This window comes from Actinospineispora acaciae DSM 45401, assembly GCF_000620785.1.
Taxonomy (GTDB): Bacteria; Actinomycetota; Actinomycetes; order Mycobacteriales; family Pseudonocardiaceae; genus Pseudonocardia; species Pseudonocardia acaciae.
This window is the reverse complement of sequence record NZ_JIAI01000001.1, coordinates 1,296,668-1,753,584: the sequence shown is the minus strand read 5'-3', so window position 1 is coordinate 1,753,584 and position 456,917 is coordinate 1,296,668. Positions and strand designations below refer to the sequence as shown.

Annotated in this window: 420 protein-coding genes and 7 pseudogenes (2 of these 427 running past the window's edge); 261 read left to right on the top strand and 166 right to left on the bottom strand. The window is 72.5% G+C overall.

Translation table 11 applies throughout. The features are described 5' to 3' along the window. The 6 genes in view from N912_RS0108450 to N912_RS60060 are tightly spaced (at most 11 nt apart) and all read right to left on the bottom strand, a layout consistent with a single transcriptional unit that may run on beyond the window. Positions 1-52 carry the 5' portion of an aminotransferase class III-fold pyridoxal phosphate-dependent enzyme gene (locus tag N912_RS0108450; RefSeq protein ID WP_028922102.1) on the bottom strand. It extends 1,187 nt beyond the left edge of the window, so 52 of the gene's 1,239 nt are visible here — the first part of the coding sequence; its start codon is at positions 50-52; its stop codon lies off the left edge, out of view. Next, a complete protein-coding gene (locus tag N912_RS0108445; protein WP_028922101.1) occupies positions 49-1,080 on the bottom strand; it encodes a transketolase family protein in 1,032 nt (343 codons plus the stop codon). The genes N912_RS0108450 and N912_RS0108445 overlap by 4 nt, the downstream gene beginning before the upstream one ends. Next, positions 1,077-1,913 (bottom strand): transketolase, encoded by an 837-nt coding sequence (locus N912_RS0108440; RefSeq protein WP_028922100.1) that lies wholly within the window; start codon positions 1,911-1,913, stop codon positions 1,077-1,079. Before N912_RS0108440 ends, N912_RS0108445 begins: the two co-directional genes overlap by 4 nt. 11 nt (positions 1,914-1,924) lie before the next feature. Beyond that, entirely contained in the window at positions 1,925-4,081 is a 2,157-nt protein-coding gene (locus N912_RS63330) for a N,N-dimethylformamidase beta subunit family domain-containing protein (protein ID WP_051579838.1), read from the bottom strand. Next, the gene (locus N912_RS0108430; protein ID WP_156993267.1) at positions 4,078-6,261 is read right to left on the bottom strand and encodes a N,N-dimethylformamidase beta subunit family domain-containing protein; all 2,184 of its coding nucleotides are present in this window, start codon (positions 6,259-6,261) and stop codon (positions 4,078-4,080) included. Before N912_RS0108430 ends, N912_RS63330 begins: the two co-directional genes overlap by 4 nt. Further along, positions 6,246-7,301 carry an extracellular solute-binding protein gene (locus N912_RS60060; protein WP_051579837.1) on the bottom strand — a complete coding sequence of 352 codons (1,056 nt, stop codon included), beginning with the start codon at positions 7,299-7,301 and terminating at the stop codon, positions 6,246-6,248. Before N912_RS60060 ends, N912_RS0108430 begins: the two co-directional genes overlap by 16 nt. A 198-nt stretch (positions 7,302-7,499) precedes the next feature. Between N912_RS60060 and N912_RS63325 the strand changes: the two genes are divergently transcribed. Genes N912_RS63325 through N912_RS0108405 form a run of 4 tightly spaced genes read left to right on the top strand, consistent with a single transcriptional unit; the run spans position 7,500 to position 11,070 of the window. Further along, the gene (locus N912_RS63325; protein ID WP_037063018.1) at positions 7,500-8,405 is read left to right on the top strand and encodes an ABC transporter permease; all 906 of its coding nucleotides are present in this window, start codon (positions 7,500-7,502) and stop codon (positions 8,403-8,405) included. Next, the gene (locus tag N912_RS63320; RefSeq protein WP_051579836.1) at positions 8,402-9,187 is read left to right on the top strand and encodes an ABC transporter permease; all 786 of its coding nucleotides are present in this window, start codon (positions 8,402-8,404) and stop codon (positions 9,185-9,187) included. Before N912_RS63325 ends, N912_RS63320 begins: the two co-directional genes overlap by 4 nt. Beyond that, positions 9,180-10,274 (top strand): ABC transporter ATP-binding protein, encoded by a 1,095-nt coding sequence (locus N912_RS0108410; RefSeq protein ID WP_028922096.1) that lies wholly within the window; start codon positions 9,180-9,182, stop codon positions 10,272-10,274. Before N912_RS63320 ends, N912_RS0108410 begins: the two co-directional genes overlap by 8 nt. 4 nt (positions 10,275-10,278) lie before the next feature. After that, entirely contained in the window at positions 10,279-11,070 is a 792-nt protein-coding gene (locus N912_RS0108405) for an IclR family transcriptional regulator (RefSeq protein WP_028922095.1), read from the top strand. Here N912_RS0108405 and N912_RS0108400 read toward each other — a convergent pair. Together N912_RS0108400 and N912_RS0108395 are read right to left on the bottom strand one after the other, a co-directional pair. Continuing rightward, a complete protein-coding gene (locus N912_RS0108400) occupies positions 11,063-11,923 on the bottom strand; it encodes an LLM class flavin-dependent oxidoreductase (protein WP_028922094.1) in 861 nt (286 codons plus the stop codon). The genes N912_RS0108405 and N912_RS0108400 overlap by 8 nt on opposite strands. Positions 11,924-11,965: 42 nt before the next feature. Beyond that, positions 11,966-12,760 carry an alpha/beta fold hydrolase gene (locus tag N912_RS0108395; protein WP_051579835.1) on the bottom strand — a complete coding sequence of 265 codons (795 nt, stop codon included), beginning with the start codon at positions 12,758-12,760 and terminating at the stop codon, positions 11,966-11,968. 82 nt (positions 12,761-12,842) lie between these two features. Between N912_RS0108395 and N912_RS60055 the strand changes: the two genes are divergently transcribed. After that, entirely contained in the window at positions 12,843-13,544 is a 702-nt protein-coding gene (locus N912_RS60055) for a VOC family protein (protein ID WP_169747833.1), read from the top strand. Here N912_RS60055 and N912_RS50330 read toward each other — a convergent pair. Further along, entirely contained in the window at positions 13,481-14,428 is a 948-nt protein-coding gene (locus N912_RS50330; RefSeq protein ID WP_051579833.1) for a LysR family transcriptional regulator, read from the bottom strand. The genes N912_RS60055 and N912_RS50330 overlap by 64 nt on opposite strands. A gap of 197 nt (positions 14,429-14,625) precedes the next feature. Between N912_RS50330 and N912_RS0108380 the strand changes: the two genes are divergently transcribed. The 3 genes from N912_RS0108380 to N912_RS0108370 are packed head-to-tail and all read left to right on the top strand — an operon-like array spanning position 14,626 to position 18,104. Beyond that, positions 14,626-15,393 (top strand): enoyl-CoA hydratase/isomerase family protein, encoded by a 768-nt coding sequence (locus N912_RS0108380; protein WP_028922092.1) that lies wholly within the window; start codon positions 14,626-14,628, stop codon positions 15,391-15,393. Next, positions 15,390-16,937 carry an acetate--CoA ligase gene (locus N912_RS0108375; RefSeq protein ID WP_028922091.1) on the top strand — a complete coding sequence of 516 codons (1,548 nt, stop codon included), beginning with the start codon at positions 15,390-15,392 and terminating at the stop codon, positions 16,935-16,937. Before N912_RS0108380 ends, N912_RS0108375 begins: the two co-directional genes overlap by 4 nt. A gap of 33 nt (positions 16,938-16,970) precedes the next feature. Then, a complete protein-coding gene (locus N912_RS0108370; RefSeq protein ID WP_028922090.1) occupies positions 16,971-18,104 on the top strand; it encodes an alcohol dehydrogenase catalytic domain-containing protein in 1,134 nt (377 codons plus the stop codon). Here N912_RS0108370 and N912_RS0108365 read toward each other — a convergent pair. Beyond that, on the bottom strand, positions 18,085-18,726 hold the full coding sequence (locus tag N912_RS0108365) for a GntR family transcriptional regulator (protein ID WP_028922089.1): 642 nt from the start codon (positions 18,724-18,726) through the stop codon (positions 18,085-18,087). The genes N912_RS0108370 and N912_RS0108365 overlap by 20 nt on opposite strands. A 10-nt stretch (positions 18,727-18,736) precedes the next feature. Then, positions 18,737-20,482, bottom strand: a complete 1,746-nt coding sequence (locus tag N912_RS50325; RefSeq protein ID WP_156993263.1) for a thiamine pyrophosphate-binding protein — start codon at positions 20,480-20,482, stop codon at positions 18,737-18,739. 113 nt (positions 20,483-20,595) lie between these two features. On the opposite strand from N912_RS50325, the gene N912_RS0108355 reads away from it, so the two are divergent. The 3 genes from N912_RS0108355 to N912_RS0108345 are packed head-to-tail and all read left to right on the top strand — an operon-like array spanning position 20,596 to position 23,728. Beyond that, complete coding sequence (locus N912_RS0108355; RefSeq protein WP_051579831.1) at positions 20,596-21,909, top strand: MFS transporter; 1,314 nt, start codon at positions 20,596-20,598, stop codon at positions 21,907-21,909. Beyond that, positions 21,909-22,592, top strand: coding sequence for an aspartate/glutamate racemase family protein (locus tag N912_RS50320; protein WP_064745175.1), 684 nt, complete (start codon positions 21,909-21,911; stop codon positions 22,590-22,592). The genes N912_RS0108355 and N912_RS50320 overlap by 1 nt, the downstream gene beginning before the upstream one ends. Then, positions 22,589-23,728 carry an NAD(P)/FAD-dependent oxidoreductase gene (locus N912_RS0108345; RefSeq protein WP_028922087.1) on the top strand — a complete coding sequence of 380 codons (1,140 nt, stop codon included), beginning with the start codon at positions 22,589-22,591 and terminating at the stop codon, positions 23,726-23,728. Before N912_RS50320 ends, N912_RS0108345 begins: the two co-directional genes overlap by 4 nt. Before the next feature lie 9 nt (positions 23,729-23,737). Here the strand turns inward: N912_RS0108345 and N912_RS0108340 are convergent, their stop codons facing one another. From N912_RS0108340 to N912_RS64465, 4 genes are read right to left on the bottom strand one after another with little or no spacing between them, the layout of a single operon-like run. Continuing rightward, positions 23,738-25,726, bottom strand: a complete 1,989-nt coding sequence (locus N912_RS0108340; RefSeq protein WP_245645203.1) for an ABC transporter ATP-binding protein — start codon at positions 25,724-25,726, stop codon at positions 23,738-23,740. Positions 25,727-25,769: 43 nt separating this feature from the next. Beyond that, on the bottom strand, positions 25,770-27,092 hold the full coding sequence (locus tag N912_RS50315; protein WP_037063007.1) for a lanthionine synthetase C family protein: 1,323 nt from the start codon (positions 27,090-27,092) through the stop codon (positions 25,770-25,772). Continuing rightward, positions 27,089-30,193, bottom strand: coding sequence for a lantibiotic dehydratase (locus tag N912_RS50310; protein ID WP_051579830.1), 3,105 nt, complete (start codon positions 30,191-30,193; stop codon positions 27,089-27,091). The genes N912_RS50315 and N912_RS50310 overlap by 4 nt, the downstream gene beginning before the upstream one ends. Then, complete coding sequence (locus tag N912_RS64465; protein WP_169747832.1) at positions 30,187-30,363, bottom strand: hypothetical protein; 177 nt, start codon at positions 30,361-30,363, stop codon at positions 30,187-30,189. Before N912_RS64465 ends, N912_RS50310 begins: the two co-directional genes overlap by 7 nt. A 94-nt stretch (positions 30,364-30,457) precedes the next feature. Here N912_RS64465 and N912_RS0108320 point away from each other — a divergent pair, with 94 nt between their 5' ends. From N912_RS0108320 to N912_RS0108310, 3 genes are read left to right on the top strand one after another with little or no spacing between them, the layout of a single operon-like run. After that, the gene (locus N912_RS0108320) at positions 30,458-31,816 is read left to right on the top strand and encodes an NAD(P)H-dependent oxidoreductase (RefSeq protein ID WP_051579829.1); all 1,359 of its coding nucleotides are present in this window, start codon (positions 30,458-30,460) and stop codon (positions 31,814-31,816) included. Continuing rightward, the gene (locus tag N912_RS0108315; RefSeq protein WP_028922084.1) at positions 31,813-32,547 is read left to right on the top strand and encodes a 3-keto-5-aminohexanoate cleavage protein; all 735 of its coding nucleotides are present in this window, start codon (positions 31,813-31,815) and stop codon (positions 32,545-32,547) included. The genes N912_RS0108320 and N912_RS0108315 overlap by 4 nt, the downstream gene beginning before the upstream one ends. 33 nt (positions 32,548-32,580) lie before the next feature. Further along, complete coding sequence (locus tag N912_RS0108310) at positions 32,581-34,128, top strand: alkaline phosphatase D family protein (protein ID WP_028922083.1); 1,548 nt, start codon at positions 32,581-32,583, stop codon at positions 34,126-34,128. A 2-nt stretch (positions 34,129-34,130) separates the two neighbouring features. On the opposite strand, the gene N912_RS0108305 is transcribed toward N912_RS0108310, so the two are convergent. After that, on the bottom strand, positions 34,131-35,543 hold the full coding sequence (locus tag N912_RS0108305; protein WP_028922082.1) for a serine/threonine-protein kinase: 1,413 nt from the start codon (positions 35,541-35,543) through the stop codon (positions 34,131-34,133). 114 nt (positions 35,544-35,657) lie between these two features. Here N912_RS0108305 and N912_RS60050 point away from each other — a divergent pair, with 114 nt between their 5' ends. Together N912_RS60050 and N912_RS50300 are read left to right on the top strand one after the other, a co-directional pair. Continuing rightward, on the top strand, positions 35,658-36,131 hold the full coding sequence (locus tag N912_RS60050) for a hypothetical protein (RefSeq protein ID WP_156993261.1): 474 nt from the start codon (positions 35,658-35,660) through the stop codon (positions 36,129-36,131). A 48-nt stretch (positions 36,132-36,179) separates the two neighbouring features. After that, a complete protein-coding gene (locus N912_RS50300; RefSeq protein ID WP_037063820.1) occupies positions 36,180-37,412 on the top strand; it encodes an MFS transporter in 1,233 nt (410 codons plus the stop codon). Here N912_RS50300 and N912_RS50295 read toward each other — a convergent pair. Next, positions 37,402-38,316, bottom strand: a complete 915-nt coding sequence (locus N912_RS50295) for a M28 family metallopeptidase (RefSeq protein WP_051579826.1) — start codon at positions 38,314-38,316, stop codon at positions 37,402-37,404. The two genes, N912_RS50300 and N912_RS50295, sit on opposite strands and share 11 nt — an antisense overlap. Before the next feature lie 8 nt (positions 38,317-38,324). On the opposite strand from N912_RS50295, the gene N912_RS64460 reads away from it, so the two are divergent. Then, positions 38,325-39,086 carry a hypothetical protein gene (locus N912_RS64460; protein WP_169747831.1) on the top strand — a complete coding sequence of 254 codons (762 nt, stop codon included), beginning with the start codon at positions 38,325-38,327 and terminating at the stop codon, positions 39,084-39,086. A 222-nt stretch (positions 39,087-39,308) separates the two neighbouring features. On the opposite strand, the gene N912_RS0108275 is transcribed toward N912_RS64460, so the two are convergent. Together N912_RS0108275 and N912_RS0108270 are read right to left on the bottom strand one after the other, a co-directional pair. Next, the gene (locus N912_RS0108275; RefSeq protein WP_211261148.1) at positions 39,309-40,058 is read right to left on the bottom strand and encodes a zinc metalloprotease; all 750 of its coding nucleotides are present in this window, start codon (positions 40,056-40,058) and stop codon (positions 39,309-39,311) included. Positions 40,059-40,251: 193 nt separating this feature from the next. Then, a complete protein-coding gene (locus tag N912_RS0108270; protein ID WP_028922079.1) occupies positions 40,252-40,650 on the bottom strand; it encodes a VOC family protein in 399 nt (132 codons plus the stop codon). Positions 40,651-40,727: 77 nt separating this feature from the next. Here N912_RS0108270 and N912_RS0108265 point away from each other — a divergent pair, with 77 nt between their 5' ends. Then, the gene (locus tag N912_RS0108265; protein WP_028922078.1) at positions 40,728-41,741 is read left to right on the top strand and encodes an iron-siderophore ABC transporter substrate-binding protein; all 1,014 of its coding nucleotides are present in this window, start codon (positions 40,728-40,730) and stop codon (positions 41,739-41,741) included. Here the strand turns inward: N912_RS0108265 and N912_RS0108260 are convergent. Genes N912_RS0108260 through N912_RS0108245 form a run of 4 tightly spaced genes read right to left on the bottom strand, consistent with a single transcriptional unit; the run spans position 41,734 to position 46,050 of the window. Continuing rightward, the gene (locus N912_RS0108260) at positions 41,734-42,570 is read right to left on the bottom strand and encodes an amidohydrolase family protein (RefSeq protein WP_028922077.1); all 837 of its coding nucleotides are present in this window, start codon (positions 42,568-42,570) and stop codon (positions 41,734-41,736) included. The genes N912_RS0108265 and N912_RS0108260 overlap by 8 nt on opposite strands. Beyond that, positions 42,567-43,307 carry an amidohydrolase family protein gene (locus tag N912_RS60045; protein ID WP_051579825.1) on the bottom strand — a complete coding sequence of 247 codons (741 nt, stop codon included), beginning with the start codon at positions 43,305-43,307 and terminating at the stop codon, positions 42,567-42,569. The genes N912_RS0108260 and N912_RS60045 overlap by 4 nt, the downstream gene beginning before the upstream one ends. Further along, positions 43,304-44,737, bottom strand: a complete 1,434-nt coding sequence (locus tag N912_RS0108250) for a purine-cytosine permease family protein (RefSeq protein ID WP_028922076.1) — start codon at positions 44,735-44,737, stop codon at positions 43,304-43,306. Before N912_RS0108250 ends, N912_RS60045 begins: the two co-directional genes overlap by 4 nt. Then, positions 44,734-46,050 (bottom strand): M20 family metallopeptidase, encoded by a 1,317-nt coding sequence (locus tag N912_RS0108245; RefSeq protein ID WP_028922075.1) that lies wholly within the window; start codon positions 46,048-46,050, stop codon positions 44,734-44,736. Before N912_RS0108245 ends, N912_RS0108250 begins: the two co-directional genes overlap by 4 nt. A 100-nt stretch (positions 46,051-46,150) precedes the next feature. Here N912_RS0108245 and N912_RS0108240 point away from each other — a divergent pair, with 100 nt between their 5' ends. The 9 genes from N912_RS0108240 (at position 46,151) to N912_RS0108200 (ending at position 56,543) form a co-directional block, all read left to right on the top strand. Then, complete coding sequence (locus tag N912_RS0108240; RefSeq protein ID WP_028922074.1) at positions 46,151-47,437, top strand: type I glutamate--ammonia ligase; 1,287 nt, start codon at positions 46,151-46,153, stop codon at positions 47,435-47,437. Then, entirely contained in the window at positions 47,427-48,587 is a 1,161-nt protein-coding gene (locus N912_RS0108235) for a M20 metallopeptidase family protein (RefSeq protein ID WP_028922073.1), read from the top strand. The genes N912_RS0108240 and N912_RS0108235 overlap by 11 nt, the downstream gene beginning before the upstream one ends. Before the next feature lie 9 nt (positions 48,588-48,596). Beyond that, positions 48,597-49,469 (top strand): MurR/RpiR family transcriptional regulator, encoded by an 873-nt coding sequence (locus tag N912_RS0108230; protein ID WP_051579824.1) that lies wholly within the window; start codon positions 48,597-48,599, stop codon positions 49,467-49,469. Between the two features lie 37 nt (positions 49,470-49,506). Further along, positions 49,507-50,490, top strand: a complete 984-nt coding sequence (locus N912_RS0108225) for an NAD(P)-dependent oxidoreductase (RefSeq protein ID WP_037063002.1) — start codon at positions 49,507-49,509, stop codon at positions 50,488-50,490. Next, complete coding sequence (locus N912_RS0108220) at positions 50,487-51,356, top strand: LysR family transcriptional regulator (protein WP_028922070.1); 870 nt, start codon at positions 50,487-50,489, stop codon at positions 51,354-51,356. Before N912_RS0108225 ends, N912_RS0108220 begins: the two co-directional genes overlap by 4 nt. Beyond that, complete coding sequence (locus N912_RS50285) at positions 51,353-52,627, top strand: MFS transporter (RefSeq protein WP_064745173.1); 1,275 nt, start codon at positions 51,353-51,355, stop codon at positions 52,625-52,627. The genes N912_RS0108220 and N912_RS50285 overlap by 4 nt, the downstream gene beginning before the upstream one ends. Positions 52,628-52,735: 108 nt before the next feature. Further along, entirely contained in the window at positions 52,736-53,971 is a 1,236-nt protein-coding gene (locus N912_RS0108210; protein ID WP_028922069.1) for a M24 family metallopeptidase, read from the top strand. Positions 53,972-53,991: 20 nt separating this feature from the next. Further along, the gene (locus tag N912_RS0108205) at positions 53,992-54,927 is read left to right on the top strand and encodes an NAD(P)-dependent oxidoreductase (protein WP_028922068.1); all 936 of its coding nucleotides are present in this window, start codon (positions 53,992-53,994) and stop codon (positions 54,925-54,927) included. Beyond that, on the top strand, positions 54,924-56,543 hold the full coding sequence (locus N912_RS0108200; protein ID WP_028922067.1) for an amidohydrolase: 1,620 nt from the start codon (positions 54,924-54,926) through the stop codon (positions 56,541-56,543). The genes N912_RS0108205 and N912_RS0108200 overlap by 4 nt, the downstream gene beginning before the upstream one ends. Positions 56,544-56,548: 5 nt before the next feature. On the opposite strand, the gene N912_RS0108195 is transcribed toward N912_RS0108200, so the two are convergent. Both N912_RS0108195 and N912_RS65635 read right to left on the bottom strand, forming a co-directional pair. Further along, entirely contained in the window at positions 56,549-57,235 is a 687-nt protein-coding gene (locus tag N912_RS0108195) for a response regulator (protein ID WP_028922066.1), read from the bottom strand. A 469-nt stretch (positions 57,236-57,704) separates the two neighbouring features. After that, positions 57,705-58,136, bottom strand: a pseudogene (locus tag N912_RS65635) (histidine kinase); the annotation flags it as partial. A gap of 465 nt (positions 58,137-58,601) precedes the next feature. On the opposite strand from N912_RS65635, the gene N912_RS0108185 reads away from it, so the two are divergent. After that, entirely contained in the window at positions 58,602-58,958 is a 357-nt protein-coding gene (locus N912_RS0108185; protein WP_028922065.1) for a hypothetical protein, read from the top strand. Continuing rightward, entirely contained in the window at positions 58,955-60,253 is a 1,299-nt protein-coding gene (locus N912_RS0108180) for a cytochrome P450 (RefSeq protein WP_028922064.1), read from the top strand. Before N912_RS0108185 ends, N912_RS0108180 begins: the two co-directional genes overlap by 4 nt. Positions 60,254-60,258: 5 nt before the next feature. On the opposite strand, the gene N912_RS0108175 is transcribed toward N912_RS0108180, so the two are convergent. Next, the gene (locus N912_RS0108175; protein WP_028922063.1) at positions 60,259-61,287 is read right to left on the bottom strand and encodes a LacI family DNA-binding transcriptional regulator; all 1,029 of its coding nucleotides are present in this window, start codon (positions 61,285-61,287) and stop codon (positions 60,259-60,261) included. Positions 61,288-61,438: 151 nt separating this feature from the next. On the opposite strand from N912_RS0108175, the gene N912_RS0108170 reads away from it, so the two are divergent. Genes N912_RS0108170 through N912_RS50275 form a run of 5 tightly spaced genes read left to right on the top strand, consistent with a single transcriptional unit; the run spans position 61,439 to position 67,990 of the window. Continuing rightward, complete coding sequence (locus N912_RS0108170; protein WP_028922062.1) at positions 61,439-62,956, top strand: ABC transporter substrate-binding protein; 1,518 nt, start codon at positions 61,439-61,441, stop codon at positions 62,954-62,956. A gap of 4 nt (positions 62,957-62,960) precedes the next feature. Beyond that, positions 62,961-63,905, top strand: a complete 945-nt coding sequence (locus tag N912_RS0108165; protein ID WP_028922061.1) for an ABC transporter permease — start codon at positions 62,961-62,963, stop codon at positions 63,903-63,905. Beyond that, a complete protein-coding gene (locus N912_RS0108160) occupies positions 63,902-65,809 on the top strand; it encodes a dipeptide/oligopeptide/nickel ABC transporter permease/ATP-binding protein (protein ID WP_051579821.1) in 1,908 nt (635 codons plus the stop codon). Before N912_RS0108165 ends, N912_RS0108160 begins: the two co-directional genes overlap by 4 nt. After that, complete coding sequence (locus tag N912_RS0108155) at positions 65,802-66,662, top strand: ATP-binding cassette domain-containing protein (protein WP_028922059.1); 861 nt, start codon at positions 65,802-65,804, stop codon at positions 66,660-66,662. Before N912_RS0108160 ends, N912_RS0108155 begins: the two co-directional genes overlap by 8 nt. After that, positions 66,659-67,990, top strand: coding sequence for an amidohydrolase family protein (locus tag N912_RS50275; RefSeq protein WP_051579820.1), 1,332 nt, complete (start codon positions 66,659-66,661; stop codon positions 67,988-67,990). Before N912_RS0108155 ends, N912_RS50275 begins: the two co-directional genes overlap by 4 nt. On the opposite strand, the gene N912_RS0108145 is transcribed toward N912_RS50275, so the two are convergent. Next, positions 67,962-68,429 carry a DUF488 domain-containing protein gene (locus N912_RS0108145; protein ID WP_037062999.1) on the bottom strand — a complete coding sequence of 156 codons (468 nt, stop codon included), beginning with the start codon at positions 68,427-68,429 and terminating at the stop codon, positions 67,962-67,964. The two genes, N912_RS50275 and N912_RS0108145, sit on opposite strands and share 29 nt — an antisense overlap. After that, a complete protein-coding gene (locus N912_RS0108140) occupies positions 68,429-68,830 on the bottom strand; it encodes a RidA family protein (RefSeq protein WP_028922057.1) in 402 nt (133 codons plus the stop codon). The genes N912_RS0108145 and N912_RS0108140 overlap by 1 nt, the downstream gene beginning before the upstream one ends. A gap of 61 nt (positions 68,831-68,891) precedes the next feature. Between N912_RS0108140 and N912_RS0108135 the strand changes: the two genes are divergently transcribed. Then, positions 68,892-69,884 (top strand): helix-turn-helix transcriptional regulator, encoded by a 993-nt coding sequence (locus tag N912_RS0108135; RefSeq protein WP_028922056.1) that lies wholly within the window; start codon positions 68,892-68,894, stop codon positions 69,882-69,884. Between the two features lie 210 nt (positions 69,885-70,094). Here N912_RS0108135 and N912_RS0108130 read toward each other — a convergent pair whose 3' ends face one another. Next, complete coding sequence (locus N912_RS0108130) at positions 70,095-70,706, bottom strand: FMN-binding negative transcriptional regulator (protein WP_028922055.1); 612 nt, start codon at positions 70,704-70,706, stop codon at positions 70,095-70,097. A gap of 102 nt (positions 70,707-70,808) precedes the next feature. On the opposite strand from N912_RS0108130, the gene N912_RS0108125 reads away from it, so the two are divergent. Together N912_RS0108125 and N912_RS0108120 are read left to right on the top strand one after the other, a co-directional pair. Then, positions 70,809-71,741, top strand: a complete 933-nt coding sequence (locus tag N912_RS0108125) for an arginase family protein (protein WP_064745172.1) — start codon at positions 70,809-70,811, stop codon at positions 71,739-71,741. Positions 71,742-71,763: 22 nt separating this feature from the next. Next, positions 71,764-72,009 carry a hypothetical protein gene (locus N912_RS0108120; protein ID WP_028922053.1) on the top strand — a complete coding sequence of 82 codons (246 nt, stop codon included), beginning with the start codon at positions 71,764-71,766 and terminating at the stop codon, positions 72,007-72,009. A gap of 411 nt (positions 72,010-72,420) precedes the next feature. Here the strand turns inward: N912_RS0108120 and N912_RS63315 are convergent, their stop codons facing one another. The 3 genes from N912_RS63315 to N912_RS63310 all read right to left on the bottom strand — a co-directional run bounded on the left by N912_RS63315 (position 72,421) and on the right by N912_RS63310 (position 73,848). After that, entirely contained in the window at positions 72,421-72,591 is a 171-nt protein-coding gene (locus tag N912_RS63315) for a hypothetical protein (RefSeq protein WP_156993259.1), read from the bottom strand. Positions 72,592-72,628: 37 nt separating this feature from the next. After that, on the bottom strand, positions 72,629-72,919 hold the full coding sequence (locus N912_RS0108105; RefSeq protein WP_028922051.1) for a hypothetical protein: 291 nt from the start codon (positions 72,917-72,919) through the stop codon (positions 72,629-72,631). Positions 72,920-73,020: 101 nt separating this feature from the next. Further along, a complete protein-coding gene (locus N912_RS63310) occupies positions 73,021-73,848 on the bottom strand; it encodes a DUF7019 family protein (RefSeq protein WP_156993257.1) in 828 nt (275 codons plus the stop codon). Between the two features lie 628 nt (positions 73,849-74,476). Between N912_RS63310 and N912_RS0108090 the strand changes: the two genes are divergently transcribed. The 5 genes and pseudogenes from N912_RS0108090 to N912_RS65630 all read left to right on the top strand — a co-directional run. Continuing rightward, positions 74,477-74,680 (top strand): hypothetical protein, encoded by a 204-nt coding sequence (locus N912_RS0108090; protein ID WP_028922049.1) that lies wholly within the window; start codon positions 74,477-74,479, stop codon positions 74,678-74,680. Positions 74,681-74,802: 122 nt separating this feature from the next. After that, on the top strand, positions 74,803-75,363 hold the full coding sequence (locus N912_RS0108085) for a hypothetical protein (protein WP_028922048.1): 561 nt from the start codon (positions 74,803-74,805) through the stop codon (positions 75,361-75,363). Between the two features lie 44 nt (positions 75,364-75,407). Next, positions 75,408-77,387, top strand: a complete 1,980-nt coding sequence (locus tag N912_RS0108080) for a flotillin family protein (protein WP_245645202.1) — start codon at positions 75,408-75,410, stop codon at positions 77,385-77,387. A 3-nt stretch (positions 77,388-77,390) separates the two neighbouring features. After that, positions 77,391-82,181 (top strand): DNA repair ATPase, encoded by a 4,791-nt coding sequence (locus N912_RS0108075; RefSeq protein WP_028922046.1) that lies wholly within the window; start codon positions 77,391-77,393, stop codon positions 82,179-82,181. A 31-nt stretch (positions 82,182-82,212) separates the two neighbouring features. Further along, positions 82,213-82,857 (top strand): annotated as a pseudogene (locus N912_RS65630) (alpha/beta hydrolase); the annotation flags it as partial. 39 nt (positions 82,858-82,896) lie between these two features. On the opposite strand, the gene N912_RS50270 reads toward N912_RS65630, so the two are convergent. The 4 genes from N912_RS50270 to N912_RS0108045 all read right to left on the bottom strand — a co-directional run bounded on the left by N912_RS50270 (position 82,897) and on the right by N912_RS0108045 (position 87,717). Next, positions 82,897-84,222, bottom strand: a complete 1,326-nt coding sequence (locus N912_RS50270; protein ID WP_051579818.1) for an MFS transporter — start codon at positions 84,220-84,222, stop codon at positions 82,897-82,899. 51 nt (positions 84,223-84,273) lie between these two features. Further along, positions 84,274-85,086 carry a class II aldolase/adducin family protein gene (locus N912_RS0108055; protein ID WP_028922044.1) on the bottom strand — a complete coding sequence of 271 codons (813 nt, stop codon included), beginning with the start codon at positions 85,084-85,086 and terminating at the stop codon, positions 84,274-84,276. A 124-nt stretch (positions 85,087-85,210) separates the two neighbouring features. After that, a complete protein-coding gene (locus N912_RS0108050; RefSeq protein ID WP_028922043.1) occupies positions 85,211-86,422 on the bottom strand; it encodes a PucR family transcriptional regulator in 1,212 nt (403 codons plus the stop codon). 53 nt (positions 86,423-86,475) lie between these two features. After that, complete coding sequence (locus N912_RS0108045) at positions 86,476-87,717, bottom strand: MFS transporter (RefSeq protein ID WP_245645201.1); 1,242 nt, start codon at positions 87,715-87,717, stop codon at positions 86,476-86,478. A 161-nt stretch (positions 87,718-87,878) separates the two neighbouring features. On the opposite strand from N912_RS0108045, the gene N912_RS66440 reads away from it, so the two are divergent. Both N912_RS66440 and N912_RS0108035 read left to right on the top strand, forming a co-directional pair. Then, on the top strand, positions 87,879-88,742 hold the full coding sequence (locus N912_RS66440) for an SDR family NAD(P)-dependent oxidoreductase (RefSeq protein ID WP_028922041.1): 864 nt from the start codon (positions 87,879-87,881) through the stop codon (positions 88,740-88,742). An 11-nt stretch (positions 88,743-88,753) separates the two neighbouring features. Next, a complete protein-coding gene (locus tag N912_RS0108035) occupies positions 88,754-89,221 on the top strand; it encodes a MerR family transcriptional regulator (RefSeq protein ID WP_028922040.1) in 468 nt (155 codons plus the stop codon). Between the two features lie 14 nt (positions 89,222-89,235). Here N912_RS0108035 and N912_RS0108030 read toward each other — a convergent pair whose 3' ends face one another. The 3 genes from N912_RS0108030 to N912_RS0108020 all read right to left on the bottom strand — a co-directional run bounded on the left by N912_RS0108030 (position 89,236) and on the right by N912_RS0108020 (position 92,155). Further along, positions 89,236-89,793: a superoxide dismutase family protein gene (locus N912_RS0108030; protein WP_028922039.1), complete on the bottom strand. Its 558-nt coding sequence runs from the start codon at positions 89,791-89,793 to the stop codon at positions 89,236-89,238. 120 nt (positions 89,794-89,913) lie between these two features. Beyond that, the gene (locus N912_RS60040; protein WP_028922038.1) at positions 89,914-91,167 is read right to left on the bottom strand and encodes a hypothetical protein; all 1,254 of its coding nucleotides are present in this window, start codon (positions 91,165-91,167) and stop codon (positions 89,914-89,916) included. 196 nt (positions 91,168-91,363) lie between these two features. Then, positions 91,364-92,155 carry a hypothetical protein gene (locus N912_RS0108020; RefSeq protein WP_028922037.1) on the bottom strand — a complete coding sequence of 264 codons (792 nt, stop codon included), beginning with the start codon at positions 92,153-92,155 and terminating at the stop codon, positions 91,364-91,366. A gap of 318 nt (positions 92,156-92,473) precedes the next feature. Here N912_RS0108020 and N912_RS0108015 point away from each other — a divergent pair, with 318 nt between their 5' ends. Both N912_RS0108015 and N912_RS60035 read left to right on the top strand, forming a co-directional pair. Next, entirely contained in the window at positions 92,474-93,529 is a 1,056-nt protein-coding gene (locus N912_RS0108015) for a helix-turn-helix domain-containing protein (RefSeq protein ID WP_028922036.1), read from the top strand. Between the two features lie 213 nt (positions 93,530-93,742). Further along, positions 93,743-94,795, top strand: a complete 1,053-nt coding sequence (locus tag N912_RS60035; protein ID WP_156993253.1) for a hypothetical protein — start codon at positions 93,743-93,745, stop codon at positions 94,793-94,795. Here the strand turns inward: N912_RS60035 and N912_RS50245 are convergent. Then, positions 94,792-95,280: a GNAT family N-acetyltransferase gene (locus N912_RS50245; RefSeq protein WP_051579815.1), complete on the bottom strand. Its 489-nt coding sequence runs from the start codon at positions 95,278-95,280 to the stop codon at positions 94,792-94,794. The genes N912_RS60035 and N912_RS50245 overlap by 4 nt on opposite strands. A gap of 138 nt (positions 95,281-95,418) precedes the next feature. Further along, positions 95,419-96,624 carry an MFS transporter gene (locus tag N912_RS0108000; RefSeq protein ID WP_037062984.1) on the bottom strand — a complete coding sequence of 402 codons (1,206 nt, stop codon included), beginning with the start codon at positions 96,622-96,624 and terminating at the stop codon, positions 95,419-95,421. Positions 96,625-96,770: 146 nt separating this feature from the next. Between N912_RS0108000 and N912_RS0107995 the strand changes: the two genes are divergently transcribed. The 4 genes from N912_RS0107995 to N912_RS0107980 all read left to right on the top strand — a co-directional run bounded on the left by N912_RS0107995 (position 96,771) and on the right by N912_RS0107980 (position 99,078). Continuing rightward, entirely contained in the window at positions 96,771-97,283 is a 513-nt protein-coding gene (locus N912_RS0107995) for a hypothetical protein (RefSeq protein WP_028922034.1), read from the top strand. A 12-nt stretch (positions 97,284-97,295) separates the two neighbouring features. Beyond that, positions 97,296-97,862 (top strand): hypothetical protein, encoded by a 567-nt coding sequence (locus N912_RS0107990; RefSeq protein WP_028922033.1) that lies wholly within the window; start codon positions 97,296-97,298, stop codon positions 97,860-97,862. A 2-nt stretch (positions 97,863-97,864) separates the two neighbouring features. Continuing rightward, a complete protein-coding gene (locus tag N912_RS0107985; protein ID WP_156993251.1) occupies positions 97,865-98,263 on the top strand; it encodes a hypothetical protein in 399 nt (132 codons plus the stop codon). 191 nt (positions 98,264-98,454) lie between these two features. After that, a complete protein-coding gene (locus N912_RS0107980; protein ID WP_028922031.1) occupies positions 98,455-99,078 on the top strand; it encodes a hypothetical protein in 624 nt (207 codons plus the stop codon). Here the strand turns inward: N912_RS0107980 and N912_RS0107975 are convergent. Genes N912_RS0107975 through N912_RS0107955 form a run of 5 tightly spaced genes read right to left on the bottom strand, consistent with a single transcriptional unit; the run spans position 99,075 to position 102,594 of the window. Beyond that, positions 99,075-99,794, bottom strand: a complete 720-nt coding sequence (locus N912_RS0107975; RefSeq protein WP_028922030.1) for an arginase family protein — start codon at positions 99,792-99,794, stop codon at positions 99,075-99,077. The genes N912_RS0107980 and N912_RS0107975 overlap by 4 nt on opposite strands. A 9-nt stretch (positions 99,795-99,803) precedes the next feature. Beyond that, on the bottom strand, positions 99,804-100,109 hold the full coding sequence (locus N912_RS0107970; RefSeq protein ID WP_028922029.1) for an NIPSNAP family protein: 306 nt from the start codon (positions 100,107-100,109) through the stop codon (positions 99,804-99,806). Between the two features lie 27 nt (positions 100,110-100,136). After that, positions 100,137-101,027, bottom strand: a complete 891-nt coding sequence (gene ligD / locus N912_RS0107965; protein WP_028922028.1) for a non-homologous end-joining DNA ligase — start codon at positions 101,025-101,027, stop codon at positions 100,137-100,139. Next, positions 101,024-102,037, bottom strand: coding sequence for a non-homologous end-joining DNA ligase (ligD, locus tag N912_RS0107960; RefSeq protein ID WP_028922027.1), 1,014 nt, complete (start codon positions 102,035-102,037; stop codon positions 101,024-101,026). The genes ligD (N912_RS0107965) and ligD (N912_RS0107960) overlap by 4 nt, the downstream gene beginning before the upstream one ends. Further along, complete coding sequence (locus N912_RS0107955) at positions 102,037-102,594, bottom strand: DNA polymerase ligase N-terminal domain-containing protein (RefSeq protein ID WP_028922026.1); 558 nt, start codon at positions 102,592-102,594, stop codon at positions 102,037-102,039. Before N912_RS0107955 ends, ligD (N912_RS0107960) begins: the two co-directional genes overlap by 1 nt. A gap of 83 nt (positions 102,595-102,677) precedes the next feature. On the opposite strand from N912_RS0107955, the gene fdh reads away from it, so the two are divergent. From fdh to N912_RS60030, 21 genes are all read left to right on the top strand, one after another. Then, complete coding sequence (gene fdh, locus N912_RS0107945; RefSeq protein ID WP_211261146.1) at positions 102,678-105,935, top strand: formate dehydrogenase; 3,258 nt, start codon at positions 102,678-102,680, stop codon at positions 105,933-105,935. A 31-nt stretch (positions 105,936-105,966) separates the two neighbouring features. Next, positions 105,967-106,725: a 4Fe-4S dicluster domain-containing protein gene (locus N912_RS0107940; protein ID WP_064745215.1), complete on the top strand. Its 759-nt coding sequence runs from the start codon at positions 105,967-105,969 to the stop codon at positions 106,723-106,725. Continuing rightward, positions 106,722-107,666, top strand: a complete 945-nt coding sequence (nrfD, locus tag N912_RS50240) for an NrfD/PsrC family molybdoenzyme membrane anchor subunit (RefSeq protein ID WP_051579814.1) — start codon at positions 106,722-106,724, stop codon at positions 107,664-107,666. The genes N912_RS0107940 and nrfD overlap by 4 nt, the downstream gene beginning before the upstream one ends. 42 nt (positions 107,667-107,708) lie before the next feature. Continuing rightward, on the top strand, positions 107,709-108,584 hold the full coding sequence (locus N912_RS50235; RefSeq protein ID WP_064745171.1) for a LysR family transcriptional regulator: 876 nt from the start codon (positions 107,709-107,711) through the stop codon (positions 108,582-108,584). Positions 108,585-108,644: 60 nt separating this feature from the next. Beyond that, positions 108,645-109,607 carry an AraC-like ligand-binding domain-containing protein gene (locus N912_RS0107925; RefSeq protein ID WP_028922022.1) on the top strand — a complete coding sequence of 321 codons (963 nt, stop codon included), beginning with the start codon at positions 108,645-108,647 and terminating at the stop codon, positions 109,605-109,607. A gap of 163 nt (positions 109,608-109,770) precedes the next feature. Next, positions 109,771-110,355: an ATP-binding protein gene (locus tag N912_RS0107920; protein WP_028922021.1), complete on the top strand. Its 585-nt coding sequence runs from the start codon at positions 109,771-109,773 to the stop codon at positions 110,353-110,355. Positions 110,356-110,450: 95 nt separating this feature from the next. Next, positions 110,451-111,617 (top strand): NAD(P)/FAD-dependent oxidoreductase, encoded by a 1,167-nt coding sequence (locus N912_RS0107915; protein WP_028922020.1) that lies wholly within the window; start codon positions 110,451-110,453, stop codon positions 111,615-111,617. Further along, positions 111,614-111,865, top strand: a complete 252-nt coding sequence (locus tag N912_RS0107910) for a (2Fe-2S)-binding protein (protein ID WP_028922019.1) — start codon at positions 111,614-111,616, stop codon at positions 111,863-111,865. The genes N912_RS0107915 and N912_RS0107910 overlap by 4 nt, the downstream gene beginning before the upstream one ends. Then, complete coding sequence (locus N912_RS50230; RefSeq protein ID WP_051579812.1) at positions 111,858-113,285, top strand: FAD-dependent oxidoreductase; 1,428 nt, start codon at positions 111,858-111,860, stop codon at positions 113,283-113,285. Before N912_RS0107910 ends, N912_RS50230 begins: the two co-directional genes overlap by 8 nt. Next, complete coding sequence (locus N912_RS0107900; protein WP_028922018.1) at positions 113,269-114,165, top strand: dihydrodipicolinate synthase family protein; 897 nt, start codon at positions 113,269-113,271, stop codon at positions 114,163-114,165. Before N912_RS50230 ends, N912_RS0107900 begins: the two co-directional genes overlap by 17 nt. 2 nt (positions 114,166-114,167) lie before the next feature. Then, entirely contained in the window at positions 114,168-115,169 is a 1,002-nt protein-coding gene (locus N912_RS0107895; protein ID WP_028922017.1) for a proline racemase family protein, read from the top strand. Between the two features lie 43 nt (positions 115,170-115,212). After that, entirely contained in the window at positions 115,213-116,379 is a 1,167-nt protein-coding gene (locus N912_RS0107890) for a branched-chain amino acid ABC transporter substrate-binding protein (RefSeq protein WP_028922016.1), read from the top strand. After that, positions 116,376-117,272 (top strand): branched-chain amino acid ABC transporter permease, encoded by an 897-nt coding sequence (locus N912_RS0107885; protein ID WP_156993249.1) that lies wholly within the window; start codon positions 116,376-116,378, stop codon positions 117,270-117,272. Before N912_RS0107890 ends, N912_RS0107885 begins: the two co-directional genes overlap by 4 nt. Then, entirely contained in the window at positions 117,272-119,197 is a 1,926-nt protein-coding gene (locus tag N912_RS65615) for a branched-chain amino acid ABC transporter ATP-binding protein/permease (RefSeq protein ID WP_084210749.1), read from the top strand. Before N912_RS0107885 ends, N912_RS65615 begins: the two co-directional genes overlap by 1 nt. Continuing rightward, positions 119,194-119,910 carry an ABC transporter ATP-binding protein gene (locus tag N912_RS0107870; protein WP_028922014.1) on the top strand — a complete coding sequence of 239 codons (717 nt, stop codon included), beginning with the start codon at positions 119,194-119,196 and terminating at the stop codon, positions 119,908-119,910. Before N912_RS65615 ends, N912_RS0107870 begins: the two co-directional genes overlap by 4 nt. A gap of 20 nt (positions 119,911-119,930) precedes the next feature. Next, positions 119,931-120,965, top strand: a complete 1,035-nt coding sequence (locus N912_RS0107865) for a proline racemase family protein (protein ID WP_037062974.1) — start codon at positions 119,931-119,933, stop codon at positions 120,963-120,965. 9 nt (positions 120,966-120,974) lie between these two features. Continuing rightward, complete coding sequence (locus tag N912_RS0107860; RefSeq protein WP_028922012.1) at positions 120,975-121,688, top strand: GntR family transcriptional regulator; 714 nt, start codon at positions 120,975-120,977, stop codon at positions 121,686-121,688. A 48-nt stretch (positions 121,689-121,736) separates the two neighbouring features. After that, positions 121,737-122,996, top strand: coding sequence for an aconitase X (locus N912_RS0107855; RefSeq protein ID WP_028922011.1), 1,260 nt, complete (start codon positions 121,737-121,739; stop codon positions 122,994-122,996). Beyond that, on the top strand, positions 122,986-123,414 hold the full coding sequence (locus N912_RS0107850) for an aconitase X swivel domain-containing protein (RefSeq protein ID WP_028922010.1): 429 nt from the start codon (positions 122,986-122,988) through the stop codon (positions 123,412-123,414). Before N912_RS0107855 ends, N912_RS0107850 begins: the two co-directional genes overlap by 11 nt. 85 nt (positions 123,415-123,499) lie before the next feature. Then, positions 123,500-124,504, top strand: a complete 1,005-nt coding sequence (locus tag N912_RS0107845; RefSeq protein WP_028922009.1) for a TerC family protein — start codon at positions 123,500-123,502, stop codon at positions 124,502-124,504. Positions 124,505-124,709: 205 nt separating this feature from the next. Next, on the top strand, positions 124,710-126,860 hold the full coding sequence (locus tag N912_RS60030; RefSeq protein WP_156993247.1) for an NACHT domain-containing protein: 2,151 nt from the start codon (positions 124,710-124,712) through the stop codon (positions 126,858-126,860). 18 nt (positions 126,861-126,878) lie between these two features. Here the strand turns inward: N912_RS60030 and N912_RS50215 are convergent, their stop codons facing one another. The 3 genes from N912_RS50215 to N912_RS0107820 form a co-directional block, all read right to left on the bottom strand. After that, positions 126,879-128,570 carry a sulfatase-like hydrolase/transferase gene (locus N912_RS50215; protein ID WP_084210660.1) on the bottom strand — a complete coding sequence of 564 codons (1,692 nt, stop codon included), beginning with the start codon at positions 128,568-128,570 and terminating at the stop codon, positions 126,879-126,881. 195 nt (positions 128,571-128,765) lie between these two features. Next, positions 128,766-129,320: an NUDIX hydrolase gene (locus tag N912_RS50210; protein WP_064745214.1), complete on the bottom strand. Its 555-nt coding sequence runs from the start codon at positions 129,318-129,320 to the stop codon at positions 128,766-128,768. Positions 129,321-129,345: 25 nt separating this feature from the next. Further along, on the bottom strand, positions 129,346-131,052 hold the full coding sequence (locus tag N912_RS0107820; RefSeq protein WP_028922007.1) for a vitamin B12-dependent ribonucleotide reductase: 1,707 nt from the start codon (positions 131,050-131,052) through the stop codon (positions 129,346-129,348). A 184-nt stretch (positions 131,053-131,236) separates the two neighbouring features. Here N912_RS0107820 and N912_RS50205 point away from each other — a divergent pair, with 184 nt between their 5' ends. The 7 genes from N912_RS50205 (at position 131,237) to N912_RS60025 (ending at position 138,066) form a co-directional block, all read left to right on the top strand. Beyond that, a complete protein-coding gene (locus N912_RS50205; protein ID WP_051579810.1) occupies positions 131,237-132,610 on the top strand; it encodes a helix-turn-helix domain-containing protein in 1,374 nt (457 codons plus the stop codon). A 57-nt stretch (positions 132,611-132,667) separates the two neighbouring features. After that, the gene (locus tag N912_RS0107810; RefSeq protein WP_245645200.1) at positions 132,668-133,702 is read left to right on the top strand and encodes a LacI family DNA-binding transcriptional regulator; all 1,035 of its coding nucleotides are present in this window, start codon (positions 132,668-132,670) and stop codon (positions 133,700-133,702) included. A gap of 107 nt (positions 133,703-133,809) precedes the next feature. After that, positions 133,810-135,156, top strand: coding sequence for an MFS transporter (locus N912_RS50200; protein WP_051579809.1), 1,347 nt, complete (start codon positions 133,810-133,812; stop codon positions 135,154-135,156). Beyond that, the gene (locus N912_RS0107800) at positions 135,153-135,932 is read left to right on the top strand and encodes an SDR family NAD(P)-dependent oxidoreductase (protein WP_028922005.1); all 780 of its coding nucleotides are present in this window, start codon (positions 135,153-135,155) and stop codon (positions 135,930-135,932) included. Before N912_RS50200 ends, N912_RS0107800 begins: the two co-directional genes overlap by 4 nt. Positions 135,933-135,942: 10 nt before the next feature. Next, positions 135,943-136,650 carry an SDR family NAD(P)-dependent oxidoreductase gene (locus N912_RS0107795; protein ID WP_028922004.1) on the top strand — a complete coding sequence of 236 codons (708 nt, stop codon included), beginning with the start codon at positions 135,943-135,945 and terminating at the stop codon, positions 136,648-136,650. Positions 136,651-136,677: 27 nt separating this feature from the next. Then, positions 136,678-137,556, top strand: a complete 879-nt coding sequence (locus tag N912_RS0107790; RefSeq protein WP_028922003.1) for a polysaccharide deacetylase family protein — start codon at positions 136,678-136,680, stop codon at positions 137,554-137,556. A gap of 54 nt (positions 137,557-137,610) precedes the next feature. Next, complete coding sequence (locus N912_RS60025) at positions 137,611-138,066, top strand: hypothetical protein (protein WP_156993243.1); 456 nt, start codon at positions 137,611-137,613, stop codon at positions 138,064-138,066. 78 nt (positions 138,067-138,144) lie between these two features. On the opposite strand, the gene N912_RS0107780 is transcribed toward N912_RS60025, so the two are convergent. Continuing rightward, complete coding sequence (locus tag N912_RS0107780) at positions 138,145-139,218, bottom strand: malate/lactate/ureidoglycolate dehydrogenase (RefSeq protein ID WP_051579807.1); 1,074 nt, start codon at positions 139,216-139,218, stop codon at positions 138,145-138,147. Between the two features lie 42 nt (positions 139,219-139,260). Continuing rightward, entirely contained in the window at positions 139,261-139,899 is a 639-nt protein-coding gene (locus tag N912_RS0107775) for a GntR family transcriptional regulator (protein ID WP_028922001.1), read from the bottom strand. Positions 139,900-139,998: 99 nt separating this feature from the next. Between N912_RS0107775 and N912_RS65610 the strand changes: the two genes are divergently transcribed. Then, positions 139,999-141,339, top strand: coding sequence for an MFS transporter (locus N912_RS65610; RefSeq protein WP_084210659.1), 1,341 nt, complete (start codon positions 139,999-140,001; stop codon positions 141,337-141,339). A gap of 38 nt (positions 141,340-141,377) precedes the next feature. Here the strand turns inward: N912_RS65610 and N912_RS65065 are convergent. The 7 genes and pseudogenes from N912_RS65065 to N912_RS0107735 all read right to left on the bottom strand — a co-directional run. After that, a pseudogene (locus tag N912_RS65065) lies at positions 141,378-142,154 on the bottom strand (NAD(P)-dependent oxidoreductase); the annotation flags it as partial. Between the two features lie 20 nt (positions 142,155-142,174). Further along, positions 142,175-143,641, bottom strand: coding sequence for an aldehyde dehydrogenase family protein (locus tag N912_RS0107760; RefSeq protein WP_028921999.1), 1,467 nt, complete (start codon positions 143,639-143,641; stop codon positions 142,175-142,177). Further along, on the bottom strand, positions 143,638-144,894 hold the full coding sequence (locus tag N912_RS50185; protein ID WP_211261145.1) for an alpha/beta fold hydrolase: 1,257 nt from the start codon (positions 144,892-144,894) through the stop codon (positions 143,638-143,640). The genes N912_RS0107760 and N912_RS50185 overlap by 4 nt, the downstream gene beginning before the upstream one ends. Further along, on the bottom strand, positions 144,891-145,706 hold the full coding sequence (locus N912_RS0107750; protein WP_028921998.1) for an N-acyl homoserine lactonase family protein: 816 nt from the start codon (positions 145,704-145,706) through the stop codon (positions 144,891-144,893). The genes N912_RS50185 and N912_RS0107750 overlap by 4 nt, the downstream gene beginning before the upstream one ends. Positions 145,707-145,787: 81 nt before the next feature. Continuing rightward, entirely contained in the window at positions 145,788-146,978 is a 1,191-nt protein-coding gene (locus tag N912_RS50180; RefSeq protein ID WP_051579805.1) for an MFS transporter, read from the bottom strand. Between the two features lie 20 nt (positions 146,979-146,998). Further along, entirely contained in the window at positions 146,999-147,979 is a 981-nt protein-coding gene (locus N912_RS50175) for a glycoside hydrolase family 43 protein (RefSeq protein ID WP_084210658.1), read from the bottom strand. Positions 147,980-148,162: 183 nt separating this feature from the next. Beyond that, positions 148,163-149,305, bottom strand: a complete 1,143-nt coding sequence (locus N912_RS0107735) for an LLM class flavin-dependent oxidoreductase (protein ID WP_084210657.1) — start codon at positions 149,303-149,305, stop codon at positions 148,163-148,165. A 212-nt stretch (positions 149,306-149,517) separates the two neighbouring features. On the opposite strand from N912_RS0107735, the gene N912_RS50170 reads away from it, so the two are divergent. Genes N912_RS50170 through N912_RS0107685 form a run of 10 tightly spaced genes read left to right on the top strand, consistent with a single transcriptional unit; the run spans position 149,518 to position 161,791 of the window. Further along, on the top strand, positions 149,518-150,570 hold the full coding sequence (locus tag N912_RS50170) for a phosphotriesterase family protein (protein ID WP_169747829.1): 1,053 nt from the start codon (positions 149,518-149,520) through the stop codon (positions 150,568-150,570). Continuing rightward, the gene (locus N912_RS50165) at positions 150,567-151,979 is read left to right on the top strand and encodes a sugar porter family MFS transporter (RefSeq protein ID WP_051579802.1); all 1,413 of its coding nucleotides are present in this window, start codon (positions 150,567-150,569) and stop codon (positions 151,977-151,979) included. The genes N912_RS50170 and N912_RS50165 overlap by 4 nt, the downstream gene beginning before the upstream one ends. Next, on the top strand, positions 151,976-153,667 hold the full coding sequence (locus tag N912_RS50160) for a phytoene desaturase family protein (protein WP_051579801.1): 1,692 nt from the start codon (positions 151,976-151,978) through the stop codon (positions 153,665-153,667). Before N912_RS50165 ends, N912_RS50160 begins: the two co-directional genes overlap by 4 nt. A gap of 23 nt (positions 153,668-153,690) precedes the next feature. Continuing rightward, positions 153,691-155,160, top strand: coding sequence for an APC family permease (locus N912_RS0107715; RefSeq protein WP_028921996.1), 1,470 nt, complete (start codon positions 153,691-153,693; stop codon positions 155,158-155,160). 20 nt (positions 155,161-155,180) lie between these two features. After that, positions 155,181-156,095 (top strand): dihydrodipicolinate synthase family protein, encoded by a 915-nt coding sequence (locus N912_RS0107710; protein WP_028921995.1) that lies wholly within the window; start codon positions 155,181-155,183, stop codon positions 156,093-156,095. Beyond that, positions 156,095-157,117, top strand: a complete 1,023-nt coding sequence (locus N912_RS0107705; RefSeq protein WP_037062967.1) for a zinc-dependent alcohol dehydrogenase — start codon at positions 156,095-156,097, stop codon at positions 157,115-157,117. The genes N912_RS0107710 and N912_RS0107705 overlap by 1 nt, the downstream gene beginning before the upstream one ends. Next, positions 157,114-158,142 (top strand): aldose epimerase family protein, encoded by a 1,029-nt coding sequence (locus N912_RS50155; RefSeq protein WP_037062965.1) that lies wholly within the window; start codon positions 157,114-157,116, stop codon positions 158,140-158,142. The genes N912_RS0107705 and N912_RS50155 overlap by 4 nt, the downstream gene beginning before the upstream one ends. Then, the gene (locus N912_RS50150) at positions 158,139-159,014 is read left to right on the top strand and encodes an SMP-30/gluconolactonase/LRE family protein (RefSeq protein ID WP_051579800.1); all 876 of its coding nucleotides are present in this window, start codon (positions 158,139-158,141) and stop codon (positions 159,012-159,014) included. The genes N912_RS50155 and N912_RS50150 overlap by 4 nt, the downstream gene beginning before the upstream one ends. A 15-nt stretch (positions 159,015-159,029) precedes the next feature. Then, entirely contained in the window at positions 159,030-160,067 is a 1,038-nt protein-coding gene (locus N912_RS50145; RefSeq protein ID WP_084210656.1) for a LacI family DNA-binding transcriptional regulator, read from the top strand. After that, positions 160,064-161,791 (top strand): dihydroxy-acid dehydratase, encoded by a 1,728-nt coding sequence (locus N912_RS0107685; RefSeq protein WP_028921993.1) that lies wholly within the window; start codon positions 160,064-160,066, stop codon positions 161,789-161,791. The genes N912_RS50145 and N912_RS0107685 overlap by 4 nt, the downstream gene beginning before the upstream one ends. 36 nt (positions 161,792-161,827) lie before the next feature. On the opposite strand, the gene N912_RS0107680 is transcribed toward N912_RS0107685, so the two are convergent. Then, positions 161,828-163,387: an AMP-binding protein gene (locus tag N912_RS0107680; protein ID WP_028921992.1), complete on the bottom strand. Its 1,560-nt coding sequence runs from the start codon at positions 163,385-163,387 to the stop codon at positions 161,828-161,830. Between the two features lie 62 nt (positions 163,388-163,449). Between N912_RS0107680 and N912_RS0107675 the strand changes: the two genes are divergently transcribed. Together N912_RS0107675 and N912_RS0107670 are read left to right on the top strand one after the other, a co-directional pair. Beyond that, on the top strand, positions 163,450-164,784 hold the full coding sequence (locus tag N912_RS0107675; protein WP_028921991.1) for a hypothetical protein: 1,335 nt from the start codon (positions 163,450-163,452) through the stop codon (positions 164,782-164,784). Positions 164,785-164,813: 29 nt separating this feature from the next. Then, a complete protein-coding gene (locus N912_RS0107670; RefSeq protein ID WP_028921990.1) occupies positions 164,814-165,065 on the top strand; it encodes a hypothetical protein in 252 nt (83 codons plus the stop codon). Here N912_RS0107670 and N912_RS0107665 read toward each other — a convergent pair. Then, a complete protein-coding gene (locus N912_RS0107665; protein WP_037062964.1) occupies positions 165,062-165,985 on the bottom strand; it encodes an alpha/beta fold hydrolase in 924 nt (307 codons plus the stop codon). The genes N912_RS0107670 and N912_RS0107665 overlap by 4 nt on opposite strands. 162 nt (positions 165,986-166,147) lie before the next feature. Here N912_RS0107665 and N912_RS0107660 point away from each other — a divergent pair, with 162 nt between their 5' ends. Further along, on the top strand, positions 166,148-167,035 hold the full coding sequence (locus N912_RS0107660; RefSeq protein WP_028921988.1) for an alpha/beta hydrolase: 888 nt from the start codon (positions 166,148-166,150) through the stop codon (positions 167,033-167,035). Between the two features lie 38 nt (positions 167,036-167,073). Here N912_RS0107660 and N912_RS0107655 read toward each other — a convergent pair whose 3' ends face one another. The 5 genes from N912_RS0107655 to N912_RS0107635 all read right to left on the bottom strand — a co-directional run bounded on the left by N912_RS0107655 (position 167,074) and on the right by N912_RS0107635 (position 173,937). Further along, positions 167,074-168,471 (bottom strand): purine-cytosine permease family protein, encoded by a 1,398-nt coding sequence (locus N912_RS0107655; protein ID WP_028921987.1) that lies wholly within the window; start codon positions 168,469-168,471, stop codon positions 167,074-167,076. A gap of 30 nt (positions 168,472-168,501) precedes the next feature. Next, positions 168,502-170,805, bottom strand: coding sequence for a xanthine dehydrogenase family protein molybdopterin-binding subunit (locus N912_RS0107650; RefSeq protein ID WP_028921986.1), 2,304 nt, complete (start codon positions 170,803-170,805; stop codon positions 168,502-168,504). Beyond that, positions 170,802-171,293, bottom strand: coding sequence for a (2Fe-2S)-binding protein (locus tag N912_RS0107645; RefSeq protein WP_028921985.1), 492 nt, complete (start codon positions 171,291-171,293; stop codon positions 170,802-170,804). Before N912_RS0107645 ends, N912_RS0107650 begins: the two co-directional genes overlap by 4 nt. Beyond that, positions 171,290-172,177: an FAD binding domain-containing protein gene (locus tag N912_RS0107640; protein WP_028921984.1), complete on the bottom strand. Its 888-nt coding sequence runs from the start codon at positions 172,175-172,177 to the stop codon at positions 171,290-171,292. The genes N912_RS0107645 and N912_RS0107640 overlap by 4 nt, the downstream gene beginning before the upstream one ends. Before the next feature lie 137 nt (positions 172,178-172,314). Continuing rightward, positions 172,315-173,937 carry a PucR family transcriptional regulator gene (locus N912_RS0107635; protein ID WP_245645199.1) on the bottom strand — a complete coding sequence of 541 codons (1,623 nt, stop codon included), beginning with the start codon at positions 173,935-173,937 and terminating at the stop codon, positions 172,315-172,317. Positions 173,938-174,224: 287 nt separating this feature from the next. Between N912_RS0107635 and N912_RS66435 the strand changes: the two are divergent. Beyond that, positions 174,225-174,506, top strand: a pseudogene (locus N912_RS66435) (VanZ family protein); the annotation flags it as partial. A gap of 19 nt (positions 174,507-174,525) precedes the next feature. Here N912_RS66435 and N912_RS0107620 read toward each other — a convergent pair. From N912_RS0107620 to N912_RS0107605, 4 genes are read right to left on the bottom strand one after another with little or no spacing between them, the layout of a single operon-like run. Then, entirely contained in the window at positions 174,526-175,287 is a 762-nt protein-coding gene (locus N912_RS0107620) for a CoA-transferase subunit beta (protein WP_028921981.1), read from the bottom strand. Continuing rightward, the gene (locus N912_RS0107615) at positions 175,284-176,213 is read right to left on the bottom strand and encodes a CoA transferase subunit A (protein WP_028921980.1); all 930 of its coding nucleotides are present in this window, start codon (positions 176,211-176,213) and stop codon (positions 175,284-175,286) included. The genes N912_RS0107620 and N912_RS0107615 overlap by 4 nt, the downstream gene beginning before the upstream one ends. Continuing rightward, on the bottom strand, positions 176,210-177,169 hold the full coding sequence (locus N912_RS0107610) for an LLM class flavin-dependent oxidoreductase (RefSeq protein ID WP_028921979.1): 960 nt from the start codon (positions 177,167-177,169) through the stop codon (positions 176,210-176,212). Before N912_RS0107610 ends, N912_RS0107615 begins: the two co-directional genes overlap by 4 nt. Positions 177,170-177,197: 28 nt before the next feature. Further along, complete coding sequence (locus N912_RS0107605) at positions 177,198-177,974, bottom strand: LamB/YcsF family protein (protein WP_028921978.1); 777 nt, start codon at positions 177,972-177,974, stop codon at positions 177,198-177,200. A gap of 148 nt (positions 177,975-178,122) precedes the next feature. On the opposite strand from N912_RS0107605, the gene N912_RS0107600 reads away from it, so the two are divergent. After that, positions 178,123-178,740 carry a 5-oxoprolinase subunit B family protein gene (locus tag N912_RS0107600; protein WP_028921977.1) on the top strand — a complete coding sequence of 206 codons (618 nt, stop codon included), beginning with the start codon at positions 178,123-178,125 and terminating at the stop codon, positions 178,738-178,740. Positions 178,741-178,911: 171 nt separating this feature from the next. After that, a complete protein-coding gene (locus tag N912_RS50140) occupies positions 178,912-179,817 on the top strand; it encodes a hypothetical protein (protein ID WP_037062962.1) in 906 nt (301 codons plus the stop codon). Positions 179,818-179,872: 55 nt separating this feature from the next. On the opposite strand, the gene N912_RS50135 is transcribed toward N912_RS50140, so the two are convergent. The 6 genes from N912_RS50135 to N912_RS0107560 form a co-directional block, all read right to left on the bottom strand. Beyond that, complete coding sequence (locus N912_RS50135) at positions 179,873-180,811, bottom strand: succinylglutamate desuccinylase/aspartoacylase family protein (protein WP_051579798.1); 939 nt, start codon at positions 180,809-180,811, stop codon at positions 179,873-179,875. Next, on the bottom strand, positions 180,808-182,502 hold the full coding sequence (locus N912_RS0107585; RefSeq protein WP_028921976.1) for an ABC transporter permease subunit: 1,695 nt from the start codon (positions 182,500-182,502) through the stop codon (positions 180,808-180,810). The genes N912_RS50135 and N912_RS0107585 overlap by 4 nt, the downstream gene beginning before the upstream one ends. A gap of 10 nt (positions 182,503-182,512) precedes the next feature. Continuing rightward, entirely contained in the window at positions 182,513-183,628 is a 1,116-nt protein-coding gene (locus tag N912_RS0107580; RefSeq protein WP_028921975.1) for an ABC transporter substrate-binding protein, read from the bottom strand. Between the two features lie 18 nt (positions 183,629-183,646). After that, complete coding sequence (locus N912_RS50130; protein WP_051579797.1) at positions 183,647-184,729, bottom strand: ABC transporter ATP-binding protein; 1,083 nt, start codon at positions 184,727-184,729, stop codon at positions 183,647-183,649. 100 nt (positions 184,730-184,829) lie between these two features. After that, positions 184,830-185,576 carry an IclR family transcriptional regulator gene (locus N912_RS0107565; RefSeq protein WP_028921974.1) on the bottom strand — a complete coding sequence of 249 codons (747 nt, stop codon included), beginning with the start codon at positions 185,574-185,576 and terminating at the stop codon, positions 184,830-184,832. Positions 185,577-185,649: 73 nt separating this feature from the next. Then, a complete protein-coding gene (locus tag N912_RS0107560; protein ID WP_156993241.1) occupies positions 185,650-186,243 on the bottom strand; it encodes a hypothetical protein in 594 nt (197 codons plus the stop codon). A gap of 496 nt (positions 186,244-186,739) precedes the next feature. Here N912_RS0107560 and N912_RS64455 point away from each other — a divergent pair, with 496 nt between their 5' ends. Beyond that, entirely contained in the window at positions 186,740-187,018 is a 279-nt protein-coding gene (locus N912_RS64455; protein ID WP_028921972.1) for a DUF3040 domain-containing protein, read from the top strand. A gap of 157 nt (positions 187,019-187,175) precedes the next feature. On the opposite strand, the gene N912_RS0107550 is transcribed toward N912_RS64455, so the two are convergent. Next, positions 187,176-187,769 (bottom strand): fasciclin domain-containing protein, encoded by a 594-nt coding sequence (locus N912_RS0107550; protein WP_051579796.1) that lies wholly within the window; start codon positions 187,767-187,769, stop codon positions 187,176-187,178. A gap of 186 nt (positions 187,770-187,955) precedes the next feature. On the opposite strand from N912_RS0107550, the gene sigK reads away from it, so the two are divergent. From sigK to N912_RS0107530, 4 genes are all read left to right on the top strand, one after another. Then, positions 187,956-188,552, top strand: a complete 597-nt coding sequence (gene sigK / locus N912_RS0107545; protein WP_028921970.1) for an ECF RNA polymerase sigma factor SigK — start codon at positions 187,956-187,958, stop codon at positions 188,550-188,552. Then, on the top strand, positions 188,552-189,325 hold the full coding sequence (locus N912_RS0107540) for an anti-sigma factor (RefSeq protein WP_028921969.1): 774 nt from the start codon (positions 188,552-188,554) through the stop codon (positions 189,323-189,325). The genes sigK and N912_RS0107540 overlap by 1 nt, the downstream gene beginning before the upstream one ends. Positions 189,326-189,409: 84 nt before the next feature. Beyond that, positions 189,410-189,877, top strand: coding sequence for a DUF4383 domain-containing protein (locus N912_RS0107535; RefSeq protein WP_028921968.1), 468 nt, complete (start codon positions 189,410-189,412; stop codon positions 189,875-189,877). A gap of 71 nt (positions 189,878-189,948) precedes the next feature. Next, positions 189,949-191,445, top strand: coding sequence for a molybdopterin-dependent oxidoreductase (locus N912_RS0107530; protein WP_084210745.1), 1,497 nt, complete (start codon positions 189,949-189,951; stop codon positions 191,443-191,445). Between the two features lie 135 nt (positions 191,446-191,580). On the opposite strand, the gene N912_RS0107525 is transcribed toward N912_RS0107530, so the two are convergent. Then, complete coding sequence (locus N912_RS0107525; protein WP_028921966.1) at positions 191,581-191,895, bottom strand: antibiotic biosynthesis monooxygenase family protein; 315 nt, start codon at positions 191,893-191,895, stop codon at positions 191,581-191,583. Positions 191,896-191,961: 66 nt separating this feature from the next. Here N912_RS0107525 and N912_RS0107520 point away from each other — a divergent pair, with 66 nt between their 5' ends. Next, a complete protein-coding gene (locus N912_RS0107520; RefSeq protein ID WP_028921965.1) occupies positions 191,962-192,594 on the top strand; it encodes a class I SAM-dependent methyltransferase in 633 nt (210 codons plus the stop codon). 7 nt (positions 192,595-192,601) lie between these two features. On the opposite strand, the gene N912_RS50125 is transcribed toward N912_RS0107520, so the two are convergent. Next, complete coding sequence (locus tag N912_RS50125; protein WP_051579793.1) at positions 192,602-193,285, bottom strand: GntR family transcriptional regulator; 684 nt, start codon at positions 193,283-193,285, stop codon at positions 192,602-192,604. Between the two features lie 191 nt (positions 193,286-193,476). Between N912_RS50125 and N912_RS50120 the strand changes: the two genes are divergently transcribed. Together N912_RS50120 and N912_RS60020 are read left to right on the top strand one after the other, a co-directional pair. Next, on the top strand, positions 193,477-193,872 hold the full coding sequence (locus tag N912_RS50120) for a nuclear transport factor 2 family protein (RefSeq protein ID WP_037062951.1): 396 nt from the start codon (positions 193,477-193,479) through the stop codon (positions 193,870-193,872). Between the two features lie 236 nt (positions 193,873-194,108). Then, the gene (locus N912_RS60020; protein ID WP_169747828.1) at positions 194,109-196,484 is read left to right on the top strand and encodes a YVTN family beta-propeller repeat protein; all 2,376 of its coding nucleotides are present in this window, start codon (positions 194,109-194,111) and stop codon (positions 196,482-196,484) included. 107 nt (positions 196,485-196,591) lie between these two features. On the opposite strand, the gene N912_RS61845 is transcribed toward N912_RS60020, so the two are convergent. The 3 genes from N912_RS61845 to N912_RS50105 form a co-directional block, all read right to left on the bottom strand. Continuing rightward, entirely contained in the window at positions 196,592-198,391 is a 1,800-nt protein-coding gene (locus N912_RS61845) for a PDR/VanB family oxidoreductase (protein ID WP_051579791.1), read from the bottom strand. Between the two features lie 78 nt (positions 198,392-198,469). After that, positions 198,470-199,276 (bottom strand): hypothetical protein, encoded by an 807-nt coding sequence (locus tag N912_RS0107495; RefSeq protein ID WP_156993231.1) that lies wholly within the window; start codon positions 199,274-199,276, stop codon positions 198,470-198,472. A gap of 49 nt (positions 199,277-199,325) precedes the next feature. Beyond that, on the bottom strand, positions 199,326-200,231 hold the full coding sequence (locus N912_RS50105) for a helix-turn-helix transcriptional regulator (protein WP_051579790.1): 906 nt from the start codon (positions 200,229-200,231) through the stop codon (positions 199,326-199,328). A gap of 103 nt (positions 200,232-200,334) precedes the next feature. Here N912_RS50105 and N912_RS50100 point away from each other — a divergent pair, with 103 nt between their 5' ends. The 5 genes from N912_RS50100 to N912_RS0107465 all read left to right on the top strand — a co-directional run bounded on the left by N912_RS50100 (position 200,335) and on the right by N912_RS0107465 (position 206,780). Continuing rightward, positions 200,335-201,816 carry an MFS transporter gene (locus N912_RS50100; RefSeq protein ID WP_037062950.1) on the top strand — a complete coding sequence of 494 codons (1,482 nt, stop codon included), beginning with the start codon at positions 200,335-200,337 and terminating at the stop codon, positions 201,814-201,816. A 164-nt stretch (positions 201,817-201,980) separates the two neighbouring features. Next, positions 201,981-203,294, top strand: a complete 1,314-nt coding sequence (locus N912_RS0107480; protein WP_245645198.1) for an ABC transporter substrate-binding protein — start codon at positions 201,981-201,983, stop codon at positions 203,292-203,294. Continuing rightward, positions 203,291-204,178 (top strand): carbohydrate ABC transporter permease, encoded by an 888-nt coding sequence (locus N912_RS0107475; protein WP_028921961.1) that lies wholly within the window; start codon positions 203,291-203,293, stop codon positions 204,176-204,178. The genes N912_RS0107480 and N912_RS0107475 overlap by 4 nt, the downstream gene beginning before the upstream one ends. Continuing rightward, on the top strand, positions 204,175-204,987 hold the full coding sequence (locus N912_RS0107470) for a carbohydrate ABC transporter permease (RefSeq protein WP_028921960.1): 813 nt from the start codon (positions 204,175-204,177) through the stop codon (positions 204,985-204,987). Before N912_RS0107475 ends, N912_RS0107470 begins: the two co-directional genes overlap by 4 nt. After that, positions 204,984-206,780, top strand: a complete 1,797-nt coding sequence (locus tag N912_RS0107465; protein WP_028921959.1) for a glycoside hydrolase family 2 protein — start codon at positions 204,984-204,986, stop codon at positions 206,778-206,780. Before N912_RS0107470 ends, N912_RS0107465 begins: the two co-directional genes overlap by 4 nt. On the opposite strand, the gene N912_RS0107460 is transcribed toward N912_RS0107465, so the two are convergent. Continuing rightward, complete coding sequence (locus tag N912_RS0107460) at positions 206,769-207,917, bottom strand: FAD-dependent oxidoreductase (protein ID WP_028921958.1); 1,149 nt, start codon at positions 207,915-207,917, stop codon at positions 206,769-206,771. The genes N912_RS0107465 and N912_RS0107460 overlap by 12 nt on opposite strands. 215 nt (positions 207,918-208,132) lie before the next feature. Between N912_RS0107460 and N912_RS0107455 the strand changes: the two genes are divergently transcribed. From N912_RS0107455 to N912_RS0107435, 5 genes are all read left to right on the top strand, one after another. Beyond that, on the top strand, positions 208,133-208,594 hold the full coding sequence (locus N912_RS0107455; RefSeq protein ID WP_051579789.1) for a MarR family winged helix-turn-helix transcriptional regulator: 462 nt from the start codon (positions 208,133-208,135) through the stop codon (positions 208,592-208,594). A gap of 391 nt (positions 208,595-208,985) precedes the next feature. Next, complete coding sequence (locus N912_RS0107450) at positions 208,986-209,780, top strand: alpha/beta fold hydrolase (RefSeq protein ID WP_028921956.1); 795 nt, start codon at positions 208,986-208,988, stop codon at positions 209,778-209,780. A gap of 14 nt (positions 209,781-209,794) precedes the next feature. Beyond that, on the top strand, positions 209,795-210,697 hold the full coding sequence (locus N912_RS0107445) for an RNA polymerase sigma-70 factor (protein WP_037062949.1): 903 nt from the start codon (positions 209,795-209,797) through the stop codon (positions 210,695-210,697). Positions 210,698-210,774: 77 nt separating this feature from the next. Beyond that, on the top strand, positions 210,775-211,518 hold the full coding sequence (locus N912_RS0107440; RefSeq protein ID WP_028921954.1) for an SDR family oxidoreductase: 744 nt from the start codon (positions 210,775-210,777) through the stop codon (positions 211,516-211,518). 46 nt (positions 211,519-211,564) lie between these two features. Then, entirely contained in the window at positions 211,565-213,217 is a 1,653-nt protein-coding gene (locus N912_RS0107435; RefSeq protein WP_156993229.1) for an ABC transporter substrate-binding protein, read from the top strand. Here N912_RS0107435 and N912_RS0107430 read toward each other — a convergent pair. Genes N912_RS0107430 through N912_RS0107415 form a run of 4 tightly spaced genes read right to left on the bottom strand, consistent with a single transcriptional unit; the run spans position 213,210 to position 217,214 of the window. Further along, a complete protein-coding gene (locus N912_RS0107430) occupies positions 213,210-214,040 on the bottom strand; it encodes a polysaccharide deacetylase family protein (RefSeq protein ID WP_028921952.1) in 831 nt (276 codons plus the stop codon). The genes N912_RS0107435 and N912_RS0107430 overlap by 8 nt on opposite strands. Then, positions 214,037-215,173, bottom strand: coding sequence for a C45 family autoproteolytic acyltransferase/hydrolase (locus tag N912_RS0107425; RefSeq protein WP_037062947.1), 1,137 nt, complete (start codon positions 215,171-215,173; stop codon positions 214,037-214,039). Before N912_RS0107425 ends, N912_RS0107430 begins: the two co-directional genes overlap by 4 nt. An 8-nt stretch (positions 215,174-215,181) precedes the next feature. Further along, complete coding sequence (locus N912_RS0107420; protein ID WP_084210645.1) at positions 215,182-216,468, bottom strand: MFS transporter; 1,287 nt, start codon at positions 216,466-216,468, stop codon at positions 215,182-215,184. A 14-nt stretch (positions 216,469-216,482) separates the two neighbouring features. Next, on the bottom strand, positions 216,483-217,214 hold the full coding sequence (locus N912_RS0107415) for an SDR family NAD(P)-dependent oxidoreductase (protein WP_028921949.1): 732 nt from the start codon (positions 217,212-217,214) through the stop codon (positions 216,483-216,485). A gap of 509 nt (positions 217,215-217,723) precedes the next feature. Here N912_RS0107415 and N912_RS0107410 point away from each other — a divergent pair. The 5 genes from N912_RS0107410 to N912_RS50090 are packed head-to-tail and all read left to right on the top strand — an operon-like array spanning position 217,724 to position 223,701. Then, complete coding sequence (locus tag N912_RS0107410; RefSeq protein WP_028921948.1) at positions 217,724-219,238, top strand: APC family permease; 1,515 nt, start codon at positions 217,724-217,726, stop codon at positions 219,236-219,238. Next, positions 219,235-220,176 carry a metallophosphoesterase family protein gene (locus N912_RS50095; protein ID WP_051579788.1) on the top strand — a complete coding sequence of 314 codons (942 nt, stop codon included), beginning with the start codon at positions 219,235-219,237 and terminating at the stop codon, positions 220,174-220,176. The genes N912_RS0107410 and N912_RS50095 overlap by 4 nt, the downstream gene beginning before the upstream one ends. A 21-nt stretch (positions 220,177-220,197) precedes the next feature. Further along, positions 220,198-220,806 (top strand): DUF1989 domain-containing protein, encoded by a 609-nt coding sequence (locus tag N912_RS0107400; RefSeq protein ID WP_037062946.1) that lies wholly within the window; start codon positions 220,198-220,200, stop codon positions 220,804-220,806. Beyond that, positions 220,803-222,350 carry an amidohydrolase gene (locus N912_RS0107395; RefSeq protein WP_037062945.1) on the top strand — a complete coding sequence of 516 codons (1,548 nt, stop codon included), beginning with the start codon at positions 220,803-220,805 and terminating at the stop codon, positions 222,348-222,350. Before N912_RS0107400 ends, N912_RS0107395 begins: the two co-directional genes overlap by 4 nt. Then, positions 222,343-223,701 carry an amidase gene (locus N912_RS50090; RefSeq protein ID WP_051579787.1) on the top strand — a complete coding sequence of 453 codons (1,359 nt, stop codon included), beginning with the start codon at positions 222,343-222,345 and terminating at the stop codon, positions 223,699-223,701. The genes N912_RS0107395 and N912_RS50090 overlap by 8 nt, the downstream gene beginning before the upstream one ends. Here N912_RS50090 and N912_RS0107385 read toward each other — a convergent pair. Continuing rightward, entirely contained in the window at positions 223,686-225,002 is a 1,317-nt protein-coding gene (locus tag N912_RS0107385; protein ID WP_169747827.1) for an MFS transporter, read from the bottom strand. The two genes, N912_RS50090 and N912_RS0107385, sit on opposite strands and share 16 nt — an antisense overlap. Positions 225,003-225,132: 130 nt before the next feature. Here N912_RS0107385 and N912_RS0107380 point away from each other — a divergent pair, with 130 nt between their 5' ends. From N912_RS0107380 to hutH, 5 genes are all read left to right on the top strand, one after another. Further along, on the top strand, positions 225,133-226,104 hold the full coding sequence (locus N912_RS0107380; RefSeq protein WP_245645197.1) for a purine-nucleoside phosphorylase: 972 nt from the start codon (positions 225,133-225,135) through the stop codon (positions 226,102-226,104). Positions 226,105-226,356: 252 nt separating this feature from the next. Beyond that, positions 226,357-226,950, top strand: coding sequence for a hypothetical protein (locus N912_RS64450; protein ID WP_028921943.1), 594 nt, complete (start codon positions 226,357-226,359; stop codon positions 226,948-226,950). A 29-nt stretch (positions 226,951-226,979) separates the two neighbouring features. After that, positions 226,980-228,068 carry an aldo/keto reductase gene (locus tag N912_RS64445; RefSeq protein ID WP_169747826.1) on the top strand — a complete coding sequence of 363 codons (1,089 nt, stop codon included), beginning with the start codon at positions 226,980-226,982 and terminating at the stop codon, positions 228,066-228,068. Further along, positions 228,065-228,982: an LLM class F420-dependent oxidoreductase gene (locus N912_RS50080; protein WP_051579785.1), complete on the top strand. Its 918-nt coding sequence runs from the start codon at positions 228,065-228,067 to the stop codon at positions 228,980-228,982. The genes N912_RS64445 and N912_RS50080 overlap by 4 nt, the downstream gene beginning before the upstream one ends. A gap of 74 nt (positions 228,983-229,056) precedes the next feature. After that, positions 229,057-230,595 (top strand): histidine ammonia-lyase, encoded by a 1,539-nt coding sequence (gene hutH / locus N912_RS0107360; RefSeq protein ID WP_028921942.1) that lies wholly within the window; start codon positions 229,057-229,059, stop codon positions 230,593-230,595. Here the strand turns inward: hutH and N912_RS0107355 are convergent. Genes N912_RS0107355 through N912_RS0107345 form a run of 3 tightly spaced genes read right to left on the bottom strand, consistent with a single transcriptional unit; the run spans position 230,587 to position 232,885 of the window. Further along, positions 230,587-231,456 carry an amidohydrolase family protein gene (locus N912_RS0107355; RefSeq protein ID WP_156993225.1) on the bottom strand — a complete coding sequence of 290 codons (870 nt, stop codon included), beginning with the start codon at positions 231,454-231,456 and terminating at the stop codon, positions 230,587-230,589. The genes hutH and N912_RS0107355 overlap by 9 nt on opposite strands. 8 nt (positions 231,457-231,464) lie before the next feature. Next, entirely contained in the window at positions 231,465-232,208 is a 744-nt protein-coding gene (locus tag N912_RS0107350) for a DUF4286 family protein (RefSeq protein WP_028921940.1), read from the bottom strand. Beyond that, entirely contained in the window at positions 232,205-232,885 is a 681-nt protein-coding gene (locus N912_RS0107345; RefSeq protein ID WP_028921939.1) for a GntR family transcriptional regulator, read from the bottom strand. The genes N912_RS0107350 and N912_RS0107345 overlap by 4 nt, the downstream gene beginning before the upstream one ends. A 421-nt stretch (positions 232,886-233,306) precedes the next feature. Between N912_RS0107345 and N912_RS0107340 the strand changes: the two genes are divergently transcribed. From N912_RS0107340 to N912_RS50070, 5 genes are read left to right on the top strand one after another with little or no spacing between them, the layout of a single operon-like run. Further along, positions 233,307-234,785 carry an ABC transporter substrate-binding protein gene (locus tag N912_RS0107340; protein ID WP_028921938.1) on the top strand — a complete coding sequence of 493 codons (1,479 nt, stop codon included), beginning with the start codon at positions 233,307-233,309 and terminating at the stop codon, positions 234,783-234,785. A 45-nt stretch (positions 234,786-234,830) separates the two neighbouring features. Continuing rightward, positions 234,831-235,838 (top strand): ABC transporter permease, encoded by a 1,008-nt coding sequence (locus tag N912_RS0107335; RefSeq protein WP_245645196.1) that lies wholly within the window; start codon positions 234,831-234,833, stop codon positions 235,836-235,838. Between the two features lie 22 nt (positions 235,839-235,860). Further along, positions 235,861-236,751 (top strand): ABC transporter permease, encoded by an 891-nt coding sequence (locus N912_RS50075; RefSeq protein ID WP_084210638.1) that lies wholly within the window; start codon positions 235,861-235,863, stop codon positions 236,749-236,751. Then, a complete protein-coding gene (locus N912_RS0107325; RefSeq protein ID WP_028921936.1) occupies positions 236,748-238,532 on the top strand; it encodes an ABC transporter ATP-binding protein in 1,785 nt (594 codons plus the stop codon). Before N912_RS50075 ends, N912_RS0107325 begins: the two co-directional genes overlap by 4 nt. A gap of 48 nt (positions 238,533-238,580) precedes the next feature. After that, complete coding sequence (locus tag N912_RS50070; protein ID WP_051579784.1) at positions 238,581-239,807, top strand: MFS transporter; 1,227 nt, start codon at positions 238,581-238,583, stop codon at positions 239,805-239,807. A gap of 3 nt (positions 239,808-239,810) precedes the next feature. Here the strand turns inward: N912_RS50070 and N912_RS0107315 are convergent, their stop codons facing one another. Continuing rightward, entirely contained in the window at positions 239,811-240,437 is a 627-nt protein-coding gene (locus tag N912_RS0107315; RefSeq protein ID WP_028921935.1) for a TetR/AcrR family transcriptional regulator, read from the bottom strand. Between the two features lie 65 nt (positions 240,438-240,502). On the opposite strand from N912_RS0107315, the gene N912_RS0107310 reads away from it, so the two are divergent. The 19 genes from N912_RS0107310 to N912_RS50050 all read left to right on the top strand — a co-directional run bounded on the left by N912_RS0107310 (position 240,503) and on the right by N912_RS50050 (position 258,792). After that, positions 240,503-241,330, top strand: coding sequence for an SDR family oxidoreductase (locus tag N912_RS0107310; protein WP_028921934.1), 828 nt, complete (start codon positions 240,503-240,505; stop codon positions 241,328-241,330). 207 nt (positions 241,331-241,537) lie between these two features. Next, on the top strand, positions 241,538-242,065 hold the full coding sequence (locus N912_RS0107305) for a hypothetical protein (protein WP_028921933.1): 528 nt from the start codon (positions 241,538-241,540) through the stop codon (positions 242,063-242,065). A 271-nt stretch (positions 242,066-242,336) separates the two neighbouring features. After that, positions 242,337-242,465 carry a hypothetical protein gene (locus tag N912_RS66430; protein WP_281176243.1) on the top strand — a complete coding sequence of 43 codons (129 nt, stop codon included), beginning with the start codon at positions 242,337-242,339 and terminating at the stop codon, positions 242,463-242,465. A 264-nt stretch (positions 242,466-242,729) separates the two neighbouring features. Beyond that, complete coding sequence (locus N912_RS50065; protein WP_051579783.1) at positions 242,730-243,533, top strand: PIG-L deacetylase family protein; 804 nt, start codon at positions 242,730-242,732, stop codon at positions 243,531-243,533. 56 nt (positions 243,534-243,589) lie between these two features. Then, on the top strand, positions 243,590-245,173 hold the full coding sequence (locus N912_RS0107290; protein ID WP_028921932.1) for a carboxylesterase/lipase family protein: 1,584 nt from the start codon (positions 243,590-243,592) through the stop codon (positions 245,171-245,173). A 38-nt stretch (positions 245,174-245,211) separates the two neighbouring features. After that, complete coding sequence (locus N912_RS50060; protein ID WP_037062942.1) at positions 245,212-245,796, top strand: CGNR zinc finger domain-containing protein; 585 nt, start codon at positions 245,212-245,214, stop codon at positions 245,794-245,796. Next, positions 245,793-246,692 carry a DMT family transporter gene (locus tag N912_RS50055; protein ID WP_064745168.1) on the top strand — a complete coding sequence of 300 codons (900 nt, stop codon included), beginning with the start codon at positions 245,793-245,795 and terminating at the stop codon, positions 246,690-246,692. The genes N912_RS50060 and N912_RS50055 overlap by 4 nt, the downstream gene beginning before the upstream one ends. A 30-nt stretch (positions 246,693-246,722) precedes the next feature. Beyond that, positions 246,723-247,316, top strand: coding sequence for a MarR family winged helix-turn-helix transcriptional regulator (locus N912_RS0107275; protein ID WP_028921931.1), 594 nt, complete (start codon positions 246,723-246,725; stop codon positions 247,314-247,316). 69 nt (positions 247,317-247,385) lie between these two features. Continuing rightward, entirely contained in the window at positions 247,386-248,048 is a 663-nt protein-coding gene (locus N912_RS0107270) for a type 1 glutamine amidotransferase (RefSeq protein ID WP_245645225.1), read from the top strand. Continuing rightward, positions 248,045-248,776 carry an MOSC domain-containing protein gene (locus N912_RS0107265; RefSeq protein WP_028921929.1) on the top strand — a complete coding sequence of 244 codons (732 nt, stop codon included), beginning with the start codon at positions 248,045-248,047 and terminating at the stop codon, positions 248,774-248,776. The genes N912_RS0107270 and N912_RS0107265 overlap by 4 nt, the downstream gene beginning before the upstream one ends. Positions 248,777-248,824: 48 nt before the next feature. Then, a complete protein-coding gene (locus N912_RS0107260) occupies positions 248,825-250,447 on the top strand; it encodes a DUF885 domain-containing protein (protein ID WP_028921928.1) in 1,623 nt (540 codons plus the stop codon). Beyond that, positions 250,444-252,021: an ABC transporter substrate-binding protein gene (locus N912_RS0107255; protein ID WP_028921927.1), complete on the top strand. Its 1,578-nt coding sequence runs from the start codon at positions 250,444-250,446 to the stop codon at positions 252,019-252,021. Before N912_RS0107260 ends, N912_RS0107255 begins: the two co-directional genes overlap by 4 nt. Further along, positions 252,018-253,040 (top strand): ABC transporter permease, encoded by a 1,023-nt coding sequence (locus N912_RS0107250; protein WP_051579782.1) that lies wholly within the window; start codon positions 252,018-252,020, stop codon positions 253,038-253,040. The genes N912_RS0107255 and N912_RS0107250 overlap by 4 nt, the downstream gene beginning before the upstream one ends. Next, a complete protein-coding gene (locus N912_RS0107245) occupies positions 253,037-253,894 on the top strand; it encodes an ABC transporter permease (RefSeq protein ID WP_051579781.1) in 858 nt (285 codons plus the stop codon). Before N912_RS0107250 ends, N912_RS0107245 begins: the two co-directional genes overlap by 4 nt. Beyond that, positions 253,891-254,847, top strand: coding sequence for an ABC transporter ATP-binding protein (locus N912_RS0107240; RefSeq protein WP_028921924.1), 957 nt, complete (start codon positions 253,891-253,893; stop codon positions 254,845-254,847). The genes N912_RS0107245 and N912_RS0107240 overlap by 4 nt, the downstream gene beginning before the upstream one ends. Further along, complete coding sequence (locus tag N912_RS0107235; protein WP_028921923.1) at positions 254,844-255,782, top strand: oligopeptide/dipeptide ABC transporter ATP-binding protein; 939 nt, start codon at positions 254,844-254,846, stop codon at positions 255,780-255,782. Before N912_RS0107240 ends, N912_RS0107235 begins: the two co-directional genes overlap by 4 nt. Continuing rightward, positions 255,772-256,308: a helix-turn-helix domain-containing protein gene (locus N912_RS0107230; protein WP_028921922.1), complete on the top strand. Its 537-nt coding sequence runs from the start codon at positions 255,772-255,774 to the stop codon at positions 256,306-256,308. Before N912_RS0107235 ends, N912_RS0107230 begins: the two co-directional genes overlap by 11 nt. After that, positions 256,305-257,915 (top strand): DUF885 domain-containing protein, encoded by a 1,611-nt coding sequence (locus N912_RS0107225; protein WP_028921921.1) that lies wholly within the window; start codon positions 256,305-256,307, stop codon positions 257,913-257,915. The genes N912_RS0107230 and N912_RS0107225 overlap by 4 nt, the downstream gene beginning before the upstream one ends. Before the next feature lie 31 nt (positions 257,916-257,946). Next, a complete protein-coding gene (locus N912_RS50050) occupies positions 257,947-258,792 on the top strand; it encodes an IclR family transcriptional regulator (protein WP_051579780.1) in 846 nt (281 codons plus the stop codon). Here the strand turns inward: N912_RS50050 and N912_RS61835 are convergent. The 6 genes from N912_RS61835 to N912_RS66420 are packed head-to-tail and all read right to left on the bottom strand — an operon-like array spanning position 258,711 to position 262,973. Then, the gene (locus tag N912_RS61835) at positions 258,711-260,075 is read right to left on the bottom strand and encodes a 3-oxoacid CoA-transferase (protein WP_245645195.1); all 1,365 of its coding nucleotides are present in this window, start codon (positions 260,073-260,075) and stop codon (positions 258,711-258,713) included. The two genes, N912_RS50050 and N912_RS61835, sit on opposite strands and share 82 nt — an antisense overlap. A 25-nt stretch (positions 260,076-260,100) precedes the next feature. Next, entirely contained in the window at positions 260,101-261,099 is a 999-nt protein-coding gene (locus tag N912_RS0107210) for a phosphotriesterase family protein (RefSeq protein ID WP_028921919.1), read from the bottom strand. Next, positions 261,069-261,674, bottom strand: coding sequence for a flavin reductase family protein (locus N912_RS50045; RefSeq protein ID WP_051579779.1), 606 nt, complete (start codon positions 261,672-261,674; stop codon positions 261,069-261,071). The genes N912_RS0107210 and N912_RS50045 overlap by 31 nt, the downstream gene beginning before the upstream one ends. Before the next feature lies 1 nt (position 261,675). Beyond that, positions 261,676-262,167, bottom strand: coding sequence for a MaoC family dehydratase (locus N912_RS0107200; protein WP_037063715.1), 492 nt, complete (start codon positions 262,165-262,167; stop codon positions 261,676-261,678). Then, positions 262,160-262,657 carry an enoyl-CoA hydratase-related protein gene (locus tag N912_RS66425; protein WP_281176242.1) on the bottom strand — a complete coding sequence of 166 codons (498 nt, stop codon included), beginning with the start codon at positions 262,655-262,657 and terminating at the stop codon, positions 262,160-262,162. The genes N912_RS0107200 and N912_RS66425 overlap by 8 nt, the downstream gene beginning before the upstream one ends. Beyond that, positions 262,608-262,973: an enoyl-CoA hydratase/isomerase family protein gene (locus N912_RS66420; protein ID WP_169747825.1), complete on the bottom strand. Its 366-nt coding sequence runs from the start codon at positions 262,971-262,973 to the stop codon at positions 262,608-262,610. The genes N912_RS66425 and N912_RS66420 overlap by 50 nt, the downstream gene beginning before the upstream one ends. A gap of 214 nt (positions 262,974-263,187) precedes the next feature. Between N912_RS66420 and N912_RS0107190 the strand changes: the two genes are divergently transcribed. Beyond that, positions 263,188-264,591: an MFS transporter gene (locus N912_RS0107190; protein WP_156993223.1), complete on the top strand. Its 1,404-nt coding sequence runs from the start codon at positions 263,188-263,190 to the stop codon at positions 264,589-264,591. On the opposite strand, the gene N912_RS0107185 is transcribed toward N912_RS0107190, so the two are convergent. After that, entirely contained in the window at positions 264,575-265,870 is a 1,296-nt protein-coding gene (locus N912_RS0107185; protein WP_028921916.1) for an MFS transporter, read from the bottom strand. The genes N912_RS0107190 and N912_RS0107185 overlap by 17 nt on opposite strands. 59 nt (positions 265,871-265,929) lie before the next feature. After that, complete coding sequence (locus N912_RS50035; RefSeq protein WP_169747824.1) at positions 265,930-266,916, bottom strand: LysR family transcriptional regulator; 987 nt, start codon at positions 266,914-266,916, stop codon at positions 265,930-265,932. An 82-nt stretch (positions 266,917-266,998) separates the two neighbouring features. On the opposite strand from N912_RS50035, the gene N912_RS0107175 reads away from it, so the two are divergent. After that, positions 266,999-268,633, top strand: a complete 1,635-nt coding sequence (locus tag N912_RS0107175) for an amidohydrolase (RefSeq protein WP_028921915.1) — start codon at positions 266,999-267,001, stop codon at positions 268,631-268,633. Here N912_RS0107175 and N912_RS50030 read toward each other — a convergent pair. Further along, complete coding sequence (locus N912_RS50030; RefSeq protein ID WP_037062937.1) at positions 268,612-269,760, bottom strand: phytoene desaturase family protein; 1,149 nt, start codon at positions 269,758-269,760, stop codon at positions 268,612-268,614. The two genes, N912_RS0107175 and N912_RS50030, sit on opposite strands and share 22 nt — an antisense overlap. An 83-nt stretch (positions 269,761-269,843) precedes the next feature. On the opposite strand from N912_RS50030, the gene N912_RS0107165 reads away from it, so the two are divergent. The 5 genes from N912_RS0107165 to N912_RS0107140 all read left to right on the top strand — a co-directional run bounded on the left by N912_RS0107165 (position 269,844) and on the right by N912_RS0107140 (position 272,872). Beyond that, on the top strand, positions 269,844-270,335 hold the full coding sequence (locus tag N912_RS0107165; RefSeq protein ID WP_028921914.1) for an RNA polymerase sigma factor: 492 nt from the start codon (positions 269,844-269,846) through the stop codon (positions 270,333-270,335). Further along, entirely contained in the window at positions 270,332-270,805 is a 474-nt protein-coding gene (locus N912_RS0107160) for a hypothetical protein (RefSeq protein ID WP_028921913.1), read from the top strand. Before N912_RS0107165 ends, N912_RS0107160 begins: the two co-directional genes overlap by 4 nt. A gap of 115 nt (positions 270,806-270,920) precedes the next feature. Beyond that, positions 270,921-271,433 carry a DUF4232 domain-containing protein gene (locus N912_RS50025; RefSeq protein ID WP_051579776.1) on the top strand — a complete coding sequence of 171 codons (513 nt, stop codon included), beginning with the start codon at positions 270,921-270,923 and terminating at the stop codon, positions 271,431-271,433. 300 nt (positions 271,434-271,733) lie between these two features. Then, the gene (locus N912_RS0107145) at positions 271,734-272,483 is read left to right on the top strand and encodes an SDR family NAD(P)-dependent oxidoreductase (RefSeq protein ID WP_028921912.1); all 750 of its coding nucleotides are present in this window, start codon (positions 271,734-271,736) and stop codon (positions 272,481-272,483) included. Between the two features lie 17 nt (positions 272,484-272,500). Then, positions 272,501-272,872 (top strand): MerR family transcriptional regulator, encoded by a 372-nt coding sequence (locus N912_RS0107140; RefSeq protein WP_028921911.1) that lies wholly within the window; start codon positions 272,501-272,503, stop codon positions 272,870-272,872. Between the two features lie 25 nt (positions 272,873-272,897). On the opposite strand, the gene N912_RS0107135 is transcribed toward N912_RS0107140, so the two are convergent. Next, a complete protein-coding gene (locus N912_RS0107135) occupies positions 272,898-274,163 on the bottom strand; it encodes a cytochrome P450 (RefSeq protein ID WP_051579775.1) in 1,266 nt (421 codons plus the stop codon). A 141-nt stretch (positions 274,164-274,304) separates the two neighbouring features. On the opposite strand from N912_RS0107135, the gene N912_RS60005 reads away from it, so the two are divergent. Next, positions 274,305-274,886 carry a TetR/AcrR family transcriptional regulator gene (locus N912_RS60005; protein WP_051579774.1) on the top strand — a complete coding sequence of 194 codons (582 nt, stop codon included), beginning with the start codon at positions 274,305-274,307 and terminating at the stop codon, positions 274,884-274,886. Positions 274,887-274,890: 4 nt separating this feature from the next. Here N912_RS60005 and N912_RS0107125 read toward each other — a convergent pair whose 3' ends face one another. Next, entirely contained in the window at positions 274,891-275,808 is a 918-nt protein-coding gene (locus tag N912_RS0107125) for a LysR family transcriptional regulator (protein ID WP_028921909.1), read from the bottom strand. A 73-nt stretch (positions 275,809-275,881) separates the two neighbouring features. Here N912_RS0107125 and N912_RS0107120 point away from each other — a divergent pair, with 73 nt between their 5' ends. Next, positions 275,882-276,487 carry a LysE family transporter gene (locus N912_RS0107120; RefSeq protein WP_028921908.1) on the top strand — a complete coding sequence of 202 codons (606 nt, stop codon included), beginning with the start codon at positions 275,882-275,884 and terminating at the stop codon, positions 276,485-276,487. Here the strand turns inward: N912_RS0107120 and map are convergent. Then, the gene (gene map, locus N912_RS0107115) at positions 276,456-277,238 is read right to left on the bottom strand and encodes a type I methionyl aminopeptidase (RefSeq protein WP_028921907.1); all 783 of its coding nucleotides are present in this window, start codon (positions 277,236-277,238) and stop codon (positions 276,456-276,458) included. The genes N912_RS0107120 and map overlap by 32 nt on opposite strands. A gap of 87 nt (positions 277,239-277,325) precedes the next feature. Between map and N912_RS0107110 the strand changes: the two genes are divergently transcribed. Both N912_RS0107110 and N912_RS0107105 read left to right on the top strand, forming a co-directional pair. Beyond that, positions 277,326-277,595, top strand: a complete 270-nt coding sequence (locus N912_RS0107110; protein ID WP_028921906.1) for a helix-turn-helix domain-containing protein — start codon at positions 277,326-277,328, stop codon at positions 277,593-277,595. 45 nt (positions 277,596-277,640) lie between these two features. Next, complete coding sequence (locus N912_RS0107105) at positions 277,641-278,300, top strand: hypothetical protein (protein ID WP_028921905.1); 660 nt, start codon at positions 277,641-277,643, stop codon at positions 278,298-278,300. 17 nt (positions 278,301-278,317) lie between these two features. Here the strand turns inward: N912_RS0107105 and N912_RS50015 are convergent, their stop codons facing one another. Then, on the bottom strand, positions 278,318-279,304 hold the full coding sequence (locus N912_RS50015) for an Lrp/AsnC family transcriptional regulator (protein ID WP_169747823.1): 987 nt from the start codon (positions 279,302-279,304) through the stop codon (positions 278,318-278,320). A gap of 100 nt (positions 279,305-279,404) precedes the next feature. Here N912_RS50015 and N912_RS0107095 point away from each other — a divergent pair, with 100 nt between their 5' ends. From N912_RS0107095 to N912_RS50000, 5 genes are read left to right on the top strand one after another with little or no spacing between them, the layout of a single operon-like run. Beyond that, a complete protein-coding gene (locus N912_RS0107095; protein ID WP_051579772.1) occupies positions 279,405-280,685 on the top strand; it encodes an MFS transporter in 1,281 nt (426 codons plus the stop codon). Further along, positions 280,682-281,731 (top strand): dipeptidase, encoded by a 1,050-nt coding sequence (locus N912_RS50010; protein ID WP_051579771.1) that lies wholly within the window; start codon positions 280,682-280,684, stop codon positions 281,729-281,731. Before N912_RS0107095 ends, N912_RS50010 begins: the two co-directional genes overlap by 4 nt. A gap of 20 nt (positions 281,732-281,751) precedes the next feature. Next, positions 281,752-282,939 carry an amidohydrolase gene (locus N912_RS50005; protein ID WP_037062931.1) on the top strand — a complete coding sequence of 396 codons (1,188 nt, stop codon included), beginning with the start codon at positions 281,752-281,754 and terminating at the stop codon, positions 282,937-282,939. Next, complete coding sequence (locus N912_RS0107080) at positions 282,936-284,207, top strand: amidohydrolase (protein ID WP_028921903.1); 1,272 nt, start codon at positions 282,936-282,938, stop codon at positions 284,205-284,207. The genes N912_RS50005 and N912_RS0107080 overlap by 4 nt, the downstream gene beginning before the upstream one ends. Continuing rightward, entirely contained in the window at positions 284,204-284,992 is a 789-nt protein-coding gene (locus N912_RS50000; RefSeq protein WP_037062928.1) for an SDR family NAD(P)-dependent oxidoreductase, read from the top strand. Before N912_RS0107080 ends, N912_RS50000 begins: the two co-directional genes overlap by 4 nt. Before the next feature lie 18 nt (positions 284,993-285,010). On the opposite strand, the gene N912_RS0107070 is transcribed toward N912_RS50000, so the two are convergent. Beyond that, complete coding sequence (locus N912_RS0107070) at positions 285,011-285,550, bottom strand: 2'-5' RNA ligase family protein (protein WP_028921902.1); 540 nt, start codon at positions 285,548-285,550, stop codon at positions 285,011-285,013. A gap of 101 nt (positions 285,551-285,651) precedes the next feature. On the opposite strand from N912_RS0107070, the gene N912_RS0107065 reads away from it, so the two are divergent. The 3 genes from N912_RS0107065 (at position 285,652) to N912_RS0107055 (ending at position 290,475) form a co-directional block, all read left to right on the top strand. Continuing rightward, entirely contained in the window at positions 285,652-286,356 is a 705-nt protein-coding gene (locus N912_RS0107065; protein WP_037063700.1) for a hypothetical protein, read from the top strand. Positions 286,357-286,469: 113 nt separating this feature from the next. Beyond that, the gene (gene lysX, locus N912_RS0107060; protein WP_211261144.1) at positions 286,470-289,733 is read left to right on the top strand and encodes a bifunctional lysylphosphatidylglycerol synthetase/lysine--tRNA ligase LysX; all 3,264 of its coding nucleotides are present in this window, start codon (positions 286,470-286,472) and stop codon (positions 289,731-289,733) included. 40 nt (positions 289,734-289,773) lie between these two features. Then, positions 289,774-290,475: a FadR/GntR family transcriptional regulator gene (locus N912_RS0107055; RefSeq protein ID WP_028921899.1), complete on the top strand. Its 702-nt coding sequence runs from the start codon at positions 289,774-289,776 to the stop codon at positions 290,473-290,475. A gap of 29 nt (positions 290,476-290,504) precedes the next feature. Here the strand turns inward: N912_RS0107055 and N912_RS66955 are convergent, their stop codons facing one another. Continuing rightward, a complete protein-coding gene (locus N912_RS66955; protein WP_211261143.1) occupies positions 290,505-290,708 on the bottom strand; it encodes a hypothetical protein in 204 nt (67 codons plus the stop codon). A 4-nt stretch (positions 290,709-290,712) separates the two neighbouring features. Here N912_RS66955 and N912_RS0107050 point away from each other — a divergent pair, with 4 nt between their 5' ends. From N912_RS0107050 to N912_RS0107005, 10 genes are all read left to right on the top strand, one after another. Further along, positions 290,713-291,486 carry a carbohydrate ABC transporter permease gene (locus N912_RS0107050; protein WP_211261142.1) on the top strand — a complete coding sequence of 258 codons (774 nt, stop codon included), beginning with the start codon at positions 290,713-290,715 and terminating at the stop codon, positions 291,484-291,486. Beyond that, positions 291,486-292,331, top strand: coding sequence for a carbohydrate ABC transporter permease (locus N912_RS0107045; RefSeq protein ID WP_028921897.1), 846 nt, complete (start codon positions 291,486-291,488; stop codon positions 292,329-292,331). The genes N912_RS0107050 and N912_RS0107045 overlap by 1 nt, the downstream gene beginning before the upstream one ends. Next, positions 292,328-293,680, top strand: coding sequence for an ABC transporter substrate-binding protein (locus tag N912_RS0107040; RefSeq protein WP_028921896.1), 1,353 nt, complete (start codon positions 292,328-292,330; stop codon positions 293,678-293,680). Before N912_RS0107045 ends, N912_RS0107040 begins: the two co-directional genes overlap by 4 nt. A 4-nt stretch (positions 293,681-293,684) precedes the next feature. Beyond that, on the top strand, positions 293,685-294,881 hold the full coding sequence (locus tag N912_RS0107035) for an enolase C-terminal domain-like protein (RefSeq protein ID WP_028921895.1): 1,197 nt from the start codon (positions 293,685-293,687) through the stop codon (positions 294,879-294,881). Between the two features lie 11 nt (positions 294,882-294,892). Then, the gene (locus tag N912_RS0107030; protein WP_028921894.1) at positions 294,893-295,867 is read left to right on the top strand and encodes an NAD(P)-dependent oxidoreductase; all 975 of its coding nucleotides are present in this window, start codon (positions 294,893-294,895) and stop codon (positions 295,865-295,867) included. Further along, positions 295,860-296,654 (top strand): HpcH/HpaI aldolase family protein, encoded by a 795-nt coding sequence (locus N912_RS0107025; protein WP_037062926.1) that lies wholly within the window; start codon positions 295,860-295,862, stop codon positions 296,652-296,654. The genes N912_RS0107030 and N912_RS0107025 overlap by 8 nt, the downstream gene beginning before the upstream one ends. Then, positions 296,651-297,637 (top strand): 2-hydroxyacid dehydrogenase, encoded by a 987-nt coding sequence (locus N912_RS0107020; RefSeq protein WP_028921892.1) that lies wholly within the window; start codon positions 296,651-296,653, stop codon positions 297,635-297,637. The genes N912_RS0107025 and N912_RS0107020 overlap by 4 nt, the downstream gene beginning before the upstream one ends. A gap of 2 nt (positions 297,638-297,639) precedes the next feature. Next, positions 297,640-299,271 (top strand): thiamine pyrophosphate-requiring protein, encoded by a 1,632-nt coding sequence (locus tag N912_RS0107015; RefSeq protein WP_028921891.1) that lies wholly within the window; start codon positions 297,640-297,642, stop codon positions 299,269-299,271. Further along, the gene (locus N912_RS0107010; RefSeq protein ID WP_051579769.1) at positions 299,268-300,218 is read left to right on the top strand and encodes a 2-hydroxyacid dehydrogenase; all 951 of its coding nucleotides are present in this window, start codon (positions 299,268-299,270) and stop codon (positions 300,216-300,218) included. Before N912_RS0107015 ends, N912_RS0107010 begins: the two co-directional genes overlap by 4 nt. Before the next feature lie 153 nt (positions 300,219-300,371). Then, positions 300,372-300,788, top strand: coding sequence for a DUF6069 family protein (locus N912_RS0107005; RefSeq protein WP_028921889.1), 417 nt, complete (start codon positions 300,372-300,374; stop codon positions 300,786-300,788). A gap of 14 nt (positions 300,789-300,802) precedes the next feature. Here the strand turns inward: N912_RS0107005 and N912_RS49995 are convergent, their stop codons facing one another. From N912_RS49995 to N912_RS0106980, 5 genes are read right to left on the bottom strand one after another with little or no spacing between them, the layout of a single operon-like run. Continuing rightward, a complete protein-coding gene (locus N912_RS49995) occupies positions 300,803-302,215 on the bottom strand; it encodes an MFS transporter (RefSeq protein WP_051579768.1) in 1,413 nt (470 codons plus the stop codon). Between the two features lie 39 nt (positions 302,216-302,254). Next, entirely contained in the window at positions 302,255-303,229 is a 975-nt protein-coding gene (locus tag N912_RS0106995; protein WP_211261141.1) for a dipeptidase, read from the bottom strand. Beyond that, a complete protein-coding gene (locus tag N912_RS0106990) occupies positions 303,226-303,876 on the bottom strand; it encodes a hypothetical protein (protein WP_037062922.1) in 651 nt (216 codons plus the stop codon). Before N912_RS0106990 ends, N912_RS0106995 begins: the two co-directional genes overlap by 4 nt. Beyond that, positions 303,873-305,543, bottom strand: coding sequence for a hypothetical protein (locus N912_RS0106985; RefSeq protein ID WP_028921886.1), 1,671 nt, complete (start codon positions 305,541-305,543; stop codon positions 303,873-303,875). The genes N912_RS0106990 and N912_RS0106985 overlap by 4 nt, the downstream gene beginning before the upstream one ends. Continuing rightward, positions 305,531-306,292, bottom strand: a complete 762-nt coding sequence (locus N912_RS0106980; protein ID WP_084210630.1) for an IclR family transcriptional regulator — start codon at positions 306,290-306,292, stop codon at positions 305,531-305,533. The genes N912_RS0106985 and N912_RS0106980 overlap by 13 nt, the downstream gene beginning before the upstream one ends. Positions 306,293-306,441: 149 nt before the next feature. Here N912_RS0106980 and N912_RS0106975 point away from each other — a divergent pair, with 149 nt between their 5' ends. The 7 genes and pseudogenes from N912_RS0106975 to N912_RS65055 all read left to right on the top strand — a co-directional run bounded on the left by N912_RS0106975 (position 306,442) and on the right by N912_RS65055 (position 314,194). Next, positions 306,442-307,206, top strand: a complete 765-nt coding sequence (locus N912_RS0106975; RefSeq protein ID WP_028921884.1) for an IclR family transcriptional regulator — start codon at positions 306,442-306,444, stop codon at positions 307,204-307,206. Further along, positions 307,197-309,248, top strand: a complete 2,052-nt coding sequence (locus N912_RS0106970; RefSeq protein ID WP_028921883.1) for a hydantoinase/oxoprolinase family protein — start codon at positions 307,197-307,199, stop codon at positions 309,246-309,248. The genes N912_RS0106975 and N912_RS0106970 overlap by 10 nt, the downstream gene beginning before the upstream one ends. Further along, the gene (locus N912_RS0106965; protein ID WP_028921882.1) at positions 309,245-310,873 is read left to right on the top strand and encodes a hydantoinase B/oxoprolinase family protein; all 1,629 of its coding nucleotides are present in this window, start codon (positions 309,245-309,247) and stop codon (positions 310,871-310,873) included. Before N912_RS0106970 ends, N912_RS0106965 begins: the two co-directional genes overlap by 4 nt. Position 310,874: 1 nt before the next feature. Then, a pseudogene (locus N912_RS65590) lies at positions 310,875-311,369 on the top strand (MFS transporter); the annotation flags it as partial. A 73-nt stretch (positions 311,370-311,442) separates the two neighbouring features. Next, positions 311,443-311,943, top strand: coding sequence for an MFS transporter (locus tag N912_RS65585; RefSeq protein WP_342670839.1), 501 nt, complete (start codon positions 311,443-311,445; stop codon positions 311,941-311,943). Continuing rightward, on the top strand, positions 311,936-313,090 hold the full coding sequence (locus tag N912_RS49985) for an aspartate aminotransferase family protein (RefSeq protein WP_037062920.1): 1,155 nt from the start codon (positions 311,936-311,938) through the stop codon (positions 313,088-313,090). Before N912_RS65585 ends, N912_RS49985 begins: the two co-directional genes overlap by 8 nt. A 69-nt stretch (positions 313,091-313,159) precedes the next feature. Next, entirely contained in the window at positions 313,160-314,194 is a 1,035-nt protein-coding gene (locus N912_RS65055) for a hypothetical protein (RefSeq protein WP_211261140.1), read from the top strand. 3 nt (positions 314,195-314,197) lie between these two features. On the opposite strand, the gene N912_RS0106940 is transcribed toward N912_RS65055, so the two are convergent. Then, complete coding sequence (locus N912_RS0106940; RefSeq protein WP_028921879.1) at positions 314,198-315,124, bottom strand: LysR family transcriptional regulator; 927 nt, start codon at positions 315,122-315,124, stop codon at positions 314,198-314,200. Positions 315,125-315,205: 81 nt separating this feature from the next. Between N912_RS0106940 and N912_RS0106935 the strand changes: the two genes are divergently transcribed. From N912_RS0106935 to N912_RS66760, 7 genes and pseudogenes are all read left to right on the top strand, one after another. Next, complete coding sequence (locus tag N912_RS0106935; protein ID WP_028921878.1) at positions 315,206-316,363, top strand: acyl-CoA dehydrogenase family protein; 1,158 nt, start codon at positions 315,206-315,208, stop codon at positions 316,361-316,363. 89 nt (positions 316,364-316,452) lie between these two features. Further along, positions 316,453-317,028: an efflux RND transporter periplasmic adaptor subunit gene (locus tag N912_RS66415; RefSeq protein WP_156993219.1), complete on the top strand. Its 576-nt coding sequence runs from the start codon at positions 316,453-316,455 to the stop codon at positions 317,026-317,028. Positions 317,029-317,140: 112 nt separating this feature from the next. Continuing rightward, the gene (locus N912_RS0106925; protein WP_028921876.1) at positions 317,141-318,397 is read left to right on the top strand and encodes an amidohydrolase family protein; all 1,257 of its coding nucleotides are present in this window, start codon (positions 317,141-317,143) and stop codon (positions 318,395-318,397) included. Then, positions 318,397-318,951, top strand: coding sequence for a DUF1097 domain-containing protein (locus tag N912_RS49975; protein ID WP_084210629.1), 555 nt, complete (start codon positions 318,397-318,399; stop codon positions 318,949-318,951). The genes N912_RS0106925 and N912_RS49975 overlap by 1 nt, the downstream gene beginning before the upstream one ends. Positions 318,952-318,971: 20 nt before the next feature. Next, a complete protein-coding gene (gene fdrA, locus N912_RS0106915; protein WP_245645194.1) occupies positions 318,972-320,429 on the top strand; it encodes an acyl-CoA synthetase FdrA in 1,458 nt (485 codons plus the stop codon). Next, positions 320,426-321,844 carry a YlbE family protein gene (locus tag N912_RS0106910; RefSeq protein WP_037062915.1) on the top strand — a complete coding sequence of 473 codons (1,419 nt, stop codon included), beginning with the start codon at positions 320,426-320,428 and terminating at the stop codon, positions 321,842-321,844. Before fdrA ends, N912_RS0106910 begins: the two co-directional genes overlap by 4 nt. Next, positions 321,793-322,530, top strand: a pseudogene (locus N912_RS66760) (oxamate carbamoyltransferase subunit AllH family protein); the annotation flags it as partial. The gene N912_RS0106910 and the pseudogene N912_RS66760, both read left to right, overlap by 52 nt. Here the strand turns inward: N912_RS66760 and N912_RS49970 are convergent. After that, positions 322,511-324,097, bottom strand: coding sequence for a PucR family transcriptional regulator (locus N912_RS49970; protein ID WP_245645223.1), 1,587 nt, complete (start codon positions 324,095-324,097; stop codon positions 322,511-322,513). The pseudogene N912_RS66760 and the gene N912_RS49970 overlap by 20 nt on opposite strands. Before the next feature lie 278 nt (positions 324,098-324,375). Here N912_RS49970 and N912_RS0106895 point away from each other — a divergent pair, with 278 nt between their 5' ends. Both N912_RS0106895 and N912_RS61500 read left to right on the top strand, forming a co-directional pair. Beyond that, the gene (locus N912_RS0106895; protein WP_051579765.1) at positions 324,376-325,335 is read left to right on the top strand and encodes a carbamate kinase; all 960 of its coding nucleotides are present in this window, start codon (positions 324,376-324,378) and stop codon (positions 325,333-325,335) included. A gap of 128 nt (positions 325,336-325,463) precedes the next feature. Beyond that, a complete protein-coding gene (locus N912_RS61500) occupies positions 325,464-326,066 on the top strand; it encodes a DedA family protein (protein ID WP_156993213.1) in 603 nt (200 codons plus the stop codon). Here N912_RS61500 and N912_RS0106885 read toward each other — a convergent pair whose 3' ends face one another. Next, positions 326,067-327,230 (bottom strand): amidohydrolase family protein, encoded by a 1,164-nt coding sequence (locus tag N912_RS0106885; protein WP_028921871.1) that lies wholly within the window; start codon positions 327,228-327,230, stop codon positions 326,067-326,069. 95 nt (positions 327,231-327,325) lie between these two features. Here N912_RS0106885 and N912_RS49960 point away from each other — a divergent pair, with 95 nt between their 5' ends. From N912_RS49960 to N912_RS0106830, 11 genes are all read left to right on the top strand, one after another. Next, entirely contained in the window at positions 327,326-327,994 is a 669-nt protein-coding gene (locus N912_RS49960; protein ID WP_064745162.1) for a GntR family transcriptional regulator, read from the top strand. Positions 327,995-328,126: 132 nt separating this feature from the next. Beyond that, a complete protein-coding gene (locus tag N912_RS0106875; protein WP_028921870.1) occupies positions 328,127-329,119 on the top strand; it encodes an LLM class flavin-dependent oxidoreductase in 993 nt (330 codons plus the stop codon). 3 nt (positions 329,120-329,122) lie between these two features. After that, on the top strand, positions 329,123-329,368 hold the full coding sequence (locus tag N912_RS0106870; protein ID WP_028921869.1) for a hypothetical protein: 246 nt from the start codon (positions 329,123-329,125) through the stop codon (positions 329,366-329,368). Positions 329,369-329,391: 23 nt separating this feature from the next. Further along, positions 329,392-330,372, top strand: a complete 981-nt coding sequence (locus tag N912_RS0106865; protein ID WP_028921868.1) for an ABC transporter substrate-binding protein — start codon at positions 329,392-329,394, stop codon at positions 330,370-330,372. Continuing rightward, complete coding sequence (locus N912_RS0106860; protein WP_211261139.1) at positions 330,372-331,163, top strand: ABC transporter ATP-binding protein; 792 nt, start codon at positions 330,372-330,374, stop codon at positions 331,161-331,163. Before N912_RS0106865 ends, N912_RS0106860 begins: the two co-directional genes overlap by 1 nt. Beyond that, on the top strand, positions 331,160-331,993 hold the full coding sequence (locus N912_RS0106855; protein ID WP_028921866.1) for an ABC transporter permease: 834 nt from the start codon (positions 331,160-331,162) through the stop codon (positions 331,991-331,993). The genes N912_RS0106860 and N912_RS0106855 overlap by 4 nt, the downstream gene beginning before the upstream one ends. After that, positions 331,990-332,703, top strand: a complete 714-nt coding sequence (locus N912_RS0106850) for an ABC transporter permease (RefSeq protein WP_028921865.1) — start codon at positions 331,990-331,992, stop codon at positions 332,701-332,703. Before N912_RS0106855 ends, N912_RS0106850 begins: the two co-directional genes overlap by 4 nt. After that, positions 332,700-334,964, top strand: coding sequence for a xanthine dehydrogenase family protein molybdopterin-binding subunit (locus tag N912_RS0106845; RefSeq protein WP_245645193.1), 2,265 nt, complete (start codon positions 332,700-332,702; stop codon positions 334,962-334,964). The genes N912_RS0106850 and N912_RS0106845 overlap by 4 nt, the downstream gene beginning before the upstream one ends. Next, positions 334,961-335,797, top strand: a complete 837-nt coding sequence (locus tag N912_RS49955) for an FAD binding domain-containing protein (RefSeq protein WP_051579764.1) — start codon at positions 334,961-334,963, stop codon at positions 335,795-335,797. The genes N912_RS0106845 and N912_RS49955 overlap by 4 nt, the downstream gene beginning before the upstream one ends. After that, positions 335,794-336,273, top strand: coding sequence for a (2Fe-2S)-binding protein (locus N912_RS0106835; RefSeq protein ID WP_028921863.1), 480 nt, complete (start codon positions 335,794-335,796; stop codon positions 336,271-336,273). The genes N912_RS49955 and N912_RS0106835 overlap by 4 nt, the downstream gene beginning before the upstream one ends. Positions 336,274-336,283: 10 nt before the next feature. Further along, positions 336,284-337,951, top strand: coding sequence for an AMP-binding protein (locus tag N912_RS0106830; protein WP_028921862.1), 1,668 nt, complete (start codon positions 336,284-336,286; stop codon positions 337,949-337,951). Here N912_RS0106830 and N912_RS0106825 read toward each other — a convergent pair. The 4 genes from N912_RS0106825 to N912_RS0106810 are packed head-to-tail and all read right to left on the bottom strand — an operon-like array spanning position 337,936 to position 339,778. Then, complete coding sequence (locus N912_RS0106825) at positions 337,936-338,553, bottom strand: hypothetical protein (protein ID WP_028921861.1); 618 nt, start codon at positions 338,551-338,553, stop codon at positions 337,936-337,938. The genes N912_RS0106830 and N912_RS0106825 overlap by 16 nt on opposite strands. A 21-nt stretch (positions 338,554-338,574) precedes the next feature. Beyond that, positions 338,575-338,895 (bottom strand): DMT family transporter, encoded by a 321-nt coding sequence (locus N912_RS0106820; protein ID WP_028921860.1) that lies wholly within the window; start codon positions 338,893-338,895, stop codon positions 338,575-338,577. Beyond that, positions 338,895-339,230, bottom strand: a complete 336-nt coding sequence (locus tag N912_RS0106815) for a DMT family transporter (RefSeq protein ID WP_028921859.1) — start codon at positions 339,228-339,230, stop codon at positions 338,895-338,897. The genes N912_RS0106820 and N912_RS0106815 overlap by 1 nt, the downstream gene beginning before the upstream one ends. Next, positions 339,227-339,778 (bottom strand): TetR/AcrR family transcriptional regulator, encoded by a 552-nt coding sequence (locus tag N912_RS0106810; RefSeq protein WP_028921858.1) that lies wholly within the window; start codon positions 339,776-339,778, stop codon positions 339,227-339,229. The genes N912_RS0106815 and N912_RS0106810 overlap by 4 nt, the downstream gene beginning before the upstream one ends. A 99-nt stretch (positions 339,779-339,877) precedes the next feature. Here N912_RS0106810 and N912_RS0106805 point away from each other — a divergent pair, with 99 nt between their 5' ends. After that, a complete protein-coding gene (locus N912_RS0106805; protein ID WP_051579763.1) occupies positions 339,878-341,407 on the top strand; it encodes a class I adenylate-forming enzyme family protein in 1,530 nt (509 codons plus the stop codon). Here the strand turns inward: N912_RS0106805 and N912_RS0106800 are convergent. From N912_RS0106800 to N912_RS49950, 3 genes are read right to left on the bottom strand one after another with little or no spacing between them, the layout of a single operon-like run. Beyond that, on the bottom strand, positions 341,395-342,189 hold the full coding sequence (locus N912_RS0106800) for an SDR family oxidoreductase (RefSeq protein WP_028921856.1): 795 nt from the start codon (positions 342,187-342,189) through the stop codon (positions 341,395-341,397). The genes N912_RS0106805 and N912_RS0106800 overlap by 13 nt on opposite strands. A 3-nt stretch (positions 342,190-342,192) precedes the next feature. Then, complete coding sequence (locus N912_RS0106795; protein ID WP_028921855.1) at positions 342,193-343,344, bottom strand: acetyl-CoA C-acetyltransferase; 1,152 nt, start codon at positions 343,342-343,344, stop codon at positions 342,193-342,195. A gap of 31 nt (positions 343,345-343,375) precedes the next feature. Further along, positions 343,376-344,602 (bottom strand): NADH:flavin oxidoreductase, encoded by a 1,227-nt coding sequence (locus tag N912_RS49950; protein ID WP_037062908.1) that lies wholly within the window; start codon positions 344,600-344,602, stop codon positions 343,376-343,378. 79 nt (positions 344,603-344,681) lie between these two features. Here N912_RS49950 and N912_RS0106785 point away from each other — a divergent pair, with 79 nt between their 5' ends. Then, on the top strand, positions 344,682-345,269 hold the full coding sequence (locus N912_RS0106785; RefSeq protein WP_028921854.1) for a gamma carbonic anhydrase family protein: 588 nt from the start codon (positions 344,682-344,684) through the stop codon (positions 345,267-345,269). A gap of 54 nt (positions 345,270-345,323) precedes the next feature. Here the strand turns inward: N912_RS0106785 and N912_RS64440 are convergent, their stop codons facing one another. Both N912_RS64440 and N912_RS0106775 read right to left on the bottom strand, forming a co-directional pair. Beyond that, the gene (locus N912_RS64440) at positions 345,324-345,935 is read right to left on the bottom strand and encodes a TetR/AcrR family transcriptional regulator (RefSeq protein WP_028921853.1); all 612 of its coding nucleotides are present in this window, start codon (positions 345,933-345,935) and stop codon (positions 345,324-345,326) included. 32 nt (positions 345,936-345,967) lie between these two features. Beyond that, the gene (locus N912_RS0106775; RefSeq protein WP_037062906.1) at positions 345,968-347,524 is read right to left on the bottom strand and encodes a FadD3 family acyl-CoA ligase; all 1,557 of its coding nucleotides are present in this window, start codon (positions 347,522-347,524) and stop codon (positions 345,968-345,970) included. A gap of 117 nt (positions 347,525-347,641) precedes the next feature. On the opposite strand from N912_RS0106775, the gene N912_RS0106770 reads away from it, so the two are divergent. The 12 genes from N912_RS0106770 to N912_RS0106715 are packed head-to-tail and all read left to right on the top strand — an operon-like array spanning position 347,642 to position 359,269. Next, positions 347,642-348,490 (top strand): CoA transferase subunit A, encoded by an 849-nt coding sequence (locus N912_RS0106770; protein ID WP_028921851.1) that lies wholly within the window; start codon positions 347,642-347,644, stop codon positions 348,488-348,490. Beyond that, positions 348,487-349,239, top strand: coding sequence for a CoA-transferase subunit beta (locus N912_RS0106765; RefSeq protein WP_028921850.1), 753 nt, complete (start codon positions 348,487-348,489; stop codon positions 349,237-349,239). The genes N912_RS0106770 and N912_RS0106765 overlap by 4 nt, the downstream gene beginning before the upstream one ends. A 14-nt stretch (positions 349,240-349,253) precedes the next feature. Further along, on the top strand, positions 349,254-350,303 hold the full coding sequence (locus N912_RS0106760) for an NAD(P)H-dependent flavin oxidoreductase (protein WP_028921849.1): 1,050 nt from the start codon (positions 349,254-349,256) through the stop codon (positions 350,301-350,303). Then, entirely contained in the window at positions 350,300-351,076 is a 777-nt protein-coding gene (locus N912_RS0106755) for an SDR family oxidoreductase (RefSeq protein ID WP_028921848.1), read from the top strand. Before N912_RS0106760 ends, N912_RS0106755 begins: the two co-directional genes overlap by 4 nt. A gap of 17 nt (positions 351,077-351,093) precedes the next feature. Beyond that, on the top strand, positions 351,094-351,837 hold the full coding sequence (locus N912_RS0106750; RefSeq protein WP_211261138.1) for an enoyl-CoA hydratase family protein: 744 nt from the start codon (positions 351,094-351,096) through the stop codon (positions 351,835-351,837). A gap of 8 nt (positions 351,838-351,845) precedes the next feature. Next, a complete protein-coding gene (locus N912_RS0106745; RefSeq protein WP_028921846.1) occupies positions 351,846-352,979 on the top strand; it encodes an acyl-CoA dehydrogenase family protein in 1,134 nt (377 codons plus the stop codon). Between the two features lie 3 nt (positions 352,980-352,982). Continuing rightward, positions 352,983-353,966, top strand: a complete 984-nt coding sequence (locus N912_RS49945; protein WP_084210625.1) for an acyl-CoA dehydrogenase family protein — start codon at positions 352,983-352,985, stop codon at positions 353,964-353,966. A 13-nt stretch (positions 353,967-353,979) separates the two neighbouring features. Continuing rightward, positions 353,980-354,846, top strand: coding sequence for an enoyl-CoA hydratase (locus N912_RS49940; RefSeq protein ID WP_037062903.1), 867 nt, complete (start codon positions 353,980-353,982; stop codon positions 354,844-354,846). After that, positions 354,843-355,709 carry an SDR family oxidoreductase gene (locus tag N912_RS0106730; RefSeq protein WP_028921845.1) on the top strand — a complete coding sequence of 289 codons (867 nt, stop codon included), beginning with the start codon at positions 354,843-354,845 and terminating at the stop codon, positions 355,707-355,709. Before N912_RS49940 ends, N912_RS0106730 begins: the two co-directional genes overlap by 4 nt. Position 355,710: 1 nt before the next feature. Then, complete coding sequence (locus N912_RS0106725; protein ID WP_028921844.1) at positions 355,711-356,895, top strand: acyl-CoA dehydrogenase family protein; 1,185 nt, start codon at positions 355,711-355,713, stop codon at positions 356,893-356,895. Then, positions 356,886-357,908 carry an acyl-CoA dehydrogenase family protein gene (locus tag N912_RS0106720; RefSeq protein ID WP_028921843.1) on the top strand — a complete coding sequence of 341 codons (1,023 nt, stop codon included), beginning with the start codon at positions 356,886-356,888 and terminating at the stop codon, positions 357,906-357,908. Before N912_RS0106725 ends, N912_RS0106720 begins: the two co-directional genes overlap by 10 nt. After that, the gene (locus N912_RS0106715) at positions 357,905-359,269 is read left to right on the top strand and encodes a dicarboxylate/amino acid:cation symporter (RefSeq protein WP_245645192.1); all 1,365 of its coding nucleotides are present in this window, start codon (positions 357,905-357,907) and stop codon (positions 359,267-359,269) included. The genes N912_RS0106720 and N912_RS0106715 overlap by 4 nt, the downstream gene beginning before the upstream one ends. A gap of 185 nt (positions 359,270-359,454) precedes the next feature. Here the strand turns inward: N912_RS0106715 and N912_RS0106710 are convergent, their stop codons facing one another. Both N912_RS0106710 and N912_RS49935 read right to left on the bottom strand, forming a co-directional pair. Further along, a complete protein-coding gene (locus tag N912_RS0106710; RefSeq protein WP_028921841.1) occupies positions 359,455-360,285 on the bottom strand; it encodes a helix-turn-helix domain-containing protein in 831 nt (276 codons plus the stop codon). A 99-nt stretch (positions 360,286-360,384) separates the two neighbouring features. Next, the gene (locus tag N912_RS49935; RefSeq protein ID WP_051579761.1) at positions 360,385-361,608 is read right to left on the bottom strand and encodes an MFS transporter; all 1,224 of its coding nucleotides are present in this window, start codon (positions 361,606-361,608) and stop codon (positions 360,385-360,387) included. Positions 361,609-361,695: 87 nt separating this feature from the next. Here N912_RS49935 and N912_RS0106700 point away from each other — a divergent pair, with 87 nt between their 5' ends. Next, positions 361,696-362,040 (top strand): ArsR/SmtB family transcription factor, encoded by a 345-nt coding sequence (locus N912_RS0106700; protein ID WP_037062901.1) that lies wholly within the window; start codon positions 361,696-361,698, stop codon positions 362,038-362,040. A gap of 1 nt (position 362,041) precedes the next feature. Here the strand turns inward: N912_RS0106700 and N912_RS0106695 are convergent, their stop codons facing one another. From N912_RS0106695 to N912_RS0106680, 4 genes are read right to left on the bottom strand one after another with little or no spacing between them, the layout of a single operon-like run. Continuing rightward, positions 362,042-362,839 carry an SDR family oxidoreductase gene (locus N912_RS0106695; RefSeq protein WP_028921839.1) on the bottom strand — a complete coding sequence of 266 codons (798 nt, stop codon included), beginning with the start codon at positions 362,837-362,839 and terminating at the stop codon, positions 362,042-362,044. A 12-nt stretch (positions 362,840-362,851) separates the two neighbouring features. Then, complete coding sequence (locus N912_RS0106690) at positions 362,852-363,736, bottom strand: alpha/beta fold hydrolase (RefSeq protein ID WP_028921838.1); 885 nt, start codon at positions 363,734-363,736, stop codon at positions 362,852-362,854. Between the two features lie 3 nt (positions 363,737-363,739). After that, a complete protein-coding gene (locus N912_RS0106685; protein WP_037062899.1) occupies positions 363,740-364,426 on the bottom strand; it encodes an enoyl-CoA hydratase/isomerase family protein in 687 nt (228 codons plus the stop codon). After that, the gene (locus tag N912_RS0106680) at positions 364,423-365,784 is read right to left on the bottom strand and encodes an MFS transporter (RefSeq protein WP_028921836.1); all 1,362 of its coding nucleotides are present in this window, start codon (positions 365,782-365,784) and stop codon (positions 364,423-364,425) included. The genes N912_RS0106685 and N912_RS0106680 overlap by 4 nt, the downstream gene beginning before the upstream one ends. A 65-nt stretch (positions 365,785-365,849) precedes the next feature. Between N912_RS0106680 and N912_RS49930 the strand changes: the two genes are divergently transcribed. Next, positions 365,850-367,445 carry a class I adenylate-forming enzyme family protein gene (locus tag N912_RS49930; protein ID WP_084210624.1) on the top strand — a complete coding sequence of 532 codons (1,596 nt, stop codon included), beginning with the start codon at positions 365,850-365,852 and terminating at the stop codon, positions 367,443-367,445. Between the two features lie 41 nt (positions 367,446-367,486). Continuing rightward, positions 367,487-368,131 carry a GntR family transcriptional regulator gene (locus N912_RS49925; protein ID WP_051579760.1) on the top strand — a complete coding sequence of 215 codons (645 nt, stop codon included), beginning with the start codon at positions 367,487-367,489 and terminating at the stop codon, positions 368,129-368,131. Between the two features lie 5 nt (positions 368,132-368,136). Here N912_RS49925 and N912_RS49920 read toward each other — a convergent pair whose 3' ends face one another. From N912_RS49920 to N912_RS0106650, 4 genes are read right to left on the bottom strand one after another with little or no spacing between them, the layout of a single operon-like run. Further along, the gene (locus N912_RS49920) at positions 368,137-370,392 is read right to left on the bottom strand and encodes a xanthine dehydrogenase family protein molybdopterin-binding subunit (RefSeq protein WP_037062896.1); all 2,256 of its coding nucleotides are present in this window, start codon (positions 370,390-370,392) and stop codon (positions 368,137-368,139) included. Then, positions 370,389-370,871 carry a (2Fe-2S)-binding protein gene (locus N912_RS0106660; RefSeq protein ID WP_028921835.1) on the bottom strand — a complete coding sequence of 161 codons (483 nt, stop codon included), beginning with the start codon at positions 370,869-370,871 and terminating at the stop codon, positions 370,389-370,391. The genes N912_RS49920 and N912_RS0106660 overlap by 4 nt, the downstream gene beginning before the upstream one ends. Beyond that, positions 370,868-373,252 (bottom strand): xanthine dehydrogenase family protein molybdopterin-binding subunit, encoded by a 2,385-nt coding sequence (locus tag N912_RS0106655; protein WP_028921834.1) that lies wholly within the window; start codon positions 373,250-373,252, stop codon positions 370,868-370,870. The genes N912_RS0106660 and N912_RS0106655 overlap by 4 nt, the downstream gene beginning before the upstream one ends. Further along, on the bottom strand, positions 373,249-374,106 hold the full coding sequence (locus tag N912_RS0106650) for an FAD binding domain-containing protein (protein ID WP_028921833.1): 858 nt from the start codon (positions 374,104-374,106) through the stop codon (positions 373,249-373,251). Before N912_RS0106650 ends, N912_RS0106655 begins: the two co-directional genes overlap by 4 nt. Before the next feature lie 157 nt (positions 374,107-374,263). On the opposite strand from N912_RS0106650, the gene N912_RS0106645 reads away from it, so the two are divergent. Then, positions 374,264-375,481 carry an ABC transporter permease gene (locus N912_RS0106645; protein WP_028921832.1) on the top strand — a complete coding sequence of 406 codons (1,218 nt, stop codon included), beginning with the start codon at positions 374,264-374,266 and terminating at the stop codon, positions 375,479-375,481. A gap of 13 nt (positions 375,482-375,494) precedes the next feature. Here the strand turns inward: N912_RS0106645 and N912_RS49915 are convergent, their stop codons facing one another. Next, positions 375,495-376,010, bottom strand: coding sequence for a VOC family protein (locus N912_RS49915; RefSeq protein ID WP_051579759.1), 516 nt, complete (start codon positions 376,008-376,010; stop codon positions 375,495-375,497). A 150-nt stretch (positions 376,011-376,160) separates the two neighbouring features. Between N912_RS49915 and N912_RS0106635 the strand changes: the two genes are divergently transcribed. The 3 genes from N912_RS0106635 to N912_RS0106625 are packed head-to-tail and all read left to right on the top strand — an operon-like array spanning position 376,161 to position 379,660. Next, positions 376,161-377,474, top strand: coding sequence for an MFS transporter (locus tag N912_RS0106635; RefSeq protein WP_051579947.1), 1,314 nt, complete (start codon positions 376,161-376,163; stop codon positions 377,472-377,474). Next, complete coding sequence (locus N912_RS49910) at positions 377,474-378,460, top strand: Lrp/AsnC family transcriptional regulator (RefSeq protein WP_051579758.1); 987 nt, start codon at positions 377,474-377,476, stop codon at positions 378,458-378,460. The genes N912_RS0106635 and N912_RS49910 overlap by 1 nt, the downstream gene beginning before the upstream one ends. 3 nt (positions 378,461-378,463) lie before the next feature. After that, positions 378,464-379,660, top strand: coding sequence for a dipeptidase (locus tag N912_RS0106625; RefSeq protein WP_028921830.1), 1,197 nt, complete (start codon positions 378,464-378,466; stop codon positions 379,658-379,660). A gap of 3 nt (positions 379,661-379,663) precedes the next feature. Here the strand turns inward: N912_RS0106625 and N912_RS0106620 are convergent, their stop codons facing one another. Beyond that, complete coding sequence (locus tag N912_RS0106620) at positions 379,664-381,037, bottom strand: sugar porter family MFS transporter (protein WP_064745161.1); 1,374 nt, start codon at positions 381,035-381,037, stop codon at positions 379,664-379,666. A gap of 131 nt (positions 381,038-381,168) precedes the next feature. Between N912_RS0106620 and N912_RS0106615 the strand changes: the two genes are divergently transcribed. The 8 genes from N912_RS0106615 to N912_RS49905 all read left to right on the top strand — a co-directional run bounded on the left by N912_RS0106615 (position 381,169) and on the right by N912_RS49905 (position 393,007). After that, positions 381,169-384,852: an nSTAND1 domain-containing NTPase gene (locus N912_RS0106615; RefSeq protein WP_028921828.1), complete on the top strand. Its 3,684-nt coding sequence runs from the start codon at positions 381,169-381,171 to the stop codon at positions 384,850-384,852. Positions 384,853-384,935: 83 nt separating this feature from the next. After that, positions 384,936-385,586, top strand: a complete 651-nt coding sequence (locus N912_RS0106610; RefSeq protein ID WP_028921827.1) for a GntR family transcriptional regulator — start codon at positions 384,936-384,938, stop codon at positions 385,584-385,586. Between the two features lie 9 nt (positions 385,587-385,595). After that, on the top strand, positions 385,596-386,675 hold the full coding sequence (gene leuB, locus N912_RS0106605) for a 3-isopropylmalate dehydrogenase (protein ID WP_028921826.1): 1,080 nt from the start codon (positions 385,596-385,598) through the stop codon (positions 386,673-386,675). Continuing rightward, positions 386,675-388,081, top strand: a complete 1,407-nt coding sequence (gene leuC / locus N912_RS0106600; protein WP_028921825.1) for a 3-isopropylmalate dehydratase large subunit — start codon at positions 386,675-386,677, stop codon at positions 388,079-388,081. The genes leuB and leuC overlap by 1 nt, the downstream gene beginning before the upstream one ends. Next, positions 388,078-389,739 carry an amidohydrolase gene (locus tag N912_RS0106595; protein ID WP_028921824.1) on the top strand — a complete coding sequence of 554 codons (1,662 nt, stop codon included), beginning with the start codon at positions 388,078-388,080 and terminating at the stop codon, positions 389,737-389,739. The genes leuC and N912_RS0106595 overlap by 4 nt, the downstream gene beginning before the upstream one ends. Continuing rightward, positions 389,736-391,016, top strand: coding sequence for an MFS transporter (locus N912_RS0106590; RefSeq protein ID WP_245645191.1), 1,281 nt, complete (start codon positions 389,736-389,738; stop codon positions 391,014-391,016). The genes N912_RS0106595 and N912_RS0106590 overlap by 4 nt, the downstream gene beginning before the upstream one ends. Beyond that, positions 391,016-391,627 carry a 3-isopropylmalate dehydratase small subunit gene (gene leuD / locus N912_RS0106585; RefSeq protein ID WP_028921822.1) on the top strand — a complete coding sequence of 204 codons (612 nt, stop codon included), beginning with the start codon at positions 391,016-391,018 and terminating at the stop codon, positions 391,625-391,627. The genes N912_RS0106590 and leuD overlap by 1 nt, the downstream gene beginning before the upstream one ends. Positions 391,628-391,630: 3 nt before the next feature. Beyond that, positions 391,631-393,007 (top strand): amino acid permease, encoded by a 1,377-nt coding sequence (locus N912_RS49905; protein WP_051579757.1) that lies wholly within the window; start codon positions 391,631-391,633, stop codon positions 393,005-393,007. Here N912_RS49905 and N912_RS0106575 read toward each other — a convergent pair. Continuing rightward, positions 392,994-394,196: an amidohydrolase gene (locus N912_RS0106575; RefSeq protein ID WP_028921821.1), complete on the bottom strand. Its 1,203-nt coding sequence runs from the start codon at positions 394,194-394,196 to the stop codon at positions 392,994-392,996. The genes N912_RS49905 and N912_RS0106575 overlap by 14 nt on opposite strands. Continuing rightward, the gene (locus tag N912_RS49900; protein ID WP_051579756.1) at positions 394,196-395,602 is read right to left on the bottom strand and encodes an MFS transporter; all 1,407 of its coding nucleotides are present in this window, start codon (positions 395,600-395,602) and stop codon (positions 394,196-394,198) included. Before N912_RS49900 ends, N912_RS0106575 begins: the two co-directional genes overlap by 1 nt. Before the next feature lie 151 nt (positions 395,603-395,753). On the opposite strand from N912_RS49900, the gene N912_RS0106565 reads away from it, so the two are divergent. Beyond that, positions 395,754-396,497 carry a GntR family transcriptional regulator gene (locus N912_RS0106565; protein ID WP_028921820.1) on the top strand — a complete coding sequence of 248 codons (744 nt, stop codon included), beginning with the start codon at positions 395,754-395,756 and terminating at the stop codon, positions 396,495-396,497. A gap of 83 nt (positions 396,498-396,580) precedes the next feature. After that, positions 396,581-397,465, top strand: coding sequence for an ABC transporter substrate-binding protein (locus tag N912_RS0106560; protein ID WP_037063667.1), 885 nt, complete (start codon positions 396,581-396,583; stop codon positions 397,463-397,465). Here the strand turns inward: N912_RS0106560 and N912_RS0106555 are convergent. Next, entirely contained in the window at positions 397,462-397,887 is a 426-nt protein-coding gene (locus N912_RS0106555) for a MerR family transcriptional regulator (RefSeq protein ID WP_051579944.1), read from the bottom strand. The two genes, N912_RS0106560 and N912_RS0106555, sit on opposite strands and share 4 nt — an antisense overlap. Before the next feature lie 36 nt (positions 397,888-397,923). On the opposite strand from N912_RS0106555, the gene N912_RS0106550 reads away from it, so the two are divergent. Beyond that, a complete protein-coding gene (locus N912_RS0106550; RefSeq protein ID WP_028921817.1) occupies positions 397,924-399,540 on the top strand; it encodes an FAD-dependent monooxygenase in 1,617 nt (538 codons plus the stop codon). Here the strand turns inward: N912_RS0106550 and N912_RS0106545 are convergent. The 12 genes from N912_RS0106545 to N912_RS0106490 form a co-directional block, all read right to left on the bottom strand. Continuing rightward, a complete protein-coding gene (locus tag N912_RS0106545; RefSeq protein ID WP_028921816.1) occupies positions 399,517-399,843 on the bottom strand; it encodes a DUF202 domain-containing protein in 327 nt (108 codons plus the stop codon). The two genes, N912_RS0106550 and N912_RS0106545, sit on opposite strands and share 24 nt — an antisense overlap. After that, positions 399,840-400,199, bottom strand: a complete 360-nt coding sequence (locus N912_RS0106540; RefSeq protein ID WP_028921815.1) for a DUF202 domain-containing protein — start codon at positions 400,197-400,199, stop codon at positions 399,840-399,842. Before N912_RS0106540 ends, N912_RS0106545 begins: the two co-directional genes overlap by 4 nt. Further along, positions 400,196-401,308 carry an Mrp/NBP35 family ATP-binding protein gene (locus tag N912_RS0106535; protein WP_028921814.1) on the bottom strand — a complete coding sequence of 371 codons (1,113 nt, stop codon included), beginning with the start codon at positions 401,306-401,308 and terminating at the stop codon, positions 400,196-400,198. The genes N912_RS0106540 and N912_RS0106535 overlap by 4 nt, the downstream gene beginning before the upstream one ends. Then, on the bottom strand, positions 401,302-404,142 hold the full coding sequence (locus tag N912_RS0106530) for a molybdopterin-dependent oxidoreductase (RefSeq protein ID WP_028921813.1): 2,841 nt from the start codon (positions 404,140-404,142) through the stop codon (positions 401,302-401,304). Before N912_RS0106530 ends, N912_RS0106535 begins: the two co-directional genes overlap by 7 nt. Before the next feature lie 37 nt (positions 404,143-404,179). Continuing rightward, a complete protein-coding gene (locus N912_RS0106525) occupies positions 404,180-405,688 on the bottom strand; it encodes a 4Fe-4S dicluster domain-containing protein (RefSeq protein ID WP_028921812.1) in 1,509 nt (502 codons plus the stop codon). 57 nt (positions 405,689-405,745) lie between these two features. Continuing rightward, the gene (locus N912_RS0106520) at positions 405,746-407,035 is read right to left on the bottom strand and encodes an MFS transporter (protein ID WP_028921811.1); all 1,290 of its coding nucleotides are present in this window, start codon (positions 407,033-407,035) and stop codon (positions 405,746-405,748) included. Positions 407,036-407,102: 67 nt separating this feature from the next. Then, entirely contained in the window at positions 407,103-407,951 is an 849-nt protein-coding gene (locus tag N912_RS0106515) for a mycofactocin-coupled SDR family oxidoreductase (RefSeq protein ID WP_028921810.1), read from the bottom strand. A gap of 111 nt (positions 407,952-408,062) precedes the next feature. Next, positions 408,063-408,965, bottom strand: coding sequence for a LysR family transcriptional regulator (locus tag N912_RS49895; protein WP_037062893.1), 903 nt, complete (start codon positions 408,963-408,965; stop codon positions 408,063-408,065). Positions 408,966-408,996: 31 nt separating this feature from the next. Further along, positions 408,997-410,304, bottom strand: a complete 1,308-nt coding sequence (locus tag N912_RS49890; RefSeq protein WP_037063665.1) for an amino acid permease — start codon at positions 410,302-410,304, stop codon at positions 408,997-408,999. Positions 410,305-410,546: 242 nt separating this feature from the next. Continuing rightward, positions 410,547-411,143, bottom strand: a complete 597-nt coding sequence (locus N912_RS0106500) for a TetR/AcrR family transcriptional regulator (RefSeq protein WP_028921809.1) — start codon at positions 411,141-411,143, stop codon at positions 410,547-410,549. A 78-nt stretch (positions 411,144-411,221) separates the two neighbouring features. Then, complete coding sequence (locus N912_RS49885; RefSeq protein WP_156993205.1) at positions 411,222-413,318, bottom strand: FAD-dependent oxidoreductase; 2,097 nt, start codon at positions 413,316-413,318, stop codon at positions 411,222-411,224. A gap of 95 nt (positions 413,319-413,413) precedes the next feature. Continuing rightward, a complete protein-coding gene (locus tag N912_RS0106490; protein ID WP_028921808.1) occupies positions 413,414-414,778 on the bottom strand; it encodes an aspartate aminotransferase family protein in 1,365 nt (454 codons plus the stop codon). 127 nt (positions 414,779-414,905) lie between these two features. Between N912_RS0106490 and N912_RS0106485 the strand changes: the two genes are divergently transcribed. After that, positions 414,906-415,355, top strand: a complete 450-nt coding sequence (locus tag N912_RS0106485) for a carboxymuconolactone decarboxylase family protein (RefSeq protein ID WP_028921807.1) — start codon at positions 414,906-414,908, stop codon at positions 415,353-415,355. Positions 415,356-415,358: 3 nt separating this feature from the next. Here N912_RS0106485 and N912_RS0106480 read toward each other — a convergent pair whose 3' ends face one another. Beyond that, the gene (locus N912_RS0106480; RefSeq protein WP_028921806.1) at positions 415,359-416,651 is read right to left on the bottom strand and encodes an erythromycin esterase family protein; all 1,293 of its coding nucleotides are present in this window, start codon (positions 416,649-416,651) and stop codon (positions 415,359-415,361) included. Positions 416,652-416,697: 46 nt separating this feature from the next. On the opposite strand from N912_RS0106480, the gene N912_RS0106475 reads away from it, so the two are divergent. Beyond that, positions 416,698-417,228, top strand: coding sequence for a helix-turn-helix domain-containing protein (locus tag N912_RS0106475; protein WP_028921805.1), 531 nt, complete (start codon positions 416,698-416,700; stop codon positions 417,226-417,228). On the opposite strand, the gene xsc is transcribed toward N912_RS0106475, so the two are convergent. Continuing rightward, positions 417,225-419,033 carry a sulfoacetaldehyde acetyltransferase gene (gene xsc / locus N912_RS0106470; protein WP_028921804.1) on the bottom strand — a complete coding sequence of 603 codons (1,809 nt, stop codon included), beginning with the start codon at positions 419,031-419,033 and terminating at the stop codon, positions 417,225-417,227. The genes N912_RS0106475 and xsc overlap by 4 nt on opposite strands. A gap of 157 nt (positions 419,034-419,190) precedes the next feature. Here xsc and N912_RS0106465 point away from each other — a divergent pair, with 157 nt between their 5' ends. From N912_RS0106465 to N912_RS0106455, 3 genes are read left to right on the top strand one after another with little or no spacing between them, the layout of a single operon-like run. Next, positions 419,191-419,976: an IclR family transcriptional regulator gene (locus tag N912_RS0106465; protein ID WP_028921803.1), complete on the top strand. Its 786-nt coding sequence runs from the start codon at positions 419,191-419,193 to the stop codon at positions 419,974-419,976. After that, positions 419,973-420,950, top strand: coding sequence for an AAA family ATPase (locus N912_RS0106460; RefSeq protein WP_028921802.1), 978 nt, complete (start codon positions 419,973-419,975; stop codon positions 420,948-420,950). The genes N912_RS0106465 and N912_RS0106460 overlap by 4 nt, the downstream gene beginning before the upstream one ends. Beyond that, positions 420,947-422,548 (top strand): cobaltochelatase CobT-related protein, encoded by a 1,602-nt coding sequence (locus N912_RS0106455; RefSeq protein ID WP_051579754.1) that lies wholly within the window; start codon positions 420,947-420,949, stop codon positions 422,546-422,548. The genes N912_RS0106460 and N912_RS0106455 overlap by 4 nt, the downstream gene beginning before the upstream one ends. A 173-nt stretch (positions 422,549-422,721) precedes the next feature. On the opposite strand, the gene N912_RS0106450 is transcribed toward N912_RS0106455, so the two are convergent. Genes N912_RS0106450 through N912_RS0106440 form a run of 3 tightly spaced genes read right to left on the bottom strand, consistent with a single transcriptional unit; the run spans position 422,722 to position 425,989 of the window. After that, positions 422,722-424,161, bottom strand: coding sequence for a sodium:solute symporter family protein (locus N912_RS0106450; protein ID WP_028921800.1), 1,440 nt, complete (start codon positions 424,159-424,161; stop codon positions 422,722-422,724). Next, positions 424,161-424,376: a DUF3311 domain-containing protein gene (locus N912_RS0106445; protein ID WP_028921799.1), complete on the bottom strand. Its 216-nt coding sequence runs from the start codon at positions 424,374-424,376 to the stop codon at positions 424,161-424,163. Before N912_RS0106445 ends, N912_RS0106450 begins: the two co-directional genes overlap by 1 nt. Further along, entirely contained in the window at positions 424,373-425,989 is a 1,617-nt protein-coding gene (locus N912_RS0106440) for an amidohydrolase (RefSeq protein WP_028921798.1), read from the bottom strand. The genes N912_RS0106445 and N912_RS0106440 overlap by 4 nt, the downstream gene beginning before the upstream one ends. A 116-nt stretch (positions 425,990-426,105) precedes the next feature. Between N912_RS0106440 and N912_RS0106435 the strand changes: the two genes are divergently transcribed. The 3 genes from N912_RS0106435 to N912_RS0106425 all read left to right on the top strand — a co-directional run bounded on the left by N912_RS0106435 (position 426,106) and on the right by N912_RS0106425 (position 429,595). Then, positions 426,106-426,891, top strand: coding sequence for an IclR family transcriptional regulator (locus N912_RS0106435; protein ID WP_028921797.1), 786 nt, complete (start codon positions 426,106-426,108; stop codon positions 426,889-426,891). 95 nt (positions 426,892-426,986) lie between these two features. Further along, the gene (locus tag N912_RS0106430; RefSeq protein ID WP_028921796.1) at positions 426,987-428,261 is read left to right on the top strand and encodes a hydroxyacid-oxoacid transhydrogenase; all 1,275 of its coding nucleotides are present in this window, start codon (positions 426,987-426,989) and stop codon (positions 428,259-428,261) included. Continuing rightward, positions 428,258-429,595 (top strand): MFS transporter, encoded by a 1,338-nt coding sequence (locus N912_RS0106425; protein WP_028921795.1) that lies wholly within the window; start codon positions 428,258-428,260, stop codon positions 429,593-429,595. The genes N912_RS0106430 and N912_RS0106425 overlap by 4 nt, the downstream gene beginning before the upstream one ends. 277 nt (positions 429,596-429,872) lie before the next feature. On the opposite strand, the gene pdxR is transcribed toward N912_RS0106425, so the two are convergent. Next, positions 429,873-431,339 (bottom strand): MocR-like pyridoxine biosynthesis transcription factor PdxR, encoded by a 1,467-nt coding sequence (gene pdxR, locus N912_RS0106420; RefSeq protein ID WP_028921794.1) that lies wholly within the window; start codon positions 431,337-431,339, stop codon positions 429,873-429,875. Between the two features lie 89 nt (positions 431,340-431,428). On the opposite strand from pdxR, the gene N912_RS0106415 reads away from it, so the two are divergent. Both N912_RS0106415 and N912_RS0106410 read left to right on the top strand, forming a co-directional pair. Next, the gene (locus N912_RS0106415) at positions 431,429-432,388 is read left to right on the top strand and encodes a phosphotransacetylase (protein WP_028921793.1); all 960 of its coding nucleotides are present in this window, start codon (positions 431,429-431,431) and stop codon (positions 432,386-432,388) included. Between the two features lie 31 nt (positions 432,389-432,419). After that, positions 432,420-433,199, top strand: coding sequence for an IclR family transcriptional regulator (locus N912_RS0106410; RefSeq protein WP_084210622.1), 780 nt, complete (start codon positions 432,420-432,422; stop codon positions 433,197-433,199). On the opposite strand, the gene N912_RS0106405 is transcribed toward N912_RS0106410, so the two are convergent. From N912_RS0106405 to sauS, 3 genes are read right to left on the bottom strand one after another with little or no spacing between them, the layout of a single operon-like run. Next, the gene (locus N912_RS0106405) at positions 433,162-434,064 is read right to left on the bottom strand and encodes a succinate--CoA ligase subunit alpha (protein ID WP_028921791.1); all 903 of its coding nucleotides are present in this window, start codon (positions 434,062-434,064) and stop codon (positions 433,162-433,164) included. The two genes, N912_RS0106410 and N912_RS0106405, sit on opposite strands and share 38 nt — an antisense overlap. Then, a complete protein-coding gene (locus tag N912_RS0106400) occupies positions 434,064-435,200 on the bottom strand; it encodes an ATP-grasp domain-containing protein (RefSeq protein WP_028921790.1) in 1,137 nt (378 codons plus the stop codon). Before N912_RS0106400 ends, N912_RS0106405 begins: the two co-directional genes overlap by 1 nt. 4 nt (positions 435,201-435,204) lie before the next feature. Next, the gene (sauS, locus tag N912_RS0106395; protein ID WP_028921789.1) at positions 435,205-436,611 is read right to left on the bottom strand and encodes an acylating sulfoacetaldehyde dehydrogenase; all 1,407 of its coding nucleotides are present in this window, start codon (positions 436,609-436,611) and stop codon (positions 435,205-435,207) included. 162 nt (positions 436,612-436,773) lie between these two features. Between sauS and N912_RS0106390 the strand changes: the two genes are divergently transcribed. Next, positions 436,774-438,105, top strand: a complete 1,332-nt coding sequence (locus tag N912_RS0106390; protein ID WP_084210621.1) for an MFS transporter — start codon at positions 436,774-436,776, stop codon at positions 438,103-438,105. Here N912_RS0106390 and N912_RS0106385 read toward each other — a convergent pair. Continuing rightward, the gene (locus N912_RS0106385) at positions 438,082-438,876 is read right to left on the bottom strand and encodes an IclR family transcriptional regulator (RefSeq protein ID WP_028921787.1); all 795 of its coding nucleotides are present in this window, start codon (positions 438,874-438,876) and stop codon (positions 438,082-438,084) included. The genes N912_RS0106390 and N912_RS0106385 overlap by 24 nt on opposite strands. A gap of 123 nt (positions 438,877-438,999) precedes the next feature. On the opposite strand from N912_RS0106385, the gene N912_RS0106380 reads away from it, so the two are divergent. From N912_RS0106380 to N912_RS0106345, 8 genes are all read left to right on the top strand, one after another. Continuing rightward, positions 439,000-440,145: a hypothetical protein gene (locus N912_RS0106380; RefSeq protein WP_028921786.1), complete on the top strand. Its 1,146-nt coding sequence runs from the start codon at positions 439,000-439,002 to the stop codon at positions 440,143-440,145. Positions 440,146-440,173: 28 nt separating this feature from the next. Beyond that, positions 440,174-441,538 carry an aspartate aminotransferase family protein gene (locus N912_RS0106375; RefSeq protein ID WP_169747821.1) on the top strand — a complete coding sequence of 455 codons (1,365 nt, stop codon included), beginning with the start codon at positions 440,174-440,176 and terminating at the stop codon, positions 441,536-441,538. An 11-nt stretch (positions 441,539-441,549) separates the two neighbouring features. Then, positions 441,550-441,936: a fluoride efflux transporter FluC gene (locus N912_RS49880; RefSeq protein ID WP_245645190.1), complete on the top strand. Its 387-nt coding sequence runs from the start codon at positions 441,550-441,552 to the stop codon at positions 441,934-441,936. After that, positions 441,933-442,307: a fluoride efflux transporter CrcB gene (gene crcB / locus N912_RS0106365; RefSeq protein ID WP_028921784.1), complete on the top strand. Its 375-nt coding sequence runs from the start codon at positions 441,933-441,935 to the stop codon at positions 442,305-442,307. The genes N912_RS49880 and crcB overlap by 4 nt, the downstream gene beginning before the upstream one ends. A gap of 44 nt (positions 442,308-442,351) precedes the next feature. Further along, positions 442,352-442,822, top strand: coding sequence for a universal stress protein (locus tag N912_RS49875; RefSeq protein ID WP_051579753.1), 471 nt, complete (start codon positions 442,352-442,354; stop codon positions 442,820-442,822). 69 nt (positions 442,823-442,891) lie between these two features. Then, positions 442,892-444,145: a formamidase gene (gene fmdA, locus N912_RS0106355; protein ID WP_028921783.1), complete on the top strand. Its 1,254-nt coding sequence runs from the start codon at positions 442,892-442,894 to the stop codon at positions 444,143-444,145. Further along, positions 444,036-444,410: an FmdB family zinc ribbon protein gene (locus N912_RS66950; protein WP_084210620.1), complete on the top strand. Its 375-nt coding sequence runs from the start codon at positions 444,036-444,038 to the stop codon at positions 444,408-444,410. The genes fmdA and N912_RS66950 overlap by 110 nt, the downstream gene beginning before the upstream one ends. A 38-nt stretch (positions 444,411-444,448) precedes the next feature. Beyond that, complete coding sequence (locus N912_RS0106345) at positions 444,449-445,036, top strand: AmiS/UreI family transporter (RefSeq protein WP_028921781.1); 588 nt, start codon at positions 444,449-444,451, stop codon at positions 445,034-445,036. Here the strand turns inward: N912_RS0106345 and N912_RS0106340 are convergent. Next, positions 445,033-445,386: a GatB/YqeY domain-containing protein gene (locus N912_RS0106340; protein WP_028921780.1), complete on the bottom strand. Its 354-nt coding sequence runs from the start codon at positions 445,384-445,386 to the stop codon at positions 445,033-445,035. The two genes, N912_RS0106345 and N912_RS0106340, sit on opposite strands and share 4 nt — an antisense overlap. A gap of 9 nt (positions 445,387-445,395) precedes the next feature. After that, positions 445,396-445,788 carry a helix-turn-helix domain-containing protein gene (locus N912_RS0106335; RefSeq protein WP_028921779.1) on the bottom strand — a complete coding sequence of 131 codons (393 nt, stop codon included), beginning with the start codon at positions 445,786-445,788 and terminating at the stop codon, positions 445,396-445,398. 223 nt (positions 445,789-446,011) lie between these two features. Between N912_RS0106335 and N912_RS0106330 the strand changes: the two genes are divergently transcribed. The 4 genes from N912_RS0106330 to N912_RS49870 are packed head-to-tail and all read left to right on the top strand — an operon-like array spanning position 446,012 to position 449,934. Further along, positions 446,012-447,364 carry an MFS transporter gene (locus N912_RS0106330; protein WP_028921778.1) on the top strand — a complete coding sequence of 451 codons (1,353 nt, stop codon included), beginning with the start codon at positions 446,012-446,014 and terminating at the stop codon, positions 447,362-447,364. After that, on the top strand, positions 447,364-447,744 hold the full coding sequence (locus N912_RS0106325) for a Rid family hydrolase (RefSeq protein WP_028921777.1): 381 nt from the start codon (positions 447,364-447,366) through the stop codon (positions 447,742-447,744). The genes N912_RS0106330 and N912_RS0106325 overlap by 1 nt, the downstream gene beginning before the upstream one ends. Next, positions 447,741-448,754, top strand: coding sequence for an LLM class flavin-dependent oxidoreductase (locus N912_RS0106320; protein ID WP_051579751.1), 1,014 nt, complete (start codon positions 447,741-447,743; stop codon positions 448,752-448,754). Before N912_RS0106325 ends, N912_RS0106320 begins: the two co-directional genes overlap by 4 nt. Next, a complete protein-coding gene (locus tag N912_RS49870) occupies positions 448,735-449,934 on the top strand; it encodes an MFS transporter (protein ID WP_037062890.1) in 1,200 nt (399 codons plus the stop codon). The genes N912_RS0106320 and N912_RS49870 overlap by 20 nt, the downstream gene beginning before the upstream one ends. 1 nt (position 449,935) lies before the next feature. Here N912_RS49870 and N912_RS0106310 read toward each other — a convergent pair whose 3' ends face one another. After that, complete coding sequence (locus tag N912_RS0106310) at positions 449,936-451,648, bottom strand: MFS transporter (protein WP_028921775.1); 1,713 nt, start codon at positions 451,646-451,648, stop codon at positions 449,936-449,938. A 236-nt stretch (positions 451,649-451,884) separates the two neighbouring features. Continuing rightward, a complete protein-coding gene (locus tag N912_RS0106305; RefSeq protein ID WP_028921774.1) occupies positions 451,885-452,760 on the bottom strand; it encodes an NAD(P)-dependent oxidoreductase in 876 nt (291 codons plus the stop codon). A gap of 84 nt (positions 452,761-452,844) precedes the next feature. Here N912_RS0106305 and N912_RS49865 point away from each other — a divergent pair, with 84 nt between their 5' ends. Beyond that, positions 452,845-453,900 (top strand): GlxA family transcriptional regulator, encoded by a 1,056-nt coding sequence (locus N912_RS49865; RefSeq protein WP_425415270.1) that lies wholly within the window; start codon positions 452,845-452,847, stop codon positions 453,898-453,900. Between the two features lie 10 nt (positions 453,901-453,910). On the opposite strand, the pseudogene N912_RS65570 reads toward N912_RS49865, so the two are convergent. Further along, positions 453,911-455,341 (bottom strand): annotated as a pseudogene (locus N912_RS65570) (DHA2 family efflux MFS transporter permease subunit); the annotation flags it as partial. 181 nt (positions 455,342-455,522) lie between these two features. On the opposite strand from N912_RS65570, the gene N912_RS49855 reads away from it, so the two are divergent. Further along, on the top strand, positions 455,523-456,155 hold the full coding sequence (locus N912_RS49855) for a TetR/AcrR family transcriptional regulator (RefSeq protein WP_028921773.1): 633 nt from the start codon (positions 455,523-455,525) through the stop codon (positions 456,153-456,155). Positions 456,156-456,157: 2 nt separating this feature from the next. Here N912_RS49855 and N912_RS0106285 read toward each other — a convergent pair whose 3' ends face one another. Next, entirely contained in the window at positions 456,158-456,868 is a 711-nt protein-coding gene (locus tag N912_RS0106285; RefSeq protein WP_028921772.1) for an SDR family oxidoreductase, read from the bottom strand. 23 nt (positions 456,869-456,891) lie between these two features. Here N912_RS0106285 and N912_RS0106280 point away from each other — a divergent pair, with 23 nt between their 5' ends. Continuing rightward, positions 456,892-456,917, top strand: the 5' end (the start) of a protein-coding gene (locus N912_RS0106280) for a MerR family transcriptional regulator (RefSeq protein ID WP_028921771.1). 412 nt of this gene lie beyond the right edge of the window; only the first 26 of its 438 coding nucleotides appear in the window; the start codon lies at positions 456,892-456,894; its stop codon lies beyond the right edge, outside the window.

Genomic DNA, 456,917 nt, shown 5'->3' with positions numbered 1-456,917 from the left:
GCTCGCGCAGCGCGAGCTCGTGCTCGCCGAGGACTGTCGGTGCGGTGGTCATGCGCGGGTTCCCTTGCTGTTGAGCAGCTCGCGGGCGACGGCGGCGATGCCGGGTCCGTCGAGGCGGTAGTGGGCGTAGAGGCCGGCGGGCGGGCCGACGGGCACGTGCTCGTCGGGCACGCCGTGGCGGCGGAACGGGACACGGACGCCGGCCTCGAACAGGCACTCGGCGACCGCCGTGCCCAGGCCGCCGGTGACGTTGCCCTCCTCGACGGTGAGGACGGCGCCGGTGGTGAGTGCGGCGTCGAGCACCGCGTCGCGGTCCAGCGGTGCGATGGTGAACATGTCCACGACCCGCGTGGAGATCCCGGCTTCGGACAGCTCGGCCGCGGCGGCGAGCGCGGGGTGCACCTCGGAGCCGGTGGCGATGATCGTCAGGTCGGTGCCGTCGCGGACGGTCTCGGCGCGGCCGATCACCAGCTCGGGGACGTCCGGGTAGACCTGCGGGTCGCGGCCCCGGCCGAGGCGGATGTACATCGCGCCGGGGTGCTCCAGGGACAGCCGCAGCAGTGCGCGCAGGTGGTTCGCGTCGGTGGCGCAGACGACGGTGAGGTCGGCGATGCAGCGCATCATGCCGATGTCCTCCAGGCTGTGGTGGCTGGTGCCGTAGAAGCCCATGGACATGCCGCAGTGGTGGCCGACCACACGCACCGGCATGCCGGGGTAGGCACAGTCGGTGCGGATCTGCTCCGCGCCGAGCAGCGCGGCGAACGCCCCGAACGTGGCCGCGAACGGGACGTAGCCCGACGCCGCCATGCCGGCCGCCATCGTGATCATGTTCTTCTCGGCGATGCCGACGTTGACGAACCGCTCCGGGTGGCGGGCGGCGAAGTCGGTGGCCCGGTTGGAGCGGGCCAGGTCGGCGGTGAGCACGACGATGCGCGGGTCGTGGTCGGCGAGCCGGGCCAGCTCCTCGCCGAACACGAACGCCGGGATCGCGCGGGTGTCGGTGCCGTCCACCGAGCGGGTGTCCTTCAGCCCGACGCCCGCGGTGCCGTTGAAGATCTCGGACTGGTCCTGGGTGTTCATTCGCGCTCCAGCTCGTTCATCACGTCGTCGTAGTCGGCGCCAACCAGGTTGCCGACGTGCCAGTCGGGGGACAGCTCCATCCGGGCGACGCCCTTGCCCTTGACGGTGTCCGCGACGACGAGCTGAGGCGGGCCGTCGGCGTCGTGCGGAAGGTTCGCGAACAGCTCCAGCAGCGCGGGGATGTCGTGGCCGTCGACCCGGTGGGTCTGCCAGCCGAACGCGGCGAACCGCCCGTCGATGGGCTCGGCGGCCATCACATCGCGGACGAAGCCGTCGATGCCGAGCTGGTTGGCGTCCACGATCGCGACCAGGTTGCCCAGCCGGAAGTGGCCGGCCGACATCGCCGCCTCCCAGACCTGGCCCTCGGCCAGCTCGCCGTCGCCGAGCAGGCAGTACGTGCGGTGGTCGGACCCGGACATCCGCCCGGCCAGCGCCATCCCCGCCGCGATGGAGAGCCCGTGCCCCAGCGAGCCGGAGGAGAAGTCGATGCCGGAGACCTTGCGCATGTCCGGGTGGTCGCCGAACGGGCTGCCCAGCCGGGTGTAGGTGTCCAGCTCGGCCGGGGCGAAGAAGCCCAGATCAGCCAGCACCGGGTACAGCCCGATCGCCGCGTGCCCCTTGCTCAGCACGAACCGGTCGCGGTCGGGCCAGTCCGGGCGGGTCGGGTCGATGCGCAGGTGGGCGTAGTAGAGGACGGCGAACAGCTCGGCGCAGGAGAACACCGCGCTGTAGTGGCCGGCCCCGGCGATCCGGGTGAGGCGGACGGTCTCGGTGCGCACGAACCTCGCCCGGTCGGCGAGGCGGGCGACCTCGGGTGTGGTGGTGACGGGCAACTCGGTGCTCCTTACTGCTGGGGCTCGTCGCGGAACCGGTCGAGGACGTTGCCGGTGATGCGCGAGACGTCGTTGTCGCCGCCGTTGTGCGTCATGGCCGTGGACCAGGCGATCGATCCGACGGAGAACACCGCGCCGCCGCCGGGCCGGGTGAGCAGCACGACGTCGGAGCGGACCTTGGGGTGGATGCCGGGCGGCGCGGCGGCGTAGCCGTGGTCGGCCTCCTCGGGCACCAGCTCGATCTTCTCCGAGTGCCCGACCGAGGAGGCCAGCACGACGGCGTCGGCCGGGGTGCCGAGGGTGACGTCGGCGCGATCGATCTCGTCGCCGGCCGCGCCACCCAGGCCGGGGCCTTCCGCGCCGAAGACCTCTCCGACTCCGACGTCCACCCCGTGGAACACCCAGCAGGCCTCGGCGCTCGCCGGAGACCGCCGGTAGCCGCTGCCCTTGTCGAAGCCCTGCGCGGTGAACCCGACGCCGGCCAGCAGGTTCGGCGCGCGCCCGCGCATCCGCCACAGCCCGCCGCGCTCGCCGGTCGCGGCGAGGTGCTCCTCACCGGGGTCGGACACCCAGGTGGCGACGCCGGCGTGGCCGCGCCGGATCTCCAGCGCGTCCGGGTGTCCCGGGTGGCGGGCGGTGACCTGGTAGAAGCCGTTGCCGCCCAGGTACATCAGCCGGCCGCCGGCGCGGGTGTAGCCGAGGTAGGAGTCGAGCATGCCCGCCGAGCAGTACTCCGGGTGGCTGCCGGTGAGCACCACCCGGTAACGGGAGAGCAGGGCGGTGCCCTCGCGCTCGACCTCGTCGTCGGTGACCACGGCGTAGCGCTCGCCGCGCCGGTCCAGCCAGTCGAGCAGCAGCAGGTCCTGCGCGTAGTGGCGGAACCCCCGGGTGGTCGGGGTGAAGTAGTCGGGGCGCAGGTTGACGATCGGGCGCAGCCGGGTCGCATGGCACACCCCGCTGCCGTCGGTGTGCACGTCGTAGAGCGAGCGGCCCAGCTCGGGGTGCTCGACCAGCCAGCGGTCCCGCTCGTCGATCCCTCGGGCCTCCCCGTAGATCACCAGCCGCTCCGGCTCGTACTCGGCGTAGGTGCGCCAGTTCGCGTAGGCGAGGTAGGTCCAGGTGGGCAGGACGACGAGCACCGGCGCGTCGTGGCGGGCCGGGGTGACGACGAACGGGATCCGGTCGACGTCGTCGTCGGCGGAGGTCTTCAGCGCGTAGACGCCGCTGGGCAGGTCGGCGGGCACGGTCCAGGCGAGGTCCGGTTCCCAGCCGGCGTCGGCGAGGTCGTCGTCGTGCAGGTGCAGCGCGTCGAACTCGGCGGGGGCGCGGCGGAAGTCGGTCTCCGCGCCGGTCCAGAACGGGCCGGGGACGCCACGGGTGGGCAGGTGGTGGACGGTCGCGCCGCCGGTGAGCCCGCCCCGGTCGGGGACGTGGGTGCCGCCGGGGTCGGCGGCGAGGTCGAGCGCGCTGGTGGTGGCCGGGTCGAGCAGCGCGAGCGGGTCGGCGCCGGCCGCGAGCGCGGCAGTGATGGCGTCCGGCCAGGCGGTCGCGGAGACGACCGGTCGGGCGAGCTTGCCGTTGAAGGTGCGGCCCAGCCCGCCGGTGGCGGTTCCGTCCGAGCCGATCCGAAGCGCGCCGTGCACCGGGGCCGGCGTTGCGTGGGAGGCGGTCGCGGCGGCCGGCAGGTCCGCACGGTGCAGGGACAGCCGCACCTCGCCGGCCGCGTCCAGCGTCGCCGCCGCGAACGCCCAGCGCCGCTCGGCCGGCGGCGCGTCCAGGACCGCGAGCAAGGTCGCGCCCCGGCGCAGCGCGATCCCGGCGGCCGAGGTCTCCAGCACGAGGTCCTCGACGGCGAGCAGCGGCCGGGGCTCGTCGGCGGGCAGCGTCGGCAGGAACCACACCGCGAGCCCCACCGCGTGCAGCGGACCGACCGGTCGCCCGGCCTCGGCGAACGAGCCGGACGTGGTGACCTGCACCCGGCCGGACACACGAGGCGGCAGGCCGGCCTCGACGGGTTCCTCGACCAGCGCCACGCCGTGCCGAGGTGACCCGCCGCGCCGCAACCGGACGATCTCCGGCCGGTACGTGTCGTGCTCCGAGCTGACACAGAACGCGATGTCCGAGCCGGCCCGCACGGACAGCCGGTCGGCATAACCGATGATCTTCATGTGGCCGCCAGCGGGTCGGGGTGGTCGCGGAACCTGTCGAGCACGTTCGCGGTGATCCGGGAGGCGTCGTTGTCGCCGCCCTTGTGCGTCATCGCGGTGGACCAGGCGATCGAGCCGACCGAGAACACCGCCCCACCACCAGGCCGGCCGAAGATCACGATGTCGGACCGGACGCGGGGGTCGGGCTCGGTGGGCACCGCGTAGGAGATCGTCCGGTCGTCCGCGACGAGCACGATGCTCGCCGAGTGCCCGACGGAGCTGGCGAGCACGACGGCGTCGGCCGGGGTGCCGAGCGCGAGGTCGGCGCGGTCGATCTCGTCGCCGGCCGCGCCACCCAGGCCGGGGCCCTCGTCGCCGAAGACCTCTCCGACTCCGACGTCCACGCCGTGGAACACCCAATCGACGTCGGCGCACCGCCGGTACCCGCTGGCCTTGTCGAAGCCCTGCGCCGTCATGCCCACCCCGAAGGTCCGCTGCGGCGCCCGCCCGCGCCAGCGCCACAGCCCGCCCGGCTCGCCGGTGCCGGACAGGTGCTCCTCGCCCGCCCCGGACGCCCACGCCGTCGTGCTGCCCCGCGCGCGGCGGATCTCGATCGACCCCGATGGCCCCCGGTGGCGCGCGGTGACGTGGTAGAAGCCGTTGCCGCCCAGGTACATCAGCCGGCCGCCGGCGTGCGTGTACTCGGAGTAGGCGTCCAGCATCCGGGCCGACGAGTACTCCGGATGGCTGCCGGTGATCACGACGCGGTGGCCGGCCAGCGCGTCGGAGCCGCCGTCCTCCAGCTCGTCGTCGGTGATCACGGCGTAGTCCTCGCCGCGCCGGTCCAGCCAGTCGAGCAGCGACAGGTCCTGCGCGAAGTGGCGCAACCCCCGGGTGGTCGGCGTGTAGTAGTCGGGCCGGATGTTGATGATCGGCCGCGCCCGCGAGGAGTAGACGACGCCGCTGCCGTCGGTGTGCACGTCGTATTGGGACTTCCCCAGCTCGGGGTGGCGGGCCAGCCAGCGGTCGCGCGGGTCGACGCCCCGGCGCTCGCCGTAGAGCGCGACCCGCTCCTCCTCGAACTCGGCGTAGGTGCGCCAGTTCGCGTACGCGAGGTAGGTCCAGGTCGGCAGGACCACCAGGACCGGGGCCGGGGCCGCGCCGGGCGGCGGTGTGACGACGAACGGGATGCGGTCGACGTGCTCGCCGGCGGTGACTTTGAGCGCGTAGGCGCCGCTGGGCAGCTCTGCCGGGAGGGTGAGCGCGACGTCGGTGGACCACCCGGCGTCGTCGAGGTCGTCCTCGTGCAGGTGCAGCGCGTCGTACTCGTCGGGCACCCGCCGGAAGTCGGTCTCCGTGCGGCGCCAGAACGGGCCGGGCACGGCGCTGGTCGGGCGGTTGACCGCCGTGCCGCCGCCGGTCAGGTCGCCGTCGTCGGGGACGGCGACCGATGCGGGCGCGCGGCCCAGCGCGAGTGCGCTCACCCCGGCGGACCCCAGGACGGCCACCGCGTCCTCGCCGCCGGCCAGCCGCGCGGTCGCCTCGGCCGTCCAGCCGCGGGCGGACACCACCGGCCGGGCGAGCCTGCCGTTGAAGAACCCGCTGGCCCCGGCGCCGACCCGCAGCACCCCGCCCCGCCACGGCGCTGGCGGCACGACCCTGGAGTCCGCGACCGCGGCGCGCCCGTCCAGGCGCAGGCTCAGCCGGACGTCGCCGTCGGTGGTGACCGTCGCGGCCACGAACGACCACTGGCGCGGGACCGGCGCGGTGTCGAGCCGAGCCAGCTCCGTGCCGTCCCCGTCCCGAAGCACCGTGCCAAGAGCCGTGACCGCGAGCCGGTACCCCGCGCCGTCCGGCCCGGTGAGCGCGAGCACGGTCTGCTCGCGGTCCCGGTCCAGTCTCGTGGGGAAGATCCACGCCGCCAGGCCGGCTCCGTGCACGGCCGCCGCCGATCGCAGCGACGCCTCCACATAGGAGCCGGCCCGAGCCACCTGGACGCGACCGGGCACCGTGGCCGGCAGGTCCGCGGAGACCTCCTCCTCGACCAGGTCGCACTCGTGCATCGGCGAGCCGCCCCGGCGCAGCCGCACCAGCACCGGCGCGAACTCCTCCAGCTCGCAGCTGACCTTGAACTCGATCCGCCCGCCCGCCGGGACCGACAGCCTGTCGCCGTACCCGAGCAGCCTCACCGGTTGACCCACTCGGTCCACCGCCGGGTGGCCTCGTCGAGGTTGCCCGCCCACCAGCGGTTGTCGCGGCGCACCTCGGTGCCGGTGACGTTGCTGGTCGGGACGAACGTGTTGAGCAGCGGATCGGCCGACGGCCGGGCCTTGTTGTTGGCCGCCCCGTACGGCTGGCGTCTCATGATCGCCTCCTGGGTCGGGACCCCGGTCAGGGCATTGATCAACTGGTACGCCTCGTCCACGTTGCGGGCTCCCTTCACGATCCCGAGCGAGTCGGTGTAGAGCAGCGGCTGGTTCCAGACGGCCCGCAGGTGGGCGCCGTTCTTGGCCGCCTCGTAGGCGCGCCCCGGCCAGGCGAGCATCATGTCGACCTCGCCGGACTTCAGCGCCTGGGTCTGCTGCGCGCCGGTGTCGTAGAACCGCGCCGAGGGACGGATCCGGTCCAGCGTGGCGAACGCGCGCCCGTAGTCCAGCGGGTAGAGCCGGTCACCGGGCACGCCCGAGGCGAGCAGCGCCGTCTCCATGCCGGCGTCCTTGGCGTAGTTCATGATCCCCCGGGTGCCGGGGAAGTTCGCCGGGTCGTAGAAGTCCGCCCAACTCCTCGGCGGGTGGTCCCGGTACTTGTCGGCGTTGTAGACCAGCACGAACGCCGACTTCAGCACCGGCACGCCGCAGGGGGTGACCAGGTCGGGGTCGAGCGCGTCGGTGTGGATCCGGGACATGTCCAGCCTCTCGAACAGGACGTCGCACTTGGCCAGCGTGCGGTACGGCGAGGCGTAGAAGACGTCCCAGGTCGGGGTGCCGGCCTGGACCATCGCGGTCAGCTTCGCCTCGTTGTTCGGCGACTCCTCGGCGACCTGGATGCCCTGGCCGGCCAGCTCCTTGTAGGCCGTGTCCGCGAAGATCGAGGCGAGCTCGCCCCCGGTGTTGCTGAACACGACACCGCGCGCGGCGCCCTGCTGCCCACCGACCGTGGCGAAGCACCCGGTGGCGCTGATCGAGACGATCACGGCGAGGGCCAGCGCGGAGACGAGCCTGCGGTCGCGGACGGGGACCACCTCCTTCTGGATTTCATAATCCAAAACGCAAGCCACGATGTGGGAACTGACAATGCCTCGCGGTCAAGGCCGCGTCAACCCCGACGTTGGCGTCGTGGGCGACAGGCAGAGGGTTGACAAAGGCGGACACGCCCTCGATCCTCCATTTCGGTTCGTGAAACTAATGCCGCATCTCGCAATACGAAATGAGGTGTGCCCATGGTGTCGGTCAGTCCCGCCGAAGCGACTGCCGCCGCGCCGGTGCCGGTCGAGGGCCGACGAAGGCGCGCGGGCCGCCCGCTGTTGCTGCTCGCGCTGCCCGCCGTCGTCGTGCTGGCCGTGTTCTTCGTGGTCCCGGCGGCCCGGCTGGCCTGGCTGTCGGTGAGCGTCCCGAAGCCCGGCCTCGGCAACTACGCGGGCCTCGCGTCGGACGGCGTGGTCGTCCCGGTGGTGCTGCGCACGCTGGGCATGGCGGCGGTCGTCACGGTGCTGTGCGTGCTCTGCGCGTACCCGTACGCCTACCTGATGACGATCGTCGGGCGGCGGTGGCGGGCGGTGCTCACGGCGCTGGTGCTGCTGCCGTTCTGGACCTCGCTGATGGCGCGCACGTTCGCCTGGGTGGTGCTGCTGCAGGACACCGGCGTGGTGAACGGCCTGCTGGGCGCGATCGGGCTGGGACACACCAAGCTGCTGGGCACCACCGCGGGGGTGAGCATCGCGATGGCCCAGGTGATGCTGCCGTTCATGGTGCTGCCGGTGTACACGGCCATGCGCGGCATCGACCGCCGGCTGGTCGACGCCGCGATGGGCCTGGGGGCCAGGCCGGTCACCGCGTTCTGGCGCGTCTACCTGCCGCTGTCGCTGCGCGGCGTCGCCGCCGGCGCCACGCTGGTCATGGTGCTCTCGCTCGGCTTCTACGTCACGCCGTCGCTGGTCGGCTCGCCGCAGCAGTCGATGCTGGCGCAGCTGATCGCGGTGCAGGTCAACCAGATGCTGAACTTCGGCGCGGCCGGGGCGCTGGCGGTGACCCTGCTGGTGGTGACGCTGGTGCTGGTGGCCGGCGTGCAGCGGCTGACCCGCACCCGAGGTGCGCCGGTGGGGCTGGTCGGGGGAGCGGGCTCGTGAGGTCCGCCGGGCTGCGCCGCGCGCTGGTCGCTTTCGGGTTCCTGGTCGGGGCCTGGCTGCTGGTGCCCACGCTGGTCGTCGTTCCGATCAGCTTCTCCGGCGAGGACAGCTTCCAGTTCCCGCCCGGCTCCTGGAGCCTGCGCCACTACCGGACGTTCTTCACCGACCTGAGCTGGCTGAACGCGCTGTTGGTGTCGATCCAGCTGGCGCTGATGGTCACCGCGATCGCGACCGTGCTGGGCACGGCCGCCGCGTTCGCGCTGTCCCGCACGGCGTCGCGCTGGCGGGGGCCGCTGAACGGGCTGTTCCTGGCGCCGATGATCGTGCCCGGCATCGTGGTGGCGGTCGCCGTCTACGCCGCGTTCCTGCGGTGGGGCCTGATCGGCACGCCGATCGGGTTCGTGATCGCGCACACCGTGCTGGCGATCCCGTTCGTCACGGTGAACGTGGGCGCGGCGCTGGGCGGGTTCGACCGGACGCTGGAGCGGGCGGCGGCCAGCCTCGGCGCATCGGCCACCGCCACGTTCCGCCGGGTCACCCTGCCGCTGATCATGCCCGGGGTGCTGTCCGGGGCGGTGTTCGCCTTCGTCACCTCCTTCGACGAGGTGGTGGTGTCGCTGTTCGTCCAGTCGCCCCGGTTGCAGACGCTGCCGGTGCGGATGTTCACCTCGGTGACCAACGAGGTGGACCCCACGATCGCCGCGGCCGCCACCGTGGTCATCACGGTGACCACCGCCCTGCTGGGCCTGGCCGCCGCGCTGAGAAGGAGCCGCCATGCCTGACGCCGTTTCCGATGCCTCCGATGCCGGAGCCCGGATCGTGATGGAAGGCCTCACCAAGCGCTTCCCCGGCGCGGACGTCCCCGCCGTGGACGGCGTCGACCTGGACATCCAGGGCGGGGAGTTCATGACGCTGCTCGGGCCAAGCGGCTCGGGCAAGACCACGACGCTGAACATGATCGCCGGGTTCGAGGCGGTCAGCTCCGGGCGGATCGCCCTGGACGGCGCGGACATCGCCCGGCTGCCGGCGTACCGGCGCAACCTCGGCATGGTGTTCCAGAACTACGCGCTGTTCCCGCACCTGAGCGCCGCCGAGAACGTCGCGTTCCCGCTGCGGCAGCGCGGCCTGGGCAAGGCGGAGATCGCGCGGCGGGTCGCCGACGCGCTGGAGCTGGTGCACCTGGGCGGGCACGGCGAGCGGCTGCCCTCGCAGCTCTCCGGCGGCCAGCAGCAGCGGGTCGCGCTGGCCAGGGCGGTGGTGTTCGAGCCGAGGGCGCTGCTGCTCGACGAGCCGCTGGGCGCGCTGGACAAGAAGCTGCGCGAGTCGCTGCAGCTGGAGATCGCGCGGCTGCACCGCGAGCTGGGCATCACGTTCGTGTTCGTCACCCACGACCAGGACGAGGCGCTGGCCCTGTCCGACCGGATCGCCGTGTTCCGCGACGGCCGCATCGAGCAGGCCGGCACGCCCGCCGAGCTGTACGAGACACCCGCGTCCCGGTTCGTCGCGACGTTCCTCGGCGACTCCAACGTGTTCACCGGGCGGGTCCGCGACGGGCTGCTGGACACCGGCTGGTGCGGCCTGCGGGTGCCGGCACCGGCGCCGGGCGGACCGGTGGCGCTGGTCGTGCGGCCCGAGCACTTGCGGCTCGCCGCCTCCGAGCGGGCCGGCGAGAACGTCCTGTCCGCCACCGTCACCGACGTCGTCTACCAGGGCGCGTTCCGCCGGGTGCTGGTCAGGTTCGACGGCGGGGGCGCCGGCCAGGTGCGCGACGCCGCCGGCGCGTCCGTCGCGGTCGGCGAGCGGGTCGAGGTCACCTGGGCCACCGACGCCGGGGTGCTCGTCCCCGACGAGCAGCGGCCGGTAGCGTGACGAAGTGGTGAACGGAACCCCGGTGCGCACGGCGGCCGAGCCCGTCCGCGTGCTGGTGAAGGCGATGGCGGTGCTGGAGCTGCTCGCGGAGGCCCCGGACGAGCTGAGCCTCGGCGACATCGCCGCCCGGCTGGACCTGAACAAGAGCACCTGCCACCGGATCCTCACCACGCTCGCCGCCGGCGACTTCGTGGAGCGGCCGTCGCCGGGCACCTACCGGCTGGGCGTCGGGGCGTTCCGGGTCGGCAGCGCGATGGCCCGCCGGCTGGGCGTGCGCGAGCGCGCGCTGCCGGCCATGGAGGAGCTGTACCGGCGCACCGGGGAGACCGTCTTCCTGCTGGTCCTGCGCGGCGACGAGGCCGTCTGCGTGGAGCGGCTGGACGGGCGGTACGCGTCCACGCACACGCTGCGCGTCGGCGGCACGCTGCCGCTGCACCTGGGCGCCGGGCCGCGCCTGCTGCTCTCCGCCCTGCCCGACGAGCAGGTGGAGGGCTACCTCGCCGGCCCGCTGCAGCGCCGCACCTCGCCGACCCAGGCGACCGCCGAGCAGCTGCGCGAGGAGGTCGCCCGGATCCGCGCCCAGGGCTACGCGACCAGCCGCGACGACGTCGAGCTCGGGGTCACCGCGCTGAGCGTGCCCGTCCGCGACCACACCGGCGCCGTCGTCGCCGCCCTGAGCGTCAGCGGCCTGACCGCCCACCTGCCCGACTCCGAGCAGGACCACCAGCTCGAGCTCCTGCGCACCGCCTCGGCCGATGCCTCCCGGGCCATGGGCCTGCGCACCTCGGCTACCTGACCGCTTCGGCCAGCAACCGGACCTGGTCGGGGTCGGCGCCGCAGGGGAACAGCAGCAGCTCGTCACAGCCGGCCCGGTCGTAGGCCGTGACCGTGGCGCGCAGCGTCTCGGCGTCGGTCAGCGTCTTCTGGACCACCTCGTCCGCCCGGGCGCCTTCGATCGCGTAGTGGTCGCCGAGGTACGCCGCCGCGTTCGCCCGAGCCTGGGCGCCGAGCGAGAAGTACGGAAGCGCCATCAGCCGGGGCCGCCCGGTGCGGCCGTGGTCGGTCCAGGCCCGCCGGACCCGCTCGGCTCCCCGGCCGAAAGCCTCCACCCCGCTGCTCCCCGCGATCCAGCCGCCGCCCCGCGTCGCGACCCTGGCGAACGCCCGATCGTTGTTGCCGCCGAAGATGATCCTGGACCTGTCGATGCCGGGTTGCGGGCCGATGGCCCCGGCGAACCCGCGTGGCTCGCCCGCCCAGATGCCGGCCATGTCGTCGAGCATCGCGTCGAACCGCTTCCCGCGTTCCCGGAACGGGACACCCGAGGCGTCGTAGTCGTCCCGGTACCCGCCGACGGCCATGCCGAGCGTCAACCGGCCTGCGGACAGGTGGTTCACGGTCGCGGCCTGCTTGGCCAGCAGCGCGGCGTTGGTGCGGGACGGGACGATGAGCACGGACGTCACCAGCCCGATCCGGGTGGTGACCGCCGCCGCGGCGGCCAGCGTCACCAGGGGCTCGGTGTTGCCGTACACCAGCCTGTCGATCACGCCCAACGAGGAGAAACCGTGCTCCTCGGCCGCGCGCGCCCAGTCGAGGATCTGGCGCGCACTCGTGCCGGGGATGGTCGAGGGCAGGCCGATTCCGATCTCCATCGCCCCAGCATCGTGGGCGACGCGCGCCGGCGCAAAAGCTGGTCAGCCGGCTCGTTCGCAGGTGCGCAGGATGACGTCGGCGACCAGCTCGGGATCGTCGTACATGGCCAGGTGCCCGCACCGGGCGAGCCGCTCCAGGTGCGCCTCGGGCAGCAGCCGGGCGGCGTTGGCCTGGTGCCGGGCCGAGATCATCTTGTCGCGCCGCCCCCACGCCACGGTGAGGGGCACGAGCGGTTGCTGGTCGCTGCGCCAACTGAACCGGCGGGTGCTCGCGATGGCCTCGTCGAACGCGGGCGTGTCCCGGATCGCGGCGAGGTTGGCCAGCGCCTCGGCCCGCTCGACGCGCCTGGGGTGCTGGCACAGCCGCGACATGACCAGGTTGCGCACCAGGCGGTAGCGCGCGAGCGGGTGAGCGGTGGCCAGGCAGGCGCGGGCCGCCCAGCGGAACAGGCGCAGGTGTGTGACCACCCACCAGCGCTGGGCGGGCGTCCAGAAGCCGGTGGGGGACAGCGCGGTCGCCGAGGACACCATCCCGGTGGTGGCGGCGGCGATGGCGAGCATGCCACCCAGGCCGTTGCCGGCCACGTGCGGCCGGCTCACCCCGAGGTGGTCGAAGATCCGTTGCAGCGAGCGCACACCGAACGCGCGGATGCCGTCCTCGGTGGTCGTGTACGGGACGGGGGAGCGGCCGAAGCGGGGCAGGTCGACGGCCATCACCTCGTGGAACTTCGACAGCCGGTCGATCACCGGGAGCCAGATCTGCCACCGCTCGCCGAGGCTGTGCAGCAGCACCAGCGGCGAGCCCTCGCCGCGCCGGCAGTAGGTGGAGTCGATCACGCCTCGAGCCCTCCAAGACCTCACTGTCCGCCGGCCGCTGTGCCGGTTCACCGCAGCGATGTGTGACGTTACCTTGGCGGGTGTGTACCCGGCAGTTGACCATCTGGTGATCGCCGTGCCCGACCTGCCCGCCGCGGTGCGGCGCTATCGGGACGAGCTGGGCTTCGTGGTCGGCGCGGGCGGCCGGCATCCGGGCAAGGGCACCCGCAACGCGCTGATCGCGCTGGACGGCTGCTACCTGGAGCTGATCACGGTGGCGGATCCGGCCGAGGCGCGGCGGGCCGGGCGGGGTGAGCTGGTCCGGTTCCTGGCCGGCGGCGGTTCCGGTCTCGTCGCGTACGCGCTGGCCACCGCCGACCTGGACGCGGCGGTCGGGCGGCTGGCCCGGGCCGGGGTGGCCGTCACCGGGCCGTTCCCGATGCGCCGGGAGGGCGGCGACGGGCGCGCGGTGCGGTGGCGGCTGGCGGTGCCGTTCGGGAACCAGTACCTGGTGTGGTGGCCGTTCCTCATCCAGTGGCAGGACCCGGGCCGCGACTGGCCGGGCGCGGGACCGGCTCCGTCGCACCCCAACGGCGTCCGAGGGCTGGCGGAGCTGTGGGTGGAGTCCACGGACGTCGCCGGCGCGCGGGCGTTCTTCACCGCCCTGGGAGTGCCGGAGGTCGACGGCCGGTACCGGATCGGCACCACCGACCTGGTGCTGGGGCCGCTGCCTGACGCCGGCTACCTGGACCTGGGCGGCATCGGCGTGATCGGGCCGCGCCGCGCGGAGCCCACCGTGACGTGACCGCCGGCGCGCAGGCCGGCCAGCGCGGCGTCGCCGAACGCGCGCAGCACGTCCGAGGCGTGGCTGGGCACCCAGACCACCGAGCTGCGCCAGGCCAGGCGGTCCTCGTCGATCGGCCGCCAGACCAGGCCGTCGGGCAGCGCGCGGCGCGGCTCGGAGTTCAGGTGCACGCCCAGGCCGGCGAGCAGCAGCCCGTGGGTGAACTGGGGGTTGCGGGCGTGCCGGATCGCGCCGGGCAGGAAGCCGTTGTCCCGGCAGATGGTGAGGATGTGGTCGTAGAGCCGGGGCGCCATCGCCCGCTGGAAGATCACCAGCGGGGATCCGTCCAGGTCGGCGAGCCGGACGGTGGGCGCCTCGGCGGCGGGGTGGGCGGCCGGTAGCACGACGCCCAGCGGGCAGGACATCACCGGCCCGGACGCCAGGCCCACCGAGTCGGCGGGATGGCGGATGACGCCGACGTCCAGCTCGCCCTCGCGCAGCCGGGCGATCTGCTCCTCGGTGGTCAGCTCGTGCAGTTCGAGCAGGACGTCCGGGGCCTCGCGGGCGAACGCGGCGGCCAGCGTGCGCAGGGTGTCCGGGACGGTGTCCGGCGGGACCCCCGCGCGCAGCACGCCCTCGGCGCCGGGGCGGATCCGGCGGATGGCCTCCCGCGCGGACTCCACGCCGTCCAACACCGGCCGCGCGTGCGCGAGCAGCAGCGCGCCCGCCTCGGTGAGCCGCACGCCGCGCCGGCCCCGGTCGAACAGCCGCACGCTCAGCTCCCGCTCCAGGTCGCGGATGCGTTGGGACAGCGGCGGCTGCGCCATGTGCAGGCGTTGCGCGGCACGGCCGAAGTGCAGCTCCTCGGCGACCACGACGAAGTACCGCAGGTGCCGGATCTCCATGCGCCACCATGATTCTTGGTTGGAGGGATATCCACGAATCGCCTTCGGCGATCAAACCGCCTGATCCCGCCGCTCGGACGAGCCTCCGGCCCGCCCTCGCGCCAGGAACGTGGATATCCCTCCATATCGACCTGATATCGCGCCCTGTCGCAGTTGGTGTTGGCGGTGCCAGTGGGGCCGGTGTTTGCATTCAACCCGTGACAGACACCGTGCTGCTGGACCGAGACGGCGAGGTCGCCGTCGTCACCCTGAACCGACCGGACAAGCTCAACGCGTGGACCGGCGCGATGCGCGACCGGCTGGTCGACGCCCTCGCCGGCCTGGACGCCGACCCGACCTGCCGCGCGGTGGTGATCACCGGCGCCGGGCGCGCGTTCTGCGCCGGGCAGGACCTGGCCGAGACCGCGACGATCGACCCGTCCGACCACGCCGCCGCCGAGGCGTGGATCGACGACTTCGACCGGCTGTACCGGGCGGTGCGCGCGCTGGACAAGCCGACCGTCGCCGCGGTCAACGGCGTGGTGGCGGGATCGGGGTTCCAGTTCGTGCTGCTCACCGACCTGCGCATCGGCCACGCCGGGGTGCGGATGGGGCAGCCCGAGGTGCGCTCCGGGATTCCCAGCATCACCGGAATCTGGGCGATGTGGGACGTCCTGGGCCGGGCCAAGACCACCGAGTTCGCGCTGACCGCCGAGCTGGTGGACGGCGCCGAGGCGCAGCGGCTGGGCCTGCTCACCCGCCTGGTGCCCGAGCCCGAGGTGCTGCCCGAGGCGGTCGCCACCGCGCGCGAGCTGGCCGCGCTGCCGCCGGGCGCGGTGGCGCTGACCAAGCGCCGGCTGCGCGAGCTGGACGACGCCGCGCTGGCGGACGCGATCACCGCGGCGAAACGGATCCACACCGACGCCTACGCCACCGGCGAACCGCAGCGGGAGATGGTTCGCTTCCTGGCCGGCGGCGAGCGATGAGCGATCCGTACGAGCGGATGCGCGCCGAACACCGGTGGGTGGTGCCCGCGCGCTACAACATGGCCGCCGACGTCGCCGACCGGCACTCCGACTCGGCGACCGCGCTGATCTACGAGGACCACACCGGCGCGCACCGGGAGGTCGGCTGGGGCGAGGTGCGCGACCGCTCGCTGCGGGTGGCGAGCCACCTGTGGCGGCTGGGGGTCCGCCCGGGCGACCGGGTCGCGGTGCTGCTGCCGCAGCGCCCGGACACCCCCGCGACCTACCTGGGCGTGCTGCGCACCGGGGCGATCCTGGTGACGATGTCGCTGCTGTGGGCGGACGAACCGATCCGCTACCGGCTGGCCGATGCGGGGGTGTCGGTGCTGGTCGCCGAGCCGTCCGGGCTGGACCGGGCCGGCGGGTTCGACGGCAGGGTGGTCGACGTGGACGACCCGGCGATCGGGGCGGCGGAGCCGAGGTTCGCGACGGTGGACACGGCCGCCGACGACCCGGCGCTGATCTTCTACACCTCGGGCACCACCGGCGCGGCCAAGGGCATCGTGCACGCGCACCGGACGCTGCTGGGCCACAACGAGTTCCGCTACTGCCACGACCTGCGCCCGGGCGACGTGTTCCACGGGGCCGGTGACTGGGCGTGGTCGATGGCCAAGCTGCTCGGGCCGCTGCGCGCCGGGGCGACCCAGCTGGTGTACCGGCCCGAGGGCGGGTTCGACCCGGCCGGGCTGCTGGCATCCATGTCCCGCAACCGCGTGACCACCGCGCTGGTCAACCCGACGTTCCTGCGCAAGACCATGGCCGAGGTGCCCGACGCGGGCGCCCGCTACCCGCAGGCACTGCGCACGGTGTGCTCCTCGAACGAACCGCTGACCACCGACCTGATCGCCTGGTTCCGCGCGCAGTTCGGGAGCACACCACTGGACTACTACGGTTCGACCGAGTCGTACCCGCTGCTGGGCAACTTCCCGAACGTCGCGGTGCGCGACGGCTCGGTGGGCCGGCCGCTGCCGGGCTGGGACGTCGCCCTGCTCGACCCCGACGGGCGGCCGGTCCCGGTGGGCGAGCCGGGGGAGATCTGCCTGCGCGCGCGGTCCAACCCGCAGTTCCCGCTCGGCTACTGGAACCGCCCGGAGGACGCCCGCCGGGACTTCGGCGGCGACTGGTACCGGACCAGCGACCAGGCCGTGACCGACGCCGACGGCTACTTCTGGTTCCTCGGCCGCACCGACGACGTGATCAAGACGTCGGGTTACCGGGTGGGGCCGTACGAGGTGGAGTCGGCGCTGCGGGCGCACCCGGCGGTGGCCGACGCCGCCGTGGTGGGCGTGCCCGACCCGGTGCGCGGGCAGGCGGTCAAGGCGTGGCTGGAGCTGGCCGACGGCCACCGGCCGGACGCGAGCCTGGCCGAGGAGATCCAGCGCTTCGCCCGCGAGCGGTACTCCCGGTTCGCCTACCCGCGACACGTCGAGTTCGTCGACGAGCTGCCGCGCTCGGCGACCGGCAAGGTCCGGCGCGCCGAGCTGCGCGCCCGGGACGGCTCATGAGCCCGTGACGGCGCGAGCTGCTTGACTGCTGTCGTGCGAACCCTCCTGTACGTGCGCAAGGGAACGCTCGACTGGGCCGAGGCGCCCGACATCGGCGTGACGGTCGGGACGGACGCGATCGTTCGGCCCATCGCCGTCGCCCGGTGTGATCTTGACGATGCGTTCCTCCGCCATGACCTGGGCCGGCCGCTGCGACTCGCGCACGCGGCCGGGATCGTTGACCGGCGCCTGCTCGGCGATCTGGGCCGCAGGCCCTTCACCGGCCCGTTCCCGTTCGGTCACGAGTGCGTGGCCGAGGTCCTCGAGGTCGGCGGCGAGGTCCGCTCGGTGCGTCGCGGTGACGTCGTCGTCGTTCCGTTCCAGGTCTCGTGCGGCGGCTGCCGGGCGTGCTCGCGCGGGCTGACGGCGTCGTGCACCACCGACAGGCGCACGCCCGTGTCGATGTACGGGCTCGGCGCGGCGACCGGCGGCTGGGGCGGGACGATGACCGACCGCCTCCGGGTTCCCCACGCCGACCACATGTTGCTGCCCATTCCGCCGGACGTCGAACCGGTGACCCTGGCCAGCGCCGCCGACAACATCCCGGACGGCTGGCGGGCGGTCGCCGGACCGCTTCGCCGCTGGCCGTCGGCGCCGGTGCTGGTGCTCGGCGGTCGGGCGAAGAGCGTGGGGCTGTACGCCGCGGCGAGCGCCGTGGCCCTGGGCGCGGGATCGGTGGACTACCTCGACACCGACCCGGAACGCCTCGAGATCGCGCGGCGACTCGGCGCCCGCCCCGTGGAACGCGCGGCCTCCTGGCGCCGGATGCCGGCTCGCCGGGGCGACTACCCGGTGGTGGTCGACGCCAACGGCGAACGGGGCGCGCTGGCGTACGCGACACGCAGCCTTGCCCCGGGCGGGATCTGCACCTCGGTGGCCATCTACTTCACGGCGGGTACCCGGGTGCCCATGTGGGAGCTCTACGTCCGCCAGGGCACGGTGGCCACCGGGCTCGCCAACGCGCGAGCGGAACTTCCCGCCGTGCTCGCCGCCGTGGCCACCGGGAGCCTGCGCCCCGAGCTGGTGACGGGAGTGCTCGCGGACTGGGAAGACGCCCCGAGGGCAATGCTCGCGCCCGCCACCAAGGTCGTTGTCACCCGCGCTCGGCTCACCGAACCAAGCCGATGATCCGGGCGGCGATGTCGGCGGCGTCGAGCACGTGCTCGCGCACCAGCGCCTCGGCGGCGGCCGGGTCGCGGGCGGTGAAGGCGGCCACGATGGCTCGGTGCTGGGCGGCGGACCTGGCCCGTTGGTCGGGGGAGTAGCCGTTGGCCAGGCGGCGGTTGAAGTGGAACAGCCGCGACTTGCCGATCAGCTCGACCAGCCGCCGGTTCCCGCACGCCGCGTTGATCAGCTCGTGGAAGTCGTCGTTCGCGGCGACCCAGTCGTCGGCGCCGGACCTGTCCACCTCGGCCGCGGCGGCGGCGATCTCGGCGATCTGCTCGTCGGTGGCGCGCTGGCAGGCCAGCCGGGCGGCGAACCCCTCCTGTGCGGCCCTGATCTCGTAGATCTCCTTGATCTCCTCGGCGGTGTGCTCGTAGACGTACCAGCGGCGCCGGCGCATCACGATCAGGCCGTCGTCGGCGAGGCGTTGCAGGCTCTCCCGCACGGGGGTGCGGGAGATGCCCAGCCGCTCGGACAGCTCCCCCTCGATCAGCGCCTCGTTCGGGCGCAGCACGCCGTGCACGATGTCCCAGCGCAGCCGCTGGTAGGCGGTGCTGCCCAGGGGTGGCGCCGTGGCTTCTTTCATGATCCGGTTTCTAGTACACGGGGCGGGTGCGGTCGCCGGACAGCGCGCGGTGCCAGGCCGGCACCTGAGGCACCGCGTCGATCATGTGCGGGACCTCGACGTCCAGGTACAGCGCGGTATTTTCGCGCAGCGCGGTCCGTACCCGCTCGCGCAGGTCGGCCACGGACTCCGGCCTGGCGGCGGACAGGCCGCACGCCCGGGCCACCGCGACCGCGTCGATCGGGCCGGGATCCACCCCGAAGTACCGCCGGTCCTGGTACAGGTGTTGCAACATCTTGATCCAGCCGAGGCTGTGGTTGGTCAGCTGCACCGCGATGACCGGCAGCCCGAGCCGGGCGATGGTCTCCAGCTCGCCGCAGCTCATCGCGAAGCTGCCGTCCGCGGTCAGCGCGAGCACCGGGCGGCCCGGGCGGGCGACCGCCGCGCCGACCGCGGCCGGGATCGCGTAGCCCATCGGGCCGTGACCTCGGGGTACGACGATCCGCCTGCCGGCCTCCCGCACCGGCCAGCCGTCGGCCACGGCCGGGGTGGGCGCGCCCGGGTCGACCACCACGATCGGGTCGGCGTCGGCAATGACGTCGGCGAGCGCGGCGATCACCTCGCCGACCGGGAGCGTGCCGGGCGGGGCCACGGCCGGCGTCTCTGGCGTGGTCCGCGCGCGGCGCGCGGCGATGTCGTCCCGCCGCGTCGCACCGGTGTCCACAATGGACAGGTCAGTGAGGATCTGGTCGAGCACGGTCGCGGCGTCGCCGGCGAGCGGTAGCGCGTCGGGGTAGTTGCGCAGCACCCGGGACGGGTCGACGTCGACCGCGATCACGGTGGCGGAGCGGGGCGGCGCGGTGAACGAGTCGGTGTCGGTGGCGTTCGCGCGGGAACCGACCACCAGCACCACGTCCGAGGCGGCGAGGTACTCGTTGGCCAGCGCGGACCCGCCGTTGTTGCCGGCCACCCCGAGCGCCCACGGGCTGTCGTCGGCGATCGCGCCCTTGCCGTGGATGGTGGTGGCCACCCCGGCGCCGAGCCGGTCGGCGAGCGCGGCGATGCCGGCGTAGCACCGCGAGAAGTGCGCCCCGCCGCCGACCAGCAGCGCCGGCCGGCGGGCCGACTCCAGCGCCCGCACGGCGGGGCTCACGTCGGCGGCCGGCCGCCGCACGGCGGGGGCGGCCAGCCGGTCACGAGGCGGGGACAGCTCGGCGGTCGCCTTCTCGTCCAGTACGTCCTCGGGGACGATCACCGCGACCGGCCCGGGCCGGCCGGAGGTGGCCGCGCGCAGTGCGTCCTCGACGGCGCCGGGGATCTCGGCGGCGTCGGTCACCACGAACGTCCGCTTGGTGACCGCCGCGAACAGCGCCGGCTGGTCGATCTCGGTGAGCGCCCCGCCGCCCCGGGAGCCGGTGTGGATGTCGCTGGTGATCACCAGCAGCGGCACCCCGGCCGCGAGCGCCTCGCCCAGCCCGCCGACCACGTACGTGACGCCGCCGCCGGAGGACACCTCGACCACCCCGGCCCTGCCGGTGACCCGGGCGTACGCGTCGGCCATGTACGCGGCGTGCCGCTCGTCGCGGGCCAGCACGTGCCGGATGTCCCCGGCACGGCGGTGCAGCGCGTCGTAGAGCACCACCCCGGTGTCGCCGGGCAGCCCGAACAGCTCCCGCACGCCGGCCCGCACCAGCGACTCCACCAGCAGGTCGGCGCCGCGCCCGGTGATCGTGTCGGTCGGCGTGCCGACCAGCTCCGCCGCGGTTCCCGTGTTCATCAGCGATCCCTCCGCGAGCACATCGAGAGAGGATTGACCTTCTGTATACAGAAAAGCATACTGTCCCGCATCCAGGTCCCGCAGCGCCGAGGGACCGGCCTGGGAGGTACCCGATGACCGACGCCTTGCCCACCACCGAAGGAGCGACGCACGCGCCCCCGGGCCAGGCGCGGCGGGCCGCGCTGTCCGGGTTCCTCGGGACGTCGATGGAGTGGTACGACTACTTCCTCTACGGCAGCGCGGCGGCGCTGGTGTTTCCGAAGCTGTTCTTCCAGGGCATGCCCGGCGGGGTCGCGACTGTGGTGTCGCTGGCCAGCTTCGGCGTGTCGTTCCTGTTCCGGCCGCTGGGCGGGGTCGTCTTCGGGCACTTCGGCGACCGGGTCGGGCGCAAGCAGATGCTGGTGCTCACGCTGCTGCTGATGGGCGGCGGGTCGTTCCTGATCGGCTGCCTGCCCACCGCGAACGCGATCGGCGCGGCCGCGCCGGTGCTGCTGGTGATCCTGCGCATGGTGCAGGGCGTCGCGCTGGGCGGCGAGTGGGGCGGCGCGGCGGTGGTCGTGGTGGAGAGCGCGCCGACCGCCCGGCGCGGCCTGTACGCCTCGTCGATGCAGATGGGGGTGCCGGCCGGGCAGCTCGGCTCGGCGGGCATGGTGGCGCTGTTCGCGCTGCTGCCGGGCGATCAGTTCCTCGCCTGGGGCTGGCGGGTGCCGTTCCTGTGCAGCGGGGTGCTGGTGGTGGTCGGGCTGTGGGTGCGGGCCCGGCTCGCGGAGACCCCGCAGTTCCGGGCGCTGGAGGCGCGCGACGAGCAGGAGCGGCTGCCGATCAGCGAGGTGCTGCGCACCGCGCTGCGCCCGGTCGTCCTGCTGATCTTCGTGCAGTTCGGCGCCACCATCGCCTACTACCTGTTCACCGTGTACGTGCTGGTGTACGTCACCGACCAGCTCGGGCTGCCGCGCGGCTGGGGGCTGACCGGGGTGCTGGCCGGCGCGGCGCTGGAGCTGATCACGATCCCGTTCTGGGCGCGGCTGTCCGACCGGATCGGCCGCCGGCCGGTGTACGCGATCGGCACCGCGTTCATGGGGCTGTTCGCGTTCCCGTTCTTCTGGATGCTGGACACGAGGTCCTCGGCGGTGATCGTGCTGGCGGTGCTGGTCGGCCTGGGCATCGGGCACGCGCCGACCGCCGCGCTCAACGGCAGCGTGTACGCCGAGCAGTTCCCGGCCCGGCTGCGCTACACCGGCTCGTCGCTGGCCTACCAGGCGTCCAGCGTGATCGCCGGCGCGCCCGCCGCGGTGGTGGCCGCCGCGCTGGTCAACGCCACCGGCTCGGCCAAGGGCGTGTCCGTCTACCTGGCCGCGGGCGCGATCGTGTCGCTGGTCGCGGTGGCGCTGCTGTCCGAGACCCGGAAGAAGGAGCTGGAGTTGTAGTGGGCGACGTCGGAATCCTGATGCTGGACAACAACATCCCGCGACCGCTCGGCGACGTCGGCAACGCGCAGACGTTCGACTTCCCGGTGGCGTACCGGGTGGTCCCGGGCGCGGACACCGCGCTTGTGGTCGAGCGGGCCGCCGACGGGCTGCTGGGCGGCGCCCGCGCGGTGGCGCGCCAGCTCGTCGACGCCGGTGCCCGCGCGATCACCACCTGCTGCGGGTTCCTGGCGATCGTCCAGCGCGAGCTGGCCGACGACACGGCCGTCCCGGTGGCCACGTCGAGCCTGTTGCAGGTCCCGCTGGTGCTGCAGACCCTGCGCCGCGACCAGCGCCTGTGCGTGCTGACGGTCAACGCGGCGACCCTGACCGAGGCGCACTTCCACGCCGTCGGCGTCACCGCGGCGCACCTGGACCGGGTGGTCGTCGCCGGGCTGGAGCACACCGACCACTTCTTCCCGGCCATCATGGAGAAGATCGACCACCTCGATCCGGCGCGCGCGGAAGCAGAGGTCGTCGCGGCGGCGCGCGGTGTCGTGGAGTCGGACACCGCGATCGGCGCGTTCGTGTTCGAATGCACCAACCTGCCGCCGTACGCGGGCGCGGTGCGGGCCGCGACCGGGCGCCCGGTGTGGGACGCGACGTCGCTGATCGGCTGGCTGCACGCGGGGGTGAGCGCATGACGGGCCCGATCGTCATCATCGGCGGCGGGATCATCGGCTGTTCGCTGGCGTTCCACCTCGCGCACTACGGGATGACCGAGGTGACGGTGCTGGAGGCCGGCCTGATCGGCGAGGGGTCCACCGCCAAGGCGACCGGCGGCATCAGGCAGCAGTTCTCCAGCGAGGTCAACGCCGACCTCGCCCACGAGGCCGTCGACTACTACGCGCACTTCGCCGACCGCGTCGGCGAGCCGTTCGACTTCCGCCAGCACGGCTACCTGTTCCTGCTGAAGTCCGCCGAGCACCGCGCCCAGTTCGAGCGGACCGTCGCGATGCAGCGGCGGCTGGGCATCGACGCGCGCCTGGTCGAGCCGTCCGACCTGGGTGAGATCGTGCCCGGCATCAACGCCGCCGACCTGCGCGGCGGCGCCTACTGCCCCACCGACGGCTCCGGCTCGCCGGCCGACGCGGTCGCCGCGTTCGCCCGGCAGGCCCGCCGGCGTGGGGTGCGGATCGAGCAGCACACCAGGGCGGTCGGCATCCGGCGGGACGGCGACGGCGCGGTGACCGGCGTCGTCACCGCCGACCGCACCTACCCGGCGGGGACGGTGGTCAACGCGGCGGGGCCGTGGGCGCGGCGGGTGGGCGCGCTGGTCGGCCTGGACCTGCCCGTCGAGCCGCGTCCCCGGCAGGCGTTCGGCATCGGCCCGCTGCGCCGGCTCACCCCGGACCTGCCGCTCACCGTGGACCTCGCCAGCGGCGCGTACGTCCACCCGGAGGTGCACGGCGGCATCGTCGGTGGCAACGACAGGGACACCCCGCCCAGCGAGGAGCCCACCGTCCGCTGGGAGCTGGCCGACGGCGTGATCAGCGCGCTGGTGCACCGCGTTCCCTGGCTGGCCGACGCGGAGATCCGTAGCGGCTGGTGCGGGCTGCGCGAGATGACGCCCGACGACCACGCCATCGTCGGGCCGTGCGAGGTGCCCGGCTGGTGGAACCTGGTCGGCTTCTCCGGGCACGGCTTCATGCAGGCCCCGGTGATCGGCGACCACGCCGCCCGCTGGATGCTCGGCCGCGCCGACGCCCGCGACCTGTCGGCGCTGCGGCTCGGCCGGTTCGCCGAGGGCGCGCTGGCCCGCGAGGCCGCGGTGTTCTGACCCGCGCGCTCAGCCGTGGCCGTCGCGGTAGGCGCGGGACTGCAGGGTGTACAGGTCGCGGTAGGTGCCGGGGCGGGCCATGAGCTCCTGGTGCTCGCCGACGGCCTCCACACGGCCCTGGTCGAGGACGACTATCTGGTCGGCGTGGCGGACGTTGGCCAGCCGGTGGGTGATGAGCACGGTGATCCGTTCGCGCGGCGTCGCGGACTCGGTGCGGGGCAGCTCGCGCAGCGTGGTGAACACGGCGTGCTCGGCGCGGGCGTCCAGGGCGGCGGTCGGCTCGTCGGCGATGACCAGCGCCGCGTCGCGGTAGAGGCCGCGCGCGACCGCGATGCGCTGCCATTGGCCGCCGGACAGGTCGCGGCCGGTGCGGAAGCGGCGGGAGAGCATGGTGTCCGGGCCGTCGGGCAGCTCGGCCAGCACGGCGTCCGCGCCGGACCGGGTGGTCGCGCCGGCCAGGCGCCGGCCGTCCGGGTCGTCGGCCTCGATGCGGCCGATGCGCACGTTGTTCGCGGCGGTCATCGGCCACCGGGTGGGGCCCTGCATGACCATCGCGACCCGGGACTGCAGCTCGGCGGGCGCGACGGTGGCGATGTCCACGCCGTCCCAGCCGATCGTGCCCCGGTCCGGCAGGTAGAGGCCGGTGAGCAGCCTGGCCAGCGTCGACTTGCCCGACCCGTTCTCCCCGACCAGCGCGACCACCTCGCCGGCGCGCAGGGTCAGCGTGATGTCGGCCAGCGCGGGCCGGGCCTGGTCGGGATAGCTGAACGTCACGTCCCGGACCTCGATCAACGACGGCGCCCATCCGTCCAGCGCGGGGGCTCGCGGCACCGCGGTGGCCGGTGGGTGGCGGCGGGTGCGGGCCCGGGCGCCGGTCAGGCAGGCCTGGTAGAGGTCGTGGTAGAGGCTGGTCTCGAACAGCCGGTTGCTGATGTAGACGGTGTTGGCCACGGCGGTCGAGGCGGTGCGCATGGCCAGCGCGGCGGCCCCGGCCAGCGCGAGCGGCAGCGCGCCGATGTAGATCAGCACGCCGAGCACGACGTAGGCGGCGCCGGTGCCGACCCCGCCCAGGGTGCGCCCGACCAGCCGGACCCAGGTCTTGCGGTGCTCGGCCCTCATCGCCTCGCGGGCCAGCGCGGTGGCGATGCGCCGGTGCTCGGCCAGCAGCACGGGCTGGGTGGTGAACGCCCTGACCTCGGCGGCGTCGGTGCGGTCGGTGATCAGCCCGCCGGTGATCGACAGCCGCCGGGCGCGCGACATCATCCGCAGGAAGTGCTCGTAGGCGATCTTCGCGGCGGTGATGTTCGCCCAACCCTGCGGCACGGCGGTGGCGAGCACCAGCGGGCCCAGCGCCGGGTGCAGCAGCGCGGCGGTGACCACGGCGGCGCCCATCGACACCAGCGAGGCCAACAGGTCTCCGACGATCGTGGCGGCCTGCCGGAGCTGGTGCAGCGCGTTCCCGGAGGCGTTCTCGACCAGCTCGGCGAACTCGGCGTCGTCGAACGCGACCAGGTCGACGCCGATCACGGCGGCGTAGAGCTCGTCGGCCGCCATCCGCTCCAGCTGCGGCGCCAACGCCGACTGCAGCGCCCCGGCCCCGGTGCTGAGCAGCGCGCCTGCCGCGTGCGCGCCGACCACCCAGGCCAGCGCGGGCAGCGCCGCCACCACCCGGTCGGGGGTCGGCCCCTGCTCCAGCAGGCGGGTGAACACGCTCGCGGTCGCCAGCAGCCCGCCCGCGGTCGCCACCCCGGACGCCAGCTGCGCGAGGGTGGCCAGCGCGGTCAGCCCCGGTGCCGAGCGCCACGACCACCGGGCGACGACCGCCGCCATCCGGGCGGCCGCGGCGGCGATGCGCCACAACCCCGCGGCGACCAGCTGTTCCTCGATCTTGATCCACTGCGGGATGTCCGAGTCCTCCACGCCGACCAGGCCCTCGTGCTCGGAACCCTCGGACGCGCGTGCCCGCCGAGAACCTGCCGTATCCGTGTCCACCGTCACACCGAGCACTCTGCCCGTCCGCACCGACAGCGTCGCGCGAGTTCTACGCCAGCAGCAGGGCGCGGTCCCAGCCGCTCGCGGGTGGCCGGCCGGTCGCGTAGGCGTGCAGCGCCAGCGCGATGCCCGCGGCGCCTTCGAGGAAACCGGCGCGGTGCGGCGCCGCCGGCAGCCCGGCCCGGTAGCGGAAGCCGAACGGCAGGGTGGGGTGGTGGCCGGCGAGCACTCGGTCCGCCAGCGGGTCGAGCCGGTCGCCGAGGCGGCGGTGGCCGGTGTCGAGCGCGATCCGCCGGGTGATGTGCAGGACGCCCGCCCAGCCGTGGCAGAGCGCGTGGTCGCGGGGGCTGCCCCGGGAGGGCGGCGCGGTGCGGTTCAGCTCGTCGTCCAGGCGCGCGGTGAGGGCGGCCACCGCGAGGTCGGACCACTCGGACACCCCGAGGGTGTCGCCGGCCAGCTGGAGCGCGCGGGCGAGGCCCGGTGTGCCGTAGCACCAGGCGGTGCGCCCGGGCGTGCGCGCGTCCCGCCCGGCGGCCAGCTCCTCGGCCAGGGTCAGGGTGGCGGGCCAGTACGGGCCGGCGTCGTCGTGCCGGCACCTGGCGACGAGCCAGCCGGCGATGCGCCGGATCGCCTCGTCGGCGCCGGTGACCTCGACGCCGGCCCGCCGGGCGAGCACCAGCAGCGCCAGCGGTCCGGGGATGCCGTGGGCCATGCCGAGGTTGACGTGGCCGTCGGCGGTGAAGCCGGTGGGGCCGGACGTCGGCGAGTGCGGCACCCACCAGCCCGGGAGCCAGCGGCCGTCGACCTTGACGGGTTCGGTCATCGCCACCAGCGCGGTGAGGACGTCGCCGAGCGCCGGGTGGCCCGCGGTGAGCAGGTACGCGCCGAGGCCGGTGAGGCCGCGCATCAGGTCGTAGGTCATCAGGTCGACCCCGGCCCGCCCGGCCTCGGTCCGTTCGCGTTCGGCGGCGGCGAGGTCGCGCGCCCGGGCGGCGATGTGCTCGTCCAGCCCGGCGAGCAGCCGCTCGTACTCTCCGGGCTGGTGGCGGGCGGTTCTGGCGGCGAACGCGACGGCGGCGAGCCCGTCGAACAGGCCGTCGCCGGGAGCGGCGACCAGCCGTTCGCAGGCGCGACGCAGGTAGGCGTGGGCCACCGGGCGGTACCCCGCGTCGTGCCGTCCCAGCTCGGCGAACAGCAGCGCGACGCCCGGGTAGCCCTCCGCGAGCGAGAGCCGGCTCCACGGGCATCGCGCGGCGCCGTCGGCGTACTCGTCGACGTTGCCGTCCGCCCGCACGATCGCGGCCACCGCGTCCGGGTCGCGCAGGCGCTCGGCGACCAGGCGCGCCACCTGGCCGGCCCGGGCGCGGCTCATCGCCGGAACCTGCGCTGGTTGCGGTGTGCCTGTGTGGCGCCGCGCGCGATGGCCACCGCGCGGCGCTCGGCGTCCGCGTCGATGCCGTGGAACCGGTTGAACTGCGGGTGCACCAGCGACGCCAGGGCCGCGCCCGGTTCCGTCGTCGCCTTCTCGCCGAGCGCGGCCAGGGCGGCCGCGTAGGAGGCGACGGCGGGTGCGCGCCGCGCCCAGGCGGCCAGGACATCGGCCCCGCCCGGTTGCCCCTCGAAGCCGCCGTACGCCGCGTGGGCGCCGGGGTCGGCCGGATCGAGGTACGGGTCGACCAGCCGCATGGCGCGCCGCCGCGACGCCGTGAACGCCCGGTGGTGCTCGCCCTTCCGGTACGCCTCGGCGAGCCAGTCGACGGTGCGCTCGGCGTCGCCGAGGAACGCGCGGGCGAGCGTCACGATGTTGGCCGAGGCGAGCAGCACCGGGTCCACGTCGAGCCGACCGCCGTGCACCAGCCGCAGCAGCGTGCAGGCGGCCTCGCTGTCGGCCTGGAAGGCCGTCTCGGCGGCGGCCATCGCGTCCGGCCCGCCGTAGCGCTCCAGCTCGGGTTCGTAGGTGTCCAGCGCCAGCCGCCGGCACATTCCCCCGGCGCGGAGTTCGGCGGCCCAGTCCCGCAGGCGGGGCAGCAGCGCCGCGAGCGCGCCGGGCCGGCCGTGGAACCTCAGGCGCAGGTGCGGCTCGGGGTCGCGGTACCGGAGGAAGAACCAGCGCTCGACGCCCTCGCGCAGGCACTCCACCAGCGCGGGCAGCCGGGTGGCCAGGATCTCCGGCTGGCGGTCGGTGGAGCAGTACAGCACGGCGTACAACCACTCGCCGCCCGGCAGGTGCTCGACTCGCGGTCGCCGCTCCGGGCGCTGTCGACGTGGCCCGGCGGCGGCGGGCGGCGGCCCGTCCCGCAGCAGCGGAACGACCAGCTCGTTCTCGTGGCCGCCCAACCAGCCCGCGCCGTACTCCCCGCCGGCCGGCTCCTCGGCCAGCACCACCCGGTCGTCCCGACCCAGCTCGTGGCGCAGCAGCCGCTGGTGCAGCGGTTCGGTGAGGTCGAGGGGGATGCGGTGGTCGGCCTGGGTGCAGTAGACGCGCCCGGGCACCCGCAACCGGTCGCGCCACCGTTCGAGCCCCTCGCGCCACTCCGCCATGCCGAGGCCCCGCTCGCGCAGCGCGGGCTCGTCGGGGCGCCAGCGTGCCGAGCTGAGCACCGTGCGCCCGTACCGAACCCTGGGCAGGTAGGGCAGCGCCTCGAGCGCGCCCCAGGTCCACGGCCGCACGCTCCGCACGCCGCTCGCGGCCACCTCCCGCAGGAAGTGCACCACGTTCGGCGCGGCCACCCCGGTGTGCACCATGTGGAACGTGGCCGGCGCGACGCGCCGCCCGAGCGACTCCGACACCAGGTAGAGACGGTCCTCGTCGGCGCCGACGAACAGGTCCTCGATGCCGATCACGCCCGGCTCCGCCCGGTCGGCGAACGTCGCGACGGGGATCCGGTGCGGAAGCCACCGAGGCACCTGGGTCACGTTCGCGCCGCGCGCGTGCGGCGAGCAGAACTCCAGCTGCGCGGCGACCGCGTCCCCCGGCGGGCACGCGCTGGCCAGCGCGGCGAGGTCGGCCCGGTCGTGCTCGCTCAACAGGTAGGCGAAACGCCCGAACGTGGCGCCGGCCTGCGTCGACCCGAACAGCTGCGACACCACCAGCCGGTAGGCGCCGGCATCGACGGCGGCGGCGGACTCCGCGTACAGGCCGACCGACAGCTCGCACGACGGCGGTGGCGTCCCGGCGCGTTCGCCGAGGCGCGCGAGCAGGTCCTCGTCGAGGACGATCTCCGGCCGGCCGTGCATGATCGCTTCCTGGACGAGGCCGGCGAGCAGCCGGTCGGGCGGCTCGGGCCGCCGCACCGGCAGCGGGCGCGGGCTCGGCGGCACCCGGTACCCGGCGGGCGCCGCCATCCCGGCGTCCGGGTCCAGCAGCTCGGTGACCGGCACCAGCCGCGACCCGTACCGCTCCAGGAACTCGGCGTGGTAGTCGCGCAGGTGCGCGGGCAGCGCCTGCCGGGGGCTCAGCAGCCACAGCGCCTCGGCGGCCCGCGCGACCTCGTCGGCGACACCGGCCGGAAGGCGCACGTCGGCGTCGAGGGCGAGGTCCACCTGCACGGGATGATCCGTCCGGCGCAGCCGACGCATCCGGCGGGTCAGCGCGTGCCAGGCCTCGACGTCGCCCATCGGCCGGGTGGCGTACGCCGCCAGCTCCGCCCGTATCGCCCGCAGCTCGACCGCGTCCGACCCGCCGGCCCCGGTCCCCAGCCGGTCGAGCACGTGGGCGACGGGGTCGGTGGCGTCCAGCGGCGGCGGGAGGTCGGTCAGCAGCACCTCGTGCCCGACCAGCTCAGCGAGCAGCCGCGTGATCCGCGCGGGCGTGGCCCGGGGGAAGCGCTCGCCCAGGCGGGCGGCCAGCTCGGCGAACCCGATCACGTCGGCGGCCAGCCCGGTGGCGGCGTGCACCACCGCCGTGTTGCGCACCGTCAGCTCCGCCACCTGCTCGTCCGTGCCCACCTTGTCGGGCAGGTACGGCACCACCAGCCGGTCGCCGCGCACCCGGCACAGGCCGCTCGCGACCACTCGCAGCCCGGCGAGCACGTCGGGCTGGCCCTCCCAACTCCGCACCAGGGCGATCAGCCACGCCATGTCCGGCCGCACCCCTCGGCGGTGTTCCCGGCCGAGACGCACCCGGGTGGCGGGCGCGCCGAAACGCGCGGCGGCGACGCCGGCCATGGTGCCGAACGGCGTCGGCCGGCCGCACATCCGAAGCCAGTACCGGCTGGTCGCCACGACCGCGCGGCGCAGGTCCGCCGGCGGCGGCACGGCACCCGCCCGGATCTCGGACAACCGGCGTGCCAGCGACGGGCTGGACACGGCGACCGCCTCGAAGAACCGGGCGTCGTCGGTCAGGCCACGAAGGTAACCAACGAGATCAGCACCATCGTCCCGGTCGTCGAGCGTGACGACGTCCGCGCGTCGGAGCGGAAATGCCGCCGCCCGCAGCAGCGCGAGCCCGGCGGGGCGAAACAGCGTCAGCAACCACCGCAATAAGTGCGGCTGATCGTGTGACAGCCGGTCGGGCCGCACCCCGTCGGATTCTCCGTGATCAACAACGATTCGGCCGCGGAAGGCGCGAAAGTGATCTTCGGGTCGAGGTCGAACAGCTCGTCGGCCTCGAACTCGGTGACTTCGGCAACCCGAATGCTCATCCTGACATCCCCCCAAGGACGGCTAGATTTACTGAAAATGTTCCCACGATCGGCGTAGGACGAACAAGACCCACGAAGGCGGACCATCGAATTGATGTGTGACGAACGCGGCTGGTGGCGGCTGATGAACACCGACCGGGCGGCCCGGGTCGGGGTCCTGGGCGCGGGAAAGTTCGGCTCGATGTTCCTGGCCCAGGCCGCCACCACCCGGCCGATCCATGTGGTGGCGGTGGCCGACCTGTCGGCGGCGCGGGCGGCGTCGGCGCTGCGGCGCACCGGCTGGCCGGAGGACCGGTACCGGGCGGCGAGCCCGTCCGAGGCGGCGCGCCTGGGCACGACCTACCTCACGCCGGACGCGGCCGAGGTGATCGACGCGCCCGAGGTCGACGTCATCCTGGAGGTCACCGGGGACCCGGTCGCCGGGGCGCGGCACGCCGTGCGGGCGATCGAGGCCGGCAAGCACATCGTGATGGTCAACGTCGAGGCCGACTGCCTGGTCGGTCCGCTGCTCGCCGAGCATGCCAGGGCGCACGGCGTGGTCTACTCGCTGGCCTACGGCGACCAGCCGGCGCTGATCTGCGAGCTGGTCGACAGGGTGCGGGCCAGCGGGTTCGGCGTGGTGGCCGCCGGGAAGGGCACCAAGTACCTGCCCGAGTACCACCGCTCGACGCCGGACACGGTGTGGGAGCACTACGGGTTCTCCCCGGAGCGGGTCGCCGCCGGCGACTACAACGCGCGCATGTTCAACTCGTTCCTGGACGGCACGAAGTCGGCCATCGAGATGGCGGCGGTGGCCAACGCGGCGGGGCTGGGCGTGCCGGCGGACGGGCTGGCGTTCCCGCCGTGCGGCGCCGACCGGCTCGCCGCGACCATGTGCGACACCGCCCGCGGCGGGGTGCTCGACCGCGCCGGCGTGGTCGAGGTGGTGTCCAGCCTGCACCGCGACGGCACCCCCGTCCCGAACGACCTGCGCTGGGGCGTCTACGTCACCTTCGAGGCGCACAGCGACTACGCGCGCGCGTGCTTCGACGAGTACGGCGTGCCGACCGACCCGGGTGGCTCGGTCGCCGCCCTGTACCGGCCGTACCACCTCATCGGCCTGGAGCTCGGCGTCAGCGTTGCGTCGATCGTCGCGCACGGCGAGCCGACCGGGGAGCCCCGGGACTGGGCCGGCGACGTGGTGGCGGTGACCAAGCGCGACGCGCGGGCCGGGGAGGAGCTCGACGGCGAGGGCGGCTACCTGGTCCACGGCCGGCTGGTGGCCGCCGCCGACTCGGTGGCCGCCCGCGCCCTGCCCATCGGCCTGGCTCGCGGCGTGCGGCTGCGCGCGGACATCCCGGCGGGGCAGGTCGTGAGCTGGGACGACGTGGAGGTCGACGACACCGACGAGGTCGTTCGACTGCGCCGGCGGCTGGAGCAACGGCTCGCGCCGGCGGAGGGCAGGGCGTCATGATCCAGCTCTGCCCGAACGGCCCGCACCGCCCGGGCAGCCACCCCGCGCTGCCCGTCACCGCCGACGCCGTCGTCGCGGACGTCCGGGCCTCGCTCGCGGCCGGGGCGGCGCAGGTGCACGTCCATCCCAAGGACGCGGACGGCGCCGACAGCCTCCACCCCCGCGACGTCGATCCGCTGGTCGAGGCGATCCGTGCGGCCTGTCCCGGGATCCCGGTCGGGGTGACCACCGGGCTGTGGGCGACCGGTTCGGCCGGCGCTCGGAGCGAGCTGGTGGCCGCCTGGCGGTCCCGACCCGACTACGCGTCGGTCAACTGGCACGAGGACGGGGCCGAGGAGCTCGCCGACCTGCTTCTGGACCTCGGGATCGGGGTGGAGGCCGGGCTGTGGTTCGCGGACGCCGCCCGACGCTTCGCCGGCTACCCGCGCGCGGCGTCCTGCACGCGGGTGCTCGTCGAAGCGACCGACCAGGACGTCGCCGAGGCCGTGCGGGAGGCCGAGGAGATGCTCGCGGTCCTCACGCCGGTGGGGCCGCCGGTGCTGCTGCACGGCGAGGGCGCCAACACCTGGCCGGTGCTGGACATGGCGCTGGCCCGAGGGCTGGACACCCGCATCGGCCTGGAGGACACCTTCCTGCTCCCGGACGGGCGGCGTGCCACGGACAACGCCGAGCTGGTCACCGTCGCCGTCGCCCGCGCGGATGGTGACCCGCGTTCACCCGCTCGCGCCTGAGGTGTTCACCTTCCGGGGTTGAGGATGTGCCCCATGGCTACCGTGAACCGACGTCTGGTGCTCCGATCCGCCGCGATCGGGTCCGCCCTGCTCCCTCTCGGCCTGTCCGGCTGCGGTGGCTCCAGCGGCCCGGGTCTGGTTCGTACCGACCGGCCGACCCTCACCCATGGGGTGCAGTGCGGGGACGTGCTTCCCGGCTCCGGCCTGGTGTGGACCCGCACGGACCGGCCGTCCCGGATGATCGTGGAGGCGGCCGACAACCCCGAGTTCCGCGACGCCCGGCGCATGGTCGGCCCGATGCTGACCCCGGACACCGACTTCACCGGACGGCTGCGGATCCCCGGCGGCGGCACGGTCCACTACCGCGTGAGCGCCGAGGACCCGGACGGTCGGGTGGCCAGCGAGGCGGTCACCGGCTCGTTCCGCACGCCGCCGGGTCCGGACGGCGGGGCGCGGTTCGTGTGGTCCGGCGACATCGTCGGCCAGGGCTGGGGGATCAACCCCGACCTGGGCGGGATGAAGATCTTCTCCGCGATGGCCGGCCGCGACCCGGACTTCTTCCTGTGCAGCGGGGACACCGTCTACGCCGACGGGCCGCTCAAGGAGTCCGTGACGCTCGCCGACGGCCGCACCTGGCGCAACCTGGTGACCCCGGAGAAGGCGAAGGTCGCCGAGACGCTGGCCGAGTTCCGGGGGCAGTTCGCCTACAACCTGCTCGACCGGCACTTCCGCGCGTTCGTCGCTCACGTGCCGCAGATCAACCAGTGGGACGACCACGAGGTGCTCAACAACTGGTATCCCGGCGAGGTGCTCACCGACGCCCGGTACGTCGAGAAGCGCGTCGACGTGCTGGCCGGCCGGGCGTTCCAGGCCTTCCACGAGTGGGTGCCGCTCGACCCGCGCGAGGCCGTGGACGGGCGGGTGTACCGGCGCTTCGGCTGGGGCCCGCACCTGGATGTGTTCGTCATCGACATGCGCACCTACCGGGACGCCAACGGGGCGAACACCGGCCCGGCGGGGAAGATCCTGGGCGAGGCGCAGGTCCGCTGGCTGGCCGACGCGCTGGCCTCGTCCCGGGCGACCTGGAAGATCGTGGCCAGCGACATGCCGATCGGGATACAGGTGAAGGACGGCAACACCGCATGGGAGGCCGTCGCCAACGGCGCTGCCGGGGTGGCGAGCGGGCGCGAGGCGGAGATCGCCGGGCTGCTGCGCTCGCTGAAGCAACGCGCCGTGCGCAACGTGGTGTGGCTGACCGCCGACGTGCACTACACGGCGGCCCACCGCTACTCCCCGGAGCGGGCGGCGGCGGCCGGCGGGTTCACCGAGTTCGACGAGTTCTGGGAGTTCGTCTCCGGTCCGCTGCACGCGGGCGCGGGCGCGGCCGGCGAGCTCGACCCGACCTTCGGGCCGGAGGTCGCGTTCGTCAGGGGCGCGCCGAACGAGCCGTCGTCCTCGCCGCTGGACAGCTTCCAGCACTTCGGCGAGGTGTACGTCGCGCCGGGCGGGCGGCAGCTGACCGTCACGCTGCGCGCCCAGGCCGGGGAGCAGCTCTGGGCGACCACACTGGACGCGCGCTGACCTCACCCGGGTGCGGGGAGCCTCGCGGTGGCGGCCTTGGCGATGTCGGTGGCGACCGCGCACTGCCTGTCGGCCGCCGTCGCGACGGTGAGGTGGACGTGCACGTTGAGCGTCTCGTGCAGGACCGAGTCGGGCCCGCCGGGGAACGAGCGCTGGATCAGCGTCACCCGGCAGTAGATCCTGGGGCCCTGTGAGATCGAGGGTCGGATGCCCCCGCGCCGGGAGCCGAGCGTGATCGACTTTCCGGTGACGGCGCTGTCCCGGGAGGCGTAGACCGACACCAGCGGTGGGTCGGCGAGCGCCGGGTCGTCCTCGCCCCATTCGCAGCCGGTTCCGGCGGTGCGGTGTTGGCGGGCGTCGGCGCGCAGCCCGGGAACCGACCGCAGGACGGCCTCGTCGAGCAGGGTGCACGGGTCGACCCACAGCAGCGAGTTCGGCGGCGCGCCTGGCGTGCGTCGGGGCAGGGTTCCGGAGGCGAGCCTCGGTAGCGCGTGGAGCACGGCGGTGTCGACCATCGCGCACGGATCGAGGCCGCCGCTCTTGCGGGAGCTCGACGCGACGAAGTCGACGCGGGACCGGGTGGGCAGCAGCACCGTCCGCGAACAGGTGCCCGGCCCCAACCGGGTGTGGTAGATCGTGATGTCTCCGGCCTGCTGGCGCGGCAGCGGCGCGAGGTCCCGGTCGCCGCGGTCCCGGACGCCTTCCAGCGTCGCGTGCACGGCCGCGGCCTCGTCGGGACGGGGTCGGATCGCGACGGTGCAGCTGACGAACGAGGCCATGTCCGGGTAGATCTGGGTGGGTCCGAACCGCTGCAGCGCGGGGGCGTCGAGCAGCGCGCAGGGATCGGCGGTGCGGGGGTCGCCGATCGCGTCCAGCCCGGTCGGGCCGGGGGCCAGCAGCCACCACCCGCCGGCCGAGGCGAGCACCACCACGGCCGTCACCGCCGCGACGACGACCCACCTGGCCCGGGGACGGCGATCGGCGGTGGGCGGCGGGTGCCCGCCGGAGAGCTGTTCGGCGACCTGCGCGGCGGTCGGCCGCTGGGCGGGGTCGTCGTGGCGCATCCGGGCGCAGAGCTGGAGCAGGGCCGGGTCGGCGTGGCCGCCGGCCTGGCGCAGCACGGTGCCCAGCGCGTAGATGTCCGAGGCGGGGGAGGGCTCGCCGCCGTGGTCGAACTCGGGCGCCGGATGCGACGGTCGGGCGGCCGGGCGGACGAAGAAGCCGTCGAGGTGGGCGGTGCCGTCGGCGGTGATGCTGACGGCGTCGGCCCGGATGTCGCCGTGGACGGTGCCGGTGGCGTGCGCGGTGGCGAGGATGCGGGCCAGCTCGGCGCCCCACCGTGCCAGGGTGGCGGTCGGCACCCGTTCGCGCGCCAGTACCTCGGTCAGCGGGGATGGCGGTTGCGGCCGGTTCACCGCCCAATGCTGCCGGTTGTCGGCGCCGCCCGCACGTCCAGGCGGGGTGCGGGCGGTTGCTCCTGGCGTAGGGTGCGGTCTTCGGCTCGGTCGGCGACACCCCCGGGGATGCAGATGCCACGACCTCGCGCCTCGGCGCTCCTGGCGCTGGGGTTGTTGCTGTTCGCGGCCGGCTGTGGCGAGGCGCGGCCGGCGCCCGTGCTGGTTCCCGGTCCGGTGTCCACGCCACCGCCGGCGCCGCTGCCCCCGGCCCAGGACGGCACCGACCCGGCCGCCTGCGCCGACGGGAACTGCGAGGTCCGGCTCGCCGGGCCGGTGCCGATCCCGCTGGACGCCCGGTTCGGGGTGCGCGGCATGACCGTCGAGTCGATCGGACCGGAGCGGGTCGCCCTGCGGGCCGAGCTCGCGAACGGGGGCGACGTGCTGACGGTGTCCTGCACGCAGCGCACCGCGAACGCCACCGCGAGCTCGCCGGCCTGGGTGACCGCGGACTGCGAGCAGGGCGGGTCGCTGACCCTGCCGGCGATCTCGGTCGGCGTCGCCGTCGTCCGGGAGAACGCGGCGATCATCCGCGTGCAGGCTCGGTAGGGGTCCGACCGTAGATACGGGCCGCGCGAGCGGTCACTATTGCTTGTTGTGCCGAAACCGGACGTGCCTGAGCGCCCGCTTCGTTCCGCTTCTTTACGGTGGTTCTTCGCCGGGTGGTCGGTCTCCGCGGCCGGCAGCGCGATGGCGCCTGTGGCCTTGGCGTTCGGGGTTCTGGGGGCCACCGGGAACGCCGCCTGGCTGTCCGCCGTTCTCACCGCGTCGATGGTCCCGATGATCGCGACCTTGATCATCGGTGGGGGCATCGCCGACCGCTACGGTCGCCATCTCGTGCTGCGGCTGACCAGCGTGGGCGCGGGCGTCAGCCAGGCCGGCGTGGCGATCGTCCTCCTGACCGGTCAGCACCCTGGGTTCCTGCTTCCGCTGGTCGCCTTGAACGGCGTCTTCCAGGGGCTGACCACTCCGACGATGCGCGGCATCGTCCCGCTGTTGGCGGCGGGACGCGGAATCCAGGTGGCGAACTCGCTGCTGGCCTCCACCAGGAACCTTGCGAGGATAATCGGCCCGGCGGTTGCCGGCTTACTGACCATTTCTGTCGGCGGCGGTTGGGCCATCGCCGCGGACGCCGCCTCATTCTTCCTCGCGGCCTTCTGTTTTGGACGAGTATTGGCCCCGGGCCGGCGGCCACGCGCCGAAGGCTCGTTGCCCATGGTCGGTGAACTGTGGGAGGGCTGGAGTTATTTCAGGTCCCAATCGTGGATCTGGTCGGTGACGCTGGCCTTCGCCGTATGGAACGCGATCTATATGGGGGTGTGGCAGATCCTGGGCCCGGTGATCGCCGTCGACACGTTCGGCGCCGAAGGCTGGGGGCTCGTGCTCAGCGCCCGCGCGGCCGGCTCGCTGCTGGCCACGGTGGCGATGGTGAAGCTGACCGTACGGCGACCGATGGTGCGGGCGCTGTCCATGATGACCCTGGGCGCTGCACCGCTGATCCTCTTGGGAACCGGCGCGGAGGCCTTGTGGCTGGCCGTGGCGGCGTTCTTCGCGGGTGCGGCCGCCGAGTTCTTCACAGTCGTGTGGTCGACGGTCTGTCACGTCCATATCCCCGATCGACTGCTCTCGCGGGTCGGTGCCTACGACGAGTTCGGGTCGTTCGTGTCGATTCCTCTCGGTCAGCTGTCGGTCCCGTTCCTGGCGGCGGCGTTCGGCGCCGCACCTGTCGCCGTGACCGGCGGGGTACTCGTGGCGGCCGCCATGTTGCTGCCCCTGCTCCTGCCATCACTGCGGCGAATCGAGATGAACAATGCGGCCACTAGCCGGTGATATCGAGCGCGCCCGCGGTGAATGCGGTGTTCATGCGCACGATCTCCAGCGCCAGGGCCGTGTCGACGGTGTCCAGGGTGTCGGCGGCGCTGTGGATGGCGGTGTTCGCGCTGTCGGCGCCTTCAATGGTGAGAACGGCGGGGATGCCGACGTCGATGAACGGGACGTGGTCGCTGTTGTAGGGGTTGTAGCTGCGCGACACCGCCAGCGTGGTGTAGGTGGCGGCGGCCTGTGCCAGCTCCTCGATGACGTCGGCCGAGACCGCGGCGCCCTCCAGGAGGACCTCGGGCGCGGGGGTGTTCGAGTGGCCGATCATGTCCATGTTGACGACCGCGCGAATCCGGCCGCGATCGGCCACCGGCAGGCGCCGGACGTACTCCTTGCTCCCGAACAGGCCTTCCTCCTCACCGCCGAAGAGGATGAGGCGCAGGTCGAGCCGGGCGGTCGCGCCGGCGAGCGCCCGTGCCATCGACAGCAGCCCGGCGCAGCCCGACGCGTTGTCGTCCGCGCCCGGCGCCGGCGCCGCCGGCCCGCCGCGCAGGTTGATCGAGTCCAGGTGGGCGGTGACGACCACGACGCCGCGCGTGTCGGGCCCGGTGCCGGGGCGCTCGGCGACGAGGTTGAAGCTGGTGGCGCCGTCGACGGGCACCCGCTGGGTGTGGGTGCGGTAGCCGGCGGCGGTGAGCTGGTCGTCGGCCCAGCGCAGCGCCTCGGCGAACCCGTCGCCGGTGGAGTACCGGGTGGTGTGGGCGACCAGCGCCTCCAGGTCGGCACGGTATGCGGCGGCGGACAGGGCGTCGATGCAGGCGCTGACGATGGTTCTCGGACCCCCGGCGTCGCCCGGATGCCGACCAGGATGTCGGACAGGATGTCGACACCCGCCGGCAGCGGACGAATCGACCAACAGGTGCCGTGCGCATCGTGCAGCCGCTGCACGTCGTCGGGATCGACGTCGACGACAAGGTAGCGGCCGTGGTCGGCGACGATCGGCACGTCGGGGTGTTGCTGACAGAACAGCCGGCCGTTCTGGGTGACCAGGTGCGGCCGGGCCCGCCCGGTTGGCCGGACCCGCTCGACGTCCGGCCGCGCGAAGTCGCGCACGATCGGAAGCAGCTCGTCCAGGCGCGAGATCTCGCCGTCCGTGGTGCCCGGTGGGCTGAGGTGAACCGCGCGCAGCCCCAGTTCCCGAGCCGCGTCGACGTGCGCGCGGTTCTCCGTGACGAAGAGCGTGTCGGCGAATGTCAGGGTGGGCTCCGCCTTGGCGACCGCCGCGCGGAACATGGCGACAGCGGGTTTCCCGGCGCCGACCTCGCTGGACAGCGTGACCCGCCGCGCAACGGGCTCGAAGAACTCCCGGATGCCGAGCGTGTCGAGGATCGCGTAGTACTTCTGCTGGATCAACGGCAGCTGGAAGGGATCCACGGGCATCTCGAAATCGGAGAGCAGCCCGAGCAGCACCCCCGCCGGACGCAACGAGGAGATCTCCCGCAGGGTCTCCACCGCGCCCGGTCGCGGAACATCGTCGGCCTCGAGGGTGTCGCCGAGGTCGAACAGCACGAGCCTCATGTGATCCTCCTTGCCTGGTTCAGCGGTGCGGCCACCGCAGCCTCGGCCATTCCTCGGTCCCGGAGTCGAGGTAGAGCTCGATGTCCCGCCCCGCCGCCGTGGCGGTGATCCGCCCCGGCCGCCCCGGGTCCCACCGCCAGGCGCCGGCCGTCTCCTCGGGCCTGTCGTCGCGGCCCGGGGCGAAGTACCGGAACCCGCCGTCGCCGCCGAGCCACACCCCGTCCCGGCCACGCGCGGGCGAGAACGGGTAGCCCTCCGGCCGGTAGACCGCGAAGGCGGCGGTGTCCTCCTCGAACGAGTGCAGCCAGACCCGGTCGGTGAGGCCGGGGGTCAGCGCGGGCTCCCCAGGTCCGCCCGCGAGAACTCCAGCGTGGCGTGCATGCGCCGCACCTGCTGCTCGCTGAACATCACCATGGTGTCGTCGTCCACGTAGTCCATGTAGTTCATGAACATGTCCCCGTTCGGGCTGTTGTGGCACGACTCGTGCGGGAACGTGGGCTTGCCGTTGTTCGGCCCCCACTGGTTGGGCGTGTCGTCGACGGAGTCGCTGTCGGAGCAGGTCGGGACGCGGGCCTCGCCCCAGATGTGGGACAGGTTGAAGTAGTGGCCGATCTCGTGGGTCGCCGTGCGGCCGAGGTCGAACGGCGCGACCGCCGAGCCGTGCCGGCCGAACGCCGACCTGGTGATGGCGACGCCGTCGGTCGCCGGGTCACCGCCGGGGAACTGCGCGTAGCCCAACAGGCTCCCGCTGAGCCGGCAGACCCACAGGTTGAGATAGCGCGTCGTGTCCCATGCGTCGTGCCCGCCGGTCGCCGAGGACTTCATCGCGTCGTTCACCCCGAACTCCTTGACCCTGGTCCTGGTTCGGGTGATGCCGTTGGTCTTCTTTCCCTTCGGGTCGGTGGTGGCGAGCGCGAACTCCAGCCCCGGCGTGCCGATCAGGCCCTGGAATGCCGCCGGGACATTGGCCAGGTCGGCATTCTTGGCATTGTAGTCCTCGTTGAGCACGTCGATCTGAGAATTGACCTGCGCGTCGGTCAGGTCGTCCTCGGCGGTGGTGAACAAGCTGTGTACCGCCACCGGTATCCGGCGCGGGAACTCACGCTCGAGCGCGCCCTGCCGGGCCGACGCCGCCGTGAGGCTTTCGAGAATGGCCTGGTTTCTGCGCAGCTCCGGGAAAACATCGACCTGACGGAAATAGTTCTGGACAGACCCACAACTCCGAGACATGCTGATCCTCCCGTTCACGCCGCCGACCACCGGCGACACGACACTAGAGGCGGGGTGCCGGCCCGCTGATACCTCCGTCGCCGGCGAGGGGCTGCAGGAACTCCAGCCGGTTGCCGAACGGATCGTGGGCGTAGATGCGGCGGTGGCCGGGGAAGTCGTCGTCCCAGGCCGTGGGCTGGCCGGCGGTGGCGAGGCGGTCCGCGAGTGCGTCCAGGTCGTCGACGAGGATGCCCGGATGCGCCTTTCGGGCGGGTCGGAAGGCTTCTTCGACGCCCAGATGCAGTTCGACGTCTCCGGCCCGGAACCACGCTCCGCCCCGGGCGGCCAGGACCTCCGGCTTGTCGATCTCCAGCATGCCGAGGATGTGGACGTAGAACTGGCGCGCCCGCTCCTCTTGTCCCTTTGGCATCGCGAGCTGTACGTGGTGAAGCCTGGCGAACACCGGGTTTCCCCCTGCCGTGATCTCGGACACGTGCGGATATGCCTGAATGGTAAGCGGCGGGCTGTAGATTTTACGGCGTGAATGTCTGGAAGTGGGTGGCCGTCGTATTGTCGACCATGACCGTCCTGGCCGGGTGTGGCGCGGGCGCGTCCGGTGACCGGTCGGACGGTCAGGGGGGCGACGCGGGCGGGGTGTTCCCGGTGACCGTGGAGCACTTCTTCGGGTCCACCGAGGTGCCTCGGGCGCCCAGGCGGGTGGTGGCGCTCGGGTACACCGACGACCAGGCGCTGCTCGCGCTCGGCGTGCGGCCGGTCGGGATGGTCGACCAGTACGCCAATCCGCCAGGGCGCGACCCCGACATCAACACCCAGTGGCCGTGGGTGAAGGCGGCGTGGGGCGACGTCAGGCCGGAGGTCGTCATGGCCAACGGCGACAGCCAGCCGAACTACGAGAAGATCGCGGTGCTGCGGCCGGACCTGATCGTCGCGGTCTACTCCGACATCGACAGGGCGGCGTACGAGAGGTTGTCGAAGATCGCCCCTACGGTCGGGCGGACGAAGGCGGAGGCGGAGCCGTTCAGCGCCCGGTGGCAGGACAATGCGCTGCAGATCTCGCGGGCGGTCGGCAAGGCGGAGGACGGCGGAAAGCTCGTCGCGGGAATCGAGCAGAAGTTCGCCGCCGTCCGCGCGGCGCATCCGGAGTTCGCGGGCCAGACTGCGGTGGCCGTTTCCTGGTACAGCGACTCGATCGCGCCGTTCACCAGCACCGACGTTCGTGGTCGCATCCTCGCGAACATGGGGTTCAGGGCCAGCCCGGAGATCGACGGGATAGCGGGTGGGAAGTTCTACGTGAGGTTGTCGCCGGAGCGCGTCGATATGATCAACCTCGACCGCATCTTCGTGATCGGGGACGAGGCGGACCATCAGGCGCTGCGGAACAACCCGCTGTTCGCCAGCCTGCCGGCGGTGCGCGCCGGGAAGGCCTCCTACGTGCTCGACAGCGAGGGGCCGGCGGTCGGCGCGGCCATGTCTCAGAGCACCCTGCTGTCGCTGCCGTACGCGCTCGACCAGATCGCGAAGGCGGTCAGGTAGGCAGTCCGAACAGGCGGGTCGCGGTGCCGGAGAGCAGCTGGTCGCGGACGGCCGGTTCGGGGAACGCCGACGGCCGCGCCAGCTCCAGGCGCGGGTCCAGCACGGGCGCGAGCGAGCCGTAACAGAGCCGCTCGGCGCCCAGCTCGTCGACCACCGACCGCAGCCAGTCCTGCCGGTACACGCCGCTGGTGAGCAGGTGCAGGTTGGGCGCGGCGCGCAGGGCACGCAGCGCGGTCTGGCCGGACAGGCCGCTCATGTTCATGTGTCCGCCCCGGGTGCCGACCACCGCGACGTCAGGGTGCCGCGCGGCGAGGTCGGCGAGCTGCGCGGGCTCGGACACCCACGGGAAGCCGGCCTCCGCGACCACCGGCTTGCCGGCCTCCGCGAGCAGCCGCATCAGCGGGCCGAGCAGCTCGTGGTCGTTGATCCGGAACGTCTCCTCCCAGGGGTGCAGGAACAGCCCGACCGCGCCGGCGGCCAGCGCGTCCCGCGCCGCCCGCACCGCCCCCGGCTCCCAGGGATCGACGCGGGCCAGCACGGCGATGCGCACCGGGCCGGTGGTGGTCGTGTCGGCGCGACCCGCACCGATCGGGTGGCGGCCAACAGAAGAGCGCCCTTCCAGCCCCGCCGGCGAGTGAGGCGAGGATGCGGCGGCGTCCAGCAGCCGGGCGGTGGCGGCCGGGAGGTCCCGGTCCGGCGGCGCGGCGGCGGTCGCGACCAGGGTGCGCACGCCCAGCGCGGCGGCCTGCTCGGTCGCGGAGGGCAGCGTCAGCTCGCCGCCGTACCGGGACCGGCCCAGGAAGACGCACGCGTCCACGACGGCGGTCACCGGGCGCCTCCGTCCAGCAGGCGCAGCGCGTTGCCTCCCAGCACCAGGGCGAGGTCCGGCTCGGTCAGCCCGGCCAGGCGCACCTTGTCCAGCTCGAGGGGGACCGGGCAACCGGGCGCGTCCGAGCCGAACAGGACACGCTCGGCGCCGACCCGGCGCACCGCCGCGCCGATGGCCCGGGGGTATGGCATCGCGGAGGTGTCCAGGTAGACGTTGGGCAGCGCCTCGGCGACGGCTATCGCGTCCTCGGTGTGCCCGTAGCCGCCGATGTGCGCCAGCACCACCGTGGCGTCGGGCACCGCCCGCGCCGCATCGGCCAGCTCCCACGGCGTGGTGAACGGGTCGTCCCCGGAGTGGAACATCACCGGCACGCCACGCTCCGCCGCGATCCGCAGCAGCCGCACCACCGGCTCCTCGCCGGGATGCGCCAGCGTGGACACCCCGTGCAGCTTCACCCCCCGGTAGCCCAGCTCGTCCAGGGCGCGCGCCAGCAGCCCGGGCGCCTGCTCGTACCAGGGGTGCACGCGCGCGAACGGATAGAGCCGGCCGCCCGCCGACGCGCAGGCCTCGGCCAGCCGCTCCAGCGCGTCCGGCCGCAGCGCCGGGGCGTCCACGATGGTCATCACCACCGCCCGGTCCACGCCCGCCTCGTCGAGCTGGTCCAGCACCTCCCGCGCCGGCAGGTGCCAGCCCAACGCCGGGATGTCGTCGACGTGGGTGTGGAAGTCCACGATCACGGCGCATTCTCCGGGGCGACGTCCAGATCCCGCTGGGCGGTGACCGGCGCGTTGGCCGCCCGCAGCGTGTCCGAATGCCGGGCGAGCAGCCGCGCGGTCACCAGGTACCCGACCATGGTGATCACCATGCAGCTCAGCGACTGCACCGCCGCCTGGGGCAGCACCAGGTAGACCAGGAAGCCGGCGACCGTCCAGCCGACGGCCAGCCAGTTGAACCCCGACCAGTACCGGTACCTGCCCTCCGCGGCGAACAGGTCGGCCACGTCGATGCCCATCCGCTTGCAGAACAGGTAGTCCGCGACCAGCACCCCGGCGACCGGCGCGAACAGGTTGCCCATCACCGTCATGAAGTCCGTGAACCCGGTGACCAGCTCCGGCAGCAACGACAGCACCACGCCGATCACCGCCAGCCCCAGCGTCGCCCAGAACCGCCCCAGCCGCCGCACGATGTTCACCAGCGCCAGCCCCGCCGTGTACATGTTCAGGACGTTGATCGTCCAGTTGTCCAGCACGATGTAGAGCAGCACGAACCCGAGCAGCAACGGGTTGTTCGTGACCTGGGCGATGACGTCGAAGGCGTTGGCGTTCCCGCCGGAGGCCACCGCCGCGTAGCAGCCGACGAACGCGGCGACCAGCGTGCCGACCACCGCGGCGGCCATGGTGCCCAGCCACATGTCCACCCGGCTGCGCGAGTAGCGGCAGAAGTCGCTGGCGTTCGTGATCATCGACAGCCAGGCCGCGATCACGCTGTTCAGCCACAGCGCCAACACCGACCACTGCCAGGGGATGTGCACGTCGAACCCGAGCACGGCGCCGGGGGCATAGTGCGGGTCGTCGTGGGTCATCAGCAGCGCGATGAACACCAGCGTCAAGATGATCTTCGTGGGGAACGCGATCCTGGACAGCACCTTGACCGACTCGTAGCCGATCAGCGCGACCCCCGCCTGCACTATCGCGAACAGCACGCTGACCAGCGCGAAGTTGACGGTGTGCCCGGTCAGGGCGCGCAGCACGGCGATGATCCCGAGCGCGCCGGCCACGGTCTGGAAGGCGAACCAGTAGACCGAGCTGATGACGTGCAGCGCGGACGGGATCCACTGGGCGCCCCGGATGCCGAACGTGATCCGGGTGCCGACCTGGCCCGGCAGGCCGTAGTCGACGCCGACGGTGGCCATCACGGAGTAGGCGCCGAACGCGACGACGATGCCGGCCACCATCGCGGCGACGGCGGCCCAGAACGGCAGCCCGGCCGCGACGGCCCCACCGGCGATGAGGATCATGCCGGGGTTGATCAGGAAGTTGACGATCATGAAGGAGACGTCCCACCAGCGGACCGTCTTCTTCTCGTCCGGGATGGCCTCGATGCCGTACTGCTCGACGCCCTTGGGCTGCCGGTACCGCTGGGCGAGCGAGGCCTCGTTCTCGGTCATGAGAGCCCGCAGTACTCGATCGCGGCGGCCGCGTACACCTTCGCCGTGTCCACGATCGACTCGGTGTCGACCCACTCGTCCGGTCCGTGCGCCTCGGCGCCGCGCGCGCCGTGAATCAGCGGCGTGGCGCCGGTGGGGCGGTAGAACGCGCCGTCGCAGACCGCGACGAACCCGGTCACCTCGGTGGTCCTGCCCAGCGCCGCGCGCTGCCGGCGGATGGTGTCGACCAGCGGGAAGTCCAGCGGCGTGTCGAACGCGGGGAAGTGCAGGTCGCCCAGCTCCCAGCGCACGGTCGGGGGATGCTCGCGCAGCCAGGAGTCCTGCGCCGCCCAGCTCGCCACGAACCGCTCGAACTCGGCGCGGACCTCGGCCGAGGTCTCGGTGGGCAGGTACTTGAGGTCGAAGTCGATCACGGCGACGTCCGGGGTGGTCGCGGGGTTGGTCATCGTCACCGGCAGCCCGTCCGGGCCGATGCCCGATCCGACCTGCACCACGCCAGGGTTGATCGTGGTGATCCCGGGCGGCAGCAGCGGGTGCGCCGGCTTGCGGGTGCCCCAGTCCCGTTCGAGCTGGCCGACCGCGGTGATGAACCGGCTGGCCAGCTCGGCGGCGTTGATGCCCGGCCTGGTCCGGTCCGGGGTGTCGCGCTGCGGGTAGATGTCGTTGTAGCGCCAGCCGGCGTGCGCGCTGCGGCCCCGGATGGTCACCCGCACCCACTCCAGGCCGGGCTGGCACGGCATCACGTGGCCCTCGGTGGGCTCGCCGACGATCACCGCCGACGCGGTGCGGCCGCGAGCCACCAGGTCCTTGGTGCCGAACCCGCCGGCCTCCTCGTCCACCACGCTGTGCACCTCGAACCGGCCGGCCAGCTCCAGCCCGCACTCGTGGATCGCGGTGGCCGCGGCGATCGCGGCGGCGATGCCGGCCTTCATGTCGTACCCGCCGCGCCCGTAGAGGCGCCCGTCGCGGACCTCGGCGCCGAACGGGTCCACCGACCAGGTGTCCGGGTCGCCGGCCGGGACCACGTCGATGTGGCCGTTGATGACCAGGCTGCGCTCCTCGGAGCCGGCGCGGTAGGCGTACACGTTGGGCCGGTCCGGGGTCACCTCGTACCGCTCGACCTCCAGGCCGACGTCGGCGAGCCGGGCGGCCACCAGCCGCTGCGCCTCGGTCTCCCGGTTGCGGCCCTCGGCCACCTCGAACTTGGGGTTGACCGTCGGGATCCGGACCAGCTCCCGGGTCAGCTCAATGGGCAGGTCGCGGTGTCGCTCCAGGTGGGCGACAACCTGCTCAACCGCCGCCGCGGTGTCCATCCAGCGCTCCGCTCTCTCGCCGACAATTGCGCGGGATGTTATGCACGTTACAAGCGCGGGGTCAACGATTGTGTTCGACACGTCTGGTACAAGTATCGGGGTGACGGGCGTCTCCGACATCTTTGTGGCCACCTGCGACCTGGCCGGTCAGGTTCGAGGCCGGGGCGCGCCCGCGACCGCCGAGCCCGGCGTCCTGGCCTCGGGGACCGGGTGGGTGCCGGCGAACCTCGCCCTGACCGCCTTCGGGGACATCGCCCCCGACGACGTCTTCGGCTCCACCGGCGACCTGCGGCTGCTGCCCGACCCGTCGACGCGGGTGGACATCCCCGCCGATGGCGAGCGGCCGGGCCTGCGGCTGTACCTGGCCGACCAGACGCTCCCGGACGGCACCGGCTGGGCGTGCTGCCCGCGCGGTGCGCTGCGGAGCGCCCTCGCCGACCTGCGGGAGGCCACCGGGCTGCGAGTGGTCGCGAGCTTCGAGCACGAGTTCGTGCTGCGCGGGCTTCCCCCGTCCGCGCCGTTCTCGCTGCGCCGCCACCGCGACGCCGACCCGTTCGGGGCGGACCTGCTCCGGCTGCTCGCCGACTGCGGGCTCGAACCGGAGACGTGGCTGCCGGAGTACGGCGAGCACCAGTTCGAGATCACCCTCGCGCCGGCCGACGCGCTGGTCGCGGCCGACCGGGCGGTGCTGGCGCGCGAGCTGGTCCGCGACCTCGCGCTGAGGCGGGGCCTGTCCGCCTCGTTCGCGCCGCTGCACCATCCGGACGGCACCGGCAGCGGGGTGCACGTGCACCTCAGCCTCGTCGACGACCAGGACGCGCCGGCGCTGTTCGACCCGAGCCGGCCCGGGCGGCTGTCCGAGATCGGGTGCCGCTTCGGCGCGGGCGTGCTGCGCCATGCCGGGGCGCTCACCGCCTGGACCGCGCCGAGCCCGGTGTCGTTCCTGCGGCTCACCCCGCACCGCTGGAGCGTCGGCGGGGTCTTCCTGGGCGAGCACAACCGGGAGGCGCTGCTGCGCATCTGCCCGACCCCGACCGTGGCCGGGGCGGACCCGGCCGGGCAGTACAACCTCGAGTACCGCGCCTCGGACGCCACCGCCAACCCGTGGCTGACGCTCGCCGCGCTGGTCAGGGCCGGGCTGGCCGGGATCACCGGTGACTATCCCGACCCGGTGGTGTGGCCCGAACGGGCCAGCGTGGCCGGTGTACCCGCGCTGCCCGCCTCGCTCGACGAGGCGTTGGGGGCGCTCACCGAGGACGCCGTCGTCGGGTCCTGGTTCGACGAACGGCTCATCGCCACCCAGCTCGCGGTGAAGCGCCACGAGCTGGCCCACCTGGCCGGCCTCACCTCGGCCGAGCGGATCCGGCGGGTCGCCGATGCCTACTGATCTCGGGGAGCTGCGCCGGCGGCTGGAGCTGGAGCTGCCGGCGGCGGTCGAGCTGCGCCACGAGCTGCACGGCCGGCCCGAGCTGTCTGGCGAGGAGGCGGCCACCCTGCGGCGGGTGCTCGCGGCGCTGCCGGGCGGCTCGGCGGCTCGGCCGGTGGCCGGGACCGGGGCGCTGCTGCGCGTCGGCGGCGCCGGCCCGGCGGTCGCGGTACGAGCCGAGCTGGACGCCCTCGCCGTGACCGAGGCCTCCGGGGTGGCCTGGGCCTCGCGGCGCCCCGGTGTCATGCACGCCTGCGGGCACGACGTGCACCTGGCCGCGCTGGTCGCGCTGTGCAGGGCGGTGGACGCCGTCGGCGGCCCGGCGCCGCTGCTGGCGGTGCTCCAGCCGCGCGAGGAGACCTATCCGTCGGGCGCGCGCGACATCCGCGAGTCCGGGCTGCTGCGCGCGGAGCAGGCCGGGGTCATCGTGGGCGCGCACGTGCAGCCGCTGCTGCCGGCCGGCACGGTGGCCTGCACGCCCGGAACGGTGAACGCCTCCTCCGACGAGTTCACCATCGAGGTGCGGGGCGCCGGCGGGCACGCGGCCTATCCCCACCTCGCCCGCGACCCGGTGTACGCCCTCGCCCAGGTGGTGGTGGCGCTGCAGAGCCTGGTGAGCAGGCGGGCGGACCCGATGGACCCGGTGGTGATCAGCGTGACGACGCTGCGGGCGGGGGAGGCGGCGAACGTGCTGCCGGACGCGGCGACGGCCAGGGGGACGGTGCGGGCGATGGACCCGGACACCCGCCGGGCCGTGCTCGCCCAACTGCCCGAGCTGGTCGAGCTCGTGGCCAGGGCGCACGGCTGCACCGGCGCCGTCGAGATCGTCGACGGGGAGCCCGCCCTGGTCAACGACGCCGCCGTCGCCGCCGCCACCGCCGAGGTGCTGCCGAGTCTGGGCGCCAGGGTCGACGACACGCTGCGCTCCACCGGCTCCGACGACTTCGCCCACTACTCGACGGTCATGCCGTCGCTGATGATGTTCGTCGGCGTCGGGCAGGGCGACCGGCGGGAGCGGCTGCACTCGTCCACGTTCGTGCCGCCCGACGACAGCGTCGGTGACGTGGCGCGCGCGCTGCTCGCCGGGTACGCGGCGGCTGCCCGCCCGTAGGGTCCGGTCGTGTCCACCTCGTCTCACACGCCGTCTCACACGTCGTCTCAGGAGGGGCCCAGCGTCGCCGACCTGATCCGCACCGCGCAGGACAGGCTGTCCCCCGCCGAGCTGAAGCTGTCGCGGGTGCTGCTCGCGCACTACCCGGCGGCGGGCCTGGAGTCGTCGCACGCGCTGGCGCAGCGGGCCAACGTCAGCGCCCCGACGGTCCTGCGGTTCCTCACCCGGCTGGGCTTCGCCGGCTACCGCGACTTCCAGGGCACGCTGCGCGCCGAGGTGCAGGCCCGGCGCGCGTCGCCGCTGACGCTGCCGGCCCGCATCACCGCCGGGTCACCGACCTCGGAGCTGGCCGGAATCGTCGCCGAGACCGCCACCAACGGCATCCGCCTGACCTTCCAGACCCTCGCCGAGCACGAGTTCGAACGCGCCGTCTCGCTGATCAGCGACCCGGCCCACCGGATCACCTGTTTCGGCGGCCGGTTCTCCCACCTGCTGGCCACCTACCTCGACCGGCACCTGCGGCTGCTGCGGCCGCGCACCCGCGTGCACACCCCGCACCCGAACGACGACCCGAGCTTCCTGGTCGACCTCGGCCGGCGCGACGTGTGCGTGGCCTTCGACGTCCGCCGCTACCAGGACACCACGATCACGCTGGCCAGGGCCGCCGCCGACCGGGGCGCCAAGGTCATCCTGGTCACCGACCCGTGGCTGTCGCCCATCGCGGACATCGCGGGGGTGGTGCTGTCCGCCCGGGTCGAGGCCGGCGGCTCGTTCGACAGCCTGGTCGCGCCCACCGCCCTGACCGAGGCCCTGATCGCGGCGGTGCACGCCCGCCTCGGGTCCGCCGCCGACGAACGGATGCGGACCATCGAGGACGTCTGACTATTCAATCCTGGGTTCGATGAGTTAGCGTCATCGTATGCGCGTTGTGGTGACGCACTGGGTGCATCCGGACGTGACGGCCAGGCTGGCCGAGTTCTGCCGTCCGGTGGGGCCGTCGCGCGAGCAGGGGGTGTGGTCGCGCGCCGAGGTGCTGGCCAGGGCGGGGGAGGCCGACGGCCTGGTGGCGTGCATGGCCGACCGGGTGGATGACGAGCTGCTGGCGGCGTGCCCACGGCTGCGGGTGGTCAGCGGGGTGTTCAAGGGGCACGACACGATCGACGTGGCGGCCTGCGTGCGGCGCGGGGTGCAGGCGACGGTGCTGGCCGAGCTGCTGACGGCGCCCACGGCGGAGCTGGTGGTGGGGCTGACGCTGGCGCTGCGGCGGCGGCTGGTGGAGGGCGACGCCTGGGTGCGGTCCGGCCGGCACACGGGGTGGCGGCCCCGGTTCTACGGCGGTGGGCTGGCGGGTGCGTGCGTCGGCATCATCGGGATGGGGCGGATCGGGCGGGCGGTGGCGTCCCGGCTTTCCGGTTTCGAGGCCGCTGTCGTGTACAGCGATCCGGTCCCGCTGCCCGAGGCCGAGGAGCGTCGGCTCGGCGCGCGGCGGGTGACGCTGCCCGAGCTGCTGGCCGGCAGCGACGTGGTGGTGCCGCTGGTGCCGTTGACGGAGCGGACCCGGCACCTGGTGGACGCCGAGGCGCTGGGGCGGATGCGGCCGGGGGCGTGCGTGGTCAACGCGTCGCGCGGCTCGGTCGTGGACGAGCACGCCGTCGCCGAGGCGCTGCACGGTGGCCGGCTGGGCGGGTACGCGGCGGACGTGTTCGCGTTCGAGGACACCGCGGCGTCGAACGGGATCCCGGCCGGCCTGCTGGAGCATCCCCGGACGGTGTTCACCCCGCACCTGGGTTCGGCGGTGGGCGAGGTGCGGCGTGAGATGGGGCTGGCCGCCGCCGAGCAGGTGCGCGACGCGCTGGCGGGCCGGCACCCCGACGGCGCGATTACCCCGAGGTGCCCGCGATGAACCTCAACCAGGTGGCGGCCTACGTCGCGGTGCTCGACACCGGCGGGTTCCGGGCGGCGGCGGCGCGGCTCGGCGTCACCCAGGGCGCGGTGTCGCAGCACATCCGGCGGCTGGAGGCCGAGCTGGGGACCGGCTTGATAGAACGATCGTCCACCCGGTGCGTTCCGGCGCCGGCGAGCGCGGCGTTCGAGCGGTACGCCCGCGCCCTGCTGGAGCTGTCCGAGCGGGCGGCTCGGCTGTTCAGCGATCCCGAGCTGGTCGTCGGCGCCGCCTCGAACATCGGCATCTACCTGCTGCAGCCGGCGATCAGCTCGATCGGCCGCGCGCACGCCGGGCGCTACCGGATCCGGCAGCGGATGGGCACCAACCGGGAGGTCCTCGACGAGCTGGACACCGGGGCCGTCGACGTCGCGCTCACCGAGTGGTGGGACCGGCGGCCCGGCTTCGAGGCCACGCCGTGGCGGGACGAACCCCTGGTCGTGATCGTCGGCCCGGACCATCCGTGGGCCGGCCGGGCCAGCGTGGGCGTCGACGAGCTGGCCGGCGAGACGCTGCTCGGCGGCGAACCGGCCAGCGGCACCGGGACCCTGCTGGCCCGCACGCTCGGCGCCGACGCCGCCCGGCTGCCCGCCGCGGTGAACCTGGGCAGCACCGCCGCGGTCAAGGCCGCCGTCCAGGCCGGCCTCGGGGTCTCCCTGGTGCTCGCCGCGGCCGCGGCCGCCGAGGTGACCGCCGGCCGGCTGCGCGCCCTCGCGCTGGACGGGCCACCGCTGCGCAAGACCCTGTGGATCAGCCACCGCCGCGCCCTGGTCGACGCCGACCCGGCCGCCGCCTTCAGCCAAGCCCTGCTCGCCATCGACCCATGACGTCCGGCCCCCGTACGCCCGCCCGCGCCGTGTCAGGACGGCGGGTGTTCTACGGGTGGTGGATGGTGGCCGGCCTCGCCGTCACCGAGCTGGTCTCGTGGGGCGTGCTCATCTACGCGTTCTCGGTGTTCGTGGTGCCCATGAGCGCCGAGCTGGGCTGGTCGACCGCCCAGCTCAACGGCGCGTACACCACGGGGGTGGCGGTCTCCGGCGTGGTCGCCGTCCCCGTCGGGCACTGGCTGGCGCGCCACGGCGCCCGGGGCGTCATGACCGCCGGCAGCCTGCTCGGGGTCGCCGCGTTGCTGACCTGGGCTCATGTGCATTCGCCGGTCACGTTCTATGCGGCGTTCGTGCTGGCCGGGCTGGCCATGGCGGCCACCCTCTACGAGCCGGCGTTCGCCGTCACCGCCGCCTGGTTCAGCCGGCACCGCGCCCGCGCCGTGCTGGTGCTGACCATCGCCGGCGGCCTGTCCAGCACCGTGTTCGTCCCGCTGACCGGCGTGCTCGTCGGCGCCTACGGCTGGCGCACCACGCTGGTGGTGCTGGCCGGGGTGCTGGGCCTGGTCACCGTCCCGCTGCACGCCGGGCTGCTGCGGCGCTGGCCCTCCGACATCGGCGCGCACCCCGACGGCCGGCCCGCCGACCCCGAGCCGCCGTCGCGGCCGGACACCACCGGCGGCGCGATCACCCGGCTGGCGTCGTTCCGGTGGTTCACCCTCGGCATCGTCAGCCACACCGCCGGCAAGCTCGCCGTGACCGTCATCCTGGTCGCCTACCTCGCCGGCCGCGGCTACTCGCTGCCCCAGGCCACCCTCGCCGCCGGCGCGGTCGGTGCCTTCCAGGTGCTCGGACGGCTGGCCTGCACGGCGTTGCAACCCTGGCTGCCCGCGCAGCGCACGGCGATCCTGCTGTTCGTCGCGCAGGCCCTGGCCCTGCCGGCGCCGCTGCTCACCACCGGCCACACCCCGGCGGCCACCGGCACCGTGATCACGCTGGTGGTGTTCTTCGGCCTCGGGTACGGGCTGCCCGACCTGCTGCGCGGCACGCTGCTGGTGGACTACTACGGGCCGCGCCACTACCCCCGCATCAACGGCACCCTCTCCCTCTTCGTGGTCGCCGCGCGCGCCGCCGGACCGCTGCTCGCCGGCCTCGCCGTCACGGTGCTCGGCGGCCACTCCGCCACCCTGGTGGCCGCCGCCGCGCTGACCGCCATCGGCGCCTACGCCCTGCACCGCGCCCACCGGGCGTTCACCACCGAAGCCACCGGGTAGCCGTACTGCAGTCGTTTGCACCAGGACCGTCCGCTATTGACAACCGTCGCGCCCTCGCGGCAGTCTGAGGGCGACAGCAATCGATTGCAATGCTGTTGAGGGGGCGAGATGGCGACCACCCCAGCTCCGGGCCACGCCGGTGTGGACTTCGAGTCGCGGGTCGACTTCGACAGGCTCCGGCGCTACCGACTCGCCCGCGCGCGGGAGGCGCTGGACGCCTCCGAGCTGGGCGCCCTGCTGGTGTTCGACGTCAACAACATCCGGTACCTGACCAGCACGATGATCGGGGAGTGGGCGCGCGACAAGGTCGCCAGGTACGCCCTGCTGACCCGCACCGGCGAGCCCGTGCTGTGGGACTTCGGCTCGGCGGCGGCTTACCACCGCCTGCACGCCCCGTGGCTGCGCGCCGAGAACATCCACGCCGGCATGCTGGGCCTGCGCGGCGGGATACCCCCGGACGCCGGCCTGGTCGCCCGCGCGGTCGCCGAGATCCGCTCGATCCTGGCCGAGCAGGGGGTGGCCGACCTTCCGATCGGCGTGGACATCGCCGAGACGCCCATGCTGCTCGAGCTGCAGCGGGTCGGGATGGACGTGCGGGACGCCCAGCAGGTCATGCTGGACGCGCGCCAGCGCAAGTCGGACGACGAGATCATGCTGCTCACCATGTCCGCCTCGATGGTCGACGGCGTGTACCAGCTGATCAGCGAGGCGCTGCGCCCCGGCATCCGGGAGAACGACATCGTCGCGCTGGCCAACAAGCGGCTCTACGAGCTCGGCTCGGACGACGTGGAGGCGATCAACGCGGTGTCCGGGGAGCGCTGCAACCCGCATCCGCACAACTTCTCCGACCGGCTGATCCGCCCCGGTGACCAGGCGTTCTTCGACATCATCCAGAGCTACAACGGCTACCGGACGTGCTACTATCGCACGTTCTCGGTGGGACGGGCCACCTCGGCCCAGCGGGACGCCTACACCCGGTGCCGGGAGTGGATCGACGCGGCGATCGAGCTGGTCAAGCCCGGTGTCGGCACCGACGACATCGCCAGGGTGTGGCCGCGCGCGCAGGACTTCGGATTCCCGGACGAGATGGCCGCGTTCGGGCTGCAGTTCGGCCACGGGCTCGGGCTGGGCCTGCACGAGCGGCCGATCATCAGCCGGCTGAACTCGCTGGACCATCCGAGGGAGATCGTCGAGGGGATGGTCTTCGCGCTGGAGACCTACTGCCCGGCCACCGACGGCATCTCGGCGGCGCGGATCGAGGAGGAGGTAGTGGTCACCGCCGAGGGCCCGCGGGTGATCACCCTGTTCCCCGCCGACGAGCTGTTCGTCGCGAACCCGTACTGACCGACCCGAGGACGTGATCAATGACCGACAGCGGTGGACCCAGCGTGGGCTGGGTGGGTACCGGCCGGATGGGCTTCCCGATGGCCGCGCGGCTGCTCGCGGCCGGCCACGACGTCGCGGTGTGGAACCGGACCCGGGCGAAGGCGGAGCCGCTGGCCGAGCGGGGCGCCGTGCTGGTGGACAGCGCCGCCGACCTGGCCGACCGTGACGTCGTGTTCACCATGGTGGCGTCCTCGTCCGACCTCGCCGACGTGGTGCTCGGCCCGGACGGCGTGCTCGCCGCGTCCGGTGTCGCGCCGAAGGTCCTGGTGGACGCCTCGACGGTCTCCGCGGAGGTGTCCGCGCGCGTCAGGGAGCAGGCCGCGAAGGCCGGCACCGGCATGCTGGCCGCCCCGGTCAGCGGGAACGGCGAGGTGGTCCGCGCCGGGCGGCTCGGCGTGGTCGTCTCCGGCCCGAGGGCGGCCTACGACCAGGCGCTGCCGCTGCTGCGCGCGCTGGGATCCCAGGTGACCTACGTCGGCGAGGGGGAGACGGCCCGGCTGGTGAAGCTGTGCCACAACGTGTTCCTCGGCGTCGTCGCCCAGTCGCTGAGCGAGGTGACGGTGCTCGCGGAGAAGGGCGGCGTGTCCCGGTCCGCGTTCCTGGAGTTCCTCAACGGCAGCGTGCTCGGCTCGACGTTCACCCGGTACAAGACGCCGGCGATGGTCAACCTGGACCTCACGCCGACCTTCACCCCGGTCCTGCTCCGCAAGGACTTCGACCTGGGCCTGGCGGCGGCGCGGGAGCTGGAGGTGCCGATGCCGGTGGCGTCGCTGACCCACCAGCTGATCCAGTCGGCGGTGGGGCGCGGGCACGTGGACGAGGACTTCGCGGTGCTGCTGGTCGAGCAGGCCCGCGCCGCCGGCCTGACCCTGGAGCCCGAGGACGTCGCGGTCACCGACGGGCTCGACCGATGAGGCCGGAAGCGGAGCTGCTGCTGGTCAACGCCAAGGTCACCACCCTGGCCGCCGACCCGGATGTCGCGCCCGAGGTGGACGCGCTGGCGATACGCGGCGGCCGCGTCCTGTTCGCCGGCGCCTCGGCCGACGCGCGCGAGCACGCCACCGCCAACACGACGGTCGTGGACGTCGGCGGCCGCCGCGTGGTCCCGGGCCTGATCGACTCCCACGTCCACTTCGTCCGCGCCGGACTGACCTGGAACGACGAGGTGCGCTGGGAGGACATCGCCGACCTGGCCACCGGGCTGGACCGGATCGCCCGCGCCGCCGCGCAACGCCCGCCCGGCACCTGGATCAGGGTGATCGGCGGTTGGCACCCTGGCCAGTGCGCGGAGCGGCGCGGCCCGACCCGCGACGAGCTGGACCGCGCCGCGCCGGGCCACCCGGTGTTCCTGCAGTGCGGCTACGCCTGGGGCATGCTCAACACCCGCGCGATGGCCGAGGTCGACCTGGCCCGCGCGGTCGCGGACGGGGAGAACCCGGCCAACGTCGACACCGACGGCGGCGTCCTGCGCGGCATGGCGGCGCTGCGCTGGCTGTACTGGCGGCTGCCGGTGCCGACCCTGGACGAGCAGGTCGACTCGACCGCCGCCGCGTCGGCCGAGATGAGCCGGCGCGGCCTGACCGGGCTGATCGACGGCGGCGGGTCGAACTCCGGTCCGGACGTCTACCGCGCCGTGTACGAGGCCTGGCGACAGAACCGGCTGACCGTCCGTACCCGCCTGACCGTCCACTCCAGCAAACCCGGCAGCGAGCCCGAGGAGCTGCCCGGCTACCTGCGCTTCCTCCCGCCCGGCCTCGGCGACGACATGCTGCGCGTGCTCGGCATGGGCGAGATCGTGCACTACGGCGTGCACGACGGCATCGAACGCGACCCTCGACCTTCCGACCGGACCCTGGCCGAGCTGGACCAGATCTTCCGGGACTGCCTGCGCGAGAACTGGCCGCTGCAGATTCACACCATCCGGCCGGACACCATCGAGCTGGTGCTCGGCAGGTGGGAGCGCCTGGACCCCGACCGGATCCGCCGCCTGCGCTGGAGCCTGGTGCACGGCGAGGGCCTGGACGCCGGCCAGGTGCGGCGGCTGCGGCGACTCGGCGCCGGCGTGCTCGCCCCGGCCATGCTCCGCTTTGAGGGCGAGGACATGACCGCGGCGTGGACCCGGGACCGGGCCGGTTTCCTGCCGCCGCTGCGCGAGCTGCTCGACGCGGGCGTGCCGGTGGGGGGTGGCACGGACGCCATGCGGGTCGCCTCCTACCTCCCGTTCACCGCGCTGCACTGGTACGTGACCGGCCGCACGGTCTCCGGGCGGCGGCTGTCCGACCACGGGAACCTGCTGACCCGCACCGAGGCGCTGCGCCTCTACACCGAGCGGGCCGCCTGGTTCAGCTTCGAGGAGGCCACCCGGGGGCGCCTGGAGCCGGGCATGCTGGCCGACCTCGTGGTGCTCGACCGCGACTACTTCACCGTGCCCGAGCCGGAGATCCCGCACCTGGGCTCGGACCTCACGCTCGTCGGCGGGAGGCCGACGTGGGCGTCGGACGCGTTCGCGGGCGCCGTCCCGGAAGGCTGACCGGCCTACCGGGAGGCGGGGTTCGGACCGGGTGTGACGACGCCGTGGTCGAAGGCGTAGACGATGGCGGCGGCGCGGTCGCGCAGGTCGAGCTTGGCGAAGATGCGGCCGACGTGACTCTTCACGGTCACCTCGGAGATGAACAGCGTCGCGGCGATCTCGGTGTTGGACAGGCCGTGGCCGATGGCTTCGAGGACATCGCGTTCCCGGGCGGTGAGCTGGTCGAGCCGGTGGTGCGCGGGGCTGGGTCGCGCGGCCTGTCGGTAGGTGGCCAGCACCCGGGCGGTGACGGTGGGGTCCAGCCAGCACTCGCCGGCGGCCACGGTGCGCACGGCGCGGATCAGGTCCTCGGCGGGGGAGTCCTTGAGCACGAACCCGGCCGCGCCGGCGCGCAGCGCCCCGGACAGCAGCTCGTCGTCGTCGAAGGTGGTGAGGGCGAGCACCGGTGGCCGGTCACCGGCGCGGCGCAGCCTGCGGGTGGCCTCGATGCCGTCCACCCGCTTCATGCGCAGGTCCATCACCACCACGTCGGCGTCGTTCGCGGCGAGCGCGGCGGGTACGTCGGCGCCGTCGGCGCATTCGTCGACGATCACGAACCCGGCCCGGCGGCGCAGGATGCGGCGCAGCCCGGAGCGGACCAGTTCCTGGTCGTCCACCAGCAGCACCCGGACCTCGGGCTCGGCGCCGGTCATCGCGGCACCGCCGGATCGGGCAGGCAGCGGCGGCGGCCGGGGGTTCCCGGTCGACGGGCACGGTGAGGTCCACGACCCACCCGCCGTCGGCCGGGCCGGCGGTGAGCAGCGCGTCGAGCTGGGTGGCGCGGTCCGCCATCCCGGCCAGTCCGGTGCCGGCGCCGTCGCTCGGCCGGACGGCGTGCCCGGCGGGCAGCGTGTTGCGCACGGTCAGCCGGATCGTGCCGTGCTCGACCGCGAGCCGGACACCGGCCCTGGCTCCCGGCGCGTGCTTGACGATGTTGGCCAGCGACTCCTGGGCGATCCGGTACAGCGCGAGCCCCCGGCCGGGCTCGACCGAGCCCAGGTCGCCGGCCCGCTGGTAGTCCACCCGGACCCCGGCGCCTCGGGTGCGTTCGACCAGGGTGTCGATCTGCTGTATGTCCGGCAGGGGTTGCGTGCTGGGCTGGTTGGTCGGCAGCAGGCCGACCGAGCGGCGGATGTCGGTCATCGCGCTGCGCCCGATCCGTTCGGCCTCGGTGAGCGCCTCGACGGCTTCGGCCACATCACCGTCCTGCTGCAGCGCATGCCGGGCGCCGGTGACGTGCAGCAGGGTGATGCTCAGCGAGTGGCCGACCACGTCGTGCACCTCGCGGGCGATGCGCTGCCGCTCGGCCACCACCGCCTGCTCCCGCTCGACGGCACGCGCCGCCCGCTCGGCGTCCAGCGCGCGGATCTGCCAGCGCAGGCTGACGCCCACCTGCAGGCCGAGCAGGACCCCGATCACGTACACCGGCGCGCCCTGCAGGTGTCCGGCGATCGCGGCGACGATCGCCACCGCGCAGCCCAGCGCGGTGACCGCCAACGCGAGGATCGGCCGGCAGGTGGCCGCCACCTCGGCGGCCGCCACGGTGAGCAGCATCGGCGCGACGTCGATGGTGGCCGGCTGGGTGAGCAGCACGGTGACCGCCGCGGTCATCAGCAGCGCCTCCAGCCAGGGCCACAGCAGCCGCCCGGTGAGCGCCCAGACCAGCAGCGGACCCAGTGCCAGCACCGCGGCCAGTACGAGCAGGGTGGGCGGCATGAGCCGGTGCTGCACCAGTGCCGCGACCGTGATCACCGTGCTGGCCAGGGTGGACCAGGCCGGGATCCACCACGGGTAGGGCGTGCCGTAGTGGGCGCAGCTCTGCTCGATCCGCGTCCGCAACCGGGTCGCCACCGCCAGCATCGCCTCATCGTAAGGACGAACGGACGCACCGGCGTCCGCCGACGGGCGGGCGGGCGCCTCCTACCGCGGTAGGAGCGCACATGCCGACCGCGGCGCGACGCGCGGCCAGGGCCGGTCGTCATAGCTTTGGCGCCCCAGGACACGGGACGGGGAGGACCGATGAGCTGGCGAGAGACCCACCTCTACTACGCCGCGCTGCGCGAGGTGGAACAGGAGCTGGACGGCGCGGTCGGCGGGGTGCTGCCCTGGCGTGCCGAGTACGCCGAGATCTTCGGTGACCGGCACGGGCTGCTGCTGGCCCTGTGGCGGCGCTGGGAGGTCATGGTGCAGGCGAAGGTCGAGCGACCCTACGACCCGGGCGGCCGCGCGACCGCGCCGCTGCGCGAGCTGGCCGCCGCCCATCCCGGCCTGGTGCGGGCGATCCGCGCCAACACCGAGGACCTGGACCCCGGCCTGACCGTGACCGATCCGGCCGGCGCTGCCCACGCCGAGCGGCGCGAGGCGGGTGTCGCGTGAGCACGGCCCGGTCGGCGACGGTGTGGGCGATCCGCTACGGGCTGCCGGGGCTGGTCATCCGGGCCGCCGCGCGCCGAGGCGACCTGATCTCGCGGCTGGTCGCGGACCCGGCGCTGCGCGCCCACCCGTACGCCGGCTACGACCAACTGCGCGCGCTCGGCGAGCTGGTGTCCAACCGGCTGGTCTCGGCCACCGCGACGCACCGCGTGGCCAACAGGATCCTGCGCGACGAGCTTTTCCTGGCCGACCCGGGGAGTGGGGGGAACGGGCTGCTGGACCGGGTGCTGACCGCCGCGATCGACCCGAAGGCGCTCGGACCGGTGGACCCACCGTCGCTGCTCACCCTCCACCCACCGGACCACACCAGGATCCGGGGGTTGGTCTCCCGCGCATTCACCCCGCGTGCGATCGCCGGGCTCACGCGGCGCATCCGCGAGGTCGCCGACGACCTGCTCGACCGCATCGAGGCGGGCCCGGGCACCTTCGACCTCGTCGAGACCTACGCCGCACCGCTCCCGGTGACGGTGATAGCGGAGATCCTGGGCGTACCCACGGCCATGCGCGCGGACTTCCTGCGCTGGGGCAACGAGGCGGCCGCGACGCTGGACCCCGACCTGCGCTGGCGGGAGTTCCGACGCGCCGACCGGGCGCTGCGCGCGGTCAACGGCTGGTCGGTCGAGCACCTCGCCTCGTTGCGGCGCGAACCCGGGGACAACCTGCTCAGCCGGCTGGTGCACCTGGACGACAACGGTGACCGGCTCACCGACGTCGAACTGCGCTCCACCGGTTTGCTGCTGCTCGGCGCCGGTTTCGAGACCACCGTGAACCTCATCGGCAACGGGGTCGCGCTCCTGCTGGAGCACCCCGACCAACTCGCCGCCCTGCGCGCCGACCCGTCCGGTTGGGCCAACGCGGTGGAAGAGGTGCTGCGCTACGACTCTCCCGTGCAGCTCACCCTGCGGGTGGCCGGCGAGGCCACCGAGGTCGCCGGCCGGTCCGTCCCCGCCGGGCGCGGCGTGGTGGTCCTGCTCGGCGGCGCGAACCGCGACCCCGAGGTGTTCACCGACCCGCACGTCTTCGACATCACCCGGGCCAACGCCCGCGACCACCTCGCGTTCTCCGCCGGCATCCACTACTGCCTCGGCGCCCAGCTCGCGCGGCTGGAAGCCACCATCGCGCTGCGGGCGCTGTTCGAGCGGTTCGACCTCCGGCTCACCGGCACCCCACACCGGCTCCGCACCAGGGTACTGCGCGGATACCGCCGACTGCCGCTGTCCAGGACACCCGGGGCGTGAGCTGATCAGCCTCGCGGCGGCGCTGTCGAGGCCCTGGGCACCAGGGTGACCGGCAACGTGATCACCTTGGCCGGCAGGTCCGGGTCGCCGAGGCGCTCCAGGAGCATCCGCGCCGCCTCGGCGCCGATCTGGTAGTGCGGGACCCGCACCGTGGTCAACGCCGGGGTCAGCCGGTCGATGAACGGCGTGTCGTTGAACCCGACCAGGCTCACATCGCCGGGGCAGCCCAGGCCGCGCTCGGCGAACACGTCCAGGCAGCCGAGCGCGATCATGTCGTTCGCCGCGACCACGGCGGTGGGGACGGCGGTCGCCGACAGCATCGCGCGCAGCGCACGGGCACCCTCCGCCTCGGTGAACCCGTCCGCCCGCGCCACCAGGGCGGGATCCGCCGCCAGCCCGGCGTCCTCCACGGCCTGCCGGTACGCCCGCAGCCTGGCCAGCCCGGTCGCGGTGTTCTGGGGGCCGGCGACGTGCCCGATCCGGGTGTGCCCCAGCTCCACCAGGTGCGCCACCGCCTGAGCGATGCCGCTCTGGTCGTCGCCGATCACGGCCGGGATGTCCGCCCGGTCCACCCGCCGGTTGACCAGCACGATCCGCACGCCCTCGCGGTGCGCCTCGGTCAGCAGCTCGTCCTCCCGGCGCGCGGTCGCCACCACGAAGCCATCCACCTGGCGGGCCCGCAGCGAGTCGAACAGCGTGCCCTGCCGCCGAGGGTCGTTGTCGGTGTTGGCGATCAGGGTGGTGTAGCCGGCCGCCGCGAGCACGTCCTCCACGCCGCGGACGATCGGCGGGAACAGCGGGTTGGTCAGGTCGGGGAGCAGCACGCCGACCGACATCGAGCGGGCCGTCTTCAGGCCTCGGGCGATGGCGTTGGGCTGGTAGCGCAGCTCACGGGCGGCCGCCTTGACCCTGCGGAGGGTGCTGGCCCGGACCAGCGAGCTGGTGGACGGGTTGAGCGCGCGGGACGCCGTGGTGATGTGCACGCCGGCGCGCTCGGCCACCTCCCGGAGCGTGGGGGAGTTCGAACCCGTCATGACGATGACCCCGACCCGAAGTAGAAAACGATTGCAATCCAGATGCTACCTGACGACAGATAGACGCCCGCCCTGTGGCCTTGTCGGCCCGGAACCGAGCCGATAAGCTCCGATGCCAACGTTTGCATTCCGCTGGAGCGAAGGGCTCGCGATGAGGCTCGCCCGAGGCCGCCTGGCCGTGATCGTCACCGCTTTCCTGGCCGTCACCGCGTGTTCGGGCTCGTCGGGAGAGCGCGGCGGGCAGGCGGCCGACGGACACGGCACGCTGCGGGTCGGCGTCGGGTTCACCCTGGACAGCTGGGAAACCCTGGACAAACCCAACACGACCTACATCTCGGCGGTGTTCCAGGGCCTGGTGGAGCTGGCGCCGGACGGGGTGGCGGTGCGGCCGAGGCTGGCCACCGAGTGGACGCAGGCGCCCGGCTCGCTGCGGTTCACCCTGCGGCCCGGGGTGGTGTTCCACGACGGCACCCCGTTCGACGCCGAGGCGGTGAAGGCGAACCTGGAGCGCGTCAGGAACACCCCGAGCGAGCTGCAGGCGCTGATGGAGCCGGTGTCGACGGTCGTCGTCGAGGACCCGCTGCACGTGCGGCTCGAGCTCAACCGCCCGGCGCCCTCCCTGGTGCCGCAGCTGGCCAGGCGGGGCGGGTACATGCTCAGCCCGAAGACGATCAAGGACGGCAACTACAAGGAACGACCGGCGGGCACCGGCCCGTACCGGTACAACGCCGAGCGGTCGGTGCGGGGATCGAAGGTCGTGCTCGACCTGTTCGACAGGTACTACGCCCCCGGCGAGGTCGGGCCGCACGGGCTGGTGCTGCTCTACATCGGCGACGACGACTCGATGTTCAACGCGCTGAGCACCGGGCAGGTCGACGTGGCCTCGCTGGCCACGTCCAGCCAGCGGCGCGCCGCCGGCGCCGGCCTGAAGACCCTGTGGTACCCGGCGCTGCGCTACCACTTCCTGTTCTTCGACAGGGCGCGCACGTTCGCCGACCCGGACGTCCGCAGGGCGGTGTGCCACGCGCTGGACCCCCAGGCGATCATCGCCGGCCAGTTCGACAACCTCGGTGAGGCCTACCCGCAGCGCTTCGACCGCGACGCGCCGGGCTACGACCCCGAGGTCCCCGGCTACCGGCACGACGTGGCCGCCGCCAAGGAGCTGCTGGCCCGGGCCGGCAACCCGCGCATCGCGATCAACTTCCCGGTCTTCACCGGCACCGCGAACCTCGGCGAGCTGGTGCGCAGCCAGCTCGGCGCGGTCGGCATCGACGTGCAGGTCGAGCGGATGTCCACCGCGCAGTACTTCACCAGCTACGACACCGGCAGGTACCCGGCCGCCTACAACACCAGCACGAACGAGGACCCGGGCCCGTACGACTACTACCGGTACCACCTCGCGCCGAACGCCCCGGACAACCCGTTCAAGGTGCCCAACCCCGAGCTGGACGGCCTGGCGCGGCGCGGGCTGGCCGAACCGGACCCGGCCAAGCAGAACGAGATCTGGCGACAGATGACCAAGGTCATCCACGACCAGGCCCTGGACTGCGGGTTCCTCAGCTACACGATCGTCTTCGGCTGGAACCCGAAGAAGGTGGACAACATCGTGCCGACCCGGTTCCAGCCCTCGGTGTTCCGGTACGCCGAGGCGAGGGCGCTGGGGAGATAGCGGGATGCGGCGCCTGATCGCGGTGCGGCTGCTGTCGACGGCGCCGCTGCTGGTGCTCGTCGCGGTGTTCGTGTTCGCCCTGGTCCACATCGTGCCGGTGGACCCGCTGCGCCAGCTCCTCGGGCAGGGTGCCACCGAGGAGCAGCGGGACGCGCTGGCCCGGCAGTTCGGCTACGACCAGCCGCTGGCCGTCCAGTTCGCCCGGTGGGGCGCCGACGTGCTGCGCGGCGACTTCGGCCGCTCGCTGTTCACCGACGAGCCGGTGCTCGGCTCGATCACCGAACGGCTGCCGATGACGTTGTCGCTGGTCGTGGGCGGGACGCTGATCGCGGTGCTGGTGGGGGTCCCGGTCGGCATCGTGGGTGCGGTGCGCGCCGGATCATGGGCCGACCGGGCGCTGTCCGGCCTGGTCGCGCTCGGCCTGGCGATCCCCGGGTTCTGGCTGGCCGTGCTGCTCGCGCTGGTGTTCGCGGTGCTGCTGCGGCTGTTCCCGGCGCTGGGCTACACGCCGCCGGAGGAGGACCCGGTGGCCTGGCTGCGCGGGCTGGTGCTGCCGTGCGCGGCGCTGGGCCTGTCCTCGGCCGCCGTGATCGCCCGCCAGATGCGAGGCTCGATGACCACGGCGCTGCGCGCGCCCTACACCCAGGCGTTGCGGGCGCGCGGGACCTCCCGCAACCGGATCGTGTACCGCTACGCGCTGCGCAACGCGATGGTGCCGGTGCTGACCACGATCGGCTGGGAGCTCGGCGTGATCATGGCGGTGAGCTTCGTGGTGGAGCGGGTGTTCGCCATCCCCGGCACCGGCACGCTGCTGATCGACGCGGTGGTCCGCAACGACATGCCGATCGTCCAGGGCGGGGTGCTGTTCTTCGCCTGCGCGGTGGTGCTGGTCAACCTCGCGGTGGACGTCGGCTACGGGCTGCTCGACCCGAAGGCGCGGCCGCAATGAGCGTCTCGGTGACCGACGCGGCCCCGGAGGAGGACGAGCGGGTGGCCAACTGGCGGCGGATCGGGCAGCGGGTCGCCCGCCAGCCGGTCACCCTCGCCGCGGTGGCGTACGTGCTGCTGCTCGCGGTGGCCGCCGCGGGCGCCGGCCTGCTCGCGCCCTACGACCCGAACGCCGTGGACGTGGCGAACAAGCTCGCCGGCCCGGGCGGCGCGCACTGGCTGGGCACCGACGAGCTGGGCCGCGACGAGCTGTCCCGCATGATCTACGGCACCCGGGTGGCGCTGCACGCCTCGTTCCAGTCGGTGCTGCCGGCGCTGGTGGTGGGCGTCGCGCTCGGGGTCATGGTGGGCTACCTCGGCGGCTGGTGGGACCGGGTGGCGATGCGGCTGGCCGACGTGGTCGGGTCGATCCCCGCGCTGCTGTTCGCGTTCGGGGTGATCGCGGTGCTCGGGCGCGGGCTGACCAACGCGATGATCGCGGTGTCGGTGGTGTTCGCCGTCAACTTCCTGCGGCTGTCCCGGGCGTTGGTGCTGGTGGAGCGCGAGCGGCTCTACGTGGACGCGGCGAGGGTGCTCGGGCTGGCCAGCCCCCGGATCATGTTCGGGGAGATCCTGCCGAACATCGCCGGGCCGATCGTGGTGCAGGTGTCGATCTTCCTGGGCGTCGGCCAGCTGTTCGAGGCGATGTTGAGCTTCCTGGGCCTGGGTGCGGGCTCGTCGGAGACCAGCTGGGGCCAGATGCTCGACCTGTCCCGGCAGTACGCCAGCCAGCAGCCGCTGCTCGCGGTCTTCCCGGGGCTCGCGATCACGCTCACCGTGCTGGCGTTCAACCTGATCGGCGACGGCCTGCGCACCGCCCTCGGCGGCCACCCGCCGGGCCGCCCGGCCTGGAGCGGCGCGCGCCGGGCGGTGGGTGCGGCGGCCGGCGCGGACGCGCTGTTGGCGGCGCGCGGGCTGGTGGTGACGGTGCCGGGCCCGAACGGTGGCGAGGTGCGGGTCGTCGACGACGTGTCGCTCACGATCGGCACCGGCGAGGTGTACGGGCTGGTCGGCGAGTCGGGGTCCGGCAAGTCCCTGACCGCGCTCGCCCTGCTCGACCTGGTGCCGCCGCCGGCCCGGCTCGCCGAGGGCTCGGTCGTGCTGGACGGGCGGGAGCTGCTCGGGCTCGATGAGGAGCGGCTGTCCAGGATCAGGGGCAACGAGGTGGCGATGGTCTTCCAGGACCCGATCGCGTCGCTGTCCCCGGTGCACACCGTCGGGCGGCAGATCGGCGAGGCGCTGCGCAGCCACCGAGGCATCACCGGCCGGGCGGCGCGCGAGCGGGCGGGCGAGCTGTTGGGCCTGGTCGGCGTGCCGGACGCGGCGCGGAGGCTGGACGACTACCCGCACCAGTTCTCCGGCGGCATGGCGCAGCGGGTGGCGATCGCGGCCGCGCTGGCCGGCGAGCCGAAGCTGCTCATCGCCGACGAGCCGACCACCGCGCTGGACGTCACCACCCAGACCCAGGTGCTGGACCTGCTGCTGGACCTGCGCGGCCGGTTCGGCATGTCCATCCTGCTGATCACCCACGACCTCGGCGTGGTGGCCGACGTGTGCGACCGGGTCTCGGTGATGTACGCCGGCCAGATCGTGGAGACCGCCGAGGTGACCGACCTGTTCCGCGCGCCCCGCCACCCCTACACCTCGGCGCTGCTCACCGCCCTGCCGACCGTGCACGGCTCCGGCGAGCGACTGCCGACCATCCCCGGCGCCGTCCCCGCACCGTGGGAGTGGCCGCCCGGCTGCCGCTTCCACCCCCGCTGCTCGCACGTGCTGGACGCCTGCCGGCAGGGCCCGGTGCCGCTGCGCTCCGACGTCCGCTGCGTGCGCGCCGGCGAGCTGACGCCGGGAGGCGGTCGTGGCTGAGCCGCTGCTGCGGGTGCGTGACCTGCGGGTGAGCTACCCGCTGGGCCGCGCCGGGGTGTCACTGCGCCGGACGCGGATGGACGCGGTGCGCGGGGTGTCCTTCGACATCCCGGTCGGGCGCACGTTCGGGCTGGTCGGCGAGTCCGGCTCGGGCAAGAGCAGCGTCGGGCGCGCGGTGCTGCGGCTGGTGCGCCCGGCCGGCGGCACGGTCGGCTTCGACGGCCGGTCGGTGACCGACTTCGGCCGGCGCACCCCGCGCTGGTACCGGGGCGCCGTGCAGGTGGTCTTCCAGGACCCGCTGACCTCGCTCAACCCCGGACAGCTGGTGTTCACCATCCTGGAGCGGGCGCTCGCGCAGGGCGCCGGTGTGGCCAGGGCGGACCGGCCGGCGGCGCTGCGCACCCTGCTCGACCAGGTCGGCCTGGCGACCCACCACGGCAACCGGCTGCCGAACGAGCTGTCCGGCGGGCAGCGGCAACGGGTGGCCATCGCGCGGGCGCTCGCGGTCCGGCCCCGGCTGGTGATCTGCGACGAACCGGTGAGCGCGCTGGACGTGTCCACCCAGAGCCAGGTCATCAACCTGCTGGTCGACCTGCAGCGCGAGCTGGGGCTGAGCTACCTGTTCATCGCGCACGACCTCAGCGTGGTCCGCCACATCAGCCACGAGGTCGGCGTGATGCACCGGGGCGTGCTGGTGGAGTCCGGCCCCGGCGAGCGGGTCTACACCGCGCCGTCGCACCCGTACACCCGCGCGCTGCTGGACGCCGCGCCACTGCCCGACCCGGTCCGGCAGCGACAGCGGCGCGCGCACCGCCGCGCGAACCATCCGGTCCTGACCAGAGGAGCCTCATGAGCCCCAGAACCACCCTGATCCGGCGCGGGTTCGTGCTGACCATGGACCCGGCCCTCGGCGACCTGCCGACGGGCGACGTCCTGGTGCGCGGCGGCCGGATCGAGCGGGTCGCCGAGCAGATCGACGAGCCGGCCGACGAGGTGATCGACGCGGCCGGGATGTTCGTCCTGCCCGGCCTGGTGGACACGCACATCCACCTGTGGCAGACCCCGCTGCGCGGGCTGGCCTCCGACCTCTGGAAGGGCGAGTACTTCACCGAGGTGCTGCCCCACCGCGAGCGCTACCGGCCCGAGGACATGTACGCCGGGGGCTACGTCGGCGGCCTGGAGCTGCTGTCCAACGGCACCACCACCGCGCTGGACTTCTGCCACGCGATCACCTCGCCGGCCCACGTCGACTCCGCGCTGGCCGGCCTGCGCGACGCGGGCCTGCGGGCCGTGTTCGGCTACAGCGTCAAGGAGAAGCCCGCCGGGGTGTTCGGCTCGCAGGCCGACCGGTTCGACGACGTGGCGCGCCGGCTGGAGGGGATGGGCGGGCGGCTGTCCATGATGGTCGCCCTGTCCGACCTGGAGACGGTGGACATCGGCACCTGCGTCCGGGAGGTGGCGTTCGCCAGGGAGAACGGCCTGCGAATGACCATCCACTCCAACTTCGAGCGGCAGATCACGGCCATGAACGAGGCGGGCGTGCTCGGCCCGGACGTGCTGCCGGTGCACGGCAACATGTTCAGCGACGACGAGGTGCTGATGCTGCGCGAGCACGGCATGACGCTGTCGTTCACGCCCTCGGTGGAGGTGTACGGGGCGCCGTGCACGGTGCTCGGCAGGGCGCTGCGCGCGGGCGTCCCGGTGACCTGGGGCTGCGACATCCCGTCGCTGGTCAACGCCGACCTGTTCGCGCAGCTGCGCCTGGTCGTGCACGTGCAGGGCTTCCTCGACGCGCAGCGCGAGCGGCGGCACGGCCGTTCCCCCGTCCGCAAGGCGGGCATCCCCTCGCTGACCCCCCGGGCGGCGCTGCACGCGGCCACCCTCGGCGGCGCCACCGCGCTCGGGCTCGGCGACGTGACCGGCAGCCTGACCCCCGGCAAGGAGGCGGACATCGTGCTGCTGCGGGCCGACCGGTTCGGCGCCTCGCTGTGCGACCCGGCCGCGCACATCGCGTTCCAGTCCGGCGCGCAGGACGTCGACACGGTGCTGGTCGGCGGCGAGGTCCGCAAGCAGGCCGGTCGCCTGGTCGGTGACCACGCCGCGCGGGTGGCCACGCTCGTCGAGCAGACCCGCCGGCACGTCCTGGACCGGGTCACAGCGGGCGCAGGTGCTCGATCGTGACCTGGTGCCGCTCGGCCAGCCGTTGGGCGACCAGCGAGCGGTGGCACGCCTCCGGGTCGCGCTCGACGCAGAACAGCGCCGCCGTCACGCCGCGCGCCGACACGATCGGCGTCAGGTCGGCGCGGTCGAGGATCTCGGTGGTGTAGCGGCGGGTGTACTCGGCGGCGAGCTCGCGGCGCGAGCGCTTGCCGACGCCGTGCCGGTCGTCCTCGGCGTACTGGAGCCGGCGCAGCTCGGTGGTCGGGGCGAGCTCGGGGTGGTGCTCGTAGCCGATCCCGGCCTCGGCGAGCGCCGCCTGCAGCCGCAGCGAGTTCGCCCAGGCGTACTCGGGCCCGCGCACGCCTCGGCGCTGGCGCACGTCGAGCAGCAGGCCGACGCCCGCGCGCCGCAGCCGTTCCAGGAAGGACTCGCCGTCGAACCCGTAGACGCCGATCGTCATCACGCGACGGCTGTCCCTTCCAGCTCGACCAGCTGGCCGGGGATCGCCAGCCGGGTCACCCCCAGCATCGTGGTGGTGGGCGCCACCCCGGCGGCGCCCAGCCGCGACGCCAGCACGCCGTAGTGCTGGAACAGCAGGTCCACGTCGGTGGTGTAGACATTGAGCCGGACGAGGTTCGCCAGCGACATGCCGGCCCCGCCGAGCACCGCCTCCAGGTTCTCGAGGCTCAGCCCCAACTGCGCCGCCATGTCACCGTCATGCAGGGGCCTGCCCTCGCCGCTCATCGCTGTCTGCCCGGAGCAGTACAAGGTCCGGGTGTGCCCGGAGACGATCTCGCCCTGGTTGAAACCCATCTCCACCGACCAGGCCACCGGGTTGACTGCCGTTCGTTCAACTGCCATGTCCACCAGCCTCCCGGCAATACATGACATCCACGGTCATGTATTTCGATAAGGTTCTCCCATGCGCGGTGACCGGCTGGTCTCGCTGGTGCTGCTGCTGCGCCAGCACGGTCGGTTGACGGCACCCAGGCTGGCCCGCGAGCTGGAGGTGTCCGTCCGCACCGTGCTGCGCGACATCGAGGCGCTGTCCTCGGCCGGCGTCCCGGTCTACGCCGAGCGCGGCCGCCACGGCGGGTTCGCGTTGCTGACCGGCTTCCAGACCGAGCTCACCGGGCTCAACCACGACGAGGCGCTCGCCCTGCTGGTCGCCGGGTCACGGCGCGGCGCACAGGTGTTCGGCCTGGGCTCGGCGCTCGCCTCGGCCATGCTCAAGGTGGTCGACGCGCTGCCCGAAAGCCACCGGGCCACCGCGAGCGACGCGGCCCAGCGGCTGCTCATCGACCCGGAGACCGACCTGCTCTCGCGCCGGCTGGCCGCCGGGGAGGAGGTGCCCGACACCGCCGTGACCGAGATCCGCCGCGCCGTGTTCGCCGGGCACAAGCTGCGCATCCACTACGCGGCCGTGGACCAGGAGCCGAGGTGGCGCACGGTGGACCCGATCGGCCTGGTCACCGTGCGCGGCCAGGGCTACCTGCTGGCCACGAGGTCGGGCGCGGACCGCACCTACCGGCTGTCCCGGGTGCTGGCCGCCGAGGAGCTCACCGAACCCGCCGAGCGACCGAGCCGGGTCGACCTGGGCCGGGCCTGGCAGGAGCGCGGCACGCGGTTTCGGGTCGGCGGCGACCAGGTGGCCGTGCTGGTGCGGGTGAACCCGGCGCGGCGGGACGAGCTGGTGAACACCGCGCTGGCCGTCCGCGCCGAAGAACCGGCCGAGGACGGCTGGTTACGGCTGGACGTGACGTTCCAGGACTCACGACACGCGCAATGGGCGCTGTGGCAGCTCGCCACGGACGCGGAAGCCCTGTCGCCGGAGTGGTTGCGCACGTCGCTGCGCGACCGTGCCGCCGCGATCGCCACCCGCTACGGCGGGTTCGTGGGGTGTCGCCCGAGCTGACTCGGGGAAGATGGGACTCGGGCGACACCCGCTGACGAACCACTGGAGAGTGCCGGCCCCCAGGCCGGGCCAGCGAGGAGAACCCTACACGAAGATGATCACCATGTGTCACCTTGCGACACGATTTCGCGCCGGACGCACCGAAAGTGTGAACTTGTCGGCGACCTGACGCCCTGCGGCGGCTACCTGGTGTAAGAGCCGGCCCCCCGGTCAGGGACGGTAGCGCTCGACGGCGGCCGCGCCCGCCTCGTCTCCCGAGCGGCGGAGTCCGTCGATCACCCCGTCGATGTCGGCGGCCGGCCGGTTCTGGCTGAGCTTGAACTTCGCCTCGATGCGGCCGATGGCCACCTCCACGCCCACGATGGCCCGCAGCTGCCCCTGGACGAACCGCTCCGGGGCGTCGTCGACCGACCACGGCCGCGGCCTGCCGGCCTCGTGGCGCTCGGTGAGGCGACGCACCACGTCCGCGACCCAGTCCGGGTCGTCGTGCACGGTGAGGCGGCCGTACACGTGCGCGGTCAGGTAGTTCCAGGTGGGGACGACGCGCCCGTGCTCGGCCTTCGAGGCGTACCAGGACGGCGTGATGTACGCGTCGGGCCCGCGCACGATCACCAGCGCGTCACCGATCACCGGGCGGCGCCAGTGCTCGTTGTTGCGCGCCACATGCCCCCGCAGGGTGCCCTCCTCCCGGTCGTAGAGGAACGGCAGCATCGTGGCGACCAGGCCGTCGGCGGTGGCCGTCACCAGGTCGGCGGCGCCGTGGCCGGCCAACAGCTCGTGGACCGCGTCGTCGTCGGGGGCGAAGTGCGCGGGTACGTACATCGGGAGGGTCCTCACGGTAGCTAGCGACTGCCCCCATCCTGCGTCACCCGGGTGGCGTCCGGAGAAGGTCCATTCTGGATCCAGCCCGGAAGGCCGGTTCCGATGACCGCTTCAGCCTCCCCTCGGCGGCCGCGCCCGCGCCTGGACGTCGTGGGCAACCCGAACAGCGCCGGCAGCTACGCCGCCGGCCAGGACCTGGCGCCGGCCGCCCTGCGCGTGCACGGTCTGCTCGACGCGCTCGCCAACGCCGGCCGGGAGGTGACCGACCTCGGCGACCTGGAGCACCTGGCGTGGCGACCGGACCCCCGCTCTGCGCGCGCGCATAACCTGGACGCCGTCGTCCAGAACCTCGTCACGCTCCGCGACCGTCTCCTGCCGTCGCTGCGCGCCGGGCACGACGTGCTCGTCCTGGGCGGCAACTGCACGGTCGCATTGAGCGCCGTCGCCGCGCTGCGCGCGGTCATCGCCGGCCCGGCGTCCCTGCTGTACCTCGATCGTCACTTCGACGTGAACACCCCCGAGAGCACCACCGACGGCTCGCTGGACTGGATGGGGGTCGCACACGGGCTCAACCTGCCGGGCTCACTGGGCGAGCTTGCGGGGGCCTTCGGCCAGGTGCCGTTGCTGCGGCCGGCGGACGTCGTGTTCCTCGGCGTGCAGCGCGACGCCGCGACGGAGTGGGAACGTCAGCAGGCCGACCGGCTCCCGCTCCACTACGTCGGTTCGGACGCCCTGGCAGCGGATCCGGGGTCCGCCGCGGCCGAGGCGCTGGGCCACCTCCCGGAGGCGGCGCCGTACGTGCTGCATCTCGACGTGGACTCCCTGGACTTCACCGACATGCCGTTGGCCGAGAGCACCGACGGCCGCAACAGCGGACCGTCCCTGGAACGGCTCGCCGCCACGCTCACGGCCACCGCACGCGACCCACGCCGCAAGGTGATGTCCGTCGGCGAGCTCAACCCGACCCGCTGTGCCGGGGCGCCGGAGGTGATACCCCGGTTCTGCCGCGCGCTCGCCGACGCCCTGGCGGCCTGAGCCGGCTCAGCGATGGCACCAGATGGAACCACAGCTCGTCGTGTCGGTGCGTGGGTTCATGCTGCACCGTACGAGCCGCTCGCCGACCCAGGAGGACCCCGTGCACACCACTTCGAACACCGGCGAGACGTCCCCAGAGATCGTGCGCGCCGCCAGGGCCGAGCGTTATCGCAGCATTGTGGATGTCCACCTCGTCCTGGTACGGGACGGCCCGCTGCTGCTGAGCCGCCGGGCGGGCACCGGCTACGCCGGTATCTGGATCGCGTGAACGGAATCTTGCCTCTGACCTGCAACGACGCGTCCTTACAGTGTGCGTGACGCTACTAGCTTGCGAGCTTGGGAGCAACACAGGGCGACTCGTTGCGGGTCGCTTTCCCCGTTGCCCGGCACGTCTGTCCTCGATCATCGGGGGTGGCTCAGCGAAGGTTTCCCAGGCTAAGGCTCGGTTGCCTTGCGGCCGAGCTCGGAGATGGAGAAGGGGGCAGGACGTCCTGGGCGTGCCTGCGTAGGCGGTCGGACAGGGAGACCATGGCCTGGTCGTAGCCTCGGGAGAATTCGGTGCCGCCGCCGGTGTGGCTGGGGATGAGCTTGTCGGCTTCGACGAGCAGGACGCGGGAGAACATCGCGCGGTTGTAGACGTCGTAGAGGCGGTAGCCGCGTCGGCCCTCGATCTGGGTGATCAGCTCGGTGATGCTGTGCTCGTGGGGTTGAGGCGTTGTCGTTTGCGGATGATGTCCTCGAGCGGTGGGATCAGGGTGTCGATCTCTTCGGCGATGCGGGCGAACACCTCGGGGTCGATGTTGGGTAGGTGTTTGCCCGCGACGCGCTGGATCCGCTCGCGCCGCTCCACCTTCTGCTCAGCAAGATCGGGATCGGACGGGGGTGGGTCAGTCCAGCACTCGGATAGTGCGGGGGATGGGCGGGAACCCCAGTTGTTTGATGAGGTCTTCGTTGGAGGTGATGAAGCCGTGTTGGTGGGCGCGGGAGGCGAGTTGGGAGCTGGCCGCGTGCAGCCCGGCCCGGACCCCGGCGGCGTGTTCTCCTTCCGCCGGTCTGTCGGCCTGGGCGCGTAGCTGGTCGGACAGGCCGAGCAACTCCCTCCTCATGATCAGTGGCCCGACCACGAAGTACTCGCCATCGAGAGCGCGCAGGGACCTGCCGACACCCTCGACTGACAAGTTCGCCGCCTGGACTACGTCCGAGACGTCGGATACGAGTCCCTCCTCGTCCTGCCTCGCCTAGCGATCCAAACATTCATGCTCGCAGATAGCCGACGTCGTCAGTCGATCACCGCAACGAACAGTGGTGTTGCGAGCGTTGCCGTCTTGGGGATCGCCTGCGAATGGATCTGTTCGGTTCGAGTCCGCAGGCACTTGGCAAGGAACTCGCACTCCCCCACCAGAACCGGCGGCGAGACGTCGAACGCTCGCTTGTTGACAAGGTAGAGGTCTCTGATCCAGTTGGGCATAACGCTAGCTTTGGAACGCAACAGTTGCGCGATCCCGGTCACCACCGACCATTCGTCGTGCGGGTAGCACTGACGGCCAATTGTCGAGGCCGGTAATCCCAGGTCGGTCGCGAACTGGCCCAGCACGTTGAGCAGTTCTACCCGAGCCGACGCCCAGCGCACCTGGGTGGGCAACTCCATATCCGGATAACCACGGCGGCCGGCCATGTGATGCGCAGAACCACCCATCAACAGATCTGATCTTTCTGATGCCTCGGCAGGCGCGAACAGTACCGGCCCGCTGACCGGCTCACCGGTGCTACCAGGCGGAGCCCCCGTCAAAACAGGGTGACGCTGAATCTCACGACTCGCACCGGGCCAATCCCGCAAAGTCAACATCGTTGCGATCAGATTCGTCCGGCCATAGATCCATACATCTGGATCATCGATCGTGCCCACCGGCTCATGCGCGTAGATCCAATCCTCGACGGCGCTGAGCTTGTCATGAATCGACAACGCCTTAGCGCCGTCGGTCTTACGACTGACCTTGATCACTTTGAGATCGACGCCGATCTCGCCACCTGCTGAACGCGACGAGCGATCAATCTGTGGGTAGAGCATCTCGACCTTGGAGGACGACAAGTACTCGTAATACCTCATCGATATCTCCCCCCAACGCGGCCACAGAAGTTGTCAGATCGCAACCGGACGCGACTTTACAGTGAGGCCGTTCAGCTCTTCGCCCAGGATCCACCAAATGAAGAGAACGTTCCCGTCCGAGACCGTCTTGCTGCCCGACCACCCTCGTTGAGCCGCGCATCACGGCCGGGGTCGCGTAGGTTGACCGCAGCGGACCGGCGGCGACGACACGGCCACGTCGAAGTCGAGCCGGTCGGGCTGCTGACGAAGCACGTCCCGACCACCGCTCACTCTCCACCGCCTGCACCCCGCCTTCGCAACGGCCCTACGCGATCTTATCCGTGCCCATCGCCCTCTGGCGATCCGGTAACACCAGTCTGAGCAAGATCCACTGGCAGATACCGCCACCAACGCCGGCCCAGGAGGTGCGAGCCGGTCAACCGGGAACCCCACAAATGCTTGCAGCTGTTGTGGTGCCCTCTCGACGCCATGCCGGACGACGTGGTCGCCTATCTGGTCGAGGCGATCCGGCGCATCCGCGACGGCGAGACGTTCAGGGTGCACGGGTGGGAGTAGAACCGCCGCGCTGATCGATGTCACCGGGGCGACGTACGGGCACGACCTCGAAGACTTCCGCCAGCACAACGACGTGCTCGACGAGAGCGACCTGATCCTCGCGCCACGCAACATCACCTCCGTGCCGGGCGAGGGCGAGATCGTCGCGGTCTCCGGGCACACCGCGTCGGCCTGGCGGCCGTGGCTCTTCGGCGGGCTCGGCGTGATCGTCGTACTCGCCGCTTTCGGCGTCGCCCGCCACCGGACGGCCCGCCGCCGCGATCCTGACGCGAACTAGTGCCCAACCGATTTCGGTCCGGGCGGGTCGGACCTGGTGATGCGTGAGCGACGAAAACAGCTCACTCATCGCCCATGGGTGCGCGGTAGGTTCCGGGCGGGTCGGCGAGGGGGAGAAGGCGGATGCGGGAGTTCCTCGACGCCGCGTTGTCGTTCCCGGCCGCGCCGCTCGGCATCCTGTTGATCATCGTCGTCGGCTACTGGCTGTTGGCCTCGCTCGGCGTGGTGAGCATGGAGGAGAGCGACGCGCTGGACGTCCTCGGCATCGGCGGCGTGCCCATCACGATCTCGCTGTCCATCGCCGCGGCGGTCTCCTGGTTCGCCGCGCTGGTCGGCACCGTGCTGACCGACGGGGTTGCCGCCCGGGTCGTTGTGCTGGTGGCGGCCGTGCTGGTCGGGCTGGTCGCCGCGCGGCTGCTGGTGGTGCCGATCCGCCGCGCGCTGGCCGACCCGCCGGCCGCCACCCGGGGCGACTTCGTCGGCCGGACCTGCGTGATCCGCACCGGCCGGGTGACCGACACGTTCGGGCAGGCGGAGGTCACGGCGGCCGACGGTTCGTCCGCCGTCATCCAGGTGCGCCAGGCGGGCCGGGACGTGCTCACGGCCGGCACCACAACGGTGATTTTCGACTACGACGTCGAGGGCGAGTTCTTCTGGGTCGCGCCGCTCGACATCACAACCTGAGGGGATTTGACGCCGAAATGGGTGCGATATCGGTGGGAGTCGGCGTGCTGATCGTCGTCGTCCTGGTCGTCGCGTTCGCGATTCTCGTTCTGGTCAGCCGGATGTTCCGGAAGATCGAGCAGGGCAAGGCACTGATCGTGTCCAGGGTGCGGAAGGTGGACGTCACGTTCACCGGCACCGTGGTGCTGCCGGTGGTGCACCGCGCCGAGGTGATGGACATCTCGGTGAAGACCATCGAGATCCACCGCGCCGGCCACGAGGGCCTGATCTGCGCGGACAACATCCGCGCGGACATTCGCATCACGTTCTTCGTCCGCGTCAACAAGACCGTCGAGGACGTCATCAAGGTGGCGCAGGCGATCGGCACCGAGCGGGCCAGCGACGAGTCGACCCTGCAGACCCTGTTCAACGCCAAGTTCTCCGAGGCGCTCAAGACGGTCGGCAAGCAGTTGGAGTTCGTCGACCTCTACACCAAGCGCGACGAGTTCCGGGACCGGATCATCCAGGTCATCGGCACCGACCTGAACGGCTACAGCCTCGAAGACGCGGCGATCGACTACCTCGAACAGACGCCGATGACCCAGCTCGACCCGGCGAACATCCTGGACGCGCAGGGCATTCGGAAGATCACCGAGCTCACCGCGATCGAGCACGTGCGCACCAACGAGTACCAGCGCAACGAGGAGAAGGAGACCACCCGGCAGAACGTCGAGGCGCGGGAGGCCATCCTCGAGCTGGAGCGCCGCCAGCGGGACGCGGAGATCAAGCAGCGGCGCGAGGTCGAGACCGTCCGCGCCCGGCACGAGGCGGAGACCGCGAAGGTGCAGGCCGAGGAGCGGCTGCGGGCCGACACCGCCGCCATCCGCACCGAGGAGCAGCTCGGCATCCAGAACGAGAACAGGATGCGCGAGATCGCCGTTGCGGAGAAGAACCGCGAGCGGGTGCTGGCGATCGAGACCGAGCGGATCGAGAAGGACCGCCAGCTCGAGGTCATCGCCAGGGAGCGGGAGACCGAGCTGCGGCGCATCGCCAAGGACAAGGAGGTCGAGGGCGAGAAGCAGGCGGTCGCCGAGGTCGTCCGCGAGCGCATCGCGGTGGAGAAGACGGTCGCCGAGCAGGAGGAGAACATCAAGCGCCTGCGGACCGTCGAGGAGGCCGACCGCGAGCGCGAGGCCAGGGTGATCCAGGCCGAGGCGCAGGCGCAGGAGCAGCTGGTCAAGGACATCAAGGCCGCCGAGGCCGCCGAGCAGGCCGCGAAGCACAGGGCCGCGGAGCAGCTGCGGCTGGCCGAGGCGCGCCAGCAGGCCTCCGAGCTGGACGCCCGCGCGAAGATCCGGCTCGCCGAGGGCGCGCAGGCCGAGCTGGCGGCGGCCGGCCTGGCCGAGGTGCACGTCAGGGAGCGCGACGCGGAGGCGATCGAGAAGATCGGGCGCGCCGAGGCTGCGGTCAGCCGGGAGAAGGCGCTGGTCGCGGCCGAGGCGATCCGGGAACGGCTCAAGGGCGAGGCGGAAGGCCTGGAGCAGAAGGCCGGCGCGATGTCCGCGCTGGACGGCGCGACCCGCGAGCACGAGGAGTACCGGCTGCGGCTGGAGACGGAGAAGGAGGTCCGGCTCGCCGACCTGGACGCACGGCGCCAGGTCGCGGCGTCGCAGGCGTCCGTGCTCGCGGCCGGCCTGGAGAAGGCCGACATCGACATCATCGGCGGCGAGGGCGCGTTCTTCGACCGGATCGCCGGCGCGATCACGCTGGGCAAGGGCGTCGACGGGTTCGTGGGCAACTCCGAGGTGGCCCAGCGCCTGGCCGGCCCGTGGCTGGACGGCTCGCGCAGCTTCACCGAGGACCTGGCCCGGATGCTGCGCTCGGTGGGCACCGGCGAGCTGCGGGACCTGACGGTCTCGGCGCTGCTGCTCCGGCTGATCAACTCCGGCGGCCCGGACGCGGACAAGCTCACCGAGCTGCTCGACACCGCGAAGCGGCTCGGGGTGGCCGAGCGGCCGGTCGCGGCGCTCACGGACCAGCGCTGAGCCGTGACGGTCCAAGAAGCCACGCCGGCACTGGACGCCGGCACCTACGAGGTGCTGCGGGCCCGGCTCGCCGAGCAGGCGGCCGCGCTGGCCCGGCGGGCCGAGGAGCTGAACGCGCGGCGCCTGGAGGTGTTCGGCGGCGCCGAGCTGCGGCTGGTGGGCACCGAGCGGATCCGCACCGAGCACAACTGCGTGCCGCGCGACATCGCCTCGGTGGGCGGGCTGATGCTGTTCGGCTACAACGTGTTCCTCGGGCTCAAGCCGGAGACCGCCGTCGACGACGTGTTCGCCGGGTACGGCTTCAGCCGCGACGGGGAGGCGTTCCGGTTCGAACCGGTGACCGCCGAGCCACTCGCCGACCCGAGGTTCCAGCGGGACTTCGCCGAGCTGTACAGGTACTACCGGGACACCCGGCTGCTGCAGCTGCGCACGGTGGACGGCAAGCTGCTGGCGGTCTTCCAGACCGGCGCGGACGCGCGCGACATCCGGGTGCTGCGCTGGGAGCTGGGTACCGACGGTTCCGCCTCCTACCTGGACAACCTCGGCGAGCGCGACCACGTGTTCCCGTCTCCGCACGACTTCGAGTGGACCGAGACCGGCCGCGAGCGGCACGTGCTCGGCCGCTTCCCGCACATCTCGATCGAGGACGAGGTGTTCGTCGAGACCGTCGGCGGCGACCTCACGATCAAGGTGGAGAACAACACCGAGACCGGCGAGGGGGTGTACTCCGAGCCGGTCGACGAGCCGCTGCAGAGCCTGGCCGACGCGGACGTGCACTACGCCCGCGTCGGGCCGCTGGTCCTGCTGCGGATCCGGCCGTACAACGAGACGGCCTGGCGGCACCTGGTGTTCAACACCAGGACCAGGGCCGTGGTGCGGCTGGACGGGATCGGCCAGGCCTGCCAGCGGCTGCCCGAGGACCAGGGGATCATCTTCCCCGGCGGGTACTACCTGGTCACCGGGGCGCACAAGACGTTCGACACCGACGTCGAGGACCTGGAGTTCGAGCGGGTGGTCAGCTCGCCCAACGGCGAGGACGTGCTCTACGTCTTCCACGCCCGGGAGGACGGCCGCAGCCTGCTGCTGCCCTACAACGTGATCCGCAAGCAGGTCGCGACGCCGCTGGTGTGCCACGGGTACTCGCTGTTCGACGACGGCACGCTGGTGGTGTTCCGGGCCACCTCGGAGCAGCCGACCAGGGTGCACCCGATGCAGGTGTGGCAGACCCCGTTCCTGTCCGACGCGGCGGCCGCCGCGCAGCCGGCCGGCACCGGGCCGCTGGAGCGGGTGGGCAACGCCGACCTGGTGCGCGGGGTGTCGGACTGCCTGTCGGTGGCCGCGACGGTGGACGAGATGGCGCCGTCGGTCCCGGTGCTGGAGGGCCTGATCGCCGCCTGCGCCAGGGTGTTCGACCAGTACCACTGGCTCGGCGACTTCGAGCTGCGCGGGCCCCTGTCCGAGCTGCGCACCACCGCGGAGCAGGTGCTCGACGAGTTCGAGACCGTCCAGGAGCTGACCGAGCAGGCCGGCGCGGCGGTGGAGCAGGCGGGCGCGCGGATCACCTCCCTGGTCGGGCAGGCCCGAGGCGAGGCGCCGAAGAACGCCGACGCGTGGGTGCGGCTGCTCGCCGAGCTGCGTGCGGCGCAGGGCCACCTGATCACCCTGCGCGACGTGCGGTACGTCGACGGCGCCCGCCTCGACGAGCTCGCGGGCCGCCTGGACGCCGAGCTGACCGCCACCGCCCGGCGCGCGGTGGCGTTCCTGCGCCGCGACGACGCGTTCGCCGGCTACCACCGGGAGATCGAGGAGCTGGCCGGGCGGGCGGAGCGGATCGGCTCGGCGGCCGAGGCGGGGCCGGTGCTGGAGCGCCTGGCCGGCCAGTCCGACGGGCTGGAGGTGCTGACCGAGGTGGTCGGCACCCTGGAGATGGCCGACGCGACGGTGCGCACCGACATCCTGCGCCGCATCGGCGAGGTGCTCGCGGGCGTGAACCGGGCTCGTGCCACCGTGGAGTCGACCCGCCGGCGGCTGCTGGAGACGGAGGGCCGCGCGGAGTTCGCCGCCCAGTTCGCCCTGCTCGGGCAGGCGGTCACCGCCGCGCTCGCGGTCGCGGACAGCCCGGCGGCGTGCGACGAGCAGCTGGGCCGGCTGATGCTGCGGCTGGAGGACCTGGAGTCGCGGTTCGGCGACTTCGACGAGTTCCTGGCCGAGGTCGGGGCCAAGCGGACGGACGTCTACGAGGCGTTCTCCGCCCGCAAGCAGGCGCTGCTGGACGAACGGGCGCGCCGGGCCGACCGGCTGGCCGACTCGGCGGACCGGATCCTGGCCAGCGTGCGCCGCCGGGCGTCCGCGCTCGGCTCGACGGACGAGATCAACACCTACTTCGCGTCCGACCCGATGGCGCGCAAGCTGCGCGGCGTGGCCGAGGAGCTGCGCGGCCTCGGTGACGTGCGGGCCGACGAGCTGGACGGCGAGCTGCTGGCCGCCCGGCAGCGGGCGGTGCGCGCGCTGGCCGACCGGCTGGACCTGTTCGACGAGGGCGGCGCGGCGATCCGGCTGGGCCGCCACCGGTTCGCCGTCACCACCGAGGCGCTCGACCTGGCCCTGGTGCCCCGCGGCGGCGAGATGTTTCTGGTCGTCACCGGCACCGACTACCGCCGCCCGGTGCGCGACCCGGAGTTCGCCGCCACCCGGCCGTTCTGGGACCAGCTCCTCGTCTCCGAGACCCCGGAGGTGTACCGGGCCGAGTACCTGGCGGCGTCCCTGCTCGCCGCCGGGGACGGCGCGCTCGGCCCGGATGCCGTGCGCCAGGCCGCCGAGTCGCGCTACGACGAGGGCTACCAGCGCGGCGTCCACGACCACGACGCCGCGCGGATCCTGGAGTCCCTGCACCGGCTGCGGGCGGGCGCCGGGGTGCTGCGCTACCCGCCGCAGGCCCGCGCGGCCGCCCAGGTCTTCTGGGCGCACCGGTCCGACGACGCGCGCCGCGCGAGCTGGACCCGCCGTGCCACGTCGCTGGCCAGGGCGCGGGACGCCTTCGGCGAGGTGGCCGGGATCGACCGGCTGTGTGCCGAGCTGGCCGACGCGATCGGGGATCCGCTCGCCGCCGAGTACCTGTTCGAGGAGCTGGCCACCTCCCCGCCCGGGTTCGTGACCAGCGCCGGCGCCCGCACCCTGCTGGACAGGTTCCACGGCGCGCTGGTCGGGCGCACGGACTACGAGGCGGACCTGCGCGCCCTGCGCGACGACCCGGCGGCCCTCGGGCAGCTCATCGAGGCCTGGCTGGGCGCGTACCTGGCCAAGACCGGCGAACCCGAGGCCGCCGAGCTGCCCGAGGCGGTCGCCATCGAGCTGTGCCGTGACCTGCCGCGCTACGAGTCCTCGGCGACGCTGACCGACACGGTGGACGGCCTGGTCGGCACCCACCCCCGGGTCGTCGACCGGCGCATCGAGCTGCGGCTCGACGAGGTGCTGGCCCGCACCCGGCGGTTCCGCGCCGAGCGGGTGCCGGCGTTCCGGGCCTACCAGCGCCGCCGCGACGAGCTGCTGGCCTCCTGGCGCAACCGGCTGCGGCTGGACGAGTACCGCCCGAAGGTGATGAGCGGGTTCGTCCGCAACCGGCTGGTCGACGAGGTGTACCTGCCGCTGGTCGGGGACAACCTGGCGAAACAGCTCGGGGACGGCCGGCGGACCGACCAGATGGGCCTGCTGCTGCTCATCTCCCCGCCGGGCTACGGCAAGACGACGCTCATGGAGTACGTCGCCGACCGGCTCGGCATGGTGTTCGTCAAGGTGAACGGCCCCGCGCTCGGCCACGGCGTCACCTCGCTGGACCCGGCCGAGGCGCCGAACGCCACCGCCCGCCAGGAGGTCGAGAAGATCTCGTTCGCCCTGGAGATGGGCAACAACGTGCTGCTCTACCTGGACGACATCCAGCACACCTCGCCCGAGCTGCTGCAGAAGTTCATCTCACTGTGCGACGCGCAACGGCGCATCGAGGGCGTCCGCGACGGCGAGCCGACCACCTACGACCTGCGTGGCAAGCGGTTCGCGGTGTGCATGGCCGGCAACCCGTACACCGAGTCCGGTCGGCGCTTCCGCATCCCGGACATGCTGGCCAACCGCGCGGACGTGTGGAACCTCGGCGACGTGCTGGCCGGCAAGGACGAGATGTTCGCGCTGAGCTTCATCGAGAACGCGCTGACCTCCAACCCGGTGCTCGCGCCGCTGGAGCGCCGCGACGTGGAGCCGCTGGCGCGGATGGCCGCCGGCGACGAGTCGGTCCGGCCGGACCGGCTGAGTCGTTCGTACTCCGCGGCCGAGCTGGACCAGCTGCTGTCCGTGCTGCGCAAGCTGCTGGCGGTGCGGCGGGTGGTGCTGCGCGTGAACCAGGCCTACATCGCGTCCGCCGGCCAGTCCGACGCCGCGCGCACCGAGCCGCCGTTCCAGCTCCAGGGCTCCTACCGCAACATGAACAAGCTGGCCGAGCGGATCGTCCCGGTGATGAACGACGCCGAGCTGGAGGCGCTCATCGACGACCACTACCTCGGCGAGGCCCAGACCCTGACCGCCGGTGCGGAGGCGAACCTGCTGAAGCTGGCGGAGCTGCGCGGCACCATGACCGACGAGCAGCGGCGCCGATGGGCGCAGGTCAAGGCGGCGTTCGTGCGCGAGCGGGCGCTCGGCGGCGCCGAGGACGACCCGATGAGCCGTGCCGTGGGCGCCGTCGGGCTGCTCGCCGACCGGGTCGAGGGCGCCATCGACCGCGCCTCGGGACGCCTGGCTGGACCTTGACATGTCAAGGTAGCGCGCCTAACGTACCTTGATGACTCAAGGTAAGAGCGTTGACGTGTCGTTCGCCCTGGATGAGGTGACGCTGCGGGCCACGGTGACCGGGGCGGGGCCGACCGTCCTGCTGCTGCACGCGGGCGGGGAGCGTCGCGGCGTCTGGGCACCCGTGGCGGACCGGATGGCCGGGAGCGGGCTGCGGACGGTGGCCTTCGACCTGCGCGGTCACGGGGACAGCTCCGGGCGGGCGACCACGCTTCGGACGTTCGCCGACGACGTGGCCGAGATGGTGGCGCGCGAGCCGGCGCCGATCGTGGTGGCGGGCGCATCCCTCGGCGGGTTCGCCGCCCTCGCCGCCCTCGCGGAGCCGGCCACCGCGGCTCGCGTCGCCGGGCTCGTGCTCGTGGACGTCGTTCCCTATCCCGACCCCGCCGTGGTTCGTCCCTGGCTCGACGAGAACGGCCTGAGCGACCGCTACGCCGAGCTGGTGGACGACATCCTCGACTCGGGCTCCGACCTGCTCGCGGCGGCCGCCACGCTGGACCTGCCCATCCTGCTCGTCCGCGCGGGACGCTCGCCGGTCACCGACACCGACGTGGCCCGGCTCCGCGCCGCCAACCCCCGCGTCACCATCGCCCGGGTGCCCGCCGCCGGCCACCTCGTGGCCCGTGACGCCCCCGCCGACCTCGCCCGCATCCTCTCCGCCCACGCCACCGCGTGGCTACGAGAGCCCGGCCGGGACCCGAACGGCCTCCCGGGGCCCGTGGCGCCGAGCACGGTCCCACGTCTCGCGGGTGAACGCGACGGTGACCAGCCCAATCAGCCCGACGCCGGTGAACAGCGCCGCGACCCCCGCCCACCCGAACCCCGCCGCCAGTGACGCGGCCAGCAGCGGGAAGAACCCGCTGATCGAGGCGGACAGCTGGTAGCCGAGCGAGGCGCCGGACAGCCGGGTACGCGTGTCGAACAGCTCGGAGAAGTACGAACCCTGCACGCCGGCCAGGCAGTCGTGCGCGATCGCCTGCGCGACGATCACCGCCAGCACGATCGCGACCACCGCCCCGGAGTTGACCAGCAGGAACAGCGGGAAGCCGAACCCGGCCGTGAGCAGGCACCCGGCGGCGTACACCGGCTTGCGGCCGAAGCGGTCCGACAGCGCCCCGAACGCCGGCGTGGTGACCAGCCCGATGGCCGACGCCGTGATCACCGCCGCGAGCCCCGTCTCCCGCCCGGTCGCGCCGCTGCTGACCAGGTAGCTCAACAGGTAGGTGACGGTCACGTAGAACGCCCCGGTCTCCGCGAGGCGCAGGCCGATGACGCGGACGACCGTCGACCCGTCCCGGCGCAGCACGTGCAGGACGGGGGATCGGACCGTCTCCTCCCGCTTCGCGACCTCCTCGAACTCCGGGGACTCGGCCACCCTGAGCCGGATCACGATGCCGACGCCGATCAGCACCGCGCTGAGCAGGAACGGCAGCCGCCACGCCAGCGAGCTCTGGATCCCCGAGGTCGCCAGGAACACCACATTCGCCAACAACAAACCGAGCGGCACCCCCGCCTGCGGGATCGCGGAGAACAACCCCTTGCGCCGGCGCGGCGCGTGTTCGAACGTCATCAGGATCGCGCCGCCCCACTCGGCCCCGTACGCGAGCCCCTGCACCAGGCGCAGCGTCACCAACAGCGCGGGCGCGAGCAGCCCGACCTGCTGGTAGGTCGGCAGCAGCCCGATCGCGAACGTCGCGAACCCCATCACGAACAGCGCGATGACGAGCACCGGCTTGCGGCCGAAGCGGTCGCCGAAGTGACCGCCGATCATCCCGCCGATCGGCCGCATCAGGAACCCGGCGGCCAGCGTCGCGAACGACAGCAGGGTCCCGGTGACGGGGTTGCCGGCCGGGAAGAACGCCGGGCCGAAGTAGAGCGCGGCGGCCGTCCCGTAGGCGAGGAAGTCGTAGTTCTCGATCGTCGTCCCCACGGCGCTGCCGGCCGCGACGCGGCGGCGGTCCGGCGAGCCGTGCTCGATCTCTTCCTGGGTTCGTGCGGGCATGGCGAGCCCCTTTGCTCGGATGTGGTGGGAGGGCAGTGGCGTCAGAGGGGCTCAGTCGAGGAAGTCGGGCTGCTCGCGGACCAGCGAGTCGTAGATCGGCTGGAAGTTCAGCCAGCCCATGTACGGGGTGCCGAAGTGCCGGCGGGTGTGCCGCGCCGCCTCCGGCGAGACGGGCTTGGCCGGGCTGGCGGACGCCTCGAGCAGGAGCTGAACCCGGCACGCGTGCTCCAGCGCAATGAACCACCAGGCCGCCTCGTCGATGCTGTGCGTGCCCGCCGAGAACAGCCCGTGGTTCTGGTGGATCATCGCCTTGTTGTCGCCGAACGCGGACCCGACCGCCTTGCCGGCGTCGATCTCGACCACGATCGCGCCCGCCTCCTCCTCGATGACCACGTGGTGCTCGAAGAACACCGACACGTCCTGGGTGTTGGGCGGCAGCGGTCGCCCGAGGGCCGCGTAGGCGGCGCCGTGCACGGTGTGGGCGTGGCAGGACGCGATGATCTCCGGGTTCGCCTCGTGGATCGCCGAGTGCAACACGAACCCGGCCCGGTTCGCCGCGTGCCGGCCCTCGACGACCCGACCGTTGTGGTCGACCAGGATCAGGTTCGACACCTGCACGTGCCGGAACGGCACGGCGAACGGGTTCGTCCAGTACAGGTCCGGCGTCTGCGGGTCCCGGACGGTCAGGTGCCCGGCGGTGCCGTAGTTGAACCCGAACTTGGCGAACGCGCGGCACGCGGCGGCGAGGCGCTCCTTGCGGTGTTGCCGCTCCTGCTCGACGGTGTCGAAGACCGGCAGCTCGGGAAATACCAGCCCCTCCTGCTCGGGCTGGTAAATGGACACCCGCTCCATGGTCTCGCTCATCGAACCCGTTCTCCTTTTCCGTTCGCCCCGGTGGACGTCAATATCCTGCGAGCGGCCGATGACCTGCGACAACCGCACTGTGTAGGACATCGGTAGGGCAGATTTCACGGTCTGTAGGAATGGCTCAGCGGCGGAGCGCGTCGAGGAGCTCGGCCGCCTTCAGGCCGAGATGGACGACCTGGCGGGCCTCGCCGTCGTGCAGGTCCATGCCCAGGCGCGCCTCGATCTGCCGCAGCCGGTAGTAGAGCGACGTCCGGTGCAGGCGCAGCCGCTCGGCGGTGCCCGGGATCGACCCACCGGTGCTCAGGTACGCATCCAGCGTCTCGCGGAGCACCCCGCGCGGGTCGTCGTCCAACAGCCGCCCGAGCCCGTCCGGGACGACCTCGGCGAGCTCCTCGCGCGGCATCCGCAGCAGCACCGAGAAGGCGCCCACGTCTGTGAAGGCGGCGGCCGGCCGGAAGCGCGGGAGGAGCATCGCGGCCTCGGCGGCCAACGACGACTGCCGCCGGGCGCGCCGCAGCTCGCTCGGACCCACCGGCCCGGCGGGCAGCCCGATCACCGTGGTCGCGGTGTCGCCGAGCAGGGAGCCGACGGCGCGCAACACCCGCCGCCCGAGGGCGTCGGCCTCCTCGGGCGTGGGTGCCGCGTCGGTGGCGGCGCTGATCGTCGCGGCCTGGCCGGCGAAGATGTGGGCGAGCCGGGCCGCCTCGCCCAGCTCGGCGTTGCGCAGCCCGGCCTCGACCGTCAGGGACAGCTGGTCGGGGTTCGTGGCGCCGGAGGGCCGCACCAGCAGGGTGAGGACGAGGACATGGTCGCCCGGGCCGATCGGCGCGCCGCCGGCGTTCTGGAGGGCCGCCTCCCGGGTCACGTCGTGGTCGCTGAGCAGCGCGGCGAGCTGCTCGGCGGACCTTCCTCGGCGGCGCTGCGCGTCGGGTGGTTCCCGGTCGAGGACCTCGCCCATCAGCGAGGCGGCACGTGTGGCGGCGTCCAGCTCGGCGGTGCCCAGCTCGTCGTCCGGCTCGTCGATGATCATGAGAAGCGCGAGCAGGTTCGCGCCCCGGCGAATGGGGATCACGAGCCGGCGCTTGAACCCCAGCTCGCGAGCCGCGGGGACATGACCGGCCGTGGTCCAGCGCCGGACGCCGTGGGAGTGGATGTGCCGGTAGACCTCGGGGACGGCGACCCGCTGCAGGATCGCCCGCACCCGTGCCTCGTCCTCGTCACCGAAGTGGGCGCTGGCGCAGAGGATCCGGATCTCCGGGTCGACGACCGTGACCGAGCGCCGCAGCCGCCCCGCCAGGCGGTCGGCGAGCTCTTGGAGGGTCGGCGTCGGCACCCCGTGACCGTAGCCCGGTGCCTCAGCCCGGTGCCTCAGCCCGGACGCTCGGCTCAGCCCGCCGGGCGACGGCGCAGCGCGAAGAACCCGGCCGCCAGCGCGCCCAGGCTCAGCGCGCCGGCGCTGAGCGCGAGCGAGGCGTGCACGCCGATCGCCGCGCCGAGCAGCCCGACGGTGAACCCGCTGCCCGCGCGCAGCCCGTTGGCGGACATCCCGTACGCGCCGATCACCCGGCCCCGGTCGGCGGCGGGCGCCTGGAGCTGGACCACCGTCTGGCTGATCGCCATCGACGCCAGGTTGGCCATCCCGCCGACCAACAGCAGGACGATCGCCACCGGGTAGCTGGCGGTCAGCGCGAAGTACAGGCTGGCCAGCCCGTAGAGCACGGTGCTGACCACCGCCGCCGGCACGTTCGGCCTGACCCAGCCGGTCGCCTCCAACAGCAGCCCGCCGAGCACCCCGCCGGCCCCGGTGGCGAACAACAGCACCCCGTACGCGGCGCCGGCACCCTCGTCGCCGAACCCGTTGGCGAAGATCGGCATCGCGGCCTGCATCGAGGCGCCGACGAAGAACGACCCGAGCCCGGCCAGCACGATCATGCTGACCAGCGTGCGGTTGGCGGCCACCTCGCGCAGCACCCGCAGCGACTCCAGCGCGCCCACCCTCGGCTGTGCGTGGCTGTCCCGGGTGTGGCCGGTGAACCGGGTGCGGAACAGGAACAGGGTCAACGGCAGGTAGAACGCCACGTTCACGAAGATCCCGGCGACCGGCCCCAGCCCGAGCAGCAGCGCCGAGCCGACCACCGGGCCGAACAGGATGCCCAGGCTGCGGAACGTGGCGTTGAGCTGGATCGCGCTGGGCAGCTCCGCGGCGCCGACGAAGTCGTGCAGCATCAGCTGTTCGCCCGGCGCCCAGAGCGCCCCGGCCAGCCCGTGCAGCACCAGCAGCAGGCACGCCTCCCACATCTGGAGCGAGTCGGTCAGGAACAGCACGCCCCAGGCCACCGACACGGCCATGAACAGCGCCTGCGCGCACTGGATGACCCGCCGGCAGTCGAACCGGTCGGCCAGCGAGCCGAACCACATGGACAGCACCAGGAACGGCACCCAGTGGCTGATCACCTCGAACCCGGCGAGCGCGGGGGAGTGGAACTTCTCCCACAGCACCCAGTAGGTGATCACGTGCTCGATGTTGTCGGCCATCATGGCCAGGCCGGCGCCGAACAGGTAGGGCCGGCAGTCCCTGTTGCGCAGCGCGGCGAACCTGCGCGGCGGATCCCCGTCAGGCCGAGGCACGTGCCCCGGAACTCCGCATGCCTCGCACATCGATCCCTCCCCACGTCTCCGCGCTAGGATAGACGGGACGTCTCGTCTATCGGTGCGAAGCCGGAACAACATCACACCGGGCCGAGGGCTCGCTTGCGTTCGAGCGCGCTCGAATTCCTAGCGTGGCGCTCATGACGACTTCTCTTACCTGGATTGTCACCGGCGCGTCCCGAGGGTTCGGGCGCGCGATCGCAGAGGTTGCGCTGGCGGGAGGGGACACCGTGGTGGCGGCGGTCCGACGGCCCGAGGCCGTTGCCGACCTCGCCGGCGCGTACCCGGATCGGTTCGTCGCCACCGCCTTCGATGCCGGCGACCCAGCGCGGGCCCAGGGGCTCATCGACGGCTGTGTCGACCGGTTCGGGCGGGTCGACGTGCTGGTCAACAACGCTGGGCGAGGTTACATCGGGGCGGCGGAGGAGGTCAGCGACGCCGAGCTGCGCGAGTCGCTGGACCTGCACCTGTTCGGGCCCGCGGCGCTGGTGCGGACCGCGCTGCCGGTGATGCGGGCGCAGGGCCGAGGAACCATCGTGCAGATGAGCAGCCAGGGCGGACGGGTGTCGTTCCCCGGCGTCGGGACCTACTCGGCCGGCAAGTTCGCCCTCGAAGGTTGGTCGGAGGCCCTGGCCGGCGAGGTGGCGCCGTTCGGGGTGCGAGTGATGATCGTCGAACCCAGCCGGTTCCGCACCTCGTTCAACGCCCCCGGGGTGCTCCACTTCGCCGATACCCGGTCCGCCTACGCGGACATCCTGGCGGCGGTTCGGGCGGACCTCGCCGGCGCGGACGGCATCCAGGAAGGGGACCCGGCCAGGGCGGCCGAGCTGATCGTGTCGCTGGCACACGGCGACCAGGTGCCGCTGCGGCTGCCGCTGGGCGCCGAGGCGGTCGAGCGGATCGGCGCGGCGTACCGCCGGGGTCTCGACGAGCTGGAACGCTGGGCGGACGCCGCGCGCGGCACCGACTTCGCCGGGGTCCCCGCGTCGGCCCGGCCTGTATAGGCTGGGATCTGATGGCTACCGAGGACCTGATGGCCAAGGCGCTCGCGGCGCTCGGCGAGGTGGACGGGCCGATGTCGGTCGAGGTGATCCACCGGCTGGTGGACGCCGGCTCCGACACCGGCCCGATGAGCATCACCGAGGTGGCCGACCTGCTCGACATCTCGCCGCACACGCTGCGCTACTACGAGCGGATCGGCCTGGTCGAGGTCGGCCGCGACGGCAGCGGCCACCGCCGCTACGATGCCGCGTCCGTCCGCCGGCTGGTCTTCCTGACCCGCATGCGGCTGTCCGGCATGGCCATGCGCGACCTGCAGCACTACATCGCCCTGGTGGACAACGGCGAGGTCACCGTGCCCGAGCGCCTGGACATGCTGTTGGAGCACCGGGACACCATCCGCCGCCAGATCAAGGAGCTCACCCTGTCCCTGGCCGCCACCGAATACAAGATCGCCACCTACGGCGGTCGCGCCGGGGACTGATCGGGCCGGCCGGGCTACGAGCCGAGACCGAGGCACGCGACGCGCGCGCCCGCGGTTCCGGCCTTGCCCGGTCCGGTCTGGGTCGGCTCGGCGTGGATGATCACCGAGAACGCCCTGGTGTTCTGGTACACCCACGGCACCGTGCTGGTCACCTTGGCGTCGCCCTGCGCGTTGGTCGTGAAGTCCAACCAGATCTCGTTCAGGGGGTTGGCGTAGGCGGGGTCCACCGACGGCTTCACGGGGTCCGAGGCGTGCTGGAAGTGCGGGCCGGCGGCGTCCCCGGTCGGCCCGCACGGCAGGGCATGCGCGTGCGCGCCGTACGCCCGGTTCGGCACCAGGCCGTGCACCTTCAAGGTCACCGTCGTGGAGCTCTCGCGGACCGACTCGACGACCTTCGCCCGCGCGCCGTCGGGCGCCAGGCCCCTGTCGTAGCTGATCACCTGCGCGCCCTGGCCGGCCTGACCGAACGTCGCCGAGACCACCGTGCGCGAACCGCCGTCGCCGCACCCGGCGACGGCGAGGACCAAGGCGACGCATCCGGCCAACAAGACACGCCGTCGGGTGCTGTACATCTGCTTCCACTCCTCGCTCAGGGACGCCGAACGTGCCGACGCGGATGCGCGCCCACCGGGCAAGAGCCAATCGCTCCGCGGCAGGTTGGGGTGGGATCAGACCCCGTTGGGGGCGTGTTGTCAGGCCGGGTAGGCGGCGGCGATCTCCGCGACCAGCAGATCGGCGGCACCGCGGGTGAGGGCCAGGGGATCGTCACCGGCGGGGTCCCGCTCGTCGCCCAACCGGCTCAGCAGCTCGTCTCCCGGTCGGAGCCGGGCAAGCAGCTCGCGCCACCCGCCTTCTGGCGGCGACATCGGCGTCGCCAACTGGGCGAGGGTCACCGTCCGTCGCCACTCACGGAGGAATACGACGGCCTGGCGCACGTCGCGCAGCGGGTCGTCGGTGGCGACGGGTGGGAGGTCGCTGAGCACGTCGAAGACGTCCGCTCGCACCTCGGACAGGCGCAGCCCGCACAGGGGGACCATCGCCTCGAAGACCGGCGCGGCGTCGGGGGCATTCCGGGCCGCCGTCAGGCTGAGCGCCGCATGCCCCCGGGGCTCGGCGGTCTCTCGGTGTACGAGCCGTACCAGGAGCCGGGACATGACGTCAGGGTCGACGTCACGACGGTACGCCGGGACGCGGACCAGCACGGAGTCCGCGGCGCCCGGCGTCGGCTTCGACAGGGTCACCTCGGCGGACCCGGGATCCGCCGACAGCGCGAACACCCGCGCCGGCGCCTGTCGTGGGTCGATCATGCTGTCTCCCCGGCGCGCGGGGCACGGGGACGCCTGCGTCCGGCCACCCTCGGCGCCCCGCCTCCGGCCCAGGCCCGCGCGCCCCGCCTCGCGTGCGCGAACGAGACGCCGCCAACCGTCGAGCACCGCGGTCAGCTCGCGATCGCGCCCGGCGACCTCGGAGGTCAACGCGCGGTATCCCTCCACCAGATGCTCGAGCGCGAGCGCCAGGCGTCGCGGTATCGGCTGGGGGTGTTTGGCCAGCCGGCGCAGGTAGAGCGCGAGCTCGCGCGATGCCCGCCGGGCGAGTCGGAGCGCGTCACCGACAACGAGCGTCCGCGCCGGGCCCTCTGGCAGGGACAGTGCGGCGTAACCGCGACTGACGCCCCGCTCGGCGTCGATGAGCGCCTGGTCGAGGGGTGCCTGGAGCCACCGGTCCAGCGCATCGACGACCGCCACCCGTACCCAGGGCAGGGCCGCCTTGGGATCCATGTCCAGGATGCGTCCGCCGTCCGCCCGCCGCTCGCCGGCGCCTCCCGTCCGCGCCAGCGGCCGAACCAACGCGCCCGTCCCGTAGGCAACGGCGCGCCACCACCTCGGGCGCATCAGGTCGACGTCCATGTGCACGCCGCCGCCGAGGTGGGCGTGATACGCCAGCACCCGTGAATGGGTCGTCGACGATGGGCTCAACCGGGTATCACGGTCGGACCGGGCAACCGAGACCATCATCGACCCGCCTCACATCGGCGCCCCGGACGCGCCCGCGGGCCCCGCCGAGGACACCCTCTCTCAGCGAGCGCGAATATCGGTCCGAGGCACGGGCTCCCGGGATCGGACCAGCATGGCATCCCTCTCGTCAATAGTCGAGATCATCTCGACGTTTCCGGGCGAACTCCCAGGCCCGCAGGCGTCCGCGGCGCACCTTCAGATCGGCCGTCTGATCCCTGCCGCACCAGGGTGCCGCGGCGTCACGCTCGGCAAGCCGGCCGAGTGCCTCGGCGCAGAGCCCGCGATAGAGCCCGATGTCGTGCCAGACCGACTGGCTGATCGCCCCCTCCCGGGGATGCGCGAACTGCCGAAGCCGGGTGCCGCGCGAGCACAGCGCCGAGCGCCTTCGGTCGATCGACGTCCGGTCAGGCCCGGCTCCGCGATACCAGGTGAACGGGTCGAACTCGATCCAGCACAGGTGTTCGACGCATGCGTGGACCAACTTGTCACGAGCCGTCGTCGCCAACGCGACCTCGGCCCGCAGCCCGGCGAGCTCGTACTGCTCCCGCCAGATGACCCGGGCGACCCGCCACGCGAGGTCGACCTCGGACGCGGCGTCCCTCGGTTTCGTCGCCAGGACGGCGCGCATCGTCGTTCCGGGCCGGTCGACCCGCCGAAACGGGATCGGTAGGCGCCCGGCGGCCTCGGCGAGCCGGCTCCAGGCGGCGGTCACGTCGCCCTGGGTCTGCAGCTCCATGCTGCGCGCCACGATCCGAAGCATCACGCCGAGCTTGACCAGATCCCCCGGCCCGCTCATCGGCAACGCCTGCGACCGGGTCGGGTCCGGCTGGAGGACCGCCCGCCAATCGCCGACCTCGAGCGCGGCGAGCACCTTCTCCACCCCGCGCTCGAGGTGCTCGACGGCCAGTTCGGTGCACATGACCGACTACCCGTGGATCAGGCGATCGTGATGTCCAGAGAGCCCGGGGCTCCGCGCCGACACTGCCGTGAAGACCGGGGTAGGTGCGGTCGAGATCATCACCTGATCACCACCTAGCTCGCTCTACCTAAGTTGGCCAAGAATTGGTAAAGATTACGAATATGCAAGTAGACTTAGGCTATGTCTGTGGAAGAGTTACGTCAACCAGACGCTCGTCAAGCTGACCTAGGCTAAGTAGTACCCAGTTGGCTGCTGTACTAACCCGGTTCAGGTGAGTTTGGACGGAGCTGGCACACTCGTAGCTCAAAGGAGGTAGCCGTGGCGCTGGAGCCCGGCCAGGCCGCTCGCCTGGCGCACACCCTGAGGGAACTCCGCGAGGCTCACTGGTCTGGAGTCAAGCTGAAACAGACCGACCTTGCCACCGCGCTGAGCAAGGAGAGTCACGTCGCCTCGGCGACCATCAGCTCCTGGGAGTCGACCAACAACCCCAAGTCGCCGCCGGCCGCGCGGCTCCGCGCCTACGCCCGCTTCTTCGCCACCCGGCGCTCGCTGGACGGTGGCCCGCACCTCATCCCGGACGCGGAGCTCACCGACGACGAGCGCAAGGAGCTCCACGCGCTCGAAGAACGACTGCTCGGCCTTCTGCGCGGAAAGAGTGAAAGCCGTAGCAGGACCTTTGCCTTCGACGACGGTCCGGTCACCGTCATCTGTCCCGCGTTGCCCGAAGAAGCCCAGAGTCGGCTCGCCGACGTGACGGATCCCAACTTCAGCAAGCTGCAACAGTACGCCGACCTCGACGCGTTGATCGAGATGTTCGGACATCTGCGTATGTCGAATCCCACGCTGGACATCTTTCATCGGCTCGCGTCGGACGCCGTCGCGGACGACCTCTCGACGCACGTCATCCTGCTCGGCGGAATCGCCTGGAACCAAATCACTCGGCGATTCCAGGAGGCCATCGGCCAGGTGCCTATTGCGCAGGTCGCCGATCCGGACAAGGTGCCCAGCGGTGAGATATTCGTGGTGGACGGGTCTGAGCGCTTCTATCCTATTTGGGAGAGGGAGGAAGGCAGTCCCGACGACTTGATCGAGGATGTGGGATTCCTCGCCCGGCTGCCCAATCCGTTCAACCTCAAACGCACGCTCACGATCTGCAACGGTGTCTATAGTCGGGGCGTGCTGGGCGCTGTCCGTTGTCTGACCGATGCTCGTGTTCGCGACGCCAATGAGGCTTACCTTGCCGATCGTTTTCCGAGTGGGCGGTTCGCGGTTCTGATCCGTGTTCCGGTGGTATCAAACGAGACGTTGTCCCCGGACCTGCAGAACCCGCAGGCTCGCCTCTACGAATGGCCATCAGACGAACGGCGGACCTAGATGACCTCAGCCTCGTTGCGCCCGCGTCGCCCCTCGGCGCCCGGGCGGGGTGGCCGGATCCAACAGTTGCACTCGCATGCCGGCCTGCTCCTTGACGCGTCGTGGGAACCCGCGCCACCGGCCAGGTCGCGACGCGGCCGCCCCTCGGCGATCATCGTTCCCGCCGCCCGTCCGGCATCCGCCCTCACGGGCCTCATCAGGCTGGCGGCCGCCTTGGAGACGCAACTGGTCGTGCTGTGCAGCCATCAGGCGAGGGTGGACCAGGTCAGCGAACGGATAGGGCGTGTCCAGGGTGCCCGCGGCCTCGTCGTGCAGGTCGACCAGGACAAGATTGTCCCGAACCTGAAGCTCGGCACCTCGCACGAGGAGTTCCTGAAGGCCAGCCGGGGCCGGGCCAGCGATCTCAGCCTCAAACGAAACGTCGGGTTGCTGCTGGCGCGCATGCTGCGCTGGGAGAAAGTCGTCTTCATTGACGACGACATTACGGTGTCCAGAGGTGCGGTTTCTCGCGTAGCGGCCCAGCTGGACTACTACGGTGTTGCCGGAATGATCTGCCGCGACTTCCCGGACAACTCTGTGGTCTGCCACGCGCGCCGGCTGGCCGGGCTCCCGCAGGACAACTTCGTGACCGGCGCCGTTCTGGGAGTAAATTGTAGCGAAACGTCGCAGCCGCGGTTCTTCCCAGACATCTACAACGAAGACTGGTTCTTCTTCGCCGAGGCCGCCGCCAGGAGAAGGCTGGCTAACGTCGGCTGCGCAAGTCAGGCGGACTACCACCCGTTCGCCAGGCCGCAGCGTGCCCAGCACGAAGAATTTGGTGACTTGTTGGCGGAAGGCCTCTACGCGCTGATCGGGGCGATAGGGCTCGACGGCCATAAGGAAACGTTCGACGACATCCTTTGTCGCGCGGTCGCCAAGTACTGGAAAGGTTTCATCGAAGCCCGCCAAGAGGGATTCGACGAGACGACAGAATACCTGGGAAAGTATCGCGATCTGAGAACTTGCAGTGATGACGTGGAGCCCGCCATGACCTCCGTCAGGGCCGCCGGGGAACTCTACGACATCCCGGAGAACAACGTCGACGTGAGAATTCAAGCGGACCTGTGCGCGAGCTTCGTGGATGAGCTACGAGGGGATCGCAAGCGATGGCATGACTACTATCACGCTTCCCCCCGTCATGAGAGGATTCAGGTTCAGGACGCCATGAGCTGGCTCGGAGTCGCCAGATGGACGTCGGTTCGCTCGCCGCTGGTGGATCACGGTTAGATCGGGAGGCGGAGTCGTCTCTCGTAGCGCTGACCTCCGGACTCGATCTTTTGTCGTTCGTCGGTGTCCACGAACCCGAGCCGGGCGTATACCCGCCGGGCGACGGTGTTGTCTTCGAGGACCCACAGCAGCAGCTCGTCGAGGCCCATGAGACGTCCGATCTCGATCACCTCGTCGAGCAACGCACGAAAGACACCGCGCTGGCGATGGGTCGGCGCGACCCAGATCGACTCGACGTGCCGTCCCTCGGGCTTCTGCCCGTCGACCAACGCGACGAGCCCGATGACCTTGTCGCGTTCGACAGCCACGACCCAGGCGGCGGCGTCGAACCACCGAAGCCACTGGTGTTCGTTCAGGCCGCGCTCGCGGCGGTAGTCGGAGGTAAAAGCGTCGGGCGAGTCCAGCAACGCCCGTAACCGGGTGTTTCGCAGCACCCGCCAGTCGGCAGGGGTCAGCAGCCGGATCTCCAGTACCGCTTTCGTCATCCGTCCCCACCCGACATGCCACCTCGGCCGCGGATTGCACCGCCGCCCATGTCCCTCGGCCACGATTCCGTACGCGCGAGAGGAACGCGAGTCGAAGTGAACGGAGGTTGAGCGGATTCAACTGGTCGTCGCAACATTTCATCGGGGGAGCGTCTCCGGCGCCCGCAGCCAGAATCCGAACGACACGGATGCGATGACGGCCGTCAGGGCAAAGGCCGAGGGGTAACCCACGAGCTCGGCGGCGGCACCGCACAACACCGGTCCGACGATGGCGCCCACGTCGCCGACCATCTGGAAACCGGCCAATGCCGGACCGGCGGTGGTGGGCGAGCCCTGGGCGGTGATCACGTCGCCGACCGACGCGGTCACGGGCGGGTTCACCAGTCCGGTCCCGACGCCGGACAGGAGCGACGCGGTGACGAGTCCGGCCACGCTGCCGCTCAGCCCCAGCCACATGGCGGTGAGCGCGACGGTCGCCGTTCCGACCAGGATGGGTGGTCTGCGGCCGCGCCGGTCGGCCAGCAGCCCGCCGGGGAGCAGCGTGACGGCGGTCCCGGCGGCGAATGCGGCCAGCGCGACACCCGACCAGAGGCTTTCGTACCCCAGCACCTCGACGACGAGCAGCGGCACGAGCGCGATCCGGACGCCGTACACCGTCCAGCCGTTCACGAAGTTCGAGGTGAGCGCCGCCCGGAAGGATGGGTGCCGGAGCAGCACGCCGAACACGCCCGGACCCGCGGTGGCCTCGGCCTGGGGCGCGGGCTCTCCGGCCCGTCCCCACAGCAGGCCGCCGCTGATCGCGGCCGCTACCAGAAGCAGGACGGCGTAGATCAGGAACGGCGCCCGAGGGCTGAGCTCGATGAGCATCCCGCCGACCGCCGGGCCGAGAATGTTGCCGAGGAGGAACCCCGTGGACCAGGCGCCGGACGCCCGACCGCGTATCGACGGCGGCGCGATGCGGATGAGCAGCGACGCCGCCGACACGGTGAACATCGTCGAGCCGATGCCGCCGATCGAGCGGAACAGCAGCAGCTGCCAGTACGTGGTGGCCACGGCGCACGCCCCGCTGGAGACCCCGACGATGACCAGGCCCGCGCAGAACACCCGCAGCTCGCCCAGCCGTGCGACCAGCCGCCCGCTGACCGGCGCGAAGACGGTCCGGAGCACGGCAAACGCGCTGACTACCAGGGATGCGGCGGTCACCCCGACGTCGAAGGTGCGGGCGAAGGTCGGCAACGCGGGCGCCACGATCCCGTAGCCGATCGCGATCACGAACGAGGCCCCGACCAGGACCCAGATGTCCCTCGGCAACCACGCCCCCGAGCGCGGCGCATCGACCCCCATGGCCCGCCCCTCCCCCGGGACCACCGAGGGACGCATGCGGACGGTGGTCCCGCCGCGGGACCATCACGGTACCGGCGCGGGATCGTCCATCACAGTGGTTCAGCGCCCGGGGACCACCCGGGACCGAACCCGGACACGGAGTCCCGATGACCAGCCCGCACGATAGATCGGCGCCGCCGAGCCTGCTGGAGCCGCCGATCGACCGCCTTCCCGGCGTGGTTCCCGACGACGATGACGTGCTCGAGGACTTCGCCGCGTCGGCCCGGCCATGGAGCCACCTCCCGGTGCCGCTGTCCGCCCCGGTGACCTTCGCGTTGTGGATGGTGGTGATCGCGTCCGGCGGCTTCAGCGGCTGGCTGGTCGCCGTGTTGTCCGGGGCCGCGCCGTGCGAGGGCTTCCCCTGCGCGGTGGCGACGCTCGGCGGTCACCCCGGCCTCCTGCTCGCCCTGGCGGGCTCCGGCGCCGTCCTCCTGATGGGCGTGGCGACCGTGACCCGCGGCCTGACCCGGGCCGGGGCACCGCAACTGGCGGTGATCGTGGTCGCCACCGTGGCCGGGATCGCGTCCCTGCTGGGAGTCGCCGCGCTCCTGCTCGTCGTCGCGCTCGGCATGGGCCTGGTCGGCGCGCTCTTCGTCTTCCTCGTCGACCGCACAAGCTGAGAAGGAGCATCGATGCGGACGCTCGTCTCCCCCGACACGCCGGACCAACTGGCCCGGCTCGCGACGGACCTCGAACGGCGGTGGCCGGGCCTGCGGGCACCGGTCGTGCGGTGCTGGAACGACCATCCGGTGGTCATCCTCGATCGCGGGATGCCGTGGTTGTACGGCCCGGCGGAGCGCGACCCGCTGATGAGTCGGTCCGGTTCGGTGGTCGTGCCACGTGGCCCGCGCCGAGCACTGCGCGCCATGGCCGCTGCCGGGCTCCGGTTTCCCGCGCTGGTCATCGCGCACGAGCTCGAGCCCACCGGAGTGGCGCGCTCGCTGCTGCCGTTGCTCCAGGAAGGGCCGCGCGCGTGCACCGACGAGGTGGCCAGGGCTCTGGTCGGTCCCGCGCCGGCGCACCCGGGCGTGAGCAGGGCCGTCCGGTTGCTCGACCGCGCGGTCGGCGGGGCCGGCTCGCGGGCGGGCGCCGTTCTCGATCTGATGCGCGATCCGATCGTGTTCGGCGTCGTGGCGCCGGGGCCGCTCGTCAACGGTGCCCCGAGCCTCCACGTCCCCCTCGTGGCCTGGAGGTGGTGACCGTGCTTCAACGCAGGCCCGGCAAGCAGGCGCGGAAGCGGGCACCCATCCGGGCCCGACGGCTGCTCTGGGTGATCGTGCTGTTGGACGTGATGGTCGCGGCGTGGATGACGGTGGCCGGGGAGTGGCTGGACCGCTCGCCGTTGACCTCTGTCGCCACCCTGGGCGGCCATCACGTGGTCGTGCTGGCGCTGGCGCTGACCGGCTTCGCCGTGCTCGCCGTTCTGGCCCCGTTGACCGCCGGCTTCACGACCGCCAACGGGAGCCAGCGGGCCGGGATCGCGGTCGCCGGTGTCGCCTCGGCGGTGGCGCTGGCCGGGGTCCTGTCGGTCGCCGCGCTCGTCGTCGTGCTGGCCCTGCTCGTGGTGATCATCGGATGGGTATTGTCCAGGTCCGGTTGATTGCTTCGACTCGGTGAGGCCGGGTTGTTGGCAATGCATGGCGATAACGCCATGGTGTACACCGGGGTACCCGTCTGGATGCGATTATGTCACGGACCGTTGGCATAGTGGTGCACTGAATATGTGGAGCCCACCGTTCAATCAAAGGCCGCGCGCGCTATGATCCAATCCTCTCGAACGGGGAGAACATTATGGCGTCCGGCGTGCTCGCGCGCGGTGTCACTGTCGTGCTGGAGCGGCTGGGCACGCACATGTGGGGATTTCCGCCGCGCCTGATGGCGCCCATCGTGGTCGAGCTTCGCCCGATGCGCACGGTGGTCTGGTTCGTGTGGAACATGCCCCGGTACGAGCGCACGCTCAGGGCATTCGGCCCGGTCCGCACCCACCTGATCTGCACGCTCATCTCGCTGGTCAACGGCTGCCGGTACTGCACCTACGCCCACGGCCGCGCGCTGCAGCTGGCGTACCTGCACCACTACCAGCGGCTGTTCCCGCTTAGCGAGCACGCCATCGGGCGGCTGCGCGGCATGCCGCCGGGCGCCATCAGGCACTGCATGGTGACCGCCGCGCACAACGCCGGGCTCTACAACGAGGTTCGCTGGCTGGACCGGGCCATCGAGCTGACCCTCGCCGAGGACCGCAGCCCGACCGAGCGCGACGACGTGCGCGTCTCGCACCTGGTCCGCATGTTCAGCGTGCTGAACTCGGTGGCGATCGCCAGCAACATCGATCCGGACGAGGCGCACTCCCCGCTCAACAAGGATCGCGCCCTCACGCTGCGCTATGACAACCTGCGCGCGGCCACCGGCACCTAGGCCAGCTCAGCGGCCAGTCCGGCGATGAGCTTCTCGGCGCCGGCGCCCGGTTTCCAGGTGCATGCCAGGCCGATGGCCACGACGTTGCCCGCGGCGAGCACCGACCGGACGGCCGCCGCGACCTCCGGTAGGCGTGGGCCCGCGGCCACCGGGAAGAGCAGGCCGGGCAGGTCCCGTTCGTCGACGACGTCGACGTCGATGTGCAGGTAGGTGGGGCCGTCCGGAATCGGGAGCGCGTCGATCGGCACGTGCCGGACCGCCGCGCCGGAGAGGTACTCGACCTCCGGAGGGTCGAGGTCCCGCGCGTCGACGAGCACGACGTCGCTTTCGGGGACCGGCCGCAGGCCGATGTGCTCGGCGACCGTGCGGTCGGCCCCGCCGACGATCTGGCGCAGCGGCATTCCGCCGAGATACCCGGACGTCGATGTCTCGGGTGTCTGGACGTCGCCGTGCGCGTCGAACCAGACGATCGACGGCTCGACCCCCGCGCGTTGCAGCCCGGCAACCACGCCCATTGACGTGGTGCAATCGCCGGAGACCACCATTGGTCGCTGGGTTTCCGCTACCGTCGCCGCGACATTTTCATAAAGTGCGGCCATTCGCTCCCAGGGCGTGCCATCGGGCAATTCGGGATCAACGGTCAGGTCGGTGGGCACCGGCGACTCGAACCGAGGCAGGCGCGTGTCGAGATGAAACGGGACGAGAACAACCGTCATTGATCTAGTCTAGGGCAGCAACGGCCTCATGAAGGTGCGTTCGTAGCGCAGGACGCACCCGCTCTCGTCGCGGATCCTGTCGGCGGCGACGAAGTCCGGATGCCGCCCGAAGAGCTGGCGATACCGCTCATAGGCGGCCAGGCCGGGGAAGCTGAACAGCGCGAGGGCCTTGTCGCTGGCGCCCTCGGCGGGCAGGAAGTAGCCGTGGTGCGTGCCGCCGTGCTCGTTCACCAGCTCGATCCAGCGCCGGGCGAAGCGCTCGAACTCCGCGAGCTTGGCCGGATCGATCGTATAGTCCACCACGCACGTGATCATGCGAGCCCCTCCGGTGTCGGTCGTCGCCTACCGACCGTCATCCTCCCGGCGCAGCCGCTCGAGCGCGGTCTCGGCGGGCCGGGCGTGGCGGTCGATCTCCGACCAGGGGTCGCCCTTGCGGGCCAGCCGCCTGCGCACGCTGGCCAGGTCGTGCTGTGCGGGGCGGATCCGTCCGAGCTCGCCGAACTCCAGCGGGGTGGCCACCGGCGCGCCCGGCCTGGCGCGCGGGGAGTACGGGGTGACGGCGGTCTGGGCGTAGGCGTTGCGCGCGACGTCCAGGAAGATCCGGTCGCCCCGGTTGGCGATGCGCTGCTCGGTGGTGCGCCGGTCCGGGTCGGCGGCGGCGAGGCGCTCGGCGATGCCCTTGGCCAGCTCGCGGACCCGGTCGAACGGCGCGGACCCGGTGAGCGGGGCCACGACGTGGTAGCCGCTGCCGCCGGTGGCCATCAGGAACGGGGCCAGGCTCAGCTCGTCGAGCAGGTCCCTGGTCGCGCGGGCGGTCTCGCGCAGCGCGTCGAGGTCCTCGGCCTCCGGCGGGTCGAGGTCGATCACGAGCAGGTCGGGGTTGTCGAGCCGGTCGGAGCGGGACAGCCAGCGGTGCAGCTCCAGGCAGGCCTGGTTGGCGAGGAACCGCAGCGTGTCGCGATCGCCGGCCACGACGTGGGTCACCTCGCCTCGCTGGTTGTCGGCGGGCACGGTGACGGTCGGGGTCCGGTCCGGGAGGTTGGCGGGGGCCTGCTTCTGGAAGAAGCCGTCGCCGTCCAGCCCGTCCGGGAACCGGTTGAGCACCAGCGGCCGCCGGCTCAGGTGCGGCAGCATCACGTCCGCGACCTCGTCGAAGTACTCGGCGAGATCGCGCTTGGCGTAGCCCGGGTCGGGATAGAGCACCTTGTCCGGACGGCTGACCTGGACGGTCATGAAGGGACCTCCCTGACCACCTGGTTGGCGGGCTTGTCGTGGCGCAGCCCCTGGTAGCGGGGGTGGCGCAGCCGGCCGTCCCGGGTCCACTCGGTGAACCCGACCTGCGCGACCAGCTCCGGCCGCACCCAGTGTGGGCCGCGTTCGGGCACCCGGTCGACGAACGGCGAGCGCTCCCGGCCCAGCTCGTCGAAGCGGCGCCGCAGCGCGCGGAGCGTGGCGGTGTCGAACCCGGTGCCGACCTTGCCGGCGTAGCGCAGCTCGGGCGGGTCGCGGCGCCGGTCGTAGTAGCCGAGCAGCAGCGCGCCGAAGCCCACCCGCGAACCGCTGGGATCGGTGTAGCCGCCGATGACGAACTCCTGGTCGGCCACGCACTTGAACTTCAGCCAGTCGCCGGACCGCCCGTGCTGGTAGGTGGAGTGGGCCCGCTTGGCGATCAGCCCCTCCCAGCCGTTCGCGCAGGCCTCCGTCAGGTACCGCTCGCCGTCGGCGTTGCGGTGGTTGCTGTATCTGATCGGGTCCTCGAACTCGAGCGCCGCGTGCAGCACCCGCTTGCGGGCCCGCAGCGGGAGCGCGCGCAGGTCGTGCGTGCCGAGGACGAGCAGGTCGAACAGGTACAGGTGGACGGCGACCCCGGTGGCCCTGGCCCGGCGCGGGTCGGTGAGCCCGAGGCGGGACTGCAGGCGCGCGAAGCTGGTCTGGGCGCCGTCGAACGCCACCACCTCCCCGTCGGCGACCAGCTCGGGCGGGGCGTGAGCGTCCAGCGCCTCCACCAGCTCGGGGTAGCTGCTGCCGACCTGCTTACGGTTGCGGGAGTACAGCTCGGTGCGCCCGCCGTAGCGGACCACGAGCGTGCGCACCCCGTCCAGCTTGCGCTCGAACAGCCACCCGGGATCGGAGAAGTAGTCGTCGGTGAGGGTGGCCAGCATCGGCGGGTGGAACGCCGGGCCGTCGCTGGGGCGCAGCAGCGCGCGATCCTCGTCGGTGAGCGTGTCGAGCGGGTCGGCCATCACAGGTCCTCGTTGGCGCGGCCCGAGAGCACCGACTCGGGCTCACCCTCGACGGTGTGCCGGCCGCGCTCGGCCTCGCCGTCGTCCACCTTCACCAGCAGCCAGTTCCGGTCGTCGCCCCGGAGCTTGGTGTGGGTGAGGGCGTACCCGCCGGCCATCTTCCGGCCGTGCAGCCGCACCTTGAGGTGCCCGTCGGCCAGGCCATCGGACAGGTCCTTCTTGCCGAGGTTGTCGAAGGGGCCGGTGTCCCAGACGATCACGGTGCCCGCGCCGTACTCGCCCTCCGGGATGCGGCCCTCGAAGTCCAGGTAGTCCAGCGGGTGGTCCTCGGTGCGGGTGGCCAGGCGCTTGTCGGACGGGTCGGCGGACGGCCCCTTGGGCACCGCCCAGGACACCAGCACGCCGTCGATCTCCAGGCGGAAGTCGAAGTGCAGGCTGCTGGCGTCGTGGCGCTGCACCACGAACCGGGGCCGGTCGGACTCGGCAGGGGAGGAGCCGGAGGGCTCGCCGGAGCGGCGCGTGTCCCGTTTCGAGCGGTAGTCGGACAGGTCGGGCATGCCGGTGGCTACCCGCCCCGTCCGTGCTCACACACCCCCCACCGAGGGAGTTTCTCCGCCCGGCGCCCGGGTACAGGCGGCTCATGGGGTTGCGCGACCTGATCCAGGCCTGGCCGGTGTACCGGCAGCTCACCGGCGACGACCGGATGGGCACCGGGGCGGCGGCGAAGAGCAGGGCCACCGAGGCCCTCCGGCCGAGGGTGCGCACGGCGGACCGGGTGGTGAAGTCGGTCTGCCCGTTCTGCGCGGTGGGCTGCGGGCAGGACGTCTACGTGGCGAACGACCGGGTGACGCAGATCGAGGGCGATAAGGACTCGCCGGTCAGCCGGGGACGGCTGTGCCCGCGCGGTTCGTCGAGCCTGCAGCTGACCACGGGCCCGGCGCGGGAGTACCGGGTGCGCTACCGCCGCCCGCACGGCACCGAGTGGGAGGACCTGGACCTGGACACCGCGATGGACATGATCGCGGACCGGGTGATCGCCGCGCGGCGCGAGGGCTGGCAGTGGGAGGTCGACGGCAAGCGCACCCGCCGCACCCTGGGGCTGGCCAGCCTGGGCGGGGCCACGCTGGACAACGAGGAGAACTACCTGATCAAGAAGTTGTTCACCGCGCTGGGCGCGATCCAGATCGAGAACCAGGCGCGCATTTGACACTCCGCCACCGTCCCCAGTCTGGGGACCAGCTTCGGCCGGGGCGGCGCCACCACCTTCCAGCAGGACCTGGCCAACTCGGACTGCATCGTCATCCAGGGCTCGAACATGGCCGAGTGCCATCCCGTCGGCTTCCAGTGGATCATGGAGGCGAAGGCGCGCGGCGCCACGGTGGTCCACGTCGACCCCCGGTTCACCCGCACCAGCGCGCTGGCCGACCTGCACGTGCCGCTGCGCGCGGGCAGCGACATCGCGTTCCTCGGCGGCATCATCAACCACGTCCTGACCGAGGAGAAGTACTTCCGCGACTACGTGCTGGCCTACACCAATGCGGCGACCCTCGTCACCGAGGACTTCCGGGACACGGAAGACCTGGACGGAGTCTTCTCCGGTTTGGACGTCGACGAGCGGGTGTACGACTTCCACACCTGGCAGTACGAGGGCACCGAGGTGCAGGCCGCGTCCGGCGAGCGCGAGCAGGTCGCGGCGGACAGGTACCGCTCGGCGGCCATCAGCCGGGCGGCCCGGGGCGAGGCGCACGGCTCCGGCGGGGCGCACGTGCCCGGCGGCGCGCCGCGCGACGAGACGCTCACCCACCCGCGCTGCGTGCTGCGGGTCCTGCAACGCCACTTCGCCCGCTACACCCCGGAGCTGGTGGCGGACACCTGCGGGGTGCCGGTCGAAACGTTTCAGAAGGTCTGTGAGCTGCTCACCGCGAACTCCGGCCGGGACAGGACCAGCGCGTTCGTCTACTCCGTCGGCTGGACGCAGCACAGCACCGGCGTGCAGTTCATCAGGGCGGCGTCGATCCTGCAGACCCTGCTGGGCAACATCGGCCGGCCCGGCGGCGGGATCCTGGCGCTGCGCGGGCACGCCTCCATCCAGGGCTCGACGGACATCCCGACCCTGTTCGACCTGCTGCCCGGCTACATCCCGATGCCGCACGCGCACAGCAAGCCCGGCCTGGACGCGTTCGTCGAGGCCGAGCGCACCGACAAGGGCTTCTGGGCGGAGCTGCGCGCCTACCTGGTGAGCCTGCTCAAGGCGTACTGGGGCGACGCGGCGACCGAGGAGAACGAGTTCTGCTTCGACTACCTGCCCCGGCTCACCGGCAGCCACAGCACGTACGAGACGGTGATGGCCCAGCTCGCCGGCGAGTGCACCGGCTACATCGTGTACGGGGAGAACCCCGCGGTCGGCTCGTCCAACGCGAAGATGCAGCGGCTCGGCATGGCCAACCTGGACTGGCTGGTGGTGCGGGACTTCTCGCTGATCGAGTCGGCGACCTGGTGGCGGGACGGCCCGGAGATCGAGACCGGCGAGCTGCGCATCGAGGACATCGGCACCGAGGTGTTCTTCCTGCCCGCCGCCGCGCACACCGAGAAGGACGGCAGCTTCACCAACACCCAGCGGCTGCTGCAGTGGCACCACCGGGCCGTCGAGCCGGCCGGCGACGCCCGCAGCGATCTGTGGTTCACCTACCACCTCGGCCGGCGGATCCGCGAGAAGCTGGCCGGCTCGACCGACGAGCGCGACCGGCCGCTGCTGGACCTGGCCTGGGACTACCCGACCCACGGCCGCCTGGACGAACCGGACGCCGAGGCGGTGCTGGCCGAGATCAACGGATGGGACGCGGACGGCAAGCCGCTGTCGTCCTACCCGCAGCTCGCCGGCGACGGCTCCACCGCGTGCGGGTGCTGGATCTACTGCGGCGTCTACGCCGACGGCGTCAACCAGGCCGCCCGCCGCAAGCCCGGCGGCCAGCAGAGCTGGGTGGCCCCCGAGTGGGGCTGGGCATGGCCGGCCAACCGCCGCCTGCTCTACAACCGCGCGTCCGCCGACCCGCAGGGCAGGCCGTGGAGCGAGCGCAAGGCGTACCTGTGGTGGGACGCCGAGGAGGGCCGCTGGACAGGTCACGACATCGCGGACTTCCCGCCCACCACCGCGCCGGACCACGTGCCGGAAGACGACGCCACCGGCGCGGCCGCGCTGTCCGGCACCGACCCGTTCATCATGCAGGCCGACGGCAAGGCGTGGCTGTACGCGCCGGCCGGCCTGGTCGACGGCCCGTTGCCCACGCACTACGAGCCGCAGGAGTCGCCGGTCGACAACCCGCTGTACCGCCAGCGCCGCAACCCGGTCCGCCAGGTGACGACCTTCGCCCACCCGCACGACAGGTTCCAGCCCAGCGGCCACGAGCCGGGCGCGGAGGTGTACCCGTACCCGCTGACCACCTACCGGATCGCCGAGCACCACACCGCCGGCGGCATGACCCGCTGGCAGCCCTACCTGGCCGAGCTGGCGCCGGAGATGTTCTGCGAGGTGTCCCCGGAGCTGGCCGCCGAGCGCGGGCTGACCCACGGCGGCTGGGCGACGATCATCAGCGCCCGCTCGGCCATCGAGGCCAGGGTGATGGTCACCGACCGGATCGCCCCGCTGACCGTGGCCGGGCGCACCCTGCACCAGGTCGGGCTGCCCTACCACTGGGGCACCAGCGGGCTGGTCACCGGCGACGCCGCGAACGACCTCACCCACATGGCGCTGGACCCGAACACCCACATCATGGAGACCAAGGCCCTGACCTGCGACATCCGCCCGGGCCGCCGCCCAAGGGGCCGGGCGCTGACCGCGCTGGTCGCCGCGTACCAGAAGCGGGCCGGCATCACCGAGCACACCGGAACGGAGGTGTGAGTTGACCGCCGTCGACCTGCCCCAGCCCAGGATGGGGTTCTTCACCGACACCTCGGTCTGCATCGGCTGCAAGGCCTGCGAGGTGGCCTGCAAGGAGTGGAACGCGGTGCCCGAGGACGGCCTGGACTTCACCGGGATGTCCATGGACAACACCGTGGGGCTCGGCGCCGACACCTGGCGGCACGTGGCGTTCATCGAGCAGCGCAGGCCGGCCGGCGAGATGCGCTGGCTGATGTCCTCGGACGTGTGCAAGCACTGCACGCACGCCGCGTGCCTGGACGTCTGCCCGACCGGGGCGCTGTTTCGCACCGAGTTCGACACCGTCGTGGTGCAGGAGGACATCTGCAACGGCTGCGGCTACTGCATCCCGGCCTGCCCGTACGGCGTGATCGACCAGCGCAAGGAGGACGGCAGGGCGTGGAAGTGCACGCTCTGCTACGACCGGCTCGGCGACGGCATGGAACCGGCGTGCGCCAAGGCGTGCCCGACCGACTCCATCCAGTTCGGGCCGCTGGACGAGCTGCGCGAGCGGGCCGACGCCCGGCTGGCCGACCTGCTCGACGACGGCGTGGACGAGGCGCGGCTCTACGGGCGTGACCCGGACGACGGCGTCGGCGGCGACGGGGCGTTCTTCCTGCTGCTCGACGAGCCGGAGGTGTACGGGCTGCCGCCGGACCCGGTGGTGACCACCCGCGACCTGCCGTCCATGTGGCGGCACGTGGGGCTGGCCGCGCTGGGCCTGGTCGGCGGGGCGGTGGCGGCGTTCCTGGGGCGGGGGGCACGGAGGTGAGCCGACCGGTGGTGCCGAAGGCGGAGTTCGGGTCGTACTACGGGCGGCCGGTGCTCAACCCGCCGGTCTGGCGCAGCCCCGAGATCCCCGGGTACCTCTTCCTCGGCGGGCTGGCGGGTGCCTCTTCGCTGCTCGGCGCGGGGGCGACGGCGACCGGGAGGCCCGGGCTGGCGCGGGTGAGCAAGCTCGGGGCGTTCGGCGCCGGGCTGCTCTCGGTGGGGGCGCTGGTGCACGACCTGGGCCGGCCGGCGCGGTTCCTCAACATGCTGCGCGTGTTCAAGGTGACCTCGCCGATGAGCGTGGGCTCCTGGCTGCTCGCCGGCTACGTGCCGCTGGCCGGCGCGGCGGCGGTCTCGGCGGCCACCGGCCGGGTGCCCCGGATCGGGGTGGCCGCCACGGCGGGGTCGGCGCTGCTCGGGCCGGCCGTCGCCTCCTACACCGCCGCGCTGGTCAGCGACACGGCGGTGCCGGCCTGGCACGAGGGGCACCGCGAGATGCCGTACCTATTCGTCGGCTCGGCGGCGACGGCGGCCGGCGGGCTGGGGCTGCTCGCCGCCCCCACCGGCGAGCACCGACCGGCCCGCCGGCTGGCCCTGGTCGGGGTCGCGACCGAGCTTGCCGCGCTGTCCGTCATGCGCCGTCGCCTCGGCATGGTCGCCGAGCCGTACTCCACCGGCACCGGCGGCCGGTACCTGCGCGCGGCCACCGCGCTCTCGGCCGCCGGCACGGCCGGGGCGCTGCTCGGGCGCCGCTCCCGGCTGGCCTCCGCGCTGTCCGGCGCCGCGCTGCTGGCGGCCTCGGCGTGCACCCGGTGGGGGATCTTCCACGGCGGCCGCGCGTCGGCGGCCGACCCGCGCTACACGGTGGAGCCCCAGCGCCGTGCACGGGATCGCAACCGCGGTACACCCGAGGGCAATGACCCCGCTGCCGGATCCGGGTGAGACTTCGCCACGCGAATGGGTGGTCGCGGGGGGGAGTGAGGGGTGGCGGACGTCGATCTTCGGTTGCTGAGGTACTTCGTGGCGGTGGCCGAGGAGCGCAACTTCACGCGGGCGGCCGAGCGGCTGGTGATGACGCAGGGGGCGCTCTCGCGCGCGATCCGGTCCCTGGAGGCGTTCGTGGGCACCCCGCTGCTGGTGCGGGGCTACCGGGAGGTCACCACGACCGAGGCCGGCCAGGTGCTGCTGCGCCACGCCAGGGGCCTGGACGAGCAGACCACCGAGGCGCTCCGGCTGGCCCGGCGGGCCGCGACCGCCACCCCCCGGCTGACGGTGGTCGCGGGCGGATGGGACGTCTCGATCCTGGAGACGCTGGTCAGCTCCTACAACTTCACCAACCCCGGGGTGCCGGCCGAGGCTCGGATGGAGGGCGCCGCCGACGTCGCGCTGGTGCGCGACCCGTTCGACGAGGATCCCGGCCTGGACGGCGACGAGCTGTTCTCCGAACCCCGGGTCGTGCTGCTGCCCAACGACCACCCGCTGGCCGCCCGCGACCGGCTGGAGCTCGCGCAGCTGGACGGCTCGGCGGTGATCCGCCCGGGCGCCGGCCTCGAGGACCGGTCCGCGCTGTGGCCGCCCGAGCCGGCGGAGCCCTGGGCCCCGGGCCCGGCCATCAGCGACACCTGCCAGATCCGCGCGTACGTGCGGCTGGGGCAGGCGATCACGTTCGTGCCCCGGTCGATCGGCACCGCCATGGCCGGCCGAGGGCTGCGCGCGATACGCGTGCTGGACTGCCCGCACTCCACGATGCGGATCGTCTGGCGGCGCGCCAGCACCTCGCGGGCCACCGCCGGCTTCGTCAGGCACGCCCACAACCACATCGACGACCTCACCCGTTCGCCCTCGCTCCACGCGCTCTGACCCACCGCTCGGGCACGGGCGCGCCACACCGCCGGGTAGAGTTCTGGCGGAGGTTCGTTCGTGATCACGGGGGAGTTCCACGCCGACAGGCTGCCGCGCGCCGAGCGGCTGGACGCCGAGCGGCAGCTGATCGCCGACAATGCGCTGGTCCCGATCGACGTCCGGTTGGACCACGGGCCGGAGGTGGCCAGCCGGATGGTCGCCGGCGAGCTCGGCGACGTGCAGGTCCTGGAGTGGCGGACCGGCGCGCGCGAGGTGCGGCGGACCGCCCGGCACATCCGCCGCTCGGATCCCGAGCTGTTCCAGATCGAGGTCGCCGGGCCGGGCGAGGTGTGCGTCGAGCAGGCCGGCCGGCAGGCCAGGCTGGGCACCGGCGACCTGGCGTTCCTGAACCTGTCCCGCCCGGTGACCTGGCGGCACCGGGCGCGGCGGTTCGTGCTGGCCACGTTCCCGCGCACGCTGCTGCCGCTGCCACCGGACGAGCTGGAGCGGCTCACCGCCGTCCGCATCCCCGGCGACCAGGGCGCCGGCGCGCTGGCCTCGGCCCTGCTGCTTCAGCTGCCCCGATACCTCGAAAGGGCCGCCTCGACGTCACACACCCGGGTCGGCTCCGCGCTGGTCGACCTGGTCGGCGTAGCGCTCGCCGAGCGGCTGGACCGGGTCGACGCGGCTCCCGAGGACGGCCGCCGGCGGGTGCTGCTGGCCCGCATCCACGCGCACATCGAACGCCACCTGGGCGATCCGGCGCTGACCCCGGCGTCCATCGCCGCCGCGCACCACATCTCGGTGCGCTACCTGCACAAGCTGTTCGACGGCTCGGACACCGGCCCGGCGGGCTGGATCCGCCGCCGACGGCTCGAACGCTGCCGCGCCGACCTGCTCGACCCGGCCAACTGGAACCGCCCGGTGGCCGCCGTCGCGGCGGGCCGGGGGTTCACCAACCCGGCGCATTTCAGCCGGCTGTTCCGGGAAACCTACGGACTGCCACCGGGCGAGTTCCGTAATCTGTATGCCGCCCGCTGAGGCGTCGCTCGCCGATCACGACACGACCGGCCGGCGCCGCCGGTGATGATCAGGGTTTCGCTCGATCGTGGGCGGGGTAGACGAGTGCTGCTCGTGCGAGACGTGCGGGCACGACCGGATCCCGGTGTCGTAGGCGTTCGGCCGGCGCGACCCGGCGCCACGAGTGGACGCGGCAGAGAGGGGGCCGGACATCAGCAACCTGTTCAGTGGTGACGGCCACCTCAGGATCGACGGGGCGGGCGGCATCAGCGGCATCAACAGCGCCACGGGCGGCGTGTTCGAGCGGGTGCTCGGCGCGGACGCGGCCGAGCTGGTGTCGCTGCGCCGGGCGTTCCGGGGCTGGCTGCGCAAGGTCGGATGGCCGGCCGAACGAGCCGACGACCTGGTCCTCACCCTGGCCAGGACGATGATCGGCCTGGTGGAGCACGCCCACCCGGCCGGCACCCCCGAGCCGAACCGGGAGCTGCGGGTGCGCGCCGCCCACACGCGTGCCCCCGGCGGCCGGCGGCACGTGGTGGTCGAGGTCGCCGACGCCGGGCCGCTGTCGCCGGTCCGGACCAATCCCGGCGTGTTGTTCGTCGGCTGGTACCACACCGACCCGGGTCGGGACATGACCATCCTGCGGCTGCCGGAGTCGGTGACCAGGAAGCTGAGCGCCCAGGCCGAGCGGGAGGGCCGGCCCCTGGAGGCGATCGCCGCCGACGCGATCGACGCCTACATCGGGTCGTACGCGGCCAGGGGCCTGTAGCCCTCGTCTCAACTCACCGTTGTCTGGGGAGCGGCCGGACAGTAACCTCCTGTGCCATGTGACATTGCACAGTCGCAATGGGCAGGAGGGGTTGCGTGGCCGCGAGCGTCGTCGTCGTGGGCGCGGGCATCATCGGTGCCGCCTGCGCGTTCCATGCCGCCTCGGCGGGCCTGGACGTCACGGTCGTCGATCGCGGGCCGGTCGGGGGCGGGACGACGAGCCGGGGGGAGGGCAACGTCCTGCTCTCGGACAAGGAGCCGGGGCCCGAGCTGGGGCTGGCGCGGTTGAGCCGTGCGCTGTGGTTCGAGGCCGGCGACGAGCTGGGAGCGGACTCGTTCGAGCTGGAGGCCAAGGGTGGCCTGGTGGTCGCGACCGGGCCGGACGGGCTCGCGGCACTCCACGAGCTTGCCGCGCGGCAGGAGGCGGCCGGCGTCCGGGCCGAGCGCGTCGACGGGGTTCAGGAGCTGGAGCCGCACCTCGCGGCCGGGATCCCGGGGGGCGTGTACTACCCGCAAGACGCCCAGGTGCAGCCGGTTCTCGCGGCGGCCGCCCTGCTGCGCGCGGCGGTGGCGCGCGGCGCGCGGGTGCGTACCGGTGAGGTCGCGGGCGCGGTGACCGACGGGGGCGGTCGGGTGGTCGGGGTTCGGACGGCGGGCGGTGACGGGTTGTTCGCCGATGCCGTGGTGAACGCGGCGGGCACCTGGGGCGGCGAGGTCGGCCGCCGGCTCGGCGCGCCGATCGAGGTGCTCCCGCGCCGGGGTTTCATCCTGGTGACCGAGCCGTTGGCGCCGATGGTCCGGCACAAGGTCTACTCGGCCGACTATGTCGCGAACGTGGCCTCCTCCGAGGAGGGGCTGGAGACCTCGTGCGTCGTCGAAGGCACCCGGGGCGGCACGATCCTGATCGGCGCCAGCCGCGAGCGGGTGGGGTTCGACACGACCATGAGGCCGGATGTGGTCGCGACCCTGGCCGCGCAGGCCTGCCGGCTGTTCCCGTTCCTGCGCGGGGTGCATGTGATGCGCGCCTACCGGGGTTTTCGGCCGTACTGCCCCGACCACCTTCCGGTGATCGGCCCGGACCCTCGGGTGGCCGGGGTCATCCACGCGTGCGGGCACGAGGGCGCGGGCATCGGCCTGGCGCCCGGGACCGGCGCGCTGGTGACGGCCCACCTGATCGGGCGTGCCTGGCGCGGGGCGGATCCGGCGGAGCACACCGCGCTGCTGCCGGATCGGCTGGTCCTGCCCGGAGGTGTGCGCGCATGAACGAGATCGTCGTCGACGGGCGGGCGCTGCCGTTCGTGGCCGGGCAGACGGTGGCCGCCGCGCTGGTGGCCGCGGGGCGGGTCGCCTGGCGCACCACCCGGGTCGGGCGCCGTTCGCGCGGGGTCTTCTGCGGGATAGGCGTGTGCTTCGACTGCCTGGTGGCGGTGGACGGGTCCGGCAGGCAGCGGGCGTGCCTGGTGCTGGCCCGGCCGGGGATGACCGTGACGACGGGCGACGTCCATGAGTGAGCCGGTCGACGTCGTCGTCATCGGAGCCGGGCCGGCGGGCATGGCCGCGGCGGCCACGGCGCTGGCCGGGGGGCTGAGCGTCGCGCTCGTCGATTCCGGAAACGCCCTGGGCGGCCAGTTCTGGCGCCATCCGCCGGAGCACGCGCGGGAGGCCATCCGGACCGACGACCTGCACCATCACCTGCGCGAGTACCGCGCGCTGTCCGGTGCGCTGTCCGCCGGGGCGCTTGACGTGCGGTTGCGGCACGACGTGTGGACGGCGGTTGGTGCGGACCGTGGGTTCGACGTGCATGCGGTCGACCGGCGCGAGGAGCCTCGGGAGGCCGCCGTCGTGCTGCGCGCGCGTCGGCTCGTGGTCGCGACCGGGGGCTATGACCGTCAGCTGCCGTTCCCGGGGTGGGACCTGCCGGGGGTGCTCACGATCGGCGGCCTGCAGGCGCTGCTCAAGGGCGGCGGGGTCGCGGCCGGTAGCCGGGTCGCGTTGGGCGGCACGGGCCCGTTCCTGTTGCCGGTGGCCGCCGGGCTCGCGGCGCGCGGGGTCGAGGTCGTCGCGGTGTGTGAGGCCGCGAACCCGCTGGCCTGGCTGCGGCATCCCGGCGCGCTGCTGCGCAACCCGGCGAAGTGGGTCGAAGGCGCCGGGTACGTGCGTCGCGGTGTCCGGGTCCGCCCGCGCACCGCGATCATCGGCGCGCACGGTGTCGACCGGGTCGCATCGGTACGGATCGCCTCGCTGACGCCCGAGGGCAGGCCGCGCCCGGGCACCGAGCGGCGGGTCGAGGTGGACGCGGTGGGCGTCGGCTGGGGGTTCGCGCCGCAGCTCGACCTGCCCGTCACGCTGGGCTGCGCGCTGGCCGACGCCGAGGACGGCAACGCCGTGGTGGCCGTCGACGACGGACAGCGCACCAGCGTGCCCGGGGTGTACGCGGCCGGCGAGGCGTGCGGCATCGGCGGCGCGATGCTGGCACTGCGCGAGGGCCAGCTCGCCGCCGAGTCCGTGCTCGCCGACGCCGGCGCGCCCCCGGCCACCCCGTACCGCCGCCTGGCCGCCGTCCGTTCAGAGGTGGCCCGCCACCGGGCGTTCGCGCGGGCGATGGCGCTGGCCCACCCCGTCCCGCCGGCCTGGTCGGAGTGGCTTACGGACGAGACGGTCGTGTGCCGCTGCGAAGAAGTCACAGCCGCCGCGGTCCGGGCCGCCGAGGCCAGCGACCACCGGCAGGTCAAGCAGCTGACCAGGGCCGGCATGGGCTGGTGCCAGGGCCGGATGTGCGGCCCGGCGGTGCACAGCCTTACCGCGGAACAACAGGCGTACGTCCCCACCGAACGACTGATCGCGACGCCCGTCACGCTCGGAGCGCTCGCGGAAGAGGTGGCGGGGGCGGCGGTGGAGAAAAAGGAGAGCACGCATGGCCGAGACGCGTAAACCCTGGCACGGCGTGATCGTCGCGACCAGCCTGCCGTTCGACGACGACCTGGAGGTCGACTTCGGCGCCTACGGCGAGAGCGTGGCCTGGCTGGCCGAGCAGGGCATGCACGGCGTGGCGCCGAGCGGCTCGCTGGGCGAGTACCAGACGCTGACCCACGACGAGCGCGACCGCGTCGTCGAGACCGCCGTCGCGAACGCCCCCGACGGGTTCACCGTCATGCCCGGCGTCGGCGCCTACGGCGGCCGGGAAGCCAAACGGCACGCCCAGTTCGCCAAGGACGCCGGCTGCCAGGCCGTGATGTGCCTGCCGCCGAACGCCTACCGCGCCGACGACCGCGCCGTCCTGGAGCACTACGAGCTGGTGGCCTCGGTGGGGCTACCGGTCACCGCGTACAACAACCCGATCGACACCAAGGTCGACCTGCGCCCCGAGCTGCTGGCCAAGCTCTACGCCGAGGGCTTCATCGTGGGCGTCAAGGAGTTCTCCGGGGACGTCCGGCGCTGCTACGAGATCGCCGAGCTCGCCCCGGGCCTGGACCTCATGATCGGCACCGACGACACCGTCCTGGAGGTCGCGCTGGCCGGCGGGGTGGGCTGGGTCGCCGGCTACCCGCAGGTCTTCCCCCGCGCCTGCCTCGCGCTCTACGAGGCGTCGCTGGTCGGCGACCTGGAGACCGCCCTGCCGCTGTACCGCCGGCTGCACCCTGTGCTGCGCTGGGACAGCAAGACGGAGTTCATCCAGGCCATCAAGCTCGGCCAGGAGATGATCGGCCGGCGCGGCGGCCGCTGCCGCCCGCCGAGGCAGCCGCTCACGCCCGAGCAGGAGGCAGTGGTACGCAACGCCACCCAGGCCCTGATCGACGCCGGGGTCAACTGACCATGCGCAGCACAGTCGTCTACCACGCCGTCGACTCCCACACCGAGGGCATGCCGACCCGCGTCATCACCGGCGGCGTCGGCGTCCTGCCCGGGGCGACGATGTTCGAGCGCCGCCAGCGGTTCGTCGCCGAGCGCGACGACCTGCGCACGCTGCTGATGTACGAGCCGCGCGGGCACTCCGCGATGTCCGGCGCGATCCTGCAGCCGCCGACCCGGCCGGACGCCGACTTCGGGGTGCTCTACATCGAGGTCTCCGGGTGCCTGCCGATGTGCGGGCACGGCACCATCGGCGTGGCCACCGTCCTGGTCGAGACCGGCATGGTCGAGGTCGTCGAGCCGGAGACGGTGATCCGGCTGGACGTGCCGGCCGGGCTGGTCACCGCCCGGGTGCGGGTGCGCGACGGGCACGCCGAGTCGGTCACCCTGGACAACGTCGCGTCCTACTGCCACGCCCTCGACCAGGTCGTGGACGTCGAAGGGCACGGGCCGGCGCGCTACGACATCGCCTACGGCGGGAACTTCTACGCCATCGTCAAGCTCGACGATCTCGGCATCCCGTTCGACCGCGCGGAGAAGCAACGGATGCTGGACGCCGGGCTCGCGATCATGGACGCGATCAACAAGCAGAACCCGGTCGCGCACCCGGAGAACCCCGAGATCGACGTCTGCCACCACGTCTACCTGGAGGCACCCGGGTCGACGGCCGAGCGCTCCCGGCACGCCATGGCCATCCACCCCGGGTGGTTCGACAGGTCGCCGTGCGGCACCGGCACCAGCGCCCGGATGGCGCAGCTTCACGCACGGGGCCTGCTGCCGGTCGGACAGGACTTCGTGAACGAGTCGCTGATCGGCTCGCGCTTCATCGGCCGCATCCGCGACGAGACGACGGTGGGGGACCGGCCGGGCATTCTGCCGTCCATCACCGGTAGGGCCTGGATTACCGGCACCGCGCAGTACATGCTCGACCCGTCCGACCCCTTCCCCGCGGGGTTCCAGCTCTGAGACGCTTCCGCGTCGATCGACACACACACCATGGAGTGACCCTATGAGCATCATGCGCCACAGTGCTGTGGCGGCGGCCGCCCTGCTGCTCGGGCTCGGCCTGACCGCCTGTGGAGGCAACCTCACGTCCGGAGGGTCCGGAGGCGGCGGCGGGTCCGCCGCCGGCGGCACCATCAACCTCGGCATGCTCACCCCGCTGACCGGAAGCTCGTCGGCGATCGGCCCGAACATGCGCGGCGGCGCGCAGCTCGCGGTCGACGAGATCAACGCCCAGGGGGGCGTGAACGGCCGCAAGCTCGCGCTCACCGTCGAGGACGAGGCGTGCGACCCGAAGACCGCAGCCGCCGGCGCCGCGAAGCTGGTCAGTGCCGGGATCAACATCGCCGTCAGCGGCTACTGCTCGTCGGCGACGCTGCCCACGCTGAGCATCTTCAACAAGGCCAACATCCCGATGATCATCCCGGCGGCGAACTCGGCGGACCTGGTCGCGCAGAAGCTGCCGAACGTGTTCCTGCTCAACGGCACCGGCATCCAGCAGGCGGCGGCCGCTGCGAAGTTCATCAAGGCGCAGGGCAGCACGTCCGTCGCGCTGCTCGACGACAACACCTCGTACTCCACCGACATCACCAAGCGGACGGCCGACGACCTCAAGCCGCTGGGCGTCAACGTCGCCACCCAGCAGTCGGTGACCGCGGGCGAGTCCGACTACTCCGGCGCGGTCAACGCGGTGATGGGCTCCAAGGCGGACTTCGTCTACTGGACGGGCTACTACCAGGAGGGCGGGCTGCTCATCAAGCAGCTCAAGGCCGCCGGCTACCAGGGCAAGTTCATGGTCGCGGACGGCTCGGTGGACCCCAAGCTGATCCAGATCGCCGGTGAGCCGACCGCCCAGGGCGTGTTCGCGACGATGACCCAGACGCCGGCCACCATCTCCGGCGGCGAGGCCTGGATCAAGAACTACCAGGCGAAGATCGGCACCGCCCCCGGCCCGTACTCCACCCAGGCCTACGACGCGGTGCGGGTCGCCGCCGAGGCGGTCAAGATGGCCGGGTCCACCGACGGCCAGGCGGTGACCAAGGCGCTGGAGCAGATCAACGGCTTCAAGATCTTCTCCGGCTCGCTGAAGTTCACCCCCGAGCACACCCTGAGCGAGGGCGGGTTCGACATCCTGGTCGTGCGGGGCAACGACTTCGCGCTCAACAAGTCATGAACCTGACCCAGCTGGTGTTCGACGGCCTGTTCGTCGGGTCGTTCTACGCCCTGGTCGCGCTCGGCTACTCGATGGTCTACGGGATCATCAAGCTGCTGAACTTCGCCCACGGGGACATCTACATGCTGGGTGCGTTCGCCGGCTTCACGGTGCTGAGCGTGGCGGCCGGCGCGCTCGGCGGCGGGTTCCTGGCGCTGATCGCCGTCATGATCATCGCGATGATCGCTACCGGGTTGCTCGGTGTCGTCCTGGAGCGGGTGGCCTACCGCCCGCTCCGGGGCGCGCCCCGGCTGTCCGTGCTCATCACCGCGGTCGGCGCGAGCTTCGCGCTGGAGTACGGCATCGCCGTCGGGTTCGGGCCGAACCCGGAGGTGTACCCGATCGGCGTCGGTGGCGGGGCGCTGAGCGTCGCCGGCGGGCGGATCACCTACCCGCAGCTGGCGATGATGGCGATCGCGGTCGCGCTCATGGTCGCGCTGGACACCCTGGTGCAGCGGACCCGCTCCGGGCGGGCGATGCGCGCGATCTCGCAGGACCCGAAGGCGTGCCTGCTCATGGGCATCAACGTGGACAGCGTCATCTCCCGGACGTTCTTCATCGGGTCCGCGCTGGCCGGCGCGGCGGGCGTGATGGCCGGCGCGTACTACGGGAAGATCGACTTCTTGATGGGCTTCATCATCGGGCTCAAGGCGTTCACCGCGGCGGTGATCGGCGGGATCGGGAACCTGCGCGGTGCCGTGCTCGGCGCGATCGTGCTGGGGCTGCTGGAGTCGTTCGGGGTGGCGTTCCTGGGCAGCCAGTGGCGTGACGTGTTCGCGTTCGGCTTCCTCATTCTGTTCCTGACCCTGCGGCCGACCGGGCTGTTGGGCGAGCGCGTCACGGAGCGGGTGTGATGGGCGAGAAGCGGCTCGGCGAGGAGGCCTCTGCGTTCGTCCGGGCGGTGGAGGAGCGCGGGCAGGCGAACGTGGCGCTGGCCGGGAAGGGGGTCGGGGGCCCGGCGGCGCGGGTGTCCGGGGCGGTGTCGGGCGTGCTGGCCAGCCCGTGGCTGGGGCTGGCGGTGGCGGTGCTCGCGGTGGGGCTGCCGTTCGTCAACTCGTCCACGTACGTCATCCAGATCGCCACCGACGCGCTGATCTTCGTGATGCTCGCGGTCGGGCTGAACGTCGTGGTCGGCTACTGCGGGCTGTTGGACCTCGGGTACGCGGCGTTCTTCGCGATCGGCGCGTACACCTCGGCGGTGCTGGCCACGAAGTTCGGCTGGCCGGTGATCGCGACGGTGCCGGTGGTGGTGGTCGCGGCGGTGGCCGGCGGGCTGATCATCGGCGGGCCGACGCTGCGGCTGCGCAGCGACTACCTGGCGATCGTGACGCTCGGGTTCGGCGAGATCATCCGGATCACCGCGAACAACCTGGACTTCACCGGCGGGCCGAACGGGCTGTTCGGCATCCCGGACTTCGGCGACTTCGGGCTGCGTCCGAACATCGCGGTGTACTGGGTGTGCGCGGTGGTCGTCTGTGTCGCGGTGCTGTTCTCCAGCCGGCTCGGGCGCGGGCGGCTGGGGCGGGCGTGGCGGTTCGTGCGCGAGGACGAGGACGCCGCCGAGGCGATGGGCATCCACACGTACAAGGTCAAGTTCGCGGCGTACATCGCGGGGGCGGTGTTCGGGGGGATCGCGGGCGTGCTCTTCGCCGTGCACCAGACCGCGATCTCGCCGCCGAGCTTCAACTTCCTGTGGTCGGCGCTGATCCTGATGGCCGTCGTGCTCGGTGGGATGGGCTCGACGCCGGGTGTCGTCGTCGGCGCGCTGGTGATCTCCCTGCTGCCCGAGCTGCTGCGCGGCGCGGACAACTGGCGCTACCTGGTGTTCGGCGTGCTCCTGATCGTCATCATGGTGTTCCGTCCGCGCGGGTTGTTGCCGGCGCGGATGGGGGAGCCGAAGCGGCGCCCGTCGACAGGTGTCCCGGACAGCGCGGCCGTGGCGGACAAGCCGGGGCGGCCCGTCGCGGGCACCGTGCTGTTGGACGTCCAGGACATGGCCGTCTCGTTCGGCGGCGTCCATGCGGTGGACGGCCTGAGCTTCGCCGTCCACGAGGGTGAGGTGCTGTCCGTGATCGGCCCGAACGGCGCCGGCAAGACCAGTGCGTTCAACTGCATCACCGGGTTCTACAAGCCGTCCGGGGGCGCGGTGAGGTTCGCCGGCGCCGACGTCACCGGCAAGCGGCCCGCCGTCATCGCGGCCGGCGGGATCGCGCGGACGTTCCAGAACCTGCGGCTGTTCGGCGACCTCACGGTGCTGGACAACGTGCGGGCCGGGATGCACGTGCGGATCAGGGAGAACTTCCTGGACGCGATGCTGCACACGCCGCGCTACCGCCGCGCCGAGGACGCCGCCACCGCCGAGGCGAACCGGTGGCTCGACTTCGTGGGCATGGAGCACGACCGCACCACCCCGACCCGCAACCTGCCCTACGGCGAGCAGCGGCGGGTGGAGATCGCCAGGGCGCTGGCCCGCGAGCCCCGGATGCTGCTGCTCGACGAGCCGGCCGCCGGGCTCAACCACGGCGAGAAGGCACGGCTGCTCGACCTGCTGCGGCGCATCGCCGACCTCGGGATCGCGGTGGTCCTGATCGAGCACGACATGGGCCTGGTGATGGAGGTGTCCGAGCGGATCGTCGTGCTCAGCTACGGCAGGAAGATCGCCGACGGCACCCCGGCGGAGATCCGGTCCGACCCGGCCGTGATCGAGGCCTACCTCGGCGCCGAGGACGAGGACGCGCACCTGGAGGCGGAGCGGATCGCGGCGGAGGGGCGGCGATGAGCACCGTCCTGGAGGTCAGCGGCCTGCGGGTCGGCTACGGCAACGTCGAGGCCCTGCGGGGGCTCGACCTCACGGTCGGCGAGAACGAGATCGTCGCGCTGCTCGGCAACAACGGCGCCGGCAAGTCGACGACCGTCTCCACCATCTCCGGGGTGGTGCGCGCCCGCGCCGGTTCGATCACCGCCTACGGCGAGGACATCACCACCGCGACGCCGTGGTCGATCGTGGAACGCGGGATCGTGCACGTCCCCGAGGGCCGGCGGATCTTCTCCCGGCTGACCGTGCACGAGAACCTGCAGCTCGGCGGCTACACGGTGCGCGACGGCGGCGCGTCCATCGAGAAGCGGATCGACCGGGTCTACGAGCTGTTCGACCGGCTGGCCGAGCGGCGCGGCCAGCAGGGCGGCACGCTGTCCGGCGGCGAGCAGCAGATGCTGGCCATCGGCAGGGCGATGGTGGCCGAGCCGAGGCTGATCATGCTGGACGAGCCGACCATGGGCCTGGCGCCGCTGGTCGTGGCCCAGGTCATGGGCGCCATCGTCTCGATCAACCGGTCGGGCACGTCGGTGCTGCTCATCGAGCAGAACGCGCGCGCCGCCCTCAAGATCGCCCATCGCGGCTACGTCATCGACTCCGGGCGGGTGACGGTCGCCGGGGCGGCCGGCGAGCTGCGCGCAGACCCGCACGTCGTCGAGGCGTACCTGGGGGCATGAGACCAGTGAGGTGGGATCGCATGAGGCCGATCGAGACGATCGACTGGCACACGGGGGGCGAACCGTTCCGGATCGTGCCGGACGGCCCTGCGGCGGTGACGGCGGCCGGGTTGACCGTCGCGGAACGCCGGATGGTGGCCGTCCAGAACGAGGACGTCCAGTGGCTGCGGGCGCTGCTGTGCAGCGAGCCGCGCGGGCACGCTGACATGTACGGCGGGTTCCTGGTGCCCCCGGACGACGACGGGGCGCACCTCGGCGTTTTGTTCTGGCACAAAGACGGGTTCTCCACCGCGTGCGGGCACGGCACGATCGCGCTCGGGGCGTGGGCGGTCGCGTCGGGCCGGGTGCCGGCGCCGGACGACGGGGTCACGGACGTGGTGATCGACGTCCCGTCCGGGCGGGTCGCGGCGCGGGTGCGGACGGTCGGGGGGCTCGTCGAGGACGTGACGTTCACGAACGTGGCCAGCTACGTGCACGCCCGCGACGTCAAGGTCGCGACCTCGCGCGGGCCGGTCACCGTGGACGTCGCGTTCGGCGGCGCGATGTTCGCCGTGCTGCCGGCGGGGGACGTCGGCCTGCGGGTGGAGCCGGACGACGTCACCGAGCTGATCGCGGTCGGCCGGGAGATCCGCAACGCGCTCAACGCCGCCGGCGCCGCCGAGCACCCGACCGACCCCCGGCTGTCCGGGATCTACGGCACGATCCTCACCGAGGAGGTCAACCCGCCGACCACCCGCGAGGACGGCACCCGGCGGCTGCACCAGCGCAACATCACCGTGTTCTCCGACGGCGAGGTCGACCGGTCGCCGTGCGGATCGGGTACCTCGGCCCGGCTCGCGCTGCTCGCCGCCGGCGGCGAGCTGGGCCCGGGCGACGAGCTGCGCCACGAGTCGGTGGTGGGCTCGGTGTTCCGGGCGTGGATCGCCGAACCGGCCACCGCGCACGGACACCCGGCGGTCATCCCGGCGATGACGGGCACCGCGTACGCGGTCGGAACCAGCCGGTTTACCGTCGACCCGCGCGACGACCTCGTCCCGGGGTTCGTGCTGCGATAAGGGGGAAGCGTGAGTTCGGATGTGTCGCTCGGGGTGCCGGGCGTTCACAAGCAGAACAGCCTGCGCCACCAGGTGACCCAGTCGCTGCGGTCGCTGCTGATCTCGGGGCGGCTCAAGGTGGGGGAGATCTACTCCGCGCCGGCGCTCGCGTCCGAGTTCGGCGTGTCCGCGACCCCGGTCCGGGAGGCGATGCTCGACCTGGTGCGGGAGGGCCTGGTCGAGACCGTCCGGAACAAGGGGTTCCGGGTCATCGAGGCCAACGACGCCGAGCTGGACGCCATGGCCGAGCTGCGCGGCCTGATCGAGATCCCGACCATGGCGGCGGTCGCCCGCGACTGCGTCGGCGAGGTCGCCGAGGCGGTCGAGGCGCTGCGGCCGCTGGCCGAGGAGATCGTCGAGGCGGCCGCGGCCAAGGACCTGGGCCGCTACATCACCCTCGACACGGAGTACCACCTGTCGTTCCTGGCGCTGCACGGCAACGACTGCCTGGTCGACGTCGTGCGCACCCTGCGCGGGCGGGCGCGCCTGTACGGGCTGATGGTCCTCGCCGAGGAGGGCACCCTGAGCCAGAACGCCACCGAACACCTGGAGATCCTGGATGCGGCGCTGGCCAGGGATCCCGAGGCGATGACCCGGATCATGACCACCCACATCGGTCACGTGCGCGAGCTGTGGGCCGGGCGGAGCGAGACCCCAGCGCGACCCGCACCGGACAACAAGTAATCAGCCGATGAGCGCTCCTTCAGCCCCGCCGGCGAGTGAGGCGACATCATGGTGACCCCGCGCCTCACCGAGCACGAGCGGGCGATGCTCGACGGTGCGGACGGCCCGGCGGTACGGCTCGCGATGCGCGTCGTCGCCTCCCTGGCGCGGGCCCGCGGCGCCGACCGGCTGGTCGAGATCGTCCACGCGCACATCGACTCGTGCCTCTACCACGGGCCGGTCGGGCTGGACTTCGTGCACCGCCTGCGCGAGCTGGGCGGGCGGGTGCGGGTGCCCACCACGCTGAACGTCGGCGCCCTCGACCTGCTGCATCCGTCGGCGGTGGGCGAGGACCCCGAGGTGCCCGAGCTGCACACCGACGGCCGGGAGCTGATGACCGCGTACGCGGACCTGGGCGCGCGGCCCACCTACACCTGCGCGCCCTACCAGCGCGAGGCCCGCCCCGGCCTGGGTGAGCACGTGGCCTGGGCCGAGTCCAACGCCATCGCGTTCGCCAACTCCGTGCTGGGCGCGCGCACCGACCGCTACGGCGACTTCCTGGACATCTGCGCGGCACTGACCGCCCGCGCCCCCTACGCCGGCCTGCACCGCGACGAGGAGCGCGCGGCCCGGCTGGTGCTCGACTGCACCGGTGTGCCCGGGCTCGATGACGAGCTGACCGCCGTCGGGATCGGCGCGCTGCTCGGGCGGGTGGCCGGCGCGGACGTCGCGGCCGTCGTCGGGCTGCCGGACTCGCTGGCCGAGGAGCGGCTCAAGGCGCTGTGCGCGGTGGCCGCCTCGACCGGGTCGGTGGCGCTCGTGCACGTGGTCGGCCGAACCCCCGAGGCGCCCACCCTCGACGCCGCCCTGCACGGCCGCCGCCCGGACCGGGTGATCACGGTGACCGGCCGGGACGTCGCGCGCGAGCTGGCCAGGCTGTCCACCGTCTCCGCCGGCCCGGTCGACGCGGTGTGCGTCGGTACCCCACACGCCAGCCTCCCCGAGCTGGGTGAGCTGGCCCGGCTCGCCGCCGGCGGCCCGGCGGTCCGTGCCGGTGTCCGGGCCGTGGTCAACACCTCGCGGGGCACCCTCGCGCTGGCCGACGAGGCCGGCATCGTGACCGCCCTGCGCGCCTCGGGCTGGACCGTGCTCACCGACACCTGCTCGTACATCGCGCCCGTCCTGCCGCGCGGCACCCGCACGGTCGCCACGAACTCCGGCAAGTGGGCGGCGTACGCGCCGGCGAACCTCGGCGTCGACGTCGTGCTCACCACGACCGCCGGCTGCGTCGAGGCGTCCCGCACGGGGCTGGTGGGTCATGGCGGCTGAGCGTCTGCGCGCGGTCGGCCAGGTGGCGGGCACCGCCGAGGCCGAGGTCGTGCGCCTGGCCGAGCCGGTGTCGTTCTGGGGCGGCGTCGGTCGCGACGGCACCATCAGCGACGTCCGGCACCCGGACCGAGGTGTCGGCCTGGCCGGGCGGGTGCTGGTGACGACCTCCGGGCGGGGCTCGTCGTCCTCGTCGTCGGTGCTCGCCGAGCTGATCCACGCCGGCGTGGGCCCCCGCGCGATCGTCACCAGCACGCCGGACGCGATCCTGGTCCTCGGCGCGCTGGTCCCCGCGCTGCTCTACGGCGAAGACGTCCCGGTCGTCGTGCTGGCGCCGGAGGATCTCGACCGGCTGGTCACCGGGTCGCGGGCGCGGGTCGTCGCGACGGAGCGGGAGGCGTGGGTCGACATCCTCACCTGAACGGCTGTGATATCGATCGGAGGACGCCGGCGGAACGCGTCGGGAGCAGCGCTCGTTGCTGAGAAAACGGCGGCGGGAGGATCGGGTGCTCGAGATCGGCTGGTTGACCTGGGCGGCGACCGTCGGCCTCGTGGTGGCGCTGCTCGCCGTCGACTTCGCCTACGCCGCCGCGCGGCCGCACCGGGTGGGGTTCCGGGAGGCGGTGCTGTGGTCGGTCTTCTACATCGCGGTGGCCGTCGCCTTCGGCGTCTGGTTCGCGTTCGCGCACGGCGCCGACGCGGGCACGCAGTACTTCGCGGGCTACATCGTCGAGAAGAGCCTCTCGGTCGACAACCTGTTCGTCTTCGTGATCATCATGACCACGTTCGCGGTGCCGGAGGAGTACCGCCAGAAGGTGCTGACCTTCGGCATCATCCTCGCCCTGGTCATGCGGACGATCTTCATCGTGGTGGGCGCCGCGCTGCTGTCGCTGTTCTCGTTCATGTTCCTGCTGTTCGGGATCCTGCTGGTCTACACGGGTGTGCAGCTGTTCCGCCACCGCGACGAGGACCCGGACGTCGAGAACAACGTGGTGGTTCGCACCGCGCGCCGCGCGCTTCCGGTGACCGAGGACTACGTCGGCGGGCGCATCGTCACCAAGGTCGACGGCCGGCGCATGGTCACCCCGCTGCTGGTGGTGCTGGTCGCGATCGGCGGGGTGGACCTGCTGTTCGCGCTCGACTCCATCCCGGCCGTGTTCGGCGTGACCGAGGAGGCGTTCATCGTGTTCGCGGCCAACGCGTTCGCGCTGCTGGGCCTGCGCGCGCTGTTCTTCCTGGTGCAGGGCCTGCTGGATCGCCTGGTCTACCTCTCGACCGGGCTCGCGGTGATCCTGGTGTTCATCGGCGTGAAGCTGGGGCTGCACTGGGCACACGTGGACGTGAGCCCCTCGGTGCCGGAGATCTCCACGCCGGTGAGCCTGAGCGTCATCATCGGCGTGCTGGTGATCGTCACCGTCGCCAGCCTGATCAAGACGAAGCTCGACCCCACCCGCACCGCGCACCCCGGCTCGCTGCGCGGCTCGCAACGGCGTAAGGACGCCAACCGCTGATCACCGCTCGGTGTGCCTGGCCCTGGCGATGAGCGGGAAGAACAGCGTCTGTTGCACCTCGCCGAGGCGGACCTCGCGCTTGTCGGACACGACGACAATTGCAGCAGCCGTGGCGGTGTACCCCTACGCGGCCAGGCGCGAGATCATGGCAACATCCCGTTGTCCCCCTCGTCCCTGCCGTCGCTCGGGGAGTTGATGCGTCCCGATGCCTGGTCTCAGCGACCCTCGGCGCTGGCCGGTCGTGGTTGCCGTGGTCGCCGTGTTCGCACTGGCGGGAGGCGCGGGATGGCTGATCTTCGTATGGTCCACGGCGGAGAAGGGCGCCGCCGAGGCGGATCCACAGGCCTCGGTGCTGGGGGTGGTGCTGGCCTCGGTGGTCGCCGCCTCGGGGGTGTTGGCGTGGGCGGTGCGGCGGAGGGGGCGCGCATCGCTCCCCGCGACCGCGGACCAGGTCGACCAGGCGACCGCGACCCTCGCCGGCTTGGTCCGCGAGCAGTGGCAGGAAGAGGCCAACGCCCGCGCGCTCGGCGACCCGGAGCCGATGCCGGTGCGCTGGCGCCTGACCGCCCCGGGCCTGATGGACCACCCCGCCGTGGTCACTCGCGGCGGCGAGGAGGTGAGCTTCGCCGGGAGATCGGACCGGATCGGCGAGCTCGCCGACCGGTTCCGCGCGCTGCCCCGGCGCCGACTGGTGATCACCGGTCCCGCCGGTAGCGGGAAGACCACGCTCGCGTTGCAGTTGCTGCTCGCGCTGCTCCCACCGGCCGGGCAGCCGCCGGACGGCCCGGTGCCGGTGATGCTGTCGCTGGACGACTGGGCTCCGGACCGGCAGCCACGCGTGCGCGACTGGCTGATCGAGCGGCTGGAGCGGACCTATCCCGCGCTGCGCGCGATCGCCCCCGACGCGGCCGCCGCGCTGGTCACCCAGGGCAGGGTGCTGCCCGTCCTCGACGGCCTCGACGAGGTCGTCCCGGTGCGGCGCGCGGAGATCATCACCGCCCTGAACGCGTCACTGGACGGCGACGGCGGCGTGATCCTGACCAGCCGCCGCGCCGAGTACCGCGACGCGGTCGCCGATGCGGGCGACGTGCTCACCGGCTCCGCCGCGATCGCCCCACTGGGCCTCACCGGCAAGGAGGCCGCCGCCTTCCTGCGCAATCACCTGCCGCCCGGGCACGGCGGTCGGGAGTGGGACGCCGTTCTCGACGCCCTCGAAACGGGCGGCCCGGGGCCGCTCGCGTCGGTCACGGCCAGCCCGCTGGGGCTGTGGCTGGTTCGCACCGTCTATGTCGACTCCGGCCGCCCGCCCGGCCCGCTCACCGACGGGAGCGTCCCCGACTCGGCGGCCCTGCGCGCCCACCTTCTCGACGAGCTCATCCCGGCCGTCGTGCGCGGCCGGCCCCCGCTGCCGCGTCGGCGGCCCACGTCACCGGACGCCCCGTTGCGCCCTCGGCGCGGGCACCGACCCGAGGACCTGCGCCGTTGGCTCACGACCATTGCCGAGCAGCTGGCCGCGACCGAGCGCGGGCCTCGGGGCTCGGAATGGCGATGGTGGGAACTCTACGAACACACCTTCCCCACCCGACGGTCGTTCTTGATCTTCGATGTGCTGGGGTTGCTGGCGTACCTGCTGGTTGTTGCCCTGGTGGGCGTGGTCGCGGCGTCCGGGTCGTTGGCCGCGCTGACCGTGGGCGTCCTGCTGATCGGGCCGTGGATCTGGCTCAGGCCAACGCTGAGTCCGGCACGCGCCGATCCACGGTTGGCGGGACGGGTTGGTGAGGTCGTCAAGCAGTTGGTGAACGGGGTGCTGCTCGGGTCCGTGCTGGGGCTCGGTGTGGTGTGGTTCGGCGGGACCGGGCCGGTCGAGGGACTCGTGACCGGGCTCGTACTCGGATCGCTGGCCGGGCTGAGCAACGGGCTGGCCGATGTTCTCGGCGGTAGGCATCTCGCCGAACATTCGGCGTCACCCACGCGCAGCTTCCGTCGTGACCTCAGGCACGGCGTGACCAGCGGGGCGATGCTCGGCCTGGCGGTGGGGCTGACCGTCGCGCTGGCGCCCGTGTCCTCGCCCGGGCTCTCGGTTGAGCCGCGCGGCCTGTTGGTCGGGCTGTTGGCCGGGTTGACGATCGGGGCGGCGAAGATCGCCAGCGGCGCGTCGTTCGCCTTCCTCTTCGCGGCGCTGTGGCACACCGTCCACCGGCGGCTCCCGGTGCCCTGGCGGCTGATGGCCGTCCTGGAGGACTGCCACCGCCTCGGGCTGCTGCGTACCGTCGGGCCCGTGTACCAGTTCCGGCACGCCGAGCTGCAGGACCACCTCGCGCCGCCGCTGGCGATGCGGGAGAGGACACCTGCCTGAGTCGATCGGAACCACGCCTCAGGAGCCCGGCGGCGGGTGCTGCTCGCCGGTCGGGCCGAAGGCGGTGAGGAACCGGTCGCGGAAGGCGTCCATCCGCCACACCGGGGCGTTCGGGCCGGGCTTGAGGCCGTTGTCCCAGCCCCAGCCGGAGATGCGGTCCAGCACGGACCGGTCGCGGGCGACGATCGTGATCGGGACGTCCCGGCTGGCGCCGTCGCCGGTGACGACCGGGGCGGGCTGGTGGTCGCCGAGGAAGACCAGCACCAGGTTGTCGTCGCCGTGCTGCTCGACGTAGGAGATGAGGCTGTTCAGCGAGTACTCGATGGAGCGGCGGTACTCGGTGCGGACCCGGGCGTCGTCCTTCCAGATGACCTCCCAGGGGTCGCCCTCCTTGGCCATGGCGTTGTAGATCGAGCCGTCGCCGACCGCGGCCGGGTCGACCATCCGGGGGATCGGCGCCCAGGGCGAGTGGCTGGACACGAGGACGATCTCCGACATCGTCGGCGGATGGTGGGGGGCCGCGTGCATGATGCGGTCGAACGCGGAGAGGGTGAACTGGTCGGGCATGGTCGCCCAGCTGAAGCTCGGCCCGTGGTAGCCGAGGTCGTACGCGCCGTACTCCCGGTCGTAGCCGTAGAACTTGCCCTCCGGCCAGGCCTTGGTGTTGCCGGGCATGACGGCCGCCGTCTGCCAGCTCGCGCGGCGGAACGCGCTGGGCAGGGTCATCCGGTCGCTGGAGGTGAGGCTGCGGTGGCGCTGGCTGTCCCCGACCCACAGGCCGGAGAGGAACGTGGCGTGGGACAGCACGCTGCCGGCGCCGGCCGTCGGCGCGGTGAGGAAGCCGCTGCGCGCGCCGAACCCGGCCGCGCCGAGCCGGCGGTTGCCGTCGTCGAGCACCGCGCCGACCTGGGACGCGAACTCGGGGTTCTGCACGGCGTCGCGCCCGTAGCTCTCGATGAACGTGAACACCACGTCCTTGCCGCGCAGTGCGGTCAGCAGCTGGTCGTTCGGGGTGTCGCGGAACCTGTCGGCCGCGACCTCCCTGGCGAACGTCTCCCGGTCGCGCAGGCTCGTGGACACCTGCTGTGCCTCCTTGTAGGCCAGCGAGGCGGCGCTCCTGGAGGCGACCGGCACCGGGTAGACCAGCTGCGCGTCGGCGACGGCGCAGGCGACCCAGACGACGGTGAGCGCGGTGGCGGTGCGGGCGGTGACCGCCCGGTGCCGCACCGCCAGGCCGGTCAGCCGCCGCACCGCGAGCGTCATGACCGCGAGCACGGCCGCCGCGAGGAGCACCGCGGCCGCCACCGCTCCTACCGCTCCGACCGGGCCGGCCGTGTCGGTGACGAACGAGGCGGCGTCGCCGAACAGGCTCCAGTCCAGCACCGGGTGGAACGGGCGCGCGAGCGTCACCTGGAAGCCCACGTCGATGATCTTCAGGATGGTGAGCAGGCCGAGCACCGTGCCGGCGAGCAGCGCCACGACCCGTCTCGCCCGCGCCGCCACGACCAGCACGACCGCCGCGCCGAGGATGGCCTCCACCGGGACCCGCACGAACGCGGCGGGCGTGAACTGGCGGACCTCGCTCGGAACGATCAGGGCGAGGTAGACGAACAGCCCGGCCATGGCGGTGATCACGCACGTCACGACGGGATGCCCGCACAGGCGGGCCACGCCCGCCCATGCCGCGCCGAGCAGGCGTCGCAGCCTCATCCAGGGACTCCTTCGGGGGGAGCGTTCAGGGGAGCGGTCGCCGGCGCTCGCCGAGCCCGGCCACGTCGAGGACCACGGCCACCGTCCCGGATCGGTTCACGGTGGGTACACGAATCCGGGCCGCGGAGCGGTGAGCGGTCACCCGATCGGTGAGTAGCGCCGCCCTCCGGCCACTCACCGCAGCTTCCCCACTGTCTATCGCACGGTGTCGCCAGCTTCGGCCGGAAGCAGGGCCGCCTCGGGCGCAGCCGTTGAGCTCGGCGCGCAGGGTTGCCCAGCGGCTTGCCAACCGTGCTCGTCGTAGTGGCGGCCGGTGGAGGCGTTGGTGATGGCTGCGCCGACGAAGTCCATCGTGTCCGCGGGTAGCTCGTGCCGGTCCGACCAGACGAGCTCGGTGCATTTGTGGGGCTCGCGAATGATGGGGGTGCCGCCCCAGGTGCTGGTTGAGAAGAAGATGTCCACTCGGGGTTCTAGGGAGCGGCGGAACATGACGCCGCTCGGTTGGAGTCGTGTGGGGTCGAGCTGGATGCCCAACTCCTCGGCGATCTCGCGTCGCGCACAGGCGGTGGGGGTCTCTCCGAGGTCGACGTGCCCGGCGGGCAGGGCGAGACGACCGTCGGCGTATCCCGATCCGGCTCGCCTCATGAGCAGCACCCGGCCCGTCTCGTCGGTGAGGATGACGTGTACCGCGACGGGGTAGCGGTCGTGGCGGGTGTCGAACACGAAGTCCTGCTCGGCGTGCTCGGGCATCGTCACCTCAGGGAGAGTCGTTCGCCTAGAGCGGTCGGGGCTGAAGCTCGCGTGAGCCGTCCACGTAGACGGTAATGCCCTTGCAGCCGGCCTCCCACGCGGCCAGGTAGGTGTCATACACGTGCGTGGCTGTGGTGGTCGATGGAAGGTTGACCGTCTTGGACACCGCTTCGTCGACGCACGCTTGAGTGGCCGCCGCCATCGCCAGGTGCCCGGAAGAGGCGATCTGAGTGGCGGTGGCCAGCACGGCGGCCAGGTAGGGCGACACGCCCTCCTGTGTGGGCAACCGCCCGTGTTCGGTCACGGTGGGAATCAGGTCGGGCCGGCCGGCGGCGCGCAGCACCGCGAGGGCGCCTGGATGCAGACCGTCCGGCCGGTGGGCATCGGTGAGCCGGAACAGCGGTTCGATTCCGGTGCTGGCGCCAACGACAGGTGCGCTGCGTCCGGTTGGAGGAAGGGCCATGGTGGAACAGTGGCGCAGCGTCCCGGTGGCGGCGATCTCGCCGGCCAATGTCGCCCAGTCGCCGGAGGTGACACTGCGCACCGGGACGGCCGCGAACCGGCGCAGGAAGCGCGGATCGGCATACCGGGACAGGCCACCCGCGATCGCGGGTGCGGCGCCGCGCTCGCGCGCCAGTTGCATCGATGCGAGTTTAGAGGTGTAGTTGATGAAGATCAGCACCTCGCGGGCGAGCTGGCGGCCGTGTCGGCTGTCGTAGGGCAGCCCGGCCGCGAGTAGCAGGTCAGCGAGCCCGCACACGCCCACGCCGATCTTGCGTTTGAGGCTCATCACCCGCGTCGAGAGCGGGTCTGGATAGCGGCTCAGACTGGCTTCGCTCGCGTCGTCGAGTGCACGTACCAACAGCTTCACCGTGTCGGCCAAGGTTGGTAGGTCCACCGGGATGTCCCCGGTACCGGTGTGGAAGCGGCCGAGGTTGACGTATCCGAACTGGCAGGTCTCCCCGGCGACGAGGCCGACCTCGGCGCAGGGCGCGGTCGAGACGTAATGTCCGACCTGCGGGGTGGGGTTGCCCTCGTCCAGCCTGTCGGCGAACAGCAGGCCCGGGTCGGCACAGGCGTGTGCCGCCTCGGCCGCGGCGACCAGTAGCTCACGCTCCCGGCCGTCACGGCTGATCGCGGCCCGCATCTCGTCGTCTGTGACGTGCAGGGAGATGTTGAACTTCCACTCCTCACCGTGTGTGTCCGCGCCGACCTTGCAGCCGATGAACGCCTCGGCGGCGGGGTGGGCCAGCGGCAGGACGGCCATGTTGCCGACCGGGCGGTCCTCCAGACCGGATCGGGCGCCTGCCACGGCGATGTCGTTGAGGTAGTGCAGCACCGTTACCGGATCGGCCAGCTCGTCGAGGTTGAACCCGGTGCCCATCCCCGCCCGGTGATAGTCGTCCACGATGGTCTTGACCGCGCCGAGGTCGCCGCGCAGGTCCACTGGCGGTACCGCGCACGCCGCCAGCGGCCGACCGGCCCGACGGCCGGCGTTGGTCATGATTGGGGTGGAGAAGACCAGCCGGGCCGTGCTCAGCGCATGCCCGAGCCGGTCGACGAACACGTCGGTGTCGCCGGGGTCGAAGTCGGCGTCAGCGTCGGCGAGTGCCGTTACCATCCGCGTGATCAGGTCATGTGATGTCTCGGTGGAATCGATGATCCGTTCCGAGCGGAGGTAGTCGTCGATGGCGTGGTTGGCCAGCGACGGCGAGGCGTGAGAGACAGACATCGAAGTGAGCCCTTCGTGTCGATGTGGGATCGGTCGGGCTCCCACGCAACCGGCTGCCTCCGTGGGACAGCAGCCCGTCATGCCGACCACGCACACGGTGTGCAGATCCTGCAAATCCCCTAGCGCGCGGTCACCGGTTCGCTACGGTGGGCGGCCGGCCCCCGGTCGGGGAGGAGCCGCGGTCATGCCACACACCCAGTACCGCGAGGTGGGTGCGCCGCTGCCAGTTTCGGATCTGGGTGGTGTGATCAGGAGCGCGCGAACCGGCCTGCGCTGGACCCAGGCCGAGCTCGGCCGTCGCTGTGGTTACTCGGCCAGCCAGATCTCTCGCTGGGAGACCGGCGCCGTGCCGCTACGCGACGTCAAGTTGCTGCGCACGCTGGCCGACGTGCTCGGCGTGCCGCCGGCCGTCTTCGGCCTCGCCACCGGCCGCGACACGGCCGGTCGAAGTTCCTCACCGCCCGCGGCGGCGGGCCATAAGGTGTGCCGGGTCACCAACTCGCTGCGGGCAGAGGAGGACGACCCGGTGCGCCGACGAAAGTTCCTCCACCTCACCGCGGCCGGGGGCGGGGCGCTGCTCGTGTCCGCATCCAACCGCGCGCCGACAGCGGTTGATCCGGCGTCGGTGTTGGCCACACGTCTCGGCGATGTCCTGCTCGGCCCTACCGCAGCTGTGGCGCCCGCCTCCGTGGAGACGCTGGAGCACGCGCTGGCCGTGGCTCGACGCGAGTTCACCGGGTGCCGCTATCTCCCACTCTCCGAGCGGCTGGCGGCGCTGATCACCACGGCCGAGAGCACCGTTGCCGAACATCCCTCTCCGCAGGTCCGAAGGGTTGTGGCCGAGTCCTACAACCTGGCCACCCGAGTCCTGATCAAGCTGGAAGCCTCCGGCCTGGAGTGGCTTTCCGCCGACCGCGCCCTGCTCGCCGCCCGGCACACCGAGCATCCGCTCACGCTCGCCGAGTCGCAGCGCCTTGTCGCATCCGTCGCTCGCCGGGCCGGTCACCACGAGCGTGCGCTGGTTCTGACCCTCGCCGCCGCTGACCAGCTCGACGTGCGCAGTCCGCGCCCGGACCCGGAGCATCTGGCGATGTGCGGGATGCTGCACCTGTCCGCGGGCTACGCAGCGGCCCGCGCGGGTGATCGCGACCGCGCGGGTGACTTGCTCGCCGAGGCCGAGACCATCGCCGGCCGTCTCGCCGACGACGCCGACCGGCACCGCCCGCTGATGGCGAACCTGGCCAGCCACCGCGTATCCGCGGCCCATGTCCTCGGCGACGCCGGCGCTGCGCTCGCTCACGCTCACGCCCTACCCCTCGCGGCGATCCCCACCACCGAACGCCGCGCTCGACTCCTGGTCGATACCGCCCAAGCGTGGGCACAGTGGGACAAGCCTGACCAGGCGTATCGGACCCTGCTCGCCGCCGAGCGCATGGCGCCCGGCGAGGTGCGCACGCGAAACGCAGTCCGCCGACTTGTGGGTGACCTGCTGGCCAACCCGAAGCAGGCGGCCATGCGCGGCCTGCCTTCCCTGGCCGCGCGTATCCACGCGATCTAAAGAACCTGCCACCGTTCGCGCGGACGCCGCTCGCCGCCGGGATGTCATCCTCATGGTGTGGGTGATGCGTTCAGCGAGGGCCAGGGGCACGCCACGCTCCAGATGGTCGCCGACGAGGCGGGGGTCACCCCGTCGACGGTCTCGCGCGTGCTCAACTCCGCATCGGACACCGCCGCGCGCCGCTGGGCGTCCGCCGAGACGATCCGCCGGGTCCGGGAGGTGGCGGCGCGGTACGGCTACCGCCCGAACCCGCAGGCGGTGGGCCTGCGCACCCGGCGCTCCCGGCTCATCGGGGTGGTGGTGCCCCGGCTGCAGGACTACGTGCTGGCCACGATCTACGAGGGCATCGACGAGGCGGCCACCGAGCGCGGCTACGGCACGCTGGTCACCAACTCGCTGGACGACGCGCGCAAGCAGGCGGTCGCCACCGAGATGCTGCTGGACCGCAGGGTGGAGGGGCTGATCTTCGGCGACGCCCACTTCGACGGCGCGTTCCTGGACAAGCTTGCCGGGCGGGGCGTGCGGTTCGTGCTGGTGTCGCGGCGCGCGCCCGGGCATCCGTCGGTGACCGTCGACGACCTCATGGGCGGCCGGCTGGTCGGGGAGCACCTGGTCGCGACCGGCCGCCGCGACGTCGCGATCCTCGCCGGCGAGCCGTACGCCTCCACGGCGATCGACCGCACCCAGGGGGCGGTGGACGCGCTGCGGGCGGCCGGCGTCGACCTGCCGGCGCACCGGATCGTGCACGGGCCCTTCGACGCCCAGGGCGGGCGGGCGGCGGTGGAGCGGGTGCTGGAGCGCAGGCCGTTCCCCGAGGCGATCTTCGCCACGAACGACTTCGCGGCCATCGGCGCGATGGGCGCGCTGCGGGACCGCAACCTGCGGGTGCCCGGGGACATCGCTGTCGTCGGCTACAACGACACCGCGCTGGCCGCCGAGCTGCCCACCTCGCTGACCACCGTCCGGTCCCCGATGCGCGAGATGGGGCGCCAGGGGCTGCGGATGCTGCTCGACATCCTCCAGGGCGGGGCGGCGGAGCCGGTGCTGCTGCCTCCGTCGCTGGTCATCAGGGAGTCCACAGCGGCTTCTTGACAGGCCGGCAAGGCCGCTCCTAGCGTACGCTGGACTTACACAAAGGTTTGTGTGGACGGTGTGACCGCAGTGGGGGGCTCGCGGCCAGGGCGAGTTCTAGGAGCAACATGGCAGTCGTTCCCTCACCGCAAGGGCCGCCGGTGACCGAGGCGTGGAACCGCCCGGTGACCAGGAAGACGATCGGCTACGTCAGCGTGATCGCTTTCCTGGCCTGGGTCGCGTCGGTCTACGACTACACCCTGTTCGGCACGTTGCTGCCGGTGCTCGCCGACGAGTTCGGCTGGTCGGCGAGCCAGTCCACGCTGGTCAACACGTGGGCCACGGTCGGCGTGTTCGTGGTGTCCATCGTGGTCGGCCCGCTGCTGGACAAGATGGGCCGCAAGAAGGCGCTGATCGTGCTCATGGTCGGCGGCGCGCTGGCCTCCGGGATGACCGGGCTCGCGGCCGGGGCGGCCAGCGTGGTGCTGATCCGCGCGGTCACCGGGCTGTCGCTGTCCGAAGAGGTGGTCAACTCCGTCTACCTCAACGAGATGTTCAAGAAGGTCCGCAACCGGGGCTTCCTCTACAGCCTGGTGCAGTCCGGGTGGCCGGTGGGCGCGCTGCTGTCGGCGGGCATCACGGCGTTGATCCTGGCCCACGTCGGGTGGCGCTGGTCGTTCGTGGTGGCCGCGCTGTTCACGGTCCCTGTCATCCTGTTCGCGCTCAGGCTGCCGGAGTCGCCGACCTTCCTGGCGATCAAGGAGGTCAAGCGCCGGCAGGCCGAGGGCGACCTGGACGGGGCGCGCCGGCTCGCGGCCGAGCACCAGGTCCTCGAACTGGTCGACGGCCACATGTCCGGTGGCCTGCGTGACGTGCTGGCCCCGGGGCTGCGCCGGCACACGGTCAGCCTGTCGCTGGCCTGGCTGACGAACTGGATGGGCATCCAGGTCTTCTCGGTGCTCGGCACCACCGTGCTGGTGGGCGCGAAGGGCGTGTCGTTCGAGAGCGCCCTGCTGGTGCTGGTGCTGTCCAACATCGCCGGGTTCGCCGGCTACCTGTTCCACGGCTGGGTGGGCGACCGGATCGGCCGCAAGCTGACCATCGCGCTGGGCTGGACGATCGGCGGGATCGTCAGCATCCTCATGCTGGTGCTGCCGACCGGGCAGGGCCTGACCATCGCCCTGTACGCGCTGACGCTGTTCTTCCTCAACGGCCCGTACGCCGCGATGTTGTTCTACATGGGCGAGTCCTTCCCGGCGCACGTGCGCGGGACCGGGGCGAACGTGGCGCACGTGATGGCGCCGTTGGGCGGCATCGCCGGGTCGGCGCTGCTGTCCGTGCTGCTCGGGGCGGGGATCTCGATGACGGTGGCCGCCGTGTCGGCGGGTTCGGTGTTCATGCTGGTCTCCGGGCTGCTGATGATCGGAACGAACACGACCAACCGGTACGGCCAACAGAAGGAGGCAGCGACATGAACCGCGACGACGGCCTGGAGGGCAAGGTAGCGGTCATCTCCGGAGGGGCGAGCGGGATCGGGCGCGCGCTCGCGGTGGCCTACGCGCGGGCCGGGGCGCACTCGGTGGTCGGCTACTACCCGGGCGACCCGCACGACGCCGGGGAGACGGTCGCCGCCGTGGAGGCTGCCGGCGGCCGATGTGCCGCGGTCGAGGTCGACGTCCGCTCGTTCGAGCAGACCGAGCGCCTGGCCCAGGCCGCGCTGGACGGCTTCGGCCGGCTGGACATCGCGGTGGCCGCCGCCGGAATCCTGCGCCGGCAGTCGCTGGCCGAGATGACCGACGACGCCTGGGACGACATGCTGTCCGTGGACCTGACCGGGGTGCTGCGGGTGTTCCGGTCCTGCGCGTCGCGGATGGCCGAGGGCGGCGCGATGGTGGCCACCTCCTCGATCGCCGGCGGGGTGTACGGCTGGGACGACCACGCGCACTACGCGGCGGCCAAGTCCGGCGTGCTCGGGTTGTGCCGGTCGCTGGCGGTGGAGCTGGCCGGGCGGGGCATCCGGGTCAACGCGGTGATCCCCGGCCTGATCGAGAGCCCGCAGTCACTGGACAGCGTCAATTCCCTGGGTCCGGACGGGTTGCGTGCGGCCGGGAAGGTCATTCCGGCCGGCCGCGTGGGTACCGTCGACGAGGCGGCCCGGGTGATCAGGTTCCTCACCTCGGCGGACGCGGCGTACGTGACGGGTCAGAGTGTCGTGGTGGACGGTGGCCTCACCGTCCGCTGGCCGAGCTGAGGAGCGGGGCATGGGCAGGCTCGACGGTCAGGTCGCGGTGGTCACCGGGGCGGCCAGCGGGATCGGGGCGGCGATCGCCCGGCTGTTCGCCGAGGAGGGCGCCACGCTGGCGCCGTTCGACCTGGCGCCCGTCGGCGGGTCCGGGTACGCGGTGGACGTCACCGACGCCGAGGCGGTCAGCGCGGCGATGGACGAGGTGGTGGACCGGCACGGGCGGATCGACATCCTGGTCAGCGCGGCCGGGATCCTCGACGAGGTGCCGTTCCTGGAGATGAGCCCGGAGCGGTTCGACAGGACGCTCGCCGTGGACCTGCGCGGGGTGTTCCTGGCCGCGCGGTACGCGGCGCCGCACATGGCGCGGGCCGGGCGCGGGCGCATCATCAACATCGCCTCGCAGCTCGGGATCAAGGGCGGGGTGAACCTGGCCCACTACGTCAGCGCCAAGGCCGGCGTCATCGGGCTGACCAAGGCGCTGGCGCTGGAGCTGGCCCCGAAGGGGATCCTGGTCAACGCGATAGCGCCCGGCCCGATCGTGACGCCGCTCATCGACGGGCTGTCCGAGGAGTGGAAGGCCAGCAAGTCGGCCGAGCTGCCGCTGGGCAGGTTCGGCCGGCCCGAGGAGGTCGCGCCCACCGCGCTGTTGCTGGCCAGCTCGCCCGGCGGGGACATCTACGTGGGGCAGACGCTGGGGCCGAACAGCGGCGACGTCATGCCTTAATGGGACTGGAGAAAGGACACCACGGTCGTGGCCAAGGAAGTGTTCGTTGCGTTCGGGATCGACGTCGACGCGGTCGGCGGCTGGCTCGGCTCCTACGGCGGTGAGGACTCCCCGGACGACATCTCGCGCGGCGTGTTCGCCGGTGAGGTCGGCGTGCCCCGGATGAACGCGCTGCTGCGCAAGTACGACCTGCCGGCCACCTGGTTCTGGCCGGGGCACTCGATCGAGACGTTCCCCGAGCAGTTCGACGAGGTGGTCGCGGCCGGTCACGAGATCGGCGTGCACGGCTACAGCCACGAGAACCCGATCGCGATGAGCCGCGAGCAGGAGTCCGCCGTCCTGGACTACTGCATCGAGCTGATCGAGAAGCGCACCGGCAGGCGTCCGACCGGCTACGTCGCCCCCTGGTGGGAGTTCTCCCCGGTCACCAACGAGCTGTTGCTGGAGCGCGGCATCAAGTACGACCACTCGCTCATGCACCGCGACTTCGAGCCGTACTACGTGCGCGTCGGCGACTCCTGGACGAAGATCGACTACAACAGGGACGCCCGGGACTGGATGAAGCCGCTGGTGCGCGGCAGGGAGACGGACCTGATCGAGATCCCGGCGAGCTGGTACCTGGACGACCTGCCCCCGATGATGTTCATCAAGGCCAGCCCGAACAGCCACGGCTTCACCAGCCCGCGCGAGATCGAGAACCTGTGGCGCGACCAGTTCGACTGGGTGTACCGCGAGCTGGACTACGCCGTGTTCACCATGACCGTGCACCCCGACGTGTCCGGCCGCCCGCAGGTGCTGCTCATGCTGGAGCGGCTCATCGAGCACATCAGCAAGCACGAGGGTGTGACCTGGGCGAACTTCGACACCATCGCCGAGGACTTCAAGGCCCGCCGGCCTCGGGGGTAGGTCACGATGTGTGGCGCGTGCGGGACGGCCGTCGCCGACTGGGCAGTGCCCCTGGTGTCGGGGCCTCGGCGCCGGGCGGAGCTCGCGCGGTTCGTGACCGGTGTGTGCCGGGGCGTGCGGGTCAGGACGGTTGCCGGCGGCTGGACGTCCGCGACCATGACCGGCTCGACCCGCGTCGCGCAAACCCTGGACGCGCTGCTCGACCAGGTCGCCCCCCGGCTGGCCCACGGCTCGTGGGCGGAGCTGGAGTCCGCGCTCGCGCCCTGGAACGGCGAGCCCGAGGCGCACGACGACTACCTCCCGCCCCCGGCCCCCGAGCCCGCACCAACCGCGACCACCGTTCTCACCGTCCCCGCCCAAGGCGGCCTGCACCTGTACCTGGCCGCCTTCGCCCTAGGCATCCGCACCTTCGACCACCGCCCCGTCACCCTGCACGCCCCGCACCGCCGCGCCCCACTCCACCTCCTCGCCGCCGACGGCCGCATCCTCGGCGCCGCGCCCGAGGTTTGAGCCACACAACCACTTCGCACCCCGCACATGCGCTGGAACGGGTGTGCGGAGCACGAAGTGGGTGTGCGGCCAGCCCCGCTACGGCGCGCCGACCGCCGCGGCGGTGCGGCGGATCGCCGCCCAGGTGTCGGGCGGTAGGGGGATGCCGTCGGTCAGGCGGGCCGCTCGGGTGAGTTGTTCGACGTCGCCGGGGGCTAGGACCGGTGAGGTCGGGTCGATGGGGCGGCTGGACAGGACCCAGTCGAGGTAGGAGCGGCCGACCCGCTCGAACTCCTCCCGGGTTCCGAAATGGGACGGGGAGAGGTAGACCGAGAGCATGCCGTTGGTGATGCCCCGGGGCACGCCGTCGGACGGGCCGGAGCCGCCGCCACCGGTCAGCGCGCCCGCGAGCAGCTCGCACATCAGCGCCAGGCCGGAGCCCTTGTGCTCGCCGAAGGCCCGGATGGCGCCGGTGCCGTTGTCGGGGCGGCGCAGGTCGGCGGGGCCGTACTCGCCGTAGAGCACCCGAGGGTCGGCGGACGTCCTGCCGTCCTGGCTGATCAGCGCGTCCGGGGGCAGCGGTTTGCCGCCGTAGGACGCCACCTGCACCTTGCCCTCGGCGACCAGCGAGGTGGCGAAGTCGAGCACCACCGGGCGCTCCGGCAGCGGCACGCCGACCGCGAACGGCGCGGTGGAGAACCGCCGCTCGATCCCGCCGAACGGGGCCACCAGCGCGGAGCCGGCCACGTTCACAAAGTGGATCGCGACCAGCCCGGCGCGGACGGCCGCCTCGGCGTAGGTGCCGACCCGCCCGATGTGGCCGGCGTTGCGCACCGCCACGATGCAGGTCCCGTGTTGGCGGGCGCGCTCGATGCCGAGCTCCACGGCCTGGACGGCTATGGTTTGGCCGAACCCGCGGTGGCCGTCCAGGACGGCGAAGGCACCGCCGTCGGTCACCACCCGCGCGCTCTGGCCCGCGCGCACGAACCCGGCGCGCATCCAGTCGATGTAGAGCGGCACGCGGACCACGCCGTGGCTGTCGTGCCCGGTCAGGTTCGCCTCGACCAGGTGCTCGGCGACCCGGGCCGCCTCCTCGTCGTCGCACCCGGCGGCGGCGAAGATCTCCCGCACCGTCGCCGTCAACTCGTCAGCTGAAATCAGATGCCCCGTCATCCGTCCAGAATGGCGGCCACCCGGGCGGCGCGCCCGGCGAGATCAGGGGCGCGGGGAGTCCTCGTCCAGCGCCATGAGCAGGCGGATCTCGCGGGCGCCCGCCATGTGCGCCTCGGCGATCTTCGCGGCCTCGGCGGTGTCCCGGCGGTCGATCGCCTCGATCAGCCTGGCGTGCTCGTCCAGCGCGGTGCCCCAGCGGTCCTTCCAGGTCAGGGTGGTGTCCGGGTACCGGGTCAGGTGCGCGTTGAGGTGCCGGAGCATGTCGATCAAGGTGCTGTTGTGGCTGGCGGTCCAGAGCGTCTCGTGGAAGCGGCGGTTGCTCGCGGCCATCGCGTCGGCGTCCCCGGCGTCGGTGGCGAGCATCCGCTCGTGGTCCCGGCGCAGCCGCAGCAGGTCCAGCTCGGTGCGGCGGTCCGCCGCCCAGCGCGCGGCCGTCGCCTCCAGCGAGATCCGCACGTCGTAGATCTCCAGGACCTCCTCCGAGCTGCGGGCGCGGACCCGCATGCCCCGGTCGGCCCGCTCGACCATGCCGTCCTGTTCGAGCCGGCGCAGGGCCTCGCGGATCGGGGTGCGGCTCGTCCCGTACCTGGCCGCCATGGCCAGCTCGACCAGCGGCGCGCCCGGGGACAGCTCGCCGGACGCGATGTCCCGCCGGATGCGGTCGTACACGTTCACCGACATGTCCGCCTCTCCCGGTGACCGAGGCCGAGTCTATCTGTTCACCATTGCATCCCATTGCATACAATCCGCGTGCATTCCGCGACAAGGAGGTCGCCCTACATGACCACGTCAGGCCCGTCCCAGGGGCGGCCGGTGTCGATCCGCCAGATCGCCACCGCCAGCTTCATCGGCACCGTCATCGAGTTCTACGACTTCTTCCTCTACGGCACGGCCGCCGCGCTGGTGTTCGGCAAGTTGTTCTTCCCGGCGGCGTCCGACCTGGCGGGAACGCTGGCCGCGTTCGCGACGTTCGCCGCCGGGTTCGTGGTGCGCCCGCTGGGCGGGGTGGTGTTCGGCCATTTCGGCGACCGGGTGGGGCGCAAGTCGATGCTGGTCACGAGCCTGCTGTTGATGGGCGGCTCGACGATGGCGATCGGCCTGCTGCCGACCTATGAGGCGATCGGCGTCGGCGCCCCGGTGCTGTTGGTGACCGTGCGGCTGCTGCAGGGCATCGCGGTGGGCGGGGAGTGGGCCGGCGCGGTGCTGATGGCCGTCGAGCACGGGCCCGCGCGGCGTCGGGGGCTGTACGGAAGCTGGCCGCAGGCGGGCGCGCCGGCCGGGCTGGTGCTGGCCACGGCGGCGTTCGCCGCGGTCGCCGCGCTGCCGGCCGACCAGCTGCTCAGCTGGGGCTGGCGGGTGCCGTTCCTGCTCAGCGTGGTGCTGCTCGCGGTGGGGATGTTCGTGCGGCTGCGCATCGAGGAGTCCGGCGCTTTCGAGCGGGTCCGCCAGGCCGGAGCGACCGCGCGGCTGCCGATCCTGGAGGTGCTGCGCCGCCATCCCCGCAACGTGCTGCTCGCGTTCGGCGCCTGCCTGGCCCCGTTCCTGGTGTTCTACCTGTTCTCCACGTTCGTGCTGACCTACGCGACGACGCGGCTCGGGATCGCCCGGAGCACCGCGCTGTGGGTGGTGGTCGCCGCGGCGGCCTTGGAGACGGTGGCGATCCCGCTGTTCGCGCTGCTCTCGGACCGGGTCGGGCGCAAGGCGGTGTACGTGGGCGGCGCCGGCGCGGTGGTGGTCATCGCGTTCCCGTACTTCTGGCTCAACACCGGCGGCTCGCCGCCGATGTTCGCGGTGACCACCATCGTCGGGCTGTCGGTGGTGCACGCCGCGATGTACGGGCCGCTCGCGGCGATGTTCGCCGAGATGTTCGACGTGGAGGTGCGCTACAGCGGGGCGTCGCTGGGCTACCAGGTCGGCGGCCTGCTCGGGGGCGGGTTCGCGCCGCTGATCCTGACCGCGCTGTTCGCCGTGGCCGGCGGGCACTACTGGGCGGTGGGCCTCTACCTGGTGCTCTCCGCCGTCGCGTCGATCGCGGCGGTGCTGCTGGTGCGCTCGGGCGGCTCCGGGTCCGCGAGCGGGCGCCCGGTCCAGTCCTCCCAGAGCCGCGCGATCGACGCGTAGTCCAGCCGGCCGAGGCCCTCGGCGACGCCGAGGTCGTAGACGGTGTGCGCGGCCTGGGTGGCGAACAGCGGCACGCCGGTCTCCTGGGCCATGGCCAGCGCCAGGGTGGAGTCCTTGCGGGCGGCCTCGGTGGGCATGCCGCCCTCGTAGCCGGTGTGCAGGACCCGCTCGGCGAACCGGTGGGTGAGCGGGCGCAGCAGGCCGGCCTCGGGGTTGGCGAGCAGCTCGGCGAGCCGGGCCCGGGGCACGCCGGTCGCGGCGGCGAGCGCGCCGGCCTCGGCGAGGACGACCATCACCGCGTGCGCGACCGCGTTGTTGATGACCTTCGCGGCCATGCCGGCGCCGAGTGGCCCCAGCCGGGCGGAGGTCCGGGCCAGCGGAGCCAGGTACGGCTCGACGCGGTCCAGGTCGGCGTCGTCGCCGCCGAGCAGCAGCGTCGACTCGCCGGCGGCCATCTGGGCGACACCGGACAGGATGGCGGCGTCGACGAGCCGGACGCCCGCCTGATCGAGCACCCGGGCGGTCCGGGCGATGTCGGACGGATTGACGGTGCTGGTCTCGACGACGACCGAGCCGGGTCGCAGCGTGCCGGCGAGGTCCGTCGCGACATCCAGGGATACCGACGGCGAGGGCAGGGAGAGCAGCACGACGTCCGCGTCGCCGAGTCCGGTGGCCGGCACGACCCCGTGGTCGTCCACCGCCGCGGTGAGCCGGTTCGGGTCGATGTCGGTGCCCAGCACGCGGTGCCGGGTGGCGAGCCGGCCGGCGATCGCGTACCCCATGTTGCCCAGGCCGCACAGGCCGACGGTGCTCATGCGAGACGTCCTTCCCCGGATCAGGTCCGGATGGCGAACGGGTCCGGCGTGCGGCCGGAGAGGTCGATCATGACGTTCTTGGTGCGCAGGTACTCGCGCAGCGCCTCCTCGCCGCGCTCGCGCCCGTACCCGGAACGCCGGGTGCCGCCGAACGGCGCCTGCGCGGCGGCCGCGCGGTAGGTGTTGACCCACACGGTGCCGGCGACCAGCCCCTTCGCCACCCGGTGCGCGGTGGTCAGGTCGTTGGTCCAGACGCCGGAGGCGAGGCCGTACTCGCTGTCGTTGGCGATCTCGACGGCGTCGGCGGCGTCGGTGAACGGGATGATCGACAGCACCGGGCCGAAGATCTCCTCCCGGGCCAGCGCGGAGCCGTTGTCGACGTCGGCGAACACGGTGGCCGGCACGAACAGGCCCTGCTCCGGCACCGAGTCCGGTTGGCCCGCGACCCGCCGGGCGCCGCCCCGGACGCCGTCGTCGATCATCGCGCGGATCCTGTCGTACTGGGGACGGTTGGCCACCGGGCCCATCTGGGTCTCGGGCCGTGTCGGGTCGCCCAGCCGGATCCGGTTCGCCCGGTCCGCTACGAGGTCCACCATCCGTTGGTACACGCCCCGCTGGACCAGCAGCCGGCTGCCGGCGATGCAGGTCTGCCCGCCGGCGGCGAAGATCCCGGCGATCGCCCCGGCGACGGCCCGGTCCAGGTCGGCGTCGTCGAAGACGATGTTCGGCGACTTGCCGCCGAGCTCCAGCGTGACGGGCACCAGCGTGCGGGCGGCGGCCTCGGCGATGGCCCGGCCGGTCGAGACGCTGCCGGTGAAGCTGATCCGGTCCAGGTCCGGATGCCCGGCCAGGGCGGCGCCGGTCCGAGGCCCGCCGGTCACCACGTTCACCACGCCGGGCGGGAAGCCGGCCGCCGTGGCCAGCTCACCGAGCCGCAGCGTGGTCAGCGACGCGTGCTCGGACGGTTTGATCACCACGCAGTTGCCGGCGGCCAGAGCCGGGGCGAGCTTGTTGGCCAGCAGCTGCATCGGTGAGTTCCAGGCGGTGACCAGCGCTGCCACGCCGAGCGGCTCGGCGAGGGTGTAGTCGAGCGTGTCGGGGGAGTCCAGCGGGATCGTCCTGCCGTACAGCTTGTCGGCGTAGCCGGCGAAGAACCGGTAGTTGCGGGCGGCGAAGCGGACCTGGCCGGTGGTCTCGCGAAGCAGCTTGCCGTTGTCCCGGCACTCCAGCAGTCCGAGCTCGTCGGCGTGCTCGTCGAGCAGGTCCGCGAGCCGGTGCATCAGCCGCGCCCGCTCCACGCCCGGCACGTCGGCCCACACCGCCCGGAACGCCCGGCGGGCCGCGGCCACGGCGGCGTTCACGTCCTCGGGCCCTGCGTCCGGGAACCGGCCGATCTCCGCGCCGCTGTACGGGTCGACGGCGGGCAGCTCGGCCCCACCGGTCGCCGCCGCCGGCTCGCCGTCGATCAGCATGCGGTACGCGGTCAACGGGGCTCCTCGATGACGTCCACCGCGTCGAGCAGGTACTCGGCGAACCGGACGGGGTTCTCCGCGTGCGGGAAGTGGCCCATCGCCGGCATCTCCCGGAACACCGCGCCGGGGATGCGCTCGGCGGTGCGCCGCGACATCTCGGGCGTGCAGGAGTAGTCGTACTCCCCGGTGAGCATCACCACCGGGCACCGGCCGGTGTCGATCTTCGCGACCCGGTCGCGGGCGTCGAAGTCGCCGCTGTAGAACGCGATGTCGCCGAAGAACGTGCCGAAACCGCCCTGCGAGTACGTCCACCAGATCTCCTGGCGGTGCTCGGGGGCCGTCTGCGGCGCCATCAGCCCCTCGACCCACTCCGGCACGAACAACGCCTGGTTCACCAGCGGATGCCGGGCCCACGCCACCTGCCGCCCCGGGACCACGTCGCTGGCCTCGCAGGCCACCATCCCGCCGAACAGGTCCGGGTGCCGGTACGCCAGCTCCAGGCAGATCAGCCCGGCCATCGAGCACCCGACGACGATCGGCCGCCGCAGCCCCAGCTCCTCGACGAACGCGACGATCGTGTCGACGTAGTCGTCGGTGGTCAGGGCGAACCCGCCGGGTGGGGTCCCAGGAACAGGGAGGGAACGCCCGTGCCAGGGCAGGTCGGGCGCGACCATCCGGAACCGCGCCCGCAGCCGCTCGTCGGCGAGCAGGTGGTGATACTGCCGCGCATCGGCGCCCGCGGTGTGCAGCAGCACCATGTCCCGGCCGGAGCCGGACTCCTCGTAGAACATCCGGTGCGGCCGGTTGCCCACCGGCACCGCCCGGTAGTGGCCCCTCGGCTCGTCGGCCTCGGCGCGAACGGTGACCGCCGCAGGGACACGTGTCGACGCATGCCCCGTCCGCTCCTGCCGGCCCAGCTCCAGCACGCGGCGCACCAGGTGGGCGTGCTGGGCGAACCGCAACATCTCTCCACGCACCGAGGTGCCCTCGACGCGCATCAGCATGCCGAAGATGCTCTGGAACGGTGGCCGCGGCGGCCAGCTGAAGTACCCGTCCCACGCCTCGTCGGTGGCCACCACCTCGAACTCGACGTCCACCGCTGCGTCGCCGCCCGGGACGAACGCCCCGTCGCGGAACGCGAACGACACCGCCCACGCCCCGCCGCGCACCGCGAACCCGACGTTCGCCGCCACGGCCAGCACGCCCAGCTCGTCGTCCCGGGCGCAGGCCGCCAGCCAGCGCCGCCCGAACCCGGCGTCCAGGGTCACGCCCCCTCCGGCGGGACGTCCAGGCGCACGATCAGCTCGTCCTCGGCGATCGCCGGATAGCGGGCGGTGACGCTCGGGTCGTGCCCCGCGATGACGTGGTCCGGGCTCTCGGCCATCCGGTCCACCTCGACCGACGCCGCGCAGTAGTCGTCCATGTGCACCACCACCGGGAACGGCACGCCCGTCTCGCCGTTGGCGTAGTAGTGCCGCGCGTCGGAGGCCACCACGACCACGCCCCGGGCCGTCGGCACCCGCACCACCTGCATGCCGGGGGTGTGCCCGCCGAGCGGATGCACCGTCAGCCCCGGCGCGACCTCGGTGACGCCGCGATCGGTGAAGTTCACCCGTCCCTCGTGGACGAGCGAGACGACGTCGCCGATCTGGCCGAGGTCGTAGGGCCGGCGCAGGTAGCGGTGGCTCATCGCCGGTCCGGTCGCGTAGGCGATCTCCGCCGGATGCAGATGGACCGTCGCGCCAGGCAGCCCGCGCAGGTTGCCGGCGTGATCCCAGTGCAGGTGCGTGACCACGACGTCGCCCACGTCGCCGGGATCGATGCCCAGCACGCGCAGCGACTCGATCGGGTTCCGTTCGTAGTCGAACCCGCGAGCGCGCGCGGTGGCCTCACCCGCGCCGCCGTCGATCATCACCACCCGGTCGCCGGACACCGCGACCCAGACGTAGAGGTGCAGCGACGAGTCCGAGTCCGGGTACTCGAAACCCGGTACGGGGATGAAGTTCGCGGTCGCCGGCCGGCTCAGGTCAACGCCGTAACGAACCGCGTACAGCTCGTACACATCCGCAGCGACCGGCACCGTTACCTCCCACCGCACGACCCCATGGCCAGCGGAGACCCTACGGCATACAACGGCATGCAACCATTCGACGAGCGTGAGCTAGCCGAACGCGCGGCGCGCGGCGTAGCGGCTTCGGCCCAGCGTGGCGAGCACGACCAGCGGCACCGCCGCCGCCAGCGCGAGCGCGAACACGAGCTGGAACCGCCCGCCGTCGACCAGCGGCCCGGCCACCGCCGCACCCACCGCGCTGCCGCTGAACAGCATGGTGGCGAACAGCGAGACCGCCGTCGCCCTGGCGCCGGGCGCGACGTCGGTCGCCCAGGTCTGCAGCGTCGAGTGCAGGAACGCCCACCCGGCGCCCAGCAGCACCGAGCCCGCCACCACCGGTCCGATGCCGTGGTCCACGGTCAGCACCAGGTAGGCCGACGCCGCCAGGCAGCCGCCGATGAGGATCAGCCGCGTCGGGGCGACGGTGCGCGAGGAGCGCTTGACCACCCGGGCGAACCCGAGGACGGCGAGGCCGTAGCACGCGGTGAGCCCGCCGGACAGCGCGACGCCCAGCCCGTCGGACTGCAACGTGACCGGCAGGAACGTCAGCGGGCCGAGCAGCACGAACCCCTCGACCAGGGCGAGCCCGAGCACCAGCAGCGCCCACCGGTTGCCGAGCACCGCGCGCAGCGACGCACCCACCGGCGCCGGCTCGGCCAGCGGCGGTTCGGTCATCCGGCGCATCACCACCACCAGCACCCCGGCCATCACCGCGGTCAGCGCGAACGCCACCCGCCAGCTGGTGAGGTCGGCGATGGCCCCGGCGCCCACGGTCGCCACGGCGATGCCCACGGCGGTGCTGGTCATCAGGTCGGTGAGCGGGGCCTGGCGGATACGGATGGGCACCGTGTCGCCGATGTAGACCAGCGCGCTGGGGATCGCGGCGGCGAAGCACGCGCCGGTGAACCCGCGCGCCACGACCAGCCAGTCCGTGCCGGGAGCCAGCGCGGAGGCGAGCCCGCCGACGGCCGCGAGCAGCAGCGCCAGCCGGATCGTGCGGACCCGCCCGAGCCGGTCGGACACCATCGCCCAGCCGATCTGCGCGATGCCGTAGCACAGGAAGTAGGCCGCCGCCGCGTGGCTGACCGCCCGCACCGAGCCGCCCAGGTCGGCGGCGATCACCGCGATCATCGCGGCGATCATCAGCCGGTCGAAGGAACTGGTGAACGAGGAGACCTGGAGCAGCCTCAGCGCCTGCGCGGTCGTCCTCGGCACCTCGCCGTGGTCGGCTTCGGCCGGCACCGGGACCCCCTTCGCTACGACTACAACGACGATAGGTCCGGTTCGGCCGGTACGCGCGCGGGGCGGTCCAATGTCACTGTGGGGTGGCCGTCGGCGGTCCAGTCCAGGCCGACCACGAACATGCCCCGCCGGGTCTGGTCGATGGAGGCATGGAAGACCAGGTAGTCGCCGTCGGGCCCGGCGACCACGTCCTGGTGCCCGGGGTTGCGGTAGGCGCCGTGGATGGTGTCGGTGGTCAGCAGCGCGCCCGGTTGTTTGGTGTACGGGCCGCCGATCGCGGGCGCGATCGCGTAGTTGACGAAATAGGTGCCGCTGCTGAAGGTATTCGCGGAGTAGAAGAGCACGTACGAGTCGTTGTGCCGGACCAAGGTGGGCGCCTCGACGATGTTGGCTTCCTCCGGCCGGTCCGAGCGCAGAATCTCGACGCGGTCGCCGTCCAGCGCGCGTCCGTCCTGGCTCAGTTTCCGCAGCCACATGGTGGACCGGGTGCGGCCGCTCTTGTAGATCAGGTAACGGGTTCCGTCGGTGTCGGTGAACGCCTCCGCGTCGATCGTGTCCCCTTCGGCCGGTTCCACGATCAGCGCGTCCGTCCCGACCGGCCGAAACGGTCCGCCGGGGCCGTCCGAGGCGGCCACGCCCAGGCATTGCACCTGGTGAGCGGCGTGGCGGGCGGTGTAGTAGAGCAGGTAGCCCTCGCCGGCGGCGGCGACCTCGGGTGCCCAGATGCACGGCCCGCCGTGACCGGCGTCGGCGACCCAGCCGGCGGCCTCCGGCATCCCCTCGCCGGCGCCGACCCACGGACCGGCCAATGCCGTCGCGCGGAACATCGGCAGCCGTATGAGCGAACCGTCATACATGCTGTTCGTCGAGTACGCGTAGTACTCACTCCCGACCGCCAGCACGTTGGGATCCGGAAAATCCCTGTTGATAACGGGCTGAATGGCGGGAGCCGAGGCTGGCGGATTCTTCCCGAACAGTTTTGACAGCCATCCCAGACGCATCCGGCGAGACTAGTGCCGCGTAAACGAGGTCGTCTTACCCGCCTTCGGCGCCCAGGCGGCGCCCCGCCGCGTTGTCGTCGGGGCCGATACAACCCCGGTATCGGCCCCTCCGAATCAGACACAGCCTTGCGGTGCATCCACCTGGATCACCGAATACGGGCAAGGAACCTCGTTTACCCGACACTAGGTGCGTTCCTTCCGGTGCCGCTCGGTGGCCGCCTGGATGGCGTCGGCCTGCCGGCGGTCCAGCTCCCGCCAGCGGTCCCGGCCGTACTGCTCGGCGCGCCGCAGCCGCTCGGTGGAGCCCTGGAACCGGGGCTTGACGTAGCGGGCGAACAGCTCGTAGCTCTTCGCGGTGGCCTCCGGCCTGGCCCACTCGTGGTGCATGAGCAGGTAGGCGCCGAACCCGCCGGACTGCTTGTCCAGCCGCTCGACCTGGGCGATCGCCTCGTCCGGCGTGCCGATCACGCCCAGGCCCGTCTCGTTCACCCAGGCCACGCGCTCCTCGAAGGTGGAACCGGCGGCGCGGAAGTGCGGCGCGGCCACCACCTCCTGGGTGTACTCGCAGAAGGCGTCCAGCCCGAACCGGACGTCCCGGATGGCCTGCTCCCGGGTCTCCGCCAGGTGCATCGGTCCGACCAGCCGCCACGCGGCCCGGTCGGCGCGGTGGCCGAACTCGGGGGCGCGCTGCTCCATCACGTCCCAGTGCAGGGCCAGCGCGTCGAACCCGTCCCGCGCGGTGGCGCCGACCGAGAGCAGCCCGAGCCCTTTCTTGGCGGCCGTCCTCGGCCCGGTCGGCGACGCGATCGCGGCCACCGCGATGTCGAAGTCGCTGAACGGCGTGAGCTGGGTGCGGGCGTCCACCAGCGTGTACCTGTCGGTCCGTGCCGAGACCGTCTCGCCGCGCAGCAGGGCCATCAGCACGTCGGTGTCGTGCTCCAGCGCGCCGCGCTGCTCCTCCAGCCCGATGCCGATCATCGTGGCGTCGGTGGGCAGCGCGCCCGGCCCCAGCCCGAGCATGAACCGCCCCCGGGTGAGGTGGTCGAGGAACAGCGCGCGGTCGGCCACCCACAGCGGGTTGTGGTACGGCAGCGAGACCACGCCGGTGCCGAGCCTGATGTGCCGGGTGTGGTTGGCGGCGTGCGCGATGAAGATCATCGGGTCCGGGATGATCTCGTGCCCGCAGGAGTGGTGCTCGCCGATCCACGCCTCGTCGTAGCCGAGCTTGTCCAGCAGCCTGAGCACGTCCAGGTCTCGCTCGTACGCCGACGTCGGATCCTGCCCGACCGGCGAGTGGAACGGGGCCATGAAGATCCCAAAACGCATACGAGGCACGACGACTCCTCCACGGTGAGGACCACGCCGGACGCGTGGCAGCCGTCACAAGCATCACATTGACGCCGCTGCTCCGCACATGCTCGTCCAACGGGGATGTGACGTTAAAGCAGCGGCCTGTTGACAACCGGAACACCGGTCGTCTCTAATGCCTTTAACGTCAAAGTGCAGCAGCGAAGGGGCTCCCGCGGATGACGCCTGTGATGACAGTGACCGGCCCGGTGGACTCGTCCGAGCTCGGTCTCACGCTCAGCCACGAGCATCTGTTGATCGATCTGACCCGCTATGTCGAGCGCCCGGCGGACGCGAGCGGCGCGCGGTTCGTCGACGAGCCGGTACGGATGGACAACCTGGACCGGGTGCGCCGCGGGCCCTACTCCAACCTCGACAACTGCCTGCTCGGGGACGTCGAGCTGGCCATCGATGAGATCGACCAGTTCCGGCGGCTCGGCGGGCGGACGGTGGTCGACGCCACGAACGCCGACATCGGGCGTGATCCGCGCGGGCTGCGCGAGATCGCCGCCGCGACCGGCCTGAACATCGTCGCCGGCTGCGGTCACTACGTGCACGCCGCGCACCCGGAGGAGCTGGCGTCGGCCACCGTGGAGGACATCGACGCGCGCCTGGTCCGCGAGCTGACCACCGGAATCGACGGCACCGACATCCGCGCCGGGATCATCGGCGAGATCGGCACCACCGACCCGCTGCATCCCCGGGAGCGGACGGTCCTGCACGCCGCCGCGCTGGCGCACCGCGAAACGGGCGCGCCCGTGTCCGTCCACGTACACCCGCCGACCCGGTACGCGCACGACATCCTCGACCTCCTCGAAGCCGACGGGGTCGATCCGTCCCACGTTGTTCTCGGCCACCTGGACGGGACGCTGGCGCACACCGACATCGACTTCGACGGGGCCGTCGAGCACCATCGGTCGCTCGCGGCGCGCGGATGCTTCATCGAGTACGACCTGTGCGGCAACAACGGCTACTTCCGGCACAACGGACTGGAATGGTGGCTGCCCTCCGACCAGCAGCGCGCGCTCGCGCTGCGCCGGCTCATCGACGCCGGCCACGGGCATCAGCTCCTGCTTTCCCACGATGTCGGTCACAAGCACTATCTGACCCGCTACGGCGGCTGGGGTTACGCCCACATTCTTCGCACGATGACGTCCATCATGGCGGCGTGCGGCATTGCACCGGCACAGATCGATGCCATACTCAGGGACAATCCCGCCCGCATGTTGAGCGGCCGGGCATGAGCTCGATGTCCGACAACCCGAGAGTCATCTACTTCATCGCCACCGTGTCCGGCGTGAGCGGGCTGTTGTTCGGTTACGACAACGGCATCATCGGCAGCGCGATGCTGTACATCTCGCGCCGTTTCGAGCTGTCGCCGTTCCAGCAGGCAATGGTCACGAGCATGATCCTGGTCGGGGCGATCGTCGGTGCGCTCGCGGGCGGGGCGCTGTCGAGCCGTTTCGGCCGCCGGCGCATCGTGGTGATGGTCGCGCTGGTGTTCGCCGTCGGAGCGGTGGCCGCCGCGCTCGCCCCGAACGCCGAGGCCCTCGCGCTGTCCCGTTTCGTGCTCGGGCTGTCGGTGGGCGGCGCGTCGAGCACGGTCCCGGTCTATGTCGCGGAGCTGGCCCCGCCGCGCATTCGGGGGACGCTCACCGTCCTGTTCGAGCTGATGGTCGGGGTGGGCGTGCTCAGCGCGTACCTGGTGGGGTTCGTGCTGGCCGGCGAGGGCTGGCGGTGGATGTTCGGGATCGCCACGGTCCCCGCCGTGTTCCTGCTGGTGGGCATGTTCTTCCTCCCGGAAAGCCCGCGGTGGCTGGTCGGCAAGGGCCGGCCGGGTGAGGCCCGGGATGTGCTCCGTCGGGTGCGCCCGCGATCGGCCGACGTGGACCGCGAGGTCGCCGAGATCGAGGAGGTCGACCGGCGGCGCTCGGCCGGCGGTTGGCGCCTGGTGTGCGGGTCGTGGGCACGGCCGGCGATGGTGGTCGCGCTCGGGATCGCGATGTTCTCCCAGGTCACCGGCGTGAACGCGATCGTCTACTACGCGCCGACCATTCTCACCGCCGCCGGGTTCGACGACAGCGGCGCGCTGCTGGCCGGGGTCGGCGTCGGGCTGGCCGTCCTGGTCGGGTCGATCGTGGGGACCGCCCTGGTCGACCGGGTCGGCCGCCGGCGGCTGCTGTTGACCATGATGCCGGCCTCGGCGGCGTGCATGACGATCCTGGCCTGCACGTTCTTCGCCCACGACATCTCCGGCGCGGCCGCGTGGGTCGTCGTGGTCTCGATGCTCGCGTTCGTGGTGTTCAACGCGGGGAGCATCCAGATCGCGCTGTGGCTGGTCGGCCCTGAGGTGTTCCCGCTGCGCATCCGGGGCACCGCCACCAGCGCGTCGACGGGCGCGGCCTGGGGGTTCAACCTGCTGGTCTCGCTCACCGCGCTGTCCGCCATCGACACGCTGGGCCGACCGGCGACCTTCCTGACCTACGCGGCGATGAACGTCGCCTGCTGCGTCTTCGTCTATCTGTGGGTGCCCGAGACGGCCGGCAGAACCCTCGAAGAGGTCGAGTCGGCGCTCAACAAGGGCCGCCGGTTCCGAGACAACCTCGCCGAGGTCGCTCGCATGCGAACGATTGGAGAACCACACCAGCCATGAGCACAGTCATCGTGGTGGGCGCCGGTCACAACGGGCTCGTGGCCGCCGCCTATCTGGCACGGGCCGGGCATGACGTCACGGTGTTCGAGCGGCGCGACACAATCGGCGGCGCCTGCGTCACCGAAGAGCTGATTCCCGGCGCGAAGTTCTCCAGCTGCGCCTATGTGAACTCGTCGCTGCGGCCGGAGATCATCCGCGAGCTGGAACTGACCCGGCACGGGCTCGACATGTACACCACCGACGTCATGAACTTCGTCATGGGGGAGGACGGCGAGCATTTCTTCGTCTGGCCCGAGCTGGATCGTACGATCCGGGAGCTGGAACGGATCGGCGAGCGCGACACCGGCGCTTTCGTCGACTTCGGAATTCGTTTCCGCCGTTTCGCCAAGCTCGTCCGGCCCTACCTTCTCGCCGAACCGCCCCGGCTCAGCGAGGTGATCGGCAGGTTCGAGGACGCCGGCGAGATCGAGCTGTGGCACGAGTTCGTCACCCAGAGCGTGGAGACGACGCTGCGGCGCTACTTCTCCCACGACCTCACCATCGGCCTGTTCTCCTTCTTCGCGCTGGTCTCGGCGTACGCGAGCCCGATGGACCCCGGGACCGCGTACGGGTTCAGCCACCACTCGTGGGGCGAGTACGACGGGGAGTTCGGCCGCTTCGGCTTCGCCCGGGGCGGGATGGGCGCCATCTCGGACGCCATCGCCTCGGCCGCGCGCGAGGCCGGCGCCACCATCCGCACCGGCGCGGGCGTCGACGAGATCATCACCAGCGGCGGGCGGGTCGCGGGCGTGCGCGTGGGGCAGGCCGTGCACCGGGCAGACGTGGTGGTGTCCAACGTCGACACCCGGCACACGCTCCTGCGGCTGGTCACGCCCGGTGCGGTCGCCCCCGAGCAGCGCGCCAAGGTGGAGCGCCTCGACTTCCGGGGCAGCATGGCCCGGGTCCACCTGCTGGTGGACGAGCTGCCGCACTACCGTGGGCTGCCGCCCGGCGAGGGTCCGCAGCACCGGGGCTTCACCCTGCTCGGCGGCACCCCCGCCGCGTACGAGCGGGCGTGGCAGGCGCAGAAGCGCGGCGAGCTGTGCGACGGCTATCCGATCGAGCTGCTCATCCCGTCGGTCACCGACCCCGCCGTGGCGCCCGAGGGGCTGCACACGATCTCGACCGGGATCCAGCAGCTGCCGTTCACCCTCGCCGAGGGCGACTGGGACTCCCGCAAGGAGGAGTTCACCCGGGCGGTCATCGGCTCGCTGGCCCACTACGCGCCGAACCTGCCGGGCAGCGTGCGCGCCAGCCACACCATCACGCCGCTGGACCTGGAGCGCGACTACGGCCTGACCGGCGGGAACATCTTCCAGGGCGCGATGTCGCTCGACCAGCTGTTCGCCTCCCGGCCCGGCTACGACACGGCCCTGCCGGGCCTGTACCTGTGCGGCGCGGCCACCCACCCCGGCGGGGCGGTGATGGGCGCGTGCGGACACAACGCGGCGAAGGCGGTCATCGCCGACCTGTCCGGTGCGCGCACCCCGCGCACCCCGCGCACCCCGCGCACGCCCGCCGCGACCCGGGGCGCCGGGCCGGACGTCATCGACCGGCTCGCGTCCGCACCCCGCCTGCGCCCGCTGCGCAACTGGGCGCTCAGGCAGAAGGCATTCCGCTCGGTGATCGCATTCGGCAAACGTCGATAGCCACGACAGTGAGGTCAAGGCTCATGTCCCACAGCGAAGGCTCCACACTGCGGAGCAACACCATCGGCGCCGGCCACATCGTGTTCTTCGTGGTGTCGGCGGCGGCCCCGCTCTCGGGCGTCGTCCTCGGCGTCCCCGTGATCATCGGCCAGGGCAACGGCATCGGCGCCGCCGGCTCGTTCGTCCTGGTCACCGGCGTGCTGTTGCTGTTCGCCGTCGGGTACAGCGCGATGAGCCGCCACGTCGTCAACGCCGGCGGGTTCTACGTGTACGTGGCGCGGGGGCTCGGGCGGATCCCCGGGCTCGGGGCGGCCACCCTGGCGCTGTTCGCGTACACCGCGATCCAGGCCGGGATGTTCGGCGCGCTGGGCGCCTACGTCGGCCGGTTCGTGCGTTCCTACCTGGGCGTCGACCTGCCGTGGTGGGGATACTCGCTCGCCGGCGTGGCGCTGTGCCTGGCGCTCGGGGTGCGTCAGGTCGACGTCGGCGCCCGGGTGCTGGGCGTCATGCTCGCGCTGGAGACGGTGCTGATCGTCGCCCTGGACGTGGGCATCGCGGCCACCGGCGGTGCGCACGCGGGCGGCCCGGCGTCGCTGTCCTGGCAGCCGTTCGCGCCCTCGGCGGTGTTCGGCGGGGCGCTGGGCATCGCGCTGGTGTTCGCCCACACCTCGTTCATCGGCTTCGAGGCCACCGTGATCTACGGCGAGGAGGCTCGCAACCCCCGGCGGACGGTGCCGAGGGCGACCTACGTGGCGCTGGTGCTGATGGGCGCGTTCTACGCGATCTCGACCTGGCTGCTGACCGAGGCGTTCCCGGCCGCCGAGGTGGTCGGGCTGGCCCAGGCCGACCCGGAGTCGTTCACCGCGCGGGCGGTCCAGGCGCAGCTCGGCGCCACCAGCGCCCACGTGTTGTCCGCGCTGATCATCACCAGCATCTTCGCCGCGGTCCTGGCGTTCCACAACACGCTGGCCCGCTACCTGTTCGCGCTGGGCCGCCACGGCCTGATGTGGACGGCGCTGGGCCGCACGCACCGGACCCGGCAGTCGCCCGAGGTGGCGTGCTACGTCCAGGCGGCCAGCGCCGTCGTCGTGATCGTCGCGTTCGCGGTGGCCGGGTTCGACCCGTACACCAACCTGTACGTGTGGGCGACCGGGCTGGGCGCCACCGGCATCATCGTGCTGCAGGTGGTGGCCTCGGTCGCGGTGTTCGGCTTCTTCCGCCGCCACGACGTGGACAGGCGGACCTGGCACACGGTGGTCGCGCCGGTGCTGGGGATGCTCGGCCTGCTGGTGCTGGCCGTGGCCGCGCTGAGCAACTTCGGGCTGCTGATCGGCGTGTCCTCGGGCGGCGCGGTGCTCGCGCTGGGGGCCGTGCTGCTGTGCGCCGCGCTGGTCGGGATGGCGCGCGCGGCGTACCTGCGCCGCCACGACCCGGCCGTCTACAACCGAATCGGGGACGTGGCCCGGGACGCCCACGAACCAACCGCCAGATGACGACACGACGAGGAGTTCAGATGCCCCAGTCACCCGCCGGCGTGCTGCCGGTGCTGGCCATGCCGTTCACCGACGACGGCGAGATGGACCTCGCCGCGCTGGCCGGCGAGATCGAGTGGGTGCTCGCCCAGCGGGTCGACGGCGTCGTCCTCGGCATGGTGTCCGAGGTGCTGCGGCTGTCCAGCGAGGAGCGCGACCTGGCCACCGAACGGACCTGCGCGGTGGTCGCCGGTCGGGCCACCGTCACCGCCAGCGTCGGCGCGGAGAGCCTGCACACCGCCGTCCGGCATGCCCGGCGCGCCGAGGCGAGCGGCGCGGACGCCGTGATGGCCATCCCGCCGCTCGGCACGGCCTGCGACGATGGCGAGCTGCTCAGGTACTACTCGGGGATCTTCGACGCCATTGGGATCCCGGTGGTGGTGCAGGACGCGAGCGGATACGTGGGCCGGCCGCTGTCGATCGAGGTGCAGGCGACGCTGTTGCGCGAGTACGGCGACCGGGCGCTGTTCAAGCCGGAGGCGCAGCCGATCGGCCCGAGGCTGAGCGCGCTGCGCGACGCCACCGGGGGCGCGGCGCGCGTCTACGAGGGCAGCGGGGGCCTGGCGCTGGTGGACAGCTTCGCGCGCGGGGTCGTGGGGACGATGCCGGGCCCGGACGTCTGCTGGGCGCTGGTGGCGCTGTGGCGGGCGCTCCAGGCCGGCGACCAGGCCACCGTCGACGCGATCAACGGGCCGCTCACCGCGCTGGTGTCGATCCAGAGCACGCTGGACTCGTTCGTGGCCGTGCAGAAGCATCTGCTGCGCAGGCAGGGGGCGCTCACGGACGCGAGGTCCCGAGGCCCGGTCGGGTTCATCCTCGATCCGGAGACCGAGCGGGAGGTCGACCGGCGCTTCGACCTCCTTGCGGCGGCGGTGAACGCGGAGGTGACGGCCTGATGGCGGCGCACAGGTCGGGCCGGGCGCTGGTGGTCCGCGAGCCGGGCGAGGTGGTGTTGGAGGACCGGACGGTCGAAGCGGGGGGTGGGCTGCTGGTCGAGCCGTACTTCGTCGGGCTGTGCGGCACCGACCTCGAGATCATCCGCGGCGACCTCGATCCGGCGTACACCCGCTACCCGCTGGTCCTCGGGCACGAGTGGTCGGGGCGGGTGGTCGAGGCGGCCGGCGGGTTCGCGCCGGGCGACCCCGTCGTGGTCGAGGGCGTGTTCCCGTGCTCGGTGTGCGGGCCGTGCCGGGAAGGCCGGACGAACATGTGCGCGAACTACGAGGAGCTGGGCTTCACCCTCGACGGGGCCGCCGGGCCCGCGGTCGCCGCGCCCGCGCACCTGGTGCACCGGCTCTGCGACGACGTCCCGCTCGCGGCGGGGGCGCTGGTCGAGCCGGCGGCGGTCGTCCTGCGCGCGCTGACCGAGATCGACATCGCGCCGGGGTCCAGCGTGCTCGTGATCGGCGACGGCACCGTGGGGCTGCTCGCGGCGCAGCTGGCCCGCATGTGGTCCCCGGCCTCGGTCGCCATGGCCGGCCGGCGGCCCGCGCAGGAAACGCTCGCCACCACCGCCGCGGGCGTGGACGACTTCACCGTGGACGTCCCGAATGCGGAAGGCTACGACGTGGTCGTCGAGGCGGCGGGCAGCACCGTCGCCGTGGAGAACGCGCTGCGCGCGGCCCGCCCCGGCGGCCAGGTGCTGCTGCTCGGCATCGCCGGCCACGGCAGGTCCGCGAACCTGCTCGTCGACGACGTCGTCAACAAGGACCTGCGGATCCGGGGCAGCTTCAGCTACACCGCCGCCGCGTGGGCCACCACCGTGCGGCTGCTCAACAGCGGGCGGTTCCGGCCGCTGCCGCTGGTGACCCACCGCCTGCCGCTGGACCGGTATTCGGACGCGCTGGACCTGCTGGCCACCCCGTCCGGCGAGCCGCGAGGCAAGATCCTGATCGAGATGAAGGGAACGTCGAAGTGATCGAGAGCACCCGGGAGGACGACGCCACCGTCGTCACGATCTCGAACGAGCACTGCACGGCGGTCCTGACCGACCTGGGCGCGCGGCTGCTCGAACTGCACGTCCCGGACCGCGACGGCGCGCTCGCCGACGTGGTCCTCGGCCGCCCCACCCTGGCGCAGAGCGCGACCGACCCGAACTACATGGGCTCCACCGCGGGCCGCTACGCCAACCGCATCCGCGACGGCAGGTTCGTCCTGGACGGCACGCCGCACCAGCTCACCCGCAACGAGGGCCGCAACCACCTGCACGGCGGCGAGCGCGGCTTCGACCGCCAGGCCTGGCGGGTGACGACCCGCCCCGACCGCGACGAGGTCACCTTCCACCTGGTGTCACCCGACGGCGACGAGGGCTACCCGGGCACGCTGACCACGTCGGTGACCTACCGGCTGACCGGCCCGGCCCTGGACATCGAGATCGAGGCCACCACCGACCGGGCCACCGTCGTCAACATCGTGCACCACTCGTACTTCAACCTCGGCGGCGCGGACTCCGGCTCGGTGCTCGACCACCTGCTGTGGCTGAACAGCTCGTTCTACACGCCCGTCGACGACGAGCTGCTGCCCACCGGCGAGGTGCTGGCGGTCGCGGGCACGCCGTTCGACTTCCGCACGCCGACCCCGATCGGCAAGCACCTGCACGAGGTCCAGCGCACGTCCGACCGGGGCGCCGGGTACGACCACAACTGGGTGCTCGCCGGCACCGGCATGCGCGAGGTCGCGACGGTCGAGGACCCGCGCAGCGGGCGGCGGATGGCGATGAGCACGGACCAGCCGGGCGTGCAGGTCTACGTCGGCGGCTACCTCGACGGCGTCACCGCGAAGCCGCCGCTGCCCGAGTACCGGGCGTTCGCCGGGCTCACGTTCGAGGCCCAGACCTTCCCGGACTCGGTGAACCACTCGCACTTCCCGCAACCCGTCCTGCGCCCCGGCCAGGCGTACCGCAACCGGAGCCGGTTCGAGTTCTCCACGGTCGCGCCGGCGTGAGCGAGGTGGTGCGCGCCGAGGTCGTCGCGGACTCGCCCCGGTGTGAGCTGGGCGAGAGCCCGGCCTGGGACGAGCGGCTCGGGGTGCTGAGCTGGCTCGACATCACCGGGCGGCGGCTGCACCAGCGGGACGCGGCGGGCGCGATCCGGACGACAGTGCTGTCGGAGCCGGTGACCTCGATCGGGCTCACGGACGGTGAGCATCTGGTCGGCACCCGCGCGGACGGGTTCGCGTCCATCGACCCGCGCGACGGTACGGTGACCCCGCTCGGCGGGACGCTCGGACTGCCGCCGGGGGACCGGATGAACGACGGCGGATGTGACCCCGCCGGCCGGTACTGGGCGGGCAGCATGAACACCACCGGCGGCACCGGGACCGCCTCGCTGTGGCGGCTGGAACGCTCCGGGCGGGTGGTGCGGATCCTGGACGGGCTCACCGAGTCCAACGGGCTGGCCTGGCCGTCCGACGACCCCGACACCCTCTACCACGTCGACACCCCTCGGCAGCGGGTCGAGCGGCTGGGCGTGGACGCCTCCGGCGCGGTCCGGGCCAGGACGACGGTCGCCGAGCTGGAGGGCGCCCCCGACGGCCTGACCCTGGACGCGGACGGCAACCTCTGGGTCGCGCTCTGGGGGACCGGCCGCGTCCGCCAGCTCGCCCCGGACGGAACGCCGCTGCGCGAGGTGCGGCTGCCCGCGACCTCCTGCAGCAACACGGCGTTCTTCCGTGACACCGCCGGCTGGCGGCTGGCGATCACCACGGCGCGGGAGGACGTGCCGCCCGACCGGCTCGACGCCGACGACCGCCACGGCGCGCTGTTCGTGGCCGACGTGCCGGCCACCGGCGTCCCCGCACACAGGTTCCACGGATAGAGGGGTTCTACTCGCATGACCGCACGCCCGCCTTCCCGACGGCCCGGGCTCAAGGCCGTCGCCCAGCTCGCCGGGGTATCGGTCCAGACCGTGTCCAACGTGGTCAACGCGAAGGTTCATGAGATGAGCCCGGAGACCCGCCGGCGCGTCGAGGAGGCGATGCGCGAGCTCAACTACACGCCGAACTCCCAGGCGCGCGGGCTGCGGGTGCAGAAGACCAGCACGCTGGCGCTGCTGCTGCTCGACCCCGACCCGCTGTACCTGGCCGACCCGATGACCGCGCTGATCATCTCCGGGGTCGGCGCGGTCGCCCGCGAGCACGGCTACATGGTCCTGGTGCACGCGGCGCACCCGAACCAGTTCGACAGGGGCCTGTTCCTGCCCATCCTGCAGAACCGCGCCGACGGCTCGCTGCTGCTGCTGTCCGGCGAGAAGTCCATGCGCCGCGCATACGTGGAGGAGGCGGCGAAGCTGACCGACCACTTCGTGATCCTGGAGGACATCGACGCCCCGTCCGTCTGCACCGTGTCCGCCGACAACCACACCGGCTCGTTCGAGCTGACCACCCGGCTGCTCGACGCGGGCCACCGGCGCATCGCGTTCCTGGGCACCGCCGTGTCCTGGCCGATGATCGAGCAGCGCTTCGCCGGCTACCGCGACGCCCTGGACGCCGCCGGCATCGCGTTCGACCCGGCGCTCGCGCGGTTCGAGGGCGAGTGGAACGCCGCCACCGGCGCCAGCATGGCCACCCAGCTGTACGGGATGAAGGAACCCCCGACCGCGATCCTGGCCGGCAACGACCTGCTCGCCATCGGCGCGATCAAGGCGCTCAAGAGCAGCGGGCTGCGGGTCCCCGAGGACGTCGCCGTCGCCGGGTTCAACGACTTCGCGTTCGCCGAGCACACCGACCCGCCGCTGACCACCGTGCGGGTACCCGGGTTCGAGCTGGGCAGGCGGGCCGCGCTGCGGCTGATCGCGCGGATCGAGGGCACCGAGACCGAGCCGGTGTCCGAGCGGCTGCCGGTCGAGCTGATCGCCAGGGCCTCCGCGTGAGCCGCAGTGCGCGCTGGTTCGCCCAGGACGGGGTCGGCGGGTTCATCCACCGCGCGTCGATGCGGGCCGAGGGCCTGGGCAGGGCCGCGATGGACGGGCGGCCGGTCGTCGGGATCTGCAACTGCTGGTCGGAGCTGGTGAGCTGCAACCTGCACTTCCGGTCGATGGCCGAGGCGATCAAGCGCGGGGTGCTGCTCGCGGGCGGGCTGCCGGTCGAGTTCCCGGTGATCACGCTCGGCGAGAACCTCATGAAGCCCACCGCGATGCTCTACCGCAACCTCATGTCCATGGACGTCGAGGAGTCCATCCGGGCCTACCCGTTCGACGCCGTCGTCCTGATGGGCGGCTGCGACAAGACCACGCCGGCGCAGCTCATGGGCGCGGCCAGCGCCGGCGTCCCGGCGATCATGGTCACCGGCGGCCCGTCGCAGCCCGCCCGGTTCCGGGGCCGGCGGCTCGGCAACGGCACCGACCTGTGGCGCTACACCGACGAGGTGCGGGCCGGGACGATGAGCAGGGACGAGTTCCGGCTGCTGGAGGAGGCGGCCACGCCGTCGGTCGGCCACTGCACGGAGATGGGCACGGCGTCCACGATGGCCGCGATGGCGGAGGCGCTGGGCATGGCGCTGCCGGGCTCCTCGACGATCCCGGCCACCCACGCCGGGCGGCTGCGGGCCTGCGAGGACACCGGGGCGCGGGCGGTCGCCCTGGCCTCGACCGGCGGGCCGACCCCCGCCGAGGTGATGACCGAGGACGCGTTCCACAACGCCCTCACCGTCCTCGCCGGGTTGGGCGGATCGACGAACGCCGTGATCCATCTGGTCGCGATCGCCGGCCGGCTGGGCGTCGAGCTGGGCGTGGACACCCTGGACGCGGTGCTGCGCCGCACCCCGGTGGTGGCGGACGTGCGGCCGGCCGGCTCCGGGCTCGTCGAGGACCTGCACGAGGCGGGCGGCATCCCGGCCGTGATGTCCGCGCTCGAACCGCTGCTCCGGACCGAGGCGGTCACCGTGACCGGCCAGACCGTCCGCGCCGCGCTCGTCCCGCCGGCCGGCTCGTGTGTCGCGTCCCTGGACCGCCCCGTCAAGCCGGCCGGCAGCCTGGCCGTGCTCCGGGGCAACCTGGCTCCGCTCGGCGCGCTGGTCAAGGCGGGTGCCGCGACGCCTGGGCTGCTGGAGCACAGCGGTCCGGCGGTGGTGTTCGACGGCATGGCGGACATGCTCGCGCGCATCGACGACGACTCGCTGCCGGTCACCGCGGACAGCGTCCTGGTGCTGCGCAACGCCGGCCCGAGGGCGGTGCCGGGGATGCCGGAGTGGGGCCAGCTCCCGATCCCGCGCAAGCTGCTGGCCGCCGGGGTCACGGACATGGTGCGCCTGTCCGACGCCCGGATGAGCGGCACCGCGTTCGGCACCGTCGTGCTGCACGTCGCGCCCGAGGCCGGCGCCGGCGGGCCGCTCGCCCTGGTCCGCGACGGCGACCCGATCTCGCTGAGCCTGCGCGAGCGCGCGCTGACCCTGGACGTCCCGGAGTCCGTACTCACCGCCCGCCGCGCCTCGGCCCGCCCGCCCGCGCCGGCCCGGCGCCGCGGCTACCAGCGCCTCTACGTCGACCACGTCCTCCAGGCCGACCAGGGCTGCGACTTCGACTTCCTCCGCTACGCCGCCGACGACGAACCCATCCCGGACGGCCCCATCGACACCGGCTGGGCCGGCGGCTGGTGACCGCACCCGTGAGTGGTTAGCGTTGTCATAGCAACGCTAACCACTCACGGGTCTGAGCGCCTTCTTCTCGATCTTGCCGACGGAGGTTTTGGGTAGTGAGTCTCTGATCTCGACCGTTGAGGGGACCTTGAAGTAGGCGAGTCGTTCGCGGCAGTGGGCGAGCACGTCGTCGGCGGTGAGGGTGGCCGGGGGTGTGGGGACGACGAAGGCGTGGACGGCCTCGTCGCGGATGGGGTCGGGGACGCCGATGACGGCGGCTTCCGCGACGCCGGGGTGGGTGAGCAGTGCGGCTTCGACCTCGCTGGCCGAGATGTTCTCGCCGGCGCGTTTGATGACGTCTTTCTTGCGGTCGAAGAAGTAGACGTAGCCCTTGTCGTCGCGGTGGCCGTGGTCGCCGGTGTGCAGCCAGCCGTCTTCGATGGTGGCGGCGGTGGCCGCCGGGTCTTTGAAGTAGCCCTTCATGAGGGTGCGCCCGGGCACGCCCCACACGATGATTTCGCCGACCGTCCCGACGGGGACGTCGCGGCTGTTCTCGTCGACGATGCGGACGAACCGGTCGGGGGTGGGCAGGCCGATCGAGGGCCAGCGCTTGGCGCCGAACACCGGCGCGATGGTCACGATGGTCATGGTCTCGGTCATGCCGTAGCCGTTGACCAGCTCGATGCCGAACCGTTCCTCGAAGGCTTCCTTCTCGTGGTCGAGCACGTTGATGGCGTAGAAGTTGCGGTGGATCTGGTGGTCGCGGTCGGTGTCGGCCGGTGGTTGGGCGAGCAGGGTGCGGACCTGCATGGCCACCAGGCTGACCGCGGTGGCGCGGTGGCGGCGCAGTTGTGACCAGAACCGGGAGGCGCGGTACTCCTCGATCAGGATGGCGGTGGCGCCGACGGTCAGGGCGGCCAGGATGGTCAGGGACTGGGCGTTGACGTGGAATGCGGGCAGGGCGGTGATCAGCCGGTCGTGGTCGGACACGGCCATGGATCTGGCCTCGCGCTCCCCGGAGTGCAGGTAGTTCGCGTGGGTGAGCATGACGGCCTTCGGGCGCGAGGTGGTGCCCGAGGTGAACAGCATCTGCGCGACGTCCTCCGGGCCGGGCGGCGGTGACTCCGGTGCCTCCGCCGCCGCGAGCAGGGTGTCGAAGGCGGTGGTGCCGGCCGGTGGGGTGGCGGCGCGGGCGATGATCCGGTGCCGCACGCCGGGGCGGGTGGCCAGCGCCTCGTCCACGGTGGCCAGATGCCGGGTCGAGGTGACCACCGCGACGGCCTCGGACAGGTCGAACACGTGCTCCAGCTCGGGCGCGGTGTTGGCGGTGTTCACCGGCACGGCGACCGCGCCGAGCCACGCCAGCCCGAGCCACGCGAACACGAACTCCGGGCAGTTGGGCAGCAGGATCACCACCGCATCCCCCGGGCGCACACCGAGCCCGGCGAACCCCGCCGCCGCCCGGCGCACCCGCTCCAGCAGCTCCGGATAGCCGAACTCGCGAACCTCGCCCTCGGCGTCCTCACACACCAGCGCCGTCGTGGTCGGGTAGCGCTGGGCGCGCTCGGAGAGCAGGTCGCGCACGGTGCGTTCGCCGGTCAGGTCCAAGGGGCTCACCTCGCTCGTCGAACGGTAACGCGGCGCCCGGAAGATCGACATATCTGAATGTGAGGAGCGTCGTGCGCCGGCCGGCATTGCTGACCGGAGGGCTGGCCATGGTGGTGTGGGCCGTGGCGGCCGCAATGACCCTGTCGATGGCGCGGGCGTCGCCCCGGCTGACGTCGATGTCCGTCCCGTTTCTGGTGGCGAGCACGGCTCCGCTGCTGGTGGCGGCCGGCATGTTGTGGTCGCACCGGGTCAGGCGGCCGCGTGGCCGGACGGCCACGGTGCTGTGGTGGCTGACCTTCGCGCTGATAGTGGCCAGCACGCCGCAGATCGCGGACCTCGTGACCGAACGGCTGCCGCGGTGGACCGGGGCGACATATCAGGACGGGCCGACCTGGAGCATGTCGCCGGTCACCGGGCTGATCACGCTGGCGCTGTTCTCACAGCTGCCCACTCGCCAGGCGAGCAGGCCGGCGATGACCGTGGCCGGGCTCAGCGCCCTGCTGGCCGCGTTCCTGTCGACCTCGGCTCCCGGTCTGATCGGGCTGAACGAGGGCGAACGGTCGTGGTCCGCGATCGGCTGGGTGGTGGTGGTCCTGCTCGTGGGGTTGGGCATGGCGGGAGGGTCCGTCGCCCGGCCGGCCACGACGTCTCCCGGTACCCGCCGGCTCCCCAGCCACGGCCAGCGGGTGACGATCGCGGTGCTGCTGCTCGGCGCCGGGACCGCGATGGGGGCAGCGCAGCTGATCCGCTGGCACACCTGCCTGGGCTGGTCGTGGTTCGACGGCGAGGACGGGTGCGGAACCCGCCAGGGCGATGGCTATGACTTCGCGTTCCCCTACCTGTCCAACCTGGTGCCGGGGGCTCCGCTGGCGCACGGCGTGGGGCTGGTGTTGTTGGCCCTGGCGCTCGCCCTGGCGGCCCGGTTCGGCCCGGCCGGCGCGCGATGGGGGCCGGTCCGCACGACGGTGACGCGCCTGCTGTGGTTCTACATGGTGGCGGTGCTGGTGATGGGTGCGGTGGTCACCCTGACACCGGGCCTGCGCTTCGTCGAGGGCTCCGTGTGGGGTCCGCTGTTGTGGCTGTCGATGGACCCGCTGGTGTTCGTCGTGCTCGCGGTGCTGGCCGGGTTCGACCGACGCGGCGACGGTCTCGGGCGGAGCGCCCGGCGGTGGAACACCCCGCTGACTCAGCTCCTCGCCGGTCTTGCGGCCACCAACAACCTTGCCGAGTTGGTCTTCTGGAGCGGCATCCACGGCTCGTACGACACCCCACCGGGCAGCGGCACCCTCCGTGCGCTGGTTCTCATCGCGGTCGGCCTGCGCCTGCTGGGAGGTATCTCGCCGGGCCGCCGTCGACTCACACGGGTGGAGCTTGGCGGACGTCTGGGACACGAGGGTGGGCGATGAGTACGGACATAAATGTTTCGGATGCGTTGGTGGGGTCCGCGCCGGGGGCGGACTGGGGCAGCCGGTTGCGGCTCGCCGGGCTGCGGGCGTTGCGGACGTTCATCCAAGGGGTCGTCGCGGCGTTCCCGACGGCCGGCGCGGGCGAGCTGGTGCTGTCCGCCCCGTACTGGCAGACGTTCGCGTTCGCGCTGTTGGCGGCGGCGACCACCGCGATCGCGTCGTTCCTGCAGAACATCGCGAACTTCCTGCCGACGGACCCCACCCAGGCCGCCCCGAACTAGCCCCTCGCCGGCACCGGAGGCGGGGTGAGGAACCGGTCCACCATGGAGTGGATCCAGTCGGTGCGTTCGACCAGCGAGATGTGGCCGGTGCCGGGCAGCACCGCGAGCTGTGACCGCGGCGTGCCGCCCAGGTCCACCGGCATGCCGCCGCCGAGCAGCCGGAGCAGCTCGACCCCGTGCTCGGGCCGGATGATGTCGGCATCGCCGAGCATGACCAGGGTGGGTACGGCGATCGACCGGACGCTGTCCTCCGGCATCCCGGTGAACGTCAGGTCCAGCTGCTTGACCTTCTCGACCAGGGTGGGGAACTTCGCCGGGTCCGGCGCCCGCCTGGCGTAGGACCGTTCGAACGGCGAGCCGGCGAGGCTGGCCGCCGATATCGACCTGATCGCCTCGAGCATCTGAGGGTAGGTGCCATCTGTGCTGATGGACGCGGACGCGACCACCAGCTTGCGCACCATCCCCGGGTGCCGGATCGCCGTCTGCAGCGCCACCCCACCGCCCATGCTGTAGCCCATCACGTCGGCGCGGGCGATGTTCAGGAAGTACAGCAGCCCGGCGATGTCGTCGGCCATCTGCTGGTAGCTCAGCGGCCGGTCGACGTCGGCGGTGCGGCCGTGCGCCTGCAGCTCGACGGCGATGACCTGCCGGTCCCTGGCCAGGGCGGTCAGCAGCGGGCCGAACTCGTCGAGGGTCATCAGGGCGCCGTGCAGCAGCACCAGCGGCTCGCCGGCGCCGTGGATCTCGTAGTACATGTTCAAGCCGTTGACCGGCGCATACCCGGACCGTACGGCGGGCGGTGGTGCGGGCGCGGCCTGACCGGCCACCCCGCAGCCGACCACGCCCCCGATCAGGATTGCGAGCGCTCCGGCCGAGGCGAGCAGCACCCGGCCGAACCGGTTGCCGATCCGTGCTGACATGACCCAGCTCCTTCCGTCACAGCGTCCACGGGGCACCCACGAACGAGCCCCTTCCGGCCACGCGTCGAACGGGCCCCGGCCGGATCGACACCACCGGCGATTCCTTTTCCCGCCCGTGTGGGTCTGTCCTGCCGTAGACCCCACACGGAAGGAGCACGAACGATGGCGAGCAAGGAGTCCCAGGTCGTCAGGGATCACTGGACCAGGGGAGCGGAGGAGGCGCAGCGGCCCGCCGACCCCACCGAGAAGAAGATCGATCACTGGGGCGACCTGACCGGCGAACCCGGCGGCGTCGACTACCTGGAGATCGAGGTCGCCGGCCTGCCCGCGATGTGGGCGGTCCCGAAGGGCGCCGCGCACGACCGGGTGCTGCTCAGCGTGCACGGCGGCGGGAACGTCAGCGGCTCGATCTACACACACCGCAAGCTGTTCGCCCACCTGGCCAAGGCGGTGGGGGCTCGCGCCCTGCTCACCGAGTACCGGCAGCGGCCACATCCCGAGCCGCTCGACGACACGGTCACCGCCTACCGCTGGCTGCTCGACCAGGGCGTGCGCCCCGAGCACATCGCGCTGGTCGGGGACTCCTTCGGGGGCGGGCTGAGCCTCACCTCGATGCTGCGCGCCCGCGAGCTGGGCCTGCCCACCGCCGCGGCGATCATGCTGATCTCGCCGTGGGTGGACATGACGGTCGGCAACCAGACCTTCGAGACGAACGATGCGACGGATCCGTTCTTCAAGAAGCAGACGGTGCAGTGGCTGGCTGACAAGTTCCTCAACGGCGTCGACCCGAAAGAGCCGCTGGTCAGCCCGCTCTACGCCGACCTGCGCGGCCTACCGCCGGTGTTCGTCCAGGTGGGCGGGGACGAGACGCTGGTCGGGGAGGGCGTCGAGCTGGCCGAGACCGCGCGCAAGGCCGGCGTCGACACCCAGCTCGAGGTCTTCCCCGAACAGCTGCACACCTTCCAGATGGCGGCCGGCTACGCGCCCGAGTCCGACGACGCGATCGCGAAGTTCGCCGCCTGGGTCCGCCCCAGGCTCGGCCTCGCCTAGGCCGTGTTGAGGAAGTCCAGGGGCTTCTTAAACATGGCCTAGTCCGCGTCCGCCCTGTCGTAGGCGGGCGTCGGTGCGCCGGCGCCCGCCGTCATGCGGGAGAGCCCGATGTAGAGCCCGCCCGCGACCAGGAAGGACACGAAATAGCTCAGGTCGGCGCCGTTGAGCGCGCGCCCGATCGGGCCGGTGAACAGGTCGGTGGCCATGAACGGGACGGAGACGGCGATCCCGATCAGGAACGCGGCCATGCCCGGCCACCTGACCCCGGCGAGCGGCCCGCGCGGCTCCTGGAACGCGATCGCCGGCGGGTAGTCACGCCCGCCCCGGTGAACCCAGAAGAAGTCCGCGCAGATGATCGCCAGCCACGGCGTCACGTAGTACGCGACCAGGAACAGGAACGCGTTGAAGTTGCTCTGGAAGTTCGGTCCGCCCAGGAAGATCGCCAACAGCGCGCCGATCGCGCCGCTGACCGCCACCGTGACGCTGCGCTTGAGCGGCAGGCCCCAGGTCAGGCTCGCCATCGCGCCGCTGTAGAGGTTCACCGAGTTGTGCGGGATGGCCGCGATGCCCAGGACGAACAGCGTGACCGCCAGGATCGGGCCGGGCAGCGCGACCGCGAACGCCTCCAGCACGCCGCCGTGCAGCCCCAGCGTGGTGAGCACCGCGCCCAGCGCCATCATCCAGGTGGTGGCCAGGAACAGCCCGGCGAAGGCGTAACCGAAGATCTTTCCTCGGCCGGTGTCCCTGGGCAGGTAGCGCGAGTAGTCCGAGGCGTAGGGCGCCCAGCTCATCGTGTACGAGAACACGATGGTGAACTCCAGCAGCCAGGCCAGCCAGTAGTCGGTTCCGGACAGGCGGGCGTCCGCGCCGGCGCCCGGCCCGTGCGCCACCAGCATGACCGACACGACGATGAGCACGACGATGCTGACCCGGGTGACCCATCTGCCGAACGCGTGCAGCAGGTTGTATCCGAATATCGCGATCAGGACGCTGACGATGGCCACGCCGATCGCCACCGGAATGTACGGAAGCTTGAACAGGTCGGCCAGGGACTTCGAGCCGAGAATGGTGCCGACCGTGAAGTAGCCGATGTAGAGCAGCGAGGACAGCGCGGCGGGCAGGTGGTTGCCCTTGTATCCGAACGCGGCGCGCCCCATCGGTATCTGCGGCAGGCCCAGCCGGGGACCCATCACCGCGCATGCGGCGGTACAGATGGCGCCGAGCAGGTTGCCCAGCACGATCGCGGTCAGGCTCCCGGTGAGCCCGAGGCCCATCGGGACCGCGGCGCCGCCGAGCACGATCGCGGCCAGGTAGATGACCGGAGAGAAGCGAATGCTGAACTGGTTGCGCGGGTTTCCGTGGCGTTGTTGCTCATCGATGTACTCGATCCCGCGTCGTTCTACGGTGAGCGCGCTCCGTGATGGGTTGATGGACATGTGGCACCCGTTCTGTTGACACGCATCGGGTTAATCAGGGCAGAGCTCCAGCACACGTTCCGGGGTCATCGGTAGTTGGGTCGGGCGCCGGCCGAGGGCGGCGGTGATGGCATTGGCGACGGCGGCGGCGGTGTTGGCGATCGGTGGCTCGCCGATGCCCCTGGCGTTCAGCGGGCCCTTTCCCTCGCCGCTTTCCACGATCTCCACCTCGACGTCGGGCATGTCCATGGCCGTCGGGATGAAGTAATGGGCGAACAGCGTGGACGCGGCGTTTCCCTCCTCGAACACCACGTCCTCCATCAGCGCGTAGCCCAGGCCCTGCATCGCGCCGCCCTGGATCTGGCCCGCCACCCGCATCGGGTTGATGCACCGCCCGACGTCGTGCGAGGCCACGTAGCGCAGCACCGTCACCTCGCCGGTCTCGATGTCGACCTCGACGTCGGTGGCGTGGGTGCCGTAGGTGTAGTCGGGGAAGCTGTCGCCCTGGCCGCGCACCGGGTCGAAGGCGCCCTGCTCGGCGCGCCAGACCGCCAGCACCGAGGTGTCCACCTCGCGCCGCTCGCAGCCGGCGACCAGCTCGGCCAGCCGCAGCCCGGTGCCGGCCGGCCCGCCGCGCACCAGGCCGTCGGTGAAGCTCAGCTCGTCAGCGGGACAGCCGAGCATCGCGGCGGCCACCGGCGCGAGCCGCTCGCGGAGCTGGCGCGCGGCGTGCAGCACCGCGTTGCCGGACATGTAGAGCTGCCGGGTGGCGTAGGTGCCGCCGGCCGGCGGGGTCAGCGCGGTGTCGCCGATGTAGACCGAGATCTCCTCCAGCGGCACGCCGAGCACCTCGGAGGCGATCTGGCAGAGGCTCGCGGCCTGGCCTGCGCCGAGGTCTGTGATGCCGGAGCGGATCAGCAGCGTGCCGTCGGCCTGCAGGCTCAGCCACGCCGAGGCGCGGTCGCGGAACCAGATCGTGCGCCCGTACGGCTGCATGTTGCAGGCGAACCCCCGGCCGACCCGCTTGGTGGGGCCGCTCGGCGCCGGCGGGTCGCCGAGCCGGTCCAGCGCGCGGCGCAGCGTCTCCTCGGACGCCACCGCGGTGTCCAGGGACTCCCCGGTGGGGATGGTGTCGCCCTTGGCCAGGAAGTTGCGGCGGCGGACCTCGGCGGGCGGCAGGCCGAGCGCGGCGGCCACCCGGTCCATCTGCGACTCGTAGCCCAGCACGACCTGCATCGCGCCGAAACCGCGGAACGCGCTGGTCGGGACGTTGTTGGTGAACACCGCGCGGGAGCGCAGCGACGCGTTCGGGGTGCGGTACGGGCCGCAGGACAGCGCCGCGCCGGCGAACAGCACCCGCGCGCTCAGGTACGGGTAGGCGCCGGCGTCGCCGACGATGTCGACGTCCTGGGCGACGATCGTGCCGTCGGAGCGGACCCCGGTGCGGTAGCGCATCACGAACGGGTGCCGCTTGGTGCTGGCCAGCATGGACTCCTGGCGGTCCCAGATCATCCGGACCGGGCGTTTCGTGTGCCAGACCAGCAGCGCCAGGTACGGCTCGACGGTCATGTCCTCCTTGCCGCCGAACCCGCCGCCCATGTACGAGCTGATCACCCGCACCTTGTTCGCCGGCAGCTCGAGGATCCCGGAGATCGTGGCGGCGTGCTCGATCACCTGGGTGGACACCCGGATGGTGAGCACGCCGTTGTCCAGCCAGGCCACGCCGGCCTCGGGTTCGAGGTAGGCGTGTTCGGCGTGCTGGCTGCGGTACTCGCCGGTCACCACCAGGTCGGCCTCGGCCAGGGCTTGTTCCGCGTCGCCGCGCCTGATGTTCCACTCGACCAGCACGTTGCCCTCGTCGTGCACCCTCGGCGCGTCGGTGGCCAGCGCGGACTCCGGGTCGAACACGCCGGGCAGCTCCTCGTAGTCGACCTCGACCAGCTCGGCGGCCTCGTCGGCGATCTGCTGGCTGACCGCGGCCACCAGCGCCACCGGCTCGCCGGTGAACCGCACCCGGTCGCCGGCGAGCACGGGCATCTCCACGGCCAGCTCGCCGAGGCCGCCGCTGGCCCGCTCGATGATCCGGTTGCTGGGGACGTCGGCGGCGGTGAGCACGGCGATCACGCCGGGCAGGGCTCGGGCCTCGGCGGTGTCGACGGACCTGATCCGGGCGGAGGGCACCACCGAGCGGACGACGCGGCCGTAGAGCATTCCCGGCAGCTTCCAGTCCGCGGCGTAGAGCTGGGTGCCCTTGACCTTGTCGACGAAGTCGTGGTGCGCCAGCGGCAGGCCGACCACGCGCATCGGCGCCGGGGTCGCTGGTGCGCCGGTCGTCGGGAGGGTGGAGTCGGTCATGCCCGCTCGGCCCCCTCGACGTACTCCTCGACCGCGTCCAGGATCTTGGTGTAGCCGGTGCAGCGGCACAGGTTGCCGACCAGCTCGTAGCGGATCTCCTCGCGGCTGGGGCGGGTCGCGCGCTTGGCCAGGCGCTCGGCGGTGAGCAGCATGCCCGGGGTGCAGAACCCGCACTGCGCGCCGCCGTGGCGCAGCATGCACTCCTGCAGCGGGTGCAGCTCCCCGCCGTTGCCGCTGCCCTCGCCGAGCAGCGCGGACGCCGTGGTGACCTGGTGGCCCTCGGCCTGCACGGCGAACATCAGGCACGCGCTGACCGGGTGCCCGTCGAACTGGACGGTGCAGGTGCCGCAGACCCCTTCGCCGCAGCCGTAGCGCACCTCGGGAAGCCCCAGCTCGTCGTGCAGCACGTCCAGCAGCAGGTCGCTGGGCGCCACCCACAGGTCGTAACGCCGGCCGTTGACGTCCAGGCTGATCAACTTCTTGGTCATGCTCCGAGCACCGCCTGACGGGCACGGGCCACGGCCTCGCCGAGAGCCCGCCGGCCGAGCACCTCCACCAGCCGCCGCCGGTACGCCCCGGAGGCGTGGACGTCGCTGCCCGGGTCGGTGGTCTCGGCGAGCGCACCGGCGGCGGCCGCGATCTCGGTCGGCGAGCCGGCGGAGCCGACCAGGGCGGCCAGCGCCTCGGGCCGCCCGCGCACCGGGCGGTCCGCCACCCCGGCGAGCGCCGCGTCGACGGACCGGACCGCGCCCCCGTCGGGATCCAGCTCGACGGTCGCCGCGATCGCGACCACCGCGAAGTCCGACACCCGGCGGGTCATCTCGTGGAAGCTCCAGCCCTGGCCCGGGCGCATCACCGGGAACCGAACCTCGACCACCAGCTCGGCCGGTTCGAGCACGGTGGTCAGGTAGGACACGAAGAACTCCCGCGCCGGCACCACCCGTTCACCGTCCGGGCCGTGGACCACGAGCCGGGCGTCGAGGGCGAGCGCGGCGCAGGCGATCTCGGCGGTCGGGTCGCCGTGGGCCAGGCTGCCGCCGATGGTGCCCCGGTTGCGGACCCGCACGTTGCCGATGTGGCGAACGCAGTGCCCGAGCAGCGGCGCGTACTCGGCGACCAGCGGCGACTCGGCCACGGTGCGCTGCCTGGTCAGGGCCGGCACGCGCAGCACGTCACCGTCCAGGCTGGGCGCGCCCTCGCCGACGTCGTTGATGTCGACCAGCATGCTCGGCCGGGCCAGCCGCAGCGCGAGCATGGGGCCCAGGCTCTGCCCGCCCGCGATTATCTTGGCGTCCTCCCCGTACTCGAGCAGCGCCCGGATCCCGTCGCCGTAGCTGGTGACCCGCAAAAGATCGAATGGCGCACAGACCACGATGTCCTCCTCGTGACGGGGGCAGGCCGTGCACGTGGTGCGTCCCTGAAAACTATGGGAGCCGATCGGGCGGCGTCATTGGCGACACTCGCCGAGGTGGCCCGGTGCCGCCTCGGTAGGTCTTGCCATAGGTGGGGCTACCGGCCGCGGACCTCGTACATCTCCAGCGCCTGCAGCGCCACGGACAGCCGCAGGCACAGCCGGTTGTCGGACATGAGCGGGCCGACCAGGCGTTCCAGCTTGCTGATCCGGTAGCGCATCGTGTTGTAGTGCACGTGCAGGGCGCGCGCCGACTTGGCGACGTTGAGGTGGTGGTCGAGCAGCACCTGCAGGGTCCGGATCAGCTCGCCGCCCTCGCGCTCGTCCAGGCTCAACAGCCCACCCAGGGTGTCGCGGACGAAGTCACGCAGCTCGTCGACGTCGTCGATGAGGCTGAGCAGCCGGAACAGGCCCAGCTCACCGAACAGCGTGACGGTGCCGGGGCCGTGGCTGTGCAGCCCCATCCGCAGCGCCTTGCGGGCCTCCTCGTACCGCGCCGGGATGAGCGCGGGATCGTCCAGCGGGCGGCTGACGCCGATCGAGAACTTCCGCCGGCTGGTCGCCCGCAGCCCCGCCCACACCCGGTGCGGGATCGCCGCCGGGTCGTCGCCGGCGCCGACGATCGCCACCAGGTTCGTGGCGAACGCCGCGGCGGCCGCGCCCCGGTCCTGGTTCCTGATCTCGGCGGACCACAGCTCGATGTGCGGCTGGCGGACCAGGTCGGACGTCGGTGAGCCGTCGCTCCCGACCATCACGACCAGCGGCCGGCGCAGGTCCCAGCCGAACGCCGCGCCCCTGGCCAGCGCGTCCTCGATGTCGGTGCCGCCGGCGGTGACCAGGTCGTGCAGCACGTTGGACTCGAACTGCCGCTCGGCCGCCGAGATCGCGAGCTGCCGGGTGACGTCCAGCGCGGCCACCACCGCCGCCTGGTCGACCGCGACGGTGGCGTCCGGCCCCATCCGCTCGGCGGAACCGGCGACCAGCAGGTGGCCGTGCCGCAGCCGCCCGGCCCGGATCTCCGCGATGATCACGACCAGCCCGGGCTCGGGGGAGTGCACGCCGAGCCTCAGCTCGCGCCCTCGCACCCGTCCGTCCCTGCCGAGCAGGCCCAGCTCCACCAGCCGCCGGTGCCGCTGCTCCGGCCCGGCCATCGCGATCCGCCGGCCGTCGGCGTCGGCGACCAGCACGGTGGCCTCGGCCAGCAGCCCGGAGAGCTGCGCGGCGATCTCGGGCAGTTGGCCGCCGGTCAGCACGATCTGCAGGAAGGCGTCGTGGATCTCCTTCGCCCGCGCGATGGTGACCGCCTGCCGGTTGACGATGTCGGAGAACACCAGGCTCAGGATGTCGTCGAAGGCCACGTCGTCGGGGATCTCGACGATCGGCAGGCCCAGCCGGTCCGCGGCGGCCAGCACCTCGGGCGGCAGCCGTTCGCGCGACGAGCCGAGCTTCACCCCGACCGCGGCCACGTCGCGCGCGGCGAACTCGGTGACCAGCGCGATCAGCTCGTCGGCGGCGTGCGGCAGCGGGTAGCCGGTGCTGAGCATGAACTCGTCGGCCTTGGTCCACGGCAGGATGTCCGGCACCGTCATGACGTTGAGCCGGCGCACCGGGCGGTCCATGCCGTCGCGCCCGGCGAGCACCACCGCCCGCTCCAGGATCGGCATGGCGAGCAGGTCGCGGACCACCAGCCCGTCGCCCCGGTCCCGCGCCGGCTCGGCCACCACAGCGCTCCTCACCACAACCTTCCGTGGACTCGGACGGTCATGGCGGATACTGCCACGCCCGACGCCGCCCGGCCCGTCCGCGCGCCTGTACGGGCTACCGCGAAGGAGGGGTCTTGACGTTCACCGGCGTCGTACTCGTGACGGTCGCCTCGCTGCCGTTGGCCGCCCTGGCGGTGTGGGTGCTGGCGCGCCGTCGTCGCGTCACCGGCGCCACGGCGTCGTGGGCCTGGCGTGCGTCGCTGGCCGAGGTGGGCATCGTCTACGGGACGGCGCCGTGGGTGTGGATGACCATGATGCCCGGTGATGTTCCGGGTCGGGTGAGCCTGGTGCCGCTGGTGGACCTGGTCGACATGGGGCCGACCCAGGTCGTCGGCAACCTGCTGGTGTTCGCCGCGCTGGGGTTCTTCGCCCCGCCGCGGTTCGCCGCGCTGGCCTCGGTACCGAGGATGCTGGCGCTCGCGGCGTGCTGCTCGGTCCTGGTCGAGACAGCGCAGTACGTCCTGCGGCTGGACCGGGTGTCCTCCGTGGACGACGTGCTGCTCAACGCCGCTGGGGCCGGGCTGGCCGCCGCGCTGTCCTGCCGGCTCAGGCCGCGGTGGGGGCCAGCTCGCCGTTCAGCCGGCGCAGCATCGCCAGCTCCTCCGGGTCCGGCGCGGCGAGGCGGGCCAGATCGTCGGCCACCAGCGGCTCGAACCCGGTCGCCGCGAGCACGTCGCTGATCTCGACGCCCGGTTGCAGCGCGCGCACGCGCATGCGGCGGGACTCCGGCTCGAAGTCCATCACGGCCAGGTCGGTGATGACCCGGCTCGGCCCGCCGCGCACCAGCCCGGACCGCTCCCGCGCGCGGCCGCCGTCGAGGTAGCCGGGGCTGGTGACGAAGTCGACCCGTTCGACGAACCGCCGGGGCTCGTGGGTGGTGATCACGAACGTCTGGTTGCACAGCGAGCTGATGTCGTTCGCGCCGCCGGTGCCGGGCAGCCGGACGGTGGGGGCGTCGGCGTCGCCGATGACGCTGGTGTTGATGTTCCCGTGCGCGTCGATCTGGGCGCAGCCGAGGAACCCGTAGTCGAAGAACCCGCGCTGCGCGGCGAGGAAGACGTCGCAGATACCGGTGATCATGTCGGCGTCCACGGCCGCGCACATCTCGTTCGTGGAGTCCGGGAGCCGCCCGGGCCGGGGGCGCAGCCCGACGATGCCGCCCTCCAGCACGATGGTCAGGTTCGGCGCCTGCCGGCGTTTGGCCAGCGCGGAGGCCACCAGCGGCAGCCCGATGCCGGCGAAGACGACGCGGTGGTCGGCGAGCAGGCGGCTGGCCGTGACGGTCATCAGCTCGTCCGCGGTGGTCATGCCGGCATCAGCTCCTGCGCTCCCCGGCGCCGCCGCGCCAGCCGCTCCGGGCCGACCGTCGCGAGGAACCCCGCGAAGTCGGCGTGGGCGCGGACGTGCGCGTCGACGTAGCGCCGCGCGCCCTCGACACCGTGCTCCCTGACCTGGTTCATGTACTCGGTGAAGTGCTCGGCGTCGACCTCGTAGCCGCCGTAGCACTCGTGCGGGTACGAGCCGTACGGCTGGTGCACCACCGCGTCCACCGCGAAGTGCGGGATGACCGTCCGGGTCGGCTCGCGGCGCAACAGCTCCGGCTCGACGATCTCCTCCGCGCTCAGCACCACCCGCCGCGCCGCGTACGCCATGTCCACGTCCATGAACGGGTAGCCGTCGATCTGCGCGTTGCCGTACCGGTCCGCGCGCTGCACGTGCAGGAACGCCACGTCCGGGTGCAGCGCCGGCACCGCGAGCAGCGTCTGCTCGGTGTACGGGCAGGTCACGGTGCGGGCGCCGGTCCGTTCCACCAGGTCGGAGCCGAGCATCGTGGAGGTCGGCAGGAACGGCACGCCCATCGCGGCCGCGCGGTAGCGCATGCCCAGCGCCAGGTGGCTCCACTCCTCGAACCGGGCGGAGCCGCTCTCCACGAAGTGGCGCACCACCCGCGCCAGCCCCCACCCGTGCCCGATGCCCACCCAACTGGTCATCAGCGTGTCCGCGGTGCCGGTGGCCAGCAGCAGCTCGGCCTCGAAGCAGGACAGCGGCCGGGACACCGTCAGCCCGGTCCGCCGTTGCCGCAGCAGCTCGAACACCAGCGCCATCGGCGTCCGGGAGTAGTTCGTGCCCCCGACCGCCACGTGGTCCCCGTCGCGCACCAGCCCGACCGCCTCGGCCGCCGTGGTGACCTTGTCCAGCACCGGCCGGCCTCCGGTCATCGGGAGCTCGGTCATCGGGAGGTCGCCGCCGCGAGACCCGACAGCAACGGCCGCACCTCCGACGCGAACCGCTCGACCTGCTCTTGCCGGTACCGGTAAGGCACCAGCGCGATGTGCTCGACGCCGGCGGAGATGTGCTCGGCGAGCTGCTCGGCGCACTGTTCGGGGGTGCCCCGGATCGCGCTCTCCGGGGTCGCGTCGCTCCACTCCGGGTTGTCGAAGTACTCGGCCAGCCACGGCCCGACCTTCCGGTCCGCGGCCTCGAACGACTCGTCGATGCAGATCGGCAGCTGGGCAACGTTGGTGAGCGCGTTCGGGTCCCTGCCGGCGTCGGCGGCGTGGTCCCGGATCCGGTACCAGGACCTGGCGAAGTCCTCGGCCCGGTAGAAGTAGGTCAGCCAGCCGTCGCCGAGGGTGGCCACCCTGCGCAGCACCCGGTCGACGTAGCCGCCGATGAGCAGGCGCGGCCGGGGTGTCGGGCGCGGCAGCATCCGCACCCGGCGGAAGCTCAGGTCGTCCCACTCGCCGGTCACCTCGTCGTCCGCCCAGAGCCGGTAGCAGATGTCGAGGTTGCGCTCGAACCGTGCGCCCCGGCCCCGGAACGGCGTGCCCGTCGCGTCGAACTCGCGCCGGTACCAGCCGGCGGCCACGCCGAGGGTGAGCCGGCCCTTCGAGATCGCCTGGATGCTGGTGGCGGTCCTGGCCAGCAGCGCCGGGTCCCGGATGGGCAGCACCAGCACGCCGGTGCCCAGCCCGATCGTCGTGGTGTGCGCGGCCAGGGTGGTCAGCGTGGTGAGCGCCTCCAGGCAGGGGAACGGCTGGCGCGAGCCGAGGAAGAGGTGGTCCCAGGCCCACAGCCCGGTGAAGCCCAGCTCCTCGGCGCGCCGCGCGTAGCCGACGAGCGCGTCGATGTCGGGGTTGCTCGCCGCCGAGGTGAAGTTCTCCAGCGCGAGCCCGTAGCTGACAGACATGGGTTCTCCCCGATCGTCGGTGGGCGGGTCAGGGCGCGAGCTCGGACAGCGGCACCAGCCGGATGCCCGCGTCGAGCAGCGCCCGCCGGGTGCGGGTGGCGATGGCCAGCGCGCCCGGCGTGTCGGAGTGCACGAGCAGCGCCCGCCCGTCGACGGTGACCGTCTCGCCGTCGATGGCGGTCAGCTCGCGGTCGGTGACGATCCGCACGGCGCGCGCCGCGGCCTCGTCGGCGTCGCCGAGCAGCGCCTCCGGGTGGGTGCGGGGGAGCAGCAGGCCGTCGCCGGTGTAGGCCCTGTCGACGAACGCCTCGGCGATGGCGCGGACGCCGGCCCGCTCCGCGTGCTTCCAGGTCGCGGTGCCGACCTGGGCGAGCACCGGCAGCCCCGGGTCCCACAGCCGGACGGCCTCGACGATCGCCGCCGCGTGCTCCTCGTTCGTCGCGGCCACGTTGTACAGCGCGCCGTGGGCGCGGACGTAGGACACCCGGGTGCCGGCGGCGCGGGCGAACGCGTCGAGCGCGCCGATCTGGTAGAGCAGGTCGTTCGCGAGCGTCTCGCCGGGCACCGCCACGTAGCGGCGGCCGAAGCCGGCCAGGTCTCGGTAGCTGACCTGGGCGCCCACCGCGACGCCGTTGCGCGCCGCGCGCTCGCAGGTCCGGCGCATGATGTCCGGGTCGCCGGCGTGGAACCCACAGGCGACGTTCGCGCTGGTCACGACGTCGAGCAGGGCATCGTCGTCGGCAAGAACCCACCGCCCGAACCCCTCACCGATGTCGGTCGTGAGCGCCACCTCTACGGATGTCATGGGTTCCCCTCGGCTCGTCCGATGCCCGCATTCGGACCATAACCACGGGCCCCGACCCGGGACTTCGTCAGAGTTCTTCGTCGTTGCCGGCGCTTCTTTGGCGACTAGTGCCAGGGCGAACCCGCGCGGCCGGCCGGATACTTCCGATATGTTCCGGGTGCTGCGCTGCGGCGACACCGGGCTCCTGCTGGAGTTCGGCGACCTGGCGTTGGTACGGCGGATGTACGCCGCGCTGGCCGAGGCCCCGCCGGCGGGGACGATCGACCTGGTGCCGGCCGCGACGACCCTGCTGGTCCGGTACGACCCTTCGCGCACCGATCCGTCCCGGCTGGAGCGCGAGCTGCGGTCGACCACGCCGAACGCCGAGCTGGCGCCCGCATCCGCACTGGTCCAGGTCCCGGTCCGCTACGACGGCGCCGACCTGGACGCCGTCGCCGAGCACACCGGCCTGACCAGGAGCGAGCTGATCGAGGCCCACACCGGCCGGGAGTGGACGGTGGCGTTCGGCGGCTTCTCGCCCGGGTTCGCCTACCTCGCCGACGGCGACCCGAGGCTCGCGGTGCCCCGGCGCCCGGAGTCCCGCACCAAGGTCCCGCCCGGCGCCGTCGGCCTGGCCGGCGGCTTCAGCGCCATCTACCCGCGCGCCTCGCCCGGCGGCTGGCAGCTCATCGGCCAGACCGACCTGAGCGTCTGGGAGATCCACCGCGACCCACCCGCACTCCTGGTACCCGGCACCCGCGTCAAGTTCGTCAAAGCCGGCAGGTGACCCCCCGGCGAACCCCACCCGTACCCCCCACCCGCGAGTCGGGGCTCTCAGCACACTGAGTCGGGCGTTTCAGCACACGTCGGGGCGGGCGGTTATCCACATCGACGGTGGTTGTCCACAAGCGCCGGACTTTGCGTCTCGTTGTGACGCGTTCCGGACGATCGTGGCCGGATGGATCTCCCCCTCGGACTGCATGGCACCTACCTGCAACGAGACCTGATCGAGCGCGTCGGTCGCTACCCGGTCCGAGCGGCGCTGCTCCATGGCGCCCTGGTCCGGCTGTGGCGCCGGGTGCTGGTCGACGCCGAGCGGGCCACGGAGGTGCGGACCCGAGCGGCCGCCGCGTTGCTACTCCATGGGCGTGGATCGGTCCTCGCGGGGCCGACGGCGGCTGGGTTGCACGGGTGCACGGCGATCGACGACGCCGATGTCCACGTGCTGGTGCCGTACGGCCATCCGGCGCGGACTCGGACTGGTCTGGTGGTCCACAACGGTTCGATCCCGCCCACCGACGTGATCGAGATCGACGGCCTGCCTGTCCTCGGCGCGGAGCGGGTGACCTGCGACTTGTTGTGTACGGCTCGGCCGCGCGACGCGATCGCCGTGACCGATCAGATGCTCGTCGCGCAGCCGCCGGAGCGGCGGGAGGTATTCCGCGCTCGGGTCGGTCAGCGCTTGAAGAGTCGGCCCGACCCGCGCGGTACCAGGAGAGGGGCGCGGCTGCTCGGGTTGGCGAGCGGCCGGGCCGAGTCGCCGCCGGAGAGTTGGCTGCTGCTCGAGGTCGTCGATCTCGGTTTCCCGCCGCCCGAGGCCAACTGGCCCGTGCTGTCACCGGCCGGGGTGGAGGTGTACCGCCTCGACCTGGCGTGGCCCGACCAGCGCGTCGCGCTGGAGTACAACGGCTACGCCGTTCACGCCGGCCGGGAGGCGGAGGATGATCTCCGCGCGGAGGACCTGCGTCGGCGCGGGTGGCTGGTCATCCCGGTAGGGAGCGACGACCTGAGCGACAGCACTCGCGTGGAGTACCAGCTCCGGGCGGCATTCGAGCGTCGCGGCTACCGCTGGCCGGTGTGCTGAGACGCCCGACTCAGTGTGCTGAGAGCCCCGACTCGCGGGCGGGGGGTACGGGCGGTTAGGCGGGGCGGGCGGTGGCGCCGTCGGCGACCATGAAGCCGTAGTCGCCGGGCGCGACGTTCGTCATGGACTCGCGGGTGAGGACGAGGATGCTCGGCTCGTAGGGGGCGGTGATGACCTCGAGTTCCTCGAAGGTGTAAGGGCTGAGGATGCGGCCGAGGACGGTGCCCGCCGCGAGGCTCTTGCCGATCTGGTCGGCGCCGAACTCGGACAGGAGCACGCCGCCCACTCGCGGCTGGATGACGGTCAGGGTGGTGACGATCGTCTGGTCGACCGGGGGCGCGGACGGCGAGCCGGGGAGCATGCCGAGGGTGCGCAGCACGTTGGTCGCGCCGCTGACGCCCTTGTCCAGGTAGTGGTCGATGCGCTGGCCGCCCCCGCCGAGCTCGCTGACCATGGCGTTCGCCCCGCGCCGCAGCGCCCAGTCGGTGGCGGAGCCGACGTAGGAGTCGTGGGAGTAGAGCAGCGAGCAGCCGTACGCGCGGGACATGTCCGCGCCGGCCTCGTGCAGGTAGGAGTAGTCGACGGTGGCGAAGTTGCCGCCCGAGTGGAAGTCGATCAGGTGGGTGCTGTCGGCCAGGATCTCGCAGAGCACGGCGGCGATCTGCTCGGTGACCGAGCCGGTGCGGTTGCCGGGGAAGACGCGGTTGAGGTTGAGGCCGTCCAGCGGGGTGTTCCGGTGCAGCGCGGCCAGCGCGAGCGGGTTCGCGACCGGGACCGCGGTGATGGTGCCGGTCAGCTCGGCCGGGTCGACGGTGGCCAGGATGCGGCGCACCGTCTCGGGGCCCAGCGGCTCGTCGCCGTGGATGCCGCCGACCAGCGCCAGGTGCGGCCCGTCGTGGGCGCCGCGCAGGGTGTGGACGGTCAGGCCGAGCCGGTGGCCGTCGGCCAGCGTGGTGACCGGGACCTGCTCGACGGTGCGGGACGGTGCGCTCATGCGGGCGGTGCCTCCTTGGGGTCGCGCAACAGGGTGGTGAAGACGCCGGAGCGGGCGAGCAGCGCCGCTACCGCTCCGGCGAGGATCAGCGCCGCGGCGATCAGGATCGTGGACAGCGCGGCGAGGGTGGGGTCCTGGTACTTCTGCATGTAGGTGTACATCCAGACCGGCAGCGTGTTCTGGTCCGGCGCCAGCAGGAAGATCGTCGTGTCCACCTCGTCGAAGCTGATCACGAAGGCGAACAGGGCCGAGGCGAGCAGCGCCGGCCTGATCTGCGGCAGCGTCGCGAGCCGGAACGCCCGCGCCGGGGTCGCGCCCAGGTCGCGGGCCGCCGCGTCGAGCGCGTCGTCGGCGTTGACCAGCGCGGACGTCACGACGACGGTCACGAACGGTAGGACGATCACGACGTGCGCGGCGACCAGCCCGGCGAGACCGCCGAACAGCCCGACCCGGTGCAGGTACACGAATCCGGCGAAGCCGAAGGCCACCTTGGGCACGACCGCGGGGGACAGGGTGAGCGCTTCGATCAGCGTGCGCCCCGGCGGCGCGTGCCGCACCAGGGAGACCGAGACCAGCGTCCCGATGAACGTCGCGATCACGGTGGTCGCGACCGCGACCTCCAGGCTGAGCAGGGTGGCCTCGCCCAGGCCCGGCTGGCTGAGCAGGTTCGCGTACCACCGGGTGGACAGCCCTGGCGGCGGCCACGTCCCGTAGGACACCGAGGAGAACGACTCGACCGCGACGATCACCATCGGGGCCAGGACGAACACCTCGACGCACGCCAGCCAGGCGACCCAGCCGCGCCCCGCCCCGGCCGGCGACGCCTGCGCGGTGACCCCGCCCTGGGCGGTCCGCCCGGCGAGCCGTTGCAGCCTGCCGAACGCCACCAGCGCCACCGCGGCCAGCGCGAGCAGCACATAGCAGGCGACCGCGGCCAGCGGCCACTCCACGTTCTCCACGTCGTTGTAGATGTCGGTGGCCAGCACCTGCACCCGGCCGCCGCCGAGCAGGCTCGGGGTGGCGAACGAGCTGATCGACAGCGCGAACACCAGCTCGGACCCGGCGATCACGCCGGTGAGGGTGAGCGGCAGCGTCACCTTGGAGAACCGCCGCCAGGCCCCGGCGCCGAGGTCGCCGGCCGCCTCGTCGAGCGCGGAGTCGAGCTGGCCGAGCGCGCTCATGACGGGGAAGACCATGAACGGCAGCAGGATGTGCACCAGCGCGATGATCACCGAGGTCTGCTCGTACATGATCCGCGCCGGGCTCAGGCCGGCGGACTCCAACACCCAGTTCAGCAGCCCGCTGTCGCCGAGGATCAGCTCCCAGCCGTAGGTCCGGGAGATCACGCTGGACAGCAGCGGCGCGAACACGACGAACAGCCCGACATGGCGCCACACCGGCCGCGCGACACGGCTCAGCGCGAACGCGGTGGGGTAGCCGACGACGGCGGTGATCACGGTGGTGAGCAGGCCGACCTCGACGGTCCGCCCGACCACGTCCCAGTGGTGGCCGCCGGTGAGGAACGAGCGCCAGGTGGCCACGGTGCCGCCGATGTCGCCGCCGCCTGGCGGGTACTCGTGGAAGCTGTACTCCAGCAGCGCCACCATCGCGCCGGCGAAGACCGCGAGGATCACCACCGCGGTCGGGGCCGCGAGCAGGTAGCCGGCCCGGTGCCTGCGCACGGTGCTCATCGGCGGGGCGTCAGATCCGCGACGAAACATCGCGATCCCAGCGCTGCCGCCATGCGGTGCTGTTCCTGCCCACCGCGGCGTAGTCGACCTTGATGAAGCGCTCCCGGGTGGCCGGCGCGAACGCCGGCAGGCGCGCGAGCTTGTGCGGGAGCGGCGTCTTCGTGTTCGCCGGCGTCTCGATGCTCGCCGACGCCCACCGGGCCGACCACTTCGGCGAGATCAACTGGTTGATCATGTCGTGGGCCACCTCGAGCTGGTTGTCGGTGGAGCCGGCCACCGCCTGCAGGTACACCGGCTGCGAGATCGCGCCCTCCCGGGGGACCACGTAGCTCAGCGGCGCCCCGGAGTCGATCCACTGCTGGCCGGTGCCGGCGAAGTAGGCGGTCAGCGGCGCGGTGCCGCTGGCGAGCACGTTCAGGTACTGCGGGTTCGAGATGACCATCAGCCGGATCTGCTCGGCGGAGCGCTGCCAGAGCTGCCAGCCGGGCTCCATGTTCTCGATCGAGCCGCCGTTCAGCATGGCCGCCACGAACACCGCGTACCAGGGGTCCTGGAACAGGCAGACCTTGCCCCTGTAGGCGGGGTTCCACAGGTCGGCCCAGGAGGTGGGCGCGGTGGGCAGCTTCTCGTGGTTGTAGACCAGGCCGAACTGGTCGGCGCCGATGCCGATGCCGATGCCGAACTGGTCGTCGCGGCGGAACTGCGCATCGATGTCGGGGGCGTTGGACATCCCCGCGTAGTCCAACCGCGACCACATCCGGTCGCCGATGCCCTTCGCCGTGGTCTGGGCGTTGAAGAAGCCGAGGTTGACCAGCGGCTGGTCGGGCGCCACCTTCTTCTGCGCGAGCATCTTCGCGTAGCCGATGGTGTTCGACTGTTCGTAGATCTCGACCTGGACGCCCCGGTGCGCGGCCTCGTACTCCTTGGCGAACTCCTTCGGCACTGTGGCCAGGTCACCGCCGAGGAAGGCGAACAGCGTCACCTTCAGCTTGCCGTTGGCGCCGGCGCTCGGCGCGGACCGCGAGGGCGGGGCCACGGCGCCACACGCCGAGGTCAGCGCGACGCCTCCGGCCAGGCCGACGGTCTTCAGCCATCGCCGCCTGGACAGCGGCGCGGATCCGGACATGTCATCGCTCCTGACGGCTCAGTGGTCGAGCATCGCGGCGGCGTCGACCTGCCAGCCGGCCTCGACGTCGGCGCCGACGGCCAGCGCGGGCGCGGCGTCCTCCCGCTGTTCGGCGGTCACCGCGACGCCCGAGGCCAGCCGGACCTGGTACCGCACGCTCGCTCCCTGGAAGACGATCTCCTCCAGCCGGCCGGGGAAGCGGTTGCCGTACCCGTCGGGCAGCCGCGGCGCCACGGCCACCCGCTCGGGCCGCACCGAGGCGACCCGGCCCGTGCCCGGCACCTTGATCGACAGTCCGGAGGCGGCGAGGACGCCGTCGGTGACCGTGCCCTCGAACAGGTTCGTGTCGCCCAGGAACGTCGCGACGAACCGGGTGCGCGGGGACCGGTAGAGCGTGACGGGGTCGCCGGTCTGCTCGATGCGGCCCTGGTTCATCACCGCGATCCGGTCGGACATGGTGAGCGCCTCGACCTGGTCGTGGGTCACGTAGAGGAACGTGGTGCCCGAGTCCTGCTGGATGTGCTTGAGCGCGCGCTGCATCTGGGCGCGCAGCTTGAGGTCGAGCGAGCCGAGCGGCTCGTCGAGCAGCAGCACCGCCGGCCGGTTGGCCAGCGCCCTGGCGATCGCGACCCGCTGCTGCTGGCCGCCGGACAGCTGCGCCGGCAGCCGGCGCTCGTATCCGGTGAGGTCGACCAGCTCCAGCATCTCACCCACCGTGCGGGCGGTCTCCGCGCGCGACCGGCGGTGCAGCCGGGGCCCGAACGCGACGTTGTCCGCGACCGTGAGGTGCGGGAACAGCGCGAGCCGCTGGAAGACCAGGTTGGTCGGGCGGCGGTGCGCCGGGCGGCCGGCGACGGACTCGCCCCGGATCAGCACCTCCCCGGCGGTGGGCTCCTCCAGGCCGGCGAGGATCCGCAGCGTGGTGCTCTTGCCGCAGCCCGACGGGCCGAGCAGGGAGAAGAACTCCCCGCGGTGGACGTCCAGGGAAACGCCGTCCACGCCGGTCGAACCACCCGGGTACTCCTTCCGCACGCCGCGCAGCTCGGCATCGGGCGGTTGGGCACCGGGCGGTTGGGCACCGCGCGGCGGCCCGCCGGTCATGACCGCCCCGTCAAGACCCAGACCTGGTCCAGCCAGCCGTGGTAGGCGCCCTCCGCCTTCGCCACCGCGTCGTTGACCGCCGGATGCAGGCTCGCGGACGTCATGCGGTGCTCCTCGGGGTCGGCGAGAGCGCCGCGACCTGCGCGCGCAGCGCGGGCAGGCAGCTCTCGGCGTGTTCGGGGGTGAACCGGGCGGCCGGCCCGGCGATCGACAGGCCGCCGACCGCGTGCCCGTCGCCGTCGAGCAGCGGCGCGGCCCGGCAGCGCAGGCCGACGGTGAAGGTGCCCTCGTCCACCGCGTACCCGTCGGCGGTGGCGGTCGCCAGCTCCTCCTCCAGCCGGTCCAGGGTGGCGTCCGCGTCCTCCCCGACCGCCGCCCGGAGCACCGCTGCCCTGCGTTGCGCCGGCAGCCGGGACAGGATCGCCTTGCCCATGGCCGAGGTGTGTGGGGCGATGATGTCGCCGACCCGCGCCACCGCCCGCAGCGAGTGCGTCGGCTCCTTCCTGGCCACCAGGACGATCTCGTCGCCGACCAGCAGCCCGGCGCTCGCGCTCTCGCCGGCCTGGTCGCTCAGGGCCTCCACGGCGGCCTTCAACCGGTCGGTGTCGCGCAGCCGCTCGATCGCGCCCATCGCGACCCGCAGCAGCCGAGGGCCCGCCGCGTAGCCCGCGTCCGGCAGCTGCACCAGGAAGCCGTGCTCGCCGAGCAGGCCGAGCAACCGCGACGCCGTCGACACCGGCACGCCGGCCGCCGCCGCGATCTCCGACATCGGCAGCGGCGCGCGCTCGTGCGTCACGGCCACGTCGATGACGTCTAGCAGCCGGGCCAGGTAGCTCGGCCGGGCCACCGGATCATTCCCGTTGAATGAAAGCCGCTTTGCGTTCATTGAGAGGGGACGGTAGGTGTGCCCCTCCAGGCTGTCAACGCCCGGCGTCGGTCGCGGCGCGCAGCGTCGAGTGTCGCAGCTTGAGGGCGCGGTCCTTGTTGAACGGCGAGTGTGCCTGGTCGGGCTCGGTCTGGTGGGCGATGCCCACGGAGTTGAGCACGCCGAACATCGTCACCAGGTGCGAGATGCGGGTGTCGTCCGGGTCGGTCGGGCGGCGGTCGTCGGCGACGGTCAGCTCGATGGCGCGGGCCAGCCAGCGCGCCTCGGCGTACAGGCCGGCGTTCTGGACGGCGGTGACCATGTGGTGCCGGATCGTCCCGGGCGACTGGCCGCGCAGCAGCAGGATGCGGTGCTTGCTGATCGGGAAGAGCCGGCCGTGCTCGTGCAGGTACGCCAGTTCGAGGGCGTAGGCATGGCCGTAGCTGCAGTACCGGCACCCGTTGACCAGCGAGATGGTCGTGCAGATGAGGTGGGTGCGGACCGGGCCGAGGGCCGCCAGGGAGCGCTGGTAGCGGGGCATGTTCCAGGCGAACCAGGCCAGCGCCCGGACCGGGCCGAGCTCGCCGACGATCGGCGCCATCAGGCGGGGCGGGAAACCCCACAGGTGCATGCCGAGACGTTCCAGCACGACGGTTATCACGCGTGTTGGCGCACTGGATGCCATGATTTTCTCCCCCGGGGGAAGGGACTTTGATAGTAGCCATAGCGATTTGCATCTGGATCGTGCAACGACTGATCTTTACGCGCGTTCTACCCGATCGGGTGGTTCGCGCGTCGGACTTCGGGGGACGCGGGATCTACTTACTGATGTGAAACAACTACCGCCGTAGGAACGGGAGCGTTATTGCCAGGTCGTGCCGATAGGTGACCGGCGAAGCTAGCGGCGCTTGTTCCGCACCGGTCGGGATGCATTTGCGTTTGTATACGGAATGCGCCGAGTCCCGCGATCCCGACGACGCGCCGACGGCGGCCACCTCCCCGCCCGGGCGAGGAGGGTTGACACCACCGGACGCCGCCCGGTCGCTCCTCGTGTGTGGATGGTCGGGCGTGTCATTCGAACGGGTAATACGACGTGTCGCGGCCGGTGTTCGAGAATGGGACGGTCGTCATGCGGGGAGGACACCATGCTCAGCGAGCGCGAACGCCGCGTACTGCGAGACATCGAACGACGGATCAGCACCGAAGATCGGCGCTTCGCCGAGGCCATGCGCCGGCCGTTACCCGGCCGGAGCTGGATGCGCCGTGTATATGACGTCACCATCGTTGTCGCCGCCGCGCTCGCCGTGCTGTGCCTCGCGCTGGCACCGGTCGGGGCCTTCGGTGCGGGCCTGGTCGCCGCCGGGCTCGCCGTTGGGGCGTTCTACCTGCGACGCCAGCACTTCCCGGGCCGGTCCCGCGGCTAGCGGCGGCCGCGAATTCCCTCGGCGTAGTTTCGCGAAACGGCGCAAGCGAATGGCGCTTGTTCGTGCCGCGGTTTCGCGCGAACGAGAAAGAATGCGGAGGCAAACCGGTGGGCGGGCCGCCCGAATCGAGCGGCCCGCCGGTGCGTGACGGTTTCACTCAGCTCGACGCGGCGGTCGGCATGAGCACGCCGTCGATGATGTACACCGTGGCGTTGGCGGTTTGTACGTCACCGCAAATGACATGGGCGGTGCCGTTGATGGTGAAGTCCTGTCCGGTGCCGGACGTCTTGAGGGTGGCGCCTTCGAGGGTCTTGAAGTTGCCGGCGGCGAGCTCTGCGGGGGTGATCCGCTGCCCGACCACGTGATAGGTGAGGACCTTGGTCAGCGTCGCGTTGTCGGCGAGCACCTTCTCCAGGTCGGCCGGCGGGATCTTGCCGAAGGCGTCGTTCGCCGGCGCGAACACCGTGATGTTCTGCGCGCTGTTCAGGGTGTCCACCAGGTTGGCCTTCTTGACCGCGCCGACCAGGGTGGACAGCACCGGGTTGTGGCTGGCGGCGGTGGCGACCGGGTCGGCCGCCATGCCCTGGAAGCTGCCCGGCCCGTTGGCGGGCACCGCGCCGCAGGCGGGGCCGAACTGGCTCCCGGCCGCCGGCACCGGAGCGGCCGCCGCCGCGCTGCCGCCGCCGATGGCAACCAATGCGGCGGTGGCGATTCCGACCGTCAGGGTGGCGATGAGTGGTTTGATGCGCACGTTCGGTCCTTTCGAGAAGGTGGTGCCGCCTCGGTGGGCGGCCGGACGCTTTCGTGGGTGGTTCGCGCCAACCGAGGCACCGGCTTGGTCCACGGCCTCATTCACCCGTTCGGGCGCGGGTAGGCCAATCCGGGGCGGCGCCGGCGGCGAATGCCGGGTAACTACCGACGGCGGGAGAGGCGCGCGATGCCAGAGTCGAGGTGGCCACCACGGCCGGGCGGGGAGCGCGGCGGGCCGGACCAGGAGTCGCCCGAGGAGCTGCTGACCCGGGTGGGCGCGGGCGACGAGTCGGCGTTCGAACGGCTCTACCCGCTGGTCGCCGGCCCGGTGTTCGGTGTGGTGCGCCGGGTGGTGCGCGACCCGGCGCAGAGCGAGGAGGTCACCCAGGAGGTGCTGGTGGAGCTGTGGCGGACCGCGCCGCGCTACGACCCGTCCAGGGGCGGCGCGTTGAGCTGGGCCTTGACCCTGGCCCACCGGCGGGCGGTGGACCGGGTCCGCCGCGCCCAGGCCAGCATCGACAGGGACGCCCGGGTGGCCGCCGAGTCGGTGCGCCGGGACTTCGACGAGGTGGTCGAGGAGGTCGGCGCCCGCCTGGAGCGCGAGCAGGTCCGCCGCTGCCTGGGGTCGTTGACCGAGCTGCAGCGCGAGTCGGTGGTGCTGGCCTACTACGGCGGCCGGACCTACGTGGAGGTGGCCGCCGTGTTGCGGGCGCCGCTGGGCACGGTCAAGACTCGGTTGCGGGACGGGCTGATCCGGCTGCGCGACTGTCTGGGGGTGGCGTGATGACCAACCCCGACGTGCACACCCTGACCGGCGCCTACGCGGTGCACGCGCTCGACGAGCTGGAGCGGCGCGCGTTCGAGGCGCACCTGGCCGAATGCCCGGACTGTGCCCGCGAGGTGGACGAGCTGCGCGCGGCGGCGGCCAGGCTGGCCGGCGCGGTCTCCGAGCCGCCCCCGGAGCGGGTGCGCCGGCGGGTGATGGCCCAGGTGGCCGCCACCCGCCAGGACCCGCCGGCCGCCTCCGGGGCACCCGCGCCGCCGGGCGACGGCCACCCGCGCCGCTGGGCGAGCTGGGCGAGCCGGCTCACCGCGGCGGCCGCGATCGTGGCGGTGGCGGCGGCCTCGGCGCTCGGGGTGGCCGCCGCGCGCGCCGAGCGCGAACGCGCCGCCGCGCAGGCCGAGGTCTCCCGGCTGCAGAGCCAGTACCAGCAGGTGGCGCAGCTGGCCACCGCACCGGACGCCCGCGCCGGCACCGGTACGGGGGTCAACGGCGGCACCGCGTTCGTGCTGGCCTCCCACTCCCTCGACCAGGCGGTCCTGTTGACCTCGCTGCTGCCGACGCCACCCGAGGGACGCACCTACCAGGCCTGGCTGATCGGGGGCGGCCAGCCGCGCCCGGTGGGCCTGGTCCCGTCGAACACGTCGGAGGCGACGGCCCCGCTGGTGTTCAACGGCCTCGCCGGCGCCGCCAAGGTCGGGTTGACCATCGAGCCCGCCGGCGGCTCGCCGCAACCCACCACCACCCCCGTGGTCCTGTTCGACCTGCCGTCCTGACCCGGCGATCACCGGGCACCAATCCGGGCACCGCCCGGCGCCGAACCAGCTCATGACCTGTCACCAAGCAGAGAGTGAACGATCATGAGCCAATCCAGCGTCCGGGCCGGCAAGGCCCCCGTGCAGCTCGCCTCCGGCGCCGTCGGGGCGGTGTTCGCGCTGGTGGGCGTGCTCGGGTTCGTCCCGGGGATCACCACCGGCTACCACGAGATGTCCGTGTTGGGCCACCAGTCGCACGCCATGCTGCTCGGGCTGTTCGCGGTGTCGGTGCTGCACAACGTCGTGCACCTGCTCTTCGGCGTCGCCGGCCTCGCCCTGGCGCGGACCCCCGGAACGGCCCGGGGGTTCCTCCTCGGCGGCGGCGCGGTCTACCTGGTGCTGTGGCTGTACGGGCTGGTCGTCGAGCAGTCCGGGCCGGCCAACTTCGTGCCGGTCAACACCGCCGACAACTGGCTGCACCTCGCGCTCGGCCTGGTGATGATCGCCCTCGGCGTGGTCACCGGGCGCGGTGACCAATCCAGGTCCGTGGGACGCCGCGAACCATCTACGTGAGCATCACATCGCCTGGTAGTCGAATCGTGTTGACCCGGCCGGTCGCGGCATCGATCGGGATCGTGTCCGTCATGGCCGCGCTGGGGGTGGGCCAGCTGGCCGCCGGGCTGGTTGCGCCCGCCTCCGCGCCGGTGCTGGCGGTGGCCGACGCGGTGGTGCGGCTGTCCCCGGAGTGGCTGACCGAGATCGGCAAGGGACTGGAGTTCCCGGCGTTGGGGCTGGTCAAGGGCGTCGCGGACAAGGTGGCGCTGCTGGCCGGCATCGGCGGGGTCGTCCTGCTGCTCGCCGCGGCGGCGGGGGTCGCGTCCCGCCGCCGCCCGCTGCCCGGGCGGTTGCTGATCGTGGCGCTCGGCGCGGCCGGGCTGGCTGCGGTGGTGTCGTCGCCGGTGTTCGGGCCGGCGCACCTGGTGGCCCCGCTGGCCGCCCTGGTCGTCGGCCTGGCCGCGTTCGACGCGCTGCGCATCCTGGCCACCGGGCACTCGGCGGACGGCGAGCCCCGGCTCCCGGCCCGGCGGGGCGCGCTGCTGGGCATCGCCGCGGTCGGTGCCGGCGCGCTGGCCACCGGGCTCGGCGGCCTCACGGTGGCCGCCACTCGTACCACCCGCCCGGGGACGATCACGGCCGCGCGGCCCGCGCCGCCGGTGCCGCCCGGCGCGGACTTCGCCCAGGTCGGCACGCCCACGTTCGTCACCGACAACCGCGACTTCTACCGCATCGACACCGCGATCCAGGTCCCCCGGATATCCGCCGAGGACTGGTCGCTGCGGGTGCACGGCATGGTCGACACCCCGCTGCGGCTGGGCTACGACGACCTGCTCGCCGGCCCGCTGCTGGAGAGGACGATCACGCTGACCTGCGTGTCCAACGAGGTCAACGGCGGGCTCATCTCCACCGCGAACTTCACCGGGGTGTCCCTGCGCGAGCTGCTGCTGCGGGCCGGCCCCCGGCCGGGGGCGGACCAGATCCACTCCACCAGCGTCGACGGCTGGACCGCGGGCACCCCCACCGACGTGGTCATGCGCCCGGACAGCGACGCGTTGCTGGCCGTCGCCATGAACGGCCAGCCGCTGCCGCCCGAGCACGGCTACCCGGTCCGGATGGTGGTGCCGGGGCTGTACGGGTTCGTCTCGGCCACCAAGTGGCTCACCGACCTCGAGCTGACCACGTTCGACGCCACCCAGGCCTACTGGACGCGCCGGGGCTGGGCGCAGCGGGCGCCGATCAAGACCCAGTCCCGCATCGACCGGCCGCGGCCGCTGGCCACCGTCACCCCCGGCCCCAACGGCCAGGTCACCCTCGCCGGCATCGCCTGGGCTCAGACCCGGGGCATCGACAAGGTCGAGGTCCGCCTCGACGAGGCCGGCGCCTGGCGGCCAGCCCAGCTCTCCGCCCAGGTCAACCGCGCGACCTGGCGCATGTGGCGGCTGGACGTCCCGCTCGCGCCGGGCAGCCACTTCGTCCAGTGCCGGGCCACCGACGCCACCGGCGCCACGCAGACCCCGCAACCCGCCCCGCCCATCCCCGACGGCGCCGCCGGCTGGCCCGGCATCCGCTTCACCGTCGCCTAGCCCGTCGTGAAGAGGCTGGTACGGCTCGGACGCGCGCTGCGGGCCAGGATCATCAGGGCCGTCTCGGTCGGCGAGGACCGAGCCCTCTGGCCGCTCGAAGGCGCCGACGAGCCGGTCGAGGCACCCCCGCTGAGGTTACGGCGACTCGACTCCCGGTAGCCAGGACTCGTGCAGGTCGAGGATCTCTACCGACTGGGGTGCTCGCAGGAACCCGGTGGCCGAGATCGCGGCGACGGTGTCCTGGTAGTCGATGGACGTGTCCAGCGCGTTGACCGCCTCCCGGTCGAGCCATAACGTGATCACCACGCGGGTGCCTTCGGACCGGGTGAACAGGACCCCGCTGAACCCGGGCTGGCGGCGGAACATGGGCAGCGAACGTTGGTGGGCGAAGCGCTCGTACTCGTCGGCGCGGGACTCATCGAGGCCGGTGCGCCAGATGCGGGCGATCACGAAGCAACCGTACGCGGCATGCCCAGGCGGCCGCGGCTGTCACCGGGGGATGGGGAGGGTGTGCCTGTGACCGATCGGATCGCCGCGAGCTATGACGCGATCGCCGAGCAGTACACGGAGGCGGTCGCCGACGAGCTGGACGGCAAGCCGCTCGACCGGGCGCTCCTGGACTGCTTCCTGGAGCAGCTACCGCCGGGCGCGGGCGTGTGCGACGTGGGTTGCGGTCCCGGCCAGGTGGCCGCCTACCTGCATGAGCACGGCACCCGCCCGGTCATGGGCGTCGATCTTTCCGGTGCCATGGTGGCGGTGGCCGCGCGCGCCCACCCCGCGATCAGGTTCGAGCAGGCCACAATGACCGAGCTTCCGATGCCCGACGGCACCCTGGCCGGCATCACGGCGTTCTACTCGATCATTCACCTCGACGACGCCGAGCTGCGCAAGGCCGCCGCGGAGTTCGCCCGGGTCCTGGCGCCGTCCGGCCGGGCGTTGGTCGCGTTCCACGGCGGCGACCAGGTGGTGCACGCGGATCGCTGGTTCGACCAGCCCGTCGACCTGGACGGGTACCACCGGCCGCCCGAGCTGGTCGCCTCGGTTCTGGAACAGGCCGGACTCGACGTGGACGCGACGGTCACCCGCCGGCCCTATCCCGGCGAGCTGCCGACAACCCGCTGCTACCTGATGGCCAGCCGGCCGGCATGACGCCGGCTCACGGGACGGGGCACGCGCCGGACATGTGGTCCAGGCAGATGACCCGGACGCGCTCGGTGTGCCCGCGCATGATCTCGGCGGCGAGCCGGGCACGCCCGGCGCGAATGGCGTCGACGAGCTCGTGGTGCTCGGCCCAGGGCCGCCCGGCCAGGTCGTCCGTCGTCATGGCGTAGTACCACTGGGCGCGCCTGTCGAGCTGGCCGGCGAGCCTGGCGAGCGCGGTGTTGCCGGAGGCGGCGGCGACGGCGGCGTGGAACTCGCCGTTCACGGCGACCATCTCGTTGCGGCCGCCCCGGGCTCGCGCCGCGTCTCCCAGCCGGCAGAGCTCGACCAGCCGCCCGAGGTGCGAGCCACCGGCGCGACCGGCGGCCAGCCGCGCGCACTCGGCCTCGAGCAGGGTCCGCACCGCCAGGACCTGGCCGACCTCGTCGCGGTCGGGCGCGTGCACGAACGCCCCGTGCGCCGGCCACAGGTCCACCCACCTGTCGGTGCCGAGCCGCCGCAACGCCTCCCGGACCCGATGCCGGGACACGCCCAGCCGCTTCGCCAGGTCGTACTCCACCAGGTGCTCCCCGGGGCGCAGCACGCGTTCGATGATCATTTGGCGGATGGCCCCGTAGGCGTCCCTCGGCCGGGGAACGCGCCGCCCGAGCTCGTCGGGCGGCGTGTCGGGCTGCGGCATCCTGCCTCCGGAGGAACGCGCGGGCTTGCGCGGTGATCATGAGGTCGGCCGCCGCACGGCGCAACTCGAGGTACACCGGCGGCGGAAACCGTCAAACCGCCCCCGGTGACGTCGGTCAAGCAGTAGCGTCACCACGGGCGCGCTGCGGCGTCGGGGGTATTTCCGGGGGCCACTTGGCAACGGAGGCGGAAATGCTTGATCACGGCCTTGAAGGGCTCGTGGTTTATGAGCTGGTTGCGCGGTGGGCCGACGCGGAGCGGGACGGAGATCGAGAAGCGCTCGACGCATTGCTGGACGACGGACTCATCGTGGTCGGCCCGTTCGGGTCGGTGACGGGAAAGGAGGGCTGGCTCCGGCGACATACCGGTGACGAACCGGTGTACTCGTTGTTCTCCTGGAGCAATATCAGGGTTCGCGCGCATGCGGATGCCGTGGTCGTCGTCGTGCTGGTCGAACAGGTCGGGACCTACCTCAGCCGCGAGCCGTCCGGCCTGTTCCAGGGAACCCTTGTCGTGTTGCGGGATCGCCTGACCAAGCGTTGGATGATCGTGGCGATGAACTTCACCCCGTTGCGAGAGCCTTGCTAGTGCGGCCCGGAGGTGTTGATTGATCTTTACCGTACCCCGTGGTTGCCGACCGTTATCCAGCTCGCTGGCCGGTATCTCTGGACGCGCTGCGTGCTCGTGGGTAGCTTCGCAGTATTGGCGGGTGGTGTTCCATCCGCCGGATTCTCTGCTGAGGCGCGGCCGTCGGTAGAGGAGGTCGGGGCATGCGGTCGAGGCAAAGGTGCGCACTGCCGGGGTGCGAGGCGTATGTCGCGCCGGTGGCGAGTGACGATGCGGGGAGGTACTGCTCGGCCTCCCACCTGCGGGCGGGGCTGCGCCTGCGCCGGGCTGCGGGAACGCAAGAGCCGGGAACGCGAGAGCTGGGAACGCGGGAGCCCGGTCCCGGTGGCGCGCGCCGCCAGGGCGGGGCCGCCGAGCAGACCGACGTCATCGGTGTCCGGCAGCCGGACCAGGGCCAGGACGAGGCCGAGGAGCAGGCGGCTCGCTCGGCGAACGGACACGCGCCGGCGCCGCCCCGCGACCAGGGTCGGGTGGGCCGGCCGGACTCGGGCTGGCGCGGTGCGCTGTTCTCGGCGTCCGGGGGCCTGATCAACCCGGGGGTGGGCCGCGCGGAGGTGGCGCGGGCCGGGCTGGTGCGGCGGATTCGCGGTGAGCTGTCGGGTCCGCTGGAGGTGATGGTCTGCTCCCTGAAGGGGGGAGTGGGCAAGACGACGGTCGCCGCGTGCCTGGGCCTGGTGCTGGCCGAGCACCGCAGTGAACGGGTGGTGGTGCTGGACGCCGACCCGCACGCCGGCACCCTCGCCGACCGGCTCACCGGCGGCACCGGCAGGTCGATGCGCAAGCTGATCAACGACATCGACCGCATCGACTCCCCGACCGCCGTGACCCGCTACACCGGCGAGGCCGGCGGGCTGCACGTGATCGCGGGCGACCAGGACCCGGCGACGGGGGAGTCGTTCGACGGCGCCGAGTACGAGCGGATCTGCGCGCTGCTGACCCGCTACTACGACATCGTGATCACCGACTGCGGCAGCGGCCTGGCGCAGTCCACGATGAACACCGCCATCTCCCGCACCGGGGCGCTGGTCGTGGTGGGCACCCCGACGGTGGACGGCGCCAGCCGCGCGGCCAAGACGCTGGACTGGCTGCGGGCGAACGGCCACGCCGAGAAGGCCGCCGACGCCGTGGTGGTGCTGTGCCGCGACCAGACCAGCGAGCAGATCCACCGTGACCGGCTGATCACCTACTTCGCCGCTCGCTGCCGGGCGGTGGTGGAGATCCCGCACGACCCGACGCTGGCCGTCGGCGGGCGGATCGACCCCACCGCCATCCGCGACGAGGTGTGGAGCTCGTTCCTGCGGCTCGGGGCGCTGGTCGTCGAGCCCGACCTGTCCACCGACGACCCGGGTGCCCGCCGGCCGCCGCCCCCGCCGCCCCCGTCGTCGCGCCGGCCCGATCCGGGCCTACCGCGGCGCCGAGCCGAGCACGCGCCGGCCGCGCCCCGGCACCGCACCCGCAGGCGCGGCCGGCGCGTGCTCGTCGCCGTCGGCATCACGCTCGCGCTGCTGGCCGGCGGCCTGGCCGGGGTCGCGTTCGTCACCCAGAACGCGTCGCCCCCGGCCGCGGCGGCCGCCGTACCACCGCCCGAGGCCGCGCCGCCGCCCGAGCCCGAGCTCCCGGCGGCCCCGCTGATCCCGGCCGCCGCGCCGGCGATCGCCCCCAGCGTGCCGATACCCACCCTGGGTGCGCCGATCGCGGCCGGTGCGACGCCGGCGTTCGTCGCGGCCACCCCGGACGGCCAACGGGCCTACGTGGCCAACGCCGACGCCAAGGCCATCACCGTTGTGGACACCGCGACCAACCAGGTCAGCACCACGATCCCGGTGGAGGCCGGCCCGCCGCAGTTCCTCTCGTTCTCCCCGGACGGCCGTCGGCTGTACATCAGCATCTTCAACGAGCAGCGCACCATCGCGATGATCGGCGTGCTGGACACCACAACGAACCAGATGGTCGCCACCGTGCCGGTGCGGACCCGCCCGTTCGCGTCCGCCGTCACCCGGGACGGCAAGCGGCTGTACGTGCCCAACCACGACTCGGGGTCGATCTCGGTCATCGACACCGCCACCAACGCCGTCATCAAGGACATCAAGGTCGCGGCCAACCCGCACTGGATCGACATGAGCCACGACGGCACCCGCGCCTACATGGCCAACCACGAGTCCAACCTGATCTGCGTGCTGGACCTGGCCACCGACAACGTCATCGCGCGGATCCGGGTGCCGACCAGCCCGCACAGCGTCGCGGTCCACCCCACCCGCCCGCTGCTGGCGAACGTCAACTACGACGCGAACTCCGCCACGTTCATCGACACCAACACCAACCAGGTCATCGCCACCGTGCCCGTCGGCCGCAACCCGCAGGCCATCACCTGGGCGCCCGACGGCCGGTTCGCCTACACCGTGAACAACACCGACGGCACGGTGTCCGTGATCGACGCCGACGGCTTCCGGGTCACCGCCACGATCCACACCGGGAACGGCCCGACCAGCGTGGCGGTGCTGCCCAACGGCCGGGGCGGCTACGTCACCAACCTGGACGGCCAGACGGTGAGCGTCCTGCACCCCCAGGGCTGACCGGGAGCGCTGTGTTCTCGCCTCACGCGCCGGCGGGGCTGGATGAGCGCTTCGTTGTGGTTGCTTTCCCACCGGTGCGGGGCGCGCGGTCACAAGTCGAGGGTCGGTCACAGGTCGAGGGTGAGCCGTTCGCCCTGGGCTCGGGAGACGCAGAGCAGCATCTGGCCGGCCGCCCGGTCCGCGTCGGTGAGGAACGTGTCGCGGTGCTCGGGGGTGCCGTCGAGCACCGTGGCACGGCACCGTCCGCACAGCCCCTGCTCGCACCCGCCGGTGACCGAGGGCACCAGGTGCGCGATGGCCTGCACGATCGTCTGGTCGTCGGAGACGCGGACGGTGGCCTCGGTCCGGCGCAGCTCGACGTCGAACGCGGCGCCCCGAGGGCCGCTGGGCGGGGCGAACTGTTCGACGTGCAGGGTCAGGTCGGGACGCTCGGCCACGATCGCGGTGACCGACTCGATCATGTTCGTGGGCCCGCAGCAGTAGACCGCCGTGCCCGACGGCAGCGCGGCGATCATCCGGTTCAGGTCCGGACGGCCCCGCTCCTCGGACGCCACGATCTCGACCTTGTCCGGGTCGACCGCCTCGACCTGGTCGATCAGGGCCATCCCGGCCCGGGATCGTCCGATGTAGATCAGGCGCCACGGTCGCTGTCCCCCCGCCAGCACCCGGGCCATCGGCAACAGCCCGGTGATCCCGATGCCGCCGGCCAGCAGCAGGTAGCCTCGGGCCGGCTCCAGGGCGAACGCGTTGTTCGGCGGCGCCACCATGAGCCTGGTGCCGATGCGCAGCCCGTCGTGCATCTCCCGCGAGCCGCCCCGGCCGGTGTCGTCGCGCAGCACCGCGATGCGGTAGCGGTCGCGTTCGGTCGGGTCGCCGTAGAGCGAGTAGTGCCGCAGCCGCCCGGACGGCAGCAGCACCTCCACGTGCGCGCCCGGCTCCCACGGCGGCAGCGCGGACCCGTCGGGCGAGCGCAGCTGCAGCGACATCACCCCGTCCGCCTCCCAGGTGATCTGCGAGATCAACAGCGACAGGGGGTGGGTGCGGGCGGCCGCGTCGAGCTCCCTCGGCGCGGGCGGGAGGGATGCCGGGGGCGCGAGCTCCGCGGCGCGCGCCCGGACCCGCAGCCACCAGGCGATCAGGTACGGCATCAGCATGACCGCACCCGCACGGACGCCGGCCAGCACCGAGCTCTCGGCGGACTCGGCGAGCACGGTGTGCGCGCACCCCAGCCCGAACAGCGGCACGGTGAGCAGGTGGGTGCGCCGCCACACCCGCCACGGCAGCACGCCACGCAGCGCCGAGGTGACGACCACGGCGAGCAACAGGTAGGCCGCGAGCACGCCGCACGCCTGCGCGAACGGCCCGGCCTCCCTGGTGAACGGCACGGTCATCTGCAACCAGCCGATCCCCAGGTCCGGCAGCAGCGACACGGAGACCACGTGCAGCACGACGAACACCACCGCCAGCGCCGCGACGAAGACGTGCAGCCTGCCGAACGCCGCGCGCCCCCGCGGGCCCGCCGACACGGTGGACAGCAGCAGCCCACCGCTCACCGCGATCGCCAGCAGCACCAGCGCCGCGATCCCGCAGACCCGCTCGGTCAGCCGCCACACCGCCAGCCGGGACTCGACCGACATCACGTCGCTGTCGTTGAGGATGACGACGGCCGGCACCGCGACCAGGCCCAGCCCCGCCGACACCGCCACCCCGAGGGAGACCCTGCGCGGGCGCGACGACGGGTACTCCAGCCAGTGCAACGGCGACCATTTCACCGACTCGGCGACCACCAGCCGCGGGTCGACCACCCTGACCCGGTTGGGCCGTTGTGGCTGGTGCTCACCCAGCCGCCGTTCCAGCCACGCCGACCACCTCGCCAGGCGGCCGTGGTACGCCACGTAGCCGGACAACCGGGGAGGCCGGGTCGCACCCTTCAGCGATGATCCTCGATACATGGGTATCCAGTCAGCTAGCCGGTGGCGCCTCGCCTACCTCGGTTGACGATCGCCTTCTTCCGCCGTGCCGGTGGTGGCGGTCTCGGTTCCGGAGCCGGTCGGGGTGACCCCCGACGCCGACGCGTCCGGATCCGGGGCGGACGCCCGGCCGCAGGCCAGGGTCCGCACCGCCCCGCTGAGCCGGTCGGTGGTCGATCCCGACTGCGCGAGAAGCTGATCGGTGGTCTGCTGGGTGACCTCGATGAGCCGCTGAAGGTCACGCTGCTTGGCGTCGCGCTGCTTGAGCCAGTACGCGCGCTGCTCGGACAGCACGCCGACCTGCGCCCGCTGCTCGGGCGACCGGTCGTCGTGGTTGGCCGCGAGGGCGCGGTCGAGCAGGGCCAGCTGGTCCTGGTCCTTGGACAGCTCGCCCTGAACCTCCGGAATGGACTGCCACGCCCGGACCTGCGACTGCAACACGACATATTGCACCTCCAACACCTGCTTGCGCGTGAGCAAGTCCCGGACCTCGGGTGGCTTCTCCGCTCCGAACCGCGTCTCCCAGTCCTGTTGGGTGCTGTTGATCTCCTCCAGCTGCCGGTACACGCTGGTCAGGGCGACCTGCGCCTGGCATGACCACTGGGCGATCCGTTCCGGCGGGATCGGCAGCGGCCCGGCCGACGGCTCGTCATGGGCCACCGGGTTCGCGCTGCCGACCGCCCAGCCGCCGCCGATCGTCGCCGCCACCACCACGCTCATCGCGACCACCACGCCCACCTGGCTCTTGCGGGCGTGCTGACCGGACCGCGGCCGGGCGCTTTCCGGCCGGGGGATGGGGCGTTGGGGCATGGCTGGCCGCACGCCGGGATGCTCGCACCCGCCCGGGGCCGACGTGACCGATTCGCGGAAATTAACCGGAAGGAGCCCTCGACACCGTGGATCGGCCTGCCGCGCAGGTCCGGACGGGTGGCTCGGCGCCACCGGATTGCTGGGTCAGGATGCGCAGCGCGTCGGCGGAGCCGGGGTCGTTCGGCGTGTAGATCTCGAGGCGGTGGTCGGGGCTGTCCGGTTGGAGCCACACCTGGTAGTCCACGCTCACGGCGCCGACGGTGGGATGCCGCAGGTTCATCGTCCCGACCGTGCAGTCGGCGACGTCGCCGGTGGCCCACATCGCCGCGAACTCGTCGCTGCGCATGGTGAGCTCCCCGATCAGCTCGGCCAGGCGCGCGTCGGTGGGGTAGCGGCCGGCGGTGAGCCGCAGGTACGCCACGTGGATGGGGGCGAGCTCGGACCAGTTGCGGTGCAGGTCGCGGGTGAGCGGGTCGAGGAAGAACATCCGGGGGATGGACGGGCGGCGCGCGGGGTCCCTCGGCGCGTCGAACGCGACGTGCTCGGCGGTGAGCGCGTGCCCGGTGCGGTTCCAGGCCAGGACGTCGCCGCGCCGGCCGAACACCAGCGCCGGGGTGGCCTCGCCGAGGGACTCCAGCAGCGCGAGGACCCTCGGGTGGGGTTGCTCGGTGCCCGGTTCGGACAGGCCGGGCGCGGCGGCCTGGCGCGCGAGGTTGTGCAGGTGGACCGTCTCGACCCGGTCGAGCTGGAGCACCCGGGCGAGCGCGCCGAGAACCTGCTCGGAGGCGGTCTCGGCCTGGCCCTGCTCCAGCCGCGTGTAGTACCCGGCGCTCACCCCGGCGAGCTGGGCGAGCTCCTCACGCCGCAGGCCGGGGACCCGCCGGGCGCTGCCGTAGGTGCGCAGCCCGATCGCGGCCGGCGTGACCCGGTCGCGGCGGCTCTTCAGGAACGCTCCGAGGCTGTCCACTCCCGCGAGGCTAGGCCGCCGCGGCGGCGGGTGGGTGTACCTGCTGGGTGTACCCACGGCGCGGGTCTGGTTGGCGGGCGGTGCGCGTCCGACGGTCGGGGACATGACTCGCACGTACCCCTCACCGCCCGGCACGCGCGCATGGCTCGGGCTGTTGGTGATCCTCGGACCGGTCCTGCTGGTCTCGATGGACGGATCGATCCTGTTCCTGGCGATGCCCCGGATCGGCCAGGCCCTCACCCCGACCGCCGACCAGGTGCTGTGGATCCTGGACGTCTACGGCTTCGCCGTCGGCTCGTTGTTGGTCGCGTTCGGCAACATCGGCGACCGGTACGGGCGGCTGAGGTTGCTGATGATCGGCGCGACGGTGTTCGCAGCCGGCTCGGCCGGAGCGGCGTTCGCGCCGAGCGCGGAGGTGCTCATCGCGTTCCGGGCGGTCATGGGTGTCGCCGGCGCGACCCTGCTGCCCTCGGCGCTGGCCGTGCTGAGCGAGCTGTTCGCCGACCCCCGGTGGCGGGCCAGGGCCATCGGCATCTTCGCCGCCGCCTTCGCGGCCGGGTTCGCGATCGGCCCGATCGTCGGCGGCGCCCTGCTGGAACGGTTCTGGTGGGGCTCGGTGTTCCTGGTCAACCTCGCCGTCGTCGCCCCGTTCCTGCTGTTCGCGCCGGTGCTGCTGCGCGAGGTGCGGGCGACCAGGCCGGGGCGGGTGGACGCGCCCAGCGTCGCGCTGTCCGCCGTCGGCCTGCTGCTCACGATCTACGGGATCAAGCACGCCGCCGCCGAGGGCCCGTCCGCCGCCGCCCTCGTCGCGGGCCTCGCCGGGGTCGCGACGCTCACCTGGTTCGCCCGCCGGCAGCGACGCCTCGACCACCCGCTGATCGAGTTCTCGCTGTTCCGCGACCGGGTCTTCACCGTCGCCGTCGTCACCGGGCTGCTGCCCCTGGCGGCGTGGTCGGCCGGCGCGTACCTGGCGGGCGTCTACCTCCAGTCCGTGCTGGGCCTGCCCGTCTCGCGCGCGGCGCTGCTCGCGCTGCCGGGCGCCGCCGTCCTCACCGCCACCTGCGTCCTGACCCCCTCGGTGGTCTCCCGCATCGGCGCCCGGACCGCGCTGGTCGCCTGCCACTTCTCGATCGCCGCCGGCGTGCTGCTGATGCTGCCGACCGGGCTCACGGGCGGTGTCGGCTGGTATGTCGCCTCGACGGTGGTCGCGGGCGTCGGCTACGGGATCTCGTTCAGCGTCGTGGCCGACACGGCCGTCGGGGCGGTCCCCACCGAGCGCGCGGGCTCGGCGGCCGCGATCGCGGAGACCAGCAACGAGATCGGCAACGCGCTGGGCATCGCGCTGCTCGGCTCGCTGGCCGCGCTGATCTTCCGGCTCGCCGGCCCGGACCTCGCCCCCACCCTGGACGAGACCCTCCAGCTCCCCGGCCTCGCGCCCCCGGCGGCCGAGCACGCAAAGGCGGCATTCGTCGCCGCCCTGCACGCCGCCGCCTCGGTGGCCGCCCTGCTGCACATCGCACTCGGCGTCCTGGCCCTGCGCTGGCTCTCCGCGCGGACTTCGCGCGTGTCGTCGCAGTTGGGATAGTGCGCAGGATTGTGGCCGGCCATTACTCGGAATGGCCGGCCCATTCCTTGAAGAAAGATTGACACCCTCCGGAGTGGACCTTTAGCTTCACGAGCTAGGCAACGGGGGGCTCCTGAGTTTTCCCAATGCCCGTGTGGCTCCCAACGACGAGAGGCGACACGACGGTGGACAAGCTCAGTCCGTCACACCTGCCGGCGTCCACCCGCCGCACCTTCCTGGCGCTTGCCGGCGGCCTGAGCCTCGGCGGCGTGCTCGCCGCGTGCGGCGGCGACTCCGGCGGGCTCGACACGGGCGGGGGCGGAAAGCCGACGCTCAAGCAGTGGTACCACCTCTACGGCGAGGCGGGCACCGAGCAGGCCGTGAAGAACTACGCGAAGTCCTATCCGGCGGTGAACGTCGAGGTCCAGTGGACGCCCGGCGACTACACCTCGAAGCTCTCGTCCGGGCTGCTCTCCGACAGCGGCCCTGACGTCTTCGAGTGCGGCATCGACGGCCAGTTCAGCGTGGACATGGTCAAGAGCGGGCAGGTCGTCCCGCTGGACGACATCGTCGGCGCGGTGCGCGGTGACTACACCGACTCGGACATCAAGTCCACCTCGGTCGGCGGCAAGGTCTACGGCGTCAAGATCGTCGACGACACCGGGTTCCTGTACTACCGCAAGAGCATGCTGCAACAGGCCGGCGTGCGCCCGCCGGCCACCATGGACGAGCTGATCGACGCGGCGAAAGCGTTGACCCGCGACAGCGTGAAGGGCCTGTTCATCGGCAACGACGCCGGCGTCACGCCCGCGTTCGGCGGTGGCGCGCTGCTCGGGCCGGTGCTGTGGATGGCCGGCACCGACTACCTCACCTCGGACAACAAGGTCGGCTTCGCCACCGCCGAGGCCAAGGACGCCTTCACCAAGCTGCGCGCGCTGGCCGGCGGCGGCTCGCTGCTGCTCGGCGCGCCGACCGACTGGTGGGACCCCTCGGCCTTCACCCAGGGGCTGGCCGCCATGCAGTGGTGCGGGCTGTGGGCGCTGCCGAAGATCCAGCAGGCGCTCGGCGACGACTTCGGGATCGTGCCGTGGCCGGCGCTGAGCCCGACGGTGGGCAAGCCGTCGACGTTCCTCGGCGGGTGGGCGTCGTTCGTCAGCGCGAAGTCGCGCAACGTCGCGGCGGCCAAGGACTTCACCAAGTGGCTGTGGGTCGACAACAAGCAGAACCAGGAGGACTTCAACCTCTCCTACGGGTTCCACGTCCCGCCGCGCAAGAGCCTCGCCGAGAGCGCCCAGAAGCTGCGGGCCGGCGTCGCGGCCGAGGCCCTGAAGATCTTCAACCAGTACGCGGTCCCGTTCAACCCGATGTGGACGCAGAAGATGCGGACCGCCTACGCCGACGCGGCCACCGCCATCGTGCGGCAGAACGCCGACATCACCAGCAGCCTGGCCACCGCGAAGGCGGCCGTCGACGCCGAACTGGCCCGCCTGGCCTCATGAGCCGGACCAGGGGCGCCACCGGGGCGTTCTGGCTGTTCGTCGGGCCGTTCGTGGTGGGCCTGGCCGTCTTCGTCTACCTGCCGATCGCGTGGAGCTTCGTGCTGAGCTTCAACCGGGCGCAGAACACCGTGCAGCCCCGGGAGTTCGTCGGCCTGCGGAACTACCTCGACCTGCTGCGGCCGGGCCCGTTCCTGGACAGCCTGCTGACGTTCACCGTGTTCGCCGTGATCATCGTGCCGCTCACGTTCGTGCTGTCGCTGCTGCTGGCCGTGCTGCTGAACCAGGTGACCGTGGCGCGGGCGTTCTTCCGCTCGGCGTTCTTCCTGCCGACCGCGTGCTCGTACGTGGTGGCGTCCCTGGTGTGGAAGCTGTCGATCTTCAACGGGGTGCGGTTCGGGCTGGCCAACCAGGTGCTCTCGCTGGTCGGCGTGGAGAACATCGCCTGGCTGTCCAGCGCGAACCCGCCCTGGTACTGGCTGGTGCTCGCCACCGTGCGGCTGTGGCTGCAGCTCGGGTTCTACATCATCCTGTTCCTGGCCGGGCTGCAGCGGATCCCGGCGGAGCTGTACGAGGCCGCGCTGGTGGACGGCGCCAAGCAGGGCTGGCAGACGTTCCGGTACATCACCGTCCCGCAGCTGCGCACCACGTCGGTGGCGGTGCTGCTGCTCAACCTGATCGCGGCGTACCAGGCGTTCGACGAGTTCTACAACCTGCTCGGCAACAGCTCGCTGGCCCGCCCGCCGCTGGTCTACCTCTACTACACCGCGCAGGGCAACCAGGACTACGGGCACGGCAGCGCCGGCGCGATGATCCTCGCGGTGCTGATCGTGCTGGTGACGCTGGTGCAGGGCCGGGTCTACGGGTTCGGGCGGCCGGAGCGATGAGGGCCGCCCGGTACGGCGCGCTGGCCGTCGCGACGGTGCTGTTCCTGCTGCCGTTCTACCTGATGCTGCGCAACGCGCTGGCCACCGACGCCCAGATCACCGGCGCCGGCTGGACGATCTTCCCCGGCTCGCCGAGGTGGGAGAACGTGGGGGAGGTGTTCACCGACTCCTCGACGAACTTCGGCAGGGCGCTGTTCAACTCGGCGTTCATCGCGCTCGCGCAGACCGCCGGGACGGTGCTGCTGTCCTCGATGGCCGGCTACGCGCTGGCCCGCATCCCGTACCGGTTCGCCACGCCGATCTTCTACGCGGTGCTGCTGACGCTGATGGTGCCGCCGGCGGTGACGTTCGTCCCGAGCTTCATCATCGTGGCCCGGCTGGGCTGGGTGAACTCCTACCAGGGGATCATCGTCCCGGTGATGTTCAGCGGGTTCACCGCGTTCCTGTTCCGGCAGTACTTCCTCAACTTCCCCAGGGAGCTGGAGGAGGCCGCCCGCATCGACGGCCTCGGCTACCTCGGCGTCTACTGGCGGATCGTGGTGCCGAACTCGCTGGCGTTCTTCGCGGCCATCTCGGTGATCACTGTCATCGCCTCGTGGAACCAGCTGCTCTGGCCGCTGGTGGTGGGGCAGGATTCGTCGATGTGGACGGTGCAGGTGTCGTTGTCGACGTTGATGACCGCGCAGACGATCAACCTCCACCAGCTGTTCATGGCGGCGCTGATCTCGATCGTGCCGCTGCTGCTGGTGTTCGTCTTCCTGCAGCGGTACCTGGTGCGCGGGGTGGCCGAGACGGGGATCAAAGGGTGACGCATCCACGTCCGCAGCTGACCCGCCCGGATCGGATCGACCTGTGCGGGTCGTGGGGGTTCGCGTACGACGACAACGACGAGGGCCTGGACGCCGGCTGGTTCGAGCGCGCCGAGCCGTTCGACCGGACCATCGTGGTGCCGTTCCCGCCGGAGTCGAAGGCCAGCGGCATCGGCGACACCGGCTACCACCCGGTGGTCTGGTACCGGCGCACGTTCCGCGCCGACCCGGGCGAAGGCCGGCTGGTGCTGCACCTCGGCGCGGTGGACTACCGGGCGCGGGTGTGGCTGAACGGGCGGCTGGTGGCGACGCACGAGGGCGGGCACACGCCGTTTCACGCGGACGTGACCGCCGCGCTGGGCACTGGCGAGCAGGTGCTGGTGGTGCGGGCGGAGGACTCGCCGACGGACCCGGAGCAGCCGCGCGGCAAGCAGGACTGGCGGCCGGAACCGCACACCATCTGGTACCACCGCACCACCGGGATCTGGCAACCGGTGTGGGCGGAGACGGTTCCGGCGCGGCACATCCGGGCCCTGCGCTGGACCACCTCGGTGGCGCGCGGGCAGGTCGAGCTGGACGCGGAGCTGGCCGGCCCGGCGGTTGCGGCGCGGCTGGAGGTGCGGCTTCGGCTGGGGGAGGAGACGCTGGCCGAGCAGTCCGTGTCGGTGCGCGGCGGGGGCGCGCGGCTGGTGCTGGACCTGCCCGCCGCGCATCACGGCCAGGACCTCGACCGGCTGCTGTGGACGCCGGAACGCCCGACCCTTCTCGACGCCGAGCTGACGCTGGCCACCGGCGACGAGGTGGACACGGTGGCCAGCTACGTCGGCCTGCGCGAGGTGGGGGTGCGCGACGGCCGGTTCACGCTGAACGGGCGGCCGTACTTCCCGCGGATGGTGCTGGAGCAGGGGTACTGGCCTTCGAGCCATCTGGCGGCGCCCGGCGACGACGCGCTGCGCCGCGAGGTGGAGCTGATCAAGTCGCTGGGGTTCAACGGGGCACGGCTGCACCAGAAGGTGGAGGACCCGCGCTTCCTGCACTGGTGTGACCGGCTGGGCCTGCTGGTGTGGGACGAGATGCCCGCCGCCTACGCGTTCTCCCCGACCAGCGTCGCGAGGCTGTGCGCGGAGTGGGCGGAGGTGGTGCGCCGTGACGCCGGGCACCCGTGCGTGGTGGCCTGGGTGCCGCTCAACGAGAGCTGGGGAGTCCAGGACATTCGCGCCACGCCGGCGCAGCGGGACCTGGCCAGCGCGCTCTACCACCTCACCAGGGCGCTGGACCCGACCCGGCCGGTGATCTCGAACGACGGCTGGGAGCACACCGTCAGCGACATCTACGGCGTGCACGACTACGCCCCGACCGCGCCGGGCCTGGCCGAGCGCTACCGCGACGAGGCGGCGCTGGCGGATGTGCTCGCCGGCGCCGGCCCGGCGGGGCGTCAGATCTTGCTGGGCCCGCGGGTGCCGGGCACGCCGGTGATGGTCACCGAGTTCGGCGGGCTGAGCTACACCCCGAAGGCGGGCGAGAAGTGGCACGGCTACGCCACCCTGCCCGACGCGCAGGCGCTGGCCAGGCGCTACGCCGAGCTGACCGGCGCGCTGCTGGAGAGCACCGCGCTGGCCGGCTTCTGCTACACCCAGCTCACCGACACCCTGCAGGAGTCCAACGGGCTGCTCACCGCCGAGCGCGAGCCCAAGATCGACCCGGCCGTGATCAGGGCCGCCAACCTCCGCCCGAGCGCGGCGATACCGGGAGAGGAGCTGGCCCAGGCCTACCGCGAGGCGTTAGATCGGTGACGCCCCGGTGGGTATCGCGCGCGCGGCGCGCAGCCGGGAGCGGCCGAACGCGCGCGAGCGTCCGAGCACGGCCATCAGCGCGGTGCGGGGTCGGTCGGCGACGTCGTTGAGCCGGCCGACCCGGAACGAGAACCGCTGGGTGTGCGCGATCAGCGGCCGTTCACGCGCCTCCCAGGCGCGGAGCCGGTCGCCGAGGGTTCCGGCGCCGCGGGTGACGGTATGTGCCAGCCCGAGCGCGGCCATCATCGCGCACCCGCCGCCCTGGCCGAGGTACGGCGGCTGCGCGTGGGCGGCGTCGCCGAGGACGGCGACCTTGCCCTTCGACCACGCGTGCAGCTCGATCCACTCGAAGTCGTCCCACCGCGACACCGGGCCGAGCCGGTCGATGAGCGCGGCGGCGTGCGGAAAGGACCGGATCCACTCCCGCGTCGGCAGTGGGTCGCCGATGGCCTCGGAGTCGCCGGTCGGGCAGACCAGGGCCACGTAGAGGTCCGTCGCGCTGCTCGGGGTGTAGAGCAGGAACCGCCTGCCGGACATGTACTCGATGTAGTCGTCCTCGTCCGCCTCCGGGACCAGGCCGGGCTCGCGGGGGATCAGCATCCGGGCGCAGCGCTGCCCGAGCGCCCGCCTCCCGCGCAACAGCCCGAGCCCGTCCCGCAGCCGGGAGCCGACGCCGTCCGCCACCACGACGAGATCGGCCCCGTGCCGCGAGCCGTCGGCCAGCTCGAGGAAACCGCCCGGATCGGCCCGGGTGACCGTCGAGCCGGTGACGATCTCGACGCCGGCGGTCGCCGCTGCCTCGACCAGCGAGGTGATCAGCCGTTCCCGCAGGATGGTGAGGACCTCGACCCCGCCCGACCGGTTCACCGGAATGCGGCTCATGACGTTGTCACGACGGTTGCGGGTCTGGATCCACCGGCCGTGGTGGGCGTCGGCGGTCGCCCGCTCGCGGACTCCGAGGTTCTCCAGCACCGCCAGGCCGTTGCTCCACAGGTAGATCCCGGACCCGAAGGCGCGCAGGGACTCCTCGCGTTCGTGCAGCCGGACTGTCCAGCCGCGGCGGGCGAGCGCGGCGGCCGCGGTGAGACCGCCGATTCCGCCGCCCGCGATTTCGGCATGGCCGGTGTATTCGGGCATGAAAGAGCTCCACGAGTACGCCGAACTCGACCGGAGACGGGCGGGGCCCTGCCGGCCACCGGGTCCGCCACCTCCGGCCCGCATCGGGCGGGCCGGGACGACACCGCATCGGAGACTACGAGCGTCAGCGACTCCATAGCAAGCTATGTAACTCGATAGATACCGTTTTGCTAGGTTTTGACCTGGTCATTTGTCAGAGACGAGAGGAAAGCCGGGTGGACCCGATCGACCCCGCCATGGAGGCCGAGTGGGCGCAGGCCTGCGACGCGATCTACCGAGTGCTCAAGCGCGGTCGCGGCGTGGTCGGGCGCGGCGGTGGCGGGCGGGTTCTGAGCGAGGCGCAGGTGCTGATGCTCGAATCGGTCGCCCATCGCGGGCCGCTGCCAGTGGGAACGATCGCCAGGTACGCCGGGCTGGCGCAGCCGACGGTCACGCGGATGCTGAACACGCTGGAACGCCAGGAGGTCGTCCGGCGGCGAGCCAGCAGCCAGGACGAACGGGTGGTGCTGGTCGAACTGACCGAGGAGGGGCGGCGGCTGTGGGAGGCGAAGCACGCCGTTCTGCGCGATTACCAGCGGGATTCGCTCGAGCGTTTCGCACCGGAGGAACGGCGGGCCGCCGTGGATATGCTCCGCAAATTGGTGGCGATCATCGAGGACCAGATCGACGAACGGTAGCTCGTGGGACCCGATCCCCACCAAGGCGGTCAGCTCCCAGTCCGCAAACGCCTGACCCCGCGGGTTGTGCGCGAACGAGTAAAACACCTGGTCACAACCCGTGAGTGGTTAGCGTTGTCATAGCAACGCTAACCACTCACGGGCTCTGACCCGCGGAAACAGCGGCCAGGGATTCGATGGTTCCTTGCCACGTGCGAGGGGCTTCGACTCCGCGCCCGTCCTGCGTTGTCTTGACGACTGTCACGAAAACGGCATAACGTGAGCGTGACGACCGACGACACCGTGTCACCGTTCTGGTCGGGTGCCTGCCGCATCCCGGCCGTGTCCGTCCGGTCGCGCGGTCACTTTCCGTCCGGCCCCGGGCACGCCCATGGGAAAGGACGCACCAGCGATGATCAACACGATTGCCATCGACGGTTGGCCGATCGAGTACGTGGAGTCGGGGGACCCGTCCAGGCCGCCGATGGTCATGTTGCACGGTTGGGCGCAGGACCACCGGTTGTTCGGGCGGATCGAGCCGTATCTTGCCGAGAACTACCGCGTGTTGCGGGTCAACTTCCGGGGGCACGACGCGAAGCTCACCGACCTTGGCGACTTCACCGCGCGGGACCTCGCCGGCGATGTGGTCGCGCTGATCGAGCGGCTCGGGTTGCGGGACGTGCGGCTGGTGTCCACCTCGCACGGGTGCTGGGTCAACATCGACGTGCACGAGCGGCTGGGTGCGGCGAGCCTCGGGCGAACCGTGGTGATCGACTGGCTGATGCGGCCGTTCGAAGGGTTCCACCGGCAGATCCGGGAGGGGCACGAGCCGGAGACCGTGGTGGCGGCGCGGCAGAGCCTGTTCGACGAGTGGACCGAGGGCACCGACTGCCTGGAGGTCATCGACCACGTGAACCGCGAGATGACGTGGTTCGGCGAGCGGATGTGGATGCGGGCCTGCCGGGAGATCGAGAGGTCCTACGCGGAGTGGGGGGACCCGCTCAGGCGGATGTCGGCGCTGGCCGACCGGCTGCGGGTGCTGCACGTCTACTCCCAGCCGCTCGACCCCGGTTATCGCGCCTACCAGGAGGAGTTCTCGCGCGAGCACCCGTGGTTCGCCCCGGTGCACATCCCGGGCCAGACGCACTTCCCGACGCTGGAGAACCCGGCCGCCGTCGCCGGAGCCGTTCGCGACTTCTATGCCTGAGGGATGATGGGCGGGTGGCGACGGCGGACGGCGATCTGGTCACGGTGGCCGGCGACTTCGCGCGGGTGCGGCCACGGCTGTTCGGGATTGCGTACCGGATGCTCGGCGGCATCGCCGACGCCGAGGACGTGGTGCAGGACGTCTGGGTGAGGTGGCAGGCGCACGACCGCGCCTCGGTGCGGGACGCGACCGGCTTCCTGGTCACGATGACCACCCGGCTGGCGATCAACGCGACCCAGACAGCCCGCGCGCGCCGCGAGACCTACGTGGGCCCGTGGCTTCCCGAGCCCGTCGACACGGCGGCGGATCCCGCGCTGGGCGCCGAGCGCGGCGAGGCACTGGAGACGGCGGTGCTGGTGCTGCTGGAGACGCTGTCGCCCACCGAGCGCGCGGCGTTCGTGCTCAGGGAGGCGTTCGACTACCCGTACGAGCGCATCGCGGAGGTGTTGCGGGTCTCGGGGCCGAACGCGCGCAAGCTGGTGAGCCGGGCGCGGCGGGCGGTGACGGCGCAGCGGCGCGCGTCCGTGGACGCCGCCCGCCAGCGCAGGCTGCTCGCGGCGTTCCTCGCCGCGGCGCGGCGCGGTGACTTCGACGAGCTGGAGTCGCTGTTCGCCGAGGACGTGGCCAGCTACTCGGACGGGGGCGGGGCGGTACGGGGTGCGTCGCGCATCCCGGTGTTCGGGCGCACGCGGGTCGCGAAGTACGTGGCGGCGTTCGCCTCGCGGTTCTGGGCCGGGACGGAGGTCGACTGGGTCGACGCCAACGGCCGTTCGTCGGTGCTGGTCACGCGGGACGGCGCGGCGGCGGCCTGGCTCACCGTGAGCGGGACCGAGGACCGCATCGACCGCATCGACCGCATCTATTGGGTCATGAACCCGGCGAAGATGGAGCGGATCGCCGCCCCGGCGTGCCGGTAGCCGTCACAAATCCGGGGGCCGCCCTGTCCTCGTATCGGACGCGGCATCGCGTTCATCGAAGGAGAAGGGACAAGGCCGTGAAGGTTGTTGTGATCGGTGGGACGGGGCTCATCGGGTCGAAGGTGGTGGCCGGGCTCGGCGAGCACGGACACGAGGCGGTGGCCGCGGCGCCGAGCACCGGGGTGAACACGCTGACCGGTGAGGGGCTGGCGGAGGTGCTCGACGGGGCGGCGGCCGTGGTCGACGTGTCGAACTCGCCGTCGTTCGCCGACGACGCGGTGCTGGAGTTCTTCCGGACGTCCACCACCAACCTGCTCGCGCACGCCGCGAAGGCGGGCGTCGGGCACTACGTGGCGTTGTCGGTGGTCGGCACGGACCGGCTGGCGGAGTCGGGCTACTTCCGCGCGAAGATCGTCCAGGAGCGGCTGATCCGCGAGTCGGGCCTGCCGTACTCGATCGTGCACGCCCCGCAGTTCTTCGAGTTCGTCATGCCGATCGCGGACTTCAGCACGGTCGACGGCACGGTCAGGCTCCCTCCGGTCCAGTTCCAGCCGATGGCCTCGGACGATGTCGCCGCCGCCGTCGCCCGCGTCGCGGTGGGCGAGCCGGTCAACGGGATCCGCGAGATCGGCGGCCCGGAGCGGGTCAGGCTCGACGAGCTGGTGCGCAGGGCGCTGGTCGCGAACGGCGACCCGCGTGAGGTCGTCACCGACGAGCGGGCCCGCTACTACGGCGCGCGCCTGGACGAGGACACGCTGGTCCCGGGGCCGGACGCCGAGCTGGGGGCGATCACGTTCGACGCCTGGCTTGCGCGGCGGTAGGCGCGGACGGTTGCGATACTTCCCGGCGAGAACCCGGGAGGTGGCCGTGGACGACGTGGTCCCGGACGGCGGCGGGCGGCGGTGGCTGCAGCCGGAGCTCGGCGACGGCAGCGGCAGCGACCCGGCGTTCTTCGAGGCGCGGCCGGACCTGGTGCGGGTGGCCAGGCGCGCGGCCCGGCGGCTGCGTGGCGGGCACCTTCGTTACCTAGACATCGCCGGGAACGCGGTGCGCCGGGTGAGCGTCGACGTGCCGGACTCCGGACGGCCGGTGGCGCGGCTCGACGTCGTCGACGCCGAGGCGCCGTACGGGCTGACCGTGCGCGAGCTGCAGGTGGCGACGTGCGTCGCGGGCGGGCTGGCGAACCAGGCGATCGCCGACGCGCTGGGCTGCACGCGCCGCACGGTGGCCACCCACCTCGAGCACGTGTTCGCCAAGACCGGGGCCGCGTCGCGTGCGCTGGTGGCGACGCTGATCGCCGCCGAGGACGCCTACGTCGCGCCGCTGCCCAGCCCGGACCTGGTGCTGCCCGCGCCGCTGCTCGCCGTGCTCGGGTCCCGAACCGTGTCCGCCGTGTCCGTACCGAGGCAGCGGCCGGCGCTGCTGGGCGCGGTGTACCCGACGGCGGGCACGGGCGTCGTGGCGATGCGCCGGGGCGCGCGGCTGGCGGTGCGGGAGCTGAACGCGCGCGGCGGCATCGCCGGCCGCCGGGTGGAGCACGTGACGGTCACCGCGACCGCCGACGGGCTGGGCGACGCCGTCATGGCGCTCACCGCTCGCGGAGTGGACGCAATCATGCTCGGGAACTTCCCGTTCCCGTTCGCCCGGCCCGCGATCGCCGACGCCGCGGCCGCCGGGGCGCCGGTGCTGCACAGCATGACCGGCCCGGCGCTGTCCGACGACGTGCACGCCGACCCGGGTGGGCTCGGGGCGGTGTTCCAGGTGTGCGCCACCGAGTCGGCCTATGTGCCCGGCCTGCTGCGGACCCTGCGGTACCTGGCGGACCGTGGCGCGTTCCGGCCCGGGCGCCGTCGGCTGGCCGTGCTGCAGCGGGAGAGCACGTTCGACGCGGGCGTCACCGAGCGCGCGCAGCGGCAGGCCGCGCGGGCCGGCTGGAACCTGGTGTTCCTCGAACCGGTCCCGGATCGCGCCGCGAGCTTCACCGACCTCGTGCGGCGGCTCGATCTGGCCGAACCGGACGCGGTGTCCCTGTCCATCTTCCCGGAGCCGACGCTGCGCGCGTTCCTGACCGCCGCCGCGCCGCTGCGGGGCCGGGCGCTGCTGCACGCCGCGTGGTCGCCGGTCGCGCCGGGGTTCGCGCGACGGTTCGGCGAGCTGGGCGAGGGTTTGATCTGGTCGACCGTGATCGGCAACGTGGACGGCCCGCTGTGCGCCGGGTTCGAGCGGCGCTTCCAAGCGACCTTCGGCGCCGAGCCCGGTCCGGCGGCCGCGGCCGTGCACTACGACATGGTCAACCTCCTCGCCCAGGCGTGGAGCCGGGTGAGCAGGCCGTGGGACTTCGTGGCCGTGCGCGAGCAGCTGCGTTCGATCGCCTCGTTCGGCGTGACCGGGGCGCACCGGTTCGTCGGGCGCGGCCAGCGCGGGCTCACCTGTCCGGACGACACCGGCGATCCCACCCTCGGCCATCCGCACCTGGTGTACCGGATCGCCGGCGGCGCCAACCGCAGGCTGCTCAGCTGAGCCCGGGCCGCACGCGGCGCGCCACGTCCACGCACCGCTCGAACGCGACGCCCAGCTCGCGGCAGCCGGCGACGAACCGCTCCAGCGCGGCCATGCGCGCGCCCCTGCCGATGACCTGCGGATGCAGCGTCACCGTCGCCACCCCGCCCTGGACGGTGTCGGCCATGTACCGGACGTCGGCGAGGAACCGGGCGAACATCGCCTCGGCGTCCCGCAGCCCCGGCATCACGAGCTCACGCGTGCGCACGAACTCCAGGTGCGGGTAGTCGTCCAGCGTCCACGAGACCGGCAGCTCGACCACCGGCGAGGCGTCGCCGAACCGGAACGGGCCGTCGGGGTCGCATTGGTCGCCGACCCGCGCGAAGTACGGCTCGAAGTCCGTGCCCATCAACGACGAGTCGTACTCGACGCCCAGCTCGGTGAGGATCGGGATCGTGTTGTCGGTGAAGTCCCAGCTCGGCGTGCGGTGCCCGGCCGGCGGGTGGCCGGTCAGCCGCTCGATCAGCGCGGCCGAGCGCCGGTTCACCGCCAGCTCGGCGTCCCTGTCCAGTGTGGACACCGGTTCGTGCGCGTAGCCGTGCAGCGCGATCTCGTGCCCGGCCTCGGCGACGGCCGCGCACTGGGCGGGGTAGGTCTCCAGCGTGTGTCCCGGGATGAAGAACGTGGTGGGGACGCCGGCGCGGCGCAGCAGGCCCAGGATCCGGTCGATCGCGTAGGCGCCGAACTCGCCCCGGGACACCGGCCCTGGCGTGGTCTGGCCTCGGGCGATCCACAGCGAGATGGCGTCGAAGTCGAAGGTCAGGCAGACGGTTCCCCGGTTCATGCGGCCTCCGCCAACGGCACGAACTCACGGGACGCGACCGGCGAGCCGTCGAACAGGGAGGACAGCTCCCAGCGGAGGTAGGCGTGCCTGCTCGGCGGGCCGGCCGCTATCCACAGCACCCTGTCCGTCAGGTCCATGACCAGCGAGTAGACGGTGGCGCTGCGTTCGCCGGCGGGGACGGAGGGGTCGGGATGGCGGCAGATGCCGTCCGGGTGGGACCACTCGTCGCGCAGCGTCGCCACCACGTCCTCCACCCGCACCCGGCGTTCCTCCAGCGCCGGTTCGAGCAGGTGCCGGGCCCGTGCCGGGCGCAGCAGCGTCAGCGCGCTGGTCGCCGCCTTCAGGTCGCGCAGCGGCAGCGGCGCCTGGAAGTGGTTGGAGTGCGTGATCAACCCGCCCTCGGGGAGCAGCGTGCCGAACACGCCGGGCGCCAGCTCCAGGTCGATCGACTCCCCACCCGCGTCGGCGAGCAGCACGTTGCCCGACGAGATCCGGTCGACCGGCAGCAGGCGCCGGTGCGCGGCGGACATCGTCCCGGCCTGGAGCGCGCCGCGCAGCAGGTAGTGGTACGGCACGCCCTCGCCGCCGCGGTCCAGGTCGGACACCAGCAGGTTGGCGCAGACGCCCAGGCCGGCGGAGTTGAGGCCGCTCTTGGCCAGCATCCCCGCCTCCGCCAGCGACAGCACCGCGAACCCGGTCTCGTCGCGGGTGGCCAGCAGGAACGTCACCTCGGCCTGCTCGGGATGCCAGTCCCAGTTCTGCGCGAGCAGGGTGTGGCCGTTCGCGGTGTAGCGCGGCAGCACGGACAGCGAGGTGCAGCCCTCGTCGCGGTAGCCGGTGCCGTAGAGCATCTCGGTGCGGGCGTTCAGCGCGGCGAGCCGGTGCGCGGGATGGCCGGATCCGGCCGCCATGCCGTGCAGCATCGCGGCGATCTCGGGGGAGTAGGACGCCGCGACGTCCAGGTACACCCGTCCCCACCTGTCGATGTCGGCGTCGCTGAGGCCGGCGTCGTCGTGGAACCGGCCGACGTAGGTGTCCAGGCTGCGCGCGATCAGGTCGGCGGTGCGCGCGCCGAGCTCCTCGCCCATCCGGCGGTAGCTGCCCTGTAGGACGATCAGTCGCGGATCGTTCATGGTCGATCTCACCTCAGCTCGGTGTGGACGGTCTCGGGCATCAGGCACACGGTGACGAAGGTGATGACGGCGGCGGCCGTCGGGAGCGCGGCCACCACGAGCGCGTTGCCGGTGGCCGCGACCAGCGCGGTCGCGATGAAGCCGGCCGTGCCGCCGAACGCCATGACCGAGAAGTTGTAGCCGATGCCCAGCGCGGAGTACCTGACGTTGGTCGGGAACAGCTCGGCCAGCGCCGCCGGGCCCGGCCCGGAGAACGCGGCGAGGACCAGCGCGATCACGATCTGGCCGAGGTACGCGCCGGCGACGCTCCCGGTCTGGAACAGCCACATGACCGGGAAGCTGAGCAGCACGAACCCGCCGGACCCGACCAGCAGCAGCGGCTTGCGCCCGATCCGGTCGGACAGCACGCCGAAGCCGAAGATCGCGACGGTCAGGACCAGCAGCCCCACCACGTTCGACGCCTGGACGGTGCCGGCGTCGAGCCCGACCTGCTTGCGCAGGTGCGTCGGCAGGTAGGTGAGGAAGAAGAAGTACGCCACCGTCCAGCTCACGGTGAAGAAGAACCCCCGGGCCATCGCGGCCTTCTGGGTACGCAGGGCCAGCCGCAGCGGGCTGGTGCTGGTGGCGCCGGCGGCCGCCTGCTCGCGGAAGGCGGGCGTGTCCTCCAGGCCGAACCGCAGCAGGAGTGCGACCAGCGCGGTCAGCGCGCCGACCAGGAACGGCACCCGCCAGCCGAGCTCCGCCATGCCCTGATCGGTCCAGAACAGCGAGTTCAGCGCGACGACCGCGGCGGCGAGAAGGAACCCGGCCGCGGTGCTGACCTGGTTGAGGCTGCCGTAGCGCCCGCGCGTGCCGGGTCCGGCGAACTCCACGAGCATGGTCGCCGACCCGGCCCACTCGCCCGCCACGGCGAACCCCTGGAACAGCCGCAGCAGCACCAGCAGCACGGGCGCGGCGGCGCCGATCGTCTGGTGCCCCGGCAGCAGCCCGATCAGCACCGTCGCCGCGCCCATCAGGATCACGCTGGCCAGCAGCGCGGGACGCCGGCCCGCCTTGTCGCCGATGTGCCCGAACACGACGGTGCCCAGCGGCCGGGCGAAGAAGCCGACGGCGAACACCGCGAACGTGGACAACAGCGCCGAGAACGAACCGCCCGCGAAGAACTGCGCGCTCAGGTACACCGCTGAGTAGGCGTAGACCAGGTTGTCGTACTGTTCGAGCAGGTTCCCGACGCTGCCGGCGAACACCGCGCGCAGCGTGAACCCGGTGGCCGGCTCGGCGTGTTGTGCCGTCATGGGTTGTGGTCCTCTCACGATGCCGCCAGGTAGCCGCCGTCCACCGGCAGCAGGACGCCCGTCACGAACGAGGCCCCCGGCCCGGCGAGGAACGCGAGCGCGTCCGCCAGCTCGCCGGTGGCCCCGGGGCGCGACATCGGCGCCCGCCGCACCCGGGCGTCGACGGCCTCCGGCGGCAGGTCGTCGAGCAGCGGCGTGCGGAACACCCCGGGCAGCACGGCGTTGACCCGGATCCCGCGCGGGGCCAGCTCGACGGCGGCGACCTTGGTCAGCTGGTGCACCGCCGCCTTGCTCATCTGGTAGGCGACGGACGAGGGCACCGTTCCGGCCCCGGTGGGCGGCGTGGTGGCGCCGTAGATCGAGCCGACGTTCACCACCGCGCCCCGGGTGGACGCGAGGTCGTCCGCGAACGTCTTGATGCCCCGCCAGGCGCCGAACGCGTTCACCGCCAGGACCCGGGCGAAGTCCTCGTCGGTAGTGGTGACCAGGTCGGTCCTCGCGCTGACGCCGGCGTTGTTCACCAGCAGGTCCGGCGGCCCGAACCGCTCGCTGACGAGCCCGCGCAGCCGGTCCCAGGACGCGGGGTCGGCGACGTCGAGGTGCACCCGGTCTTCGCCGGCCGCCGCGGCATAGCGGACGTCCGCGCGCACCACCGTCGCGCCCAGGCCGGCCAGCCGGTCGGCGAAGGCCGTGCCGATGCCTCCCGCCGCGCCCGTGACCACCGCGATCCTGCCGCCCCATGCCACTGTCGTTCCTCCTGGTCGGCGTCGGTGCCGGCGACAGTAGGTGGGGCTCGGGGCGCGGACATCGGTCATTCGACCGATGCGGGTGGTGTCGGGCGCCGCCCGGGACGACTCGGGGACTTCGGGGACCCGGGCGGCGCCCTCACTGACAACCACTAGAGAGCACTGACCACCCCGGCGGGGTGATCGCCGCAGAGACTACCCGGAAAAGATCACCGTGTGTCACAGCGACGCGCGGCGCGGGACACGTATTTCTCTCGGATCCTCCCGACGGGTGACACCCAGCGTGGTCGCTCGCCTACGAAGAGTGGCGAACAACCGGCTCCAGTCAGCTAAACGTTGGACCTTGAACAGACTGTCCAGCTCGGCTAGTGTCGCTTCGCGCGGAGTCCGACAGGAGGGAGTGAACGCCCATGGCCAATGTCGTCAATGCGTCATCACCCGAGCCCCGTTGGGTTGTGGCACCCGGATCCGGTGTCGTCCATGGCGGTTTCGTCCGCCGTTCCGCCGGATTGATCCGCAACATCTCCGCGCTGGACTCGCTGGTCGGTAACATTCTGATCGTCAACTTCGTGGCGTCGGTCGCCACGCTGGTGGTGGTCCCCTATACGTTTCCGGGCGCGAACGTGACGCTCGCGGTCGTGCTGTCGATGGTGCCCTCGATGGCGCTGGCCACCGTCTATGTCCTGTTCACGCTGGTGATGCCCCGTTCCGGCGGTGAGTACGTGTTCGTCTCCCGGGTGTTCCATCCGGTTGTCGGGTTCGCCGCGAACTTCAGCTTCATCTGCTGGAACATCCTGTTCGGGGGTTTGCTCGCGAACCAGTTCTCCACCGTCTACCTGGGGAGCTTCTTCTCGGCGGTCGGCTGGCGGCCCGCGCTGGCGGTGACGAGCGAGAAATGGTTCGTGCTGCTGGTCGGCGTGCTGCTCATCGCGCTGACCACGATTCCCGCGATCGCCGGCACCAAGCTTGCGATGCGCCTGACGAAATGGTCGTTCTTCATCGGTGTCACCCTGTTGTTCGGGGTGCTCGCGGTGCTCGCGTTCGCGGGCCGGCGGGCCTTTGTCGCGGCCGTCGACGAGAAGGCCTCCTTCACCGGCATCCTGGACTCCGCGCGCGCCGCCGGGTTCGTGCCCGCGCAGTCCGGCCTGGCGCCGACCCTGCAGGCGGTCGCGCTGATCAGCCTGGCCACGCTGTTCGTCAGCTGCGCCACCTATGCCACCGACGAGGTCGAGGACGTCAAGCGGTCGATGCCGCGCGCGGTGTACGGCGCGGCGCTGATCGGCGGCGCCGTGATGGCGGTGATGGCGTTCATCGCCGAGCGGGCCTGGGGGTCGGAGTTCCTCGCCGCGAGCAACTACCTGGCCGAGGTCGCGCCGGACCGCTATCCGCTGGACTCGCCGCCGAGCTTCGCCTATCTGGCGATCCTGACCGAACACAACTGGCTGTTCGCCGTGGCCATCAACGTCTCTTTCCTTTCGCTCATCGTCGGCAACATGGTGTTCGCCACGTTGACGATGAGCCGTTGTTTCGTGGTGTGGTCCTTCGACCGGATCACCCCTCGGCAGTTGGCCAGGGTCGACGCGCGCCGCCGGACGCCGGTGAACGCGCTGGTGGCGTTCGGCGTGCTGTCGCTGCTCTCGCTGTTCTATTACACGTTCGGCGGCAGCGTGACGTTCCTGGCCGGCACCACCCTCGGTTTCATCGCCACGTTCCTGACGGTGGCCGCCGCCGGAATCGTGTTGCCGTTCTGGAAGAAGGACCTGTACCGGGGCTCGGCGGGTGACATCCGGTTCCTCGGAATTCCGGTCATCGTGATCGCCGGTGCGGCGTCGTTGGTCATGCTCGGCGCGATGGTGTACGCATTCCTCACCAACGACGCACTCGGCGCGAACGGCCTGAGCGGTTTGCTCTTCCTCGGCGGGCTCTGGGTGCTCGGCGCGCTGATATTCCTCGTCGCCCGCGCGGTCCAGCGGCGTCGCGGGGTGCCTTTCGACGCCACCTTCCGAGAGCTGCCGACCCGATGACCAGGCAGACCCGCGTCTTCTACGCCAGCGACCCGCGCGGTTCGGACAGGTGCTTCGCCAAGTTCCTGAACGCGGCCGCGGCCTACGAGGCCGACGTGCTCATCCTCAACGGCAACCTGACGGGGACCCGCATCGTGCCGATCGTTCCCGCTCCCGGCGGCGGCTGGCGAGCCGAGCACGGCGGCCGCGAGGTCGCGCTCGGCACCCGCGCCGAGGTGGCGGGGTTCGAGCGGGAGTTGGCGGACGCCGGCCAGTACGGCTACCTGACCGACGTCGACGAGCTGCGGGCGCTGGAGGGCGACCCGGCGGCGGTGGAGGCGGCGTTCGTCGGGCTGGCGCTCGAACGGCTGCGGCGGTGGCTGGACATGACGGCGGCCGCCGACGTGCCCCGGCCGTTCGTCAACTGCGGCAACGACGATCCGTTCGAGCTGGACGCGGTGCTGGAGCGGTCCGGCGAGGTGCGGTTCTGCGAGGGCCGGGCGTTGCCGCTCGACGACCGGCGCACCCTGGTGAGCTGCGGCTACGCCAACCCGACGCCCTGGCGGTGCCACCGGGAGGTCTGCGAGGAGGAGCTGGCCGAGCGCCTCGCGGCGGCGTTCGACGGCGCGGACGGCCAGCTGATCCTGAACACGCACACCCCGCCGTTCGACTCCGAGCTGGACTCCGGCCCGGTGGTGGACGCGCAGCTGCGCATCCGCACCGAGGCGGGCCAGGACGTGCTCGCCCCGGCCGGGAGCACGGCGGTGCGCGAGGCGATCGAGCGGTACCGGCCGGTGCTGTCGCTGCACGGCCGCATGGAGGACAGCCGGGGCGAGACCACCCTGGGCGTCACCGTGGCGCTCAACCCGGGCAGCGAGGCGGGCGCCGGGATGCTGCGCGGCGCGATCATCGACCTGGACGCCGGGGGAGTGCTGCACCATGTGCTCACCCTCGGCTAGAGAGAACGAAGGAGAGAACGAATGAACGAGCCGCTGCGCGAGGTTCGCGCGACGGTGACGGTGCCAGCCCAGTCCGGCCGCGCGCTCGCGGTGTCCGAGGGGGAGACCGTGCGGGTCGTCGACCTGCAGGGCCGGCAGGTCGGCGACCTGTGGGCCATCGACGCCCGCGACCACGACAGGTGGCTGTCGACCAGCCACACCAGGGACCGCCAGGAGACGCTGGTGCCGCGCGTCGGGCTGGAGTTCCTCGACCAGACCGGCCGCCCCATCCTGGAGTTCGTCGCCGACGAGTCGCCCGGCAGGCACGACATGCTCTTCCCGCCCTGCGACACCTGGCTCTACGAGAGCGAAGGGCTCACCGACCACCCGAACTGCCGGGACAACTTCCTCACCGCGGCGGCGTCGATCGGTCTGTCGCTGCCGGTGGTGCCGGACCCGGTGAACGTGTTCCAGAACTCCACCCCCGAGGCCGACGGCACCCTGGTCGTGCACTCCGCGGTGTCCGGGCCGGGGGACAGCGCGTCGTTCCGGGCCCTGCGCGACCTGCTGGTGGTGCTCACCGCGTGCTCGGTGGACTACTGGCCGACCAACGGCTCGGTGTGCACCCCCCTGGAGCTGCGGGTCGGATGAGCGCCCGCCCGCACATCGTCACCGCCGCACTGATCAGGACCATGGACGACGCCGTGCCGTCCGCGCGGGCCATGGCGGTGCTCGGTGACCGGATCGTGGCCGTCGGCGCGCCGGGCGAGCTGCGCGAGCGGTTCCCCGGCGCGGAGGTTCGCGACCACGGCGACGCCGTGCTGGTCCCGGGCTTCAACGACGCGCACCAGCACCTGGTCGACATGGCGGTGACGGTGGACCAGGTCGACGCCGGCGAGCTGGCCGACTCGCGGGCGATGCTGGCCGCGCTGGCGCAGCGGTCCGCCCGTACCCCGCCGGGCCGGTGGGTCCGGGCGTTCCGTTACGACGAGACCCGGGGCGACGGCCCTCAGATCACCCGGGCGGACCTGGACCGGGTCAGCGTCGAGCACCCGATCCTGGTCACCCAGGTCTCCGATCACTGGGGCGTGCTGAACACCCCGGCGCTCGAACTGGCCGGGCTGGACAGGCACGGCGACGGCGTGGTCACCGAGCTGGAGCTGTTCCGGCTGGCCTGGAGCGACGACGCGGTGGTCGACCTGCCGTCCACCGACGAGCACATCGACGGGATCGCCGAGCTGACCCGCCGCTACCACGCCGCCGGCATCACCTCGGTCGGGGACGCGCTGGTCACGGCCGGCCAGCTCGCCCTCTACCGGGAGGCGCGCCGGCGGGGGCGGCTGTCCGTGCGGGTCACCGCGCTGATCGACGCGGTGCACGTGGAGGAGTACCTGGCGGCGGGCGTGGGCAGCGGGTTCGGTGACGAGTGGCTGCGGGTCGGCGGCTTCAAGGCGTTCGTGGACGGCGCGGTGGCCGGCCGGAGCTGCCTGCTGGAGCAGCCGTTCGAGGGCTCCGGGGAGCACGGCGTGCGGGTCACGCCGACCGAGGAGCTGCGCGAGCTGTTCCGCCGGGTGCACCTGGCCGGCAGCGCGCTGGCCGTGCACGCCAACGGCGACCGCGCCATCGGGGAGCTGCTCGACGTCGTCGAAGGCGTCCTCAGGGAGAGCGGCGACACCGGCCCCGTGCAGCCGCACCGGATCGAGCACTGCTCGGTCCTCACCCCGGAGCTGGTGCGCCGCATCCGGGCGGCCGGGCTCGCCGTCGTCCCGTTCGGCGGGTACGTGGGCGCGCACGGGTCGAAGCTGCTGGCCTGGTACGGCGCGGAGCGGCTGCGGCGGATGTTCGCGCACCGGTGGCTGCTCGACCACGGCGTTCCGGTCGGCGGCAGCTCGGACTACAGCACCAGCCCGTACGAACCGCTGGCCGCGCTGCGCGGCATGACCACCCGCGAGTCGAGCGACGGCACGGTGCTGGGGGCTGAGCAGCGCGTCAGCGCCGCCGAGGCGCTCTGGGTGTACACGGTGGGCTCGGCGACGGTGGCCGGCGAGGGCCACTACAAGGGACGGCTCGCGCCGGGGTATCTGGCCGACTACGTCGTGCTCGGCGCCGACCCGCTGGCGGTGCCGGTCGGGGACCTCGCCGACATCCCCGTCCTGCGCACGGTGGTGGGCGGCACCGAGGTGTGGGGTGGCTGAGCGGGGCTGGCCGTTGCCCCTCGACGATGCGGCCGCCGCCGAGCTCGACGTGCTGCGCACCGCCGCCGAACGGCTCGGCCGCGACGAGCCGCCGCGCCGGTCGGCCCAGGCCCCGCCGCGCGAGCTGCCCCGGCTGGCCGCGCCCGGGCACTACGCGCCGCCTCGCGCGACGGCGGACCGGCTGCGCGAGCGCGCGGACCGTGCCCGCCGGCTCGACCCGGGGCTCGGGGCGCTGGTCTGGTCGGACTGGACGCCGACGTCCACCGCCGGGCCGCTGGCCGGGCTGGCACTCGGGGTCAAAGAGAACCTCGACGTCACAGGCCGCCTGACCAGGGCCGGTCGCGGCGTCGACGTGCCCGCCGCCCGCCGCGACGCCGCCTCGGTCGCCGCGCTGCGCCGGGCCGGGGCGCTGCCGGTCGCGGGATGCGCCATGACCGAGCTCGCGATGTGCCTGGACGGCAACCCGCACCGAAGGCCGCTGCGCAACCCGCGCGCGCCAGGGTGCACCGCGGGTGGGTCGTCCGGCGGGTCGGCGGTGGCGGTCGCGGCCGGCCTGGTGGACCTCGCGCTGGGCACCGACACGGGCGGATCGGTGCGCATCCCGGCCGCGTTCTGCGGGGTGGTCGGCATGAAGCCCACCTTCGACGCGGTCTCCCGCGCGGGCTGCGTGCCGCTGGCGGACAGCCTGGACCACGTCGGCCTGCTCGCCCCCACCGCCGCGCTCGCCTCGGCAGCGCTCGCCCAGCTCTCCGGCGCCCCCGCCGTTCCGGGCGACCGGCGAGGCCCCGTGCGCGTCGGGTGGCCCGTCGACTGGGTCTCGCGGGCCGACCCGCCGGTCGTCGCCTGCTGCCTCGCCCGGCTGGAGGCGGCCGCCGTCGAGATCGTCCCGATCGACCTGCCCGTCACCGCGGCCACCGCCGCCACCACGAACTACCTGGTGCTCGCGGCCGAGTCCGCCGTGACCCTGCGCGCCGCCGTGACCGCCGACCCCGCACCCGACCCGAGGGTCCTGGCCGTGGTCAGCGCCGGCAGCAGGCTCACCCCCGCCCAGCTCGCCGCCGCCCACGCCCAACGCCTGCGCATCGCGGGCGAACACCTCGACGCGCTGCACCGGGTCGACGCCATCGCCACCCCGACGGTCGCCGTGACCGCACCCGCCGACGGCGACCGGGAGCGCGTCGGCTGGCCGGAGGTCGGCGACCTGTTCACCGCCGCCGCGAACTCGACAGGCTTCCCGGCCGTGAGCGTGCCCGTGGCCTCGCCGGGGGAGCCGCCGGTCGGGCTGCAACTGATCGCGGGCCCCGGCGAGGACGACTGGCTGCTACGGCTCGCGCATCACCTCGGGGCGTGATCCTTCGACACGTCGTCCAGCGCGATCGCGTTCGTCTCCGGGACGGCGCGCACGCACAGGACCGTCACCACGCACAGCGCCGCGATGATCACGGACATCCCCAGGGTGCCGATGCCCTCCGCGAGCAGGGTGCTGAACAGCAGCGGGGCCAGCCCGGCGCCGAACGCGGCGAGCTGGTAGCCCAGCGACGCCCCGGTGTAGCGACTGCGGGTGTGGAACAGCTCGGCGTAGAGCGCGGCCAGCGGCCCGTACATCGCGGGGTGGATGAGCGCCTGGCCCAGGACCAGCGCGAGCACCATGACGGCCGTCGCGCCGCTGTCGACCATCGGGAACAGCGCGAAGCTGAACACCGCCATCGCCACCGCGCCGCCGAGCACCACCGGCCGGCGCCCGAGCCGGTCGGACAGCGCCGAGTACCCGATGATGCCCAGGACCGCGAGCCCCGAGGACAGCGTCAGCCCGACCAGCAGAGACTGCCGGGAATGCCCGGCGTGCACCCCGTACGCGATCACGAAGGTGGTCAGGGTGCCCTGCGCGGCGAACGCGGCCAGCCCGATCCCGACCGCGAGCAGCAGGTTCCTCGGGTGGTTGCGCAGCACGTCGACCAGCGGGAACGTCGTCGTCCGGTCACCGGCGGCGGCCGCGGCGAACACGGGCGTCTCGGCCACCTTGAGCCGCACGTAGAGCCCGACCGCGAGCAGCACGATGCTGAGCAGGAACGGGACCCGCCACCCCCAGGCCAGGAACCCCTGCTCGCCGGCGATCGCGGCGGACCCGCTGAGCGCCGCCGTGGAGAGCACCATCCCGCACGGCCCGCCCGCGTTGGTGAACCCGGCCCAGAGCCCGCGCCGGGACCGCGCGTGCTCGGCGGACATCAGCACGGCGCCGCCCCACTCGCCGCCGACCGCGAGCCCCTGCAGGATGCGCAGCACGACCAGGATGACCGGCGCCCAGATTCCGATCGCCTGGTACGTCGGCAGCACCCCGATGAGGAAGCTCACCACGCCCATCAGCGTCATCGTGGTCAGCAGCATCCGCTTGCGGCCGATCCGGTCGCCGAAGTGCCCGAACAGCGCACCCCCGACCGGCCTGGCCAGGTACCCGGCCGCGAACGTCCCCAGGCTCGCCACCAGCCCCGCGACCGGGTCCAGCGCCGGGAAGAACACCACGCCGAACACGACCGCCGCCGCCGTGGCGTACAGCAGGAAGTCGTAGTACTCGATCATGCTGCCGAGGAAGCTCGACGCAACCGCGCGCCGAAGCTGCGCCGGGTCGTGAGCGGTCCCTGCCGAACTCGCCATGACGGGCATCCCTAGCTGGCGGTTGTGCCTGGTGCGGCACGACGTTAGACGCGTACCCGACGGCCGTCAAGAATTTGCACGTCATCAACCGGCCGAGCCGGAACTGTGCGGACTCTCTAGGATGCGGATCATGTTGCGGCTTCGCGGATCCGCTCGGCGTGGCGTTGGCATCCGCATTCTCTCCGCTTTTTCCGTGCTGCTGGGCCTGGTCTCGTTGACGGCCGGCTGCGGACAGGGCGCCCCGGAGAGGTTTCCGGTGCGGGTCCTGGTCCTGACGATGTTTCCGGTCGAGACGGCGCCGTGGCTGGCCCGCGAGTCGCTGCCGGTGACGATTCCGGTGGCGCACGTGCGCGATCCCTTGCGGTGCGCGCCGAACGGACTGTGCGTCGCCGTGATCGGCCAGGGCAAGGCGAATGCCGCGGCGAGCGTGGCGGAGATCCTGAACAGCCCCGGACTGGACACGGCGAACACCTATTTCCTGACCGCCGGAATCGCGGGGACATCGCCGCGCGCCGGCACGCTGGGTTTCGCCGCGTGGGCCCGCTGGGTGGTGGACTGGGACCTCGGACATCACGTGTTGCCGCAGAGCGCACCGGACATCCCGCACGGCTACCTGCCCTATGACGACCAGGGCACCAACGTGTTCCGGCTCAACCAGGACCTGGTGAACCGCGCCTACGAACTGACCAAGGCGCTCCCGCTGATGGACACGCCGGAAGCCCAGGAGAACCGCACACACTATCCGGGCCAGGCCACCCAGAAACCGTTCACGGCGGTGTGCGACACGATGACCGGTGACAACTACTGGGCCGGCGCGGAGCTTTCCGAAGAGGCCGAGTACATCACCGCTATCTGGACCAAGAATGACGGCCGGTACTGCACGACGCAGATGGAGGACAGCGCCGTGGCAACGGTACTGGCCCGCCATGGCGCCCTCGGTCGATACCTGAGCCTGCGCACCGCCAGCGACTTCGACCAGCCCTACGCGGGGCAGAGCGTGCGGGACGTGTTGTCGAAGTTCCCCGGGGCGCAGGCCGCGGCGGAAAACGCCTATCGAGTGGGCTCGGCGGTCGCCCACAATCTGCTGGAGCAGCCCCGGTAACGGATTCGACAACCGTTCACCCGAGGTAGTCACACGACTACGCCATGCGCTCATGTTCTGTTATATCAGTAACGCAGCGTAGTCTTGACATGCTTGACATTCGTATGATTTGGTATGTCGTACAAAGTGGAGGGAGGCGCGGGACCCGCACCGTCACGCGCGCGCGGCGGGCGAGGTGGCGCCGGAAGCTGTTCGCCGAATGGCGCAGCGGTAACCCCGCCACGGAGGGGGCAGCATGGCGAACGGTCGGGCATGCCACACGTAAAGCCGTTCACCGCGGACTTTCTCTACTGGACCGGGCGGGCGACTCGCGCCGATCCGGCGGTGGCGGACAAGAGCAGTCAATACGAGCTTCTCGTCCAGGACAACCGGGGCGACTTCGGCCCACGCTATCTCACCACGTACGAGCTGGCCGACGAGCGCTCATTGCCGGAGCTGTCCGACACACAGTGGCGAATGCTCTACACAAGGCTCGCGCAGGCCGGGGAGTCGTCCGAGGAGACCGTCTCCATCCTGGCCATCGCGATGGACCTGCCCGCCGGCACGGGGCCCGACGAACTGGCCGAGTTCAACGACTTCTACACCCGCATCCACCTTCCCCAGGTGGTCGAGGACTCCCGTTTCCTGCGCGGCACCCGATACGAGCTGAGCACGGCCGTCGACCATCCGCCGGGCTGCCCGAGATACCTCGCGGTGTACGAGGCGGACGCGCGGAAAACGGCCGACTATCTCCGCGCACAGGCCGCCGGGAATGTGACCGCCGTCGAGGAGCCCGACGAAGGCCCTCCGGTGTGGCGCAACCGCACGACCGTCTGGCGTGTCCGCTACCGCCTGATATCCCCGTAGAGCGCGAACAAAGAAGGGAGATCTACCGAATGGAGTATCGAAACCTGGGCAGGTCAGGACTCAAGGTTTCCCGGCTCATCATGGGCGGCGCGCACATCGGGGAGCTCGCCGACCTGGAGAAGACGAAAAAGCTGGTCCACGCGGCCTGGGACGTCGGCGTGTCGACCTTCTACACCGCCGACGACTACAACGTCGGCGAGGGCGAGCGCGTGCTCGGCGAGGCGTTGCGGCCCAGGCGCGACGACATGGTGCTCATCGTCAAGGGCGGGTACCGCGTCGGCGCCTACACCACGCTCAGCGCCACCGGTGGGCCCGCCGACGGCGGCGAGAACTACGACAACCAGCGGCTCAGCGCGCTGGACCACGACAGGCTGTGGAAGGCCGGCGTCGCACCCACCTCGCGCGGCATGAGCCGCAAGCACCTCAGCGACGCCCTCGAGGCCAGCCTGCGCCGGCTCAACACCGACTACATCGACGTCTACGCCCCGCACTACTGGGACCCGACGGTGCCCGTCGAGGAGACCCTGCGGACGCTGGACGACTTCGTGCGCCAGGGCAAGGTCCGCTACCTCGGCTGCTCGCAGCACACCCCGTGGCAGCTCGTCCGGGCGCTGTGGGCCAGCGACAAGCACCACCTGGCACGCTACGAGTCGATCCAGGTCACGCTGAGCCTGCTGGAGCGCGGCGCGCTCAGCAACGTGGTGCCGGCCCTGTGCGACGTGGGCGTCAGCATGGTCGCGTCCGGTTCGGACGCCGGCGGGCTGCTCTCCGGCAGGTACGACCGGATCGGCGACCTCCCCACCGGCGGCGGCGCCCGCCAGCTGGACATGCACCCGTACTGGAACAACGCCGCGTTCGAGGCGCTGTCGAAGATCTCCGAGATCGCCGAGCGGTCCGGCCGGGGCGTCGGTGAGCTGGCCGCCGCGTGGACGCTCGCGCAGCCCTCGGTGGTCGCGCTCAACATCGGGCCGCGGGAGCCCTCGGCGTTCGCGCCCCAGGCCGCCGCGGTGGACAACCCGCTGACCGAGGCGGAGGCGACGGCGCTGTCCGAGCTGGTCAGCACCCTGCCGACCAGCCTCGGCGCGCCGCCGCCAGCCACCAGGGTCGCCGCCTCGTGAGCGCCACGTTCGCGGTCAACCTGCCCAGCGGCCCCGACCGGCTGGTGCCGTTCGTCCGGCGCGCGGAGGAGCTGGGCTTCGACGCGGTCTGGACCCAGGACTCGCTCATCACCAGCTCGTTCAGCCTGGACGGCCTGCACGCCCTGTCCTACGTCGCCGCCGTGACCGAGCGGCTGCGGCTGGGCATCTCGGTGCTGTACTCCGGGCGCCGCAACCCCGCCGTCGCGGCCCGCGAGCTCGCCACCATCGACCAGCTCAGCAACGGCCGCCTCATCGTCGGCATCGGAATCGGGAATGCTTACCACCGGCCGAACCTCCACGCGGTCGGCATTAACACGGACCGCCCGGTGGAGCGTTTCGTCGACGGAATCGCGGTCATGCGCGCGCTGTGGAGCCAGGACGAGGCCGAGTACCACGGTGAGGTGTATTCGTTCTCCGGGATCCGCTCGCAGCCCAAACCGATTCAACGGCCCGGCCCGCCGATCTGGATAGGCGCACGGGCGCAGCGGTCACTGGCGCGGGCGGTGCGGATCGGCGACGGCTGGACCGGCGCCGGCCCGGTGGGCACCGACGACTTCCTCGACCAGCTCGCGATCGTCCGCCGTGAGCTGGACGCACAGCGGCGTGACCCGGCGAGCTTCACCGTGTCGAAGAACGTCTATGTCGTCGTGGACTCGACGAAGGAGCGCGCCCGCGACCATGCGGTCGCCTACTTCCGGCGGACGTTCGCCAACAACCCGGTCTACGACGCGGATGCCATGACCGATCGGGTCGCGGTCTACGGCACGGCCGAGGACTGCGCCGAAGGGCTGCGCCGGTTGCTCGACGCCGGAGTCCACCACATCGTGCTCCACGACCTGTATGCGCCGATGGAGCAGCTCGACGCATTCGCCAGCGTAACCAAACTGATTTAACGAATTCTTCGAAACGCAACCAGAGGATACCTATGTGCATGCCCGCCCAGGCGACCGTTGCGACAGACCGCGAAATGCATGAGAACAACACGGTGGTCGTCGGCATCGGTCCGGTGGACTTCGACGACGTCGTGCGGGTGGCCCGCCAGGACGCCGCGGTGAGGCTCGCGGACGAGTCGGTCGAGGCGATGTCCGCCAGCCGCGCCCGGATCCAGGCGCTCGCCGAGGACCCCGCCCCGGTGTACGGCGTGTCCACCGGTTTCGGCGCGCTGGCCACCCGCCACATCCCGAGCGCGTCGCGGCGCCAGCTGCAGCACAGCCTGGTCCGCTCGCATGCGGCCGGCTCCGGGCCCGAGGTGGAGCGCGAGGTGGTGCGGGCGCTGATGCTGCTGCGGCTGTCCACCCTGGCGACCGGCCGTACCGGCGTGCGCGCGTCCGTCGCCCAGGCGTACGCGGCGCTGCTCTCGTCCGGCCTCACGCCGGTGGTCCACGAGTTCGGCAGCCTGGGCTGTTCGGGCGACCTCGCCCCGCTGGCGCACGTGGCCCTCGCGCTGACCGGGGAGGGCCACGTCCGTACCCCCGACGGTGAGCTCTGGCCCTCGGCGGTCGCGCTGCGGGCCAGCGGGCTGGAGCCGGTGACGCTGGCCGAGAAGGAAGGCCTGGCGCTGATCAACGGCACCGACGGGATGCTCGGGCAGCTCGTGCTGGCGCTGCACGACCTGGACCGCCTGTTCACCCTTTCCGACATCGCGGCGTCGATGAGCGTGCAGGCCGTTCTCGGCAACGACCGCGTCTTCGCCCCCGACCTGCAGCTGCTGCGCCCCCACCCCGGGCAGGCCGACGCGGCGGCGAACATGGCGGCGATGCTGGCCGACTCCCCGCTGATCTCTGCCGGGGACGAGGCGCGCGTCCAGGACGCCTACTCGCTGCGCTGCGCTCCCCAGGTCGCCGGCGCCGCCCGCGACACCGCCGCCCACGCCCGCGCCGTGGCCTCCCGCGAGCTGGCCGCCGCCGTGGACAACCCGGTGGTCACCCTCGACGGCCGCGTGGAGTCCAACGGCAACTTCCACGGCGCGCCGGTCGGCTACGTCCTGGACTTCCTGGCCATTGCCGTCTGCGACCTGGCCAGCATCAGCGAGCGGCGCACCGACCGCCTGCTGGACCCGGCGCGCAGCCACGGCCTGCCGCCGTTCCTGGCCGACGACCCCGGCGTGGACAGCGGGCACATGATCGCCCAGTACACCCAGGCCGCGATCGTGTCCGAGCTCAAGCGCCTCGCCGCCCCGGCCAGCGCGGACTCCATCCCCACCTCCGCCATGCAGGAGGACCACGTGTCCATGGGCTGGTCGGCCGCCCGCAAGCTGCGCCGGGGCATCGACGGCCTGACCCGCGTGCTCGCCATCGAGGCCCTCACCGCCGCGCGCGCCATCGACATGCGCGCGCCGCTCACCCCGTCACCCGCCACCGAGGCGGTGATCGCCGAACTCCGCGCGCACATCCCGGGCTCGGGCCCCGACCGCTACCTCGCGCCCGAGATCGAGGCCGCCGCCCAGCTCGCCGGCGCCGGCGCCCTGGTGACCGCCGCCGAGTCCGTCACCGGGCCCCTACGCTGAGCGCTCCCACTCGAAGCCACCCTCCGGACGCGGCCACTTCAGCACGGTGGCCGCCGTCCGGCCCAACATCCACACCTTGTCCTCCTCGCTGAGGAAGTCGAGGGTGTACCGGGTGTGGTCGAGGATCTCCCGGTAGGTCGCCCCGCGCACCCGCGTCGCGTCCGAACCCCACATCAGCCGCCGCGGCCCGTACACGTCGTAGACCCGCCGCAGCGTCGGCGTCAGCGACGGATAGGGGTACGGCTCGTTCGTGTAGTCCGGGATCGCGGAGAACTTCATGTAGACGTTCGGGTATTTCACCAGCGGAAAGATGTCGTCGATGTAGGCCCACAGATCCTGGGTGTCCGGATCACCGATGATCAGGCCCATGTGGTCGACGATCATCCGAAGATCGGGGTGCCGTTCCGCGATCGCGGCCACCTTGCGGACCTCCGGGCCGTAGATCAGCAGCATCAGCGGAATGCCGAGCCGTTCGGCGGCCGCCCAGAACCACGGGAACGTGTCGACGTCGATCCAGTCGCGGCCGCGGGGCTCCGGGTAGCTCATCCGGATGCCGCGCATCCACGGGTCGTCGAACCAGTGCTCGATGCGCTCCCGGTTCGGGTCCCACAGGTCGAACCGTCCCATCACGCCGAACCTGCCCGGATACTGCGCCGACCACGCCAACTGGGGCGAGTTGTCGTTTCCGGCCCAAATGGCGGGCACGATCGCCGTGGCGTCGATGCCGAGCTCGTCCATCTGTGGCAGGATCTGCTCCGGCGTCGACTCCGGCTTTCCCGAGTACTTTTCGCCGATGTCCGGCCAGGGGCGCTCGGGCGTATTGGCCAGAAACATGTGGATCTGTGTGTCGAGAATGAACACGTTTCCTCCTATTGCGCCCGCGCGCTGTGCGCGATCCTCCGATACCACAGCCGCCACGGCGCGCTGCGCCTGAGCCAGGAGCTGGGACCTTGGGTGTAGGTCTCGGTGGCGGCCTTGAGCTGGGCCAGGGCCGCCCGGGCCGACTCGTCGCTGCCGTCCTCCAGCTCGTAGACCGCGAGGTAGCGCGGGCAGCCCGGCGCCGGGTGCTTGAGCGCGTGGCGCAGCTCGTACCTGGTACCCCGGCTGAAGCCACCGCGATCGGTGTTCTCCGGCAGGTGGTGGTCGGTGTAGAAGGCGTTGAACTCGGCCAGCTCGGCGTCGTCGGCGTCGGCGGGGGGATCGATGCCGATGATCGAGATCGCGCCCGGGGCGACGGTGGGCGCCGAGGTCTCCGCGACCCGCTGGTAGAGCACCCGCCACCGGCTGACGAACAGCTCCGACCACAGCGGGGGACCGGTGCTGTAGCTGGCCGGCGGGCCGCCGTTCCCGGTCTCGCGCGCGAGGAACTCCTCGGCCGCCCGTTCGCCGTCCACCTCGTAGGCGGCCAGGAAGGCGGCGCCGAGGTCACCGCGCTCGTCCGGTATCTGCAGGGCGTAGCGGTGCGCGCCCACGAACCCGGGATTCGCCGCGAACACCTCGGGCACGTGCGTCTCGTCGTAGAAGCGGTGGAACTGGGCGATCTCGCTCGGGTCCGAACTGTGGAAGTCACCGGCGACCCAGTACAGAAAGGCGCTCGAGAACGCGGCCGTCACACTCGCGGCTCTTGATCTTCGAGTTTCGCCAGCGCCTCCAGCGCCGCCTTCATCGCGGCCTCCACGTGCAGCCGGGACAGCTCGGCGGCGCGATCGGCCTTCCGCTCGGCGATCGCCGCGACCAGGTCGAGGTACTCCTGGCCGGACTTCTCCCTGCGCCCGGGGACGCTCAGCGACAGCCGCCGCAGCGCGTGGATCCGGGCGTGCAGCGGCGTGAGGATCGACTCCAGCAACGGGTTCCTGGCCCCGGCCAGGAGCAGCTCGTCGAAGTGGTAGATCACCGCGAGCTGGTCCTCGTCGCCGTTGCCCAGCCGCATGTGCCTGACCAGCTCCAGCACCTCGGTGTCCGTGGCGCGCTGGACGAACAGGGAGGCGGCGGCGGGTTCGAGCGCCGCGCGGACCTCGTAGATCTGCCGGACGTCGTCGCCGCTGAGCACCGCCACCCGGACGCCCCGGCTCGCCGAGGTCTCCACCAGGCCGAGCGTCTGAAGGTGGCGCACCGCCTCGCGGATGGACGTACGGCTCACCCCGGTGAGCTCCATGAGCTCGCGTTCGGTCAGCCGACGGCCAGGGGTCAGCGCGCCTTCGAGAATGGCGTGACGGATCCTGCGGACCACCTTCTGAGGAACGGACTCCGTGGGGCGGTCGATCCGCAGGTCCGGTTTCGTCTCCGGCACTGTCGCTCCTTCAAACTTTGTATGACGTAACATATCGTACGTCGATGAGCAAGGTCAACCCGTCGACGCACCCGCGAGCCCGCCATTGTCGTGGTCACTTGTCGTGGTCACCGCCCCAGCATCGAAGCACGGTGGGGCTGGAGTGAGCCCCGGGGGTTCGACGGCGAGCGCAGGGTTGACGCCCCCACAAGCGTATGATTTGATACGTCGTACAAAGACCAGTACGACCTTGCGGCTCCCCGAACGCCCGGAACACCGCGCGGTCAACGATCACACTTCTACTGACTTTTCGTCGCGCACAACGCGTCGTCGGTAATGGGCAGAACTCGCCAACGTCTTTTTCAAAGGGGCAAAGATGTTGAGACTCCTTATGGGTAAGAGAAGGCGAGTTCGAGTTCTTGCGTGCTGGGTCGGCATCACCGTGGCGGCGAGCCTCGTGGTGGCCTGCTCGGCGAGGCCCGCGAAGGAGAGCGGCCAGGGCGGCTCCGAGGGGGGCACGCTGCGCGTGGGCGTGAGCGCCAGCACGATCTCCAGCGTCGACGCCTACTCCAGGGTGCGCTCGCAGGACTACTACATCCGCAATGCCCAGCTCTTCGAACCGTTGCTGCGCCAGACCAAGGACGGGTACCAGTGGCTGCTGGCCACCGGTATCACGCACAACGAAGACAACACCGTGTGGACGGTCAAGCTGCGCCCGGGCGTCAAGTTCCATGACGGGAGCCCGTTCGGCGCGGACGACGTCATCGCCGTCTTCAACAGGATCCTCGACCCGAAGAACGCGGTCATCGAGTCGAACTACGTCAACTTCATGGACCCGAAGGGCATCAAGAAGCTCGACGACCTGACTGTGCAGTTCACCCTGGCCAAGCCCTACGGCCCGTTCCAGTTCGCCATTTCCAACAGCGACATCATCTTCTACAAGAAGGGGTCCACGGCCGCGCAGGCCATGGGCACCGGCCCGTTCCGCCTGGTCAGGTTCACGCCGGGGCGCGAGACCGACGTGGCCCGGTTCGACGGCTACTGGGGGCGGCGTCCCAAGATCGACAAAGTCAAGATCATCAGCTTCAAGACCACCGAGGCGCTGACCAACGCGGTGATCGGCGGCCAGATCGACGCCAGCTCCAACATCCTCCAGACCGCGCTGCCGGTGATCAGGGAGACGCCCAGCCTCAAGATCATGGAGAGCGACCCGATCCTGAAGGTGCTCATCGGGATGCGCGCGGACATGCCGCCGTTCAACGACGTGCGCGTGCGCCAGGCGATGCGGCTGATCCTGGACCGCAAGGTCGCGCTGTCGAACGCCTACGACGGCCTCGGGACGCTGGCGAACGACTACAAGGGCTTCCCGGTCTGCCAGCCGGACGTCCCCCAGCGGGCGCAGGACCTGGAGAAGGCCAAGGCGCTGCTCGCCGAGGCCGGCCAGTCGAACCTGCACCTGCCGCTGCGGACCGCGGCGAACAAGCCGGGCATGCTCCAGCTGGTCCAGATCCTCGCCGAGGACGCCAAGAAGATCGGCGTCACCATCGACGTGGTGAAGATGGACCTGGGCGCCTATCTCGAGAAGTGGGGCGAGTGGCAGTTCTACACCGGGTACGACACGGGCACCTACCTGCGCGACGTTCCCGAGATGGTCAGCAATGAGTCGACGCTGAACCATGAGCACTGGCACGACGCGGAGTTCGAGGAGCTGGCCACGAAGCTCTACGCCACCGCCGACGAGAACCAGCAGTGCGAGATCCAGAAGAAGATGAAGGCGATCGAGTACGAGCGGGGCCCGACGCTGCTGGCGGCGACGAACCCCACGGTGAGCGTGTACTCCTCGAGAATGCACGGATTCGTTCCGGCTTTCCCCTCGGGGAACCTCTACGACTTCACCGGCGTCACGATCGACCAGGACTAGGTCGCGGGTCGGGGCCGCGCCATCCGTTTGAAAGGTTCACACCTCATGGCTATCGATATGACGGCCGACTCCGCGGTCGTGGGGGCCTTGACGGCGCGCCGCTCCGTGCGTGACTCGGTGTGGTGGCTCGTGGCCCGGCGCGTGCTGGTGGGGCTGCTGACCCTCTGGTGCGTCTCGGTGATCGTCTTCCTGGCGACCCAGGCCATGCCCGGCGACCTCGCGCGCATCATCCTGGGCCCGTCGGCGACCGCCAAGCAGGTGGCCGCGCTGCGCACCACCATGGGCCTGGACCAGCCGCTGGTCACCCAGTACTGGCACTGGCTCAGCGGGGTGCTCACCGGGAACATGGGCAACTCGCTGATCGGCGGCCAGCCCGTGTCCGAGCTGCTCGGCGAGCGAATCCTGAACTCGGCGACCCTGACCGTGCTCGCGATGATCTTCATCCTGCCGCTGTCGCTGGTGGTCGGGCTGCTCGCGGCGGTGTTCCGGGACCGGATCTTCGACCGGTCCTACCTGGGCTCCGCGCTGGTCGTCACGGCCACGCCGGAGTTCGTGCTCGGCAGCCTGGTGATCGCCCTGTTCGGCACCACCGTCTTCAAGATCCTTCCGCCGGTGTCGCTGATCTCGCCGGGGGACTACCCGTGGGAGTACCCGCGCCAGCTGGTGCTGCCGGTCGCGGTCATGACGCTGGTCGGCGTCACGTACCTGTCGCGGCTGGTGCGCGTGTCGTTCATCGACGTCCTGGAGAGCGAGTACGTGCAGCTCGCCATGATCAAGGGCCTGTCGATGCGGCGGATCCTGTTCCGGCACGCGCTGCCGAACGCGCTCGCGCCCAGCATCCCCGCCGCGAGCATCCTGGCCGCCTTCACCATCGCCGGCTCGGTGGTGATCGAGTACCTGTTCGCCTACCCGGGCATCGGGTCGGCGCTGGTCGACGCGGTGTCCGGCCACGACCTGCCGATGATCCAGGCGATCATCCTGCTGATGGCGACCGCGTTCTACTGCCTCAACCAGCTCGCCGACGTGCTCGGGGCGCTGGATCGATCCCGGTAGCAGACAAAGGAGTGTGCACCCCATGACCCGAACGCGATTCGGGGAGGAAGGAGCCCAGGCCCCGACTGGGCAGGCGTCGAACTCGCAGCTGCTCCGCAGGATCCTGACCTCGCGCCAGACCCGGCTCGGTCTGATCATGCTGCTGGTAATGATCGCGTTCGCGGTCGTCGGGCCGTTCCTCGCGCCGCACTCGCCGACCGCGATCCTGGCCAAGCCGTTCGCGGCCCCCAGCGACAACCTGCTGCTCGGCGCCGACGTGCTGGGCCGTGACCTGGTCTCGCGCATCCTCAACGGCGGCTACAAGCTGGCCTGGATGGCGATCGTGTCCGCGCTCGGCGGGGTGGCGCTGGGCACCACCGTCGGGCTGGTCGCCGCGTTCTTCGGCGGCGTCGTGGACACCGTGCTGATGCGGATCGTGGACGTGATGCTGTCGTTCCCCACCACGATCATGGCGATCCTGTTCGTCGCGATGGTCGGGCCGAGCCCGGGGCTGCTGGTGCTGCTGATCGCGATCGGCCACACCCCCGGCATGTCGCGCGTGATCCGGGGTGCCGCGCGGCCGGTGGTGGCGCGCGAGCACGTCATGTGGGCGCGGACGATCGGGCTCTCGCCGGCGCGCATCCTGCTGCGGCAGGTGCTGCCGAGCGTGACCTCGCCGCTCATGGTCGAGATCGGGCTGCGGCTCATGTGGTCGGTGGTCGGGCTGGCCTCGCTGAGCTTCCTCGGCTTCGGGCTGCAGCCGCCGACCGCGGACTGGGGGCTGATGGTCGGCGAGAACAAGGACGGGCTGGCCATCCAGCCGCTGGCCGTGATCATCCCCGCGATCTGCATCGCCCTGTTCACCATCGGGGGCAACCTGTTCGCCGAGGGCGCCGCGCGCGTCATCGGGCGCACCGAGGGGGCACGCCGGTGAGCGCCGTCGAGGTCAGCGGGGTGTCGGTGGCCCTCGACGACGGCAGCGGCGTCATCGTCGACGATGTGTCGTTCCGCCTGGACACCGGCCAGGTGATGGGGCTGGTGGGCGAGTCGGGGTCGGGCAAGAGCACGCTCGCGCTGTCGCTGTTCGGCTTCACCAAGCGCGGCGCGAAGATCACCGGCGGCAGCGTCACCGTGGGCGGCGTCGACCTGCTGGCGCTGTCGCCGAACGAGCTGCGCCAGGCCCGCAGGGAGCTGATCGGCTTCGTGCCCCAGGACCCCGCCACGGCGCTCAACCCGGCGATGGCGATCGGGACGCAGCTGGTCGAGGGGATGCCCGGCACCAGGGCGGAGAACATGCCGAGGATCCGGCAGATCCTCCAGACCGTCGAGCTGGCCTCCGACGACGCCTTCCTGCGGCGCCACCCCCGGCAGCTCTCCGGCGGGCAGCAGCAGCGGGTGGCGATCGCGATGGCCGTCGCCAAAGGCCCGAAGCTGATCATCTTCGACGAGCCCACGACCGCGCTGGACGTCTCCACGCAGGCCAGGGTGCTGGAGATGGTCGCGCGCCTGTGCGAGGAGAACGGCGTGGCGGCGGTCGTGGTCTCGCACGACCTCGCGGTGGTCGCCACCGTCGCGGACTTCGCCATGGTGATGTACGGCGGGCAGGTCGTGGAGGCGGGCACCAGGGACGAGGTGCTGCTGGCCGCCGCGCACCCGTACTCGCTGGCGCTGCTCAGCTCGGTGCCGTCCACCCGGGAGCGGCTGCGGCTGATCCCCATCCCCGGCCAGGCGCCGGCGGTGGTGGCGCGGCGGCCGGGCTGCGTGTTCGCCGAGCGCTGCGCGTTCGTCGAGGACAGGTGCCGCGACGAGGTGCCGACGCTGGTGTCGACGCGGACCGGGAGCAGGGCGCGCTGCCATCGCGTCGACCACGTGCGCGAGAACAAGGTCTCGGTGGTGAAGGAGCCGGGGCTGTGCGCGGACACCGGCGACGCCGACGACACCGGCGACGCAAAGGTGCTCAGCGTGCGGCGCCTGAACGCGTCCTACGACCGGACCCAGGTGCTGTTCGACGTCTCGCTGGACATCGCGCGCGGCGAGTGCCTGGCGGTGGTGGGGGAGTCGGGCAGCGGCAAGACCACCATGTCCCGCTGCCTGATCGGCCTGCACGAGGACCAGACCGGCGAGTACCGGCTGGACGCGCGGCCGCTGCCGTCGCTGCTGCGCAAGCGGGACAAGAAGACCAAGCGCGAGCTGCAGTACGTCTTCCAGAACCCCTACGGCTCGCTCAACCCCCGCGACACGGTGGCCGGCGGGGTGGCCGTGCCGCTGCGGCACTTCTACGGCGAGCGCGGCAAGGCGGCGCGGGAGAAGGTCAGGCAGGCGCTGGACCGGGTGGAGATCCCGTGGCAGCTCGCGGACCGCTACCCGGCGGAGCTGTCCGGCGGGCAGCGCCAGCGGGTGGCGATCGCCCGCGCCCTGGTCTGCAACCCGACGCTGCTCATCTGCGACGAGGTCACCTCCGGGCTGGACGTGTCCGTGCAGGCCTCGGTGATCGAGCTGCTCAGGACGCTGCAGGCCGACGGGCTGAGCATGCTGTTCGTGACCCACAACCTGGCGGTGGTGCGCAGCATCGCCGACAGCGTGGTCGTGCTGAGCAGGGGCCGCGTGGTCGAGTCGGGCACCGCGGACTCCGTTCTCGCGGCACCGACGCATCCGTACACCCAGGGCTTGCTGGCCGACACCCTGGAAGTCACGTCCGAAAAGTCCGCGCTTTAGCAAACCCGAGTCGAGCGGAAAGGAGCGTGCGGTGACGCCCTGCGTTCTATGAGCACGATGTTCCGCTCGTTCTACGGTTTCAACTACCGGATCTGGTTCGTCGGCGGGCTGATGACGAACATCGGTGGCTGGATGCAGCGCACCGCCCAGGACTGGATCGTCATCGCCTATCTGAACCACAACAACGTCACCTCGGTCGGAATAGTCATCGGGCTGCAGTTCGCACCCGCGCTGATCCTGATGCCCCTGACCGGATACGCCGCCGACCGGATCGAACGCCGCCGGCTGATCATCGCCACCCAGGTGAGCCTGGCGGTGCTGGGCGCCGGGTTGGGGCTGCTCACCATCACCGGGGTGGTCCAGCTCTGGCACGTCTACGTCTTCGCGACGCTGCTCGGGATCGTCTCCGCCTTCGACATACCGGCACGGCAGACGTTCGTCTCCGATCTGGTGGGAAACGACGGGATCTCGAACGCCGTCGCGCTCAACTCGGTGTCGTTCAGCGCCGGCCGCCTGATCGGTCCGGCGGTCGGCGGGGTGTTGATGGCCGTATTGGGGGTCGGCCCGGTCTTTCTGATCAGTGCGGCGTCGTTCGCGGCCGTCGTGCTGTCGCTGCTGTTCATTCGTAAGCACGAGCTTTTCCCCATTCAGGGACGGGTGCGCGGGCCCGGGCAGATCCGGGAGGGTTTCCGCTACATTCGACGCCGCACGGACATCATCGTGCTGCTGGTCATGGTGTTGCTGCTCGGCGCGTTCGGGCTGAACTTCTCGGTGTTCGTCTCCGCGATGGCCCGCGTCGAGTTCGACAGGGGGGCCGCGGAGTTCGGCCTGCTGTCCTCGATGCTCGCGGTCGGGTCGTTCGCGGGCGCGCTGGTCATGGCGCGGTGGTGCCCGCCCGGGCTGCCGCTGGTGTCGCTGGCCGCCGGCGGGTTCGGGGTGGCCTGCATGGTCTCCGCGAGCATGCCCAGCTACTGGAGCTTCGCGGCGTCGCTGGTGCTGGTCGGGCTGACCGCGCAGACGCTCATGACCTCGGCGGCCAGCACCGTGCAGCTCACCACGCGACCGGAGCTGCGCGGCCGGGTGGTGGCCGTCTACATGGCGATCTTCGTCGGCGGTGCTCCGTTCGGCGCGCCGCTGGTCGGTTTCCTCGGCAACGAGCTGGGCCCGCGGTGGACGCTCATCGCCGGCGGCCTGTCCGGGCTGTTGGCCGGCGCGATCGCCGTCGGCTGGCTCGGCGCGCGACGCGCCGGGACAGGTGCGTCGCCTCCGCCGTAGCGTTCAGTCGTTCGGGCTCTCGGCCTGTCTGAGGTGCCGGACCAGGGTGCGCAGGCCCTCGGCGTAGCGCCGTTCGAACTCCGGCGAGTTCGGCGGCACCCCGAAGATCCGGCAGGCCAGCTGCGGGAGCACCACCGGGGCGGAGATCGCTCCCAGGACGGCCAGCCGCAGGGTGGCGAGGTCGATGTCGTCGGCGAGCTCGCCCCGGTCCTGCCGCGCCCGGGTGGCCGAGAGGTCCTCGGGCTCCTTCGGCGCGAGCCGCTCGCCGCGCTCGGTCAGCCCGTGCCAGGCCGCCAGGCGCGCGGGTCGCGGGTCGGCCAGGGTGTTCCGCAGGTGACAGGCGACCACGTCCTCGAACGGGACCTCCTGGTCGACCAGGTTCCACCGGTCCGCCAGCCAGTGCCGCTGCACCTCGAGGTAGAGCCCCTCCTTGCCGCCGAAGTAGTAGTTGACCAGTTGTTTGTTCACCCCGGCGCGGTCGGCGATGTCGCGCACCCTGGCGCCCTCGTAGCCCTTCGCGGCGAACTCCTCGACGGCCGCGTCCACCAGCAGCCGACGGGAGCGCTCCGCGTCGAGCTTGCGTTCCTCGGGGCCTGGGGAGCGGCGGGTCTGGTCGAGGTCCTGCGTCATGACGATCAGCTTAACCGGTCAGACGTATGGTTGAACTGTTCAGACAGATGGGTAAAGTCCAGACCATGAGCATTCTCGTCATTGGAGCCAGCGGGCACGTCGGCGGCAGCGTCGTGGCCCAGTTGTCGGCGGCGGGCCAGCGGGTACGGGCGGCCAGCCGGAATCCGGAGTCCGTCGCGCTGCCCGAGGGCGCGGAGCCGGTCGCGGTGGACCTGACGGCGCCGGACAGCCTCGCCCCGGCGCTGCACGGGGTGCGGAGGGTGTTCACCTACGCCGTGCCGGAGGCCATGGCGGACCTGGCGCGGGCCGCGCGGGACGCCGGCGTGGAGCACGTCGTGCTGCTGTCCTCGGTGGCGGCGGACCCGGCGGTGGCCGCCGGGATGGGTCCGGACGTGGACGAGATCGTCCGGCGCCACGTGGTGTCCGAGCGGGCTCTCACCGGGTCGGGGCTGGCGTGGACGTTCCTGCGGCCGGGTGGGTTCGCCACGAACGCGAAGTGGTGGGCGCCGAGCATCAGGGGCGACGGCGTGGTCCGGATGCCCTTCCCGGAGGGGCAGACGACCCCGATCCACGAGCACGACATGGCGGCGGTCGCGGTGCGCGCGCTCACCGAGGACGGGCACGACGGCAACGCCTACTGGCTGACCGGCCCGGAGTCGCTGAGCCAACGCGCGCAGTTGGACGCCATCGCGGACGCGATCGGCACGCCGATCCGGCTGGAGGAGGTCTCGGCGGACCAGGCCGGGCCGGAGTACCCGCCATCGCTGGTGCGCCATTTCGCGAACGCCGGCGCGCGGCCGCAGGAGGTCAGCCCGGTCACCGAACGACTGCTCGGCCGCAAGGGCCTGACGTTCGCGCGCTGGGCGGTGGACCACGCCGACGACTTTCGGTGAGGATTTCGCGTTCGGTGGTTTGGCTGCCGCGAGGAGCACGGGTGGTGCAGACTTGACGCCGACATGCACACACGTGACCATTCGGATGCCCGGCGCGCGCGGACCGAGTCCGTTCTTCGAGCTGCTCGAAGAACCCTGAAGGCGCAGGTCGGGCACCTTCGGCGAAGGGCCCGCGGCTCCGGGGGCCGCCTTGACGAGTTTCGCGGCATGATTTCGACATATGCGGACGACTCATACCTGTTCACGACGTCGGAAGACCGGGTCGACTACGAGGTTGCGGTGCCGTCACGAAGGATTTCCACGGAAACTCCGGGGTATCAGTGGACGATATCGGTCATCGTCGAAGGCGACCGGAGGACGGTGGCACATATCGCCTTGACCGTCGACGGGTCGGGTGCGCCGCAACTGAGGCTGGGAAGGGACCGCTACCCTGGAACCGTCCGCGGCTGGGATGAGCTCGAAGGAAAACTGCCGCTCCAGAGTCGCGGCTCACAGAAGCGCGCGCGCAGGGCGGTGGAAAGGGACACCCTGGACAAAGTCCCGTTCGACTGGCGCGGCCTTGGGTCCGGCATGGGCATGGGGCTGGCCGGAATCGCCATGGCGGTGGCCGCGCTTGCGGTGTTGTCTACGCCCTTCGTGCTGGCGGCGGTGTTCGGGCTGCCATGGCTGATCGTGGTGGTGTACGGGGGAGCCATGATCGTCTGCGTGTTCCTGAGCATCATCGGTCGGCTCTGAAGACCGGTCTCGGCCCGGCTACCCGGCCGGCAACGGTGCGCGTCACCGTCCGTCCCGAACCAAGCGCGCGTGCCTCACCCGATTGGCCTACCGACGGGCAGCATTGGTTACCCCCCGTGGGGACCGCCGCCCGGCTGCGTTATATTGCCTCACGTTCCATTGGCAACATCCGTCGCAGACGGTGATGTGGCATCCCACGTCCTCTGGCTCGGCGCCCGTGCCCCGTTCCGTGGTGCGGGCACGGGTGCCGACCAGGTTAGGGAGATCGTTGATGCGAGTACGGCACATCCGGCGGGTCGTCACCGCCGTTGTGATCGGCACCGTGGTCGTGCTGATCACCGCATGCGTGGGTTCGGCGGCCGCGATCGAGGACGAGCTGTCCGCCTGGTCGGCGGGCTGACGGACTCACTCGCCGCATACCGGCCTGGGGCGCCGCACACCCCGCACCATGCGCGACACCCCACCAAGCTATGCGGCACCCCGCGTGCGGGCACGAGCCCGCGTGCTGGCATGATCTCCTGCGTGATCGACGCGACCGACCGCCGCCGCTGCGTGTGCTGTCGCTGTTCGCTGTGTTGTCAGGGCTGTCGCACTAGCTGACCTTTCCCTCTGGCAACACGGGCCGTGCCGTTCGCCGGCCCCCGATCCTGGGTGATCACACATCATGCTCAGCACGTTCGACGTTCGCGGCCGTACCGTCCTCGCCCTGCACGCGCATCCCGACGACGAGGCAATCTTCACCGGCATCACGCTGCGGCGCCTCGCCGACGCCGGGGCCAGGGTGGTCCTGGTGGTGGCCACGGCCGGTGAGCTCGGCGAGTCCAGGGTGCCGTTGGAGCGCGGGCGCACCGTCGCGCAGCAGCGGATCACCGAGGTGGAGCGCTCCGCGGCGGAGCTCGGGGTGGCCCGGCTGGTGCTGCTCGGCCAGCGCGACTCGGGCCTGCCTGGCTGGGCCAGCGGCACCCATCCGCGCGCGCTCGCCGCCGCCGACCCGGACCGGCTGGCGCGCCGGATCGCGCGGCTGGTGGAGGCCGAGGCCGCCGACACGATGATCTACGACGACGAACAGGGCATCTACGGCCACCCCGACCACCGCGCCACCCACCGGATCGGCGCCACCGCCGCCGGCATGGTCCGCGCCGACAGCTACCGGGTCACCGTCGACCGCGAGCGCCTGCGCCACCACGGGCCGGGCCGGCACCTGGTGCAGGGCGCGGCGAGGTCGGCGGGCGTGGGCTTCGGCCGTACCAGCGACGAGATCACCCTCACCGTGACCGGCGAGCCCGACACCGTCGCGCGCAAGTACGCGGCGGTGACCGCCCACGCCAGCCAGATCGACGCCGCCACGCTGCCCGGCCACGACTTCGCCTCCGTCTACGGCACCGAGTGGTTCCGCCACGACGGTCCGCCCGGGCTGCTGCACCTGTGCAACAGGCCACCGCGCCCGGAGGCTAATCACCTTCCGTGAGGGCCGGCCGATCTGCGAGGTTGTGATCGGCCTGGCGTACGTCGGCGGAGGGCGCGGTGAGGAAGTCGTGGAAGTGGTCGCTGGCGGCGGTGGTGCTGGTGGCCGCGGCGGTCGGGATCGTCCTGGCGAACCTCCCCGCCGCTCCGCCTGACCTCCCGGACGGCGAGGTCGTCGCCACCGACAGCGGCCCGGTGCGCGGCGTGATCGGCAGCGGCACCCGGGAGTACCGAGGCATCCCGTACGCCGCCGCGCCGGTCGGCGACCTGCGGTGGTCGTCGCCGCGTCCGCCGGGTCGGTGGACCGAGGTCAGGGACGCCACCCAGTACACCGAGCCGTGCGCGCAGCCCGCCTTTCCCGGACAGCCGGCCAGGGGCGTCGAGGACTGCCTGTCGCTGAACGTCGCGGCGCCGCTGCGCACCGAGCGGCCGGCGCCGGTGATGGTGTGGATTCACGGCGGCGCCTACGTCTGGGGGTCCGGGGCGGACTACGGCGCGAGCATGCTGGCCGAACGCGGCGGCGTCATGGTCGTCACGCTCAACTACCGGCTCGGCGCGCTCGGGTTCCTCGCCCACCCCGCGATGGGCGAGGCGTCCGGCAACTTCGGCCTGGAGGACCAGCAGGCGGCGCTGCGGTGGGTCCAGCGCAACGCGGCCGCGTTCGGCGGCGACCCCGGCTCGGTGACGATCTTCGGGCAGTCGTCGGGGGCGCGCAGCGTCTGCGCCCACCTGGTCGCGCCGAGGTCGCGGGGGCTGTTCCACCGGGCCATCATCCAGAGCGAGCCGTGCACGATGACCACTGGGCCGATGACCGCTGGGCCCGGCCAGGACGGGTCGCCGAGCCCGGATCCGTCGGGGTTCCCGCGCTCCCGGACGTCGGCGAACACCCAGGGTGTGGCCGTGGCGGCCAAGCTCGGCTGCGCGGACCCGGCGACGGCCACGGCGTGCCTGCGGGCGGTGCCGGCGAGCAGGCTGGAGGAGGCCACCGCGTTCCAGGACTGGTTCGGCCCGACGATCGGCGGGGGCGTCCTCCCGGTCGACCCCGCCACCGCCGAGCTGCCCAGGGTGCCGATCATGCACGGCATCACCCGCGACGAGTACCGCATCGGCCCGGCGCTCGAACCCCCGGCCGACACCGCCGCGTATGTCGCGCGGATACGGGCCTGGGCGGGCGACAGGGCGGACGCGGTGCTGGCCCGCTACCCGCCGGAGCGCTTCGGCTCGGCGGCCGAGGCGTGGGCGGCAGTCATCACCGATGCCACGTACGCCGTCCCGATGCGGGAGCTGAACCGGCGCCTGGCGGGGAAGGCCCCGACCTATGCCTACGAGTTCACCGATCGGGCGGCCCCCTGGATGTCGACGGTCCCACCGCCCGCCTTCGCCACCGGCGCGTACCACACCTCGGAGCTGCAGTACCTGTTCACCGCCGTCGGGTACGGGCGGCCGCTCAGCGACGCCCAGCGCAACCTGGCGGACCTCATGATCCGGTACTGGGCACAGTTCGCCCACACCGGAGACCCCAACGGCCCCGGCCTGCCTCGCTGGGCTCCGGTCGAGGACCCGAAGCTCGCGCAGCGGCTCGACACCGAGGGGATCGGGCCGGTGGATGTCTCCGCCGAGCACCAGGTCGAGTTCTGGCGGTGACCTTTGCCGTAATGGGTTAAAGGCGTTACGGTGAGGTCGTGGCGCGGTGGACGGCGGACGGGGACTCGTTCCGGTTCCGCGCCGGGCGGCCCAGCCTGGACCTGTGCTCGACGCTGCTGTGGCGGCACCGGGAGCCGGTCGAGCAGCTGCGCGACCCCGCCGACCTGGCCCGGTGGCTGTGCGCGGCGGGGCTGTGTGGGGACGGCGCGCGGGCGACCCCCGAGCAGCTCGCGAGCGCCCGGGCGCTGCGGGAGGCCGGTTACCGGTTGTTCGGCCGGCACCTGGCGGGGCGGGCACCGGATGCGGCGGACATCGCGGTGGTGAACGCGACCGCGGCCCATCCTGACCGGTTTCCCCAGCTGACGCCGTCCGGCGGCGTGCGCTGGTCGGCCGGGGAGCCGGTCGCGGCCGCGCTGGCGACGGTGGCCAGGGACTGCATCGACGTGCTGACCGGGCCGCTGGCCGACCGGCTCCGGGAGTGCGCCGCCCCGGACTGCGCGTTCCTGTTCGTCGACACCTCCCGGCCGGGCACCCGCCGCTGGTGCGCGCAGAACAGGTGCGGGAACCGTCAACACGTCCGCGACCACCGCGCCCGCCGCTCCCCCGAGGGCGACGGGCCGTGAGCCGCTGGACCGACGGCCTGGCGTTCGGCGCCGCCGGCGTGCTCTGCTTCAGCGGCACCGCCCCGGCGACCCGGGTGGCGGCCGGCGTGTTCGGCGCCGACGTCCTCACCTACGGCCGGATCGTGATCGCGGCCGTGCTCGGGCTGGCCACGCTGCTGGTGACCGGGCGGCTGGGCTGGCCGGGGCGCGAGCTGGTGCCCAGCCTGCTCGTCACCGGCGTGGGGCTGGCCGTGGGGTTCCCGCTGTTCCTGGCGCTGGCGGTGGAGCGGGTTCCGGCCTATCACGGCGCGGTGGTGATCGGCCTGGCGCCGGCGGCGACCGCCGTGCTGTCCGCGCTGCGGACCGGGGAGCGGCCGCCGGCGCGGTTCTGGCTGGCGTGTGCGGTCGGGTTCGCGGCGGTGGTCGCGTTCGCCCTGGTGCAGGGCGGGGGCGGGCCGAGCGCGGCGGACGGGTGGCTGGTCGCCAGCATCCTGAGCGTCGCGGTCGGATACGTGGAGGGCGGCCGGGTGGCGCGGCGGCTCGGCGGCACCCGGACGCTGTGCTGGGCGATGATCCTGCTGGCCCCGGCGGCGGCGGTGCTGCTCGCGGTGGCGGCTTCGACGCGGACATTCGGGGCGATCCCGGCGCGGGCCTGGGTCGGCTTCGGGTACGCGGGCGTGGCCAGCATGTTCGTCGGGTCCGTGCTGTGGTACCTCGGGCTCGCGGCGGGCGGGACCGCCCGGGTCGGCCAGCTCAACCTCGCCCAGCCGTTCCTGGCCATCGCCTGGTCGGCCCTGCTGCTCGGCGAGCGGATCACCTGGTCGGTGCCGGTGACCGCCGCCGTGGTGCTCGGCTGCATGGGCGTGTGCCTCAACGCGCCCCGGTCTCGGGCGCCCGCGTCGTATCCTCTCCGGTAAGTAGGAGTCCTATGTCTTGAGGCGGGCGGCGTGGCGGACCTGGACCGGCGGCTGGCCGACGCGATCGAGCGGCTCGGGCACGGGCTGCGCTCGCTGGCCCAGCACAGCGCCCGCGCGCACGGGCTGTCGCCGTTGCAGCAGCAGGCGGTGCTCGCGCTGTCCCGGCGGCCGACGGTCCGCCGCGAGGTCAGCGCGCTCGCCGCCGAGTTCGACGTCACCACGCCGACGATGTCCGACGCGGTGACTGCGCTGGAGCGGAAGGGGCTGGTGACGCGCTCGCCGGGCGCGGACGGGCGCCGTCGGCTGCTCACGCTCACCGCCGGCGGCGAGGCGGTCGCGGGCGAGCTGGCGCCGTGGGACGGGCCGTTGCTGGCGGCGCTCGCCGGGCTGCCGGTCGCGGACCGGGCCGCCACCCTGCACGGCCTGCTGCGGGTCATCGCGGACCTGCAACGCCAGGGCGTGGTGAGCGTGGTGCGGACGTGCACCAGCTGCCGCTTCTTCAGGCCCAACGCCCGGACCGACCCGGCCGCGCCGCACCGCTGTGACCTGCTCGAGGCGCCGTTGCCCCTGGTCGACCTGCGCACCGACTGCCCGGAGCACGAGCCCGTGGTCGCGACAAACTAGGTAGGAGTCCTAGCTAGCTTGTGGGATGCTCGCGGAAGGGAGCACCCCGAGGAGGCCCGGTTGCAGGCGGTGGTGGTTCAACACGTTCCGTTCGAGGGGCCCGGCCTGATCGCGCCGGCGCTGGCCGAGGCCGGCGCCGAGGTGCGGGTGGTGCGCGCCGACCTGGGTGAACCGCTGCCGGAGGCGTCGGGGCTCGATGTGCTCGTGGTGCTCGGCGGGCCGATGGGCGCCCTCGACGACCGGGATCACCCACATCTCGCGAACGAGCGGGAGCTGATCGCGCGGTGCGTCCGCCGGGGCCGGCCGGTGCTCGGTGTCTGCCTGGGCGCGCAGCTCCTCGCGGCGGCGCTGGGCGCGAGCGTCTGGCGCGGGCCGGAGCTGGAGGTCGGCGTCGGGACCGTCGCGCTCACCCCGGACGGGCTGGCCGACCCGGTGCTCGGGCCGTCCGGGCCGGAGCTGCCGGTCGTGCACTGGCACCAGGACACCTTCGAGCTGCCCGAGCGCGGCGTGCCGCTGGCCAGCTCGACGCGGTACGCGCACCAGGCGTTCCGGGTCGGCGGGTCGTACGGGCTGCAGTTCCACGTCGAGCTGGACGCCGACGCACTCGCCAGGGTGCGCCCGCACCTGCCCTCGGGGACCGTGGTGGCCCCGGACGCGGCCCGGGCGGTGGCCGCCGCGGGGGAGCGGATCCTGCGCCGCTGGGCCGAGCACGCGCTCGCGGTCCGTCGATGACCGGCGGGCGGGTGCTGCTCGTGTCCGTCGGCGCCGCGCGGCCGCTGTCCTGGCGCGGCCGGAGCGTGCCGTCGGGCATCGCGAAGACCCCGGTCCAGGGGCCGGTCGAGGTCACCCGGCTCGGGTTGAGCGGCGACGAGCAGGGCGACCGGACGCACCACGGCGGGCCGAACAAGGCGGTGCTGCTCTACCCGAACGAGCACTACTCGGCCTGGGGGCGGTTCACCGCGCCGGCGTTCGGGGAGAACCTCACGATCGCCGGGCTCCTGGAGGGCGACGCCGTGCTCGGCGCCGTCTACGCCGTCGGCACCGCCGTGCTCCAGGTGACGCAACCGCGCCGGCCCTGCTACAAGCTGGCCGCGCACCACGGCATCGCGGACATGGCGGTCCAGACCCAGCGCACCGGCCGGACCGGGTTCTACTGCGCGGTACTGCGCCCCGGCCGGGTGGCCGCCGGCGAACGCCTCGACCCGCTCGTCCGCCCGCGACACGGCATCACAGCGGCCGAGGCGCACCGCGTGCTCAACGTCGACCGCGCCGACCTGGCCGCCGCGCGGCGCCTGCTCGACCACCCTGAGGTGCTCCCGGCCTCCTGGGTCCGGCTGTTGCGCACCCGGCTCGACGGCCACCTCGACGACCAGACGGACCGGCTGCACGGATCATCCGGCCCTCGGCGGTCAGGCCCGGCGGCCGGGACGTTCACCATAGACATACGAAGTTCACCATGACTATCCTTCCGGCGGCCGGTCGCTGACCGGCGCGGACGGGAGGCGTCGATGGCGACGGCAGCGGCATCCGGCCTGCACCCGCATGTCGAGCTGCTGTTCGAGGCCGATCCGATCCTGGCGTCCGGCCAGGGCGACGAGCGCGCGCACGCCCGCCTCGGCGACATCGAGCCCGACGCCATCGAAGGGTTCGCAGGCGAACGCCGGCGGCTGCTGGCGGACGCCGAGCAGCGGCCCATGCCGGCCGCCGGCACCCGGGAATGGCTGGAGCACAGCGTGCTGCTGACCGAGCTGCGCACCTCGGTTCGCCGGCACGACGTCGAGCGGGTCTGGGAGCGCGCGCCCTACTGGTACGCCGAGCGGATGGGCGACGCGCTGTCGGTGCTCATGCGCGGCGACCTGGATCCGGCCTTCGCCGGGGAGGCGCTGCTCGCGCGGTTGAGGGGGCTTCCGGATCATTGCGCGCGGGCGAAGGCCAACCTGACCGAGGCGACGCCGCCGCTGTGGGCGCGGATGGGCTCCGCCTCGGCCCGGGGGCTGGAGCGGTTCGTCGAGCGGGCGGTGCCCGGCCACGCCGAGACGCTGCCGCCCGCGCTGGCGGCAGACGTGGTGGCGGCGGCGAGCAAGGCGCTCCCGGCGCTCGGTGAGTTCACCGCGTACGTCGACGAGCTGGGCGAGCGGGCGCGGGGGTCGTGGTCCTGCGGCGTCGCGCACGTGGACTTCCTGCTCGGCACCTTCCACCACCTGGACATCGACGCCGGCGGGCTGGCGGAGTACGGACGGAGCCTCGTCGAGCGGGAGCGGGCGGAGCTGGAGCGGTTCGCCGCGTCGCTGGACCGGGACGCGCCCTGGCACGAGCAGATCGACCGGATCAAGGACCGGCACCCCCGGCCGCCGGAGTTCCTCAGCACGTACGGCGACCAGATGCGCCGCGCCAGGGAGCACACCGCGCGGCACGAGCTGGTCACCATCCCGGACGGCGAGGCCTGCGAGATGGAGTGGGTGCCTGAGTACCAGCGCGAGGGCCTGCCGCTGGGGGTGATGTCGCCCAGCCCGCCGTACGCGCCGGGGCTGCGCAGCGGGTTCCGCATCACCCCGGCCGACCCCGAGGCGCCGCACGAGCGGGTGCGCGAGCACATGCGGGACAACTGCTACGCGTTCGCGGCCTCGATCGCCGGGCACGAGACCTACCCCGGCCACCACCTGCAGTACGTCCACCACAAGCTCGGCACCGACCGTGGCTCGGTGCTGCGCCACTTCGCCACGCCGCAGTTCGTGGAAGGCTGGGGCCTGTACGTCGAGGACCTGCTGGAGGAGACCGGGTTCCTGGCCGACGACGCGGTGCGGCTGTTCAAGCGGCGCAACGCCCTGTGGCGGGCGCTGCGCGTCGTCGTGGACGTCGGCCTGCACACCGGCACGCTCACGCTCGACGCGGCGATCGAGCTGATGCGCCGCGAGGCCGGCATGGACCGGCACATGGCCGAGGGCGAGGTCCGCCGCTACACCCGCCACGACAACCCGACGTACCCGTCGTCGTACGTCCTGGGCCGGGACCTGATCCACCGGCTGCGCTCGCGCCGAGGGCTCGGCGTCAAGGCGTTCCACGACTGGCTGCTGTCGCACGGGTCGCCGCCGGTGGTGCTGCTGGCACGAATGTCGGAAGGGACGTCATGAGGTCTGCGTTCGCTGTGGTGGCCACCGTCGTCGCGCTCCTGCTCAGTGGCTGCGGCGGCAACAACGCGCAGGACGAGCTGGCCGGCAGGTCGTTGACGGTGGACACCTCGTTCGTGGTCAAGACCCTGGACCCCGGCCGGGTGTACGAGCCCACCGGCAACGTCGTCGTGCACTCGCTCTACGACACGCTGGTCACCTTCAAGGGCGCGGACATCTCCAAGCCCGTGCCCGAGCTGGCCAGGTCCTACACCGCCGCCCCCGACGGCAGGACGTTCACCTTCGTGCTCGACCCGGCGGCGAGGTTCTCCGACGGCACGCCGGTGACCGCGAGCGACGTGGTGTTCAGCCTGAACCGGCTGAAGAACCTCAAGGGCAGCGCCTCGGCCATCGTCAAGGGCCTGAGCGTCACCGCGACCGGCCCCGACACCGTCGTGGTGACCAGCGACGCCGTCGACCCGAACGTGCCGACCATCCTCGCCGAGCCCTACGCCGGCATCCTCAACTCCAAGCGCACCGTCGAGCACGGCGGCACCGACGCGGAGAACGCCTCCTCGGCGGACACGCTGAGCAACTACCTGAACACCTCGACGCTGGGCAGCGGCCCGTACGTCGTCGAGTCCTTCGACGCGGCGTCGCGGATCGTGCTGACCGCCAACCCGAACTACTGGCGCGCCAAGCCGGCCTTCCCGCGCGTGGTGTTCCAGAACATGGACGTCCAGAACCAGAAGCTGACCATGACGAAGCTGCCGGCGTCCGAGATCGCCCTGGACCTGGCCGGCAACGCCCTGTCCGAGCTGCCCGCCGAGCTGCAGCGCTCGGGCAGCCCGGACACCTACTACCAGCTGCGGCTGCACGCCGACCCGGCCGTCTCGCCGGTGACCGCCAACCCGGACTGGGTCGGTGCGCTGCGCGCCGCGCTGGACTACCAGGGCGCCGCGGCGCTGTTCGGGCCGGCCGGCACGCCCGCCGCCGGGATCGTCCCCACCGCCTACGCCGGCGCGCTGCCGCCCTCGGAGGCCCGCACCCAGGACCTGGACACGGCGAAAGCGCTGCTCGCGAAGTCCGGCGTCGGCGACCGGCCGGTGAAGCTGCTCTACCCCGCGATCACCTACGGCGGCGTCGACCTCGGCACCGTCGCCGCGAAGGTGCAGGGCGACGCGGCCAAGGCCGGCATCCGCATCGAGCTGGACCCGGCGCCCATCGCCTCGTTCCTGGACCAGCGCAGGTCCGGGCGGGTGCCGCTGAGCTTCAGCCCGCAGTCGTTGAACTACCCGGTGGCCGCGTCCGTGGTGGCCGACCTGATGCCCGGCGGCTCCACCGCGCAGGCGGCCGGCTGGGCCGCGGCGCGCGCCGACCCGGCCACGGTGGCCGCCGCCCAGAAGGTGCTCACCGCGCGCGACGTGGACGAGCAGGTGACCCACCTGCGGGACTGGCAGCGGCTGATGAACCGCACCTCCCCGTACATCACCCTGGTGTACAACTCGACCACCGTGGTGAGCAGCGCGAACCTCACCAACGCCGGGTACACGGCGGCCGGCTGGATCGTCGAGCTGGCCGACATCGGCACCCGATGAACGCGCTGCCCAGGTTCGTCGCCAGGAAGGTGGCGATCACCGCCGGGCTGCTGCTCGGCGTCACGGTGCTGACCTTCCTGCTGGTGCAGGCGGTGCCCGGCGACCCGTCGCTGACCAACCTGAGCGAGACCGCGCAGCAGGACCCGGCGATCGTGGCCGCCTACAAGGCCAAGTGGGGCCTCGACAAGCCGCTGCCGGTGCAGTACGCCACCTACCTGACGAACCTGCTGCACGGCGACCTCGGCACCTCCCAGGCCACCGGCAACCCGATCCTGTCCGAGCTGGTCAGGTACGTCCCGGCCACGCTGGAGATCGCGCTGCCCGCCCTGGTGCTCTCGCTGGTGATCAGCGTCGCGCTGGGCATGTGGGCCGCCGTGCGCAAGGACCGCGCCGCCGACCAGACCATCCGGGCGGCCGCGCTGACCGGCCTGTCCACCCCGCCGTTCTGGCTGGCGATCGTCGTGCTGTACGTCTTCTTCTACAAGCTGGGGCTCGCGCCGAACGGCGGCCGGCTGGCCACCGTGTACACCCCGCCCGCGCCCATCACCGGCCTCTACACGGTGGACGCCCTGCTGGCCGGGCGGACGATCGTGTTCTGGGACGCGGTGGCGCACCTGGCGCTGCCGGTGCTGGTGCTGACCTGCATCACCGTCTCGGTGCTCATCCGGTTCGTCCGCTCGGCCATGCTGGAGGTGCTGGACCAGGACTACGTCAAGGCCGCCTACGCCAAGGGGCTGCCCAGGTTCACGGTGCTGCGCCGGCACGTGCTGCGGGCCGGGCTGGTGCAGGTGGTGACGGTCGGCGGGCTGGCGCTGGCCTCGCTGCTGTCCGGCACGGTGCTGATCGAGCAGATCTACAGCTGGCCGGGCATCGGCCAGTACGCCTACCGCGCGGCGCTCAACCTCGACCTGCCGGCCATCATGGGCGTGGGGCTGTTCGTCGCATTCGTCTACACGCTGGTCAACCTGCTGGTCGACGTGCTGTACGGCGTGATCGACCCGCGCATCCGCGTCTCATGACGACCGTGGACGTCCCGGTCCGCCGGTGGTTCGGGCTGCGGCCGGTGCGCCGGCGCCGACGGCCGAGGGCGCTGGTCGCCGCCGCGATCACGATCCTGGCGCTGTGGGCGGCGGTGGCGGTGGCGGCGCCGCTGCTCGCTCCGTTCGACCCGCTGGTGCAGGCGGGTCCGTACTACACGCCGCCGTCGCCGCCGCACTGGCTGGGGACCGACCAGCTCGGCCGCGACGTGCTGAGCCGGATCCTCTACGGGGCTCGGCTGTCGCTGCCGCTCGCGGTGGTGATCGTCGCGCTGGCGCTGGCCATCGGTGGGGGTCTCGGGCTGCTCGCGGGGTATGTGGGGCGGTGGGTGGACGAGTCGTTGATGCGGCTGACCGACCTGGTGTTCGCCTTTCCGCCGATCATCCTGGCGATGGTGGTCAGCGCGGCGTTCGGGCCCAGCGCGCGCAACGCGGTGCTGGCGCTCGTGCTGGTCTCGTGGCCGACGTACGCGCGGGTGGTGCGGGGCGCGGTGCTGTCCATCCGGGGCTCGGACTTCGTCGCGGCGTCGCGGATGCTGGGCGTGGGGCCGTGGCTGGCGCTGCGCCGGGACGTGGTGCCCAACAGCGTGGGGCCGGCGGTGGTGCTGGCCAGCCTGCAGTTGGGCGAGGCCGTGCTCATGCTGGCCTCGCTGTCCTTCCTCGGGCTCGGTCCGCGCCCGCCCGCGCCCGAGTGGGGCGCCATGATCGCCGGGGGAGCGAACGACCTGTCCAAGTGGTGGGTGAGCATCACGCCGGGCGTCGCGATCCTGACCGCCGTGCTGGCCTTCAACCTGCTCGGCGACGCGGTCCGTGACTGGTTGGATCCGCGAAGATGAGCCCCTTGCTGGAGGTCGAAGGCCTCGCGGTGTCGCTGCCAACCCCGTCCGGCCAGGTGCAGGTGATCAAGCACCTTGATCTTTACGTCAACAGCGGGGAGATCGTGGGGATCGCCGGCGAGAGCGGGTCGGGCAAGAGCCTGACCGCGCTCACGCTGCTGAACCTGCTGCCGCCGGGAGCGGTCGTGGAGGGCTCGGTACGGTTCGACGGGCGCGAGCTGGTGGGGCTGGAGCGGCGGGAGTGGCAGGACGTGCGGGGCGGCGGCATTGCGATGGTGTTCCAGGACTCCAGCTCGGCGCTGCACCCCATGCTCAGCATCGGCACCCAGCTCACCGAGCACATGGGGGTCGGCAGGTCCGAGGCCCGCGCCCGCGCGGTCGAGCTGCTCGACCGGATGCGGATCCCCCGGCCGGAGACGGCCCTGCGCCGCTACCCTCACCAGTTCTCCGGGGGCATGCGCCAGCGCATCGCCCTGGCCATCGCGCTGGCCCGCCGGCCCCGGCTGCTCATCGCGGACGAGCCGACGACCGCGCTGGACGTCACGGTGCAGGCCGGGATCCTGGCCCTGCTGGAGGAGCTGCGCCGGGACGGTGACCTCGCCGTGCTGTTCATCACCCACGACCTCGGCGTGCTGTCGGCGCTGGCCCAGCGCGCGTACGTGTTCTACGCGGGCCGGGTGATGGAGAGCGGCGCGACCGGCGATGTCCTCACCGCACCTCGGCATCCCTATACGGCCGCGCTGCTCGGCGCCCGCCCGCACGGGCTCTCCACCACCCGCTCGCTGCGCGCCATCCCGGGCTCGCCGGTGTCGGCGGCCGAGGTCCTGCCCGGGTGCCCGTTCCAGCCCCGGTGCACGTTCGCCGAGGACGCCTGCGCGGCCACACCGCCTCCGGTGCTGCCGATCGGCGACGGACGCGCGCTCGCCTGCCGAGTTGCTCCGGAGTTGACATGAGCAGGCTGGTCATGCGGGACGTGCGGGTCGAGCACCGGGCCCGCGGTCGCGGCACCGTCCTCGCCGTCGCCGGGGTCGACCTGCGCGTCGGCGCGGGCGAAGTCGTCGGCCTGGTCGGGGAGTCCGGCTGCGGCAAGTCGTCCTTGGCCCGGGTCGCCGCCGGCCTGTCCGCGCCCACCGCCGGCACCGTCGCGTTCGACGGCGAGCCCGTCACGCCGCTGGGCTGGCGCCGCCGGGACACCGCACAGACCAAGCTACAGATGATCTTCCAGGACCCCGGCGGCTCGCTGAACCCGCGCCGCACCGTCGGCTCGCAGATCCTCGACGGCATCCCGCCCGGTGAAGCCAGCGAGGACCGGGTGGCCCGGCTGCTCGACCGCGTGGGCATGCCGCCCGAGGCCGCGAGCGGCTACCCGCACCAGTTCTCCGGCGGCCAGCGGCAGCGGCTGGCCATCGCCAGGGCGCTGGCCGCCGAGCCCGAGCTGATCATCGCCGACGAGCCCGTCACCGCGCTGGACGCCTCCGCCCAGGCGCAGGTGGTCTCCCTGCTGCTCTCGCTGGTGCGGGAGCTGACCATGGGGCTGCTGTTCATCTCGCACGACCTGGCGCTGGTGCACGACATCGCGGACCGAACGGCGGTCATGTACCTCGGCAAGATCGTCGAGGAGGCGCCCACTCGTAAGCTCATGGCGTGTCCGAACCACCCGTACACCCGCGCGCTGGTGGGCGCCATCCCTCGGATCTCGCGGGCGCCGATGCTGCCGGCGGTGCTGCGCGGCGAGGTGCCGGACCCGTCGTCGGCGCCGCCGGGATGCCGGTTCCGCCCGCGCTGCCCGCACGCGCGCGAGGTGTGCCTCACCGAGCCGCCGCTGCGCGAGGCCGGCGGCGACCTGGTCGCCTGCCATCGGGTCGAGGAGCTGGCCGATGATCGGTGAACGGCTGCGTGAGCTGCGGCTGCGGCACAAGATGACACTGCGCGAGCTGGCCGCCCGCGCCGAGGTGTCGGCGGCGCTGCTCAGCCAGCTCGAGAACGGCGTGACCGAGCCCAGCCTGTCCACCCTGCGCAAGCTGGCCACCGTGTTCAGCTCCGAGGTCGCCGAGCTGTTCAGCGAGCCGAACGCGCCGCTGGTGCACCTGTCGCGGCCCGGCGAGCGGATGCGGCTGACCGCGCCGCAGGGGGAGATCAGCTACGAGCGGCTCACGCCGGGGCGCGGCGAGCTGGAGGTGCTGGCGGCCACCATGCTGCCCGGCAACGTCAGCTCGTCGGTGCGCCGGGGCCACGAGTCGACGGAGTGCATCGTGGTGCTGGAGGGCGAGGTCGTGGTGGAGATCGACGACGAGCGGCACGTGGTGGTGGCGGGGGAGGCGTTGACGTTCGACTCCCGGCTGGCGCACCGGTTCTGCAACGACAGCGGCAAGCTCGCCCGGTTCATCCTGGCCGTGACGCCACCGGTGCCGTGACCACCCCCGTGACCACCGCCGGGGACGTCGCCGACCGGTTGCTGGCCGAGCTGGAGCCGGTGGACCCGGCCGCCGCCGAGGCGCTCGGGCGCGAGCCGTACGTGGTCATGCCGGCGCTCGCGCCCGAGGACTTCGGCCGCCGCCGCGACGCATGGCAGCGGGCGCTGGCCTCGGTGCGCGGGTCGACGGACGGCGTGCTGGGGCTCGCGCTCCAGGAGCGGCTGCGCAGCGAGCTGGCCATGGACGACGCCGGCTTCACCAGGGCGTTGCTGGCGCCGCTCGCCACCCCCGTGCACCAGGTCCGCGAGGTGTTCGACAACCTGCCGCACGTCACACCTGACGACTGGCAACGGGTCGGCGAGCACCTGCGCCTGGTCCCGGCCGCGCTCGCCGACTACGCCGCCACGCTGCGGGAGGCACAGGCGGCGGGGCACGTCGTCGCACGGCGGCAGGTCTTCGCCGTCGCCGAGCAGTGCGAGCGCTGGGTCGGCCGCGACGACTTCTACCGCGGGCTGGTCGGCCCCGAACCCGGGCTGGCCAGCGCGGCGGCGGACGCCACGGCGGCCACCGCGGCGTTCGCGGAGTTCCTGCGTACGGAGCTGTTGCCGCGCGCCCGGGCGTCCGACGGGGTGGGGCGCGAGCTCTACGGCGTCACGGCGCGCGCGTTCCTGGGCGACGACGTGGACCTGGAGGAGACGTACGCCTTCGGCTGGGACGAGCTGGCCCGGCTCACCGCCGAGATGTCCTCGGTCGCCTCCGAGCTCGGCGCCGGTTCGCTCGACCAGGCCGCCGCCGCGCTCGACGCCGACCCGTCCGCGCGCCTGTCCGCCCCGGACGAGCTGCTCGCCTGGCTGCAGGGCCGGGTCGACGAGGTGGTGGACGCGGTCGACGGCGTCCATTTCGACCTGCCGCCCGTGGCCCGCCGGCCGGAGTGCCGGCTGTCCACCACGACCACCGGGGTCATGTACTACACCGCGCCCGACCCGTCCTTCTCCCGGCCCGGCCGCGTCTGGTGGTCGCCGCCCGCCGACGGCACCTCGTTCCCCTGGCGCGCGGTGACCACCGTGCACCACGAGGCAGTCCCCGGCCACCACCTGCAGATCTGCGTCGCGATGGCGGAGCCGAGCCTGCACCCGTGGCAGCGGTCGATGGCGCACGTGCACGGGTACGTGGAGGGCTGGGCGCACTACGCCGAGCGCCTCACCGACGAGCTGGGCCTGCTCCGCACCCCCGGGGAGCGGCTGGGGATGCTCTACGGCCAGCGGTGGCGCGCCGCCCGGATCGTGATCGACATGGGCCTGCACCTCGGACTTCCGATCCCGGCCGGCAACGGCCTGACCAAGGCCACCCGCTGGACGCCCGAGCTGGGCGTCGAGGTGCTCCAGAAGGCGGCGGGCGCCGACGCCGCGACCGCGCGTTTCGAGGTCGACAGGTACCTCGGGTGGCCCGCGCAGGCGTTGGCGTTCCGGGTGGGCGCGCGGCTGTGGCGGCAGGTGCGGGCCGAGGCCGAGCGCGCCCCCGGCTTCGACCTGAAGGACTTCCACATGCGGGCGCTGCGGCTCGGGCCGATGGGCCTGGGACCGCTGCGAGCCGTCCTGACGCGTTGACTGTGCCCGGCCGAGTATCTATAACACCTCCATGGCAGGTGCCGAGCGGGACCCGTACTTCGTGCAGTCGCTGCAGCGCGGGCTGGACGTGTTGCGGTCGTTCCAGGACACCACGCCGAGGACGGTCTCCGAGGTCGCCGACGCCGCCGGCGTCACCAGGACGGCGGCGCGTCGCTATCTGCTCACGCTGCGCGACCTCGGGTACGTCCAGACCGACGGCGTCCGTTACTGGGTGGCGCCCGGCCGTGCCATGCCCTCGGAGCCAACCCCGATGTCGACCGGCCAGGCCCTCGTCACCGAGCTGACCAAGCTCTCCCGAAAGCACGGCGTCGCCGTGTCGATCGGGCGTCTCGACGGGGACGAGACGATCAACGTCGCCCGCGCCGAAGCGCCGAAGGCGCCACTGATGACGGTTCCGGTGGGCACCCGCCGCCCGGCCTACTGCAACTCGCTGGGGCGCCTGCTGCTCGCCTTCCAACCGGTCGTCGAGATCGAGCGGTACCTGTCCACCGCCAGCCTGCTTCCGTACACGCACAACACGGTGACCGACCGGCAGGTACTGCGCACGCTGCTGGGCCAGATCAGGCGCAACGGCCATTGCGTCATCAACCAGGAGATGATCGTCGGCCTGGTCGCGGTCGCGGTGCCCATCTACACCTCGGACCGCAACGTCCAGGCCGCCATGAGCTTCAGCGTGCACGCCCGGTCGATCCCGAACCCGCGAGCCGTCCTGCGGATGGTCCCGGTGCTGCACCAGTCGGCCCGCCGCATCGAGGGCCTGTTCACCGAGCACCGTCAGGCGAAGTCCAGCGGGAAGTCCGTCATGCGCACCACGTCGTCGCGGGTGAACCCCGGCGCCACCCGCTCCACCACGTAGGTGTCGTCGACGCGGCGCATCGCCGCGATGTCCGTGACGACGGAGGTGACGCAGCGGGCACCGGTGAGCGGAAGACCGCACTTGCGCACCAGCTTCGGGCGTCCCTTCGAGGACAGGTGGGTGAGCATGACCATCACGTCGCGCCCGCTCGCCACCAGGTCCATCGCGCCCCCGATGGCGCCGCCCACCAGCGGCCGCGACCAGTTCGCGATGCTGCCCTCCGCGTCCACCTCGTACGCCCCGAGCACGACCACGTCGATGTGACCACCGCGCACCATCTCGAACGACTCCACGCTCTCGAAGAAGGACGCGCCCGGCCGAAGGCGGACGTACTCCCCGGCGGCGTTGAAGATGTCCTTGTCGTAGTCGTCGGTCGGCGCCAGCTCGCCGTAGCCGAGGATCCCGTTCTCCGCGTGCAGCTGGATGTCGCGGCCGTCTATGTAGTTCGAGATCAGCGTGGGAATGCCCAGGCCCAGGTTCACGTAGCTGGGGTCGGGCAGCATGTCGGCGGCGACCTCGGCCATTTCGGCCCGGGACCAGGCGGGCCTGCCGTCATAGCTCGCGCGGGTGGTGGGAGCCTTGCGCTGGGAGGCGATGAAGTCCACCGGAAGCGTCAGGTCGGTCCGCACCACGCGGTCCACGAACACGCCGGGAAGGTCGACGTCCTCCGGGGCGATCTCGTCGACCACCTCGTCCACCTCGACGATCACCACCCGGCCCGCCTTGGCGAACGCGGGCATGAAGTTCGCCCCGTTGCCCCGGAACTGAATGTTGCCGAACCGATCGCCCCGAAAGCCCCGAATGAGCGAGTAGTCGACGGGCAGCGCCGTCTCCAGGACGTGGTCGACGCCATTGAGCCGCCGCACCTCCTTGCCTTCCGCGATGGCGGTGTTCACCCCGGTGCGGGTGAAGAAGGCACCGATGCCGGCGCCGGCCGCCCGCAACCGCTCGACGAGGGTGCCCTGCGGGCACAGTTCGAGCTGGAGTCGACCGTCCGCCACCATCCGCTCGGCGCTGGACGTGCCACCGCCGGCACGACCGGAGAACGACACCACCAGGCTGTCGACCTGGTCGTTCTCGACCAGGCTGATCGAGCGGAGCTCGTTCTCACCGAGCGAGTTCGCGACCAGCCGCAGGTGGCGCGGCCCCGCCTTGCGCAACGCCACGGTGAGCGTGCAGGGGAAGCTGTGCGTGACGCCGAACCCGGCAATGGCGATGCTAGCGCCGTCCGGCACGTCCGCGACGGCCGACGACGCGGACGCGACAATCTTGTCCTGCGGCACGAAAAGGTCTCCTGGTTCTCTTGTGTCAGTAAGGATCCGTGCGACCCAGAAAGGCCGCCGGATTTCCCCGGAGCATCCGCTCCACCTGGTCATCGGTGACCCCGGCGGCGAGCAGGGCCGGAATGAACGTGTCGCCGATCGCGCCGTGCCGCCAGTTGGGCAGAACGCGTTGCCGGGTGTCCGTCGGATAGTTCATGGTGAAACAGGACGCGTCGTGAGAAAGGACCAGCCGCTCCGCGTAGCCCCGCCGGCAGAGCTCGGCGACGGTGCGGACCCGGTCCGCGTCCGGGCGAATGGTCTCCAGCCCGAAACGGTCGACGCCGAGGTACGAGCCCCGCTCGATCAGCCGGGTCAGGTAGTCCAGGTCGTCGGTGTCGTCGCAGTGCCCGATGAGCACCCGGCCGAGGTCGACGCCCTCCGAGGCCAGCAGGTCCTGCTGCACCAGGCCCGAGCGCGAGGGCGCGTGCGAGTGCGTGCTGATCGGCGTGCCCACCGCCCGGTGCGCCCGCCCGACCGCCCGGGTGGACCGCTCCACGTCCGGGGTGGCGCCGAAGGCGTCGATCACGCACTTCAGCACCCCGGCGCGCACGCCCGTCCCGCCGATCCCGACCCGGGTGTCGCGCAGCAGCATCTCCAGGACCGGGTCCTCGCCGCCGTTCGCCGTCCCGGGGCCTCGCGCGCGGAAGTAGTTCGGCAGCGCTCCGAAGGTGTAGATGCCGGTCGCCACGATGACGTTCATGCCGGTGCCCTCGACGGCCCTGCGGACCCGGTCGACGTCGCGCCCCAGGCCGATGACCGTCATGTCCACCAGCGTGTCGAAGCCGGAGGCCTTCAGCTCGCGCAGCGACCGCCTGGCCCGCTCGATCTCGGCGGGCTCGTCGAACTCGCCGGGGCGGTCGCGGCTCAGCTCGGGGTCCACCACGAAGATGTGCTCGTGCATCAGGGTGCGGCCCAGCTCGGCGGGCTCGACAGCGCCGGCCACCGTCGGGATCGTCACGACGACGTCGCCCAGCTGCTCGGCCACCGCATCCGGTACGAGGTCTCGACGTGCGTGTACAGGCTCCCGCCGAGCCGGCCGACGGGGTGCAGCCGCTCGACGGCCACCCGCCCGTTCGCCATCACCGACTCGTCCACGTGCACGTGCACGACCTCGCCCAGCACCATGACGCAGTCGTAGACGCCGATCTCGCGGTCGAGCCGGCACTCCAGGCTGACCGGCGACTCGCCCAGCCGGGGCGGGAGCACCTCGGCGCTCGGCGCCGTGGACAGCCCGACCATCTCGATCTCGTCGACGTCCGCGGCGACCTGGTCCGAGGAGGCCACCATGGCGCTGCCCAGCTCGTGGGTCGGCACGTTCACCACGAACTCGCCGGTGCTCCGAATGTTCTCCAACGTGTCCTTCTTGCCTTTCGGGCTGAAGGCCACGCTGATGACCGGCGGCGCCATGGACACCGCGTTGTAGTAGCTGAACGGCGCGAGGTTGTGCACTCCGGTGGACGGTTCGGTGGTGGTGATCCAGGCGATCGGCCGGGGGACGACTATCGCGTTGATCACATGTTCCAGGTCTTGGAGCGGAACGCTCTTGGGGCTCAGTTCCATGTCAGGAGCCCGATTCGCCGGGCTTGCGTTTCATCATTCCCACGGTAGTCCCTCGTTGGACGACCAGGCCGTCGTGGTTGGTGAGAAGACGCTCGAACTTGACAATTCCACGACGGCCGTCAGAGGTTGGCCGCAGGTCGACGACGCTGACCGTCAGCGTGACTGTGTCATTGATGAAGATCGGACCCGCAAAGTTCCACTGAAGCTCCAGCAACGCGACGCTGTTTCGCTGGGTCCCGGTTCCCAACCAGGTCCGGGTGTGCAGTCCGCTCGCGATCGCCACCCCCAGGATCCCGTACACGAGACGATTTCCGCCGAAACCCTGTTCCGCGGCGAACACCGCGTCGACGTGCAGTTGGTTGAAATCGCCGCTCAGCCCGGCGAACGTCATGACGTCCGACTCGGTGATCGTTCGACCGGGGCTGGTCGCGCGCATGCCGACCCGAAGGTCGTCCCAGAACAGGTCCCCGGAAACCTGGCCGACGTCAGTCATCGTCATCACCCTGGCTGTCGAACCACGCCATGGCGCCCTTCAGGCCCAGTTCGTCGATCTTCGCGGTAATCGACATCATTCCCGGGCTGTCGTGCGCGATGGCGTCGAACTCGGCGCCGGCCAGTGCGACCTCGGTGAATCCGGACAGGTCCATCATGCGGTTGAGCGCCGCCTTTTTGATCCGCAACAGGTCGGGCGGGGTGCGGGCGATCTGCCGGGCAATTTTTTCCGCCCGGGTCAGCACGTCGGCGGCCGGAACCGCGTGGTTGGCCCAGCCCAGCTCGTGCGCCTCGGTTCCGGACATGCGGCTGCCGGCGATGTACGACAGTTCCTTCGCCTTCTTCGGCCCGATCAACCAGCAGCTCATCGGCGAGAGCAGGCCGCCGCCCAGCGGCAGCGAGGGCCACCCGACGACGGCGTCCTCGGCGATGACGGTGATGTCACAACAGACCGCCAACTGGGTGGCCAGGCCCATGCAGTAGCCGTGCACGGCGGCGATGACCGGTTTCGTGCACCGCCACACCGCCAGCCAATGGGTCGAGGTTCTTGCGAAGACCCACCCAGTCGTCGTACGCCGACAGCCGGGCGTCCTCATCGGTGGAACGCTGCGAGTCCACGTCGAACCCGACGCAGAAAGCACGCCCGGCGCCGTGGACGATAATGCAGCGCACGGTCTGGTCGGCTTCGAGGTCGTCGAGCGCCTGACGGAAGTCGGCAAACATCTGGGCATTCAGAGCATTCAGCTTCTCCGGGCGGTTGAGCTGAATCCAGCCAATCCGCCCCTCGGTTCGTACGTCGACGCCCAAGATGCGCCCTCCTCGATTTCGATTGAGGCGGCCGACTATAAGCAGAGCCCGACCGCCCTGGCAACCGCGAGTGGCGGACTGCGCGCTCTGCGCGCACGGGTGGATCATTTCCGTGATCGGCTGCGCGCAGAGCGCGCACGGTTCTTGACAGCCCAAACTTCGTGATCTAATGTGTCGCTACTTTTTGAACGCCCGCAGTTTCGCGGTGAGTTGAGTGACTTTCGTCGAAGAGGAGATTGATCGCTCCATGGACACCTTCACCGCCGCGGCGCGGGGCATCGGCCAGCGTCTCGATGCCTTACCGGTCAGCTCCTTCCATTACAAAATCATCCTCGTGCTGGCCGCCGGGACATTCTTCGAGCTGTACGAGGTCTTCCTCACCGGAATTCTCTCGACCACGCTCAAGGCGGAGTTCAAGGTGGCCGGGCCGGCGCTGTCGCTGATATTGGCGTCCTCGCTGATCGGGGCGTTTCTCGGGGCGGCGCTGGTGGCCCCGCTCGCGGACCGGATCGGCCGGCGCAACGCGTTCATGGTGACCGTCGCTACCTATTCGGTGTTCACCCTGGTCGCGGCGTTCTCGCCGAACGAGACGGTCCTGGTCATCGCCCGGTTCCTCGCGGGCGTCGGAATGGGCGGCGAGATCCCGGTGGTCAGCGCGTTCTTCGTCGACCTCCTGCCGCCGAAGCAACGGGGCCGGCTCACCGCGATCGCGTTCACCGTCGCCTATACCGCCGCTCCCGTCGTGGGATTTCTGTCCTTCACGCTGGCGCCGGCGAGCCCGCTCGGGGTCGCCGGGTGGCGGTGGGTTTTCGCGCTGGGGGCGCTCGGCGCGGTGGCGGCGGCGCTGATGCGCCGGGGGCTTCCCGAATCGCCCCGGTGGCTGGCGTCGGTGGGCCGGATCGACGAGGCGGATCGCATCGTCGCCGACTTCGAACGACAGGCGCGGGTGGCTCAGGGCCGGCCGCCCGTACAAACGGACGCGCCCTCGGTACCGGCTCCCGCTCGCGCGGATCTGAAATCGGTCGTCCGGCCGCCGTTTCGCCGACGTTTTCTGCTCCTCAGCGCCTCGTGGGGTGTGGTCGTCATCGGCTGGAGCGGTTTCGGCACCCTCGCCGCTCTCTCGCTGGAGTCCCGAGGCTTCGCCACGACCGGCACCCTGCTGTTCGTATCCCTGACCTTCCTCGGTTATCCGCTGGGAAGCCTGCTGTCCATCCCGCTGTTGGACCGCTTCGAGCGCAAATGGATCGTCGCCGTGTCGATCGCGGTCATGGGCGCGCTCGGGGCGTCCTTCGGGTTGTCGACAAGCTCGGTCGGTATCGTCGTCGCGGGCTTCACCTACACGCTCGTCTCGAACGTGCTGTCCAACGCGTTGAACGCCTACACGTTCGAGCAGTTCCCCACCAACATTCGCGCGTCCGCCTGCGGCTGGATCTTCTCGCTGGGGCGGCTGTCGGCCGCGCTCAGTCCGTTCTACCTGGTGGCCGCGCTGTCGGCGTGGGGTCCGTCCGCGACGTTCATCGGCATCGCATGTGTCATGGCGCTGATCTCCGCCGGTGTCGTGGCATTCGGCATCCGCACCACCGGCTACAGCGTCGAGAAGATCACGCGCTCGACCTGACGATCCGGGCGGCCACTATCGAGCCGACCAGAGAAATGACCGCGATGAGCGCGTACAGCGACGCCGGCCCCCAGGAGGCGTTCCCGGAGCGGGTGAGCATCCAGGTCGCCAGCGCGGGCATGAACCCGGCGATCACGCCGGACAGGTTCGCGGACAGCGCCAGGCCGCTGTAGTGCAACCGGGGCGGGAACAACTGGGAGAGCAGGTGCCCGACCGGCCCGTAGGCGATGGTGCCCAGCCCGAACGTGAGGGCGTATCCGACCAGGATCAACCACGTGCTCCCGCTGTCCACGACGACGAACAACGGATAGGCGAACACCACGCTGAACACCGAGCCCAGGATCACCGTCCGGGGCGAGCCGTACCGATCGGCGAGCTTGCCGGAGACGACCAGGCCGACCATCTGCCCCAGCGCGCCGACGGTGAGCGCGTTGAGGATCACGCTGGAGGGCAGCTCCCGCACCCGGGTCGCGTAACTGATCATGAAGGTGGTGATGATGAAGAACCCGGCGTTGTTGACCAGGTACGCGGCGATCCCGATGACCAGCCGCCCCGGCGCGCGCCTGAACAGCTCCAGCACCGGCGCCCGCTCCACCTCCTGGCGCGCCGCCAGCGCCCGGAACGTCGGCGTCTCCTCGACCCGCCACCGCAGCCACAGCGCCACCGCCACCAGCACGATCGACGCCAGGTAGGGCAGCCGCCAACCCCAGGACAGGAACTCCGAGCGGGGCAGCAGGCTCACCAGCGCGACGGCGCCGGTGGAGAGCAGGGTCCCGGTCGGCGAGCCCTGCTGCACGATCGCGGCGTAGAACCCGCGCCGCTCCGGTGCCGCGTACTCGATCGCCAGCAGGGTCGCGCCGCCCCATTCGCCCCCGGTGGCCGCGCCCTGCACCGCGCGCAGGATCGTCAGCAGCACCGGTGCGATCACCCCGGCGCTGGCGTAGCCGGGGAGCACGCCGATCAGCGCGGTGGCACCGCCCATCAGCGCGATGGTGGCGACCAGCGCCACCCGCCGGCCGTACCGGTCGCCGATGTGCCCGAAGATGACCGCGCCGACCGGGCGGGCCACGAACCCGACGGCGAAGCTCAGGAACGCCGACAGCGTCGAGAGCACCGGGTCGTCGCCGGGGAAGAACAGCGGCGCGAACACCAGCGCGGCGGTGGTCCCGAACAGGAAGAAGTCGTACCACTCCAGCGCCGTTCCGATGTACGCGGCGGCCGCGATCCGGCCGATCTGCTTCTCCGAGGGGCGGACCGGCTCGGTCTCGGGCTGCGTCATGGGCGTCTCTCCGGCGTTGGAGGGGCGTTGGAGGGGCGTTGGAGGCGGTGCGCGGGAGACTAAGCTCGCGGCTCCGATGCCGGCCAATACCTCTCCGCGAGGTTCTCCATGCCGTCCCGGCATGCACCCGGGTGCTCGTGGCGGGCGTGCGGGCGCAGGTGCTCCGGCGAGCCCAGGAACCGCCCGAGCCGGCGCACCAGGTCCTCGATCAGCGACGAGGCGTAGTGCTGCGGCCGCCACGCCGCGTGCAGGTGCACCGTCAGCTCGCTGCCCGGGTCGTCGGAGTCCTCGCGGACCGAGACCGGGTAGGTGCCGAAGCGCGGCGGGTCGGTGAGCACGGCGACGCCCCGGCCGGCCGCCGCGTTGGCCTGCACGGTGTTTCCGTCGTCGCACTCCTCGACCGCGTCGTAGGCCAGCCCGCACCGGGCGACGGCGGTGTCCAGCACCCGCCGGCTGGTCGTCGCGTCGGACGGCAGGATCAGCGGCTGCCCGGTCAACTCGGCAAGCCCGACGGCGGCGCGGCGCTCCCGCGCCCAGGGGTGGTCGGGGGACACGAACGCGCGCAGCGCCACGGCGCCGAGCCGGTGACGGGCGAACCCGGCCTCGGGCGAGGCGGGGGAGACGATCGCGTCGACACCGCCGCGCAGCGCGTCGTACAGCTCCAGGTGCCCGGCGGGACGGGTCAGCAGCAGCGGGTCGGCGGCGCCGAGCGTGGCGACGAACGGGGCGATCAGGCCGGTGATCGTGGTCGGGGTCGCGGCCACCACCAGCCGCCGCACGGCGCCGCTGGCCAGCCCGCCCGCCGCGGCGTGCACGTCGTCGGAGAGCACGATCAGGTGCCGGACCATGCGGGCGAACTCGACGCCGGCCGGGGTCAGCCGCAGCTTGTTGTGGTGGCGGGTGAACAGCTGCAGCCCGACCTCCCGCTCCAGCGCGTGCACCTGGCGGCTCAGCGCGGGCTGGGCGATCCGCAACCGGCGCGCGGCCGCCGTCACGGTGCCGGTGTCGACCACCGCGAGGAAGCATCGCAGGCGGTGAAGGTTCACCGGGGCAGCATGCTGTCTCGGCATGGTGAGCCGCCACTTCAGGTAGTCGCGGACGCCCCGCGCGGTTCCGTAGCGTGCCGGTATGCGCGTCGACACGATCTTCGAAGGCGGCCGGTTCCGGACCCTCGACGAGCGTCGCCCCACGGCGGCGCGCATCGGGGTGCTGCACGGGCGGATCGTCGGGTTCGACGACGAGCTGGACGGGGTCGCCTCGGACCGGACCGTCGACCTCGGCGGCGCGCACGTGGTGCCGGGGTTCAACGACGCGCATCACCACCTGAGCCTGCGCGGGCGCCGGCTGCGCGGGCTGGACCTGCGCTCGGACCGGGTCGGCACGCTCGCGGCGCTCTACGACGCCGTGGCGGCGGCCGCCAGGGAGACGCCGCCGGACGCGTGGATCTTCGCCGCCGGCTACGACCAGAACAAGATCGGCCAGCATCCGGACGCGGCACGGCTGGACGAGGCGACGGGCAGGCGCCCGATCTGGATCGAGCACGTCTCCGGGCACATGGGCGTGGCCAACACGGCGGCCTTCGCCCGCGCCGGGTACGCCGACCGCCGGGGCGTGCCGGACGTCGACGGCGGGCACGTGGCGCGCGACGCCGAGGGCCGGGCGGTGGGCCTGCTGCAGGAGAAGGCCATGCCGCTGGTGACCACCGCGTTCGAGCCGCTGGGCCTGGACGAGATCGAGGCGAACCTCGCCGAGGCCTCGCGCGTCGGCCTGTCCGAGGGCCTGACCAGCGTCACCGAGCCCGGCATCGGCGCCATCGACGGCATCGGCAACAGCCCACTGGACCTGCACGCGTTCCACCGCGCCCGCGAGTCCGGCGCGCTGGGCATCCGCATGACGGTGATGCCCTACGCGACCACGCTGCACGAGTTCGCGTCCGAGCCGGAGCTTCGCGGCGTGGACCTGGGCCTGCGCAGCGGGTTCGGCGACGAGTGGCTGCGCATCGGGCCGATGAAGATCCTCACCGACGGCTCCCTGATCGGCCGCTCCGCCGCCCTCAAGTGCTGCTACCACGGCGAGCGGGACAACAGCGGCTTCCTGCTGTTCACCCACGAGCAGATGCGCGCGGTGATGATCGGCGCGCACCGGGCGGGCTGGCAGGTGGCCGCGCACGCCATCGGCGACGCCGCCGTGGACGCCGTGCTCGACGTCTACGACGAGGCCCAGCGCGCGCTGCCAAGGCCGAACGCCCGGCACCGCATCGAGCACTTCGCGGTGGCCAGCGACGAGCAGATCGCGCGCGCCGCCCGCCTGGGCGTGGTCGCGGTGCCGCAGGGCCGGTTCATCACCGAGATCGGCGACGGCATGGCGGACGCGCTGGGCCCGCAGCGCAGCGAGCTGTGCTACCGGATGCGGAGCCTGCTCGACGCCGGCATGGTGCTGCCCGGCAGCAGCGACGCACCGGTCGCCTCCGGCGCGCCGCTGCTGGGCATCCACGACATGGTCAACCGGCGGACCGCGTCGGGCCGCGAGCTGGCACCCGCCGAGCGGGTCAGCGCGGCGGACGCGCTGCGGGCGTACACCCACGGCTCCGCGTACGCCGTGCACGAGGAGCACCTCAAGGGAACCCTGGCCGCCGGCAAGCTCGCCGACCTGGCGGTGCTGTCCGACGACCCGCTCGCGGTCGAGCCGGAGGCGATCGCGGACATCCAGGTCCTGGCGACGGTGGTCGGCGGCGAGGTCCGCTACGAGCGGCCCGCCAACTGATCCCGCGACACCACGCCGAGCCGTTCGAGGGCGCGGTGCGCGGCGGCGATCGCGACCTCGGCGAGCAGCCCCGGCGCGGCGGACTGGTCGGTGGCCACCGCGAGGGTGTCGCCTCGGCCGACTGCCGGCCGGTCGTGCCACGTCGTCCCGGGTAGGTCCAGCGCCCCGGTGCAGTCGGTGCGCAGCGCGCTCCGGTGCCACCGCACGCGCTCGCGCCAGCCGGGCCAGGACTGGTCGAGCAGGCGTTCCACCCGGTGTTCGGCGTCGGCCTTCCGTTCGGCGGGGGCGCAGGCGGCGGCGATCTGGACGAGCTCCTGCCCGGGCGGGGCCAGGGACGGGTCGGCGAGGCTGTAGCGGGCGGCGTAGATCCGGTCGTCCAGGTCCAGCACCCGGAACCAGTCCGGTCCGCCGTCGGCCTCCAGACCCAGGTCGATGGTGACCACCCGGGCGCCGGGCCAGGTCAGCTCCCGGTCGCCGGTCAGCTGGCGGGCCGTGGCCAGGCTGGTGGCCAGGATCGCGGGCCCGGCGGGCACGGCGGACACCCGCGTCCCGGTGTCGATCCGCACTCCGAGGTCGGTGGCCCGCTCGGCCAGGAGGTCGACCAGCGTGGACCACCCGCCGGTCACGTACCGCGCCCCGCCGGCGAGCGCGCGGCGGAGGCGCTGGTGGACGAACGCGGCCGACAGCCGCCCGGGGTCGTGGTCGAAGGTGAAGATGAACGTCAGCCCGACGATGGCCTCGGCCGTGCTCGCGTCGACGTGGCGGAGCAGCCAGCCGCGGAACGGCTCGTCCACCGGCGCCTCGGCGGACAGCGCGGCGGCGGCCCGGCCCAGCTCGGCCGGCCACGGGCGCAGCCGGCCCTCTGTCCTGACCAGGCTGCCACCGCTCGGCGCCGCCACGACCGGAGGCGTGAGCCCCCGGCTGGCCAGCCACGCCCACCACGGCCCGTCCACGTAGACGGCGTGCGGACCGAGGTTGGCCCGGAACGGCTCCGGCAGCGAGCGCGCCCGCCCACCCGGCCGCGAGTGTGCCTCGACGACCGTCACCCGCCGGCCGTGTTCGGCCGCCTCGATGGCCGCGGTCAGCCCGGTGACCCCCGCGCCGACGATGACCAGGTCTTGTGTCACAGAACTTGCCCCTTTCGTGTTGCCGTGCTCTCCACGAGAAGGTGGCGGGGAACCTCCGGGAGGTTCCGGCCTACTTTTCTCACGTGGACCCGGAGAACGTCACGGCCGCCCAGCGGGGAGACGCGCTCGCGTTGGACCGGCTGCTCGACGAGCTGGCCCCGTATGTCCGCCGGCTGTGCGCGCGGATCGCCCCGGCGGCGGCCGACGACGCGACGCAGGAGGCCTTGCTCGCCGTCTTCCAGGCGCTGCCCTCGCTGCGCGCCCCCGAGGCGATCATGACGTGGGTGCGGTCGGTGACGGTCCGCACGGCGATACGGCTCGCCCGCCGGCACGACCTGGAGGTCGCCACGGACCAGACGGACCTGGTCCGCCACGCCTCGTCCCCCGAGGGCCTGGTGGACATCGACGACGCCCTGGCGCGCCTGCCGGTCTCCCAGCGCGTCGTGCTGGTCCTGCGCACCCGGGAAGGCCTCAGCGAACAGGAGATCGCCACCACGCTGGGGATACCGACAGGAACCGTCAAGTCGCGGCTGCATCGCGCCAGGGCCGCGTTCCGGGAGGTGTGGGAATCGTGAACGACCCCGTGGTGCTCCCCGACATCGACCCGATCGACCGACTCGCCATCCTCGCGGCGGCGTTGCCCGGATGCGCCGTTCGGCGCCGCCGCATCGCCGCCCCCTTCGACGCCGTGTGGCGGGTCGTCTCCGACCTGGAGAGCTCCGCCCCCCGCTACGAGCCGGGCCTCGCCCACCTGCGCATCGTCGAGCGGCGCGGCGAGTTCCTGCGCCTGCTGGTGCGCGACACCGACGGCCGCGAGGACGCGATGGACGCCAGGCTCCGGCCGGGCTGGTGCGTCATGCAGAACGCCGCGATCGCGATCGCCTTCGCCGCCCGCCCGGTGGGCGACCAGACCCTGCTGGCGCACCTCGAACACCAGCGCGCGCGGACCCCGTCACCCGACCCCCGCGCGGCCGCCGCGAAGATCGACAGGGAGCTCGAGATGATCGAGACGCTGGCCATCGGCCCGTATCCACCAAACGAGTGATTCGTTGACCGGGTTGGGCGCGCCGGGCGCCCGACGGATGGCAACCAGATGGGCGGGTGTGGAGCGGCTTATGCGGACTGAGGGGCGTCGGTTCAGGACGGCACGGCGGTGGGGGATGAACCGGGTCCTGGGAGCGGTCGCGGCCGCGGTCGGGCTCGTGCTGGCCGGGTCCTCGACGGCATGGGCGGCGCCGGGCGGTGTGCCGGTCGGCGCGGAGCTGACCCATCAGCAGCAGCCGGGTTCGGAGATCCTCGCGGTCACCAACAAGGGCAACGCGCCGCTGAGCCTCAACGGCTGGCCCCAACTGAGCTTTCTGGCCGCGAACAACAGCCCGGTACCGGTGCCCGTGCAGCAGGTGAACCAGCCCGGCGCGGCCACCCCGACCACGCTGCAGCCCGGCCAGAGCGCGTTCGCCGGCGTCAAGCTGGTGGCCGGCCCCAAGTCCAGCAGCGACGTGTTCGTGGCCACCACCACCAAGCTGACGGTGCCCGGCGCGGCCGGCCCGGTGGTGGTCACCCTGATCGGCCCGGACGGCAAGCCGGTGGGCTACCCGGAGCTGTCCCTCAAGTCGGTCCAGGTGGGCACCTTCCAGCCGGTCATGCAGGGCGTGAGCCCCGACGCCTGGTGATCGTGACGACGGCCGCCGTCGGCGGGTACGGTCCGGAGTTGAGGGGCACCGAGGTCGTGTTGCTGGGTCGGTCTTCGGGGGTGGAGGGTCATGGCGCGGCGCGCCCGCCGGCGTGAGAAGTTCGTTCGTGCTGTCGTGATCGTGGTGGGAATCCTGATCGTGCTCGCACTGATCCTGGGCACGCTGCCACCGAGCTGACCCGGCGCTCACCCGACGAGCCCGGGTTCGGGGCGCTCCTCGCATGAAGCGGGCCACAGTTCCTGGACCTTGCCATTGACGGCAGGGTTCCACGCTGGCCGCATGGACAGCACGAACACAAGGGTCGTCGTCATCACCGGCGCCGGCACCGGGATCGGCGAGGCCACCGCCCGCGCCTTCCACGCCCAGGGCGCCCACGTGGTCGCGGTCGGGCGGCGGGCCGAGCCGCTCCGCCGGACCGCCGCCGGCCACGAGCGGATCACCCCGCTGGCCGCCGATGTCACCGCCGAGGGCGAACCCGAGCGGATCGTCCGGGCGGTGCTGGAGGCACACGGACGGCTCGACGTCCTGGTCAACAACGCCGGCATCGTCCGGAGCGGTGCCCTGGGGACGCTGACGGCGGAGGCGATCGCGGCACAGCTCGCCACCAACCTGGTCGCGCCCATCCACCTCGCCCAGGCCGCGCTGCCGGCGCTGGAGAGTTCGCGCGGGGTGATCGTCAACGTCAGCACCTCGGTGGGACAGCGGGGCTGGCCCGGCAACTCGGTCTACGCGGCGACCAAGACCGCGCTGGAGGCGCTCACCCGAGCTTGGGCGGTGGAGCTGGCGCCCCGGGGCATCCGGGCGGCCGCGGTGGCGCCCGGAGCGATCGAGACCCCCATCGGCGAGCACCAGGGCCTGACGCCCGAGCGCCTGGCCGCGGTGCGGGAGTGGCAGCTGGCGCACACCCCGCTGGGCCGGATCGGCCGTCCCGAGGAGGTAGCCTGGGCGATCGTCCAACTCGCCGCACCTACCGCGTCGTTCGTCACCGGCGTGGTGCTCCCGGTGGACGGCGGGGCGGTCGTGGCGTGAGGCGAGAGGTGGCGCGGGTGAGGATCGGCGAGCTGGCCGCGGCGAGCGGGACGACCGCGCGGGCGTTGCGGCACTACGAGCAGGCCGGGCTGATCTCCTCGCGGCGGGCCGCGAACGGCTACCGCGTCTACGACGAGCGCGCGAGGGTACGGGTCCGCAACATCCGCTACCTGCTGGCCGCCGGGCTCACCGTCGACGACGTACGGGTGTTCCTGCCCTGCCTGGACGGCGACATCGCGGCCGCCCCGCCCTCGGACGTGGGCCTGCGGGTCGCGCGGGAGCGGCTGGCCGTCCTCAACGAGCGGATCGCCGCCCAGACCGAGGCCCGCGACCGGTTGGAAGCCGCGATCCGGGACCGGACCGGCGGCCGGATCCGCCCGGTCGCCTAGAGCGGGGCGGCCGGAGCCTGACCGGTCATCCGGCCCGGGCGGTGACCGTCATCGGGATGGCGCCACGGGGGTGCAGGGTGACGCCGGCGCGGGCCCGCACCCGGGCGCCGGGGGCGAGGTCGAGCCGGTAGCGGCTGGCCACCGTGGCGAGTATCAGGGCCGCTTCGAGCTGGGCGAAGCTCGCTCCGACGCAGATCCGCCGACCGCCGCCGAAGGGCAGGTAGGAGCACCTGGGCCGGTCGCCGGTGTGGCCGGGCAGGAACCGGGCGGGGTCGAACCCTTCCGGGTTCGGCCAGAACTCCGGGTCGCGGTGCAGCAGGTAGGGGGAGACGACCACTGTCGATCCCGCCGGTATGTCGACACCGGTGATGACGTCGGCCTCGACGGCGTCGCGCTCGATGGTCCACGCGGGTGGGTAGAGCCGCATCGCCTCCGAGATGACCGCGTTCGTCCAACCGAGCCTGTCGACGTCGCCGGCCCGAGGGTCGCGCCCGGCGAGTACCTCGTCGACCTCGGCGTGCAGCCGCTCGCGGGCGGCGGGGAACCGGGACAGCAGGGCGAACGTCCAGGCCAGGGTGCTCGCGGTGGTCTCGTGGCCGGCCAGCACCAGCGTGCTGACCTCGTCGCGGACCTCCCGGGCGGTCAGCGGCGGCCCGTCGCCGGTGGAGGCGAGCAGCAGGTCCAGCAGGTCGCTCGGGGTGTCGTGCGGGTTGGCGATGCGCCGCTCGACCACGGTGCCGACGAGGTCGTCCAGCGTGTCCGACGCGGCCGCGAGGCCGGGGACCAGCGACCGCGCCCGCGTGGGGAACAGCGTCGCGACCAGCGCGGACTCCTGCAGCCGGGTCACCGAGCCACCGATGCGTTCGGCGCCCGAGGCGAGGTCGGTGCCGAACAGGACCCTGCCGACGACGTCCATGGTCAGCGTGCGCATCTCGGTCGCGATGTCGATCGACTCGCGGCGCGCCCAGGTCGCCGCCCGCGCGGTGGCCGAGGCGACCATGGTCGGCGCGAAGGCCTGCACGTGGCGGCGGCTGAACACGGGTTGCACCAACCGGCGATGCCGCCGCCAGGTGTCGCCTTCGCTGGTGAGCAGGCCGTCGCCGATGAACGTCTTCAGCGCCCGGTAGGTGAACGCCTTGGCGTAGCGGTCCTGGTGGGCGACGAGGACGTGCTCGGCGTGCTCGGGCCGGCCGAGCAGGTAGAACGTCCGCCGAGGGGTGAAGGGGATGCGGACGACGTCCCCGTAGTCCCGGCGCAGGTCCGCGTAGCAGGCCAGGGGGTCGCGCGCCATCCCCGCCCAGTATCTCGGAAGGTCACGGCCGCGTGGCCCGCGCGCTCGACGGGCCGCCACGCCGTGCGGTCCGCTGGTGTCGACGTTGGCACTCATACCGGGATGATACGTTTGTCTTAAGACATTTGTGCAAGGAGTTTCATGGGCAATCGCGAGGCTCTGCTGGAGGCGGCGATCGTGTGCCTGCGCGAGCGCGGCTACGGTGGCACCACGGCGCGCGACGTGGCCGGGTCGGCGGAGGTCAGCCTCGGCGCGATCCGCTATCACTTCGGCTCGATGGACGGGCTGCTCGGCGAGGCGGTCGCGGAGTGCGGCCGCCGCTGGATCAGGGGGTTCCAACGCTCCCTCGCCGCCCGGGCCGCGACCGACCCCCGGTCCAACCTGCTGGCCGAGGTGGAGCACCTCTACGAGATCTTCGAGTCCGAGCGGGCGCTGGTGGTCGGCGTCGTCGAGGCGTTCGCCCACGCGCAGCGCTCGCCGCAGGCCCGCGAACAGCTCGCCAGGCTCTACGACGAGCTCCGCACCGGCATCGCCGCCGGGATCGACGCCGGCATCGGCGCGGACCGAGCGTGCGGCGACACGATCGCGTCGATCTTCATCGCATTCGCGGACGGGCTGATGGTCCAGTGGCTGCTCGAACCGGAACGCCGGCTCGACCCCGACGCGCTCCGGCACGTGATCAACGCACTGATCGCCGGAATCACCACACACTCCCCGACCTGACCGGTCACGTCCTCCCGCGCTCCCATGCCGCGGCGGCCTCGCGCAGCGCGGCCAGGCCGTGGGCGATGGGCGGCTGCTCCGCGCTGCCGCGCCGCACGCAGGTCACCAGCCGCCGCACCGGAGCCGCCGGTCCGTGCAACGGCACCCGGACCACGCCGAGCTCACCCGGCAGCGGCGCGAGCCGGGGCACCAGGGCGACGCCGTAGCCGTAGGCCACCAGGGCGGCCACCGCGAACCAGTCGACGGCGCCGTGCGCCAGGCGCGGGGTGAAGCCGGCGGTCGCGCACGCGCCGAGCAGCAGCCGGTGCTGGTCCCGGGGGTCGCCCGCGCGCACCCAGGTCTCGTCGGCGGCGTCGGTGAGGTGCGCGGACCCACCGGACGCCAGCGGGTGGCCGGACGGGACGAGCAGGTCCTGCGGCTCCTCGAGCAGCGGGTGCCGCTCGTACCTCGGGTCGTCGGGCGGCGGCGCGTCCGGGGCCGGGATGACCACGGCGATGTCGGCCCGCCCGGTCAGCAGCAGCCGGTACCGATCGGCATCCGGATCCTCGCCGAGCTCGCACTCCAGGTGCGGGTGCGAGGCTCGCAGCCGCGCCAGCGCGGGCGCCGCGATCGCGGTGAGCACCGTGGACACGGCGGTGACCCGCAGCCGTCCCGCCACGCCCTCGCGGTAGGTCGCCAGGTCGGCCTCGGCCCGTTCCCACTGGACGGACAGCGAATGGGCATGCCGGATCAGGGCGAGCGCCGCGGGGGTGAGCCGTACCCGGCGTCCTTCAGGCTCGAGCAGGGTGACGTTCAGCTCCGCGGCGAGCTGGCGCAGCTGCTGCGAGACCGTCGACGGGGTGAGGTGCAGCGCCTCGGCGGCGGCGGTCACGGTGCCCCAGGCGTGGAGCACACGGAGTGTCTGGAGCCTCCGGTCAATCATGTGGCCAGTCAACACGGTACCGCGCGGAAACATTCGATGGACGCGAACGATTGTCCGCGCCGACGCTGGGGGCATGACGGACTCGATAGTCGCCGGGCTCTGGGCCGGGTACGGGGTGGCCGTGCCCGTCGGCGCCGTCGCCGTGCTCATGGTGGACATGACCGCGCGGACGTCGTTTCGCACCGGCGCGGCGGCTGCCATGGGCGCGGCATCCGCGGACGCGCTGTACGCGGTCGCGGCGGTGCTGGGCGGCGCCGCGCTCGCCGGCGCGCTCCAGCCGTACGCGGGGACTCTCCGGGTGGTCGCCGCAGCCGTCCTCGTCGCCATGGCGGTTCGCATCGCGGTGACGGCCCCGAGGAGCCGGGGGAAGGCCGACACGCCCATCCGGCCGGCCCGCGCCTACCTGACCTACCTGGGCCTGACCGTGCTCAACCCGTGGCCCGCGGTCTACTTCGTCGCGCTGGTGCTCGGCCGGCAGGCCCAGGGCGCCTCGGCCGACGAGGAGGCCGCGTACGTGCTCGCCGTCGTCGCCGCCTCGGCGAGCTGGCAGCTGCTGCTGGCGGGGGGCGGCGCGGCGCTCGGCCGGACGCTCACCGGCCCGCGCGGCCGGCTCGTGACCGCCGTGGCCTCCAGCGTCCTGATCACCCTCATGGCCCTGAAGATGGTTCACGCCGGGTGAGCACCAGGGGCCCGTCCTCAGTGACCGCCACGGTGTGCTCGGAGTGGGCCGTGCGCGAGCCGTCGGCCGACCGGATGGTCCAGCCGTCGGGGTCGAAGACGATCTGGTCGGTGGTGCGGGCGAACCAGGGTTCGAGCGCGAGGGTCAACCCCGGCCGCAGCTTCAGGCCTCGGCCCGCCCGGCCCTTGTTGGGGATGTGGAGCTGCTCGTGCATGGTGCGGCCGATGCCGTGACCACCGAACTCGGTGTTGACCGGATAGCCGTAGTCGCGGGCCACCGCCCAGATCGCCGCCGAGATGTCGCCGAGGCGGTTGCCGGGGCGCGCCACCTCGATCGCCGCCTCCAACGCCTCCTCGGTGGCGCGGATGATCCGCAGGTCCTCCTCGGCGGCGGTGCCGACGACGACCGTGCGCGCCGAGTCGGCGGCCCAGCCGTCGATGCTGACCGCGAGGTCCGCGCTGAGCACGTCGCCGTCGCGCAGCGTGTAGTCGTGGGGCAGGCCGTGCAGGACGGCGTCGTTGACCGACAGGCAGATGACGTTCCGGAACGGGCCCTTGCCGAAGGAGGGCGCGTAGTCCCAGTAGCACGACTCCGCGCCGCGCCGTTTGATCATGCCGCGCACGTGGTGCTCCAGGTCCAGCAGGTTGACGCCCACATCGGCGAGCCGACCCACCTCGGAGAGCGCCTCGGCGACGAAACGCCCGGCCACGTGCATGCGCTGGATCTCGGCGGGCGTCTTCAGCTCGATCACGGATACCTCGCGTCACAGGATGTTGGTATTTCTATACCGACACGCTAACACTTGCCGGTATAGAAATACCAGCCATATCCTGGGGGCATGGTCCGCCAACCGCTCACGCCCGAGCAGATCGAAGCCGGCAGGCGCCTCGGCGCCCTGCTGCGCCGCGCGCGAGCCGGACGCGACCTGGCGGAGGTCGCGCACGCGGCCGGCATCTCGCCGGAGACCCTGCGCAAGATCGAGACCGGGCGGCTGCCCTCGCCCGGGTTCGGCACGATCATCTGCCTCGGCGAGGCGCTCAACCTGCCGGTGCGGGAGCTGGCGGCCACCTGGCGCGGCAACGACCTACCGCTGGAAGCCGTCTCGTAGCTCGTCCGGGACCGTTCCCGGCCGCCGTGCTCCACACTTGTCGCCATGCGGTGGTGGCGACCCAAGCAGCGCGCGTACCAGCCCGGCACCCAGGCGTACGGACAGTGGCGTCAGTACGCCGACACCGTCGAGGGCAGCGGCATCGTCGTGGACAGGAAGGACAACGGGCAGGTCTACGAGGTGTCCTGGGTCAGGAGCGAGGCGGTCGCGCTGGAGTACCTGCGTGGGCGCGACGTTCGCCTCGAGGGCCACTACGTGATCGTGGAGACCCTGGGGCGCAACCTCGGCCGGGACATGATCATGATCTTCGACGAGGCCGACGGCTCGCTGATCGAGATTCCCGAGCGCACGCCCCTGCCGGAGCCGACCCCGTCGACGACCCACTGCGCGCGCTGCGGTTACCCGATCCTGCCCTGCCGGCGCGTGGAGTCGGGGTGTGACGATCCGGACTGCGACCACCCGTGGCACACCGCGGAGTTCGCGGAGGGCGCCGACGAGCTGATCCGGGCCGGCAGGGGGTACCGCTGCACGCGGTGCCGCAGCGGCGCCTGCCGAGCGTGCTACGAGGCCACCGGCGGCGAGAACGTCACGACCACGCACGGGTTCCTGCTCGAACCGGGGGACGAACGCGCACTGCCGTCCGAGGCGATCACCATGCGCCTGTGCTGGGTGTGCCGCAGTCCCGTCACCGTGTTCGACGAGTGAGCCGAGTGGGCCGAACGTCAACCCTCGGGCGGGAACCACGGCCTGACGATGGACGCGCGCTTGAGGGTGCGCAGGCCCAGCGTCACGTCCACGTCCCGGATCCCGGCGATCCCGCCGAGCGTGTCGGTCAGGAAGCGGTGCAGGTCGGAGTACGCCGCGACGGCCACCTCGCCGCACATGGTGTGCTCCCCGGCCGTCGCGCACAGCAGCAGCACCTCCGGGCGGCGGCTCAGCTCGTCGGCCACCGCGTCCACCCGCCGGGGGTCGACCCGCAGCCAGAGGAACGCGGTCACCGGTAGGCCCAGGGTCTCCGGCTCGACGACGGTGCGCAGCCGCAGCGCGCCGTGCCGGCACAGGTTCTCCACCCGGCGCCGGGCGGTGCTCTCGATGATGCCGGCCCGGGCCGCGAGGTCGCGCCAGCGCGCCCTGCCGTCCTCGGCCAGCGCGGCGGCCAGCGCCTCGTCGACCTCGGTCAGGGCCGGGGCGGGCGCGCTGGGATGGGGGCGGTCCCAGCGGTCGATCCGGTCGGCGCGCAGGGCGGCCACCGCGTCGGGCGCCAGGATGCCGGGGTCCCAGCCCACCCCGGTGGCGAACCGGCGCAGCACCACCTCCGAGCTGCTGCCGGTGACGCCGTCGAGCTCCGGCAGCCGCAGCAGGGTGAGCTCCAGCAGGTCGTTGCGGTCGGTGGCGACCAGTTCGACCAGGCAGTCCGCCGCGCCGGAGACCAGCGAGACGAACCGCACGCTCGGCCAGCGGGTGAGCGCGTTGGCCACCGCCACGGACCTGCCGGGCGAGCAGCGGACCCGTACGAAGGCCGGCACGCCTCGGCCGGTGGCCAGCACGTCGAGGGTGGCGGTGATGTGGATGCGCCGCGAGGCCAGGATCCGGCCGGCGCGCCGGGAGACGGTGGCCTCCGAGGCGTTGACGGCCCTGCCGATCGCCGGCCAACTGGCGCGCGGATGGGCCACCAGGGCGGCCACCACGCGGAGATCGACTTCGTCCATCTGGCCAGTATCTTTCATGACAGGGCGGTAGCAGCGACTGATCCTTGCATTTCGAGCGTCAGAGTTGCTCGTTCACGGATGCGGCTCCGATTATCTGTCGGTGACCTCAGCCCGAACCCGCGACGCCGGCGGCACCGCCCGCGCGCTCGCCGGCGGGACCATCGGCAACTTCGTCGAATGGTTCGACTGGTCGGTGTACGGGTTCTTCGCGCCGTACTTCGCCGCCCAGTTCTTCCCCGGCGGCGGTGCGTCCGCCACGCTGTCCACGCTGCTGGTGTTCGCGATCAGCTTCTTCATGCGCCCGGTCGGCGCGGCGGTGCTCGGCAGCTACGCGGACCGGCACGGCCGCCGGCACGGCATGACGCTCACGATCCTGCTGATGGCCGCCGGCAGCCTGCTGATCGCGGTGGCCCCGACGCACGGCTCGGTGGGCTGGCTGGCCGCCGCGATCCTGATCGTCGGCCGGCTGCTGCAGGGGTTCTCCACCGGCGGCGAGTTCGGCACCTCGGCGTCGTTCCTGGTGGAGTGGGCCAGGCCGGGGCGCCGCGCGTTCGCCGGGTCGTTCCAGCAGGTGTCGGTCGTGCTGGGCATCCTGTGCGCCTCGCTGAGCGCCACCGTGCTCACCCGGCTGCTCGACGACGCCGCGATGTCCTCGTGGGGCTGGCGGGTGCCGTTCGCGCTGGGCGCGGTGATCGGACTGGTCGGGCTCTACATCAGGCGCCGGCTGGCCGAGCCGGAGGCGTTCGTGCGGCTGGCCGAGTCCGGGCAGCGCGCGGAGAAGCCGCTGGGCGCGATGGCCGCCGGGCACCGGCGCGGGGCCTGGTTCGTGTTCGGCATCTCCATCGCCGGGTCCGTGATCACCTACATGTGGCTGACCTACCTGCCCACCTACGCGGTGCTGACCGTCAAGGCGGACAAGGCGGACGCCCAGTTGGCCAACACGATCGCGCTGGCGTTCTTCGTGGTGCTGTTGCCGTTCGCGGCGATGCTCTCCGACCGCTACGGGCGCCGGCCGACGATGCTGGTCTACGCGGTCGCGTTCGTGATCCTGCCGTTCCCGCTGCTGACGCTGATGACCGGCGGCTTCGGCAGCGTGCTGCTGGTCTCGCTGGTCGGCATGGCGTTCCTGTCGCTGAACCACTCGAACCTGGCGACGGTTTTCGCGGAGCTGTTCCCGCCCAGGGTCCGCACGATCGGCATCGCGCTGCCGTACGCGATCTCGAACGCGCTCTTCGGCGGCACCGCGCCGAGCGTGATGCAGTTCTTCGGCTCCCGCAACAACCTCTGGGCGGTGCCGCTCTACGTCAGCGTCACCGCCGTGGTCACCGGCCTGTTCTTCTACTTCATGCCCGAGACCAGGAACGCGGACGTGGACGCATGATCACGCTCGCCAGCGACGTCGACCGGCTGCCGCCATATCCGCTGGAGCTGACGTCCGGCCAGCTCGAACGGGTGCAGCGGCTGCTGGCGGGGACCGTGGTGTCGCTGCACGACCACCCGGTGCGGCTGCCCGACCCGCTGACCGCCCAGACCTGGGCCCGGCACCACGAGCAGGGCACCGACCGCCTCGGCCACGCCGGGCTTCGCCGCTCGGGCCTGGACGTGGTGCTGGCCAGCGCGCTGGCCGAGCCCGACCAGCAACGGCTGCTGCGCTGGGCCGCCGGGATGCGCGCCGAGGCAGACAGCGCCGACGCCGGGCCCAGCGTGCTGCTGGCGCTGGAGGACCTGGGCAGCATCGGCACCGACCTGGGCGGCATCGAGGAGCTGCACGCCGCCGGGTTCCGCGCGGCCGGGCTGACCTACAACGCCGGCAACCCGCTCGGCGGCGGGCTGGGCCAGTCCGTCGACGACGGGCTCAGCGGACTCGGCCGCGACGCGGTCGCGCTGATGAACCGGCTCGGGATGCTCGTCGACCTCGCCCACGTCGGCGACCGCACCGCCATCCTGGCCGCCGAGGCGAGCACTGCTCCTGTGATGATCAGCCACGCCGGCGCCAGGGCGTGCTGGCCGAGCCCCCGGATGAAGCCGGACGACGTGCTGCGGGCGGTGGCCGCCGGCGGCGGCGTGATCGGGGTGTCGGCCTCGCCGGGGTCGACCCGGGTGGACGGCCGCGCCGAGCACGACCTGGACGCGGTCATGGCGCACGTGGAGTACATCGCCTCGCTGGTGGGCGTCGATCATGTCGGCCTCGGGCCGGACAGCTTCTTCGGCGACCACAGCGGGCTGTACGCGGCCGCGGGGTGGGCGCCGCTGCCGGTGCCCGGGCGCGAGGGGACGCCGGTGCCCGCGTACGTGGCCGGCATGGAGAACCCGGCGGAGGCGCCGCGCAACGCCGCGGCCTGGCTGGTGCGCCGCGGCTGGACCGACACCGACATCGCGAAGATCCTGGGCGGGAACGCACAGCGCCTGTTGCATCACGTCCTGTAGTCAAGAGGAGGTCCCCACGCGTGTCTGGCGCCGGCGCCGAGGTCCACGAACGGATCGCGGACGAGATCAGCGCACTGTCCGAGACCCTGACCGAGCTGAGCCTCGATCTGCACGCCCATCCCGAGCTGGCGCTGGAGGAGAAGTACGCGGCCAGCCGGCTCGCCGGGCTGCTGGGCGCGGACTTCGCGGTGGAGGAGGGCGTCGGCGGGCTGCGGACCGCGTTCCGTGCCCGCGCCGGCTCCGGGTCGCCGGTGCTCGCGTTCCTGTGCGAGTACGACGCGCTGCCCGGCGTCGGCCACGGCTGCGGGCACAACCTGATCGCGGCCGGCGGGGTGGGCGCGGCGCTGGCCCTGCGCCGGGCCGCGCCCGAGCTGCCGGGCACGGTGTCGTGCATCGGCACCCCGGGGGAGGAGGGCGCGGGCGGCAAGGTGCTGCTGCTGGAGGCCGGCGTGTTCGACGACGTCGACGCCGCGCTGATGTTCCATCCCGGCGACACCACCATGCCGATCCGGCACGCCACCGCCACCCGCCGGCTGGAGATCGAGTTCCACGGCGTGGCCGCGCACGCGGCGGCCAGCGCGCACGAGGGCCGCAGCGCGCTGGCGGCGATGATCCAGTTCTTCGTCGGGGTCGACGCGCTGCGCCAGTTCGTCCCGGAGACCTCCCGGCTGCACGGGGTGATCACGCACGGCGGCGAGGCGCCCAACATCGTGCCGGCGTACACCAGGGCGGAGTTCATGGTCAGGGCGCTGACTGGCGAGGTGGTGGACGAGCTGGTCGACCGGGTGGAGGCGATCGCCGCCGGGGCAGCGGGCGCCACCGGCACCACCGTGACGATCGCCAGGGGAGTCCGCTATGCCGAGCGCAAGAACAACCACGTGATCGCCGGTCTGGTCGCCGGCCACCTGCGCCGGCAGGGCGTTGCGGTCGAGCAGCCGCCGCTGCGGGGTGGCACCGGATCCTCGGACATCGGTAACGTCAGCCTCGTGCTCCCCGCCATCCACCCGTACCTGCAGGTGATGGACAGGGGCACGCCGAGCCATTCGCTGGCCATGGCCGAGGCGGTCGCCCAGCCCCGCGCGCAGCGGGCCATGCTGCGGATGGCCGTCGCGCTGGCCTGCGCCGGTGCCGACCTGCTGGCCGACCCGGAGCTGTTCGCGTCCGCGCGCGCCGAGTTCGCCACCCGAGGCCCGGACCTGCCGGAATGACCCACCCCTGGCCCGACGACCCGACCGACGTGGTGGCCGTGCGGCGCGACCTGCACGCCCACCCCGAGCTGGGCTTCACCGAGATCCGCACCGCCGCCAGGGTGGAGGCCGCCGTGCGCGCGCTGGGCTGGTCGGTGCGCTCCGGCCGGGACGTGATCGACGCGGCCGGCCTGCCGGGGCTGCCGGCAACGTCCGTGCTCGACCACGCCGCCGAGCGGGCGCGGGCCGAAGGGGTGGCACCGGACACCGTGGCGCGGCTGGCCGGCGGCCACACCGCCGTCATCGCCGACCTCGACGGGAACCGGCCGGGCCGGCGGGTCGCGCTGCGGTTCGACCTCGACGCGCTGCCGATCACCGAGCCGGACGGCGCCGACCACCGGCCCGGCGCCGGCGGCTTCGCCTCCCGCCACCCGGGCGTGATGCACGCGTGCGGGCACGACGGGCACGTGGCGATCGGGCTGGCGCTGGCCGCGGCGCTCTCGTCAGGCGACTTCCCCGGCAGCGTCCGGCTGCTGTTCCAGCCCGCCGAGGAGGGGGTGCGCGGCGCCGCGCCGATGGTGGCGGCGGGGGCGTGCGCGGACGTCGACGTCCTGCTCGCGGTGCACCTCGCGTTCGGGCTGCCCAGCGGGCTGCTCGCGCCGGCCGCCACCGAGCTGATCGCCACGTCCAAGCACCTGGCCCGCTTCACCGGCCGGCAGGCGCACGCGGCCAAGGCCCCCGAGCAGGGCCGCAACGCGCTGCTCGCGGCGGCCACCGCGGCGCTCAACCTGCACGCGCTTCCACCCTTCGCCGGCGCCGTGACCAGGGTCAACGTCGGCCGCCTGGTCGCCGGCGTGGCCCCGAACGTGATCGCCGGCGAGGCCGAGCTGAGCTACGAGACCCGGGCCGACACCGCCGGCGTGGCCGCCGAGCTGGCCCGCCGCGCCGAGGTGGTGGTCCGCGCCGCCGGGGACATGTACGAGGCCGGCGTCGAGCTGACCGTCACCGGCCGGGCCACCGCCGCCGTGACCGACCCGGCCGTGGCCACCGCGCTGACGGCCGCCGCCGAGGGCCTCGCCGAGGTCAGGCCCACCCACCCGCTCGGCGCCAGCGACGACGCCAGCCTGCTGATGGACGAGGTGCAGCGCGCCGGCGGCCTGGCCGGCTACGCGATCGTCGGCTCGGACACCCCCGGGCCGCCGCACTCGCCGCTGTTCGACGTGGACGAGGCGGTGCTGCCGGTGGCCGTGTCCTGGCTGGAACGTTCTATCAAGGAGGGACGCTGGTGACCCGGCACGTCCTGGTCACGGGCGCGGCCGGTGGCCTCGGCGGCGCCATCGCCGAACGGTTCGCCGCCGCCGGCGACCGGATCACCGGCGTGGACGCCCGGTACCCGGTCCTGCGCGAGCGCCTGGACGCGGTGGCCGCCGCGCACGACGTGGCCGTCGACGCGATCGAGGCCGACCTGAGCGTCCCGTCGGCCGGCGAGGTCGTGGACCGGGCATGGCAGCGCAACGGCCCGGTCGATGTGCTGGTCAACGCCGCCGGCATCTGGCCGGCCACGCCGCTGATCGAGATGACCGCGCCGATGTGGGACCACGTGCTCGCCGTCAACACCCGGGCGCCGATGCTCACCACCGTGGCCCTCGCCCGCCTGGCGCGCGGGCGCCCGGCCGCCGTGGTGAACCTCGCCTCCGGAGCGGCCATCCGTGCCCGCCCCGGCGCCGCGCACTACTGCACGTCGAAGGCGGCGCTGGAGATGCTCACCCGGTCCTGCGCCGTCGAGCTGGGCGCGCACGGGATCCGGGTCAACGCCGTGTCGCCCGGCTTCGTGGCCGGCAGCAGCCAGGACGTCAACCCGATCACCGACGAGTACGCCGCCGCCGTGTCCGCCAACCCGCTCGGCCGCGTCGGACAGCCCGCCGACGTCGCGGCTGCCGTGTACCACCTCGCCTCACCCGACGCCGCCTGGACCACCGGCGCCGTGCTCCGCGTGGACGGAGGCTCCTCGGCGGGCAACCCCACGCTGCCCGTGCACTGGTCCGGCACCACCAAGGCACAGTCCCCGCGCTGACCCCCCAACGCCGGGGCGTCAGCCAAGCAGCGGGAACTCGGCGTGCCGGCGCCAGCGGTCGCCATCGCTGACGAAAAGGCTCACCGACGAGACGTTGGCGACAACCGGCAGTCGCGGGGCCAACGCGGCTTCCACCTCGTCGAACACCCGGGTCGGCTGGCCATGGGCGACGGTGAGGTGGGGAACGACGTCGGCGAACCGCCCACCGTAGGGCGGCGCCTCGGGCCAACGCCGCGCCACGGCGTCGGTGAGCGCGCGAAACGGCCGGTCGGGCGTTGGCGCGAGGTAGAGCGCCTCGGGAAAGCGCTGGCAGCCCTCGAACCGGACGGTGAAGGGGGAACGCTCGCCGGCCAGCGCCCGCAGCGCCTCGATCGTCGCGGTATCGAGGCGGTCGCTGCCCAGGAACGGGAACAGGACCGTGACGTGCGCGGGGACTCCGACCGACGCGGAGGAGTCGTAGCGCCGTCGCGAGGCTCCGACCAGTGGCTCGGCCGAGGCGACCGTGGCGAGCAGGGCCGTGTGCCCCGCTTGGCGCACTGCTGAGGCGTCGTCCGGCATGGCGAGATGATCTCGAATCCTCGACGTACTCGCCAACCCGATTGCGACCAGCGATATATCACAATGGCGTGGTCGCTGGTCTCCGTGGAGGTGAGGTGTCGATGCTGGAGGAACGGGTGCTGGGCGCCTGGATGCTGGGGGCGTTCCTGGTGGTGTTCATCGTGACCCGCATCGTCACCCGGATGATCCGGGCCGGCCGGGGGCCGTTCCGCAACGTCGGCGTGGCCGGGGTGCACGTGCACCACCTCGTCCCCGGGATCTTCCTGCTGCTGCTGGCCGGGGCGGGGGAGTTCGCCTACCGGCCGGACGGGGTGTGGCAGGTGGTGCTCGCCGTCGCGTTCGGCGCGGGGGCGGCGCTGACGCTCGACGAGTTCGCGCTGTGGCTGCGGCTCTCCGACGTCTACTGGGAACGGGAAGGCCGCCTCTCGGTGGACACCGTGCTGGTGGCCGGCGCCCTGGGCATGCTGGTCGTGCTGGGCGCCGACCCGCTCTACGTCGACCCCGAGGACGGCGTGGGCATCGGCGCGACCACGATCGCGCTCACCATGGCCCTGTCGTTCGTCGCGGTGCTCAAGGGCAAGCCGGCGTGCGCGGTGCTCGGCCTGTTCGTCCCGGTGATCGCCCTGGTCGCGTCGATCCGGGTGGCCAAGCCGACCTCGGTGTGGGCGCGGCGCTGGTACTCGCCCGGTTCCCGGCGCGCCGGCCGGGCGCGGGCCCGGTTCCCGGTGGGCGAGCGCACCTGGTGGGACCGGCTCGCCGAGGCCGTGGGCGGACGGTTCGAGGAGGGCGACCGCCCGTCCGCGTGACATCGCGGGCCTTCCGTCACGGAAAAGGATCACCCGGTCCTGGTCTTGCCGGTCCGGTCCGGGCGGGGTCATGGTGGTTGGCTCGGGACGCCTGATGCGAACGGGAAGTGGCGATGGAACGTATGGTGCGCGCCGCTCCCTCGGTGTTCGGCTGGTACGCGCGGGTCGTCGCGCTGCTGTCGCTGCTGACCTGGCTGTCCGGCTCGATCGGCGACTGGCTGATCGACGTGGACCCGCTCGGCGTGGTCTACGCGCTGGGCTGGTGGCCGAGCCTGCCGTTCGCCGCGATCATGCTGTTGCTGTCGATGGGCCTGCGCAGGCGCAAGCGGGCGGCGTGGCGGCTGCTGCTGGTCGTGCTCGGCATCGTGCTGGCCCGTACCGCCGGCTACCTCGTCGGGTACCTCACGCTGGTGCCCGAGGAGCGGGCCGAGTACAGCGCGCTGGATGTCGCGGCGCTGCTGGTGGTGCCGTCGGTTCTGGTCGTGGTCGAGGTGGCTTGGCTGATAGCCGCCCGCCGCGAGTTCGCCGCGCTGCCGGACAGGGCCAACCGTGGGCTCGCCGCGGCGGTGTTCGCCGTCATGCTGGTCGTCACCATCGCGCTCGGCGCCACCCTGGTCGCCGGGTTCGACACCGGTCCCGACTCCCCGCCGGGGGCCGATGTCGCCTACGCCGTGCTGCAGAGCGCCCTCGGCCCGCAGGTCACCGGGGAGTACCTCGGCGTCGTGGTGCCGGGCTGGGTCGACCTGGTGCTCGGGGTGTTGGGCAGCGGGCTGTTGCTGGTGGTGGTCTGGGCGCTGCTACGGCCGGTCCGGGCGGTGGCCGTGCTCGACGAGTACGAGGAGCTGACCGCCCGAGGGCTGCTGCTCGGGCACGGGGAACGGGACTCGCTGGGCTACTTCGCGCTGCGCGACGACAAGGACGTGATCTTCGATCCGGACCGGCGCGCCGGGATCAGCTACCGGGCGGTGGGCGCGGTGTGCCTCGCCGCCGGCGATCCGCTGGGGCACCGGGACGCCTGGGACGAGGCCATCCGGGCCTGGCTGCGGGAGTGCCGTGCGCACGCGTGGACACCGGCCGCGCTCGGGGCGAGCGAGCGGGGTGCGGACGCCTACGCCCGGCGCAGCCTCGACGCCCTCGAGCTGGGCGACGAGGCGATCCTGGACCTGGACGCGTTCCGGCTCGACGACCCGGGGCTGCGCCCGGTCCGCCAGGCGGTTCGGCGGGTTCGCCGCGCCGGGTACACGGCCCGGATCCGCCGCGCCCGGCAGATCCCGGACCCCGAGCTCGCGGAGCTGGCCGAGGCCGCGGACCGGTGGCGGGACGGGGCGACCGAACGCGGCTTCTCCATGGCGCTGGGCAGGTTCGGCGACCCCCGTGACGCCGACTACCTCGTGGTCGAGGCGCTCGACGCGGCCGGTGCGCGGCGCGGCCTGCTGGGTTTCGTGCCGTGGGGCGCGACCGGCCTGTCGCTGGACCTGATGCGCCGCGACCGGGCCGCCGAGAACGGGCTCAACGAGTTCATGGTGGCCGCGCTCGCCGACGAGGCCGGGTCGATCGGGGTGCGACGCGTCTCGCTGAACTTCGCGGTGCTGCGCGGTGTGTTCGAGCGCGGTGGCCGCCTCGGCGCGGGGCCGGTGCTCCGGCTGACCTACCGGGTGCTCTCGGTGGCGTCCCGGTTCTGGCAGCTGGAGTCGCTCTACCAGGCCAACGCGAAGTACCGGCCGCGCTGGGTGCCGCGCTACGTGTGCTTCCCCCGGCCCGCCGACCTGCTGCCGGTGGCCGTGGCCGCCGCGCGGGCGGAGGGGTTCGTGGTGCTCGGCCGGCGCGCGGCGACCACCCGCGCCCGGCCGGACCCGGCGCTGGTCGAGCGGATCCGCCGCCTCGAACGGGAGGCCGCGCAGGCCCGCTACCCCCGCCGCCGGCTGACCGAGCAGGAACGGGTCCGGCACGCCAAGCTGGACGCGCTGCGCGCGCGGGGCGTCGACGCCTACCCGCCGGCCAGCCGCGCTCCCGCCGACGACCCCGCTGAGCTCGCCCGGGAGCTCGCCGGGCTGCCGCCGGACCGGCGCACCGGCCGCGACGCCGAGCTGAGCGGGCGGGTGCTGCGCCAGCGCGACCACGGCCGGTTGCGGTTCGTCGAGCTGCGGGGCACGAACGCCGACCTGCAGGTGATGCTCAGCGCGGACACCACCGCATGCTTCGACCTGTGGGAGAACACCGTCGACCTGGGCGACCAGGTGGCCGTCTCCGGCGAGATGATCACGACCCGCACCGGCGAGCTGACGCTGCACGCCCGGTCCTGGTGGATGGCCGCGAAGTGCCTGCGGCCGCTGCCCCGACGGCTGGACAGCGACGCGCGCCGCCGGCGCAGGCACCTCGACCTGATCGTGAACGCGGACGCGCGGCGGATGCTGCGGCTGCGCTGCGCCGCGGTCGCCGCGCTCCGCGACGAGCTGCGCGGGCGCGGGTTCGCCGAGGTCGAGACGCCGATCCTGCAGCCGGTCCACGGCGGCGCGGCGGCCCGCCCGTTCCGGACCTGGATGAACGCGCTCGGCGCCGACATGTACCTGCGGATCGCGCCCGAGCTGTACCTGAAACGCCTGCTGGTCGGGGGCTCGGGGCCGATCTTCGAGCTGAACCGCACGTTCCGCAACGAGGGGCTGTCCGCCCGGCACAACCCCGAGTTCACCATGCTGGAGGCCTACCAGCCCTACGCCGACTACCACACCGCCGCCGACCTGCTGCGCGACCTGGTCGTCGCCGCGGCCAGGGCGGCCCTGGGGACCACCGTCGTCGAGCGGGACGGCCTGCGGCTCGACCTGGCGGAGCCCTGGCGGCACACCACCGTGTACGGCGCGGTGTCCGACCAGCTCGGCCAGGAGATCACCCCGGCCACCCCGAGGGACCGGGTCGCGGGGCTGGCCGAGGCCCACGGGGTGGACCCGGATCCCGGATGGGGGCAGGGGCGGCTGGTCCAGGAGCTGTTCGAGCGGCTCGTCGAGGAGCACCTGGTCGCCCCCACGTTCGTGCACGACTACCCGGCCGAGACGTCCCCGCTGGCGCGCCGCCACCGCGACGACCCGCTGCTGTCCGAGAAGTGGGACCTGATCGCGTTCGGGATGGAGCTCGGCACCGGATACACCGAGCTCAACGACCCGGTCGACCAGCGCGACCGGCTGACCGAGCAGTCGCTGCTCGCGGCGGGCGGCGACCCGGAGGCGATGGCGCTGGACGAGGACTTCCTGGCCGCGATGGAGTACGGCATGCCGCCGGCGTGCGGGCTGGGCATGGGCGTGGACCGGCTGATCATGGTGCTCACCGGCCGCACGATCGGCGACACCATCCTGTTCGGCCCGGCCAGGGCCGCGGAGCGCTAGCCTCTGGACTGACCAGGTTGGCACACCACTGGGGGCGCGAATGAGAGAGCAGCACGCGCTGGTGGCCGAGCTGGTGCCGTTCCTGCTGTCCCGGGGCTATGCGCCCAACGAGCGCGGGCCCTCGGAGCGAGAGCTGGCCGAGCGGTTCCACGCCAGCCGGGCGCAGGTCCGCGAGGCGCTGTCGGTGCTGGAGGCGCTGCGGCTGATCGAGCGACGGCCGAAGTCCGGGATATACCTGACCACCGAGTCGGCCAGCATCGAGACGCTCACGCTGTTCGCCCAGCTCGGCATCCCGCTGTCCGAGGACGAGATTCACCAGGTCGCCGAGGTCCGCCGCATCCAGGAGCTGGCCGCCGTGCGGCTGGCCTGCCAGCGCCACGGCGACCAGGACCTGGAGGAACTGGGCCGCTGCCTGGACGAATGGGACCGGGCGATCGCGGACAACGGCCCGGTCGGAGACCTCGACCGGGCATTTCACTGCGGCATCGTCAAGGCCACCCAGAACATGGTCTTCCTGCGCCTGGTCGACATCTTCTACCTGATGACGAGCCGCCGCCGGGAGTACTACTTCCGCGATCCGGCCCGCCGAGTGCAGTCCCACCTGGAGCATCAGCGGATCTTCCGCGCGGTGCGCGACCGGGACGAGGGCCGGGCGGTCCGGCTGCTGGACGCGCACCTGGCCAGCGCGGACAGCTACTGGCAGGACCTGCTGCGCGCCGGCCACACCGAGCCGTCCCCTTGATCATTTATCGGCGCGGTCTTCCAATCTGGTCAGTCCAGAGTTAGGGTCGGGTTGCCGACGGCTTGGGGGTGATCGGAAAGCCACGCCAGCGCGGTTCCGGATGTACAAGGACGTACAGATGCCACCGGAGGGCTGTTCACGTTGCCCAGAATCACGCTCGACACCCGCTCCTCATGGCTGACCCGGGTGCCGCCGTTGGTGAACTGGCCCGTGATGTTCGCCGTTCCGTTCATCGTCGTGACGCTGCTGGTCGTGGTCTACCCGGTTCTCTACGGTTTCTGGCTCGGTGCCGACCCGTCTCTCTACACCTCGCTGTTCGAGGACCCGACCTATCTGCGCGCGGTCTGGAACACCTTCCTTTTCGTCGGGATCGGGGTCAACGTCAAGCTGGCCCTCGCGCTGCTGCTCTCCGGCTTCTTCGCGCTCGACAACTGGTGGATACGCGGGTTGCTGGCGATATGCCTGCTGCCGTGGGCGATTCCCGCGGTGCCGGCGTTCCTGTCCATCCAGTGGATGCTCAACCCGCAGTGGGGAATGCTGAACACCCTACTCGGTGATCTCGGCATTCCGAGCCCGGACTGGTTGGTCAGCTACCCGTGGGCGCTGGGCGCGGCGATCGGCGCCTATGTCTGGAAATGGCTGCCGTTCTGGACGCTGATCTTCCTGGCCGCCCGGATGGCGATACCGCACGACATCTACGAGGCGGCCGCCGTGGACGGGGCGACAGGGATGCGGCGGTTCCGCTGGGTGACCCTGCCGATGCTCAGCAACGTCTACCTCACCAGCACGCTGCTCTCCACCATCTGGACGCTCAGCGACTTCAACACGATCACGTTCATCACCGGCGCCGGCCCGGCCGACTCCACCCACGTGCTGGCCACCCTGGGCATCCGGTACGCGTTCAACGTCGGCAGCATCGACCAGGGCGTCGCGGTCGCGCTCAGCGCCCTGCCGGTGATCATCCCGTTGATCGTCGTGCTGGTCCGCCGGCTGGGTCGGGAGGCGACGTGATGAGGTCGCGCTCCCCGGGCCGGACCGTGGGACTGGTCGCGGTGGCGGTGGTGCTGCTGTGCTGGACGCTGCTGCCCGTCTACCACATGTTGATGATGGCCGTGAGCCCGGACGACGAGGTGTTCCGGCCGCACCTGTGGCCGGCGCACCCGACGGGGGAGCAGTTCGTCTCGGTCCTCACCCAGGGGGACTCGTTCATCGAGCACTTCTGGCGGCAGTTGTTCAACAGCATGTACGTGGCGGTCGTGACCACGCTGCTGGTACTCGTCATCGGCAGCCTGGCCAGCTTCACGATCGCCCGGCTGCGGCCGCGCTGGGGCAACGCGCTCTCCAACGGCGCGCTGGCGACCTACGTCATTCCCACGTCCTTTCTGGCCATTCCGCTGTACCGGGTGATGGCCACCTACAGCCTGTTGGACAGCGCGTGGTCGTTGATCCTGTCGATGACGGCGTTCGCGTCGCCGTATGCGATGTGGGTGTTCACGCAGTACGCGCGCAGCGGCATTCCGACCGAGCTGGACGAGTCCGCGCGGGTGGACGGCGCCTCCAGCTGGCAGATCTACCTGCGGATCTATCTGCCGTTGATGCGGCCGGTGCTGGTCGCGGTGGGAACCTATGCGCTGCTCGCCGCATGGAACGAGTACCTGCTCGCCTTCCTTCTGTTGAACTCCGAGCAGAACATGACGCTGCCGGTGGCCCTCGGCTCGTTCCTGAACACCGACCAGGTGCCGTGGAACCTGCTGATGGCGACCTCGCTGTTCTACGCATTGCCGCCGGCGGTCATCTACTACGTATTCCGCAAGAACGTCAGCACGGGTTTGACCGCGGGTGGTGTGAAAACATGACAATCGGACGGCGCGATTTTCTGTACGGCGCGGCCGGCATCGGGGCCGCCGGGCTGCTGGCCGCCTGCGGGAACTCCGGCGCGAGCAGCGGCGACGCGCTCGCCGTGTGGTGGAACCAGGGCTTCTACCCCTCCGAGGACGAGGCCGTGCGCCAGGTCGCCCGCGCCTGGGAGCAGGCCTCCGGCAAGAAGGTGGACCTGCAGTTCTACGGGACGAACGACATCCCGAAGAAGGAGGCCAGCGCCGTCGCCTCGGGCAACGTCCCGGACATCATCCACACCGAGAAGCACCTCAACCCGCGCTACGCCTGGGAGGGCCGCCTCGCCGACGTCACCGAGGTCGTCCAGTCCCAGCAGCTCACCGACGGCGCACTGCGCGCGTCGCGGTTGTTCAACAGCAAGAAGGGCGCCGCGTCGTACTACTCGGTGCCGGTCTTCCAGTTCACCGTGTCGCTGTTCTACTGGAAGAGCCTGCTGCGCGACATCGGGATGGACCCGGCCGGCCTGCCCAACGACTGGAACGGCTACTGGGACTTCTGGAAGAAGGCGCAGGGGGAGTACCGGCGGCGGGGCAACAACGACATCCACGCGGTGGGCTGGCCGATGGGCACCGCCGCCGGCGACACCAACTACGACACCCAGCAGGTGCTGCGCGCCTACGGCGTGGAGCTGCTGGACGAGCAGAACGCGCTGCGCGACACCCCGCAGGTCCGCCAGGGCATCGCGCAGGGCCTGGCCTGGATCGCCGAGCTGCACAAGCAGGAGCTGTCCCCCCGCGACAGCCTGAACTGGCAGGACAGCGGCAACAACACCTACTTCCTGAACCGCTCGGTGCTGGTCACGCCCAACGGCTCGCTGTCCATGCCCGGCGCGATCAAGGACCAGGACCGGGCCAAGTGGCAGGACATCGTCACGTCCGGCTTCCCGGCCCGCCCGGACGGCGGCGAGCAGCCTTCGATCACGCTCACGCACAACGCGGTGGTCTTCGAGAAGAGCGAGAAGAAGGCCATGGCGATGGACTTCCTCAAGTTCCTGATGCGCCCGGAGAACAACCTGGAGATCCTCAAGGGCGGCCAGGCCCGGTGGTTCCCGGTGCACAAGTCGTTGCTGGCCGACCCGTACTTCGCGCGCTCCGAGGACCCGAACATCCAGGTGGTGACCAAGCAGCTCAGCGGCGCGACGGTGCCGCAGTGGGCGGACCTGAGCCCGGCGTACAACCAGGCCGAGAACGGCCAGCAGGTGTGGGGCAACGCGATCGGCCGGATCGTCCTGCAGGGCCAGAGCCCGGCGCAGGCGGCGGACTTCGCGATGGACCTGATCAAGCGGCAGTTCGACCAGTTCAAGAAGTGAGGACATGAAGATCGCGGCCGTTCGATGCGTGGAGTACACCGGCACGATGGACCACCCCGGGGCGTTCTGGGAGGAACGGCTGATCCGCCCCGTCGACGTCTACCCGCACTTCGCCGCGCAGGGCCCCGAGTACCTGCCGCCGAGCGCGCCCGGCTCGTACCGGATGACGTCGATCTTCGTGCACATCGAGACCGACGAGGGCGTCACCGGAACCGCCGGCCCGATCCGAGGTGACCAGGCGTACCTGGTCCTCACCCAGATCGCCCCGCTGCTGGTCGGCCAGGACGCCCTGGCCACCGAGTACCTGTGGGACGTCATGTACAGGTACCTGGTGCACGGCCGCAAGGGCGTGCCGATGCTGGCGCTCAGCGCGGTGGACTGCGCGCTGTGGGACCTCAGGGGCCGGCACTTCGGCGTCCCGGTGCACGTGCTGCTCGGCGGGCCGACCCGGGACTCGATCCCCGCCTACGCCTCCGCGCTGGGCTACTCGCTGGAGACCGACAGCGCCCGCGAGCGGGCCGCCGAGCTGGTCGGCCAGGGGTTCACCGCGATGAAGTGGTTCCCCCGGCACGGGCCGGTGGACGGCAAGGCCGGGGAGCGGGCCACCATCGCGCTGGTCGCGGCGCTGCGCGAGGCGGTGGGCGCGGACGTGGACATCATGGTCGATGCCTGGATGTCCTGGGACGTGCCGTACACGCTGCGGATGGCGCAGCGGCTGGCCGAGTACGCGCCGCGCTGGATCGAGGAGCCGGTGCTGCCGGACAAGCCGGCCGCCTACGCCGAGATCGCCCGGCGGATGCCGAACGGCATCGAGGTCTCCGGCGGGGAGCACGAGTACACCCGCTGGGGCCTGCACCAGCTGATGGCGGCCGGCGCGATGCACATCTACCAGCCGGACACCTACTGGGCCGGCGGGATCAGCGAGATGGTCAAGATCGCCACGCTGGCCAGCGCGTACGACGTGCGGCTGATCCCGCACGGGCACTCGGTGCCGGCGAACGCGAACCTCAGCTTCGCGCTGCCGCCCACGCTCACCCCGCTGCTGGAGTACCTGGTGAAGTGGAACGTCATCAACCAGTGGTTCCTCGAGCACCCGGTGCACCCGGTGGACGGGCAGGTGTCGCCGCCGACGCAACCGGGGCTGGGCATGGACCTGGACCAGGACAAGATCGAAGGCCGCCGCGAGCTGGCCTTCACCTAGGCGGTTCGGAGATGGACACGATCGTCTGCCTCAGCCCGTTCACCGAGGAGCAGGTGCGCGAGCTGGCCGGTACCGACCGGGTCAGGGTGCTGCTCGCGCCGGACCCGCCCACGCGGGATGCGGTCCGCGAGCTGGTCCCGCACGCCGACGTCCTGATCAGCGACATTCGGCGGCGGCACCCGATGGGCCGGGAGATCCTGGCCACGATGACGCGCTGCCGGGCCGTCCTGCAGCCGTCGGTGGGGTTCGACCACATCGACCACCGGGCCGCCGCCGAGCTGGGGATCCCGGTCGCCAACGCGGCCGGCTTCAACCGGGACGCGGTGGCGGACTGGACGGTGATGGCGATCCTGAACGTGGTGCGCCACGGCGCCCGGTCCGACCGGGAGATGCGCGCCGGCACCTGGCGGCTGCACAACTGGATGGGACGCGACCTGCGCGCGCTCACCGTCGGCATCCTGGGCCTCGGCAACGTCGGCGGGCAGGTGGCGGACCGACTAGCCGGGTTCGGCTGCCCGATCCTGTTCCACGACGTGGCCCCGCGCGAGCGACCCGGCTGCGAGCCGGTCTCCCTCGGCGAGCTGCTGGAACGCGCGGACGTGGTGACCGTGCACGTCCCGCTGGACGACTCGACGCGGGGGTTGGTCGGCGAGGCCGAGCTGCGCCGGATGCGGCCCGGGACCATCCTGTGCAACGCCAGCCGAGGCCCGGTCGTGGACGAGGCCGCGCTGGTCGCCGCGCTGGGGTCGGGGCACCTCGGCGGCGCGGCGCTGGACGTGTTCGAGGTCGAGCCGCTTGCCGCCGAGTCGCCGCTGCGGCGGATGGACAACGTCTTCCTCAGCCCGCACATCGCCGGCGGCACTGTGCACGCGCGGGCGAACATGCTGGAGTCAACGGGGGCGAACCTGCGCCGGGTGCTGGCCGGGCAGGAGCCGGTCAACGTGGTGAACGGCGTGCGAGAGAACGGGGAGAGGGCGAATGGGTAGGTCGTTGCGCGAGCTGTGGGACGGGGACGAGGCGACGATCGGCGGGTGGTGCTCGATCCCCAGCCCGTTCTCCGCCGAGCTGATGGGACGCTCCGGGTTCGACTGGGTGTGCATCGACACCCAGCACGGGGTGATCGGCTACGACCAGATGATGCCGATGCTGCAGGCGTTGTCGATCACCGGGACGCCGGCGTTCGTGCGGGTGCCGTGGAACCAGCCGGACCACATCATGAAGTCGCTGGACGCCGGCGCGCAGGGCGTGATCGTGCCGATGGTCAGCTCGGCGGCCGAGGCCGAGGCCGTGGTGGCGGCGGTGAAGTACCCGCCGAGGGGGATGCGCAGCTGGGGGCCGATCCGGGCGGCGCTGGACGTGCCGGACTACAGCCCCGAGGTGGCCAACCGGCGCACCGTGGTGGCGGTCATGATCGAGACCCCGGGCGGGGTGGAGAACCTGGACGCGATCCTGTCCGTGCCCGGGGTGGACGCGGTGTACGTGGGTCCGTCCGACCTGGCGCTCGGCCACGGCATGGCGCCCACGCTGAAGGTGGAGGACCCGGAGCACGAGCGGTTGATCGAGGCGGTCGTCGAGGGCTGCCGGCGGCACGGCGTGGTGGCCGGCATCCACTGCGACAGCGTCGAAACCGTGCGCCGCTGGCACGCCAAGGGCTACGGCATGTTCACCGTCGGCTCGGACGCCGCGCTGATGCGCCAGGCCGCCACCCAGGTGGTGGCCACCGCGTTCGAGGACGGCCGGCGGGCTGTTCCGAAAGCTGGGCAGTACGCGTGACCAGGATCTTCGTCTCGCAGGAGATCGTCGAGGAGGCGCTGGCCGAGCTGGACGGCTCCGGGATCGAGGTGGACGTTCGGCGCGACCACCGGCCGCTGCCGTCCGAGGAGCTGCGGGCGACCGCGGCCGACTACGACGGGCTGGTCTGCCTGCTCACCGACCGGGTCGACGCGGGGTTCCTGGCCGCCTGCCCTCGGCTGAAGGTGGTGTCCAACGTCGCCGTCGGGTTCGACAACATCGACGTGGCGGCGGCGACCAGGGCCGGCGTGGTCGTCACCAACACCCCGAGGGTGCTCACCGAGGCCACCGCCGACCTGGCGTTCGCGCTGCTGCTGGCCGCCGCGCGGCGGATACCGGAGGGCGACGCGTTCCTGCGCGCGGGCCGCTACACGCACTGGCGGGTGAACCAGGAGCAGATGGGCGTGGACGTCTTCGGCGCCACGCTCGGGCTGTTCGGCCTCGGCCAGATCGGGCGCGCGGTGGCCCGGCGGGCCCGCGGGTTCGAGATGACGGTGCTCTACCACGACGTGGTCCGGCTGCCGCCCGAGACCGAGGCCGCGCTGGGGGTGACGTACGCGTCGTTCGAGGAGCTGCTGGCGCGCAGCGACTTCGTTTCCGTCCACGCCCCGCTGCTGGACTCCACCCGGCACCGGTTCGACGCCCACGCGTTCGCCCGCATGCGCCGCTCCGCGATGTTGATCAACACCGCGCGAGGCCCGCTGGTGGACGAGGCGGCGCTGGCCGCCGCGCTGCGCGACGGCGTGATCGCCGGGGCCGGGATCGACGTCTACGAGGGGGAGCCGGCGGTGCATCCCGATCTGCTCACGCTCCAGGAGCGGGTGGTGCTGCTGCCGCACCTGGGCAGCGCCACCCGGACCACCCGGTTGGAGATGAGCAGGCTGGCGCTGCGGTGCGCGCGGGACACCCTGCTCGGCAAGCGCCCGGAGGTCGTGGTCAACCCGGAGGTGTTCGACAGGAGGTAAGGGTGAACGTCAGAGAGGCCATCGCCGAGATCCTCAAGCGGGAGGGGATCTCGGTACTCACCGGATACCCGGTCAACGACGTCATCGAAGAGGCCGCCGTGGCCGGCATCCGCCCGGTGGTGGTGCGCCAGGAACGCACCGGGCTGCACATGGCCGACGCGATCTCCCGGGTGACCAGCGGGCGCACCATCGGGGTGTTCGCCATGCAGCACGGGCCGGGCACCGAGAACGCCTACGGCGGCATCGCGCAGGCCTACTCGGAGTCGGTGCCGATCCTGGTGATGCCCGCCGGGTACCCGCGCCGGCTCGCCTACGTCGACCCCAACTACCACGCCGCGCGCAACATGGCGTCGATCAGCAAGTCCGCCGAGCCGCTGACCAGCGCCGCCGAGGTGCCGCACGTGCTGCGCAGGGCGTTCACCCGGCTGCGCTCGGGACGCGGCGGCCCGGCCCTGGTGGAGATCCCCATCGACCTGTGGCACGACGAGGTGCCCGAGCCGCTGGACTACCGCCCCACCCGGCGGGTGCGCTACGGCCCGGACCCGGCCGACGTGCGCCGGGCCGCCGCGCTGCTGGCCGAGGCGGACCGGCCGGTGATCTACGCCGGCCAGGGCGTGCACTACGCCGAGGCCTGGAGCCAGCTGCGCGAGCTGGCCGAGCTGCTGGCCGCCCCGGTGACCACCAGCCTGGAGGGCAAGAGCGCCTTCCCCGAGGACCACCCGCTGGCGCTCGGCTCCGGCGGGCTGGCCGTCCCGAAACCGGTGCGCCACTTCCTCGACGCCTCGGACGTGATCTTCGGGATCGGCTGCAGCTTCACCGAGACCGCCTACGGCACCCAACTGCCGCTGGACAAGCGGGTCGTACACGCCACGCTCGACCCGACGCACCTGAACAACCACCTGCCCGCCGAGGCCTGCCTGCTCGGCGACGCCGCGCTGACCCTGGACGCCCTGCTCGACGAGCTGCGCGGACGGGACCACCGCGACCCCGGCCCCGTCGCGGCGCGCATCGCCGAGGTTCGCCAGGAGTGGCTGGCCGGCTGGCTGCCCGAGCTCACCTCCGACGAGCGCCCGCTCTCGCCGTACCGGGTGCTCTGGGACCTGCAACACACCGTCGACCGGGACAACACGATCATCACCCACGACGCCGGCAGCCCGCGCGACCAGCTCTCCCCGTTCTGGACCAGCACCACGCCGCTGAGCTACCTGGGCTGGGGAAAGACCACGCAGCTCGGCTACGGCCTCGGCCTGGCCATGGGCGCGAAGCTGGCCCGCCCTGACAAGCTGTGCGTCAACGTCTGGGGCGACGCCGCGATCGGCTTCACCGGGATGGACTTCGAGACCGCTGTGCGGGAGCGGATCCCCATCCTGTCCGTGCTGCTCAACAACCACAGCATGGCGATCGAGCTGTCCCGGATGCCGGTGTCCACCGAGCGCTACCGCGCCACCGACATCTCCGGCGACTACGCCGCGCTGGCCCGCGCGCTCGGCGGCCACGGCGAGCGGGTCACCGAGCCCGCCGACATCGTCCCCGCGATCCGGCGCGGCATCGCCGCGACCGAGGCCGGCCAGCCGGCGCTGCTGGAGTTCATGACGAGCAAGGAGACCCGGGTCTCCAGTTATCCGAGGGAGTGATTCAACTGAGCGACAGGGCAGAGCTGGCGGTGGTCGGTTTCCACCGCGACTACGTGATCGACGAGCTGAGCCGCGAGTTCACCCTGCACCCGGCCGGCTCGCCGGACACCGTGGCCGACGAGCTGGGTCCGGCCGCGACGCGGGTCCGGGGCGTGGTGACCACCCCGATGGTCGGGGTGTCCTCGGCCCTGATGGACGCGCTGCCGAAGCTGGAGATCGCGTCGCTGTTCGGGGTCGGGCTAGAACGGACCGACCTGGAGCACGCCCGCGAACGCGGCGTCGTCGTCACCACCACGCCGGTGCTCTACGAGGACGTTGCCGACCTGGCGCTGGTGCTGGCGATCGACGTGTCCCGCCGGGTCAGCGCGGGCGACCGCTGGGTACGCGCCGGGCAGTGGCCGGGCCACGTCTACCCGCCCGCGCGGCGGTTCTCCGGCCGGCGCGCCGGGATCCTGGGCCTGGGCCGCATCGGGCGGATGCTCGCCCGGAGGCTCACCGCGTTCGACATGGAAATCGGTTACTACGACCCCCGGCCGGCCCCGGACCTGAGCTACCGGCCCTACCCGTCGGCCGTGGAGCTCGCCCGCGAGTCCGACTTCCTCTTCCTGTGCGCGGCCGGCGCGCCGGGCGGCGGCCACATCGTGGACGCCGACATACTCGCCGCGCTGGGACCGGAGGGCGTGTTCGTCAACGTCGCCAGGGGCTGGCTGGTGGACGAGCCGGCGCTGGTCGACGCGGTGGTCACCGGGAAGATCGCCGGCGCCGGGCTGGACGTGTTCGACGACGAGCCGCACGTGCCCGAACCGCTCCTGACGGCCGACAACGTGGTGCTCCAACCGCACGTGGCCAGCAGCTCGGTGGAGACCCGCCGGGCCATGGACGAGTGCATGGTGGAGAACATCCGCTCCTGGTTCAGCACCGGCAAGGCGGTCACCCCGGTGCCCTGACCTTGCCGCCCGGCTGGGACCGGGGTGTGCAAGCCAGCTGGAAAAGATCTTGGAAGAACTTCCGGGGCGATGTCGAACCGTGGCGAGCCCGATCGACGCCCGGGTGAGAGAACGGCAACCGAGCCGGTCTCCGCGGCCCCCGGGAGGTTCCCCGTGTCCACCACCATTCCCGCCCTCGTCACGTCCGCCACCCCGACCGCCGGCTCGCTGCTGCTGGCCGGCTCGGCCGCCACCGTGACCGCCGCGGCGGCGACCGCGCTCGTGGCCGCCGCCGGCGACACCCTCGGCGCCAGCACCGCCATTTCCGGCGCCCCGATCCCGACCTCCGGGTTCGCCGTGCTCACCGCCATCTTCTCCGTGGTCGGCCTGATCATCGCCACGGCGCTGCGCCGGTTCGCCCGGCGGCCGCGCACCGCGTGGCTGTACACCACCGTCACGCTCACCGTGCTGTCCTTCGTGCCCGATGTGCTCGCCGACGCCACCGTCGCCACCAAGATCCTGCTGATGCTGACCCACGTGGTGGCGGCCGCCATCGTGATCCCCACTATCGCCCGCCGCCTGCCCGCCTGATGCGCAGCTGAGGCTCAGCCGGCGATCTGCTCCAGTGACCGCTGCCGGGTGGCCACGCCGAGGACGACCACGCTGCCCACCGCGAGCGCGATGACGCCGCACAACACCAGGAACACGCCGGAGAAGCGCAGCGAGGCGTACGTCGTCCCCATCGCGATCGGCGCCAGCGCCGCGCCGAAGCGGCCGAACACCGCGGAGACGCCGACCCCGGTCGCCCTGATCCAGGTCGGGTACACCTCGGGGGTGTAGGTGTAGAGAGGCGCGTAGGCACCGTTGAGGAAGAACGCCAGCGCCACCGCGAAGACGACCACCTGCGCGTCGGCCTGGGCGAACGCCAGCCCCACGGCGGACAGCGCGCTCGCGGACAGGAAGATGACGATGCTCCACTTGCGGTCCAGCCGCTCGGATAGCCAGGCCGCCGGGTAGTAGCCGGCCACCTGGGCGATCTCGACGACGATCGTGTAGCCGAAGCTCTCGCTGATGCTCAGGCCGCGCTGCACCAGCAGGGTCGGCAGGAACACCAGGAACCCGTAGTAGGTGAAGCTGAAGCAGAACCACAGCACGATCACCAGCACCGTCTGCCGCAGCATGGAGCGGCGGAACAGCGCCGCGAGCTGGGCGCCGAGGCTGTTCCTGGACAGGTGCTTCTCCGGGGCGTAGTCGACCGAGCGGTCCGGCCTCGGTAGCTCGCCGCCGGGCAGCGAGGCGCGCACCCGTGCCTCCAGCCGCTCCACGACCCGCGTCGCCTCCTCGATCCTGCCCCGGGAGACCAGGTAGCGCGGCGACTCGGGCAGCTTTCGCCGCCACCACACCGCGAGCACGATCGGCGCCCCCACCACGATCAGGGCGATCCGCCAGCCCTGGTCGAAGTGCTGGATGACCAGGTACCCGATCAGCGCGGCGAGCACGAACCCGAGGCCGAAGAAGCCGGCCAGCGAGCCGACGAAGTGCCCCCGGCGGCGGACCGGGGCGAACTCCGCGAGGTACGGCACGATGATGTTGACGTTGATCCCGATGGCCACCCCGGCCGCGACCCGGGTGGCGACCAGGAACCCGCCGCTGGTCGCGAACGCGCCGACCAGCATCGCCGCGCTGTAGAACGCCATCGACCAGAGCAGCAGGTTGCGCCGCCCGATGCGGTCGCCGAGCACGCCCACGGCGGCCGCGCCCGCGATCGCGCCGATGAGCGCGGAGCTGCCCAGCAGGCCCTGCTCGAACCCGGACAGCGCGAACGCGCCGGTCACGATCGGCAGCAGGAACGACACGATGCCGTTGTCCATGCCGTCGAACGTTGTGGTCAGGCCGCCCCTGACCAGGATGCCGCGCTGCACGCGGGTGAACGGCAACCGGTCCAGCCGGGCCGCCACGTCCGCGTACGCCTCGGCGATCTCGGTGGCGTTACCGCCTCGAGGTTGGGCAATGGCCATGGTTCACCGCCGTTGGTGAGAGGAGGGTCGGTCAGGAGGTCACAGCACGTCGCGGTAGAACCGCAGCCAGTTGCCGCCCATGATCTTGGCGGTCTCCTCGTCGGTGAAGCCGGCGTCGGCCGACAGGGAGCGGGCCAGCGCGGGGAAGTCGCGGGTGGAGCTCATCCACTCGACCTTCGGGGCCTTCCCGGTGTTCGTCGCCGACCCCGCGCCGTACTGCGGGGTGCGGGTCCAGCGGCCCCTGCGCATCCACTCCAGCTCGGCCTCGCCGCTCTTGCGGCTCAGGTCGGTGCCGATGCCGACGTGGTCGATGCCCACGATGTCGACCGTCTTGCGCACCATGTCGCACCAGCGGGCGCGCGAGGACACCCACGGCCCGCTGATGTTGCGGTAGGTCGCCAGCCCGATCACGCCACCGTTCGCGACCAGCGCGCGCAGCAGCTCGTCGCCCTTGTTGCGGGGGTGGTCGTAGAGCGAGCGCGGGTTCGCGTGCGTGACAGCGACCGGCCGCCCGGACGCCTCGATCGCGTCGATGCCGGTGCGTTCCCCCACGTGGGACAGGTCCACGACCATGCCGACCCGGTTCATCTCGCGCACCACCTCACGCCCGAACCTGGTCAGGCCGGAGTCGGTCGGCTCGTAGCAGGAGCCGCCGACGGCGTTCTGGTTGTTGTACGTCAGCTGCATGACGCGCAGGCCCATGTCGTGGAACAGCTCGACGTACCGGATGCGGTCGTCGATGGGGGAGGAGTTCTGGGTGCCGAGCAGGATCGCGGTGCGCCCGGTCGCGTGCGCGGACTCGATGTCCCCGGCGGTGCGCGCGATGGTGATCAGGTCGGCGTTGTCCCTGGCCAGGTCGCGCCAGCGGCCGAGGGCGTCCATCGTCTCGGCGGCGTTCTCCCAGAACGCCAGGGTCGGCGTGACGCAGGAGATGTTCCCGTCGCGGAGCTCCTCGAGGACCTCCCGGTCGAAGTTGCTGCACTCCAGGCCGTCGATGTACAGGTCTCGGGTCATCGCTGCCCCTCCCGGGAGTCGCTGTCGAGGTCCTCGCCGATCTCGCCGACGATGCGGCCCCGCTCGTCGAACACCGAGCGCCCGGTGTGGCGGCGGGAGACGGCCGAGTCGGGGGTCAGCGCCTGGTTGCCGAGGTGGAACAGGTGCCACCACAGCGGTTCGGGGACGTCGAGGCCGTGGTGCAGGATCGCGGCCGTCCACCCGGCCCCGTGCGCTCCAGCCGAGGTGGCGGTGAACCGGTGGACGCCGTTGGTGGGGGTGCGGGCGGTCACCTCGACGCCGTGGTCTCTCGCCAGGGTGGTCAGGACGTCGAGCAGCTCGGGGCGGGCGGCGCCGCGCACCTCCAGGTCGGCGGTCCCCTCGGCGCGGGCCCACGCCACCGCGAGGTCGAGCACGTCCGGGGCGAGCGCGAGCGCGTGCTTGCCGGCCGCGTCCACCGCTCGGGTGTCACCGACGACGCGCACCGGACGGGCGGCGGTCGCGCCCAGGGCGTCGACGTCCTCGCGCAGCGCGGCGAACCCACCGAGGCCGGCGCCTTCCGCCGCGACGACCGCGTCGACGATCGCCGGGATCGTCCCCACCGGCGCGCCCGCCTGCCAGAGCACCCGGTACGTCACGAGCCTGCACTCACGCAGCGAGACGTTCACCGCGTACCTCCCGGTTTCGCCGGGTAGATCCAGTCCGCGCCGGTGCCGGCGGCGAGGTCGTCGCGGGTGGGCGCGCCGTGGAAGAGCAGGCCGAGCACGTTGCGGCCGAACGCGTCGACGGTCTTGTCCAGGCCGTGGAACGCGGAGTTGAGCAGCCGCACGATCCGCGCCGGGACGAAGTCGGCGGCGAGCATGTTCATGTGCGGCGAGTGGTAGCGGCGCCCGGCCAGCCCCTGTGCCCTGGTCACGGTGGCGCGCTCGGCCGGGTGCGCGGCGAGGAACTCCGCGACCGTCGTCTCCGGTGGGATGGTGCGCAGCGCGGCGCGCAGCCTGGCGATGTCGCCCGGCAGGTCGAGCGCCCACTCGAAGCCGTCCGGCACCTCCGCGACGGGGCCCCGGCGGGGCTCCTCGGCGTCGCGCGACTTGTACCACCGGAACCGCCGCTGCTCCGGCGCCGACATGTCGAACCGCTCGGTCCAGGCGTACTCGCCGTCCAGCAGGTTCAGCAGCTCGCCGACGCTCTGCTCCGGCCGCGCCATCAGGCGCTCGTCCACGGGCTGCCGCCGCAGCAGCGCGTCCACCTCGTCGGGGCGCAGCTCCAGCAGGATCGCGTCGAACACCCCCACCGCGTCGGCACCCAGCTCGGCGTCGACCAGGTCGCCGAACGTGGACACCGCCCGCTCGGGATCGTCCATCCGCTTGGCGATCCGGCGCAGCCCGTCCGCGACCGCGCCGGCCGCCGTGAAGCCGCTGTAGGTGAACGGGTCCTCGTCGTAGAACCGGATCGCGCGCTGCACCAGCTCGGCCACCCGCCGCCAGTCGCGCGACCCGGCCACCGCCGGGATCCGCCGCGCACGCGCGACCGCCCCGAACCGCAACGTGAGCCACCTGTCCAGCAGCGCCGGGTGGTTGTTGGCGAAGAACACCAGCCCGAGCGCCGAGCCGTTGCCCAGCCCGAGGATCCTGCGCAGCGCCGGGTCGAGTCGTACCGCGGCCGACGACGCAGCGCGCGCCAGGTGCTCGACCAGGTCGAAGGAGAACTCCCGCATCAGGTACGCGGCGAGCATCTGGGCGTGGTAGGGCGCGGCCAGCGGATGCCCGTCCTCCAGCGCCAGGTACGAGCGGGTGCCGAAGGTGCCGTTGCCGTCCAGGCCGGTGTTGCGCATCAGGTAACCGGCGCGCCACAGCTCGTCCACGTCCGGCTGCCGGCCGGCCGCCAACCTGTCGATGACGTGGTCGAACAGCCGCAGGCTCCGGTTCGACCGGCACCACACCAAGGTGCCCGGAGTGGCCCGCCCGGCGTACAGCTTGGGCAGCTCCTCCTTGGTCCGCCGCATGTCGCCTGCGCTCGCGACGCCCTCGACCAGCGAACCCATCATGTCCCAGTTGGTGCCGATGATCCGCCCGGTGCGCCCCTCCAGGACCGGTTCGAAGGAGAACACCATGAAGTCGAAGCTCCGACCCGGCGCGTGGACGCGGTAGACGGCCTCTCCGCGCGCACGGTCGTCCACGTCGAAGCGCACCTGTTCGACCCGCCAGCGCTGCGCGATCATCCTGTTGACCAGCGCGCGGCTGGCACTCAACCGGCTCGGCGGAAGCGCCGCGAGCCGCTCCGGACGCATCGCCTCGTCCGGGTCGGGCAGGTCAGGGTCGGTCAGGCCTCCCACGACGCGACACCCCCGTCCACGCTCGCGGTGAGCCTGGCCAGCCGCCGCACCGCCGCCGCGAGCCGCTCCCGCACCGACAGCGGGTCGAACCGGCCCGCCGGTCCGACCACGCACAGCGCGACCTTCGGCGCACCGGCGCGGGCCGGAACGGGCGAGGCGATCACCGCGACGCCGTCCACCCCGCCGGGCGGGGTCAGCGCGTAGCCGACCCGGCGGATCTCGGCCAGCTCGGACTCCTCGGGCACCCGCACGCCCCGGGCGCGCAGCTCGGCCACCACGTCGGCGGGGGCGAACGCCGCGAGCGCGCGGCCGGTGGCGCCGTAGAGCAGCGACATGCGGTGCCCGAGGGCGAGGGTGACCCTGGTGGCCGTTCCCGGCTCGGCCCGCTTGATCACCCGCGTCGCGTCGTCGTCGAGCACCGCCAGGCACACCGACTGGCCGGTCTCCTCGGCGAGGTCCACCAGCAGCGCCGTCACCCGCTCGCCGAACCCGGCGTGCTGCAGCGCCGCGTTGCCCAGGTGCGCCGCCTTGACCGTGAGCTGGTACGCGCCGTCCGGAAGCTTCTCCATCCACCCGGCCGTGACCAGCGTGACCAGGTGCCTGTGCACCTCCGACCGGGACGCCCCCAGCTCCCTGGCCAGGTCGGCCAGCCGCACCGGCTCGTCGGACTCACCCACCGCGTCGAGCAGCCGCAACAGCTTGAGCGCCGACGTCATCGGCCGGGTCATCGGGCGTGCAGCGTCAGACATTCATGTCCTAAATAGTGTGACAACGTCCTTGAATGTGTGACAGCATCACAACATTGCCCGGCGGCGCGCGTCAATGCTTCGCGATTTCTTGACCGGCTCACCGAATGCCGCCTAGCCTTTTGTGCGCATATTACGAAAGGCGTTCGTATATGACGAACAGCAAGGGCCGTACGTCGAGCACGGTGGCCGGCGCGTTGCGGTTGCTGTGCCTGCTGGCCGAGCATCCGGAGGGGATGCGGCTCTCGGAGCTGGCGCGGCGGCTGGGCCTGGGCAAGAGCAGCGCGCACCTGCTGCTGGCGACGCTGGCCGAGTACGGGTTCGTGGAGCGGGCCGGGGACAGCTCGTACCGGGTCGGGCTCACCGCGTTCGAGGTCGGCTCGTCGGTGCCGGACAGCGCGCGGTTCGGCGGCCCGCTGGCCGAGCCGATGCGGGCGCTGGCCGACGAGTCGGGCGAGGCGGTGTCGCTGGCGCTGCCGCGCGGCCGGGACGCGATCATCGTGCAGCGCTTCGAGAGCGCGCGGGTGCTGCGCGCGGAGATCCAGCGCGGCACCCGGATGCCGATGCACAGCTGCGGCTCCGGGAAGTTCCTGCTGGCCAACATGCCCGACGAGGCGGTGGACCGGCTCTACCCCGACGAGGCGCTCCCCGAGGTCACCCCCTACAGCGTGCGCACCAAGGGGGAGCTGCGCGCGCTGTTCCCGGCGATCAGGGCGAACGGGTACGCGGAGAACCACGACGAGTACACCGAGGGGATCGTCGGCGTCGCCACCGGCGTGCGGGACGCCTCCGGGGCGTACGTGGCGGCGCTGAGCATCGCCGGGCCGACCAACCGGTTCCGCTGCGAGCAGTGGGTGGGGCCGCTGCTGGCCGCCGCCGAGAAGATGTCCGCGCTGCTGGCCGACCGATGGACCTGATCGCCGGCATCGACGTCGGCGGCACGTTCACCGACGTCCTGCTCTACGACACCGGGCGTTCGCGGCTGCGGCTGGCCAAGGTGTTCTCGACCCCGGGACGCCAGGCGGACGGCCTGCTCGCCGGCGTGGACCAGCTCGACGTGCCGCGCGCGGAGCTCGCCGCCCTGGTGCACGGCACCACCGTGGCCACCAATGCCGTGCTGGAGCGCACGGGCGCGCGGACCGCGCTGGTCACCACCGTCGGCTTCCGGGACGTGCTGGAGCTGCGCCGCCGTGACCGTCCGCACACCTACGGCCTGACCGGCCGCTACCGGCCGCTGGTGCCGCGCGGGCGGTGCTTCGAGGTGGACGAGCGGATCGGCGCGCGCGGCGAGGTGGTGCGGCCGCTGGACGCCGGCTCGGTGCGGGCGGTCGCGGCCGAGTTGCGCGCGGCGGAGGTGCGCAGTGTCGCGGTCAGCCTGCTGAACAGCTACGTCAACGCGGAGCACGAGCGCGAGCTGGCCTCGGCGCTGGCCGAGCTGTTGCCGGGCGTGCCGGTGAGCGCGTCGTACCGGGTGGCGCCGGAGGTCGGCGAGTTCGAGCGGGCCAGCACGACGGTGGTCAACGCCTACGTGCGGGCGGCGATGGCCGGGTACCTGGGCGCGGTGCAGGCCGAGCTGACGGCCGGCGGGTTCTCCCGTGACGTGCAGGTGATGCAGTCCAACGGCGGGTTGATGCCGGCCGGGCGGGCCGGCGAGTACGCGGTGCGCACGCTGCTGTCCGGGCCGGCCGCCGGGACGGTGGCGGCCGCCGCGTTCGGCGAGGCCGCCGGGCTGCCCGACGTGATCTCCTGCGACATGGGCGGCACCAGCTTCGACGTGGCGCTCATCCCGGGCGGGCGGCCGGCGCTGGCGGACGAGACGTCGATCGAGTACGGCATCCCGATCAAGGTGCCGATGGTGGACATCAAGACCATCGGCGCCGGCGGCGGCTCGATCGCCCGGGTGGACCGGGCCGGCATCCTGCGGGTCGGGCCGGACAGCGCCGGCTCCACCCCCGGTCCGGCCTGCTACCGCCGGGGCGGCACCGCGCCGACCGTGACCGACGCCAACCTGGTGCTCGGCCGGATCGCCGCCGACCAGCGGCTGGGCACCGAGCGGGACTTCACGCTGGACCGCGCCTCGGCGGCGGCCGCCATCGAGGAGCACGTGGCGGGCCCGCTCGGGCTGGGCGTGACGGACGCGGCGCTGGCGGTGGTCCGGGTGGCCAACGAGCTGATGGCGAACGCGATCCGGATGGTCAGCGTGGACAAGGGCCACGACCCCCGGCGGTTCGCACTGGTCGGGTTCGGCGGCGCCGGCCCGTTGCACATCGTGGAGCTGGCCAGGGCGATCGGGGCCACCGAGGTGATCGTCCCGCCGCACCCGGGCGCGCTCAGCGCGTTCGGCTGCCTGCTGGCGGACGTGAAGTACGACTTCGTGACGTCCATGCCGGCGAGCTGTTCGCCCGAGCGGGTCGCCGAGGTGCTCGGGGAGCAGCGGCGGGCCGGCGAGGACATGCTGGCGGCGGACGGCTTCGACCCCCCGGCCATGTCGGTGGCGCACATCGCGGAGATGAGCTATGCGAAACAGCTCTACTCGATCCGGGTGCCGCTCGGCGCCGCCGAGGACGGCTGGACGCCCGACCGGCTGGCCGAGGCGTTCACCCGCCGCTATCGGGAGACCTACGGCGGCCGCACCCCGAGCGGCCACATCAAGCTGGTCAGCCTGCGCACCGAGGTGACCGGGCGGCGCGACGGCATCCGCCTGCTCGGCGCCGACCCCGCGGGCCCGGCGGCCGAGCCCCGGGAGCGCACGGTGGTGTTCGCCGACGGGCCGCGGACCGTCCCGGTGCTGGACCGTTCCGCGCTGCGACCGTTCGAGGTGGTCGAGGGCCCGGCCGTGGTGCACCAGGCGGACAGCACCACCCTGCTGCCGCCGGACACGGTCGCGCAGGTTCGTGACAACGGCAGCCTCGTGGTTGTGGTGGCGGGGGCGGCGGTGGAGAAAGCGGTCCAAACATGAACGAGCCAGATCCGATCACGCTGGCCGTTGTCCACGGCCGGCTGGAGCAGATCGCCGACGAGATGGACACCGTGTTCGAGCGGATGGCGTTCTCCCCGGTGATCTCCGACGCCTGGGACCGCGCGGACGGCATCTACTCCGCCACCGACGGCAGCATGATCGTCCAGGGCCACCGGGGCCTGCCGATCTTCGTAGGCACCATGCAGTACACCGTGGCCAGCGTGCTCGCCGCCGTCCCCGACCCGCGCCCCGGGGACGTGTACCTGGTCAACGACCCGTTCGCCGGCGGCACGCACATCATGGACACGAAGATGGTCCGCCCGTTCTTCCACCGGGGGAAGCCGTTCGCGTTCCTGGCCAACACCGGCCACTGGCCCGACCTGGGCGGCCGGGTCCCCGGCGGGTTCGCCGCCCGCGCCAGCGACTGCTACCAGGAAGGCCTGCGCATCCCGCCCGTGCGCCTGTTCGCCGCCGACGAGATCAACGACGACATCGTGGCCATCCTCCAGGCCAACTCCCGGGTGGCCGACGACGTGCTCGGCGACATCGACGCGCAGGTCACCGCGCTGCGGGCGGGGGAGACCAGGCTCGGCGAGCTGCTCGACGAGTACGGCGCGGACACCGTGACCGCCGTGATCGACGCCCTGCGGCACCGCTCGGAACGGCAGATGCGCTCCTACCTCGCGGAGATCCCGGACGGCCGGTACCGGTTCGTCGAGGAGATGGACAACGACGGCATCGTGGACGAGCCGCTGCGGGTGGACGTGGCGCTGACCGTGGCGGGTGACGAGATGACCCTGGACTTCAGCGGTTCGTCACCGCCCTGCCGGGGCCCAATGAACTCCGTGTACGCCGCCACCGTGTCCAGCGCGATCGTGGCGATCAAGCACATCTACCCGGACATCCCGATCAACGCCGGCATCTTCGCCCCGCTGCGGTTCGTCATCCCGGACACCGTGTTCCTCAACGCCCACCCGCCCCGGCCGGTCGCCGGCTGCGCGGCGGAGACCAGCCAGCGGGTGATCACGGCGGTGATGGGCGCGCTCGCCGAGGCGGCCGGCGAGCGGGTGCCGGCGGGCTCCTCGGCGACGGTGAACAACCTCTCGGTCGGCGGCATCGACTCCGACGGCGAGCCGTACGTGCTCTACGTGTTCCTCGGCGGCGGGTACGGCGGTCACGCCGGCGGCGACGGGCTGTCCAACGGCTGCTCGCTGATGAGCATCGGGCGCGTGCAGTCCATCGAGGTGCTGGAGCAGCGCTACCCGATGCGGTTCGTCCGGTACGGGCTGCGCGACGGCTCCGCCGGGGCCGGCACCCACCGGGGTGGCTTCGGGGTGCACTTCGAGTTCGAGTTCATCGGCCGGGAGGGGCAGGCCAGCCTGCTCGGCGACCAGTCCCGCACCGCGCCGGCCGGCCGCGCGGGCGGCGGCGACGGGGCGACCTCGGCGCCCTGGTTCCGGCTGGGTGGGGAAACGGTGGTGCTGCCCATGGTCAGCAAGGGGGAGGACGTGGCGCTGCGCCCCGGCGACGTGGTGTGCCTGCGCACCCCGGGCGGCGGCGGGTACGGCCCGCCGGAGCTGCGCGACCCGGCCGCGGTGGCCGCGGATCTCGAGGACGGCTACTGACATGGCGGACACCTCCCTGCGCAAGGCGATCGCGGGCAGCCTGCTGGGCACCTCGCTGGAGTGGTACGACTTCTTCCTCTACGGCTCGGCCGCGGCACTGGTGTTCAACGAGGTGTTCTTCCCGTCCTTCGAGCCGCTCACCGGCACCCTGCTGGCGTTCCTCACGTTCTCCGTCGGCTTCGTGGCGCGACCGGTCGGCGGCGTGCTGGCCGGCCACTTCGGCGACCGGTTCGGCCGCAATAAGGTGCTGGTCGCCACCGTGTCGCTGATGGGCGCGGCGACGGTGGCCATCGGGCTGCTGCCGACCTACGCCGCCGTCGGCGTGCTGGCCCCCGCGCTGCTGATCGTGGTGCGGCTGGCGCAGGGGCTGGCGCTGGGCGGCGAGTGGGCCGGCGGCGCGCTGATGATCGCGGAACGGGCACCGGCCGCCCGGCGCGGCTACCTGGCCAGCTACGTGCAGGTCGGCGTGCCGATCGGCACCCTGCTGAGCACCGCGCTGCTGTACCTGCTCGCCACCGCGCAGTCCCGGCAGGACTTCGTGGCGTGGGGCTGGCGGCAGCGCGCTCGGCCTGCCCCGCTCGGTCGGGCTGCTGGCCAGCCTGGCCGGGGCCGGCCTGCAGCTGATCGCCTACCCGCTGTTCGCCGCACTCAGCGACCGCCTGGGCCGCCGTCCGGTGACCGTCGCGGGCGCGATCGGGGCGGCGGTGTGGATGTTCGCGTTCTTCGGGCTGGTCGACACCCGCAACACCGGGCTGGTGGTGCTCGCGGTGCTGGTCGGGCTGCTGTGCCACGCCGCGATGTACGGCGTGCAGGCGTCCTGGATCTGCGAGCTGTTCCAGACCCGCTACCGCTACAGCGGGGCGTCCCTGGGCTACCAGCTCTCCGGCATCGTCGGCGGCAGCCTGGCCCCGGCGATCGCGGTCTGGCTGCTGCGGACGTTCCACTCCACGGTGCCGATCCAGCTCTACGTGGCCTTCGGCTGTGTGGTGGTGGCGGCCACCGCGATGGTCACCAGGGAGACGAAGGGGGCCGACCTGGCCCGCGCCGGCGAGAGGGAGACGGTTGTCTAACGAGGAGCTGTTCGCGCGCGCCGTCCGGAGCCTGCCCGGCGGCAACACCCGCTCCACCCTGTTCGTGCCCCCGCACGCCCCGTACGCGGCGCGCGCCGAGGGCGCCAGGGTCTGGGACGCCGACGGGCACGAGGTGATCGACTGCAATAACAACTACACCTCGCTGATCCACGGCCACGGCGCCCCGACGGTGGTGGACGCGGCGGTCCGGGCCGTCCGCGGCGGCAGCGCGGTCGGCCTGCCCACCCGCGCCGAGGTGGAGCTGGCCGAGCTGCTGGCGGGCCGGGTGCCCGGGATGGAGCGGTGGCGGTTCGTCAACTCCGGCACCGAGGCGGTGATGCTCGCGCTGCGGGTGGCCCGCGCCGCCACCGGCCGTGACCTGGTCGTCCGGTTCGCCGGCAGCTACCACGGCACCAGCGACACGGTGGTGGACGTCTCCGCCCCCGGCGTGCCCGCGCTGATGACCGAGCTGGTGCACACCCTGCCCGTGGGCGACCTGGACGCGGTGCGCGCCGCGATGGCGGAGTTCGGACCGACAGTGGCCGCCGTACTCGTCGACCTGATGCCCAACCGCGCCGGGCTGACCCCGCTCGACCCCGAGTTCGTACACGCCCTGCGGGCCGCCGCCTCCGCCGCCGGCGCCCTGCTCATCGTCGACGAGATCATCACCTTCCGGCTCGAACCGGGCGGCCTGGCCCGCCGCTACGGCCTCGAACCCGACCTCACCACCCTCGGCAAGATCATCGGCGGTGGGTTCCCGGTGGGGGCCGTCGGCGGGTCGGCGTCGCTGCTTCGCGTGACCGACCCGCGCGAGGACGGCGCGGTGAGCTGGGGCGGCACCTTCAGCGCGAACCCCGTGACGATGGCGGCCGGGCGGGCGGCGCTGCTCGACTACGGCCGGCCCGAGGTCGAACGGCTCAACGCCCGAGGCGACGAGCTGCGGTGCCGCCTGGGCGCGGCCGGTCTGCGCACCGCGGGCTCCGGCTCGCTGCTGCGGGTGTTCCCGGACGACCCGGCCGGCGCGTGGTGGCGTTCCTACCGGGCCGGCGTGCTGCTCGGCACGAACGGCCTGCTGTCCCTGTCCACCGCGATGACCGACGAGGACGTCCGGCTGGTCGGCGACCGGATCGTCGCCGCCCTGGCCTGAGCATCCCGGGAGGGCTCCCGGCGCGCCGGTGCCACGATGGTGTCGTTGCGGCGGCGTTCGGAGGCGTCCGTGTCACGTGGTGGCCGGCTGTGGCGCTATCTCGGTTCGGCGAAGAACCTGGTCGGCTCGGCCGGCGGGCTGGTCGGGCTCGGGCTGCACCTGGTCGGGGTGATCGGGTGGTGGTGGCCCGCCGGGGTGGCCGCGCTGTACGCGGCGGGCGCGCTGCTCGCCCCGCCGCCGGCCGACGTGCGGGAGCTGGCCGGGCTGCGCCGCGAGCTGGAGCGGCTGCACAAGCGCGCCGCCGCCGAGGTGCATCTGTTGCCCCGAGGAGCGGCCACGCGGGTGGATGACGTAGCCGCCCTGCTGCGGACGATGCTGGCCGGCCCGGAGGCGCTGGACGCGCACCCGGCCGCGAAGGTCGCCGTCGTCCACGCGGTGTCCATCGACCTGCCCGAGCTGATCGACCACCACCTGGCCCTGCCCACCGACCGGGACCGCGCGCAGGCCGCGCACCGGTTCACCGAACACCTCGATGCGATCATCGACCATCTCACGGGCATCGCCAAGGGCCTCGGTATCGACACGGCGAACGACGCCGGCGATCGCCGCGAGGTGTGGGAGCGCAGGGCGGAGTCTGTGGCGACCGCCGTGGGGGTCTGCGTGATGGTCGTGGTCGCGTTGTTCGTCGTGGTCCACGTGGTGCGTTCGGTGACCGGCCTGGAGGGCACGTACACCGTCACCGCCGAGCTGGCGACCTGCACCGGCTATTCCGCCGAGGACTGCCGGTCCACGCCTACCTTCACGACCACCTGGACGCTCACCGGCTGCGACGAGCAGACCTGCACGATCATGATGCCGGCATGGACGGGACCCGCGACCCTGAGCAGCGCCGACGGACACTGGCGGGCGACCGCGATCAGATCCCGCGAGTCCTCCGCCACCTGCGAAGAGAAACCCCGTGCCACGAACGACAGCATCGACGTCACCGTCACGCCCAACTCGTTCCCCCGCACGTTCAGCGGCAGGCTCAGCGCGACCGCCGAGCAGCCCGACGCCCGCTGCCTGCCCGGAGCCCAGACCTGGAGGGTGACCGCGCGGCGGTAGCAATCAGCTCGGCAGGGAGGACGGCCACGCCGCCGACCGCACCAGCGACCGAACCAGCCGCTCCAGCTCGGCGGCGACGGCCGCCACCGGCGCGGGCGTGCGTGCCCCGCGCCGCAGCCCGAGCACCACCGAACGCACCACGTCCGGCTCGGTGACCGGTGCCCCGCTGAGCAGGCCGGCGGCCACATCGCCGGCGACCCCGGCGGCCGGCAGGATGGTCCAGCCGTGCCCGGCCAGCACGAGCTTCTTCTGCAGGTGCATGGAGTTGGTCTGCGGCGCGGGGCGCGGGCCGACGGGCAGCGAGGACCGCGCCTGGTCGATCAGGGCGCGCAGCCCGTGGCCGGTCACCGGCAGCACCAGCGGGTGCGCGCACACCGACCGCCAGGGCACCGGCGAGTCGGGGGTCAGCCCGGCGTCCGGCGGCGCCACCGCCCACAGCTGTTCACGCAGCAGCGGCACGACCGCCAGCGACGGGCTGCCGGTCAGGTTGTACAGCAGGGAGATGTCGACGTCCCCCGCGTCGAGCCACTGTTGCAGGTGACCGGAGTACGCGGTCACCAGGCGCAGCTCGATGGCGGGGAAGCGCTCGGCGACGGCGGCCACCAGGGGCCGCGCCAGGACGTCGATCGTGCTCTCCAGCAGGCCGACCGTCACGCTCCCGGTGACCTCGCCCGGATCGGGTCGCAGCTCCGCCCGTGCCCGATCCAGCTCGCGCAGGGCCCGGCGGGCCCGTTCCAACAGCAGCTCGCCCTCGGCGGTCGGCACCATCCCGGTGCGGGTCCGCTCGAACAGCGAGACGCCCAGCTCCTCCTCCAGGGTGCGGATCTGGCGGGTGACGGCCGGCTGCACCAGGTGCAGGACGCGGGCCGCCTTGGTGACGCTGCCGACCTCGGCGACCGTCACCAGGGAGGTCAGCTGGCGCAGGTCCATCGGCCCCCATACCCGCAGCGAATACGTACATCAGCAGAAGTTATTTCAGCATATCGATCATCACGCCGCATGATAGAGAGCATGAGCACGCTGAGCGTCGAGGAGCGGGCGGTCGTCGACACCGTCGCCGAGTTCGTCGACCGGGACGTCCGCCCGGTGGTCAGGGAGCTGGAGCACGCCAACACCTACCCCGAGAAGCTCATCGAGCAGATGAAGCAGCTCGGGGTCTACGGGCTGGCGATCCCCGAGCCGTGGGGCGAGGCGTCGGTGTCGATGCCCTGCTACGCGCTGGTCACCGCCGAGCTGGCGCGCGGCTGGATGAGCCTCGCGGGCGCGATGGGCGGGCACACCGTGGTGGCCAAGCTGCTGGTGGCCTTCGGCACGCCCGAGCAGCGGGACCGCTACCTGCCCAGGATGGCCACCGGGGAGCTGCGCGCGACCATGGCGCTCACCGAGCCCGGCGGCGGCTCGGACCTGCAGGCGATGAGCACCGTGGCCCGCAAGGATGATGCCGGGTACGTCATCAACGGCTCCAAGACGTGGATCAGCAACGCGCGCCGGTCCGGGCTGATCGCGCTGATGTGCAAGACCGACCCGTCGGCGCGGCCCCGGCACAAGGGCGTGTCGATCCTGCTGGTCGAGCACGGCCCGGGCCTGACCGTATCCAAGGACCTGTCCAAGCTCGGCTACAAGGGGGTGGAGGCCTGCGAGCTGGTGTTCGACGACTACCGCGCCCCGGCTGACGCCGTGCTCGGCGGCGCCGAGGGCGACGGCTTCGCCCAGATGATGAAGGGGCTGGAGACCGGCCGCATCCAGGTGGCCTCGCGCGCGCTGGGCGTGGCCAGGGCCGCGTTGGACGACGCGCTGCGCTACGCCCAGGAGCGCGAGGCGTTCGGCAAGCCGATCTGGCGGCACCAGTCGGTCGGCAACTACCTGGCCGACATGGCCACCAAGGTGACCGCCGCCCGCCAGCTGATCCTGCACGCCGCCGAGCGGTTCGACGCGGGCGAGCGGGTGGACATGGAGGCCGGCATGGCCAAGCTGTTCGCCTCCGAGGTCGCCATGCAGGTGGCCCTGGACGCGGTCCGCATCCACGGCGGCTACGGCTACTCCACGGAGTACGACGTCGAACGCTACTTCCGCGACGCCCCGCTGATGATCGTCGGCGAAGGCACCAACGAGATCCAGCGCAACGTGATCGCCGCCCAACTCGTCAAGCGCGGCGGCCTCGAAAGGTGACCACCGCACACCCCGTCCGCGAGTCGGGGATTCTGTCAGGGTGAGTCGGGGTTTCTGTCACCCATCTCGCGGCTGTGAAGATGACAAGCGTGTGGACGACTCGGGCGGCAGCGGCGGCCGCGGTGCTGCTGGCCCTGGCGGCGGGGTGCGGGCCCGACGGTGACCCGCCGGCGCCGACGGCTCGGGTGGACCGAGGGACCGTGTCCGCGACGGTGTCGGCGTCGGGCTCGGTGGCGGGGGTGGTGTCGGGCGGTTTCCAGGTCGTGGCGCTGTTCGAGGAGTCGGCCGCCGCCAGGGTGAGGCCGCGCCAGCCGGTGCGGGTGTCGTTCGACGCGGTCCCTGGCCTGGTGCGCAACGGCGAGGTGCTGGCGGTCGCGCCGTCGGGCGTCGCGGTCTCGGGCGTCACGCAGTATTACGCGACGATCGTGTCGCCCGAGAGCGATCCTCGGTTGCGGCACGGGCAGACCGCGCGGGTCGTGGTGTCGGCGGGCGCGGTGGAGAACGTGTTGCGGGTGCCGCGCGCGGCGGTGGTGCTTCGCGGCGGCCGGTCCTCGGTGAACGTTCCGGGGCCGGTCCAGGTGCCGTTCGAGCCGGGGCTGGTCGGCGACGAGTTCGTCGAGGTCCGGTCCGGGCTTCGGGACGGCCAGGAGGTCCTCGCGCCGTAGTGACCAGTTGTCAGCCACCGGCTCGAATTCTCGGCGTCGGTTCACGATGACGGCTCACGGGCGGACCTCGATGCTGTGAGGGGCACCACAAGCGCGAGCGCAGGGGCTGCTCATGGATCTGCTCATCGAGAACGCCAGGGTGTGGGACGACCGCCGGCCGGTCGACATCGCCGTCTCGGACGGCCGGATCGCCGCGATCGGCCCGGGGCTCGGGGGCGAGTCCGCCCGGCGCATCGACGCGGCGGGTCGCGCGGTGCTGCCCGGGTTCGTGGAGCCGCACCTGCACATCGACAAGGCGCTGCTGTACCGCCGCCAACCCACCCGTGACGGCACGCTGGAGGAGGCGATCCGCCTCACCGCGAAGCTCAAGGCCGAGCAGGACCGCGAGGACGTGCTCGAACGCTCCCGCGCCGTGCTGGACATGGCGGTACGGGCCGGCACGGTGGCCGTCCGCGTCCACCCCGACGTCGACCCGCTGCAGGGGCTCGTCGGCGTCGAGACCGCGCTGCTGCTGCGCGACGAGTACCGGGACCTGATCGACATCCAGGTGGTGGCCTTCCCGCAGGAGGGCATCGTGAAGGCACCGGGGACGCTGGAGCTGATGGCCGAGGCCATGCGGATGGGGGCGTCGGTGGTCGGGGGATGCCCGTACAACGAGTCCGGCTGGGACGACACCGAACGCCACATCGCCCACGTCTTCGACCTCGCCGACCGGTTCGACGCGCCGGTGGACATGCATGCCGACTTCGCCGACGACTGCCGGGACCCGCGCTTCTCGGCCGCCAGGTACATCGCCGAGCAGGCCATCAAGCGCGGCCAGCGTTCACGGGTGTCGCTGGGGCATGTGACCAGCCTGGCGTCCTTCTCGCCGGAGGAGGCCGCGCCGACCATCGACCTGCTGCGGGAGGCGGACATCCACATCGTCACGCTGCCGGCGACCGACCTGTACCTCGGCGGCCGGCGCGACGCCCGCAACCAGCGGCGCGGGCTCACCCCGGTGCACCTGCTGCGGGACTCGGGCGTGAACGTCACGTTCTCGTCCAACAACGTGCGCAACGCGTTCACCCCGTTCGGCAAGGCCGACCCGCTGCTGATCGGGAACCTGCTCGCGCACGCGGCCCAGTTCGGCACGCCGCACAGCCAGGCCGAGGTGCTGCGGATGGCGACCCACGACGCGGCCCGCTCGATCGGGATCGGCGACTCGTACGGGCTCGCCGTCGGCCGGTCCGCCGACCTGGTCGTCTTCGACTGCCAGCGCGTCGACGAGGTGCTGCTCGACCTGCCGGTGCGGCGGTGGGTGGTCAAACGCGGCCGGGTCACCGTCGAGACCCGGCACGAATGCGTGATCAACAGGTCAGGAGCGCGGTGATGAGCGAGAACGAAGCGAGGATCGACGCGGGCGCCGTGGAGAAGCCGGCGAACTGGCTCAACCTGCCGGTCGAGGTGGCGGCGTCCATACTCGCCGTGACCACCGTGCTGATCGCGCTCGGCCCGCTGCACCTGCCGCCGTGGGCGGTGTTCATCGGGTGGGCCGGCACGTTCGCCATGGGCGGCCCCACGCGGGAGAACCTCAAGCGAATCTGGCCGGTCATGCCGCTGGGGTCGTTCGCGGCGTTCCTGATCGTCCTGGGTTTCCAACAGGCCGCGCAGGTGTTCACCGGGGCCGCCTATGTCATCGCCGAGATGGTGATCCTGTTCGTGCTCAACGGCGCGATGATCGCGGTTTCCCGCGTCTCGTCGGTGTTCACGTTCGTGCCGGGGATGTTCTTCGGGTTCGCCTCGTTCTTCGCCACCTTCTTCGGGTCGTTCGGCCCCGATCCGAAGAACCCGTTCCTCGCGCTGCTCGCGGCGATATTCATGAACGCGCTCGGGCCGGCGTACGCGTGGTTGAACGTCAAACTGGCCGCCCCGCACGGAAAGTGAGTGCTTTGTCAGTCCGTACCGTGACCCGTCCGAACTCGTACTTCGACTCGGTGTTCCTGATGCGGGTGGCCGCCGAGGTCGGCGCCCACCCCGGCATCCGGACGGCCAGCCTGGTGATGGCGACCGAGGCGAACAAGCAGGTGCTGGCGACCGCGAACCTGCTGGGCGACGACGCGCGGGATGCCGGCCCGAACGACCTGGTGATCGCGGTCGAGGGGGAGGAGGCCGCGCTGGAGCCGGCGCTCGCGCTCGCCGAGGAGGCTTTCCGGAGTGGGCCGAGGCCGCCCGGTGACACGGCGCCGCTCCGGCCGAGGACGGTGGCCCGAGCGGCCGCCGGAGCGAACCTCGCGATGATCTCCACACCCGGCCGGTACGCGACGGCCGAGGCGCTCAAGGCGCTGCGCGGCGGCCTGCACGTGTTCCTGTTCAGCGACAACGTGCCCGTCGAGGACGAGGTGCTGCTCAAGCAGGAGGCGCAGCGGCGCGACCTGCTGGTGATGGGTCCGGACTGCGGGACGGCGGTGGTGAACGGCGTGCCGCTGGGCTTCGCCAACCGCCTGCGGCGCGGCGAGGTGGGGCTGGTCGGCGCCTCGGGGACCGGGCTGCAGCAGGTCAGCGCGCTGCTCGACGCGGGCGGCGCGGGCGTCAGCCAGGTCATCGGCGTGGGCGGACGCGACCTGTCCGAGGAGGTGGGCGGGATCTCGACGCTGGCCGCACTGGCCGCGCTCGCCGACGATCCGGCCACCCGGATCATCGGCATCGTCGCCAAGCCGCCGGCGACGCCGGTCGCGGAGAAGGTGCTCGCGCAGGCCGCCGGCATCGGCAAGCCGGTCGTGGTCAACTTCCTGGGCACCGACCTGGAGTCGCCGTCGGACTCGGTGCGGCTCGCACCCACCCTGGAGGCCACGGCGGCGGCCATCCTGCGCGCGAGCGGCGGCGCGATGCCGCCCGCGCCGGCCCGGCCCACGGCGGCGGAGCTGGCGGGCCGGCTCGGCGGCGGCCGGCGCCTGCTGCGGGGCCTCTACGCGGGCGGCACGTTCGCGTACGAGGCCCGGATCCTGCTCAAGCCCGCGCTGGGGGAGATCGCGCATTCCGTGGAGTCCCCGCCCCGGCTGCCCGCCCGGCACACCGTGCTGGACCTCGGCGACGATCGGTTCACCGTCGGCCGCCCGCACCCGATGATCGACCCCACCACCCGGCTCGAACTCCTGCGCGCCGCACTGAACGACCCCGAGACCGGCGTGATCCTGCTGGACATCGTCCTCGGGCACGGCGCCGGCCCGGACCCCGCCGGCGCCCTGGCCCCCGCGATCGCCGGCGCACCGGGATCGCCGGTGGTGATCGCGTTCGTGGTGGGCACCGAGGACGACCCGCAGGGCCTCGCCGCGCAACGCCGCACGATGGCCGAGGCCGGCGCGATCATCGCGTCCAACAGCTCGGACGCCGCCCTTCTCGCCGGAGAGGTGCTCACCCGATGACCGCGCCGAAGCAGCTGTTCGACCGGCCGCTGCGAGCGGTCAACGTCGGCGTCGAGGAGTTCGCCCGGCCGCTGGAGGCGGCGGGTGCCGAGGTGACGAGCGTCGACTGGCGGCCCCCGGCCGGCGGCGACCGCGAGCTGGGCCTCACGCTCGCGAACCTGACCGCCCATCCGCTGGTCGAGTCCGCCAACGAGGAGGCCGTCAACCGCATCCTGGACACCCAGCCGCTGCTGGTGGACGTCCGCCCCGCCCGGGAGGTGCTGCCCGAGCTGGGGGAGGCCCGGCTACTGCTGCACGCGGGCCCGCCGATCGAGTGGGAACGCATGTGCGGCCCGATGCGTGCCGCGGTGGCGGGCGCGGCGATGCTGGAGGGCTGGGCCGACACCCCGTCGGCGGCCGAGCGGCTGGCCGACTCCGGGGAGATCAAGTTCGCCCCGTGTCACCACCACGACGCGGTCGGGCCGATGGCCGGCATCATCTCCGCCTCGATGCCGCTGCTGGTGGTGCAGGACGCGCGGACCGGCCGCCGCGCGTACTCGACCCTCAACGAGGGCCAGGGTCGTTGCCTGCGCTACGGCGCGCTGGGCGAGGACGTCATGCGGCGCCTGACCTGGATGGGCGAGCGGCTGGGTCCGAGCCTGCGCGCGGCGATCCGGTCCATGCCCGAGCCGGTCAACCTCAAGACGGTGATCGCGCAGGCGCTGCAGATGGGCGACGAGTGCCACAGCCGCAACGTGGCGGCCAGCGCGCTGTTGGTGCGGCTGCTCGCGCCCGCGCTGGCCCGCCACCGGGAGCTGGGCGGCATCGAGGCGCTGGAGTTCCTCGCCGACAACAACTACTGGTTCCTGAACTTCTCCATGGCGGCCAGCAAGCTCGCCACCATGGCCGGCCACGGCGTCGCGCACTCGACGGTGGTGACCGCGTTCGCGCGCAACGGCGTCGACGTCGGCATCCGGGTCAGCGGGACCGGCGACGAGTGGTTCACCGCGCCGGCGGCCGACGTGGACGGCCTGTACTTCCCCGGGTACGGCCCCGCCGACGCGAACCCCGACATCGGCGACAGCGCGATCACCGAGGTGCACGGCCTCGGCGGGTTCTCGCTCGCGGCCGCGCCGGCGATCGTCGGGTTCGTCGGCGGGACCACGGCGGACGCCCGGCGGGCCACCGAGGAGATGGCCACGATCACGGTCGGCCGGCACCGCGAGCTGCAGCTGCCGACGCTCGACTTCGCGGGCAGCCCGGTCGGCATCGACGTGCGCGCCGTGCTGGACGCCAGCCTGGAACCGGTGATCACCACCGGGATCTCGCACCGCGAGCCGGGGATCGGCCAGATCGGCGCCGGGATCACGCACGCGCCGCTGGAGTGCTTCGTCAAGGCGCTGCGCGCGTTCCCCGTTCCTCGGTACGGGCCGTGACGGTGAGCGCGGTGGCCAGCTCGGTGCTGGCGCCGCTGGTCGACGGCGTGGAGCGTCCGGCGCGGGTGGTCGGCGTCCTCGGGTCCGCCGTGTACCTGCGGGCGGGCGGTCCGCGTCCCAACGTGGTGGCGCTGGTGACCCGTGACGCGGTGCGCGTGCCGAACGCCGTGATCCTGCCGGGAGCTGCCCTCCCGTGCGGCCTCCAGGCGGGTGCCAAGGCGACGGTGGGCGCCGGGACGGTGCGCGTCGGCGGCCTGGTCGTCGAGTGCGCGCGGCGCTGGTCCCCGCCCCGGCCGCGACTTCCCGACGCCGCGGTGGCGCGCGCCGAGGAACTGGCCTCGCTGGTCGCCGCGCCGCACCTCGCCGCGCCGGCCCGAGAGCTGCGGTCCGCGCTCGCCACCGGCGACGACACGGCCGCCGAGGCCGCCGCCTTCTCCCTGCTCGGCCTGGGCCCGGGCCTGACCCCGTCCGGGGACGACCTGCTGGCCGGCGCGCTCGTGACCGTCCGCGCCCTCGGCGACACCGCGACGGGCGTCGAGCGCGCGATCGCCCATGCCGACCGCCGCACCCCGCTGGTCTCCGCCGAGCTGCTCAGGTACGCGGCGCAAGGCCTGTGCATCCCACAGCTCGCCGACCTGATCGACGCGCTCGGTTCGCACCTCTCGCTCAGGGCGCCGCTGGCCTCGCTGCTCGCGGTCGGGCACCATTCCGGCGGCGATCTCGCGCGGGGCGTGGCGCTGGCTCTCGCGGCCGCGCAGTCGCCCCGGCCACCAGCCGATGCGCGTGCACGGCGATCTCCAGTTGGAGCCGGCTCATCGGGTGGTGCTCGATCTCGCCGGTGAGCCGCTCGATCTGCCCCAGCCGGTAGCGCAGCGTGTTGTAGTGCACCCTCAGCTCGGCCGCCGTGGCGACCCCGTTGCGGTCGTGGCGCAGGTAGCACTCCAGGGTCCGCAGCAGGCTGCCCTTGTGCGCGCCGTCGTACTCGATCAGCGGACCCAGCGCCTCGTCCACGTGCCGCCGAAGCTCCGCCTGCGGCAGCTGGTACAGCAGCCGGTACACCCCCAGCTCGTCGTGGCGCAGCACGAAGCCGTCCGCGTGCAGCTCCCTGCCGAGGGCGAGCGCCTCGCCCGCCTGCTGGTAGCTGCGATGCAGGTCGGTGAAGTCCGCGTACACCCGCCCGCACCCGATCCGAACGTTCGCCTCCGGGCACAGGCGCTGGAGACGGTCGTGCACCGCCTGGCAGACCTGGGCCAGCGAGCGCCCCGGCCCCACCAGCAGCGCAAGCGCGCGTTCGAGCCCCCACACGATGGTGTCCGCGCCGGCGGCGGTCCGCGCGGCCCGCATCAGCCTGTCCTCGAGCGGCTGCTCGGCGATGCGGAGCACCCCCTCCGGCCCGCTCAGCTCGACCAGCATCGCCGCGCGCGGGGCGTCCAGGTTCCACCGCATGGCGGTGACCCGGCGCAACATCTCCTCCCGATCCACCGCCCGGCCGGACACCAGCTCCATCAGCAGCAACGTGCTGTGCCGCCGCTCGCGGCTGACCACCGCCCGCTCCTGCGCGACCGCCATCGCCGCGACGGTCGCGGCGTGCTCCATGGCCGTCAGCTGATGGGGCGCCAGCTCGGCGCCATAGGTCCACACCGCGATGTGCCCGTGCAGCGTCCCGCCGGCCATGATCGGGCAGGTCTCGGCGGGGCAGTCCTCCCCGGGCGGCGAGCCCGAGGACACCACCGTGCGCCCCTGCGCGTCCAGCAGCGCCGAGGGCAGGCCGATCAGCTTGGCCAGTGCCGCGATCAGCTCCCGCTGCGAACCGCCCTTCAGCGCGACCGAGGTGAACTTCCGGTGGATCACCTCCGAGCGTTCCAGCTCGACGGCCTGCCGGTTGAGAATCGTGCCCAACACCTCGGCGAGGATGTCGTTGAAGGTGACATCGCCGGGAATTTCGACCACCGGAAAGTTGAGCCGGTCGGCGGCGGCCAACATCTCCGGTGGCGATTCCTTCAAATAGGGGCCGATGCGGATCCCGAGCGCGGCGAGGCCGTGTCGGGACAGTTCCGGAACCAGTTGGGTGAGCGCCTCGGAATCGGTCCGGATCGGGTAGCCGGTGGTCAGCAGGAACTCACCGCCGCGCATCCACCGGGTGATGTCCGGGACCTCCATGATGTTGACAACCCGAATCCACCGGTGCGCGCCGTTGTGGCCCGCGATCAGCCGGGCGTTCGTCAGGCAGGGAAGCGTCAACGCCTCGGCCACCGTGATCCCGATGGCCTCCGAGTGGTACACCACGCTGTTCACCACGTTTCCCTGAGGGTTGTTCACACTCCTGGCGCGAGGGCGGGCCGGAGGCTCGTCCGAGCGGCTGGACCAGGCGGTGTGATCGCCGGAGGCGATTGGTGAACAAGCCTCTGAAGAAGAACACTGTGCCGTGGGTCACGCTAATCGACCATGGCACCGGCTGCCAACGAAACGGCGAGGCCTTCGGCCCGCGAAGCCAGTGACCGGACGCCGACGGCGCGCTTAGCGTGACGCAAGTGAACAGCCCCACGGCAGTGGTCGCGATCGGCGGGAACGCGCTCCTCGACGGAGGCCCCACCGCCACGATCGCCGAGCAGTTCGAGGCCGCCCGCCGGATCGCCTCGGGCCTGTGCGAGCTGGTCGAGTCGGGGTGGCGGCTGGTCGTGACCCACGGCAACGGCCCGCAGGTCGGCTTCATCAAACGGCGCTCGGACCTGGTCGCCGACCTCGCGCCCGAGCTGCCGCATCTCGGGCTGGACATGTGCGTGGCCGACTCGCAGGGCAGCATCGGCTACATCCTCGGGTCCACGCTCGCCGGCGAGCTGCGGGCGCGCGGCGTTCCCGGGCAGGTGGCCGCCGTGCTGACGCACACCGTCGTCGACGGCGACGACCCGGCGTTCGGACGGCCGTCCAAGCCGATCGGCTCGTTCTACTCGGCGGCGGACGCGCGGCGCCTGGCCCACGAACACCGGTGGACGATCGTGGAGGACTCCGGGCGGGGCTGGCGCCGGGTGGTGCCCTCGCCGCGCCCGCGCCGGTTCCTGGAGCAGCACGCGGTTCGTGACCTCCTCGACGCCGGGCACGTCGTGATCGCCGCCGGCGGCGGGGGCATCCCGGTCGTGGAGGAGGCGGACGGTCGCTATCGCGGCGTCGAGGCGGTGATCGACAAGGACTTCGCGTCCGCCCTGCTGGGCACCGCGGTGGACGCCGAGGTCCTGGTCATCGCCACCGGGGTCGATCGCATCGCGGTCCGGTTCGGCCACCCCGACCAGCGGTTCCTGGACCGGTTGGACGCGGCGCAGGCCCGCCGGCACCTGGCCGACGGCGAGTTCCCGGCCGGGAGCATGGGGCCGAAGATCGAGGCCGCGCTGGGTTTCCTGGACGCGGGCGGCCGCGAGGTGCTGGTCACGTCCCCGGCGACGATGGCGCAGGCGTGGGCCGGGGGCGGCGGGACCCGGATCGCGTCGACGGGCTAGGGGTCGGGTCCGGGAGTGGAATCAGGGCAGCGGTCGGGGACATCCCTGTCTTCGCGGGCGGCCGGGGCCGTCAGGCTCGTCTTGGCGCCGCGGACGTGGCGGGGAGGCGGGAATCTGTGGGCGACCTGGTGGCTGTCACGAGCGAGGCGCTCGGCTGGCTGAGCGGGCTGGACCTGTGGGTGCTGTGCCTGTTCGCCGGGCTGTTCATCGTGATGGAGACGACGGCGCTGGTCGGACTGCTGGTGCCGGGTGACGTGGTGGTGATGCTGGCCGGCTCGACGGTCCAGGGGCCTGGCCAGTTCGCGGCGGTGGTGGCGGCGACGATCGTCGGTGCGCTGGTCGGGGAGAGCGGCGGGTACCTGTTGGGACGGCGGGTCGGGCCTCGGCTGCGGCACGGGCGGTTGGGGCGACGGGTCGGGGACGGTCACTGGGTGCGGGCGGAGGGCTTCCTGGCCGGGCGGGGCGCCCCGGTGCTGGTGCCGCTGCGGTTCGTCTCGGTGGTGCACGCGGTGGCGCCGCTGGTCGCGGGCACGGTGCGGATGCCCTACCGGCGGTTCGCGGCCTGGTCGGCGGTGGGCGCGGTGGTCTGGTCGCTGCTGTACACGGGGGTGGGCGTCGTCGCGGGGGTCTCGTACCGGGAGAACCAGCGGGTGACGCTGATCGCGATGGCGGTGGCGCTGGTCTGCTGTGCGGCGGTGCCGCTGGTGCGGCGGCTGGTGCGGGCGAGCTGATCAGGCCGTGAGGCGCCTGCTCGGCGGTGGCGTCTGCTCGCTGCGGCCGAGCACCAGCGGCTCCCCGTCGACGAACACCGCCGCGATGCCGGGCAGGTCGCCGAGCGCGAAGCAGTCGAGCACGTTCTCCGCCCGCGAGCCGGTCACCGGGCCGAGGACGAGCAGGTCGGCGGGGCGTCCCTCGGCCAGCACCCCGACGTCCAGCTGGTGGGCACGGGCGGTGTTGCCGGTGGCGGCCGCGACCGCGACGGCCGGGTCCATCCCGCACATCGAGGCGAGGTAGCAGACGTTGCGCAGCATGCCGCGCGGGATCACGCCGGTGCCGCCGGGGGTGTCGGTGCCCAGCGTCAGGCGGTGCAGCTCGCCGCGCTCGGTCAGCCGGTCCACGGTGACGGCGGTCGCCCGGTAGTTCATCGAGCTGCACACCTCGACGTGCCCGGGCAGCTCGTCGATGGTCCGCCTGATCTCGTCGTCCGGCATCGGGATGGGGCCGCCGGAGATGTGCGCGACCACGTCCGGGCTGACCGCCGCGACCAGGTCGTACCCGGCGACCCGGCTGGAGCCGGAGCGGGACACCCCGCCGGAGTGCATCTTGACGGTCATGCCACGCTCGTGCGCCCAGCGGACGTAGCGGGGCGGCTCGCCGGAGGACAGGCGGTCCCAGTCGTAGAAGATGAACTTGGCGTGGCCGGCGCCGTACTCGGCGAGCCGGTCGAAGTGGCCCTCGGTCATGTCCGGGGTGAGCAGCACGGTGCCGCAGTGCGCCTTGACCCCGGACGGGCGCACCCGCCCCGTGGTGCGCAGCGAGGTGATCGCCAGCCCGGTCACCAGCTCCGGGCTCAGCTCGTCGAAGGGCAGGCCGGGCACGTGCAGCTCGCCGGCCGAGACCATGGTGGTGGTGCCGCCGTGCAGGTAGTTGCGCACCCAGCCGCTGGCGTTCTGCGCGGGCGTCCACTCCCCGAACGTGGGGTGCACGTGCCCGTCCACCAGCCCGGGGATGACGCTCAGGCCGCCGGCCGAGATCACCCGGTCCGGCGCGGGACAGTCCGCTCCGATCCCGGCGACCACACCGTCGGCGATGACCAGCGTGGTGTCGCGGTGCACCGTCCCTTCGGCGTCGCCGGTGACGAGTACGTCGATGTCGGTGATCAGGGTTGTCGACATTGGCTAACATATACAGGCTCCAATCTCCGCTTGCCTAGCGTCACGGTGAAGGGGAGGGGCGAGCGCATGGGCTTTCGGACTCTCGGGAGGATGGGGTGAGTAGGGCGTTGTCCCGTTTCACCAAGCCGCAGACCGCGCAGCAGGCGGTGCTCGCCGAGATCCGCGCGATGATCATCCGGGGCGAGCTGCCGCCCGGCACCCAGATCGTGCAGGAGCTGCTGGCCGAGCAGTTCGGGGTGAGCCGGGTGCCGGTGCGCGAGGCGCTCAAGACCCTGGAGGGGGAGGGGCACCTCACCTACGCCGCGCACCGGGGCTACACGGTGACGAAGCTCAAGGTCAGCGAGCTGCTCGAGGTGTACCGGCTGCGCCGGGTGCTGGAGTCCGACGTCGCCGGCGAGGCGGTGCCCAGGATCGAGGACGAGCACCTGACCCGGATGCGCCGCGCCATGGACGCGATGGACGCCGCCGCGGACACCAAGGACATGAGCGCCTTCGTGGTGGAGAACCGCGAGTTCCACTTCACGCTGTTCGAGCCCAGCCGGATGCACCGCGCGATCCGGATCATCAGGCAGCTCTGGGACACCACCGACCCGTACCGCTCGCTCTACTTCGTCAAGCCGCTCAACCGCGAGTCCGTGAACAGCGAGCACGCCGAGATCCTGGAGGCGTGCCGGCAACGGGACGCCGCGCTGGTGGTGCGGCTGCTGGACGTGCACCGGGGCCACGCCATCGAGGACCTGCGCCTGGTCGACGACTGGGGCTGACCCGACCTCGACCCGACCTCGACCCGACCTCCGCCCGGTTCCCGGGACGGTGCCGTGCCCCTTGCATTGGATACTGGATATGGGGCACAGTGTCCGGCGTTGCGCCGGTCACACTGGAGGAGGACCCGGGACGTGCTGAGCAAGGGAGTCGGGCTGTTCGCCACCGAGCCGGTGGCGGCGATGCGCGAGTACGTGCGGCTGTGCGAGGGGCTCGGGTACGACAACGTCTGGTTCGGCGACTCGCAGAACATCTGGCGCGAGTCCACCGCCGTGATGGCCGCCTCCGCCGTCGGCACCGACCGGATCGTGTTCGGCACCGGCGTGACCAACGCGCTGACCCGGCACCGCTCGGTGCTCGCCTCCTCGTGGGCCACGCTCTCGGAGCTCACCGGCGGGCGCGCGGTGCTGGGCATCGGCACCGGCGACTCCTCGCTGCGCACCATGGGCCTGCGCCCGCTCAAGCTGGCCGAGCTGGAACAGGCCGTCTCCGAGCTGCGCGCCCTGTTCCGGGGCGAGGACGTCACCGAGCCGACCAGCGGGGCGCGCTACCACCTCGACTACCTGGACGGCCCGGTCGAGATCCCGATCTACATCGCGGCGTCCGCGCCGAAGATCCTGCGGCTCGCCGGGCGTATCGCCGACGGGGTGATCGTCCTGGTGGGCACCGCGCCGCACTTCATCGAGGCCGCGCTGCGGACCATCGAGGCCGGCGCCCAGGAGGGCGGGCGGACCCTCGCCGACCTGAAGATCGTGCTGTGGACCCCGACCGCGATCGGCCCCGACAGCGCCGAGGCGCGCGACCTGGTGCGCGCGCACGTCAGCCGGGTGGTGATCCGCCCGCTGCCCGCCCCGGTGGCGCCGCACCTGCAGGACGCGGTGGAGCGCATCCGCTCGAACTACGACTACTACCACCACATGGACACCGAGGCCGCGCACGCCGACCTGGTCCCCGACGAGCTGGTGGACCTGTTCGCGCTGGCCGGCACGCCGGAGGAGTGCGAGAAGCGGCTGGCCTCGATCGCCAACCTGGGGGTGGACCAGGTGTCGATCGTGCCGTTCGTGCGCCCCGGCCGGAGCAAGGCGGACACCATCAGGGCGTTCGCCGAGATCGCGGCCCGGGTCTGACCGATGACCCGGTCCACGGAGCACCCGGCCCCGGGCAGCGACGTGCCCGGGGCGCCGCCGGCGCTGACCCGCCGGCTGACCCCGGCGGACGGGGTCCTGATCACCGCGCACCCCAGCGCGACGGTGGCCCCGCCGACACCGGAGCCCGTCCGGCCGCAGTCACGCTGGGTGCCCGCCGCCCTCGGGCTCGCCCTGGCGGCGGTGGCGGTCGCGCTGGGCGTCACCTGGCGACGGCGCCAGGTGGCATGAACCGCTTCTTCCCGGGAGATCCCATGAACCAGATCCGGCCCCGCGCGTCCGCCCTGCTCGCCATGGCCGCCGCCGTCCTGCTCGCCGTGTCGGGCTGCGGCGGCGGGTCGTCCGACCAGCGCCCGACCAACCGGCTCAGCATCTCGGCCACCGGCGTGGACAGCCTGCCGTTCATGGCGATGCTGCAGGTCGGGGTGGACAAGGGCTGGTTCTCCGAAGCCGGGCTGGACGTCTCGATGTACTCCGGCGGCGGTGGCGGCAACACGCTGCGGGTGGTGACCAGCGGTGACGCCGACATGGCCATCGCCGGCAACACCTCGGTGCTGCTGGCCGCCCGCCAGCCCGACTCCAACCTCACGGTGGTGGCGCCGTGGTTCCAGGTGAACGACTTCTACTGGATCGCGCCGCCCGGCCGGAGCGCCGAGGGCGCCAAGCTGGGCTTCTCCGGGGCCGGGTCGTCGACCGAGCTGCTGGTCAAGGGCCTGGCCAAGAAGATGCGGGTGACCAGCCAGGCGGTCGGCGGCATGGGCGACAACTGGACGGCCGCGCGTGCCGGGCAGATCACCGCGGGCTGGGCGATGCACCCGTTCGTCACCGAGAAGCAGCAGAAGGAGGGCGCCCAGGTCCTGGTGGCGTCCCGGGACGTGCTCGGCGACATGCCGGCCGACCTCGCGGCGGTCAACTCCAACTACGCGAAGGCCAACCCGGAGAACGTCCGGAAGTTCTTCACCGTGGCACAGAAGATCATGGACTGGGTGGTGGCCGACCCCGACGCGGCCGCCAAGGACCTCGCCCCCAAGGTCGGCGTCGAGGCGCCCACCGTGGCCAAGGCCCTGCGGGACACCCCGGACCTGCGCAAGGCGTACTCGCTGCGGGTCGACCCGGCCGCGCTGAAGAACCTCTCCGACCTGATGGTGGCGGCCGGCCAGATCCCCGAACCGGTCGACTGGGCGACGGTGCTGGACCAGCAGTACCTGCCCGAGCCGCAGCGGGCGCGGTTCTGATGTCGGAGATCGAGGTCGACGGCCTGCGCGTCGTGTTCGACGCCCCGGCGGGGCCGGTCGTCGCGGTGGACGGGGTCAGCGAGCGGGTCGAGTCGGGCAGCTTCGTCTCGCTGGTCGGGCCCAGCGGCTGCGGGAAGTCCACGCTGCTCGCGGCCATCGCCGGGCTGCAGGCCGCGACCGAGGGCGGCGTCGCCGTGGGTGGCGTCCCGGTCACCGGCCCGGACCGGGGCATCGGCGTGGTGTTCCAGGAGGACTCCACGCTGCCGTGGCGCACCGTGACCGACAACGTCCGGTTCGCGCTGCAGATCGCCGGCGTGTCCAGGGCGGAGCAGCGCACCCGGGCGCGGGAGGCGATCGAGCTGGTCGGGCTGCAGGGCTTCGAGCGGGCCTATCCGTCGACGCTCTCCGGCGGCATGCGCCAGCGGGTCGCGCTGGCCCGCACGCTCGCGCTGCGGCCCGGGGTGGTGCTGATGGACGAGCCGTTCGCCGCCCTCGACCAGCAGACCCGGATCTTCCTGGGCGCGGAGGTGCGCGACATCTGGCGCCGGAGCAACCAGACGGTGCTGTTCGTGACCCACGACATCTCCGAGGCGATCCTGCTCTCCCAGCGGATCTGGGTGATGTCCTACCGGCCGGGCCGGATCATCGACGTCGTCGACGTGGACCTGCCCGACGAGCGCGACCCCGCCGTCGTCTCGACGCCTCGGTTCAACGAGCTGCACAACCGGGTGTGGGCGTCGCTGCGGGACGAGTCGATGCGCGGTTTCCGGCAGCGGGAGGGTGCCACGTGAGCGTGGCTCCGACCGAGGCACAACCCAGGCATCGGCCACCCGTGCGCCCGGAGCGCCGAACCCGGCGCCGGCCCTCGGACGCCGTGGTGAGCGTGCTCGCCACCGCCGTGCTGCTGGCGCTGCTCGGGGCGTTCGCGGAGGTCGGCGCGGTGAGCGGGTGGTGGCGGGCGAGCACCTTCCCGGCGCCGTCGAGGACGGTGGCCGGGCTGGGCAGGCTGCTCGGCCAGGGGCAGTTCTGGGCGGACGCGGGGCGCACCGGCATGGAGGTCGGGCTGTCCGTGGTGGCCGGGTCGGCGCTCGGGCTGCTGGCCGGGCTGGCGTTCTGGAAGCTGCCCACCCTGGGCAGGGTGTTCGAGCCGTACCTGGTGTCGTTCTACGCGGTGCCGATGGTGCTCTTCTACCCGGTGATGATCGTGATCGTGGGGATCAACGCGGCCTCGGTGGTCATCCTGGCCACGGTCATGGCGGCGATCCCAGTGGCGCTGAACACCGCCGTGGGCCTGAACGGGATCCGGCCGGTGTACCTGAAGCTGGCCCGGTCGCTGGAGTGCCGGCCGCACCAGACGCTGTTCTCGATCGCGCTGCCGGCCGCCGCGCCGTTCATCGTCGCCGGCCTGCGCCTCGGCGTGGTGTACGCGCTGATCGGCAGCATCGCGATGGAGTTCACCACCGCGCAGGCCGGCCTCGGCTACCGCATCCGCTACCTGTACGAGATCTTCAACAGCAACGCCATGTACTCCTACATCCTGGTCGTCCTACTGTTCTCGGTGCTGCTCACCGCGCTGCTGGCGGTGGTGGAGCGGCTGCTCGTGAAGGGTCGGGCGGCATGAGCCGGCTCGGATCGGTGGCTGTCGCGGTGCTCGCCGTGCTCGGCTGGCAGGTTGTCTCCGGGCTCACCTTCGTGGTGCCGGCGCCGCTGGAGACGGTGCGGGTGCTGGTGGCCAACCTCGGCGACGGCGACTACCTGGTCGACCTGCGGGCCACCGCCGTCGCGGTGGTGATCGCCTTCGCCGTCGGCACCGCGCTCGGCGGGCTGGTCGGTCTGCTCCTCGGCCTGTCCCACCGGGCCAGGCTCGTGTTCGAACCGCTCGTGATCGCCCTGAACGGCGTCCCCAAGATCGTGCTCTACCCGGTGCTGCTGCCGATCTTCGCGCTGAGCGGCTCCAAGGTCGTGATGGGCGTGCTGTTCGCGCTGTTCCCGGTGCTGATCAACGTCGCGACCGGGGTCAGGGAGCTGCCCCGGGTGTACTGGAAGCTCGGCCGCTCAGTGCGGGCTTCCTGGTTCCAGATGCTGGTGCACATCATCCTGCCGGCGATCCGGCGCCCGCTGCTCACCGGCGTCCGGCTCGCGGCCAGCCTGGCCGTGGTCGGGGTGGTGCTCTCGGAGTTCTTCGCCACCCGCCAGGGGCTGGGCCGGGTGGTGCTGCAGGCGTACGGGCACGGCGCGTACCCCGAGATGGTGGCCACCATCCTGCTGCTCATCGTCGTGTCGTTCACCGTCTCGGTGCTGCTGTGGCGCTGGGAGAAGGGGCTCCGGTGACGGCACCCCGGCTGGTCGGCACGGCCGTGCCACGCCGCGAGGACAAACGGCTGATGGGCGGCACGGGCCGTTTCCTGGCCGACCTCGCGGCCGGCGCGCGGTCGGTGGTGTTCCTCCGCTCGACCGAGGCGCACGCCCTGATCGAGCGCATCGACGTCTCGGCCGCCGCCGCGATGCCGGGCGTGCTCGGCGTCTACACCGGCGCCGACCTCGGCCTGCACCGCGCGACGATCCCGCCGCTGCACGAGCCGGACCCGGTGTTCGCGGCGGCCACCCGGTTCGCCGTGGCCGAGCAGCGGCTGCCCATCCTGCCCGCGGACCGGGTGCATTACGTGGGCCAGCCGGTCGCGGTGGTGGTCGCCTCGGACAGGTACGCGGCCGAGGACGCGCTGGAGGCCATCGAGGTCACCTACGCCCCGCTGCCGGCGGTCACCGACGCCGAGGAGGCGCTGCGCCCGGGCACCGCGCCGATCCACCCGCACCTGCCGGACAACCTGGCCGGTGAGATGTCCATCGACGTGGGCGACGTGTCCACCGCCGAGGCCGCCGTGACGGTGGACGAGGTCTACCGGGTCGGCCGGCACGGGGCGGTGCCGCTGGAGGGCCGGGGCGTGCTGGCCAGGGTGGACGCGGCCAGGGTCTCGGTGTGGACGTCGACCCAGATCCCGCACCTGGTGCGCCGGGGCATCTGCGCGGCCACCGGGTGGTCCACCGACGAGGTGCGGGTGGTGGTGCCGGAGGTGGGCGGCGGGTTCGGGACCAAGGCCAACGTGTACGCCGAGGAGGTCGTCGTCGCGGTGCTGGCCCGCCGGACCGGCCGCGACCTGGTCTGGGTGGAGGACCGGCAGGAGCACCTGGTGTCCGCCGCGCAGGGCAGGGACCAGGTGCACCGCGCGCGGCTCTCGGTGGACGCCGACGGGCACATCACGGCGTGGGAGGACGAGTTCACCATCGACGTCGGTGCCGGCAGCCTGTGGGCGGCCGGGGTGATCGCCAACACCGGGATCCACCTGCTCGGCCCGTACCGGATCCCGAACGCCCGGATCCGGGGCCGGGCCGCGTTCACCAACAAGACGATCGTCGCGCAGTACCGGGGGGCCGGCCGGCCGGAGGCCTGCTTCGCGCTGGAGCGCAGCCTGGACGCCGCCGCCGCCCGCCTCGGCCTGACCGGCGAGCAGATCCGCCGCCGCAACCTGCTCGCCGCCGCCGACCTGCCCTACCCCCGGCCGCTGCCGTACCGGGACGGGGTGCCGATCAGCTACGACGGCGGCGACTACCTCGCCTGCCTGGACGCGGCGGTCGAGCTGTTGGGCCGCGACGAGCTGGAGTCGCTGCGCGCGGCCCGCCCCGAGCTGGCGGTGGGGCGGGGCATCGGCTGCTACCTGGAGGCGACCGGGCGCGGCCCGTACGAGTCCGCGCGGGTGCGGCTGACCTCGTCGGGGACGTTCGAGGTGGTCACCGGGGCGGCGTCCGCCGGTCAGTCGCACGAGACGGTGTTCGCGCAGGTCGCGGCGGACGCGCTGGGCGTGGGCATGGACCGGGTGGTGGTCCGGGGTACGGACACCGACCTGGTCGAGCACGGCATCGGCACCTTCGCCAGCCGCTCGGCGGTGCTCGCCGGGTCCGCCGTCCGGTGCGCGGCCGACGAGCTGCGCCGGCGGGGTCGGCGGCGTGCGGCCAAGCTGCTCGGGCTGCCGGAGGACGGGGTGGTGATGGAGGACGGGGCGTTCGGCTCGGCGGAGCGGACGGTGACCTGGGCGGAGCTGGCCGTTCCCGGCGGTGAGGGGCCGCCGCTGGACGTCACCGAGCTGTTCCGGCCGCCCACCGTGACCTGGACGATGGGTGTGCACGTGGCGGTGGTCGGGGTGCACCGGCGGACCGGCGCGGTGACCGTCCTGCGCTATGCGGTGGCCCATGAAGGCGGCGTCGAGATCAACCCTCAGGTGGTGGAGGGCCAGATCATCGGCGGGGTGGCGCAGGGGATCGGCGGCGCGCTGCTGGAGGAGTTCCGCTACGGCGAGGACGGCCAGCCCCGCTGCACCACGCTCGCCGACTACCTGCTGCCCAGCTCGTGCGACATGCCTGAGGTGCGGGTCCGCCACCTCCCGGTGGACACCCCCGGCAACCCGCTCGGGGTCCGGGGCGCGGGGGAGAGCGGCACCATCGCCGTGGGCGCGGCGCTGGCGGCCGCGGTGGACGACGCGCTCGGCTCACACCTGACGGCCACCCCGCTCGCGCCGCCCCGGGCCGGGTGTGCATGAAGCCGGCCCGGTTCGACTACCACCGCGCCCGGGGAGTCGCCGACGTGCTCGGCGCGCTGGCCGACGACCCGTCCGGTGAGACCAAGGTGCTCGCCGGCGGCCAGAGCCTGGTGACCCTGATGAACCTGCGGCTGGCGCGGCCCGCGCGACTGGTGGACATCGGCGGGCTGTCCGAGCTGGACCGCGTCTTCGACGACGTGGACCGGGTCGTGCTGGGCGCGCTGGTCCGGCACCGGACGCTGGAGACCGACCCGCTGATCTCGACGCGGCTGCCGCTGGTGGCCGCCGCCGCGAGGCACATCGGGCACGTCGGCATCCGCAACCGGGGCACCGTGGGCGGTTCGCTGGCGCACGCCGACCCGGCGGCCGAGCTGCCCATGGCGATGGTGGCGCTCGGTGCGGTGGTGCACGTCGAGTCCGCCGCGCGCGGCCGCCGGCCGATCCCGGCGGAGCGGTTCTTCGTCTCCCACTTCACCACGGCGCTGGCGCCGGACGAGATCATCACCTGGGTCGAGGTGCCGGCGTTGCGGCCCGGCCAGGGCTGGGGGTTCGTGGAGTACGCGCCCCGGCACGGCGACTTCGCCACGGCCGGCGCCGGATGCGTCCTCACGCTCGACGCGGGCGGGCGGGTGTCCGGGATCCGGGCCGCGCTGCTCGCGGCGGCCGACCGGCCGTTGCTGGTCAGCGTCCCGGACGAGGTGCTGGGGGAGCGGCCGGGCGAACGGCTGTGGGAGCGGCTCGGGCGTCGTTGGGGGCGCGCGCCACTCGGTGCGGAGGCGCTGGCCGAGGCGCTGTGCGCGGCGCACCGGCGCGCGGTGGGGGAGGACGCATGACGGCCGAGCGGCGGACGGTGGTGCGCGCCACGGTGAACGGCCGCGCCGTGCACGCCGAGGTCCCGGTGCGGCGCACCCTGGCCGACTTCCTGCGCGATGACCTGGGGCTCACCGGCACCCACCTGGGCTGCGAGCACGGCGTGTGCGGCGCATGCTCGGTGCTGGTGGACGGGCGGAGCGTGCGCGCCTGCCTGCTGTTCGCGGTGCAGGTCGACGGGCACGAGGTGACCACCGTGGAGGGCCTGGGTGATCACGGGACGACCGCGCGGTTGCGCGACGCGTTCGGCCGCCACCATGCGCTGCAGTGTGGGTTCTGCACGGCCGGGCTGCTGGTGACCGCCACCGAGATGCTGGACGACCCGGACATTCCCAAGCCACTCACCGGAGAGGCCGTCCGCGAGATCCTGTCCGGGAACCTCTGCCGGTGCACCGGGTACCAGGGGATCGTCCGGGCGGTGCTGGACGCCGGTTCGTAGTGTGGGCGGCGTGCGGACGTTCGCAGAGTTGTTGCTGGCCAGGGCGGGCGACGACCATATCGGGCTGCGCGCCGAGGGCCTGGCGTGGACGTGGGGCGAGGTCGTTGAGCGGAGCGCGCGGCGGGCGGCACTGCTGCGCGAGCTGGCCACCCCCGGCCGGCCGCCGCACGTCGGCGTGCTGTTGGAGAACGTGCCGGACTATGTGTTCTGGATCGGGGCGGCGGCGTTGGCCGGGGCGGCGGTGGTCGGGATCAACCCGACCCGGCGCGGCGCCGAGCTGGCCCACGACATCCGGCACACCGACTGCGACCTGATCGTCACCGAGGGCCGGCTGGTCGGCTTGTTGGACGGGCTGGAGCACGGGGTTCCGCCGGACCGCGTGCTCGACATCGATGATCCCGGCTACCAGGATCTGCTGCGCCGGCACCGAGGCGCCGAGGTGCCCGAGCGGCCGCCGTCCGGTGAGGCGACCCTGCTGCTGTTGTTCAGCTCCGGCTCGACGGGGGCGCCGAAGGCGGTGGTCTGTTCGCAGCGCCGGCTGGGCATGCTGGCGCAGGCCCTCAGCGTCCGCACCGAGCTGGCCCGCGAGTCGGTGACCTACCTGTGCATGCCGCTGTTCCACGGCAACTCGGTGATGATGAACCTGGCGCCCTCGGTGTACGTCGGTGCCACGGTGTGCCTGGCGCGCCGGTTCTCCGCGTCCGGGTTCGCGCGGGACGTCCACCGCCACCGGGTCACGTTCGTCAACTATGTCGGGCGGGCGCTGGCCTACGTGCTGGACCGACCGGAGTCCCCCGAAGACCGGGCGAGCAGCCTGCGGCTCGCGGTCGGCACCGAGGCCTCGGTGGCCGACGCCGCGCGGTTCGGCGCCCGGTTCGGGTGCCGGGTCAGCGAGGGGTACGGGCTCAGCGAAGGGGTGCTGCGGATCAACCGGACGGCGGGCACCCCGGAGGGCGCGCTGGGGCTGCCGGTGGGGGGCGCGGACGTCCGGGTGCTCGACGAGGTCACCGGCGAGGAGTGCCCGCCCGCGGTGCGGGACGAGCGCGGTCGGCTGCTCAACGCGGACGCCGCGATCGGCCAGATCGTGGGGGTCGGGCTGGCCGACCGGTTCGAGGGCTACTACAAGAACCCGGGCGCGCACGCCGAGCGGGTCCGGGGCGACGACTTCTGGACCGGTGACCTCGGCTACCGGGACGCGGACGGGTACTTCTACTTCGCCGGCCGCTCGTCGGACCGGCTGCGGGTGGACGGCGAGAACTTCGCCGCCGGCCCGGTGGAACGCATCCTGGAGCGGTGGGCCGACGTCTCGGTCGCGCTGGTCTACCCGGTACCCGACCCGCGCACCGGCGACCAGGTGATGTGCGCGCTGCACCTGGTGCCGGGCGGTGACTTCGCGCCGGCGGCGTTCGCCCGGTTCCTGGACGGGCAGCCGGACCTGGGCACCAAGTGGCGGCCCCGGTTCGTGCGCCTGGTCGACCGGGTGCCGACCACCGGGAGCAACAAGGTGGCCAAGGCCGGGCTGCGCCGCGCGGGGTGGCGTACCGAGGACCCGGTCTTCTGGCTGCCCCGGGGCGACGACGACTACGTGCTGTTCGACGACACCGCCCGCGAACGGCTGGAGCGGGAGTTCGCCGAACACGGCAGGGCCGCGCTGCTGCCGGGTCAGAGCGGCCGGTAGAAGATCGGCATCGCGGCCATCCGGTGCGCGCGCAGCGGGGCGAGCACGCGGGTGCGGAAGCTTGGCCTGGTGAACTGCCGCAGCAGGAAGCGGCGTGGCCCCGAGGGCAGCCGGGCGAAGTTGACGAGGGGGTAGGCCGAGTCGCCAAGGGCCGCCAGCGGGGTGGAGTTGTCGATCCCGGTGTTGGCCGTGAACCAGCCGGCGAGGCCCTTCCAGACCGTCACCGCCGTTTCGACGTCCGGGGCGTGGAAATGGTTGAACAGGTACGTCGCGCCCGGGCGGCCCGCGTCGGTGTCGCCGATCCGGCACGGGTTGTGGGCGGACATCGTCATGGTCGCGCCGAGGCGCTCCAGGTCCGGGTGCGAGGTGGTCTCCGGCGCGGACGTCCGCACCAGCATCGCGAGGTCGAACCTCGGGCCGCCCGGAATGGGCGGGGTGAACGTCGCGCGGAAGAGGTGCACGTCGACGACCGAGGGCTCGCCGCGCACGGTTGCCGCCACGTCCTTCAGCTCGGAAGCCTTCTCATCCACAGCCCTCCGGCCGCCGACCTCGAACCCCAGGTAGACGAACACGTGCGGTGACGGCTCGACGAAGAGATCCATCGAACGCTCTCCTCTCGTGGGTCAGTGGCCGCCGAGCTCGATCAGCAGCACACCGCCGATGATCAGGGCGATGCCGAACGCGATCGGCCAGGTCAGCGGGTCCTTGAAGATGATCCGGCCGAAGATCGCGGTCAGCGCGACCCCGACGGCCGCCCAGATCCCGTACGCCACGCCGACCGCCATCCCGCCGGCGAGAACCGCGCCCAACAGCGTGAACGCGCCGGCGTACCCCACGGCCACCGGGATGATCCAGGCCTTCCGGCTGAACCCGTGCGACGCCTTCATGGACAGCGTGGCGACGGTCTCCAGCGCGATCGCGCCGGACAGCAACAACCAGGGCATCAGCGCACCGACCGCCGCGCACCCAGCTCCACGGCCAGCACCCCGCCGATGACCAGCGCGATACCGGCGCCGATGAGCCAGCTCAGCCGGTCGCCGAACAGCACGGCGCCGCCGACCGCGGTGAGCGCCACGCCGACCGCCGCCCAGATCCCGTACGCCACGCCGACCGGCATGCCCGCCCTGAGCACCTGGGCGACGCACGCGAACGCGCCCGCGTACCCGACGACCACGCCGAGCAGCCACCAGGGATGGGCGAACCCGTCCATGGCCCGCAACGACAACGTGCCCAGCACCTCCAGCCCGATCGCCACGCCCAGGTAGACCCACCTGGTCATGCCCGGCCTCCCCCGGAGGCGGCCAGCCGCTCGATCCGCGCCACCACCGCGGCCCGCACCTCGGCGGACAACCCTGTCGTGTCGGTCGCCTCGGCGAACCAGAGCCCTTCGGCGGCCAGGCGCGCCACCAGCCGGTCGATGTCGACGGGATCCGTCGTGGGCGGCGGGGTGTCCGTCCACCGGGCGATCAGGGCCCGCCACGGCGCGAGCAGCGCCTCGTCGTGCATGCCGTCCACCAGGATCGTCAGGTCGGCGCGCCTGGGCTTCTCGGTGACGGCGACCCGCGCGTACGCGCGCGCCCTGGCGGTGGGCGGCGCGTCCTCGTACGCCGTCCCCAGCTCCTCCGCCAGCGCCGCCTCCCAGCCCCGGCAGACGTGCTCGACGACGGCGAGCATCAGCTGTTCCTTGCTGGCGAAGTGGTAGATCAGCCCGCCTTTGCTCACGCCGGCCTCCCTGGCCGCGGAGTCCAGCGTCAGGCTGCCGATCCCCCCGCGCTCGGCGAGTCGCAGGGCGGCATCCAGGATCGCGGTTCTCGAACTCGGCCTCATGCTCCTAACTATACCGTCTAGTCGGTCAAGTTACGAACTCGCCCGCCACCACCTAAGCTCCTAGCAAGCGCTTGGTCGAGCGATGAGGAGCCGTCCGCGATGCACCCGGAAGCAGCCCCCGAGCCCGGATCGGTGCACGCCGCCTACGTCGCCGAACGGCTCGAAGAGGTCGGCCGCTACGGCGCCGAGCCGCTGTCCGAGCACGTCCGCCGCCACGCCCGCGACCGGGCCGACCGGATCGCCTACGTCGAGGGCGGCTTCCGGCTGACCTGGGCCGAGCTGGACGAGCTGGCCGACCGCCTGGCCGCGTTCCTGGTCGGCACCGGCCTGCAGCCCGGCGAGCGGGTCGCGGTGTGCTTCCCGGACGGGCCGGTGGTGCACGCGCTCTACCTGGCCGCCGAGCGGGCCGGCCTGGTCACGGTGGGGATCGGCCCGCGCGCCGGTGACCAGGAGCTCCGCCACCTGGTCCAGGTCACCGGGGCGCGCGTGCTGGTCACCGCGCCGGGGCACCGGGGCCCGGGGCCGGTCGCTCGACACCTGGTCATCGATCCGTACCGGCCGGACTGCCCGCCGGGGGCGACACCAGGTGGACGGGCGCTCGGGGTGGGCGAGGTGTTCCTGCTCAACTCCACGTCCGGGACCTCGGGCATGCCCAAGTGCGTGGTGCACAACCAGAACCGGTGGCTGTACTTCCACACCCAGGTGCTGCGCGCCGGCGACGTCCACGCCGGCGACGTGATCGCCTCGCTGGTCCCGGCGCCGTACGGGTTCGGGCTCTGGTCCGCGCACGTCACCCCGATCGTGCTGGGCGCCACCACTGTGCTGATGTCGCGGTTCGACGCCGGCCGGGCCGTCCGGCTCGTCGCCGAGCACCGGGCCACCGTGCTCGCGGCGGTGACCACGCAGTTCGTCATGATGCTCAACGCGCCCGAGTTCGAGCGCGCCGACCTGCGCTCGCTGCGCTGCCTGTTCACCGGCGGCGAGGCCATCCCGTACCGGCGCGCGGCCGAGTTCGAGCGGCGCACCGGGGCGGCGGTGCTGAACTTCTACGGATCGAACGAGACGGGCATGCTCAGCTACACCACCCGCCGCGACCCGCAAGAGGCCCGGCTGGCCACCGCCGGGCGGGTGTCCGAGGACATGCGGGTGCGGCTGTTCGAGGACGGCCGGTCCGGGTGCCGGGGGCCGGCGACCAGCCTGGGCTACTACGCCGACCCGGCGGCGAACGCGCGGCTGTTCAGCCCGGACGGGTGGATGCTCACCGGCGACCTGTGCACCGTGGACGCCGAGGGCTACCTGCGGGTGGTCGGGCGCGCCTCGGACTTCATCATCCGCGGCGGCCGGAACGTCTCGGCGGCCGCGGTGGAGGAGCAGGTAGGCAGCCATCCCTCGGTGGCCATGGTGGCGGCGGTCGGCGTCCCGGACGAGGTGTTCGGCGAGCGGGTGTGCGCGGTGGTCGAGCTGTGCGCGGGCGCGAGCCTGGACCTGCCCGGGCTCACCGAGCACCTGGCCGCGCGCGGGGTGTCCAAGGAGATTTGGCCGGAGCGGCTGGAGGTGGTGGAGCGGCTGCCGCGCAACGCCGGCGGCAAGGTGGCGAAGGCGGAGCTGCGCGAGCGCTACCGGGGTTGAGGGCGCCCGGTGGCCAGAAAACGGGCGGGCAGCTCGCCGCCGCCCTCCACGCCCAGGTCGGCGCCGCTCACGTAGCCGGCCAGCGGCGAGGCGAGGTAGAGGCACGCGGACGCGATGTCCTCGGGGTCGGCCATCCGTCCGGACGCGATCGTGCCGCGCAGCCGCCCGACCACCTCGGCGCCGTCCGGCCCGTAGTACTCGTCGGTCTGGTCGGTGTGCACCTGGCCGGCGCTGATGTGGTTGACCCTGACCTTGGGCGCCCACTCCAGGGCGAGCGCCCGGGTGAGCCCGAGCAGCCCCGCCTTGGCGGCGCTGTAGGCGGCGGTGCCGGGGCTGGGCTGGTGCGCGCTGATGCTGCCGATGTTGATGATGCAGCCGCCCTCGCCGCGCTGCATGACCGCGTTGGCGGCCTGGCCGACCAGGAACGCGGCCGTGAGGTTGAGCGACACGATCGCGCCGAAGAACCGGGGGGACATGGTGGCGGCGTCCGCGGCCGGGGAGCCGCCCGCGTTGTTCACCACGACGTCCAGGCCGCCGAACGCCTCGACGGTCGCGGTGACCAGGGCGGCGGCCTGGTCGGGGTCACGGACGTCGGCCGTGACGAACCGTACGGTGCGTCCGCCGGCCGACGGCGGGTCGTCCGGCTCGGTGCGCCCGCAGGTCATCACGTCCGCACCGGAGGCCAGGAACCTGGTGGCGATGGCCCGGCCGATGCCCCGGCCGCCGCCGGTGACCAGCACCCGGCGGCCGGTCAGGTCCCACGGGTGCAGCGGGTCGGCCACCGCTCAGCCCAGCCGTTCGAGGATCGTGACGTTCGCCTGCCCGCCGCCCTCGCACATGGTCTGCAGCCCGAACCGGCCGCCGGTGCGCTCCAGCTCGTGCAGCAGGCTGGTCATCAGCCGTGCCCCGGTCGCGCCCAGCGGGTGGCCGAGCGCGATCGCGCCGCCGTTCACGTTGACCGTCGCCGGGTCCGCGCCGGTCTCGCGCAGCCAGGCCAGCACCACGGAGGCGAACGCCTCGTTGATCTCCACCAGGTCGATGCCGGCCAGGCTCATGCCGGTTCGCTCCAGGGCGTGCGCGGTGGCCGGGATCGGCGCGGTGAGCATCCACACCGGGTCGGCGCCGCGGGCCGAGAGGTGGTGCACCCGGGCGCGCGGGCGCAGCCCGTGCCGCCGCACCGCCTCCCCGGAGGCGACCAGCAGCGCGGCGGCCCCGTCCGAGATCTGGCTGGAGACCGCGGCGGTGACCCGCCCACCGTCGCGGACCGGGGGCAGTGAGCGGATCTTCGTCCAGTCCGGTTCGCGCGGCCCCTCGTCGCGGGCGAGACCTTGGACCGGGACGATCTCGCGGTCGAAGCGGCCCTCCCGCTGCGCCCGGATCGCCCGCTGGTGGGAGGTGACGGCGAACTCCTCCATGTCCGCCCGCGACAGGCCCCACTTCTCCGCGATCATCTCGGCGGAGCGGATCTGGTTGACCTCGGCGGTGCCGTAGCGCTCCCGCCAGCCGGTGGATCCGGAGAACGGGTCGGCGTGCCCGAGCGGCGCGGCCAGCGTCATCGCGGAGCCGATCGGGATGGCGCTCATCTGCTGCACGCCGCCGGCCACCACCAGGTCGGCGGTGCCGCTCATGACCGCCTGCGCGGCGAAGTGCAACGCCTGCTGGGACGAGCCGCACTGGCGGTCCACGGTGACGCCGGGGACCTCCTCGGGCAGGCCGGCGGCCAGCCAGCAGGTGCGGGCGATGTCGCCGGCCTGCGGCCCGACCGTGTCCACACAGCCGAAGATCACGTCGTCGACCCGGGCCGGGTCGATCCCGGCGCGCTCCACCAGCGCGGTGAGCACGGCGGCGCCCAGGTCGGCCGGGTGCACGCCGGACAACCCGCCGCCGCGCCGGCCCACCGGCGACCGGACGGCCTCGACCAGGAACGCCTCGCCCATCACGTCCTCCTTCGCGCGTCCGTACGCTACCTTACCTTTCTGACCAAGCGCTTGCTTGACGCGGTACGTAGCCCGCGGGCGTGCCCCAGCTGCCGGAGCGGGGCGAGGCGGGCTCGACCAGCGCGCAGCGGACGCCGGTGTAGTTGGTGGGCATGCACTTGTTGCAGTGGGTGCACAGCGAGGGCGTGGCGGGGTCGGCCGCGATCAGGCGCGGCAGGTCGGGCTGGCGGAGCAGGGCGCGCGCCATCGCGACGAACTCGAAGCCCTCGGCCATCGCCCGGTCCATCACCGCTCTGCCGGTGACGCCGCCGAGCAGCAGCATGGGCAGCCGCACCTCGGCGCGCACCTTCCGGGCGTCCTCGAGCAGGTACCCGTCCCGGTACGGGTAGCGGCGCAGGAAGCGGCGGCCCACCAGCCGCACGCCCAGCTTGACCGGGCCGGGCATCACGGCGGCGAACTCGCGGATCGGCACGTCGCCCTTGAACAGGTACATCGGGTTGCGCAGCGAGCTGCCGGCGGTCATCTCCAGCGCGTCGACGGTGCCGTCGGCCTCCAGCCAGCACGCCACCGGGATCGCCTCGTCCAGTCCGAACCCGCCGGGGTAGCCGTCGTCCATGTTCAGCTTGGCCAGGATCGCGATCCGGTCGCCCACCGCGTCCCGGACCGCGCGCATCGTGTCGCGGGCGAACCGGGCGCGGTTCTCCAGGCTGCCGCCGTACTCGTCGTCCCGGTCGTTGAGGGCCGGGCTGAGGAACGAGCTGGCCAGGTAGTTGTGCCCGAGATGAACCTCCACGGCGTCGAAGCCCGCCTCCACCGCCAGCCGTGCGGCGCGGGCGTGCGCGGCCACCACCCTGTCGATGTCCGCCTTCCCGATGGCCCGGCTGAACCCCCGGCCGGCGAGGTTGAACCTCCGACTGGGAGCCAGCGCCGGCGCCCGGTACGCCACCGGCCCGGCGTGCCCGATCTGCGCCGACACGGCCGCGCCCTCCCGGTGCACCGCCTCGGTCAGGTGCCGCAGCCCGGGCATGGCCTCGTCGGCCCAGCACACCTGATGCCGGTCGGTCCGCCCGTCCCTGGACACCGCCAGGTAGGCGACCGTCGTCATTCCAACCCCGCCCCGCGCGCACCGCACGTGAAAGTCCACCAGATCCCTGGTGACCAGCCCCCGGTGGCTCAGGCCCTCATAGGTGGCCGCCTTGACGATCCGGTTGCGCAGCCGCACCGGCCCGATCCACCCCGGGGACAACACGTCGGCCACCTGCGTTCTCCCTCGACCTGGCAAGCAAGCGCTAGGTAGGAAGTTACCCGGACGGCGGCGCCTCGGGCAGGATCGGGCCATGTTGATTCGTCATCGCGGCCATGCACCGATCGTCGATTCGAGCGCCTACATCGCCCCCACCGCGACGCTCGTCGGGCAGGTGCGGGTCGGCCCGAGGGCGCGGGTGATGTACGGCGCCGTGCTCGACGCCGAGGACGGCGCCGTCGAGGTCGGCGAGTGCTCGGTGATCTGCGAGAACGCGGTGCTGCGCGGCGACGTGCGGCTGGGCGATCACGTCTTCGTCGGCCCGCACTCCACCCTGCTCGGTTGCCACGTGCAGCGGTGCGTCTACCTCGCCGCCGGAGCCACCGTCCTGCAGGAGGCCGACCTGGGGGCCGGGGCGGTGGTGGCGATCGGGGCGGCCGTGCACGCCCGCACGGTCCTGCCGGACGAGGTCTTCGTCCCGCCGAACAACGTCGCCATCGGCGACCAGGTGTACACCCCTGGCGACCCCGCGCTGCCCCAGGCGATCAGGTCCGTCGAGTTCGCCCGGGTGGCCTTCGGCGTCGACAGCGACTGGGAGGACCGGATCCGCCGCTACGAGCGGATGACCGAGGTGCGCTCCGCCCAGTTCGCCGCGCACCTCGACGACGAGATCATCGAGTAACCGCGCAGGTCAGAACCCGTGAGTGGTTAGCGGTGCCATAGCACCGCTAACCACTCACGGCCTTTGAGCAGGGGTTATGCCGGGTGCGGCGGCGAAACCGTCGAGGAAGATCGCTGTGCAGTCGTCGGCGAGGCGGTCGACGGTGTAGGTGCCCTCGGGGCGGTACCACTTCACCGACAGCCACACCGCGTCGCGGATGAACCGGTAGAACACCTTCGGGTCGATGTCGGTGCGGAACACGCCGGCGGCCTGGCCGGACTCGATCGCCTGCAGCCAGGTCTGCTGCACCTCGGCGGCCATCGTCTTGACGCTCTCGTACCGGGGCAGCTCGCGCAGGTAGCTGAGCTCGTTCTGGTAGATGATCGTCTCGTTGGGGAAGCGCTCGGACATCCGCAGCGAGACCTCGATCAGCCCGTGGATGCGTTCCCTCGGGCCGAGGTCGGCGTCCATCACCCGGCGGTAGTGCGCGCGCAGGTTCTCCAGGTAGGTCACGATGATCTCGTGGACGATGGCGTCCTTGGACGGGAAGTGGTGGTAAAGGCTGCCGGACAGCACGCCGACCGCGTCCCCGATCTGGCGCACGGTGGTGGACGAGACGCCCTGGCGCGCGAACAGCTCGGCCGATCCCCGCAGGATGGCGGTCCTGCGATCCTCCTGCTCGGTCACCCGCGTCCTCCCATCCAAGCGCTTGTTCAATACTAGGCGTGCTCGCGCAACCGGGACTTGGCGACCTTGCCGGTGGCCGCGCGCGGCAGCTCGGGAAGGAAGACCACCGACCGGGGCACCTTGAAGTTCGCCAGCCGCCCCCGGATCCAGGCCAGCAGCTCCGGCTCGGAGACCTCGTGCCCGTGCCGGCGCACCACGAACGCCCGCCCCACCTCGCCCAGACGCTCGTCCGGCACCCCGATCACCGCGCTCTCGGACACGCCGGGGTGTTCGTTGAGCAGCCGCTCCACCTCGGCGGGGTAGACGTTGAAGCCGCCCACGATGAACATGTCGCCGAGCCGGTCGGTGATGCGCAGGTAGCCGGCCTCGTCCAGCCGGCCGATGTCGCCGGTGTGCAGCCAACCGTCCGGGTCGATGGCGGCGGCGGTCGCGGCCGGGTCCTCGAAGTAGCCGCCCATCACGTTGTAGCCGCGCACCAGGATCTCCCCGGAACCGTCCGCGCCACCCCCCACCGGGGCGATGGCCACCTCGACCCCGTCGATGGCCCGGCCGCTGGTGGCCTCGACCACGGCGTCCGGGTCGCCCAGCCGGCACATGGTCACCGCGCCGGTGGCCTCGGTGAGCCCGTAGGCGGTCAGGATGTCGGTAAAGCCGAGGTCGGCGCGCATCCGGCGGATCAGCTCGGACGGCACGACCGACGCGCCGGTCACCGCCAGGCGCAGCGAGGACAGGTCCCGTCCCGCGCGGGCGGGGTCGTTCATCAGGCTGGCGTAGAGGGTCGGCGGGCCGGGCACGCCGGTGACCCGTTCGCGCTCGATGAGCTCCAGCGCCTCGGCGGTGTCCAGCCGGCGCATCGGCAGCGCGGTGGCCCCCTGGATCACGCAGGACAGGATCCCCGCCATCAGGCCGAAGCTGTGGAAGAACGGGTTCACCAGCAGGTAGCGGTCGCCGGCGCGCAGCCCGAGGGTGTCGCTGTAGCTGGTGAACAGGCGCACCACCTGGCCGTGGGTGTGCGGCACGCCCTTGGGCCGGCCGGTCGTCCCGGAGGTGAACATGACCTGCAGCCGGGTCTGCGGGGTGACCGCCCGCGCCGCCTCCTCGACCCGGGCCGGCGGGGTCGACGCGCTCACCAGCTCCTCCCAGTCGCCCGGCCGATCCAGGGTGACCACGGTGTCCAGCGACGGCAGCGGGCCGGCCGCGCGCAGCATGGCCAGGTAGCCCTGGTCCAGGAAACCGTCCTCGACGAACAGCGCGCGGGCGCGAGCCCGGGCCAGCAGGTCGTGCGCCTCGGCGCCCCGGTAGCGGGTGTTCACCGGGATCACGGTCAGCCCGAGGTGGAAGCAGGCCAGCGCGGCGAGCATCCACCTCGCCGAGTTCGGCGCCCAGATGGCCACCGCGTCGCCCGGCTCCAGCTCGCGGGCGAGCAGCCCGGCCGCGACCCGCTCGACCTCGGCCAGCAGCTCGGCGTAGGTGAGCCGGGTCGGGCCGTCGACCACCGCCTCGACGGCGCCGTGCGCCTCGGCGGTGCGCCGCAGGACCGCCGGCACCGTCTCGCTCCCGTGCGTCGTCGTCCCGCGCGTCGTTGTCACGGAGTCCTCCCGTCGCTCGCGGGGGTGATGGTGCCACGTTCCCGGTCGTCGACCAAGCGCTTGCTACGTTAGGGTGCGAGCGGCGCCTCCGGACAGGCGCGCGGGAAGGGTGGCGCCATGGCCGACAAGCGGATGACCGAGCGGGACGTGGTCGACCGGCTGCGGTCCGGGATGACCGTCGGGATCGGTGGCTGGGGCTCGCGGCGCAAGCCGATGTCGCTGGTCCGGGCCATCCTTCCGTCCGACATCACGGACCTGACGGTGGTGAGCTACGGCGGCCCCGACGTGGGGCTGCTGCTGGCCGCCGGCAAGGTCTCGCACCTGGTGTACGGGTTCGTCTCGCTGGACTCGATCCCGCTGGAGCCGCACTTCCGCGCGGCCCGCGAGCGCGGCGGGGTGCGGGTCACCGAGTACGACGAGGGCATGCTGCAGTGGGGGCTGTACGCGGCCGCGCTGCGGCTGCCGTTCCTGCCGACCCGGGCCGGGCTGGGCTCGGACGTGTTCCGCTCGGACCCGAGCCTGCGCACCGTCACCTCGCCGTACGGGGGCGAGGAGCTGGTCGCGATGCCGGCGCTGCGCCTGGACGTGGCGCTGGTGCACATGAACCGGGCGGACGCCTCGGGCAACGCCCAGTACCTCGGCCCCGACCCGTACTTCGACGACCTGTTCTGCCAGGCGGCGGAGCGCGCGTTCGTGTCCGCCGAACGGGTGGTGCCCACCGAGGAGCTGCTGGCCGGCGGCCCGCCGCAGAGCCTGCGCATCCAGCGCTGGCACACCCACGGCGTGGTGGAGGCGCCGCACGGGGCGCACTTCACCTCGTGCGAGCCGGACTACGGCCGCGACGAAGCCTTCCAGGCCCGGTACGCGCGGGCCGCCGCCGATCCAGCCGAATGGGAGGGGTTCGTGGCCGAGTACCTGTCCGGCACCGAGGCCGACTACCGGCGGGCCGTCGGGGTGGGCTCGTGAGCAGAACCAACAGGGCGAGCAGGGCCGAGGTGTGCGCGGTGGCCTGCGCGCGGGCCTGGCGCGGCGACGGGGAGATCCTGGCCAGCCCGATCACGCTGATCCCGACCATCGGCGCCCGGCTGGCCCGCGCCACCACCGACCCCGACCTGCTGCTCTCCGACGGCGAGGCGGCGCTGGCGGCCGGGGTGTGGGCGGTCGGGGAGCCGCCGCCCGCGCTGGAGGGCTGGATGCCGTTCCGGTCGGTGTTCGACATCTGCTGGGCCGGGCGCCGGCACGTGATGATGGGTCCGAGCCAGCTCGACCGGCACGGCAACGCCAACATCTCCGCGATCGGCGACTTCGACAGGCCCACCCGGGCGCTGCTGGGGATGCGCGGCGCGCCGGGCAACACCGCCAACCACCCGACCAGCTACTGGGTGCGCCGGCACGGGCCGAGGGTGTTCGTCCCTCGGGTCGACGTGGTGTGCGGGATCGGCTACGACAAGGCCGGCGCCGGGAAGTTCCTGGACCTGCGCCGGGTGGTGACCAACCTCGCGGTGCTGGACTTCGGCGGGCCGGACCGGACCATGCGGCTGGTGTCCGTCCACCCCGGGGTTACGGTCGACGAGGTGGTCGCGGCCACCGGCTTCGAGCTGGACGTCCCCGGGGAGGTGCCGGAGTCCCCGCTGCCCACCGAGGACGAGCTGCGGCTGATCCGCGAGGTCATCGACCCGAAGGGGCTGCGGGACAAGGAGGTGCCCACCCCGTGAGCCGGGCCAACCCGCTGGACACCCGGGCCTGCCGGCTGTTCGGGGTCCGGTACCCGGTGGTGCAGACCGGGATGGGCTGGGTGTCCGGGCCCGAGCTGACCTCGGCCACCGCGAACGCGGGCGGGCTGGGCATCCTGGCCAGCGGCACGCTGTCGCTGCCGGAGATGGTCGCCGGGATCCGCGCCGTCCGCGGTCGTACGGACGCTCCGTTCGGGGTGAACCTGGTCGGCACCGCGCCGGACGTGGAGGACCGGGCGCGGGCGCTGGTGGACGAGGGCGTGCGGGTGGCCTCGTTCGCGCTGGCCCCGAAACAGCGGGTGTTCGCGCTGCTCAAAGACGCCGGCGTGGTCGTGGTCCCGTCGATCGGGGCGCGCCGGCACGCGGAGAAGATGGCGGGCTGGGGCGCGGACGCGGTGCTGGTGCAGGGCGGCGAGGGCGGCGGGCACACCGGCCCGGTCCCGACCTCGATCCTGCTGCCGCAGGTGGTCGACGCGGTGGACATCCCGGTGATCGCGGCGGGCGGGTTCTTCGACGGGCGCGGGCTGGTCGCCGCGCTGGCCTACGGCGCGGAGGGGATCGCGATGGGCACCCGGTTCCTGCTGACCAGGGACAGCACGGTGCCCGCGCACGTCAAGCAGGCCTACCTGGACGCCGACGTGACCGGGACCGTCGTCACGGATCTGATCGACGGGGTGCCGCAGCGGGTGTTGCGCACGCCGCTGGTGGAGACGCTCACCGCCGCCGGTCGGGTGGCCACGCTGCGCCGTTCGATCACAGGGGCGGTGGCGCTGCGGCGCGCGGTCGGGTCGTCCTGGCCGGACGTGATCCGGCAGGGGCTGGCGATGCGCCGGCAGCGCGGGCTGAGCTGGGGCCAGCTGCTGATGGCGGCGAACACCCCGATGATGATCCGCACCGGCATGGTGGACGGCCGGGTGGACATCGGCAGCCTGGCCAGCGGGCAGGTGGCCGGCCTGATCGACGAGCTGCCCAGCTGCGCCGAACTGATCGACCGCGTCATGGCCGACGCCCGCAAGACGCTGGACCGGCTGGAGGGGACGCCATGACCCCAGGTACCCCGCCGCCCGGCCACGGCCTGCTCACCGGCAAGTCCGTACTGATCACCGCCGCCGCCGGCACCGGCATCGGTTCGGCGGCCGCCCGGCGCTGCCTGCAGGAGGGCGCCCGGGTCGCGATCAGCGACCGGCACGAGCGGCGCCTCGCCGAGACCGCCGAGGCGCTGGCCGACGTGACCGGCGAGAAGCCGCTGGCGCTGGCCTGTGACGTCACCGACGAGGAGCAGGTCGGCGCCATGATCGCCGCCACCGTCGAGGAGTTCGGACAACTGGACGTGCTGGTGAACAACGCCGGCCTCGGCGGCACCGCGAGCGTGCTGGAGATGACCGACGAGCAGTGGTCGACGGTGCTGGACGTGACCCTGACCGGCACCTTCCGCTGCACCCGGGCGGCGCTGCGGCACATGGCTGAACGGCACTCCGGGGTAGTGATCAACAACGCCTCGGTGATCGGCTGGCGCGCCCAGCGCGGGCAGGCGCACTACGCGGCCGCAAAGGCCGGCGTGATGGCGCTGACCCGGTGCAGCGCGCTGGACGTGGCGCACCTGGGCATCCGGGTGAACGCGGTGTCGCCGAGCATCGCCGTACACCCGTTCCTGGCCAAGACCACCACGCCGGAGCTGCTCGACGAGCTGGCCGAACGGGAGGCGTTCGGACGGGCCGCCGAGCCCTGGGAGGTGGCCACCGTGATCGCCTTCCTGGCCAGCGACTACTCGAACTACATGACCGGCGAGGTGGTGTCGGTCTCCAGCCAGCACCCGTGAGGCGAAGGGAACCCGAGGTGAGCACTGGGATCACCACCGGCTCGGCGGCGGACGGCGTGGTCGAGGTCGTCATGGACGCCCCGCCGGTGAACGCGCTGACGGCGGCCGGCTGGCACGCGCTGGCCGACGCCCTGCGGAGGGCGGGGGAGGACCCCGACACCCGGGTTGTCGTGCTGCGCGCCGAGGGGCGCGGGTTCAACGCCGGGGTGGACATCAAGGAGCTGCAGGCCTGCCCCGACAACTCCGCGATCATCGGGGTGAACCGGGGCTGCGCCGCCGCGTTCGCCGCCGTCTACGACTGCCCGGTGCCGGTCATCGCGGCCGTGCACGGGTACTGCCTGGGCGGCGGGGTCGGGCTGGTCGGGAACGCGGACGTGATCGTGGCCAGCGAGGACGCCACGTTCGGGCTGCCGGAGGTGGACCGGGGCGCGCTGGGCGCGGCCACCCACCTGTCCCGGCTGGTGCCCCAGCACCTGATGCGCGCCATGGTCTACACCGCGAAGCCGGCCACGGCCGCGCAGCTGCACGCGTTCGGCTCGGTGCACAGCGTGGTGCCGGCCGGGCGGCTGCGGGAGGCCGCGCTGGAGCTGGCGCGCGAGATCGCGGCCAAGTCGCCGGTGATCATCCGGGCGGCCAAGGAGTCGCTGAACGGGATCGACCCGTGGGACGTCAAGCGCAGCTACCGCTACGAGCAGGGGTTCACCTTCGAGCTGAACCTGTCCGGGGTGGCCGACGAGGTCCGCGACGGCTTCGGGCGGTGACGGCCGGCATGGATCTGACCTGGAGCGCGGCGCAGGAGGAGTTCCGGGCGGCCGCGCGGGAGTGGCTGGAGGCGAACGTGCCGGCGGAGCCGCTGCCGTCCGGGGACACCCGGGAGGGCTTCGCCGCGCACCTGGAGTGGGAGCGGCGGCTCTACGACGCGCGCTGGTCGGTGGTGTCCTGGCCGGGTGAGTACGGCGGTCGGGACGCGTCACTGTGGGAGTGGTTGATCTTCGAGGAGGAGTACTACCGGGCGGGGGCGCCGCAGCGGGTGACCCAGAACGGCATCTTCCTGCTGGCCCCGACGCTGTTCGAGTTCGGCACGCGCGAGCAGAAGGATCGGCTGCTGCCCCGGATGGCGGGCGCCCAGGACCTGTGGTGCCAGGGCTGGTCGGAACCGGGCGCGGGCAGCGACCTGGCCGGGATCACCAGCCGGGCGTCCCGGGTGCCGGGCGGGTGGCGGTTGAGCGGGCAGAAGACCTGGACCACCCGGGGCGCGTTCTGCACCCACCTGTTCGGGCTGTTCCGTTCCGACCCGGAGTCGGTGCGGCATCGCGGCCTGACGTACTTCCTGGTGCCGCTGGACGCGGACGGGGTGACGGTGCGCGGGTTCGGGCGGCTGGACGGCGACGAGGGCTTCGCCGAGGTGTTCTTCGACGACGTGTTCGTGCCGGACGACGCGGTGCTCGGCGAGGTCGGCCAGGGCTGGCGGGTGGCGATGGCCACCACCGGGTCGGAGCGCGGGCTGACGCTGCGCTCGCCGGGGCGGTTCCTGGCCACCGCGCGGCGGCTGCGCGAGCTGGCTCGTGAGCGCCGGGTCACCGGGGCGTTGCGGGACGACGTGGTGGAGGTGAGCATGCGGGCGGAGGCCTACCAGCTGTTCACCCTGGCGCAGGTCAGCTCGCTGGTCGCCGGGGCGAGCCCGGGGGCGGAGTCCAGCCTGAACAAGATCTACTGGTCGGAGCTGGACGTGCTGGCGCACCGCACCGCGCTGGCCCTGCGCGGACCGGAGGCGGGGCTGGACGAGGCGTGGAGCAGGGGGTTCCAGTTCGCGCTGGCCGGCCCGATCTACGCGGGCACCAACGAGATCCAGCGCACGATCGTGGCGGAGCGGGTGCTCGGCCTGCCTCGGGTGGGGAGGTAGGCCATGGACTTCCGGCCGTCGGCGCTGCAACAGGAGCTGGCCGAGGGGACCCGCGCGGTGCTGGAGAAGCGGTGCCCGGCCTCGGTGGTGCGCGCGGCCTGGGACAAGCCGGCCACCGGGCCGGACGAACTGTGGCGGGCGCTGGCCGGGCTCGGACTGCTGGTTCCGGCCGAGCTCGGGTTGACCATCACCGACCTGCTGCCCGCGGTGGCCGAGACCGGCCGGGCCGCGGTGCCCGCCCCGGTGGTGGAGACCGCGCTGGTGGCGGTGCCGCTGCTGGCCGGGCGGGACGAGCTGCTGGCCGCGGTGGTGGGCGGGGATGCGGTGGTCACGGCGGCGTCGGTGGGGGAGCCGCTGCCGTGGGCCGGCGTGGCCACCCACGCGGTACTGCTGGACCGGGCCGCCGGTACCGCCCGGTTGTACGAGCGGCCCGAGCTGGGCGCGGTCGCGGTGCCGACGGTGGATCGCGGCCGGCCCCTGTTTCGGGTCGCACCTTCCGGCGGGGTTCTGCTGGCGTCCGGCGCCCCGGTGGAAGGCGCCTGGCTGCGCGGCGCGCTCGGCGCGGCGGCCCAGCTGCTCGGGCTGGCCCACCGCCAGCTCGACATGACCGTGTCGTACGTGAGCGGCCGCGAGCAGTTCGGCGTGCCGGTGGGCAGCTTCCAGGCGGTGAAGCACCGGCTGGCCGACGCGCTGCTCGCGCTGCGGTTCGCCGAGCCGGCGGTGTGGCGGGCCGGGCTGTCCCTCGACGCCTGCGCCGACACGGCGGCCCGCGACGTGTCCATGGCCGTGTCCATGGCGAAGACGCTGGCCTCGGACGCGGCGGACCTCGTCTCGCGCACGGCCATCCAGTGCCATGGCGCGATCGGCTACACCGACGAGTACGACCTGCACCTGTACGCGAAGCGGACCTGGGCGCTGGCCGCGTCCTGGGGCACCGCCGCCGAGCACCGCGCCCGCTACGGCGACGCGCTCGGGCTGCCGAGGTAGGAAGGAACCCCGAATGACCAGCAACGACGCTCCGGTCCGCTACGAGACACAGGGCAACGTCGCGATCGTCACGATGAACCGCCCGCAGTACCGAAACGCCCAGAACTCGGCGATGACCTACGCGCTGGACGACGCGTTCTACCGGGCCGCCGACGACGACGAGGTCGCCGTGCTGGTCCTGCGCGGGGAGGGCAAGCACTTCAGCGCCGGGCACGACATCGGCAGCCCGGGCCGCGACATCGACACCTCGTTCCCGCGCCGCGCCGGGCTGTGGTGGGACCACGTGGGCCGCCCCGGCGCGGAGAGCCGCTACGCCCGCGAGTCCGAGGTGTACCTGGGCATGTGCCGGCGCTGGCGCGAGCTGCCCAAGCCGATGATCGCGCAGGTGCAGGGCGCGTGCATCGCCGGCGGGCTGATGCTGGCCTGGGTGTGCGACTTCATCGTGGCCGCCGAGGACGCGTTCTTCGCCGACCCGGTGGTGCGGATGGGCATCCCCGGCGTGGAGTACTTCGCGCACCCGTGGGTGATGGGACCCCGGCAGGCCAAGGAGTTCCTGTACCTGGGCGAGCGGGTGGACGCCCAGCGCGCCCTGTCCTGGGGGATGGTCAACCGGGTGGTGCCGGCCGAGGACCTGGCCGAACACACCCTCTCGATGGCGCAGCGGATCGCCGCGATGCCCCGGATGGGCCTGGCCCTGACCAAGAAGGCGATCAACCAGGCCGAGGACCTGATGGGCATGACCGCCGGGATGGACTCGGTGTTCGGGCTGCACCACCTGGCGCACGCGCACAACGCCGAGGTCGGCTCCGACTCGCTGGCCGGCCAGGACGCGCGCAGCATGCGCGAGGCCCGCCGCGCCGCTGAGGAGCCTGGCCGATGAGTGACCGGACCGTGATCGTCACCGGCGCCGGGCAGGGGCTGGGGCGGGCGCACGCCGCGGCGTTCGGCGCGGAGGGGTTCCAGGTGGTGGTCAACGACGTCGGCCCGGCCGCCGCCGGGCGGGTGGCCGACGAGATCGTCGCCGCCGGCGGCACCGCGGTGGCCAGCGTCGGCGACGTGGCCGACTGGGACTACGCCGAGTCCTTGGTGCGCACGGCCGTGGACCGGTTCGGCGGGCTAGACGCGCTGGTCAACAACGCCGGCCTGGTCCGCGACCGGATGCTGGTCGGGATGAGCGAGGCGGAGTGGGACGAGGTGCTCCGCGTCGACCTCAAGGGCCACTTCTGCCCGCTGCGGCATGCGGCCGCGTACTGGCGTTCACAGGCCAAGGCCGGCACCCCGGTCGCCGCCCGGGTGGTCAACACCAGCTCCGGGGCCGGGCTGATGGGCAGCGTCGGGCAGGGCAACTACGCGGCGGCCAAGGCGGGCGTGGTCGGCCTGACCGTCACCGCCGCCGCCGAACTGGGCCGCTACGGCGTCACCGTGAACGCGATAGCGCCGGCCGCGCGCACCCCGATGACCGAGGCGCTGTTCGCCGAGATGATGTCCACCCAGGGCGCGGAGTTCGACGCGATGGCCCCGGAGAACGTCTCACCGCTGGTGGTGTGGCTGGCCTCGGCGGAGGCCGGCGAGGTGACCGGGCGGGTGTTCGAGGTGGAGGGCGGCCGGATCGGGCTGGCCGACGGCTGGCGCTACGGCCACCGCCGGGAGGCCGCCCGCCGCTACACCGTGCCCGAGGCCGGCAAGGCGGCACTGGACCTGCTCGCCACCGCGCCCGCGCCGACCCCGGTGTACGGGGCCTGACGTGGACCTGAGGTTCGGCGAGGCGGACGAGGAGTTCCGGGCCGAGGTCCGGGGCTGGCTGGACGCCAACCTGCGCGGCGAGTTCGCCGAGCTGGTCGGGACCGGTGGGCCGGGGCGCGAGCACGAGCACATCGAGGGCCGGATCGCCTGGGAACGCCGGCTCGGCGAGGGCGGCTGGATCGGGCTGGGCTGGCCGGAGCGCGACGGCGGCCGGGCGCTGTCCTGGGAACGTCAGGTGATCTTCCACGAGGAGTACGCGCGGGCCGGTGCCCCCGGGCGGGTCGGGCACATCGGCGAGCAACTGCTCGGGCCGACGCTGCTCATGTTCGGTACCGACGAGCAGCGGGCCCGGTTCCTGCCCGGCATCCTCTCCGGGACCGAGCTGTGGTGCCAGGGCTACTCCGAGCCCGGCGCCGGCTCCGACCTGGCCGCGGTGCGCACTCGCGCGGTGTCGCGGGACGGCCAGTGGCACATCGACGGCCAGAAGGTGTGGACCTCGCTGGCCCAGCACGCGGACTGGTGCTTCGTGCTGGCCCGCACCGACCCGGACCAGCAGCGCCACCGGGGCCTGTCCTACCTGCTGGTGCCGATGAACCAGCCGGGCGTCCAGGTCCGGCCGATCGTCCAGCTCACCGGCACCGCCGAGTTCAACGAGGTGTTCTTCGACGACGCGCGGGCGGCCGCCTCGGACGTGGTCGGCGAGCCGGGCGAGGGCTGGAAGGTCGCCATGGGCACGCTCGCGGTGGAGCGCGGGGTGTCCACGTTCGGCCAGCAGATGGGATTCGCCAGGGAGCTGGACACGGTGGTGGCCTCGGCCAGGGAGTCCGGCGCGCTGGCCGACCCGGAGATCGCCGAGCGGCTGCTGGACTCCTGGATCGAGCTGCGGGTGCTGCGCTACACGGCGGTGATGACGCTGGGCGTGCCGGCCGGCACCACCCCGGGCACGGAGGCCAACGTGGCCAAGCTGATGTGGGCGCCCTGGCACCAGCGCCTCGGCGAGCTGGCCGTGGACGTGCTCGGCGCGGACGCCACCGTCACGCCCGGAGCCGACGATCTCACCGACGCCCAGGTGCTGTACCTGTTCACCAGGGCGGACACCATCTACGGCGGCTCGAACGAGGTGCAGCGCAACGTGATCGCCCAGCGGATGCTCGGCCTGCCCAGGGAGCGTGGCCGGTGGACGTGACGCTCAGCGCCGAGCAGCGCGACCTGCGAACCGTGCTGCGCGCCGCGCTCGACCGCCAGGACCCCGAGCCGTGGAAGCTGCTGTCCGGCGACCTCGGGCTGACCGGCCTGACCGTCCCGGAGCGCTACGGCGGTGCCGGCGGCTCGTTCGTCGACCTCGCGGTGGTGCTGGCCGAGCTGGGCCGTTCCCTGTGCCCGGTGCCGTACCTGCAGACCGCGGTCGCCGCCACCGTGCTCGCCGACGCGGGCGGGCTGGCCGCGGACGTCCTGCCGGCGCTCGCCGAGGGCACCCTGGTCGCCGGCGTGGCCGTCCCCGATTCCGCGCCAACGGCCGTGCCCGGAGAAGCCGGCCTCCGCCTCACCGGCACGCTCACCCACGTGGTGGACGGCCCGGCCCTCGACCTCCTGCTCACCCCCGCCGACCTGGACGGCACCCCCGTGCTCGCCGCGGTCCGGCTACTGCCCGGCGCCGGCGTCACGGTGCGCCCGGAGCAGACCCTGGACCGCACCCGCCCGCAGGCCACCATCCGCCTGGACGCCGCCCCCGCCGTACGGCTCGACGGCGACCCGGCCCGCGCCGAGGACCTGCTGCTCGCCGCCGTCGCGGTGGAGAGCGCCGGCGCGGCCCGGCACTGCCTGGACACCACAGTGGACTACCTGCGCACCCGCGAGCAGTTCGGCCGGCCCATCGGCGGTTTCCAGGCGCTGCAACACCGCTGCGCCGACCTCGCCGTCGCGGTCGAGTCGGCGTGGTCCACCGCCTGGTACGCGGCCTGGGCCGCCGACGCCGACACGTCCGAGTTGCGCACCGCCGCCCCACTGTCCAAACTGTACTGCGCCAAGGTGTTTCGTCTGGTCACGGGGGAGATGATCCAGATGCACGGTGGCATCGGCTTCACCTGGGAGCATCCGGCGCACCGCTACTTCAAGCGCGCCACCGCGACCGAGCTGCTGTTCGGCGGCCGGCGCCGGCTGCGCGAGCGGCTGGCCGCACAGGCTGGGCTACGACCGTGACCGGCGCGGGGAATACCGACCCCCGCCCCGGCGCTGCACGCGGCGTGATCGCCGCCCTGAAGCGAACCCCGTTCAGCGTGCAGGTCCTGATAGCCCTCGTCCTCGGTGTGGCGCTGGGGATGGTCGCCCGGTCGATGGGGCAGGGCAACTGGCTGACCGCCACCCTGACCACCGTCGGCTCGACGTTCGTCCAGCTGCTCAAGGTCGCGGTGGTCCCGCTGGTGTTCACCGCGATCGTGGTGAGCATCGCGAACCTGCGCCAGGTCACCAACGCCGCCCGGCTGGCCGGCCGCACCCTGCTCTGGTTCGCCATCACCTCGCTGATCGCGGTGAGCATCGGCATCGGGCTGGGGCTGCTCAGCAACCCGGGCATGGGCGTGGTGCTCGACCGCAACGCCGCCCGCCCGCCCAGCTCCTCCGGCTCGTGGACCGACTTCCTGTCCAGCCTGGTCCCGTCGAACATCCTGGGCCTGACCACCGGATCGGACGGCCTGTCGTTCAACGTGCTGCAGATCGTCGTGCTGGCGATCGTGATCGGCGTGGCCGCGCTGAAGGTCGGCGACCGGGCCGAGCCGTTCCTGGCGTTCAACCGCTCCGCCCTCGCCGTGGTGCTCAAGGTGCTGTGGTGGATCATCCGGCTGGCCCCGATCGGCACCGTCGGCCTGCTGGGCAAGGCCGTGGCCAGCTACGGATGGCAACTGCTCGCCCCGCTGGCCACCTTCGTCGTCGCGGTGTACGTCGGCTGCGCGATCGTGCTGTTCGTGGTCTACCCGCTGCTGGCCCGGGCGCACGGCCTGTCCCCGTGGAAGTTCTTCACCGGCGCCTGGCCGGCCATCGAGCTGGGCTTCGTGTCCCGCTCCTCGGTCGGCACCCTGCCGCTGACCCAGCGGGTCACCGAGCGCAACCTCGGGGTGCCCCGCGAGTACGCCTCGTTCGCGGTGCCGATCGGCGCCACCACCAAGATGGACGGCTGCGCGGCCATCTACCCGGCGCTGGCCGCGATCTTCGTCGCCCAGGTGTTCGGCGTGCCCCTCGGCGTGACCGACTACCTGCTGATCGTGTTCGTCTCGGTGGTCGGCTCCGCGGCCACCGCCGGGCTGACCGGCGCCGTCGTGATGCTCACCCTCACCCTGTCCACCCTCGGCCTGCCGCTGGCCGGGGTGGGCCTGCTGCTGGCCATCGACCCGATCCTGGACATGATGCGCACCGCCACCAACGTGGCCGGCCAGGCCCTGGTCCCCACCATCGTGGCCAAGCGCGAAGGCATCCTCGACCTGGACCGCTACCGCGCCCCGCGCGGCACCGACCCGCTAGCCGACGACGACACCACCGCGACCCTCCGCCCCGCCGAGGCAGCCTGACCACAAAGCTGTTTCCCTTGGCTCGGGCATCCGTCGAAGCTGCGCGCCAACACTCGACGCGCGCAGCTCATGCTGCTCGACAACTTGCCCTACATCGGCCGTCGCGCGGTAACCGCCCGCTGGGATGACCTCACAGTCATCGGGAGCACATGAGCTCGACTGCAAGACCGCCACTTGTCGGCCTTTCAGCTCTTTTTACTTAAGGCCTCGATACGCTTGAACGCTTCTTTGATGCTGGGATCGTTCCGCGCGGCCTTGATCGCTCGGGTGAGGTTGGGCCGATCGGTGTGCAGCGATCGAGCAAGCTCTGAGACGGTGAGCCGACCGTCGTCGTTGCTCCGCTCGAACATCCTCTCTTGACCCGCCAAGGCGAACCGCAGGGAGTGGCGGGCTTGGTTGAGCTGAATCTCGGCTGCGTCGCGCAGCAGCCATGCCTGGACGATGTTGCGAACCATTGGACCGGCCGCCCCTGTATCCGGCCGGTCGATCCCGATGACCTCGTCGGTACCGCCGAACTCCTTCGCCAGGTCGTTCACCCACTCGGCGTATTTTGCGCAGGCATCCAGGACGCTGTACGTGTGTTCGGTGTCGATTTCTCCGTCACGCAGAGTGCGTATGATCGTCGACTCCTTCGGGCCGACCTCCTCGGGGATGAACGCAACTATCCGGTCACGCCATCCAGTGAAGCGATACGCACCGCCGTTACGAATGCTCTGCGCCAGGAACAAGCGACCAATGTCGTCGCGTACCTCCCTCTCGTCGTTGGTGTTTGCCCGATAGATGCGGGGTGTGCCGGTGGGCTCCCACGACAGGTCATCCGCGACGGCGACGTCGCCTTCATAGAGCACATACTCGCCTGTCGGCTGTGCCCAACCCACGACCCGACCCTTTTCGGAGATGTACCCATCGACGAGGTTCGCCCCCTCCTCGTCGGCAAGGGCTGCTGCCTCCTTGAGGTCAGTAACCAGCGTGGCGTGACGAGGCGAAAGTGTGTCGAGATAGTCAGACTGTGTCATGGGTAAACACTACGCGGTCCCCGTGTCATGGGAACACATGTGTCTACATGACACGGATGGCCAGCCGGCACGCGGCCCGATATGACCGCCCCTTCTGATCTAGCCACGCGACCCGTCCACGATCACATCACCGTTGGGTTGCGCGCAGCGGTGGCGGGCGCGGGCGAGGGCGACGACGGCCAGGCAGAGCACGGCGACGGCGCAGGCGAACCACCTGACCGCGCCGAGCAGGCCGAGCACGGTGGCCAGGAATCCGACGCCGATGACCGGCACGCCCACCCCGAGGTAGACGATCACGAAGAAGCTGGACACCACGTCGGCGTGCCGGGCGGCGGGCGCGGCCTGGTTGATCGCGGTGAGGCCGCCGAGGAACACCAGCCCCTGGCCGACGCCCGCGATCACGGCGGCCACCAGCAGTAACGTCAGCGACGAGAAGGTGCCGGCGAGGGCGAGCAGGCCCAGGCCGACGGCCAGCAGCGGCAGGCCGCGCAGCTCCAGCGTCCGCGCCGGCCTGCCGTACCCGGCGAGCTGGGCGAGCGCCGAGCAGGCCAGCATCAGCCCGACGGCGGCCCCGCCCAGCAGCAGGTTCGAGCTGCCCGACAGCGTGGCCACGTACGTCGGGACCAGCGTCAGGAACAGGCCGATCACGGCGAAAGCGAGGAAGCTGGCCGTGCCGCTGGTGGCGAACACGGCACGCATGGACGCGGGGATCCCGGGCCGGCGCGGCCGCCACCGAGTGGCCGACCGGGTCGCCGGCAGCATCAGGATCGTCGCCACCGCCGGCACCAGCAGGACGATCTCCAGCACGAACGGCAGCACGTGCGGCGCCGGAGCGTACTCGGCGAGCGCCCCGGCCAGCACCGGCCCGAGGCCCAGGCCGCCCATCGAGGCCATCGTGGACACCAGCGCGGCCTTGCGCCGGTCGCCGGCGGGTTCGAGCTCGCTCAGCGCGGCGGTCAGCGGCCCGGTCGCCGCACCGAGCGCGAGGCCCTGCAGGACGCGAGCGGCGAACAGCCACCCGGTGTCCTCGGCCAGGGCGAACCCCAGCGATCCCAACACCGCCAGCCCCAGCGCGGGCAGCAGCACCCGCCGCCGGCCGACGGCGTCCGACAGCGGGCCGGCCACCAGCAGCGACGGGACGAGCGCCGCCACGTACACCGCGAACACCAACGTGACCACCAGCGGTGAGAACCCGAAGCGCTGCTCGTAGCCCCGGTACAGCGGCGTCGGCAGGTTCGTGCCGGTGAGCAGGATCAACAGGGTGTACGCCGTGGCCCAGAACCGCCACCGCGCTCGGCGGGTGGCAAGCCGTTCGAGCTGCATCGATCTCCTCCACCACGGATATGTTCGATGTCGCCGAACATAGCAGATGTTCGTAAAGCACCGAACATGATTGGTTATGCTGGAGGAATGGCCAGCCGGACCGCCACCGAGCTCGTGCACCCCGACCGCACCCAGCTGCGGTTCACCGCCGTGATGGCCGCCCTGAGCGACCCCGTCCGGCTGGCCATCGTCGCCCGCCTCGCCGACGTCGAGCCCGACGGCGCACTGGCCTGCACCACGTTCGCGCTACCGGTCAGCAAGTCCACCCAGAGCGGGCACTTCAAGGCGCTCCGCGAGGCCGGCGTGATCCACCAGCGCGACGAGGGCACCCGGCGGCTGAACCGGCTGCGCCGCGACGATCTCGACGCCCGCTTCCCCGGCCTGCTGGACCTCGCCATCCCACAGGGGCGCGAGGTGATCGCGAGCTGGTGACTCAGGTGTCCATGATGGCCTTGCGCTGCGCGCCGTCGATCGGCACGTGCGCGCCGTTGATGTAGCTCGCCCTCGGTGAGGCCAGGAACGCGACCAGGTCCGCGACCTCCTCGGCGGTGCAGATCCGGCCCAGCGGCAGCGACTTCAGGGTCAGCTCGTGCGCCTGCTCCTGGCTGATCTTCTTGTCACGAGCGAACGCCTTCTCCAGCCCGTCCCAGCGGTCGGTGGCGACCGGGCCGGGGTTGACGGTGTTGCAGCGGATGCCCAGCCGGCCGTACTGCTCGGCCACCGAGGAGGCGAAGTTGTGGTCGGCGGCGTTCGCGGCGCCGGCGGTCATCTCCCAGTAGGACGGCTTGAGCCCGTCGTTGCCGACCACCAGCACGATCGAACCGCTGCCGCGCTCGCGCATGTGCGGCACCACCGCCTGCACGGTGCGCACGTAACCGAGGAACTTCAGCGCCATGCTGCCGTCCCACTGCTCGTCGGTCAGCTCTTCGAGCAGCCCGCCGGGGGAGGAGCCCGCGCAGGTGACCAGCACGTCGATGTGCCCGAGCGCGGCGATCGCCTGCTCCACCGAGCGGCGCACCTGCTTCGGGTCGCTCATGTCGGCGGCCACGCCGGTCACCTTGCGGCCGGTGCGCTCGGCGATCTGGGCGGCGGTGGCCACGATGTCGGCCTCGGTGCGGGCCACCAGCACCAGGTCGCAGCCTTCGTCGGCGAGCAGCTCGGCGCAGGCGCGGCCGATGCCCTTGCTCGCGCCGGTGATCAGCGCCGTGCGGCCGGAGAGGTGCAGGTCCATCGAGTTGCTCCTTCAGGTTGTCGCGCCGGTGGTGGACGTGCTCAGCGAGCGGGGGTCGCGGCGGTCCCAACGGCCCGCGTCGACCCTGGCCAGGAAGTCCTCGACCAGGCTGTTGAACAGGGTGGGTTCCTCGAGGTTGGTCAGGTGGCCGGAGCGGGGGAGCACGGCGAGGCCGGCGCGGGGGATGGTGCGCTTGAGCATCAGGTCGGTCTCCAGCACGCCCTCGTCCTCGTCGCCCGCGACCACCAGCACCGGCAGGTCCAGGGCGGCCAGCTCGGCCCGCAGGTCGTACAGCGAGGGCCGGGCGGCCTGCACGTTGCGCATGGTCAGCGCGGCGCCGGTGGCGTCGTGCTCGGCCAGCACCCGCACGTGCTCGGCGTGCCCGCGCGGGTCCTTGGCCTCGAACTGCACCCGCGCCGGCCCCAGCCCGTACCAGTCGGCGACCGCCGCCGAGCCGTCGGACTCGAACGCGGCGGCGATCTTCTCCGACTCGGCCCGGAACCGCGCGGTGGTGTCCGGGTGGGCGCCGTACCCGCAGCCGGCGACAACCAGCGACCGTGCCCTGCCGGGGTGGCGCAGGCCCAGGTGCAGCGTGGCGAACCCGCCCATCGAGTTGCCGACCACGTGCGCCGGCCCGCCGCCGAGCGCGTCGATCACGGCGGCCACGTCGTCGGCGGCGCGGTGCTGGCCGTAGCGGGCCGGGTCGTCGGGCACGTCCGAGGGCGGGAAGCCACGGGCGGCGAACGCGACGCAGCGGTAGCGCCGCGCGAAGTGCCGAAGCTGCGGTTCCCAGGAGCGGTGGTCACCGCCGAACTCGTGCACGAACACCAGCGGGGTGCCGGCGCCGGCCTCCTCGTAGTACAGCCGGACGCCGTCATCGGTGACGGTGGTGGGCACGGGCTAGACCTCCAGTTTCGACTCGACGGCTCCGGTGAACCCGGCGTTGCCGGCGCGCTCGGCGGCCAGCCGGGACGCCAGGCGCTCGCCGTGGACCACCGCCGACTTCGCACGAGCCACCGCGTCGCGGTCCAGCGCGGCGACGCCGGCGGCCAGCTCGGTCGCGGCGGCCAGCGGGTCCGCCACCACGTGCTCCAGCAGGCCCAGCTCGCGCGCCCGCTCGGCGGTCAGCATCCGCCCGGACAACGCCAGCTCCATCGCCGCGCCCCGGCCCACCGTCGACGGCAACGCCCACAGCCCCACCGCGAGGCCGTGGCCGGGCCCGGCGAACCGGAACCCGGCGCGCGCCGAACCGAACCGCACGTCACAGGCCAGCGCGAGCTGCGCGCCGCCGCCGACCGCGGGCCCGTCCACCGCCGCGACCAGCGGCACCGGCAGGCCGATCATGGCCTGGTACAGCGCGTAGAGCCGGTCGGACACCTCGGCCCGCTCGTCGTCGCCGACCCGCAGGTCCGCGCCCGAGCAGAACATCCCTGGCCGAGCCGATCCCAGCACGACCGCGCGCACCGCCGGGTCGGAGCCGGCGGCCTCGACCGAGGCGTGCAGCCCGGCCACGGTGGCGGCGTCCAGCGCGTTGCGCCGCTCCGGCCGGTCCAACAGCACGGTCAGCACGCCGTCAACGACGTTCATCCGGCGGCCCCGACGGCGTGCTCGTCCTCGTCCAGCTCGACGCCCCGCGTCTCCGGCCCGGCCACCCCGAGCCACACCATCGACGCCAGCACCACGGCCCCCACCACGACGAACGTCCAGGTGAGCCCGAGCACCGGCCACAGCACCGCGCCGAACAGCACCGGCACCAGGGCGCAGGCCGTGCGGCTGGCCGTGTTCGCCCAGCCGAAGCCGCTGCCGCGCAGCCGGGTCGGGTACAGCTCCGGGATGTAGCAGTACACCGCCGGGATGGTCACCTCGATGACCAGGCCGAAGACCAGGATCCAGAACAGCCGCGCGCCGGAGATGTCCAGCATCGCGGCGAACGCGACGATCGACGCGACGGACACCACCGCGCTGGCGATGATCGTCCACTTCCGCCCGATCACATCGACCAGCCACGCCGAGGCCAGCACGCCGATCAGCCCGATCGCGGTGAAGCCGGAGGAGACCGCGAACGCCGCCGTGTCGCCGAGGCCCTGGCGGCGCAGGATGGTCGGCAGCCACACCAGCGCGCCGTAGTAGAGCACCAGCACGGTGATCGCGATTCCCCAGGCGGCCGACGTGGCCCGCCAGTTGTACGCCCACACGTCGCGGAACTTCGTGACCAGCACCCTGGCCGTCTCGCGGTGGGTGGGCGGCGGGCGGGTGACGTCCCAGGCCGGCACGGTGGCGCCGGTGCGGTCGACCAGGTCCTGGATGACCGCGCGGGCCTCGTCGTTGCGGCCCCGGCTGGCCAGGAACAGCGGCGATTCCGGCACCGAACGCCGCACCCAGAACGTGAGCAGCGCGGGCGCCACCATGACCAGCAGCATCGCCCGCCAGCTCTGCAGCGGCGCCAGCGCGATCGCGGTGAGCCCGCAGGCGGTGGCACCGATCGGCCACCACAGGTCCAGCGCGGTCAGCACCCGGCCGCGCACCCGGCGCGGGCAGAACTCGGCGACCATCGCGTAGTCCACCGGCACGCACCCGCCCAGGCCGATTCCCGCCACGAACCGGGTCGCTAGCAGGAACCAGAAGTTCGGCGAGGCCGCCCCGAGCATTGTGACCAGCCCGAACACCAGCAACGTCACGCTGAACGCGCGCTTGCGGCCGAGCACGTCCGCGACCGTTCCCCAGCAGAAGGCGCCGACCGCCATGCCGGCCAGGCTGGCCGCCGCGAACAGCCCCTGCTGGCCGCCGGACAGGCCGAACTCCTTGGTCAGCAGCGGGAGCATGACGCCGGTCAGCGCCACGTCCCAGGCATCGAACGCGTAGCCGATACCGCCGATCACGAAGATCTTTCCCTGCACCGTCCACCGCCAGGGCAGCTCCTGGACGATCTGGTCGCCACGCAGCATGGCGTCACCTCCGGGTCCCGGTGATGAGGTTGGCATTTGGTATATGAAATGGCAAGCTCGGATCGATGGACGACCTGGCGGCGTGGGCCCGGCACCTGGCGGCGAGCGCGCTGGCCGAAGAGGAAGCCGGGCCGGCCCCGTTCGAATGGCGTGCCGGGCCGCGCCTGCTGCCGGGCCCCGACTCGACGGCCGGACAGGAAACCGGGCTGCTGCGCTGGCTGGCGTCGGGGGACCTGCCCACCGCGTTCGCGGCCGCCGCCGAGGACGCGCCGGCGTTGTTCCTCGACGGCGCCTGGCTGAGCCACGGCGAGCTGCGGCGGCGGGCGGCCGGGGTGCACGCGGCGCTGGCCGGGCTGGGCGTGGTGTCGGGGGAGCGGGTGGTGCTCTGCGGCGACACGTCGGCGGGGCTGGTCGCCGGCTACCTCGGGCTGTTGCGGGCCGGCGCGATCGTGGTGCTGGCCAACCCCGCGTACACGACCGCCGAGCTGGCCCACCTGGTCCGCGACAGCGGTGCCCGCCGTGCGCTGGCCGACCCCGAACCGGCCGCGCGGCTCGCCGAGCTGGTCGACGACGTGCTGCCGCTGGACGCTTCACCCGAACCGACGGCGCTCGATCCGGCGGAGCCGGGGCCGGACGCGGTCGCCATGATCGCTTATACGTCCGGGACCACCGGCGAGCCCAAGGGCGTGGTGCTCACCCACGCCAACCTGCTGTCCTCGATCCGGGCGGCGATGCTCGCCTGGGCGTGGCGGGCCGACGACGTGCTGGTGCACGCGCTGCCGCTGAGCCACCAGCACGGCCTGGGCGGGGTGCACGCCACGCTGCTCGCCGGCTCCCGCGCGGTGGTGCTGCGCCGGTTCGACCCCGCGGAGCTGGCCGCGGCCGCCGAGGAGCACCGGGCCACCGTGCTGTTCGCGGTGCCCGCCATGTACCAGCGGATCTGCGCCGACGCGGCGGTCTCGGCCCGGCTGCGCGGGACCCTGCGGCTGGCGGTGTGCGGCTCGGCGCCGCTTCCCCCGGAGCTGGGCGCGCGGGTCACCGAGGCGCTCGGTCGCGCGCCGCTGGAGCGCTACGGCAGCACCGAGGCCGGGCTGGACGTGTCGCTGCCGCTGCGCGGGCCCGGCGCGGTGGGCACCGTCGGGCTGCCGCTGCCCGGGGTGCGGATGCGGCTGGGGGAGCGCGGCGAGGTGCTGCTGCGCGGGCCGCAGGTGTTCGGCGGCTACTGGAACAACCCGGCGGCCACCGCCGAGGCGTTCGACGAGGACGGCTGGTTCCGCACCGGCGACCAGGGCGAGCGCGAGCCCGACACCGGCTACCTGCGGCTGACCGGCCGCCTCAAGGAGCTGATCATCACCGGCGGCATGAACGTGGCCCCGCGCGAGGTGGAGCTCGCCCTCGAGGACCACCCCTCGGTGGCCGAGGTGGCGGTGGCCGGCGTCGCCTCCGCGCGCTGGGGCGAGGAGGTCACCGCGTGGGTGGTGCCGGCCCCGGGCACCGCGCCCACCGAGCGCGAGCTGATCGAACACGCCGAGCGCCGGCTGGCCCGCTACAAGCTGCCCAAGCGGGTGTACCTGGTCGGGGCGCTGCCGAGGACCGGGATGGGCAAGCTGCGCCGGGGCGACCTGCGCCCTCCCGAACACCGATCGATATCTGGTACATGATGTAACTTCGGTGCCAAGCCGCTCTGCCGACGGGGGTCGTGATGAAGCTGTACACGAGCAAGACCGACCTCGTGGCGGCCATGTTGCGCGAGATGATCGTCGCCGGCCAGCTCGCCCCCGGGATGCCGCTGCGGCAGCGCGACCTGGCCGCCCAGTTCGACGTCAGCCCGACCCCCATCCGCGAGGCCCTGCGCCGGCTGGAGTCCGAAGGCCTGGTCGTCGGCGACCCGCACCGAGGCGTCACGGTGGCCAACCCCGACGAGGGCGCCGCCGCCGACAACTACCGCATCCGTGCCGCGCTCGAACCGCTCGCCGCCGAGATGGCCACCGAACGCATCGACGAGGACGCCCTGTCCGAGCTTGAACAAATCAACCAGGAGATCCTCGAACTCCCCGAGGGCGAACCCACCTACCGGGAGCACAACGCGCGCTTCCACTTCGCGATCTACCAGGCCAGCGGCTCCCCCGTACTCGTCTCCCTGATCCGCATGCTCTGGCAGTCGCTGCCCCAGCGCCCGGCCCCCGCCCGCAGCCTGGCCGAGTCCGCCCGCCAGCACGCCGAGATCCTGGCCGCCATCCGCCGCCGCGACGCCGCCCGCGCCGCCGAACTGACCCGCGACCACATCCGCTCCGCCCTCCCCACAAACGCGCAGGTCAAAACCCGTGAGTGGCTAGGGGCGTCATAGCGCCCCTAGCCACTCACGGCCTCTGACCAGGCGAGACTGGCCACCCGGGCGGGGTCGAGGGGGAGCGCGCCGACCGAGCCGGGCAGTTCCAGGGCGTCGCGGACCGCGTTGGCCACCGCCGCGCCGGCCGCGGTGATGCCGCCCTCGCCGGCGCCTTTGACGCCGAGTGGGTTGTCGGGGGAGGGGGCGTCCTCGCGGAGGACGGTGGTCACTCGCGCGGGCATCTCGGCGGCGGTCGGGATCAGGTAGTCCATGAAGGTGGCGGCGGTGGGCTGGCCGGCGTCGTCGTAGCTGAACCGCTCATAGACCGCCCCGCCCAGGCCCTGCGCCACGCCGCCGATGAGCTGGCCCTCGACCAGGGCCGGGTTCAGGGCACGGCCCACCTCGTAGGCGACCAGGTAGCGCCGCACGTCGACCTTGCCGGTGTCCGCGTCGACCTCGACCAGCGCGGCGTGCACGCCGTAGGGGTAGGTCATGTGCGCGACCTCGAACCGCCTGCGCATGGCCAGCCCCGGCTCCTCACCGGGCAGCAGGTGCGGGCTGCCGGGCGAGCACGCCTCGGCGACCTGGGCGAGCGCGAGCCCCGACCCGGGGGTGCCCGCCACCGCGAACCGGCCGTCGTGCAGCTCGACGTCGCGGGGGTCGGCCTCCAGGAGGCGGGCGGCCACCTCGCGGGCGCGTTCCACCACCGCCAGGGCCGCCACGTGCACCGCCGAGCCCGCCACCACGCTGGAGCGGCTGGCCCACGAGCCCATCCCGAACGGCTGCAGCTCGGTGTCGCCGTTCACCACGTCCACGTGTGCGGCGGGGACCGTCAGCACGGCGGCCGCGACCTGGCCGAGCACGGTCTCGATGCCCTGCCCCAGGGAGGTGCCGCCGGAGTGCACGCTCACCCGGCCGGAGGGGTGCACGATCACGTCGGCGGTCTCGTGCGGTCCCAGGCCGCTCTTCTCCAGGAACATCGCCAGCCCGTAGCCGACGCCTCGGCGCGCCGCCGCCTCGGCCCGCCAGTCCTCTGTGCGCGAGCGGGCCAGCTCCAGCAGCCCCGGGTAGTCGCCGGCGTCCAGCACCACGTCGGTGCGCAGCGCGTGGATCGGCCGCCGGTGCGGCAGCTCGGCCGGGGTGAGCAGGTTGCGTCGGCGCAGCTCGATGCGGTCGATGCCGAGCCGGTCGGCGGCCACGTCGAGCAGGTGCTCGCGGGCGAACGTGCCCTCGTAGCGGCCCGGCGCGCGGTAGGTGCCGCACGGCGTCTTGTGGGTGAGCACCACGTCGGCGCGCCCGGAGTAGGCCGGCACCCGGTACGGGCCGGGCAGCATGGACACCGACAGCTCGGGCACCATCACGCCGTGCGTGCGCAGGTAGCCGCCGTTGTCGTGCACGATCCGGTCGCGCAGCGCCAGCAGCCGCCCGTCCTCGGTGAACGCGGCGGCGATGTGGTGGGTCTGGTCGCGGGAGTGGTTGAGCGCGACCAGGGCCTCGGCGCGGTCCTCGGTCCACTTCACCGGCCGCCCCAGCCGCCGCGCCAGCCACGGCACCAGCAGGTCCTCCGGGTAGAACTCGCCGCGCGCGCCGAACCCGCCGCCGACGTCCATCGGATACGCCCGGATGCGGTGCGCGGGCATGCCGAGCATCCCCGCCAGCACGTCGCGGTTGAACACCGGCACCTTGGTGAGCCCCCAGATCTCCAGGGAGTCGGTGCCCGGGTGGTGCTCGGCCAGCAGCGCGCGCGGCTCCAGGGGAACGGCCGCGTGCCGCTGCACGCCCAGGGTCAGCTCCACCACGTGCTCCGCCGCGGCGAAGGCGGCCTCGGTGGAGCCGTACTCGGCGCGCACCGACATGATCGGCTCCGCCGTGCCCGGATCCAGCAGCACGGGCAGCGGCTCGACGTCCACCTCGACCGCCTCGGCGGCGTCCTCGGCCAGGTACGGGTCCTCGGCGAGCACCGCCGCGACCGGCTGGCCGACGTAGCGCACCTCGTCGACCGGCAGCACCGGCTGCAGGCAGCCGTCCGGCTCGTCGCCCCTGGGCATCCGCATCGGGATCACCGGCACCTCGCCGAGGTCCTTGGCCAGCTCGGCGGCGGTCACCACGTCGATCACTCCGGGCATCCGCCGGGCCGCCTCGGCATCGATCCGGACGATCCGCCCGTGCGCGTCGGCGGAACGCACCAGGCGCAGGTGGGCCTGGCGGACGCGGTTCTCGTCGTCGGCGAACCGCCCCCGGCCGCGCAGCAGGCGGTCGTCCTCCCGACGCAGGGTCATCCGCGTGCCCGCTCGTCCGCCGTCTCCTTGATGGCCTCGACGATCCCCTGGTAGCCGGTGCAGCGGCACAGGTTGGACGCCACCAGCTCGCGGACCTCCTGTTCGGACGGCTCCGGATACTCCGCGAGGAACGCCTCGGCGAGCATCAGGAACCCGGGCGTGCAGAACCCGCACTGCAGGGCGTGATGCCGGGAGAACGCCCGCTGCAGGTCGGACAGCTCCCCACCGCGCGCGGCCAGCCCCTCCACCGTCCGTACAGACCGACCGTCGGTCTGTACACCGAACACCAGGCACGCCCGCACCGGCGAGCCGTCCACCAGCACGGTGCACGCCCCGCAGATCCCGTGCTCGCAGCCCAGGTGCGTGCCGGTGTAGCCGAGGTCGTGGCGCAACATGTCGGCCAGCGTGCGGCGGGACTCCACCGACACCTCGTGCACGGTGCCGTTCACCGTCACCGAAACCTGGTGCAGGTCCTTCATGCGGTGCGCTCCTCGGTCCGAAGCTGAGGCCGGGGGGACGACAGCGCGGCGAGCACCGCCTCCGCCCGGACGGGGATGGTGTCCAACTCGACGCCGGTGCCGCGCAGTGCGTCGTTGACGGCGTTGAGCACGGCGGCCGGGGCGCCGATGGTGCCGCCCTCGCCCATGCCCTTGGCCCCGGTGACGCTGAACGCGCACGGCGTCTCCAGGTGCTCGACGTCGACCACCGGGATCTCGGTGGCGGTGGGCACCAGGTAGTCCATCAGCGTGGCGCTGCTCGGGGTGCCGTCGGAGTCGTAGTGCAACGCCTCGTACAGCGCCGCCGCGATGCCCTGCGCCACCCCGCCGCGCACCTGCCCGTCCACCACCATCGGGTTGATCACCACGCCACAGTCCTCCACCACCAGGTAGCGCAGCAGCCGCACCGCGCCGGTGCCCGGGTCCAGCTCGCACACCACCCCGTGGGTGGCGTTGGAGAACGTGCCCGACCCGTCCACGTCGAAGCTGGCCCGCTCGGACAGCCCCGGAGCCTCGCCCGGCGGCAGCCGGTGCGCCTGCAGCAGCGCCACCCGCGCCACCTCGGCGACCGCCATGCCGGCCCCGGTGCCGCGCACCAGCGCCTGCCCGCCGGCCAGCTCCACGTCGTCCGCATCGGCCTCCAGCAGGTGCGCGGCGATGCGCCGCACCTTCGCGGCCAGCCGCCCGGACGCGCCGCGCACCGCCGCCCCGCCCACCACCGCCGAGCGGCTGGCGAACGTGCCCCAGCCGTACGGGATCACCTCGGTGTCGCCCTGCCGGACCCGGATCCGGTCCGGGTGCAGGCCGAGCTGGTCGGCGGCGATCTGCGCGAACGTCGTCTCATGCCCCTGCCCGTGGTTCAACGTCCCGCTGGTCACCACCACGGTTCCGGACGCATCCATCCGCGCCTCCGAGATGTCGTAGCCGGGCACCATGTCCATGGCCCGCGCGGCGAACGCCCCGGTGCCGTACCCGGTGCGCTCGTTGAAGCAGGCGTACCCGATGCCCAGCGGCGCCCCGCCGTCCCGGCGCCGGTACCACCCCTCCGCGCGCAGCAGCTCGGCGCACCGCTCCAGCGACTCCCGGTACGAGCCGGGGTCGTAGGTGATCCCGTTGACCCCGGTCCACGGGAACTCGTCGATCAGGTTGCGCCGGCGCACCTGGAGCGGGTCCAGCCCCAGCTCGCGGGCGATGCGCTCCATCAGCCGCTCCATGACCAGCACGATCTGCGGCCGGCTGACGCCCCGGTACGGCGCGGTCGGCGGCTTGTGGGTGGCCACCGCGCGGGACCGCACCCGGTACCGCGGCACCCGGTACACCCCGGGCAGCTCGTGCGCGGCCATCAGCGGCTCCACCCCGCTGGTGAACGGGAACGCCGAGTACGCGCCGACGTCGCAGCGGATGTCCGCGTCCAGCCCGAGCAGCGTGCCGTCGGCCGCGACGGCCGCCCGCACCCGGTACTCCTGCTCGTGGCCGTGGAAGCTGGCCGTCAGGTTCTCCTGCCGGTCCTCCAGCCACACCACCGGCCGGCCGGTGCGCAGCGCGGCGGCGGCCACCGCCACCTCCTCGCGCCCCACCACGCACTTCATCCCGAAACCCCCGCCGACGTCCGGGACCACCACCCGCACCTGCCGCTCGGGCAGCCCCAGCGACCGGGCCACCGCCGTGCGCACCTGGTGCGGCACCTGGGTCGAGACGTGCAGCACCAGCTGGTCGTCCGGCTCGTGCCACTCGGCCAGGCAGCCGCGCCCCTCCAGCGGCAGCGCGCTGACCCTGGCACTGGCGGTGCGCAGCTCGACGACCCGCGCGCCCGCCGCCGCGAACGGGTCTCCAGGACCGCCGGTGCCGAAGGACGGGTCGTCGAACGGGTGGACGTCGAGCATCGTGTTGTCCGCCGCGCCGGCGTGCACCCGGGGGGCGCCGTCGGCGAGCGCGGCGTCCAGGTCGGCCACGGCGGCCTCGGGCTCGTAGTCCACCAGCACCGCCTCCGCCGCGTCCTCGGCCGCGTAGGCGCTGTCCGCCAGCACCATCGCGACCGGCTCGCCGACGTGGCGCACCCGGTCGCGGGCGAGCACCGGCATCGCGGTCGGCACGAACTCCGGCCGCTCCAGCACCGCCGTGAGGTCACCGGCGCCCAGCGCGTCCGCATCGAACACCTCCGCACCTCGCGGCAGGTCGGAGGCGTCCACGGCGGTGACCCGGGCCGAGGCCATCGGGCTGCGCACGAAGCAGGCGTGGCGCGGCGCGACCCGGGCCAGGTCCCCGACGAACCGCCCGCGCCCGGTGAGGAACCGGGCGTCCTCCCGCCGGGGCAGCCGGGCACCGACCCAGCTGCCGTCCGCACCCATGCTCGGCTCGGTCATCGTGCGACCGCTTCGCGCAGCGCGCGCAGCACCAGCGTCCGGGTCAGCCGGCGTCGGTAGTCGGCGCTGGCGTGGGCGTCCGAGCCGGGCTCGATCGCGCGCGCCGCCGCGTCCGCCGCGGCCAGCCACAGGTCGTCGGCGGGCGAGGCATCGGTGAGCACCGCCTCCGCCGCCGGGACCCGCACCGCCGTCGCGTCCACCCCGCCGAGCGCCACCCGCCCGCGCCGGCACCGACCGTCCGCCATGTCCAGCTCCACCGCCGCCGCGACCAGCGCGAAGTCGCCCTTGCGCGGCGCGAACTCGGTCAGCGCGGCGTGCCGTGCCGGCGCCGGGAAGACCACCTCGACCACCGCCTCGTCGGGCTCGGCCGCCGTGCTGAAGTAGCCGCGCAGGAACTCCGCCGCCGGTATCGTCCGCGAGCCCCGGGCGGCGGAGGTGACCACCACCCGCGCGTCCAGCAGCACCGCGAGCAGGCACCACTCCGCGGTGGGGTCGCAGTGCGCGATGCTGCCGCCGAACGTCCCCCTGGTCCGGATCGGGTGGTGGCCCAGGTGTCGCGCGGCGTCGGCGAGCACGGCGAACTCCTCGCCGAGCACCTCCCGCCCGGTCTCCACGGCGTGGTGCGTGGTCAGCGCGCCGATGCGCAGCGCGCCGTTCTCCCGGCGCAGGTAGCTCAGTCCCTCCACCCGGCCGAGGTCGACCAGCGCGGACGGCCGCGCCAGCCGGAAGTTCATCATGGCCACCAGGCTCAGCCCGCCCGCGAGCAGCTTGGCGTCCTCACCCAGCTCGGCGAGGAGCTCCGTCGCCTCGCGCAGGTCACGGGCGCGGTGGTACGCGAAAGCCGCGGGCTTCATGTGGCTCCGATCCGCCGGGGCTGGAGGTTGGTATATGATACGTCAAGTTGTGGCCGCGTCGACCGCGCCGGACATTCTCGAAATCTCGAATTACAGGTGCTCCGCCGGGACCGTTCCCCGATGCTATTCAGCGACTACGCACGACGGGGCGGACCGGATGAACCTCAAAGAAGCATTCATCATCGCGCTGCGTGGCCTGCGCGTGAACAAACTGCGGTCCGCGCTGACCACGGTCGGCATCGTGATCGGTGTGACCGCCGTGATCGTGCTCGTCGGACTGGGCGACGGCATGAAGGCGGGGTTCAACAAGACATTCGGCGAGCTGGCCACCGCGATCATCGTGAACAAGATCGAGGGCTCGGTGCCCGGCGGCGGAAAGGCCCGCGACCTGAAGAACGCCGACGTCACCGCGCTGCGCGACAAGAACCGCGCGCCGGCCATCCGCGCGGTGATCCCGCAGGTCAGCGGCCAGCACATCGCCACAAGGGGGGACGTGCAGTTCCGGACCTCGGTGGTCGGCTCGACGCCGGAGTACCTCAGCGTGAACAACCGGGAGATCATCCTCGGCTCCATGTTCACCGAGGACCACGACAAGGCGGCGGCCAAGGTGGTGCTGCTCGGCCCGAACCCGGTGGCGAACCTGTACGGCGGCAGGGCGGGCGACGCGATCGGCTCCACGCTGCGCATCGGCCGGGCCAACTTCAAGGTCATCGGCGTGGTCAAGTCCGACGGCCACGACGACGACATTGCCCTGATGCCGATGACCACCGCCAGGGCGAACCTGGTCGGCGGCGGCGACACGATCAACGGCATGGCGATCAAGGCGACGAGCGTCGCGGCCGTGCCGGATGCGGTCAAACAGATCACCGAGGTCCTGTCCGAGCGGCACAACATCAGCGACCCGTCCAAACGGGACTTCCACGTCGAGGCGCTGCAGGGTCAGCTGGAGGAGATCACGCAGTTCCTGTTCTTCCTGAGCCTGTTCATCGTCGCGGTGGCCGGCATCTCGCTGATCGTCGGCGGGATCGGGGTCGCGAACATCATGCTGGTCTCGGTCACCGAGCGAACCAGGGAGATCGGCATCCGCAAGGCCATCGGCGCGCCGAGGCTGGCCATCATGAAGCAGTTCCTGATCGAGTCGACGGTGCTGGCCGGCATCGGCGGCCTGATCGGCGTCACGCTCGGCATCGCCATCACCCTGACCGCGGCGGCGATCATCCCCAAGCTGTCGGAGGACTTCGGTGTCCCCGAGGTGTCGGCGCCGGCCATCGTGGTCGCGTTCACGGTGAGCCTGTGCATCGGCCTGATGGCCGGCGGCTACCCCGCGCTACGCGCCGCCAAACTGCAACCCATCGAGGCGCTGCGCTACCAGTAGGACACCGCGAGGGTTACAACCCCGGGCGCCGGTCCGGAGCCAACGACCGCAACACCTCGTCCAGCGTGGAGAACACCACGTCCGAGCCGCCTTCCCAGGAGGGCGTCGGATCGGGCTGGCCCGGCGCGGGCGCCCACAGCCACCAGATGTTGCGCCAGGGATCGAGGATCCGGCCAAGCGTCGTCTCACCGTAGAACGCGGTCGGTTCGGTCACCGTCGTGGCGCCTCGGGTGGTGGCGCGCTCCAGCACCGCCGCCACGTCCCGGACCCACACCTGGAGCAGTCCGGGGCGGGCCGGCCATCCGTCGAGCCGGTCGGCCACCATCAGGTTGACGGTCCCGAGCCTGAGCTCGGCGTGGATCAGCTTGCCGTCGGGCATCGGCGTTCTGGCCTCGGCGGTCTCGCGGACCCCGAACACCTCGGAGACGAAGGTGATCAGGCCGGCGGCGTCGTCAACGATCACGAACGGGTTGAGCACGGCGCCGTCGACCGGGACGGATCGAGCGGGGAGCAGGATGTCGTTGTCCATGCCCCGGATTCTGCGAGGCATTCCGGTCACTTCCTGACCGCTGGCTAGCCGTGCGAGAATCCCTCATCTGGTGGCCCTTGACTGCACGAGTCCGGCACTTCACTATCTCTGAGGTCAAGACTCCGGTCACGTCGAGAGGTGGGCGCCACCATGAGCGGACCTGGCTCGGCTCCGGCGGTGGCGGACGGCCGGCGGTTCGGGGCCGCGCGGCGGCGGGCGATCGTGGCCGGTTCGGTCGGCAACGCGGTGGAGTGGACCGACTGGGTGCTCTACGCGACGCTGGCGCCGTTCATCTCCGGGCGGTTCTTCCCCGGCGACGACGAGACCGTCAAGCTGCTGAACACGCTGGCCGTGTTCGCGGTCGGGTTCCTGATGCGGCCGATCGGCGGCGCGGTGCTCGGCGGCTACGCGGACCGCAGGGGCCGCAAGGCCGGCCTGACGTTGACGATCTCGCTGATGGCCGGCGCATCGCTGGTCATCGCGGTCTGCCCGCCGTACAGCTCGATCGGCGTGGCCGCCCCGGTGATCCTGCTGCTGGCCCGGCTGGTGCAGGGGTTCTCCGCCGGCGGCGAGTTCGCCTCCTCGTCGTCGTTCCTGGTGGAGTCCGCCCCTCCCGGGCGGCGGGCGTTCGCGGGCTCGTGGCAGCAGGTCTCGGTGGGCGCGGGCGCGCTGATCGCGTCGGCCATCGGCGCCGCGCTGACCTGGCTGGTGCCGCCGGGGCCGATGGCGGAGTGGGGCTGGCGGGTGGGCTTCGCGGTGGGCGCGCTGCTCGGGCTGGTCGGCCTGTGGGTACGGGTGCGCGCGGACGAGACGGACGCCTTCACCGCCATGGTGGCGCAGGGCCGGCACACCCGGACGGTCCGCGAGCTGGCCAGGGGCGTGCTCGCGCAGCCGGGCGGGATGCTGCGGGTGGTCGGCATGAACCTGGCCGGGACCATCGCGTACTACCTGTTCCTGACGTACATGCCCGGCTACGCGCACAAGGCGACGGGCATCCCGCTGGACGCCGCGCTGCTGGCGAACACGATCGGCCTGGTCTACTACCTGGCGATGATCCCGCTGGTCGCCCGCGCGGCCGACCGGTTCGGGCGCCGCCCGGTGCTGCTCGCGTTCGCGGTCGGGCTGCTGGCGGTGGCCTGGCCGGCGTTCCGGATCCTGGAGGCCGGCACGTTCGTCGCGGTGCTGGTGGTGGAGGTGCTCGGGCTGACCTGCCTGGCGTGCTACTCGGCGACGATCGCGGCGGTGATGTCCGAGCAGTTCCCGGCCAGGGTGCGGACCACGGCGATGGGGTTCTCCTACTCGCTGACGGTCGCGCTGTTCGGCGGCACCGCCCCGTACGTCACGACGTGGATGCAGAGCCGTGGCCTTGGCGGGCACGTGTGGCTGTACCCGGCGGTCGCGGCCGTCATCGGCGTCGTGGTGTACGCGCTGATGCCCGAGACCAACGACCGGGAGCTGGACTGATGCCGACCGGAACCGTCCCGGCCACCCTCACCGAGCTGGACCGGCGGATCCTGGCCGCACTGGCGGTGCACGGGCGGGCCAGCTGGGCGCACGTGGCCAGGGCGCTCGGCGCGGCGGAGAGCACGGTGGCCCGCCGCGCGCAGCGGCTGATCGACGATCGCCTGGTGCACGTGGTCGGGCTGGCCGACCCGATGCGCTGCGGGCTGGGCCAGTCGCACTGGGTCTACCTGCGGTGCCGGCCCGGCCAGGCGGCCACCGTGGCGCGCGGGCTGGCCGAGCGGCGCGACGCCCGGCTGGTGGTGCGGCTGTCCGGCTCGTACGACATCGTGACCGAGCTGATCGTGCCCACCACCCGGGAGCTGGCCAGGGTGCTCGACGACGAGATCGGGCAGCTTCCGGGGGTCACCGCCACCACCACCGAGACGGTGCTGCGCAACTTCAAGCTGGACTGGGGCTGGGCCGCGCAGGTCCTCGGCGACGACGTGGCCGCCCGGCTGCGACCGGCGGCCTCGGCGACCCCGGACACGAACGAGGTGCTGGAGCTGGACGCGCTGGACCACGCCCTGCTGGCGGACCTGACGGCGGACGGACGGCGGGGCAACGTCGATCTGGCCGAGCGGCACCGGGTCAGCGAGTCCATGGTCAGCCGCCGGATCAACCGGCTCATCGAGCGGCGGGCGCTGGCGTTCGCGCCGCAGATCGACCCCGCGCTGCTGGGCTTCGGCCTGGAGGCGTTCGTCCGGCTGCGGGTCCGCCTCGGCGAGATCGAGGCGGTGGCCGCGAGCCTGTGCGGGCACGCCCCGGTGCGGTACGTGTCGGTCACGACCGGGACGTCCGACGTGAGCTGCGAGGTGGTGCTCGCCGACATCGACGCGCTCTACCGGTTCCTGGCCGAGACGCTCGCCGCGCTGCCCGGCATCAACTCCGTGGAGACCTCCGTCGTGCTGGACACGCACAAGCGGGCCTACCAGAGAAGGGACGTCTGAAGGATGACCGTCGCACGCCGCTACAGCGGTTACCGCTCGTACGACTACCTGGAGGAGGGCACCGACTACCGGTCCTTCCACCTGGCCGCCGACCGCGACCGGGTGCCGGGCCACGAGCTGGGCCTGAGCGACGCGCAGCGGCAGCGGGTACAGCGGATCCTCGACGAGGAGATCGTGATCAGCCTGCACGACCACCCGCACATCTACCCCGACGACATGTCCGAGCTGATCCCGTACGTCAAGACCGGCCGCACCCGCACCGGCTACCGCGGCCTGTCCGAGTCCGGCATGACCGCGGTGTTCGACAACCTGATGGACGGCTACGGCTGCGTGACCAGCTCCGCCGGCTGGAAGTGGGACGACCTGATGGTCGACCTCGGGCTGCGGCTGTGCGACTTCGCCAAGCAGGACTACGTGCGGGTGGCGTACTCGGTCGACGACATCACCGAGGCGCACCGCGAGGGCCAGCTCGCGATGGTGCTGTCCCTGGAGGCGGCCACCGCCATCGAGAACGAGGTGGACCGCATCGACATGCTCTACGGCTTCGGGATCCGGCAGATGGGCGTCGTGTACTCGGAGTCCAACAACCTCGGCTCCGGGCTGAAGGAGCCCGGCGACGGCGGCCTGACCACGTTCGGCCGCCGGGCCATCGAGCGGATGAACAAGCTCGGCATGGCCATCGACGTGTCCCACTCCAGCGACCAGACCTGCCTGGACGTGATCGAGGCGTCCACCGCCCCGGTCCTGATCACCCACGCGGGCGCGCGCGGGGTCTGGCCGTCACGGCGGATGAAGCCCGACGACGTGCTGCTCGCGTGCGCGCGCTCGGGCGGCGTGCTCGGCATCGAGGCCGCGCCGCACACCACCATCTCGCCCGGCCACCGCGCGCACAGCCTCGAGTCCGTGATGGACCACTTCGTCTACTGCGTGGACCTGATGGGCATCGAGCACGTCGGGTTCGGGCCGGACACGCTCTACGGCGACCACGTGGGCCTGCACAGCGCGTTCGACCTGGGCATCCGTCAGGACATGGTGAACTGGCCGGAGTTCACCGAGGTGCCCTACGTCTCCGGCCTGGAGAACCCGACCGAGAACTTCTTCAACATCGTCGGGTGGCTGGTCCAGCACGACTACAGCGACGACGAGATCCGCGCGGTGATCGGCGGGAACGTGCTGCGGGTGCTGAACCAGATCTGGTGACGGCTACCAGCGCCCGCCCTGCTCCCAGTACGTCCTGATGTCCTCCAGCGGGCGGTACCTGGTCTCCGGTGCGAGCCGGTAGACGAACGTGATGGCGATCGCGGACAGCACGAAGAACAGGGCGAAGACCCACACGCCGCCCATCGACGCCATCGCGTTGGGGAAGAACAGGCCGATCACGATGTTGCCGAACAGGTCGGCGGCCATCAGAACGGACCCGCCCACGGCACGCATCTGCGCCGGCATGCTCTCGGCGGCGTAGACCCACACCAGCGCGCCCCATCCGAACTGGAAACCGATCAGGAACAGCGCCACCCCGATGAAGCCGAGCACCTGGGCCGTACCGGACGCGAACGCGATAACCATCACGACGTTCGCCGCCAGCATCACGCCGATTCCGGTCATGAGCACCGGGCGCCGGCCCCACCGATCGACGACAAGGAATGCCACTATGACCGCGACCAGGCCGATGACCTGAAGCATTGCCGCGCCGAGCAGCGCACCCGAGGTCGTCTTGAAACCGACGTCGCGCATGATGGACGGGCTGTAGTAGACGATCGCGTTGATGCCGGTGAGCTGGACGAGCAGGCCCAGCCCGACGACGAAGACGCCGGCCTTGCGCAGCGGCGGGCGGAACAGCTGCCGGAACCGCCCGGACTCGACGGCCCGCAGGTCCTGTTCGATCGCGGCGACCTGCTCGTTCGGGTCCTTGTCCGGTTCGGCGTTGCGCAGCGTGTGCAGCGCCTCGTCGCGCCGGCCCTTCATCAGGTACCAGCGCGGGGTGTCCGGCAGGTTGTACAACAGCGCGATGGCCAGCAGCCCTGGCAGCGCGCCGATGCTGAGCACCAGCCGCCAGCTCTCGGTGGCCGACAGCGCGACGGCGACGATGTAGGACACCGTCAACCCGACCACCGTGGCTACCTGGAACGTGACCAGCGCGGAACCTCGGATCGTCGCCGTGACCGACTCGGCGATGAACTGCGGCGCGGCCACGATGGACACCCCGACGACCAGCCCGAGCACCAGCCTGATCGCGGTGAGCGACCAGGCATCGACCGCGGCGCCCTGCAGCGCCGACAGCACCAGGAACCCGACGGCGATGGCCATCATCGAGGGCTTGCGCCCGATCGCGTTCGCGATCTTCCCTCCGGCCAGCGCGCCGAACAACGTCCCGACGGGCACCGCCGTGACGACAATGGATTTCGTCAACGGCGACAACCCGAGCTGCGATTCCAGGTAAAGCTCCGCGCCGCCGATGGAGCCCTGGTCATATCCGTACACGAATGCCACGGTGGCGGCGCCGTAGACGACTCTTCGAGCGGGCCCAGGTATGCCGCGCGCGCTGTCGAAGAGACTTGATATACCGGTGAATGCCATCTCTGTTCCCCCTCGAAACCGATGACTTGGCAGGAAACGTACAAGGTTTCGAGGCTGTGAGCCAGACCACTGCAATGCCCGATCGGCATGGACGGTAGCCTGCCGGCGGCACTGACACGCGGGGGATTGCGGTGGGGGACACGCCGGACGCCGATCCGGCCGACAGATGCGCGGTCGACGCGCGGGAGGCGCAGGGCGTCCAGGTCGGCGACGGCAACACCCAGTACATCTACGTCTACAACGGCACCCCGTCCGACGGCGTGGGGCCGCCGCCGCTGGCCATCGGGCCAGGCGAGTCCCCGTACCGGGGCCTCGGCGCGTTCGACCAGGCGGACGCGGCGTTCTTCTTCGGCCGGGAGGCGGCGGTGGAGGAGCTCCGCGAGCTGGTCGCCGCCCGGCTGGACGACCCCGGGCCGCTGGTCGTGTCCGGTGTGTCCGGCGCGGGCAAGTCGTCGCTGCTGCGCGCCGGCGTGCTGCCCCGGGTGCGGCGGGCGGGGCTGGCCGGGGCGCCGGACGCGTCGACGTGGCCGTCCCTGATCCTCACGCCGACCGAGGCGCCGCTGAACGAGCTGGCGGTGCGGATCGCCCCGCTGGCCGGCACCGACGCCCCGTCCGTGCTGCGGGGCCTTGGGACCGACCCGGCCTCGTTCGCGCTGGTCGCGTGCCAGGCTGTGCACCGGACTGTGCACCAGGCGGAGGCCGGCCGGCTGCTGGTGGTGGTCGACCAGTTCGAGCGGCTGTTCACCCAGTGCACGGACGATGCCCAGCGGCGCGGCTTCGTCACCGCGCTGCACGCCGCGTCGGCCCGGGCCGCGCTGGTGGTGCTGGTGGTCAGGGCCGACTTCGAGGCGCGCTGCGCCGACCACCCGGAGCTGACCTCGGCGGTGCGCAACCGCTACCTGGTCACCGCCATGACCGAGCGGCAGCTGCGGCTGGCCATCACCGAGCCGGCCGCCCGGGCCGGTTCGAGCGTCGACGGCGACCTGGTCGAGGAGCTGTTGGCGCGGATGCGCGCCGGGTCGGCCGGCGCCGGCGCGCTGCCGCTGCTCTCGCACGCCCTGGACCAGGCCTGGCGCAGCCGGGCCGGTACCGCGCTGACCCTGGCCGACTACGAGCGCACCGGCGGCGTGGAGCGGGCGGTCGGGACCACCGCGCAGCGCGCGTACGACTCGCTCACCGCGGGACAACAGGCCCAGGCGCGGCGGGTGTTCACCCGGCTGGTGGCGACCAGCCCCGACGGCGTGGACACCGCCGACCGCGTCGCCCTCGCCGACCTGGTCCAGGACGGCTCCGACGAGTCGGACGAGGTCACCGCCGTCCTGGAGGCGTTCACCGCCGAGCGGCTGCTGACCATGGCCGCCGGAACCGTGGAGATCAGCCACGAGGTCTTGCTGACGTCCTGGCCGCTGCTGCGGGACAGTTGGTTGGCCGAGTCGCGCGCGGACCGGATCGTCCGGACCCGGCTCGGCGCGGTGGCCGAGGAGTGGGCCGCCGGGTCCCGCGACCCGGCCTACCTCTACCGGGGCAACGTGCTCGACGAAGCCACCGCGACCACCGAACGGATCCGGGCCGATCCCCGCCAGACGCCGCTGGGCCACAACGAGCGCGAGTTCCTGCGGGCCAGCGTCCGCGCGCGGCTCCGCACCACGCGACGCCGCCGAGCCCTCACCGCGCTGCTCGCGGTGCTCGCCGTCGGGTTCGCCTCGGTCGCGGTGGTCGCGGTGCGGGCCAACCAGGCCAGCGTCCACCAGCGCGACGCCGCGATCGCGACCCAGCTGATCACCCGGAGCCAGGCGCTGCGGGACACCGACCAGCCCATGTCCAAGCTGCTGAGCGTGGCGGCGTGGCGCATCAACCCCACCGCCGAGGCGCGCCACCCCATGCTGTCGGCCGCCACGCTGCCCTGGAGCGGCACGCTGCCGGGGGGACGCGGCCCGGTCCAAGAACTGGCGGTCAGCGCGGACGGCCAGCTCGTGGCGGAGAACAGTTGGAGCGGGCCGGTGCAGGTGTGGGACGCCCACCACCGGCGCCCGCTCGGCCCACCCCTCGCGGGCGACGCCGGCGAGGTGCACACCCTGGCGTTGAGCCCCGACCACCGCATGCTGGCGACGGTCGACCACTTCGTGCGGCTGTGGGACCTGGACCGCCACCAGCAGGTCGGCATTCCCTTCGCCGGTGCGCCGTCCATCGCGCCATCCGCCGTGCTTTTCACCCCGGACTCCCGGACGCTGATCGCGCAGTGGGTCGACGGCACCGTACGGCTCTGGGACGTCGCTACGCAGCGAGAAGTAGGGAATCAGCGGGGCGGCCGTAGCGACGCGATGGCCGTCAGCCGCGACGGCGCGACCTTGGTCTCCGCGGGGTGGGACGGCACCGCGCGGCTGTGGAACCTGGCCACCCGGCAACCAATTGGGCAACCCTTGATCGGTTCGCGCGGCGCGCTCCGTTCGGTCGCGCTGAGCCAGGACGGTCGGGCCGTTGCCGCCGGCGCCGAGGACGGCACGATCCAAGTATGGGACGCCACCACCGGACGGACGATCGGCGCCCCGTGGACCGCGCACCGGGGCATGGTGCTCGCGCTGGCGTTCAGCGCGGACGGCCGCACGGTGGTGTCCTCGGGTGAGGACGGCGCGGTGCTGGTCCGTGAGGTGGCGACCGGAGAACAGCTCGGCACCCCGCTGGCCGCCCCGTCGGGGACCGTCTACTCGACGGCGGTGAGCGCCGACGGCGGCGTCGTGGCCATCGGCGGCAACGGCGAGATCCGGCTGTGGGACACCCGGCCGCACCGCCAGATCGGTGCCCCCGTCCGGCCGCCGAGCGGCTTCAGCGGTGTGGCGGCGCTCGCCCCGGACGGACGGCTGCTGGCCACCGGCGGTGACGACGGCATCGTGCGGCTGTGGGACACCGCGACGCGCGCGCCGGCCGGCCCTCCGCTGGCGGGTCCGGGCGCCCGCGAGGTCCTGGCGATGGCGTTCAGCCCCGACGGCCGCGCCCTCTACGCCGGTGACCGCGGCGGCACGCTGCGCGCCTGGGACGTGGACAGCGGCACACTGACCGGGACAGTCGCCGCCGTCCCCGACCGTCCCCTGCTCAGCCTGGCCGCCGGCCCGGGCCGAACGGTGGCCGCAGGCGGCCACGGGAACGGCAGCGCGCGGGTGTGGGACGTCCCCGGCGCGCACGCGCTCGACCCGCCATTGGGCCCGCCGGACGCACCGCAGGACCGATGGCCGCTCAACTCGCTCGCCTGGAGCTCCGACGGGAAGGTGCTGGCGACCGGGGGGCGAAGCGGCGGCCTGCGACTGTGGGACGCGGCCACCCACGAGCAGCTCGGTCCGACACTGCACGGGTCCACCAGCGAGATCACCTCGGTGGCCTTCAGCGCGGACAACCGCTGGGTGGTGACCGGCGAGGGCGACGGCGACATACGGCTGTGGAACGCTGTGTCCCACGAGCAGGTCGGGGAGCCGCTGCGGGGTCATCAGGGCGAGGTCAGGTCCGTAGTATTCAGCCCGGACGGGCGGACGCTGGCATCCGCAGGCGGGGACCGGACCGCGCGGCTGTGGGACGTGGCCACCCACCAACAGATCGGCCCGCCGCTCGCCGGCCACCAGAATGTGGTCAACACCGTGCTGTTCTCCCGCGACGGCCGCGTTCTGATCACCGCCGCCGCGGACGGCACCGTCCGGCAGTGGTCGGTCGACTACCTCGACGACGTGCCCGCCTGGCTGTGCGACCAGCTCGGCAGGTCACTGACCCCGGCCGAGTGGGAGCGGCAGGTGCCACCCGGTCCCGATTTCCGGAACGTCTGCGACTGACCCTGGACATCCCGTCGATCGGCGGCCTACCTTGCCTCCAGGTCGGGTGTAATACCTCACATGTGACACCGAGGGCGGATGCCATGTCACAGGCGCTGGGCAGCGAGACGCTGCGCAGCCAGGCCGGGCGGGTGCTGCGCGCGCAGATCATCGCCGGGCTGCTGGCGCCCGGCGAGCTGTACACGATCAGCGCGATCTCCGAGGAGCTGGAGGTGTCGGCGACCCCGGTCCGGGAGGCCGTCTCGCAGCTGGCCGCCGAGGGGCTGGTGACGCTGGCCCGCAACCGCGGCTTCCGGGTGCGGGTGATCACCGATCACGACCTCGACGAGATCCTCCAGCTGCGCACGATGCTCGAACCCGCCGCCGTCGCCGAGATCGCGCAGCGGGGCCTGCTGGTCGACGAGCAGTCACTGCGCGCCCTGGCCCGGGAGATCTCCGCGCACGCCGCGTCCGGCGACCTGGTTCGGTTCCTGGAGGTCGACAGGCGGTTTCACCTCGGCGTGCTCGCCTGCCTGGGCAACGAGCGGTTGCTGCAGGTCGTCGGCCAGCTTCGGGACCACACGCGGCTCTACGGGCTGCGCAAGGTCGAGGGCACGGGGGCGTTCCAGGCGTCGGCGGACGAGCACGAGCGGCTGCTCGACCTGGTGGCCCAGCACAAGGCCGACGACGCCCGGGCGCTCATGATCGCGCACCTCAGACACGCTCGCGGCATCTGGGCCGGGAGGTCCGAGTAAGGAGGACGGTTGAGCTCATCGGCTGACTACACGATCGCGGTGCTCGGCGGCGACGGGATCGGGCCGGAGGTCACCTCGGTCGCCCAGGCGGTCCTGGATGCCGGGCTGCGCGCGGCGGGGCGGACGGCTGAGTTCGTGCCCGGCCTGCTCGGTGGCGTGGCCATCGACGCGGTGGGCACCCCGCTGCCGGCCGAGACCGTCGAGCTCTGCCGGCGCTCGGACGCGGCGCTGTGCGGCGCGGTCGGCGGCCCGAAGTGGGACGAGCTGCCCTATGCACAGCGACCAGGGACCGGGGGACTGCTCCCGATCCGGCGCGACTTCGGGCTGTTCGCGAACGTGCGGCCGGTGCGGAACCTGGTGCCGGCCGGCAGCCCGCTCGGTGAGGTCGGGTTCGACTTCGTGGTGGTCCGCGAATCAGCCGGCGGCGCCTACTTCACCGCGACCCGGGGGCAGGACGTCGTACAGGGCCAGCGGCACGCGTACGACCTGATCGAGTACCGCGCGGACGAGATCGAGCGGGTGGTGGACTTCGCCTGCCGGCTCGCCCGGTCCCGGAACAAGAAGGTCACCTCGGTGGACAAGGCGAACGTGCTGGAGTCCAGCGTGCTGTGGCGCTCGGTGGCGTCGGAGGTGTTCGCCCGCTACCCCGACCTGGAGGCGAACCACCTCTACGTCGACAACGCCTCGATGCAGTTCGTGATCGACCCCGGCCAGTTCGACGTGGTGGTCACCGAGAACGTGTTCGGCGACATCCTCAGCGACATCGGCGCGGGGCTGATGGGGTCGCTGGGGCTGGCCCCGTCCGCCACCCTCAACGACGAGCGGTGGGGCCTGTACGAGCCGGTGCACGGCACCGCCCCGGACATCGCGGGCACCGGCGTGGCCAACCCGATCGCGGCGGTGCTCTCCGCCGCCCTGCTCGCCCGGCACTCGCTCGACGAACCTCGCGTGGCGGCGGCGATCGAGCGCGCGGTCGAGGCGGTGGTCCTCGCCGGGGACCTGCCGGCCGACCTCGCCTCGGACCGGGCCGAAGTGCTGTCGACGGAGGAGCTGGGAGCGCGGCTGGTCGGCGAGATCGGCGGCAGGTAGTGAGCCCGCGCAGCCTGTTCGACCGGGTCTGGGACGACCACGTGGTCGACGTGGCCGACGACGGCACGACACTGCTCTACGTCGACCTGCACCTGATGGACGAAGTCACCCCGCCGCAGGCGTTCGACGGGCTGCGCCAGGCCGGCCGGGCGGTGCGTCGCCCCGAGCTGACGCTGGCCACCGAGGACCACAACGTGCCGACCACGGGCATCGGGCTGCCGATCGAGGACCCGGCGTCCGCCGCGCAGGTGTTCGCGCAGCGCGCCAACTGCGCCGAGTTCGGCGTGCCGCTGCACTCGCTGGGCTCCCCGTCGCAGGGCATCGTGCACGTCATCGGCCCCGAGCTGGGGCTGAGCCTGCCCGGCATGACGATCGTGTGCGGCGACTCGCACACCAGCACGCACGGCGCGTTCGGGGCGTTCGCGTTCGGCATCGGCACCAGCGAGGTCGAGCACGTGCTGGCCACCCAGACGATCACTCAGCGGCGCCCGCGCACGATGGCGGTCCAGGTCGACGGCTCGCTCGGCCGAGGGACCAGCGCGAAGGACCTGGCGCTCGCGGTCATGGCCGAGCTGGGCACGGGCGGGGCCGGCGGCCACGTCATCGAGTACCGGGGGCCGGCGGTTCGGGCGCTGTCCATGGAGGCCCGGATGACGTTGTGCAACATGTCGATCGAGGCCGGCGCCCGGGCGGGGATGATCGCGCCGGACGAGACCACGTTCGAGTACGTGCGCGGGCGGCCGCACGCGCCCCGCGGCGAGCGGTGGGAGCAGGCGCTCGCGCACTGGCGGACCCTGCGCACCGACGACGGCTACGCCTTCGACCGGACCGTCCGCATCGACGCCGCCGACGTCACCCCGTTCGTCACCTGGGGCACGAACCCGTCGCAGGTCGCGGCGCTGTCCGGGCACGTCCCCGCGCCGGAGGAGCTGGCGGGCGGGCGGCGGGAGGCGGCGGAGCGGTCGCTGGCGTACATGGGCCTGCGGCCGGGCACGCCGATGCGGGAGATCGACATCGACGTGGTGTTCCTGGGGTCGTGCACGAACGGCCGGCTGGAGGACCTGCGCGCCGCCGCCGACGTGCTGCGCGGCCGGCGGGTGCGCCCCCGGGTGCGGATGCTGGTGGTGCCCGGCTCGTCGCGGGTGCGGGCCGAGGCCGAGGCGGAGGGGCTGGACGAGGTGTTCCGGCGGGCCGGTGCGCAGTGGCGCGGCGCCGGCTGCTCGATGTGCCTGGGCATGAACCCCGACCAGCTCGGCCCCGGCGAGCGCGCGGTGTCGACCTCGAACCGGAACTTCGAGGGGCGCCAGGGCCAGGGCGGGCGCACCCATCTGGCGTCGCCGTCGGTGGCGGCGGCGAGCGCGGTCGCGGGGCGCCTTGCCTCTCCGGGCGAGTTGGCGCCGGTATGAGACTCGACCTGCTGCTCCGCAACGCCCGGGTGCGCACGCTCGATCCGGACCGTCCGGCCGCCAGCGCGGTAGGGGTGCTGCACGGGCGGATCGTCGGCGTCGACGAGGACGTCACCGAGCTGGGCGCGCGCACCGTCGTGGACTGCGACGGCGCCACCCTGGTCCCCGGCTTCGCCGACGCGCACAACCACATGGCCTGGTTCGGGCTCTCCCTCGCCGAGCTGGACCTGAGCACCACCGCGAGCATGGCCGACCTCTACGACGCGGTGGCCCGCCGGGCCGCCGGGCTGCCCTCGGACGCGTGGGTGATCGGCGCCGGCTACGACGACTTCGCGCTGGGCGGCCACCCGGACCGGGCCGCGCTCGACCGCGCCGGCGGTGGCCGGCCGGTCTGGCTCAAGCATCGCTCCGCGCACGTCTGCGTCGTCAACACCGTGCTGCTCGACCGCATGGGGGTCCTGGACGGCTCGGTGCGGGTGCCCGAGGGCGGCGTCGTCGACCGTGACACCGGGCGGCTGGAGGAGCAGGCCCAGGGCCTGGTCAAGGCGCTGGTCGTGCCGTACCCGGTGGAGGAGCTGGCCTCGGCGGTGGCGCGGGCGGCGCGGCACTACGCCGCGGAGGGGCTGACCCACGTCACCGAGGCCGGCATCGGGGGCGGCTGGATCGGCCACAGCCCGGTGGAGGCCGCCGCGTACCAGCTCGCCCGCCGCCGGGGCGAGCTGGCGCAGCGGGTCGAGCTGATGCCGGCCAGCGACGCGCTGCACCCGCTGCGCGGCCATCCCGACGACGACCTGCCGGTGGGCCTCGACCTGGGCCTGACCAGCGGCTTCGGCGACGACCACCTCCGCATCGGGCCGATGAAGGTGTTCCTCGACGGCGCGCTGAGCAGCCACACCGCCGCTCTCACCGAACCGTTCCGTGACCACCCCGGCGCCGGCTACCTGCAGGACGACGAGGAGACCCTGCGCGCGCTCGTCGTCGCCGCGCACCGCGCGGGCTGGCGGGTCGCCGCGCACGCCATCGGCGACCGCGCGATCGACCTGGCCCTCGACGCGTTCGAGCTGGCGCACCGGCTCCGGCCCCGCCACGACGTGCGCCACCGCATCGAGCACGCGGCGACGGTGCGCCCGGACCAGCTCCCGCGCCTGGCCGCGCTGGGCGTGGTCCCGGTGCCGCAGGCGCGCTTCCTGTACGAGATCGGGGACGCCGCGGCCGACGCGCTGGGACCCGAGCGCGCGGCGACCTTCCACCGACACCGCTCGTTCCTCGACGCCGGGCTGAGGGTCGCGGGCAGCTCGGACCGCCCGTGCGTGTCCACCGGCGCGCCGCTGGCCGGCATGCGGTCCATGGTCGAGCGCCGGACCCGCAACGGCCTCGTGCTCGGACCCGACGAACGGGTCGACGCCGAGACGGCGCTGCGCGCGTTCACCACCGACGCCGCGTACGCCTCGCACGCCGAACACGACCGCGGCCGGATCGCACCGGGGATGCTCGCCGACCTTGCGCTGCTCGACGACGACCCGACCACCGTACCCACCTCCCGCATCGACGACATCGAAGTGCGGGCCACGTTCGTCGGCGGCCGCTGCACCCACGGCGCCGGCAACCTCGACGACCGCACGACAGGTCCGCCGCTCGCGCAAGGAGGCGCCGCGTGAACCAGACAGCCATCCGCCACGACCACGGCCTCGCCCGCCGGATGGCCGTCGCCGCCTACGTCGGCACCGCGCTGGAGGCCTACGACTACTTCCTGTACGGCACGGCGGCCTCGATCGTCTTCAACCGCCTGTACTTCACCAGCCACGACCCCGCCGTGGCCACGCTCGCCGCGTTCGCGTCGTTCTCGATCGGGTTCGTGGCCCGCCCGGTCGGCGCCGCGCTGTTCGGCCACATCGGGGACCGGCTGGGACGGCGCCGCACCCTGCTGGTCACGGTGACGATGATCGGCATCGTCACCGGGCTGATCGGCGTGCTCCCCGACTTCGCGACGATCGGCGTCGCGGCGCCGCTGCTGCTGACCTGCCTGCGGGTGTTGCAGGGCATCGGCGTGGGCGGCGAGTGGGGTGGCGCCATCACCCTGGCCGTGGAGCACGCGCCGCCGTCGCACCGAGGCCGGTACGCGGCGCTGCCGCAGCTCGGTTCGCCCACCGGCCTGTTGCTGTCGTCCGGAGCGTTCAGCCTGGTCTCGCTGCTGCCGCCGGAGACGTTCGACGCCTGGGCCTGGCGGCTGCCCTTCCTCGCGGCGTTCCCGCTGCTCCTGATCGTCGTGCGGATGCGGCGCCGGATCGAGGAGACGCCCGAGTTCGCCAGGCTGGTGGAGCGCGACGAGCGCCGGTCGGTGCCGCTGGTCGACCTGTTCCGCAACTGCCTGCCCGAGCTGCTCGTCGGCGGGGCCGCGTCGATGCTCGGCATCGGCGGCTTCTACCTGATGACCACGTTCGTGATCAGCTACGGCACGATGAACCTGCACCTGTCGCCCGGGCTGATGCTCGCCGCCACGCTGGCGGCGGCGGTCGTGGAGATGGCGGTGCTGGTGGTCAGCGGGCGGCTGGCGGACCGGATCGGGTCCGGCTCCGTGTGTGCCCTCGGCGGGGCGCTCACCGCGGTCGTCGCGTTCCCGGTCTTCGCGCTGATAGACACCCGCACCGCGGTCGGCGTGATCGTCGGGGTGGTGGTCGGGGTGGCGTGCCTGTCGACCACCTTCGCGGTGGCCGGGGAGCTGCTCGCCAGCCTGTTCCCGGCGGGATTCCGGTACAGCGGCGTCGGCGTCGGGTACAACATCGGCGGCGTGGTGAGCGGGTTCATCCCGGTGGTGGCGAGCGCGCTGGTGGCCTGGTCGGGCGGGCGGTCGTGGCCGGCGGCCGTGCTGCTGGTGGCCGTCGCGCTGGCGACCGGGACGGGTGGCCTGCTGGCCCGCCGGTGGGCGTCGGCATGATCGAACCGTTCGTGCGCCACACCGGGACCGCCGTCCCGCTGGCCGTCGACAACGTCGACACCGACCAGATCATCCCGGCCGCCTACATGAAGCGGCTGACCCGGACGGGGTTCGCCGACGGCCTGTTCCGGCGCTGGCGGGACCGCGACCCCGACTTCGCGCTCAACCGGCCGGAGTTCGCCGGCGCCAGCATCCTGGTGGCCGGCGCCGACTTCGGCATCGGGTCCTCGCGCGAGCACGCCGTCTGGGCGCTGCGCGACTTCGGGTTCCGCGTCGTCATCGCGGAGAGCCTCGGCGACATCTTCGCGGTGAACGCGACGAAGAACGGCCTCCTGGCGTTCACCCTGGACCCCGACGAGATCGACGGGCTGCGGCGGGCGGTCTCGCGCCATCCGGCCACCCGGATCACCGTCGACCTCGACGCCCAGGTAGTCCGCCACCACGACCTGGCCCGCGACATCGCCTTCCGGTTCGACCCGCGCGACAGGTACCAGCTGCTGCACGGGCTCGACGACATCGCGCTGACCCTCGCAAAGATCGACCTGGTGGCGCGGTACGAGACGAGGAGGCGCGCCTGGCTTCCGGTCACCGACATGGTTGGGGGTGGGTGAGCCATGCCTCAGGCACTGGGCAGGTCGCTGCGCCAACGCCACCTGACGATGATCTCCATCGGGGGAGTGATCGGCGCCGGGCTGTTCGTGGCGTCCGGCTCGGCGATCCACAAGGTCGGCCCCGGCGTCATCGTCAGCTACGCGATCACCGGCCTGATCGTCGTGTTCATCATGCGCATGCTCGGCGAGCTGGCCGCCAACGACCCGGACAGCGGCTCCTTCTCGGCCTACGCGGAGAAGACGTTCGGGCCGCGCGCCGGGTTCATCATCGGCTGGCTGTACTGGTGGTACTGGCTCGGCGTGATCGCGCTCGAGGACGCGGCCGGGGCCAGGCTCGTGCACGCCTGGCTGCCCGCGCTGCCGCAGTGGTTCTACGCGCTGGTCATCCTGGTCGCGCTCACCGCGTCGAACCTGGCGTCGGTCAGGTCGTTCGGCGAGTTCGAGTTCTGGTTCGCCACCATCAAGGTCGCCGCGATCGTCGCGTTCCTCGCCATCGGCGCGCTCGCCATCGTCGGGCTGCTCCCCGGCGCACGGCCGCCGGGCCTGTCCAACCTGGTCGGCGCCGGAGGCTTCCTGCCACACGGCCCCGGCGCGATCGTCGCCGGCATCCTGATCATCGTCGGCAGCTTCGTCGGCACCGAGATCGTCACCATCGCCGCCGCCGAGTCGCGCGAGCCGACCACCGCGCTGCGCAAGGCCATCCGGAGCGTGGTCTGGCGGATCCTGCTGTTCTACATCGGCAGCATGGTCGTGGTGGTCACCCTGGTGCCGTGGAGCGCCGACGAGCTGGTCATCGGCCCGTTCGCCGCCGTCCTCAGCCACCTGCGCATCCCGGCGGCCGGCGAGATCATCACGCTGGTCGCGCTGACCGCCGTGCTCTCCGCCCTCAACTCCAGCATCTACACCGCCTCGCGGATGATGTTCTCCATCGCCCGCCGCGGCGGCGCCCCGGCGCTCTGCGGCCTCGCGACCCGCGCCGGCGTACCCCGCAACGCCGTTCTCACCGCCTCGGCGGTGGGCCTGGTCGCCGTCGTCTTCAACTACGTCGCCCCGGACACTGTGTTCCTGTTCATCCAGGAGTCCACCAGCACGCTCGCCCTGTTCGTCTACATCGGAATCGCGGTGACGCAGCTGTTCGCCCGCCGGCGATCGGCGGACCGCGGCGCCTCGCTGCGTGCCGAACGGGTCGCGATGTGGGGCTTCCCGTGGATCACCGTCCTGGTCATCCTCGCCCTGGTCGCCATCGTCATCGGAATGCTCTTCGACGCCTCCGCCCGCCTGCAGGTCATCCTCTCCCTGGCCGTAGCCGCCGCCGTCACCATCGGCGCCTACGCCAACCACCGGGGGGAGCGAACGCGCGAGCGGCTCATTCGCTGTTGACCAGGGCTCCGTTCCTGGCCACGATCCGTCCGGCCTTCATGACCAGGCCGCGCCTGGGCGGGCAGACCACGATCTCGCCGAGCGCCTCGCCGGGCAGCGCGACCAGGTCGGCGGGATCGCCGGCGCGCGGTTCGACCGACGGCAGCCCGAACGCCTCCCGGCCCAGGGTGGTCGCCATGTCGAGGGCGAACTCCAGGTCCTCGTCGCGGCGGAAGTAGCACTTGTACGCCATGAACATCGCCCTGGACAGGATGTCGCCGTCGCCCCATGGCGACCAGAGGCTGCGCGAGGAGTCCGAGCCGAGGCACATCGACACGCCGAGCCGGTGCAGCGTCCGCACGTCCGGCACCGGCAGCAGCCCGTGCACCCCGACGGCCACGGCGATGCCGGCGTCGGCCAGCGTGGTGCCCATCTCGTGCAGCCGCTCGGGCGTCGGGTCGGCGAGGCTGAACACGTCGCAGAGGCTGACCTTGCCGGCCATCCCCAGCGCCCTGGTGCGCTCGGCGATCCGGCGGATCAGCCACCAGCCCAGCTCGCCGTCCTCGTGCATGTGGAAGTCGACCGCGACGCCGTACCGCTCGGCCAGCCCGAAGACGATGTCGAGCTGCGCCAGCGCGTCGCCGTCGATGCCGGCGGGGTCCAGGCCGCCGACGGCGTCGACGCCGAGCTTGAGCGCCTCCTCCAGCAGCGCGTCGGTGCCCGGCCGGCGCAACAGGCCGAGCTGCGGGAACGCGACGATGCTCAGGTCGGTCAGACCGCGCATGTCCTCGCGGACCTCGAGCAGGCCCTCGATGCCGGACAGCCCGATCTCCGGCGCGACGTCGACGAACGTGCGGATCGTCGTGGAGCCGAACGCGACGCACTCGTCGAGGAACGCCCGGGCTCGCGTCGCGACGGGGGTCGTGGTGGCGGCCCACTGGGCGACGGTGTCCTCGAACATCTGCTCCATGGAGACCACCTCGGAGGTCCGCCGCACCCACGGCTCGCCCCAGAGCGACTTGTCGGCGTGGCAGTGCCCGTCGACGAACCCCGGCAGCACGATCTGCCCGCCGAGGTCCACCACCCGGTCACCGGGTTGCGGCGCGGGCGGCAGGTCGGTCACCGACTCGACCACGCCGTCCCGCACGGCGATCGTGCCCGCCTGCTCGGCGCCGTTCACCCGGGCGTTCGTCAGAAGGATGCGCGACATCATCGAACCTCTCGTCGACATGGTTGGGTGGTCAGCAGGCTGGCCAGCACGCCGAGGACGACGAAGCCCCCGGAACACCACACCGCCGCCTGGAGCGCGGCAAAGCTCGGCGGGCCGTCGCCGGCCAGAGCGGAGACCATGTTGGCCGCCACCGCGATGCCCAGCGAGGCGCCCAGCCCGAAGCAGGCGCCGTTGATGCCCGGCACCGAGCCCGGCTTGTCGGCGGGCGCGGCCTCCACCGACAGGCCGGTCAGCGCGGTCTGGCTGTAACCGGTGAAGGTGATCCCGAACGCCGCCAACGCCAGGCCCGCGACCCACGGCGACCCCGCGAACAGCGCCAGCGGGACGAACGCGACGGCGGTGCCGACCGCGCCGATCCGCACCGAACGCAGCCAGCCGACCCTCGGCCCGAAGTGCCCGGCGATCGGCGCGGCGATCACGCCGAGCAGCGAGGCGGGCGTCAGGAACAGCAGCGCCGACGCGGTCGCCGACAGCCCGTACCCGCCCGACGCCTGGGTCAGCAGCGGGATCGTGAAGTTCAGCATGCCGAACACACCGGCGAGCAGGAACGTCGTGGTCGCCAGCAGCGGCCAGACCTGGCGCGAGGCCAGCGACGCGGTGTCGATCACGGGATTGCGGACGCGCTTCTCGACGACCGGGAACGCGACGAGCCCGAGCACCCCGACGGCCAGCAGGGCGAGGGTGAACGGGGACGACCAGCCCCACGCCGCGCCCTGGTTGAGCGCGAGCAGCAGACCGCTGAGCCCGACCCCCAGGCAGGCCGCGCCCGCCCAGTCCATCGTGCCGCCGCCGTTCGCGCGCGTGTCCGGCACCCGCAGGTACACCGCGACCAGCGCGATCACGGTGACCACCAAGGTGGCCACGAAGATCCCCCGGAAGCCGATGTGGTCGGCCACCCAGCCGGCGATGATCACGTCGATGCCGGCGATGCCGCCCCCGACGGCGGTGACGATGCCGATGCCGCGCCCGAACCGCTCCGGCGACAGCGTCTCGCGCATGATCAGATACGCCAGCGTGTACGTGGCCGCGGAGATGCCTTGCAGCGACCGCCCGATGAGGAACACGGTGATGTTCGGCGCGAGCACGCAGGCCGCCTCGCCCACGATCAGCACGGTCACCGCGAACAACAGCAGCCGGCGCCGTCCCAGGTAGTCGCTCAGTCGCGCGATGGTCACCTGACCCACGGCCGCGAGCAGGAAGAACAGCGTCTGGGAGAGGCCGACCAGGCCGCTGGTCGTGTGCAGCCGGTCCGCCACGTCGGGCAGCGCCGGCGCCAGCATCGTGGAGTTGATGTCGAACGCCGCGACGGCCAGCACCAGGGCCAGGACCAGCCCGCCGCCCTCCCGCGTCGACGACCCGGTGGTGGACGCCTGGGGAACCGCCATCTCAGAGCCTCCACCTCGATGTGGACCGAGCTTGTCTGACAAGTAGCACCGACCGGGCCGATGATGGTCTACGATTGGCACGCTGGTCAAGGCTTGATGTCCTACACCGCCGCCGCAGCTTGTCTGACAGCATCACGTCAAAGGGGGAGAGATGCCGGTCCAGGGACCGCGACGGCGACCCGTCGTCGACCTCTACGAGCGGATCGTGGACGGCATCCGCGCGGGGACCTATCCGCTCGGCTCCACGCTGCCCACCGAGCCGGCGCTCGCCGCCGCGCTCGGGGTCAGCCGGCCGGCCCTGCGGGAGGCGTTGATCCTGCTCCAGGAGGACGGTGTGATCACCGTCCGGCGCGGCGTGGGCCGGACCGTCAGCACCGGGGCGCTGCGTCGCGGCTTCGAACGGCTGCAGCCGCTCGAACAGCTGCTCGGCGGCGACACCAGCAAGGTCCGACCGCTCCAGCGCGGGGTGGAGGAGCCCACCGACCTGGTCCTGCGCCACCTGCCGGTGCCGGCCAGCCGCGAGGTCAGGTTCTGGGAGAGCGTGGTGGACGCCGACGGCGTGCCCGCCTGCCTCGCCGAGGAGTGGAGCCTGCACGACGACGCGCTCGCCGGCGTCGACCCCGACCTGCCTCGGATCCTGGACGACGCGGAGTCGGCGCCGCACACCATGCTGCACGCGATCGTGACGAACCTGCCGGGGCTGCCGCTGCGCGCTACCAGCATGCTGACGGCCACCATCCTGGGCAGCCGCCGGGGCACGACGTTCGGCCGGCCCCCGGACACGCCCGTCGTCCTCGCCACCCAGGTCGTCACGGCCGGGGACACCCCGGTGCTGACGGCGAAGTACCTGTTCCCCAGCGGCGCCCCGGCCGTCCTGGTGCGCCAGGCCCGCTGACGCGCACCCGGGCAACCCGTGAGTGGCTGGGGCCGCTATGACGGCCCTAGCCACTCACGGGTTGGGCCGGCACGATGGTGGCCATGCGGGTGGTGTCGCTGCTGCCGTCCGCGACGGAGATCGTCTACGCGTTGGGTGTGGACTCCGAGCTGGTCGGGGTCACGTTCGAGTGTGACGAGCCGGCGTCGGCGCGGCTGGACAAGGCGGTCGTGGTCGGCGGCGGGGACACCCGTGGGATGAGCCCCGGCGAGATCGACGAGTACGTCAGGACGCGGCTGGCCGCCGGCGCCGACCTCTACACGTTGCACGCCGACGCCCTCGCCGGGCTGGACCCACAGCTGATCCTGGCTCAGGACCTGTGCCGGGTGTGCGCGCTGCCGTCGGACCGGGTCACCGACGCGCTGAGCTACCTCGGCTGCGACGCCGAGGTGTTGTCGCTCGATCCACACACCCTCGACGAGGTGCTGGACACCATCCGCGCGGTGGGATCCGCCACCGGGGTGCCGGACCGGGCCGAGGCGCTGGTGGCGAGCCTGGCCGAGCGGCTGGCGGCGGTGACCGAGGCGGTCGCCGGGCGGACCCGGCCACGGGTCGCGGTGCTGGAGTGGACCGACCCACCGTTCACCGCCGGGCACTGGATCCCCGATCTGGTCGTCCGCGCCGGGGGCGAACCGGTCGCCGCGCGCCCCGGCGACCGTTCGGAGCGGACCACCTGGCGGGAGTTCACCTCCGCGGCGCCGGATGTCGTGCTCGTCGCGCCTTGTGGGTTCCGCCTCGACGGCGCGGCCGAGCAGGCCCGAGCGGTCGCTGGACGGTTCCCCGACGCCGAGGTGTGGGCGATCGACGCCGACGCGATAGTGGTGCGCCCCGGTCCCCGCCTGGTCGACGGCGTCGAGGCGATCGCGGCGATCTTGCACCCCGGCGCCGTGCGGGACCCGCCCGAGGGCTCCATCCGTCGAGTGGCCTAGCCGCGCTGGGCGGCGAGGGCGGCGTCGACCTCGGTTTCGAACTCCTCGTGCAGGTACGGGCAGTCGCGGATGGGGTCGCGACCGGGGCATTGGAGGAGGTGCTCCAAGGTCCGGTGGGCGGCCTGCATCTCCTCGATCCGGCGTCGAAGCTCCCCGGCGGACGAGCGCAGGACGTCGTGCCAGGCCGGCCCCCTGGAGAGCAGCGCCGCCGTGTCGGCGAGGCTGACCATGCCCTGCCGATGCAGCCGGTGGATGAGCGCAAGCCGGCGTAGCTCCACGCGGTCGTAGTAGCGGACGTTTCCCCTGCGCTCGGCGGGCTTCAACAGGCCGATCCGGTCGTAGTAGCGCAGGGCGGACACGCGCATGCCGAAGCGTCGGGCCACGAAGCTGATCGAGAAACGCCGGTCTGTCACATCGCCCATTGAACTGAAGTCGGCTTCAGCGTGCACGATCCGGGCATGAGCGACACGCATGACGTCCCGGTGCTGGTGGTGGGTGGCGGGCCGGTCGGGTTGTCCACGGCGTTCTTCCTGGCCACGCAGGGGGTTCGGCCGCTCGTCGTGGAACGGCGCGGTGGCACCGGGCAGCACCCGAGGGCGAACTCCAGCGCGCGCACGGTCGAGCTGTTCCGTGCCGGGGGGTTGGCGGGCGACTTGGACCGCGTCGGGTGGCGGCCGCGCAACCCTTACCTGTGGGTGCTCAAGGACCGCGGCGTGGGCGACGTGCTCGACCGGAGCCGGCTGCCCGCGCGCTTCGTCGAGCGGGTGATGTCCTGCACCCCGGCTCCGCGCCTGATGGTGACCAGCGACCGGATCGAGCGGCTGCTCCTGTCGGAGATCCTCGCTCGCGGTGGTGAGGTGCGCTTCGACACGGACCTGGTCGGCGTCGACGCCGACGACCGGCGGGTTCGGGCCACGCTGGTCGACGCCGGCGGCGAACGCCGCGAGATCACCTGCGCCTACCTCGTCGCCGCGGACGGCGCCAACAGCACGGTCCGCTCCCGGCTCGGGCTCACCATGCCCGACCGCGAGGTGGCCGGGACCGTGCACACCGCGTTCTACCGCGCCAGCATCGCCGACCCGCGCTACGAACGGGAGGCCCGGTTCTGTTTCGTACGCAACGACGACGTGTACGCGGCGATCGGTTCGCTCAACGGCGACGACCTGTGGACGACGCACATCATGAGCTACCCCGGCAAGCCGGAACATCCCGAGCCGCTGACCCGCGAGCGGACCGTCCGGCTGGTGCGTGCCGCGATCGGGGACCCGGCGGTGTCGATCGAGCTGCTCGCGGCGAACACCTGGGAGGCGACGCTCGGCATCGCGTCCGCGTTCCGGCGGGGCCGGGTGTTCCTCGCCGGCGACGCCGCGCACGTCCAGACCTCCGCCGGGGGCCTCGGGATGAACACCGGCATCCAGGACGGCCACAACCTGGCCTGGAAGCTCGCGGCCGTGCTGCGCGGCCACGCCGGACCCGCGTTGCTGGACAGCTACGAGGCCGAGCGGCGGCTGGCCGCGACGGCGTCCGTGGACATCTCCCGGGTGGGCACCCTCGGCGTGGGCATCGGCGCATCCGACCGGCCACGCCTGCACGCCCAGCTGGGGGAGTTCGAGGCCTACCTGCGCGCGATGATGTTCTACGGGTACCGCTCCTCGGCGGTCATCACCGGCGAACGGGATGACGACCTCGACGTCTACCGGGACGAGGCACGACCGGGTTACCGGATGCCGCACCACTGGCTGGTGTCCAACGGCACCCGGGTGTCCACCACCGACCTGGCCGGGCCGGACTGGCTGCTGCTCACCGGCCCGCAAGGACGGCAATGGCTGGGCGCTGCCTCGGCACTCGACGTCCCGGTGCGTGCCTACCAGGTTCTCGACGAGCCCGACGCCGACGCCCTCGGCGACCCGGAGCGAAGGTTCCTCGACCTCGCCGGGATCGGGCCAGACGGCGCGGTGCTGGTGCGGCCGGATGGGTTCGTCTGCTGGCGCGCCGCCACGCTCGACCCTCAAGGGCTCCCCGCCGTCCTCGGCCGGGTTCTCTCGCGGGACTCAGGAGACGCCGAGGACCACTGACGTCACCACCGTGAGCGCGATGACGGCCCAGCCGAGCGCGAGCACCTGCCGGCGGATCGACCGCGAAGACGGCAGCGGGCGGGAGCGCAGGGCGGTGAGGCGGCGCTGGCCGATCGCGTACGCGGCCGCGGCGATGACCAGCGCCATCACGGCGGGCAGCAGCCGCAGCGGGCCGTGGTAGTGCTCGATGTGGCGCAGCAGCAGCAGCGCCCCGCCGGTGAGGCTGCCCAGGGAGGTGCGGCTCCAGGCCAGGGCGGTTCGCTCGGGCTGCAGGCCGTCGGTGGCGTCGCGGCGCGGGGTCATCGGGAGACCAGCCCGGCGATGAGCAGGGCCAGCGCGAGCAGCGCGATCAGCATGAACCCGGCGGTGAGCACCCGGGGCACCCGCAGGCAGGGCAGCGGCAGGCCTCGGCGGATGGCGTGGTCCACCCGGGTCCAGCGGCGCAGGCCCGCGCCGGCGGCCACCAGGCTCATCAGCGCCAGCAGCCCGCCGAGCACGTCGCGCGCGCCGGCGACGGTGAACTCCGGGACGAGCTGGACGACGGCCACCGCACCGGCGAGCAGGGCCAGCGCGGTGCGCAGCCAGGCCAGGAAGGTCCGCTCGTTGGCCAGGGTGAACCGGTAGTCCGGCTCGAACTCCTCGTCGGTATCGGGCGTCACCGACCCACCACCGACAGCGGGAGCGGACGGCCGGCCAGCTTGCGGCGCGGCGCCGGCAACCCGGTGGCGATCCGGGACAGCTCCCGGGCGGACGCGGCGGCCGGCGAGCCGAGCACCACCGGCCGGCCGCGATCCCCGGCCTCGCGCAGCTCGACGTCCAGCGGGACCTGGCCGAGCAGCGGCACGCCGGCCTCCTCGGCCAGCAGCGCGCCGCCGCCGGAGCCGAAGACCGCATTGGCCTCGCCACAGCAGCCGCACACGGCCGCGCTCATGTTCTCCACCACGCCCGCGACCTGTCCGGAGACCATCCGCACCACCCGGGAGGCCACCGCGCGAGCGGCGAGCTGCGGGGTGGTGACCACCAGCAGCGCCGCGTCGGGCAGCAGTTCGAGCAGCGAGAGGGTGGCGTCACCGGTCCCCGGCGGCAGGTCCACGAACAGCGCGTCCAGCGTGCCCCAGTGGGTGTCGGTGACGAACTGCGACAGCGCCTTGTGCAGCATCGGCCCGCGCCAGACCACCGGGTCGTCCTCGCTGACGAAGAACCCGACGGACATCAGCGCCACCCCGTGCGCCGGCACCGGCAACATCCGCTGGCCGAGCACCACCGGGCCGCGCCGCACACCGAACAGCCTCGGTATGGAGTAGCCCCAGACGTCCGCGTCGAGCACGCCGACCCGCTGCCCGGAGGCGGCGAGCGCGGCGGCCAGGTTGGCGGTGACCGTGCTCTTGCCGACGCCGCCCTTGCCGCTGGCCACCGCGTAGATCGCCGGCCCGCCGCCGAGCCCGCCGCCGCCGAGCGACGGTGTGTCCGCCCGCAGCCGCTCGCCCAGCTCCGCTCGCTCCCGAGCCGGCATCGCCGCGAACGACACCTCGACGCCCCGGACCCCGTCCAGCCCCGACACCGCCGTCGTCACCGCCGACCGCAGCTCGTCGGTGTGCGGGCAGCTCGCGGTGGTCAGCCGCACCTCCACCCGCACCCGGCCGCGCCGGACCCGCACGTCCCCGAGCATGCCCAGCTCGCACAGCGGTCGTCCCAGCTCCGGATCGCGCACGGCGTCCAGCGCTTGATGGACCCGAGCCACGTCGACGTCCGCGTGCCTGGTCAACATGGGTCGACCCGGAACGCGCGGCGCCGGGGCTTGACCGGGCGCATCATGAACTCCGGCCGCCGCTGCCCGCCCGGCCCGAGGGTGGCGCGGGCCTTGGCCAGCCACTCCCGGTACACCTCGGTGGAGCGGCGCGCGTCGACGTACACGTCGCCGTACCTGTCCTCGGGACGCGCCCGCTCCATCCGCACCTTCTGCAGCCAGCAGTGCATGCCGGACAGCGGGTCGGGCTGCACACCGAACGCGAGGTTCTGGTGCACGCCCGGGTCGGTCCACCAGATCCGCTCCGAGTCCGGGTCGTCGGAGCTGAACGGCGCGATGCCGCCCCGGTAGCGCAGCAGCCACGAGTCCGGCCCGTCCGGATGCGAGATGTCCACCAGGCCCTGCGCCCACCGGCTGCCCTCGGTGTCGTGCAGCCGCCAGCGGCCCATGTGGTGCGACAGCGCGCACACCCCCGGCCGGATGCCCTCGGTGACCCACACCCTGGCCACCAGGTACCCGATCGACGTGCCCAGCCGAACCAGGTCACCGGTGCTCACTCCGTGCCGGCTCGCGTCGCGGGAGTTGAGCCACAGCGGGTGCGAGTTGGAGATCTCGTTGAGGTACTTCGCGTTCCCCGACCGGGTGTGGATCAGCGTGGGCAGCCGGAACGTCGGCACCAGCACCAGGTCGCCGGCCGCCAGGTCGATCTCCGAGCGGGCCACGTGCGAGCGGATGTAGCCCGGCGTGGCGTGCTCGGCCCAGCCCCAGTCCCGCATCGCCGTGGAGTAGACCTCCAGCTTGCGCGACGGCGTGAGCCAGCCCGCGGTCGCGGTGCCGTCCTCGTGCCGCACGCCCACCGCGCCGGCCTCGCCGATCAACGGCGGGACGGAGTCGGCATCGACCGGCTTGCGCAGCACGCCCTCGGCGTCCGGCGAGGCGCCGTCCAGCTCGGCGGGGGCGAGCGGGCGCTCGTCCGCCCGGTACACATCGGTGGCCACCTCGACCACGCCGTACTTGCGCATGTACCCCAGCGGCGTCATGTCCTCGGCCGCCGCCTTCTCGGCCAGCCCCGGCACCCGGTTCTCGAAGACCCACCGGTAGTACTCGTCGACGGTGATCTTCTCGCCGGCCCGGTACGGGGACTCGAAGTGCCGCCTGATGCCCAGCGAGCCGTCCGGGTCGATGCGCCAGGACAGCTCGAACCAGAACTCGTTCTCCTCCCACACCTCGCCGGGGTTGGCGTCGCGGGTGTCGCCGACCGGCATGCCCAGCTTCTCCATCGCCACCCGGCGCACCGGTTGGCGGAACCCCAGCCACTTGGCCGCGTGCGTCTCGTAGGAGTGCGTGTCGTGCCGCTCCACCGAGTGCCCCATCGGCAGCACGTAGTCGGCGAACTCGGCGGTCTCCGACCAGGTCGGGGTGAGCGCCACGTGCAGCCCCACCTGGTCGGGGTCGGACAGCGCGCGCATCCAGGCGAACCCGTCTGGGTAGGTCCAGATCGGGTTGAACACCCGGGAGAAGTACACGTCCACCCGGCCCCTGCCCTCGGCCAACATATGCGGCAGCAGGATCGACATCTCGTTGCACGACATCGGGTACTCCGCCGGCCAGGCCAGCGGGTTCCAGTGGTCGTGCGCGGGCACGTCCGGTCCGTGCGGGATGAACTTGTTCCATCCGTTCGGGCTGGTCCCGCCCTTCGCGCCGATCGAGCCGGTGAGCGCGAGGACGAACCAGAGCGCCCGCGACACCTGCCAGCCGCCCAGGTTGCCGGCGGCGGCCGAGCGCCAGATGTGCGCGGCCAGCCGGCCGTCGCAGCCCGCGACCAGCCGGGCGATCTCCTCGATCTTCTCGGCCGGGACCTGCGACTCCTCGGCGGCGAACGCGAAGGTGTACGGCGCGTAGTCCGCCTCCAACGCATCCAGGAACGACTCGAAGGTCGGCTCGGCGTCCGGGTGCAGCTCGGCCAGGTAGGTCCGCCAGTTGAACCAGCGCCGCAGGTAGGGCTCGTCGATGCGGCGGGTGCGCAGCAGGTACGACGCGATGGCCAGCAGGATCGCCGCCTCGCTGCCCGGCCAGGGCGCCAGCCAGGCGTCCGCGTGCGAGGCGGTGTTGGACATCCGAGGGTCGACGACCACCAGCTTCGCGCCGGCCTGCTTGCCCTCCAGGATCCGCTGGGCGTGCGGGTTGAAGTAGTGCCCGGTCTCCAGGTGCGAGGAGAACAGCAGGATGACCTTGGCGTTGGCGTGGTCGGGGGAGGGCCTGTCGAAGCCACCCCACAGCGTCTGGCCGAACCGCGCCCCCGAGGAGCACACGTTGGTGTGGCTGTTGTGCCCGTCGATGCCCCAGGCCTGCAGGAACCGCTCGGCGAAGCCGTCCTCGCCGGGCCGGCCGACGTGGTACATGACCTCCTCGTGGCGCCCGTCCAGGATCGCGGTACGGATCCGGCCGGCGATGTCGTCGAGGGCGTCGTCCCAGCTCACCCGCTCCCACTCGCCGCCGCCGCGCTCACCGGTGCGGCGCAGCGGGTGCAGGACCCGCTCCGGGTCGTCGACCTGGTTGATGGTGGCCGGGCCCTTGGCGCAGTTGCGGCCGCGCGAGCCGGGGTGCGCCGGGTTGCCCTCCACCTTCTTGATCGACAGGTCGTCCTTGTCCACGTAGGCCAGCAGCCCGCAGGCGGACTCGCAGTTGAAGCAGGTGGTCGGCACCAGCAGGTAGGAGTGCGGGACCTTGCGGGGGTGTGCCTTGGCGTCGTACTCGACGTGGTGGTCCCAGGTCTCCGGCGGCGGGTAGTTGCGCAGGTGCTCGTGGGTGCGGGCGCCGGGCAGCGCGGGGCGTTCGGGAACTGTGCGGGTCATCGGATCGGGTCTCCCGTGGTGGTGGGCGCGGGGGCGGTTACGACAGCGGGACGTCCTGGCCGGCGCGGACGAACACCGACTCGTAGGCCAGCAGGGCGGCCTGCACGGCGATCCCGGCCACCACGGCCGGCACGCCGCCGCCCAGCGGAGCCAGCACCGCGGCGGCGACCACCGGGGCGACCGCGCCGAGCCAGAACGTCCGCGCGTACCGCCCGTGGGTGATCATGTGAGCGGCCGAGGCGGCGTGGCGGCCGCCGTGCCGGCCCCCGTACTCCAGCACCAGCATCAGCCCGTGCACCACCGTGGCCACCGCCAGCGCGCCGACCACCAGGCCGTTGCCACCGCCGCCGCACAACACCAGCGCGCCCGCCCCGACCATCACGGCCTGGACGATCAGATGCCAGAACAGCAGCGGCGACTGCCACAGGTCGCGCCCCTCGGCCTGGCCGAACAGGAACCCGGTGTACCCGGCGACCATCGCCCCGGCCGGCACGCCCAGCACGGCCAGCACCGTCAACGCGGTGTCGGCAGAGGTGATCACACCGGCCTCCACCGCGATCCCCAGCACCAGCCACACGCCGGCGACCAGCGAGAACCCGGCGAGCGTGTACGCGCCGAGCACCAGCCAGGACCGGAAGTTGGGCTTGAGGAAGATGTAGAGGAACCGCTCCGGCCGCTTGAGGTCCCAGACCAGCAGCGCCCCGGTGACCGCCGCCCCCGCCACGCCGAGCGCCGGGGCCACGACCGTGCCCAGCACCCCGAGGTCGACACCCACCAGCGCCGCGAGCGCCGCGACCAGCAGCGCGCCGCCGCCCACCGCCTTGGTCCACAGGTACGTGGTCACCCGCCAGCCCCAGGGTCGGGGGTGCGGCGTGTTCAGCGTGGTGCGCGCCCCGGTGACCGGGTCCACCGGCAGGTCCGCGCTGACCTCCGCCCGGTGCGGGTCGGGGGAGGAGAACAGGTAGCTGCCGTCCACCGGCGCGGCCAGCGGGTCCAGCACGGCACGGTCCGCGCCGAGGTAGAAGACGTTCGGGCCGGTGTTCTGCTCGGGCGCGCGCACCGACACCGGGTTCGAGTTGACCAGCCGGGAGATCCCGCTGTCCGGGTCGTCCAGGTCGCCCACCCAGATCGAGTGCGTCGGGCAGACCACCACGCACGCCGGCTCCAGGTCCTCGTCGACCCGGTGCGCGCAGAAGTTGCACTTGGCGGCGGTGTGGGTGTTCTCGTCGATGTAGATCGCGTCGTACGGGCAGCCCTGCATGCAGCTCTTGCAGCCGATGCACCGCTCGCCGTCGAAGTCGACGATGCCGTCGTCGCGCTTGAACAGCGCCTGGGTCGGGCAGATCGCCACGCACGGGGCGTCGGTGCAATGGTTGCAGCGCATCACCCCGAAATCGCGCGTGTTGTTCGGAAAGGTGCCCTGGTCGACGTACTTGACCCAGGTGCGGAACTGGCCGACCGGCACCTCGTGCTCGGTCTTGCAGGCCACCGTGCACGCGTGGCACCCGATGCACGTTCTCTGGTCGATCGCGAAGCCGTAGCGCACGCGATTACGCTAGGTCCGAATACCCGGTCGGCGGAACTAACTCCCGTTTTGGGGTGCCTAAGCGCGCCCTAGGACGCCGTCTATTCGCGCGGTCTCGGGAAGGGCGAGTACGCAGAACACGCCGAGCACGCCGAACGCGGACATCAGCAGGCCGACGGCGAAGCTGCCGTAGGCGGCGACCAGCGCGGCGGCCAGCACCGGGGGCACCGCGCCGCCGACGATGGTGGCCAGGTTGTAGCTCAGGCCGGCGGCCGTGTACCGGTGGCCGGTGGCGAACAGCTCCGCCACGTACGCGGCGGCCGGGCCGAGGCTCGCGCCGCCCACGACGAGCAGCAGGCACAGCGCGAGCCCGACCAGCGCCACCCGGCCGGTGTCGATGATCGGGAACGCCGCCGCGCCGACGACGATCGCCCCGATGTTCCCGCCGAGCACCATCCGCCGCCGGCCCACCCGGTCGGACGCCCACGCGCCGGCCGCCGTCGCGGCGGCCAGCACGACACCGCCGATCACGCCCAGCAGCAGCATCGTGCGGTTGGAAAGGCCCAGCGTGGCGGTGCCGTAGTTGGTCAGGTACACGGTGCCGATGTAGTTCAGCCCGAACGCGGCGCTCAGCGCGCCACCGCAGAGCAGGATCCGCCGCCAGTGCCGTGCCAGGGCCGTCAGCAGCGGCGCGCTGTCCCGCTGTCCACGGGCCAGCGCCTCGGCGAAGACCGGCGTCTCCGCGACCCGCAGCCGCGCGTACAGCCCGACCCCGACCAGCACCGCGCTGAGCAGGAACGGGATCCGCCACCCCCAGCTCAGGAACGCGGGCGGGCTCATCGCCACCCCGCTGACCAGGAACGTCAGGCTGGTCAGCCCGAACGCGGTGCCCGGCCCGAGCTGCGGGTACATGCCGTAGCGGCCCCGGCGCCCCTCCGGGGCGTGCTCCACCGCCAGCAGCGCGGCGCCGCCCCACTCGCCGCCCACCGCGACGCCCTGCAGCAGCCGCAGCAGCACCAGCACGACAGGGGCCGCGACGCCGATCACCGCCGCGCCCGGCAGCAGCCCCACCGCGACGGTGGACAGCCCCATGAGCAGCAGCGTGTAGATCAACGTGCGCTTGCGGCCCAGCCGGTCGCCGAGGTGGCCGAACAGCGCCGAACCCAGCGGCCGGGCCAGGAACGCCACCCCGAACGTGGCAAACGCCGCCACCGCGCCGGCCGCCGCCCCGAGCGCCGGGAAGAACACCGCGGGGAACACCAACGCCGCCGCCGTGCCGTAGATGAAGAAGTCGTAGAACTCCACCACCGTCCCGATGAACGAGACGAACCCGATCCGGCGCTCCGACGCACTGTCCCCCACGGTCATGACCCGTGATCATCGTGCCGTCGCGCCCCCGACCGCAACGCGACGTTCACGACACCGCCCGCCGCGCTCAGCCGTGCGGGATCTTGAATGGCGCGACGGAGCCGGCGTCCACCGGCAGGGTCACCCCCGTCACGTAGCGGGCCTCGTCGGAGGCCAGCCAGAGCACGGCGTTGCTGACCTCCGCCGCCTCGAGGTACGGAACGGGCAGCGCGTTGATCGACTTCATGATGGGCTCGGCGTCGCGCATGGTCGGGTTCTCGACGCCCGGCAGGAACAGGCCGGGGACCACGTCGTTGTTGACCATCGGGGTGTCCACGGTGGTGGGGTGCACGGAGTTGACCCGGATCGAGTGCGGGGCCAGCTCGACGGCGAGCGTGCGCATCAGCCCGACCAGGCCGTGCTTGGCGCTCGCGTAGTGCGCCAGGTTCGCGACGCCGCCCAGGCCAGCCACCGAGCTGGTCAGGATGATCGAGCCGCCGGTGCCGTGCTCGATCATGTGCGGGATCGCGGCCTTCGCCGTCCTCCACACGCCCGTCAGGTTGACGTCGATCATCTCCCGCCAGGCCTCGTCGGAGAGCTCCCAGGACCGGCCGAAGCCGAGGATGCCCGCGTTCGCGCAGACGATGTCGACGTGGCCGAACTCGGCGACCGCCTCGTCCACGATCGCGCGCAGCGCCGAGGAGTCGCGGACGTCGGCCCGGTGCGCGACGATCCGCCGGTCCCGGTCCTTGACCAACCCGACGGTGGTGGCCAGGTCCTCCTCGGTGGCGCCGCGGTACCGCACCGACGGGAGATCGGCGCAGATGTCCACCGCGACGATGTCCGCGCCCTCCTCGGCCAGCCGCACCGCGTGTGACCGCCCCTGCCCGCGCGCCGCGCCCGTTATCAGCGCAACCTTGCCTTCGACCCGACCCATGTCAATTTCCTCCGGCTCGTGAACGGGAATTCCCCACACAACTACCAGTCCCGACCGGGTCGAGTTATGCCAATGGGAACGCTCGGCGATGCCGGATCGGCAATTGGATTTCTATACGCGCATTTCGGCGACGGCGAGCACGTCGCGGTATTCCTGGCCGACGCGCCGCCCGTGCGCCCAGACCGCGCGCAGCGTCCGGCTCATGTCGCCTTGGACGTCGACGGCGACCAGCGTGCCCCGGCGCAGCTCGTCGGCCACCGCCAGCCCGCTGAGCACCGCCGGGCCCACCCCGGCCTCCACCGCCGCCTTGATCGCCGCGGTGGAGGACAGCTCCACCACCGGCTGCGCCACGTCCGGCTGGCCGTCCAGCACCGCCTCCACGGTGTCCCGGGTGCCGGAGCCGGGCTCGCGCTGCACCAACGGCGTGGCGGCCAGCTCGGGAAGCTCCACCGGCCGGCGCCGGGCGGCCCAGCGGTGCCCGGGATGCACCACCAGGGTGAGCCTGTCGTGCCCGACCACCCGGCAGTCCAGGCCCGGCGGCACCACCGGGCACTCCACAAAGCCCAGCCCGACCTCGCCGGCCACCACCAGCCGGCCTACCTCCGTCGAGTTCACCACCCGCAGCGCCACCGTCGCGGTGGGTTGGCGAGCCCGCAGGTCGATCAGCCAGCGGGGCACCAGGTACTCCGCCACGGTCAAGCTGGCCGCCACCCGCAGCCGCCCGGCGTGGTCGGAGCGCAGCGCCTCCACCCCCGCGTCCAGCGTGGCCGCCGCGCTCACCACGTCACGCGCCCAGTCCGCCACCATCGCCCCGTCCGCCGTGAGCCGCGACCCCAGCGCGGACCGCTCGATCAGCGACAGCCCGAGCAGGCCCTCCAGGTGGCGGATGCGCGAGCCGGCGGCCGGCTGCGAGATGCCGTGCTCCTGGGCGGCCCGGCCCAGGCTGCCCAGCTGGGCAACGCTGAGCAGCAGGTCGAGCGCCCCGATGTCCGGCACTCTCGGAGACAGCGGCATGGGACGGGACACTACCTCCGCCCGCCCGGGGTCAGCCCGTCGGCGAACGCCGCGTCCGGACCTGGTACGCGACCAGGATGACCGCCACCGTGAACAGGCTGAGGAAGAACTGCGAGCGGGTGTCCGGCAGGAACGCCATGGCCAGGATCACCGTGGCCATCGCCGCGATGGTGGCGTAGCTCAGCCACGGGAACAGCCACATCTTCAGCGGCAGCTCGGCGCCCCGGTCGGCCATCCGCCGCCGCATGGTGACCTGCGAGACCGCGATCATCAGGTACACGAACAGGGCCACCGCGCCGTACGAGTTGACGATGAACGCGAACACCACGTCCGGGGAGAAGAACGCGAAGATCACCGAGACGAAGCCGACCACGGTGCCGGCCAGGATCGCCCGCCTCGGCACCCCGGTCCGGCTGAGCCTGGTGAACCCGCGCGGCGCGTCGCCGTTGCGGGTCAGCGCGAACAGCATCCGCGACGCCGCGTACAGCGCGGAGTTCAGGCAGGACAGCACGGCGACCAGCACCACGCCGTTCATGATCGCCTCGACGCCCGGGACGCCCAGCGCGCCGAGCACCGCCGCGTACGGGCTCACCGCGATGGCGGGGGAGTCCCACGGCAGCACCGACACCACGATCAGCGTCGAGCCGATGTAGAACACCAGCACCCGCAGGATGATCGACCGCATCGCCCTGGCCACCGCCGCGCGCGGCTCCGACGACTCCGCCGCCGCGACCGTCACGATCTCCGCGCCGGTGTAGAAGCCGATGCACGGCACCACCCCGGCCAGGATCGCGCCGATGCCGAGCGGGGCGAACCCGCCGTGCCCGACCAGGTTGCCCAGCCCGCCCTGCGCGTTGGGCCACAGCCCGAGCAGGTACAGCGCGCCGAGCCCGAGGAACACCACGATCGCGCACACCTTGATCGAGGCGAACCAGTACTCGAACTCGCCGTAGGACCGCGCCGAGATCAGGTTGGTCCCGGTGAGCACCGCCATCAGCACCAGGCAGACGGCCCACAGCGGCACGTTCGGCAGCCACAGGTTGATGATCCGCCCGCCGGCCACCGCCTCCAGCGCCACCACGATGACGAAGAAGTACCAGTACATCCAGCCGACCACGAACCCCGCCCGGTTGCCCAGCGCCTCGCGGGCGTAGACGTAGAACGACCCCACCGCGGGTTTCGCCACCGCCATCTCGGCGAGCATCCGCATCACCAGCACCACGATCCCGCCCGCGACCAGGAACGACACCACCGTCGCCGGCCCGGTCGCGTGGATGACCACGCCGCTGCCCACGAACAGCCCAGCGCCGATGACGCCGCCGAGCGCTATCAGGTTCATGTGCCGGCGCTTGAGGCTCTGCCGCAGGCCGTCGGTCTGGGTTCCAGTGGTATCTGTGCTCAACATCGGCTCCTCTGTGCGCCGGCCGGCCCGACAGGCGGCGTCGCGGCGGGTCTCAGGCCGAACGGCCGTGTGGTGCGAGTCACCGTACGAGCCAACTGGACCGGCGACGAGGGCCAGTTTCGGATCGGGCAATGGGACCAACCCTCGCGCGGTCGGAACCGGTGCGTCGGTGACCGCGTTCAGGGAGCCAGGCCGCGGATCAGGGTGTGCGTGAGGTTGCGGTAGTGGCTGGCGGGGTCGGCGACGAACCCGATGCCGCGCAGTTCGAGGCTGACCGCTCCGTGGCAGCCGGCCCAGATCTGTTGGGCGAGCTCGTCGGGGTCGTCGGGCCTCAGGTCACCGGTGGCGATGCAGAGGCGGACGGCGTCGATGAGGCGATCGAACGTGGCTCGGGACGCGGAGATCGCGGTGGGCGAGGGGCTGAAGTCGGGGAACGGCAGGTCGAACATGAGTCGGTAGAGCCCGGGGTTGGCGATCGCGAACTCGCGATAGTGGGCCATCCCGGTGGCAAGGGCGCGAAGAGGTCGAGCGGGGTCGGGGGTGACGTTGATCGCCGTGCCGAGATCGGTGAAGCCCTGCTCGAGCAGGGCGTTGAGGATGCCTTCCTTGGAACCGAAGCGTTGGTAGACGCCCATGGGGGAGACCCCGGCGACGGCGGCGATGTCGCGGATGCCCAGGGCGGCGGGGCCGCCCTGGTCGAGCAGTTGCCGCCCGGCGCGCAGCAGCGCATCGCGGACAGCCACGCTCGGGGTTCGACGCCGGGCGGTGGGCGGCATGGACTCTCCTCGCTGGTCGGGTCGAGGATAGTTGGCGCCCGGCCGCGGCCGGGGGGTGCCGCGCGGGGACCGGCCGGATCAGGTCACGGTGGTGGATCGGCGGGACATCCGGCGGATGCTGTGTTTGACGATCCGGCCGCCGAGCCAGTCGATAGCGCGAACCGGCATGGTCACCAGGACGGTGGCGATGGTGGGCAGCAGGGCGAGGACGCGGCTGTAGGGCCGGGTGAAGCCGGGTCCGAACACCCGCCCGAACACCGACAGGCCCACGAAGCCTCGGATGAACAGGTCGGCCTGGTGGATGCGCCCCTCCGCATCGGGACGGATCAGGAAGACCCCGTCGACGCGATCACGACGCAGCCGAGCGTTGAAGGTGAGGGTGTAGGCGGTCTGGCCGGCGCATTCGTCGGTGACCGCCAGCTCGTGTGCCTCGCGCATGAAGATTCCCAGCGCCTGGCTGGACTCGTCGGGTCCTTCGAAGACGAACCCGCCCGAGGACAGGTACGGCGAGTGCATGGTGACCGTGGGGGCGAGCAGTGACCGGAAGCCGTCCAGGTCACGGTCCCGCAGGACCTGGTGAAAACGCCGGCCCAGCGTGACCACGTCGGTCCCCGACGCCGTGGCGGGCTCGCCGTCGCCGGGGCGTGTGGCCGGGGCGCTCTCGGTCACGACCGCGCTGTCGCTGGCCGCGCGGGGGCTGGGCAGGCGGTGGCTGGGCAGGCGCCGTGCCGTGGCGAGCCCCGCCGCGGAGAGGGCGCAGCTGGTGCCCGGCAGGCCGGAGCTGCCCCGAAGCGTGCCCCAGACCACCCGCGCCAGGGCGCGGGGCGCGAACAGTGCGCGAGGGTGGGCCATCATGGTGATCACGCTGAAGTAGCTGTCGGCAAGTGTGGGGTCGTGCACGGCCGCCCGCAGCAGGGTGTCGAGGTAACCCCGGACGAGCCGGGTTCCGGGGCGGGCTCGGGCACCGCTCGAGGTGACCCCGGGCCAGCGCAGGTCCTCGGTACTGGCCACCAACCAGGCCGGGGCGACGGTCCGGGCCAGGCGACGTTGAAACCCTCGGGCGAAGCGTGGGTCGCGGCCGTGGTCGTGGTCCGCCAGGCACTCGCGCAGGGTGAGCGCGTCCATCGCGGCCACGGTCATGCCCTGGCCGTAGATGGGGTTGAACGCGCAGGCCGCGTCGCCGGTCACGATGAACCCGCTCGGCCAGTCCGGCAGCCGCTCGTAGCGACGGATCCGGTTGGACGGCGTACGCCAGCCCCGGATCGGGGTGAGCGGGGCCGCCACGCGCAGCGCCTCGTACAGGCTCGGGTCCGGCAGCGCGCGGGCGTGCTCCAGGAAACCGGCCTCGTCGGTGGGAGCCTCGACGCCGGCGAGGCCCCCGAGCGTGACGTGCCAACGCCCGTCCTCGACATCTTGGATCAGCCCCGCGGCCGGGTTGTTCGGGGCCCGGCCATTGACGATCAACAGGTTGAACTCGGGCGGGAACGATGCGGGGCGGGCGTAGAAGCGGGACGCGTACGCCAACCTGGAAGTGATCAACTCTTCCGGTACCGAGGGGTAGCCCAGTTCGGCCAGCCACCGGGGCGCATGAGAGCCCCGCCCGCTGGCGTCCACCACCAGGTCCGCGGCGATCTCCTCCTCCCGCGAGCCCCGCCCCCGGCCGCCGGGGGCACGCCGGCGCACGCGCACCCCGGTCACCGAGCCCGCACCCGGCTCGCGGGCCAGCCCGACGACGTCGATCCCCTCGGCCACCGCAACCCCGTGGTCGGCGACCAGACTCCGGCGAAGGCACCACTCCAGCAGATACCGCGAGTACAGCTGCTGCTCCCCGACCTTCAGGCCACCTCCCAGCGGCAGCAACCCCGCCGGAGTCACGATCCGCACCCTGGACAACTCCGAGATCACCGCGGCGCCCCGCCCCCGCACCTCCCGGGCCAGCCCGGGGAACAACCCGGTGATGATCTCCGCTCCCCGAGGCTGCAGCCCGTGCACGTGATGTGACTGCGGCGCCCCGGCCCGATGATCCGGCGCGGCGGGGAAGCGGTCGCGATCGAGCACCGTCACCCTGCCGAAGCACTCGGACAGCACCCGCGCCGCCAGCAACCCGGCGATGCCCGAGCCCACCACGACCGCGTGCCGATCGGCGCCCGCCTGCTGCCCCACCGTCACACCCACCACAGCCTCCACGCCCACGACGCGACCGGAACCGACTATGGAACAGTGTTCTTTAATTGTGGTGCGGCGTCAACAACCGCGATGGGTCGGCGCGGTCAGGGCTGGATGGCCTTCTCCACGTCGGTGAGCATGCCGTCCACGCCGTGCACCAGCTCGGAGAGCACGTCCCGGTCGGCCACCAGCGGCGGCGAGACCATGATCATGGTGGCGCCCCGGTCGTCGCCCCGGAGCAGCACGCCGGTGCGGCGGAAGGCCTCCGGGAGCACCTGGCGCAGCACGGTCGCGGACTCGGCGTCGGTCAGCTCGCGGCCGCCGTCGCGGTCGGCCATCAGCTCGATCGCGTAGAAGAACCCGGTGCCGCGCACGTCCTTCACGCACCGGTGGGCGTCGCGCAGCGAGCGCAGCGCGTCGGACAGCGCCGGGCCCTCGGCCAGCACGTGCTCGGGCACGTGCTCGTCACGCATGGCACCGATGTTGGCCACCGCGACCGCCGTGGCCACCGGGTGGCCGCCCCAGGTGGAGCCGTGGGTGAACGTGCCACCCAGCGGGGAGTCGTACAGCTCGGCGACCAGCGGCTCGCGCACGATCACGCCGCCCAGCGGGGCGTATCCGGACGTGGACCCCTTGGCGAAGGTGATCAGGTCCGGCACCACGCCGGTCAGCCCGTACCCGAAGAAATGCCCGAGCCGGCCGAACGAGCAGATCACCTCGTCGGAGACCAGCAGGATGCCGTGCCTGTCGCACAGCTCGCGCAGCGCCGGCCAGTAGCCGTCCGGCGGGACCAGCGCCCCGCGCCCGTTCTGCACCGGCTCGGCGAACACCGCCGCGATGGTCTCCGGCCCCTCCTCCAGGATCGCCGCCTCGATCGCGCGGACGCAGTCCAGCTCAGCGGCGGGGCCGTGGTCGCCGGTCACGCCCAGGGTGTTGGGCACGTGCCGAACGCCCGGCAGCAGCGGCCCGAACGGCTCCTTGATCTTGGGCAGCCCGGTGACGGACAGCGCGCCCATGGTGGTGCCGTGGTAGGCCATCTCGCGGCTGATGATCTTCGTGCGGTCGGGTTCGCCCCGGCCTCGGTGGTACTGGCGGGCGAACTTCAGGGCCGTCTCGACCGCCTCCGAGCCGGAGTTGACGAAGAACGTGGTGCCCAGGTCGCCGGGGGCGAGGTCGGCGATGAGCTCGGCGGCCTCGATCGACGGCGGGTGCGCGGTGCCCCAGTTGGTGGCGTAGCCCAGCGCGGCGGCCTGCTCGCCCGCCGCCCGCGCGATGTCCGCCCGGCCGTGGCCCATGTTCACGCAGAACAGCCCGGCCAGGCCGTCGAGGTGGCGGCGGCCTTCGGTGTCGATCAGGTAGCAGCCCTCGCCGCGCACGAACACCGGGAACTCACCGGCCCAGGTGTCCTTGCGGGTGAAGTGCGGTCCGAGGTGTCGGCGAGCCGTCGCTCGCAGCTGCGTGGCGTCCATCACCCGACGATCGCAACCTCGCCGGTCGCGGCCCAGAGCCAGAACGCGCCCCATCCGCGGGGACCAGCCGTCACATTCGCCGGGCGGGATGAGTCAAGGAGGTGACGGAACCGACGAGGGAGGTCCGATGGGCGCACGGATGACGAACCCGGCACAGGTACTGCCGGGGGCGATGGAGGCGATCCGCGAGCTGGCCAAGGTGGCGCAGTCCAGCGGCGTGCCGAGCGAGACGCTGGAGCTGGCCCACCTGCGCGCGAGCCAGATCAACGGGTGCTCGTTCTGCGTGGGGCTCGCCGGGCGGGGCGAGAAGGTCGACCAGCGGCTGTGGTCGGCGGTGGCCTGGCGGGACGCGCCGTTCTACACCGAGGCCGAGCGGGCCGTGCTGGCGCTGGCCGAGGCGATGACCCGGCTGGCCGACGCGGGCGACGCCGTCCCTGACGAGCTGTGGGACGCGGTGGCCAAGCACTACGACGAGCGGCAGCTCGCCGGCCTGGTGCTGTGGATCTCGATCACGAACCTGTTCAACCGGATCAACGTCACCACCCGGCAGCCCTCGGACGCGACCCTGCCGGCGTGATCACTACGGGCTCCACAGGGAGAACGCCTCTCGGACCTCGTCGGGGGAGTGGGCGAGGGCGGCCCGGTCGGGCTCGGCCGCCGTGACGTCCGGGAGGTGGACGACCAGGTCGTAGGCGTCCAGGGGGCGGACGTCCGAGTAGGCGTTGCCGATGCGCTGGCAGGTTGTGGTTCGCACGGCGTCGGCGTCCGCCGGGGACAGCCGACGCATGTCGGTGACGAACGGGCCTTCGTGGCTGGCCGCCATGAGCGAGTCCAGGCTGCCGGGCCGGGGTGGCTCCATGTCGGTGAACAGCGTGCCGGTGTAGAAGTCCGGCGAGGTGTTGAGGGTCGAGCCGCTGGCCATGGTCGTCCCGATGACCAGGTAGTCCGCGCCGAGCCGGTCGGCCAGGTGCATACCCATCGGCGTCGCCGGCGCCATGCCGGGCATCGGGGCGACGGGCCAGCGCTGGATGTGGCCGTTGTGGGCGGCCAGCACGATCCGGTCCTCCCGGCGCAGGACCCACTCGACGGTGTCCGCGATCGCCGCGTCGCGGTTGACCATCGCGCCCTGAGCATCACCGCGCGCCATCGCGCGCATCCCCGCCTCGATGGCGACGGTCAGCCGCAGCGAACGCAGCGCGCGCTCGTAGGACTCACCGGTCGTCCGCCTGGCGTACTCCAGGCGCCGTCCGGTCATCCGCGCGGTCAGCTCGGCAAGGCCCGCCGTGAGCGCGTCCCTGGTCTCGGGGGAGAGGTTGCCGTACGCGGTGAGGGCGGCCTGGAGCGAGAACGCCGACGGCGCCGCGAACGACGCGGCGGTGGCCCGGATGCCGGGGTCCACGTTGAAGTCCGGATCGGCCCGCGCCAGGTAGGCCAGCGTCGCGTCCAGGCTGGGCAACAGCGACACGTTCGAGCCGGACAGGTCGATGCCGTAGAAGCCGACCGGCCGCGCCGCCGTGCGGTTGTGCTCGCGCATCCACTCCAGGTGGGCGCGCACCGGGGTCCACAGCCCCATCAGCGACGTCACGCCGTTCGCGAGAACGTGGTCGAGATCCTCCCTACCGCCTCGGACCCAGCTGTCGACCAGCCAGCCCTCGGTGAACCCCGTCTCCATCGCATACGCGCCGAACCCGTGCCGTTCGACCAGGTGGCGCACCAGCCGATGGCGGAGCCGCAGGAACTCGTCGTTGTAGTGCGCGCTCTCGCCGATCGCCACCACCCGCGCGTCACCGATCGCCTCGTCCAGCCACCCGAGGTCGTCCAGCGAAACGACCGCCGCGTCGCTCAACCGGGCCTGCATGTCCACCCCCGCCATCTGTTTCCAATTTTGGGAACGGTACCAGACATGGGATCGTGGCCCCGTGGACAGACTTGAGCTGCTGCTGCACCCGGTGCGGCTGCGCATCGTGCAGGCCATGCACGGCGGGCGGGAGCACACCACCTCGGAGCTGTGCGCCCGCCTGCCCGACGTCCCCAAGACGACCGCCTACCGGCACGTCGCACTCCTGGCCGAGGGCGGGGTGCTGGAGGTCGCCGGCGAACAGCGGGTGCGCGGCGCCGTGGAGCGCCGCTACCGGCTGCGCACGGACCGGGCGGTGATCGACGCCGAGGACGCCGCGTCCATGTCGCTGGACGACCACCGCCGCGCGTTCGCCGCCGCGATGGCCGTGCTGCTCGCCGAGTTCGACGCCTACCTCGACCGGCCGGTAGCCGACCCGATCACCGACCGGGTCGGCTACCGGCAGGGGGTCCTCTGGCTCGACCCCGACGAGCTCACCGAGATGATCACACGACTGCGCGAGGTCTTCGCGTCCACCAGGGACAACAAGCCCGCGCCCGGGCGCCGGCCGTACCTGGTGAGCCCGATCTTCTTCCCGCGCGCCGACGGCTAGACGTAGTCCTTGTACTTCTCCAGGAAGCGGACCGGCTTGGACAGGGCGTCGCGGCGGAACGGGTCGCCCAGCTCGCGGGTGCACATGATCTCCAGCACGGTGGTCCGGCCGGCGTTCATCTGCGCGTCGACGGCCTTGCGCAGCGCCGGGCCGACCTGGTCGAGCCGGTCCACCACGATGCCGTCGGCGCCCATCGCCCGCGCGATGCCGGCAAAGCTCTCACTCTCCAGCTCGCCGGCGACGAACCGGCGGTCGTAGAAGTCGACCTGGTTCTTCTTCTCCGCGCCCCACTGCCGGTTGTGGAACACCACCGCGGTCACCGGCAGCTCGTGCCGCACCGCGGTCATGATCTCGCCCATGCTCATGCCCCAGGCGCCGTCACCGGCGTACGCGATCGCCGGCCGGTCCGGAGCGGCGGCCTTCGCGCCGATCACCGTAGGAAGCGCGTACCCACAGTTACCGAAGCTCATCGGGGCCAGGAAGCTGCGCGGCTCCTCGAAGCGCAGGTAGCTGTTGGCGATCGAGTTGATGTTGCCGATGTCGGTGGAGACCATCGCACGGGGCGGCATGGCCTTCTCCAGCTCGCGCAGCACCTGCCGGGGGTGCAGCCACTCGCCCGGCTCCCCGTTCTGCTCGTCGATCATGTCCAGGCTGAACGGGTCGGTCTCGTGGATCCAGCCGGTGAGCTCGGCCTCCCAGGCGTCCTTCTCCGCCTTGGTGGTGGCGGCGCGCTGCTCGCGGGTGGCGTCGCAGGCCAGCGTGCGCCCGGCCAGCCGCTCGGTCAGCGCCGTCGCGCTCGCCCTGGCGTCCCCGCAGATACCGACGGTGATCTTCTTGACCAGGCCGAGCATCTTGTGGTCGGCGTCGATCTGGATGATCTTCGCGTCGGTCGGCCAGTACTCCATGCCGTACTGCGGCAGGGTGCCGAACGGGCCGAGCCGCGAGCCCAGCGCGATCACCACGTCCGCCTTCGAGATCAGCTTCATGGCGGCCTTCGAGCCCTGGTAGCCCAGCGGGCCGCACCACTGCGGGTGGCTGGCCGGGAACGAGTCGTTGTGCAGGTAGCTGTTCACCACCGGCGCGCCCAGCCGCTCGGCCAGCTTGACACACTCCGCCACGCCGTCGGACATGACCACGCCGCCACCGGAGATGATCACCGGGAACTCGGCGGTGGCCAGCAGCTCGGCGGCCTCGTTGAGGCTGGACTCCCCGCCGGGGCCCCGGTCCAGCCGTTGCGGCTCGGGGATCTCCGAGACGGTCTCGCCGTAGAAGAAGTCTCTCGGGATGTTCAGCTGGGTCGGGCCGATCTCGGACATGGCCCTGTCGAAGGCGCGGCCGGTCAGCTCGGCCATCCGCTTCGGGTTGTTCACGTGCGCCTGGTACTTGGTGAACTCCTGGAACATCGGCAGCTGGTTGGCCTCCTGGAAGCCGCCGAGGCCCATGCCCATGGTGCCGGCCTCCGGCGTCACGATCACCACCGGGCTGTGCGCCCAGTAGGCGGCGGCGATCGCGGTGACGCAGTTGCTGATGCCGGGGCCGTTCTGCCCGATCACCACGCCGTGCCGGCCGCTGACCCTGGCGTAGCCGTCCGCCATGTGGGCGGCGCCCTGCTCGTGCACGACCGGGACCAGCCGGATGCCGGCGGGGGCGAAGATGTCCATCGCGTCCATGAACGCCGAACCCATGATGCCGAAGATGTCCACCACACCGTTGGACACCAGGGTCTCGACGAAGGCCTCCGACGGTGTCATCTTCGTCGGGCCGCTGGCGACGGTTCGGCCGTCGCCCGTCTTCCGCTCCGCCATGGTTTGCGCTCCTTCGCCAGGATTCGGGACGTGAAGTTCCTGAAACTGAAACTAGGGGAACGGTAAGCCAGCCAGGCGGCTCGGTCAACGCGAGATTCGAAGAAACGAGACACTGCGTGCTAAGTTTCGGAAGCAGTAGCCGTGAGAGGGAGGCGATGTGGACAGGGTCGTTGAGCCGGACCCGGCCGGCGTGAACGGCGACACCCCGACCTTGCGGCTGTTCTCGCTGCTCGAGCTGATCGCCGCCAAGGAGCAGCTGGTGACGCTGCAGGGCCTGGTCGAGGAGACCGGCCTGCCCAAGCCGACGCTGCACCGGATGCTGCAGCAGCTGGAGGCGGCCGGGCTGCTGGTGCGCCAGGCCGACGGCCGGCACTACGGCGTCGGCACGCGGCTGCACCGGCTGGCGGAGAACCTGCTGCTCAACGCCACGCATCACGGCGCGCGGCACGCCGTGCTCAGGCACCTGGTGGAGGAGCTGGGGGAGACCTGCAACCTCACCGCGCTGTCCGGCAGCGAGATCGTCTACCTGGACCGGGTGGAGACCTCCGAGCCGCTGCGGGTCTACCTGCGCCCCGGGTCGCGGGTGCCGCTGCACTGCTCGGCCAGCGGCAAGATGATCCTCTCCCAGCTCAGCCCCGGCCAGCGCCGCAAGCTGCTCGGGCACGCCCCGCTGCGGCCCTACACGCCCAACACGATCACCGACCTGGACGCGCTGGAGTCCGAGCTGGCCCGCATCCGGCGCGACGGCTACGCCCTGGACGACGAGGAGTTCCTGTCCGGGCTGTTCTGCGTGGCCGTGCTGGTGCCCAGTGCCGCCGGCCGGTCGAACCTGGCGGTGGCGGTGCAGGCGCCGGTGATGCGGCTGACCGTGGACAAGGCGCTGCAGGTGCTGCCCGCGCTGCAGCGCGCCGCCGAGGCGTTCGGCGAGGTCGAGCGCCCATGACCGACGGTGGTCCCGACATCCGGATCTCGGTGCGCGAGGCGTTCGGCATCGACTCGAACCTGCTGGTGCCGGCGTTCGCCGAGGGCTCCGAGTACGACGAGCACGTGCCCGAGGTCGACGACGCCTACCGGTTCAACCCGGACGTGACGCTGGCCCTGCTCGCCGGCTTCGCCCACGACCGGCGGGTGCTCGTGCAGGGCGCGCACGGCACCGGCAAGTCCACCCACGTCGAGCAGGTGGCGGCCCGACTCAACTGGCCGTGCGTGCGGGTGAACCTGGACGGGCACGTCGGCCGGCTGGACCTGGTCGGCAAGGACGTGGTGACGGTGCGCGAGGGCCGGCAGGTCACCGAGTTCCGGGAGGGCATCCTGCCGTGGGCGGTGCGCCGGCCGGTCGCGCTGGTCTTGGACGAGTACGACGCGGGACGCCCGGACGTCATGTTCGTCATCCAGCGGCTGCTGGAGCGCGACGGCAGGTTCACGTTGATGGACCAGAACGAGGTGCTCCGCCCGCACCCCGGGTTCCGGCTGTTCGCCACCGCGAACACCGTCGGGCTCGGCAACCTCAACGGGCTCTACCACGGCGTGCAGCGGCTCAACCACGCGCAGATCGACAGGTGGAACATCGTCGCCGCGCTGAACTACCTGCCGGCGGCCGAGGAGGTCGCGATCGTGCGGGCCAGGGTGCCCCGGCTGGCCGACGAGCGGGGCCGGCGGCTGGTGGCGTCGATGGTCGCGGTGGCCGGGCTGACCCGCGCGGGCTTCCGGGCCGGCGACCTGTCCGCGCTGATGTCGCCGCGCACGGTGATCACCTGGGCGGAGAACACCGAGATCTTCGGCGACGTCGCGCTGGCCTTCCGGCTGTCGTTCCTGAACAAGTGCGACGAGGCGGAGCGGCCGCTGGTCGCGGAGTACTTCCAGCGCTGCTTCGACGGCGAGCTGGAGGAGTCGGCGCTGCTCGCGGCGTCGGCGTGAGCCCCGGGGCCGTGCGTCTGGAGGAGCTGTGCGAGGCGGTGGTCCGCGCGCTCAGCGGTGATCCGGGGGCGCGCGGTGGGCTGGACGTCACGGACGCGGGTTCGGCGCGCGGGGTGGCGGACGGCAGGGGGCTGCGGCTGGGCCTGTCCGACCCGGAGCTGTACGGGCGGCTGCGGCCCGACGGCGCCGTGGAGCGCCTGGTGTTCGAGATGCTGGAGCAGTTCCGGGTGGAGGCGTGCGCGCCGGGCGCCATGCCGGGCCTGGTCCGCAACCTGCGGCACCGGCACGAGCGGTGGGCGCTGGCCAGCCACCACGACGGGCTCACCGAGACCGCGCGCGGGCTGCTGCTGTACACCGTCGCGCAGGTCTGCCGGTCCCGGATCACCGGCGAGCCGGTGGTGGCCGAGACCGAGGACCTGATCGAGGCCACCCGCGCGGCTCTGGCGCCCAGGCTCGGGGGCGACCTGGCCGGGCTGCGGCGGCACCGGGGAGACCAGGCCTTGTTCGCGAGGCATGCCCGGTCGGTCGCGGCCGAGGTGGCGGGGATGCTGCACGGCACCGAGGACGAGGAACAGGACGAGGGCGCCTCGGGCCTCGCGGTGCTGCTCGACCAGATGCCCGACCTCGGTCACGAGGCCGTCGGCGTGGCGGCGGGCGGTGCCGGCCGGGCGGTGGCGCCGGGCTCGGGCTACCGCGTGTTCACCACCGCGTACGACCGGGAGCGGCCGGCGGCGGGGCTGGTACGGGCGGAGGTCCGAGGCGAGCTGCGGGAGCGGCTGGACGGGTGCGTCGCGCGACGGGGGGTCAACCTCGGGCGGGTGGTGCGCGAGCTGACGGCGGCGCTCGCCGCGCCCACCCCGGACGGTTGGGACGGCGGCCAGGAGGAGGGGTACCTGGACGGGCGCGCGCTGGCGCGGCTGGTCAGCTCGCCACTGGACCACCGGGTGTTCCGCCTGCCTCGGACCGAGCCGGCGGCGGACGCGCTGGTCACCTTCCTGATCGACTGCTCCGGCTCGATGAAGCGGCACGCCGAGGCGGTCGCGGTGCTGGTCGACGTGTTCGCCCGCGCGCTCGACCTGGCCGGCGCCCGGTGCGAGGTCCTCGGCTTCACCACCGGCGCCTGGCACGGCGGCCGGGCCAGGCGGGACTGGCTGCGCGCCGGCCGCCCCCGGCATCCGGGCCGGCTCAACGAGCGGCTGCACCTGGTGTTCAAGGACGCCGAGACGCCATGGCGCCGCGCCCGCCGGGACATCGCCGCGCTGCTCAAGCCCGACCTGTTCCGCGAGGGCGTCGACGGCGAGGCGCTCGCCTGGGCGGCCGCGCGCGCCCGCTCCCGGGACGAACGCCGGCGGCTGCTGTTCGTCCTCTCCGACGGCAGCCCCGCCGACGGCGCCACCGCGCTGGCCAACGGCGAGCGCTACCTCGACCGGCACCTGAGACACGTCGTCGCCGGCCTGGAGCGGGACGGCTCCCTGGAGGTCTACGGCCTCGGCGTCGGCCTGGACCTGAGCCCGTACTACCGCCACCGCCGCGCCCTGGACACCGACTCCGGCCCCGGCGTGTTCCGCGAGGTCCTCGACCTGGTCGCCCGCCGCTGATTCTCACTTTATGCACATCGCTGGCGAAACCTAGCGACGTTGGTTTCATCGGTGGATGCTCCCCGCGTGACTCGCTACGGGGCAACGCCGTGGTCGTGGTACCTCCGGCTCTGGCTGGCCAAGCTACGCGGTGAACGCGCCTCCCGGAAGGCGCGCGGGCGGCGACAGACCGTTCAGGAAAGGGACCGGTCATGAGCCGCGCGCGCCGAGGGCCCGGGCCACCGGGACACCGGCTCGCGGGCCGGCCCCGGCGCGAGCAGGCTCCAGCCGACCACGATGAGCGCGTTGAGGCCCATCGACACCAGGCCGGTGCTGACCCCGCCCAGGCTCACGTCGCCCAGGTACAGCGCGATCGCCGCCACCACGCCCACGACCATGCCGGTGGCCACCGCGTCCGCCCGCACCCGCCGCGCGAACAGCACCGCCAGCCACCCGGGCACCACCTGCGCCAGCAGGTTGTACGTCAGGTTCAGCACGGTCAGCATCAGCGTCGAGGCCACCAGGGTGAGCACCGCCGCGAGCACCAGGAACCCGCCCACCACGACGACCGTCCAGCGGCGCTGCGCCGAGGCCGGCACATGCGGCACCAGGTTGCGGCTGACCAGCCCGCCGATGGCCAGCGCGGTCGCCGACAGCACCAGCACGCCGGACAGCGCCGCGCCGGCCGCGACCAGGCCGAGCAGCCACTCCGGCAGCAGTGAGCGGGCGGTCACCATGAACACCGTGTTGGGATCGGCCAGCCCGGGATGGTGCGTGACGCCGTAGTACGCCGCCAGCACCAGGAACGGGTAGATCAGCATGTACAGCGGCATCCACACGATGGAGCTCTTGACCGCGCGCTCTGACCGGGCCGGGAACACGTAGGCCCCGCCGAACCCGAGGTAGAACACCACGCTCTGGAACAGGATCGTGGTCATCGCGAACAGCAGCGCGGACCCGCCCATGGTGGTCTGCGCGGGCGCGAGCGCCTCGGGACCGGAGACCTTCGCCGTGCCACCGGCCGCGAGCACCGCCGCCAGCCCGACCAGCACGACACCGAGCAGCATGAACACGTCCTTGAGGATGGACACGAACGCGGGGGAGCGGATGCCGGACACGGCGATGTAGACGAACGCGATGACGCCGGCGAGGATCACGCACTGCACCGGGGTCAGCCGCAGCCCGAGGTTGCTCAGCACCACCTGCAGCCCGATGAACTGGTACTGGCCCCAGGGCACCAGTGCGATCAGCAGCGTCACGCAGGTGATCAGCTCCAGCGCCCGGCCGCCGCCGAAGTGCCTGGTGAACACGTCCGGAACCGTCATCGCGTCGTAGTGCTTCGCCGCCCGCCACAGCAGCGGCGCCACGAAGTAGCCGATGGAGTAGGCGAGCAGGATGTAGCCGAGGAACCAGATCCCGTAGCTCGCGCCCTTGGCGTAGATCCCGGCCGGGAACCCGATCATGGTCCCGATGCTGTACACCTCGCCGACGGCCAGGAAGTACACCAGCCAGGCTGGGAACGACCTGCCGCCGACCAGGAACTCCGAGATCCCGCCGCCCCGCGTGACCCGCCCGGCCCACAGCGCCAGCAGGACCGACGCCGCCATCACCACCGCCACGATGAGGATCAGCATCACCTGTCCTCCTTCGGGTAGTGCGGGCTGTCGAAGAACCGCCAGCTCACCCAGAGGCACAGCGTGGTCAGCGGGAAGCAGCAGAACATCCAGAAGAACAGCAGCGGGATGCCCAGCACCGACACCGACGTGCCGGACACCAGCGGGATGCCGAGCAGCACGGCCACGGCCGGGATCCCGAGGCCGATCAGGACGCTGGGCCAGCTGCGGATCATCGCTGCCAGACCACCCGTCCGCCCACGACGGTGGCGTCCACCGTCAGCTCCCGCAGGCGGTCCGGCGGCACCGTCGTCGGGTCCTCGGACAGCACCGCCAGGTCGGCCAGCTTGCCGACCTCCAGGCTGCCCTTGACGTCCTCCTCGCCGGCCAGGTACGCGGCGTCGATGGTGTACCCGCGCAGCGCCTGCTCCGGCGTGATCGCCTGCTCCGGGCCGAGCGGCACGCCGCCGCTGGTCATCCGGTTGACCGCGCACCAGATGCCCTCCATCGGCGGGACCGGCGTGACGGGGGTGTCCGAGTGCAGCCCGAACCGGACGCCTCGGGACCGGGCGGAGGCCAGCGGGCTGATCCGGCGGGCGCGCTCGGGTCCGAGGAAGACGTCCCGGTGCCGGTCGCCCCAGTAGTAGACGTGCTTGATGAAGAAGGACGCCAGGATGCCGTGCTCGGCCATCCGGTCCAGCTGGTCCTCGCGGGCCGTCTGGCAGTGCTCGATGCGGTGCCGCCGGCCGGTGCCCCCGGGAGCGCCCAGCCTGGCGTAGCCGTCGATGATCGCCTCGATGGCGGCGTCGCCGTTGCCGTGCACGGCCACCTGCCAGCCGGCGGCGTCCAGCGCGGCGATCCGCCGGCTCAGCTCGCCGGGTTCGAGCAGCATCATGCCGTGCTCGTCGGGCGCGCAGGCGTAGCCCTCGGCGAGGCAGCCGGTCCGGCCCTGGATCGAGCCGTCGGCCACGATCTTCACCCCGGTCATCCGGAAGCCGTCGGTGTCCCCCGCGCGGTCGGGACCCACCGGCCGGCCCTCGGTGAGGCCCGGCACCCGGTTGTGGATCAGGTAGCCGCGGACCCTGGTGCGCAGCCGGCCCTCGCGGGTCAGCAGCCGGTAGGCGTCCAGCTCGCCCTCGCCGCCGACCAGCCCGATGCCGGTGTCGTGCACCGAGGTCACGCCGTTGGCCAGGTACTCGGCGTCGGCCCGCAGCAGCGCCTCGGCCATGAAGTCGGTGCCCCTGGCCGGCAGCGCGGAGTTGGCCAGGAACGCGGCGGTCTCCACCAGCAGGCCGGTCGGTTCGCCGCGCTCGTCACGGGCGATCACCCCGCCCGGCGGGTCCTCACTGGCCGCGCCGATACCGATCGCCCGCATCGCCGCGCTGTTGACCACGCAGAAGTGCCCGCTCACGTGGGTGAGGATCACCGGGTTGCGCTGCGACACCGGGTCCAGGTCGCCGCGGGTGGGGTGGCGGTTCTCCGCGAGCAGCGTGTCGTCGTACCGGTAGCCCGTGATCCACTCGCCGTGCCCGCGGTCGCGCACCGCCTGGCGGACCCGTTCCACGATGTCGCCGATCGCGTCGTTCGGCGGGCTGCCGGCGTCGACCGGGGCGGCCAGCGCCATGCCGAAGAACGTCGGATGGTTGTGCGACTCCACGAAGCCCGGGATCACCGTGCGTCCGTTCAGCTCCACCACCGTGGTGCCGGGCCCGACCAGGCCGCCGACCGCGCGGTCGTCCCCGACCGCGACGATCCTCCCGCCGCTGGCCGCGAGCGCGCTCGCCCTGGTATCGGCCCCGTCCAGGGTCAGCACCGTGCCGCCGCGCACGATCAGGTCCGGCTGAACCACGTAGAACCTCCCTGTTCCACGGCCACTGGCTGATCACAGTGCGGCACGACCCGGCCGGGTAGAAGGTCCAGATCCGGCCCGACCGGGGGTACCAGAATGCGGCCTAAGCTTCGGGCGTGCAGGGTGCGAAGCCGCCCGCTGGGACGCAGGCGATCGGCCGGGCGCTGGCGGTGCTGAAGTTGCTGGCCGAGCGGGCCGGCGAGATGGGCACCGCCCGGATCGCCGAGCACCTCGGGCTGTCCTCGGGCACCGCGCACCGGATCGTGCACGCGCTGGCGGCCGAGGGGCTGGTGGCGCACAACCCGCGCACCGACGCCTACTACCTCGGCACCGGCACGATCCTGCTCGGGCAGGCCGCGCAGCGCGGGTTCGGGCTGGACCAGGCGCTGCCGGTGCTCGAACAGATCAACACCGAGACGTCCGAGTCGGTGAACCTCGTGGTCCGGGAGGGCGGCGAGTCGGTGGTCATGCTCCGCGTGCAGTCCACCCTGCCGCTGCGGTTCGAGCAGCATCCCGGCGCGCGGTTCCCGCTCTACACCACCGCGTCGGGCAAGGCGATCCTGGCCCACTCGCCGGACGCGGACGAGTACCTCGCCGGGCTGCCGGAGCGGCTGCCGAAGATCACCGACCGGACGCTGGACACGCCCGCGCAACTGGCCGCCCAGCTCGACGAGATCCGCGCCCGCGGCTACAGCATCGACGAGGAGGAGAACGTCGCCGGCGTGCGCTGCGTCGGCGCGCCGATCCTGGACGCCGACCTGCGCGCGCAGGCGGCGCTGGTCATCCAGGTGCCGACGGCCCGCATGCCGCCACGCCGGGTCCGCGAGCTCGGTGCCCGCGTCGCCACGGCGGCCAAGGAGATCGCGCGGTTCGTCCCGATCGACAGGTTCATGTCCCGCTGAACCCGGCCGGCCCCTTCCCAAAGCGCCCCGCCGCGCCTACCGTGCCCCACATAGTGGTGAGAGCTTCCACATAGTGTCGAGTACGGGAGTCGCCGATGTCGCCGAACACCCAGCCCACCGAGACCGTGTTCACCTGGGCCGCGCCGCCGCTCAAGTTCGGACCCGGCGCGGTGGACGAGATCGGAGCCGAGGTCGCGGCCGCCGGGCACGCCTCGGCGCTGGTCGTCACCGACGCCGGCGTCGGCGCCACCGGCCTCCCGGACCGCATCCGGGACGGCCTGCTGGCGGGCGGGATCAAGGCCGAGGTCTTCGACGGGGTGGCCGTGGAGCCCACCGACCGCAGCATCGCCGAGGCCGTCGAGTTCGCCCGCGACGGCCGGTGGGAGTGCCTCGTCGCGGTCGGTGGCGGCTCGGCCATCGACACCGCCAAGGCGGTCAACCTGCTCACCACCCACCCCGGCGACCTGCTGGACTTCGTCACCCCGCCGATCGGCGCCGGCAAGGCCCCCTGGCTGCCGCTCAAGCCGCTGATCGCCGTGCCGACCACCGCCGGGACCGGCTCGGAGTCCACCACCATCTGCGTGGTCGACCTGCTGGAACGGCACGTCAAGGCGGGCGTGAGCCATCCGAAGCTGCGGCCCACGCTCGCCGTGGTCGACCCGCTGGCGACGGTCAGCCTGCCGCCCCAGGTGACCGCGGCCAGCGGCATGGACGTGCTCTCGCACGCGCTGGAGAGCTACACCAGCGTCCGCTACGACGCCAAGCCCGCGCCGGAGGACGTCATGCGCCGGCCCGCGTTCTGCGGTTCGAACCCGATCAGCGACGTGTGGTGCGAGACCGCGCTGCGCCTGGTCGGCCGCCACCTCCGGCAAGCCGTCCGCGACGGGCACGACCTGGACGCCCGCACCGGCATGGCGCTGGCCTCCACCTACGCCGGCACCGGGTTCGGCAACGCGGGCACCCACCTGCCGCACGCCAACGCCTACCCGATCGCCGGCGCGGTGCGCGACTACCGCGCCGAGGGCTACCCGGAGATGCCGATGGTGCCGCACGGCCAGGCCGTGTCCGCGACGGCGGCCGCCGTGTTCCGCTGGACCTACCCGGCCGACCCGGCGCGGCACCTGCACGCCGCGCACCTGCTCTCCGGCCGGACGTTCACCGAGACCGACGGCGCTGAGGCGCTCGCGCACGTGCTCGGCGAGCTGATGGCGGACATCGGCATGCCGGCCGGGCTGCGCTCGTTCGGCTACACCGAGCGGGACCTAGACACACTGGTCGACGGCACGATGCAACAGACCAGGCAGCTCGCCGTGGTGCCGAGGCCGGTGGACCGCCCGGCGCTCGCCGCGATCTTCCACCGTTCGCTATGACCGCGCCGGCGCAGCGCCGCGAGGTCCGGATGGTGGTGGCCTCCAGCGTGGTCGGCACCACCATCGAGTGGTACGACTTCTTCCTGTACGGGACCGCGGCCGGGATCATCTTCAACAAGCACTACTTCCCCAGCGACGACCCGCTCACCGGCACCCTGCTGGCGTTCGCCACGTTCGCCCTCGGGTTCGTCGCCCGGCCGGTCGGCGGGCTGATCTTCGGGCACGTCGGCGACCGCCTGGGCCGCAAGAAGACGCTGGTCGCCACCATGCTGATCATGGGCGTGGCGACCTGCGCGATCGGCCTGATCCCGACCTACGCCACCATCGGCGTGGCCGCGCCGATCCTGCTGGTGCTGATGCGGCTGGCGCAGGGGATCGCGATCGGCGGGGAGTGGGGCGGCGCGGTGCTGATGGCCGTCGAGTACGCCCCGCCCGGCCGGCGTGGCTTCTACGGCAGCTTCCCGCAGCTGGGCCTGGCGCTCGGGCTGGTGCTCGGCACCGGAGTGTTCGCCGGGCTGGGCGCCGTGATGGATGCGGGCTCGTTCGTGGGCTGGGGGTGGCGGATCGCGTTCCTGCTGTCCGCGGCCCTGGTGATCGTCGGCATGTTCATCCGGCTCAGGGTCATGGAGAGCCCGGCGTTCCGGCGGCTGGAGGCGACCGAGGCGCGGGCCAGCGTGCCCGCGGTGGAGCTGGCGCGCGGTCCGCTGTCCCGGCGGCACGTGCTGCTGGGCATGGGCAGCCGGTGGGTCGAGGGCGTCGCGTTCAACACCTGGGCGGTGTTCTCGATCTCCTACGGGACAGGCACCCTGCGGCTGCCGCAACAGACGCTGCTGGTCTCGGTCATGGTCGCCGCGCTGGCGATGATCGTCTTCATCCCGTTGTGCGGGCGGCTGTCCGACCGGGTCGGGCGGCGCGCGTTGTTCGGCGTCGGCGCGCTGGTCGGCGGCGCCGTCGCGTATCCGGCGTTCGCGCTGCTCGGCACGGGTTCGCCGGCGCTGGTCGGGCTCGGTTTGGTACTGGCCCTCGGCGTGCTGTATCCGCTGATGTACGGCCCGCAGGCCGCGTTCTACGCCGAGATGTTCCCGGTCAACGTCCGCTGCACGGGCATCTCGTTCGTCTACCAGTTCTCCGGGATCTTCGCCTCCGGCCTGACGCCGCTGGTGCTGTCCTACCTGGTCGGGCGCGGCGGCGGTGGCTACTCGCTGGTGGTGGCCTACCTGGCGGTGGCCGCGGTGGTCAGCGCCGTGTGCACCTTCGCCGTCCGCACCCATGACCTGCGCCGCATAGCCGACGCCGAGCGGTCCGGTCAGCCGGCGATGGCGCCCGCCGGGTGAGCCGGGTGCGCGGCGTCAGCAACAGTCGTCGCAGCATTTCCACTCGCAGTTCGGTGCTAGACAGCACCATCGGGAATGGGTCCCGATACGCTCGCATTCACAATACGGCTGGCACAGGGCCGCCGCCTCAGACCTCGGGACGATCCGGTCGAGCAGCCTGTCACTGAGCGTGCTGAAGAGATGAGTCATGCGAAAAGCATGGAGCACTCGTGCATATTGAGAGCACATCGTGCGCATATCGCGAGCACATGTGCGGTGTCAGAGTCCGGCGCGCCGGTCAGGGCTCGCCCAGGACCTCGTCGCAGACCTCGGCGAGCAGCCGGATGCCGGGCACGATCGAGCGCTGCGAGATCGCGGAGAAGCCGATGCGGAAGTGGTGGCGGGGCGGGTCCTCGGTCAGGAAGAAGATGTCGCCCGGTTCGATGAGGATGCCCCGGCGCTCGGCGCGGGCCACCAGGCGGCGGCAGTCCAGCTCCGGCGGGCCGGTCATCCACAGGCTCACCCCGCCCGGCGGGTAGGGCGGTTGGGGCCAGGCCAGGTGGTCGGTCACCGCCGTGCAGGTGGCCGACCATTTGCGCATCAGCTTGGCGCGGTAGCGGCGCAGCGAGCGGTGGTACTCGCCGCTCTCGATGAGCAGCGCGAGCGCGCGCTGCAGGTGGCCCGGCGGGTGGCGCAGCACGTAGCGCCTGGCCTCGCGCAGCGCCCCGGCCAGCTCGCGCGGGCCGACCAGGTAGCCCAGGCGCAGGCCGGGGGAGAGGAACTTGGAGAACGTGCCCAGGTAGACGGTGTCCCCGGTGCCGTCCAGCGCCTTCAGCGCGGGGGTGGGGCTGCCCTGGTAGCGGAACTCGCTGTCGTAGTCGTCCTCGACGATCACGGTGCCCGCCGACGCGGCCTGGCGCAGCAGCTCGCGGCGCCGGCCGATGCTCAGCGTCGCGTTGGTCGGGTGCTGGTGGCTGGGGGTGAGGTAGAGCAGGTCGACGCCGTCCAGGGAGGCGGGCGGGCGCAGGCCGGCGGCGTCGACGTCGATGCCGGTCAGCCGGGCGCCGGTGCGCAGGAAGATGTGCCGCGCGTCCAGGTAGCCGGGGTTCTCCATGCCCACCACCTGGTCCGGGCCGAGTAGCACGCGCCCGAGCAGGTCCAGGCCCTGCTGCGAGCCGACGGTGATCAGCACCTCGTCCGGGCCGGCCTCGATGCCTCGGGCGGTGAGCAGGTGGCGGCGGACCATGTCGACCAGCATCGGGTCGTCCGAGCCCAGGCTGTCCTGCAGGCTGTGGAACACGTGCGGGCGGTAGAGCGCGTCGCGCAGGCAGCGGGTCCACGAGCGCGCGGGGAACGTGGTGACGTCCACCTGTCCGGCCAGGAACGGGTACGGGTAGCGCGCCCAGTCGGCGCGCTTCTCGATGTGCGCGAGGCCGGCGTCGGGGAACCGGCGCACCCGGCCGCCCCAGTCGATCCGGGGTCGGGTGTCGCGCTCCTGCACGGCGCAGCGCGGCCGCATGTCGCGGTTGATGAACAGGCCGCTGCGCTCCTTGCTCTCCACGTATCCCTCGGCCATCAGCTCCTGGTAGGCCAGGTTGATCGTGTTGCGGGAGACGCCCAGGTCGGTGGCGAGCTGGCGCGAGCTGGGCAGCCGGCGCGCCGGGTCGAAGGTGCCGATCGCGATGCCGTGCTCGATCGCGCGCCGGACCTGCCGGTACAGCGGCTCGTCGGAGAACCTGTCGATCTCGATCAACGTACGGGGCATCGCGCCCTCCTCGACGGCGCGACTGGACCCGCCATCGCGCGTGGTTCTGGCCCTGTCGCCGCGCCGGCGCGCGGGTGATCCTCACGGGTATGAGCGTGGCCGTCGAGACTCCGACCCTGCCCGAGTCGTGGCGGGCGCGGGTCGCGGGCCTGGCGCCGACGGTCGCGCTGGCCGACGGCACCGACGAGCGGGCCATCCGCGCGGCCGCCCGGCTGCGCGAGCGCGGCGAGATCCGGCCGCTGCTGGTCGGGTCGGCGTCCGCGATCACGGAAACGGCCGCCGCGCTGGGCGTGCCGCTGAACGAGGACACGATCCTGGACACCGGCACGCTCGCCGGCGACCCCGCGGTGGAAGAGAGAACGACCGACACCGACCCGTTCTCGCTCGCCGCCGCCGCGCTGGCCACCGGACGGGTGGACGCCTGCGTGGCCGGCGCGTCCAGGCCCACCGCCGACGTGCTGCGCGCCGGGCTGCGCATCGTCGGCCTCGCTCCCGGGGTCCGCACGCTGAGCAGCTCGTTCCTGATGTTGCTGCCGGACGGCCGGGCGCTCACGTTCGCCGACTGCGCCGTTGTCCCCGACCCGGACGCCGACGCGCTCGCCGACATCGCCGCCGGCGCGGCCGACACCCACCGCGCCCTGACCGGCGCCCGGCCGGTGGTGGCGATGCTCTCCTTCAGCACCAACGGCAGCGCCTCGCACGCCTGCGTGCGGAAGGTGCGCACGGCCACGGCGCTGGTCCGCGAGCGGCTTCACGGCGTCGAGGTGGACGGCGAGCTGCAGCTCGACGCCGCCCTGGTGGACACGGTCGGCGCGCTGAAGGCACCCCGGTCGCGGGTCGCCGGCCGGGCCAACGTGCTGGTGTTCCCCAACCTGGACGCCGGCAACATCGGCTACAAGATCGCCGAGAGGCTGGCGGGGGCCAGCGCGTACGGCCCGATCCTGCAGGGGGTCGCGCGGCCGCTCAACGACCTCTCCCGGGGCTGCGCCAGCACGGACATCGAGACGATGGCCCTGATCAGCGCCGTACAGGCGGTGGCGTCCCGGTAGCGCCGACCGCCCTTGATACAGTCCTTTCAATATGTGGAAGGACAGCTCGCCGGACGACCGGGGCAAGGTCGCCGGCACCCAGACGATCCTGCGGGCGCTGGCGGTGCTGCGGGTGCTGCGCGACGCCGACGGCGAGGTCGGCGTCACCGAGATCGCCCGCGCCGTGGGCCTGAACACCAGCACCACGCACCGGATCGTGCGCGCCCTGGCCGGTGCCGGCTTCGTGGCCCAGAACGCCCGCACCGAGCGGTACCGCCTCGGCCGGGAGGCGTTCCTGCTCGGCAGCGCGGCCGGGCGCACCCTCGGTTTCGACGCCGCCAAGCCGGTGCTGGAGGAGCTGTCCGAGGCCACCGGGGAGTCGGTCAACCTGGTCATCCGGGACGGCGACGCCGGCCTGGTGGTGGTACGCATTGAGTCGCCACAGCCGCTGCGGTTCACCGAGACCGTCGGCGCCCGCATCCCGCTGTACTGCACCAGCACCGGCAAGGCGCTGCTGGCCTTCGCCATGGACCCGGCCGCCGAGGTCGCCGCGCTCGGCGGGCTGGAGCGGCTCACCCCGGCGACGATCACCTCGCCTGACGACCTCCTCGAGGACCTGGAGCGGGTGCGCCGGCGGGGGTACAGCCACAACCGGGGCGAACGGCTGCCCGGCGTGTGCGGGGTCGCGGCGCCCATCCTCGGCGAGGGCGGCACCGCCACGGCCGCCCTGGCCGTGCAGGGCCCGGAGGTCCGGATCCCCGACGACCGGGTCCCGGAACTGGGCTCGCTGGTGGTCAAGGCCGCCGAGCGGGTGGCGGCGGCGATGTGGTGACGCCGCGCTCGCGCAGCGCGGCACCGACCTGGCTGGGCAGGTCGACCACCGTGGCCCCGGCCGCCCGCAGCGCCGCCACCTTGGACTCGCCGCTGCCCCGACCGGCGCTGACGATCGCGCCGGCGTGGCCCATCCGACGGTCCGGCGGGGCGCTGCGCCCGGCGATGAACGCGACCACCGGCTTGGCCATGTCCGAAAGGTAGGCGGCGGCGTCCTCCTCCATGGTGCCGCCGATCTCGCCGACCAGCACCACCGCCTCGGTACGCGGGTCGCGGTCCAGCTCGCGCAGCGCGTCCAGCGTGGTGGTACCGAGCAACGGATCCCCGCCGATGCCGATGAACGCCGACTGCCCGTACCCCGAGGTGACCAGGCTCATCGCCACCAGCGTGCCCAGGCTGCCGCTGCGCGAGATCACGCCGACCGAACCGGGACGGAAGATGTTGCCGGCGAACCCCGGCATGATCCCCACCGACGCCACCCCCGGCACCACCAGCCCGGCGGTATTGGGTCCGAGCACCTTCATGCCGTGGTCGCGCGCCTCGGCCAGCACGTGCATGACGTCCTGGTACGGCACGTGCTCGGTGAGCAGCACCAGCTTGCGCACGCCCGCGCGCACCGCGTCGGCCGCGGCGGCCCGCACCGACAGCGGCGGCACGAACAGCACGCTGATGTCCAGCCGGTGCCGGCGGGCGGCGTCGGTGACCGAGTCGTAGACGGGCACGCCGTCGACCTCCCGGCCGCCCTTGCCCGGGCTCGCGCCGGCCACGATCCGGGTGCCGCACTCGGCCATCCGCCCGGCCCAGAACGACCCCTGCCGCCCGGTGAGCCCCTGCACGATGACGTTCTCGTCGGTGGTGACCAGCATCAGGCACCCTTCCCGATCGGGGCGGCGGCCGCCACGGCGGCGCGGACCGCGTCGTCCATGCTGTCGTAGGGCTGCAGCCCGAGCCGGTCGCGCACCAGCTCGATCGCCCGTTCCTCGCCGGTGCCGTGGATGGAGAAGAAGATCGGCAGCTCCGGGCGCAGCTCCTCGATGGCGGCGACCACGCCCTCGGTCATCACGTCGGTGCGGGCGAACGCGCCGCAGAAGTTCACCACCAGGCTGCGCACCCGGGGGTTGTCCAGCACCAGCCGCAGCGCGGGGGTGGCCTTGGTGTAGGCGTCGCCGCCGATCTCCAGGAAGTTCGCCGGACGGCCGCCGTAGTGGTTGACCGCGTCCAGGGTGGTCATGGTCAGCCCGGCCCCGTTGGCCAGCACGCCGACGTCACCGTCCAGCTCCATGTACTGCAGGCCCAGCGCGCGCCCGCGCCGCTCCAGCTCCGAGCCGCTGTCGGCCTCCCGCTCGGCGACGTCGGCGAACATCTCCGCGCGACGGGCCAGCGCGCCGGGGTCGATCGAGATCTTGCTGTCCAGCGCGAGGACCTGCTCGGCGGCGGTCACCACCAGCGGGTTGACCTCGACCAGCTCGGCGTCCACGTCGCGGTAGAGCCGGTACAGCGCCAGCAGCACCGCCGCGACCCGGTCCGCCACGGCCGGCGCCAGCCCGTCGAGCAGCGTCCGGGCGTCCGGCTCGGTCAGGCCCGCGCGGATGTCCACCGGCAGCCGCCTGACGAGGTCGGCGTCCTCGACGTCCATCCCGCCGGCGGTGGAGAACAGCACCAGCGGCCCCTTGCTGGCCGGGTCGTTGAGCACCGCCGCGTACAGCTCGTCACGAATGTCCGCGCGCTCCTCCACCAACAGCTCGCCCACCACCGCGCCGCCCACCTCGGCGCCCAGCAACGCGCGTGCCTCTTCGGCGGCCCGCTCGGGGGTGTCGGCGAACCGGATCGCACCGGCCTTGCCCCGCTTGCCGGACGGCACCTGGCTCTTCAACACCACCGGACCGCCCAGCTCGGCCGCTGCCCACGCCGCCTCCTCGGGCGCACGCACCACCCGGCCGGCCGGGATCGGCACGCCGGCCCCCGCGAGCAGCCGTTTCCCCTGATGCTCCAGCAGTTTCACCGCGTCACCGCCCGTAGCTGTCGAAGTAGTGGCCCCACAGCTGCTCCTCGGTCGGAACCCGGGGCTCGATGACCCGGGCCAGCCGGGTGATGTTGAGGAAGTGCCGGTAGGAGAGGTTGTCGCTGATGCTGTTGCCGGCCCAGGTGCCGGCGCCCATGGTCAGCGTGAACCCGAGCCCGTTGTCGAACGAGCCGCCGGTGCCGAAACAGTGCGCCTGGTTCACCAGCACGCGGGCGACCTTCAACCGGGACGCGACCAGCCGGGCGTGCTCCTCGGTCCGGGTGTGGATGCCGCAGGAGTGGCCGGCGCCCTGGTGGTCGAGCAGGAGCTGGATGCGCGACAGCGCCTGCTCCAGGTCGGTGAACCGGTAGACGGTCAGCACCACCGACAGCTTCTCGCCGCTGAACGGGTGGTCCGGCCCCACGCCGTCCTCCTCGACCATGAAGAACTCCGCGCCCGGCGCGTCCAGCCCGGCCAGTGCGGCGATCTTGTCGGGGGGCTGGGCGGTGACCGCCGAGCTGAGCTTGCCGTCCGGCCACATCACCGCCCGCAGCCGCTGCTTCTCCTCGCCGGTCAGCAGGTAGCCGCCCTGCTCGCGCAGCGCGTTGAGCGCCTGCCGGTAGACGTCGGCGTGGATGTGCACCGAGTTCTCCGACGAGCAGCTCGTCGCGTAGTCGAACGTCTTGCTCCGCCTGATCTTCTCGGCGGCGTCGGCCACGTCGGCGTCCGCGTCGATGATCACCGGGGCGTTGCCGGCGCCGACCCCGATCGCGGGGGTGCCGCTGCGGTAGGCCTGCCGCACGTTGCGCTGCGAGCCGGTGACGACCACCAGGTCGGCCTGGCGCATCAGCTCGTGGGTCAGCTCCTTGCTTGCGCCTTCCACATACTGAACGAGGTCGCGCGGTGCGCCCACCTTGTCCAGCTCGGCGTGGATGTGCTCGACCAGCAGCCGGCAGGTCGACTCGCCCTTCGGCGACGGCGAGAGGATCACCGCGTTGCGGCCCTTGAGCGCCATCATCGTCTTGTTCGCCGGGGTGGCCGCCGGGTTCGTGGACGGGCAGACGGCGGCGACGACCCCGACCGGCTTGGCGTACTCGGTGATCCCGGTGGCCGGGTCCTCGGAGATCACGCCCACCGACTTCGCCCCGGTGAGGTCGCGCAGGGTGCCCATGGTCTTGCGCTGGTTCTTCGCGACCTTGTCCGCCACCCGGCCCAGGCCGGTGTCGCGCACCGCGAGCTCGGCCAGCTCCTTCGCCCGGTCCGGTTGGTAGATCGCCCAGGCGACCCCGGCCACCACATCGTCCACCCGCCGCTGGTCGTAGCCCTCGAAGACCGCCTGCGCGGCCCGTGCCCGCGCGACCAACGCGGCGACCGTCTCGGCGGCGGTGGTGCTGACCTGGGTTGTCGTCATGCCCGCATCCTTTCACTATGTGGCATGCCGTCCCACAACGTACGGGGGAGGGTCACGGGTCGTCAACGGCGACGGCGGCTGTGAGCGTTGACACAAGCGAAGCGGCTCTCTACCTTATTGTGGCATTCGCTTCCACTAATTGGAATCAGGCGGTGCCAGACGATGAAGTCTTGGACGACGACCCGCCGGGCCGGCTCGGTCAACACCGGGCTGCTGCGGGCCTACCGGGGCCGGGTGCGCGGTTCGATCCTGCTGCTGCTCTGCGCGATGTACTTCATCACCTACGTGGACCGGGTGAACATCGCGACGGCGGCGCCCTACATCCGCGCTGACCTGCACCTGTCCAACACTGAGCTGGGCCTGGTGCTGTCCGCGTTCGCGATCCCGTACGCGTTCTTCCAGGTGTTCGGCGGCTGGCTGGCCGACCGGTTCGGTCCGCGCCGGCTGCTGTTCGGCGTGGGCCTGATCTGGGCGCTGTCCACCGCGCTCACCGGGTTCGCCACCGGGCTGGTCAGCCTGTTCGCGGCGCGGCTGGCGCTGGGCTTCGGCGAGGGCGCGGCGTTCCCCGGGGCCACCCAGGCGATGTCCCGCTGGCTACCCGCCGACCAGCGCGGCTTCGGCCAGGGCATCACGCACTCGTTCGCCAGGCTCGGCAACGCCGTCGCGCCGCTGGCGGTGGCCGGGATCATCGCGCTGTTCGACTGGCGGGCGTCGTTCTGGGTGCTCGGCGCGGTGAGCCTGGTGTGGGCGGTGGTGTGGCTGCGCGGCTACCGGGACCGGCCGGCCGAACACCCCCGGATCACCGACGAGGAGCTGTCCGAGCTCAGCGAGCGCCAGCGCGCCGACCAGCGCCCGCCGGTGCCGTGGGGCCCGCTGCTGCGCCGCATCCTGCCCGTCACGTTCGTGGACTTCACCTACGGCTGGATGCTGTGGGTGTACCTGACCTGGATCCCGTCCTTCTTCGCCAACGGGTACCACCTGCAGCTGGAGAAGTTCGCGCTGTTCACCACGCTGGTGCTCCTGGCGGGCGTGGTCGGCGACACCCTGGGCGGGGTGGTCTCCGACGCCCTGCTCCGCCGCACCGGCAGCCTGCGCATCGCACGCCGCTCGGTGCTGGTCGTGGGCCTGCTGGGCTCGTTCGTCTTCATCGTGCCCACGCTGTTCGTGCACCAGCTCGTGCTGGTCACCATCTGCCTGGCGCTCGCGTTCTTCTTCCTGGAGCTGACCAACGCCGTCCTCTGGTCGATCCCGATGGACGTCGCGCCCGACCACGCCGGGACCGCCGGCGGCCTGATGAACACCGGCTTCGGCCTCGCCGGCATCGTGTCACCGGCCGTCTTCGGCCTGCTGGTGGACCGCACCCAGGGCTGGGTGGTGCCGTTCGCGGTGTCCGCCGGCCTGCTCGTCATCGGCGGCCTCACCGCCCTGTGCATCGACCCGTCCAAGAAGCTCCCGACGCCCGACGGTGAGTCAGAAGCCGTGGCCGGGGGGTAGCAGGGTGGAGATCTCCTTGGCGGCCCTGGTCACCTCGGGTCCGAGCTCGTCGAAGCGCTCGACCGGGACGTGCACCGACGGCGCCTGCACCGCGATCGCGGCCCTGGCGATGCTGGCCCCGTCGCGGATCGGGGCGCCGACGCAGCGGACCCCGACGTGGGACTCCTCGTCGTCGGTGCTCCAGCCCCTGGCCCGGATCAGGTCCAGCTCGGAGCGCAGGGCCTTGAGCGTCGTGTGCGTATTGGGCGTCAGACGGTCCAGGCGGCGCCCGCTGGTGAGGTGGTGCTCGCGGACGTCCTCGTTGAACGCGAGCAGCGACTTGCCCATCGCCGAGGCGTGCAGCGGGACACGGGTGCCGGGCGGCTGGGTGAAGCGCAGCGGCTTGGCGGACTCGACGCGCTCGACGACGACCACCTTGTCGCCGGCGAGCACGCCCAGGTTGACCGACTCCCCGGTGCCCTCGGCCAGCCGCCGCAGCACCGGGTACACCACGTCGAGCGCGAAGTTGCGGTGCGCGGCCTGGCCGAGCAGGAGCGCGGCGGTGCCGAGGTAGTAGCGCTCGCTGTCCTTGTTCTGCGCCAGGTAGCCCTCGGCGACCAGGGCGCGCACGATGCGGTGTGTGGTGCTCAGGTTCAGGCCCAGCTCGCGCGCGACCACGCCCACGCCCAGGTCGCCCTGGTGGTCGCGGAACAGGCGAAGCACCGCGAACGCGCGGGAGATCGTCTGCGCGCCGAGCACCGGGCCACCGCCGGCCTGTTCGTCAGATGCCATACCCAGGAGTCCCCCTTCCACATCTTGGAAGCAGTGTACGCCGGGGTGCGCCGGTGACGCGGCTGGTGGATGGTAGGTGAGCGGCTCAACGGCGAGCCGTCATGCCTACGGGACGGAAACGCCATGGGGAACTCGGTTCAATCGTTCGGTCGAGCGGTACTCCTGCCGGCGGCGGTCTTCCAGATCGTCGAGGTGGGTCCGGGGTTCAGCACCGGTAGGGAAGTGGCGCAGTACGCGGGGCAGTTCGGCGCCGTCGGCGTCTGGACGCTGCCCGTCATATTCGTGGGATTCGCGGTGCTGTGCGCCCTCGGGTACGAGCTGGCGCGTGTCCTGCGGACGTACAACTATCGCGAGTACATTCGTGAGCTGGTCGGCCCGCTGTGGCCGTTGTTCGACGTGTTGTGGATTGTGCTCACCATTCTCGTCACGGGGATCGTCACGTCCGGGGTCGGCGAGGTGCTGTCGAGGGCGTTCGGCGTTCCCTATCTTGTCGCGGTGTTGGGTGTCTTCGTGCTCATCGGGCTGGTTCTCTTCTTCGGCCGGGGCCTTTTCGAGCGCTTCGACGTGCTCGGGAGCCTGCTGTTCTCCGGCGGGATCAGCGCATTCGCGATCTTCGTGCTAGTGCAGCGCTGGGACGCGGTGGAGAGCCTGTTCACCAGGGGGGACACGTCGCTCGCCGCCTCGCCGAGCCTAGGTGCGGCGCTACTGTCGGGGCTGGTGTACGTCGGGTACAACATCTCCGCGCTCATTCCGGTTCTCTTCTGTCTCGACCGGCAGACCAGGAGGTCGGAGGCCGTGTTCTCGGGCGTTCTGTCCTCGGTGCTCGTGGTCGTCCCCTTCGCGCTCACCTATCTCGCGCTGGCCAGCTTCTACGAGAAGAGCGTCGTCGAGGCGCCGATTCCCTGGCTGGTCATGTTCGAGCGGTCCGGGGGCAGCGTCTTTGCGGGCCTGTTCGCCGTCGTGTTCGTCTACGCGGTCGTCGACACGTCCGCATCGAACATCCACGCCTTCATTCAACGCGTGAACAGCTCGCTGGAGGAAGGAGGACGGAAGGCGCTGACGATGCCCAGGCGCGGGGCGTGCTCGGCGGTCATCCTCGCCGCGTCGTTCTTCCTCTCGCAGCTGGGCATCATCGCGCTGGTCGACAAGGGGTACACATACTTCGCCTACGCCTTTTTGCTGATCTTCGTGGTGCCGCTGCTCACCAGGGGCGTCTATCTCATCAATGCCCGGTCGAAGGTTACGACGACGACAATGACGACGACATGACAAGGAGATCCGACGGATGACAGGAACCGTGAGCGTAACGGTCGCCGACGCGTACCGGCAGGCCAACCCGATCTCGGAGCGCCGATTCCGGGAACAGGCGGACCTCGTACCCGGCGGCGCCACCCACCTCGCGCGGGCGTTCGACCCGTTTCCGCTGTTCATCGACAGGTGCCGGGGGGCGCGGAAGTGGGACGTGGACGGCCACGAGTACGTGGACTACTGGATGGGCCACGGCGCGAACCTGCTGGGTCACGGCCACCCCGCCGTGCTGGAGGCGCTCGCGGCGCAGCTGCCCAACGGGCTGCACGCGGGCGGCGAGACGGAGCTCGGGCTGGAGTGGGCGCGGCTGGTCTGTGAGCTGGTGCCCTCGGCCGAGCAGGTGCGGTTCATGGCGGCGGGCGGTGAGGCCACCCAGATGGCGCTGCGCCTCGCCCGCGCCCACACCGGCCGGAACAAGATCGTGAAGTTCACCTACAACTTCCACGGCTGGCACGACGCGGTCATGGTCGGCTACATGCCGCCGTTCGACGTGCCCTACTCGGTGGGCCTCACGCCGGACGTGCGGGACTCCGTGCTGGTGGCGCCGTTCAACGACCTGGACGCGACCCGGCGGCTGGTGGAGAGCAGCGACAACAGCGACGACATCGCCGGGCTGATCCTGGAGCCGGGCGGGGCGCACGGCGACACCGTCCCGAGCGACCCGGAGTTCCTGGCCGGCCTGCGCCGGCTCACCCGGGAGCGGGGGATAGTCCTGATCTTCGACGAGGTCGTGACCGGCTTCCGCTATGCGCGCGGTGGGGCCCAGGAGTACTTCGGCGTCACCCCCGACCTCACCACGCTCGGCAAGATCGTCGGCGGCGGTGTCGCGGCGGGCGCCGTCGCCGGCGGCTCGCGGTTCATGGAACCCCTGGTCCGAGGCGACGACCCGGAGTGGGCCCGGTTCCGGACGGTTCCGCACCCCGGGACCTGGAACGCCAACCCGCTCGCGGCCGCCGCGGGCGTGGCGACGCTGCGCCTGCTCAAGGCCGAGGAGCCGGTCGCGCGGGCCACCGACCGGGCGGCGACCCTGCGCGACGGGATCAACGACGCGTTCGAGCGGCACTCCGTGCCGGGCATGGCGTACGGCCGAAGCTCGATCCTGAACATCTTCCTGGGCGACCCGCCGGGGCTGCTGCGCGGCGACAGCTCCCACCGCGAGGAGGACGGCGCCCGGCTGGCCAGGGGAAACGGCCCGCTCGGCGCCCTGTTCCGCAAGGCGATGCTGCTGGAGGGGGTGGACCTGATGGGGTCGCGGTGCTTCGTGTCCGCCGCCCATTCCGAGGCCGACGTCGAGCACACCCTCCGAGCCGTGGACGCCTCGCTGGAACGGTTGAAAGCCGAACGAGCGATGTAGAGTCGCCCGGCGTGATCGTCGTCGCGGTCGCGCTGGGCGGAATTCTCGGCGCCGAGGCCCGGTACGGGCTCGGCCTGCTGATGCCGCACGGCCCCGGCGGCTGGCCGTGGGCGACGCTGCTGATCAACATCACCGGTTGCCTGTTGATCGGCGTGCTGATGGTGGTGATCACCGAGCTGGTCGAGCCGCATCGGCTGGTGCGCCCGTTCCTCGGCGTCGGGGTCCTCGGCGGCTACACCACGTTCTCCTCCTACACCGTCGAGGTCCTGGCGCAGGCCGACGCCGGGCGCCTCGGGGCGGCCGCCGCGTACTTCGTGCTGACCCCGCTGGTCGCGCTGCTCGCCTGCGCGACCGGGGCGGCGGCGACCCGGCTGGTGGCCCGATGGGTCGACCGATGAGCGCGGTGCTGTGGGTGGCGCTGGGCGCGGCGATCGGGGCCCCGGCGCGCTACCTGATCGACCGCGCGGTCCAGACCCGCCACCGCACCCGGTTCCCGTGGGGCACGTTCACCGTGAACATGATCGGCTCGTTCATCCTCGGCGGCCTGACCGGCGTCAGCGACGTGCTGCCGGCGGCGGTGCAGTCCTCGGTCATGGTCGGCCTGTGCGGCGCGCTGACCACCTACAGCACGTTCAGCTACGAGACCTTCGTCCTGCTCGAGGGCAGGGCGCGCGCCACGGCGGTGGCGAACGTGGCGGGCAGCGCGGTCGCCGGCCTGGCGGTGGCCGCCCTTTCGTGGTGGCTCACTGGCGTGGTCCTGCATTCCTGAGCAGGCTGGTACCCGACGCGCCCACAGGGACAGGCGGGGACGAGATGACGCACTCGGACGCGGCGGCGGCAACGGTGGCAACGATCGTCGTCGGTTACGGCCCCGGTTCGGAGAACGACCACGCGCTGGTCGCCGCCGCCGACCTCGCCCGCCGGCTGGCCGCCCGGCTGTGGGTGGTGCACGTGGCTTGCCTGGAGGACTATCCGGTCGATCCGGACGCCGCCGACTGGGAGGAACGCGCCCGCGACGAGCTCGCCGAGCACCGCGACCACGTGGCGCGGCTGCTCGCCGGCCGGGGCGTCGGCTGGGACTACGAGACCCGGCGTGGCGACCCGGCCGACGAGCTGTGTCGCGTCGCCGACGAGCACGACGCCCTGCTCATCGCGGTCGGCACCCGGGGCGAGGGGCTTCGGACGGTCATCCCGAGGCTGTTCGAACCGTCCGTGTCCCACGCCGTGATCCATTACCAACACCGCCCGGTGCTCGTCATTCCACCGCCGGATATGCGCCATTGACATCATGAAGATCTAGGAATATTTTCATGCGGAAGTATTTTGAGTGGGGGGTGTCCGGAAGGAGGAGCTGTGCCCGAGGTCGTATTCAGTGTTGATCAGACCAAGTCGATGCGGGATCAGGCCGTCCCGGGGCACAACCGATGGCACCCGGACATCCCGCCGGCGGCGTCGGTGCGCCCGGGCTCGGACTTCCGGGTGGAGTGCCGGGAGTGGACCGACTCCCAGCTCGGCAACAACGACTCCGCCAATGACGTACGGGACGTCAACCTCAACGTGGCGCACATGCTGAGCGGACCCGTCGAGATCCAGGGCGCCGAGCCGGGCGACCTCCTGGTGGTGGACATTCTCGATCTCGGCCCGTGCCAGGGGCCGCAGGAGCAGGGCGACGCCCCCGGGCAGGGCTGGGGCTACACCGGGATCTTCTCCAAGGAGAACGGCGGCGGCTTCCTGACCGACCACTACCCGGACGCGTACAAGGCCATCTGGGACTTCCGGGGCCAGGAGGCGACCTCCCGGCACGTCCCGGGCGTGCGCTACACCGGCATCACCCACCCCGGCCTGTTCGGCACCGCCCCGTCCGCGGAGCTGCTCGCCGAGTGGAACCGCCGCGAGCAGGCGCTGATCGACAGGGACCCGGACCGCGTCCCGCCGCTCGCGCTGCCTCCGCTGGAGGACGGGGTCCTCGCCGGCACGCTGTCCGGTGCGGAGCTGGCGCGCGTCGGCCGGGAAGGCGCCCGGACCGTCCCGGCCAGGGAGAACGGCGGCAACCACGACATCAAGAACTTCACCAGGGGCAGCCGCGTCTACTACCCGGTCCACGTGCCCGGCGCCAAGCTCTCCGGCGGCGACCTGCACTTCTCCCAGGGCGACGGCGAGATCACGTTCTGCGGCGCGATCGAGATGGGCGGGTTCATCGACTTCGGCGTCGACCTGATCAAGGGCGGCATGGAGAGGTACGGGATCACCACGAACCCGGTGCTCATCCCGGGCCGTGTCGAGCCCCGCTACAGCGAGTTCCTGACCTTCATCGGCGTGTCGGTGGACGAGAACACGGGGGAGAACTACTACCTCGACGCCACCGTCGCCTACCGCCGGGCGTGCCTCAACGCGATCGAGTACCTCAAGAAGTTCGGGTACTCGGGCGAGCAGGCCTACCTGCTGCTCGGGTCCGCCCCGATCGAGGGCCGGGTCTCCGGCGTCGTCGACATTCCCAATGCGTGCTGCTCGCTCTACCTTCCGACCGAGATATTCGACTTCGATATCCGGCCGAACAAGGAAGGCCCGCTCGCGGCGGCGCGCGGCGCGGCGGCGAGGACGAGCTGAGCTCGACATGCCGGTGTATGTCTTCAGGTGCACCGACTGTGGCCGGTTCGAGCGGCAGTGCTCGATGGCCGAGGTCGACGATGACACGCGGTGCCCGACGTGTGGGGACAGCGCTCGGCGGGTGTTCACCCCGCCGAGCCTGCCCGCGCTGAGCTCACCCCTGCGGCGTGCGCTGGCCGCCGAGGAGGCCAGCAGCGAGCAGCCGCGAGTGGTGTCCACGAAAAGCGGACGGCCCATGCCGCACTCATCGTTGCACCGCCATTGATGTTTCACGCTCGTGAACAAGACACGGGGTGAGTTTCGATGTTGTTGGGCGTTGTGTTGTTGTATGTCGGGGCCGTTCTCTGTGTGAACGGCATCTGGCTGATCGGGCAGGCAGCGGCCGTGCCGGCGGGGGCGGAGGGCGAGGCTCAACGGGAACGGTCGCCGCTGTTCATACAAAACCGTGAAGTGGCGGTACTGAATATCTTCACGGGTTTCGTCGGTGTCGTGATCGCGGTCATCTTCCTCGTGCAGGGCGGGGTCAAGAACGACCTGAGCTCCGTGCGAAGCGGTGGCTACATCTTCCTGTTCGCGTTCACGTACCTGTGGGTGGCGTTCAACCAGTTCCTGGATGCCGGGGGCCGCGCGTTCGGCTGGTACTGCCTGTTCGTGGCGGTCACCGCGGTCCCGGCCGGGATCTACACCCTGGCGGCGACCGGCGGGAACCCCGCCGTGTGGTGGCTGGGGCTCGACTGGTTCGCCTGGGCCGTCCTGTGGGGCCTGTTCTGGGCGCTGCTGGCGCTGGGCAAGAACATCGCCCGCCCGGTCGGGTGGCTGACCATCGCCGTGGGCATCGTCACGGCGTGGGCGCTGGGGTTCGCGATCCTCGTCGGCGCGCTCGCGTTCTAAGCCGTCAGGTAGCGGGCCAGCACCTCGGCCTCCGCGCGGAGTCGCTCGGCCTGGTCGTCGCGACCGAGCCGCTCGTACTCCCGCGCGGCCGCCGAGCGCTCCCGCACCTCGTTCTCGACGATCGAGCGGAGGTCGGCGTCCGTGAGCCGACGGCGTCCGGCCTCCGCCGCGCCCAGGCCGGCGGCCGCCCCGGCAACGTGCTCGCTGCCGGTGGAGGTGTCGAGCCGGCCGTCGGAGGGGAGGGCCTCGGCGTTCTCGATCGCCGCCAGGGCCGAGCGAAGGGCGGTGACGGCGACCCGGTCGCGGGTCTTGAGGGCCGCCGTCAGGTCCGTGCGAAGGCTGGCGCGCATGCGTCCAGGCTACGGGGGAGGAGGTCCACCGCCGCCGTACGTCGTCGCGGAGCGGGCCGGGGGCGCCGGCGGCCGGTACGGGGCGGTCGCGAGCAGGAGCTTGCCGGTCCATCCCGGGTCGCTCGGGCGGTAGCGGCCCGCGATGGTTCCGATGCGGATCGGGGACGGGGCACGCGACCCGCCGAAGTCGGGCTCCCTGCCCGACCGTGCATCGAGCCGCCGCAGGCGTTCGCCGATCCGGTACCGGCCCGAGGACGTGCGTTCGAGCGCGCCCCACCCGAGCAGGTCGCGGACCAGGCGGTGGGCGGTGGACGGGGGCAGCTCCGCCGCGTCGGCCAGCTCTCCGAAGCCGAGCGTGTCGTCGCCGCGCTCGAAGGCGGCGAGCAGCGCGAGCAACCTCATGGCACCCGAGCGCCTATCCGCGGACCGTCCTCCGGACACCCGCCCATCCTGGGCCATCGCCCGCCCGCGCCGCTATTCTTTCGGCGCCCTTTTTCCATGCTGAACCGGCATTTCGTTCTGACGAAACCCTGTTTTTGATTTGTTATTGCGCGCTCCTTCAACGGGCGCCGTTCCGCTCCGGGATGCGAAGCTGTACCGGACCGGGTGCCGGCGAGGGGTGGGTATGGACAGCGGGTCCGAGACGACGGCGATGGACGACGCCCCGCTGAACCGGTTCCACCTGCGAGTGGCCGCGTTCAGCGCGGGCGGGATCCTGTGCGACGGCTACATGCTCGGCATCATCGGGCCGGCGCTGAGCCACTACTCCGAGCAGGTCCGGCTGGGGCCGGTGTGGACGGGCCTGCTCGGCTCGTCCGCGCTGATCGGGCTGTTCGTCGGGAGCCTGCTGTTCGGCTGGCTGACCGACCGGGTCGGCCGGCGCGCGATCTACACCCTCGACCTGGCGGTGTTCGTCGTCGGCTCGCTGCTGCACCTGGTCGTCACCGACGTGGCGTGGGTGTTCGCGCTGCGGCTGGTGCTGGGCATCGCGATCGGCGCGGACTATGCGATCTCGCCGTCGATGCTCGCCGAGTTCGCCCCGCGCCGTTACCGAGGCGCGCTGCTCGCGGCGATCAGCGCCATCTGGAGCATCGGGTTCTTCGCGTCCTACCTGGTCGGCTCGCTGCTGAGCGGGTCGGGGCCGAACGCGTGGCAGTGGATGCTGGCCAGCGCCGCGGTGCCCGCGTTCCTGGTCGGGCTGATGCGGATCGGCTGCCCGGAGTCGCCGCGCTGGCTGGTGCGCCACGGCCGCGCCGAGGAGGCGCTGCGGGTGGTGCGCGAGCACATCGACCCGCGCGCGACCCTCTCCGACCTGGACGAGCGCGACCTGGAACGGCCGGCCCGTTTCCGCACCCTGTTCTCCCGGGAGTACCGGTCCCGGATCGCCGTCGGCGGGGTCTACTGGTTCAGCCAGGTCGTGCCGCTGTTCGCGATCCTGACCTTCCTGCCCTCGGTGCTGTCCTCGCTGGGCGTGCACGACGACGCGGTCGGGGAGCTGGGCTCGAACCTGTTCCTGCTGATCGGGTCCACGGCCGGGATCTTCGCCATCGCCTACGCGGGGCGCCGCCCGTTCATCCTGTCCAGCACCGCCGCGCTGGTGCTGCTCGCGGTGGTGCTCGGCCTGTGGCGTGGGGCGCCGGGCACGGCGGCGCTGGTGCTGCTCGCGCTGTTCATCCTGATCATCGGCTGCGCGCAGGTGGTGACCTCGGTGTACCCGAGCGAGATCTTCCCCACCGAGGTCAGGGCGTCCGGCGTCGGGCTGTGCACCTCGATCAGCAGGGTCGGGGCCGCGGTGGGCACCTTCCTGCTGCCGCTGGCCATCGACGCGGTCGGCGTGCACACCACGATCCTGATCACCGCCGTGATCCTGGCCGCCGGGCTGGCGGTGGCCTGGAGGTGGGCGCCGGAGACCAGCCGGCAGACGCTGGGCCAGGCCAGTCATGGCGGGGACGGACACACGGTGCGGGAGGCAGGGTAGTGCGGACACGGTTCGTCGAGGGCGGCGCGACCGAGGAGATCGCGGGGTACGCCAGGGCGGCTCGGGAGGGATCCCGGATCGCGGTGAGCGGCACCACCGCGAGGCTCGCGCCGGGCGAGACGCTGGACACCTACGCCCAGGCCGCGCAGGCCCTGGCGCGCGCGGTGGATGCGGTGCGGCGGCTCGGTGGCGGGGCGGAGAGCGTGCTGCGGACGCGGGTGTACCTCGCGCCGTCGGCGGACTGGCGAGGGGCCGCGCGGGCGCACGCTGAGGTGTTCGCCGCGCACCGCCCGGCCAACACCATGCTGTTCGTGTCCGGGCTGATCGGCGACGACGGCGTCCTGGTCGAGGTCGAGCTGGACGCGGAGGCCGCCGGGTGAGCGTGACGACCAGCATCCGGCTCAACAACGACCTCGACGTGGAGACCCTGACCCGCATCGCGCGCACCGCCGAACGGCACGGGTTCGACCAGATGTGGGTGTCCAACGACCTGTTCCTGCGCTCCGGACCGGTCATCCTCACGGTGCTGGCCACCGCGACCGAGAAGATCAAGATCGGGTCCGGGATCTGGAACCCGTACTCCGTGCACCCGGCCGAGATCGCGATGATGGCCGCGACCCTGCAGGAGGTCTCCGGCGGGCGTTTCCTGCTCGGCCTCGGCGCCGGCGCGCAGGACTTCCTGGGCTGGGCGGGGCTGGAGCGGACCGCGCCGCTGGGCACCACCCGCTCGGCGATCACCGCGATCAGGGCGCTGCTCGCCGGGGACTCGCCGGCCGCCGTGCCCGGCTCGGGGTCGGGCTGGACGGAGCTGGCCCACCTGCGCACCGGAGCGGCGCCGACGCCGATCTACCTCGGCGCGATGAGCCCGAAGATGCTGGCCATGGCCGGCGAGCTGGCCGACGGCGCGCTGCCGCTGCTGTACCCGCCGGAGCACTTCGCCACGGCGGCCGAACAGATCGCCGGGGGAGCCTCGCGCGCCGGGCGGACCCTGGCCGACCTCGACCTGGCCGCCTGCTTCTGGTGCTCCATCGACGACGACCCGGACGCCGCCGCCTCGGTGCTGGCCGAGAAGATCGCCTACTACGGGGCGTCGTTCGCGCCGTACCTGCTGGCCAGGGCGGGGCTGTCGGTGCGCGACTTCGACCCCATCCAGGCCGCGCTCGCGGCCGGAGACGTCGACGGCGCCCGCTCGCTGGTGACCCCCGCGATGCTGGGCCTGGGCATCGCGGGCGGAGCGGACGACGTGCTCGCCCGGTGTCGCGGGCTGCTCGCCGCCGGTGCCACCCACCTGTCCTTCGGCCCGCCGCTCGGCCCCGACCCGGAACGCGCGGTGCGGGTCCTGGGGGAGCGGGTGCTGCCGGCGCTCGGCGATGAGCCAGCGGGCGCCTGACCTCGGCGACGGCCCGTCCCGGGGCAGAGCCGAGCGGTCCCGGTTCGTGGGTGTCGCGTTCGCGCTGCTGGTCCTGCTGATCGGCGCGAACATGCCCAGCCCGCTGTATCCCGGGTACGAGCGGGACTTCGGGTTCCCTCCGGTGACGTTGACGCTGGTGTTCGCCACCTATGTGGCCACGCTGGTGCCGTCGCTGTGCCTGGCCGCGCCGCTCGCCGACACGCTGGGCTACCGCCGCGTGCTGGTGCCGGCGCTGGCGTGCGCGGCGGTGGCGATGGGGCTGTTCGCCGCGGCGCGCGGCGTCGGCTGGCTGTATGCCGCGCGAGCTGTGCAGGGTGTCGCGGTCGGGGCCGCGGCGGGGACCCTCACCAGCGCGCTGCTCGCGACCGCGCCCTCGGGGAACCGGACGCGCGCGTCGCTGCTGGCGACGCTGACGACCACCGCCGGCAATGGCATCGGGCCCGTCCTGGCCGGGCTCAGCGCCACCTATCTGCCCCAGCCCACCCGGCTCTGCTACGTGATCGAGATAGCGCTGCTGCTGGTCGCCTCGGTCGCCGTGATGAGGCTGTCGGGGGAGCTGGGCCGGCTCGGCGACGCCTGGCGCCCCCGGGTGCCGGCGGTCCCGGCCCGAGCGCGCGCCCGGTTCCGGGTGGCCGCGGCGGTGAGCGCGCTGGGCTGGGCGGTGACCGCGCTGTGCCTGGCGCAGGTGCCGTCGTACCTGGCCGCGTTCGCCGAACGGCCGAACCTGGTGCTCGCCGGGCTGGCCTCGGGGATGATCTTGCTGGCGGCCTCGGTCACCCAGCTGCTCGCTCGCACCCTGGACACCCGCAAGGCGCAGGCGTTCGGCCTGCTGGTGCTGGTGGCCGGGGTGGTCGGGCTGCTGCCGGCCGGGGCGTGGCGCTCGTCCGCGCTGGTGCTGGCCTGCTCGCTGGTGGCGGGGGTCGGCCAGGGGCTCGCGTTCATGGGCGCCATGCGTCAGGTCAACGAGACGTCCACCGAGGCGGAGCGCTCGGGGGTCATCGCGGCCTTCTACACGGTCACCTACCTCGCCTTCGGGGTTCCGGTCATCGGCGTCGGGCTGCTCGCGACGGTGCTGGACACGACGCGCGCCGTGCAGCTGTTCGCCCTCGCGTTCGTGCCGCTGTCCCTGCTGACCGCGCGCCGGGCCTGGCGGTCGTGAGCTACGCGGACTGGCGGCGCAGGCCCTCCAGCGAGTCCGCGGTCAGGGGGTGCGGCGGTGAGTCGGGGCGGACGAACACCACCGTGCACGGGGCGTGGTGGGCCAGCGCGGAGGTGAAGCTGCCCTCGGCGAACTGGGCGATCGGCCCGCGCGGGGAACGGCCGACCGCGACCGCGCGCGCCGAGACCTCCGCCGCGTGCTCGGCCAGCACCCGGCCCGCCGCTGCGTGGTCACCGACGCTGGTGAGCACCTGCCCGGTCGCGGCGATGCCACGCTCGGCGAGGCGCTCGAGGTGCCGGCGGACCCTGGCCCTGGCCTGCTCGGCGTCCTCGGCGTCGACGGCCTGGTCCTCGACCACGGCGGTCTCGCGCAGGTGGACGACCTCCAGCGGGCTGGCGGTGCTCCGGGCGAGCGCGGCGGCCGCGTCGACGTTGCTCTCGGCGTTCTCGTTGGCGGCCACCGCCACGATCACCGGCCGGTACTCCGGCGCCGGCGCCCGCCCGACGCGCTCCAGGCCGGCGCGGACCGGGGCCTCGGTGTGCTCGGCGGCGTCCACCAGCTTGTGGCCGGACGCGAGCACGGCGATGGCGAGCAGGAACGCGCCGGCGCCGACGTAGAACGGCACGCCCAGGTTGCTGGCCTCGGCCAGCTTGCCGGCGGCGAACGGCGCCAGCCCGCCACCGATGAAGCGCACGAAGCCGTACGCGGACGAGGCGATCGGCCGCTCCACCGGGGAGACCAGCATGACCGCCTGCGTGGTCAGGGTGTTGTTGATGCCGATGAACGCGCCGCTGGCGATGACCGCCACGATCACGACCTCGGGGGTGTCCACGCCGGCCGCGATCGCAGCCATCACGATGCCGAGCCCGGCCAGGTTCGCGTAGAGCACCTTGGCGGTGCCGAACCGGGCCTGCAGCCGGGGCGCCACCAGCACGCTGAACGCGGCGACCAGCAGCCCCCAGCCGGTGAACACCAGGCCGAGGTGGTGCGCGTCGAGCTTCATCGGGTACGGCGCGTAGCCGAGCATCGTGAAGAAGCCCCAGTTGTACAGCAGCGCCATGACGCCCATGGTCGCCAGGCCCCGGTGCCGCAGCGCCCTGAGCGGCGCGGCCAGCGAGGTGCGGTGCGCGGGCTTGGACCCCCGTGGCACGAACGCCAGCGTCGCGACCAGTGCGATGGCCATCAGCACGGCCACGCCGAAGAACGGCCCGCGCCAGCTGATCGCGCCCAGCTCGCCGCCGAGCAGCGGCCCCACCGCGATGCCAAGGCCGAGCGCCGTCTCGTACAGGATGATCGCGCCGCCGAAGCCGCCGCTGGCCGAGGCGACGATCACCGAGAGGCTGGTCGCGATGAACAGGGCGTTGCCCAGGCCCCAGCCCGCGCGGAACCCGACGATGCCACCGATCGAGCCGGACAGCCCGGCCAGCGCCGCGAACACCACGATCAGCGCCAGGCCGATGACCAGCGTGCGCTTGGCACCCAGCCGGCTGGACACCCAGCCGACGACGAGCATCGCCACCGCGGTGACGACCAGGTAGCTGGTGAACAGCAGCGACACCTGGGCCGGCGTCGCCCGCAGGCTGGCGCCCAGGGCGGGCAGGATCGGGTCGACCAGCCCGATGCCCATGAACGAGATGACACAGGCGAACGCCACCGCCCACACCGCCCGTGGCTGCCTGAACGGGCTCGCGGCCTTCGCCTCGGACGCGCTCATGCCGAGCAGTCCATAACCACATTATGCATAAGGTAATTATGAACCTGCGGGAAGCGGTCCGCAACGCGGTGGCGGCCGGCCGGCGGCGTTCGAGGGCAACGTCACGCCGCCCGCCAGATTCGGCTGCGCAGGTCTCTTCCCCGGATGACCTGGATTCGCCGTAGTTGATGGCCCCGACGTAGCGATGTAGGCGTTGAACTCGGCTTCCAGGTCGGTGAACGCGCTGACCGCGGTGCTCATGTGCCTTTCCGCAGCGACTCGACGACGCGCGTGAGGCTGGCCGCGCCGTGGCCGGCGGCGACCTGCTTGTCGATCAGTTCCTTCAACGGGACCAGCGTGTCGGCGGGCACGCCCAGCGACCGGCTGGCGTGGATGATCGTGGCCAGCCCGGCCTGGTTGATGGCGAGGTTGGACTCGTCGGTGGTGTAGTCCGCGCGGTCGATCTCCTCGGCGAACGTGGACAGCGCCGGGAACGCGTCGCCCAGCCAGGACACCAGCATCGGGGTGAGCTCCGCGGCGCTGATCCCCTCGGCCTTCGCCATCGCGGCGGCGTGCAGGAACCCGCCGAGCATGCCATACATCCCGGCGAGGATGGCCACGTCGTGCACCGAGGCACGACCGGCGTCGGCGCCGACGAAGGTGCCCCTGCCGAGTACCGCCAGCTGGTCGCGCCAGCGCTCGTGGACCGCCGCCGAACCGCTGTAGTTGATCGACGACTGGGCGGTGCCGATCGTCTGAGGCACCGCGTACACGGCCGCGTGCAGGTACTGCGCCCCGTGCCGAGCCGCCCACCCGGCCAGCTCCCGGGCGTGCTCCGGCCCGCCGGAGGTGAGGTTCACCAGCGCGCGCCCGCGAACGGCCTGGGCCGCGCCGGCCAGCACCTCCCGAACGGCCGGGGGATCGAGCAGGGCGACGAGCACCAGCTCGCCGGCGGCGATCGCCTCGGCGGCCGTCGCCGCCACCGTCGCCCCACCGGCGGCGAGCGGCTCCGCCCTGGCCGGGGAACGGTTCCAGACCGTCGTCGGATGGCCGTTGCGCAGGAGCGTCTCGGCCAGCGCGCGCCCCAGGTTGCCCAGGCCGATGACGGTGACCGGCCGCTGTGTCGTGTCCATGGGTCCAGGCTCGCCGCGGCCGGCGGACCCGGCCAGTGACAGGAATGACCGGCAACGCCAAATTCCTGCCATACGATGGCGGGCGTGAGCGCTGGTTCCGTCGCCCTGGTCGTGCCCGACGAGGTCGGCGTGCTGGACCTGTACGAGCTGGGCATCCCCGCGACCGTGTTCGGGATGCCGCAGCCGGACCTCGCCGACCCCTGGTACGACCTGTGGCTGTGCGGGACCGACGCCAGGGCGCGGGAGCCCGTCCGAGGGCTCGCCCTGCGCAGCCGGCACCGGCTCGACGACATCGTCGGCGCCGACACGGTCATCGTGGCGTGGGTGCCGGACGAGGTCATCGAGGCGGACGCCCCCGTGCCGCCCGAGCTGGTCGCCGCCCTGCGTCGTGCGCATGAGGCGGGCGCCCGGATGGTCTCGCTGTGCGTCGGCGCGTTCGCGCTCGCCGAGGCGGGGCTGCTCGACGGCCGGCGCGCCACCGCGCACTGGATGCACACCGCGCAACTCGCCGAGCGCTACCCGAAGGTGCTGGTCGACGACTCGGTGCTCTACGTGGACGACGGCGACGTGCTCACCAGCGCCGGGATGACCGCCGGGCTCGACCTCTGCCTGCACCTGGTCCGCCGCGACCTCGGCGCGCACGTCGCCAACCAGCTGGCCCGCCGGATGGTGGTTCCCGCGCACCGGCCCGGCGGCCAGGCGCAGTTCATCGACCTGTCCGTCCCGACCACCGACGGCAACGGGCTCACCCCCGTGCTGGACTGGGCACGAGCCCACCTCGACCGGCCGCTGACCATCGACGACCTGGCCCGGCGCGCGGCGGTCAGCCCACGGACCTTCTACCGACGGCTGCGGGAAGCCACCGGGACGACTCCGCTGCGGTGGCTGCTCAACCAGCGCCTGGGCCGAGCGCAGAGCCTGCTGGAGTCCACCGACCTCCCGGTGGAGCGGATCGCGAAGCTCAGCGGCCTCGGCACCGCCAACAACCTGCGCTACCACTTCGTCAAACAGATCGGGATCTCGCCCGGCGACTACCGGCGAACCTTCCCCCGGCGGCTCCGGGCGTCGCACCGGCCCGGGCGAGAGTCGCCCTCGGCGGTGGCGGCGGGGCCGAGGCGGCGGGCCGGCGACCCGGCATGAACAGGGCGAGCACGCCCGCGAGCGCGCACATCGCCGCGAGCAGGACGAACATGTTGGCGTACGCGGTCGCCGTGACCTCCAGCTTGAGCACCGAGTAGAGCGGGTAGAGGTCGGTCGCGCCGCCCTTCCCGGCGGCGGCGGTGGCGGTGGCGGTCGCGGGGGCGGCGGCGCCGGCGGGCCGAGGACCGAGACCGGTGTTGACCATGGCGCCTCGGTCGGACATCATCTGCGCCGACTGGGCGGTGGACAGCGCGCCCAGGGCGGCGACCGCGAGCGCGGACGCCGACCGCAGGCCCACCTGGTTCAGTGCGCTGCCGCTGTTGACCAGCCTGGGCGCGAGCGCGGCGACCCCGCCGCTGGTCACCGGCATCATGGTCAGCCCGAGGCCCAGGTTGAACACGCTGGCCCAGAAGATGACGTTCTCCTTCGGCACGTCCCTGGTGATCTGCGCGAGGTGCACGAACGCGAAGGTGGCGATGAGCATGCCGGTGCTCGCCGGCAGCCGGGGTCCGAACCTGTCGGAGAGCCGGCCGGCGATCGGCATCATGACCGCCATGCACGCCGCGGTGGGCATCATCGCCAGCCCGGCGTCCAGCGGCGACAGGCCCATCACGCCGAGCAGCAGCTGGGGGATGTAGAACAGCGTGCCGAACATCGCGAACGTGATCAGGAAGATGATGAACATCGAGTTCACGAACGGCCATGACCTGAACACCCGCAGGTCGAGCAGCGGGTTGTCCAGCTCGTTCTCGATGACCACGAACAGCGCGAAGCACAGCAGGCTGACCGTGAGCAGGATCAGCGTCGGGTAGCTGGTCCAGCCCCAGTCCTGTCCCTGGGAGGTGGCCAGCAGCAGGGAGAACAGCGCGACGGCGATCGTGGCGAAGCCCCACGGGTCGAACCGGGGCCAGCTCGTCGGCTTGCGCTGCGGCAGGATCAGGCGCGCGGCGATGGCCGCGAGCACCCCGATCGGGATCTTGCAGTAGAACAGCATCGGCCACGTCGAGTACTCCACCAGCCAGCCCCCGAGCGTGGGGCCGATCCCGGGCGCGACGATCACGCCCACCCCGAAGATCCCCATCGCGGTGCCGATCTTCTCCTTGGGCACCATCATGAAGATCAAGGTCATCCCGACCACCGGCATGAGGCCGCCGGGGATGGCCTGCAGGATGCGGAAGGCCACGATGCTCGTCAGGTTCCAGGCCAGCCCGCACAGCGCCGATCCGACGGTGAACGCGATCAGGCAGTAGACGTAGAGCCGGGTGATGCCGACCCGTTCGCTCAGCCACTTGCTCAGCGGGATCGCCACCCCCATGGACAGGGTGTAGGCGGTGGAGATCCACTTTCCGTCGTCGGGGCTGATGCCCATCGAGTGCTCGATCGTCGGCAGCGCGACGTTCACGCTGCTGGTGTCCAGCGCGCCCATGAACGTGCCCAGCATGAGCACCAGCAGCGGCACCAGCCATCCGCCCGATGACGAGCCCCCGCCGTCCTCCCGAGCGCCCGCCTGCGGCATCCGCACCTCCATGAGCAGGAGCCACTATTTAGTGCACGTTCGTTCAGCAAGTTACTGTACGATCGTTCGCTGAGTCGAGGCAAGGCGCTCGGGGACAATGGCTGGCGTGACGACGCAGGGCGTGGCCGGGCGGCCGGAGCGGACCCGCAACCGCTGGGGCGAGGGGGAGCAGCTCCGCACCGAGATCCTCAACGCCGCCAGCCGCCTGCTGTGCGAGCTCGGCGACGAGGCGGGGCTGAGCATCCGAGGCGTCGCGCGGGCGACGGGGGTCGTGCCGGGCAGCATCTACCAGCACTTCCGCAACCTCGACGAGCTCGCCGACGGCCTGCACGAGCACGAGTGCGACAGGGTCTACCAGCTGGTCGAGCGCGCCAGCGCGACCGTCTCCGAGGACGACCCGGTCGGTCGGCTGCGCGCGGGGCTACGGGCGTACTACGACTTCGCGGTCGCCAAACCGGGTCACTACCGGATCCTGTTCCGCCGCCACAACGCCGGCGAACCGGTGCCGGCCGATCCGAGCACGACCCCGCTCGGCCGCATCGTCGCCCTGTTCGTGGCCGGTTTCGAGCGCTGCGAGAAGGCCGGCCACCGCCTCCGCCAGCCGAGCCAGCAGGCCGGCACGATGGTGTTCGTCTCCACGCACGGGCTCGTCGCGCTCTACCACGCCAACCCCACGCCGCGAGATCCCGCGCCGCAGTGGCGCTACGTCGACAACCTGCTGTCCCTGATCATCGACTAGCGTCACCAGGGGATGTGGCCGTTGGCGTCGACGTAGTGCCCGGTCGGGCCGCCGGGGCCCACCAGGGCCATCCGCACGATGATCTCGGCGCCCTCCTCGACGGTCTGCAGGCCCGTGTTGCGGTTCAGGTCGGTCTGGGTGAAGCCGGGCTCCACGGCGTTGATCCGCATGGTCGGGAACGCCTTCGCGTACTGCACGGTGATCATGTTGACGGCCGTCTTCGAGGCCGGGTAGGCGACGCCCGGGTAGGCGTACGCGCGTGAGCCTGGGTCCGAGGCCCGGGTCAGCGAGGCCAGGTTGCTGCTGACGTTGACCACGACGGGGTCGGGGGAGCGCCGCAGCAGCGGCAGGAACGCGTGCAGCACGCGCACGACACCGAAGACGTTCGTGTCGAACGTGCGGCGCATCAGGTCGGCGGTCAGTTCGCCGGCGCCGATCACGCCGTCGTCGGGTCCCCATTCGATGGCGATGCCCGCGTTGTTGACCAGCACGTCGAGCCCTCCGTCGGCCTCGACGGTCTTGGCGGCGGCCGCCACGGACGCGTCGTCGGTGACGTCGAGCTGGACCGCCCGCGCGCCCAGCCGTTCGGCGGCCCGGCGGCCGCGCTCGGCGTCCCGACTGCCGACGTAGACGGTGTGGCCCTCGGCAACCAGCCGGCGGGCCGTCTCGAAGCCGAGGCCCTTGTTCGCTCCGGTGATCAGTGTCGCTGTCATGCCTCGACGCTAGAATTTAGAGCATGCTCGAAGTCAAGCCGCCGAGCGC

Bases quoted from the DNA above. Each gene is read 5' to 3' on its own strand.
- N912_RS0107705 (WP_037062967.1), top strand. From the start codon at position 156,095: ATGGCGGCGCACAGGTCGGGCCGGGCGCTGGTGGTCCGCGAGCCGGGC.
- N912_RS0106550 (WP_028921817.1), top strand. From the start codon at position 397,924: ATGAGCGACACGCATGACGTCCCGGTGCTGGTGGTGGGTGGCGGGCCG.
- N912_RS0107400 (WP_037062946.1), top strand. From the start codon at position 220,198: ATGAACGAGCCGCTGCGCGAGGTTCGCGCGACGGTGACGGTGCCAGCC.
- N912_RS0107120 (WP_028921908.1), top strand. From the start codon at position 275,882: ATGACGGACTCGATAGTCGCCGGGCTCTGGGCCGGGTACGGGGTGGCC.
- N912_RS0108245 (WP_028922075.1), bottom strand. From the start codon at position 46,050: ATGGACACCGCGGCGGCGGTTGAGCAGGTTGTCGCCCACCTGGAGCGA.
- N912_RS0106660 (WP_028921835.1), bottom strand. From the start codon at position 370,871: ATGAAGGACCTGCACCAGGTTTCGGTGACGGTGAACGGCACCGTGCAC.
- N912_RS0106820 (WP_028921860.1), bottom strand. From the start codon at position 338,895: ATGCCCTGGTTGTTGCTGTCCGGCGCGATCGCGCTGGAGACCGTCGCC.
- N912_RS64450 (WP_028921943.1), top strand. From the start codon at position 226,357: ATGCCACACGTAAAGCCGTTCACCGCGGACTTTCTCTACTGGACCGGG.
- N912_RS50065 (WP_051579783.1), top strand. From the start codon at position 242,730: ATGCTCAGCACGTTCGACGTTCGCGGCCGTACCGTCCTCGCCCTGCAC.
- N912_RS0106340 (WP_028921780.1), bottom strand. From the start codon at position 445,386: ATGCGCGCCAGCCTTCGCACGGACCTGACGGCGGCCCTCAAGACCCGC.
- N912_RS0107200 (WP_037063715.1), bottom strand. From the start codon at position 262,167: ATGACTGACGTCGGCCAGGTTTCCGGGGACCTGTTCTGGGACGACCTT.
- N912_RS0106515 (WP_028921810.1), bottom strand. From the start codon at position 407,951: ATGGGTCGGGTCGAAGGCAAGGTTGCGCTGATAACGGGCGCGGCGCGC.
- N912_RS0107580 (WP_028921975.1), bottom strand. From the start codon at position 183,628: ATGTCCGGATCCGCGCCGCTGTCCAGGCGGCGATGGCTGAAGACCGTC.
- N912_RS0106885 (WP_028921871.1), bottom strand. From the start codon at position 327,230: ATGTCGACAACCCTGATCACCGACATCGACGTACTCGTCACCGGCGAC.
- N912_RS0107620 (WP_028921981.1), bottom strand. From the start codon at position 175,287: ATGACCACCGCGGACGAGCTGATGACCGTCACGGCCAGCCGCCTGCTC.
- N912_RS50215 (WP_084210660.1), bottom strand. From the start codon at position 128,570: ATGAGGCTGCGACGCCTGCTCGGCGCGGCATGGGCGGGCGTGGCCCGC.
- N912_RS0107080 (WP_028921903.1), top strand. From the start codon at position 282,936: ATGACCCACCCCTGGCCCGACGACCCGACCGACGTGGTGGCCGTGCGG.
- N912_RS0108320 (WP_051579829.1), top strand. From the start codon at position 30,458: ATGTGTGACGAACGCGGCTGGTGGCGGCTGATGAACACCGACCGGGCG.
- N912_RS0108235 (WP_028922073.1), top strand. From the start codon at position 47,427: ATGCCTACTGATCTCGGGGAGCTGCGCCGGCGGCTGGAGCTGGAGCTG.
- N912_RS0107735 (WP_084210657.1), bottom strand. From the start codon at position 149,305: ATGCGTTTTGGGATCTTCATGGCCCCGTTCCACTCGCCGGTCGGGCAG.
- N912_RS0108445 (WP_028922101.1), bottom strand. From the start codon at position 1,080: ATGAACACCCAGGACCAGTCCGAGATCTTCAACGGCACCGCGGGCGTC.
- N912_RS0106825 (WP_028921861.1), bottom strand. From the start codon at position 338,553: ATGGATCTCTTCGTCGAGCCGTCACCGCACGTGTTCGTCTACCTGGGG.
- N912_RS0106390 (WP_084210621.1), top strand. From the start codon at position 436,774: ATGAAGTCTTGGACGACGACCCGCCGGGCCGGCTCGGTCAACACCGGG.
- N912_RS0107260 (WP_028921928.1), top strand. From the start codon at position 248,825: ATGGCGACGGCAGCGGCATCCGGCCTGCACCCGCATGTCGAGCTGCTG.
- N912_RS50315 (WP_037063007.1), bottom strand. From the start codon at position 27,092: ATGAGCCGCGCCCGGGCCGGCCAGGTGGCGCGCCTGGTCGCCGAGCGC.
- N912_RS0106305 (WP_028921774.1), bottom strand. From the start codon at position 452,760: ATGGACACGACACAGCGGCCGGTCACCGTCATCGGCCTGGGCAACCTG.
- N912_RS0107540 (WP_028921969.1), top strand. From the start codon at position 188,552: ATGACCAACCCCGACGTGCACACCCTGACCGGCGCCTACGCGGTGCAC.
- N912_RS0108035 (WP_028922040.1), top strand. From the start codon at position 88,754: ATGGCTACCGAGGACCTGATGGCCAAGGCGCTCGCGGCGCTCGGCGAG.
- N912_RS0106285 (WP_028921772.1), bottom strand. From the start codon at position 456,868: ATGACAGCGACACTGATCACCGGAGCGAACAAGGGCCTCGGCTTCGAG.
- N912_RS0107795 (WP_028922004.1), top strand. From the start codon at position 135,943: ATGGGCAGGCTCGACGGTCAGGTCGCGGTGGTCACCGGGGCGGCCAGC.
- N912_RS0107145 (WP_028921912.1), top strand. From the start codon at position 271,734: ATGGACAGCACGAACACAAGGGTCGTCGTCATCACCGGCGCCGGCACC.
- N912_RS50200 (WP_051579809.1), top strand. From the start codon at position 133,810: ATGGCAGTCGTTCCCTCACCGCAAGGGCCGCCGGTGACCGAGGCGTGG.
- N912_RS0106680 (WP_028921836.1), bottom strand. From the start codon at position 365,784: ATGCTGCGTGGCGACCAGATCGTCCAGGAGCTGCCCTGGCGGTGGACG.
- N912_RS50140 (WP_037062962.1), top strand. From the start codon at position 178,912: ATGGATCTCCCCCTCGGACTGCATGGCACCTACCTGCAACGAGACCTG.
- N912_RS0107255 (WP_028921927.1), top strand. From the start codon at position 250,444: ATGAGGTCTGCGTTCGCTGTGGTGGCCACCGTCGTCGCGCTCCTGCTC.
- N912_RS49955 (WP_051579764.1), top strand. From the start codon at position 334,961: ATGAAGCCGGCCCGGTTCGACTACCACCGCGCCCGGGGAGTCGCCGAC.
- N912_RS0108220 (WP_028922070.1), top strand. From the start codon at position 50,487: ATGAACCTCAACCAGGTGGCGGCCTACGTCGCGGTGCTCGACACCGGC.
- N912_RS0106805 (WP_051579763.1), top strand. From the start codon at position 339,878: ATGCACCCGGAAGCAGCCCCCGAGCCCGGATCGGTGCACGCCGCCTAC.
- N912_RS0108225 (WP_037063002.1), top strand. From the start codon at position 49,507: ATGCGCGTTGTGGTGACGCACTGGGTGCATCCGGACGTGACGGCCAGG.
- N912_RS0107105 (WP_028921905.1), top strand. From the start codon at position 277,641: ATGCGGTGGTGGCGACCCAAGCAGCGCGCGTACCAGCCCGGCACCCAG.
- N912_RS0108000 (WP_037062984.1), bottom strand. From the start codon at position 96,624: ATGGGGGTCGATGCGCCGCGCTCGGGGGCGTGGTTGCCGAGGGACATC.
- N912_RS50100 (WP_037062950.1), top strand. From the start codon at position 200,335: ATGACTCGCACGTACCCCTCACCGCCCGGCACGCGCGCATGGCTCGGG.
- N912_RS0107645 (WP_028921985.1), bottom strand. From the start codon at position 171,293: ATGACCAAGAAGTTGATCAGCCTGGACGTCAACGGCCGGCGTTACGAC.
- N912_RS0107890 (WP_028922016.1), top strand. From the start codon at position 115,213: ATGAGCATCATGCGCCACAGTGCTGTGGCGGCGGCCGCCCTGCTGCTC.
- N912_RS0107775 (WP_028922001.1), bottom strand. From the start codon at position 139,899: ATGTCGGTGAACGTGTACGACCGCATCCGGCGGGACATCGCGTCCGGC.
- N912_RS0106980 (WP_084210630.1), bottom strand. From the start codon at position 306,292: ATGTCTGACGCTGCACGCCCGATGACCCGGCCGATGACGTCGGCGCTC.
- N912_RS50210 (WP_064745214.1), bottom strand. From the start codon at position 129,320: ATGCCCGAGCACGCCGAGCAGGACTTCGTGTTCGACACCCGCCACGAC.
- N912_RS49905 (WP_051579757.1), top strand. From the start codon at position 391,631: ATGCCTCAGGCACTGGGCAGGTCGCTGCGCCAACGCCACCTGACGATG.
- N912_RS0107110 (WP_028921906.1), top strand. From the start codon at position 277,326: ATGGTCCGCCAACCGCTCACGCCCGAGCAGATCGAAGCCGGCAGGCGC.
- N912_RS0108055 (WP_028922044.1), bottom strand. From the start codon at position 85,086: ATGAGCGAGACCATGGAGCGGGTGTCCATTTACCAGCCCGAGCAGGAG.
- N912_RS0106635 (WP_051579947.1), top strand. From the start codon at position 376,161: ATGAGCGGACCTGGCTCGGCTCCGGCGGTGGCGGACGGCCGGCGGTTC.
- N912_RS0106865 (WP_028921868.1), top strand. From the start codon at position 329,392: ATGAACCAGATCCGGCCCCGCGCGTCCGCCCTGCTCGCCATGGCCGCC.
- N912_RS0107430 (WP_028921952.1), bottom strand. From the start codon at position 214,040: ATGAACCGGGGAACCGTCTGCCTGACCTTCGACTTCGACGCCATCTCG.
- N912_RS0108200 (WP_028922067.1), top strand. From the start codon at position 54,924: ATGAGGCCGGAAGCGGAGCTGCTGCTGGTCAACGCCAAGGTCACCACC.
- N912_RS0106625 (WP_028921830.1), top strand. From the start codon at position 378,464: ATGACCGTCGCACGCCGCTACAGCGGTTACCGCTCGTACGACTACCTG.
- N912_RS50075 (WP_084210638.1), top strand. From the start codon at position 235,861: ATGACCCGAACGCGATTCGGGGAGGAAGGAGCCCAGGCCCCGACTGGG.
- N912_RS0108170 (WP_028922062.1), top strand. From the start codon at position 61,439: ATGAGGCTCGCCCGAGGCCGCCTGGCCGTGATCGTCACCGCTTTCCTG.
- N912_RS49975 (WP_084210629.1), top strand. From the start codon at position 318,397: ATGAGCGAGAACGAAGCGAGGATCGACGCGGGCGCCGTGGAGAAGCCG.
- N912_RS0106490 (WP_028921808.1), bottom strand. From the start codon at position 414,778: ATGGACGCCACGCAGCTGCGAGCGACGGCTCGCCGACACCTCGGACCG.
- N912_RS0107585 (WP_028921976.1), bottom strand. From the start codon at position 182,502: ATGAGCACCGTGCGCAGGCACCGGGCCGGCTACCTGCTCGCGGCCCCG.
- N912_RS0106745 (WP_028921846.1), top strand. From the start codon at position 351,846: ATGGATCTGACCTGGAGCGCGGCGCAGGAGGAGTTCCGGGCGGCCGCG.
- N912_RS50270 (WP_051579818.1), bottom strand. From the start codon at position 84,222: ATGCCCGCACGAACCCAGGAAGAGATCGAGCACGGCTCGCCGGACCGC.
- N912_RS0107850 (WP_028922010.1), top strand. From the start codon at position 122,986: ATGGCGGCTGAGCGTCTGCGCGCGGTCGGCCAGGTGGCGGGCACCGCC.
- N912_RS50175 (WP_084210658.1), bottom strand. From the start codon at position 147,979: ATGCGTCTGGGATGGCTGTCAAAACTGTTCGGGAAGAATCCGCCAGCC.
- N912_RS0106970 (WP_028921883.1), top strand. From the start codon at position 307,197: ATGGACCTGATCGCCGGCATCGACGTCGGCGGCACGTTCACCGACGTC.
- N912_RS0108185 (WP_028922065.1), top strand. From the start codon at position 58,602: ATGAGCTGGCGAGAGACCCACCTCTACTACGCCGCGCTGCGCGAGGTG.
- N912_RS0106975 (WP_028921884.1), top strand. From the start codon at position 306,442: ATGACGAACAGCAAGGGCCGTACGTCGAGCACGGTGGCCGGCGCGTTG.
- N912_RS0106405 (WP_028921791.1), bottom strand. From the start codon at position 434,064: ATGCTGGTCACCACCGACGAGAACGTCATCGTGCAGGGGCTCACCGGG.
- N912_RS50285 (WP_064745173.1), top strand. From the start codon at position 51,353: ATGACGTCCGGCCCCCGTACGCCCGCCCGCGCCGTGTCAGGACGGCGG.
- N912_RS0107185 (WP_028921916.1), bottom strand. From the start codon at position 265,870: ATGACGCAGCCCGAGACCGAGCCGGTCCGCCCCTCGGAGAAGCAGATC.
- N912_RS0108130 (WP_028922055.1), bottom strand. From the start codon at position 70,706: ATGTACGTACCCGCGCACTTCGCCCCCGACGACGACGCGGTCCACGAG.
- N912_RS0107065 (WP_037063700.1), top strand. From the start codon at position 285,652: ATGCTGGAGGAACGGGTGCTGGGCGCCTGGATGCTGGGGGCGTTCCTG.
- N912_RS0106380 (WP_028921786.1), top strand. From the start codon at position 439,000: ATGGGGAACTCGGTTCAATCGTTCGGTCGAGCGGTACTCCTGCCGGCG.
- N912_RS66440 (WP_028922041.1), top strand. From the start codon at position 87,879: ATGACGACTTCTCTTACCTGGATTGTCACCGGCGCGTCCCGAGGGTTC.
- N912_RS50245 (WP_051579815.1), bottom strand. From the start codon at position 95,280: ATGACGAAAGCGGTACTGGAGATCCGGCTGCTGACCCCTGCCGACTGG.
- N912_RS0107135 (WP_051579775.1), bottom strand. From the start codon at position 274,163: ATGGCGCGCGACCCCCTGGCCTGCTACGCGGACCTGCGCCGGGACTAC.
- N912_RS0106730 (WP_028921845.1), top strand. From the start codon at position 354,843: ATGAGTGACCGGACCGTGATCGTCACCGGCGCCGGGCAGGGGCTGGGG.
- N912_RS0106940 (WP_028921879.1), bottom strand. From the start codon at position 315,124: ATGGACCTGCGCCAGCTGACCTCCCTGGTGACGGTCGCCGAGGTCGGC.
- N912_RS0107305 (WP_028921933.1), top strand. From the start codon at position 241,538: ATGATTTCGACATATGCGGACGACTCATACCTGTTCACGACGTCGGAA.
- N912_RS0108165 (WP_028922061.1), top strand. From the start codon at position 62,961: ATGCGGCGCCTGATCGCGGTGCGGCTGCTGTCGACGGCGCCGCTGCTG.
- N912_RS0107460 (WP_028921958.1), bottom strand. From the start codon at position 207,917: ATGCCCGAATACACCGGCCATGCCGAAATCGCGGGCGGCGGAATCGGC.
- N912_RS0106655 (WP_028921834.1), bottom strand. From the start codon at position 373,252: ATGACCGAGCCGAGCATGGGTGCGGACGGCAGCTGGGTCGGTGCCCGG.
- N912_RS0107530 (WP_084210745.1), top strand. From the start codon at position 189,949: ATGGCCGCGCTGGGGGTGGGCCAGCTGGCCGCCGGGCTGGTTGCGCCC.
- N912_RS0108125 (WP_064745172.1), top strand. From the start codon at position 70,809: ATGACCGCTTCAGCCTCCCCTCGGCGGCCGCGCCCGCGCCTGGACGTC.
- N912_RS50120 (WP_037062951.1), top strand. From the start codon at position 193,477: ATGCTTGATCACGGCCTTGAAGGGCTCGTGGTTTATGAGCTGGTTGCG.
- N912_RS0107230 (WP_028921922.1), top strand. From the start codon at position 255,772: ATGATCGGTGAACGGCTGCGTGAGCTGCGGCTGCGGCACAAGATGACA.
- N912_RS49995 (WP_051579768.1), bottom strand. From the start codon at position 302,215: ATGGCCATTGCCCAACCTCGAGGCGGTAACGCCACCGAGATCGCCGAG.
- N912_RS0107885 (WP_156993249.1), top strand. From the start codon at position 116,376: ATGAACCTGACCCAGCTGGTGTTCGACGGCCTGTTCGTCGGGTCGTTC.
- N912_RS50275 (WP_051579820.1), top strand. From the start codon at position 66,659: ATGAGCCCCAGAACCACCCTGATCCGGCGCGGGTTCGTGCTGACCATG.
- N912_RS0108030 (WP_028922039.1), bottom strand. From the start codon at position 89,793: ATGTACAGCACCCGACGGCGTGTCTTGTTGGCCGGATGCGTCGCCTTG.
- N912_RS0108410 (WP_028922096.1), top strand. From the start codon at position 9,180: ATGCCTGACGCCGTTTCCGATGCCTCCGATGCCGGAGCCCGGATCGTG.
- N912_RS0107025 (WP_037062926.1), top strand. From the start codon at position 295,860: ATGGGTAGGTCGTTGCGCGAGCTGTGGGACGGGGACGAGGCGACGATC.
- N912_RS50205 (WP_051579810.1), top strand. From the start codon at position 131,237: ATGCCACACACCCAGTACCGCGAGGTGGGTGCGCCGCTGCCAGTTTCG.
- N912_RS0106685 (WP_037062899.1), bottom strand. From the start codon at position 364,426: ATGAACGTCGTTGACGGCGTGCTGACCGTGCTGTTGGACCGGCCGGAG.
- N912_RS0108120 (WP_028922053.1), top strand. From the start codon at position 71,764: ATGGAACCACAGCTCGTCGTGTCGGTGCGTGGGTTCATGCTGCACCGT.
- N912_RS49890 (WP_037063665.1), bottom strand. From the start codon at position 410,304: ATGAACCTGATAGCGCTCGGCGGCGTCATCGGCGCTGGGCTGTTCGTG.
- N912_RS0107995 (WP_028922034.1), top strand. From the start codon at position 96,771: ATGACCAGCCCGCACGATAGATCGGCGCCGCCGAGCCTGCTGGAGCCG.
- N912_RS0106460 (WP_028921802.1), top strand. From the start codon at position 419,973: ATGACCGACGGTGGTCCCGACATCCGGATCTCGGTGCGCGAGGCGTTC.
- N912_RS0107315 (WP_028921935.1), bottom strand. From the start codon at position 240,437: ATGACGCAGGACCTCGACCAGACCCGCCGCTCCCCAGGCCCCGAGGAA.
- N912_RS50165 (WP_051579802.1), top strand. From the start codon at position 150,567: ATGAGCTCGATGTCCGACAACCCGAGAGTCATCTACTTCATCGCCACC.
- N912_RS0107420 (WP_084210645.1), bottom strand. From the start codon at position 216,468: ATGACGGCACAACACGCCGAGCCGGCCACCGGGTTCACGCTGCGCGCG.
- N912_RS0107870 (WP_028922014.1), top strand. From the start codon at position 119,194: ATGAGCACCGTCCTGGAGGTCAGCGGCCTGCGGGTCGGCTACGGCAAC.
- N912_RS64445 (WP_169747826.1), top strand. From the start codon at position 226,980: ATGGAGTATCGAAACCTGGGCAGGTCAGGACTCAAGGTTTCCCGGCTC.
- N912_RS0107895 (WP_028922017.1), top strand. From the start codon at position 114,168: ATGCGCAGCACAGTCGTCTACCACGCCGTCGACTCCCACACCGAGGGC.
- N912_RS0106965 (WP_028921882.1), top strand. From the start codon at position 309,245: ATGAACGAGCCAGATCCGATCACGCTGGCCGTTGTCCACGGCCGGCTG.
- N912_RS0107335 (WP_245645196.1), top strand. From the start codon at position 234,831: ATGGCTATCGATATGACGGCCGACTCCGCGGTCGTGGGGGCCTTGACG.
- ligD (WP_028922028.1), bottom strand. From the start codon at position 101,027: ATGACCGTCCAGGTCAGCCGTCCGGACAAGGTGCTCTATCCCGACCCG.
- sauS (WP_028921789.1), bottom strand. From the start codon at position 436,611: ATGACGACAACCCAGGTCAGCACCACCGCCGCCGAGACGGTCGCCGCG.
- N912_RS0106650 (WP_028921833.1), bottom strand. From the start codon at position 374,106: ATGAAGCCCGCGGCTTTCGCGTACCACCGCGCCCGTGACCTGCGCGAG.
- N912_RS0106545 (WP_028921816.1), bottom strand. From the start codon at position 399,843: ATGACCCCGCGCCGCGACGCCACCGACGGCCTGCAGCCCGAGCGAACC.
- N912_RS0106785 (WP_028921854.1), top strand. From the start codon at position 344,682: ATGTTGATTCGTCATCGCGGCCATGCACCGATCGTCGATTCGAGCGCC.
- N912_RS0107865 (WP_037062974.1), top strand. From the start codon at position 119,931: ATGAGGCCGATCGAGACGATCGACTGGCACACGGGGGGCGAACCGTTC.
- N912_RS0107470 (WP_028921960.1), top strand. From the start codon at position 204,175: ATGAGGGCCGCCCGGTACGGCGCGCTGGCCGTCGCGACGGTGCTGTTC.
- N912_RS0106645 (WP_028921832.1), top strand. From the start codon at position 374,264: ATGAACCTCAAAGAAGCATTCATCATCGCGCTGCGTGGCCTGCGCGTG.
- crcB (WP_028921784.1), top strand. From the start codon at position 441,933: ATGAGCGCGGTGCTGTGGGTGGCGCTGGGCGCGGCGATCGGGGCCCCG.
- N912_RS0106485 (WP_028921807.1), top strand. From the start codon at position 414,906: ATGGGCGCACGGATGACGAACCCGGCACAGGTACTGCCGGGGGCGATG.
- N912_RS0107610 (WP_028921979.1), bottom strand. From the start codon at position 177,169: ATGTCTGTCAGCTACGGGCTCGCGCTGGAGAACTTCACCTCGGCGGCG.
- N912_RS0108310 (WP_028922083.1), top strand. From the start codon at position 32,581: ATGGCTACCGTGAACCGACGTCTGGTGCTCCGATCCGCCGCGATCGGG.
- N912_RS0108355 (WP_051579831.1), top strand. From the start codon at position 20,596: ATGACCGACGCCTTGCCCACCACCGAAGGAGCGACGCACGCGCCCCCG.
- N912_RS0107245 (WP_051579781.1), top strand. From the start codon at position 253,037: ATGACGACCGTGGACGTCCCGGTCCGCCGGTGGTTCGGGCTGCGGCCG.
- N912_RS0108400 (WP_028922094.1), bottom strand. From the start codon at position 11,923: ATGGAGATCGGAATCGGCCTGCCCTCGACCATCCCCGGCACGAGTGCG.
- N912_RS60030 (WP_156993247.1), top strand. From the start codon at position 124,710: ATGCCTGGTCTCAGCGACCCTCGGCGCTGGCCGGTCGTGGTTGCCGTG.
- N912_RS0107125 (WP_028921909.1), bottom strand. From the start codon at position 275,808: ATGATTGACCGGAGGCTCCAGACACTCCGTGTGCTCCACGCCTGGGGC.
- N912_RS66430 (WP_281176243.1), top strand. From the start codon at position 242,337: ATGCGAGTACGGCACATCCGGCGGGTCGTCACCGCCGTTGTGATCGGC.
- N912_RS0107535 (WP_028921968.1), top strand. From the start codon at position 189,410: ATGAGCCAATCCAGCGTCCGGGCCGGCAAGGCCCCCGTGCAGCTCGCC.
- N912_RS0107855 (WP_028922011.1), top strand. From the start codon at position 121,737: ATGGTGACCCCGCGCCTCACCGAGCACGAGCGGGCGATGCTCGACGGT.
- N912_RS0107650 (WP_028921986.1), bottom strand. From the start codon at position 170,805: ATGACCGACTCCACCCTCCCGACGACCGGCGCACCAGCGACCCCGGCG.
- N912_RS0106925 (WP_028921876.1), top strand. From the start codon at position 317,141: ATGGATCTGCTCATCGAGAACGCCAGGGTGTGGGACGACCGCCGGCCG.
- N912_RS49870 (WP_037062890.1), top strand. From the start codon at position 448,735: ATGAGCCAGCGGGCGCCTGACCTCGGCGACGGCCCGTCCCGGGGCAGA.
- N912_RS0106560 (WP_037063667.1), top strand. From the start codon at position 396,581: ATGCGGGTGGTGTCGCTGCTGCCGTCCGCGACGGAGATCGTCTACGCG.
- N912_RS0107975 (WP_028922030.1), bottom strand. From the start codon at position 99,794: ATGACGGTTGTTCTCGTCCCGTTTCATCTCGACACGCGCCTGCCTCGG.
- N912_RS0106425 (WP_028921795.1), top strand. From the start codon at position 428,258: ATGACCGCGCCGGCGCAGCGCCGCGAGGTCCGGATGGTGGTGGCCTCC.
- N912_RS0107425 (WP_037062947.1), bottom strand. From the start codon at position 215,173: ATGAACGATCCGCGACTGATCGTCCTACAGGGCAGCTACCGCCGGATG.
- N912_RS0106415 (WP_028921793.1), top strand. From the start codon at position 431,429: ATGAGCGTGGCCGTCGAGACTCCGACCCTGCCCGAGTCGTGGCGGGCG.
- N912_RS0106555 (WP_051579944.1), bottom strand. From the start codon at position 397,887: ATGGGCGATGTGACAGACCGGCGTTTCTCGATCAGCTTCGTGGCCCGA.
- lysX (WP_211261144.1), top strand. From the start codon at position 286,470: ATGGAACGTATGGTGCGCGCCGCTCCCTCGGTGTTCGGCTGGTACGCG.
- N912_RS0106530 (WP_028921813.1), bottom strand. From the start codon at position 404,142: ATGACCCGCACAGTTCCCGAACGCCCCGCGCTGCCCGGCGCCCGCACC.
- N912_RS50070 (WP_051579784.1), top strand. From the start codon at position 238,581: ATGAGCACGATGTTCCGCTCGTTCTACGGTTTCAACTACCGGATCTGG.
- N912_RS0106500 (WP_028921809.1), bottom strand. From the start codon at position 411,143: ATGCCGCCCACCGCCCGGCGTCGAACCCCGAGCGTGGCTGTCCGCGAT.
- N912_RS0107615 (WP_028921980.1), bottom strand. From the start codon at position 176,213: ATGACCGAGCTCCCGATGACCGGAGGCCGGCCGGTGCTGGACAAGGTC.
- N912_RS0106335 (WP_028921779.1), bottom strand. From the start codon at position 445,788: ATGAGGTTGCTCGCGCTGCTCGCCGCCTTCGAGCGCGGCGACGACACG.
- N912_RS0107660 (WP_028921988.1), top strand. From the start codon at position 166,148: ATGGCGAGCAAGGAGTCCCAGGTCGTCAGGGATCACTGGACCAGGGGA.
- N912_RS0106850 (WP_028921865.1), top strand. From the start codon at position 331,990: ATGAGCCGGCTCGGATCGGTGGCTGTCGCGGTGCTCGCCGTGCTCGGC.
- sigK (WP_028921970.1), top strand. From the start codon at position 187,956: ATGCCAGAGTCGAGGTGGCCACCACGGCCGGGCGGGGAGCGCGGCGGG.
- N912_RS66950 (WP_084210620.1), top strand. From the start codon at position 444,036: ATGCGTGCTGCTCGCTCTACCTTCCGACCGAGATATTCGACTTCGATA.
- N912_RS0107980 (WP_028922031.1), top strand. From the start codon at position 98,455: ATGGCGTCCGGCGTGCTCGCGCGCGGTGTCACTGTCGTGCTGGAGCGG.
- pdxR (WP_028921794.1), bottom strand. From the start codon at position 431,339: ATGCCCCGTACGTTGATCGAGATCGACAGGTTCTCCGACGAGCCGCTG.
- N912_RS0106445 (WP_028921799.1), bottom strand. From the start codon at position 424,376: ATGATCCGCAGCTGGCCCAGCGTCCTGATCGGCCTCGGGATCCCGGCC.
- N912_RS0106710 (WP_028921841.1), bottom strand. From the start codon at position 360,285: ATGACACAGTCTGACTATCTCGACACACTTTCGCCTCGTCACGCCACG.
- N912_RS50045 (WP_051579779.1), bottom strand. From the start codon at position 261,674: ATGGAACTGAGCCCCAAGAGCGTTCCGCTCCAAGACCTGGAACATGTG.
- N912_RS0106410 (WP_084210622.1), top strand. From the start codon at position 432,420: ATGTGGAAGGACAGCTCGCCGGACGACCGGGGCAAGGTCGCCGGCACC.
- N912_RS49945 (WP_084210625.1), top strand. From the start codon at position 352,983: ATGGACTTCCGGCCGTCGGCGCTGCAACAGGAGCTGGCCGAGGGGACC.
- N912_RS0107310 (WP_028921934.1), top strand. From the start codon at position 240,503: ATGAGCATTCTCGTCATTGGAGCCAGCGGGCACGTCGGCGGCAGCGTC.
- N912_RS0108145 (WP_037062999.1), bottom strand. From the start codon at position 68,429: ATGACGATCGGCGTCTACGGGTTCGACGGCGAGTCCTTCCTGGAACGG.
- N912_RS0108160 (WP_051579821.1), top strand. From the start codon at position 63,902: ATGAGCGTCTCGGTGACCGACGCGGCCCCGGAGGAGGACGAGCGGGTG.
- N912_RS49920 (WP_037062896.1), bottom strand. From the start codon at position 370,392: ATGACCCTGCGTCGGGAGGACGACCGCCTGCTGCGCGGCCGGGGGCGG.
- N912_RS50160 (WP_051579801.1), top strand. From the start codon at position 151,976: ATGAGCACAGTCATCGTGGTGGGCGCCGGTCACAACGGGCTCGTGGCC.
- N912_RS0108175 (WP_028922063.1), bottom strand. From the start codon at position 61,287: ATGACGGGTTCGAACTCCCCCACGCTCCGGGAGGTGGCCGAGCGCGCC.
- N912_RS0108250 (WP_028922076.1), bottom strand. From the start codon at position 44,737: ATGACCGAGAACGAGGCCTCGCTCGCCCAGCGGTACCGGCAGCCCAAG.
- N912_RS63330 (WP_051579838.1), bottom strand. From the start codon at position 4,081: ATGAAGATCATCGGTTATGCCGACCGGCTGTCCGTGCGGGCCGGCTCG.
- N912_RS0108140 (WP_028922057.1), bottom strand. From the start codon at position 68,830: ATGGCAGTTGAACGAACGGCAGTCAACCCGGTGGCCTGGTCGGTGGAG.
- N912_RS0106770 (WP_028921851.1), top strand. From the start codon at position 347,642: ATGGCCGACAAGCGGATGACCGAGCGGGACGTGGTCGACCGGCTGCGG.
- N912_RS0107035 (WP_028921895.1), top strand. From the start codon at position 293,685: ATGAAGATCGCGGCCGTTCGATGCGTGGAGTACACCGGCACGATGGAC.
- N912_RS0107665 (WP_037062964.1), bottom strand. From the start codon at position 165,985: ATGTCAGCACGGATCGGCAACCGGTTCGGCCGGGTGCTGCTCGCCTCG.
- N912_RS60005 (WP_051579774.1), top strand. From the start codon at position 274,305: ATGGGCAATCGCGAGGCTCTGCTGGAGGCGGCGATCGTGTGCCTGCGC.
- N912_RS50025 (WP_051579776.1), top strand. From the start codon at position 270,921: ATGAACCGGGTCCTGGGAGCGGTCGCGGCCGCGGTCGGGCTCGTGCTG.
- N912_RS0107040 (WP_028921896.1), top strand. From the start codon at position 292,328: ATGACAATCGGACGGCGCGATTTTCTGTACGGCGCGGCCGGCATCGGG.
- N912_RS0107955 (WP_028922026.1), bottom strand. From the start codon at position 102,594: ATGCCCGACCTGTCCGACTACCGCTCGAAACGGGACACGCGCCGCTCC.
- N912_RS0106450 (WP_028921800.1), bottom strand. From the start codon at position 424,161: ATGCTGATCCTCATCGTGGCGGTGGTGATGGCGGCGTCGGTCCTGCTG.
- N912_RS0107800 (WP_028922005.1), top strand. From the start codon at position 135,153: ATGAACCGCGACGACGGCCTGGAGGGCAAGGTAGCGGTCATCTCCGGA.
- N912_RS0106575 (WP_028921821.1), bottom strand. From the start codon at position 394,196: ATGTCGCGCATCCTTCTGACGAACGCCCGGGTGAACGGCGCCGAGCAG.
- N912_RS0108135 (WP_028922056.1), top strand. From the start codon at position 68,892: ATGCGCGGTGACCGGCTGGTCTCGCTGGTGCTGCTGCTGCGCCAGCAC.
- N912_RS0107070 (WP_028921902.1), bottom strand. From the start codon at position 285,550: ATGCCGGACGACGCCTCAGCAGTGCGCCAAGCGGGGCACACGGCCCTG.
- N912_RS49930 (WP_084210624.1), top strand. From the start codon at position 365,850: ATGGACGACCTGGCGGCGTGGGCCCGGCACCTGGCGGCGAGCGCGCTG.
- N912_RS49940 (WP_037062903.1), top strand. From the start codon at position 353,980: ATGACCAGCAACGACGCTCCGGTCCGCTACGAGACACAGGGCAACGTC.
- N912_RS49925 (WP_051579760.1), top strand. From the start codon at position 367,487: ATGAAGCTGTACACGAGCAAGACCGACCTCGTGGCGGCCATGTTGCGC.
- N912_RS50130 (WP_051579797.1), bottom strand. From the start codon at position 184,729: ATGACCGGCGGGCCGCCGCGCGGTGCCCAACCGCCCGGTGCCCAACCG.
- N912_RS0106330 (WP_028921778.1), top strand. From the start codon at position 446,012: ATGGACAGCGGGTCCGAGACGACGGCGATGGACGACGCCCCGCTGAAC.
- N912_RS0107240 (WP_028921924.1), top strand. From the start codon at position 253,891: ATGAGCCCCTTGCTGGAGGTCGAAGGCCTCGCGGTGTCGCTGCCAACC.
- N912_RS63325 (WP_037063018.1), top strand. From the start codon at position 7,500: ATGGTGTCGGTCAGTCCCGCCGAAGCGACTGCCGCCGCGCCGGTGCCG.
- N912_RS0106695 (WP_028921839.1), bottom strand. From the start codon at position 362,839: ATGGACCTGCACCTCTCCGGCCGCACGGCGCTGATCACCGGCGCGAGC.
- N912_RS0108315 (WP_028922084.1), top strand. From the start codon at position 31,813: ATGATCCAGCTCTGCCCGAACGGCCCGCACCGCCCGGGCAGCCACCCC.
- N912_RS0107235 (WP_028921923.1), top strand. From the start codon at position 254,844: ATGAGCAGGCTGGTCATGCGGGACGTGCGGGTCGAGCACCGGGCCCGC.
- N912_RS50015 (WP_169747823.1), bottom strand. From the start codon at position 279,304: ATGGACGAAGTCGATCTCCGCGTGGTGGCCGCCCTGGTGGCCCATCCG.
- N912_RS0108085 (WP_028922048.1), top strand. From the start codon at position 74,803: ATGCGGGAGTTCCTCGACGCCGCGTTGTCGTTCCCGGCCGCGCCGCTC.
- N912_RS0107030 (WP_028921894.1), top strand. From the start codon at position 294,893: ATGGACACGATCGTCTGCCTCAGCCCGTTCACCGAGGAGCAGGTGCGC.
- N912_RS0106835 (WP_028921863.1), top strand. From the start codon at position 335,794: ATGACGGCCGAGCGGCGGACGGTGGTGCGCGCCACGGTGAACGGCCGC.
- N912_RS0107910 (WP_028922019.1), top strand. From the start codon at position 111,614: ATGAACGAGATCGTCGTCGACGGGCGGGCGCTGCCGTTCGTGGCCGGG.
- N912_RS0106310 (WP_028921775.1), bottom strand. From the start codon at position 451,648: ATGAGCGCGTCCGAGGCGAAGGCCGCGAGCCCGTTCAGGCAGCCACGG.
- N912_RS0108345 (WP_028922087.1), top strand. From the start codon at position 22,589: ATGACGGGCCCGATCGTCATCATCGGCGGCGGGATCATCGGCTGTTCG.
- N912_RS0106610 (WP_028921827.1), top strand. From the start codon at position 384,936: ATGTCACAGGCGCTGGGCAGCGAGACGCTGCGCAGCCAGGCCGGGCGG.
- N912_RS0106910 (WP_037062915.1), top strand. From the start codon at position 320,426: ATGACCGCGCCGAAGCAGCTGTTCGACCGGCCGCTGCGAGCGGTCAAC.
- N912_RS65610 (WP_084210659.1), top strand. From the start codon at position 139,999: ATGACCACGTCAGGCCCGTCCCAGGGGCGGCCGGTGTCGATCCGCCAG.
- N912_RS50095 (WP_051579788.1), top strand. From the start codon at position 219,235: ATGACCAGGCAGACCCGCGTCTTCTACGCCAGCGACCCGCGCGGTTCG.
- N912_RS49900 (WP_051579756.1), bottom strand. From the start codon at position 395,602: ATGGCGGTTCCCCAGGCGTCCACCACCGGGTCGTCGACGCGGGAGGGC.
- N912_RS0106860 (WP_211261139.1), top strand. From the start codon at position 330,372: ATGTCGGAGATCGAGGTCGACGGCCTGCGCGTCGTGTTCGACGCCCCG.
- N912_RS0107780 (WP_051579807.1), bottom strand. From the start codon at position 139,218: ATGACGGGGCATCTGATTTCAGCTGACGAGTTGACGGCGACGGTGCGG.
- N912_RS0106535 (WP_028921814.1), bottom strand. From the start codon at position 401,308: ATGTTGACCAGGCACGCGGACGTCGACGTGGCTCGGGTCCATCAAGCG.
- N912_RS0106795 (WP_028921855.1), bottom strand. From the start codon at position 343,344: ATGGGCGAGGCGTTCCTGGTCGAGGCCGTCCGGTCGCCGGTGGGCCGG.
- N912_RS0106345 (WP_028921781.1), top strand. From the start codon at position 444,449: ATGTTGTTGGGCGTTGTGTTGTTGTATGTCGGGGCCGTTCTCTGTGTG.
- N912_RS0106565 (WP_028921820.1), top strand. From the start codon at position 395,754: ATGCCGGTCCAGGGACCGCGACGGCGACCCGTCGTCGACCTCTACGAG.
- N912_RS0108365 (WP_028922089.1), bottom strand. From the start codon at position 18,726: ATGAAAGAAGCCACGGCGCCACCCCTGGGCAGCACCGCCTACCAGCGG.
- N912_RS50050 (WP_051579780.1), top strand. From the start codon at position 257,947: ATGGCAGGTGCCGAGCGGGACCCGTACTTCGTGCAGTCGCTGCAGCGC.
- N912_RS65615 (WP_084210749.1), top strand. From the start codon at position 117,272: ATGGGCGAGAAGCGGCTCGGCGAGGAGGCCTCTGCGTTCGTCCGGGCG.
- N912_RS0108020 (WP_028922037.1), bottom strand. From the start codon at position 92,155: ATGTGCACCGAACTGGCCGTCGAGCACCTCGAGCGCGGGGTGGAGAAG.
- N912_RS0108205 (WP_028922068.1), top strand. From the start codon at position 53,992: ATGACCGACAGCGGTGGACCCAGCGTGGGCTGGGTGGGTACCGGCCGG.
- N912_RS0107715 (WP_028921996.1), top strand. From the start codon at position 153,691: ATGTCCCACAGCGAAGGCTCCACACTGCGGAGCAACACCATCGGCGCC.
- N912_RS0107990 (WP_028922033.1), top strand. From the start codon at position 97,296: ATGCGGACGCTCGTCTCCCCCGACACGCCGGACCAACTGGCCCGGCTC.
- N912_RS0107900 (WP_028922018.1), top strand. From the start codon at position 113,269: ATGGCCGAGACGCGTAAACCCTGGCACGGCGTGATCGTCGCGACCAGC.
- N912_RS0107250 (WP_051579782.1), top strand. From the start codon at position 252,018: ATGAACGCGCTGCCCAGGTTCGTCGCCAGGAAGGTGGCGATCACCGCC.
- N912_RS50325 (WP_156993263.1), bottom strand. From the start codon at position 20,482: ATGAACACGGGAACCGCGGCGGAGCTGGTCGGCACGCCGACCGACACG.
- N912_RS0106385 (WP_028921787.1), bottom strand. From the start codon at position 438,876: ATGGCATCTGACGAACAGGCCGGCGGTGGCCCGGTGCTCGGCGCGCAG.
- N912_RS0107970 (WP_028922029.1), bottom strand. From the start codon at position 100,109: ATGATCACGTGCGTGGTGGACTATACGATCGATCCGGCCAAGCTCGCG.
- N912_RS0106870 (WP_028921869.1), top strand. From the start codon at position 329,123: ATGACCCGGTCCACGGAGCACCCGGCCCCGGGCAGCGACGTGCCCGGG.
- N912_RS66955 (WP_211261143.1), bottom strand. From the start codon at position 290,708: ATGAACGGAACGGCGAACATCACGGGCCAGTTCACCAACGGCGGCACC.
- N912_RS64465 (WP_169747832.1), bottom strand. From the start codon at position 30,363: ATGAGCATTCGGGTTGCCGAAGTCACCGAGTTCGAGGCCGACGAGCTG.
- N912_RS0106520 (WP_028921811.1), bottom strand. From the start codon at position 407,035: ATGACCGTGGGGGACAGTGCGTCGGAGCGCCGGATCGGGTTCGTCTCG.
- N912_RS49895 (WP_037062893.1), bottom strand. From the start codon at position 408,965: ATGCCGCTGTCTCCGAGAGTGCCGGACATCGGGGCGCTCGACCTGCTG.
- N912_RS50230 (WP_051579812.1), top strand. From the start codon at position 111,858: ATGAGTGAGCCGGTCGACGTCGTCGTCATCGGAGCCGGGCCGGCGGGC.
- N912_RS0107655 (WP_028921987.1), bottom strand. From the start codon at position 168,471: ATGTCCATCAACCCATCACGGAGCGCGCTCACCGTAGAACGACGCGGG.
- N912_RS0106935 (WP_028921878.1), top strand. From the start codon at position 315,206: ATGAGCACGCTGAGCGTCGAGGAGCGGGCGGTCGTCGACACCGTCGCC.
- N912_RS0106995 (WP_211261141.1), bottom strand. From the start codon at position 303,229: ATGACCCGAGACCTGTACATCGACGGCCTGGAGTGCAGCAACTTCGAC.
- N912_RS0108195 (WP_028922066.1), bottom strand. From the start codon at position 57,235: ATGACCGGCGCCGAGCCCGAGGTCCGGGTGCTGCTGGTGGACGACCAG.
- N912_RS0107450 (WP_028921956.1), top strand. From the start codon at position 208,986: ATGATCAACACGATTGCCATCGACGGTTGGCCGATCGAGTACGTGGAG.
- N912_RS0107380 (WP_245645197.1), top strand. From the start codon at position 225,133: ATGTTGCGGCTTCGCGGATCCGCTCGGCGTGGCGTTGGCATCCGCATT.
- N912_RS0106815 (WP_028921859.1), bottom strand. From the start codon at position 339,230: ATGACCAGGTGGGTCTACCTGGGCGTGGCGATCGGGCTGGAGGTGCTG.
- N912_RS50010 (WP_051579771.1), top strand. From the start codon at position 280,682: ATGATCACGCTCGCCAGCGACGTCGACCGGCTGCCGCCATATCCGCTG.
- N912_RS0107605 (WP_028921978.1), bottom strand. From the start codon at position 177,974: ATGACATCCGTAGAGGTGGCGCTCACGACCGACATCGGTGAGGGGTTC.
- N912_RS60050 (WP_156993261.1), top strand. From the start codon at position 35,658: ATGCCACGACCTCGCGCCTCGGCGCTCCTGGCGCTGGGGTTGTTGCTG.
- N912_RS0107265 (WP_028921929.1), top strand. From the start codon at position 248,045: ATGACCGGCGGGCGGGTGCTGCTCGTGTCCGTCGGCGCCGCGCGGCCG.
- N912_RS0108375 (WP_028922091.1), top strand. From the start codon at position 15,390: ATGAGCGATCCGTACGAGCGGATGCGCGCCGAACACCGGTGGGTGGTG.
- N912_RS0107385 (WP_169747827.1), bottom strand. From the start codon at position 225,002: ATGGCGAGTTCGGCAGGGACCGCTCACGACCCGGCGCAGCTTCGGCGC.
- N912_RS0107600 (WP_028921977.1), top strand. From the start codon at position 178,123: ATGTTCCGGGTGCTGCGCTGCGGCGACACCGGGCTCCTGCTGGAGTTC.
- xsc (WP_028921804.1), bottom strand. From the start codon at position 419,033: ATGGCGGAGCGGAAGACGGGCGACGGCCGAACCGTCGCCAGCGGCCCG.
- N912_RS0106755 (WP_028921848.1), top strand. From the start codon at position 350,300: ATGACCCCAGGTACCCCGCCGCCCGGCCACGGCCTGCTCACCGGCAAG.
- N912_RS0107475 (WP_028921961.1), top strand. From the start codon at position 203,291: ATGAGCCGGACCAGGGGCGCCACCGGGGCGTTCTGGCTGTTCGTCGGG.
- N912_RS0107940 (WP_064745215.1), top strand. From the start codon at position 105,967: ATGGGGTTCTTCACCGACACCTCGGTCTGCATCGGCTGCAAGGCCTGC.
- N912_RS50170 (WP_169747829.1), top strand. From the start codon at position 149,518: ATGACAGTGACCGGCCCGGTGGACTCGTCCGAGCTCGGTCTCACGCTC.
- N912_RS0106480 (WP_028921806.1), bottom strand. From the start codon at position 416,651: ATGGCGGGGGTGGACATGCAGGCCCGGTTGAGCGACGCGGCGGTCGTT.
- N912_RS49875 (WP_051579753.1), top strand. From the start codon at position 442,352: ATGACGCACTCGGACGCGGCGGCGGCAACGGTGGCAACGATCGTCGTC.
- N912_RS0106430 (WP_028921796.1), top strand. From the start codon at position 426,987: ATGTCGCCGAACACCCAGCCCACCGAGACCGTGTTCACCTGGGCCGCG.
- N912_RS49915 (WP_051579759.1), bottom strand. From the start codon at position 376,010: ATGGACAACGACATCCTGCTCCCCGCTCGATCCGTCCCGGTCGACGGC.
- hutH (WP_028921942.1), top strand. From the start codon at position 229,057: ATGCATGAGAACAACACGGTGGTCGTCGGCATCGGTCCGGTGGACTTC.
- N912_RS0106700 (WP_037062901.1), top strand. From the start codon at position 361,696: ATGGCCAGCCGGACCGCCACCGAGCTCGTGCACCCCGACCGCACCCAG.
- N912_RS63310 (WP_156993257.1), bottom strand. From the start codon at position 73,848: ATGAGGTATTACGAGTACTTGTCGTCCTCCAAGGTCGAGATGCTCTAC.
- N912_RS50145 (WP_084210656.1), top strand. From the start codon at position 159,030: ATGACCGCACGCCCGCCTTCCCGACGGCCCGGGCTCAAGGCCGTCGCC.
- N912_RS0107710 (WP_028921995.1), top strand. From the start codon at position 155,181: ATGCCCCAGTCACCCGCCGGCGTGCTGCCGGTGCTGGCCATGCCGTTC.
- N912_RS50125 (WP_051579793.1), bottom strand. From the start codon at position 193,285: ATGCCGCAGCCCGACACGCCGCCCGACGAGCTCGGGCGGCGCGTTCCC.
- N912_RS0106620 (WP_064745161.1), bottom strand. From the start codon at position 381,037: ATGGCATTCACCGGTATATCAAGTCTCTTCGACAGCGCGCGCGGCATA.
- N912_RS0108210 (WP_028922069.1), top strand. From the start codon at position 52,736: ATGGCGACCACCCCAGCTCCGGGCCACGCCGGTGTGGACTTCGAGTCG.
- N912_RS0106595 (WP_028921824.1), top strand. From the start codon at position 388,078: ATGAGACTCGACCTGCTGCTCCGCAACGCCCGGGTGCGCACGCTCGAT.
- N912_RS0107045 (WP_028921897.1), top strand. From the start codon at position 291,486: ATGAGGTCGCGCTCCCCGGGCCGGACCGTGGGACTGGTCGCGGTGGCG.
- N912_RS49910 (WP_051579758.1), top strand. From the start codon at position 377,474: ATGCCGACCGGAACCGTCCCGGCCACCCTCACCGAGCTGGACCGGCGG.
- N912_RS50135 (WP_051579798.1), bottom strand. From the start codon at position 180,811: ATGAGCGCACCGTCCCGCACCGTCGAGCAGGTCCCGGTCACCACGCTG.
- N912_RS64455 (WP_028921972.1), top strand. From the start codon at position 186,740: ATGCTCAGCGAGCGCGAACGCCGCGTACTGCGAGACATCGAACGACGG.
- N912_RS50330 (WP_051579833.1), bottom strand. From the start codon at position 14,428: ATGGAGATCCGGCACCTGCGGTACTTCGTCGTGGTCGCCGAGGAGCTG.
- N912_RS49935 (WP_051579761.1), bottom strand. From the start codon at position 361,608: ATGCAGCTCGAACGGCTTGCCACCCGCCGAGCGCGGTGGCGGTTCTGG.
- N912_RS0107175 (WP_028921915.1), top strand. From the start codon at position 266,999: ATGCGCGTCGACACGATCTTCGAAGGCGGCCGGTTCCGGACCCTCGAC.
- N912_RS0107395 (WP_037062945.1), top strand. From the start codon at position 220,803: ATGAGCGCCCGCCCGCACATCGTCACCGCCGCACTGATCAGGACCATG.
- N912_RS0107055 (WP_028921899.1), top strand. From the start codon at position 289,774: ATGAGAGAGCAGCACGCGCTGGTGGCCGAGCTGGTGCCGTTCCTGCTG.
- N912_RS0106810 (WP_028921858.1), bottom strand. From the start codon at position 339,778: ATGAGGCCGAGTTCGAGAACCGCGATCCTGGATGCCGCCCTGCGACTC.
- ligD (WP_028922027.1), bottom strand. From the start codon at position 102,037: ATGGCCGACCCGCTCGACACGCTCACCGACGAGGATCGCGCGCTGCTG.
- N912_RS0107820 (WP_028922007.1), bottom strand. From the start codon at position 131,052: ATGTCTGTCTCTCACGCCTCGCCGTCGCTGGCCAACCACGCCATCGAC.